General features: G+C 64.4%; 377 protein-coding genes, 5 tRNA genes, 61 pseudogenes and 1 other annotated feature (2 of these 444 running past the window's edge). Of the genes and pseudogenes, 257 read left to right on the top strand and 186 right to left on the bottom strand.

Translation table 11 applies throughout. From position 1 onward, the window contains the following. The 3 genes from I2456_RS25490 to I2456_RS25480 all read left to right on the top strand — a co-directional run. A protein-coding gene (locus I2456_RS25490) for an acetaldehyde dehydrogenase (acetylating) (RefSeq protein WP_068165127.1) crosses the window boundary here: on the top strand, positions 1 to 563 show its 3' portion. 355 nt of this gene lie to the left of the window's left edge; 563 of the gene's 918 nt are visible here — the last part of the coding sequence; its start codon lies beyond the left edge, outside the window; its stop codon occupies positions 561 to 563. Continuing rightward, on the top strand, positions 560 to 1,603 hold the full coding sequence (dmpG, locus tag I2456_RS25485) for a 4-hydroxy-2-oxovalerate aldolase (RefSeq protein WP_085075592.1): 1,044 nt from the start codon (positions 560 to 562) through the stop codon (positions 1,601 to 1,603). The genes I2456_RS25490 and dmpG overlap by 4 nt, the downstream gene beginning before the upstream one ends. A 137-nt stretch (positions 1,604 to 1,740) precedes the next feature. After that, positions 1,741 to 3,039 (top strand): hypothetical protein, encoded by a 1,299-nt coding sequence (locus I2456_RS25480; protein WP_163703870.1) that lies wholly within the window; start codon positions 1,741 to 1,743, stop codon positions 3,037 to 3,039. A gap of 20 nt (positions 3,040 to 3,059) precedes the next feature. Here I2456_RS25480 and I2456_RS28810 read toward each other — a convergent pair whose 3' ends face one another. Beyond that, positions 3,060 to 3,725 (bottom strand): hypothetical protein, encoded by a 666-nt coding sequence (locus I2456_RS28810; RefSeq protein WP_241007806.1) that lies wholly within the window; start codon positions 3,723 to 3,725, stop codon positions 3,060 to 3,062. 166 nt (positions 3,726 to 3,891) lie between these two features. Between I2456_RS28810 and I2456_RS25470 the strand changes: the two genes are divergently transcribed. The 4 genes from I2456_RS25470 to I2456_RS25455 all read left to right on the top strand — a co-directional run bounded on the left by I2456_RS25470 (position 3,892) and on the right by I2456_RS25455 (position 7,310). Further along, a complete protein-coding gene (locus I2456_RS25470) occupies positions 3,892 to 4,164 on the top strand; it encodes a hypothetical protein (RefSeq protein WP_068025836.1) in 273 nt (90 codons plus the stop codon). Between the two features lie 88 nt (positions 4,165 to 4,252). Next, complete coding sequence (locus I2456_RS25465) at positions 4,253 to 5,380, top strand: hypothetical protein (protein WP_085072599.1); 1,128 nt, start codon at positions 4,253 to 4,255, stop codon at positions 5,378 to 5,380. Between the two features lie 2 nt (positions 5,381 to 5,382). Continuing rightward, positions 5,383 to 6,165 carry an SDR family oxidoreductase gene (locus I2456_RS25460; protein WP_068025847.1) on the top strand — a complete coding sequence of 261 codons (783 nt, stop codon included), beginning with the start codon at positions 5,383 to 5,385 and terminating at the stop codon, positions 6,163 to 6,165. Continuing rightward, positions 6,165 to 7,310: a sulfotransferase family protein gene (locus I2456_RS25455; RefSeq protein WP_085072600.1), complete on the top strand. Its 1,146-nt coding sequence runs from the start codon at positions 6,165 to 6,167 to the stop codon at positions 7,308 to 7,310. The genes I2456_RS25460 and I2456_RS25455 overlap by 1 nt, the downstream gene beginning before the upstream one ends. Before the next feature lie 162 nt (positions 7,311 to 7,472). Here I2456_RS25455 and I2456_RS25450 read toward each other — a convergent pair whose 3' ends face one another. Together I2456_RS25450 and I2456_RS25445 are read right to left on the bottom strand one after the other, a co-directional pair. Next, positions 7,473 to 7,919 (bottom strand): hypothetical protein, encoded by a 447-nt coding sequence (locus I2456_RS25450; protein WP_085072601.1) that lies wholly within the window; start codon positions 7,917 to 7,919, stop codon positions 7,473 to 7,475. A gap of 5 nt (positions 7,920 to 7,924) precedes the next feature. Continuing rightward, entirely contained in the window at positions 7,925 to 9,082 is a 1,158-nt protein-coding gene (locus tag I2456_RS25445) for a 3-ketosteroid-9-alpha-monooxygenase, oxygenase component (protein ID WP_085072602.1), read from the bottom strand. A gap of 113 nt (positions 9,083 to 9,195) precedes the next feature. On the opposite strand from I2456_RS25445, the gene I2456_RS25440 reads away from it, so the two are divergent. Next, positions 9,196 to 9,720 (top strand): gamma carbonic anhydrase family protein, encoded by a 525-nt coding sequence (locus tag I2456_RS25440; RefSeq protein WP_068025851.1) that lies wholly within the window; start codon positions 9,196 to 9,198, stop codon positions 9,718 to 9,720. Between the two features lie 2 nt (positions 9,721 to 9,722). Here I2456_RS25440 and I2456_RS25435 read toward each other — a convergent pair whose 3' ends face one another. Genes I2456_RS25435 through I2456_RS25410 form a run of 6 tightly spaced genes read right to left on the bottom strand, consistent with a single transcriptional unit; the run spans position 9,723 to position 15,089 of the window. Continuing rightward, positions 9,723 to 10,502, bottom strand: a complete 780-nt coding sequence (locus I2456_RS25435) for an alpha/beta hydrolase (RefSeq protein WP_085072603.1) — start codon at positions 10,500 to 10,502, stop codon at positions 9,723 to 9,725. Positions 10,503 to 10,541: 39 nt separating this feature from the next. Then, a complete protein-coding gene (locus I2456_RS25430) occupies positions 10,542 to 10,898 on the bottom strand; it encodes a nuclear transport factor 2 family protein (RefSeq protein ID WP_068025969.1) in 357 nt (118 codons plus the stop codon). Positions 10,899 to 10,951: 53 nt separating this feature from the next. Beyond that, positions 10,952 to 11,833, bottom strand: coding sequence for a TIGR03619 family F420-dependent LLM class oxidoreductase (locus I2456_RS25425; RefSeq protein WP_068025857.1), 882 nt, complete (start codon positions 11,831 to 11,833; stop codon positions 10,952 to 10,954). A 5-nt stretch (positions 11,834 to 11,838) separates the two neighbouring features. Further along, a complete protein-coding gene (locus I2456_RS25420) occupies positions 11,839 to 13,017 on the bottom strand; it encodes a thiolase domain-containing protein (protein ID WP_085072604.1) in 1,179 nt (392 codons plus the stop codon). After that, positions 13,017 to 14,081 (bottom strand): thiolase domain-containing protein, encoded by a 1,065-nt coding sequence (locus tag I2456_RS25415; RefSeq protein ID WP_068161220.1) that lies wholly within the window; start codon positions 14,079 to 14,081, stop codon positions 13,017 to 13,019. The genes I2456_RS25420 and I2456_RS25415 overlap by 1 nt, the downstream gene beginning before the upstream one ends. Before the next feature lie 15 nt (positions 14,082 to 14,096). Continuing rightward, entirely contained in the window at positions 14,097 to 15,089 is a 993-nt protein-coding gene (locus I2456_RS25410) for a Zn-ribbon domain-containing OB-fold protein (RefSeq protein WP_068025868.1), read from the bottom strand. A gap of 82 nt (positions 15,090 to 15,171) precedes the next feature. Between I2456_RS25410 and I2456_RS25405 the strand changes: the two genes are divergently transcribed. Further along, on the top strand, positions 15,172 to 16,203 hold the full coding sequence (locus I2456_RS25405; protein WP_068025869.1) for an LLM class F420-dependent oxidoreductase: 1,032 nt from the start codon (positions 15,172 to 15,174) through the stop codon (positions 16,201 to 16,203). A 48-nt stretch (positions 16,204 to 16,251) separates the two neighbouring features. Here I2456_RS25405 and I2456_RS25400 read toward each other — a convergent pair whose 3' ends face one another. Continuing rightward, the gene (locus I2456_RS25400) at positions 16,252 to 16,962 is read right to left on the bottom strand and encodes an acetoacetate decarboxylase family protein (protein WP_085072605.1); all 711 of its coding nucleotides are present in this window, start codon (positions 16,960 to 16,962) and stop codon (positions 16,252 to 16,254) included. Positions 16,963 to 16,990: 28 nt separating this feature from the next. On the opposite strand from I2456_RS25400, the gene I2456_RS25395 reads away from it, so the two are divergent. Beyond that, positions 16,991 to 18,214, top strand: a complete 1,224-nt coding sequence (locus I2456_RS25395; protein WP_068161216.1) for a cytochrome P450 — start codon at positions 16,991 to 16,993, stop codon at positions 18,212 to 18,214. 81 nt (positions 18,215 to 18,295) lie between these two features. Here the strand turns inward: I2456_RS25395 and I2456_RS25390 are convergent, their stop codons facing one another. After that, a complete protein-coding gene (locus tag I2456_RS25390) occupies positions 18,296 to 19,159 on the bottom strand; it encodes a crotonase/enoyl-CoA hydratase family protein (RefSeq protein WP_068025876.1) in 864 nt (287 codons plus the stop codon). 34 nt (positions 19,160 to 19,193) lie between these two features. On the opposite strand from I2456_RS25390, the gene I2456_RS25385 reads away from it, so the two are divergent. The 5 genes from I2456_RS25385 to I2456_RS25365 all read left to right on the top strand — a co-directional run bounded on the left by I2456_RS25385 (position 19,194) and on the right by I2456_RS25365 (position 25,306). Continuing rightward, the gene (locus I2456_RS25385) at positions 19,194 to 20,840 is read left to right on the top strand and encodes an acyl-CoA synthetase (protein WP_068025878.1); all 1,647 of its coding nucleotides are present in this window, start codon (positions 19,194 to 19,196) and stop codon (positions 20,838 to 20,840) included. Continuing rightward, positions 20,833 to 21,606: a fructosamine kinase family protein gene (locus I2456_RS25380; RefSeq protein ID WP_241007805.1), complete on the top strand. Its 774-nt coding sequence runs from the start codon at positions 20,833 to 20,835 to the stop codon at positions 21,604 to 21,606. Before I2456_RS25385 ends, I2456_RS25380 begins: the two co-directional genes overlap by 8 nt. Before the next feature lie 33 nt (positions 21,607 to 21,639). Beyond that, the gene (locus I2456_RS25375; RefSeq protein WP_085072606.1) at positions 21,640 to 22,464 is read left to right on the top strand and encodes an amidohydrolase family protein; all 825 of its coding nucleotides are present in this window, start codon (positions 21,640 to 21,642) and stop codon (positions 22,462 to 22,464) included. Further along, positions 22,461 to 24,008, top strand: coding sequence for an acetolactate synthase large subunit (locus tag I2456_RS25370; protein ID WP_085072607.1), 1,548 nt, complete (start codon positions 22,461 to 22,463; stop codon positions 24,006 to 24,008). Before I2456_RS25375 ends, I2456_RS25370 begins: the two co-directional genes overlap by 4 nt. 254 nt (positions 24,009 to 24,262) lie before the next feature. Then, entirely contained in the window at positions 24,263 to 25,306 is a 1,044-nt protein-coding gene (locus tag I2456_RS25365; protein WP_085072608.1) for a methyltransferase, read from the top strand. A gap of 304 nt (positions 25,307 to 25,610) precedes the next feature. Here the strand turns inward: I2456_RS25365 and I2456_RS25360 are convergent, their stop codons facing one another. From I2456_RS25360 to I2456_RS25345, 4 genes are all read right to left on the bottom strand, one after another. Next, positions 25,611 to 26,324, bottom strand: a complete 714-nt coding sequence (locus I2456_RS25360; RefSeq protein ID WP_085072609.1) for a serine hydrolase — start codon at positions 26,322 to 26,324, stop codon at positions 25,611 to 25,613. Between the two features lie 3 nt (positions 26,325 to 26,327). Continuing rightward, the gene (gene fadD17 / locus I2456_RS25355) at positions 26,328 to 27,830 is read right to left on the bottom strand and encodes a long-chain-fatty-acid--CoA ligase FadD17 (RefSeq protein ID WP_085072610.1); all 1,503 of its coding nucleotides are present in this window, start codon (positions 27,828 to 27,830) and stop codon (positions 26,328 to 26,330) included. An 83-nt stretch (positions 27,831 to 27,913) separates the two neighbouring features. Further along, a complete protein-coding gene (locus I2456_RS25350) occupies positions 27,914 to 29,011 on the bottom strand; it encodes an acyl-CoA dehydrogenase family protein (protein ID WP_085072611.1) in 1,098 nt (365 codons plus the stop codon). Between the two features lie 22 nt (positions 29,012 to 29,033). After that, on the bottom strand, positions 29,034 to 30,215 hold the full coding sequence (locus I2456_RS25345; RefSeq protein WP_068025898.1) for an acyl-CoA dehydrogenase: 1,182 nt from the start codon (positions 30,213 to 30,215) through the stop codon (positions 29,034 to 29,036). Positions 30,216 to 30,439: 224 nt separating this feature from the next. Here I2456_RS25345 and I2456_RS25340 point away from each other — a divergent pair, with 224 nt between their 5' ends. The 12 genes from I2456_RS25340 to I2456_RS25285 all read left to right on the top strand — a co-directional run bounded on the left by I2456_RS25340 (position 30,440) and on the right by I2456_RS25285 (position 42,325). Next, positions 30,440 to 30,631: a ferredoxin gene (locus I2456_RS25340; protein WP_085072627.1), complete on the top strand. Its 192-nt coding sequence runs from the start codon at positions 30,440 to 30,442 to the stop codon at positions 30,629 to 30,631. Positions 30,632 to 30,657: 26 nt separating this feature from the next. Next, complete coding sequence (locus I2456_RS25335) at positions 30,658 to 31,587, top strand: 3-oxoacyl-ACP reductase (protein WP_174814249.1); 930 nt, start codon at positions 30,658 to 30,660, stop codon at positions 31,585 to 31,587. A gap of 250 nt (positions 31,588 to 31,837) precedes the next feature. Then, positions 31,838 to 32,602 carry an MlaE family ABC transporter permease gene (locus I2456_RS25330; protein WP_085072613.1) on the top strand — a complete coding sequence of 255 codons (765 nt, stop codon included), beginning with the start codon at positions 31,838 to 31,840 and terminating at the stop codon, positions 32,600 to 32,602. Between the two features lie 34 nt (positions 32,603 to 32,636). Continuing rightward, positions 32,637 to 33,479, top strand: a complete 843-nt coding sequence (locus I2456_RS25325) for an MlaE family ABC transporter permease (protein WP_085072614.1) — start codon at positions 32,637 to 32,639, stop codon at positions 33,477 to 33,479. 16 nt (positions 33,480 to 33,495) lie between these two features. Continuing rightward, complete coding sequence (locus I2456_RS25320) at positions 33,496 to 34,698, top strand: virulence factor Mce family protein (protein ID WP_085072615.1); 1,203 nt, start codon at positions 33,496 to 33,498, stop codon at positions 34,696 to 34,698. Next, positions 34,698 to 35,753: an MCE family protein gene (locus tag I2456_RS25315; protein ID WP_085072616.1), complete on the top strand. Its 1,056-nt coding sequence runs from the start codon at positions 34,698 to 34,700 to the stop codon at positions 35,751 to 35,753. The genes I2456_RS25320 and I2456_RS25315 overlap by 1 nt, the downstream gene beginning before the upstream one ends. After that, a complete protein-coding gene (locus tag I2456_RS25310) occupies positions 35,740 to 36,801 on the top strand; it encodes a virulence factor Mce family protein (RefSeq protein WP_139822971.1) in 1,062 nt (353 codons plus the stop codon). Before I2456_RS25315 ends, I2456_RS25310 begins: the two co-directional genes overlap by 14 nt. Beyond that, a complete protein-coding gene (locus I2456_RS25305) occupies positions 36,798 to 38,249 on the top strand; it encodes a virulence factor Mce family protein (protein WP_085072629.1) in 1,452 nt (483 codons plus the stop codon). The genes I2456_RS25310 and I2456_RS25305 overlap by 4 nt, the downstream gene beginning before the upstream one ends. After that, positions 38,246 to 39,400 carry a virulence factor Mce family protein gene (locus I2456_RS25300; RefSeq protein WP_068155839.1) on the top strand — a complete coding sequence of 385 codons (1,155 nt, stop codon included), beginning with the start codon at positions 38,246 to 38,248 and terminating at the stop codon, positions 39,398 to 39,400. The genes I2456_RS25305 and I2456_RS25300 overlap by 4 nt, the downstream gene beginning before the upstream one ends. An 8-nt stretch (positions 39,401 to 39,408) precedes the next feature. Then, a complete protein-coding gene (locus I2456_RS25295; RefSeq protein ID WP_085072617.1) occupies positions 39,409 to 41,115 on the top strand; it encodes a virulence factor Mce family protein in 1,707 nt (568 codons plus the stop codon). Continuing rightward, a complete protein-coding gene (locus I2456_RS25290; protein WP_085072618.1) occupies positions 41,115 to 41,834 on the top strand; it encodes a mammalian cell entry protein in 720 nt (239 codons plus the stop codon). The genes I2456_RS25295 and I2456_RS25290 overlap by 1 nt, the downstream gene beginning before the upstream one ends. Beyond that, on the top strand, positions 41,834 to 42,325 hold the full coding sequence (locus tag I2456_RS25285; RefSeq protein ID WP_068025925.1) for a mammalian cell entry protein: 492 nt from the start codon (positions 41,834 to 41,836) through the stop codon (positions 42,323 to 42,325). Before I2456_RS25290 ends, I2456_RS25285 begins: the two co-directional genes overlap by 1 nt. Here the strand turns inward: I2456_RS25285 and I2456_RS25280 are convergent. The 3 genes from I2456_RS25280 to I2456_RS25270 all read right to left on the bottom strand — a co-directional run bounded on the left by I2456_RS25280 (position 42,322) and on the right by I2456_RS25270 (position 44,621). After that, positions 42,322 to 42,903, bottom strand: coding sequence for a hypothetical protein (locus I2456_RS25280; RefSeq protein ID WP_068025929.1), 582 nt, complete (start codon positions 42,901 to 42,903; stop codon positions 42,322 to 42,324). The genes I2456_RS25285 and I2456_RS25280 overlap by 4 nt on opposite strands. Positions 42,904 to 42,978: 75 nt before the next feature. Then, positions 42,979 to 44,457: an alpha,alpha-trehalose-phosphate synthase (UDP-forming) gene (locus tag I2456_RS25275; protein ID WP_085072619.1), complete on the bottom strand. Its 1,479-nt coding sequence runs from the start codon at positions 44,455 to 44,457 to the stop codon at positions 42,979 to 42,981. Beyond that, positions 44,457 to 44,621 carry a hypothetical protein gene (locus I2456_RS25270; RefSeq protein WP_116645546.1) on the bottom strand — a complete coding sequence of 55 codons (165 nt, stop codon included), beginning with the start codon at positions 44,619 to 44,621 and terminating at the stop codon, positions 44,457 to 44,459. The genes I2456_RS25275 and I2456_RS25270 overlap by 1 nt, the downstream gene beginning before the upstream one ends. Positions 44,622 to 44,767: 146 nt before the next feature. Here I2456_RS25270 and I2456_RS25265 point away from each other — a divergent pair, with 146 nt between their 5' ends. The 3 genes from I2456_RS25265 (at position 44,768) to I2456_RS25255 (ending at position 47,610) form a co-directional block, all read left to right on the top strand. Then, on the top strand, positions 44,768 to 45,703 hold the full coding sequence (locus I2456_RS25265; RefSeq protein ID WP_068025934.1) for an enoyl-CoA hydratase: 936 nt from the start codon (positions 44,768 to 44,770) through the stop codon (positions 45,701 to 45,703). 283 nt (positions 45,704 to 45,986) lie between these two features. Then, complete coding sequence (locus I2456_RS25260; protein ID WP_085072620.1) at positions 45,987 to 46,823, top strand: SDR family oxidoreductase; 837 nt, start codon at positions 45,987 to 45,989, stop codon at positions 46,821 to 46,823. A gap of 1 nt (position 46,824) precedes the next feature. After that, positions 46,825 to 47,610 (top strand): SDR family NAD(P)-dependent oxidoreductase, encoded by a 786-nt coding sequence (locus tag I2456_RS25255; protein WP_068025940.1) that lies wholly within the window; start codon positions 46,825 to 46,827, stop codon positions 47,608 to 47,610. On the opposite strand, the gene I2456_RS25250 is transcribed toward I2456_RS25255, so the two are convergent. After that, the gene (locus I2456_RS25250) at positions 47,607 to 49,151 is read right to left on the bottom strand and encodes an LCP family protein (protein WP_068164001.1); all 1,545 of its coding nucleotides are present in this window, start codon (positions 49,149 to 49,151) and stop codon (positions 47,607 to 47,609) included. The genes I2456_RS25255 and I2456_RS25250 overlap by 4 nt on opposite strands. A gap of 245 nt (positions 49,152 to 49,396) precedes the next feature. On the opposite strand from I2456_RS25250, the gene I2456_RS25245 reads away from it, so the two are divergent. Further along, positions 49,397 to 50,068 (top strand): LppP/LprE family lipoprotein, encoded by a 672-nt coding sequence (locus I2456_RS25245; RefSeq protein WP_085072621.1) that lies wholly within the window; start codon positions 49,397 to 49,399, stop codon positions 50,066 to 50,068. A 50-nt stretch (positions 50,069 to 50,118) separates the two neighbouring features. Continuing rightward, positions 50,119 to 50,844: a DUF2510 domain-containing protein gene (locus tag I2456_RS25240; protein ID WP_139822972.1), complete on the top strand. Its 726-nt coding sequence runs from the start codon at positions 50,119 to 50,121 to the stop codon at positions 50,842 to 50,844. Between the two features lie 15 nt (positions 50,845 to 50,859). On the opposite strand, the gene I2456_RS25235 is transcribed toward I2456_RS25240, so the two are convergent. Beyond that, a complete protein-coding gene (locus I2456_RS25235; protein WP_068163996.1) occupies positions 50,860 to 51,102 on the bottom strand; it encodes a hypothetical protein in 243 nt (80 codons plus the stop codon). A gap of 89 nt (positions 51,103 to 51,191) precedes the next feature. Here I2456_RS25235 and I2456_RS25230 point away from each other — a divergent pair, with 89 nt between their 5' ends. Continuing rightward, positions 51,192 to 52,340, top strand: coding sequence for a TDT family transporter (locus tag I2456_RS25230; protein WP_085072623.1), 1,149 nt, complete (start codon positions 51,192 to 51,194; stop codon positions 52,338 to 52,340). A 100-nt stretch (positions 52,341 to 52,440) separates the two neighbouring features. Here I2456_RS25230 and I2456_RS25225 read toward each other — a convergent pair whose 3' ends face one another. Continuing rightward, on the bottom strand, positions 52,441 to 53,853 hold the full coding sequence (locus I2456_RS25225) for an amidohydrolase family protein (RefSeq protein ID WP_085072624.1): 1,413 nt from the start codon (positions 53,851 to 53,853) through the stop codon (positions 52,441 to 52,443). A 168-nt stretch (positions 53,854 to 54,021) separates the two neighbouring features. Here I2456_RS25225 and I2456_RS25220 point away from each other — a divergent pair, with 168 nt between their 5' ends. From I2456_RS25220 to I2456_RS25175, 10 genes are all read left to right on the top strand, one after another. Then, positions 54,022 to 54,717 carry a GAP family protein gene (locus I2456_RS25220; protein WP_085072625.1) on the top strand — a complete coding sequence of 232 codons (696 nt, stop codon included), beginning with the start codon at positions 54,022 to 54,024 and terminating at the stop codon, positions 54,715 to 54,717. A gap of 22 nt (positions 54,718 to 54,739) precedes the next feature. Beyond that, positions 54,740 to 55,429 carry a GAP family protein gene (locus I2456_RS25215; protein ID WP_085072626.1) on the top strand — a complete coding sequence of 230 codons (690 nt, stop codon included), beginning with the start codon at positions 54,740 to 54,742 and terminating at the stop codon, positions 55,427 to 55,429. A 106-nt stretch (positions 55,430 to 55,535) separates the two neighbouring features. Continuing rightward, positions 55,536 to 57,701: a serine/threonine-protein kinase gene (locus I2456_RS25210; protein WP_205880189.1), complete on the top strand. Its 2,166-nt coding sequence runs from the start codon at positions 55,536 to 55,538 to the stop codon at positions 57,699 to 57,701. 92 nt (positions 57,702 to 57,793) lie between these two features. After that, a complete protein-coding gene (locus I2456_RS25205) occupies positions 57,794 to 57,943 on the top strand; it encodes a hypothetical protein (RefSeq protein ID WP_163703871.1) in 150 nt (49 codons plus the stop codon). A 21-nt stretch (positions 57,944 to 57,964) separates the two neighbouring features. Continuing rightward, positions 57,965 to 58,132, top strand: coding sequence for a hypothetical protein (locus I2456_RS25200; protein ID WP_165605685.1), 168 nt, complete (start codon positions 57,965 to 57,967; stop codon positions 58,130 to 58,132). A 72-nt stretch (positions 58,133 to 58,204) separates the two neighbouring features. After that, on the top strand, positions 58,205 to 59,071 hold the full coding sequence (locus I2456_RS25195; RefSeq protein ID WP_174814250.1) for an alpha/beta fold hydrolase: 867 nt from the start codon (positions 58,205 to 58,207) through the stop codon (positions 59,069 to 59,071). A gap of 229 nt (positions 59,072 to 59,300) precedes the next feature. Further along, entirely contained in the window at positions 59,301 to 59,768 is a 468-nt protein-coding gene (locus I2456_RS25190; protein WP_068026119.1) for a lipoprotein LpqH, read from the top strand. 40 nt (positions 59,769 to 59,808) lie between these two features. Then, positions 59,809 to 60,720, top strand: coding sequence for an MAP_0585 family protein (locus I2456_RS28805; RefSeq protein ID WP_174814209.1), 912 nt, complete (start codon positions 59,809 to 59,811; stop codon positions 60,718 to 60,720). Positions 60,721 to 60,830: 110 nt separating this feature from the next. Then, the gene (locus I2456_RS25180) at positions 60,831 to 62,456 is read left to right on the top strand and encodes a PE domain-containing protein (RefSeq protein ID WP_085074959.1); all 1,626 of its coding nucleotides are present in this window, start codon (positions 60,831 to 60,833) and stop codon (positions 62,454 to 62,456) included. Beyond that, the gene (locus I2456_RS25175; protein ID WP_085074960.1) at positions 62,453 to 63,232 is read left to right on the top strand and encodes an enoyl-CoA hydratase; all 780 of its coding nucleotides are present in this window, start codon (positions 62,453 to 62,455) and stop codon (positions 63,230 to 63,232) included. The genes I2456_RS25180 and I2456_RS25175 overlap by 4 nt, the downstream gene beginning before the upstream one ends. 17 nt (positions 63,233 to 63,249) lie before the next feature. On the opposite strand, the gene I2456_RS25170 is transcribed toward I2456_RS25175, so the two are convergent. The 3 genes from I2456_RS25170 to I2456_RS25160 all read right to left on the bottom strand — a co-directional run bounded on the left by I2456_RS25170 (position 63,250) and on the right by I2456_RS25160 (position 65,848). Beyond that, positions 63,250 to 64,203 carry an alpha/beta fold hydrolase gene (locus I2456_RS25170; protein WP_085074961.1) on the bottom strand — a complete coding sequence of 318 codons (954 nt, stop codon included), beginning with the start codon at positions 64,201 to 64,203 and terminating at the stop codon, positions 63,250 to 63,252. Positions 64,204 to 65,017: 814 nt separating this feature from the next. Further along, positions 65,018 to 65,092, bottom strand: a tRNA-Thr gene (locus tag I2456_RS25165). A 27-nt stretch (positions 65,093 to 65,119) separates the two neighbouring features. After that, positions 65,120 to 65,848: a hypothetical protein gene (locus tag I2456_RS25160; RefSeq protein WP_068026016.1), complete on the bottom strand. Its 729-nt coding sequence runs from the start codon at positions 65,846 to 65,848 to the stop codon at positions 65,120 to 65,122. 162 nt (positions 65,849 to 66,010) lie between these two features. Here I2456_RS25160 and phoP point away from each other — a divergent pair, with 162 nt between their 5' ends. Both phoP and I2456_RS25150 read left to right on the top strand, forming a co-directional pair. After that, positions 66,011 to 66,733 (top strand): two-component system response regulator PhoP, encoded by a 723-nt coding sequence (gene phoP, locus I2456_RS25155; protein ID WP_068026126.1) that lies wholly within the window; start codon positions 66,011 to 66,013, stop codon positions 66,731 to 66,733. Positions 66,734 to 66,758: 25 nt separating this feature from the next. Next, positions 66,759 to 68,204, top strand: a complete 1,446-nt coding sequence (locus I2456_RS25150) for a sensor histidine kinase (protein ID WP_068026030.1) — start codon at positions 66,759 to 66,761, stop codon at positions 68,202 to 68,204. A gap of 5 nt (positions 68,205 to 68,209) precedes the next feature. On the opposite strand, the gene I2456_RS25145 is transcribed toward I2456_RS25150, so the two are convergent. From I2456_RS25145 to I2456_RS25100, 10 genes are all read right to left on the bottom strand, one after another. Next, complete coding sequence (locus tag I2456_RS25145; RefSeq protein WP_085074962.1) at positions 68,210 to 68,614, bottom strand: HIT family protein; 405 nt, start codon at positions 68,612 to 68,614, stop codon at positions 68,210 to 68,212. 52 nt (positions 68,615 to 68,666) lie between these two features. Continuing rightward, the gene (locus I2456_RS25140) at positions 68,667 to 69,086 is read right to left on the bottom strand and encodes a ketosteroid isomerase family protein (protein ID WP_085074963.1); all 420 of its coding nucleotides are present in this window, start codon (positions 69,084 to 69,086) and stop codon (positions 68,667 to 68,669) included. A gap of 16 nt (positions 69,087 to 69,102) precedes the next feature. Beyond that, a complete protein-coding gene (locus tag I2456_RS25135; protein WP_085074964.1) occupies positions 69,103 to 71,154 on the bottom strand; it encodes an oxidoreductase in 2,052 nt (683 codons plus the stop codon). Positions 71,155 to 71,171: 17 nt separating this feature from the next. Beyond that, positions 71,172 to 72,299: an NDMA-dependent alcohol dehydrogenase gene (locus I2456_RS25130; RefSeq protein WP_068026046.1), complete on the bottom strand. Its 1,128-nt coding sequence runs from the start codon at positions 72,297 to 72,299 to the stop codon at positions 71,172 to 71,174. A gap of 157 nt (positions 72,300 to 72,456) precedes the next feature. Then, positions 72,457 to 73,002: a nuclear transport factor 2-like protein gene (locus I2456_RS25125; protein WP_085074965.1), complete on the bottom strand. Its 546-nt coding sequence runs from the start codon at positions 73,000 to 73,002 to the stop codon at positions 72,457 to 72,459. A 2-nt stretch (positions 73,003 to 73,004) separates the two neighbouring features. After that, positions 73,005 to 73,163, bottom strand: a complete 159-nt coding sequence (locus I2456_RS25120) for a ferredoxin (protein ID WP_390639654.1) — start codon at positions 73,161 to 73,163, stop codon at positions 73,005 to 73,007. A 56-nt stretch (positions 73,164 to 73,219) separates the two neighbouring features. After that, entirely contained in the window at positions 73,220 to 74,575 is a 1,356-nt protein-coding gene (locus I2456_RS25115) for a cytochrome P450 (protein WP_085074967.1), read from the bottom strand. Between the two features lie 28 nt (positions 74,576 to 74,603). Next, positions 74,604 to 75,428, bottom strand: a complete 825-nt coding sequence (locus tag I2456_RS25110) for an SDR family oxidoreductase (protein ID WP_085074968.1) — start codon at positions 75,426 to 75,428, stop codon at positions 74,604 to 74,606. Next, on the bottom strand, positions 75,429 to 76,637 hold the full coding sequence (locus I2456_RS25105; RefSeq protein ID WP_085074969.1) for a cytochrome P450: 1,209 nt from the start codon (positions 76,635 to 76,637) through the stop codon (positions 75,429 to 75,431). Next, positions 76,634 to 77,254, bottom strand: a complete 621-nt coding sequence (locus I2456_RS25100) for a TetR/AcrR family transcriptional regulator (RefSeq protein WP_085074970.1) — start codon at positions 77,252 to 77,254, stop codon at positions 76,634 to 76,636. The genes I2456_RS25105 and I2456_RS25100 overlap by 4 nt, the downstream gene beginning before the upstream one ends. 183 nt (positions 77,255 to 77,437) lie before the next feature. Between I2456_RS25100 and I2456_RS25095 the strand changes: the two genes are divergently transcribed. From I2456_RS25095 to I2456_RS25080, 4 genes are read left to right on the top strand one after another with little or no spacing between them, the layout of a single operon-like run. Beyond that, complete coding sequence (locus tag I2456_RS25095; RefSeq protein ID WP_085074971.1) at positions 77,438 to 78,907, top strand: aldehyde dehydrogenase; 1,470 nt, start codon at positions 77,438 to 77,440, stop codon at positions 78,905 to 78,907. Positions 78,908 to 78,928: 21 nt separating this feature from the next. Beyond that, entirely contained in the window at positions 78,929 to 79,681 is a 753-nt protein-coding gene (locus I2456_RS25090; RefSeq protein WP_068161740.1) for an SDR family oxidoreductase, read from the top strand. Then, positions 79,678 to 80,550 carry an NAD(P)-dependent oxidoreductase gene (locus I2456_RS25085; RefSeq protein ID WP_085074972.1) on the top strand — a complete coding sequence of 291 codons (873 nt, stop codon included), beginning with the start codon at positions 79,678 to 79,680 and terminating at the stop codon, positions 80,548 to 80,550. The genes I2456_RS25090 and I2456_RS25085 overlap by 4 nt, the downstream gene beginning before the upstream one ends. Next, positions 80,550 to 80,987, top strand: a complete 438-nt coding sequence (locus I2456_RS25080) for a carboxymuconolactone decarboxylase family protein (protein WP_085074973.1) — start codon at positions 80,550 to 80,552, stop codon at positions 80,985 to 80,987. Before I2456_RS25085 ends, I2456_RS25080 begins: the two co-directional genes overlap by 1 nt. Before the next feature lie 3 nt (positions 80,988 to 80,990). On the opposite strand, the gene I2456_RS25075 is transcribed toward I2456_RS25080, so the two are convergent. Further along, positions 80,991 to 82,076 (bottom strand): aldo/keto reductase, encoded by a 1,086-nt coding sequence (locus tag I2456_RS25075; protein WP_085074974.1) that lies wholly within the window; start codon positions 82,074 to 82,076, stop codon positions 80,991 to 80,993. A gap of 84 nt (positions 82,077 to 82,160) precedes the next feature. On the opposite strand from I2456_RS25075, the gene I2456_RS25070 reads away from it, so the two are divergent. Then, entirely contained in the window at positions 82,161 to 82,568 is a 408-nt protein-coding gene (locus I2456_RS25070) for a MarR family winged helix-turn-helix transcriptional regulator (RefSeq protein WP_068161749.1), read from the top strand. A 46-nt stretch (positions 82,569 to 82,614) separates the two neighbouring features. Continuing rightward, positions 82,615 to 83,886, top strand: coding sequence for a phosphoribosylamine--glycine ligase (purD, locus tag I2456_RS25065; protein WP_085074975.1), 1,272 nt, complete (start codon positions 82,615 to 82,617; stop codon positions 83,884 to 83,886). On the opposite strand, the gene I2456_RS25060 is transcribed toward purD, so the two are convergent. The 3 genes from I2456_RS25060 to I2456_RS25050 form a co-directional block, all read right to left on the bottom strand. Continuing rightward, positions 83,883 to 85,463, bottom strand: a complete 1,581-nt coding sequence (locus I2456_RS25060; RefSeq protein ID WP_085074976.1) for a serine/threonine-protein kinase — start codon at positions 85,461 to 85,463, stop codon at positions 83,883 to 83,885. The genes purD and I2456_RS25060 overlap by 4 nt on opposite strands. 153 nt (positions 85,464 to 85,616) lie before the next feature. Then, on the bottom strand, positions 85,617 to 87,200 hold the full coding sequence (locus tag I2456_RS25055) for a gamma-glutamyltransferase family protein (RefSeq protein WP_085074977.1): 1,584 nt from the start codon (positions 87,198 to 87,200) through the stop codon (positions 85,617 to 85,619). Between the two features lies 1 nt (position 87,201). Then, the gene (locus I2456_RS25050; protein ID WP_085074978.1) at positions 87,202 to 88,113 is read right to left on the bottom strand and encodes an alpha/beta hydrolase-fold protein; all 912 of its coding nucleotides are present in this window, start codon (positions 88,111 to 88,113) and stop codon (positions 87,202 to 87,204) included. A 61-nt stretch (positions 88,114 to 88,174) separates the two neighbouring features. On the opposite strand from I2456_RS25050, the gene I2456_RS25045 reads away from it, so the two are divergent. Then, positions 88,175 to 88,822 (top strand): TetR/AcrR family transcriptional regulator, encoded by a 648-nt coding sequence (locus tag I2456_RS25045; protein WP_068026130.1) that lies wholly within the window; start codon positions 88,175 to 88,177, stop codon positions 88,820 to 88,822. Here the strand turns inward: I2456_RS25045 and I2456_RS25040 are convergent. Next, complete coding sequence (locus I2456_RS25040; RefSeq protein ID WP_085074979.1) at positions 88,771 to 89,523, bottom strand: DUF429 domain-containing protein; 753 nt, start codon at positions 89,521 to 89,523, stop codon at positions 88,771 to 88,773. The two genes, I2456_RS25045 and I2456_RS25040, sit on opposite strands and share 52 nt — an antisense overlap. A gap of 76 nt (positions 89,524 to 89,599) precedes the next feature. On the opposite strand from I2456_RS25040, the gene purB reads away from it, so the two are divergent. The 3 genes from purB to I2456_RS25025 are packed head-to-tail and all read left to right on the top strand — an operon-like array spanning position 89,600 to position 93,245. Then, positions 89,600 to 91,018 (top strand): adenylosuccinate lyase, encoded by a 1,419-nt coding sequence (purB, locus tag I2456_RS25035; protein WP_068026084.1) that lies wholly within the window; start codon positions 89,600 to 89,602, stop codon positions 91,016 to 91,018. Beyond that, positions 91,015 to 92,262 carry a cytochrome P450 gene (locus I2456_RS25030; protein WP_085074980.1) on the top strand — a complete coding sequence of 416 codons (1,248 nt, stop codon included), beginning with the start codon at positions 91,015 to 91,017 and terminating at the stop codon, positions 92,260 to 92,262. The genes purB and I2456_RS25030 overlap by 4 nt, the downstream gene beginning before the upstream one ends. Beyond that, a complete protein-coding gene (locus I2456_RS25025) occupies positions 92,259 to 93,245 on the top strand; it encodes a tellurite resistance/C4-dicarboxylate transporter family protein (protein WP_068163186.1) in 987 nt (328 codons plus the stop codon). Before I2456_RS25030 ends, I2456_RS25025 begins: the two co-directional genes overlap by 4 nt. On the opposite strand, the gene I2456_RS25020 is transcribed toward I2456_RS25025, so the two are convergent. Next, positions 93,226 to 93,846 carry a hypothetical protein gene (locus I2456_RS25020; protein WP_068163184.1) on the bottom strand — a complete coding sequence of 207 codons (621 nt, stop codon included), beginning with the start codon at positions 93,844 to 93,846 and terminating at the stop codon, positions 93,226 to 93,228. The two genes, I2456_RS25025 and I2456_RS25020, sit on opposite strands and share 20 nt — an antisense overlap. A gap of 52 nt (positions 93,847 to 93,898) precedes the next feature. On the opposite strand from I2456_RS25020, the gene I2456_RS25015 reads away from it, so the two are divergent. Both I2456_RS25015 and I2456_RS25010 read left to right on the top strand, forming a co-directional pair. Then, positions 93,899 to 94,792 carry a phosphoribosylaminoimidazolesuccinocarboxamide synthase gene (locus I2456_RS25015; protein ID WP_068026095.1) on the top strand — a complete coding sequence of 298 codons (894 nt, stop codon included), beginning with the start codon at positions 93,899 to 93,901 and terminating at the stop codon, positions 94,790 to 94,792. Beyond that, positions 94,789 to 96,951 carry a S9 family peptidase gene (locus I2456_RS25010; protein WP_085074981.1) on the top strand — a complete coding sequence of 721 codons (2,163 nt, stop codon included), beginning with the start codon at positions 94,789 to 94,791 and terminating at the stop codon, positions 96,949 to 96,951. The genes I2456_RS25015 and I2456_RS25010 overlap by 4 nt, the downstream gene beginning before the upstream one ends. A gap of 13 nt (positions 96,952 to 96,964) precedes the next feature. Here I2456_RS25010 and I2456_RS25005 read toward each other — a convergent pair whose 3' ends face one another. Further along, complete coding sequence (locus tag I2456_RS25005; protein ID WP_174814217.1) at positions 96,965 to 98,569, bottom strand: DHA2 family efflux MFS transporter permease subunit; 1,605 nt, start codon at positions 98,567 to 98,569, stop codon at positions 96,965 to 96,967. 113 nt (positions 98,570 to 98,682) lie between these two features. Here I2456_RS25005 and I2456_RS25000 point away from each other — a divergent pair, with 113 nt between their 5' ends. Then, positions 98,683 to 99,387, top strand: a complete 705-nt coding sequence (locus I2456_RS25000) for a DUF2334 domain-containing protein (RefSeq protein ID WP_068026103.1) — start codon at positions 98,683 to 98,685, stop codon at positions 99,385 to 99,387. A 37-nt stretch (positions 99,388 to 99,424) separates the two neighbouring features. After that, the gene (locus I2456_RS24995) at positions 99,425 to 101,095 is read left to right on the top strand and encodes an FAD-binding dehydrogenase (protein ID WP_085074982.1); all 1,671 of its coding nucleotides are present in this window, start codon (positions 99,425 to 99,427) and stop codon (positions 101,093 to 101,095) included. Between the two features lie 13 nt (positions 101,096 to 101,108). Here I2456_RS24995 and I2456_RS24990 read toward each other — a convergent pair whose 3' ends face one another. Continuing rightward, positions 101,109 to 101,747, bottom strand: coding sequence for an MBL fold metallo-hydrolase (locus I2456_RS24990; RefSeq protein ID WP_068026110.1), 639 nt, complete (start codon positions 101,745 to 101,747; stop codon positions 101,109 to 101,111). Between I2456_RS24990 and I2456_RS24985 the strand changes: the two genes are divergently transcribed. The 3 genes from I2456_RS24985 (at position 101,724) to purQ (ending at position 103,472) form a co-directional block, all read left to right on the top strand. Then, the gene (locus tag I2456_RS24985) at positions 101,724 to 102,449 is read left to right on the top strand and encodes an ATPase (RefSeq protein WP_174814218.1); all 726 of its coding nucleotides are present in this window, start codon (positions 101,724 to 101,726) and stop codon (positions 102,447 to 102,449) included. The genes I2456_RS24990 and I2456_RS24985 overlap by 24 nt on opposite strands. Positions 102,450 to 102,561: 112 nt before the next feature. Continuing rightward, positions 102,562 to 102,801: a phosphoribosylformylglycinamidine synthase subunit PurS gene (gene purS / locus I2456_RS24980; RefSeq protein ID WP_068026133.1), complete on the top strand. Its 240-nt coding sequence runs from the start codon at positions 102,562 to 102,564 to the stop codon at positions 102,799 to 102,801. Continuing rightward, on the top strand, positions 102,798 to 103,472 hold the full coding sequence (gene purQ, locus I2456_RS24975; protein WP_068163645.1) for a phosphoribosylformylglycinamidine synthase subunit PurQ: 675 nt from the start codon (positions 102,798 to 102,800) through the stop codon (positions 103,470 to 103,472). Before purS ends, purQ begins: the two co-directional genes overlap by 4 nt. A 4-nt stretch (positions 103,473 to 103,476) precedes the next feature. On the opposite strand, the gene I2456_RS24970 is transcribed toward purQ, so the two are convergent. Then, complete coding sequence (locus tag I2456_RS24970; RefSeq protein WP_174814219.1) at positions 103,477 to 104,886, bottom strand: WS/DGAT/MGAT family O-acyltransferase; 1,410 nt, start codon at positions 104,884 to 104,886, stop codon at positions 103,477 to 103,479. Between the two features lie 12 nt (positions 104,887 to 104,898). Further along, the gene (locus I2456_RS24965) at positions 104,899 to 105,735 is read right to left on the bottom strand and encodes a lysophospholipid acyltransferase family protein (RefSeq protein WP_068023544.1); all 837 of its coding nucleotides are present in this window, start codon (positions 105,733 to 105,735) and stop codon (positions 104,899 to 104,901) included. A gap of 94 nt (positions 105,736 to 105,829) precedes the next feature. On the opposite strand from I2456_RS24965, the gene I2456_RS24960 reads away from it, so the two are divergent. Then, positions 105,830 to 106,942, top strand: coding sequence for an NAD-dependent epimerase/dehydratase family protein (locus tag I2456_RS24960; RefSeq protein WP_085074985.1), 1,113 nt, complete (start codon positions 105,830 to 105,832; stop codon positions 106,940 to 106,942). Here I2456_RS24960 and I2456_RS24955 read toward each other — a convergent pair. Then, a complete protein-coding gene (locus I2456_RS24955) occupies positions 106,910 to 107,389 on the bottom strand; it encodes a hypothetical protein (protein ID WP_241007802.1) in 480 nt (159 codons plus the stop codon). The genes I2456_RS24960 and I2456_RS24955 overlap by 33 nt on opposite strands. A gap of 84 nt (positions 107,390 to 107,473) precedes the next feature. Here I2456_RS24955 and I2456_RS24950 point away from each other — a divergent pair, with 84 nt between their 5' ends. After that, entirely contained in the window at positions 107,474 to 107,875 is a 402-nt protein-coding gene (locus I2456_RS24950; RefSeq protein ID WP_085074986.1) for a VOC family protein, read from the top strand. Between the two features lie 5 nt (positions 107,876 to 107,880). On the opposite strand, the gene I2456_RS24945 is transcribed toward I2456_RS24950, so the two are convergent. Further along, complete coding sequence (locus I2456_RS24945; RefSeq protein WP_085074987.1) at positions 107,881 to 108,450, bottom strand: TetR/AcrR family transcriptional regulator; 570 nt, start codon at positions 108,448 to 108,450, stop codon at positions 107,881 to 107,883. Positions 108,451 to 108,509: 59 nt separating this feature from the next. On the opposite strand from I2456_RS24945, the gene I2456_RS24940 reads away from it, so the two are divergent. Then, entirely contained in the window at positions 108,510 to 109,037 is a 528-nt protein-coding gene (locus I2456_RS24940) for an SRPBCC family protein (RefSeq protein WP_085074988.1), read from the top strand. Further along, positions 109,034 to 109,513 carry a hypothetical protein gene (locus I2456_RS24935; protein WP_085074989.1) on the top strand — a complete coding sequence of 160 codons (480 nt, stop codon included), beginning with the start codon at positions 109,034 to 109,036 and terminating at the stop codon, positions 109,511 to 109,513. Before I2456_RS24940 ends, I2456_RS24935 begins: the two co-directional genes overlap by 4 nt. Here I2456_RS24935 and I2456_RS24930 read toward each other — a convergent pair. The 7 genes from I2456_RS24930 to I2456_RS24900 all read right to left on the bottom strand — a co-directional run bounded on the left by I2456_RS24930 (position 109,498) and on the right by I2456_RS24900 (position 115,724). Continuing rightward, positions 109,498 to 110,955: a dihydrolipoyl dehydrogenase family protein gene (locus I2456_RS24930; protein ID WP_085074990.1), complete on the bottom strand. Its 1,458-nt coding sequence runs from the start codon at positions 110,953 to 110,955 to the stop codon at positions 109,498 to 109,500. The genes I2456_RS24935 and I2456_RS24930 overlap by 16 nt on opposite strands. Positions 110,956 to 111,010: 55 nt before the next feature. After that, the gene (locus I2456_RS24925) at positions 111,011 to 111,694 is read right to left on the bottom strand and encodes a haloacid dehalogenase type II (protein ID WP_085074991.1); all 684 of its coding nucleotides are present in this window, start codon (positions 111,692 to 111,694) and stop codon (positions 111,011 to 111,013) included. Positions 111,695 to 111,696: 2 nt separating this feature from the next. Beyond that, positions 111,697 to 112,290, bottom strand: a complete 594-nt coding sequence (locus tag I2456_RS24920) for a TMEM175 family protein (RefSeq protein ID WP_085074992.1) — start codon at positions 112,288 to 112,290, stop codon at positions 111,697 to 111,699. A 42-nt stretch (positions 112,291 to 112,332) separates the two neighbouring features. Then, positions 112,333 to 113,379 (bottom strand): zinc-binding alcohol dehydrogenase family protein, encoded by a 1,047-nt coding sequence (locus I2456_RS24915; RefSeq protein ID WP_085074993.1) that lies wholly within the window; start codon positions 113,377 to 113,379, stop codon positions 112,333 to 112,335. A gap of 71 nt (positions 113,380 to 113,450) precedes the next feature. Next, the gene (locus tag I2456_RS24910) at positions 113,451 to 114,068 is read right to left on the bottom strand and encodes a TetR/AcrR family transcriptional regulator (RefSeq protein WP_241007801.1); all 618 of its coding nucleotides are present in this window, start codon (positions 114,066 to 114,068) and stop codon (positions 113,451 to 113,453) included. A gap of 14 nt (positions 114,069 to 114,082) precedes the next feature. Next, positions 114,083 to 114,784, bottom strand: a complete 702-nt coding sequence (locus I2456_RS24905; RefSeq protein ID WP_085074994.1) for a TetR/AcrR family transcriptional regulator — start codon at positions 114,782 to 114,784, stop codon at positions 114,083 to 114,085. Between the two features lie 67 nt (positions 114,785 to 114,851). After that, complete coding sequence (locus tag I2456_RS24900) at positions 114,852 to 115,724, bottom strand: alpha/beta fold hydrolase (protein ID WP_085074995.1); 873 nt, start codon at positions 115,722 to 115,724, stop codon at positions 114,852 to 114,854. A 136-nt stretch (positions 115,725 to 115,860) separates the two neighbouring features. Here I2456_RS24900 and I2456_RS24895 point away from each other — a divergent pair, with 136 nt between their 5' ends. Continuing rightward, on the top strand, positions 115,861 to 117,570 hold the full coding sequence (locus I2456_RS24895) for an MOSC and FAD-binding oxidoreductase domain-containing protein (protein WP_085074996.1): 1,710 nt from the start codon (positions 115,861 to 115,863) through the stop codon (positions 117,568 to 117,570). A gap of 70 nt (positions 117,571 to 117,640) precedes the next feature. On the opposite strand, the gene I2456_RS24890 is transcribed toward I2456_RS24895, so the two are convergent. Next, positions 117,641 to 118,870, bottom strand: a complete 1,230-nt coding sequence (locus I2456_RS24890; protein WP_205880188.1) for an integrase catalytic domain-containing protein — start codon at positions 118,868 to 118,870, stop codon at positions 117,641 to 117,643. 102 nt (positions 118,871 to 118,972) lie between these two features. Here I2456_RS24890 and I2456_RS24885 point away from each other — a divergent pair. Beyond that, a pseudogene (locus tag I2456_RS24885) lies at positions 118,973 to 120,333 on the top strand (HNH endonuclease signature motif containing protein). A 13-nt stretch (positions 120,334 to 120,346) separates the two neighbouring features. Here I2456_RS24885 and I2456_RS24880 read toward each other — a convergent pair. Together I2456_RS24880 and I2456_RS24875 are read right to left on the bottom strand one after the other, a co-directional pair. After that, positions 120,347 to 121,153 (bottom strand): family 1 encapsulin nanocompartment shell protein, encoded by an 807-nt coding sequence (locus tag I2456_RS24880; protein ID WP_085075299.1) that lies wholly within the window; start codon positions 121,151 to 121,153, stop codon positions 120,347 to 120,349. Next, positions 121,150 to 122,175 carry a Dyp-type peroxidase gene (locus I2456_RS24875; protein WP_163703960.1) on the bottom strand — a complete coding sequence of 342 codons (1,026 nt, stop codon included), beginning with the start codon at positions 122,173 to 122,175 and terminating at the stop codon, positions 121,150 to 121,152. Before I2456_RS24875 ends, I2456_RS24880 begins: the two co-directional genes overlap by 4 nt. Before the next feature lie 33 nt (positions 122,176 to 122,208). Between I2456_RS24875 and I2456_RS24870 the strand changes: the two genes are divergently transcribed. Genes I2456_RS24870 through I2456_RS24855 form a run of 4 tightly spaced genes read left to right on the top strand, consistent with a single transcriptional unit; the run spans position 122,209 to position 126,769 of the window. Next, positions 122,209 to 123,474 (top strand): M18 family aminopeptidase, encoded by a 1,266-nt coding sequence (locus I2456_RS24870; protein WP_085075301.1) that lies wholly within the window; start codon positions 122,209 to 122,211, stop codon positions 123,472 to 123,474. Between the two features lie 17 nt (positions 123,475 to 123,491). After that, positions 123,492 to 123,839 (top strand): VOC family protein, encoded by a 348-nt coding sequence (locus I2456_RS24865; RefSeq protein ID WP_068023486.1) that lies wholly within the window; start codon positions 123,492 to 123,494, stop codon positions 123,837 to 123,839. Positions 123,840 to 123,866: 27 nt separating this feature from the next. Continuing rightward, entirely contained in the window at positions 123,867 to 126,161 is a 2,295-nt protein-coding gene (gene purL / locus I2456_RS24860; RefSeq protein WP_085075302.1) for a phosphoribosylformylglycinamidine synthase subunit PurL, read from the top strand. After that, positions 126,158 to 126,769 carry an Rv0804 family intramembrane glutamic endopeptidase gene (locus tag I2456_RS24855; RefSeq protein ID WP_068023480.1) on the top strand — a complete coding sequence of 204 codons (612 nt, stop codon included), beginning with the start codon at positions 126,158 to 126,160 and terminating at the stop codon, positions 126,767 to 126,769. Before purL ends, I2456_RS24855 begins: the two co-directional genes overlap by 4 nt. Positions 126,770 to 126,772: 3 nt before the next feature. Here I2456_RS24855 and I2456_RS24850 read toward each other — a convergent pair whose 3' ends face one another. Beyond that, the gene (locus I2456_RS24850) at positions 126,773 to 128,014 is read right to left on the bottom strand and encodes a haloacid dehalogenase-like hydrolase (protein WP_085075303.1); all 1,242 of its coding nucleotides are present in this window, start codon (positions 128,012 to 128,014) and stop codon (positions 126,773 to 126,775) included. Positions 128,015 to 128,055: 41 nt separating this feature from the next. Further along, positions 128,056 to 128,136, bottom strand: a pseudogene (locus tag I2456_RS28800) (hypothetical protein); the annotation flags it as partial. Between the two features lie 55 nt (positions 128,137 to 128,191). Here I2456_RS28800 and I2456_RS24840 point away from each other — a divergent pair. The 3 genes from I2456_RS24840 to purM all read left to right on the top strand — a co-directional run bounded on the left by I2456_RS24840 (position 128,192) and on the right by purM (position 131,364). Further along, complete coding sequence (locus I2456_RS24840) at positions 128,192 to 128,581, top strand: sterol carrier family protein (protein WP_068023478.1); 390 nt, start codon at positions 128,192 to 128,194, stop codon at positions 128,579 to 128,581. Positions 128,582 to 128,718: 137 nt separating this feature from the next. Beyond that, complete coding sequence (gene purF, locus I2456_RS24835) at positions 128,719 to 130,245, top strand: amidophosphoribosyltransferase (RefSeq protein WP_085075304.1); 1,527 nt, start codon at positions 128,719 to 128,721, stop codon at positions 130,243 to 130,245. A 60-nt stretch (positions 130,246 to 130,305) separates the two neighbouring features. Continuing rightward, positions 130,306 to 131,364 carry a phosphoribosylformylglycinamidine cyclo-ligase gene (purM, locus tag I2456_RS24830; RefSeq protein ID WP_085075305.1) on the top strand — a complete coding sequence of 353 codons (1,059 nt, stop codon included), beginning with the start codon at positions 130,306 to 130,308 and terminating at the stop codon, positions 131,362 to 131,364. Between the two features lie 9 nt (positions 131,365 to 131,373). Here the strand turns inward: purM and I2456_RS24825 are convergent, their stop codons facing one another. Beyond that, entirely contained in the window at positions 131,374 to 131,565 is a 192-nt protein-coding gene (locus I2456_RS24825; RefSeq protein ID WP_068023469.1) for a DUF3073 domain-containing protein, read from the bottom strand. Between the two features lie 144 nt (positions 131,566 to 131,709). Then, positions 131,710 to 132,801 (bottom strand): CAF17-like 4Fe-4S cluster assembly/insertion protein YgfZ, encoded by a 1,092-nt coding sequence (gene ygfZ, locus I2456_RS24820; protein WP_085075306.1) that lies wholly within the window; start codon positions 132,799 to 132,801, stop codon positions 131,710 to 131,712. A gap of 56 nt (positions 132,802 to 132,857) precedes the next feature. Between ygfZ and I2456_RS24815 the strand changes: the two genes are divergently transcribed. Further along, entirely contained in the window at positions 132,858 to 133,733 is an 876-nt protein-coding gene (locus tag I2456_RS24815; RefSeq protein ID WP_085075307.1) for an aminodeoxychorismate lyase, read from the top strand. A gap of 233 nt (positions 133,734 to 133,966) precedes the next feature. Here I2456_RS24815 and I2456_RS24810 read toward each other — a convergent pair whose 3' ends face one another. From I2456_RS24810 to lmeA, 7 genes are all read right to left on the bottom strand, one after another. Then, positions 133,967 to 135,508: a sensor domain-containing protein gene (locus I2456_RS24810; protein WP_163703897.1), complete on the bottom strand. Its 1,542-nt coding sequence runs from the start codon at positions 135,506 to 135,508 to the stop codon at positions 133,967 to 133,969. A gap of 131 nt (positions 135,509 to 135,639) precedes the next feature. Further along, positions 135,640 to 138,006: a RyR domain-containing protein gene (locus I2456_RS24805; RefSeq protein ID WP_085075309.1), complete on the bottom strand. Its 2,367-nt coding sequence runs from the start codon at positions 138,004 to 138,006 to the stop codon at positions 135,640 to 135,642. Positions 138,007 to 138,090: 84 nt separating this feature from the next. Continuing rightward, on the bottom strand, positions 138,091 to 138,759 hold the full coding sequence (locus I2456_RS24800; RefSeq protein ID WP_068023456.1) for a heme-binding beta-barrel domain-containing protein: 669 nt from the start codon (positions 138,757 to 138,759) through the stop codon (positions 138,091 to 138,093). A 164-nt stretch (positions 138,760 to 138,923) separates the two neighbouring features. Then, the gene (locus I2456_RS24795; RefSeq protein ID WP_068163158.1) at positions 138,924 to 139,226 is read right to left on the bottom strand and encodes a DUF1416 domain-containing protein; all 303 of its coding nucleotides are present in this window, start codon (positions 139,224 to 139,226) and stop codon (positions 138,924 to 138,926) included. A 1-nt stretch (position 139,227) separates the two neighbouring features. Beyond that, positions 139,228 to 140,061 (bottom strand): sulfurtransferase, encoded by an 834-nt coding sequence (locus I2456_RS24790; RefSeq protein WP_068023451.1) that lies wholly within the window; start codon positions 140,059 to 140,061, stop codon positions 139,228 to 139,230. Positions 140,062 to 140,268: 207 nt separating this feature from the next. After that, positions 140,269 to 140,358, bottom strand: coding sequence for an Ms5788A family Cys-rich leader peptide (locus I2456_RS29260; RefSeq protein WP_372516534.1), 90 nt, complete (start codon positions 140,356 to 140,358; stop codon positions 140,269 to 140,271). A 75-nt stretch (positions 140,359 to 140,433) separates the two neighbouring features. After that, the gene (lmeA, locus tag I2456_RS24785) at positions 140,434 to 141,246 is read right to left on the bottom strand and encodes a mannan chain length control protein LmeA (RefSeq protein ID WP_085075310.1); all 813 of its coding nucleotides are present in this window, start codon (positions 141,244 to 141,246) and stop codon (positions 140,434 to 140,436) included. A 191-nt stretch (positions 141,247 to 141,437) separates the two neighbouring features. Here lmeA and I2456_RS24780 point away from each other — a divergent pair, with 191 nt between their 5' ends. From I2456_RS24780 to pstB, 4 genes are all read left to right on the top strand, one after another. Further along, on the top strand, positions 141,438 to 142,214 hold the full coding sequence (locus I2456_RS24780; RefSeq protein ID WP_139823306.1) for a winged helix-turn-helix transcriptional regulator: 777 nt from the start codon (positions 141,438 to 141,440) through the stop codon (positions 142,212 to 142,214). Next, entirely contained in the window at positions 142,211 to 143,122 is a 912-nt protein-coding gene (gene mshD / locus I2456_RS24775) for a mycothiol synthase (RefSeq protein WP_085075311.1), read from the top strand. The genes I2456_RS24780 and mshD overlap by 4 nt, the downstream gene beginning before the upstream one ends. Before the next feature lie 70 nt (positions 143,123 to 143,192). Then, positions 143,193 to 144,308, top strand: coding sequence for a phosphate ABC transporter substrate-binding protein PstS (pstS, locus tag I2456_RS24770; RefSeq protein WP_139823307.1), 1,116 nt, complete (start codon positions 143,193 to 143,195; stop codon positions 144,306 to 144,308). A gap of 128 nt (positions 144,309 to 144,436) precedes the next feature. After that, positions 144,437 to 145,213, top strand: coding sequence for a phosphate ABC transporter ATP-binding protein PstB (gene pstB, locus I2456_RS24765; protein WP_068023441.1), 777 nt, complete (start codon positions 144,437 to 144,439; stop codon positions 145,211 to 145,213). Here pstB and phoU read toward each other — a convergent pair whose 3' ends face one another. From phoU to I2456_RS24740, 5 genes are all read right to left on the bottom strand, one after another. Beyond that, a complete protein-coding gene (gene phoU, locus I2456_RS24760; RefSeq protein WP_068023438.1) occupies positions 145,214 to 145,882 on the bottom strand; it encodes a phosphate signaling complex protein PhoU in 669 nt (222 codons plus the stop codon). Positions 145,883 to 145,937: 55 nt separating this feature from the next. Then, positions 145,938 to 148,091: an LCP family protein gene (locus I2456_RS24755; protein WP_085075313.1), complete on the bottom strand. Its 2,154-nt coding sequence runs from the start codon at positions 148,089 to 148,091 to the stop codon at positions 145,938 to 145,940. A gap of 134 nt (positions 148,092 to 148,225) precedes the next feature. Continuing rightward, positions 148,226 to 149,311 (bottom strand): tRNA dihydrouridine synthase DusB, encoded by a 1,086-nt coding sequence (gene dusB / locus I2456_RS24750; RefSeq protein ID WP_241008028.1) that lies wholly within the window; start codon positions 149,309 to 149,311, stop codon positions 148,226 to 148,228. Between the two features lie 54 nt (positions 149,312 to 149,365). Further along, positions 149,366 to 150,382, bottom strand: a complete 1,017-nt coding sequence (locus I2456_RS24745; RefSeq protein WP_085075315.1) for an acyl-ACP desaturase — start codon at positions 150,380 to 150,382, stop codon at positions 149,366 to 149,368. A 140-nt stretch (positions 150,383 to 150,522) separates the two neighbouring features. After that, positions 150,523 to 151,164 carry a TetR/AcrR family transcriptional regulator gene (locus tag I2456_RS24740; RefSeq protein ID WP_085075316.1) on the bottom strand — a complete coding sequence of 214 codons (642 nt, stop codon included), beginning with the start codon at positions 151,162 to 151,164 and terminating at the stop codon, positions 150,523 to 150,525. 78 nt (positions 151,165 to 151,242) lie between these two features. Between I2456_RS24740 and I2456_RS24735 the strand changes: the two genes are divergently transcribed. Further along, the gene (locus tag I2456_RS24735; protein WP_085075317.1) at positions 151,243 to 152,277 is read left to right on the top strand and encodes an oxygenase MpaB family protein; all 1,035 of its coding nucleotides are present in this window, start codon (positions 151,243 to 151,245) and stop codon (positions 152,275 to 152,277) included. 11 nt (positions 152,278 to 152,288) lie between these two features. On the opposite strand, the gene I2456_RS24730 is transcribed toward I2456_RS24735, so the two are convergent. Further along, positions 152,289 to 152,789, bottom strand: a complete 501-nt coding sequence (locus I2456_RS24730; RefSeq protein WP_205880216.1) for a nucleoside deaminase — start codon at positions 152,787 to 152,789, stop codon at positions 152,289 to 152,291. A gap of 84 nt (positions 152,790 to 152,873) precedes the next feature. Between I2456_RS24730 and I2456_RS24725 the strand changes: the two genes are divergently transcribed. Next, the gene (locus I2456_RS24725; protein ID WP_085075319.1) at positions 152,874 to 153,779 is read left to right on the top strand and encodes an SAM-dependent methyltransferase; all 906 of its coding nucleotides are present in this window, start codon (positions 152,874 to 152,876) and stop codon (positions 153,777 to 153,779) included. Here I2456_RS24725 and I2456_RS24720 read toward each other — a convergent pair. Next, entirely contained in the window at positions 153,776 to 154,591 is an 816-nt protein-coding gene (locus I2456_RS24720) for a TIGR04255 family protein (RefSeq protein WP_116645828.1), read from the bottom strand. The two genes, I2456_RS24725 and I2456_RS24720, sit on opposite strands and share 4 nt — an antisense overlap. 137 nt (positions 154,592 to 154,728) lie before the next feature. After that, positions 154,729 to 154,801, bottom strand: a tRNA-Lys gene (locus I2456_RS24715). A 122-nt stretch (positions 154,802 to 154,923) separates the two neighbouring features. Here I2456_RS24715 and I2456_RS24710 point away from each other — a divergent pair. From I2456_RS24710 to I2456_RS24675, 8 genes and pseudogenes are all read left to right on the top strand, one after another. Next, a tRNA-Glu gene (locus I2456_RS24710) sits at positions 154,924 to 154,996 on the top strand. A gap of 30 nt (positions 154,997 to 155,026) precedes the next feature. Then, a tRNA-Asp gene (locus I2456_RS24705) sits at positions 155,027 to 155,103 on the top strand. Positions 155,104 to 155,129: 26 nt separating this feature from the next. Further along, positions 155,130 to 155,206: transfer RNA gene (locus I2456_RS24700), tRNA-Phe, on the top strand. A 247-nt stretch (positions 155,207 to 155,453) separates the two neighbouring features. Continuing rightward, on the top strand, positions 155,454 to 156,326 hold the full coding sequence (locus tag I2456_RS24695) for a HipA domain-containing protein (RefSeq protein WP_224113137.1): 873 nt from the start codon (positions 155,454 to 155,456) through the stop codon (positions 156,324 to 156,326). Between the two features lie 255 nt (positions 156,327 to 156,581). After that, positions 156,582 to 157,595: pseudogene (locus I2456_RS24690) on the top strand (IS256 family transposase); the annotation flags it as partial. A gap of 116 nt (positions 157,596 to 157,711) precedes the next feature. After that, positions 157,712 to 158,761: a tyrosine-type recombinase/integrase gene (locus I2456_RS24685; RefSeq protein ID WP_007172498.1), complete on the top strand. Its 1,050-nt coding sequence runs from the start codon at positions 157,712 to 157,714 to the stop codon at positions 158,759 to 158,761. Next, a complete protein-coding gene (locus I2456_RS24680; protein ID WP_007172497.1) occupies positions 158,758 to 160,701 on the top strand; it encodes a tyrosine-type recombinase/integrase in 1,944 nt (647 codons plus the stop codon). The genes I2456_RS24685 and I2456_RS24680 overlap by 4 nt, the downstream gene beginning before the upstream one ends. A gap of 46 nt (positions 160,702 to 160,747) precedes the next feature. Beyond that, positions 160,748 to 160,966: pseudogene (locus I2456_RS24675) on the top strand (transposase); the annotation flags it as partial. Positions 160,967 to 161,318: 352 nt separating this feature from the next. On the opposite strand, the gene I2456_RS28795 reads toward I2456_RS24675, so the two are convergent. Together I2456_RS28795 and I2456_RS28790 are read right to left on the bottom strand one after the other, a co-directional pair. Then, positions 161,319 to 162,008 (bottom strand): tyrosine-type recombinase/integrase, encoded by a 690-nt coding sequence (locus I2456_RS28795; RefSeq protein WP_231588713.1) that lies wholly within the window; start codon positions 162,006 to 162,008, stop codon positions 161,319 to 161,321. A gap of 114 nt (positions 162,009 to 162,122) precedes the next feature. Continuing rightward, positions 162,123 to 162,254: pseudogene (locus tag I2456_RS28790) on the bottom strand (tyrosine-type recombinase/integrase); the annotation flags it as partial. Positions 162,255 to 163,248: 994 nt separating this feature from the next. Here I2456_RS28790 and I2456_RS24665 point away from each other — a divergent pair. The 5 genes from I2456_RS24665 to I2456_RS28995 all read left to right on the top strand — a co-directional run bounded on the left by I2456_RS24665 (position 163,249) and on the right by I2456_RS28995 (position 168,443). Then, a complete protein-coding gene (locus I2456_RS24665; RefSeq protein ID WP_174814220.1) occupies positions 163,249 to 163,791 on the top strand; it encodes a hypothetical protein in 543 nt (180 codons plus the stop codon). Positions 163,792 to 164,378: 587 nt separating this feature from the next. Beyond that, positions 164,379 to 165,095, top strand: coding sequence for a ParA family protein (locus I2456_RS24660; RefSeq protein WP_007172118.1), 717 nt, complete (start codon positions 164,379 to 164,381; stop codon positions 165,093 to 165,095). After that, a complete protein-coding gene (locus tag I2456_RS24655; protein ID WP_007172119.1) occupies positions 165,095 to 165,985 on the top strand; it encodes a ParB/RepB/Spo0J family partition protein in 891 nt (296 codons plus the stop codon). The genes I2456_RS24660 and I2456_RS24655 overlap by 1 nt, the downstream gene beginning before the upstream one ends. A 275-nt stretch (positions 165,986 to 166,260) precedes the next feature. Beyond that, complete coding sequence (locus I2456_RS24650) at positions 166,261 to 167,343, top strand: hypothetical protein (RefSeq protein ID WP_075630248.1); 1,083 nt, start codon at positions 166,261 to 166,263, stop codon at positions 167,341 to 167,343. A gap of 59 nt (positions 167,344 to 167,402) precedes the next feature. Continuing rightward, entirely contained in the window at positions 167,403 to 168,443 is a 1,041-nt protein-coding gene (locus tag I2456_RS28995; protein WP_051445829.1) for a C40 family peptidase, read from the top strand. Here the strand turns inward: I2456_RS28995 and I2456_RS24640 are convergent. Then, positions 168,391 to 169,062, bottom strand: a complete 672-nt coding sequence (locus I2456_RS24640) for a helix-turn-helix transcriptional regulator (RefSeq protein WP_007172122.1) — start codon at positions 169,060 to 169,062, stop codon at positions 168,391 to 168,393. The two genes, I2456_RS28995 and I2456_RS24640, sit on opposite strands and share 53 nt — an antisense overlap. 333 nt (positions 169,063 to 169,395) lie before the next feature. On the opposite strand from I2456_RS24640, the gene I2456_RS24635 reads away from it, so the two are divergent. From I2456_RS24635 to I2456_RS24545, 19 genes are all read left to right on the top strand, one after another. Further along, a complete protein-coding gene (locus I2456_RS24635; RefSeq protein ID WP_072501167.1) occupies positions 169,396 to 169,806 on the top strand; it encodes a WhiB family transcriptional regulator in 411 nt (136 codons plus the stop codon). Beyond that, the gene (locus I2456_RS24630) at positions 169,799 to 170,122 is read left to right on the top strand and encodes a hypothetical protein (protein WP_007172124.1); all 324 of its coding nucleotides are present in this window, start codon (positions 169,799 to 169,801) and stop codon (positions 170,120 to 170,122) included. The genes I2456_RS24635 and I2456_RS24630 overlap by 8 nt, the downstream gene beginning before the upstream one ends. A gap of 53 nt (positions 170,123 to 170,175) precedes the next feature. Continuing rightward, on the top strand, positions 170,176 to 170,622 hold the full coding sequence (locus I2456_RS24625; RefSeq protein ID WP_007172125.1) for a transcription elongation factor NusA: 447 nt from the start codon (positions 170,176 to 170,178) through the stop codon (positions 170,620 to 170,622). Between the two features lie 15 nt (positions 170,623 to 170,637). After that, positions 170,638 to 170,802, top strand: coding sequence for a hypothetical protein (locus I2456_RS24620; protein WP_007172126.1), 165 nt, complete (start codon positions 170,638 to 170,640; stop codon positions 170,800 to 170,802). A 188-nt stretch (positions 170,803 to 170,990) separates the two neighbouring features. Then, positions 170,991 to 171,599, top strand: a complete 609-nt coding sequence (locus tag I2456_RS24615) for a hypothetical protein (protein ID WP_033717261.1) — start codon at positions 170,991 to 170,993, stop codon at positions 171,597 to 171,599. A 236-nt stretch (positions 171,600 to 171,835) separates the two neighbouring features. Further along, on the top strand, positions 171,836 to 177,088 hold the full coding sequence (locus I2456_RS24610; RefSeq protein ID WP_007172128.1) for a hypothetical protein: 5,253 nt from the start codon (positions 171,836 to 171,838) through the stop codon (positions 177,086 to 177,088). A gap of 170 nt (positions 177,089 to 177,258) precedes the next feature. Next, positions 177,259 to 177,615 carry a hypothetical protein gene (locus tag I2456_RS24605; protein ID WP_132160395.1) on the top strand — a complete coding sequence of 119 codons (357 nt, stop codon included), beginning with the start codon at positions 177,259 to 177,261 and terminating at the stop codon, positions 177,613 to 177,615. A gap of 57 nt (positions 177,616 to 177,672) precedes the next feature. Further along, on the top strand, positions 177,673 to 178,680 hold the full coding sequence (locus I2456_RS24600) for a DUF4226 domain-containing protein (protein WP_007172130.1): 1,008 nt from the start codon (positions 177,673 to 177,675) through the stop codon (positions 178,678 to 178,680). A gap of 258 nt (positions 178,681 to 178,938) precedes the next feature. Next, positions 178,939 to 179,169 (top strand): hypothetical protein, encoded by a 231-nt coding sequence (locus tag I2456_RS24595; protein WP_139823270.1) that lies wholly within the window; start codon positions 178,939 to 178,941, stop codon positions 179,167 to 179,169. A 566-nt stretch (positions 179,170 to 179,735) separates the two neighbouring features. Next, positions 179,736 to 181,361: a DUF4226 domain-containing protein gene (locus I2456_RS24590; protein ID WP_047324037.1), complete on the top strand. Its 1,626-nt coding sequence runs from the start codon at positions 179,736 to 179,738 to the stop codon at positions 181,359 to 181,361. A 34-nt stretch (positions 181,362 to 181,395) separates the two neighbouring features. Further along, entirely contained in the window at positions 181,396 to 181,713 is a 318-nt protein-coding gene (locus tag I2456_RS24585) for a type VII secretion target (protein ID WP_007172134.1), read from the top strand. Positions 181,714 to 181,717: 4 nt separating this feature from the next. After that, on the top strand, positions 181,718 to 182,017 hold the full coding sequence (locus tag I2456_RS24580; RefSeq protein ID WP_007172135.1) for a DUF2694 family protein: 300 nt from the start codon (positions 181,718 to 181,720) through the stop codon (positions 182,015 to 182,017). 45 nt (positions 182,018 to 182,062) lie between these two features. Next, a complete protein-coding gene (locus tag I2456_RS24575; RefSeq protein WP_007172136.1) occupies positions 182,063 to 183,808 on the top strand; it encodes a PPE domain-containing protein in 1,746 nt (581 codons plus the stop codon). Then, positions 183,805 to 183,945, top strand: a complete 141-nt coding sequence (locus I2456_RS24570; RefSeq protein WP_007172137.1) for a hypothetical protein — start codon at positions 183,805 to 183,807, stop codon at positions 183,943 to 183,945. Before I2456_RS24575 ends, I2456_RS24570 begins: the two co-directional genes overlap by 4 nt. Then, positions 183,942 to 184,328, top strand: coding sequence for a YbaB/EbfC family nucleoid-associated protein (locus tag I2456_RS24565; protein WP_007172138.1), 387 nt, complete (start codon positions 183,942 to 183,944; stop codon positions 184,326 to 184,328). The genes I2456_RS24570 and I2456_RS24565 overlap by 4 nt, the downstream gene beginning before the upstream one ends. 69 nt (positions 184,329 to 184,397) lie before the next feature. Further along, on the top strand, positions 184,398 to 185,075 hold the full coding sequence (locus tag I2456_RS24560) for a hypothetical protein (protein ID WP_101930854.1): 678 nt from the start codon (positions 184,398 to 184,400) through the stop codon (positions 185,073 to 185,075). After that, the gene (locus I2456_RS24555) at positions 185,075 to 185,407 is read left to right on the top strand and encodes a hypothetical protein (RefSeq protein ID WP_033717256.1); all 333 of its coding nucleotides are present in this window, start codon (positions 185,075 to 185,077) and stop codon (positions 185,405 to 185,407) included. The genes I2456_RS24560 and I2456_RS24555 overlap by 1 nt, the downstream gene beginning before the upstream one ends. Positions 185,408 to 185,694: 287 nt before the next feature. After that, positions 185,695 to 185,982, top strand: coding sequence for a hypothetical protein (locus tag I2456_RS24550; RefSeq protein ID WP_007172141.1), 288 nt, complete (start codon positions 185,695 to 185,697; stop codon positions 185,980 to 185,982). Between the two features lie 1,437 nt (positions 185,983 to 187,419). Then, entirely contained in the window at positions 187,420 to 188,355 is a 936-nt protein-coding gene (locus tag I2456_RS24545; RefSeq protein WP_109413176.1) for a hypothetical protein, read from the top strand. A gap of 371 nt (positions 188,356 to 188,726) precedes the next feature. Here the strand turns inward: I2456_RS24545 and I2456_RS24540 are convergent, their stop codons facing one another. Continuing rightward, the gene (locus I2456_RS24540) at positions 188,727 to 189,032 is read right to left on the bottom strand and encodes a hypothetical protein (RefSeq protein WP_007172144.1); all 306 of its coding nucleotides are present in this window, start codon (positions 189,030 to 189,032) and stop codon (positions 188,727 to 188,729) included. Then, on the bottom strand, positions 189,029 to 189,256 hold the full coding sequence (locus tag I2456_RS24535) for a ribbon-helix-helix protein, CopG family (RefSeq protein ID WP_007172145.1): 228 nt from the start codon (positions 189,254 to 189,256) through the stop codon (positions 189,029 to 189,031). Before I2456_RS24535 ends, I2456_RS24540 begins: the two co-directional genes overlap by 4 nt. A gap of 135 nt (positions 189,257 to 189,391) precedes the next feature. Here I2456_RS24535 and I2456_RS28785 point away from each other — a divergent pair. From I2456_RS28785 to I2456_RS24455, 17 genes and pseudogenes are all read left to right on the top strand, one after another. Continuing rightward, positions 189,392 to 189,564 (top strand): annotated as a pseudogene (locus tag I2456_RS28785) (type II toxin-antitoxin system prevent-host-death family antitoxin); the annotation flags it as partial. A gap of 177 nt (positions 189,565 to 189,741) precedes the next feature. Then, positions 189,742 to 191,232, top strand: coding sequence for a type VII secretion protein EccB (gene eccB / locus I2456_RS24530; protein ID WP_007172147.1), 1,491 nt, complete (start codon positions 189,742 to 189,744; stop codon positions 191,230 to 191,232). A 73-nt stretch (positions 191,233 to 191,305) separates the two neighbouring features. Continuing rightward, a complete protein-coding gene (locus I2456_RS24525; RefSeq protein ID WP_007172148.1) occupies positions 191,306 to 192,361 on the top strand; it encodes a hypothetical protein in 1,056 nt (351 codons plus the stop codon). Continuing rightward, complete coding sequence (locus I2456_RS24520) at positions 192,351 to 193,688, top strand: FtsK/SpoIIIE domain-containing protein (protein WP_139823271.1); 1,338 nt, start codon at positions 192,351 to 192,353, stop codon at positions 193,686 to 193,688. The genes I2456_RS24525 and I2456_RS24520 overlap by 11 nt, the downstream gene beginning before the upstream one ends. A gap of 7 nt (positions 193,689 to 193,695) precedes the next feature. Then, positions 193,696 to 195,450: a type VII secretion protein EccCb gene (gene eccCb / locus I2456_RS24515; protein ID WP_163703898.1), complete on the top strand. Its 1,755-nt coding sequence runs from the start codon at positions 193,696 to 193,698 to the stop codon at positions 195,448 to 195,450. After that, positions 195,447 to 195,863, top strand: a complete 417-nt coding sequence (locus I2456_RS24510) for a helix-turn-helix domain-containing protein (protein WP_007172150.1) — start codon at positions 195,447 to 195,449, stop codon at positions 195,861 to 195,863. The genes eccCb and I2456_RS24510 overlap by 4 nt, the downstream gene beginning before the upstream one ends. 239 nt (positions 195,864 to 196,102) lie before the next feature. Then, entirely contained in the window at positions 196,103 to 196,396 is a 294-nt protein-coding gene (locus tag I2456_RS24505) for a PE domain-containing protein (RefSeq protein ID WP_101930858.1), read from the top strand. Between the two features lie 15 nt (positions 196,397 to 196,411). Continuing rightward, entirely contained in the window at positions 196,412 to 197,893 is a 1,482-nt protein-coding gene (locus I2456_RS24500) for a PPE family protein (protein ID WP_007172152.1), read from the top strand. A gap of 78 nt (positions 197,894 to 197,971) precedes the next feature. Then, on the top strand, positions 197,972 to 198,274 hold the full coding sequence (locus I2456_RS24495; protein WP_007172153.1) for a WXG100 family type VII secretion target: 303 nt from the start codon (positions 197,972 to 197,974) through the stop codon (positions 198,272 to 198,274). A gap of 48 nt (positions 198,275 to 198,322) precedes the next feature. Beyond that, positions 198,323 to 198,616, top strand: a complete 294-nt coding sequence (locus tag I2456_RS24490; RefSeq protein WP_042910680.1) for a hypothetical protein — start codon at positions 198,323 to 198,325, stop codon at positions 198,614 to 198,616. Between the two features lie 56 nt (positions 198,617 to 198,672). Beyond that, a complete protein-coding gene (locus tag I2456_RS24485) occupies positions 198,673 to 199,554 on the top strand; it encodes an ESX secretion-associated protein EspG (protein WP_157859019.1) in 882 nt (293 codons plus the stop codon). 768 nt (positions 199,555 to 200,322) lie between these two features. Continuing rightward, on the top strand, positions 200,323 to 201,204 hold the full coding sequence (locus tag I2456_RS24480) for a MinD/ParA family ATP-binding protein (protein WP_007172156.1): 882 nt from the start codon (positions 200,323 to 200,325) through the stop codon (positions 201,202 to 201,204). Then, positions 201,201 to 202,697, top strand: a complete 1,497-nt coding sequence (gene eccD, locus I2456_RS24475) for a type VII secretion integral membrane protein EccD (protein ID WP_007172157.1) — start codon at positions 201,201 to 201,203, stop codon at positions 202,695 to 202,697. The genes I2456_RS24480 and eccD overlap by 4 nt, the downstream gene beginning before the upstream one ends. Beyond that, complete coding sequence (locus tag I2456_RS24470) at positions 202,697 to 204,334, top strand: S8 family serine peptidase (protein WP_040624272.1); 1,638 nt, start codon at positions 202,697 to 202,699, stop codon at positions 204,332 to 204,334. The genes eccD and I2456_RS24470 overlap by 1 nt, the downstream gene beginning before the upstream one ends. Further along, a complete protein-coding gene (eccE, locus tag I2456_RS24465; protein WP_007172159.1) occupies positions 204,334 to 205,878 on the top strand; it encodes a type VII secretion protein EccE in 1,545 nt (514 codons plus the stop codon). Before I2456_RS24470 ends, eccE begins: the two co-directional genes overlap by 1 nt. Positions 205,879 to 205,943: 65 nt before the next feature. Further along, entirely contained in the window at positions 205,944 to 206,765 is an 822-nt protein-coding gene (locus tag I2456_RS24460) for a DUF2637 domain-containing protein (RefSeq protein WP_080691135.1), read from the top strand. A 94-nt stretch (positions 206,766 to 206,859) separates the two neighbouring features. Beyond that, the gene (locus I2456_RS24455) at positions 206,860 to 208,263 is read left to right on the top strand and encodes a type IV secretory system conjugative DNA transfer family protein (protein WP_040624275.1); all 1,404 of its coding nucleotides are present in this window, start codon (positions 206,860 to 206,862) and stop codon (positions 208,261 to 208,263) included. Positions 208,264 to 208,462: 199 nt separating this feature from the next. Here I2456_RS24455 and I2456_RS24450 read toward each other — a convergent pair whose 3' ends face one another. The 3 genes from I2456_RS24450 to I2456_RS24440 form a co-directional block, all read right to left on the bottom strand. Then, positions 208,463 to 208,702, bottom strand: a complete 240-nt coding sequence (locus tag I2456_RS24450; RefSeq protein WP_040624276.1) for a hypothetical protein — start codon at positions 208,700 to 208,702, stop codon at positions 208,463 to 208,465. Positions 208,703 to 208,840: 138 nt separating this feature from the next. Next, on the bottom strand, positions 208,841 to 209,659 hold the full coding sequence (locus I2456_RS24445) for a hypothetical protein (protein ID WP_007172163.1): 819 nt from the start codon (positions 209,657 to 209,659) through the stop codon (positions 208,841 to 208,843). Further along, on the bottom strand, positions 209,649 to 210,032 hold the full coding sequence (locus I2456_RS24440; protein WP_073877511.1) for a helix-turn-helix domain-containing protein: 384 nt from the start codon (positions 210,030 to 210,032) through the stop codon (positions 209,649 to 209,651). Before I2456_RS24440 ends, I2456_RS24445 begins: the two co-directional genes overlap by 11 nt. Before the next feature lie 130 nt (positions 210,033 to 210,162). Between I2456_RS24440 and I2456_RS24435 the strand changes: the two genes are divergently transcribed. Genes I2456_RS24435 through I2456_RS24405 form a run of 7 tightly spaced genes read left to right on the top strand, consistent with a single transcriptional unit; the run spans position 210,163 to position 219,841 of the window. Continuing rightward, positions 210,163 to 210,609 carry a hypothetical protein gene (locus I2456_RS24435; protein WP_007172165.1) on the top strand — a complete coding sequence of 149 codons (447 nt, stop codon included), beginning with the start codon at positions 210,163 to 210,165 and terminating at the stop codon, positions 210,607 to 210,609. Beyond that, positions 210,606 to 211,688, top strand: coding sequence for a hypothetical protein (locus tag I2456_RS24430; RefSeq protein WP_046182038.1), 1,083 nt, complete (start codon positions 210,606 to 210,608; stop codon positions 211,686 to 211,688). The genes I2456_RS24435 and I2456_RS24430 overlap by 4 nt, the downstream gene beginning before the upstream one ends. Positions 211,689 to 211,698: 10 nt before the next feature. Continuing rightward, positions 211,699 to 212,622, top strand: coding sequence for a conjugal transfer protein (locus tag I2456_RS24425; protein ID WP_073877513.1), 924 nt, complete (start codon positions 211,699 to 211,701; stop codon positions 212,620 to 212,622). A gap of 34 nt (positions 212,623 to 212,656) precedes the next feature. Then, entirely contained in the window at positions 212,657 to 212,974 is a 318-nt protein-coding gene (locus I2456_RS24420) for a hypothetical protein (RefSeq protein ID WP_234796476.1), read from the top strand. Beyond that, positions 212,968 to 215,883 (top strand): ATP-binding protein, encoded by a 2,916-nt coding sequence (locus I2456_RS24415; RefSeq protein ID WP_225325408.1) that lies wholly within the window; start codon positions 212,968 to 212,970, stop codon positions 215,881 to 215,883. The genes I2456_RS24420 and I2456_RS24415 overlap by 7 nt, the downstream gene beginning before the upstream one ends. Continuing rightward, positions 215,880 to 218,039: a hypothetical protein gene (locus tag I2456_RS24410; protein ID WP_007172171.1), complete on the top strand. Its 2,160-nt coding sequence runs from the start codon at positions 215,880 to 215,882 to the stop codon at positions 218,037 to 218,039. The genes I2456_RS24415 and I2456_RS24410 overlap by 4 nt, the downstream gene beginning before the upstream one ends. Then, positions 218,036 to 219,841, top strand: coding sequence for an AAA family ATPase (locus I2456_RS24405; protein WP_007172172.1), 1,806 nt, complete (start codon positions 218,036 to 218,038; stop codon positions 219,839 to 219,841). The genes I2456_RS24410 and I2456_RS24405 overlap by 4 nt, the downstream gene beginning before the upstream one ends. Here I2456_RS24405 and I2456_RS24400 read toward each other — a convergent pair. Continuing rightward, positions 219,831 to 220,034 carry a hypothetical protein gene (locus tag I2456_RS24400; RefSeq protein ID WP_131727272.1) on the bottom strand — a complete coding sequence of 68 codons (204 nt, stop codon included), beginning with the start codon at positions 220,032 to 220,034 and terminating at the stop codon, positions 219,831 to 219,833. The genes I2456_RS24405 and I2456_RS24400 overlap by 11 nt on opposite strands. 153 nt (positions 220,035 to 220,187) lie before the next feature. After that, positions 220,188 to 221,426: an IS110 family RNA-guided transposase gene (locus I2456_RS24395; RefSeq protein ID WP_007172236.1), complete on the bottom strand. Its 1,239-nt coding sequence runs from the start codon at positions 221,424 to 221,426 to the stop codon at positions 220,188 to 220,190. Between the two features lie 457 nt (positions 221,427 to 221,883). Here I2456_RS24395 and istA (I2456_RS24390) point away from each other — a divergent pair, with 457 nt between their 5' ends. From istA (I2456_RS24390) to I2456_RS24380, 3 genes are all read left to right on the top strand, one after another. Beyond that, complete coding sequence (gene istA, locus I2456_RS24390; RefSeq protein WP_065133523.1) at positions 221,884 to 223,398, top strand: IS21 family transposase; 1,515 nt, start codon at positions 221,884 to 221,886, stop codon at positions 223,396 to 223,398. Continuing rightward, the gene (locus I2456_RS24385) at positions 223,395 to 224,207 is read left to right on the top strand and encodes an ATP-binding protein (protein WP_033711543.1); all 813 of its coding nucleotides are present in this window, start codon (positions 223,395 to 223,397) and stop codon (positions 224,205 to 224,207) included. The genes istA (I2456_RS24390) and I2456_RS24385 overlap by 4 nt, the downstream gene beginning before the upstream one ends. A gap of 108 nt (positions 224,208 to 224,315) precedes the next feature. Beyond that, positions 224,316 to 224,621 (top strand): hypothetical protein, encoded by a 306-nt coding sequence (locus I2456_RS24380; protein ID WP_047324006.1) that lies wholly within the window; start codon positions 224,316 to 224,318, stop codon positions 224,619 to 224,621. Between the two features lie 267 nt (positions 224,622 to 224,888). On the opposite strand, the gene I2456_RS24375 is transcribed toward I2456_RS24380, so the two are convergent. The 3 genes from I2456_RS24375 to mobF all read right to left on the bottom strand — a co-directional run bounded on the left by I2456_RS24375 (position 224,889) and on the right by mobF (position 234,350). Further along, positions 224,889 to 226,835, bottom strand: a complete 1,947-nt coding sequence (locus I2456_RS24375) for a DEAD/DEAH box helicase (protein ID WP_205880187.1) — start codon at positions 226,833 to 226,835, stop codon at positions 224,889 to 224,891. Further along, entirely contained in the window at positions 226,732 to 228,246 is a 1,515-nt protein-coding gene (locus I2456_RS24370; RefSeq protein WP_197083339.1) for a serine/threonine-protein kinase, read from the bottom strand. Before I2456_RS24370 ends, I2456_RS24375 begins: the two co-directional genes overlap by 104 nt. A gap of 248 nt (positions 228,247 to 228,494) precedes the next feature. Then, positions 228,495 to 234,350 (bottom strand): MobF family relaxase, encoded by a 5,856-nt coding sequence (mobF, locus tag I2456_RS24365; RefSeq protein WP_372516574.1) that lies wholly within the window; start codon positions 234,348 to 234,350, stop codon positions 228,495 to 228,497. 281 nt (positions 234,351 to 234,631) lie between these two features. Between mobF and I2456_RS24360 the strand changes: the two genes are divergently transcribed. From I2456_RS24360 to I2456_RS24340, 5 genes are all read left to right on the top strand, one after another. Continuing rightward, on the top strand, positions 234,632 to 235,390 hold the full coding sequence (locus I2456_RS24360) for a TnsA-like heteromeric transposase endonuclease subunit (RefSeq protein ID WP_241007799.1): 759 nt from the start codon (positions 234,632 to 234,634) through the stop codon (positions 235,388 to 235,390). Continuing rightward, positions 235,387 to 237,414 (top strand): Mu transposase C-terminal domain-containing protein, encoded by a 2,028-nt coding sequence (locus tag I2456_RS24355; RefSeq protein ID WP_085072902.1) that lies wholly within the window; start codon positions 235,387 to 235,389, stop codon positions 237,412 to 237,414. Before I2456_RS24360 ends, I2456_RS24355 begins: the two co-directional genes overlap by 4 nt. Continuing rightward, positions 237,408 to 238,451 carry a TniB family NTP-binding protein gene (locus I2456_RS24350; protein ID WP_085072903.1) on the top strand — a complete coding sequence of 348 codons (1,044 nt, stop codon included), beginning with the start codon at positions 237,408 to 237,410 and terminating at the stop codon, positions 238,449 to 238,451. Before I2456_RS24355 ends, I2456_RS24350 begins: the two co-directional genes overlap by 7 nt. A 2-nt stretch (positions 238,452 to 238,453) precedes the next feature. Next, positions 238,454 to 239,554, top strand: coding sequence for a TniQ family protein (locus I2456_RS24345; RefSeq protein ID WP_205880186.1), 1,101 nt, complete (start codon positions 238,454 to 238,456; stop codon positions 239,552 to 239,554). Positions 239,555 to 239,644: 90 nt separating this feature from the next. Further along, positions 239,645 to 240,301 carry a nitroreductase family protein gene (locus I2456_RS24340; protein ID WP_085072905.1) on the top strand — a complete coding sequence of 219 codons (657 nt, stop codon included), beginning with the start codon at positions 239,645 to 239,647 and terminating at the stop codon, positions 240,299 to 240,301. 818 nt (positions 240,302 to 241,119) lie between these two features. Here the strand turns inward: I2456_RS24340 and I2456_RS28780 are convergent. Further along, entirely contained in the window at positions 241,120 to 241,437 is a 318-nt protein-coding gene (locus I2456_RS28780) for a hypothetical protein (protein WP_156174104.1), read from the bottom strand. An 84-nt stretch (positions 241,438 to 241,521) separates the two neighbouring features. Between I2456_RS28780 and I2456_RS28775 the strand changes: the two genes are divergently transcribed. After that, positions 241,522 to 241,695: a hypothetical protein gene (locus tag I2456_RS28775; RefSeq protein WP_241007798.1), complete on the top strand. Its 174-nt coding sequence runs from the start codon at positions 241,522 to 241,524 to the stop codon at positions 241,693 to 241,695. Between the two features lie 497 nt (positions 241,696 to 242,192). After that, entirely contained in the window at positions 242,193 to 242,813 is a 621-nt protein-coding gene (locus I2456_RS24330) for a hypothetical protein (protein WP_225325865.1), read from the top strand. An 81-nt stretch (positions 242,814 to 242,894) separates the two neighbouring features. Here I2456_RS24330 and I2456_RS24325 read toward each other — a convergent pair whose 3' ends face one another. From I2456_RS24325 to I2456_RS28765, 10 genes are all read right to left on the bottom strand, one after another. Continuing rightward, positions 242,895 to 243,488 (bottom strand): hypothetical protein, encoded by a 594-nt coding sequence (locus I2456_RS24325; protein ID WP_007172182.1) that lies wholly within the window; start codon positions 243,486 to 243,488, stop codon positions 242,895 to 242,897. After that, a complete protein-coding gene (locus tag I2456_RS24320; RefSeq protein ID WP_231588340.1) occupies positions 243,485 to 244,300 on the bottom strand; it encodes a transposase in 816 nt (271 codons plus the stop codon). Before I2456_RS24320 ends, I2456_RS24325 begins: the two co-directional genes overlap by 4 nt. After that, complete coding sequence (locus I2456_RS24315; protein WP_007172184.1) at positions 244,294 to 244,764, bottom strand: hypothetical protein; 471 nt, start codon at positions 244,762 to 244,764, stop codon at positions 244,294 to 244,296. Before I2456_RS24315 ends, I2456_RS24320 begins: the two co-directional genes overlap by 7 nt. Further along, positions 244,761 to 246,962 (bottom strand): site-specific integrase, encoded by a 2,202-nt coding sequence (locus tag I2456_RS24310; protein WP_047324007.1) that lies wholly within the window; start codon positions 246,960 to 246,962, stop codon positions 244,761 to 244,763. Before I2456_RS24310 ends, I2456_RS24315 begins: the two co-directional genes overlap by 4 nt. Beyond that, the gene (locus I2456_RS24305; RefSeq protein WP_007172186.1) at positions 246,959 to 248,683 is read right to left on the bottom strand and encodes a hypothetical protein; all 1,725 of its coding nucleotides are present in this window, start codon (positions 248,681 to 248,683) and stop codon (positions 246,959 to 246,961) included. The genes I2456_RS24310 and I2456_RS24305 overlap by 4 nt, the downstream gene beginning before the upstream one ends. Continuing rightward, positions 248,683 to 250,152, bottom strand: a complete 1,470-nt coding sequence (locus I2456_RS24300; protein ID WP_162839945.1) for a tyrosine-type recombinase/integrase — start codon at positions 250,150 to 250,152, stop codon at positions 248,683 to 248,685. The genes I2456_RS24305 and I2456_RS24300 overlap by 1 nt, the downstream gene beginning before the upstream one ends. A gap of 89 nt (positions 250,153 to 250,241) precedes the next feature. After that, positions 250,242 to 250,871: a hypothetical protein gene (locus I2456_RS28770; protein WP_007172188.1), complete on the bottom strand. Its 630-nt coding sequence runs from the start codon at positions 250,869 to 250,871 to the stop codon at positions 250,242 to 250,244. Beyond that, entirely contained in the window at positions 250,868 to 252,091 is a 1,224-nt protein-coding gene (locus I2456_RS24295; RefSeq protein ID WP_007172189.1) for a hypothetical protein, read from the bottom strand. Before I2456_RS24295 ends, I2456_RS28770 begins: the two co-directional genes overlap by 4 nt. Then, positions 252,088 to 253,020 carry a tyrosine-type recombinase/integrase gene (locus I2456_RS24290; protein WP_007172190.1) on the bottom strand — a complete coding sequence of 311 codons (933 nt, stop codon included), beginning with the start codon at positions 253,018 to 253,020 and terminating at the stop codon, positions 252,088 to 252,090. Before I2456_RS24290 ends, I2456_RS24295 begins: the two co-directional genes overlap by 4 nt. Further along, the gene (locus I2456_RS28765; protein WP_007172191.1) at positions 252,989 to 253,267 is read right to left on the bottom strand and encodes a hypothetical protein; all 279 of its coding nucleotides are present in this window, start codon (positions 253,265 to 253,267) and stop codon (positions 252,989 to 252,991) included. Before I2456_RS28765 ends, I2456_RS24290 begins: the two co-directional genes overlap by 32 nt. 135 nt (positions 253,268 to 253,402) lie before the next feature. Here I2456_RS28765 and I2456_RS28760 point away from each other — a divergent pair. From I2456_RS28760 to I2456_RS24265, 6 genes and pseudogenes are all read left to right on the top strand, one after another. Next, positions 253,403 to 253,970, top strand: a pseudogene (locus tag I2456_RS28760) (tyrosine-type recombinase/integrase); the annotation flags it as partial. Further along, positions 253,930 to 255,039 (top strand): tyrosine-type recombinase/integrase, encoded by a 1,110-nt coding sequence (locus I2456_RS24285; RefSeq protein ID WP_007172192.1) that lies wholly within the window; start codon positions 253,930 to 253,932, stop codon positions 255,037 to 255,039. The pseudogene I2456_RS28760 and the gene I2456_RS24285, both read left to right, overlap by 41 nt. After that, on the top strand, positions 255,036 to 257,291 hold the full coding sequence (locus tag I2456_RS24280) for a tyrosine-type recombinase/integrase (protein WP_007172193.1): 2,256 nt from the start codon (positions 255,036 to 255,038) through the stop codon (positions 257,289 to 257,291). Before I2456_RS24285 ends, I2456_RS24280 begins: the two co-directional genes overlap by 4 nt. Beyond that, a complete protein-coding gene (locus I2456_RS24275; protein WP_007172194.1) occupies positions 257,281 to 257,721 on the top strand; it encodes a DUF6262 family protein in 441 nt (146 codons plus the stop codon). Before I2456_RS24280 ends, I2456_RS24275 begins: the two co-directional genes overlap by 11 nt. 225 nt (positions 257,722 to 257,946) lie before the next feature. Beyond that, positions 257,947 to 258,273, top strand: coding sequence for a helix-turn-helix domain-containing protein (locus I2456_RS24270; protein WP_007172195.1), 327 nt, complete (start codon positions 257,947 to 257,949; stop codon positions 258,271 to 258,273). 848 nt (positions 258,274 to 259,121) lie between these two features. Beyond that, positions 259,122 to 259,742: a hypothetical protein gene (locus tag I2456_RS24265; RefSeq protein ID WP_007172196.1), complete on the top strand. Its 621-nt coding sequence runs from the start codon at positions 259,122 to 259,124 to the stop codon at positions 259,740 to 259,742. Here I2456_RS24265 and I2456_RS24260 read toward each other — a convergent pair whose 3' ends face one another. The 3 genes and pseudogenes from I2456_RS24260 to I2456_RS24250 form a co-directional block, all read right to left on the bottom strand. Then, positions 259,743 to 260,429: an IS30 family transposase gene (locus I2456_RS24260; protein ID WP_241007797.1), complete on the bottom strand. Its 687-nt coding sequence runs from the start codon at positions 260,427 to 260,429 to the stop codon at positions 259,743 to 259,745. Next, positions 260,317 to 261,771 carry a group II intron reverse transcriptase/maturase gene (gene ltrA / locus I2456_RS24255; RefSeq protein WP_033711551.1) on the bottom strand — a complete coding sequence of 485 codons (1,455 nt, stop codon included), beginning with the start codon at positions 261,769 to 261,771 and terminating at the stop codon, positions 260,317 to 260,319. The genes I2456_RS24260 and ltrA (I2456_RS24255) overlap by 113 nt, the downstream gene beginning before the upstream one ends. Before the next feature lie 612 nt (positions 261,772 to 262,383). Then, a pseudogene (locus I2456_RS24250) lies at positions 262,384 to 263,184 on the bottom strand (IS30 family transposase); the annotation flags it as partial. A 169-nt stretch (positions 263,185 to 263,353) separates the two neighbouring features. Here I2456_RS24250 and I2456_RS24245 point away from each other — a divergent pair. Continuing rightward, positions 263,354 to 264,031 carry a hypothetical protein gene (locus tag I2456_RS24245; RefSeq protein ID WP_174814221.1) on the top strand — a complete coding sequence of 226 codons (678 nt, stop codon included), beginning with the start codon at positions 263,354 to 263,356 and terminating at the stop codon, positions 264,029 to 264,031. Positions 264,032 to 264,190: 159 nt separating this feature from the next. Here the strand turns inward: I2456_RS24245 and I2456_RS24240 are convergent, their stop codons facing one another. Continuing rightward, the gene (locus tag I2456_RS24240) at positions 264,191 to 264,790 is read right to left on the bottom strand and encodes a TetR family transcriptional regulator (protein WP_033717415.1); all 600 of its coding nucleotides are present in this window, start codon (positions 264,788 to 264,790) and stop codon (positions 264,191 to 264,193) included. A gap of 542 nt (positions 264,791 to 265,332) precedes the next feature. On the opposite strand from I2456_RS24240, the gene I2456_RS24235 reads away from it, so the two are divergent. Next, positions 265,333 to 265,821: a TetR family transcriptional regulator gene (locus I2456_RS24235; protein WP_241007796.1), complete on the top strand. Its 489-nt coding sequence runs from the start codon at positions 265,333 to 265,335 to the stop codon at positions 265,819 to 265,821. Between the two features lie 84 nt (positions 265,822 to 265,905). After that, a complete protein-coding gene (locus I2456_RS24230) occupies positions 265,906 to 266,352 on the top strand; it encodes a DUF6188 family protein (protein ID WP_007172201.1) in 447 nt (148 codons plus the stop codon). Positions 266,353 to 266,466: 114 nt separating this feature from the next. Here I2456_RS24230 and I2456_RS24225 read toward each other — a convergent pair whose 3' ends face one another. Beyond that, the gene (locus I2456_RS24225) at positions 266,467 to 267,363 is read right to left on the bottom strand and encodes an alpha/beta fold hydrolase (RefSeq protein WP_033717417.1); all 897 of its coding nucleotides are present in this window, start codon (positions 267,361 to 267,363) and stop codon (positions 266,467 to 266,469) included. Continuing rightward, a complete protein-coding gene (locus I2456_RS24220) occupies positions 267,360 to 270,446 on the bottom strand; it encodes an MMPL/RND family transporter (protein WP_170945430.1) in 3,087 nt (1,028 codons plus the stop codon). Before I2456_RS24220 ends, I2456_RS24225 begins: the two co-directional genes overlap by 4 nt. An 804-nt stretch (positions 270,447 to 271,250) precedes the next feature. Here I2456_RS24220 and I2456_RS24215 point away from each other — a divergent pair. Both I2456_RS24215 and I2456_RS24210 read left to right on the top strand, forming a co-directional pair. After that, positions 271,251 to 271,892, top strand: coding sequence for a TetR/AcrR family transcriptional regulator (locus I2456_RS24215; RefSeq protein ID WP_007172204.1), 642 nt, complete (start codon positions 271,251 to 271,253; stop codon positions 271,890 to 271,892). Positions 271,893 to 272,137: 245 nt separating this feature from the next. After that, positions 272,138 to 272,294 (top strand): annotated as a pseudogene (locus tag I2456_RS24210) (DUF5078 domain-containing protein); the annotation flags it as partial. A 50-nt stretch (positions 272,295 to 272,344) separates the two neighbouring features. Here the strand turns inward: I2456_RS24210 and I2456_RS24205 are convergent. The 4 genes and pseudogenes from I2456_RS24205 to I2456_RS24195 all read right to left on the bottom strand — a co-directional run bounded on the left by I2456_RS24205 (position 272,345) and on the right by I2456_RS24195 (position 277,312). Next, positions 272,345 to 275,278 (bottom strand): MMPL/RND family transporter, encoded by a 2,934-nt coding sequence (locus I2456_RS24205; RefSeq protein ID WP_007172562.1) that lies wholly within the window; start codon positions 275,276 to 275,278, stop codon positions 272,345 to 272,347. Continuing rightward, positions 275,275 to 275,694 (bottom strand): MmpS family transport accessory protein, encoded by a 420-nt coding sequence (locus tag I2456_RS24200; protein WP_007172563.1) that lies wholly within the window; start codon positions 275,692 to 275,694, stop codon positions 275,275 to 275,277. Before I2456_RS24200 ends, I2456_RS24205 begins: the two co-directional genes overlap by 4 nt. Before the next feature lie 218 nt (positions 275,695 to 275,912). After that, positions 275,913 to 276,219: pseudogene (locus I2456_RS28755) on the bottom strand (TetR/AcrR family transcriptional regulator); the annotation flags it as partial. A gap of 82 nt (positions 276,220 to 276,301) precedes the next feature. Next, positions 276,302 to 277,312, bottom strand: coding sequence for an alpha/beta hydrolase (locus tag I2456_RS24195; RefSeq protein WP_033721600.1), 1,011 nt, complete (start codon positions 277,310 to 277,312; stop codon positions 276,302 to 276,304). 277 nt (positions 277,313 to 277,589) lie between these two features. Between I2456_RS24195 and I2456_RS24190 the strand changes: the two are divergent. Both I2456_RS24190 and I2456_RS24185 read left to right on the top strand, forming a co-directional pair. Next, a pseudogene (locus tag I2456_RS24190) lies at positions 277,590 to 278,878 on the top strand (IS1380 family transposase); the annotation flags it as partial. Further along, positions 278,877 to 279,212: pseudogene (locus I2456_RS24185) on the top strand (IS5 family transposase); the annotation flags it as partial. The pseudogenes I2456_RS24190 and I2456_RS24185, both read left to right, overlap by 2 nt. A gap of 14 nt (positions 279,213 to 279,226) precedes the next feature. Here the strand turns inward: I2456_RS24185 and I2456_RS24180 are convergent. Next, positions 279,227 to 280,501 (bottom strand): ISL3 family transposase, encoded by a 1,275-nt coding sequence (locus I2456_RS24180; RefSeq protein ID WP_046187320.1) that lies wholly within the window; start codon positions 280,499 to 280,501, stop codon positions 279,227 to 279,229. A 188-nt stretch (positions 280,502 to 280,689) separates the two neighbouring features. Between I2456_RS24180 and I2456_RS24175 the strand changes: the two are divergent. Beyond that, positions 280,690 to 281,296, top strand: a pseudogene (locus I2456_RS24175) (IS5 family transposase); the annotation flags it as partial. 50 nt (positions 281,297 to 281,346) lie between these two features. On the opposite strand, the gene I2456_RS24170 reads toward I2456_RS24175, so the two are convergent. The 9 genes and pseudogenes from I2456_RS24170 to I2456_RS24130 form a co-directional block, all read right to left on the bottom strand. Then, positions 281,347 to 282,489 (bottom strand): acyl-CoA dehydrogenase family protein, encoded by a 1,143-nt coding sequence (locus I2456_RS24170; RefSeq protein WP_047324229.1) that lies wholly within the window; start codon positions 282,487 to 282,489, stop codon positions 281,347 to 281,349. A 76-nt stretch (positions 282,490 to 282,565) separates the two neighbouring features. Further along, positions 282,566 to 283,222: a transglutaminase-like domain-containing protein gene (locus tag I2456_RS24165; RefSeq protein WP_007172209.1), complete on the bottom strand. Its 657-nt coding sequence runs from the start codon at positions 283,220 to 283,222 to the stop codon at positions 282,566 to 282,568. Next, positions 283,219 to 284,618, bottom strand: a pseudogene (locus I2456_RS24160) (cytochrome P450). The gene I2456_RS24165 and the pseudogene I2456_RS24160 overlap by 4 nt, the downstream one beginning before the upstream one ends. Before the next feature lie 250 nt (positions 284,619 to 284,868). Then, positions 284,869 to 285,910, bottom strand: a pseudogene (locus I2456_RS24155) (alpha/beta hydrolase). Positions 285,911 to 286,201: 291 nt separating this feature from the next. Then, positions 286,202 to 286,654, bottom strand: a complete 453-nt coding sequence (locus I2456_RS24150) for a MaoC/PaaZ C-terminal domain-containing protein (RefSeq protein WP_007172211.1) — start codon at positions 286,652 to 286,654, stop codon at positions 286,202 to 286,204. Positions 286,655 to 286,668: 14 nt separating this feature from the next. Continuing rightward, positions 286,669 to 287,145, bottom strand: a complete 477-nt coding sequence (locus tag I2456_RS24145; RefSeq protein WP_170826177.1) for an FAS1-like dehydratase domain-containing protein — start codon at positions 287,143 to 287,145, stop codon at positions 286,669 to 286,671. Positions 287,146 to 287,177: 32 nt separating this feature from the next. Next, on the bottom strand, positions 287,178 to 287,513 hold the full coding sequence (locus I2456_RS24140; protein ID WP_007172213.1) for an AtuA-related protein: 336 nt from the start codon (positions 287,511 to 287,513) through the stop codon (positions 287,178 to 287,180). Then, a complete protein-coding gene (locus I2456_RS24135) occupies positions 287,500 to 288,891 on the bottom strand; it encodes an acyclic terpene utilization AtuA family protein (protein ID WP_033721564.1) in 1,392 nt (463 codons plus the stop codon). The genes I2456_RS24140 and I2456_RS24135 overlap by 14 nt, the downstream gene beginning before the upstream one ends. Beyond that, positions 288,888 to 289,061, bottom strand: coding sequence for a hypothetical protein (locus I2456_RS24130; RefSeq protein ID WP_007172215.1), 174 nt, complete (start codon positions 289,059 to 289,061; stop codon positions 288,888 to 288,890). Before I2456_RS24130 ends, I2456_RS24135 begins: the two co-directional genes overlap by 4 nt. Before the next feature lie 456 nt (positions 289,062 to 289,517). On the opposite strand from I2456_RS24130, the gene I2456_RS24125 reads away from it, so the two are divergent. From I2456_RS24125 to I2456_RS24110, 4 genes are read left to right on the top strand one after another with little or no spacing between them, the layout of a single operon-like run. After that, positions 289,518 to 290,672, top strand: a complete 1,155-nt coding sequence (locus I2456_RS24125; RefSeq protein WP_007172216.1) for an acyl-CoA dehydrogenase family protein — start codon at positions 289,518 to 289,520, stop codon at positions 290,670 to 290,672. 40 nt (positions 290,673 to 290,712) lie between these two features. After that, complete coding sequence (locus tag I2456_RS24120) at positions 290,713 to 291,900, top strand: thiolase family protein (protein WP_033721567.1); 1,188 nt, start codon at positions 290,713 to 290,715, stop codon at positions 291,898 to 291,900. Between the two features lie 11 nt (positions 291,901 to 291,911). Next, positions 291,912 to 292,301 (top strand): Zn-ribbon domain-containing OB-fold protein, encoded by a 390-nt coding sequence (locus I2456_RS24115; protein ID WP_033721568.1) that lies wholly within the window; start codon positions 291,912 to 291,914, stop codon positions 292,299 to 292,301. 51 nt (positions 292,302 to 292,352) lie between these two features. Further along, on the top strand, positions 292,353 to 292,898 hold the full coding sequence (locus tag I2456_RS24110) for a transposase (protein ID WP_157679851.1): 546 nt from the start codon (positions 292,353 to 292,355) through the stop codon (positions 292,896 to 292,898). A gap of 393 nt (positions 292,899 to 293,291) precedes the next feature. Here the strand turns inward: I2456_RS24110 and I2456_RS24105 are convergent, their stop codons facing one another. Both I2456_RS24105 and I2456_RS24100 read right to left on the bottom strand, forming a co-directional pair. After that, the gene (locus I2456_RS24105) at positions 293,292 to 294,839 is read right to left on the bottom strand and encodes an acyl-CoA synthetase (protein ID WP_007172220.1); all 1,548 of its coding nucleotides are present in this window, start codon (positions 294,837 to 294,839) and stop codon (positions 293,292 to 293,294) included. 62 nt (positions 294,840 to 294,901) lie between these two features. Continuing rightward, complete coding sequence (locus I2456_RS24100) at positions 294,902 to 296,101, bottom strand: acyl-CoA dehydrogenase family protein (RefSeq protein ID WP_007172221.1); 1,200 nt, start codon at positions 296,099 to 296,101, stop codon at positions 294,902 to 294,904. 768 nt (positions 296,102 to 296,869) lie between these two features. Here I2456_RS24100 and I2456_RS24095 point away from each other — a divergent pair. Continuing rightward, entirely contained in the window at positions 296,870 to 297,523 is a 654-nt protein-coding gene (locus I2456_RS24095) for a TetR/AcrR family transcriptional regulator (protein ID WP_007172222.1), read from the top strand. 214 nt (positions 297,524 to 297,737) lie between these two features. Here the strand turns inward: I2456_RS24095 and I2456_RS24090 are convergent, their stop codons facing one another. Further along, entirely contained in the window at positions 297,738 to 298,538 is an 801-nt protein-coding gene (locus I2456_RS24090; RefSeq protein WP_046184313.1) for an enoyl-CoA hydratase/isomerase family protein, read from the bottom strand. Between the two features lie 387 nt (positions 298,539 to 298,925). Here I2456_RS24090 and I2456_RS24085 point away from each other — a divergent pair, with 387 nt between their 5' ends. The 8 genes and pseudogenes from I2456_RS24085 to I2456_RS24050 all read left to right on the top strand — a co-directional run. Continuing rightward, on the top strand, positions 298,926 to 300,479 hold the full coding sequence (locus I2456_RS24085; RefSeq protein WP_007172224.1) for an acyl-CoA synthetase: 1,554 nt from the start codon (positions 298,926 to 298,928) through the stop codon (positions 300,477 to 300,479). 92 nt (positions 300,480 to 300,571) lie between these two features. Beyond that, entirely contained in the window at positions 300,572 to 301,630 is a 1,059-nt protein-coding gene (locus tag I2456_RS24080; RefSeq protein WP_007172225.1) for a BtrH N-terminal domain-containing protein, read from the top strand. Positions 301,631 to 301,968: 338 nt separating this feature from the next. After that, a complete protein-coding gene (locus I2456_RS24075; protein ID WP_007172226.1) occupies positions 301,969 to 303,426 on the top strand; it encodes a flavin-containing monooxygenase in 1,458 nt (485 codons plus the stop codon). Between the two features lie 447 nt (positions 303,427 to 303,873). Beyond that, positions 303,874 to 304,484, top strand: a pseudogene (locus I2456_RS24070) (TetR/AcrR family transcriptional regulator). Between the two features lie 56 nt (positions 304,485 to 304,540). Next, entirely contained in the window at positions 304,541 to 305,839 is a 1,299-nt protein-coding gene (locus tag I2456_RS24065; protein WP_007172228.1) for a cytochrome P450, read from the top strand. An 11-nt stretch (positions 305,840 to 305,850) separates the two neighbouring features. Continuing rightward, positions 305,851 to 306,042 (top strand): ferredoxin, encoded by a 192-nt coding sequence (locus tag I2456_RS24060; RefSeq protein WP_007172229.1) that lies wholly within the window; start codon positions 305,851 to 305,853, stop codon positions 306,040 to 306,042. A gap of 121 nt (positions 306,043 to 306,163) precedes the next feature. Then, positions 306,164 to 307,222 carry an LLM class flavin-dependent oxidoreductase gene (locus I2456_RS24055; RefSeq protein WP_007172230.1) on the top strand — a complete coding sequence of 353 codons (1,059 nt, stop codon included), beginning with the start codon at positions 306,164 to 306,166 and terminating at the stop codon, positions 307,220 to 307,222. A gap of 337 nt (positions 307,223 to 307,559) precedes the next feature. Next, positions 307,560 to 308,578, top strand: a pseudogene (locus tag I2456_RS24050) (flavin-containing monooxygenase); the annotation flags it as partial. A 37-nt stretch (positions 308,579 to 308,615) separates the two neighbouring features. Here I2456_RS24050 and I2456_RS28990 read toward each other — a convergent pair. From I2456_RS28990 to I2456_RS29255, 5 genes and pseudogenes are all read right to left on the bottom strand, one after another. Then, entirely contained in the window at positions 308,616 to 309,044 is a 429-nt protein-coding gene (locus I2456_RS28990; protein WP_250644919.1) for a transposase, read from the bottom strand. Beyond that, positions 309,019 to 309,846, bottom strand: a pseudogene (locus I2456_RS28985) (transposase); the annotation flags it as partial. The gene I2456_RS28990 and the pseudogene I2456_RS28985, both read right to left, overlap by 26 nt. Positions 309,847 to 310,112: 266 nt before the next feature. Next, entirely contained in the window at positions 310,113 to 311,864 is a 1,752-nt protein-coding gene (gene ltrA, locus I2456_RS24040; RefSeq protein WP_374109796.1) for a group II intron reverse transcriptase/maturase, read from the bottom strand. A 748-nt stretch (positions 311,865 to 312,612) separates the two neighbouring features. Next, positions 312,613 to 313,851: an IS110 family RNA-guided transposase gene (locus I2456_RS24035; RefSeq protein WP_007172236.1), complete on the bottom strand. Its 1,239-nt coding sequence runs from the start codon at positions 313,849 to 313,851 to the stop codon at positions 312,613 to 312,615. A 332-nt stretch (positions 313,852 to 314,183) separates the two neighbouring features. Continuing rightward, positions 314,184 to 314,507, bottom strand: a complete 324-nt coding sequence (locus tag I2456_RS29255) for a hypothetical protein (protein ID WP_007172237.1) — start codon at positions 314,505 to 314,507, stop codon at positions 314,184 to 314,186. Between the two features lie 137 nt (positions 314,508 to 314,644). Between I2456_RS29255 and I2456_RS24025 the strand changes: the two genes are divergently transcribed. The 5 genes and pseudogenes from I2456_RS24025 to I2456_RS24005 all read left to right on the top strand — a co-directional run. Next, on the top strand, positions 314,645 to 315,535 hold the full coding sequence (locus I2456_RS24025) for a metal-dependent hydrolase (protein WP_172975555.1): 891 nt from the start codon (positions 314,645 to 314,647) through the stop codon (positions 315,533 to 315,535). A 46-nt stretch (positions 315,536 to 315,581) separates the two neighbouring features. Next, positions 315,582 to 317,147, top strand: coding sequence for a flavin-containing monooxygenase (locus tag I2456_RS24020; RefSeq protein WP_007172240.1), 1,566 nt, complete (start codon positions 315,582 to 315,584; stop codon positions 317,145 to 317,147). A gap of 162 nt (positions 317,148 to 317,309) precedes the next feature. Further along, positions 317,310 to 317,516: pseudogene (locus I2456_RS24015) on the top strand (transposase); the annotation flags it as partial. A gap of 369 nt (positions 317,517 to 317,885) precedes the next feature. Beyond that, positions 317,886 to 318,764: pseudogene (locus I2456_RS24010) on the top strand (IS110 family transposase); the annotation flags it as partial. Positions 318,765 to 318,818: 54 nt separating this feature from the next. Then, a pseudogene (locus tag I2456_RS24005) lies at positions 318,819 to 319,109 on the top strand (transposase); the annotation flags it as partial. Here I2456_RS24005 and I2456_RS24000 read toward each other — a convergent pair. Genes I2456_RS24000 through I2456_RS23990 form a run of 3 tightly spaced genes read right to left on the bottom strand, consistent with a single transcriptional unit; the run spans position 319,102 to position 322,890 of the window. Beyond that, positions 319,102 to 319,563, bottom strand: coding sequence for a DUF6262 family protein (locus tag I2456_RS24000; protein WP_007172469.1), 462 nt, complete (start codon positions 319,561 to 319,563; stop codon positions 319,102 to 319,104). The pseudogene I2456_RS24005 and the gene I2456_RS24000 overlap by 8 nt on opposite strands. Further along, positions 319,553 to 321,811, bottom strand: coding sequence for a tyrosine-type recombinase/integrase (locus I2456_RS23995; protein WP_241007748.1), 2,259 nt, complete (start codon positions 321,809 to 321,811; stop codon positions 319,553 to 319,555). The genes I2456_RS24000 and I2456_RS23995 overlap by 11 nt, the downstream gene beginning before the upstream one ends. After that, positions 321,808 to 322,890: a tyrosine-type recombinase/integrase gene (locus tag I2456_RS23990; protein WP_033717226.1), complete on the bottom strand. Its 1,083-nt coding sequence runs from the start codon at positions 322,888 to 322,890 to the stop codon at positions 321,808 to 321,810. Before I2456_RS23990 ends, I2456_RS23995 begins: the two co-directional genes overlap by 4 nt. Before the next feature lie 132 nt (positions 322,891 to 323,022). On the opposite strand from I2456_RS23990, the pseudogene I2456_RS23985 reads away from it, so the two are divergent. Together I2456_RS23985 and I2456_RS29250 are read left to right on the top strand one after the other, a co-directional pair. Continuing rightward, positions 323,023 to 324,002 (top strand): annotated as a pseudogene (locus tag I2456_RS23985) (IS3 family transposase); the annotation flags it as partial. Beyond that, positions 323,043 to 323,174 (top strand) — a sequence feature (AL1L pseudoknot). Its footprint overlaps the pseudogene before it by 132 nt. Positions 324,003 to 324,481: 479 nt before the next feature. Beyond that, a pseudogene (locus tag I2456_RS29250) lies at positions 324,482 to 325,822 on the top strand (IS256 family transposase). 352 nt (positions 325,823 to 326,174) lie between these two features. Here I2456_RS29250 and I2456_RS23970 read toward each other — a convergent pair. Then, positions 326,175 to 326,624, bottom strand: coding sequence for an SRPBCC family protein (locus tag I2456_RS23970; RefSeq protein WP_007172254.1), 450 nt, complete (start codon positions 326,622 to 326,624; stop codon positions 326,175 to 326,177). 315 nt (positions 326,625 to 326,939) lie between these two features. On the opposite strand from I2456_RS23970, the gene I2456_RS23965 reads away from it, so the two are divergent. Beyond that, on the top strand, positions 326,940 to 327,641 hold the full coding sequence (locus I2456_RS23965) for a TetR/AcrR family transcriptional regulator (protein WP_033721584.1): 702 nt from the start codon (positions 326,940 to 326,942) through the stop codon (positions 327,639 to 327,641). Positions 327,642 to 327,787: 146 nt separating this feature from the next. On the opposite strand, the gene I2456_RS29245 is transcribed toward I2456_RS23965, so the two are convergent. Together I2456_RS29245 and I2456_RS29240 are read right to left on the bottom strand one after the other, a co-directional pair. After that, the gene (locus I2456_RS29245; protein ID WP_250644919.1) at positions 327,788 to 328,216 is read right to left on the bottom strand and encodes a transposase; all 429 of its coding nucleotides are present in this window, start codon (positions 328,214 to 328,216) and stop codon (positions 327,788 to 327,790) included. Next, positions 328,191 to 328,478, bottom strand: a pseudogene (locus I2456_RS29240) (IS256 family transposase); the annotation flags it as partial. The pseudogene I2456_RS29240 and the gene I2456_RS29245, both read right to left, overlap by 26 nt. A gap of 180 nt (positions 328,479 to 328,658) precedes the next feature. Here I2456_RS29240 and I2456_RS23955 point away from each other — a divergent pair. Further along, a pseudogene (locus tag I2456_RS23955) lies at positions 328,659 to 328,931 on the top strand (transposase); the annotation flags it as partial. On the opposite strand, the gene I2456_RS23950 reads toward I2456_RS23955, so the two are convergent. The 3 genes from I2456_RS23950 to I2456_RS23940 are packed head-to-tail and all read right to left on the bottom strand — an operon-like array spanning position 328,924 to position 332,712. Next, positions 328,924 to 329,385, bottom strand: a complete 462-nt coding sequence (locus I2456_RS23950) for a DUF6262 family protein (protein ID WP_007172469.1) — start codon at positions 329,383 to 329,385, stop codon at positions 328,924 to 328,926. The pseudogene I2456_RS23955 and the gene I2456_RS23950 sit on opposite strands and share 8 nt — an antisense overlap. Then, positions 329,375 to 331,633 carry a tyrosine-type recombinase/integrase gene (locus I2456_RS23945; protein ID WP_241007748.1) on the bottom strand — a complete coding sequence of 753 codons (2,259 nt, stop codon included), beginning with the start codon at positions 331,631 to 331,633 and terminating at the stop codon, positions 329,375 to 329,377. Before I2456_RS23945 ends, I2456_RS23950 begins: the two co-directional genes overlap by 11 nt. Then, positions 331,630 to 332,712 carry a tyrosine-type recombinase/integrase gene (locus tag I2456_RS23940; protein WP_033717226.1) on the bottom strand — a complete coding sequence of 361 codons (1,083 nt, stop codon included), beginning with the start codon at positions 332,710 to 332,712 and terminating at the stop codon, positions 331,630 to 331,632. Before I2456_RS23940 ends, I2456_RS23945 begins: the two co-directional genes overlap by 4 nt. A 398-nt stretch (positions 332,713 to 333,110) precedes the next feature. Here I2456_RS23940 and I2456_RS29300 point away from each other — a divergent pair. The 3 pseudogenes from I2456_RS29300 to I2456_RS23925 form a co-directional block, all read left to right on the top strand. Further along, positions 333,111 to 333,464: pseudogene (locus I2456_RS29300) on the top strand (DDE-type integrase/transposase/recombinase); the annotation flags it as partial. A gap of 214 nt (positions 333,465 to 333,678) precedes the next feature. Continuing rightward, positions 333,679 to 334,563: pseudogene (locus I2456_RS23930) on the top strand (IS110 family transposase); the annotation flags it as partial. Between the two features lie 210 nt (positions 334,564 to 334,773). Next, positions 334,774 to 334,987: pseudogene (locus tag I2456_RS23925) on the top strand (integrase core domain-containing protein); the annotation flags it as partial. A 42-nt stretch (positions 334,988 to 335,029) separates the two neighbouring features. Here I2456_RS23925 and I2456_RS23920 read toward each other — a convergent pair. Then, positions 335,030 to 335,343: pseudogene (locus tag I2456_RS23920) on the bottom strand (IS256 family transposase); the annotation flags it as partial. A 190-nt stretch (positions 335,344 to 335,533) separates the two neighbouring features. Here I2456_RS23920 and I2456_RS29235 point away from each other — a divergent pair. The 9 genes and pseudogenes from I2456_RS29235 to I2456_RS23875 all read left to right on the top strand — a co-directional run. After that, positions 335,534 to 335,895, top strand: a pseudogene (locus I2456_RS29235) (metal-dependent hydrolase); the annotation flags it as partial. 506 nt (positions 335,896 to 336,401) lie between these two features. Next, positions 336,402 to 337,115, top strand: coding sequence for an MlaE family ABC transporter permease (locus I2456_RS23910; protein WP_085981747.1), 714 nt, complete (start codon positions 336,402 to 336,404; stop codon positions 337,113 to 337,115). A 110-nt stretch (positions 337,116 to 337,225) separates the two neighbouring features. Beyond that, entirely contained in the window at positions 337,226 to 337,987 is a 762-nt protein-coding gene (locus I2456_RS23905; protein ID WP_371869965.1) for an ABC transporter permease, read from the top strand. A gap of 6 nt (positions 337,988 to 337,993) precedes the next feature. Next, on the top strand, positions 337,994 to 339,211 hold the full coding sequence (locus I2456_RS23900) for an MCE family protein (RefSeq protein WP_007172259.1): 1,218 nt from the start codon (positions 337,994 to 337,996) through the stop codon (positions 339,209 to 339,211). Next, positions 339,208 to 340,251: an MCE family protein gene (locus I2456_RS23895; RefSeq protein ID WP_007172260.1), complete on the top strand. Its 1,044-nt coding sequence runs from the start codon at positions 339,208 to 339,210 to the stop codon at positions 340,249 to 340,251. The genes I2456_RS23900 and I2456_RS23895 overlap by 4 nt, the downstream gene beginning before the upstream one ends. Continuing rightward, a complete protein-coding gene (locus tag I2456_RS23890) occupies positions 340,248 to 341,813 on the top strand; it encodes a virulence factor Mce family protein (RefSeq protein WP_007172261.1) in 1,566 nt (521 codons plus the stop codon). Before I2456_RS23895 ends, I2456_RS23890 begins: the two co-directional genes overlap by 4 nt. Continuing rightward, positions 341,810 to 343,324, top strand: coding sequence for a virulence factor Mce family protein (locus tag I2456_RS23885; protein ID WP_007172262.1), 1,515 nt, complete (start codon positions 341,810 to 341,812; stop codon positions 343,322 to 343,324). The genes I2456_RS23890 and I2456_RS23885 overlap by 4 nt, the downstream gene beginning before the upstream one ends. Positions 343,325 to 343,326: 2 nt before the next feature. Then, on the top strand, positions 343,327 to 344,454 hold the full coding sequence (locus I2456_RS23880; RefSeq protein ID WP_033721559.1) for a virulence factor Mce family protein: 1,128 nt from the start codon (positions 343,327 to 343,329) through the stop codon (positions 344,452 to 344,454). A gap of 5 nt (positions 344,455 to 344,459) precedes the next feature. Continuing rightward, the gene (locus tag I2456_RS23875) at positions 344,460 to 346,004 is read left to right on the top strand and encodes an MCE family protein (protein ID WP_007172264.1); all 1,545 of its coding nucleotides are present in this window, start codon (positions 344,460 to 344,462) and stop codon (positions 346,002 to 346,004) included. Here the strand turns inward: I2456_RS23875 and I2456_RS23870 are convergent. From I2456_RS23870 to I2456_RS29050, 4 genes and pseudogenes are all read right to left on the bottom strand, one after another. Further along, positions 346,004 to 346,153, bottom strand: a pseudogene (locus tag I2456_RS23870) (IS3 family transposase); the annotation flags it as partial. The gene I2456_RS23875 and the pseudogene I2456_RS23870 overlap by 1 nt on opposite strands. 65 nt (positions 346,154 to 346,218) lie before the next feature. Continuing rightward, a pseudogene (locus I2456_RS23865) lies at positions 346,219 to 347,437 on the bottom strand (ISL3 family transposase). 236 nt (positions 347,438 to 347,673) lie between these two features. Continuing rightward, positions 347,674 to 348,597 carry a ferritin family protein gene (locus I2456_RS23860; protein WP_007172267.1) on the bottom strand — a complete coding sequence of 308 codons (924 nt, stop codon included), beginning with the start codon at positions 348,595 to 348,597 and terminating at the stop codon, positions 347,674 to 347,676. Positions 348,598 to 348,710: 113 nt separating this feature from the next. After that, positions 348,711 to 348,925 (bottom strand): annotated as a pseudogene (locus tag I2456_RS29050) (SDR family NAD(P)-dependent oxidoreductase); the annotation flags it as partial. Positions 348,926 to 349,802: 877 nt separating this feature from the next. Here I2456_RS29050 and I2456_RS23855 point away from each other — a divergent pair. Beyond that, a pseudogene (locus tag I2456_RS23855) lies at positions 349,803 to 350,006 on the top strand (IS3 family transposase); the annotation flags it as partial. 346 nt (positions 350,007 to 350,352) lie between these two features. Continuing rightward, positions 350,353 to 351,369, top strand: a complete 1,017-nt coding sequence (locus I2456_RS23850; protein ID WP_033721575.1) for an AurF N-oxygenase family protein — start codon at positions 350,353 to 350,355, stop codon at positions 351,367 to 351,369. 212 nt (positions 351,370 to 351,581) lie between these two features. Here I2456_RS23850 and I2456_RS23845 read toward each other — a convergent pair whose 3' ends face one another. Further along, entirely contained in the window at positions 351,582 to 352,445 is an 864-nt protein-coding gene (locus I2456_RS23845; RefSeq protein WP_007172270.1) for an SDR family NAD(P)-dependent oxidoreductase, read from the bottom strand. Positions 352,446 to 352,990: 545 nt separating this feature from the next. Between I2456_RS23845 and I2456_RS23840 the strand changes: the two genes are divergently transcribed. From I2456_RS23840 to I2456_RS23825, 4 genes are all read left to right on the top strand, one after another. Beyond that, the gene (locus I2456_RS23840; RefSeq protein WP_170826031.1) at positions 352,991 to 353,881 is read left to right on the top strand and encodes a metal-dependent hydrolase; all 891 of its coding nucleotides are present in this window, start codon (positions 352,991 to 352,993) and stop codon (positions 353,879 to 353,881) included. Positions 353,882 to 353,950: 69 nt separating this feature from the next. Next, a complete protein-coding gene (locus tag I2456_RS23835; protein ID WP_007172273.1) occupies positions 353,951 to 354,820 on the top strand; it encodes a metal-dependent hydrolase in 870 nt (289 codons plus the stop codon). After that, complete coding sequence (locus I2456_RS23830) at positions 354,792 to 356,420, top strand: flavin-containing monooxygenase (protein ID WP_007172274.1); 1,629 nt, start codon at positions 354,792 to 354,794, stop codon at positions 356,418 to 356,420. The genes I2456_RS23835 and I2456_RS23830 overlap by 29 nt, the downstream gene beginning before the upstream one ends. Continuing rightward, on the top strand, positions 356,417 to 357,370 hold the full coding sequence (locus tag I2456_RS23825; protein WP_007172275.1) for an SDR family NAD(P)-dependent oxidoreductase: 954 nt from the start codon (positions 356,417 to 356,419) through the stop codon (positions 357,368 to 357,370). Before I2456_RS23830 ends, I2456_RS23825 begins: the two co-directional genes overlap by 4 nt. A gap of 327 nt (positions 357,371 to 357,697) precedes the next feature. On the opposite strand, the gene I2456_RS23820 is transcribed toward I2456_RS23825, so the two are convergent. From I2456_RS23820 to I2456_RS23770, 11 genes and pseudogenes are all read right to left on the bottom strand, one after another. Then, positions 357,698 to 358,105 carry an SCP2 sterol-binding domain-containing protein gene (locus I2456_RS23820; protein WP_007172276.1) on the bottom strand — a complete coding sequence of 136 codons (408 nt, stop codon included), beginning with the start codon at positions 358,103 to 358,105 and terminating at the stop codon, positions 357,698 to 357,700. A gap of 279 nt (positions 358,106 to 358,384) precedes the next feature. Further along, positions 358,385 to 358,672 carry an NADH-quinone oxidoreductase subunit I gene (locus tag I2456_RS23815; RefSeq protein WP_007172277.1) on the bottom strand — a complete coding sequence of 96 codons (288 nt, stop codon included), beginning with the start codon at positions 358,670 to 358,672 and terminating at the stop codon, positions 358,385 to 358,387. A gap of 26 nt (positions 358,673 to 358,698) precedes the next feature. Beyond that, a complete protein-coding gene (locus tag I2456_RS23810; protein WP_007172278.1) occupies positions 358,699 to 359,151 on the bottom strand; it encodes a hypothetical protein in 453 nt (150 codons plus the stop codon). Beyond that, the gene (locus tag I2456_RS23805; protein ID WP_007172279.1) at positions 359,139 to 360,323 is read right to left on the bottom strand and encodes a ferritin-like domain-containing protein; all 1,185 of its coding nucleotides are present in this window, start codon (positions 360,321 to 360,323) and stop codon (positions 359,139 to 359,141) included. The genes I2456_RS23810 and I2456_RS23805 overlap by 13 nt, the downstream gene beginning before the upstream one ends. 319 nt (positions 360,324 to 360,642) lie before the next feature. Further along, the gene (gene istB / locus I2456_RS23800) at positions 360,643 to 361,452 is read right to left on the bottom strand and encodes an IS21-like element helper ATPase IstB (RefSeq protein ID WP_007172566.1); all 810 of its coding nucleotides are present in this window, start codon (positions 361,450 to 361,452) and stop codon (positions 360,643 to 360,645) included. Then, a complete protein-coding gene (istA, locus tag I2456_RS23795; RefSeq protein WP_079669096.1) occupies positions 361,449 to 362,957 on the bottom strand; it encodes an IS21 family transposase in 1,509 nt (502 codons plus the stop codon). The genes istB and istA (I2456_RS23795) overlap by 4 nt, the downstream gene beginning before the upstream one ends. Positions 362,958 to 363,124: 167 nt before the next feature. Then, positions 363,125 to 364,846: pseudogene (locus tag I2456_RS23790) on the bottom strand (IS481 family transposase); the annotation flags it as partial. A gap of 407 nt (positions 364,847 to 365,253) precedes the next feature. After that, positions 365,254 to 366,737, bottom strand: a pseudogene (locus tag I2456_RS23785) (carboxylesterase/lipase family protein). A gap of 132 nt (positions 366,738 to 366,869) precedes the next feature. Next, complete coding sequence (locus tag I2456_RS23780) at positions 366,870 to 367,766, bottom strand: alpha/beta fold hydrolase (protein ID WP_033721570.1); 897 nt, start codon at positions 367,764 to 367,766, stop codon at positions 366,870 to 366,872. A 52-nt stretch (positions 367,767 to 367,818) separates the two neighbouring features. Beyond that, positions 367,819 to 368,259, bottom strand: coding sequence for a PaaI family thioesterase (locus tag I2456_RS23775; protein ID WP_007172283.1), 441 nt, complete (start codon positions 368,257 to 368,259; stop codon positions 367,819 to 367,821). A gap of 48 nt (positions 368,260 to 368,307) precedes the next feature. After that, on the bottom strand, positions 368,308 to 368,955 hold the full coding sequence (locus I2456_RS23770; RefSeq protein ID WP_046182710.1) for a TetR/AcrR family transcriptional regulator: 648 nt from the start codon (positions 368,953 to 368,955) through the stop codon (positions 368,308 to 368,310). Between the two features lie 120 nt (positions 368,956 to 369,075). Between I2456_RS23770 and I2456_RS23765 the strand changes: the two genes are divergently transcribed. Both I2456_RS23765 and I2456_RS23760 read left to right on the top strand, forming a co-directional pair. Next, complete coding sequence (locus tag I2456_RS23765; RefSeq protein ID WP_007172286.1) at positions 369,076 to 370,569, top strand: acetyl-CoA acetyltransferase; 1,494 nt, start codon at positions 369,076 to 369,078, stop codon at positions 370,567 to 370,569. Continuing rightward, complete coding sequence (locus I2456_RS23760; RefSeq protein WP_007172287.1) at positions 370,566 to 371,663, top strand: zinc-dependent alcohol dehydrogenase; 1,098 nt, start codon at positions 370,566 to 370,568, stop codon at positions 371,661 to 371,663. Before I2456_RS23765 ends, I2456_RS23760 begins: the two co-directional genes overlap by 4 nt. Before the next feature lie 42 nt (positions 371,664 to 371,705). Here I2456_RS23760 and I2456_RS23755 read toward each other — a convergent pair whose 3' ends face one another. Then, on the bottom strand, positions 371,706 to 372,914 hold the full coding sequence (locus I2456_RS23755; RefSeq protein WP_007172600.1) for an IS110 family RNA-guided transposase: 1,209 nt from the start codon (positions 372,912 to 372,914) through the stop codon (positions 371,706 to 371,708). Between the two features lie 246 nt (positions 372,915 to 373,160). Here I2456_RS23755 and I2456_RS23750 point away from each other — a divergent pair, with 246 nt between their 5' ends. Together I2456_RS23750 and I2456_RS23745 are read left to right on the top strand one after the other, a co-directional pair. Beyond that, complete coding sequence (locus I2456_RS23750; RefSeq protein WP_372457562.1) at positions 373,161 to 373,730, top strand: carboxymuconolactone decarboxylase family protein; 570 nt, start codon at positions 373,161 to 373,163, stop codon at positions 373,728 to 373,730. A gap of 287 nt (positions 373,731 to 374,017) precedes the next feature. After that, positions 374,018 to 374,487 (top strand): annotated as a pseudogene (locus I2456_RS23745) (PaaI family thioesterase). Between the two features lie 31 nt (positions 374,488 to 374,518). On the opposite strand, the pseudogene I2456_RS23740 reads toward I2456_RS23745, so the two are convergent. The 4 genes and pseudogenes from I2456_RS23740 to I2456_RS23725 form a co-directional block, all read right to left on the bottom strand. After that, positions 374,519 to 377,036, bottom strand: a pseudogene (locus I2456_RS23740) (MMPL family transporter); the annotation flags it as partial. Next, entirely contained in the window at positions 377,037 to 379,970 is a 2,934-nt protein-coding gene (locus tag I2456_RS23735) for an MMPL/RND family transporter (RefSeq protein ID WP_007172562.1), read from the bottom strand. Next, entirely contained in the window at positions 379,967 to 380,386 is a 420-nt protein-coding gene (locus I2456_RS23730; protein ID WP_007172563.1) for an MmpS family transport accessory protein, read from the bottom strand. The genes I2456_RS23735 and I2456_RS23730 overlap by 4 nt, the downstream gene beginning before the upstream one ends. A 104-nt stretch (positions 380,387 to 380,490) precedes the next feature. Further along, positions 380,491 to 381,684, bottom strand: a complete 1,194-nt coding sequence (locus I2456_RS23725; protein WP_007172294.1) for a cytochrome P450 — start codon at positions 381,682 to 381,684, stop codon at positions 380,491 to 380,493. Positions 381,685 to 381,749: 65 nt separating this feature from the next. Between I2456_RS23725 and I2456_RS23720 the strand changes: the two genes are divergently transcribed. After that, a complete protein-coding gene (locus tag I2456_RS23720) occupies positions 381,750 to 382,331 on the top strand; it encodes a TetR/AcrR family transcriptional regulator (RefSeq protein WP_033717422.1) in 582 nt (193 codons plus the stop codon). 645 nt (positions 382,332 to 382,976) lie between these two features. On the opposite strand, the gene I2456_RS23715 is transcribed toward I2456_RS23720, so the two are convergent. The 3 genes and pseudogenes from I2456_RS23715 to I2456_RS28735 all read right to left on the bottom strand — a co-directional run. Further along, the gene (locus tag I2456_RS23715) at positions 382,977 to 383,600 is read right to left on the bottom strand and encodes a hypothetical protein (protein ID WP_033717424.1); all 624 of its coding nucleotides are present in this window, start codon (positions 383,598 to 383,600) and stop codon (positions 382,977 to 382,979) included. Continuing rightward, on the bottom strand, positions 383,585 to 384,196 hold the full coding sequence (locus I2456_RS23710; RefSeq protein ID WP_087139652.1) for a hypothetical protein: 612 nt from the start codon (positions 384,194 to 384,196) through the stop codon (positions 383,585 to 383,587). Before I2456_RS23710 ends, I2456_RS23715 begins: the two co-directional genes overlap by 16 nt. A 119-nt stretch (positions 384,197 to 384,315) precedes the next feature. Beyond that, a pseudogene (locus I2456_RS28735) lies at positions 384,316 to 384,429 on the bottom strand (hypothetical protein); the annotation flags it as partial. A gap of 457 nt (positions 384,430 to 384,886) precedes the next feature. Here I2456_RS28735 and I2456_RS23705 point away from each other — a divergent pair. The 11 genes and pseudogenes from I2456_RS23705 to I2456_RS23655 all read left to right on the top strand — a co-directional run bounded on the left by I2456_RS23705 (position 384,887) and on the right by I2456_RS23655 (position 397,016). Then, a complete protein-coding gene (locus tag I2456_RS23705) occupies positions 384,887 to 385,963 on the top strand; it encodes a tyrosine-type recombinase/integrase (protein WP_007172298.1) in 1,077 nt (358 codons plus the stop codon). Then, positions 385,960 to 386,283 carry a helix-turn-helix domain-containing protein gene (locus tag I2456_RS23700; RefSeq protein ID WP_007172299.1) on the top strand — a complete coding sequence of 108 codons (324 nt, stop codon included), beginning with the start codon at positions 385,960 to 385,962 and terminating at the stop codon, positions 386,281 to 386,283. Before I2456_RS23705 ends, I2456_RS23700 begins: the two co-directional genes overlap by 4 nt. 284 nt (positions 386,284 to 386,567) lie before the next feature. Continuing rightward, complete coding sequence (locus tag I2456_RS23695; RefSeq protein ID WP_231614299.1) at positions 386,568 to 387,551, top strand: site-specific integrase; 984 nt, start codon at positions 386,568 to 386,570, stop codon at positions 387,549 to 387,551. Positions 387,552 to 387,805: 254 nt separating this feature from the next. Then, positions 387,806 to 388,603 (top strand): annotated as a pseudogene (locus I2456_RS23690) (IS30 family transposase); the annotation flags it as partial. 612 nt (positions 388,604 to 389,215) lie between these two features. Next, on the top strand, positions 389,216 to 390,670 hold the full coding sequence (gene ltrA / locus I2456_RS23685; protein ID WP_033711551.1) for a group II intron reverse transcriptase/maturase: 1,455 nt from the start codon (positions 389,216 to 389,218) through the stop codon (positions 390,668 to 390,670). Next, the gene (locus I2456_RS23680; RefSeq protein WP_371869947.1) at positions 390,558 to 391,244 is read left to right on the top strand and encodes an IS30 family transposase; all 687 of its coding nucleotides are present in this window, start codon (positions 390,558 to 390,560) and stop codon (positions 391,242 to 391,244) included. The genes ltrA (I2456_RS23685) and I2456_RS23680 overlap by 113 nt, the downstream gene beginning before the upstream one ends. A 431-nt stretch (positions 391,245 to 391,675) precedes the next feature. After that, positions 391,676 to 392,689, top strand: a pseudogene (locus I2456_RS23675) (IS256 family transposase); the annotation flags it as partial. Positions 392,690 to 392,805: 116 nt separating this feature from the next. After that, positions 392,806 to 393,855 carry a tyrosine-type recombinase/integrase gene (locus tag I2456_RS23670; RefSeq protein WP_007172498.1) on the top strand — a complete coding sequence of 350 codons (1,050 nt, stop codon included), beginning with the start codon at positions 392,806 to 392,808 and terminating at the stop codon, positions 393,853 to 393,855. Then, entirely contained in the window at positions 393,852 to 395,795 is a 1,944-nt protein-coding gene (locus tag I2456_RS23665; RefSeq protein WP_007172497.1) for a tyrosine-type recombinase/integrase, read from the top strand. The genes I2456_RS23670 and I2456_RS23665 overlap by 4 nt, the downstream gene beginning before the upstream one ends. A gap of 46 nt (positions 395,796 to 395,841) precedes the next feature. Further along, a pseudogene (locus I2456_RS23660) lies at positions 395,842 to 396,060 on the top strand (transposase); the annotation flags it as partial. Positions 396,061 to 396,617: 557 nt separating this feature from the next. Beyond that, a complete protein-coding gene (locus tag I2456_RS23655) occupies positions 396,618 to 397,016 on the top strand; it encodes a hypothetical protein (RefSeq protein ID WP_174814222.1) in 399 nt (132 codons plus the stop codon). On the opposite strand, the pseudogene I2456_RS29045 reads toward I2456_RS23655, so the two are convergent. Further along, a pseudogene (locus I2456_RS29045) lies at positions 396,932 to 397,393 on the bottom strand (acetyl-CoA acetyltransferase); the annotation flags it as partial. The gene I2456_RS23655 and the pseudogene I2456_RS29045 overlap by 85 nt on opposite strands. Before the next feature lie 126 nt (positions 397,394 to 397,519). On the opposite strand from I2456_RS29045, the gene I2456_RS23650 reads away from it, so the two are divergent. The 9 genes from I2456_RS23650 (at position 397,520) to I2456_RS23610 (ending at position 405,922) form a co-directional block, all read left to right on the top strand. Continuing rightward, entirely contained in the window at positions 397,520 to 398,164 is a 645-nt protein-coding gene (locus tag I2456_RS23650; RefSeq protein ID WP_007168379.1) for a TetR/AcrR family transcriptional regulator, read from the top strand. A 49-nt stretch (positions 398,165 to 398,213) separates the two neighbouring features. Continuing rightward, a complete protein-coding gene (locus I2456_RS23645; RefSeq protein WP_007168380.1) occupies positions 398,214 to 398,654 on the top strand; it encodes a PaaI family thioesterase in 441 nt (146 codons plus the stop codon). Positions 398,655 to 398,706: 52 nt separating this feature from the next. Next, positions 398,707 to 399,603, top strand: coding sequence for an alpha/beta fold hydrolase (locus I2456_RS23640; RefSeq protein ID WP_007168381.1), 897 nt, complete (start codon positions 398,707 to 398,709; stop codon positions 399,601 to 399,603). Positions 399,604 to 399,650: 47 nt separating this feature from the next. After that, positions 399,651 to 399,866: a hypothetical protein gene (locus I2456_RS23635; RefSeq protein ID WP_019732564.1), complete on the top strand. Its 216-nt coding sequence runs from the start codon at positions 399,651 to 399,653 to the stop codon at positions 399,864 to 399,866. A 529-nt stretch (positions 399,867 to 400,395) separates the two neighbouring features. Further along, positions 400,396 to 401,844 (top strand): group II intron reverse transcriptase/maturase, encoded by a 1,449-nt coding sequence (gene ltrA, locus I2456_RS23630; protein ID WP_007168383.1) that lies wholly within the window; start codon positions 400,396 to 400,398, stop codon positions 401,842 to 401,844. Between the two features lie 746 nt (positions 401,845 to 402,590). Continuing rightward, on the top strand, positions 402,591 to 403,181 hold the full coding sequence (locus tag I2456_RS23625; protein ID WP_007168385.1) for a TetR/AcrR family transcriptional regulator: 591 nt from the start codon (positions 402,591 to 402,593) through the stop codon (positions 403,179 to 403,181). A gap of 87 nt (positions 403,182 to 403,268) precedes the next feature. Next, on the top strand, positions 403,269 to 404,570 hold the full coding sequence (locus tag I2456_RS23620) for a cytochrome P450 (protein ID WP_007168386.1): 1,302 nt from the start codon (positions 403,269 to 403,271) through the stop codon (positions 404,568 to 404,570). Positions 404,571 to 404,581: 11 nt separating this feature from the next. Further along, positions 404,582 to 404,773, top strand: coding sequence for a ferredoxin (locus tag I2456_RS23615; RefSeq protein WP_074021704.1), 192 nt, complete (start codon positions 404,582 to 404,584; stop codon positions 404,771 to 404,773). 132 nt (positions 404,774 to 404,905) lie between these two features. Continuing rightward, the gene (locus I2456_RS23610) at positions 404,906 to 405,922 is read left to right on the top strand and encodes an LLM class flavin-dependent oxidoreductase (RefSeq protein ID WP_033717470.1); all 1,017 of its coding nucleotides are present in this window, start codon (positions 404,906 to 404,908) and stop codon (positions 405,920 to 405,922) included. A 192-nt stretch (positions 405,923 to 406,114) separates the two neighbouring features. On the opposite strand, the gene I2456_RS23605 is transcribed toward I2456_RS23610, so the two are convergent. Continuing rightward, a complete protein-coding gene (locus I2456_RS23605) occupies positions 406,115 to 406,984 on the bottom strand; it encodes a metal-dependent hydrolase (protein WP_033712834.1) in 870 nt (289 codons plus the stop codon). A 76-nt stretch (positions 406,985 to 407,060) separates the two neighbouring features. Here I2456_RS23605 and I2456_RS23600 point away from each other — a divergent pair, with 76 nt between their 5' ends. Further along, positions 407,061 to 407,765, top strand: a complete 705-nt coding sequence (locus tag I2456_RS23600) for a TetR/AcrR family transcriptional regulator (RefSeq protein ID WP_057969459.1) — start codon at positions 407,061 to 407,063, stop codon at positions 407,763 to 407,765. Between the two features lie 26 nt (positions 407,766 to 407,791). Here I2456_RS23600 and I2456_RS23595 read toward each other — a convergent pair whose 3' ends face one another. Then, positions 407,792 to 408,460 carry a TetR/AcrR family transcriptional regulator gene (locus I2456_RS23595; protein WP_023900852.1) on the bottom strand — a complete coding sequence of 223 codons (669 nt, stop codon included), beginning with the start codon at positions 408,458 to 408,460 and terminating at the stop codon, positions 407,792 to 407,794. Between the two features lie 134 nt (positions 408,461 to 408,594). Between I2456_RS23595 and I2456_RS23590 the strand changes: the two genes are divergently transcribed. The 9 genes from I2456_RS23590 (at position 408,595) to I2456_RS23550 (ending at position 419,707) form a co-directional block, all read left to right on the top strand. After that, on the top strand, positions 408,595 to 409,431 hold the full coding sequence (locus tag I2456_RS23590) for an SDR family NAD(P)-dependent oxidoreductase (RefSeq protein WP_007168393.1): 837 nt from the start codon (positions 408,595 to 408,597) through the stop codon (positions 409,429 to 409,431). A gap of 18 nt (positions 409,432 to 409,449) precedes the next feature. Next, positions 409,450 to 410,373: a hypothetical protein gene (locus I2456_RS23585; protein WP_007168394.1), complete on the top strand. Its 924-nt coding sequence runs from the start codon at positions 409,450 to 409,452 to the stop codon at positions 410,371 to 410,373. Further along, positions 410,370 to 412,016 (top strand): flavin-containing monooxygenase, encoded by a 1,647-nt coding sequence (locus I2456_RS23580; protein WP_007168395.1) that lies wholly within the window; start codon positions 410,370 to 410,372, stop codon positions 412,014 to 412,016. Before I2456_RS23585 ends, I2456_RS23580 begins: the two co-directional genes overlap by 4 nt. 74 nt (positions 412,017 to 412,090) lie before the next feature. Then, positions 412,091 to 413,614: a flavin-containing monooxygenase gene (locus I2456_RS23575; protein WP_007168396.1), complete on the top strand. Its 1,524-nt coding sequence runs from the start codon at positions 412,091 to 412,093 to the stop codon at positions 413,612 to 413,614. Then, a complete protein-coding gene (locus I2456_RS23570) occupies positions 413,611 to 414,579 on the top strand; it encodes an alpha/beta hydrolase (RefSeq protein ID WP_007168397.1) in 969 nt (322 codons plus the stop codon). The genes I2456_RS23575 and I2456_RS23570 overlap by 4 nt, the downstream gene beginning before the upstream one ends. 177 nt (positions 414,580 to 414,756) lie before the next feature. Further along, positions 414,757 to 416,214, top strand: coding sequence for a cytochrome P450 (locus I2456_RS23565; protein WP_033712835.1), 1,458 nt, complete (start codon positions 414,757 to 414,759; stop codon positions 416,212 to 416,214). Continuing rightward, the gene (locus I2456_RS23560; protein ID WP_007168400.1) at positions 416,211 to 416,867 is read left to right on the top strand and encodes a transglutaminase-like domain-containing protein; all 657 of its coding nucleotides are present in this window, start codon (positions 416,211 to 416,213) and stop codon (positions 416,865 to 416,867) included. The genes I2456_RS23565 and I2456_RS23560 overlap by 4 nt, the downstream gene beginning before the upstream one ends. Before the next feature lie 32 nt (positions 416,868 to 416,899). Continuing rightward, on the top strand, positions 416,900 to 418,516 hold the full coding sequence (locus I2456_RS23555; RefSeq protein ID WP_085981616.1) for a long-chain fatty acid--CoA ligase: 1,617 nt from the start codon (positions 416,900 to 416,902) through the stop codon (positions 418,514 to 418,516). A 48-nt stretch (positions 418,517 to 418,564) separates the two neighbouring features. Continuing rightward, a complete protein-coding gene (locus I2456_RS23550; RefSeq protein ID WP_033712837.1) occupies positions 418,565 to 419,707 on the top strand; it encodes an acyl-CoA dehydrogenase family protein in 1,143 nt (380 codons plus the stop codon). Between the two features lie 702 nt (positions 419,708 to 420,409). On the opposite strand, the pseudogene I2456_RS28975 reads toward I2456_RS23550, so the two are convergent. The 5 genes and pseudogenes from I2456_RS28975 to I2456_RS23520 form a co-directional block, all read right to left on the bottom strand. Beyond that, positions 420,410 to 420,589, bottom strand: a pseudogene (locus I2456_RS28975) (transposase); the annotation flags it as partial. Positions 420,590 to 420,711: 122 nt separating this feature from the next. Beyond that, positions 420,712 to 421,824, bottom strand: a pseudogene (locus I2456_RS23535) (ISL3 family transposase); the annotation flags it as partial. A gap of 171 nt (positions 421,825 to 421,995) precedes the next feature. Then, a complete protein-coding gene (locus tag I2456_RS23530; RefSeq protein WP_019731991.1) occupies positions 421,996 to 422,640 on the bottom strand; it encodes an integrase catalytic domain-containing protein in 645 nt (214 codons plus the stop codon). Further along, positions 422,619 to 422,726 (bottom strand): annotated as a pseudogene (locus I2456_RS23525) (NAD-dependent epimerase/dehydratase family protein); the annotation flags it as partial. The pseudogene I2456_RS23525 and the gene I2456_RS23530, both read right to left, overlap by 22 nt. Positions 422,727 to 422,778: 52 nt before the next feature. Continuing rightward, a pseudogene (locus I2456_RS23520) lies at positions 422,779 to 423,482 on the bottom strand (histidine phosphatase family protein). Between the two features lie 82 nt (positions 423,483 to 423,564). Here I2456_RS23520 and I2456_RS23515 point away from each other — a divergent pair. From I2456_RS23515 to I2456_RS23505, 3 genes are all read left to right on the top strand, one after another. After that, positions 423,565 to 424,437: a MaoC/PaaZ C-terminal domain-containing protein gene (locus tag I2456_RS23515; RefSeq protein WP_007168405.1), complete on the top strand. Its 873-nt coding sequence runs from the start codon at positions 423,565 to 423,567 to the stop codon at positions 424,435 to 424,437. Positions 424,438 to 424,589: 152 nt separating this feature from the next. Then, complete coding sequence (locus tag I2456_RS23510) at positions 424,590 to 424,865, top strand: type II toxin-antitoxin system Phd/YefM family antitoxin (RefSeq protein ID WP_007168406.1); 276 nt, start codon at positions 424,590 to 424,592, stop codon at positions 424,863 to 424,865. Then, entirely contained in the window at positions 424,865 to 425,257 is a 393-nt protein-coding gene (locus I2456_RS23505; RefSeq protein WP_007168407.1) for a type II toxin-antitoxin system VapC family toxin, read from the top strand. The genes I2456_RS23510 and I2456_RS23505 overlap by 1 nt, the downstream gene beginning before the upstream one ends. A gap of 147 nt (positions 425,258 to 425,404) precedes the next feature. Here the strand turns inward: I2456_RS23505 and otsB are convergent. The 3 pseudogenes from otsB to I2456_RS28730 form a co-directional block, all read right to left on the bottom strand. After that, positions 425,405 to 426,564: pseudogene (gene otsB / locus I2456_RS23500) on the bottom strand (trehalose-phosphatase). 41 nt (positions 426,565 to 426,605) lie between these two features. Then, a pseudogene (locus I2456_RS23495) lies at positions 426,606 to 427,944 on the bottom strand (wax ester/triacylglycerol synthase domain-containing protein). A gap of 158 nt (positions 427,945 to 428,102) precedes the next feature. Next, a pseudogene (locus tag I2456_RS28730) lies at positions 428,103 to 428,330 on the bottom strand (IS1595 family transposase); the annotation flags it as partial. Positions 428,331 to 428,663: 333 nt separating this feature from the next. Between I2456_RS28730 and I2456_RS23485 the strand changes: the two are divergent. Further along, a pseudogene (locus tag I2456_RS23485) lies at positions 428,664 to 430,022 on the top strand (IS1182 family transposase); the annotation flags it as partial. 300 nt (positions 430,023 to 430,322) lie between these two features. On the opposite strand, the gene I2456_RS23480 reads toward I2456_RS23485, so the two are convergent. The 7 genes and pseudogenes from I2456_RS23480 to I2456_RS23450 all read right to left on the bottom strand — a co-directional run. Next, positions 430,323 to 431,276, bottom strand: coding sequence for an SDR family NAD(P)-dependent oxidoreductase (locus I2456_RS23480; protein WP_007168413.1), 954 nt, complete (start codon positions 431,274 to 431,276; stop codon positions 430,323 to 430,325). Further along, positions 431,273 to 432,850 carry a flavin-containing monooxygenase gene (locus I2456_RS23475; protein ID WP_007168414.1) on the bottom strand — a complete coding sequence of 526 codons (1,578 nt, stop codon included), beginning with the start codon at positions 432,848 to 432,850 and terminating at the stop codon, positions 431,273 to 431,275. The genes I2456_RS23480 and I2456_RS23475 overlap by 4 nt, the downstream gene beginning before the upstream one ends. Before the next feature lie 21 nt (positions 432,851 to 432,871). Next, a pseudogene (locus I2456_RS23470) lies at positions 432,872 to 433,761 on the bottom strand (metal-dependent hydrolase). A 48-nt stretch (positions 433,762 to 433,809) separates the two neighbouring features. Further along, positions 433,810 to 434,463: a metal-dependent hydrolase gene (locus I2456_RS23465; protein WP_230487606.1), complete on the bottom strand. Its 654-nt coding sequence runs from the start codon at positions 434,461 to 434,463 to the stop codon at positions 433,810 to 433,812. 120 nt (positions 434,464 to 434,583) lie between these two features. Next, positions 434,584 to 435,930, bottom strand: a complete 1,347-nt coding sequence (locus I2456_RS23460; protein ID WP_007168418.1) for an IS110 family RNA-guided transposase — start codon at positions 435,928 to 435,930, stop codon at positions 434,584 to 434,586. Between the two features lie 239 nt (positions 435,931 to 436,169). Then, positions 436,170 to 436,403 (bottom strand): annotated as a pseudogene (locus I2456_RS29040) (metal-dependent hydrolase); the annotation flags it as partial. Positions 436,404 to 436,848: 445 nt separating this feature from the next. After that, positions 436,849 to 437,448, bottom strand: a pseudogene (locus I2456_RS23450) (TetR/AcrR family transcriptional regulator); the annotation flags it as partial. Between the two features lie 97 nt (positions 437,449 to 437,545). Between I2456_RS23450 and I2456_RS23445 the strand changes: the two are divergent. The 12 genes and pseudogenes from I2456_RS23445 to I2456_RS23390 form a co-directional block, all read left to right on the top strand. Further along, entirely contained in the window at positions 437,546 to 438,397 is an 852-nt protein-coding gene (locus I2456_RS23445) for a CoA transferase (protein WP_007168421.1), read from the top strand. Continuing rightward, positions 438,394 to 439,569 carry a thiolase family protein gene (locus I2456_RS23440; RefSeq protein WP_019732177.1) on the top strand — a complete coding sequence of 392 codons (1,176 nt, stop codon included), beginning with the start codon at positions 438,394 to 438,396 and terminating at the stop codon, positions 439,567 to 439,569. The genes I2456_RS23445 and I2456_RS23440 overlap by 4 nt, the downstream gene beginning before the upstream one ends. A gap of 9 nt (positions 439,570 to 439,578) precedes the next feature. After that, complete coding sequence (locus tag I2456_RS23435) at positions 439,579 to 441,255, top strand: long-chain-fatty-acid--CoA ligase (protein ID WP_007168424.1); 1,677 nt, start codon at positions 439,579 to 439,581, stop codon at positions 441,253 to 441,255. Then, a complete protein-coding gene (locus tag I2456_RS23430) occupies positions 441,252 to 442,028 on the top strand; it encodes an enoyl-CoA hydratase/isomerase family protein (protein ID WP_007168425.1) in 777 nt (258 codons plus the stop codon). The genes I2456_RS23435 and I2456_RS23430 overlap by 4 nt, the downstream gene beginning before the upstream one ends. Positions 442,029 to 442,035: 7 nt before the next feature. Next, positions 442,036 to 443,184, top strand: a complete 1,149-nt coding sequence (locus I2456_RS23425; RefSeq protein ID WP_007168426.1) for an acyl-CoA dehydrogenase family protein — start codon at positions 442,036 to 442,038, stop codon at positions 443,182 to 443,184. Positions 443,185 to 443,209: 25 nt separating this feature from the next. After that, on the top strand, positions 443,210 to 443,968 hold the full coding sequence (locus I2456_RS23420; RefSeq protein WP_007168427.1) for an SDR family NAD(P)-dependent oxidoreductase: 759 nt from the start codon (positions 443,210 to 443,212) through the stop codon (positions 443,966 to 443,968). Positions 443,969 to 444,390: 422 nt separating this feature from the next. Continuing rightward, a pseudogene (locus tag I2456_RS29035) lies at positions 444,391 to 444,858 on the top strand (site-specific integrase); the annotation flags it as partial. A gap of 97 nt (positions 444,859 to 444,955) precedes the next feature. Next, on the top strand, positions 444,956 to 446,308 hold the full coding sequence (locus I2456_RS23410; RefSeq protein WP_046184758.1) for an IS30 family transposase: 1,353 nt from the start codon (positions 444,956 to 444,958) through the stop codon (positions 446,306 to 446,308). 7 nt (positions 446,309 to 446,315) lie between these two features. Continuing rightward, positions 446,316 to 446,906 (top strand): annotated as a pseudogene (locus tag I2456_RS23405) (tyrosine-type recombinase/integrase); the annotation flags it as partial. Between the two features lie 29 nt (positions 446,907 to 446,935). Further along, the gene (locus I2456_RS23400; protein ID WP_007168431.1) at positions 446,936 to 447,262 is read left to right on the top strand and encodes a helix-turn-helix domain-containing protein; all 327 of its coding nucleotides are present in this window, start codon (positions 446,936 to 446,938) and stop codon (positions 447,260 to 447,262) included. Between the two features lie 140 nt (positions 447,263 to 447,402). Continuing rightward, complete coding sequence (locus I2456_RS23395; protein ID WP_224112882.1) at positions 447,403 to 448,530, top strand: integrase; 1,128 nt, start codon at positions 447,403 to 447,405, stop codon at positions 448,528 to 448,530. Between the two features lie 21 nt (positions 448,531 to 448,551). Next, positions 448,552 to 449,654: pseudogene (locus I2456_RS23390) on the top strand (IS256 family transposase); the annotation flags it as partial. A 190-nt stretch (positions 449,655 to 449,844) separates the two neighbouring features. Here I2456_RS23390 and I2456_RS23385 read toward each other — a convergent pair. The 4 genes and pseudogenes from I2456_RS23385 to I2456_RS23370 form a co-directional block, all read right to left on the bottom strand. Further along, positions 449,845 to 450,063, bottom strand: a pseudogene (locus I2456_RS23385) (transposase); the annotation flags it as partial. A 46-nt stretch (positions 450,064 to 450,109) separates the two neighbouring features. Next, positions 450,110 to 452,053 carry a tyrosine-type recombinase/integrase gene (locus I2456_RS23380; protein WP_007172497.1) on the bottom strand — a complete coding sequence of 648 codons (1,944 nt, stop codon included), beginning with the start codon at positions 452,051 to 452,053 and terminating at the stop codon, positions 450,110 to 450,112. Then, a complete protein-coding gene (locus tag I2456_RS23375) occupies positions 452,050 to 453,099 on the bottom strand; it encodes a tyrosine-type recombinase/integrase (protein ID WP_007172498.1) in 1,050 nt (349 codons plus the stop codon). The genes I2456_RS23380 and I2456_RS23375 overlap by 4 nt, the downstream gene beginning before the upstream one ends. A 116-nt stretch (positions 453,100 to 453,215) precedes the next feature. After that, positions 453,216 to 454,229 (bottom strand): annotated as a pseudogene (locus I2456_RS23370) (IS256 family transposase); the annotation flags it as partial. 155 nt (positions 454,230 to 454,384) lie between these two features. Here I2456_RS23370 and I2456_RS23365 point away from each other — a divergent pair. Continuing rightward, positions 454,385 to 454,963: pseudogene (locus I2456_RS23365) on the top strand (tyrosine-type recombinase/integrase); the annotation flags it as partial. A gap of 117 nt (positions 454,964 to 455,080) precedes the next feature. On the opposite strand, the gene I2456_RS23360 reads toward I2456_RS23365, so the two are convergent. Genes I2456_RS23360 through I2456_RS23350 form a run of 3 tightly spaced genes read right to left on the bottom strand, consistent with a single transcriptional unit; the run spans position 455,081 to position 459,320 of the window. After that, positions 455,081 to 455,671: a hypothetical protein gene (locus I2456_RS23360; protein ID WP_101930903.1), complete on the bottom strand. Its 591-nt coding sequence runs from the start codon at positions 455,669 to 455,671 to the stop codon at positions 455,081 to 455,083. Next, on the bottom strand, positions 455,668 to 458,157 hold the full coding sequence (locus tag I2456_RS28970) for a tyrosine-type recombinase/integrase (protein ID WP_007168436.1): 2,490 nt from the start codon (positions 458,155 to 458,157) through the stop codon (positions 455,668 to 455,670). The genes I2456_RS23360 and I2456_RS28970 overlap by 4 nt, the downstream gene beginning before the upstream one ends. After that, positions 458,154 to 459,320, bottom strand: a complete 1,167-nt coding sequence (locus I2456_RS23350; RefSeq protein WP_007168437.1) for a tyrosine-type recombinase/integrase — start codon at positions 459,318 to 459,320, stop codon at positions 458,154 to 458,156. The genes I2456_RS28970 and I2456_RS23350 overlap by 4 nt, the downstream gene beginning before the upstream one ends. 135 nt (positions 459,321 to 459,455) lie before the next feature. On the opposite strand from I2456_RS23350, the pseudogene I2456_RS23345 reads away from it, so the two are divergent. The 3 genes and pseudogenes from I2456_RS23345 to I2456_RS23340 all read left to right on the top strand — a co-directional run. Continuing rightward, positions 459,456 to 459,956 (top strand): annotated as a pseudogene (locus tag I2456_RS23345) (tyrosine-type recombinase/integrase); the annotation flags it as partial. Further along, complete coding sequence (locus I2456_RS28710; RefSeq protein WP_224112849.1) at positions 459,953 to 460,480, top strand: hypothetical protein; 528 nt, start codon at positions 459,953 to 459,955, stop codon at positions 460,478 to 460,480. The pseudogene I2456_RS23345 and the gene I2456_RS28710, both read left to right, overlap by 4 nt. A 97-nt stretch (positions 460,481 to 460,577) precedes the next feature. Continuing rightward, positions 460,578 to 461,373, top strand: partial view of a tyrosine-type recombinase/integrase gene (locus I2456_RS23340; RefSeq protein ID WP_224189100.1) — the 5' portion only. 650 nt of this gene lie beyond the right edge of the window; only the first 796 of its 1,446 coding nucleotides appear in the window; the start codon lies at positions 460,578 to 460,580; its stop codon lies off the right edge, out of view.

Genomic DNA, 461,373 nt, shown 5'->3' with positions numbered 1-461,373 from the left:
CTCCCAACGTCAACATGATCACCTGCGGGGGGCAGGCGACGATCCCGATCGTGTACGCGGTGTCTCGGGTGGTCGAGGTGCCATACGCCGAAATCGTCGCCTCGGTGGCGTCGGTGTCGGCCGGCCCGGGCACCCGCGCCAACATCGACGAATTCACCAAGACGACCTCGCGCGGTGTGGAGACGATCGGTGGGGCCGAGCGCGGCAAAGCCATCATCATCCTCAACCCCGCCGATCCGCCAATGATCATGCGCGACACCATCTTCTGCGCAATTCCCGAAGACGCCGATCGGGACGCGATCGCCAAGTCAATCCACGAGGTGGTGGCCGAGGTGCAGACGTACGTGCCCGGCTATCGTCTGCTCAACGAACCGCAGTTCGACGAGCCATCGATGCACTCCGGCGGGCGCGCGGTGGTCACCACATTCGTCGAGGTCGAGGGTGCCGGCGATTACCTGCCGCCCTACGCGGGAAACCTCGACATCATGACCGCCGCGGCCACGAAAGTGGGCGAGGAGATTGCCAAAGAGACGTTGTCTGAGGCGGTAGGAGGCGCGCGATGAGCACCGATATCTGGGACGTGCGGCTCACCGACACGTCGCTGCGCGACGGATCGCATCACAAGCGGCACCAGTTCACCAAGGAGGAAGTGGGCGCCATTGTGGCGGCGCTCGACACCGCGGGAGTGCCGGTGATCGAGGTGACCCACGGCGACGGACTGGGCGGCTCGTCGTTCAACTATGGCTTCTCCAAGACGCCCGAGCAGGAACTGATCAAGCTCGCCGCCGAGACGGCCAAAGAAGCCAAGATCGCGTTCTTGATGCTGCCCGGCGTGGGCACCAAAGAGGACATCAAGGAAGCGCAAGACAACGGCGGCTCCATCTGCCGCATTGCCACCCATTGCACCGAAGCCGACGTGTCGATTCAGCACTTCGGCCTGGCACGCGACCTGGGGCTGGAGACGGTCGGCTTCCTGATGATGGCCCACACCATCCCGCCGGAGAAGCTCGCCGCCCAGGCGCGCATCATGGCCGATGCTGGTTGCCAATGCGTCTACGTCGTCGACTCCGCCGGCGCCCTGGTACTCGAAGGGGTGGCCGACCGCGTCTCGGCGCTGGTCGCCGAACTCGGCGACGACGCCCAGGTCGGCTTCCACGGCCACGAGAACCTCGGGCTCGGCGTGGCCAACTCGGTCGAGGCCGTTCGGGCCGGCGCGAAACAGATCGACGGCTCCTGCCGCCGGTTCGGCGCGGGTGCCGGCAACGCTCCCGTCGAAGCGCTTATCGGGGTGTTCGACAAGATCGGGGTCAAGACCGGCATCGACTTCTTCGACATCGCCGACGCCGCCGAGGAGGTGGTGGCCCCCGCCATGCCCGCCGAATGCCTGCTGGATCGCAACGCCCTGATCATGGGCTACTCCGGGGTCTACTCCAGCTTCCTCAAGCATGCCGTGCGGCAGTCCGAGCGCTATGGCGTCCCGGCCCACAAGCTTTTGCACCGGGCGGGTCAACGCAAGCTTATCGGCGGCCAGGAAGACCAGCTCATCGACATCGCGCTGGAGATCAAACGCGAGCTAGAGAGCACAGACGCCGCTTCGCAGTAGCGGTGCCGCTAGTCTGATTCCACCGCGAAGTCACTCGAAGTAGGCTTTGCCGACTGAACGCGTCGGGTCTGTGGCGGCGTAACATGAGGGCCATGGGTCGGGCACTCTAGCGATAGAGGTTCCCCACGGGGTGGATCATGAAGACGAAGCAGCTCGCAGCAGGAATAGCAATCACTGCCGCGCTAAGCGTGGTTGCCAATAACCCCCTCGGCTTCTCAGCCATCGACCTCGGCATCCCTGTCGCCCACGCCAAACCTGGCGGCGGCGGTGGCGGCGGCGGCGGTGGCGGCGGTCATGGCGGCGGCGGTGGCGGCGGGGGTGGTCCCGCGCCCCACGGCGGCGGCGGTGGCGGTGGCGGCCCTGCGCCCCACGGCGGCGGCGGTGGCGGCCCTGCGCCGCAGGGCGGCGGGGGCGGTGGTCCCGCACCGCACGGTGGTGGTCCCGGGCCGCAGGGCGGCGGGGGCGGTGGTCCCGCACCGCACGGTGGTGGTCCCGGGCCGCAAGGCGGTGGTGGCGGTGGTCCCGCACCGCACGGTGGTGGTCCCGGGCCGCAAGGCGGCGGGGGCGGTGGTCCCGCACCCGGCGGTGGCGGTCCCGCACCTCATGGCGGCGGTGGTCCCGGCGGCGGCCCCGGCGGTGGTCCCGGTGGCGGACCTGGCGGCGGTCCCGGCGGGCTCTCACCGCAGTGGCACAACCCCGGCCCACCGGCAACCGCTTTGCGCGGCGGACTGGGCGGGCCAGGCGGACCCAACGCCGGCTTCTCCGGACGAATCAACGGCCCTGGTGGACCTGGGGGCGCCTTCCGCGGAGCTTTCCGTGGTCCCGGCACCCCGGCCGCCGACTTCCGCGGGCCTTTCCGCGGTCCAGGTGGGCCGCGCGCCGATTTCCGTGGCGGATTCCACGTGCCGGGCACACCCCCGGGCAACTTCCGCGCGGCTCTACGCGGTTTCGGAGCCCCGCCTTTCGTGCGCTGGTTCGGGCCTCGTGGCGACTGGGGCATCAACTTGCGCGGACCAGGTTGGCCCCACGCGAACTTGAATTGGCGCTTCCACTGGCCTGGCGGCCCGGCATGGAACTTCCGGGGTGACTTCCGCGGCCCCGGCGCGCCACTGGGCAATCGGATCTGGGACGTCAGATTCCGCAGCCCCGGTCTGCATCTGCTACCGCCGCCATGGCACGGCGGTCCCGCACCATGGGGCTTAGGCCGGGCGCCTTGGGGTTGGGGGCCGCCACCGCCACCTCCCCTGGGTTGGGGTGCACCGCTGAGAAATGCATTGGCTCCCTACGGCGGCTGGGGACCGTGGCCACCACCGCGAGGTTGGGTGTCGCCGACCCTGAACTACCTCGGATTCCCGGTGGCGCCCGTGTGGGACCCCTACTACCTGCAGTGGGGCTTCTGGCTATACGGGGTGTGGGTTCCGCTGCAGCCGTACTGACACCGCGCGGACGGGCGACGTCACCAGCTGACGCCGAGCTGCTGGCAAGTGGCCAACGTGCCGCCGTAGGCGACGATGCTGTCGGTCCAGGCAGCCTCGTCATACTGCGTCCCTGCCCCGGGACGAACACTGGCCACGAACAACTGCATGTCATCGATATAGCGCTGCAGCGCGCGGGTTGCGAAGCGGGGCGGAGTGGCGTGCGCGTCGAGCGCCTGTTGCGTGCGCCGCGCCCAGTCTTGGGTATCGGTGACGAACTTCGGCAACGCGGCGTCTCGTTCGGGTGAACCCACCTCACCGGTGGCCAGGAACGCGTTGCTACGGTCGTCGTTCTCCTTCATGAGCGGTCCGATAGCTTGACACATCGCCTTGTCCGAAGCCGCCGCCGGCGCTGGAGTCGGTGTGCTCGCCGCTGGTGCGGGCTCGGGTTGGGTCAGCAGCGAAATCAACGACAGCACGAATGCCACTGCCGACAGCAGAACTGCCAGCACGATCCCTACCGTCTTCAGTGAGGGACGGCGACGTTGCCGGGGCCCGAGAGTGAAATCGGGCGCATTGCTCTCCTGCGGCGCAGTGGGCTCCTGCGGCAATCGGGGCTCATGCGGCACCGGCTCAGTCCGGGGAGCATCCGGATATCCGCCACCTGAGCGACGGGCGGGATCGAACTCACCACCGCGAGCGTTCATGGCCAATCAGTTTAGTCGGGGCCCAGCAGGATTGCGTCAGGCCTCGCGCCGGAGCGCGCCGACGAAAACGTTTCACGTTTTCCCGCGCTAGCCGGCGCGCGTAGCCTCGAAAGAGTCGGACCAGTGCCGACGCTCGTGTCCACAACCGTATAGAAGGAGCGATCCGATGACCGTGATGAAGGGTCTGGTGGCCGGTGGTCTGCTGAGCGTCTTCGCTTCGGCAATGATCGCGCTGCCCGTGGCCAACGCTGATCCCCAATGCGATCAGACCGTGGGTCAATCCATCGACTCGTACCTGAAGCGGCATCCCGACATCCAGCAGCGCCTGGCCGCCAGGTCGCAGGCCGAGGGCGGCAACGGCAACGTTCTCGACTATCTGAATCGGCATCCCGATGTGCGGCAGCATCTAATCGACCTGTCGCAGCAGTGCACCTCTTAGTGAGCGGGCCTCGTCGCTGAACGCCGTGGCCGACGCGCGGGAATGTTCGCCATTGACGGAAAAGTAGAACACGTTCTAGCGTCTAGTCGTGTTCACTCAACCCCTCACCGACGCGATCGCCGAGGCCGAGCAACTGGTGGCCGAAGCACCCCACATCGAGACGGAAGCCGACCTGCTGGAAGGGCTGCAGTACCTCGCGGGCTGCATCGCCGCCTGCACCCATCTGGCGTTCGACTACGAGCGCGATCATCCGTTCCTGCAGTCCGGCACCGGGCCGTTCACCAAGATGGGGCTGGACAACCCCGACACGTTGTACTTCGGCACCAGGGTGCATGCCGACCGCGACTACGTTGTCACCGGCCGGCGCGGGACCACCACTGACCTGAGCTTCCAACTGCTCGGCGGTGAGTACACCGACGACAACGTGCCGGCCAGCCAGGCCGCGTTCGACGACCGAGAACTCGACATTGCCGCCGACGGCAGCTTCGAATGGCGGCTGCGCCCCACCAGCCCAGGGCAACTCGTCATACGGGAGGTTTACGGCGACTGGTCCCAGCAGCGGGGCACACTGGCGATCTCCCGGCTGGATACCGCAGGCACCGCGCCGCCGCCGCTGACCCGGCAGACGATCGAAAAGCGTTACGCCACAGCAGGTAAGCAGCTGGTGAACCGGGTCAAAACCTGGCTGCAGTTCCCGCAGTGGTTCTACATGAACATCCCGGTCAACACGATGGTCGCGCCGCGGCTCACACCCGGTGGGCTGTCCACCCAGTACTCGTCCGCGGGCCACTTCGACCTGCACCCGGATCAGGCGCTGGTGATCACCCTGCCGGTGAGCGACGCCCCATACCTGGGCTTCCAGCTGGGCAGCCTCTGGTACATCTCGCTCGACTACATCAACCACCAGACATCGCTCAACGGCACTCAGGCACAAGCGGATCCGGATGGCAAGATCCGCATCGTCGTCGCAGAGCAGAACCCGGGCGTGACGAACTGGGTTGAGACCGTCGGACATCGACGCGGCTTCCTGCAGTTCCGGTGGCAACGGGTGTCCCGCCAGCTCACCGAGGACGACGGACCTACCGTCGAACTGGTCGACGTCGACGCGATCAGTGCCACGCTGCCCTACTTCGAGGACAACAAGATTTCCGAGGACGACTGGCGCGCGCGAATTGCGCTGCGTCAGCAGCAGATTGCGGCCAGGATGCTGGGGTGACCATGACAGGGTTGTTGGAAGGAAAGATCGTCGTCATCAGTGGGGTCGGGCCAGGGCTCGGCACCACGTTGGCGCACCGTTGCGCGCGCAATGGCGCCGACCTGGTGTTGGCGGCCCGCAGCGCCGACCGCCTGGACGACATCGCCAAGCAGATCACCGATACCGGGCGACGAGCGGTGGCGGTGCCCACCGACATCGTCGACGACGACCAGGTGAGCAATCTGGTCGAAGCGTCGTTGGCGGCCTACGGCAAGGTCGACGTGCTGATCAACAATGCGTTCCGAGTGCCATCGATGAAGCCGTTGGCGGGAACCACTTTCCAGCACATTCGCGACGCGATAGAACTGAGTGCACTGGGGGCGCTGCGGCTCATCCAGGGTTTCACACCGGCACTGACCGAGGCCAACGGTTCGGTGGTCAACGTGAATTCCATGGTGATCCGCCACTCTCAGGCCAAGTACGGTGCCTACAAGATGGCGAAGTCGGCCCTGCTGGCCATGTCACACTCCCTGGCCACCGAGCTGGGCGAGAACGGCATACGCGTCAATTCCGTTGCGCCGGGCTATATCTGGGGCGACACGTTGCAGGCTTATTTCGAACATCAGGCCGGCAAGTACGGCACCACGGTGGACCAGATCTACCAGGCCACCGCGGCGAATTCCGACCTCAAGCGGTTGCCGACCGAGGACGAGGTGGCCTCGGCGATCCTGTTCTTCGCCAGCGACCTTTCCAGCGGTATCACCGGGCAGACCTTGGACGTCAACTGCGGGGAGTACCACACATAATGGCTGATCGAACTGATGTAGGCACCGTCGAAGACCTGCACGCATCGGCCACCAAGCTGGTGGGCCTCGACGACTTTGGCAGTGACGACGACAATTACCGCGAAGCGCTGGGCGTCTTGCTGGACTCGTATAAACGCGAAGCCGGTCTCACGGTGTTGGGCAGCAAGATGAATCGGTTCTTCCTGCGGGGAGCGCTGGTGGCACGGTTGTTGTCCGAGGCGGCCTGGAAGCAATACCCGCAACACGCCGACGTGGTCATCGAGCGGCCGATCTTCGTCACCGGATTGGTGCGCACCGGGACCACTGCGCTGCATCGGTTGTTGGGTGCCGACCCGGCGCATCAGGGTTTGCACATGTGGCTGGCCGAGTTCCCGCAGCCCCGTCCGCCGCGCGACACCTGGGAATCCAATCCGATGTACCGCCAGCTGGACTCGCAGTTCACCCAGCACCACCAGGCGAACCCGGGTTACACCGGACTGCATTTCATGGCCGCCTACGAATTGGAGGAGTGCTGGCAGCTGTTGCGGCAGTCGCTGCATTCGGTGTCGTATGAAACGTTGGCGCATCTGCCCACCTATGCCCAGTGGCTGTCGCGGCAGGACTGGACGCCGTCTTATCAGCGGCACCGCAAGAATCTTCAGCTGATCGGACTCAACGACGCTGACAAGCGGTGGGTGCTGAAGAACCCCAGCCATCTGTTCGCGCTCGACGCGTTGATGGCAACCTATCCCGATGCGCTGGTGATTCAGACGCACCGGCCCGTCGAGACCATCATGGCGTCGATGTGTTCGCTGGCACAGCACACCGCCGAGGGCTGGTCGACGACCTTCACCGGTGCACAGATCGGCGCGGACGCCATGGAAACTTGGTCGCGCGGCTTGGAGCGGTTCAATGCCGCACGAGCCCAGTATGATTCGGCTCAGTTCTATGACGTCGACTACCACGACCTGATCGCCGACCCGCTGGGCACCGTGGCTGACATCTACCGTCACTTCGGCATCACACTGACCGACGAGGCGCGCCAGTCCATGGCCGAAATTCACGCCGAAAGCAAGAAAGGTGCACGTGCCCCGAAGCATTCGTACTCGTTGGCGGATTACGGGTTGACGGCCGAGGAAGTCAAAGAGCGATTCGCGGGGCTGTGAGCGGCCATCAAATCACAGCAGCACCAGCTGCACCGTTTTTGGCCGGTATAGGCAATGTGCCCGCCTCACAGCGACAAATGGCGGAACACTGAAGATTGTCGCTCGGAGGCGGGCAAAAAGTCACACCCTCCGGGAGTCGAGGCCCATGTGGCCAATGTGACTTCAGTCGTTGTCGCGGTGATTCAAGATGCCTTCGGCCACTGCGTGTTCGATGCTGTCACTGAGCCGGGGGCAGGTCCTGGTTCGAGCCGTATCTCCACCGGCGGCCCGTACCTCGGCGAAGTGCGCGCAGCGCTGCGATGCCTCCGAATTCCATTGCACCGCGGTGTGACCCGGCCCCAGCTTGCGCACCGTCACCGTGACATGACAGAACCGGCAGTCCACCGGTTGCAGGCCGGCGTTGAGGTAGCGTTCGCGTTCGGCGCGGCTGGCTTCGGCCACGGCGGCCGCGCGTTGCGGATCGTCGGCGAAATTTCTTGCCTTGGACCAGGTTCCGGATCCGCCGTCACTCGACGGCGCCTCGTCGTGGTCGTGATGATCGCCGTGCAGCAGCAGCATCGACCGGGCCAGCCGATCGACGTCCGGAATCTCCTGCTGCTCATCAGCCATGTCGGCTAGTGCTGCTCCGCGGGGACGTCTTCAGATTCCCGAGCCTTCAGGTTCTGCTCCACCTCGGCGTTCCAGAACTCGTTGGCGCGCGTCGTGTCAACCTCGATCTCAAAGCGCTCCACCATCTCTGGCTTGATGTCGGCAACGTCGACATAGAACTGCTGATACCAACGACGCAACTGGTAGACCGCGCCGTCCTCCTCGACCAGCAACGGGTTGTCGATGCGGGTCTTGTGTTTCCAGATCTCCACGTCTTGCAAGAAGCCCTTGCTGACGCCCTCGGTGAACACCCGGGACAGTTTGTCGGTCATCGCTTCGTCCATGCCCTTGGGCTTTTCGACGATGACGCCCCACTGCAACACGAACGAGTCCTGGGTCACCGGGTAGTGGCAGTTGATCAGGATCGATTCGGCCTTGTAACCGCCGTAGCTGTTGTGCAGCCAGTTGATCATGAACGACGGGCCGAAGTAGGACGCCTCGGAGTCCAGGTGCGCTTCGCCGTAGGAGGTGCCCAGGTCGTTGACGTCGGGCCGGCCGACGTTGTGCAGGTACTGCGAGGCGATGTGGCCTTCGAAGACGTTCTTGAAGTACGTCGGCAACCCGAAATGGATGTAGAAGAAGTGCGCCATGTCGGTGACGTTGTCGATGATGTCGCGGCAGTTCGAGCCCTCGATGAGGATTCGGTTCCAGCGCCAGTCGGTCCACTCACCACTGGTGTACTCGGGGATCTCGGGGATGCGGACGGCGGGGTCCGGCGGGTTGCCTTCGTGGTCGTGCCAGACGAACAGCAAGCCGCTGCGCACATCGGTGGTCCAGGAGCGGGTGCGCGCGGTCTTCGGGGTGCGCTTGGCGTACGGCACCAGCTTGCAGCGCCCGTCGCCGCCCCACCGCCAGTCGTGGAACGGGCAGGCGATTGCGTCACCTTTGATGGTGCCCTCGGACAGGTCACCGCCCATGTGCCGGCAGTAGGCGTCGAGAACCTTGAGCTCACCGTGGGAGTCTGCGAAGACCACCAGTTTGGTGCCGAACGCCTGGATAGGGTGCGGCTTGCCATCCAGGAAGTCCTTTGCCACTCCCAGGCAATGCCAGCCGCGGGCATATCGGGTCGGCAAGGTGCCGGAATCGATTTCCCGGATGCCGACCGCTGCACTGTCGGTACTCACCTGGTCACCTCCAAGTCGGTCTCTAACTAGAACACGTTACAGTTTTCCCGCAGGCGTGCGCAACGAGGCGGGTCTGGCCATGGAAAACGCCTGAAGGGCGGTATATCTAAACGATGCCACTGTTTGCTTTCGAGGGTCGCTCGCCGCGCGTCGATCCCACCGCGTTCGTGGCCCCGACCGCCACATTGATCGGCGACGTCATTATCGAGGCGGGGGCATCGGTCTGGTTCAACGCGGTCCTCCGCGCCGACTACGCGCCGATTGTGGTCCGCGAAGGCGCCAATGTGCAGGACGGATCGGTGTTGCACGCGCCGCCGGGCATCCCGGTCGACATCGGCCCCGGCGCCACCGTGGCGCATCTGTGCGTCATACATGGCGTGCACGTGGGCCCGGAAGCGTTGATCGCCAATCACGCGACGGTGCTCGACGGCGCGGTGATCGGCGCCCGCAGCTTGGTTGCGGCGCATTCGCTGGTGGTGGCCGGCACCAAGATTCCCGAAGGCATGCTGGTGACTGGCGCCCCGGCGCAGGTCAAGGGTCCGATCGCCGGAACCGGTGCGGAAATGTGGGTGAACGTCAACCCGCAGGCCTACCGAGACCTGGCGCAGCGGCATCTGGCGGGACTCGAGCCGATCTAGCGTTAGCCGGCGAGACGTACCTGCTGCGCGACCCAATTATCGATATATCCCATGGTGATCGGCAACGCCTCGCCGTGGAACACCAAGTGATCGGATCCCGGGATCTCGGCGTAGCTGGCGTTCGGATACCGGTTCGCGATCCGGCGTGCCAGTCGTGGCGGCACGATGCGGTCTTGTTCGCCGGCGATGACAAGCAGTGGCCCCGTAATCCGGCCGCGTTCGACCTCAGCCGCCCTGGCCCGGTCCAGCCACGGCATAGCAAGTTCGAAGAACAGGGCCCGGCCGGATTCGCAGACCAAGTCGTTAAATGCACCGCGCGCAACGTCTTCAGTTTGGGCGCCCGCCACGGCGCAGCGAAACCGCTGCCACGTCGGCGGATGGACTGGTTTCATCCATGGTCGCGGCTTGGCGGCGTGCACCATGGCGATCCCTAGTGTCGTCCGATTCAGACCAGACGGGCCCACCGGCGATGGGCAGGCGGCGATCACGCCGGCATGCGCGGTGCGACCGGCAACCAGCTGAACTAATAGACCGCCCAATGAGTGGCCGACCAGCAGCGCCGGGGAGTCCAGAGAGGAGACCAGCCCGGTGAGATCAGCTACGTAGTCGCGAACGCTCAGTCGCGCGATCTCCCTCGCGCCCTCGGCCAAGGGCAGTTGGTGATGCCGCAGCGTGGGAGTGTGGACGGTGAATCCGCGCTCCTCGAAAGCGGCCCGAGCGGGGGCCCATTGTGACCCCCGGCTCCACGAGCCATGGACCAGAACGACGTGCTTGGCGGACACATAGTCAAGAGTGACAGCAGATGTGTCGACTGTGAACTGCTAGATCTTGCGGGTGTTGGCCGCGGCGCGGTCCATCTCCCAATAGGCGCGCAGCGCTAGCAACTGGCCTTCGTCGTTGGCTTTGTAGGTGAACACGCCTTCGGCGGTGGTCTGGTAGTCGCCGGTCGTGATCAGGATGTGGCCGACGTTGGCTTCTTCGTTGCCGCACTGGAAGGTGTCGCGGAAGAAGAACTCGATTTTGTTGGTGGGGGCGATGGCCACGTCCCAGAATGCCGAAATGGCGTCCCGCCCCCGGTGTCCCTTGCCTTCGGGGTCGAAGACCGAAGGACCGATCGGGTCTTCGACGATCGCGTCGTCGGAGAAGACCGCCAGCCAGGCCTCCTTGTCGCGGGCCATGACCGCCTCGCGGGACCGGCGGCCGGCCTCGTGCGCGGGATGCCCGGTGGTGCTCACGAGTCCTGCCAGCCCGAGTGGATGTAGGTGTCGGCGAAGCGCTTCATCGAATCCTGCTTCTTGCCCAGGGGAGCGTCGAAGCTCAAGCCGTCGAAAATCCACGGGATGACGATGTTGTCGGTGACGCCGATTTCGGCGAGCTCGCGATGCCCGTCGACGCCGAACTTGTCGATGCAGACCGCCTGAAATTCGAAAGGCTGGTCGCCGCGGCCATATTCGGTGCGTAGCTTGTTGAGTTTGCCGATGGTTTCGGCGAGTTGCTCGCCGGTCATCATGGCGCTGGTCCAGCCGTCGCCGACGCGCGCCGCGCGGCGCAGCGCGACATCGGTGTGACCGCCGACGTAGAACGGCACCGGCTTGCTGGGCGCGGGGCTCATCTGCAACCGGTCGAAGTCGTAGAACTCCCCGTGGAATTCGACCATGCCGCCAGCGAGCACCAGCTTGATGACTTCGATCATTTCGTCGACCCGCGCGCCCCGACGCTTGTACGGCACCCCGCACCATTCGAATTCCTCAGGCGCCCAGCCGATCCCCACACCGAATCCGAAGCGGTTGTTGGTCAGGTTGGCCACCGAGCCGACCTGACGGGCCAGCAGCAACGGGTTGCGCGAGCCGAGCTTCATCACGTTGGTATAGAACCGCAGCTCGGTGGTCACCGCGCCCATCGCACCGGCGGCGATCAACGGGTCCACCCAGGGGGTGTTTTCGTCCCACATCCGCGACCCGTCGGGTGTGTAGGGGTAGTCGGCGGCCGCCTTCTCCATGTAGAACAGCGAATCGGGCAGCGCGATGCTGTCGAAACCGACTTCCTCTGCGGTCTTGGCGATCTCGACCAGCTGGTCGATCGGACCCATCGCGATGCTGCAGGTGTACTGCATCCGGCTCACGGCTTGTCCTTACCGACCACCCACATGGAGTAGTACTGCGACCCCCCGCCGTAAGCGTGGCCCAACGCCTTGCGCACGTTCGGAACCTGGTGATCACCGCCCTTGTCCATCACCTGGATGGCCGCTTCGGCGAAGCGGATCAAGCCTGACGCCCCAATCGGATTCGACGACAGCACCCCACCGGACGGGTTGACCGGCAGCCGCCCGCCGATGGCCGTCTCCCCGGCTTCGGTCAGCTTCCAGCCTTCTCCTTCGGCGGCAAAACCGAGGTTTTCCAGCCACATCGGCTCGAACCAGGAGAACGGCACGTAGATTTCGGCGGCATCGATCTCGTCGATGGGGCTGGTGATGCCGGCCGCCTTCCACAGCGCCGCGGCCGCGTCCCGACCGGCCTGGGGGCTGACCTGGTCGCGCCCGGCGTAGGCCAGCGGCTCGGTGCGCAGTGCGGTGGCGTGGATCCAGGCCACCGGACGGCCCTGTGCCAGTTGGGCGTCGGCGGTCTCCTCGTTGCCGATCACGACGGCGCAGGCGCCGTCCGACGAGGGGCAGGTTTCGTCGTAGCGGATGGGGTCCCAGAGCATGGGGGAGGACATCACCTTCTCCTGGGTGATGTCGGGCTGTTGTAGGTGCGCCAGCGGGTTGCGGCTGCCGTTGAGCCGGTCCTTGACCGCCACCATGGCCCCGATGTGTTCGGGAGCTCCCGCGCGCCGGATGTAGGCGCGCACATGCGGGGCGAAATACCCACCCGCGCCCGCGCCGACGGGTTTGATGAACGGGATGGGAATCGACAACGCCCACATGGCGTTTGACTCCGACTGCTTCTCCCAGGCCATCGCCAGCACGCGCCGGTACTTACCGGACTGCACCAGGCTGGCCGCGACGACGCCGGTGGAGCCGCCGACCGAACCCGCGGTGTGCACCCGGATCAGCGGCTTGCCGCTGGCGCCCACCGCGTCGGCCATGAACAGCTCGGGCATCATGACGCCTTCGAAGAAGTCGGGAGCCTTACCGACGACGACGGCATCGATGTCGTCGAAGGTGGACCCGGAATCTTCCAGTGCGCGGTCGATGGCTTCGCGGACCATCCCGTTCATCGACACGTCTTGACGTTTGGCGACGTACTTGGTTTGTCCGGTGCCAAGTACCGCGGCAAGCTGTGCCCCTGCGCCGGCCATCAGATCTTTCCTTCCATCACCGCGACCAGATTCTGTTGCAGCGCGGGCCCGCTGGTGGCATGTGCCAGCACCCGCTGCGCCGACCCGTTCCAGATGTGTTGTGCGGCAAAACCGATGCGTTCCAAGCCGGCGACGAACATGGGGTTGGCCGCCAGCGCGCCCCCGGAGGGGTTGATTTTCGTTGCGCCGGGCAGGTTGATGGCCTCGGCGATGATGAGGTGCTGGTGGGTGAAAGGGGCGTGCAGCTCGGCGACTTCGATGTTCTTGGTCTTCCCGCCAGTCGCCGCCTTCGCCGCTACCTGGGTGGACGGCGATTCGGTCAGGTCGCGCACACCCAGCGCCGGGGATTCGATGCGGTGCTCGATTCCGGTGATCCAGGCCGGGTTTTCGCGCAACTCGCGGGCCCGGTCATCGGCGGCGAGCACGATCGCCGCGGCCCCGTCGGTGATCGGGGCGATGTCGTGGCGGCGCAACGGATCGGCGAAGAACGGCCGCTCCAGCAGGTCGTCGAGACTGACCGGCGGCGGCTCGGAGTCGACCCGCGTCGCGTTGGCGAAGGATTCGAACGCCACGCGCGCCATCTGCTCGTAACTCCACTTGTCAGCGTCGAGCCCGATCCGGGCCTGCAACCCCGCCATCGACACGGAGTCGGGCCACAACGGCGCGACGGTGTAGGGGTCGGTCTGTCGCGACAGGACGCGGCGCAGGATGCCCGCCGAGGACTTGCCGAAGCCGTACACCAGCGCGGTGTCGACCTCGCCGGTGAGGATCTTGATGTAGGCCTCGTAGAGAGCCCAGGCCGCGTCCATCTCGACGTGCGACTCGTTGATCGGGGGCACGGCTCCAATCGAGTCGATGGCCGAGATGAACGAAAAGGCGCGTCCGGCAAGGTAATCCGAGGACCCGGAACACCAGAAGCCGATGTCGCCCTTGGTGATGCCGAGGTCCTCGTAAAGCTGTGCGAAGCACGGCATCAACATCTCGACGCCGTTGGTGGTGCCGTCGGTGCGGCGTACGTGTGGGGCGTGGGCAAAGCCGACGACCGCAACATTGCGAGCGCTCATTGGTAAGTAAGCCCTTTACAGGTGGTGGCGGTAGGTGTCGTAGTCGGCGTCGGGTTCGCCGGTAGGCCGGAAGAATTCGATGTTGTCGATACCGAATCCCCACTCCTCGCGCGGTTTCCACACCGCTTCCACGCGCATGCCCATCCGGACTTCATGCGCGTCGACGTCGGCGACCAGGTGCAGGAACGGGATGTCGGCGCCGTCGAGCAGCACGTAGGCCGCGACGTAAGGCGGCTTGATGCGCTGCCCCTGGAACGGGATGTTGATGATGGCGAACGTGGTAACCGTGCCCTTGTCCGGCAACTCGACGAACTCGGTGGTCGGTTGTCCGGTGGCGGGATCCGCGCCGTGCGGCGGGAAGTACACCTTCCCGTTTTCGCCGGTGCGGGCGCCCAGCAGTTTGCCCTCGGCAATGGCACGCAGGTAGGCGCTCTCCTCGTGCGAGGCGGTGTGCTGGATCGTCATCTGGATCGGCGTGATGATCATCGACACCGGGTCCTGGTCATTCGCCTGCTCGCTCACCGGTTCGGCGTCCCCGCCCAGGGCGAAGTAGGCGATGTCGGTGATGGCGCCCACCGTCTCGTCGGCCCAGTGCACGTGCACCCGGGTACCGCTCTTGATCGCCTCGGGCGAGCCCGCGTCAACCGCGTGCATCAGCGGGGTGTCGGCGCCGTCGAGTTTGATCAGCGCCCAGGCGAACGGTCGGTCCAGCGGCTGGCCTTCCAACGGCTCGGGCTGCCAGGTCCAGGAGACGACGGTGCCGACGCTGGACACCGGTACCATCTCGCCCAGCGGTTCGTAGGTAACCGGGTCATATTCCGCGGGTGGCACATGTACCCGGCCATCGGTTCCGCGTACTCCCAGAATGTGGCGGTCACGCAATGCGGTAAAGAATTTACCGAGCGTCGGACCCACCGAACGGGTGTAGTCGAAGGACAAGGTTAACGGCGCGGAAAGGGGCGGCTCACGGTGATCGATCAGGGTCGGGCCGCTCGAACTGGCTGTCACGCCTTCGAGTAGAACAGGTTCTAAGAACGGTTTCAACATCGGTTCGGATCGGTGTGTTCTCCCGCCGGGAAAGGTACTAATCATGAAGCTCGGGTTGCAGCTGGGGTATTGGGGCGCCAAGCCGCCGGAGAACGCGGGAGAATTCGTCGCCGCCGCCGAGGACGCCGGTTTCGACGCCGTCTTCACCGCCGAAGCGTGGGGCTCGGACGCCTACACGCCGCTGGCGTGGTGGGGCTCGTCGACGCATCGGGTGCGGCTGGGCACCTCGGTGGTACAGCTGTCCGCGCGCACGCCCACGGCCTGCGCCATGGCGGCACTGACACTGGATCACCTGTCGGGTGGCCGGCACATCCTCGGCCTGGGGGTGTCGGGTCCGCAGGTGGTCGAGGGTTGGTACGGGCAGTCGTTCCCCAAGCCGCTGGCACGCACCCGGGAGTACATCGACATCCTGCGCCAGGTGTGGGCCCGCGAGAAGCCGGTGACCAGCGACGGGCCGCACTACCCGCTGCCGTTGACCGGTGAGCGCACGACCGGACTGGGCAAGGCGCTCAAGCCGATTACCCACCCGCTGCGCGCCGACATCCCGATCATGCTGGGCGCTGAAGGCCCGAAGAACGTTGCGCTGGCCGCCGAAATCTGTGACGGCTGGCTGCCGATTTTTTACACACCGCGGATGGCCGACATGTACAACGAGTGGCTGGACGAGGGCTTTGCGCGGCCCGGCGCGCGCCGCAGCCGCGAGGACTTCGAAATCTGTGCGACGGCGCAGGTGGTGGTCAGTGACGACCGGGCCGCGGCGTTCACCGCGATCAAGCCCTACCTGGCGCTGTACATGGGCGGCATGGGCGCCGAGGACACCAACTTCCACGCCGACGTCTACCGGCGAATGGGATACGCGCAGGTGGTCGACGACGTCACCAAGCTGTTCCGGTCGAACCAGAAGGACAAGGCCGCCGAGGTCATTCCCGACGAGCTGGTCGACGACGCCATGATCGTCGGCGATCTCGACTACGTGCGTAAGCAAATCAAGGCCTGGGAGGCCGCGGGCGTGACTATGATGGTGGTCGCTGCCCGCAGTGTTGAGCAGGTCCGGGAGCTGGCCGCGCTCGTGTAGCGAGCCTTGCCAGGGGATTAGAACGCGTTCTAGATTGGCCGGGTGCGGTCAGATGGCGTGTGCGTCGCCGAAGGTCATCTCGACCTTCGCCGCCGACAAGGACGCCAACGCGCGTTTGGGCAGACCCAGGGACGCGAGTTCCTTGGCGTAAGGGTGCTCACCCAGGTGCATCCGGGCACCGCCGAGCCGGGCCCGCAAGCCCGACAACTTCATCTCCCAGGGAATCTCCCGGGTGACACCGTCCAGGTGCGAATACGTCTTGAGCACCTGAGCGCTGCCGGTGGGGACCGGCAGGCCGCGGCTGAACTCGATGCCCGCGATCAGTTGCCCGTCGGTGCTGACGTCGAAGCTGAATTTCTTGCCCTCGCGGACGCTGAACTCCGCCATGATCTTCGGGAAGCCCCAGATGGTGCGGCCCGCCTCGAGGGTGAACGACTGGTCCACCGGCAAGTGGTGGATGAACGCCGCAGCGCCGGCCAGCGCGCGCGGTCCGCGCGTCCGGACGCCGGGCGGGTTGACCATGACCGCGGTGCCGTATTCGTGGTACTTCCCGAGATCTCCGTCCACATAGCGCACCAGCAGCTGCATGACGATCGCCTTACCGGGCCGGTATTGGCACACCTCGAGCCCGCTGTAGTCGATGAGATGCTGCGCGGCGGCCGCGGGCACGGAGAACACCGCGGAATGAACGTTGGCGACGCGGATGCGGACCGGCATGGTGAGCACCGTGCCGGCGATCGTGTGTTGCGAGACAGGCATAACGCTCACTGTAAACCGGAGGAATGTGATGACTGAAGTGGTGGCCGAGGCCGCGGCAGAGACCAGGCCGGACGTCGACCTGACCGACGGCACCTTCTACGGCAGCCGGCAAGCGCGTGCGGCGTATCGCTGGATGCGGGCCAACCAGCCCGTCTTTCGCGACCGCAACGGCCTGGCCGCGGCGTCGACGTATCAATCCGTCATCGACGCCGAACGCCAGCCCGAGCTGTTCTCCAACGCCGGTGGCATCCGGCCCGATCAGCCCGCCATGCCGATGATGATCGACATGGACGACCCCGCACATCTGTTGCGCCGCAAGCTGGTCAACGCCGGCTTCACCCGCAAGCGGGTCAAGGACAAAGAGGAATCGATTGCCGCGCTGTGCGACACGCTGATCGACGCGGTGTGTGAACGGGGCGAATGCGACTTCGTCCGGGACCTGGCCGCGCCGCTGCCGATGGCCGTCATCGGCGACATGCTCGGGGTCCGTCCGGACCAGCGCGACATGTTCTTGAAGTGGTCCGACGACCTGGTGACCTTTCTGAGTTCCCATGTCTCCGAGGACGATTTCCAAGTCACCATGGATGCGTTCGCCGCGTACAACGAATTCACCCGGGCCACCATCGCGGCGCGCCGGGAGCAGCCGACCGACGACCTGGTCAGCGTGCTGGTGAGCTCGGAGGTCGACGGGGAGCGGCTCAGCGATGACGAGCTGATCATGGAGACGCTGCTGATTCTGATCGGCGGTGACGAGACCACCCGGCACACGCTCAGCGGCGGCACCGAGCAGCTGTTGCGCAACCGCGACCAGTGGGACCTGCTGCAGCGGGATCCGTCGCTGCTGCCCGGTGCCATCGAAGAGATGCTGCGCTGGACCGCGCCGGTCAAGAACATGTGCCGAATCCTGACCGCCGACACCGAGTTTCACGGCACCGCGCTGCGCGAAGGCGAAAAGATCATGCTGCTCTTCGAGTCGGCGAACTTCGACGAATCGGTGTTCACTGATCCGGAGAGATTCGACATTCAGCGAAACCCCAACAGCCACTTGGCGTTCGGCTTCGGCACGCATTTCTGCCTGGGCAATCAGCTGGCCAGGTTGGAACTGTCGCTGATGACCGCGCGGGTGCTGCAGCGGCTGCCGGATCTGCGGCTGGCCTCCGAGGACGCCTCGTTGCCGCTGCGGCCGGCCAACTTCGTCAGCGGGCTGGAGTCCATGCCGGTGGTTTTCACCCCGACCAAACCGCTGAGCTGAGTCGGTCTTGCGCCGAGCAGACGCAGAATCGCACAAATCGGGACCGAGGAATGTGATTCTGCGTCTGCTCGCGGGAGAGGGCTAGCGGTTCTGGAAGTTGGGCTTGCGCTTCTCGGCGAACGCGCGCGGGCCTTCCTTCGCGTCGTCGGACAGGAACACCTTGATGCCGATCTGGGTGTCGATCTTGAACGCCTCGTTCTCGTGCAGGCCCTCGGTCTCGCGGATGGTCCGCAGAATCGCCTGCACGGCCAGGGGCCCGTTGTTCTCGATCAATTCGGCGATCTCCATCGCCTTGGTCAGCGCCTGCCCGTCGGGCACGACGTGGCCGATCAGGCCCATCTCCTTGGCCTCGGGCGCGGTGATGTGCCGGCCGGTCAGCAGCAGGTCGCAGGCGACGGTGTAGGGGATCTGGCGCACCAGTCGCACCGCCGAGCCGCCCATCGGATACAGGCTCCATTTGGCCTCGGAGATGCCGAACTTGGCGCTTTCGCCGGCGATCCGGATGTCGGTGCCCTGCAGGATCTCAGTGCCGCCCGCGATCGCGGGTCCTTCCACTGCGGCGATCAGCGGCTTGGTCAGGCGGCGACCCTTGAGCAGAGCGTCGATGCGTGAGGGGTCGTAGCTGCCGTCCTTGAAGGACTCACCCGGCGGCTTTTTGGTTGCCGCTTTGAGGTCCATGCCCGCGCAAAAGTAGCCACCGGCGCCGGTGAGGATGCAGCAGCGGATGTCCGGATCGTTGTCGACACGATCCCAGGCCTGCACCATGATTTCCATCATTTCGGTGCTCAGGGCGTTGCGGGCATGCGGGCGGTTGAGGGTGACGATCAGGGTGTGACCCCGTTGTTCCACCAGGGCATCGGCCTCGGTAGACCCCGCTTCGGTGTTTGCTGGCGCTGTGTCATTCTCCGGTACCACGGCGACCGCCTTTCGCACGACAGTGGGCATGAGCTTGTCAAGAAATGTAACACGTTCTAATTTGGTGGCCGTGGCCCTGAATATTGCTGATCTCGCTGAGCACGCCATCGACGCTGTGCCGGACCGTGTCGCCCTGATCTGCGGTGACGAGCAGTTGACCTACGCCGAGCTGGAGGAGAAGGCCAACCGCCTCGCCCACTACCTGCTCGAGCAGGGCGTCAAGAAGGACGACAAGGTCGGACTGTACTGCCGCAACCGCATCGAGATCGTCATCGCGATGCTCGGCATCGTCAAGGCCGGCGCCATCCTGGTCAACGTCAACTACCGCTACGTCGAGGGAGAGCTGCGCTACCTGTTCGACAACTCCGACATGGTGGCCCTGGTGCACGAACGCCAGTACTCCGACCGGGTCGCCAACGTGTTGCCCGAAACTCCCAACGTCAAGACGATCCTGGTCGTCGAGGACGGCAGCGATCTGGACTACCAGCGCTACGGCGGCGTCGAGTTCTACTCCGCTTTCGCCGACAGCTCACCGGAGCGGGACTTCGGCGAGCGCAGCGCCGATGACATCTACCTGCTCTACACCGGCGGCACCACCGGGTTCCCCAAGGGCGTGATGTGGCGCCACGAAGACATCTACCGGGTGCTGTTCGGCGGAACCGACTTCGCCACCGGGGAATTCATCGCCGACGAGTACGACCTGGCCAAGGGCGCCGCGGCGAATCCGCCGATGGTCCGCTACCCCATTCCGCCGATGATCCACGGCGCGACGCAGTCGGCGACCTGGATGTCGATCTTCTCCGGCCAAACCACCGTCCTGGCACCGGAATTCAATGCCGACGAGGTGTGGCGCACGATTCACACCCACAAGGTGAACTTGCTGTTCTTCACCGGCGACGCGATGGCCCGCCCGTTGCTCGATGCGCTGCAGAAAGAAAACGACTACGACTTGTCGTCGCTGTTCTTGCTGGCCAGTACCGCGGCGCTGTTCTCACCGAGCATCAAGGAGAAGCTGCTCGAATTGCTGCCGAATCGGGTCATCACCGATTCCATCGGTTCCTCGGAGACCGGCTTCGGTGGCACCAGCATTGTCGCCGCGGGCGCGCCGCACAGCGGTGGGCCACGGGTGTCGATCGACCACCGCACCGTCGTCCTCGACGAGGACGGCAACGAAGTCAAGCCCGGCTCGGGCGTGCGCGGATTCATCGCGAAGAAGGGCAACATTCCCGTCGGCTACTACAAGGACGAGAAGAAGACCGCCGAGACGTTCAAGACGATCAACGGTGTGCGCTACGCGATCCCGGGCGACTACGCGGTGGTCGAAGAGGACGGCACCGTGACCATGCTGGGCCGCGGCTCGGTGTCGATCAACAGCGGCGGGGAGAAGATCTACCCCGAAGAGGTCGAGGCGGCGTTGAAGGGGCATCCCGACGTGTTCGACGCTTTGGTCGTCGGTGTGCCGGATGCGCGGTACGGCCAGTGTGTGGCCGCCGTCGTGCAGCCCCGCGAGGGGTCGCGGCCGTCGCTGGCCGATCTCGACCGGTTCGTCCGTTCCGAGATCGCGGGATACAAAGTGCCACGCAGTCTTTGGCTGGTCGACGAGGTGAAGCGTTCTCCTGCCGGCAAGCCGGATTACCGTTGGGCCAAGGAGCAGACCGAGGCGCGTCCTGCCGACGACGTGCATGCCGCTCACGTGGCAACCGGTGCCTGACAGGGACTTCGTCAAGCAACACCCGGGTGCGCCCGCCGGTTATTTCGCCTGGGAAGCCGCAGGTCTGCAATGGCTTTCCGCCGTCGAGGGCGGGGTGCCCTGCGCCGAGGTGGTGGCGGTCGATTCGGCGCGTCTGACGTTGCGGCGGCTCGATTCGACGGCTCCGACGGTCGGCGCCGCGCACGCGTTCGGCAGCAGGCTGGCCGTCACCCACGACGCGGGCGCTGCGGCGTTCGGCGCCGCACCCGACGGATGGGACGGGCCGGGCTTCTTCGGTCCGCTGTCCCAACCGCTGCCCATGTCCGTGCGCCAGCACCGACGCTGGGGTGACTTCTACGCCGAGGAGCGACTGGCCCCCATGGCCGACCTCGCGGCGGCGCGTTTGGATGCTGCGACCCGCACCGCGATCGAGGCGGTGATGAGCCGATGCCGCAACGGCGACTTCGACGACGACGACCAACCGGCGCGCCTCCACGGTGACCTGTGGGGCGGCAATGTCATGTGGACGCCCGACGGGGTGGTCCTGATCGACCCGGCCGCTCACGGCGGTCACCGCGAGGCCGACCTCGCGATGCTGGCCTTGTTCGGCTGCCCGCACTACGAGGCCATCATCGACGGATACCAGCTGGTGCGACCACTGCGGGCGGGTTGGCGAGGCCGGATCGGGCTGCACCAGCTGTTCCCGCTGCTGGCCCACGTCGTGCTGTTCGGCGGTGGGCATGCGCAGCGGACCAGTGTGGTCGCGCGGGCCGTGCTGGACGTCTGACCGCCGGGCGCCATCGGTAGGGTCGAAGCCGCGATGACGATCGACGTGTGGATGCAGCACCCGACGGCGCGGTTCCTGCGCAGTGACATGCTTGCCTCGCTGCGGCGCTGGACCGGGGACGTTATGCCCGACTCCGACGTTCCCCTGCAGGTGACGATCGCGGCGATGGATGCCGCCGATGTCAGCCTCGGACTGCTGAGCGCCTGGCGCGGGCCGAACGGCCAGGACCTGATCTCCAACGACGAGGTAGCCGAGTGGGTGGCCACTCATCCGGACCGCTTCGCGGGCCTGGCTACCGTCGACCTCGACCGCCCGATGCAAGCGGTCCGCGAGTTGCGTCGCCGCCTGAGCGAAGGATTCGTCGGCCTGCGAGTGGTGCCCTGGCTGTGGGGAGCCCCGCCCACCGACCGGCGCTATTACCCGTTGTTCGCCCAGTGCGTGGAGTCCGGCGTGCCGTTCTGCACGCAGGTCGGGCACACCGGCCCGCTGCGGCCCTCGGAGACCGGCCGCCCCATTCCCTACATCGACCAAGTGGCGCTGGACTTTCCGGAGCTGGTGATCGTGTGCGGGCACGTCGGTTATCCGTGGACCGAGGAGATGGTCGCGGTGGCCCGCAAGCACGAGAATGTCTATATCGATACCTCCGCTTACACCATCGCGCGGTTGCCCGAAGAGTTGATCAGGTTCATGAAAACCGGTACGGGGCAACGCAAGGTCTTGTTCGGCACCAACTATCCGATGATCACCCACGCACACGCCCTGGCGGGTCTGGGCGATCTCGGGCTCAGCGACGAGGCATGTCGAGACTTCCTGCGCGGCAACGCCGAGCGCGTCTTCAAGATGGGGGCCAGATCATGAACGGTGCTCAAGCGCTGATCAACACGTTGGTCGACGGCGGTGTGGACGTGTGTTTCGCCAACCCCGGCACCTCGGAGATGCACTTCGTCGCGGCCCTGGATACCGTAGCCGAAATGCGCGGTGTACTCACTCTTTTCGAGGGAGTGGCCACCGGAGCGGCCGACGGCTATGCGCGCATCGCCGGGCGTCCTGCCGCGGTGCTGCTGCACCTGGGTCCAGGGTTGGGCAACGGCCTGGCGAATCTGCACAACGCACGTCGCGCTCGGGTGCCGATGATCGTCGTGGTCGGCGATCACGCCACCTATCACAAGAAGTACGACGCCCCATTGGAATCCGATATCGATGCGGTCGCCGGCACGGTCTCGGGTTGGGTGCGCCGCACGCAGGCCGCCGCTGACGTCGGTGCCGACGCGGCCGAGGCGGTGGCCGCCAGTCGCGCCGGCTCCGAGATCGCGACGCTGATCCTGCCCGCCGACGCATCCTGGTCCGACGGCGCTCAGGCTGGGATTCCGGTTGCGGCGCAACCGGTTACAGCCGCTGAGGACGCCGCGGCGGTGGCCAAGTTGCTGCGCTCAGGTGAGCCGACGACCATACTGATCGGGGGAGACGCTACTCATGGCCCGGGGCTGGCGGCGGCGACGCGCATTGCCGCAGCGACCGGGGCGCGGTTGTTGTGCGAGACGTTCCCGACCCGGCTCGAGCGCGGCGCCGGCGTGCCCGCGATCGAACGGCTGGCCTACTTCGCCGAGGCGGCCAGCGCCCAGCTGGATGGCGCGAAGCATCTGGTCCTGGCCGGAGCCAAGTCGCCGGTGTCGTTCTTCGCCTATCCGGGTGTGCCCAGCGATCTGGTGCCCGCCGGGTGCGACGTGCACGTGCTCGCCGAATACTGCGGCGCAGCAGACGCCTTGACCGCTTTGGCGGATGAACTGGCACCGGGGACGACGGCAGCGGTGGCGAGCGAGTCGCGTCCGCAGCTACCGGCCGGTGCGTTGACGTCCGCGTCGGCGGCCGAGGTGATCGGCGCGCTGTTGCCCGACCGGGCGATCGTCGTCGACGAGTCGAACACGTCGGGTCTGTTATTGGCCCAGGCCACCGCCGGGGCGCCGGCCCACGACTGGTTGACACTGACCGGGGGAGCGATCGGCTACGGCATCCCGGCCGCGGTGGGCGCCGCGGTGGCCGCACCCGACCGTCCGGTGCTGTGCCTGGAATCCGATGGTTCGGCGATGTACACGATCTCGGGGCTCTGGACGCAGGCGCGCGAGAACCTCGACGTCACCACCGTGATCTACAACAACGGCGCTTACGACATTCTGCGGATCGAGTTGCAGCGCGTCGGCGCCGGATCCGCTCCCGGACCCAAGGCGCAGGATCTGCTCGACTTATCGCGCCCCACAATGGACTTCGTCAGGATCGCCGAAGGCATGGGGGTTGCGGCGCGGCGCGCGACCACCGCCGAGGAATTCGCCGACGCGCTGCGGGCGGCGTTCGACGAACCCGGCCCGCACCTGATCGACGCGGTGGTGCCCTCACTGCTGGGCTAAGGCCGCCGTCACCCGGCCGAGGGACTCTGAATTCTCGCCGCTCGGGAAAGGCATGCTGCCCGTGCGTCCACTCCACGGCCTTGGAGGTGACGTGAACCACACGGTCGACAGCCGATCGGTATCGTCGTACCGTATGGACGTACTTCTAGCGCGGCTCGACCGAGAAGACCTCGAAGCTGCCCCAGACGTTCGGCATCGGCGACGGTGAATGCGACGTCGTCGGTACCCGGACGTAACGACGAGGAGGCCGAAGAATGCGGATCCAATCGACCGATTCGACACAGGACAGCACCCGCGACGACCACGACGAGGTGTTCCGGCTGATCTTGGCCGGCTACGGGGCGCAGGTAATTCGGACGCTGGCGGGCCTTTCTGTCGCCGAACAGCTCGAGATCGGCGGGGCGTTGACCGCCAGACAGATAGCCGTGCAGGCCTCCAGCGATCCCGGCATGACCTTCCGGGTGCTGCGCGCCGGTGTCGCGCTTGGGTTCCTGACCTACGATCCGGTTGCCGAGGCCTTCGGCCCGACCTCTCGGCTCGGCATTCTGCACAAGGATTCGCCCTTCACCCTCAAGCACTATGCCCAGGCGGCCGGCGGCCCCGCATTCTGGCACACCTCGCTGCGGTTGCCCGATGCCGTGCGGCGGGGCCGCAATTACGTCGAAGAGGCGCTGGGCGGGGGATTGTGGGAGTTCTACGCACACAACGACTACGAGGCCCGCATGTTCCGCGCGGCGATGACCGATGTGTCCACCCCCGTGGTCCGCGAGGCAGTGTCGGCGATAGAGGCCCCAGACAACGGATATGTCATCGATGTGGGGGGCGCTAGTGGAGCGTTCGTTTCTGAGCTGTTGCAGCGCAATCCGCGCCTCACCGGTGCGGTGCTGGACCTTCCACAGGCCATGGCGGGCGTGGTCGAACAGGCCGACCGCTGCGGGTTAGGTGAGCGGATGAAGGGTATCGTCGGCGACTTCTTCGAGTCGGTCCCGGCCGCCGACCTCTACTTGCTGAAGTACATCCTGCACGACTGGAATGACGAATCGTGCATCGAAATATTGTCCAATGTCCGTCGCGCCATGAATCCGGGCGCTCGGCTCTTCATCGTCGAGGCGGTGTTGGACGACCAGGACGCGTCAGCGCATGCGGCACTGTTGGACATGGTGATGTTGGTCTGCCTGCCCGGCCGGGAACGTGACTTGGGTGAATTCGAAAGACTCGTGCGCGCAGCGGGTTTGGAGATTTGCTGCATCACAGCGCTACGTCGCCCGTACCACTTGATCGAGGCCGTGGCGAGTTGACGCGTGCGCACCACGCGGTTGCCATGGAATTACCGGCCGCGGAAAATTCTGCAGCCGAACGTGACGATCCAGGGGAGCGAATGACGTGCGCACCGGCGACGACACCTGGGACCGGACTGCCAAAGTGGGCGCGACTGCCACCCTGGTGACCGCGGCCCGGGCCGCGGCACTGTGCACGCCTAGGCGGCATTGCGCAGATTCGTCGATGCGGGAACATCGAGCGCCAGAATGGTTGGGCGCAAAAGTATTCGGCTCCGCGAGGTCGATGCGGTTCGGGCACGTCGACCCAGCGGCCGGCAAGCGCTCAGTAACGGGCCAGCCCGGGAAGGCGGCTGAGAATCCAATCGGTCAGCGCATCGGCCACCTCGACTCCCGTTTCGTATGCACCGTCATCGGCTTCGGCGGCCAGCGCCACGCCCCAGTGCCCGGCCTGGGTGTGGACCATCCCAAATTGCCGGATCAGGTACTCACCGTGCACGCCCGGTCCCCACCCGCCTTTCGCGGCGAAACCTTTGGCGGCAAGCCCCCATCGATGCCCAGGGGTGAGGTTGCCCATCAGTTCGATGACGTCCTCGGCATCGGGAATCGACGGCAGTTCTGCGGCAAAACGGGCTTGCCGCTGTAGCGTCCACAACGTCTGGCCGAACGGCGTGTAACCACGCCGGAGCCGGCGAGATTCCACCACGGTGGCGGTGTCACCACCCTCGGCGATGACGCCTTGCACCTTTCGCGCGGCACTGATCGGATCCCCAAGAAGGGACCACATTTCCTCGGAGGACTGATTGTCGGATTCGGTAATCGCCTTGGACACCAAATCCTTTGCTTGTAACCAGTCGGTGCGCAAGGCGGCGATCGCCAACGGCACCTTGATGGTCGACCACGCCACGCCGGACCACCAACGGCCGAGCGAGTAGGTGCGATCCGGACGGGCGATCGCGATGCCAACGCGTGCGGGCACCGCTGCCGAAAGCTGTTGGAAGCTTGCTTCCAGCGCGAGCTCAAGGGGACGGTGATTCATAGTTCAGCGGTGAATCCGCCACACCGGCTCGCCGCACTCGACCCCTTCGGCCACCAGCTGTCGCTTGAGCACCTTGAACGTTACGGTGCGGGGTAGCTCCGTGCTCACCCGCACATACGACGGCCATTGCTTGGGTCCGAGGTCTGGCTGCTCGGCCAGAAACGCCCGGAACTTGTCGGCGTCGAATTCCGCACCGGGCGCCAACACCAGCGCGGCCATCACCTGGTCGCCGACGACCGGATCGGGCACCGGGTACACCGCCACCTCGCTCACGCCTGCACAGCGTAGCAAGACCCGTTCGATGGGCGCGGTGCCGAGATTCTCCCCGTCCACCCGCATCCAATCACCCAGCCGGCCAGCGAAATACACGTATCCCGCGTCATCCCGGTATGCCAGATCCCCGCTGTGGTAAACGCCGCCGGCCATCCGCTCGGCCTCGGCCGCCTCGTCGTTGTAATAACCCTCGAAGCGGCCCCGCCCGGCGGTATTCACCACCTCGCCCACCACGCCGGCCGGGCACGGCTCACCGGTGTCGGGGTCGACAATGTCGATCCCGTCCGGCAACGGGCCCAGCGAGCCCGGCGGCGTGTCGGGGGTCCGGGCGATGGCTACCCCGCCCTCGGTGGAACCGAAGCCGTCCTGCACCACGCAGCCGAACCGGCGCGCGAACCGTTCGAGGTCAGCGGCCACCCCTTCGTTGCCATACACCGCGCGCAGCGGATTGTCCGCGTCGTCGGGTCGTTCGGGCGTGGCCAGCACGTAGGACAGCGGCTTGCCCACATAGTTGGCGTAGGTGGCGCCGTACCGGCGCACGTCCACCAGGAACTGCGACGCGGAGAACTTGCGCCGCAACGCCATCGAGCCGCGGCATGCCGCGGCCACCGCCCAGCCGACGAGCACGGCGTTGGAGTGGAACAGCGGCATCGACACGTAGCAGACGTCGTCGCGGCCGAGGGTAAAGCGCTGCGTCATGGTCGCCCCGGCGATCGCGACTTTGCTGTGACTGCACTTGACCGCCTTCGGGTCACCGCTGGTGCCCGAGGTGTAGATGAGCATGAAAAGGTCTGCCGGCGAAGCGGATTGGAATTGCACTTCGGCGTCGCGGTGTGCGCCAACCTCCTCGGCCCACGCGGCGGAGTCGACGTCGACGTGGTCGATGCCTTCGAACGTGACCGCCGATGCCGAGTCAGCCAGCACCACTTGGCAGTCGGCGTGCTCGATATCGCGGACCAGCGCCGCGCCACGGCGCACCGGGTTCAATCCCACCGGGATGATCCCCGACAGCCCGGCAGCGACCAGTACGGCCGAGAAGAACGGTGTGTTCTGCAGCAACACCCCGACATGTGGCGGACGCGCCGGGTCGAGCCGTTCGCGCAGTGCGGCGGCGATCGCGGCGCCGTGCCGCAGGTGCTCGCGCCAGCTGACGAAGGAGTCCTCGAAGTAGATTCCGCGGTCGTCGATCTCGGCCAGCGGCATCAGCAGCTTGGTGACGGTCAGGTCATCCATGGGCCGTCTCCCGCCGCCGCGACCGTGAAGCTGCCTTCACGTTCGAACATGAGCGTGCGCCTGGCTTCACGCTCGCCGGCCGATTAAGCGGGCGTCTCGGCCAGTTCACGGCCGATGCGGCGCAACTGCCCGGTAGCTCCGCCGAGGGCGAACTCGATCTCCTTGGCGGCCAGAAAGTAACGGTGCACCGGATGGTCGGTGTCCACCCCAACACCGCCGTGCACGTGCACGATGGTGTGCGCCACCCGATGTCCGGCGTCGGCCGCCCAGAACGCCGCACTGGCGACGTCGATGTCCGCGGGCACATCTTCTGACACCCGCCACGCCGCCTGCGTCAGCGTCAGCCGCAACCCTTTGACGTCGATATACCCGTCGGCCAGTCGCTGCGACACCGCCTGGAAAGAGCCGATCGGGCGGTCGAATTGCTCACGGGTGCGGGCATATTCGGCGGTCATCTGCAGGCCCCGCTCCAGCACGCCGAGCTGATAGGCGCTGCGGCCCAGCGTGGCAAGGGTACTCAGCCAGGTGACGACCTCGCCGCCGCCGACGCGGCGCGCACCGTCGACCGCAGTGCCGTCCAACGCCAGATGCCCGACGCTGCCCAATCCCGTCGTCTCCAGGGGGGTCACCGTAACCCCGGGGTCGGCGGCGGAGATCAGGAAAACCGCGGTGCCGGAATCGGTTTCAGCTGGCACCAGGAAAGCGTCCGCAACCGGACCGTACGCCACCTGGGTGCGCGACCCGGTGAGCCGGAAGCCGTCCCCGGCGCTGACGGCCTGCACCGGGCCTTCCCCCATCTCAGCCTCGAGTGCGACGGTGAGGACCTTCTCGCCCTTGACCGCAGGCACACCCCAGTCCTGTTGCAGCTCTTCGGAACCGAACCGGGCCAAGGCCCCCGAACCCAGCACCACCGACTCCAGGTACGGCACGGCGGCCAGCTGGTGGCCCAACGCGACCAGGATGGCAACCTGCTCGAGCCCGCCGAAGCCATCACCACCGAGCGCCGGCGCCGCCGCGGACGTCAGGATGTCGGAATCGACGAGCTTGCTCCACAGCTTGCGATCGAATCGTTGGTCCAGCCCGTCCAGCTCGCGGTGATGCTCGGGGGTGCACACCGAGTCGACGATGGTGTCCACCAGGCCACCGAGGTCGTGCGCGGCTTCGGTTGTCGTGAAATCCATGGTTACCAGTCCTTCTCGATGGTCAGCGGCTGGCCCGCGGCAACCCCAGCGCGACCATGCCGATGATGTCGCGCTGGACTTCGTTGGTTCCGCCGCCGAAAGTCAAGATCAGGCAGGCCCGGTGCATGCGCTCGACCCGGCCACGCAGCAGGGCTCCGGGGGAGTCCTGACGCAGTGTGGCTCCAGTGCCCAGCACCTCCATCAGCAACCGGTAAGCCTCGGTGGCCAACTCGGTGCCGTACACCTTGGCGGCCGACGCATCCGCCGGCGACAACGATTCGCTGTGCGACGACGACAGTTCCCAGTTGATCAGCTTGAGAACTTCCGCTTTGGCGTGCACCCGGGCCAGGTTGATCTGCACCCATTCCGAGTCGATGACTCGGGCACCGCCGAAATCTTTGGTGTTCTGCGCCCATTCGCGTACCTCGCGCAGCGCCAAGAAGATCGGTGCCGACGAGACCAGGGCGACGCGCTCATGGTTGAGCTGATTGGTCACCAGCTTCCAGCCGCCGTTCTCCTCACCGACCAGATTGGTCACCGGGACCCGCACATCGGAGTAGTAGGTGGCACTGGTGTCCGGACCGGCCATGGTATGCACCGGCGTCCAGGAGAAGCCCTCCGCGGTCGTCGGCACGACCAGCATGGATATCCCGCGGTGCTTCTTGGCCTCGGGGTTGGTGCGCACCGCCAGCCAGACCCAGTCGGCGTAGGCGATCAAGCTCGTCCACATCTTCTGGCCGTTGATCACGTAGTCATCGCCGTCGCGGACCGCGGTGGTGCGCAGGTTCGCCAGGTCGGTGCCCGCACCCGGCTCGGAGTAGCCGATCGAGAAGTGCAGTTCCCCGGCAGCGATCTTGGGCAGGAAGAACTTCTTCTGCTCGTCGGTGCCGAAGGCCATGATCGTCGGCGCCACGCTGTTGATGGTCAGAAACGGCACGGGCGCGCCGGCCAGGGCGGCCTCGTCGGTGAAGATCAGCGAGTCCATCGGCGAGCGGTCCTGGCCGCCGTACTCCTTGGGCCAGTTCAAGGTGAGCCAGCCGTCCTTGCCCATCTGCGCGACGGTCTCGCGGTAGACGTTGCCCGTTCCGTACTCGCCCTGCACCGAACTCAGGGCCTCGCGGCGCTCCGGCGTCATGAGCGTGGTGAAGTACGACCGCAGCTCGCGACGCAGCTCCTCCTGTTCAGGGGTGTAACTGATGCGCATGCTGCCGCCTCCGGTCAACCGATGTACACGTCGCCAGCCGCGATGAAGCACGCCGGCGGCTACCCATTCGTCATCCCGGTTGTAACACGTTCTAGTCTGGGAATCCAGCGACCGTATCGTCAGACGTACCGGAGCCCTAGGGTGTTGCTACATACTGATCCCCAGACGGATGAGTTGGACAAGGCGTGTTTCCTAACTCCCAGCCCTGGTTCAAGGAGGATGCCGTGCGAGTGAAAGTGGACCGTGACCGTTGCGAAGGTAACGCCGTATGCGTGGGAATCGCGCCGGATATCTTCGATCTGGACGACGAGGACTATGCGGTCGTGAAGACCGATCCGATACCCGCCGACCAGGAAAATCTGGCCGAGCAATCGATCGCCGAATGCCCTCGCGCCGCGCTGTTGCGCCAGGACTGACCCGCGCCTGACCTGAAACTAGAGGTATTCATAAATTGACTAGGCCAAATGGCAGCACCAACGTGACCGATCTGTCCGGAAAGGTCGCGGTGGTGACCGGCGCGGCCGCCGGTCTGGGCCGCGCCGAGGCGCTCGGCCTGGCCCGCCTGGGCGCCACCGTCGTCGTCAACGACATCGCCCAGGCCCTGGATGCCTCCGGCGTCATCGACGAAATCAACACGACCGGCGCCAAGGCGATCGCGGTGGCCGGTGACATCAGTCAGCGCGCCACCGCCGACGAACTCGTCGCCACCGCAGACGGGCTCGGCGGCCTGGACATCGTGATCAACAATGCCGGCATCACGCGCGACCGGATGCTGTTCAACATGAGCGACGAAGACTGGGACCAGGTCATCGCCGTGCACCTGCGCGGGCACTTTCTGCTCACCCGCAACGCCGCGACCTACTGGCGCAGCAAGGCCAAGGAAGCCGGCGGCTCGATTTTCGGGCGCATCGTCAACACCTCGTCCGAGGCAGGGCTGGTGGGCCCGGTCGGGCAGGCCAACTACGGCGCGGCCAAGGCGGGCATCATCGCCCTCACGCTTTCGGCCGCCCGCGCACTGGGCCGCTACGGGGTCTGCGCCAACGCGATCTGCCCGCGGGCCCGCACCGCCATGACCGCCGAGGTCTTCGGTGACGCCCCAGAAGTAGAGGAAGGCCAGATCGACCCGCTCTCGCCGGAGCATGTGGTGAACCTAGTCCAATTTCTGGCCTCTCCGGCGGCCGCGGAGGTCAACGGCCAGGTATTCATCGTGTACGGTCCACGCGTAACCCTGGTGGCCGCGCCGACCGCGGAGCATCAGTTCAGCGCCGAGGGCGCCGCGTGGGACCCGGCCCAATTGAGCGCGACCCTCCAGGAGTACTTTGCTGGCCGGGACCCAGAAGTGAACTTTGCCGCCACCGCTTTGATGGGTTAGTAGGCGTCGCCGGGGGGCCAGCGGACGCCTGCAAAACACCCCGCCAGCAGCTAGAACACGTGTCAGAAATGGAGCACAACAGGTGGCTTAACCAGCGAAATTAACGGTATGGCCGCAATATGCTGATCGTTGACACGGCGAAGTCGTTCTGAGTTAATATGAGCCGGCTCACACCCGAGCTACACGCGATCCCTGGTCGGGCACAGGGCATTCACAGACTTCGCCGCGAGCACAAGACGGGGGGACCGGGTTGATCCAACAGCTTGCCGTTCCGGCTCGCGCTGTCGGCGGATTCTTCGAGATGTCGATCGACGCGGCCCGCGCCACGTTCCGGAGGCCTTTCCAGTTCGGTGAATTTCTGGACCAGACGTGGATGATCGCTCGCGTGTCGCTGGTGCCGACCCTGCTGGTGTCCATCCCGTTCACCGTGCTGGTCGCCTTCACCCTCAACATCCTGCTGCGCGAGATCGGGGCGGCCGACTTGTCCGGCGCGGGAACGGCCTTCGGCACCATCACCCAGTTGGGTCCGGTGGTGACGGTGCTGGTGGTGGCCGGTGCCGGTGCCACCGCGATCTGCGCTGACCTGGGCGCGCGCACCATCCGCGAAGAGATTGACGCCATGCGGGTGCTGGGCATCGACCCGATCCAGAGGTTGGTGGTGCCCAGGGTGCTGGCGTCCACGGTGGTGGCGCTGCTGCTCAACGGTCTGGTGTGTGCGATCGGCCTGTCCGGCGGGTACGTGTTCTCCGTCTTTCTGCAGGGGGTCAACCCGGGCGCGTTCATCAACGGGCTGACGGTGCTGACCGGGTTGCGCGAACTGATCCTGGCCGAAGCGAAAGCGCTGTTGTTCGGGGTGATGGCCGGGTTGGTCGGGTGTTATCGCGGCCTGACGGTCAAGGGAGGACCGAAGGGCGTGGGCAACGCGGTCAACGAAACCGTCGTCTATGCGTTCATCTGCCTTTTCGTCATCAATGTGGTCATGACGGCCATCGGCGTACGCATCTCCTCGAAGTAACGGCCGGAGACGATGAAGCGATGGTGAGCAAAGGATGAGTTACGACGCCACAATCCGCATTCGTCGGTTCATGTCGAGGCTGCAAGGGCCCGTCGACAGCTTTGGCGAGCAGGCACTCTTCTACGGCGAAACACTGCGGTACGTCCCGAACGCGATCACCCGCTACCGCAAGGAGACGATCCGCAACGTCGCCGAGATGACACTGGGTGCCGGGGCGTTGGTGATGATCGGTGGCACCGTGGGCGTCGCGGCGTTCCTGACGCTGGCCTCCGGTGGTGTCATCGCGGTGCAGGGTTATTCGTCGCTGGGCAACATCGGCATCGAGGCGCTGACGGGCTTCTTGTCGGCGTTCCTCAACGTCCGGGTTGTCGCGCCGGTCATCGCCGGCATCGCGCTGGCCGCCACCATCGGCGCCGGGGCCACGGCCCAACTGGGCGCCATGCGAGTCTCCGAGGAGATCGACGCCGTCGAATCGATGGCCGTGCACTCGGTGTCCTACCTGGTGTCGACGCGCCTGATTGCGGGCCTGGTCGCGATCATTCCGCTGTACTCGCTGTCGGTGCTCGCCGCGTTCTTCGCGGCCCGCTTCACCACCGTGTTCATCAACGGGCAGTCCGCGGGCCTGTACGACCACTACTTCAATACGTTCTTGATCCCGTCGGACCTGCTGTGGTCGTTCGTGCAGGCCATCGTCATGTCGATCGCCGTGATGCTGGTGCACACCCACTACGGCTACAACGCCAGCGGCGGCCCGGTGGGCGTCGGCATCGCCGTCGGCCAGGCCGTGCGGACCTCACTGATCGTCGTCGTGGTCATCACGCTGTTCATTTCGCTGGCCGTTTACGGCTCGCAAGGCAACTTCAACCTCTCTGGGTAAGGACCCGCGAACCGACATGGCAAACACCGGATCTCGGCGCACCTCGGTGCGGGTGGCAGCAGCGCTGCTGGCCGGCCTGCTGGTGGCGTTCGCGGTGTTGACTTACCTGTCCTACACCGCGGCTTTCACCTCGACCGACACTGTCACCGTCTCCTCGCCGCGCGCCGGACTGGTGATGGAAAAAGGCGCGAAGGTCAAATTCCGCGGCATTCAGGTCGGCAAGGTCGAAGAGATCGCCTACAGCGGGGATCAGGCTCGGCTCACGCTGGCCGTCAACAGCGAGGACATGCACTTCATCCCGTCCAACGCGACCGTCCACCTGGCCGGCAACACCATCTTCGGCGCCAAGTCGGTGGAGTTCATTCCGCCCAAGACGCCGTCGGCAACGCCGTTGCGCCCCAACGCCCATGTAGAAGCATCCGCGGTGCAGTTGGAAGTCAACACGCTGTTCCAATCGCTCATCGACCTGCTGCACAAGGTCGACCCCGTCGAACTCAACGGAACGTTGAGCGCCCTGTCCGAAGGCCTGCGGGGCCACGGCGACGACCTGGGGGCGACGCTCGCCGGCCTGAATACCCTGACCCGCCAGGCCAACCCGAAGCTACCCACGCTGCAGGAAGACTTCCGCAAGGCCGGCATAGTGACCAACGTCTACGGCGACGCCGCGCCCGACCTCAACACGGTGTTCGCCAACCTGCCGACCATCAACAAAACCGTGGTGGATCAACAGCACAACCTCAACAACACGCTCCTGGCGACCATCGGCCTGGCCAACAACGTCTACGAAACGCTGGCACCGGCCGAACAGGATTTCATCGCCGCCATCAACCGCCTGCGCGCCCCGCTGAAGGTGACCGCCGACTACTCACCGGAATTCGGGTGCTTTTTCGCCGGGATCGATCGCGGCGTAAAGGAATTCGCCCCGCTGATCGGGGTCCGTAAAGCCGGTCTGTTCACGTCGTCGAGCTTCGTGCTGGGCGCGCCGTCCTACACGTATCCGGAGAATCTGCCCATCGTCAATGCCTCCGGTGGCCCGAACTGCCGGGGATTGCCTGACATCCCGACCAAGCAAACCGGCGGCTCGTTCTACCGGGCGCCCTTCCTGGTGACCGACAATGCCCTGGTCCCGTACGAGCCGTTCACCGAACTGCAGTTCGACGCACCCTCGACGTTGCAGTTCTTGTTCCACGGCGCCTTCGCGGAACGGGACGACTTCTGATGGCCGCCTCGGGCATGCCATCGCACCGGTCGATGGTCATCAAGGTCAGCGTCTTCGCCGCGGCGATGCTGCTGGTGTCGGCCGCACTGGTGGTGGTGTTCGGTGACTTCCGGTTCGGCTCGGAGAGCACCTACCACGCCACCTTCCTGGACGCCTCCCGGTTGAAGCCGGGCCAGAAGGTGCGCATCGCCGGTGTGCCCGTCGGCGCGGTGAAGGGCGTAAAGCTCAACCCGGACAACACGATTGACGTGGAGTTCGGCGTCGATCAGCGCTACACCCTGTACTCGTCGACGCGGGCGGTGATCCGCTACGAGAACCTGGTCGGCGACCGGTTCATGGAGATCACCTCGGGGCCGGGCGAACTGCGCAAGCTGCCGGCCGGGGGAACCATCAATTCCCAGCACACCCAGCCCGCGCTTGACCTCGACGCGCTGCTGGGCGGGCTCAAGCCGGTGCTCAAAGGCCTGGATGCGGACAAGATCAACACCATCAGCAGCGCCGTCATCGAGCTGCTGCAGGGCCAGGGCGGCGCGTTGAACAACGTGCTGGCCGACACCAGCGCCTTCTCCTCGACGCTGGCCAAACGTGATCAGCTGATCGGCGACGTGATCACCAACCTCAACACCGTTCTGGGCACCATCGACCAGCGCAGCGCCCAATTCACCACCAGCGTCGACCAGTTGCAGCAGCTGATCACCGGGCTGGCCAACAACAAGGACGCGATCGCCGGCGCCATTCCGCCGCTGGCCTCCACGACGACGGATTTGACCGAACTGCTGCGCAATTCGCGCCGTCCGTTACAAGCGACGTTGCAAGCCGTGCGCCCGCTGGCCACCGAGCTGGACAACCGCAAGGCCGAAGTCAACAACGACGTCGAGCAACTCGGCGAGGACTACCTACGGCTGTCCGCCCTCGGCGCCTACGGGTCGTTCTTCAACATCTACTTCTGCTCGGTGACGATCAAGATCAACGGGCCCGCCGGTAGCGACATCTTGATCCCCTTCGGCGGCCCGGTCGATCCCAGCAAGGGGAGGTGCACCTTTGCCAAACAGTAAGCAGGAACGTGATCCGCTGCGCACCGGCATCTTCGGCGTGGTGATAGTGGTGTGCGTCATGCTGGTCGCGTTCGGCTACAGCAAATTGCCCTTCTTCCCCCAAGGCAAGACCTACTTCGCCTACTTCTCCGACGCCGGCGGCATCAAACCCGGCAACTCGGTCCTGGTGTCCGGCTACAAAGTCGGCAAGGTCAACGAGGTCAGCCTGGCCGGGGACACCGCCAAGGTCACCTTCGACATCGACCGCAAAGTGGTCATCGGCGACCAATCGCTGGCCGCCATCCGCACCGACACCATCCTGGGCGAGCGCTCCATCTCCGTGAGCCCCGCCGGCGCCGGTCAGGCGACCACCATTCCGCTGAGCCGCACCACCACGCCGTACACCCTCAACGGCGCGCTGGAGGATCTCGGTCGCAACGCCACCAACCTCAACAAGCCGCAATTCGAGCAGGCCCTACGGGTCTTGACCGACACGCTGCACGACGCCACCCCGCAGCTGCGCGGCGCCCTGGACGGCGTGACGTCGCTGTCGCGCGCCCTGGACACCCGTGACGAGGCGTTACAGAGTCTGCTGGCACACGCCAAAAGCGTGACGGCGACACTGGCCGAACGCGCCGGTCAGGTCACCAAGCTGATCGACGACGGCAACGAGCTGTTCGCCGCCCTGGATGAACGGCGCGCGGCGTTGAGCGCGCTGATCTCGGGCATCGAAGGGGTCTCGACCCAGATCTCGGGATTCGTCGCCGACAACCGCAAGGAGTTCGGCCCGTCGCTGGGCAAGCTCAACCAGGTCATCAGCAACCTCAACGAGCGTCGTGACTACATCACCGAAGCGCTCAAGCGCCTGCCGTCGTACGCGACCACCCTGGGTGAAGTGGTCGGTTCCGGACCCGGCTTCAACGTCAACGTCTACGGTGCGATCCCGGCGCCGCTGGTGGCGACGATGTTCGACTTCTTCTACCAACCCAACAAGTTGCCCGCCAGCCTCGCCGACTACCTGCGCGGATTGATCCAGGAGCGGTGGATCATCAGGCCGAAGTCACCATGACGACCAAGCAACGGTTCGGCAGCAAGGGGCTGCGCACGGTCACCATCATCACGCTGGTCGCGGTGCTGGTGGGTGGTGCCTACGTCCTGTTCTCCGCCGGTGACAGCGGCCGCAAGATCACCGCCTACTTCACCTCCGCCGTCGGCATCTACCCCGGCGACGAGGTACGTGTTCTCGGAGTGCCGGTCGGCGAGATCGACACCATCGAACCGCGGCCCAATGACGTCAAGATCACCATGAATGTGTCCAAGGGCGTCAAGATTCCCCGCGACGCTCAAGCCGTCATGATGTCGCCGAACCTGGTGGCGGCGCGGTTCATTCAGCTCACCCCGGCCTACACCGGCGGGGCGGTGTTGCCCGACGATGCGAGCATTGACCTGTCGCGTACCGCGGTCCCGGTGGAATGGGACGAAGTCAAAGAGGCGCTGACCCAGCTCTCGGTGCAGCTCAGCCCGGCGGCGGGGGAGATGCAAGGACCGTTGGGGGCCGCGATCAACCAGGCCGCCGACACCTTGAACGGCAATGGCGACTCGTTCCACAACGCGCTGCGCGAGCTCTCCCAGGTCGCGGGCCGGCTGGGAGATTCCCGCAACGACATCTTCAGCACGGTGAAGAACCTGCAGATCCTGGTCGACGCGCTGGCCGCCAGCAACGAGCAGATCGTGCAGTTCGCCGGCCACGTCGCCTCGGTGTCGCAGGTGCTAGCGGACAGTTCGCGCAATCTCGACCACACCCTGGGCACCCTGAACCAGGCCCTGTCCGATGTCAGAGGGTTCTTGCACGAGAACAACTCGACGCTGATCGACACGGTCACCCAGCTCAGCGACTTCACCAAGACGTTGAGCGACCAAAGCGAGAACATCGAACAGGTGCTGCACGTCGCCGGTCCGGGCATCGCGAACTTCTACAACATCTACGACCCGGCGCAGGGCACCCTGAACGGGCTGCTGTCCTTGCCCAACTTCATGAATCCGGTCCAGTTCATCTGCGGCGGCTCCTTCGACACCGCGGGCGGGCCGTCGGCGCCGGACTACTTCCGGCGCGCCGAGCTGTGTCGCGAGCGGCTGGGGCCGGTGCTGCGGCGGCTGACCGTGAACTACCCGCCGATCATGTTCCACCCGCTGAACACGATCACGGCCTACAAGGGCCAGATCATCTACGACACGCCGGCGACGCAGGCCAAGGCGGCTACACCGGTTCCGGAGCTGACCTGGATACCCGCGAAACCCCAGCACCAGCAACCCGGACAGAGCAACGCGACGGATCTGCAGAACCTGCTTGTCCCGCAGGCTCCCGGTCCTCCGCCCGGGTACGGCCCGCTGCCCGGCCCCGCACCCGGTCCCGCGCCGAACGCGCCCGCCCCGGCGGCGAATGCGCCGGCACCGGGTCCCGCGCCGGGTCCAGCGCCGCTATTGCCGCTGCCCGCCGAGCAGGGAGCCGGCGGATGAAACGAATCTGTCTGCGCGCCGGCGTGTTAGCGGGTAGCAGCCTGCTCCTGGCGGGTTGCAACTTCACCGGGTTGAACTCCCTTGCGATGCCCGGCACCGAAGGTCACGGCAGCGGAGCCTACTCGATCACCGTCGAAGTGCCCGACGTGGCGACGCTGCCGCAGAACTCACCGGTGATGGTCGACGACGTGACGGTCGGCAGTGTCTCCGGCATCTCGGCCGAACAGCGCTCCGACGGATCGTTCTATGCCGCGGTGAAACTGGCGCTGGCCAAGAACGTGGTACTGCCGGCGAACGCGACAGCAAAGGTGTCCCAGACGTCGCTGCTGGGTTCGATGCATATCGAGTTGGCCGAACCCAAAGATCAACCGCCCAAAGGACGGCTGGCTGACGGTTCGCGGATCGCCGAGTCCCGCACCGGGCGTTCACCCACCACCGAAGAGGTGTTCTCCGCGCTCGGGGTGGTGGTCAACAAGGGCAATGTCGGTGCGCTGGAAGAGATCACCAACGAGACCTACCAAGCGGTCGCAGGCCGACAAGGCCAGTTCGTCGACCTGATGCCCCGGCTCGCGGAGCTGACCGCGGGGCTGAACAAACAGGTCAACGACATCATCTCCGCGATGGAGGGGCTGAACCGGTTCTCGGCGATCCTGGCGCGCGACAAGGACAACCTGGGCCGGGCGCTGGACACCCTGCCCGAAGCGATGCGGGTGCTGAACAAGAACCGCGACAACATCGTCGAAGCCTTTGCCGCACTGAAGAAGATGGCCATGGTGACCTCGAACGTGCTGGCCAAGACCAAGGTGGACTTCGCCGCCGACCTCAAAGACGCCTACTCGATCGTCAAGGCGCTCAGCGACAGTCGCAAGAACTTCGTCACCTCGATGCAGATCCTGTTGACGTTCCCGTTCCCCAACTTCGGCATCAAGCAGTCGGTGCGCGGTGACTACCTCAACGTGTTCACCACGTTTGACCTCACCTTGCGGCGCCTCGGTGAAACCTTCTTCACCACAGCCTATTTCGACCCGAACATGGCGCACATGGCCGAGATCCTCAACCCGCCGGACTTCTTGGTGGGCGAGATGGCCAACCTGTCCGGGCAAGCGGCCGACCCGTTCAAAATCCCGCCCGGCACGGCGGCAGGACAGTAGGGGCGGGAATGATCGACCGGCTCACCAAAATTCAGCTGACCATCTTCGCGGTGATCACCGTCATCACCTTGGCCGTCATGGCCATCTTCTACCTGCGTTTGCCCGCCACCTTCGGTGTCGGCACGTACGGGGTGAGCGCGGACTTCGTCGCGGGCGGTGGTCTGTACAAGAACGCCAACGTCACCTTCCGCGGTGTGGCCGTCGGACGGGTGGAGTCGGTGGGGTTGAACCACAACGGCGTCACCGCGCAGATGCGCCTGAACAGCGGCACCGCGATTCCGTCCAACGTCACCGCGACCGTCAAAAGTGTGTCGGCGATCGGTGAGCAGTACATCGACCTGGTACCGCCGGCCACTGCGGCCCCGGGAAAGTTGCGTAACGGGTCCAAGATCGACGTCAGGAACACCCGCATCGGCCAAGACGTCGCGGACTTGCTGCATCAGGCCGAGAAGCTGGTGAACAGCCTGGGCGACACCCGGCTGCGGGAGTTACTGCACGAGACGTTCGCGGCCACCAACGGGACCGGGCCGGAACTGGCCCGGCTCATCCAATCGGCCCGGTTGCTCATCGACGAGGCCAACACCAACTACCCGCAGGTGTCGCAGCTGATCGATCAGGCCGGCCCCTTCCTGCAAGCGCAGATCCGCGCCGGTGCCGACATCAGGACGCTGTCCGACGGGCTGGCGCGGTTCACCTCCGAGGTGCGACAGGCCGACCCCCAGCTGCGGGACACCCTGGCCACCGTGCCCGACGCGGTCGACGAGGCCAACACCGCGTTCTCCGGCATCCGCCCGTCGTTCCCGACGCTGGCGGCCAGCCTGGCCAACCTGGGCCGGGTCGGTGTCATCTACCACAAGAGCATCGAGCAATTGCTGGTGGTGTTTCCGGCGCTGTTCGCCGCGATCACCACCGCCGCCGGCGGTGAACCGCAGGACGAAGGCGCCAAGCTCGACTTCAAGCTCGACTTGAACGACCCGCCGCCATGCAACACCGGCTTCATCCCGCCGCCGCTGATCCGCTCGCCCGCCGACGAGACGGTGCGCGAGATTCCCAAAGACATGTACTGCAAGACCGCGCAGAACGACCCCAGCACGGTGCGCGGCGCGCGTAACTACCCGTGCCAGGAGTTCCCGGGCAAGCGGGCGCCCACCGTCCAGCTTTGCCGGGACCCCAAGGGCTACATTCCGACCGGCACCAACCCGTGGCGCGGTCCGCCGGTCCCGTACGGCACGCCGATGACGAATGGGCTCAACGTGTTGCCGCCCAACAAGTTCCCGTTCATACCGCCGGGTGCTGACCCGGACCCGGGCATCCCTATCGTCGGGCCGCCCCCGCCCGGGGTGACCCCCGGTCCGGGACCGGCGCCGCACCAACCGGCGTTTGTCCCGCCCCCGCCCAACGACAACGGGCCACCGCCGCCGTTCACGTCGTGGCAGCCGCCTGGGGTGCCGCCGGTGCCGCCGCAGCTTCCGTTCCCCAAGTACCTGCCGCCGCCCGGGCCGCCGACGGGTACCGGGCCGGAACCCGGACCGGCCCCAGGGCCCGCGCCCGGACCCGAACCGCAGGCCAGTGGCACCGCGTACAGCTTCTACGACCCGGCCACCGGTGCATTCAAGGACCCGGCGGGCGGCACTGGTATCTTCGCGTCCGGCATTGCCGGCGCATCCAGCGCCGAGAATTGGGTGGATCTGATGCTTGCTCCGAAGCCGTCTTAGTGGGTGATGTAGTGGCGACACAGCAAGCGGCGCCGCAACGGGTGCGTCGGCGGGCGTCACGCGCGGCGGGCCCCGCGAAGACCGAAACGACCGACACCGTCGCGGAAGCCACCGTCGCGATCGAGGCGCCGGCCGAGCCGACGCGCAAAGCCAAGCCGGCCAAACCGTCCAAGGGGCTGCGGCCGCCGCCGCGCCGCCCCGCGCACCGCCGCCTGGTCGCAGGGACCGCGGCGGCGGCCGCGGTGCTGGCGATCGCCGGGCTGACGGTCGGCCTGCTCGCCCTGATGGGACAACACCGCACCGCACACGCCCAGCAAGCCCGGGAGCAACGCTTCGTCGACACCGCGACGCAGACGGTCATCAACATGTTCAGCTACACGCCCGAGACCATCGACGAGTCGGTCAACCGGTTCGTCAACGGGACCAGCGGCCCGTTGCGCGGCATGCTCAGCGCCAACAACAACGTCGACAACCTCAAAGGGCTGTTCCGTTCGACCAACGCGACATCCGAGGCGGTCATCAACGGTGCCGCGCTGGAAGGTATCGACACCGTCACCGACAACGCGTCGGTGCTGGTTTCGGTGCGCGTGACGGTCGCTGATATCGACGGCGTCAACAAGCCGTCCATGCCGTACCGGTTGCGGGTCATCGTGCACGAGGACGACGCCACCGGACAGATGAGTGGCTACGACCTGAAATACCCTGACGGAGGCAACTAATGCGGTGGCCGCAGTGGCTGACCGCGTTTCTGGGCACCCTGGCTGTGCTCGTCATCGTGGGGTTATCGGCGGCCGGTGGGTGGTTCTACTGGGATCGGGTGGAGACCCGCGGCGAAGAGGCGGCGCGCGCGGAGTTGCCCAAGCTGGCCAAGGACCGGATCCCGCAAGTCTTCGCCTACGACTACCAGACCGTTGAACGCAGCCTGGCCGCCGTCTATCCGTTTCTGACGCCCGACTATCGGCAAGAGTTCCAGAAGAGCGCCAATGCGCAGATCATCCCGGAGGCCAAGAAGCGCGAGGTGGTGGTCCAGGCCAACGTCGTCGGCGTGGGAGTGATGGCCGCGCAACGCAATTCGGCGTCGGTGATGGTCTACATGAACCGCACCGTGACCGACAAGGCGCGACAACCGCTCTACGACGGCAGCCGGCTACGCGTCGACTTCAAACGCATCGACGGCAAGTGGCTGATCGCCTACATCACGCCCATCTAGTAGCACATCGCAATGCCGTTGCAGTACAACGGGTATCGCTCGATGGGGCTGGGCGGCGGGCCGGTCAGCTGCAACGAGAACGGCTGCTTCTTCATATCTGGTTGCAGACCACAGACCGCGCCGTGGATGGTGGTGTGGGTGCCGCTCATGGTCTCGTCGCTGAACGCATAGGTATCGGTGGTCGGGGCGGTTCCGCCGCCGGGGCATTCCACACCGTCCGACTTGTTTACCGTGAAAGTCCACAGCATGCTGGACATCCGCGCGCGGCCGCTGAAGTTCTGCAGCCTGTCGGTGCGGGTGGTCGGCCACTGCGGCGTTGCGCTGACAACGTTGAGCGCACAGTTGAACGCCTGCACGATGGGGTCGGAATAGTCATTCATGTTGCGGGTGCCGGAAGGTTGATCGCACAGCGCGGTGATTGTCCAGGTCACGTTGGACGCGCCGGGCTCGTTCAACGTGTAGGCGCCGTCCGCGGGCGGTCCCAGCGCGCGCGCCGGGTTGCCCGAATCGAGCGCGATGCCAAACGCGACGGCGGTGGCGACGCCGGCGCCGGCAGCCAATCCGCGACGGATCCTCACGTCGGTCCTCCCTTCCCGGCAAGCACTGCAACTGAGTATCACAGCGTTGCGCCGCGAACACCATGGGTTTGCCGACTAGACCTGCGCTTGCGGCTTGGATTCAGCGAGCGCGTCCAGGAACGACCGGGCCCAGCGGTCCACGTCGTGGGCGAGCACCTGGCGTCGCAGCGCGCGCATCCGGCGCCGCCCCTCTTCGTCGGACTGGTTGAGCGCCGCCTCGATCGCGTCCTTGACGCCGTTCAGGTCGTGCGGGTTGACCAGGTATGCCTGGCGCAGTTCGGCTGCGGCGCCGGTGAATTCGCTGAGCACCAGGGCCCCGCCCAGATCGCTGCGGCAGGCGACGTACTCCTTGGCCACCAGGTTCATCCCATCGCGGAGTGGGGTGACCAGCATGACGTCGCTGGCAACGAAGAACGCGATGAGCTCCTCGCGCGGCACGGGGCGGTGCAGGTAGTGCACGACGGGATGGCCGACCTCGCCGTATTCACCGTTGATGTGCCCGACTTCGCGTTCGATGTCGTGGCGCAGAATCTTGTAACTTTCCACCCGCTCGCGGCTCGGTGTGGCGAGCTGGATCAGGACGGTGTCGTCCCGCTTGGCGCGTCCTTCGGCGAGCAACTCGGAGAAGGCCTTCAACCGGACGTCGATGCCTTTGGTGTAGTCCAGCCGGTCTACCCCCAGCAGAACCTTGCGGGGATTGCCCAGCTCCGCGCGAATCTCCTTGGCCCGGCGCCTGATGTTGCGTTCGCGGGCCGCCTGGTCGAGCGCTTGGGAATCGATGGAGATGGGAAAGGCGCCCACCCGGACGCTGCGAGACGGCAGCTGCACCTCGCCGAATCGGGACCGCACGCCGACTGATCCGCGCGAGGTTTCCGCGCCGATGAGGCGTCGGGACAGGATCAGGAAGTTCTGGGCGCCGCCGGCGAGGTGGAAACCCACGAGGTCGGCGCCGAGCAGGCCCTCGATGATCTCGGTGCGCCAGGGCAGCTGCATGAACAGCTCGACCGGTGGGAAGGGGATGTGCAGGAAGAAACCGATGGTCAGGTCGGGCCGCAGGGTGCGCAGCATCTGCGGGACCAGTTGCAACTGGTAGTCCTGCACCCATACGGTCCCGCCTTCGGCGGCCGCGCGTGACGTGGCTTCGGCAAAGCGGCGGTTGACGTCGACGTAGCGGTCCCACCATTCGCGGTGGTAGATCGGTTTGACGATGACGTCGTGATACAGCGGCCACAGGGTGGCGTTCGAGAAGCCCTCGTAATACTCGGCGACATCGTCGGCGGACAGGCGCACCGGATGCAGGCGCAGGTCGTCCTGGATGATCGGCTCTTCGTCGGCGTCCACCACCCCCGGCCAGCCGATCCAGGCTCCGCGCCGTTTGCGCAGCAACGGCTCCAAGGCGGTGACCAGACCGCCGGGGCTGCGCTTCCAGGCGGTGGTGCCGTCGGGAAGTCGCTCTTGATCAACGGGCAGCCGGTTGGCGACCACCACGAAGTCGGAGTCGCCGAAGCCGCCGGCTTCCGAAGGTGAGGAGTCCGGGCTTCCCTTGCGAGCCATTAGCTCTCGTGCTTCGCCGGCCCAATACCGAGCATGGACAAGAAGACGCGGCACTCGTCGGCATCGTTGGCGTACGCGGCGACGACGCGCCTGGCCTGGCTGGCCGTGCTGTCGGCCAGCGGCTCGACGTCGCCGATGTCGCCGGGATCAGATTTGGTAGGCATCACACAACTTTATGCCAAGCGGCATGATCGGTGGTGAGTACCTGGCCTGGTCGCTGCGGCAACCCAGGCAAGGTGCTCTTACACACGGGCCGTAATGTGTAACGGAACGATGCTCCCAGGCGCGACGACCAAGGCAGGTGGGCGGTATGACACTCTCCGATGCGGCCGATGCTCAAACCGGCAACGCTGACCGCCCCGAAATGGTGTCCTACGAAACGCTGGACGAGGGACGCATCGCCCGAATCTGGTTGAACCGGCCCGACGCCCACAACGCCCAGAACCGCACGCTGCTTGTCCAGCTGGACGAGGCGTTCCTGCGCGCCGAGGCCGATGACACCGTGCGGGTGGTGATCCTGGCGGCGCGGGGCAAGAACTTCTCCGCCGGCCACGATCTGGGATCCGAGGAGGCGATGCTGGAGCGCAAACCCGGCCCCACCCAGCATCCGACCTTCCGCTCGCACGGCGCCACTCTGGAGCCGATCATCGAGAAGCTGTATCACCAGGAATGGCACTTCTTCTTCGAAAACACCTGCCGCTGGCGGGATCTACGCAAGATCACGATCGCTCAGGTGCAGGGCAACGCGATCTCGGCCGGTCTGATGCTGATCTGGGCGTGTGACTTGATCGTGGCCGCCGACAACGCCAAGTTCAGCGACGTCGTGGCGGTCCGGCTGGGCATGCCCGGGGTCGAATACTATGCCCACCCTTGGGAATTCGGGCCGCGTAAGGCCAAAGAGCTGCTGCTGACCGGTGATTCGCTGGACGCAGACGAGGCTTACCGATTGGGCATGGTGTCCAAGGTGTTTCCGGTCGACGAGCTGGCGGACAAGACGCTGGAGTTCGCGCGGCGCATCGCCGAGCGGCCCACCATGGCTTCCCTACTGGTGAAGGCGTCGGTCAATGCCGCCTCCGATGCCATGGGGTTCACCGAGGCGCTGCGGCACGCCTTCCACGTCCACGAGCTCGGTCACGCCCACTGGGCGGCGCACAACGAGAACAGGTTCCCCGTCGGTTTGCCGCCTGACGTCGAGGATTGGCGCACCGCCAAGCCGACGAAGGTGGCGCGGCGCGACACGCCCTAGCGCGGAGGCCCTGAGTCACAGCTGTCACACCCGCCTCTCGACCGGGAGGTGTCTGATTTGCCCGCCTCCCAGCGACAAATGAGGACCCGCGCGCCCGTCGCCCCGCGTTGTCGCTGTGAGGCGGGCAAATCGTCACTCCCCCGAGTCAGCGACGCATGATGCTGGTGTGACTCCCTGGGCGATCGTGTGCAGCTAGTCGGGTCAGGACGGCGGTGCCGCCCGGTTCCCCCGCATGGTTCGATGGCTAGAACCTGTTTCAGTTTCTTTCCGTGAGGGGCAAGCAGTGCAGCTTACTTTTCAGGACCGCACCTACCTGATCACCGGCGGTGGCAGCGGTATCGGCAAGGGGGTGGCAGCCGGTCTGGTCGCGGCCGGAGCCTCCGTCATGATCGTCGGCCGCAATCCCGACCGGTTGGCCTCCGCGGTCAAAGACCTCGAGCCGTTGGCCGCCAACGGCGGCGCGGTCCGTTACGAGCCGACCGACGTCACCAACGAGGACGAGGTGACCCGCGCGGTCGACGCCGCGACGGCATGGCATGGCCGGCTGCATGGGACGGTGCACTGCGCCGGTGGGTCGCTGACCGTCGGCCCGATCACCCATACCGACTCCGAAGCGTGGCGGCGCACCGTCGACCTCAATGTCAACGGCACCATGTACGTGCTCAAGCACGCCGCACGGGAACTGGTGCGTGGCGGTGGCGGCTCGTTCGTCGGGATCTCGTCCATTGCGGCCAGCAACACCCACCGCTGGTTCGGCCCTTACGGTGTCACCAAGTCGGCCATCGACCACATGATGCAGTTGGCCGCCGACGAACTCGGGCCATCATGGGTGCGGGTCAACAGCATTCGTCCCGGCCTGATTCGCACCGATCTGGTCGAAGCGAGCGTGATCCAGTCGCCGGAGATCAGCGGCGACTACGCCCTGTGCACCCCGCTGCCCCGGGTGGGCGAGGTGGAGGACGTCGCCAACCTTGCCCTGTTCTTGCTCAGCGACGCCGCCAACTGGATCACCGGCCAATGCATCAACGTCGACGGCGGCCTCATCTTGCGGCGCGGCCCCGACTACTCCTCGATGATGGAGCAGATGTTCGGTGCCGACGCGTTACGCGGAGTGGTGTGAGATGCAGCGGCTGGAGGGCCAGCGCATCCTGGTGACCGGCGCCGGGTCGGGCATCGGTCAGGCCACCGCGTTGCGGTTGTTGGCCGAGGGCGCCTCGGTGGTGGGCGCCGACATCGCTACCGACGGCCTCGAGGCCACCGGGGCGCGCGCGCAGGAGGGCGCTGACCGGTTCACCGCACTGCGAATGGACGTCGCCGACGAGCAGACCGTCGTCGACGGCGTGCGCTCCGCCGTCGAGATCCTCGGCGGGCTGGATTCGCTGGTCAACGCCGCCGGCATGTTGCGTGCCGCGCACACCCATCAGACCAGCAGCGAACAGTGGAACCAGATCATCGCCGTCAATCTCACCGGCACTTTTCTGGTGGTTCGCGAGGCGCTGCCGTCGCTGCTGGACAATCCGCGCAGCGCCATCGTCAACTTCAGCTCCACCTCGGCGTCGTTCGCGCATCCGTACATGGCGGCCTATGCCGCGAGCAAGGGCGGGGTGCAGGCCTTCACCCACTCCCTCGCGCTGGAATACGCCGGCCGGGGATTACGTGCGGTGTGCGTGGCGCCGGGCAGCATCAAGTCCGGCATCACCGATGCCACCGGCGGCTACATCCCGCACGACGCCGACTGGAAGTTGTTCACCCGGCTGATGCCGATCCTGCCCACCACGGTGCAGTCCAGCGGCACCGGGATGGCCGACCCGGCAGTGGTCGCCGGCGTCATCGCCATGCTGTTGTCCGAGGACGGCGCCTTCATCACCGGCACCGAGATCCGCATCGACGGGGGCACGCACGCCTAGTTGACGCAGGGCACCCCGCCGCCGGTCACCGGCTTGCCTTCATCCGGCGTCGGATAGGTGGTCGTGGTGCCGTTGTAGTAGTAGGTGTTCGGCTTGCTCGTCGTGGTGGTCGTCGTGGTGGTTGTGGTTTCTTCCGCCTCCGGCAGCGCGAAGTTGGTGTCCACCACCACCCGGACATGACCGGGTTCCAGGTTCGAGTTGAGTTGTGCCGGGGAGTCGATGCTGAGCAGGTTGGCCACGTTCTGGGCGTCGGTCTGCGCCCCGGGACCGTACTGAACAGTGGTGGTCGACGGATCCCCTGAGTTGCGGTCGCGGACCGTGCCCGCGGTGAAACCCTGCTTGCGCAGGGCGGTGGACACCTGCGTCGCCATGCCGCTGATGCTGCCGGCGTTGATGACGTCGACGACGGTGTTGGGACTGGGCTTGGCGACCGTCGTCGTGGGGGCCGAGGTGGGCGGGGCGGTACCGATCGCCGCCGCGATCTCTGCCTTGATCGCCGCCGGGTCGACGATGTTGACGTCCAGGCCGTCGATGTTGTCGTAACGCACCACCGGCAGGGTCCGGAATTCCACGCTCCCGCCGGCCAATTCGCCCATCCGGCGGAACAGCCCCTCGTCCCACCCGGCCGACAGGACAACGTCTTTGCGCGCCACCGCCATCAGGCTGTTGAGCCGGTCCAGGTTGGTGAAGGTGCCCGAATCCTGCAGGTCGTGCATGACCGACGACAGGAAGGCCTGCTGGCGGTGCGTGCGGTCGAGGTCTCCGTTCTCCAGGCCATGGCGCTGGCGGACGAAAGCCAGCGCTTGAGAGGCGTTCAACCGCTGCCGTCCGGCCGGAAAATCCGCACCCGAATACGAGTCGTAGACCGGGTGATTGAGGCACACCTCGACGCCGCCCAGAGTTTGGGCCATGTCGTAGAAACCGGCCAAGTTGACCTCGGCGAAGTAGTCGATCGGGACGCCGGTCAACGCCCGCACCGCGCGCAACGTAGCGGCCCGGCCGGCTTCGCGGCCGCGCATCTCCAGTTCCCGTTGGCTACTGACGCCCTCGTTGGCCAGGCGCTGCGCGACGTACTGTTTGGTCAGCCCGTACGCCTCTTTGATCTTGATGTGGTTGTATCCCGGGACACCGTTGAAGGAAACCCAGTCATCGCGGGGAATGGAGAAGGCGACCACTTTGCCGTCGGCCCCGACGTGCACGAGTATCAGGGTGTTGGTGTTGTAGCCGCCGTCGTCGGAGTCCCCTGCGTGCAACTGTTTTAACACCGACCAGGGCAGGTCGTTGCCTTCCTGGTCTTTTCGTGAATCCAGGCCGATGAGCAAGATGTTCATGTTGTTGCCGCTGGACCGTGGATCTTCCGGAGTCAGGGCCTGGGAAATGGTGATGCCGCCCAGCGCGCCGTGCGCGACGTAGTACCCGGCTCCCGTCATACCCACGGCAACCAGCGACACCAGCGTCATGAAGCCGCGGGTCACGCCTTTGCGAACCCGGGACGGCTCGCGGCGAGCGCGAAGGCGGTGCGCACCGCCCGAGCGCGCCATCACCTGTCCCGACGAACCACCAGCAAACCTGCCGACGCCCGGCCGGCGGTTTGCGGTGATGTCGCTTGTTGCATGCGGTCTAGTATGCGGTAGCTTGCTGTGAAGCCCCCAATCGAGAAAACCCCAGTGGGCCGATTCGCCCGCGTCTCCGCGCGCACGGCGCCGCCGCGACCAGCACTTTCTGGCTACAGTGCGCCGAGTCGGCTGCGCGGTTGAGACGGTATCGAAAGAGGTCTGTGACATCCATGGGTTCTGACGAGGTCGACCCGGACTGGCCTCCGCCGGCGTATCAGCCGATCGACGATGTCGACACCACCGCACCACCGTCGACGCAGCCCTGGTCTGCGCGCACTGTGTGGTTGGTGGCCGGATCGGTCATCGTCGTCTGCGTCGGTGTGGTGACCGCGGCCTTCCTCACCCGCGGCGATCGGGAGCCTGCTGCGGCCTCGGCGCCCGCCACGACGACGTCGGCCACCACCACCCCGGCCGGCGCTGCCCCTGCCGGTCCGTGCGGCCCGGACGAGGCGACCGCCGTATCGGCGGCGTTGGCCAAGATCGCACCCGACACCAAAACCGGTAAGCCCTGGAACCCGGCGCCGGAGTCCAGCGCCTACAACCCCTGCGCGGACCTGTCCGCGGTGGTGCTGACCGTGCAGGACGCGACGCGCAGCTCACCCGATCAGGTGCTGCTGTTCCATCGCGGAACCTTCGTCCAGACCGCGACGCCCAAGGCGTTTTCCTTCACCCAGATCGAGAAGCCGGCATCCACCGACAGCATCGTCGTGCTCACCTACCGCTCGCGGCAAAGCTGCGACGCTTGCCAGGACGGCACCTTGACCACCGTCGGCTTCCAGTGGCAAGGCGATCGGGTTACCACCCTCGATCCGCTACCGGAGGCGCCGGACTCCCCGCCATGATCGTCGCCGGCCCCGAATGACCTGACTCGAATGCAGAACGGAGCGTGACCGTGCCGACTTCGCCGCCGGCAGGATGGTATGCCGATCCGGACGGGTCAGCGGGCCAACGTTATTGGGACGGCGGGCAGTGGACTTCGCACCGCCGCACCGGAGTGGGCCGGCATGCGGGAAGTTGGCGGCAGCGCTGGGTCCAGGTGCCTGCGGTACTGCGGCTGGTCATCCCGATTGCGTTGGCACTGACGGTGATTGGCGTCGGCTTTGCCATCTGGACCAAGCCGACGCTTGACAGCTGGGCGCGGCTGCCTAAGCGACTCACCTGCCAAACGCAGGACGGCCCCAAGCCGCCGCCGAACATCACCGTGTCGTCCGTCGACGTCAGACATCCCCGGGGCGGCGTGCTGGAACTGGTCGTCCGATTCGCCCAACCTCTGCCGCCATCGCCCACCGGCACCCGCGCCACCGGCTTCGTCGGCTACATCCTGAACTACAGCATCGCCAACAACGGCACGAAGTTCGTCGAGCTGGGTCCTGAGCAGGACACCGATGACCTGGCCATCAACGGCACACTCGTCGGCAACTCGGGTGAGGCCAGTATGCGTCCGGACCGGGACACCAATGCGCGACGGACCGCCCCCGACACCGTGCAGATCTTTCTGGAACTCAACCGCCTGGGCGTACCCGAGCAAGCGGTGAACCCGCAGCTCACCCTCAACGCGCAATTCAATACGCCGTCGACCACGACGGTGCGCTACGCGGCGCAGACCTGCCGCGGGTAGCACACCGGACGGGGTTCAGCGGGCCTTCACGACCTCCTCGCCGGAGCTGTAGTAGATCGGGATGTCGCAACCCAGCGCCTGTTCGGCGACGAAAACGGCGAGCGGTTCGAGTTCGTAGTAGTAGTGAATGTTGCCGTCGGCATCGACCGCGGTGGCACATGTGCGGCCGGGCGCGCCGCATCGCTGCTTGATCGGCACAGCGAGCGCAGCGATCACGAGCAGGACCGCGACGCCGATTATCAGTGGCGGCCTCTTCACCAGCGCACCTCCTTTTTCCGGGGAGGGATCACCGGAGTGTATGCGACCGTCTGCGTCGAAGCCCTCGACAGCAGTAGGGTCTGTCACCGATGGCCACCGTAATACCGGGCGACGAACCGCCGCCGCATACCCGCGTCGAGGTCTTGGGCAATATCGGGCCCAACTGGTTCGCCTCGGTCATGGGCACCGGGATCGTCGCCATCGCCGGTGCCACCCTGCCCGTCCACATACTCGGGTTGCGGGCCTTCACCGAAGCGGTCTGGGTGATCGCCGCGGTCCTATTGATAGTGCTGATCGTGTTGGTCGGTGGCCATTGGTTGCGCCATCCCACCGTGGCCCGCCGGCACGCCCGCAACCCGCAGATGGCCCACTTCTACGGGGCAGCCCCGATGGCGCTGCTGACCGTGGGCGCGGGGGCGGTGCTGGTAGGCGGGGACCTCATCGGCCACCGGGTTGCCGTCGACCTGGACTGGGTGTTGTGGACGCTGGGCACGCTGGGTGGACTGTTCACCGCCGTCTCCATCCCGTACCTGATGTTCACCCAGCACCAGGTGGAACCGGATGCAGCGTTCGGTGGCTGGCTGATGCCGGTGGTGCCGCCCATGGTGTCGGCCGCGACCGGCGCACTGCTGATCCCGCATATGGTCGCTGGCACCGGTCGCGAGACCATGCTCTACGGCTGCTACGCGATGTTCGGGTTGTCGTTGCTGGCCTCGCTGAACATCATCGCCATGATCTGGAGCAGGCTGGTCCTCTACGGCACCTCCGGATCGACACGAGTACCCACGCTGTGGATCGTGTTGGGGCCCTTGGGCCAATCCACTACTGCCGCTGGCCTGTTGGGAGCCGCCGCCAAACCGGCGGTGGATTACGAAGTCGCCGAAGACATGAACGCATTCGCGGTGATCTTCGGCGTTCCGGTGTGGGGTTTTGCGGTGTTGTGGATCGCGCTGGCCACGTCCCTCACCATCCGCACGCTGCGGCGCGGAATGCCGTTCGCACTGACCTGGTGGAGTCTGACCTTCCCGGTCGGTACCTTCGTGACCGGCACCGCTCAACTCGCCGCGCACACCCACCTGCCGCTGTTCAAGGTGGCCGCGGGCATCGCCTATGCCGGCCTGCTGCTGACCTGGCTGCTGGTCACGGCCCGCACGGCGCGAGGCAGCTTGCGCGGCAACCTGTTTGCGCCGCCCAGCGAACAGCCGATCAAGGCGACCAAGGACCCGCTGCGTTCGTAGCCGGTGTGCGTTCCGGGCGGTGCGGGTGCACGGAGGGCGACATTTGCGTTCAGATACCGGCGCCGCTGCACGCCCGACGCCGTGAATGCACCCTCGGGCGTCACTCGGGCGTGGCCGCCAAGCGTCGTCCCCGCACGTAGGTCTCGGCGATGGACGTCTCCCGGATGCCCATCAGCAGACCGAACAGTGTCTGGTCATGCGCCATCACCGGATCTGCCGATCGCACGCCGTAGGTCAGCGACGCCTCCAACGCCGGTGTGCGCCTTGGGTCGACGACGACGAAGTCGGCCTCTTTGCCGACGTCGAAGTTCCCGAACCGGTCTTCCATATCCAGTGCGCGCGCCCCGCCCAGGGTGCCGAGGAAGAGCAGTTCGGCCGGATGCATGGACACTCCGGCCGCGCCCGGTTCGGAGATGTGCACCTTGAACGCGGCGCCGAGCACCTGCGGGATCAACCACTCGTCGCCGCCGCCGAAGTCGGTCCCGGCCGCGATGTTCACCCCCGAGGCCACCGTCCGCAGCCACGGCATGGTGCCCGATCCCAGGAACTGTTGCGACACAGGGCAATGCGACACCGACGTGCCCGTCTCGGCCATTCGTGACAACTCCGCGTCTTGGCAGTGCACCGAGTGCGCCATGATGCTGCGCCGCCCCAGCAAGGAAGATCCGCCGACGGTCGAACCCGGCAGGAACTTCCCGTCGTAGGTGTCCAGGTAGGAATTGACCCGGTATGCCTCTTTGGTTTCGTCGACTTCACCGGTGCCTGGGCGGTTGTTCTCGTTCAGGTGACTGTGGAAGTAGACGCCGCGGTCGCGCACCGAATCATACAGTTCGCCAAGGGCTTTCAACGTCTGTGTGGTCACCGCCAACGAGAAGCGGGGGACCACCGCGACATGCAGCAGCGCGGTCTTGACGTCACCGGTGTCAGCCGCGTGCCATTTGTCGATCTCTTCGCGGACCAATCGGATGGCGTCGTCTTCGGAGGTGATCAGCGGCGCTGCTGCGTCGGGTCCGGTCGTCTGAATACCGCGGCCGCTGACGATCCGCAAGCCACGTCGCTGCGTCTCGCTGAACAGTGCGTCCTGGGCGTGCGGGAACGCCGAACCGAACACCATCGCGGCGGTGGTTCCCGCGGCTACCCGCCGGTTGCAGTACTCGACCGCCGCGCGCTGGGCGAAAACTGCACCGGCATAACGGGATTCGGACGGGTACATGCACATCGTCAGCCACTCCAGCAGCTGTCCGCCTCCGTAGGAATCACCGGCGTAGGTCTGCGGGAAGTGCACGTGGGTGTCGACGAAGCCGGGCAGCAGAAAGCCCGGCCGGTGATCGGATACCGCCGCCGATCGGTAGTCGGCCGGGATGTCACCGCGTGCGCCGCAGAAAACGATGCGTCCGTCGTCGTCAATCACCAACGCCCCGTCGGGAATCGAGACCAGGGCGCTGGCCGCGTCGGTGACCAGAGGCGTGCCGGTGAGATGGAAGACGTGTCCCAGGTGGACCTGGCGTGGCATGTGAGGACTCCCTAGGTGTTGTGGAGCGGCACGACGAACAACAGGATCGCCACGAGATAGCGAGGCGGCGTCGCTCCTCCCATGAGGGCGGATCATTGCACGAGCCGGCTCAAATGATTTCCTTTTTCTCTCAAGTGGACCGTGTTTGCCGGCCAGCGTGTTGTTTCGATGCGAAGATTGCTGCCCGTGACAGGAAATTGGGGCTCGGTGCTGACCCGTCTCATTCCGCTGGCCTTGGTGGTCGCGGTCTCTCCGTTGACGATCATCCCCGCCGTTTTGGTGTTGCGTGCGCCGCGACCGCGGCCGAGCGGACTGGCCTTTCTCGGCGGCTGGCTGCTCGGGTTGACCGCATTGACTGCCATCTTCGTCACCGCGTCCGGGCTGCTCGGCGGACTGCACAAGGCGCCGCCTACCTGGGCCTCGTGGCTGCGTGTGGTACTCGGGTCCGTCCTCATCTTGTTCGGCATCTACCGGTGGTTCACCCGCCGCAGCCACACCGAGTCACCGCGCTGGATGCGGTCGTTCACCACCATTACCCCGACGCGCGCCGGGATCACGGGCGCGTTGCTGGTGGTGGTTCGGCTCGAGGTGCTGGTGGTGTGCCTGGCGGCCGGCTTGGACATCGGCACCAGTGGGCTCGGGGTCGGCGGGAAGTGGATCTGCGCGGCCGTCTTCGTCATCGTCTGCGCGTCGACGGCAGCGATTCCGATTCTGGCCTACGCCAGCGCCGGAGATCGCTTGGAGGATTCGCTTACCCGGCTCAAGGATTGGATGGACAAGAACAACGCGGCGATGCTGGCAGCTGTTTTGGTCCTGATCGGTCTGATGGTGCTCTACAACGGAATTTCCGCCCTCAAGCCATGAGATCGGCTGCGGTTGCGGCGGAATGCGAGAATTACCGCCCGTGGCAGCAACATGGGGTTCGATCCTGGCCAGGCTGGCCGCACTCGCAATGGTGATCGCCCTGTCGCCGGTGACCGTACTGCCGGCGATTCTGGTGCTCCACGCGCCGCGGCCGCGCCCGAGCAGCTTGTCCTTCCTCGGCGGCTGGCTTCTGGGCCTGGCCGCGCTGACTGCGGTCTTCGTCGGCGCTTCCGACATGCTCGGCGACCTGTCCAAGACGCCGCCGACGTGGGCGTCCTGGTTGCGGGTGGGATTCGGTGCGGCGCTGATCGCATTCGGCATCATCCGGTGGTTGACCCGCCGCAGCCAGACGCATGCGCCGGCGTGGATGAACACATTCAGCCGGCTCACTCCCATTCGCGCCGGGCTGACCGGAGTGGTGTTGGCCTTGGTGCGGCCCGAGGTGTTGATCGTCTGCGCGGTCGCCGGATTGGCCATCGGCACCAGCGGCCTCGGTGTGGCCGCCGGCTGGATCTCGGCCGCGTTCTTCGTTGTGGTTGCCGCCTCCACCGTCGGCATCCCGATCGTCGCGTACGCCGGCGCCGGTGAGCGCCTGGACGATTCATTGACCCGGCTCAAAATATGGATGGAAGAGAACAGCGCGGCCCTGGTGGCCGTGGTGTTGATCTTGATCGGCTTGATGGTCGTCTATAACGGAATCCGCGCACTGTAGCCGTTCGGCCTGATGGTGTTCATCGAGACAAAGGCTGCCGCGTTCGCTCGCGCAGCTCTATTGTTATTTGCTGGATATTCACTGAACTCTCGCTGAGGGGGGCGGAGTGGAAGGTACGCCGTTCGGCCGCTACCGGCTGATCGCGTTGCTGGGACGCGGTGGCATGGGCGAGGTGTGGCGCGCCTACGACACCGAGACGCAACGCGTGGTCGCCGTGAAAGTGCTGCCGGCGAACCTGGCCAATGACCCAGTGTTCGAGCAGCGGTTCCGTCGGGAAGCGCTGGCGGCGGCCGGCCTCAACGAACCCCACGTGGTACCGATCCACAACTTCGGTGAGATCGACGGCCGGCTCTATGTCGACATGCGCCTGGTCCACGGCCGAGACCTGGGCGCCATCATCGCCGACGGCCCGCTGGACCCGGAGCGAACGGTGAAGATCATCGAACAGGTGGCCTCGGCGCTGCGCGCCGCCCACCGAATCGGGCTGGTCCACCGCGACGTCAAACCGTCCAACATCTTGGTGACCGAAGACGACTTCGCCTACCTGATCGACTTCGGCATCGCCCGGGCGGCAGGAAGCTCGCGGATGACCGGTACCGGCAATGTGATCGGCACGTGGGCGTACATGGCCCCGGAGCGGCTGACCACCGGCCAGACCGACCCACGCGGCGACACCTACGCGTTGGGCTGTGTGTTCTACGAATGCCTCACCGGCAACCAGCCTTTCCCTGGGGACAGCCTCGAGCAGCAGATCGGCGGCCATCTCTCGCTGCCGCCGCCTCGGCCGTCGGCGCATCGTCGCGGCGTGCCGCGCGAGTTCGACACCGTGGTCGCCACCGCAATGGCCAAAAACCCCGCGCAGCGCTACGCCACGGTCACCCAAATGGCCGCGGCCGCACGAGACGCGATCACCGGAACGCGGCCGATCCCCGTGCGCCGGCCCCAACCCGCGCAACGCAACACCGGGTGGGGGCCACGGCAGGCGCCGCCCAGCCCGCCGCCCCCGCCGCCTTCAGGCCCGCCGACCCCAGGCCCGCCGCCCCAGCCGGTCGCGTCGCCTCCGCCGCAGCCACGGCCGCTCGCGGCGAAGCCAGTGCCGTCGTCGACCGATCCGACCATGCGCCAACCATCGGTCGACGCGACGCAGCACGCGCCCAACACCGACCCGACCGTGATGCGCCCCAACACCGATCCCAACCTGTTCGCGGCGTCCAGCGAGGCTCGCGGCCAGGCCCCCTGGCCAGCGCCGCCGGCCCCACGGCAGGATGCGCCGGCCCCCCGCCAGGATGCGCCCCCGGCGAAACCCAAAAGACGCCGCCTAGCGGTCATGTTGCTCAGCGGCGCCGCGGTGCTGACGGTCATCGGCGTCGTCGCCGCCGTGCTGCTGACCGGCGGCGGTGGTGGGGACGCGTCACACCAGCCGTCAACTACCGAGCCCAATGCCGCACCGGACAACTCCGGACCGTTCACCGGCGAGTACACCGCCGACTTCGGCCCCAAGCTGTCCCTGGCGGGTCAGGAAGTGCCGAATTCGGAACCGCCGGACAAGGAAACCTGGGTCTTCCGGTCAAGCTGTGGCAGCAACGGCTGCGTGGCCACCGCCTCGCGCCAATCCGGCCGTTACAACCACACGCCGAACCTCATCCTCGATGACGTCCGTGGGCGCTGGATCGCGGTGATCCTGGAAGGGGGGAAGTGCAACGACAAGTCCATCGAGAAGTGGAACTACGTCTGGCTGCAGCCCCGAGCCGACGGCAGCATGGACGGCGAGTGGATCACCGACTCCCTCGCCTGCTACAGCAAACGCAAGGTCACCTTCACCCGCACCGGTGACGCCAATGTCGCCAGCCTGGGCAACCCGGCCGACCAGCCGACGCGCGTCGTCTCCCCGGCCCAAGGCCTGCACGGCTTTTATCACCAGGTGACGACCTACTCCGGTCCCGGTGCGCCCAAGCCACAGGAGGGCGACTACAACGTCGACACCATCTGTCTGCGCACCGGTGACCGGTGCCTGAGCCGATTCGTCCGCAACGGCACCAGCGGCACCCAACTACTGCAATTCGCCAACAACGAGTGGACCCGCGACGACGAATACGACGCCGCCTGCCCGGCGGGCGGCACCTCCCACGTCAAGATCAACGGCACCTTCCCGCTACCGGAGCCGCCGCACGACCCGATCGCGGTGCTCACCGGCAGCGGCTTCAAAGACGAGACGGGAAGCTCCTGCAAGGGGGGCAACTACGAAATGAAATTCACCCGTTCCGGAGGCTGACGCAGTACGCGCGGGAGTGACCGCGGTCGCTGACTGTTTGGGACCCCAGGCTCGAGGGGTAGGCAGCCTGGAACCCGAACACAGGAGTGATCGTGACAGATCCCCAAACGCCGGAACGAGGTACACCCGGAGAATCGCCGGAGCGGTTGACGCCCTCCGAAACACCCGAGCGGTTGACGCCGGCCGAGCCGCCGGAACGGCTCACGCCGGCCGAACCGCCGCAGCGGGTGACCCCGGAATAACAGACGAGAACGGAGGCGGACATGCGCGCTGAAGAAGGCGACGAATCGGTCAAGGACTACGCGAAAGAGGGCGAACAAACGCTCAACCGAATCAACGAGACCCAGGGACAGGGTGGTAGCTTCCTGAGCCGGATCGGTCGGCGGGTCTCCGGATTCTTCGGGTCCGGCAGCGGTTCCCGGGGGGCCTAAACCCGGCTCCGGCACGCAACGACCGGACCCGGTTGTGTAACGCCCTAGTATTTGCTGATGGCCACTGACGCCATGGCGGCGCAACCGTTTGTCACCCACGCGACCGGCGGTGTCCGCATCGTGGCGGATCGACTCGGTGATCCGCAATCGCGAGCGGTGGTGTTCCTGCACGGGGGCGGGCAGACCCGGCGCTCGTGGGGACGCGCGGCGGCCGCCGTGGCCAAGCGTGGGTGGCAGGCGGTCACCGTGGACTTGCGGGGACACGGCGAATCGGACTGGTCGAGCGACGGTGACTACCGGGTCGCCAGCTTCGCCGCGGACGTGCATGAAGTGCTGCATGACCTGCCGCCGGAACCGGTGCTGGTCGGCGCATCGCTGGGGGGCTTCACCTCGATGCTGTTGGCGGGGGAGCGCTCACCGGGCATCGCGAGCGCGGTCGTACTGGTCGACATCGTGCCCAACATGAACCAGTCCGGTGCCAACCGGATACATGCCTTCATGGCCGACCGCGTCAAGTCCGGATTCGGCTCGCTGGAAGAGGTCGCTGACGCGATCGCCGAATACAACCCGCATCGCCCGCGGCCCACCGATCTGCAAGGCCTGACCACCAACCTGCGCCGGCGCGGTGATCGGTGGTATTGGCACTGGGATCCGCAGTTCATCAGCGGCACAGCGGCATTCCCGCCGATCGAGGTCACCGATGTGGATCGGATGTATGCCGCTGTCGAACGGATCCTGCGCGACGGTGTGCCGATGCTGCTCATTCGCGGCCAGATGAGCGACTTGGTCAGCCAGAACAGCGCCGACGAATTCCTCGCCCGGTTCCCGCAGGTGGAGTTCACCGACGTCCGCGGCGCGGGCCACATGGTCGCCGGCGACCGTAACGACATCTTCGCCGAGGCCGTGCTGAATTTCCTTGAGCGCCATGCCAACCGGTGAGAAGCCTGATCAACACCCGTGGCAAACCGATCTCTCACTGATGTTCACGTCGCCCTACCCGTTGACCGTCATGGCGACCACCTTGCCTCCCAGCGGTCGGTACAGCACACTGAGTTGCCCGAGTCGGTTTGCACTTCTCGGCCGTTGGGTACCCGCGGAGAAATTGTGTGCTCGGCGGGCGGGACGACGACACGAAGGGTGAGCGACACCAGTGACAAGCAAAGCAGTGGTGAAGCGTGGGGTTTTGGTCGGTGTGGTCAGCGCGGCTGTGGTCGTGGGGGCGTGCGCCGGTTGTTCCAGCAAGAAGTCCGACCAGGGGTCGCAGGGAGCTCCGTCGGCAGGTGCACCCGCTCCGAAGGTCGTTGTCGACGGTCAGCAGGTCAACGTCTCCGGTCCGGTGACATGCACGACGTCGGGCAACACCATCAATATCGGAATCGGTGATGTGGCCAACGGTGTCGGCGCGGTGGTCAGCACCGACAACCCGCCCATCGTGCATTCGGTCGGACTCGGCAACGTCAACGGCATCACGCTGGGCTTCTCTGACGCCGCGCCCAATCAGGGCACCAACGCCGGAGCCGCGGTGGACGGCAAGGCGTACGGCATCAAAGGCACCGCGTCAGGTGTCGACATGAGCAACCCGGACCAGCCGAAGTCGGTGACCAAGTCCTTCGAGATGAGCGTGACCTGCCCGTAGCGGCAGTACGTCGAGGCCAAGCCCAGGAGGGGACGCAGCAATGCCCATGAAACGTGTCGTCAGCGCAGCAGCGGTCGCGGCCAGTGTCGTCGCCGCTTTGACGCTGGATCCGTCGGCCAACTCGGCTCCGATGAGCCCGCCGATTCCGTTGGCGCCCGAAACGTCGGCAAGCCCGGCGCCGCCTACGGCGCAGAGCCCGACGGCTCCGCAGACCACTGCACCCGCGACCACGGCGGCACCGCAGACCACGAGCGCCGCACCCCAGACCACCACCGCGGCACCGCAGACCACGACGGCCGCGCCGACGACGACGGCACCGCCCACCACGACGGCACCGCAGACGACCACGCCCTCCTCGCAGACGACCACGTCGAGCGTTCAGACCACCACCGAGTCGGCCGGAACCACCACCTCGCCGAGCGGGCAGACCACCACCCCGGCCGGACAGAGCACCACGTCACCGAGCGCCGGGTCGACCACCACCCCCGCTGGGCAGACGACGACTACCACCTCTTCGGCGGCGGCCGTGCAGATTAACGTGATCATCAACGCGCAGCCGACGCAGCCGCCGCACCCGCCATACATCCCGCGGGCGAACCTGGAGCGCGCCAGCAACCAGTTCGGCGGCCCCACCGACGCTTACGGCTTCGCCTATCCCGGCCGGGGCGCGCCACCGCCACCGCCGCAGCGGGGCTGGGGCTGGAACGACGGCCCGGCTCCCGGCCACCCGCCGCCAAACTGGTACGGCCCACCGCCTCCCGGTGGCTGGAACGGCCCGCCGCCTCCCGGTGGCTGGAACCGCCCGTACTACGGCGCGCCGCGTGACCTGGGCTACGCGCGGAACGACTTCGGCCGGTTCAACTACAACACTTTCACCGTCTTCCCGGTCTTCAACTGGCAGTACGGCGGTTGGGGTTACTGGTTCTTCGGAGTCTGGGTGCCTCTGTACTGACGCACTACTGATCCGGCCCGACACGGCCGACCGGACATTGGCGCAATTCCTGCCATTTTTCCGGTGTTCGCCTCCATGATGGCTTTACGCCATATCACTGGGGGTCGCCGATGTCAGCTGTGCTCGTGGCGCCGGCCATTTTGGAGAGCGTTGCCACCGAGGTAGCCCAGATCGGCTCCGCGGTCAGCGCCACCAATCTGGTTGCAGCGCTTCCGACGACCGGGGTCCTAGCCGCGGCCGCGGACGAGGTCTCCGCCGCCATCGCGACCCTGTTCGGCTCGCATGCGCAGGAGTATCAGCTGGCGGCTGCGCAGGCGGCGGCATATCACGAGCAGTTCGTGGGTGCCTTGAGTGCGGCGGCGGCGTCGTACGCCGGTACCGAGGCCACCATCGCCGCGGGTTTCCAGAGCTGGGTTTACGGTCCGGTGCACACCGCGGGTCAAGCGTGGATCACCAGTCCACTCGGCCAGGTGCTCGACCCGATCATCAACACACCGACCAACGTCCTGTTCGGGCGCGCGTTGATCGGCAATGGCGCCGCAGGAACGGCGGCCACGCCCACCGGCGGCGCCGGAGGATTGCTGTTCGGCGATGGCGGTGCCGGATACAGCCCCACCGGGGGGACCGCAGCCGGGGGCAACGGCGGCAATGCCGGACTGATCGGCAACGGTGGCCCGGGCGGAGCCGGTTTCGGCGGTGGAACCGGCGGCATGGGTGGCGCCGGCGGGTGGTTGATGGGCAATGGCGGCCCGGGCGGTCCCGGCGGCCTAGGAGGCGCCGGTGGCCAGGCCCTCCTGTTCGGCGACGGCGGCCTCGGTGCGGGGGCGGCGCCCACCGGGCGGGGTGGCTGGCTCCTGGGAACCGGGGGCACCGGCACCGGCACCGGCGGTACTGGGCAGTCGATCATCATCGACTTCGTCCGGCACGGCCAGACGGCGGCGAACGCCGCGGGCTGGATAGACACCGCCATCCCGGGATTGCCGCTCGATCAACTGGGCATAGCCCAGGCGCAGGCCATCGCGAACGCCTTCGGGCCCAGTAGCGACTACGCCGGTGTCTTCGCCTCGGAGTTGATCAGAACGCAGCAGACCGCCGCGGCGCTGACCAACTCCTTCGGTGTGTTGCCGGGGCTCAACGAGATCAGTGCCGGCTATTTCGACGGTCTGCCGCAGATCAGCCCGGCCGGCTTGCTGTATCTGGTCGGACCGGTGGCGTGGACGCTGGGCTTTCCGCTCTTCCCGATGCTGGCCCCCGGTTCCACCGACATCAACGGGATAGTCTTCAACCGCGGTTTCACCAGCGCGATGGAGACGATCTACGGCAATGCCCTGGCCCACCCGGTCCCCAGTAATACCTCGGTCGCGTATTCCAGCGCATTCACCATCGAGGCCGGGACGATGATGAACGTCAACAATCCCGACTTCTGGCTCATGCTCACCCATCCGGTGCTGCCCAACGTCGGCACGGTCGTGGTGCAGGGCGATCCGGCGGGCGGCTGGAACCTGGTCAGCTGGGACGGCATACCCGTCGGGCCGGCGTCGTTGCCGACCAAGCTGTTCGTCGACGTACGCAACCTGATCACGGCGCCGCAGTATGCGGCTTACGACATCGGCGCGTCCTTGTTCAGCGGTGATCCGACCACCATTCTGAGCACAGTGCGCGACGGGGTCGACCAGGTCGGCGCCGCGATCGTTCACTTTCCCGCCGCGGTAGCCCACGACCTGGTTGGCGTATGAGCCCGACGGCTGGCCCGTTCGTCGAACTGAATCGTGACGGCGGTGTGGTCACCATCGAGTTGGTCAACTCCAAAACGCTGAATATCGTTGGCAGCCCGGCGATCACCGCATTGACCGATGCGTTCGGCGCGGTGAGCCAAGACGCCGACGTGCGGGTGGTGGTGTTGCGCGGGTCGGGAGAGAAGGCGTTTATCGGGGGCGCCGACATCAACGAGATGGTGACCCTCGATCAGTCCAGTGGCGAGGTGTTCATTCGCCGCCTCGCCGGATTGTGCGAGGCGATCCGGGCCTGTCCGGTACCCGTCATTGCGCGCCTGGCGGGCTGGTGTCTGGGCGGGGGTCTGGAAGTCGCCGCGTGTTGTGATCTGCGGATCGCCGAATCGGGCGCCAAGTTCGGCATGCCGGAGGTGGCCGTGGGCATCCCGTCGGTCATTCACTCGGCGTTGCTGCCGGCGCTGATCGGGGCCTCGCACTCGGCGTGGTTGTTACTGACCGGGGAGACCATCGACGCTGATACCGCCGCGGCCTGGGGGTTGGTGCACGAGGTCGTCGCGGCCGATGGGTTGGACGCTCGGATTGGTGAATTGGCTGCCCGGCTGAGCGGCTTTGGCCCGCACGCCGTGCGGCAACAGAAGCGTCTGCTCAACAAGTGGTTCGATATGACGGTCCACTCGGCGATCGAAGACAGCGTCGAGCAGTTCGGCCTGGCGTTTTTGACCGGAGAGCCGCAGCAGCACATGCGGGCGTTCCTTTCCCGCAAGGGCACCCGAACCTAATCGCGGTTCGAATCGGTTCAGCCGCAACGGGATTCGTCGGGCATCCGGACCAGGTGCAGGTGCCGCGAGCGTGCCGAGCCCATCCGCTGCATCATCGCCTCAGACCGCATGCCGGTGCGTCGCGAGTCCGCTGCACCAAGCGTGCGAGCCTCGGTGCCAATGAAGTCGTCGATGAGGCTGGCCACCGCCTCGGGCTGTTCGGTGTGCGGGTGGTGCGAGACGCCGGGCAGGATGTGCAGGCGGCTGTGGGGCATCGCCTGGTGCGCCGCGTAGGCGTGGGCAATGGGTATCACGCGATCCTGGTCTCCGCTGATGATCATCACCGGCACATTGCCGTTGGCGTGCAGGCGATTGAGTGCGCAGACTGCCTGACCGCGACGGTCGACGACGGCGCGCAGCGTGCGCAGAAACGCCTGCCGGTTCTCCGGGTTGGCCAGGGCGGTGTGGGCTTCCCAATGTTCGCTCAGATCCCGGTCGGCGGACTTGATGGCCGAAAGCGCCTTGCGGGCAGTGATTACCGGCTTCGACGCGGCCACCTGCAGCACGAATTCGGAGCCGGGCAGGGAGCAGAGCCGCAACGCACGGTTCACTTCGCCGCCGAGGCCACCGCTGCTGAGCAGGATCAGCCGCTCGCAGTAGTCGCGGTGCTGATGGGTGAACTGCATCGCGATTCCGCCGCCCAGGGAGTGGCCGATGACCGTGACGCGGGGGATACCGAGGGCGTCCAGGAAGTCACGCAACCACACTGCGAAAGCACCCAACGAGTAGTCACCGCGCGGCTTGTCGGTTTGGCCGTGGCCCAGGAGGTCTGGGGCGATGACGCGATAGTTCTTGGACAGGACCGGGATCATCTTGCGCCAGTTGTTCGAGTTGCCGCCCATGCCGTGAATCAGCAGCAGCACCTCGCCCGCGCCCTCGTCGCGGTATGCGACACGGTCACCGTGCAAGTTGATCGTGTGGAGGTTGGTCATGATGCGCCTGCTCTGTCACTTCGTTGTTAACGGGGATCGTTGACGAAGTGAAGTCTGTGGCGCCTGGCTTGGAAAATTCTTGGGACTTTTTTGAGGCCCTCCCAGCGGCACCGAATCGGTGAGCTCATACCCGCGCGCGGTGAAGTCGGCGAATGTGCTCGGTATCGATGGCGACTGCCCGGGCACGACCAATGGTTAACGGTCATCGATCGCCCGGGAAGCCGCCATCTTCATCGCCTTGTGCGCGACTCTCGCAAGTACAGCTTCACCCCCCACTTACCCGAGGGAGGCGAGGAGCGGCCTAGGGCGCGGGACAATCCCCGTTGGGGCACGAAACTGGCGGGGTACCAACCTGGCCACCCAAGCCCAAGCCGGCGGTACACGCCGATATCGTGGGTGCGGCCGCCGCGATGAGCAGCGATACCAGCACCTTAGCCGTCCGATTCCTTGCGGTTTTCTTCATGGCATCGACCAATCTCCGTTGATTGACTGTTGCCTAGTCGCGGCCCGAAACGGCTAGACGGCAATGTTATAGCCGCCGCCCGTCGGCACGTGTGGTTTTGGACAGGTCCGCATCGACGCTCGAATCGTCTCGCTCACAAGGGCACTCGGCCGTTATGCAGACGTTGCACCGGCAACCCGCGTGTGTACCGGCTGCTCACGCGTCTGGACTGTCATGATTGCGTCATGTTCTTCGAACTCGCCAGACTCTATGTGGTGGTGCGGAATCGAGCACGCAGGGTCCGTCGACGAAGTCAGGTGTGACGCCAACGCCGAAACGAAATGTAGGCATGAGCCGAGGTCATGCGAAAGGTGGAGCCCCCTGTCAGGATTGAACTGACGACCGCTCGCTTACAAGGCGAGTGCTCTACCACTGAGCTAAGGAGGCCGGAAGAACCGCTGCCAGCCTAACGGCTCATGGCTCGCCGTCGATGATGCGCTGGGACCGCACCGGCCGCGTCGTCGATCGGCGCGCCACTCGCCGGCCGGGCAGCGGGATGCGGTCGGCGATGTTGCTCAGCGGGTTGACCACCATGGTCAGCGCGATGACCGCCTCCTGCAGCGTGGCGATGGCCGGTTCGAGCGCCTCCATGCCGGGGGCCAGGCGAGCCAGCGTGTCCGCCACGTCGGCCAACTGCTCCAGCGGACCGTTCTTGGCGGTCAGTTTGTCGACCAGGCCACCCTCGGCGAGCAACTTGTCGGCCAACCCATCCTCGGCCAGCACCCGCTCGATCAGCCCGTCGGGGGCCAACAACTGATCGGCCACCCCGCCCGGAGCCAGCGCACGCTCCAGCCCACCACCCTCGGCGGTCAAGCGGTCGAGCAAACCGCCGGGCTGGGTCAGCTGATCCACCAAGCCGCCGGGGCGCAGCAGCCGGTCCATCGGACCGTCGGCGGCTATCGCCCGTCCCAGCGGCATGTCCTCGTCCAGCAACCGAGCCAGCCGGTTCGCCCGCGCGAGAGTGTCATCGAGCCCGAGCATATTGGCCATCGCGTTCGATCCGCGCGGACCGCTGGTGTCACCGAGCGCCTTCTTGGCCAGGCCCACGGCCGCACCCGCGAAGTTGAGGCTCACTTCTGCGGCCGCCAGGCCGGTCCGAGCGGGCGCCGTGGCCAAGGCCACGAGGTTCTTGCCGAGGTTCATCCTGCGAGTCTATTCGCGGCGCGGCCTGATTTTTTCGGTACGGGTCCAAGCTGTTCCAAGGATTCCTGGCAGACTACTTGCAGACTACTCGCAACGAGCTTTCAGGAAGTACACAATGATTGTTCAGCAAATGTTCAGCCACTCGTCGGGAGAGTGGGTGTCATGACGACAGGAACCTCAGCGCAGAGCGCCGCACCGGAGGCACGCGTGCTCGTCGTCGACGACGAGGCCAACATTGTCGAACTGCTGTCGGTCAGCCTCAAATTTCAGGGCTTCGAGGTCTACACGGCGACCAACGGCGCCCAGGCGCTCGATCGGGCCCGCGAAGCCCGACCGGACGCGGTGATTCTCGACGTGATGATGCCCGGAATGGACGGCTTCGGGGTGCTACGCCGACTGCGCGCCGACGGCATCGACGCCCCGGCGTTGTTCCTCACCGCACGCGACTCCCTGCAGGACAAGATCGCCGGGCTGACGTTGGGCGGCGACGACTATGTGACCAAGCCGTTCAGCCTGGAAGAGGTGGTGGCCCGGCTGCGGGTGATCCTGCGGCGCGCGGGTAAGGGCGGCGCCGAACCGCGCAATGCGCGCCTGACGTTCGCCGACATCGAACTCGACGAGGAAACCCACGAGGTCTGGAAAGCCGGCCAGCCGGTGTCGCTGTCACCCACCGAGTTCACCTTGTTGCGCTACTTCGTGATCAACGCCGGCACCGTGCTGAGCAAGCCGAAGATCCTGGACCACGTCTGGCGCTACGACTTCGGCGGCGACGTCAACGTCGTCGAGTCCTACGTGTCCTACCTGCGCCGCAAGATCGACACCGGCGAGAAGCGGCTGCTGCACACGCTGCGCGGGGTGGGTTATGTGTTGCGGGAGCCGCGATGAGCGCGGCTGTCGACTAGGTAGCAGCATGACCAGACGCCGATCACGGGGAATCCCGCTGCGGGTGGGCCTGGTCGCGGCCACCCTGCTGCTGGTGCTGTGCGGCCTGCTGGCCTCCGGCGTCGCGGTCACCTCGATCCTGCGGCACAGCCTGGTCAACCGGGTCGATTCCACGCTGCTCGACGCCTCGCGCACTTGGGCGCAGTCGCCGTGGAAGCATTCGCTGACCAACGCCGAAGGCCCGGACCCGGCGCGCCCGCCGTCGAAGTTCTACGTGCGCGGCATCAGCCCCGATGGCCACACCATGACCGCCATCAACGACCGCAACGCCGAGCCCGCGCTGCCGATGGACAACGACGTCGGCCCCAACCCGACGACCCTGTCCTCAGTCAACGGTTCCGACATTCAGTGGCGCGCGGTCACCATCCGCGGGCCGCAGGGTGGCCTGACTACCGTCGCCATCGACTTGTCCGACGTCCAGCACACGGTCAGATCGCTGGTCTGGTTGCAGGTGGGCATCGGTGCGGCGGTGCTGGTGGTGGTCGGACTGGTCGGTTACGGGGTGGTGCAGCGCAGCTTGAAGCCGCTGTCAGAAGTCGAACAAACCGCCGCGGCCATCGCGGCCGGCCAGCTCGACCGCCGCGTACCCGAACGCGATCCGCACACCGAAGTGGGCCGACTTTCCTTGGCGCTCAACGGCATGCTGGCACAGATACAGCAAGCGTTGGCGTCGTCGGAGTCGTCGGCGGAAAAGGCGCGCGGCTCCGAGGACCGGATGCGCCGATTCATCACCGACGCCAGCCATGAATTGCGCACCCCGCTGACCACCATCCGCGGCTTCGCTGAGTTGTATCGACAGGGCGCCGCGCGCGACGTCGCCATGCTGCTTTCGCGCATCGAAAGCGAAGCCAGCCGGATGGGTTTGCTGGTCGACGATCTGCTGATGCTGGCGCGCCTGGACGTGCAGCGTCCGCTGGAACGCAATCGGGTGGATCTGCTGGCGCTGGCCAGCGACGCCGTTCACGACGCCCGAGCGATCGACCCGAAACGCACCGTCACCCTGGAAGTGCTCGACGGCCCCGGCACCCCCGAAGTGCTCGGCGACGAACCACGCATCCGCCAAGTGCTCAGCAACCTGATCGCCAACGCTTTACAGCACACTCCGACCAGCGCTGACGTCACCGTGCGGGTCGGCACCTCCGACGACGACGCCGTGCTCGAAGTGGCGGACAAAGGGCCCGGTATGAGCCAGGAAGACGCGTCACGGGTGTTCGAGCGCTTCTATCGCACCGACTCGTCGCGCGCCCGGGCCAGCGGCGGCACCGGCCTCGGACTGTCGATCGTCGACTCGCTGGTCAAAGCCCACGGCGGGGCGGTCACGGTCACCACGGCGCCCGGCGAAGGCTGCTGCTTCCGCGTCACGCTGCCGCGGGTGAGCGATGTGGCCGCTCAGGTGGGTGAGCCGGTCAGCTGAGCGGGTCAGGTCAGTTGCTCGAGCGCGGCCTTGATTTTGGCCTGCGCTTCATCCAGCGATTCCGGTGACGGGTTGCGGTCGACGTTGGCGAAGCCGAAGTCGCCCAGGCTGCGGGTGGGGAAGACGTGCACGTGCAGATGCGGCACTTCCAGCCCGGCGATGATCACCCCGGCGCGGTCGACCTGAAACGCCTTGCACACCGCCTTGCCGATCAACTGACTGACGCCCATGATGCGGGCGAACACCGCGGGATCGATGTTCTGCCACTGATCGATCTCTTCGCGCGGCACCACCAGTGTGTGGCCTTGGGTCATGGGCTCGATCGTCAAGAACGCGACGACATCGTCGTCCTCATAGACGAATCGGCCGGGAAGTTCACGGTTGATGATCTTGGTGAAGATCGACGCCATGGGTTCAGCATAGGTGCGCCGAGATCACCGCCGCGGCTGCGGTTGGCCTGGCTCAGCCTTCTTGGCCGAATGTCATCATCTCGAGGTTCCAGTAGCCGCGCATGTTGGTGATCAGCCCGGCGTCGTTGACGCGGTAGGTGAAGACGCCGCGCACCGAACTGGTGACCCCGCCGTCAAACTTGCTGTCCAGCACCAAGATATGGGCGATTTCGTTGGGGGAACTGGAGGGGAACGTTTCCTCGCAGGTGATGGTGAGATTGTTGGCGGCGATGTTGGTGTCGTAGAAGGCGGCGACGCCGTCCTTGCCCTTCACCCCGGTGCCGTCGGGATTGGTGACGGACTTGCCGATCGGGTCCTCGATGACCACGTCGTCGGCCATCAGCGCCAGCCATCCTTCGCGATCGTGAGCTTGCACGCAACGCCACGACGACTGCGACGCGGTCAGTGCGGGGGACTGGACTGTCTGGGTCATTGCTACCTCTCCTTGGTTAAATGGCGCACGCGGCGCGGGCGCCGTCTTCGGTGGCTTTGCGGATGAGGCCCAGACCGCTGCAGTCGCCGGCGGCGTGCACGGGCGTGTCGGGCAGGGCGGTCACCAATTGGTCGAACAACCGGGTGTCGGGTTCGACGGTTCCGGCGAGCACGACGCTGTCGGCCGGCAATTCGCGGGTCGCTCCGCCCGACGGCGTGAACACCACGGCCCCCGGGGTGATCCGTTCCACGCCGGCTCGCACGTGCACCGCGACACCTAGGCGGTCCAACCGGTCCATGTGTTCGGTCTTGCGCTTGTTGCCCACTTCGGGGGCAATGTCTTTGCCGCTTTCGAGGATCGAGACCAGCCGGCCGCGGCCGGCGAGGAACTCGGCGAGTTCCAGTGCGACCAGATCCGCACCGATGATGGCAACGCGCCGGCCCAGCGGCATCCACGCGTGGGTGGCCAGTCGCACCGCCGCGGGGCGCACCAGCCGTTGGCGCCAGCCGGACAACGTCCGCGCCGCCAAGCGTTGCCACCCCGGATCGGTCGAGTCGGCGGAGCCGCCGAGCGCCTCCCGCAGCCCCGGTCCGGTAAGCACGTGGGGCAGCTCGGCGCCGGGGATCTGCGGTATCGCGACGTGCCCGCCGGTGGCCACCACCACCGCATCCGGTGCGGCTGCGACGACATCGCGAACCGAAATAGCTTGGCCCACTTCGACATCGACCGGGCTGCGCCGGATCTCCTGGCGCAGATAGTCCAGGAACGGTTGGTTCTCCGGGTGCAGCACGCAGGCCCAGCGCAACGCGCCACCCAACTGCCCGGCCCGTTCGAACAGCGTGACGCGGTGGCCGCGTTCGGCGGCCACCCGGGCGGCCTCCAGTCCGGCCGGGCCGCCGCCGACGACGACCACCCGCTTGGCACGCGACGCGGGTGGGGCGGCCAGTTCGCGCTCTTTGCCGGTGCGGGGATTGACCGCGCAGTCCACCGAGAAGCGCTGTTCCATTGCGTCGATGCAGTTTTCACATGAGATGCACCTGCGGACCCGGTGCGCTTGCCCGGTCATCAGTTTGCGCGGCAACTCGGGGTCGGCCAGCATGGGACGTCCCATGGCGATGAAATCGGCGCGCCCGTCGGCCAGAATCTGCTCGGCCCGAACGGGGTCGTGGATGCGTCCGACGGCAATCACCGGGACATCGACTACCTGCTTGACCGCGGCGGCCGCGCCGACGTTGACCTCGTCGCCGTCGTCGGCGCCGTTGACCATGCCCGTCACCAGCCGATCGATGACGCCGCCGCTGACGTGGAATGCGTCTACCCCCGCAGCGACGAGTTCGGTTGCCATTCGCGCGGTTTCGAAGATCGCGCGACCGCCGGCAACCCGCTCGTAGCCGGAGATGCGCAGCGTGATCGGCAGCGCATCGCCGATCTCGGCCCGAATCGCGGCCAGCGCCTCGAGGACCACCCGTAACCGGCCGCGCGCCGAGCCGCCGTACTCATCGGTGCGCCGGTTGCGTTGGGGGGCAAGGAATGAGCCCAACATCATGTAACCGTGGGCGGCGTGCAGTTCGATCCCGTCGTACCCGGCCTCCACCGCACGGCGCGCCGCGGCCTTGAACAAGTCGAGTACCTCGGTGAGTTGCTGCTTGGAGATCTGTACCGACGGGCGGCCCGTGAGGTAGGACGGGATCACCGACGGTCCCAGCGATGTGACACCAAACATCTCCGGTCCCAGTCCGTCTGGTCCGGCGTGCACGATCTGCGGTTGGATTTTGGCGCCGTGCTCGTGCACCACGTCCACCAGCGCCCGGTGTGCGGCGACGGCCTCATCGGTCGCCAGATGCAAGCCGCCGGGCGTCTCGGGATGGTGGTGGTCGACTCCGGTGGCGCCCAACGTGATCAGACCGACGCCGCCGCTGGCTCGCGCCACGAAGTAGTCACGCGTGCGCTGCGACGGCAGTCCGTCCGGCGTGCCGTACATCGTCTCCATCGGAGACATGACCAGCCGGTTGCGCACCGCCATGGCGCCGATTCGTTCCGGCGCCAACAGGTGCCCGAAGCCGGCCACGCGCGGTGCCGAGCCGCTTAGCGGTCGGCGTCCGTGTAGCGGATGACCCCGCGAATGTTCTTGCCGTCCAACATGTCCTGGTAACCCTCGTTGATCTGCTCGAGGCGGTATTGAGTGGTCACCATGTCGTCGAGATTGAGCTTGCCGGCCTTGTACATCGACAGCAGCTGAGGGATGTCGTACTGCGGGTTGCCGCCGCCGAAGATGGTGCCCTGCAGGTTCTTCTGCATCAGCGTCAACATGGCCAGGTTCAACGTCACGTTGGTGTCCATCAAACTGCCGATGGCCGTCGCCACGCAGGTGCCGCCCTTGGCGGTGATGTTGAGGTAGTTGTCGATGTCGGCGCCGTGCAATTCACCGACGGTCACTATCACCTTGTGCGCCATCAGACCGTAGGTCACCTCGGCAATGCCCATCAGCGCGGCGTTGATGTCGGGGTAGACGTGGGTGGCGCCGAATTTGAGCGCCTGGTCACGCTTCCACTCCACCGGGTCGATCGCGAAGATGTAGCGGGCTCCGGAGGCGACCGCGCCCTGCAGCGCCGCCATACCGACGCCGCCGACGCCGACGATCGCCACGTCTTGGCCCGGGCGGATGTCGGCGGTGCGGACCGCGGACCCGTAACCGGTGGTGACACCGCAGCCGACCAGCGCGGCCACCTCGAACGGAACCGACGGGTCGATCTTCACCACCGAGCTGCGGTGCACGACCATGTACGGCGAGAAGGTGCCCAGGAGGGTCATCGGGAAGACGTTCTGTCCGCGGGCTTGAATGCGGAAGGTGCCGTCACTGACCGCCGCACCGGCCAGCAGGCCGGCACCCAGGTCACACAGGTTACGCATGCCGGACTGACACGTCGGACACTGACCACAGGACGGAATGAACGACAACACGACGTGGTCGCCCGGGGCGATGTCGTCCACGCCGGGGCCGACCTCGGTGACGATGCCGGCGCCCTCGTGCCCGCCCAGCACCGGAAAGCCCGCCATCGGGATGCCGCCGGTCACCAGATGATGGTCGGAGTGGCACATGCCCGCCGCTTCCATCTGGATCTTGACTTCATCCTTGACCGGGTCGCCGATCTCGATGTCCTCGATGGACCACGGCTGGTTGAACTCCCAGATCAGAGCGCCTTTTGTCTTCACGGTTGACCTGACCCCATTTCGACGTTGAATTGGAAGTGCCTGGCCAGATCATGCCTGGCACGGTGGTGACGAGTGCCACACGGCACCCTTGTTGCGTCAGCATAGCGGTGCAACAAATCAAATGCTTGGTTGGGCCATCGCAGACCGTGCGGCGCACTCACCAGATCGGGACCGGCGTCTTGCCCAACGGGTAGTACCCCGGCAGCTTTTCCCCTGCCAGGCTGCGCTCGATCCGTCGCTGCATGCCCTGGGAGAGCTTCCCGGCTTTCATGAGGTCCAGATACAGCGCCTGCACGTGCCCGAAGTCGAAGAAGTCGCGTTGCCACTCGATCTTGGCGTCCGCGTTGAGCCGGAACCAGCTACCGCCGATGCCGTAGATCTCCGACGTGGAGCCGTCGGCGTCGGTGGCGATCTGTTTCCAGAAGCCCACGATTTCGCCTTGCTTGTCGTCGATGATCACCTTCTGGTAGGGGTACTGCCAGTTCTCCAGGCCCTCCATCTCCAAGCCCAGCGCGATGTCGCGGATCTCGTCGATGCCCACGCACATCACGTCTTCTTTGGGTCCGATGTTCCAGCCGTAGGTGGCGTCATCGGCGTAGAAGTCCGCGAGCACCTTCCAGTCGCCTTCGCGCTCGGCGGTCCGGTTGGCTTCCAGCCAGCGCTCGACCCAGTCTTCTAGTACCTCGCGTGGATGTGAAGCCATTGTCATTCTTCCTTCTCTTCAATGAGTAGTGCTTGGGTAGGGCACATTTGGACCGCTCGCTCGACTTCGTCGCGGGCGTCATCGGGGGGCTCCGGGTCGAGAATCTCGACCTTGCCCCGCTTGGGCACGCTGAAATACTCCGGTGCTTCCAGTTCACACATGGCGTGGCCCTGGCACAAGTCCAGGTCCACCCGAATTCGATAGGCGCCCACGAGCTTTACTCGCGCCCACGCTTGCGGTAGCGCACGGTGGCGGGCCGGGCCAGCTGCACCACCATCTTGGAGTGGTCGTTGCGGTAGCTGTCGGCGGGCTGGGCCATCTCGAACTCATACTCGCGCAACAGCACCGAGAAAATGGCCTTGATCTGCATGGTGGCGAAAGCCGCACCCACACAACGGTGTCGGCCGGCGCCAAACGGAATCCAGGTCCAGCGGTTTGCGATGTCGGCCTGTTCGGGCTTGTTGTACCGGTCGGGATTGAAGGCGTCGGGTTCGGGAAAATCCTCGGGGATGCGGTTGGAGATCGCCGGGGACGCGGCGACGTAGTCACCGTTGCGGATGGGGAAGCCTTCGACTTCGAAGTCGCCCTTGGCGACGCGCATCAAGATGATCAGCGGCGGGTGCAGGCGCAAGGTTTCCTTGACCACGTTGTCCAGCTTCGGGATTTGGCGCAGCGCATGGAAACTCACCTCCTGGCCGTCGGCATAAAGCTCCTCCAGCTCGGCCAGCACTTCGGCGTAGGTGTCGGGATGGCGGATCAGCTCGATCAACGTCCACGCCGAGGTACCGGAACTGGTGTGGTGCCCGGCGAACATCAGCGAGATGAACATGCCGGTCACCTCGTCGGCGGAGAACCGGGGGTTGCCCTCCTCGTCGTTGATGGACACCAGCACGTCAAGCATGTCGCGGTCGCGTTTGTCCTTCGGCGGGTCGGCGATCCGCTGATTCATGATCTCCTGCACCAGCGCCACCAAGTCCTTGCGGGCTTGGTCGCGGCGCTGAAAGCTCTCGATCGGCAGGTAGGGATCGACGTAGCACAGCGGATCGGTGCCGCGTTCGAGTTCGTGGTAATAGTGCGCGAACCGGGAGTCCAGCTGGTTGCGGAACTTCAGCCCGATCAGGCAGGCCGTCGAGGTGTAGATGGTCAACTCCGCGAAGAAATCGAGGAGGTCGATTTCGCCTTGCTCGCCCCAGTCGGCGATCATCTTCTTGACTTCGCCTTCGATGGTGGCCGCATGGCCCTTCATCTGCTCTCCGCGCAGCGCCGAGTTGTGCAGCATCTCCTTGCGCCGCTCGGGGCTGGCGTCGAAGACGACGCCTTTGCCAAAGATCGGGGTCATGAAGGGGTACGCCTCGGCCTGGTCGAGCTCTTCATCGGAAGAGCGGAAGAAGAATTCGTTCGCGGTCGCCCCGGAAAGCAGGATCACTTGCTTGTCCGCCAGCTGAAACGCACCGACGTCACCACATTCGCTGCGGGTGCGCTGCATGAGGCCGATCGGGTCGGTCCGGAATTCTTCGAGGTGTCCGTGTTCGTCTTCGCCGCCGGAGACTCGCGGCACGATGGCGGTTGTCATGCTTCACTCCTCATGCGCTTCGCGAAGGTCACGAATTCAGCGCTTTCTCATCGAGTTTCAGCTGCTGGCGGTCTTTGGTGGTGAACAACGGCGCCTCGGGCTGCAGCTCCATGCTGACCACGAAGCCACCGCGCGGCGTCTCGGCGACGAACGCGATAGCCCGGGCCAGGTCGGATGCCCGCAGGAAGTAATCGTGCCGAGCCTGACCCCATTTGGCCCAATCTTCCAGCGCCTGGCCAATCGATTCGGGCGGCAGGCTCCACCCCATGCCGGTCTTGGTGGGGCCGGGGTGGACGATGGAGGCTCGCACGCCGGTGCCCTCGAGTTCCATCTGCAAGTTGGTCACCATCGACACCAGCCCAGCCTTGGCCGCGCCGTAGGCACCCATGTGCGGGCGCTGGCGCAGCGCCACGTCGGAACCCACGAAGATGAGGTCGCCGCGCTGACGTTCGAGCATGCCGGGCAGCACCGCGGTGGCCAACCGGTTGGCCCCGATCAGGTGGATCTGCAGCTGCGATTCGAAAGTCTCGGTGTCGATTTCGTGCAGCCGTCCGAAGTAGGTATCCCCCGCGCCTGCGACCAGCACCTCGATCTCACCCAGCTTCTCACCGGCCTGGCGGACGAAGTCCTTGACCGAATCCGCGTCGGTGACATCGAGCGGCAGGGCGATTGCTTCACCGCCGTCGGCGCGGATCTGGTCGACGATCTCCTGGCACTTTTCGACTCGGCGAGCGCCGAGCGCCACCGGAAAGCCATGTGCGGCAAGCTCGACGGCGCTCGCCGCGCCGATCCCCGACGATGCGCCCGCGACGATCGCTGGGCGTCGGGCCGGATGTGGCTCAAAGCGGGGCATTTACTTGGCCTCCACGGTGATCGGGAGATGGGCGAATCCGCGCACGTTGCTGGAGTGCACCCGCACGGCGTTGTCCTCGTCCACCTCATAAGAGCGGATCCGGTTGAACAGTTCGTCCAGCGCCACCCGGGCTTCCATCCGCGCCAGGTGGGCGCCGAGGCAGAAGTGCGCTCCGCTGCCGAAACTGACCAGCTTGGAGCCGATTTCGCGGCCGATGCGGTAGTCGTCGGGTTGCTCGAACACCCTGTCATCGCGGTTGGCCGAACCTGGCAGCAGCAACAGCACCTCACCCTCGGGGATTGTGGTGTCGTACAGAGTGAACGGTTGCGCGACATGACGGGCCAGGATCTGACTGGACGTGTCGTAGCGCAGCGTCTCCTCGGCCCACAGCGGGATGCGCGAGTGGTCGGCGAACACGCCGGCCAGCTCGTCGGGATTCTTCCAGCCCCAATAGGCGGCGTTGGCAAGCAATTTCGTGGTGGTCTCGTTGCCCGCCACCACCATCAGAAACAGAAACGCCATGATCTCTTCGTCGCTGAGGCGGTCCCCGTCGATCTCGGCTTCCAGCAACGCCGACGTCAAGTCCTCCGAAGGCTTGTTGCGTCGTTCGCTGACCATCTCGGCGTAATACACCAACAACTCTGCCGAGGCCTGCATGGCGGACGCCGGGACATCGGCCACCCCGTCCTCCCGGTGCATGACGCCGTCGGCCAGCGCGCGGATGCGCGCGCGGTCTGGTTCGGGCACGCCCATCAACTCCGAGATGACGTCCATCGGCAGCTTTCCCGCGAACTCGGCGACGAAGTCGAAGGATTCGTGCTGCAGCGCGGCGTCGAGATGCAGGCACGCCAAGTCGCGCACGCGCGGCTCGAGCTCACGGATCCGGCGCGGGGTGAAGCCCTTGGACACCAAGGTGCGCAGCCTCAGGTGGCCGGGGTCGTCCATGGCCAGGAACGACATCACCCGATGGGCTTCGGCGTTGCGTGACACCGGATCCAACGACACCCCATAGACATTGGACAGCGCGGTGCTGTTACGGAAACCCTGCAGCACGTCTTGGTGGCGCGACAATGCCCAGAAGTTGAGCTCGTCATTGCGGTACAGCGGTGCCTCGTTGCGCAGCCGCCGGTAGTACGGGTACGGGTCCTCATGGAAGTCGTAGTCGTAGGGATCCAATACTAGTTCGGGCCCACCCACGCTGACGGTCATCGGCTGCTCCCATGGTCGTTCGCGGCCCCGGCCAGAATCAGGCTCACCACGCCGGCCAGACGGTCGGCGATCTCGTGGTAGGTGAACTCACCGCTGCCGGCCTGCACCAGCGCGCCGAAAAACGCCATCTCCAGGGCGGATACCGTTATGGGCTCGGCGCCCGGTCCTATGGCCGAGGCGATGCGGCGGTGAATCTCGGCGCCGATCCGGTCGCGCGCGGCACGCACCGCAGGGTCGGTACCGCCGCCCAGCAACGCGGCGGTGCACGCGGCACCGACCTCGGGTTCGTCGGCGACCACCAAGGCGAGATGCCGCAGCGCCTGGTCCACCCGAACCGGCATCGGTTCGTTGACGTCGGTGAAGAAGGGCACCCGCCGCACCAGGTCGAGGTAGACCTCGGCGATCAGATGGTTCTTCGACGAGAAGTAGGTGTAGGCGGTGGCCGGCGCCACCTTGGCGCGGGCCGCCACCATGCGCACGGTCAGATCGGCGTAGGAACTTTCCCGCAGCGTCTCCATCCCGGCCGCCAGTACCTTGCGGAAGGTCTCTTCTTGGCGGCGGTTGCGCGGCGCCTGCCCCGTCGGAGCGCTGACGCTCACCAGTGCATCGCTGGACACATGTCCAAGCTAGAGGATCACACCGCAGCGAAGCAACCCCGCGCGCTGAACAAGCAGGTAAAGGGCATACATGGCAGCTCGCACGGTCCTGTCGGCCGGCCCGGCTCTTGCACGCCGCAGGCCGCGGGGGCTATGGTTCACAGGGGCATACCGGACAAGTGTCCAACGGGATGGGAGTGGGTTATGGCGTTGTTGGCTGACGGCGCGAGTGCGCTGTTCATCGACGGCAAGCTGACCGAAGGCAACGCCGGAACCTTTCCGACGGTCAACCCGGCGACCGAGGAGGTGCTGGGTGTGGCCGCCGACGCGGACGCCGAAGACATGAACCGCGCCATCGACGCGGCCCGGCGCGCGTTCGACGACACCGACTGGTCCCGCAACACCGAACTGCGGGTCCGGTGTGTGCGGCAACTGCGCGATGCGCTGCAGCAACACATCGAAGAGTTGCGGGATTTGACCATCGCCGAAGTCGGCGCCCCGCGCATGTTGACGTCGATCGCCCAACTGGAGGGTCCTGTCAACGATTTGGCGTTCGCGGCGGATACGGCCGAATCGTATTCGTGGCAGCAGGATCTGGGCGAAGCGGCGCCGATGGGGATCCCCACGCGGCGCACCGTCGTTCGGGAAGCCGTCGGAGTCGTGGGTGCGATCACCCCGTGGAATTTCCCGCATCAGATCAACCTGGCCAAGCTGGGTCCCGCGCTGGCGGCCGGTAATACCGTCGTTCTCAAGCCGGCGCCCGATACGCCTTGGTGCGCCGCAGTGTTGGGCGAGATCATCGCCGAGCACACCGACATACCGCCCGGCGTGGTCAACATCGTGACCTCCAGCGACCACAGTGTCGGCGCCCTGTTGGCCAAAGATCCTCGGGTGGACATGGTTTCGTTCACCGGCTCCACCACGACGGGTCGCAGCGTGATGTCCGACGCGGCGGCGACCATCAAGAAAGTGTTCTTGGAGTTGGGCGGCAAGTCGGCGTTCCTCGTGCTCGACGACGCCGACTTGGGCGGTGCTGTCGGAGTTGCGGCCTTCTCGGTCTGCATGCACGCCGGGCAAGGATGCGCGATCACGACTCGGCTGGTGGTGCCGCGGGCCCGTTATGACGAGGCGGTCGCCATCGCGGCGGCCACCATGTCGGGGATCAAGCCAGGTGATCCCAATGACTCCGGAACCATCTGCGGGCCACTGATTTCCGCGCGGCAACGCGACCGCGTCCAGGGCTACCTCGACCTGGCGGTCTCCGAAGGCGGCAGCTTCGCCTGCGGCGGCGGCCGACCGGCCGACCGCGACGTCGGGTTCTTCATCGAGCCCACTGTGATCGCCGGCCTGGACAACACCGCCCGGCCCGCCCGGGAAGAGATCTTCGGTCCGGTGCTGACGGTGATCGCGCATGACGGCGACGACGACGCGGTCCGGATCGCCAACGACTCGGCCTACGGGTTGTCCGGCACCGTCTTCGGCGCCGACCCGGACCGCGCCGCCAAAGTCGCATCGCGGCTGCGAGTCGGCACCGTCAACGTCAACGGCGGCGTCTGGTATTCGGCCGACATGCCGTTCGGCGGATACAAGCAGTCCGGCAACGGCCGCGAGATGGGTCTGGCCGGGTTCGAGGAGTACTTGGAAACCAAAGCCATTGCGACAGCGGCTAACTAAGCGACGTTTGAAGGAGTTCGGGTGGGGCGGTTCGAGAACAAGGTAGCCATTGTCACCGGATCCGGCGGCGGCATCGGGCAGGCGTATGTCGAGGCTCTGGCCCGCGAAGGCGCCGCGGTCGTCGTGGCCGACATCAATGCCGAGGCGGCCGAGGCGGTGGCCAAGCAGATCGCCGCCGACGGCGGCACCGCCATCAGCGTTCCGGTCGACGTGTCCGATCCGGTGTCGGCCAAGGAGATGGCCGATCGCACACTGGCCGAATTCGGCGGCATCGACTACCTGGTCAACAACGCCGCGATTTTCGGCGGCATGAAGCTGGACTTCCTGCTCACCGTGGATCCGGAGTACTACAAGAGGTTCATGAGCGTGAACCTCGACGGCGCCCTGTGGTGCACCCGCGCGGTGTACAAGAAGATGGCCAAGCGCGGCGGTGGGGCGATCGTCAACCAGTCGTCCACGGCGGCGTGGTTGTACGCCAACTTCTACGGTCTGGCCAAGGTCGGCATCAACGGTCTCACCCAACAACTCTCGCGGGAACTGGGCGGCCAGAACATCCGGATCAACGCCATCGCGCCCGGGCCCATCGACACCGAGGCCAACCGCACCACCACGCCCAAGGAAATCGTCGACGACATCGTCAAGGGACTTCCCTTGTCGCGCATGGGCACACCTGAGGATCTGGTCGGCATGTGCCTGTTCCTGCTCAGCGATCAGGCATCGTGGATCACCGGGCAGATCTTCAATGTCGACGGCGGACAGATCTTCCGGTCATGACCCCTCCGCGGTTGGGATACATCGGTTTAGGCAACCAGGGTGCGCCCATGGCCAAGCGCCTGGTCGACTGGCCGGGCGGTTTGACGGTGTTCGACGTACGCGCCGAAGCGATGATGCCGTTTGTCGACTGCGGTGCCACCGCCGCGGCCGGACTATCCGATGTCGCTAGAGCCGACATCATCAGCGTCACGGTGCTCAACGACCAGCAGGTGCGTGAGGTGATCACCGGACAAGACGGGCTGGCCGCACATGCCAAGCCAGGCACCGTGATTGCGATCCACTCCACCATCGACCACACCACCGCCGAAGAGTTGGCCCGCGACCTCGAGCCGCGGGGCATCCACGTCATCGACGCGCCCGTCAGCGGCGGCGCCGGTGCGGCCGCCGAGGGCAAGTTGGCCACCATGGTGGGCGCCGACGAGGAGACCTTTCAGCGGATCAAGGAACCGTTCGCCAAATGGGCGTCGCTGGTGATTCACGCCGGTGCACCCGGGGCGGGGACGCGAATGAAGTTGGCCCGCAACATGCTGACCTTCGTGTCGTATGCGGCCGCGGCCGAAGCCGAGAAGCTGGCCGAGGCCAGCGGGCTCAGCCTGCGGGCGCTGGCCAAAGTGGTCCGGCACAGTGATGCCCTCACCGGTGGCCCGTCGGCGATCATGTTCCGCAACACCACGGCGCCGATGCAGCCCGACGATCCGCTGCGCCCGATGCTCGAACACACCCGCGGCCTGGGCGAGAAGGATCTGAGTCTGGCCCTGGCCCTGGGCGATGCGGTATCGGTGGACCTGCCGCTGGCCAAGCTGGCCCTGCAGAACCTGGCGGCCGGGCTGGGCGTACCGCACTCGGACACCGAACCGAAGGAGGCGTGATGGACGAACAGCGCCGCAAAGGCCTCGAGAAGATGAACGAGGTCTACGGCTGGGAGATGCCCGACATCGAGGGCGACCCGTACTTCGACCTCACCGTCGACCACCTGTTCGGCAGCATCTGGACGCGCCCCGGCCTGTCGATGCGCGACAAACGCATCATGACGCTCACCGCGGTCACCGCCATCGGAAACCGCGACCTGGCCGAGATCCAGATCAACGCCGCGCTGCTCAACGGAGAGCTCGACGAGACCGAGCTCAAGGAGATGGCCGTCTTCCTCACCCACTATCTCGGCTTTCCGCTCGGCTCTGCGCTCAACGGCGCCGTGGACACCGTCGTTGCCAAGCGCAAGAAGGCGGCTGCCAAGGGCGCCGGTGAGGACAAGAAGGCCAATGTCGACAGCGCGATGAAGATGCACTCCGGCAACAAGCTCGACTGAGCCTCAGTACGGCTGCCCGCCTTCCGGCATCACATACTCCGAGGTGGGCCCGTACACACCGTTGACGGTCGTTCCTCCGTTGATCATGCCGGTGGCCATGTCCAGCATCGTGCTGGGAAAGCCGAGGGTCGGTTCGGTCAGCGCGTCGAGGCGGGCGATCTCGTCGGAGGTGAGCTCGACATCCGCGCCCTGGATGTTGTCGTCGAGTTGTGCGAGCCGGCGCGCCCCGATGATCACGGACGAGACGGCGGGTTTGGCAAGAACCCAGGCCAGCGCCACGCTGGCCACCGTGCTCTGGTGCGCTTCGGCGATGACCTCGAGTTCGTCGATGACCGCGTAGGTGTCCTCGGTGAGGAAGCTGTCGACCAGCGCGCCGCGATCGGCGCGGTGTTCGCCGGCGTTGCTGCGGGTGTACTTGCCGCTGAGCACGCCGCTCTTCAGGGGTGACCATGGGGTGATTCCGAGGCCGAATTCCGTTGCCATCGGGACCAATTCCTGCTCGACGGTGCGTTCCAGCAACGAGTACTCGATCTGCAACCCGACGAAGGCCGACCACCCACGGAACCGCGCGATGAGATTGGCTTCGGCGATCTTCCACGCCGGTGTGTCCGAGACGCCGAGATAGCGCACCTTGCCGGCCCGAACCAGGTCGTCGAGAGCGGCCATCGTCTCTTCGATGGGAGTGTTCACGTCCCACATGTGCAGCCAGTACAAGTCGATGTAGTCGGTCTGCAGGCGCCGCAGGGAGTTCTCGCAGGCCTTGATCACCGACTTGCGGCCCGAGCCGCCGCCGTTGGGGTCACCGGGGTACAGGTTCCCGCTGAATTTCGTAGCGATCACCAGCCGATCGCGCCGCGCGGGGTGGCGCCCCACGTGGTCGCCGATGATCTTCTCCGAATGGCTTCTGGTGTAGAAGTTCGCAGTGTCGATGAAGTTGCCGCCGAGTTCGATGTACCGATCGATGATCTGTTGCGACTCTTCGACACTGGTGCCCCACCCGAGGTCTTCACCGAACGTCATCGCACCCAAGCACAGCGGGCTTACCCGCAGACCAGACCGCCCGAGTGTCACGTATTGATCCAGAGGCATGGTAGACCTGCTTTCTGGTAGATTGTTCAGTCATGAGTTTGTTCATATATAAACTAGTTCATCTCTGAACGATCTGGCAAGTCTATGTCTGTGGACGACGCCGCCAGGATCTGGTCGCTGAACTATCGGGTGCTGTTGTCGGTGATCTCCACCGTGGAGGCCGACATGGCGGCGCTGGGGCTCGACTCCAAGGAACTCTTCCTGCTTGCCGAGGTTGACGAACATCCTTACCCGGCCGAACTCGCCGCGACACTGAGCATGCCCAAGGCGACGGTCACGCTATACCTGAAACGGCTCGAGGCAGCACAACTCGTGCGCCGCGAGATCGATCCCGCCGATCTGCGGCGCCATCGGCTGCTGCTCACCCCCGCCGGTCGGCAGGCCGCGGCCGACGGCATGGCGCTGTTGTCCGGCGAGTTCGACAAACGGCTGAGCCGTCTGACCTCCGCCCAGCAGAAGGAGCTGAGAAACATGCTGGAGCAAATTGTCTGACTGCCCGCGCCGCGGCGGCCGCGCCGTGCGGCTAGTCTGACCTGTCGTGCGCGTCCTGGTAATCGGCTCCGGTGCCCGTGAACATGCCTTGCTGCTGGCGCTGGCCAAAGACCCGCAGGTCAGCGCACTGAGTATTGCTCCAGGCAACGCCGGTACCGCTCGGGTGGCTGAGCAGCACACCGTCGACATCACTTCCAGCGACGAGGTCGTCGCCTTGGCCCGCCACGTCCAGGCCGACCTGGTCGTCATCGGGCCGGAGGTGCCGCTGGTGCTGGGCGTGGCCGACGCCGTGCGCGCCGCCGGCATCGTGTGCTTCGGGCCCAGTAAGGACGCGGCTCGCATCGAAGGGTCCAAGGCGTTCGCCAAAGAGGTCATGGCAGCCGCCGGCGTGCGCACCGCCAGCAGTGAAATCGTCGACACCCCTGCGCATCTGGATGCGGCTCTGGACAGGTTCGGGCCGCCGGCCGGTGATCCGGCGTGGGTGGTCAAGGACGACCACCTGGCCGCCGGAAAGGGCGTGGTGGTGACGCCGAACCGCGACGCAGCGCGCGCCCACGCCGCCAGCCTGCTCGAGTCCGGACATCCGGTATTGCTGGAGTCGTTTCTCGACGGGCCGGAAGTGTCGCTGTTCTGTGTGGTCGACGGACAGACCGTGGTGCCGTTGCTGGCGGCGCAAGACTTCAAGCGGGTCGGTGACGGGGACACCGGACCCAACACCGGCGGCATGGGGGCCTACGCGCCGTTGCCGTGGCTGCCCGATGACATTTACCGCCAGGTGGTCACCGACATGGTGAAACCCGTTGCCGCAGAACTTGTTCGGCGCGGCTGCCCGTTCAGCGGATTGCTTTACGTCGGTCTTGCCATCACCGCCAAAGGGCCGGCTGTGGTCGAATTCAACTGCCGTTTCGGCGATCCGGAGACCCAGGCCGTGCTGGCCCTGCTGGATTCGCCGCTGGGGCAATTGCTGTATGCGGCGGGTACGGGGCAGTTGGCCGACTTCGGGGAGTTGCGTTGGCGCAACGGCGCCGCGGTGACCGTGGTGTTGGCGGCGGAGAACTATCCCGGCCGGCCGCGGGTGGGCGACGTCGTCACCGGCGCGGATGCCGAGGGTGTGCTGCACGCGGGAACCGCCCGCCGCGACGACGGTGCCGTCGTGTCCTCGGGTGGGCGGGTGCTGTCGGTGGTCGGCACCGGTGCCGACTTGGCCGAGGCCAGGGCACAGGCCTACGGCATATTGAGCTCAATCAAGCTGCCGGGCAGTCATTTCCGGAGCGACATCGGCTTGCGCGCCGCACAAGGGGAGATCAGCGTCTCCTAGCGCCGCACTTCCGGACAGTAGGCGGTGATCGCCGCGTTGACGCCGGCAGCGGCTTGGGCGGGTGTGATGCCTTCGCCCTTGGTCACCGTCGCGGCCGCGGCATCATCGGGGCTGCCCCCGTTGCGCAGGTCCGCGCATACGGCACGGCCGGTGGAGGCCGCGGTTGCGGGGTCGGTGACGGTGAGGCCGGGAATCTGCTGGACCAGCCCAATGAAGGTCTGGTCGGGGGCGGGCGGCGGTGGCTGCGGTGCCGGCGGCGGTGGTTGCGGGGGCCGTGCCGGTGGTTGCGGCGCCGCCGCAGCGGGAACCGGTGCGGCAGTAGGGGATGCCGGGCGCGGAGTGGCCGTAGGAACCGGTGCCACTGGCGGCGCCGGTGCGGGGGGCGGCGCCGCTTCCACGGCCACCTGAGGTTGCGCCGCGGCGGGTGGCGGTACGTACTCCGGCAGGTGTTGCGGCTGGGCCAGCGATGGGGCTGGGGCCGGCGGGACGAGTTGAGCGACGGCGCTTTCGTTGTCGAAGCGGTAGCCGCTGGCGCCTAGGGCGGTGAGCGCGACAGCCGTCGATGCCGCCGCGATGATCCGCCACCGACTGCCTGCCCGCTCTTTGTGGGTAACAGATGAAACAGCGGGCACGGCAGGGCTTTTCAGTGGTCTGCCCACCAGAGGCCTGGGCATGGTGGAGGCCGACGGCGTCGGGTGCCGACCGGAGTCGGCGGCCCGCGCGAACGCCTCGGCGAAGTCGGTACACCGGGCGAACCGATCGCCGGGATCCTTCGCCAGCGCTATGGCAAGCACCGGGTCGAAGACTCTCAGCATCGGGCGGCTTTGAGCGAGCGCGGGAGGTGGCGCAGTCAGGTGCCGGCTGATCACCACGGCCGGGTTGGTATGCGGAAACAGTGGCGCCCCGGTCAGCAAATGGTAGGCGGTGGCCGCTAGCGCGTACTGATCGGCGCGCCCGTCGATTGGTTCGTCCGTCAGTTGTTCGGGTGCGGCGTAGGGGAAGGTCCCGATGGTCATGTTCGTCGCGGTCAAACCGCTGCTTTCGCAAATATTGCGAGCGATTCCGAAGTCGCTGAGCAGTATTCTCTGATCCCCAGCGCTCGGTTTGGTGAGCAGAATATTGGCGGGACTGACATCGCGGTGCATCAATTCGTGTTCCCGATGCGCGTGGTCGAGTGCATCGGCGATCGCCGCGATAATTGCGGCCACCTGATCGGCCGGCATGCCGGCTGGATACTGCTCTCGCAACAGGCTGGCTGCATCGGTTCCGTCGACGAAGTCCATCGAGATCCAAAGCTGGCCGTTGAACTCGCCTCGGTCATTGACGCGCACGATGTTCGGATGCCACAGCGCCGCTGCTAGGTCGGCTTCTTTGATGAAGCGCCGGCGGTAACCGTCGTCCGCGGATATGTCGCTGCCCAATATCTTGAGCGCCTCTTGCCGGGGCAAGCGTGGGTGTTTGGCGAGATATACCTCGCCCATTCCCCCGGATCCCAGAAATCGCTCAATCGTGTATCCGGCGAACACCTGGCCGGCACACAAACCGACGCCCTGTTCTTGATGAGTCAGCCCGTTCATCGCACCGTCCGTAACAGGATGCCGAGTGCGGCCCCGGCTTTAATCTGCGATTTGTTCTAGCGGGATATTACCCCGCTCTTTACCCGAGAGCCACGGATTGTTTCCTATGAGTTTACCTTTAGTTCACCTTGCGGCTCACCAACAGAGGTCGGGTCAGAACGCCGCGGCTTGCCCGTCTCGGCGCGGGTCGCTGGCCGCGAGATACCCGTCGTCCAGCCGCCAGATGGCTTGGCAGCTGCCGAACGAGTTGTAGTCGTCGGTGGTGGTCAATTCGTGCCCGCGTCGACTCAGCTCGTCGAGGGTGGACGGCGGAAAGCCCTTCTCGCAGCTGACTTGTTGGCCCTGAACCCACCGGAAACGCGGGCCGTCGCAGGCGGATTGCGGGTTTTGCCCGTAGTCGGCGATACGCACCAGGACCTGCACATGACCCTGGGGCTGCATGGGGCCGCCCATCACGCCGAAGCTCATGACCGGCGCGCCGTCCTTGGTGAGGAAGCCGGGGATGATCGTGTGGAAGGGCCGCTTGTTGGGGCCAATAATGTTCGGATGCCCCTGCTGCGCAACGAAATTGGCGCCGCGGTTCTGCAGCGAGATCCCGGTGCCCGGCACCACCACGCCGGATCCGAAGCCCATGTAGTTGGACTGGATCATCGACACCATCATCCCTTCGGCGTCGGCGGCGGTCAGATACACGGTGCCGCCGGTGGCGGTGCCGGCAAAAGCCGGTTTGGCCCGCTTGGGATCGATGAGTCGGGCGCGCTGCCTGAGGTACTCGTTGTCGAGCAGTTGCCCTGCCGGCACTGCCATGTGCTCGATATCGGCGACATGGGTGTGCGCGTCGGCGAAGGCCAGCTTCAAGGCTTCGATCTGCAGGTGCACGCTGTCGGCGGAATCGACTGGGAGCGAGGCCATGTCGAAGTGCTCGAGAATGCCCAGGGCGATCAACGCCACGATGCCTTGACCGTTGGGCGGTATCTCGTGGAGGGTGTAGCCGCGATAGCTGCCGGTAATGGTGCCCACCCAGTCGGCGCGATGGGCCGCGAGATCGTCGGCCCGCATGACACCGCCGTTGGCCGCAGCGTGCGCCGCCAGCGTTTCCGCCAGGTGGCCGCGGTAGAACACCTCACCGTTGCTGTCGGCGATCTCTTCCAGCGTGGCCGCGTGGTCGGGGAACCGGAACAGTTGACCGGGTCGCGGCGCCCGCCCGTCGGGCAGGAACGCGGCGGCGAATCCGGGCTGGCCGGCGAACAACGGAACTTGAGCCGCCCATTGCTCTGCCACGGTGGGGGAGACCAGAAAACCGTTGCGGCCGTAGCCGATTGCGGGTGTGAACAGACGTTCAAACGGCAGCTTGCCGAATTCGGCATGCAGTTCGGCCCAGGCGGACACCGCCCCGGGCACCGTCACCGAATTCCAGCCCAGCGCGGGAACACTCGTGTTGCCGAAGTATTTCGGCGTCCATGCCGCGGGTGAGCGGCCCGAGGCGTTCAATCCGTGCACTCGGGTGCCGTCCCACACGATGGCGAAGGCGTCCGAGCCGATGCCGTTGGACACCGGTTCGACCAGTGTCAGAGTGACGGCGGTGGCAATGGCGGCGTCGACGGCGTTGCCGCCCTCGGCCAGCATCCGCAGACCCGCTTGAGCGGCCAGGGGTTGGGAGGTGCACACGACGTTGCGGGCCAGCACCGGTTTCCGCGGCCAGGCATACGGAAAGCTCCAACCGAACGGGACACTCATGTCAGGCCGTCAACAGCGGGGCCATCCAGGTCAGTTCCGCCGGCAGCTGCGAGCTCCAGAACCCGCCGTCGTGTCCGCCGGGGGAGAAGCCGCCGGCCGGCGGGTTGGGTAGTTGCGCGATGAACTGCTTGGTCGCGGAATAGAACGGGTCGCTGTCCCCGCAGTCGATGCGGATGGGGATGGACCCCAGCGCGGGCATGCCCCACACCGAGTTCGCCGCATAGTCGTCGGCTCCGTCGAATGCTCCCGGTGCGGCCGCGCCGGCCGACGTCCACAGTGCCGGGCTGACCGCGCAGATGGCCGCGGTGCGCCCGGCACCCAGGCGCCCGCCCAGCAACAGGGCGCCGTAACCGCCCATCGACCACCCCAGAAACGCCACCCGCGAGGTGTCGAGCTGGTGGCTGTCCAGCATCGGGATGAGTTCGTTGAGCACCATGGCCCCGGCATCGTCACCGGAGGCACGTTTGTGCCAGTAGCCGCCGCCACCGTCCACGGCGACCACCGCGAACGGCGGCAACCCGGCGTTGACGGCTTGGGCCAGTCCCTGCTCGACGCCACCGGCCATCACGGTGGCCGCGTCGCTGCCTTTGCCGTGCAGCGCGATCACCGGCCGCAACGGCTTGGTCTGCCCGGGTGGCCGTGCGATCGCCCAGTTGGTCGAGACGCCGCCGCGGGCCGCCGATACGAAGGAGCCGGTCGTCATCGTGGGAGCGGCTTGTGCGGGGGGTGGCGGATCCAGTGGTCGTCCCGGCGCCAATGGAACGCTTGTTCCAAACGCCGGTTGCGGCGCGGCGACCGAAGTTCGCGGCAAAAACAGCATGTCGAGCGCATATGCGCCGACCGCGCCGCATGCCGCGCTGGCCCCGAGGCCGAGCAGGGCGCGACGACTCAAGTCCGGCATGCGGGCCATCATGCCATGGACGTTTGGCGAAAATGGCAATGCAGTACCACTTTGGCTGGCAGCATGTGTGGTCGTGACGGCAGCAGTTACTCCAAAAGGAGAACGTCGGCGGTATGCGTTGGTGAGCGCTGCCGCCGAGCTGCTCGGTGAGGGTGGGTTCGAAGCGGTGCGGCACCGAGCGGTCGCCCGGCGGGCTGGTTTGCCGCTGGCGTCCACCACTTACTACTTCTCGTCTCTGGACGATCTGATCGCCCGCGCGGTCGAACACATCGGGATGATCGAGGTCGCGCAACTGCGGGCTCGGGTCAATGCGCTGTCCCGGCGGCGGCGCGGGCCGGAAACCACCGCCGATGTGCTGGTCGACCTACTCGTCGGTGACGTGTCTGGGCCGGGGCTGGCCGAGCAGCTCATCTCGCGATATGAGCGGCATATCGCCTGCACCCGCCTCCCGGCGTTGCAGGAAAGCATGCGCCGCAGCTTGCGTCAGCGGGCCGAGGCGGTCGCCGAGGCCATCGAGCGGTCCGGCCGGTCGGTGCGCATCGAGCTGGTGTGCACGCTGATCTGTGCGGTCGACGGTTCGGTGGTCTCCGCGTTGGTCGAAGGCCGGGATCCGCGCGGGGCCGCGCTGTCGACAGTGGTCGACCTGATCGACGTGCTCGCGCCGGTGGATCAACGGCCGGTGGTGGCCAGGCCCGCCGGCAGTGTCGGCGTCACGATATAGCCGGTTATGGGGTCGCCGTAGATCGTGACGTCGGCCGGGCAACGGTAGGCATACATCGCGACGTAGGCGCAGACGACGGCATCGACGGGATCCTCCGCGCGGCGCAATTCGCATTTGCGTTGTGCCGCAACGACCTGCCGGCGTAACTCGGTCCAGTCGGGATGATCGGTGAGGTGCAGCGGCGGGGTGACGTGCGCCAGTCCTTCGAGGCCGGCCATCAGCCGCAGCAGTTCAGCCTTCAACTGTTCGATCCCGCGGCCGGGCTTGGCTTTGTATTTCAGGGTGCGGGACAGCCGGAACAGTGCCACCGTCGCCGCGTGCGGATACACCTCGATCGCCCGTCGCGCGGCCGTCGTGAACGGATCCAGATCGAGGCGCAGCGCGTGCGCCAGTCGCGCCGCCCGGGGGCCGTCGGCGAACTCCGGCTTGCTGGTGTTGGCGGGGTGGGCGCCGGCTTCGAACCTGCGGAAGTCACGGTTGAGTGCGGTCTCGGCCGGGCGCTGGCCGGTCGGGTTGGTGACCACCAGCGGCGCATCGAAGCCGACCACACAGTCGTTCGTCACGTGCGGCCGCAGCATGGCCAGCACCGCATCGTCCTGGCGGGCGGCACCGATCTGTAGCAGGTGACCGGCCGAGTCGAGGACGGCCACCCCGGTCGGATTGCGACCGGCCCAGGCCAGATCCACGCCGGCAAAGTGCACTCGCTCAGCCTAAGGCGGGCTGCGGTCGCACCGGCCACACTGGCCGCTGCGGGCAGCGGCCGTAAGCTGTGTCTTCGTGAGTATCCCGAACGTGCTGGCCAACCGGTACGCCAGCGCCGAGCTGGTCGCGATCTGGTCACCGCAGGCCAAAGTGGTCGCCGAGCGGCGACTGTGGCTGGCCGTGTTGCGAGCGCAAGCCGAGCTGGGTGTGGCAGTGCCTGCCGGGGCGATCGCCGACTACGAACGGGTGATCGACGATGTAGACCTGGCCTCGATCGCGGCGCGCGAACGGGTGCTGCGCCACGACGTCAAGGCTCGCATCGAGGAATTCAACGCCCTGGCCGGCCATGAGCACGTGCACAAGGGGATGACCAGTCGCGACCTGACCGAGAACGTCGAGCAGCTACAGATCCGCCGGTCCCTGGAAGTTGTTTTCTCCCATGGGGTGGCCGTGGTGGCACGGCTCGCCGAACGGGCGGTGGCCTACCGGGATCTGGTGATGGCCGGGCGTAGTCACAACGTCGCCGCCCAGGCGACCACGTTGGGCAAGCGCTTCGCCTCGGCGGCCCAGGAGACCCTGATCGCGTTGACCCGGCTGCGCGAGTTGATCGATCGCTACCCGTTGCGGGGTATCAAGGGGCCGATGGGCACCGCGCAGGACATGCTCGACCTGCTGGACGGCGATGCCGCCAAGCTGGACGAGCTCGAACGTCGTGTTGCCGAATTCTTGGGCTTCACAACCGTTTTCAGCAGCGTCGGCCAGGTGTACCCGCGGTCACTGGACCACGACGTGGTATCGGCCCTGGTGCAGTTGGGCGCCGGACCGTCGTCCCTGGCGCACACCATTCGGCTGATGGCAGGCCACGAATTGGTCACCGAAGGGTTCGCGCCGGGTCAAGTGGGATCCTCGGCGATGCCGCACAAGATGAACACCCGCAGCTGCGAGCGAGTCAACGGACTGCAGGTCGTGCTGCGCGGCTACGCCTCGATGGCCGCAGAACTGGCCGGTGCGCAGTGGAACGAAGGCGACGTATTCTGTTCGGTGGTACGGCGAGTTGCATTGCCCGACAGCTTCTTTGCCATCGACGGCCAGACGGAGACGTTCCTGACCGTGCTCGAGGAGTTCGGTGCCTACCCGGCCGTCATCCAGCGCGAGCTGGACCGCTACCTGCCCTTCCTGGCCACCACCAAGGTGTTGATCGCGGCGGTGCGCGCCGGCATGGGCCGCGAAGCCGCACACCATGTGATCCGCGAACACGCGGTGGCGACCGCGCTGGCGATGCGCGAGCGCGGCGCCGAACCCGACCTGTTGGACCGCTTGGCCGGTGACCCGCGGTTGCCGCTGGATCGCGATGCACTCGATGCGGCGCTGGCCGACAAGAAGGCGTTCACCGGTGCGGCCGGTGAGCAAGTCGACGAGGTCGTCGCGATGGTGGACGCGCTGGTGAGCCGCCATCCCGATGCGGCCAAGTACACGCCGGGGGCGATCCTGTGACGCTGGCCGCCGCGCTGTCCGGCATCGACTTCACCGACCTGGACAACTTCGCCAACGGGTTTCCGCACAGCCTGTTTGCGATTCACCGTCGCGAAGCGCCGGTGTATTGGCACGAGCCGACCGAGCACACTCCCGACGGCGAGGGTTTCTGGTCGGTCGCCACGTACGCCGAAACCCTTGCCGTGCTGCGTGATCCGGTGACATATTCCTCGGTGACCGGCGGGCAGCGGCCCTTCGGCGGCACCCTGTTGCAGGATCTGGCGATCTCGGGCCAGGTGCTCAACATGATGGACGATCCGCGGCACTCGCAGATCCGCCGTCTGGTCAGCTCTGGGTTGACGCCGCGGATGATCCGCCGCGTGGAGGACGACCTGCGGGCCCGGACCCGCCGACTGCTGGATGCGGTGGTGCCGGGGCAGCCGTTCGACTTTGTCGTCGACGTCGCTGCCGAACTGCCGATGCAGATGATCTGCATTCTGCTGGGAGTGCCGGAGTCCGAGCGGCATTGGCTCTTCGAGGCCATTGAGCCGCAGTTCGACTTCGGCGGTTCACGCAAGGCCACGCTATCGCAGCTGTCGGTGGAAGAGGCCGGGTCTCGAATGTATGCCTACGGTCAGGAATTGATCGCCGCCAAGCGGGCCGAGCCGACCGACGACATGCTGTCCGTCGTCGCGAACGCGATGGGTGACGACGCCGATGCGCCGGTGATGTCCGACCTCGAGGTGTACCTGTTTTTCAGCCTGCTGTTCAGCGCCGGCGCGGAAACGACGCGCAACGCGGTCGCCGGCGGACTGCTGGCGCTGGCCGAACACCCGCGGCAATTGGCCGCGCTACGTGGCGATTTCGATTTGCTTGCCACGGCGATCGAGGAAATGGTCCGCTGGACATCACCCTCGCCGTCCAAGCGGCGCACCGCCACCTGTGACGTCGAGTTGGGCGGACAGCACATCCAGGCGGGGCAGAAGGTTCAGATCTGGGAAGGCTCGGCCAACCGCGACGCGTCGGTGTTCGAAAGGGCCGATGAGTTCGATGTGGGTCGAAAGCCCAACCCCCACTTGGGGTTCGGTCAGGGTGTGCATTACTGTCTGGGCGCCAACCTGGCCCGGCTGGAGCTACGGGTGTTGTTCGAGGAACTGCTGTCGCGCTTCGACGGTGTGCAGGTGGCGCGGCCCGTCGAATGGACGCGCAGCAACCGGCATACCGGTATTCGCCACCTGGTCGTGGAACTGCACGAGGCGTCGTGAGTGTCCGGCTCGCCGATGTCGAGCCGGCTCCCGATGTGTTCGCCGCAGTCATGGCGACCGGCATCTTGTCGATCGCCGCGCACCGGCACCGCTACCACTGGGTCAGTGACACGTTGGGCGTCCTGGCGACCGGGGCCCTGGTACTGCTGGTCGCGCTGGTGATCGGGCATGCGGTCGTGCGTAGGGTCCGCTGGGATTTCAGCGATCCGGATGTGACACTGCGCCTGTTCACCTTCGTCGCCGCCTGCGCGGTGCTGGACAGCCGACTGGCATCTCAGCGGGCGGTGTTGGTGACGCTCGGCGTGGTGGCGGTCTCGGCGTGGCTGGCACTGGCCGTGCTCACCGCCCGCAACATGTGGATCCGCCGCGGGCCGGCATTGCGCGACGAGGCCCACGGCGCATGGGAATTGGCCAGTGTCGGCACTTCCGGGCTGGCGATCGTGGCCACTCAGGTGGCCGCGCACAGCTCTGCGCATTGGTGGTTGGGACTGGCCGTACCGGTCTGGGTAGCGGCGCTGGGCATCTACGCGCTGATGACCTGGCTGATCCTGTGGCGCGCGGTCACCGAACGCCACCAGCACAACGGATTCGACCCAGACTCGTGGATCCTGATGGGCGGCTTGGCCATTGCTACCTTGGCCGGTGACCACATCCACGCCCTGGCCCCGGCCTGGTTGGCACCGTCTATTCGGGTCGCCACCGTGGTGACCTGGGGGAGCGCCACCGCGTGGATCCCGGTGCTGATCTACATCGGCCTGCAGCGCATCCATCGGTGGCCCGCAACGCTGCGCTTCGCCGGCGTGTGGTGGGCCATGGTGTTCCCGCTGGGCATGTATTCGGCGGCGACCGACGCCATGGCCACCGAAACCGGTCAGCGGTCGTTGGCCACGGTCTCGCTGGTGTTCTTCTGGATCGCGTTGGGCGCCTGGCTCATCGTCGCCGGTGCCGGCTCGCTGCGGGTCGTCAGTAAGTTCGCAGCCTGACTCCGGCCGCCCGCAATTCCAGTGCCGCCAACCCGCGGATGACGACCGGATCCTCGTGGCGCCACCCGCCCACCGGATCGTCGCTGACGGCGGCAAGTTTGGCGGGCGACCGATTCGCCAGCGCCCGTAGCGCCAGCAATTGTTGTCCGGCGGTCGTCGCCGCCAACGCGGTCACCACCAACTTGCGCCGGAAGAACCGCAGCCGCAGGTACAGCCACGGACCCCCGACCGCCAGGATCGGCGTGGCGGCCACCGCGAGGGCGAGCACCACCGCCAGCCAGGTGGCCGTGGTGTCCAGATCGTGCCCGGCTCCGGCGATGTCGAGGGCGGCGTCGGCGGCCGAGGTCAGCGGCTTGCTCAACGCGTCACCGACCAGGGGCACACGCTGCACGCCATGGCCCGCCGACCCCAGGTTGCCGGCGATGCCGTGCGCGCCTTGCTCCACCTGCCGGCCTGCCTCGGCGATGGTGGAGATGGCGCTGTGTACGGCCAGACCGACCAGCACCCATATCGCCGTCCACAACGTGACGGTGATATCGCTGATCAGTTGGCCGAACAGGCGAAGGGGTCGGGTGGAGTAGGGCAGATACCGCGGACTCATAGGGCTGATCCCAGCACAATGCGGGGCGTTCGTTGCCCGATAGGCTGACCCGATGCGCCCCGCGTTGTCCGACTACGAGCATCTGGCCAGCGGCAAGGTCCGCGAGCTCTACCGCGTCGACGACCAGCACCTGTTGCTGGTCGCCAGTGACCGGATCTCGGCGTACGACTACGTCCTGGACAGCACCATCCCGGACAAAGGCCGCATCCTGACCGCGATGAGCGTGTTCTTCTTCGGCCTTGTCGATGCGCCCAATCACCTGGCCGGACCGCCGGACGACCCGCGCATCCCCGACGAGGTGCTGGGTCGCGCGCTCGTCGTGCAGCAGCTGGAAATGATGCCGGTGGAATGCGTGGCTCGGGGTTACCTGACCGGGTCGGGCCTACTGGACTACCAGGCGACCGGGAAGGTCTGTGGCATCCCGTTGCCGCCCGGCCTGGTCGAAGCCAGCAAGTTCGATGCGCCGCTGTTCACCCCGGCCACCAAAGCCGCGCTCGGCGATCACGACGAGAACATCTCGTTCGACCGGGTGGTCGAGTTGGTGGGCCCCGCACTCGCCGAACAACTGCGCGAGCAGACCTTACACATCTACGTGCAAGCCGCCCAGCACGCTTTGACGAGGGGAATCATCATCGCCGACACCAAGTTCGAATTCGGCACCGACCGCGACGGCAACCTGGTGCTGGCCGACGAGATCTTCACTCCCGACTCGTCGCGGTACTGGCCTGCCGACGACTACCGACCCGGTGTGGTGCAGACCAGTTTCGACAAGCAATTCGTCCGCAACTGGCTGACCAGCCCGGCCTCCGGCTGGGACCGCGGTGGGCAGCGGCCGCCGCCACCCCTGCCGGACGACATCGTCTCAGCCACCCGCGGTCGTTACATCGAAGCCTACGAACGGATCTCCGGCCTGAGCTTCGGTGACTGGATCGGCCCGAGCGCATGACCCAATCGGTCACCCCGCCCGTGGCCAAGCGGGTGGAAACCCGCCGCGAGCACCACGGCGACGTGTTCATCGACCCGTATGAGTGGTTGCGCGACAAGGAAAGTCCCGAGGTCATCGCCTACCTCGAGGCCGAGAACGACTACGTCGAGCACAACACCGCCCACCTGGCGCCGCTGCGGCAACAGATTTTCGACGAGATCAAGGCCCGCACCAAGGAAACCGACTTGTCGGTGCCGACCCGGCGCGGTGACTGGTGGTACTACGCCCGCACCTTCGAGGGCAAGCAATACGGCGTCCATTGCCGTTGCCCGGTCACCGACCCCGCCGACTGGAATCCGCCGCGATTCGACCAGGACACCGAGATCCCCGGTGAGCAGGTGCTGCTGGATGAGAACGAGGAAGCCGCGGACCACGAATTCTTCGCGCTCGGCGCCGCCAGCGTCAGCCTGGACGGCAACCTGCTCGCGTTCTCCGTCGACGTCATCGGAGACGAGCGATACACTCTGCGTTTCAAAGACTTACGCACCGGCGAGCTGTATCCCGACCAGATCGTGGGCATCGGCGCCGGAGCCACCTGGGCCGCGGACAACCGCACCGTCTACTACATCACGGTGGACGCCGCGTGGCGCCCGGACACGGTGTGGCGCTATCGGCTCGGCGCAGCCGATTCTGCCGAGCAGGTCTATCACGAAGCCGACGAACGGTTTTGGCTTGGGGTGGGACGCACCCGCAGCAACGCCTATGTGATCATCGCGGCCGGATCGTCCATCACGTCGGAGATCCGCTATGCCGACTCCACCGACCCCGAAGCGGAGTTCGCCGTCGTTTCACCGCGCCGCGAGGGCGTCGAATACTCGGTGGAACACGCGGTGGTCGGGGGCCAGGACCGGTTCCTGATCCTGCACAACGACGGCGCGGTGAACTTCACCTTGGTGGAAGCTCCCGTCGGCGATTACCAGCAGCAGCGGACCCTGATTCCGCACCGCGACGATGTTCGCCTCGACGGAGTGGACGCCTTCGCCGGCCAATTGGTGGTCAGCTATCGGCGTGCGGCGTTGCCCCGAATTCAACTGTGGCCGTTGGGCTCCGACGGTGGTTACGGAGAGCCCGAGGAGATATCGTTCGACTCCGAGCTGATGTCGGCCGGGTTGGGGGCCAACCCCAACTGGGACTCACCGAGGTTGCGGTTCGGCGCCGGGTCTTTCATCACCCCGGTTCGCATTTACGACCTGGACCTGACCACCGGTGAACGCATCCTGCTGCGCGAACAACCGGTTCTCGGCGACTACCGGCCTGAGGACTATGTCGAACGACGAGACTGGGCCTACGCCGACGACGGCGCCCGCATCCCGGTCTCGATTGTGCACCGCGCCGACACCGAGTTCCCCGCGCCCGTAATGGTCTATGGCTACGGTGCGTACGAGATCTGCGAAGACCCACGGTTTTCCATCGCTCGGCTTTCACTGCTCGATCGTGGGATGGTGTTCGTCATCGCCCACGTCCGCGGCGGCGGAGAGATGGGTCGGCTCTGGTACGAGCACGGCAAGCTGCTGCAGAAGAAGAACACCTTCACCGACTTCGTCGCCGTGGCACAGCATCTGGTCGATTCGGGGCTGTCCCGCCCGGAGCAATTGGTGGCCTCCGGCGGCAGCGCCGGCGGACTGTTGATGGGCGCCGTGGCCAACATCGCGCCGCAACTCTTCGCCGGAATCCTGGCGCAGGTGCCGTTCGTCGACCCGTTGACCACGATCCTGGATCCTTCGTTGCCGCTGACCGTCACCGAGTGGGACGAGTGGGGAAACCCGTTGGGGGACAGCGACGTGTATGCCTACATGAAGTCCTATTCGCCCTATGAGAACGTGGCGACCCAGCAATATCCGGCGATTCTGGCGATGACGTCGCTCAACGACACCAGGGTGTACTACGTGGAACCGGCCAAGTGGGTGGCGGCACTGCGGCACGCCAACGGCGGTGCCAACCCGCAGGGCAACCCGGTTCTGTTGAAGACGCAGATGCATGCCGGGCATGGCGGCATCAGCGGCCGCTACGAGCGCTGGAAGGAAACCGCATTCCAATACGCCTGGCTGCTCGCCGCTGCCGACGGCGACTACGACGCCGGCGGCCAGGAAGACGAACTGCTCGGCGGTGCGCACGCCTAGCGGCGAATAGCGGTCAGGCCGCGGGCTTGCGGGGTAGGAAAGAAGCCGGAATCAGGGTGACCGCCATGAGCGTGCAGCCCAGGACGAGGACCACGGTGTAGGAGTGGCACAGGTCATGCAGCACCTTGGCGTTGAAGTCGGGTGCAAGCGTCTGCGCCGGGATGCTGTTGGGGTCGAGGGGGATCCCGCGCCGGGCGGCGCCCTGCTGGAGCAACGCGAGCTTGTTTGCCGCGGCGATGTTCTCGCTGCGGTTGAACTGATTGGTCAGCACCATCGACATCAGGGCGGTGCCTATCGACCCTCCGACCTGCTGGTTGACGCTGATCAAGGTGGAACCGCGCGCAATCTCATGCGGCGTCAATGTCTGCACGGCAGCCCCGGACAGCGGCATCATGGTGCAGCCCATGCCCAGGCCCATGATCGCCAGACCGACCAGCAGCGTGGGCCGGTAGTCCGCGTCCTTGGCGACCCCGAAGGTGAAGGTGGCCAATCCGGTTGTGATCAGCGTCAGGCCCAGCAGCACACTCTTACCGGGCCCGTGCCGGTCCATGAACGCCCCCGCCAACGGCATGGTCAGCATCGCGCCCAGCCCCTGGGGGATCAGAAACACCCCCGACTGCATGGGGGTTTGGTGCAGCGCTTGCTGCAAGTAACTGGGTAAGAGGAGGCCGGTGCCGAAGAAGGCGACGGCGAAGAACAGCAGCGTCACGCTGGCTTGACTGAATACCCGGTTGGTGTACAGCCGCAGGTCGATCAGCGGATGATCGGTGCGGTACCAAGCGCGGAAGATGAATGTGCCGATCAACACCAGACCGATGATTGCCGGCACCAGCACGTGGCGATCGGCAACGGTGCCCCGGCCCGGAACCGACGACACCCCGAAAAGAAAGGTTGCCAGCCCGGGTGACAACAACAGCACGCCGATGAGGTCGAACGTCTCCGACGGCACCGGTCGATCCGGTGGGAACTCATGGGCCGCAAGCGCGAACGCGGTCACGCCGATCGGTAGGTTGACCAGGAAGATCCAGTGCCAGCTGAGCGTGCCGATCAGCCAGCCGCCGAGAATGGGACCGCAGATCGGGCCAAGCAGCATCGGAATGCCCAGGACCGCCATCATGCGCCCCAACCGCTTGGGTCCCGCGACACGGGTCAGGATCATGAATCCCAGCGGCATCAACATGCCGCCGCCGATGCCCTGCACCACACGAAACAGGATGAGCAACAAAATGTTTGGTGCCATCGCACACAGCAGGGAGCCCAGCGCGAACGCCAGCACCGATCCCATCCATAGTCGTTTGGTGCCGAAACGGTCTGCGGCCCAACCGGTTATCGGGATGACGGTGGTCAACGCCAGGGTGTAGCCGGTCATGGTCCAGGCCACGACCGCCTGGGTAGAACCGAATTCGAGGATGAAGGTCCGCTGTGCCACGCTGACCACGGTGACGTCGAGGATGGCCATCATCGAGGCCAGCACGCAGACACCGGCGATCCGCAGCGTGGCGGCGTCGAGCTTGTCGGGATAGACGTAGTCGCCGGCGCGGGGTTGACCCGTGACGGTGGTGGGTTCCTCGGCGGCAGCCGATGCCGAATTCGCCTTTTCCATGGCGTTGCTGAGCATATCGATACCGGCGACCGAACCGGCCGGACCCCGCTGAAGCGGCGGGCGCGATATACGTCTGCCGTCTGCGTGTCCTTCACCGTCCGGAAACCTGGGATCGGCAAACTGGCAGCGTGTCTGGAAAATTGATCGTTTCGGTGTCCGGGATCGGGGACCGAACCCTGGCCGAAGTGGACGCTTTCTGCGCGCAGATGGACGCCCGCTCGGTGCCGGTGTCCCTGCTGGTGGCGCCGCGGCTGCGCAATGACTACCGGCTGGATCGCGACCCGGTGACCGTCGACTGGCTCAGTGGCAGGCGCGCCGGCGGCGACGCCGTGGTGCTGCACGGGTATGACGAAGCAGCTACCAAGAAGCGGCGCGGAGAATTCGCGTCGCTGCATGCCCACGAGGCAAACCTGCGGCTGATGGCGGCCGATCGGGTGCTCGAGCACATGGGGCTTCGTACCCGGCTGTTCGCCGCGCCGGGCTGGACCGTGTCGCCCGGCGTCGTCAAAGCATTGCCGGGCAACGGATTTCGGCTGCTGGCTGACTATCACGGCATCACCGACTTGGTCCGTAAATCGACGGTTCGCGCCCGGGTGCTCGGCATCGGCGAAGGATTCCTCACCGAACCCTGGTGGTGCCGCATGGTGGTCATGTCCGCCGAGCGCATCGCCCGGCGCGGCGGCGTGGTGCGCATCGCCGTTGCTGCTCGTCACCTGTCCAAGCCGGGCCCACTGCAGGCCATGATCGACGCCGTTGACCTGGCTCTACTGCACGAATGCACGCCGATGGTGTACAGCTGGCGGCCCAACAGAGCAGTTCTCGACGCCGCATAACCAAGGGCCCTGATCACGGGCACTACCCTGTACCGACATGAGCGCTACACGGGCGGGCGATGAGTTCACCGCCGACGCGATTATCGTCGGAGCCGGGCTGGCGGGCCTGGTAGCCGCCTGCGAACTGGTAGAGCGCGGCCTGCGCGTGCTGATCGTGGATCAGGAGAACAGCGCCAATCTGGGCGGGCAGGCGTTCTGGTCTTTCGGCGGTCTGTTCTTCGTCAACAGCCCCGAGCAGCGCCGCCTGGGCATCCGCGACAGCCACGAGCTCGCGCTGCAGGACTGGCTGGGTACCGCGGCGTTCGATCGGCCCGAGGACTACTGGCCGCGGCAGTGGGCGCACGCCTACGTCGATTTCGCGGCCGGCGAGAAGCGCAGTTGGCTGCGCGAGCGGGGACTCAAGATCTTCCCGTTCGTGGGCTGGGCCGAACGTGGCGGATACGACGCGCAAGGGCACGGCAATTCGGTGCCGCGATTCCACGTCACCTGGGGCACCGGACCCGCTCTGGTCGAGATCTTCGCTCGCCAGCTGCGTAACCAGCCGAAAGTCCGCTTCGCACACCGCCACCAGGTCGACGAATTGATCGTCGAGGGCGACGCCGTGACCGGTGTGCGGGGCACCGTGCTGGAACCGTCGAACGAAGCCCGCGGCGTCGCGTCGTCACGGACGGGCATCGGACAGTTCGAATTTCGCGCGTCGGCGGTGATCGTGACCAGTGGCGGTATCGGCGGCAATCACGAACTGGTGCGCAAGAATTGGCCACCCCGCATGGGCCGCGTTCCCGAACAGTTGCTATCCGGGGTGCCGGCCCACGTCGACGGCAGGATGATCGGCATCGCGCAGCAGGCCGGCGCGCGGGTGATCAACCCCGACCGGATGTGGCATTACACCGAGGGCATCACCAACTACGACTCGATCTGGCCGCGCCATGGCATCCGGATCATCCCGGGACCGTCGTCGCTATGGCTGGACGCCGACGGCAAGCGGCTGCCGGTTCCGCTGTATCCCGGCTTCGACACTCTGGGCACGCTGGAATACATCACCAAGTCCGGCTATGACTACACATGGTTCATCCTGAACCGCAAGATCATCGAGAAGGAGTTCGCCCTTTCCGGGCAAGAGCAGAACCCCGACCTGACCGGCCAGAGTGTGCGCGAATTGCTGCGCAACCGGGCGCAGCACGGACCGCCGGGACCGGTGCAAGCGTTCATCGACCGCGGGGTGGACTTCGTCAGCGCCGACTCGGTGCGAGATCTGGTGGACGCCATGAACAAGCTCCCCGACGTCGCGCCGCTGGACTACCACACCGTCGACGCTGCGATCGCCGCGCGGGATCGGGAGGTGGCGAACAAATACACCAAGGACGGTCAGGTGACCGCGATCCGAGCCGCCCGCAACTACCGCGGTGACCGGCTCGGCCGAGTAGTGGCTCCGCACCGGATCACCGATCCGAAGGCCGGACCGCTGATCGCCGTCAAGCTACACATCCTGACGCGAAAAACGTTGGGCGGCATCGAAACCGACTTGGCATCGCGGGTGCTGAAGTCCGACGGCACGCCGGTCACCGGACTCTACGCCGCCGGGGAAGTGGCCGGATTCGGCGGCGGCGGGGTGCATGGTTATCGGGCCTTGGAAGGCACCTTTTTGGGCGGGTGCATCTTCTCCGGGCGCGCTGCGGGCCGAGGTGCCGCCCAAGACATCACCTAACCGCGCGGGTCAGTCAGAAAGTCACCGCGCTTTCTTCGGGGAGTACCTGAAAGTCGACGGTGGTCATCTCGGTGAGTCGGCCGTAGTAGATGCCGCGGGCATCCGGGGCCACGATGCCCTGGTGAATCGGCACCGCGTGCGCGGGCGACACCGCCCGCAGATAGTCGACGGCTTCGGAGATCTTCATCCACGGGGCGGCGGCCGGGGTCGCCAAGACCTCGACGGGTTCGTCCGGGACGAACAGCGCATCGCCGGGATGCATGAACCTGGCACGCTGTTCGCCCTCGTCCACCAGAAACGAAATGTTGTCTATCACAGGCAATTCCGGATGAATCACCGCGTGCTTTCCGCCGACCGCACGCAGGGTGACCTGCCCGACGGTCAGCTCGTCACCCACATGCACCGCCTGGCACGGTGATCCCAGCTGCTCGGTCGTTTGCGGGTCGGCATACAGGGCGGCATCGGGGTTTCCGTCCAACAGCGCCGGTAACCGCGTGCCGTCGACGTGATCGGGGTGCTGATGGGTGATCACGATGGCGGTCAGGCCGGTGATTCCCTCGAATCCGTGCGCGAAGGTGCCGGGATCGAACAGCAGGCGGGTCTGACCGAACTCGGCGAGCAGGCACGAATGCCCGAAATGCGTCAGTTGCATGCTTACGATTGTGCCCTGATGGGGACCATGCGGCTGCGGGTGTTCCTGGCGGCCGTGGTGGTCGCCGGCAACCTCGTGGTCGCGCTCCTGGTGGTGACGCCGGCGCAGGCCGATCCGGAGACCTGTCCGCCGGTCTGCGATCAAATTCCGGGTACCGCGTGGATTGCGCGGCGGTCCATCCCGCTGGATTCGGTTTACGGGTGGCCGGCGCTGGCCGATGCGGACGTACCGCTGATCCGCACGACGCCGCGGTTCCGCTTCGAGCAGGTGTGCGCCACGCCTGCCGCCGCGCAGGACAGTCGTGACTCCGCGGTCTCCGCACAGGTGATCGTCGCCCACCCCGAGGGCCAATGGCAGCTGCAGGCGCAGATTCTGCATTGGCGCGGTGACACCGCCCGTGGCGGCGCTATTGCGGGAGCGGTGTTCGGCACGGCCGTCGCCGCGCTGCGCGCCTGCCAACAGGGCGCACCCACGCAATCGCCGTCGGTCACCGACGACGAGCCGACGCGCATGGCCGCGGTGATCAGCGGTCCCGTCGTCATGCACACCTACCTGCTCGCGCACGTAGCGAGCAGCACGATCAGCGAACTGACGCTCTGGGCCACTGCGCCACAGATGCCGTGGCCGGTGGTCGCCGACTCGGCCGTCCTCGACGCCATGACGGCGCCGTTGTGCGAGGCCTATATCGCCTCATGTCCATGACGTTCTGGATGACCTTCCGGGGGACAGCGTGGGCGGTGCTTTCGCCGGTAGAGTTGGCCTGGACTCTTTGCCCGTCGCCGGGCGAAACGATCAGATCTCAGGAGGAGCGCCGGTGAGCCGGGTGGTCGTGCATGTGATGCCCAAAGCCGAGATTCTTGACCCGCAAGGTCAGGCGATCGTCGGTGCGCTGGGGCGGCTCGGGCACCCCGGGATATCGGATGTGCGGCAAGGCAAGCGGTTTGAGCTGGAGGTCGACGACACCGTCGACGATGCCACGCTGGCTGAAATCGCCGAATCGCTGTTGGCGAACACGGTGATCGAGGACTGGACCATCACCCGGGAGCCACAGTGACCGCGCGAATCGGTGTCATCACCTTCCCGGGCACCCTGGACGATGTGGACGCCGCCCGCGCCGTACGGCGGGCGGGCGGCGAGGCCGTCGGTCTGTGGCACGCCGACGCCGACCTCAAAGGTGTCGATGCCGTAGTGGTGCCCGGCGGGTTCTCCTACGGCGACTACCTGCGCGCCGGTGCCATTGCCAAGTTCGCCCCGGTGATGGGCGAAGTGGTCGAGGCGGCCGAGCAGGGCATGCCGGTGCTGGGCATCTGCAATGGGTTTCAGGTGTTGTGTGAGGCCGGATTGCTGCCGGGCGCACTGACCCGCAATGCCGGCTTACATTTCGTGTGCCGTGACGTGTGGTTGCGGGTGGCGTCGACGTCCACTGCCTGGACGTCACGATTCGAGGACGACGCCGATGTGCTGGTGCCGCTGAAATCCGGCGAAGGCCGTTATGTGGCGCCGCAGGAGGTGCTCGACGAGCTGGAGGGCGAAGGCCGGGTGGTCTTCCGCTACCACGACAACATCAACGGTTCGCTGCGTGACATCGCCGGTATCAGCTCAGCCAACGGTCGGGTCGTCGGGTTGATGCCGCACCCAGAACACGCCATCGAGGCGCTCACCGGTCCCTCCGACGATGGGCTGGGCCTGTTCTACTCCGCGCTCGACGCGGTCATGACGGCCTGACCGACTAGGCGGGGTTGCGCGCCGCGCGAGGTGCCGAGGTGCCCGCCGCGTCACGCAATTCCTCGAACGCCGCACTCAGGGCCTCGGTCGCGTCGTGAACATCGTCGAAGGTCTGGTCATCGGTCAACACCGCAATGTTGAGCCGGTCGGCGTAGCTCCACACGGTGATGTTGACCGGCGCGCCCGGCGAAAGGACGCCGGTGGAATAGATTTCGCTGACCGGGGCCCCACCGAAGTGACCCCGCTCGCGCGGTCCCATGACGCTGGACACCGCCACGTTCATCATCTTGTTGGGTCCCTCCCGTCGCGCCAGCCAGCGAAACGCCGCCGGTGCGACCGCCGCCGGCAGGTAGGCCATCATGCGGCCATAGAGGCGGGGACCCATGATCTCGTGGTCTTCCTTGGCAATACGGGTGGCCAGCGCCACCAGGCGCGCACGCTCGGTCGGGTCGGCGACGTGCACGGGCAGCGATACCATCAACCCGCTGATCTCATTGCCGGTGACGCGCTCGGACTTGTCGGTGGCGGTGGGCACCGAGGCGATGAGCGGGCGCTCCGCATGACCGTCGTAGCGCAGCAACAGATTTCGCAATCCACCGGCGGCCACGGTCAAGACCAGGTCGTTGATGGTGACGCCCAATCCGGCGGCGGTCGCCTTGACGTCGGCCAGCGGCAGTGTGGCGCTGGCGAATCGGCGCTGCGCGGACACCACATGGTTCATGAAGGTCGGCGGTGCGTTGAAGGCGTCGGCAAGATCGGAATGGCTGCCACGTTGCCGGGACCGGCGGCGGACACGCGCCAACCCCACCACTGCGTCCTTCAGTAACCCCGGCAGTTGAGCGGCCTGGTGGAGGTGGTCCCGTAATGCCGCGCCTACCAGGTCAATGGACCCGGGTGCCCGGCAGGCTTGCCCCGGATCGCGCTCATCGGTGACCGCATCGGTGAGATCCATCGCTCGGGCCAACAGGTTGGCGGAGGCGACGCCGTCGGCCAGTGCGTGGTGCACCTTGCCGATCACCGCAAACCGATTGTCGGCCAGACCCTCGGCGAAGTGAAACTCCCACAACGGGCGGCGGCGGTCCAGTGGCGTGGACGCCACTTGCCCGATGACCTGGTCCAGTTCCCGCCGGCCACCCGGCGCCGGCACCTGTACCCGTCGCAGGTGATAGTCCAGGTCCACCTCGCAATCTTCCAGCCACATCGGGTGGTGCAGCCGCAGCGGTATGTCAATGAGCTTGTACCGCAACGGATCCAGCAGGTGTAAGCGGCGGCGCAGGTGGTGGCGGAACACCTCGAAGCCGAACTCGCCGTCGAACTCCGACACGTCGATGACCGCCACCTTCAGCGTGTGGGTGTGCAGGTTCGGCGTCTCGCTGTAGACCAGCATGGCGTCCATACCGTTGAGTCGTCTCACGGTACCCGCCAGTTAGCCCAACACGGGGAAGCGGCGCTGCGCCGCCAGGCGCTGCAGCGCGGTCTCCATGACCGAACGGACGTGGGCATCGACCTGCGCAACGTCAGGGTCCGCACCGAAGCGGGCGGTGATGTCGATCGGTTCGAGGACCTCGGTGACGATCTTGGACGGCAACGGCAGATTGGGCGGGAAGATCATGCTCAACCCGAACGGCACGCCGAAGCTCAGCGGCAGGATGTCCAGCCTGGCTTTGGTCAGTCCGAGTCGGCGCGCCAGCCAGTTGCCGCGGGTCAGGAACAGCTGAGTCTCCTGGGCGCCGATCGAGACCGCCGGCACGATCGGTACGCCGGCTTCGATGGCGGTGCGGACGTATCCGGTGCGCCCGTTGAAGTCCACCGTGTTGGCGCTGAGCGTCGGCCGGTAGGAGTCGTAGTCACCACCGGGGAAAACCAACACCACTGCACCGGAATGCAGTGCCGCTGCGGCGTTTTCGCGACTGGCCTCGATGACACCGAGCCGCCTGAGCCAGCTCTCCAGCGGCCCCACGAACAGTCCGTAATGACCCAGCGTGTACACCGGCCGGTCATATCCGAAGGCGGCGTAGAAGGCCGGGCTGAAGATCATGACGTCCGGGGTCAACATGCCCCCGGAATGGTTGGACACCACCAGTGCTCCACCGGCGGCGGGGATGTTGTCGAGGTTTCGCACCTCGGCGCGATGCCAGCGTTTGAGCACCGGCCCGACGGCGTCGACCACCTGACGCGTGAAGGCCGGGTCCCACTTGGCGATCTCGTGATCGTCGCCCGCTGCCACGGTCTTGCCTCTCCGTCTGTCTCCTCGATGCCGCATCCGACGAGGGGTGTGCGCGTTTGAGCATATGTTACTCTCGTTTTAAGAGAATGTCATATCCGCTGGTGCGGTCGATCAGCAATCCGAGGTTGAAATGACCGAAAAGGTTCTTGTCACAGGGGGATTCGGACTGGTCGGATCCCAGACGGTGCGTCGGTTGGCTGCGGATGGGCACCACGTGATCGCCACCGACCTCGGCACCGCCGCGCAGCGCAAGGCGGCTGGGTCACTACCCGCCGGCGTCCAGGCGCGCTGGGCGGATCTCACCGACACCGATGAGGTGAACCGACTCGTCGCCGAGACGGCGCCCACGGTGATCATCCATCTGGCCGCGGTGATCCCGCCGGTCATCTACCAGCAGCGCGAACTCGCCCGCCGGGTCAACGTCGACGCCACGGTCGCATTGCTGAGGGCCGCCGAGCAAGGCGGCAACCGCGTGCGATTCATCCAGGCCTCCAGCAACGCCGTGCACGGCGCCCGCAACCCGCACCGGTACGACGAGTTGCTCCAGCCGGATACTCCGCCATCTCCGTCGGACCTCTACGGCGCCCACAAGGCCGAAGTCGAGGAGTACGTCCGCTCCTCGAGTCTGGATTGGGTCATCCTGCGGTTGGCTGCGGTCATGAGTGTCGACTTGGGCGCGATGCCGTTCAGTGCCGACGCGTTGTTCTTCGAAAGTGCGCTGCCCACCGACGGGCGGGTGCACACCGTCGACGTACGCGACGTCGCCACCGCGTTCGCCGCTGCGGCCACCGCGGATGTGGGCGGGGAAATCCTGCTGATTGGCGGAGACGAATCGCACCTGCTGCGACAGGGCGTGGTGGGTGCAGCACTGGCCGCCGCGATGGGCTTGCCCGACATCCTGCCGGGTGGGCGGCCGGGCAATCCGGACAGCGACGAGGATTGGTTCGTCACCGATTGGATGGACACCAGTCGCGCCCAGCAGGTGCTGTCTTTTCAGCACCACACGTGGCCGGGCATGCTCGCCGAGATGCGTTCGGTGGCCGGGTGGCGCCGGTATCCGTTGCGGGTGGTGGCGCCGCTGGTCCGGCAGTTACTCAAACGCCGTGCGGCTTACCGCAATTCGCCTGGCCGCTATGCCGATCCTTGGGGTGCGATCAAGGCTGAGCTCGGCGACCCCTGGCCGGATGCTGGGTTAGCCAGCAGCGCTAGCTCACCCGGCTTGCAGCAGGGACTGCGTCGGTAGTTCGTCGGACGGGGCCAATCCGCTGAAGAGTTCGACGGCTGCGCCCAGGGCGCGGTCGACGAACTCACCGAAGTCCTCGAAGCGCACGCGCTCACCAACCCAGTGCGAGGCGGACACCGTCACACCGATGCGTTGCGGATCGGAGGATCCGTGCACCACCGCGGCGAGCTCGCCGTTGTGCTTGTTCCACTCCGCGACCCGGTTGCTCAGCGTTCCAGCGTCGGCAACGGGATAAAAGCTTGCCGGAGTGGCCCGCAAGGTCAATGTGTCGCTGTGCGGGCCCGGGATCCCCAGATGCACGTGCATGCGGGGTCGGCCGCAGTTGACGACGAAGAAGAACTCACCATCGTGTTGACCGCGGAAGTACCGACGCCCCCGGCTATGCAGGTAACGTTCGATCAGCTCGGTGGTCAACGGCTCGCCCATCGGCTCGGTCATGTTACTCATGTTGAGGCCGGCTCCTATGTGGAACCTTTGCGGCAGGGAAAGCGCTGCCGAAGAATCAGTTGAGAATTTGCTGAGGGGAGCTCGATGGTGGGCTTGCGCGTGGACCGATTCGACCACATCGTGCTCAATTGCCGCGACGTGGAGGTAAGCGCCCGCTGGTATGAGCGGGTGCTCGGGATGACGCGTGAGACGTTCGGTGCGACGGGCAGAACCGCGCTGCGCTTCGGCGATCAGAAGATCAACCTTCGCCCGCTCGGGGCGCTGGCCGAGGACCCGGACTGGGTGACCGGATCGGTCGAGGCAGCCGGTTCGGCGGACCTGTGCTTCGTCACCGGCGCCACCCCGGAGCAGGTACGCGAACACCTGAGTGCCAGCGCAGTGGTGATCACCGCGGGGCCGGTGCAAAAGCTCGGCGCACTGGGTCCGATGATTTCGCACTACTGCCGCGACCCGGACGGCAACCTCATCGAGATCGCCGTCTACTGAACGACTTACCGGGCGCCATCGAGAAGTAGGTCGACGAGACGATCGCCGAAGGCGTGGTCGACCGCGTGATCGATGAGCGTCACCCGAGCCAACGCGGTGCCGATGAACGCGTCGATGATCAGCGCGACATCGGCGTCCGCGCGGATCTGTCCCCGGCTTTGCGCCCGTTCGAGCAGGGACCGCACCCGCTCGTACTCGGACTGCAGCGCGACCTCCCGCACCAGCCGGGCCAACTCCGGTGCGGACCCGATCTCGGCGAGCAGGCCGGGAATGGCGGCACGAGCTTCCCGCGCGGAGAACTCGTCGACGGCCCAGCGGTACGCCTCGCGCAATTCGGCGCGGATGTCACCGTAGTCGGGGATCAGCAGTGTCTTCGTCTTGCCGAAGATCGCATCGAAAACCAGGACCGCGCGGGAGGGATAACGCAGGTACAGCGTCGCCTTGCTGACACCGGCGCGCGCGGCGACCGCCTCCATCGTCAGGCTCGCATAGCCGACTTCGGCCAGCAGTTCGGCTGCCGCCAAGCGGATTGCCGCATCGATTTGCGGATCTCGCGCGCGACCCCTCGACCCCATGAACAAAATACTATACAGTGCGTTTAGGTAGTCGGTGCGTTCAGTATTAGGGAGTAGCGATGTTCACTGATCGCTGGGGTGTCACAGACGAGGAAGTAGCCCGGCCGTTCCCCTGTGACGACAACATCCGTCGGCCGAAATCTCGGTTATGGCGTGGCGTGTCGGTTGCTGCACCGCCAGATCGGGTGTGGCCGTGGTTGATTCAGATCCGGCTGGCGCCTTATTCCTATGACTGGATCGACAATGGCGGTCGGCGTTCGCCCCGGGAGCTTCGTGGCCTGGCGGATCCGGTGCCAGGCGAAACATTCACCAGCGCACTGGGTCGTCCGATCGGGCGGGTGTTGTCGGTCGAGCCGGGACGCCAACTGACCGGGCGCATCGGCGACGTCGTCATGTCCTACCTCCTCGAACCCGACGGCGATGGCACGCGGTTGCTGTTGAAGATCGCCTCGCCGTGGGGCTGGCCGTTCGCGGCCCTGTTGAGTGTCGGCGACCTGATCATGGCCCGGCGTCAACTCCTCAACTTCAAGCACCTGGCCGAACGCGGTCAAAGTTGCGCACTCGACGCAACCTCGGAAGTCCGATGACGTCTGCGACCGAAGTGCGAGTTCCTGCCCCGGTCGAGGAGTTGCGTCTGCTCGACCGAATCGACTACCAGGACGCCTACACGGTGCGTACCGAGGCAGCGCGAACACCGGAGCAATGGATGCGGGCGTTCCTGGAAGGCGCGCCGCGCTGGTTCCAACTGCCGTGGGCCGGCTTGGGAAAGGCGCTCCTGGGCGCGAAATTCGGCCCGGTGAACCCGACACCCGGCTATGTCCTCGGATGGAAGATTCTGCACCGAAGCGCCGAATCGTTTGTCGTCGGGCTGGATTCTTCGGCCGGGCTGCGAGCCCGCCTGATCGCCATGACGCCGCCGGGGCAAGCCCTCATCGCCACGCAGATCGAACTCGACACGGCTTACGCGCGAACATCATGGTCGGTGATCCGACGGGGCCATCGGTTCTTCGCGCCGTACCTGCTGCGCCGCGCGGCGCAAGCGCATCCTCACACCAGGACGTAAGCCGAATCGCGGTACGCCTCGAGGAGCCGCAACCACAACTCGCTGATGGTGGGGAAGCACGGGACGGCGTGCCACAGGCGGTCGACAGGCACCTGGCCGGCGACCGCGATGGTGGCCGCGTGCAGAAGCTCGGTGACGCCGGGACCGACCAGGGTGAGCCCCAGGATGTGGCAGCGATCCACGTCGACCACCATGCGCGCCCTGCCGGTGTATCCGTCGGCGAAAAGCTTTGCGCCCGTTACGGCGTCACCGATCTCGACGTCGATGGCCTTCGCGCGGTGCCCGGCCTGCGCGGCCTGCTCTGCTGTCAGACCCACCGCCGCGACTTCCGGATCGGTGAAGAAAGCTTGCGGCACCGCGTGATGGTCGGCGGTGGTGGCGTGCGTGCCCCACGGTGCGGTATCGAGCGGTCTGCCGGTAGCGCGGGCGCCGATGGCGGCACCGGCGATGCGGGCCTGGTATTTACCCTGGTGGGTCAACAGGGCGCGGTGGTTGACGTCCCCGGCGGCGTACAGCCAGCCCTCCTCGACCCCCCGCACTCGACAGGTGTCGTCGACCTCCAGCCAGCTGCCCGGCCGCAAACCGACTGTCTCCAAACCGATATCGTCGGTCAACGGGGCCCGGCCGGTCGCGAACAGGATTTCGTCTACCTCAGCTTCGCTACCGTCGTCCAGCTCGAGGGTGACTGGTCCGTGTGGGTCGGGGCGGCGCAGCGCGCGCACGGATACGCTCGTGCGTACGTCGACGCCCAGCTCGGCGAGGCCTTGGTGCAAGCGTTCACCCACGAACGGCTCCATCCGGGGTAGCAGCTGCGACCCGCGCACCAACAGGGTGACCGCGGATCCCAAACCCTGCCAGGCAGTGGCCATTTCGACACCGACACCGCCGGCACCGACCACGGCCAGCCGGCCCGGTACCGAACTGCTGTCGGTGGCCTGGCGGTTGGTCCACGGGCGGGCCTCGGCGATGCCCGGCAAGTCAGGCAGCGCGGGACGGCTCCCAGTGCACACAACCACTGCGTGCCGAGCTGTCAGCGCAAGTTGACCGTCGTCTGAAGACACCGTGACGCGTCGCGGACCGTCCAAGCGTCCGTGGCCGCGGATCAGCGTCGCGCCGATGCCGGCAACCCAGTCGGCCTGGCCGCTGTCGTCCCAGTCGCTGACATAGCGATTGCGACGCTGGAAGACACCGGCCGGATCGATGGAGCCGGTGACGGCTTGGCGCGCACCGTCCACCCGCCGGGCATCCTCGATCGCCAGGACCGGACGCAGCAGCGCCTTGCTCGGCACGCACGCCCAATAGGAACACTCGCCGCCGACCAGTTCGCGTTCGACCACGGCGACGCTCAGCCCCGCCGCCCGAGCCCGGTCGGCGGCGTTCTGCCCCACCGGTCCTGCGCCGAGTACGACGACGTCGAATTCGTCCTGCTGGTCCGCTGCCATGCTCAACGATCCTTTCGGTGAGGTTCCTTGCAGAAAAGCTACTCACGTGTTGCGGTCAGCGGCCATCCCCGCAGAGGTGACGCGCGAGTGCGCGCAGGTCAGTGACCACGACGTCAGGTCGTGGCAGCCCGTCGGCGGGCAGAACCGCATTGCCTGGTCGGGAAACCAATGCCGAGCGCAGGCCCACATTTTGCGCACCCAGCAGATCCCACGCGTGTGCCGCCACCATCACGCAGTCGGCGGGCGCAACATCGAGCGCGTCGCACACCTGGCGGTACACCGCCGGCGCCGGCTTGAAGGCCTGACAGGAATCGACGCTGAGTTGCTGTTCGAAGAAGTGGGCGAGTCCGGCGTTCTCCAGTGAAGTGGGGCTGCCCGGGATGCGCGGTGAGTTGGTCAGGGTGACCATCCGAAACCCGTTGTCGCGCAGTGTAGTGAGCGCTTCCGCCGCGTCAGTGTGCGCGGGCATGGTGCGTAACAACGTGGTGAGTCGTTCGGTGTCGTCGTCGGAGATTGCCACCCCGCGAATCTCGCCCAGCATGCGCAACACCGCCTGGCCCAGCGTGAAGAGATCGACGTAATTGTTGGACAGCGTGATCGTCATCGAGTACATGATGAGCTGGTTGAACCATTCGCGCAGCACCCGTTGGTCACCAAACAAGTCGGTGAATAGTGGTGTGAGCGAATCGATGTCGATCAATGTCTCGTTGACGTCGAAGACCAGTATGGACGGTGGCACGGTCAATCCTCCACTTGCTTTCGGTCGGGAAGGTCCGGCCGCAAATACCCGATCAGACACAAACAAATCAGGGCCATTGCGGCCACCGGCCAGCGCAACGCAATGACGGCCGCCGCGCTGAAGATCCCGATCGTCAGCACGGACCGCATCCGCAGCATGCGCCGCATCTGGGTCGGCACATCATCGTGCGCGGGCCGATCGATCGCCTCCCAGCAGAGCGCGAGATAGGTGACGTTCACCAAGACGAAGACCGCGGCATACAGCGCCACCGGCGCGTCCCCCAGACGGGTATCGGCGATCCATTCGGTGGTGAAAGGAAGCAGTGAGACGGAGAACAGGTGCGCGAAATTGGACCACACCAGACGCGGCGTCGCCACGTCCGCGTAGTTGAACAAGTGATGATGGTTGACCCACACGATCGCGATGAACAGGTAGCTGACCACATAGCTCAGACCTGTAGGCCACAGCGGTAGCAATGCGCGGAAGCTGTCGGCGGCAGGTGGTCTGAGTTCGAGCACCAAAACCGTGATGATCACCGCGAAGACGCCGTCGGAGAACGCTTTTACCCGGTCCGGACTGGCTTTTCGCGTGGTCACGGTGGAACGTCGGATCCGGAGTGCCAAATCAGCACTGCCCGGTCACTCGGGATCCATGACGACTACCATTTTCCCGCCGGCTTGCCCGGCCTCCATCAGCTGATGCGCTTGTCGGATTTCATCGAAGCCGAAAACATGTGACGGTGCGGCGTCGAGTTCACCATCGGCAACCTGCCGCGCGATGTCGGCCAGCGGCACGTCGGACAACGGAAACCCCGGCGTGCCAAAGACGAAGCTGCCGAAGAAGTTCAGGTTGACGCCGCTGGCCATCCGTAACAGCGGATTGAAATCCGCGATGGGCGCCAATCCACCGAGCCATCCCGCCAAACAGGCGGCCCCGCCGCGGCGCAACATGTCGAGAGAGTCCAAGATCGTGCTGTTGCCCACCAAATCCAGAACGGCGTCAATGTGTTTGGCTTCGGCGATAGTTGCGGCCATGTCGCGCCGCTCCACTTCCGCCCGGACCGCGCCGAGGCGCTCCAGTAGGCCGAAGCGCTCCTGGCTACGACTGGTGGCGATGACGCGGGCACCGGCGGCCACCGCCATCTTGACGGCGGCCTGCCCGAATGACGATGTGGCACCGCGGATTACCACCGTTTGACCCGCCTGCAGGTCGAGGTTGCGGAACAGACAAGTCCAGGCCGTCGCGAAAGTTTCGGGCAGTGCCGCTAACTGCGACCAGGGCAGGTCAGAGTCGATGAGGGCGACGTTCGCCGCTCGCACGCGCGTGTATTCGGCGTAGCTGCCGTTGATTGTTCGTCCCAAGCCACCCATCAATGCCGCGACCTTCGCACCGACGGGAAATTCACCACCGGGGCACGCCTCGACGACACCGACACATTCGATGCCGCTGACCTCGGCGGCTTCGGCCCATTCCCCCCGGCGCATGTGCATCTCGGCATGGTTGATGCCGAAACCCTTGACTTTGATCACCACCTCGCCGTCCTTGGGCAGCGGCTTGGGTATGTCGGTGTAGACAAGTCTGTCGAGGCTACCGAACCCGTCCAACACGATGGCGCGCATGGTTTCACCGGTGTCCTTCTCCCGTACCACGGTAGGTGTGGTCGGCGGCGAGCTGATGGTGGACATGTGACGCCTCGATCCGATCGACTGAGTGGGCTACCGGTCCCAGTATTATGGGCCGGGCCGCCCAATTTTGTCTAGCTGCGGAACGAGCGAACGTAGTCCACCGCGGCGTTGAGCGCGGCTCGCAGTGGTGCGGGGTCGCCGGTGGCGTGTGTGACCATGGCGCCGCCCTGATGCGCGGCGACCAGTGCCACCGCCAGGTGCTGCGGGTCCGCTTCGGGGCGTAGGTCACCACGTTGGCGCATCATCGTCAGGCCATCGCGCAGCAGTTGAATCCACTCGTCGTAGCCTCGGGACAGGTCTTCGTGCACTTCCTCGTCGGCGTCGATCAATTCCCCCGCCAGCGACCCGTAGACGCATCCGCCGACTCGGTAGACGGTGTCGATGTCGGCAATGCAGGCATCGGCCCATGCCTGGAGCGCGTCAAACGTGTTCAGCTGGGCCAGTTTCGGCTGTGCGTGGAATGCCTGCACATGTGCGCGGCGCACCGCGATCACCTCACGAGTGAGGTCACGTTTGTCCCGGAAGTAGTGCGCGATTTGCGACCCACCCACCGAAGCCATGGTGCGCACGTCGTCGATGCTGGTGTTGGCGATGCCGCGCTCGAACATCAGCCGGGCGGCCACGTCGACGATGCGCGCGCGGGTCGCCAGTCCCTTGCGGGTGAACCGCGGTGTGGCATCACCGGACACGTCGTCGCCTTGGATCAGCTTGCCCGGTTGCTTTTGGCGCGCCGGCGTCGCGGCGGGCGTGGCGCTCTTTCCGCGGGGTCAGTAGCGAAGATGCGCAGATAGTTGACAGCGAATCGAATCGCATCTGCGTGCGGCCATTCCTCCCGATAGGTGTAGGCCAGCGTGCCGCCGCCCTGGTGAGCGCTGACAATGACCATGGCCAGATGGCGCGGATCAGCCTCAGCTACCAGCACTTGGCGATCTTTCATGCGCTGAATCGCCTTTTCCAGCAACGCGATCCACTGCCAGTAACCGGCGCCCAACGCTTCGCGGGTGCGGGGTTCGGCATCGGAGTCCGACTTAGCCAGCTTGGCGGCCAATGCGTGATAGGTCGGTGTGCCGGTGCCTTCGATGCGACGCAGGTAGCGCATGTTGAGGTCGATCCATCGCTCGAAGTCGTCGAACGAGTCCAATTCGCCGAGCTTCGGTTGACGGTGGAAGTCGAGCACCACGCCCATCTGGCGGGCTATGACGGCGCGGACCAGCGCGCCCTTGTCGGTGAAGTAGTGGGCAAGTTGAGAACCGCTGACCGACGCGGCCTTGCGAACGCTGTCCATTTTGAATGCGGACAGGCCTTCGTGGACGATCAAGTCCGCCGCCGTCTGCACGATGCGATCTCGGGTGGCGCGCCCCTTGGGCGTCAACCGCCTTTCGTTGCCATCGTCCGGATCGCCCATGGTGTCAGGCTAACTCGTTAGCCGCCTCAACTATGGGATATCCAGCCCATTGGTGAAGCAGACGTGATCAGGCGGTGCGGTGGTCCCGGGCCAGGAAGGACCGGACCAATCCGGCGACTTCGGGTAGCGCCGACTCGAGAAGAAAGTGCCCGCCGTCGAGCAGATGGATTTCCGCGTCGGGTAAGTCGGTGGCAAAGGCTCGCGCGCCTTCCGGGCCGAATATCTCGTCGCCCCGACCCCAGACCGCGAGGAGGGGAACGCCGGTGGCGCGGAAGTACTCGTGCAGGCGCGGGTACAACGGCGCGTTGGTGGCGTAGTCACGGAACAGCTTCAGCTGCACCTGGTCGTTGCCGGGACGAGACAGAAGCGCGTAGTCGTGGTACCAGGATTCGGGGTCTACCAGGGATTCGTCGCCGACCCCGGTCAGGTACTGCCAACGCGTCGCATCCAGGGTGAGGAACTGCCGAACTGCGGCCTCATTCGCGGGTGTGGGGTCGTTTTGGTAGGCCCACACGACTTTCCAGAAGCTCTCGACGAAGCCGACGTCGTAGCCGTTGCCGTTCTGGGTGATGATCGCGGTGATCGCGGTGGGCTCGCGGAGGGCCAGACGCCACCCGATCGGGGCGCCGTAGTCCTGCACGTAGATCGCAAACCTGGTGATTCCGAGGTGTCTCAGCAGTCCGGCCGTCAGGTCGGTGAGGGCGTCGAATGTGTAGTCGAACTCTTCGACCGGCGGAGCGTCCGATAGGCCAAAGCCCAAGTGGTCCGGTGCGATTACGTGGTATCGGTCGGCCAACGCCGGAATCAGGCCGCGGAACATGTATGAGCTGGTGGGGAATCCGTGCAAGAGCACCACGGCCGGGGCGTCGGCAGCGCCGGCTTCGCGGTAGAAGAGCCGCCGACCGTCGACGGTGGCGTAGCGGTGGTGTACAGCGAGCACGACTGCCTCCTGCTCTTGTTTTTGGGACGGCCATCCCAGTATGCATGAAAGTGAGGGGGATGCAATGTTGACCGTTGCGTGCAGGCGCCATACTGTGGGTGGTTTGACCCATTCTCGGGAATCGCGAGGAGCGAAAGTGGGCAAACTCGTATCGGTGAACGTCGGGATGCCCAAAGACGTTCGTTGGGGCGAGAGGGTTGTCCACACTGGCATATGGAAGACAGCCCTCGACGGGCCAGTCGCGGTGCGCCGCCTCAATATCGACGGTGACGGTCAGGGTGATCTAGCGGGCCACGGTGGTGAGCATCGCGCGGTCATGGTGTATCAGACCGAGTCCTACGATTTCTGGAAGCATTATTTGAAGCGGGATGACCTACAGGCCGGGCACTTCGGCGAGAACTTCACTATTACCGGGCTCGCGGATGCTGACGTCTGCATCGGTGACCGGTACCGGATTGGCACCGCCGAGTTCGAGGTAACCCAGCCGCGTGTCACCTGCTTCCGCGTCGGGTTGCGACTCGGTGTGCCGGAAATGCCCAAACTACTTGTGGCTCAACACCGTCCGGGATTCTACTTCCGGGTGATTACTGAGGGTCAGGTGCGGGCGGGCGACGACATAGTGCGTTCTCGTCGCGGTCGCCATGAACTGAGTGTGGCCGATGTGGACGCGCTCCTTTATCTGCCTGACCGCAATATCGACCAACTCCGCAAGATCGTCGACGTTCCGGCGCTAAGCCCTGGATGGCGGCAGTCCTTCGTCGACATGCTAGCCGCGCATGACAGCCGTACCGCGGCCACGCCATTACCGATCGGAACCGAGCCGGGATGGAACGGATTTCGTTCGTTGCGGGTCAGCGCAACGTCGTTAGAAACTCCCCAGGTGTTGTCAATTCGGCTTCGGGCCGACGGTGACGGCCCGCTACCGACACCCCTTCCCGGTCAATACCTGACGGTCAAGGTTCCTGGGGCGGGAAAACCCGCACCGCTGCGGAGCTACTCGCTGTCCGGAGACCCCGCGGCGGGCGAATACCGCATCAGCGTCAAGCGTGACGAGCACGGATGGGTGAGTCGCTGGTTGTGCGACCACATCAAGGCCGGCTCCTCCATAGAAGCCGCCGCTCCGCGTGGCGACTTCTATCTCGCCGAGGGCAGTACTCCGGTCGTGCTGATCTCGGCGGGGATCGGCGCGACTCCCCTACTGGCCATGTTGCATACGCTGGCGGCCGCAGTCAGCAGTCGAGAAATCTGGTGGCTACATACCACTCGGAATCACAAAACTCACGCCTTCGCCGCCGAAGTAACGGGGCTCATTGAATCACTTCCTCGTGCGCGTCAGCGGGTGTTTTATACCGAATTGCATGACCGACTCGACCATGATGCCATCGCGTCGCTGGGCTTGTCCGCCGACACAACGGTGTACCTCTGCGGGCCAACGCAATTCATGACCGACATGCGCTCTGCGCTGACCGACGTCGGAATCGATTCGGCACGCGTCCACAGTGAACTGTTCGGCGCCCTGCTGGCTATCAATCCGGGTATCGTCGCTGCGCCACCTCGGTCGCCGCATCAGCCTGGCGGTCCACCGGGTAGTGGCCCGGCAATTACGTTCGCCCGCAGTGGGCTTGAGGTCAACTGGTCGCCCAGCTACGGCAGTATTCTCGAGCTTGCTGAAGCGTGTGATGTGCCGACCCGGTTCTCCTGCCGAAGCGGGGTGTGTCACGTCTGCGAAACCGGGGTTATCGCAGGAACGACGAAATATGTTCAGTCACCCCTGGAACCGCCCAATTCTGGTTCCGTGCTTATCTGCTCGGCTGAGCCGGTGAGCGACGTGGTACTGGATTTGTAGCGGCGCGGGCGTTGTGGATGGAATCGGCACTATGGACAACGCCGTCCAGGTGTCGGCCTGTTGCCTCACGTCAAGATGCGCGCGAGGGGGGATTCGTTGCCTCACGTAAACGTGCGCGCTTATTGATTGGGGGTTGGGCGCCGGGCGCAGCTTTGCTGGTGGTCAGGGTGAACAGCTGGGCGGTCAGGGCTTGTACCTGGCGTTGGGTGGCGGCGGGATTGATCAGCGAGTAGGTCCGGGTCAGCGCCACGATGCGTTGCACGGTCGTGGTGGGGTGATCGATTGTTCGGTGAAAAGGGGTGGTGGCTCTGTCGTGTTTTTTGGATACCTTGGCGCCTTTGCGGACTTTGGAGATCAGTTTCTGCTGTGGGTAGAAGTAGTTGGTCAGCCTGGAGTGCAACTGCCAGATCTCGTTGAGTAGCAACAGTTCTGCTGCGGTGTCGTAGCGGTGGTAGCCGACCACGGTGCGCACCACCGCCCAGTTCTTTTGCTCGACGTGACAGCCGTCGTTTTTGTTGCCCGGCCGCGCCCGGGTGAAGGTGATCTGGCGGCCTTGGCACCATCCCAGCAGGTGGTCGTTGATGAATTCTGATCCGTTGTCGGAGTCCACCCCCAGGATCGGGAACGGCATTTTGTGGGTGATGTCATTGAGCGCTGCCAGTACGCATTTGGCGGTCTTGTCGGGCACTGAGCGGTTCTCGGTCCAGCCTGTGGCGATGTCGGTGACGGTCAAGGTGAATGCATGGCCTCCGCCGCGGTTGCCGCCGTCGTGCCAGACCAGGTCGATTTCGACGAACCCGGGTCGAGCGTCGTCCCAGTCGGCCCAGGTGCGCACTGGGATCTGGCTTTTGAGCAGCGATCCCGGCTTGGTACCACAGCGTCCCCGCTGGTATTTGGCTCGCTGATCGGCCAGACGGCGATCGATGGTGGCCGCCGACATCGACACCAGCAGTTCGGCGGTGCCCTCGTCGAGGGTCAGCTCGCCGAAATGGCGCAGCACTGCCACCAGTTCACTGAGCATCGGCGCGAGCCGTTTGCCGGCCGGCATCCCCAGCACCCTCCAACAGACCGTCAAAGCCGCGATGACCTCAGGCCCGTACTTCACCGGACGCGGACTGCGCGGGGCAACGATCCTGGGCCGCAGGGCGGCTGCGAGCGCCTTGCGCGCGTGGTTTCGGTGCCACCCCGTATTGGCGGACAACTCGTCAAGAATCCGACTCTTAGCGCCCTTGCTCGCCAGCTGGTAGCGGGTCGCGGCCGCTTCGGTGATTGCTCTGCGCTGCGCCAACGTCAACCTCATCCACTGGGCCTACGCGCGCATTTTCCATGAGGCAACGAACCACCCTTTCGCGCGCATTTCTGACGAGTCAACGCGGTCGGTGGCCGGCGATATCATTCGAACATGCGTTCGGATCGGGAGAGTATCGTCGGGGTGCTGGACCGGCTCGATGCTGTCACCGACGACCTACTGAACCTGTCGTGTGCCGAGCTGACGGTTCCGGAGTTGCTGCGGGTGGCGCTGCGCTTAGAGCGGGTCGCGCGCCGGTTGCCCGCGGCCCAGCATGCGGTGCTGAATCTGCTTGCCGAACAAGCCGATCCAGCCCAGCTGGGCGGCAGACTGCCCTCGGTGTTGGCCAACCGGCTGCATGTGACCCGCGCCGAAGCCAACCGCCGCCTGGCCGAAGCCGCCGACCTCGGCGAGCGCCACACCCTGACCGGACAAACCTTGGCGCCCTATCTCAGCGCCACCGCCCAAGCCCAGCGCGACGGCCGCATCGGTGACGGACACGTGCGGGTCATCCGGGACTTCTTCAAACACCTACCCGCCCACGTGGACGTGGAGACCCAAGAGAAAGCCGAAGAACATCTGGCAAAGTTGGCCGCTCAGTATCGGCCCGACCAACTGGCGAAGTTGGCCGAGCGGCTGATGGACTGTCTGCATCCCGACGGGGACTACACCGACGACGACCGCGCCCGCCGGCGCGGGCTGAGCCTGGGGAAGCAAGACGTCGATGGCATGTCGCGGCTCACCGGCTACCTGACCCCCGAAGCGCGCGCCACCCTAGAAGCCGTACTGGCCAAGCTGGCCGCCCCGGGCATGTGCAACCCCGACGACCAGACACCCTGTGTCGAGGGCGCGCCGCCCGAAGACGCGATCCGCCACGACCTGCGCTCGACGGCCCAACGCAACCACGACGCGCTTAACGCCGCCTGCCGGGCCCTGCTGTGCAGCGGCGACCTCGGCCAGCACAACGGCCTACCCGCCTCCATCATCGTCACCACCACCCTGCGGGAGTTGGAAGCCGCCGCGGGGAGAGGGTTGACCGGCGGGGGCACCCTGCTGCCCATGTCCGACGTCATCCGGCTGTCCCGCCACGCCCACCACTACCTGGCCATCTTCGACCGCGGCAAAGCCCTCGCGCTGTATCACACCAAACGCCTAGCCTCCCCCCCCAACGCATCGTGCTGTACGCCAAAGACCGCGGCTGCACCGCCCCCGGCTGCGACGTCACCGGCTACTACTGCGAAGTCCACCACGTCATCCCCTACGCACAGTCCCGCACCACCGACATCAACCAACTCACCCTGGCCTGCGGCGGCCACCACCCCCTCGCCGAACAGGGCTACACCACCCGCACCAACACCCAAGGCCACACCGAATGGATCCCCCCACCACACCTCGACCACGGACAACCCCGCACCAACACCTACCACCATCCGGAAAAACTCCTCAGCGACGGAGACGACGAGGATGCGGCGTAGCCCGGCGCGGTGCCTAACCCGCCGTCGCGCTCAACGCGACGGAAGCTTCGGAGGTGTAGCACAGGAACGTCAAGGTCTCCTGCAGATACAGCTGCACGGTGTCGGCGTCGTGGCTGAGGTAGCCGATCGATACGTCGGTACCCAGCTGCAGGTCGAAATCGCCACCGCGCGTAGTCAAGACGAACGCACCGTCAATGGCCGGCGCCCAGATGATGTCCCCGTCGACCAATCGATTGATGTGTTCCAGGATTGGATAGCCATGTTCGGTCGTCTCGCTGACTTTGGTGTAGACGTCCGCCGACAACAGCACCGAATACGGTCCGTCCACACCGGCCAGTCGCAGACTCGACAGGGCCCGGGTGATGACGTCGGGGATGTCGCGGGGATCGTCGGGGAGCGTGAGGGCCGGGTTGGAGCTGCAGGTCCTGATGCCCTCGATGGAGGCGGCGGAATAGCCCTCGAAGATCGTCCGGTCCTCGACGAACGCCAGCTTCTTGGCCGCCTTCTTGACCGGATCCCAATCGGAGTCGTTGGACCCACGCTCGACGTCGTCGATCTCATTACGGGACAGCGTGAACGGAACACGCAGCCGGACAAGGGGTTTGGCAGCTCGCAGGTGCGCGATCACGCCGTCGCCGGGGGCCTGGACGTCGATCAACCGCCCAGTGCTGACGGCCGCGGCGACCGGCCCACCCGGTTCGCTGACGTCGACCACCCGCCGCCCGGCGATGTGTCGCTTGAAAGTCCGTGCCGCCTCCAACTCGATTCCATCCCAAGCTGATTCGGTGACCGGTGCCAGTTCGCGGTACAGGTTGTTCATCGAGGCGTTCCTTTCAGGCTGCCAATCGCGAGTGATCCGTCGTCGGAGCCGGCAGTGGCCGGCTGAGCCGGGGCCGGCGGACCGGGCAGCGGGGGCGGATCGTCGAGAAAGTCGACGGTGGGGGAGAAGAACAAGCCGCCGGTGACCGCGGTGGAGAAGTCCAGGATGCGGTCGGTGTTGCCCGGTGGGTCGCCGAGGAACATGTTGCGCAGCATCTGTTCGGTGACCTCGGGTGTGCGGGAATAGCCGATGAAATAAGTGCCGTACTCGCCGGCGCCCACTTCGCCGAACGGCATGTTGTGCCGGACGATTTTCAACTCGGTGCCGTCGTCGTCGGTGATCACGTTGAGCGCAATATGCGAGTTGGCCGGTTTCTTGTCCTCGCCGAGTTCGATGTCCTCCAACTTGGTTCGGCCGATCACCAGCTCTTGCTCGGTCACCGACAGTGACTCCCAGCCCGCCATGTCGTGCACATACCTCTGCACGTGCACATAACAACCACCGGCGAAGTCGGGATCTTCATCACCGATCTGTGTGGCGCTGACCGACAACGGGCCATCCGGGTTCTCGGTGCCGTCGACGAAGCCCAACAGGTCCCGGTTGTCGAAGAACCGGAACCCGTGCACCTCGTCGACGACGCGCACCGCGCCGGCCATCTCCTTGAGAACACGGCCGGCGAGTTCGAAGCAGAAGTCCATGCTCTCGGCCCGGATGTGGAACAACAGGTCTCCGGGTGTCGCCGGCGCGGCTTGCCGCGGACCGTGTAGCGGCGTGAATGGGTGCAATTCGGCCGGCCGCGGCCCGACGAACAACCGGTCCCACGCGTCGGACCCGATCGACGTCACCATCGACAGCCGTTTCGCCGGGTCCCGAAACCCAATCGCGCGCACCAGTCCGGGCAGCGCGGGCAACGCATCGTGCACGGTCGCCTCGCCGCCGTCGTTGATCGTGGCCACCAAGAAGATCGCAGCGGGGGTCAACGGCTCCAAGATCGGCTGCGGCAAAACGGCGGGCACAGCCAAAGACCCTAAAGCGTCGGTGCTAAACATGGCTACATGGCGGCCAACGGACAAGCATTGTGCGAATTCATCGATGCCTCTCCCTCGCCCTTCCACGTCTGCGCGACCGTGGCCCGGCGCCTGCTCGACGCCGGATACACCGAGCTCGCCGAAGCCGACCGGTGGCCGGACCAACCCGGCCGCTACTTCACCGTCCGATCCGGGTCGGTCGTCGCATGGAATTCCGAAAACAGCTATAGCCCAACGCCTTTCCGGATCATCGGAGCGCACACCGACAGCCCGAACCTGCGCGTCAAGCAGCATCCGGATCGGCTGGTGGCCGGCTGGCAAGTGGTGGCGCTGGAACCGTACGGGGGAGCGTGGCTGAACTCCTGGCTGGACCGTGATCTCGGGATCAGTGGCCGACTGTCGGTCCGCGACGGCGCCGGGGTGAGCGATCGGCTGGTGCGCATCGATGACCCGATCCTTCGCGTTCCGCAGCTGGCCATCCATCTGGCCGAGGACCGCAAGGCCGTCACGCTCGACCCGCAACGACACCTCAACGCCGTCTGGGGCGTAGGTGAGCGCATCGAGTCCTTCGTCGGCTACGTGGCGCAGTGCGCCGGAGTGGCCGAAGACGACGTGCTCGCCGCGGACCTGATGACCCACGATCTGACACCGTCTGCCGTGATCGGTGCCGACGAGAGCATGGTCAGCGCACCGCGCCTGGACAACCAGGCCAGCTGCTACGCCGGGCTGGAAGCACTGCTGCAAGCCCAACCCGGCGACGTGCTGCCGGTGCTGGTGCTATTCGACCACGAGGAGGTCGGCTCCACCTCCGACCACGGCGCCCAGTCCAACCTGCTGACCACCGTCTTGGAGCGCATCGTGCTGTCCGCCGGCGGCAACCGTGAAGACCTGCTGCGACTGCTGCCCGCCTCACTGCTGGCCTCGGCCGACATGGCACACGCCACCCACCCCAACTACCCGGAGCGGCACGAACCCGGCCACTGGATCGAAGTCAATGGGGGCCCGGTGCTCAAGGTGCACCCCAACCTGCGCTACGCCACCGACGGACGCACCGCGGCCGCCTTCGCCCTGGCCTGCGAGCAAGCCGGGGTGCCGCTGCAACGCTACGAGCACCGCGCCGATCTGCCCTGCGGGTCGACGATCGGGCCGTTGGCCGCGGCCCGCACCGGAATCCCCACGGTCGACGTCGGCGCACCCCAGCTCGCGATGCATTCCGCGCGGGAGCTGATGGGCGCCCGCGACGTCACCGCCTATTCGGCCGCCCTGCAAGCGTTCCTTTCACCGGCCAAGTAGGCCTAGGGTCGGGCGGTATGACGCTGCACATCGAGATGGTCACCATCGACTGCGCCGATGCCGCGAAACTGGCCGGCTGGTGGGCCGAGCACTTCGGCGGCACCACTCACGAACTGCTGCCGGGTGAGTTCATCGCGGTATCCCGGCCGGAAGGTCCCCGGTTGGGCTTCCAGCAGGTGCCTGACCCGACCCCGGGCAAGAACCGCGCCCACCTGGACTTCACCGCCGCCGACGTCGATGCCGAAGTGGACCGGCTGATCGCCGCGGGAGCCACCAGGGTCGGCGGCCGGCAGATCGGCGACAACTTCCGCTGGGTGGTTCTGGCCGACCCCGAAGGCAATCAGTTCTGCGTGGCCGGGCAGTAGCGCGACCCGCCCACCTAGACTGTGTGCGTGACGAGCGCGCGCACCCAGATTGACACCGTCGACCACGCCGCCAGCTCCCCCGACCAGCCGCAACCCTTCCACGAGCTGGGTCTCAAAGACGACGAATACGAGCGGATCCGCGAGATCCTGGGGCGCCGGCCGACCGACACCGAGTTGGCCATGTACTCGGTGATGTGGAGCGAGCACTGCTCGTACAAGTCCTCCAAGGTCCACCTGCGCTACTTCGGGGAGACCACCACCGACGACATGCGCGCCGGGATGCTAGCCGGAATCGGGGAGAACGCCGGCGTCGTCGACATCGGCGACGGCTGGGCGGTGACCTTCAAAGTCGAGTCCCACAACCACCCTTCGTACGTGGAGCCATACCAAGGAGCGGCCACCGGCGTCGGCGGCATCGTCCGCGACATCATGGCCATGGGCGCACGCCCGATCGCCGTCATGGACCAGCTCCGATTCGGTGCCGCCGACGCACCCGATACCCGCCGCGTGCTCGACGGCGTCGTGCGCGGCATCGGCGGCTACGGAAACTCGCTGGGACTGCCCAACATCGGCGGGGAGACGGTCTTCGACGCAAGCTACGCCGGCAATCCTCTGGTCAACGCGATGTGTGTGGGGGTGTTGCGGCAGGAGGACCTGCACCTGGCGTTCGCCTCCGGCACCGGCAACAAGATCATCCTGTTCGGCGCGCGTACCGGGCTGGACGGCATCGGCGGGGTTTCGGTGCTGGCGTCGGACACCTTCAGTGCTGATGGGGGGGCGGAGAACTCGCGCAAGAAGCTGCCGTCGGTGCAAGTGGGTGACCCTTTCATGGAGAAGGTGCTCATCGAGTGCTGCCTCGAGCTGTATGCCGGCGGCTTGGTGATCGGCATCCAGGACCTGGGTGGAGCCGGATTATCCTGCGCCACATCGGAATTAGCGTCCGCCGGGGACGGCGGGATGGCCATCCAACTGGACGCCGTTCCGTTGCGGGCCAAGGACATGACGCCCGCCGAGGTGCTGTGCAGCGAATCGCAGGAACGAATGTGCGCCGTCGTCGCACCCGAGAACGTCGACGCCTTCCTGGCGGTGTGCCGCAAATGGGAAGTGCTGGCCACCGTGATCGGCGAGGTCACCGACGGAGACCGGCTACGCATCACCTGGAACGGCGAGACCGTCGTCGACGTGCCGCCGCGTACGGTCGCGCACGAAGGCCCGGTGTATCAGCGCCCGGTGCAGCGCCCCGACTACCAAGACGCCCTGAACGCCGACACCTCGGCCGCGCTGCCCAGGCCGACCACTGGCGACGAGTTGCGCGCGACCTTGCTTGCTCTGCTGGGCAGTCCGCATCTGTGCAGCCGCGGCTTCATCACCGAACAGTACGACCGCTACGTGCGCGGCAACACGGTACTGTGTGAGCACGCCGACGGCGGTGTGCTGCGCATCGACGAACTCACCGGCCGCGGCATCGCGCTGTCGACCGACGCGTCCGGCCGCTACACCAAGCTGGACCCCTACACCGGTGCCCAACTCGCGCTGGCCGAGGCATACCGCAACGTCGCCGTCACCGGCGCCACCCCGGTCGCGGTGACCAACTGCCTCAACTTCGGCTCGCCCGAAGACCCCGGGGTCATGTGGCAGTTCGCCCAAGCGGTCCGCGGCTTGGCCGACGGCTGTGCGGCCCTTGGCATTCCGGTGACCGGCGGCAATGTCAGCTTCTACAACCAGACGGGTTCCTCGGCGATCCTGCCCACTCCAGTGGTCGGCGTGCTCGGCGTGATCGACGACGTCAGCCGGCGCATCCCCACCGGGCTGGGCACCGAACCGGGGGAAACGTTGCTGTTGTTGGGCGACACGCGTGACGAGTTCGACGGATCGATCTGGGCGCAGGTGACCGCCGACCACCTGGGCGGCCTACCGCCGGCCGTCGACCTGGCGCGCGAAAAGCTGCTGGCCGACGTGCTGAGTGCAGCTTCGCGCGATGGCCTGGTATCGGCGGCGCATGACCTGTCCGAAGGCGGCTTGGCCCAGGCCATCGTGGAGGCGGCGCTGGCCGGCGAAACCGGTTGCCGCATCGTGCTTCCCGAAGATGTCGACCCGTTCGTGGCGTTGTTCTCCGAGTCGGCAGGGCGGGTCCTGGTTGCGGTGCCGCGCACCGAGGAAAGCCGATTCCGGGCGATGTGCGAGGCGCGCGGCCTGCCGGCCGTCCGCATCGGCGTCGTCGACCAAGGCTCCGACGCCGTGGAGGTGCAGGGCTTGTTCACGGTATCCCTGGCCGAACTGCGGGAGACCTGGGAAACGGTGCTGCCGCGGCTGTTTGGATGAGCCGGCTGCGGGCAGTGGCGGTGGCCGCCGGGCTGGTGGGATGGAGCTTCGTCAGTCCGCTGCTGCCGCAACGCTTTCGAGTACCCGGGCAAGCCGCGGTCGGTGCGCTGTCAGTGGCCGCGCTGCACCCGCCGCTGGGCCTGGCGCCGCCGCGGTTGTGGGCGGGCTTGCGCCTCGGGGCGGCGGCAGGAGCGCTGACGGCCGGTGGAATCGCGGCGAGCACAGCGGTCCCGATGGTCCGCGCGGCGATGGCCACCCACAGCGTGCCCGCATCCCCGGCCGAGTGGCTGGCCTGGCGGATACCCGTCGGCACGGTGTGGTCCGAAGAGGCCACCTTCCGCGCGGCGCTGGGCGCTGCCGGCGCGGCAGCTTTCGGTCCGACGGGTGGGCGATGGCTGCAGGCATTGGCTTTCGGCCTCTCCCATGTCCCGGACGCGCGTGCGGCCGGTGACCCGGTGGCCCCCACCGTGGCGGTGACCGCACTGGCCGGCTGGGTATTCGGCTGGCTGGCCGACCGCAGCGGCAGTCTGGCCGCGCCGATGCTGACCCACCTGGCCATCAATGAAGCGGGCGCGGTTGCCGCGTTAGCTAATCAGCGAAAGCGGTGACAGTCAGAAGACCCGGTCCTGCTGATCGGCGACCACGGCGCCGTCGGGTCGGCGCAGCGGCGCCTGACCGCCGTCGGGTTCATCGAAACCCTTTGTGGCGCAGGGATAGGGCGGACTCTTCGGCATGGGGTTGAGGAACGTCGGATTGACCAGCCAGCGGCCGTCGGCATTGTCGTAGGCGCGGCACATCAACTCGATCTGGTTGCGGTTGAGCACCAGGCGCGCAGCGGTGGCGTCACCGACGAACGTCACGTCGCCGTCGGAATCGCCGGCGCCGAACACTTGCCGATGGGGGGCTTGCTCGAAGGCCGCGGTGCCCTGCATACCGAACACTTGCTCGTTGACTCGACAACGCTTCCCCTCGTTGAATGGCATGGACGTTTCGCCGCCGCATGACGCCAGTCGGGTCGTTACCGCGTCACCGTCGTGTTCGACGCGGACACCCATCACCCGGTCCCCGGTGATCCCGACGTCGGCGGCCCAGACCTTGACCACCGCCTCCGGTGAGGCCGAGATGACCCGGACGTCAAAGCCGTTGGCCTGCAGCGTGCCAATGAGGTCACGCATCTGCGGGTAGTAGCGGACCCAGGCGGTTTGGCGGGTGCTGCCCACCGTCTGCTCGGCGCCCTGAGCGGCGTCCAGGTTCTCCTGGCGCGCTGCGGTGGCGAAGCCGGTCACGTCGGCGTCGGTCCAGCCGGCCAGCAACTGCAACAGCCAGGCGTCAACCGGTTTGAACCGGCGGTGGTTGTAGCCGGCGAAAGCTGCTGCGCCCGAACGGGTCCGGACGTCGTTGTAGATGGACACCAGCTCGTCGGCGCATCCGGTGCCGGCCGGTGATCCGGTCGGGATGGGTTGGCCGACCGCGGAGAGGGTGCCGCAGGCCTCGGTCAGGGCGGCGGCGGCCTGCGGGGTGAGAAATTGACTGGTGGCCGCCCAGTCGCGGGGTTGGCGGATTTTGGAGTTGCGCACGATCCAGAAGAACGTCGCGTGGCCGATGTCGTTGCGCACGGTGGTGTTGTCCCAGTCGAACAACGCCAGTGGCGCGCCGTCGGCCACCGAGCCGGTCTTGCCGCACGCGCCGAGTTGGCCGATCATCGCGTTGATCCGGTCGCGGTTGTCCCCGTACCAACCGGGGTCGGTGGCCAGCGTGCGGCAACCATGCGCGGCCCGGCGGTCGTTGGCATGACCGCAACCGCTCAGTGTCACCATGATCAGGCTCAGCAACACAACCGCCCGCAGTGTCATCGCTGCCCCTCGGATACGCGTTCTCGTGGGTTGATCGTGTGACAACCGGGCTTCCCGCCGGGACCGCCTTCGGCGTTGATCCGCGGCAGATTCTCCGGCCAGACGTAGGGATTCTGCGCGCCGACGGTCTTGTACGGTGGCCGGCTTCCCGGATCCATGATTCTGAGACCCTAGGGTATGCCCGCCCGCCGCAGACCTGATCCGGCACAGACTCGGCAGATCGTGTCGGCCCTGGCGGAGTGGCTGCAGGACGAGAGTCGTCCGGCGCCCGACCGGAACGCGTTGGCGACGGCGGTTCGCCTCACCGCCCGTACGCTCGCCGAACTGGCACCGGGCGCCAGCGTCGAAGTGCGGGTGCCGCCGTTCGTCGCGGTGCAATGCATCTCCGGGCCGAGGCACACCCGCGGCACCCCGCCGAACGTGGTGGAGACCGACCCGCGCACCTGGCTGCTGGTGGCGACGGGACTACTGAGCTTGGCGCAGGCGACGGCGGCCGGTTCGGTGACGCTGTCCGGTTCGCGTGCGGGTGAAATTGGACACTTGTTACCGGTGGTGCAGTTGAGCTAGATGGTGTTTGAGCTGCGCTTTTGCGTTGGCACGCGGACAAATTCGAGCGCGGACACGCGCGCGGGATTCGCCGGTGCGCCCGCGGTGCCCGTAGACTTCGGTACGTCACCAACCGCGCCCTAGGGAGCCGCCAAATCGTGACTGTCGAGCAGCCCGAGCAAGACTTCAACGCCCCACGTGAAGAGTGTGGCGTCTTCGGGGTCTGGGCCCCAGGGGAAGACGTCGCCAAGCTCACTTACTACGGCCTCTATGCGCTGCAGCATCGTGGCCAAGAGGCCGCCGGCATCGCCGTCGCCGATGGTTCCCAGGTGCTGGTCTTCAAGGACCTGGGCCTGGTCAGCCAAGTGTTCGACGAGCAGACGCTGGCGGCGATGGAAGGCCACGTCGCCATCGGGCACTGCCGTTACTCGACCACCGGCGACACGACGTGGGAGAACGCCCAGCCGGTGTTCCGCAACACCGCCGCAGGCACCGGCGTCGCGTTGGGACACAACGGCAACCTGGTCAACACCGCCGAGCTCGCCGCACGCGCCCGCGATGCGGGTTTGATCGCGAAACGCTGCCCCGCCCCGGCGACGACGGATTCCGACATCTTGGGTGCGCTGCTGGCCCACGGTTCGGCCGATTCCACGCTCGAGCAGGCGGCTTTGGAGCTGCTACCGACCGTGCGCGGCGCGTTCTGCCTGACTTTCATGGACGAAAACACCCTGTACGCCTGCCGCGACCCGCATGGGGTGCGGCCCTTGTCGCTGGGCCGGCTGGACCGCGGCTGGGTGGTGGCGTCGGAGACCGCCGCGCTGGACATCGTCGGTGCTTCGTTCGTGCGCGACATCGAACCCGGCGAACTGCTGGCGATCGATGCCGACGGCGTGCGCTCCACCCGCTTCGCCAACCCCACGCCCAAGGGCTGCGTCTTCGAATACGTCTATCTGGCCCGGCCGGACAGCACCATCGGCGGCCGATCCATCCACGCCACCCGGCTGGAAATCGGTCGCCGCCTGGCTCGCGAATGCCCGGTCGACGCCGACTTGGTGATCGGCGTGCCCGAATCCGGGACCCCCGCGGCGGTGGGCTACGCCCAGGAGTCCGGCATCCCCTACGGGCAAGGGCTGATGAAGAACGCCTACGTGGGCCGCACCTTCATCCAGCCGTCGCAGACCATCCGCCAGCTCGGTATCCGGCTCAAGCTGAACCCGCTCAAAGAGGTGATCCGTGGCAAGCGGCTCATCGTCGTCGACGACTCGATCGTGCGGGGCAACACCCAACGCGCGCTGGTGCGGATGCTGCGCGAAGCCGGGGCGGTGGAAGTGCACGTGCGCATCGCCTCGCCACCGGTGAAGTGGCCCTGCTTCTACGGCATCGACTTCCCGTCCCCGGCGGAGTTGATCGCCAACGCCGTCGAGGATGAAGGCGAGATGCTCGAGGCCGTCCGGCATGCGATCAACGCCGACACGCTGGGCTACATTTCGCTGCGCGGGCTCATCGCCGCCACTGAGCAACCGGCCTCGCGCCTGTGCACCGCGTGCTTCAACGGCACCTATCCGATCGAATTGCCGAGCGAGTCGGCGTTGGGCAAGAACGTGATTGAGCACATGCTCGCCAACACCGCCCGCGGTGCGGGCTTGGGTGACCTGGTCGCCGACGAAGTTCCCGTCGGGCGCTGAGGGGAGACACCACCGGTAGGCGATACCGGCGTTGCCCGTCGCCCGGTAGCCTTTATCGCGATGACGGATCCCATCACCTACGCGTCTTCCGGGGTGGACATTGAAGCCGGCGATCGCGCCGTTGAACTGTTCAAGCCACTGGCGAGCAAGGCCACCAGGCCCGAGGTGCGCGGCGGACTGGGCGGCTTCGCCGGACTGTTCGCCTTGCGCGGTGACTACCGCGAACCCGTGCTGGCCGCCTCCACCGATGGTGTAGGCACCAAGCTCGCCGTCGCCCAGGCTATGGACAAACACGACACCGTCGGCCTCGACCTGGTCGCGATGGTGGTCGACGACCTGGTGGTGTGCGGCGCAGAGCCGCTGTTCCTGCAGGACTACATCGCCGTCGGGCGCAGCGTCCCGGAACGGTTGGCGGCCATCGTCAGCGGAATCGCCGACGGCTGTGTGCGGGCCGGTTGCGCGCTGCTGGGCGGCGAAACCGCCGAACACCCCGGGCTCATGGAGCCCGACCACTACGACATCTCCGCCACCGGCGTCGGCGTCGTCGAAGCCGATGCGGTGCTGGGTCCCGACCGCGTCAAACCCGGCGACGTCATCATCGCAATGGGTTCCTCAGGCCTGCATTCCAACGGGTACTCGCTGGCGCGCACGGTCTTATTGGAGATCGACCGGATGAACCTTGCCGGCTACGTCGAGGAATTCGGTCGCACCCTGGGCGAGGAACTGCTCGAGCCGACCATCATCTACGCCAAGGATTGCCTGGCCTTGGCGGCCGAAACCCAGGTTCGGACGTTCTGCCACGTGACCGGCGGGGGACTGGCGGGCAACCTGGAACGCGTCATCCCGCAAGGGCTGGTCGCTGAGGTCGACCGGGGCACCTGGACTCCCGCGCCGGTGTTCGCCATGATCGCTCAGCGCGGACGCGTCTCCCGCGCCGAGATGGAGAAGACGTTCAACATGGGCGTCGGCATGATCGCCGTCGTAGCACCCGAGGACACCGACCGAGCGCGGGCCATCCTGACCGCACGACACCTCGATAGCTGGGTACTGGGATCGGTTGGCAAGGGCGGGAAAGGCAGCCCGCGCGCGAAGCTCGTCGGGCAGCACCCCAGGTTCTAACGCTGTGCTCTAGCGGCGCCAGTCGTCGTCTTGCTCCCAGGAATCGTCGGGGAACCTTCCGTCGCCGTCCCCGGGGCCAGATCCATCGGCACTCGTCCCTGACAGCTCCTGCTGAAGCCGTTGGAAGTCGGTCTGGGGGGAGCTGTACTTCAGTTCTCGTGCAACCTTGGTCTGCTTTGCCTTAGCCCGGCCGCGGCCCATGGGGGAACCCCCTCGCGAAATAACGGAGCGGCCTAACAAGTAGGCGGCTCCGATCTCTTAGTGTCGTTATTGTCCTGCCGACAGCTTACCGTGCCTCGCGGTCGCGCGTTGGTCGCCCTGCCCGCGTGTAGACGCGGTCGGTGACTATCGGCCGCCGCGCAGCCGCTCCACGGCGCGCCGTCCGGCACCCACCTCGTCGGTGGGCGGCAGCGACTCCGGGTCGATCACCGCGGCGACTTCGCCCTGCGAGCCCGTGGTCAGCTCGGTCTGAGCCGGCACACCCCGCTTGAGCAGCGCCAACGCCACCGGACCGAAGTCGACGTGCTCGACAACGGTGCCCAGCCGCCCCACCGCCCGACCGGCGGCCAGCACCGGATCACCGGTGGCCGGCCGGTCGCCGGAGCCGTCGAGGTGCAGCAACACCAGCATGCGTGGGGGCTTGCCGAGGTTGTGCACCCGTGCGACGGTTTCCTGGCCGCGGTAGCAGCCCTTGTCCAGGTGGACGGCGCCCTCGCGGGGACCGCCGATCCAGCCGACTTCGTGCGGGATGGTGCGCTCGTCGGTGTCGACGCCCAGCCGCGGGCGCAGCGCAGCCACCCGGTGAGCTTCATAGGCCCAGACACCGGCCGGCCGCGCCCCGGCCTGCTGCAAGCGCCGCTGCCAGCTCGGTAACGCATCGCGGTGAACGAGCAGGTCCAGTTCGATCTGATCGGGGCGGGCGCTGGGCATCCGGCGCGCGAAACCCCCGCGCGCCAGCGGGACTGCCGTCAGCTCGACGGGCAACCGGTCCAGACCCATCGCATGCAACAGCGGTTGCTCCGCCAGCCGCGGACCCAGCAGCGACAGCACGGCCACGTCCGCGACCCCCGGCGTCACGTCGGACCAGAACACCATCTTGCGCAGATAGTCCAGCAGCGGCTGACCCCGCCACGGTTCGGTGTCCAGATAGGTGGTGCCGCCCAATTCGGTCTGCCACCAATGGTCTTCGACGCGGCCCTGCCCATCGAGGCTGAGATTCTGCGTGCTCGCGCCGGACGGTAACTCGCTGACATGCTGGGTGGAGATGCTGTGCAGCCAGGTCTGCCGATCGGCGCCGGTCAGCGTGAGCACCGCCCGATGGGACCGGTCCACCAGCACCGCATCGCTCTGGGCGGCCTTCTGCTCCCCAAGTGGATCACCGTAGTGCCAGATGGCTCCCGCGTCGGGTCCAGGATCTGGGGCAGGAACTGCGGACACAGCACAACTCTACGGATTCGGCCTGCCCCACAGCCCGACGACTAGGCTGCTATGCCATGCAGACTGGTGTCGTCGTCACACTGGACGGCGAAATCCACGATCCCGCAATGCCGCTGCTGCACGCCGACGATCTGGCGGCGGTGCGCGGTGACGGGATCTTCGAGACGCTGCTGGTGCGCGACGGCGCCGCGTGCCTGGTGGAGGCCCACCTGCAGCGGCTGACTCACTCGGCCAAGCTGATGGATCTGCCCGAACCCGATCTGGCCGGCTGGCGGCATGCGATCTCGGTGGCGACACAGCGTTGGGCGGCCGGCACCGACGACGAGGGCGCGATGCGCCTGATCTACAGCCGCGGCCGTGAGAGCGGTTCGCCCCCGACGGCCTACGTCATGGTCACCGCGGTTCCAGAGCGGGTGCGCGCGGTGCGCCGCGCCGGCGTTTCGGCGATCACGCTGGACCGTGGGCTGCCGGCCACCGGCATCGACGCCATGCCCTGGTTGCTGGCCGGTGCGAAGACCTTGTCGTACGCGGTGAACATGGCGGTGCTGCGCCACGCCGCCCGCCAAGGCGCCGACGACGTCATCTTCGTCAGCTCGGACGGCTACGTCCTGGAAGGGCCGCGCTCGACGGTGGTCATCGCGACCGACGAAGGAGCGGACAACCTGTGCCTGGTGACTCCGCCGCCCTGGTATCCGATTCTGCGCGGCACCACCCAGCAGGCGCTCTTCGAGACCGCCCGCGCCAAGGGTTACGACTGCGACTACCGGGCCCTGCGCGTAGCCGATCTGTTTGCCGCGCACGGAGTCTGGCTGATCTCGAGCATGACCTTGGCGGCCCGGGTGCACACCCTCGACGGCAGGTTGCTGCGCCCTACCCCGATTGCGGCCGCGTTCGCCGAACTCGTCGACGCCGCGATCGCCGGCGATCGCTGAGCGCTGAATTCTGTTGTCGGCTCGCGAATTTACGGGTACGGTCGGCCGTACACAAGAAGGGAGGTGGTCCGCGAAATTGATAGCTTCATGGACATGTGAGGTGGCTGCGCGCTAGCAGCAGTGGCTCGGAACTACCGGCGACTTTGCGCTGGCAAATTCCCCGCAGCCACCCGGCCCCCGAGTTTCCGGTCCGTCCAACCGGAAATACGCTCGGGGGCCGCTCCATGTCTGGGCTATTTCGTGGACTTGTTGCCGATCTGCTCAGCGATCCGGCTGCCCGCGTCGCCGAGGTCGGATCCGCAGGCCTCCACCTCGACCACCACCTCGTTCACCGCATCGAGCACGTGCTGACAGGTCCGGCCGCTGCCGTCGGTCTGGGTGCGCACCTGGCTGATCTTCGGGGCGGACCCGTCGACGTCGCCGAAGGTCCATTCGCTGCCCCGGCCGGCCGAGCCGCCGAACTTGACGGTCTTGTTGGCGCAGGCCCGCCACCTCTCCGCCGACGCTTCGACGAAAGCGCGAGCCTTCTCGGCCGACGGGAATGTCGCCGCGCCTTCCACCACCCGGTGCGCAGGGTTTTCACCGGCGGTGTGCAGCACCTCATTACGTGCGGCACTCGGGTTGTGGGGGCGATACACGGACTCCTCGAGTGGTTCGTAAGCCGCCACGCACTCCGGTGCCGACAGGGTGCCCTGCGGGGCGCGCAGTTGGTCGCCGCGCGAGGCGGACACCATGTTGGGGTCACCCAGGATGGAACCGACTTCCTCGGCACCGAGTAGCGCCAAGTTCGCACGGCCGGGCGCGGCCGGGGCGGCCGAGGACGGGCCCGGTTTCGCCGTCGGCTTGTGGTTCCCGCCTGACGAGGCGAACAGCACGATCGCGACGATCGCCACGACGGCGACCAGCGCTGCGGCGCCGATGATCAGCAGCTTCTTGTTCGAACCGCCGCCGGTCGGCGCGGGCGTTGCCGGTTTTGCGGCCGGCGGCCGGCTCGGGGCTGCGGCGGGCGGTTGCTGGGCCGACGGGCTGGGTTGGGTCGGCGGGACGGCCGGGGTCGTTGCGGCGGGCGGTGCGGCGGGTGCGGCCTGGGCGGCCGAGTTGGCCTCCGGTCCGCCGTCTTTGGCGTCGATCTCGGCCAGCACGTTGTCGATTTCGCTGCGGGTGCGGTAGGTGACGTCATGGCGCAGCCGCAGCATCCGCAGCAGTTGGGCGATGTCGCTACGTGCGCTCGGGTCGTCGCCGTCCTCGTCGAGCCCGGTGCGCAACTCGACCAGCAGTTGCAGCTGTTGCTGCGGGCTGAGCTCCTTCTCGGCCAGCGTGTTGCCCAACCGCATGATGTAGCCGAAGGGTACCGGCGGCTCTGGGGGCAGCGGGGAAGGCAATGGTGCGGCCTTGGCGCGCAGCGAATGGATCGCGGTGACCAGCGCAATGCCCGCATCGACCGTCGGGTTCTGGTAGTCGATGATCTGCAGGTCCGAGACGGGATTCACCCGAACGCTGTCGACGGGCCCCACTTTGACCGGCAAGATCGGCCGGTTCAGCGCTTGGGCGTAACGCAACTCGGCTTGGCTGGGCTTGGACTGCAGCCAATTGTTGCTCAGCGCGACGATGAAGACCTCGCAGGCGCGGATCTGTTCGAGGATGGCGTTCCACCACGAGTCGCCGCCCCCGAGCTCCTGGTCGAACCAAACCTGCTGTTGCGCGCGTTTGAGCGCGGCGGTCAGGGCGTCGAGCGAGGATCTGTCTTGGCTCGAGTAGCTGATGAACAAGGCCATAGAAATCTCCTCAATAGGAGGGCGCTGGGGGAGCTGGCACGGCGAATCCGAAGAGACGGTAGCGCATGGCACTACCCTCAGCAATGAACTTCGGCAAACCCGGCGCGGGCGCGATGTGGCCCGCCGGCGCGCTAATTGGCCTCGCTGACCTCGGCGTCGGCCGGCTGGCGACATTCGGCGTAGCGCTGCGCGAACTCCTGACCCGGAACCGGCCACTGCTCACCGTCGGCGCCGCGCACGATCCAGTCTCCGTCTGCGGCGGCCGTGGGGCCCTCCAGCGTGTTGACGATTTCACCGGGCTGGGCCGGGCGCGCCTGTACTCGACCCTTGCGCCGCCACTTGCCGTCACCGGCGTCCTCGTAGGTGGCGCGAAAGATGTCGTCGCGCACCGACCAGATCTTTCCGTCCGCCTGTACCGCCCAGTCGCCGGGTTTGGCGTGCATGGTGTGCCCGGAGTCCGATCGCCACGTCCAGGGCGCGTCGCGCTGCTCTGCGATGACGGTCCCCGCTCGCTCGAACGGTTTCCACAGCGGGCGGGACCGGTAGCCGAGCTGACGCAGGCTCCACAAGGTGGCGGCCAAACTGCGTACGGCGGAGTTGAGGAGTTCCGGCTTGCTCTGCACTTCCGACCAGTCGACCAGCTTGTCGTGGATCTTGCGGGAGTCGTCGCGGGTGGGACCGTATTTCCAGCCGTTGCGGCGGTAGTACCGGCACCAGTCTTCGTGTTCGGCCTGGGCCATGGCCATCGCCTCGTAATGATCAAAACCCAACAGCGCCAACTGTTTCAGCGGCGGCGCCTCGGCCATGTCCCGCCCGGACAGCTGCACCGGCGGGGTGCCCCAGGTATTCCAGGTGTGGCCCGCGATCTGTTCCACCATCCACAGCGCGTTGCGCACCTGACGCCGGTTGGACCCGCGGTAGAACTCGCTGAGTTCGCTCCACGGCATCGCCGCCGGAGACCGCGGTCCATCGGGGTCCAAGGTGGCGACATAACGCTCGTGGATCAGCCGCGCCGCTCGCTCCCAGGCGTCTTGTATCTGCCCCTCGCGGGTGTCCAGAACCAGCGAATAGGACTGCAGCAGCCCGACCACCTGGATCGAGTCGTCGGCGATGCTGGCGTTGGTATCGGAGGTGTAGACCGGCATGTCGGGGAAGCGGGCGGCCAGCCTGGTGCCGGTCGTGGCCGTGTGGGTGTCGACCAGAATGACCGCGCTGGTGGCCGGGTCGGAGTCACCGATCAGGCGCAGCAGCGTGGGCACCGTCGGCGCTTCGGGAACCGCGTCGATCACCGGTCCGTTCGAGGCGAAGCCCGCTTGCTGCCGGTAGAAGTCGTGGTCGCGCAGGTAGTCGTCGGCGTCTCGTTCCACCAACGTCAGCGCCGGTAATTCCACGGCGCCCGGCGGGGTGTGGAAGTCGCGTTCCAAGGCGCGCCGTGTCAGGTCGGCACACAGCGCCAAGGTCAATTGCGATGTCCCGCAGATGAACACGCGTTTGGTCTTGCCGGTGGCGAGGATGCCGTCCAGGAGCCGGCCGGCGGTCACCTCATACTTGCCGACCACGTCGGCGGCCCACCGGGTGTCCGAACCGCCGAACTGCTGGGCACGCCAGGCTTCCGCGAGCCACGGGTCGTCGATGCGCACGATGAGCGGCAATCGTCGCTTGTTGGCGACCTGCGACAGGCGCTTGCTGATCAGATCCAGCCACAGCAGGTTGACCGCCGGATCGGGCGCCATCAGATAGAGCCGGCTCAGGTGGCGCCACAGGCGCAGCGATACCAACGTCGACGGGTTGTTGAAGTCGACGAGCACTACTCGGGCGCCCTGTCTGCGCGCCCGTTGCACTTTGTCGTCGCCGGCGCCGGTGATCACGACCAGGGTGCTGCGCCGGTCCAAGGTGCGCGCGACCGCACTGATCATCGACTGGCTGTCGTCGTCGACACCGACGATCGCGGTGACCGAATCGGCCAGGTTGGCGCGCAGCCGATCCACCTGGGACCGGAAGACGCCGACCACCACCCCACCCAACCCGGTGAAGATCGCCGAAAGTGCCGCTATGCGAGCCAATTCCAGGCCGACGGGCGTGGGGTTCGGGCAGGTGCGCCCGCTCAGCGAATAGTCGCCGATGCCGCCTTTGACCAGCTGGGCGGTCGCCATCAACGGGGTGAAGAAGGCCGGATGGTTGGCGTCGTGGCAACCCCAGTACGAGCTCAAGCCCAGCACCGCGCTCATGGAGATCAGCGCGGCGATGACGGTGAACGAAACACCGACCAGCCGGTGGCTGCCGTCGGAGCGGAAGATCGCCACCCCGGCGCAGACCAGGACCAGAACGGCGATGCCCAGCGTCGGCATCGATCCCGGCCGGCCGAACCAGGTCAGCCCGGCGGGCAACGCGTCGACGATTCCCGGCTGCAACGCGATGACCGCCAGATAAGCGATTACCAGCAGACCCACCCCGGACCAGACCCAGCGCAGCGCGGGTGGGGTCCTTTTGTGACGCATCCGCCGACCTCCTTCGCGCAACCGGCTGCCCGGGGGCTGCTAACCCGCGAACAGTACACGCAGCAGGACGCTTGAGGCGGTGAGTTACCCGACGAACCGGGACAGCCGGGCGGACAGATGCGGCACCAGCGCGCCGTCGGCGTCGACCCGCTCCTCGACGTAGGCCAGGTCGCCGCCTTCGACGATCCCGTAGAGGCGTTTCGCGCCGCCCACCAGCACGCCCGAACGACTGCGGGCCAGGGCATCGGTGACCAGCTCCCACGACGATGCGTTGCGCGGTCGCCCGTAGAACAACTCGACGTATCCGGCCGAGTGGGCCAGCAGCAGCTCGATTGCCTGGGATTCGGAGGGGTCGTAGGGATCGGTGACGAACCGCCAATAGCCGGTCTCGCGCAAACCCGGCTCCTGATAGTCGCCGGTTTCGGTCAGCCGCCAGGAGCGGGCTTCCCAGTTCAGGTAGTCGCCGCCGTCGTGGGAGACGACGATTTGCTGGCCGAACCGGTAGTCGCCGTCGGCGCCGCGGCCTTCTCCTTCACCGCGCCACACGCCGACCAGCGGCAGCAGCGCCAGCAGCGCGTCGTTGAGGTTGGCGCCTTCGCGCAGGTTCGCCGTATCGGCGGGGATTGGCAGGTCGTCGAAGGCGGGGATATTGCGCGTTGCGGTCACCTTGGCGCGTTCGGCCGCAGCGGCAACGGCGCGATCGCCGGAGGTAACCGGGGTGATCGCCTCGTCATGGTCGTCGGCGTGGGTCACGACTCGTCGGTGATCAGCCGGTACAGCGCATACAGCGCGAACCAAGCGATGACCACGGTCACAACGACCAGCATGATCTCGTAGAACAGCACCACGAAGACGAGTCTAAGCGTCTTTGTCCGACAGTGGCCGCACCCCCGGATCAGCCCGGGGCAGCCGCCCGGTCAGGCGATCTTGACGTCGACCTCGTGGACGCCGGCGCCGGACGGCGCCACCACGGCGTCACCGTTGCCCACCGCCGACAAGGCACGCAGCGTCCAGGTGCCCGGCGCGGCGAAGAACCGGAAGTCGCCGGTAGCCGACGCCACGACCTCAGCGGTGAACTCGTCAGAGGAGTCGAGCAGCCGCACGAACGCGCCGCCGACGGCTTGCCCCTGACCGTCCACGACGCGGCCGGTGATCACGGTCTCTTTTTCCAGGTCGACGCTCGCAGGCAAGGTCAGTCCTTGTTTCGGTGCAGTGCACATGTCAGCTTCCCAACTCGATCGGGGCACCCACCAGGGAGCCGTATTCCGTCCAACTGCCGTCGTAGTTCTTGACATTCCGGTGTCCCAGCAATTCGCTCAGCACAAACCAGGTGTGCGAGGAACGCTCCCCGATCCGGCAGTAGGCAATCGTTTCCTTCTCGCCGTCCAAGCCGGCGTCGGCGTAGAGCTTGGCCAACTCCTCGTCGGACTTGAAGGTGCCGTCCTCGTTAGCGGCCTTGCTCCACGGCACGTTGATGGCGCCGGGAATGTGACCGGGTCGCTGACTCTGCTCCTGGGGCAGGTGCGCCGGCGCCAGGATCTTGCCGGAGAACTCGTCGGGGGAGCGCACGTCGACCAGGTTCTTGGTGTTGATGGCGGAGATGACCTCGTCGCGGAAGGCGCGGATGGAGTTGTCCGGGGGCGACGCGGTGTAGGAGGTCGCCGGCCTGGTGACCGGGTCGCTGGACAAGGGGCGGGCGTCGAGTTCCCACTTCTTGCGCCCACCGTCGAGCAGCTTGACCTTCTCGTGGCCGTAGAGCTTGAAGTACCAGTACGCATAGGCGGCGAACCAGTTGTTGTTTCCGCCGTAGAGGATCACCGTGTCGTCGTTGGAGATGCCGCGGTCGGACAGCAGTTTGGAGAATTGCTGGGCGTCGACGAAGTCGCGCTTGACCGGATCCTGCAGGTCGGTTCGCCAGTCCAGCTTGATCGCCCCGGCGATGTGCCCGTCGTCGTAAGCGCTGGTGTCTTCATCTACTTCTACGAAGACGACGTCGGCGGCGTCGAGATTGCTCTCGGCCCAGTCAGCGGAGACCAGGACGTCGGAGCGTGCCATGGTAGGGGTCCTTTCGATTGCTTCTATCAGGTGGTGGGAGTCAGAACGGCGGCCAGGGTCGCACAGCGAACAGCGACGACCGCCACCGGGGCGGTGTTCCTGCTCGACACGGATTACTCCTAGATACGCCTGTTGCACGAAATCGATTGCGAGACATGCGCGGCCTTCGCGCTGCTCGGAGTGCTGCGCGGGGTTGGGCGCGGCTACTCAGCAGCTACAGCAACAGCAACAGCCCGCGCAGCGGCACAGGTCGACTGTGCGGCGCTTGGTGAGCGAGGGCTCGATGCGGGCTGGCACGCCGGTCAGCTTACCTAATAACACGGTGATCAAGCCAACAGCGGTCACCGCCGGCCCTCGGGGGTGCCGAGGGCATCAGGACTGCTTGAACCCGTCGAGGGTGACCGTCACGTTCCTGGTGATGCCTTCCATGATGACGTCCGAACCGCGCGCGCCGACGGTGTTGGGCGCCACCCCGAACGGCAGATTCTGGTCGGGCAGCCTGCTGCTGAAGGCGCGCAGGACCGCGTCGAGCTTGTCGTCGGGGACGGTCTGGTCGGCGGTGTTGGGTCCGGTCAGCACCCCGGTCGGGGTCATGATCAGGGTGGTCTTGTCCTCGGGCGCAACCGACAGATCGACCGAGACGCTGACCCGGTGATCAAAGTGGGCGGCTTTGGGGGTGCCGCTGAACACCAGGCCGTGGCTGCCGGAGATGCCGGATTCGGTGGTGCCGCCGGTGGCGTCGTTGGACTCCTGCTGTGGCGCTTCCACCATCAGGTCGCTGATCCCCAGGTAGCGGCCCAAATGCACCGAGTCGATGATGATGCGGCTTTCCAACTTGCCCACCGGCAGCTTGGCATCGGGCCTGATCAGCCACGATGCGTCGGTCAAGTCGACCGAATGCATGGTCGCCTCCAGCGTGGCCTTGCCGACCGCCGCGTGCTCGACCGCGTTCGCTTTGATCTCCAGCTCGTTGTAGTGCTCGCGCATGGCCTGCGGGATGAAGGGAAAGGCCAGGATGGCGATGAAGGGGTCGGCTTCCAGGTTTGCTGCCTTGCGCACGTTGGTGGACAGACGGTACTCGGCGTAGATGCTGGTGCCGTAGTCGACGCCGATGGCAGCCATGGCGAGGACGCCGACGGTGACCGCGACGACGGTCGCCCCGACCCACACCTTGCGCATCCGCATATTGTGGCCCTTCTCGCGAAACGCCTCGTCACCAGGCTGTAGCCGGATTGCCCGGTTCCTCAGCGCTCCGTCCCGGACCGCCTCGTCACCAGGCCGAAATGTAGCGGGCAAGTTATCGTTAGGTGAGCTGGCCATTGACGTCTCGTGTTGACGAACCATGGGAGATGCCTTTCCCACGACGCTGGAGGGGCTTGTTGGAGTTATTACTACTGACCTCGGAGCTGTATCCCGACCCGGTCCTGCCATCGCTGTCGCTGCTCCCTCACTCCGTGCGGACGGCGCCGGCGGAGGCTTCGTCGTTGCTGGAGGCGACCAACGCCGACGCGGTGTTGGTCGATGCGCGCAACGACCTGTCGGCCGCGCGTGGTCTGTGCCGTCTGTTGAGCACAGCGGGTCGGTCCGCGCCGGTGTTGGCGGTGGTGAGCGAAGGCGGACTGGTGGCGGTCAGCGCCGACTGGGGACTCGACGAGATCTTGCTGCCGACCACGGGACCTGCCGAGGTCGACGCGCGACTCCGGCTGGTGGTGGGCCGGCGCGGTGGTCTGGCCGATCAGGAAAGCGTGGGCAAGGTCAGCCTGGGTGAGTTGGTGATCGACGAAGGCACCTACACCGCCCGACTGCGGGGTCGTCCGCTTGACCTCACTTACAAAGAGTTCGAGCTGTTGAAGTATCTGGCCCAACATGCCGGGCGGGTGTTCACCCGTGCCCAATTGCTGCACGAGGTGTGGGGTTACGACTTCTTCGGGGGAACCCGGACGGTCGACGTGCATGTGCGGCGACTGCGTGCCAAGCTCGGCCCCGAATACGAGTCGCTCATCGGGACGGTCCGCAACGTCGGCTACAAGGCGGTTCGGCCGGCGCGGGGCCGGGCGCCGGTCCACGAGCCCGACGAGGACCCCGACGAGCAAGACGACAACGACGCCGAGGACCTGCAGGATCCGCTGGCCGACCCGTTGCGCAGTCAGTGACGTCACTCGACTGGCGCTCCGCACTGACCGGCCAACAGCAGCAGGCTGTGCGTCAATTGGTAGATGCCGCAACGCAATCCGACGCGGTGGCGCCCGTCGGGGAACAAGTGCTGCGGGAACTGGGTCACGAGCGCACCGACCACCTGCTGGCCACGGAGTCCTCAGGCAACGCGGTTCTGGGCTACCTCAATCTCAGTGCCGGTGGCGTGATGGCGGAGTTGGTGGTGCACCCCGATGCACGCCGTCGCGGCATCGGCACGGCGCTGGCGCGCGCGGCGCTGGACAAAACCGGCGGGCGCAATCAGTTCTGGGCGCATGGCACCCTGGCGCCTGCCGCCGCGACCGCCGCCGCGCTGGGCCTGAGCCCGGTGCGGGAACTGGTGCAGATGCGCCGCTCGTTGCGCGATATTCCCGAACCGGTGGTTCCCGCCGGGGTCCGGGTCCGCACCTATTCCGGCCCGTCCGACGACGATGAGTTGCTTCGGGTGAACAACGCCGCGTTCGCCCACCACCCCGAACAGGGCGGCTGGACCGAGGCGGAGTTGGCCGAGCGGCGCAACGAAGCGTGGTTCGACCCGGCGGGCCTTTTCCTGGCATTCGCCGAGGACCAACCCGACAAGTTGCTGGGCTTCCACTGGACCAAGGTTCACCTGGATCAGCCGGGTCTCGGGGAGGTGTACGTGCTGGGGGTCGACCCTTCGGCGCAGGGCAGCGGGCTGGGGCAGGCCTTGACGTCGATCGGTCTGGCGTTCTTGGCGCAGCGACTCTCCGATTCCGACATCGAGGAGCCCACGGTGCTGCTCTACGTGGAGTCGGACAACACCGCCGCCCTCCGGACGTATCAACGATCCGGGTTCAGCACCTACAGCGTCGACACCGCTTACGCGCTGGCTCGCGACAACGGTTGAGACCTGCCCTGCGGGCCGGCGCATACTTTGTCCGCGGCCTGGCAATAGGTCAGGAACGGAAGCGAGATCGGTGAGACGAACGGGCGCAGCGGCGGTGATCGCCGCGGCGGTGACGGTGTGCAGCGCGTTGGTTACCGCCTGCGGCGGTGCGGACAACCGTCACGCCGGCTCCATCCCGGGTTTGGGGGCCCCGCCGCAGTCGGTGGCTTGCGGCGGTAAGAACACCGTGACCGCCGAGGGTTCCACCGCCCAGCAGAATGCGATGGCGCTGTTCAATAAGGTGTGGGCCCAGGCGTGTCCGGGCAAGACGGTCTCCTATAACCCGACCGGGTCCGGCGCTGGGCGTGAGCAGTTCATCGCCGGGCACGTCGACTTCGCCGGATCGGACTCGCCGTTGGTGGCAACACAGATTGCGCCGGCCGCCGCGCGGTGCAAGGGGAACGCGGCGTGGGACCTGCCGCTGGTGTTCGGCCCAATTGCGTTGGCCTACAACCTACCTGAGGTGCCCACGTTGATCGTGGATGCGGACGCGCTGGCCAAGATCTTCGGCGGTGCGATCCGCACCTGGAACGACCCGCTGCTGGCCACCCTGAATCCCGGTGTGCGCCTGCCTAATACGCGCATCGTTCCGATCTACCGCAGCGACTCATCGGGTACCACCGACAACTTCCAGAAGTATCTGACCGCGGCCGCGCCGCAGAGCTGGACCAAAGGCGTCGGCAGCAACTTCCAGGGCGGAGTCGGGCAAGGCGCGCAACGGTCGGCCGGTGTCATCCAGTCCGTGCGGTCGACGCCCGGATCGATCGGGTACGTGGAGAAGGGTTTCGCCGATCAGGCCGGGGTGCCGTTCGCCCAGATCAACACCGGCACCGGCGTCGTAGCGCTGACCGACGAAACCGCCCGTAACGCCGTCAACGCCGTCACGGTCCTGGCCGCCGGCAACGACCTGGTGCTCGAACTGAGTTCGCTGTACGGCACCCAGGAACCGAACGCTTACCCTCTGGTGCTGGCCAGCTATGAGATCGTGTGCTCGAGCGGGTACGACTCCGACACCGCCGCGGCGATCAAAGCCTTCCTCACCACCGCGGTGGATAGCGGGCAGAACGGTCTCACGGCAGCCGGTTACGTCCCCCTGCCCGATAAACTGAAAGAGCGCCTGATCGCCGCGATCAATGCACTGCAGTAGCCGGATATGCGACAGGTGCGGCGCTGACGCTGATTTTGCTGATCGCGATCAACAATGTTGGGCCAGGATGGTCGTGCGGCGGATGGCCCCGCGCAGAGTTAGGCAGTATTGAAGGTGAGGAGGTGTGCGTGGCTAAACGGTTGGACCTCGAAGCGGTCAACATTTTCTACGGGTCGTTTCACGCGGTTGCCGACGTGACACTGTCGGTGCTGCCGCGCAGCGTGACGGCCTTCATCGGTCCGTCGGGCTGCGGCAAGACGACCGTGCTGCGCACGCTGAACCGCATGCACGAGGTGATCCCCGGCGCCCGGGTCGAAGGTAGCGTGCTGCTCGACGACGAGAACATCTACGGCCCGCGGATCGACCCCGTCGGGGTGCGCCGGGCGATCGGCATGGTATTCCAGCGGCCCAACCCGTTTCCCGCGATGTCGATTCGCGACAACGTGGTCGCCGGTCTGAAGCTGCAGGGCATCCGCAGCCGGAAGGTGCTCAACGAGACGGCCGAATCGTCGCTGCGCGGGGCCAACCTGTGGGACGAGGTGAAAGACCGGTTGGACAAGCCCGGCGGCGGCCTGTCCGGCGGGCAGCAGCAGCGGTTGTGTATCGCGCGCGCGATCGCGGTGCAACCCGACGTGTTGCTGATGGACGAGCCCTGTTCGGCGCTCGACCCGATCTCGACCATGGCGATCGAAGATCTGATCAGCGAGCTCAAGCAGGACTACACCATCGTCATCGTCACCCACAACATGCAGCAGGCCGCCCGGGTGAGCGATCAGACCGCGTTCTTCAACCTCGAGGCCGTAGGCAGACCGGGGCGCCTGGTCGAGATCGACGACACCGAGAAGATCTTTTCCAACCCCAGCAAGCGGGCGACCGAGGATTACATCTCCGGCCGCTTCGGCTGATCACTGGTTCGAGGCAGGCGCCTCGTCTTCGGGGAACTTGCCGGTCGCCTGGAAGATGACGCGGCGCGCCACCTCGACGGCGTGGTCGGCGAAACGCTCGTAGAACCGGCCCAGCAACGTGACGTCGACGGCCGCGGCCACACCGTGTTTCCATTCCCGGTCCATCATCACCGAGAACAGGTGGCGGTGCAGGTCGTCCATGGCGTCGTCTTCTTCGCGAATGCGGGCCGCCTTCTCCGGGTCCCGGGACAGCACCACCTCTTGGGCGCTGTTGCCCAAATCGACTGCGACGCGGCCCATTTCGGCGAAGTAGCCGTTGACTTCTTCCGGTAGGGCGTGCTGCGGGTGGCGGCGACGGGCGATCTTGGCCACGTGCAGAGCCAGCGCGCCCATCCGGTCGATGTCGGCCACCATCTGGATGGCGCTGACGATGGCTCTCAGGTCGCCGGCGACCGGGGCCTGCAAGGCCAGCAACACAAACGCGCTCTCCTCGGCCCGCGCGCTCATCCGCGCGATCTGCTCGTGGTCGGAGATCACTTGTTCGGCCAGCACCAGATCGGCCTGCAACAACGCTTGGGTTGCCCGCTCCATCGCCATTCCGGCGAGCCCGCACATTTCGCCGAGGCGCTCGGACAGCTCCTCGAGCTGCTCATGATAGGCGGTCCGCATGTGATAAAGCCTACGTTCTCAACCCCCCAACTGCTGGGAAGCGCCGCCAGATCGGCTATTCGCAAGTGGTGTCGGCCGCGTTGGTCACCGTCAGGTCTTCGGGCAGCTTGGTCGTAGGACTGCTCGAGTTGCGGGTGATCTGCACGCTGACCGAGGAGCCGCTGGGCGGGGGAGTCGTCACCGAGCTGAAGTCCGGTCCCAGCACCACCTGGACCACCTGTCCGATCCCGGTGACACGTTCCACCTTCGTACTGCCGAACGCGGCGGCGACCGTGGCGGCCGCCTGCTCGTTGCCCGGTGAGAAGAACACCGTGGTGGTCTTCAACGTGTTCGGGTAGTCGTCCGGCGTCATCACGTTGAAGCCGTTGCGCTGCAGTTGGTTCGCCGCGACGGTGGCCAAGCCGGTGGTGCTGGTTCCGTTGGAGACCTGCACGGTGACTTCTTGCGGCGAGGTGGTGGTGAGCTGCTGCCGCTCGGTCTCGTTGGTCGGGGCCGCCGGAGGCGCCTTCTTCGTGGTCGTCGGCGCGGTGGTCGGGGTCCTGCCCAGGGTCTGCGCGTTCTGGTCGTTTTCCAGGGGCAGCGGATCGTCGTTGATAATCGAGGCGAACAGTGCCTTCATGTCGGCCGTGCGCGGGGGCTCGTCGCCGTTCTGGTCCGTCACGCCCGTCGGCACGGTGACGAACGTGACGTGGCCGGCGGCCATGTGCTGCAACGATTGCCCCAGGGTGACCAGGTCTTGGGTCCTGATGTTGTCGACGTAGCTGTTGCCGATGAAGAGGTTGACGACGTCGTTGAGCTTGTTGAGGTTCATCAACGTGTCGTTGGACAGCAACGACCGCAGCAGTGAAGACAAGAACAACTGCTGGCGTTTGATGCGGCCGTAGTCACCGTTGCTTTCGGTGGTGACCTGACGGGCCCGCACATAGTTCAGCGCGGTCGGGCCGTCAATGACCTGGCGGCCGGCGTGGGCCAGGACGGTGCCCAACTCGTAGTCACGCAGCGGCGTGGTGCTGCACACCTCGACCCCGCCGAGCGCCTCGACCATCCGCGCGAAACCGACGAAGTCGACGGCGATGAAACGGTTGATGCTCAGACCGGACAGCTTCTGAATGACCTTGACCAGGCATTTGGGACCACCATAGGAGAATGCCGAGTTGAGCTTGGTCTCCGTGTAGACCATGCGGGGACCCCACGTCCCCTTCTTCTCGTCGTAGATCGGCCCGTACTTGTGCGTGTCGGGGTTCCAAGCCTCGCACTGGATCGGATTGATCGCCAGGTCGCGGGGGAACGACACCGCGACCACTCGTTTGCGGTTCGCCGGGATGTTGACCAGCATGACCGTGTCCGAGCGGGCGCCACCGGCGTCCTCGGTGTCACCGGCGCCGACTTCGGCGTTGGCCCCGGCCCGCGAGTCCATCCCGACGATCAGGAAATTCTCGTCGCCGAATTGAGCATTGGGGTCGACGATGTCGCCGGACTGCGGATCCAGCGCGCTGACCGTGTTCATTCGGCTGTTCTTCGAGCTACTCCACTGCCACGCCCCGCCGGTCATGACCAGTGCCACGATGGCGAACAAAGCGGCCAAGGACCGCCCGGCCAGCAGCATCGGGCGCCGCTTCTTTCGCGGCGCGGCGGTTTCGGGTGCCTCGTCGGGTGTCGTCGCGGCCGGCTTCTTGCCGCGCGGCTTGGACCACCGGCGCGGTTTGTCCTCGATGTCGTCGTCGGCCGGGTAGTGGGCTGCGCCCAGGTCAGGCAGCTCGGAGAGCAACTCGGTGGAGTAGGCGGGATTGAGGATGACCTGGGTGTCTTGCAGGTCGTCGACCTCGTGGACCTCGTCGACGGGTGCCGGCTCGTCGTCTGGTTCCGGGTCTGGGGCGAGGTGACGGCGGCTGGGCCGGTCGGGTACGGCGGCGCCGAGCTTGGCGATCAGATCGGCGACAGTGACGCCGCCGTCGATGTGGTTGCCGGCTGGCGCGCTGTCCTCAACTGAATCGGTGTCGTCGGCTTGAGCCGTGTCTTGATCTGCGGCGGTCGCGGTGAGCGATCCCGCCGACCACCGGGATAAGCCGTCGTCGACCGGCGATGTCCGCAGCCGCTCCCACGGCGCGGCGCCTGGAGTCGGCTGCGGTTTTACGGTAAGCCGGTGTTTGTCGCGGCCGCCGGCAGCGCGCCGAGGGTCAGGAGTGGCGTCGTACTCGCCGTCACTCATGTCCTACCGGCCTCCGGGGTTTCGGTTTCGCACACACGTCAGCGCAGCGCCTTTTGCTAGGCGCCGCGCATTTGACGCAAGGCTCACATCGTACTTAGTTATCGGTGCAGACGCGATTTCAAGATCGTCTCGGTTCAACCACCAGAATGCATGACGTCAGCCCCTTCGGGCACCTTGCAGTCGTCGGGGTCGTCCAGCCAGCCGTCCGGCAGCGCCACCCGGGCCGGTGACCCCTGCCGTCCGCGCGGGCCGTTGGCGGCGTCGGGGAAGGCGACGGTCCGGTCCAACTGGTCCAGCAGCCGGTCCAGCTCATCGCGCGTCTTGACCAGGGCCAACGCCCGCCGCAATTCCGATCCCGCCGGGAAACCATGCAGGTACCAGGCGATGTGCTTGCGGATATCGCGCATGCCCTTGTCTTCGCCGAAGTGCGCGGCCAACAGCGCGCCGTGCCGGCGGACGATGTCGGCAACCTCACCCAGCGTCGGCGGCGTCGGTGCCGGGGTGCCGGTGAACGCGGCGGACAACTCGGCGAACAGCCATGGCCGGCCCAGGCAACCCCGACCGATGACCACCCCGTCGCATCCGGTCTTGGCCATCATGGCCAGCGCGTCGCTGGCGTCATAGATGTCGCCATTGCCCAGCACCGGAATGGTGCGTACCTCGTGCTTGAGCGCGGCGATCTGATCCCAGTCGGCGGTCCCGGAGTAGCGCTGCGCCGCCGTGCGGGCGTGCAGCGCCACCGCTGCAGCGCCTTCGGCTTCCGCGATGCGCCCGGCGTCCAGGTGCGTGTGGTGGCCCTCGTCGATGCCGATGCGGAACTTCACCGTGACCGGAATGCCGGTGCCTTCGGTGGCTCGTACGGCGGCGGCGACGATCTGTCCGAACAGCCGCCGCTTGAACGGCAGCGCCGCGCCGCCACCGCGCCGGGTCACCTTGGGCACCGGGCAGCCGAAGTTCATGTCGATGTGGTCGGCCAAGCCTTCGTCGGCCACCATCTTGGCGGCGGCGTAGGTGGTGTCCGGGTCGACGGTGTAGAGCTGCAGCGAGCGGGGTGATTCGTCCGGGGCGAACGTCGTCATGTGCATGGTGACCGGGTGGCGCTCGACGAGCGCCCGGGCGGTCACCATTTCACAGACGTAGAGTCCGCTGACCGTGCCGACCTTCGACTGTTCTAGTTCACGACACAGTGTCCGGAACGCGACGTTGGTCACCCCGGCCATCGGGGCCAGCACCACCGGGCTGGCCAGCTCGATCGGGCCGATGCGCAACGATGGTTACCGCTCGCTCATCGCCAACTTGCCCGCGGTCTTGTGCAGCTCGAAGGCGGTGACCTTCTTGCCGGTGCGGGCTTCGCGCTCGAGGTAGCGCTGCTTGGACGCCTCGAACTTGTCGCACTCGGCCTCGAGCTCTTCCAGGAGCTTGCCGAGGTCATCGCGCATCCAGGCGGCCTCGCCGGTGAAGTCCTCGCGCTCGAAGATGCGCCACTTCTTCAACACGGGCTTGACCACCTCTTCGAGGTGGATCCGCAGGTCGTAGACGCCGCCGACAGCGATGATCACGGCCTTGCGGCGGAACTCCGGAACCAGGAACCCGGGCATCTTGAAGTGCCGCAAGATCAGGTGCAGCGACGCCATCGCCTGGTCGGGCGCGATCTCGAACGCGGCCTCGCTGACGTCGCGGTAGAAGATCATGTGCAGGTTCTCATCGGCCGAGATCTTGGCCATGAGCTGGTCGGCGATCGGGTCGTTGCAGGCCCTGCCGGTGTTGCGGTGCGACACCCGGGTCGCCAGTTCCTGGAACGTGACATAGATGACCGAGTCGGTGAGCCGCTCGGCGAAGTACTCGCCCTGGTGGTTCTGGCCCGGGCTGAAGCCGCGGTTGACCACCTCGAGGCGCAGCAGTTCCAACTCGACGGGGTCGACGGCGCGGGTCACGACCAAGTAGTCACGCAGCGCCATGCCGTGGCGGTTTTCCTCGGCGGTCCAGCGGTTGACCCACTGCCCCCAGGCGCCGTCCATCCCCATGTTCATCGCGATCTCGCGGTGATACGACGGCAGGTTGTCCTCGGTGACCAGGTTCTGCACCATGGCGACCTGAGCGACATCGGACAGCTTGCTCTGTTCCGGGTCCCAGTCCTGCCCGCCCAGCGCGTAGTAGTTCTTGCCGTCCGACCACGGGATGTAGTCGTGCGGGTTCCACGGTTTGTGCATGCTGATGTGGCGGTTCAGATACTTCTCGACCACCGGCTCAAGTTCGTGCAGCAGCCGTAGGTCGGTCAGCTCGGCTGACATGGCGCCCCTCCAGTTATCTGTGTCTACGAGTTGCAGTCAATATATCTGTGTCGGGCAGTAGCATCAAGTTTCCGCACGGTGTGGCGCCTCACCTGTGAAGAGCTTCTGATAACGGCATGGGTGCCCGTGGTGGACGGGGCTTAATCGTGCGGCGCGGCGGGCGCCGGAGGCGCCGTGTCGGCCTCGTCGCGGGGCGCAACGTAGCTGGCTGCGGTGCTGAGCAGCATGTTGACGCAGTAGTCGATGAACTCGCCGCGGGTGGCGCCCAACTGGCCGTTCAGATACGCGGTGAACAGTGCCGTGAGCGCGCCGATGAGGCTGGTGGCGACTAGTTTTTGCAGGACGGGATCGCCGATCCGGGACAGCTTGCGCTGCAGCAGGTCGATGAAATTAGGCATCCACTCCGCACCGGATCGGGTCAAGACCGGCTCGACGGCCGGCGCCAGCAGCAGCACCCGGCCCCGTACCGGGTCGTCGACCATCAGGGCCACGAATTGCTCGACGGCTTCGCGCGGGGTTTTCGCCGTTGTCAGGGTTGTCATGGCGCGGGTGCAGACGTCGTCGTAGACGGCGCGGACGAAGTCTTCGCGGTCGGTGAAGCTCTCATAGAAGTAGCGCTCGGTCAGGGCGGCCTTGCGGCAGACAGCGCGAACGGTCAGCGCCGGCCCGGCTTCACCGCCGAGCAGTTGCACCCCGGCGGCAACGAGGTCGTCGCGCCGCAAGGCGTGGCGATCCTCGAGAGGGACGCCAGACCAGCGTCCCCTTCTTTGACCGCTCTGCACATCGCTCCTAGACTCGAACTGACAACGCATGTAGTCAGAATTGTTTTGCCGCCACGAGACGACACCAGGGGAAATACAGTGACTCAAGATACGTCTGCATCCTGTCCCCTGACCAGCGCCGAGGCGGAGGCACCCGTGGTCGATCGATCCGACGGTGTGGCCAGCGGGTGCCCGGTGTCCCCGTCGGGTTACGAGGCGCCGCCGACGCCGCTCGGGCCGGATTCGCTGACCTGGAAGTACTTCGGCGACTGGCGCGGCATCCTGCAAGGACCGTTCGCGGGATCCATGCAGAACATGCACCCGCAGTTGGGTGCCGCGGTCGAGCAGCACTCGACGTTTTTCCGGGAGCCGTTGCAGCGGGTGATGCGGTCGTTGTACCCGATCGGCGGGGTGGTCTTCGACGGTGACCGCGCCCCGAAGACGGGTGCCGAGGTGCGCGACTACCACATCGACATCAAGGGCGTCGACGACCAGGGGCGTCGCTATCACGCACTGAACCCCGACGTCTTCTATTGGGCGCACACCACTTTCTTCGTCGGCACGCTGCACGTGGCCGAACGGTTCGGTGGCGGTCTGACCGAAGCGGACAAGCGCCAACTGTTCGACGAACACATCCAGTGGTACCGCATGTACGGCATGAGCATGCGGCCGGTGCCGAAGTCGTGGGAGGAGTTCCAGGAATACTGGGACCACATGTGCCGCAACGTATTAGAGGACAACTACGCCACGCGGGCCGTGTTGGATCTGACGACATACGGCAAACCGCCCATCGCCCCCTGGCTTCCGGATTGGCTGTGGGCGGCCCTGACCAAGTTGTTCGCGCCGTTCTTCGTCTGGTTGACGGTCGGCCTGTATCACCCAGCCGTGCGGGAACGGCTGGGCTTCACCTGGACCCGCCGTGACGAGTGGCTGCACCGGCGCTTCGGCAATGGGGTGCGGCTGATCTTCGCCTTCGTGCCGCCCAGGTACCGAAAGCATCCGCGGGCGCGCGCCGGTCTTGATCGCGCGAGCGGGCGTATTCCAGCCGACGCGCCGTTGCCTCAGACGCCGGCGCGCAACTTGCCGCCGCAGGACGAGCGCGGCAAGCCCACGCACTACTGCCCGCAGGTGTAGCCGGCGCGGCCTCAGGTCGCCGGGAGCACCGTCGCGGTGCGCTCACCGCCATTGCGGTCTTGCCAGAACCGGTAAACATCGACGGCGGCGTCGGACGGTTCGTAACGCATGGGCAGGCGCCGGTCCTGCCACCTCTTGGCGAACTCGTCGTAAAAAGTGGCCAGCTCGAAGTACTTGCGGTCGTCGACGTAATGCGGTTCGTAAGCCTCGCGCGTCGTCAGAAAGACCACTTCATCCGGTGAGCAGTAGTAGAGCGATCCCAGGCACATGGGGCAGGGATGGGCCAGCACATAAATGGTGGTACCGACCAGGTGCTCGGTGCCCAGCTTCGTGCAGGCTGCCCGGATGGCCAGGATCTCGGCGTGTGCGGTGGGGTCGTTGGTCTGGGCGACCTTGTTGGCGCTCTCGGCGAGGACCTGGCCGTCTTTGACGATGACCGTCGCAAACGGGCGCCCACCTTCGGTGACGTTTTGGCGGGCCAGGTCGATGGTGCGTTGGGCGAAGTCGGTCACAGCTTCCATGGAAGCAGACCGCGCGGCGCCACTAACTAGACCGTCTACATTTGTGGTAACTCGACGTTGAAGCAAGGGAGCTGCATGGTGCGCACCGAACGTGATCGCTGGGATCTCGCCACGAGCGTGGGGGCCACCGCAACGATGGTCGCCGCCCAGCGGGCACTGGCTGCCGCCCCGCAGTATGCGTTCATCGAGGACCCGTTCGCCGCACCGCTGGTGCGCGCCGTCGGTATCGACGTCTACACGCGGCTGGGCAACGGCGAGATCGTCGTCGAAGCGAACTCCGAGTTCGACCCGGACCGCATGGCCCGGGGAATGGCTTGTCGGACAAGGTTTTACGACCACTTTTTCCTCGATGCCACCCGCGGCGGCATCGGTCAGGCGGTCATCCTCGCCGCGGGTCTCGACGCGCGGGCCTACCGCCTGCCCTGGCCGGATGGCACCGTGGTCTACGAGGTCGATCTGCCCGACGTCATCGAATTCAAGACCGCGACGCTGGCCGACCTGGGTGCCGAGCCCAGAGCGCAGCGGCGCACCGTCGCGGTGGACTTGCGTGACGACTGGGCCGCGGCGTTGCAGGCGGCCGGATTCGACCCGAAAGCGCCGACGGCGTGGAGCGCCGAGGGCTTGCTGGTCTACCTGCCCGACGAGGCGCAGGACAAGCTCTTCGACAACATCACCGGATTGAGCGCCCCGGGCAGTCGGCTGGCCTTCGAGTACGTGCCGGACACCGCCATTTTCACCGACGAGCGGTGGCGTTCACACCACGACCGGATGAGCGAACTCGGTTTCGACATCGACTTCAACGACCTGGTCTACCACGGCGAGCGCGGCCACATCGTCGACTATCTGGGTCGGGCCGGGTGGCAGACGACATCGCAGACGGTGGCTGAACTGCACGAGGCCAATGGATTCACCTATCCCGACGACGACCTCGCGGCCGCCTTCGCCGACATCACCTACAGCAGCGCGATATTTGGCGGCTAGCCGCGCAGCAGTTCGTCTTTGAGGCGAGAGGTGAGCAGTTCCTGGAACACCGACTGCGCGGGGCCGTAGAGGTCGCGGAACATCGTGACCAGTGCGTCCCGGTTGAATTCGGGGATGCCGCCGGTGGGCGGCGTCCAGAAGCTGTCGATGTCCAAGAGGAAGAACTGCCCGCCTTGCACCGGTGTCACGCGGCGCAGGTGGTAGTTGGCGTCGAGGGCCTGGCCGACGCCGGGGCCGTAGCGCAGGATCAGCGACTTACCCGGCTGGGCTTCGCGGTAGACCGCCGCACCCTGCCATTCGGTCAGCGCCAGCCCTCCCGGAGAGAGGCGCTGCGGGCCGAGCAGGTGCTCGTCGATCCAGTTCGACCACTCGATGCGCCCGTCGACGCCCGCCGGAACGCGGATCTCCAGGACATAGCGCAGGCCGACGCGCTCGACGCCGACGATCGACGACACCTGAGCGCGGGCGTCCACCACCCGCATCGCGAGGTCCAGGAACGAATCGAAGTTGGTGTAGGCGGTGGTCTCGATGACGATGGCTTGGTTCTTCAGCGCCGCGGCGGTGGTGTTGTCGCGGTTGATGTAGCGGACGAAGCGGTCGGTGGTCGGGGCCGGCTGGCCACCCGGAGCCATGCCCCAAGCCAGGTCTTGCGCCTGGCGTTCGATGGGCAGGTAGTCGACGAGTAGGTGTTTGAGCTCCCGGCTCGCCGACTCGGTGAAAGCGTCCGCCGCCGGATGACGGACTTCCAGTGTCACTAGAGCGACGGGCGCGTTGGGTTGGACGTCAGCCTGATTCGTTCCTCCGGGAAGCATGTCCCGAAGCATAGCCAAGGGGTGTGACGTTCTAAACGCCGCGTCGGCCACTGATTACCACCGGCGACCGGCGAACCGCAGCATCGTGGTGGCCACCCCTGGTGACCGGACGTTTGCCGAGGTCAGGTGGCGCTGGGTGCCCCCACTAGGACTCGAACCTAGGACCTGCGGATTAAAAGTCCGTAGCTCTACCAACTGAGCTATAGGGGCGCGAAGAATCAGAATACTGTGTCCCGTGAGACGCTCGTTTGAGGATTAGGCCCGGGGTGACCTAAGCTGACGTGGCTCCAACGTAAACGTAGTTGCGAGTACCCCGGAGTGATTCGGTTCTGGCCCCCATCGTCTAGTGGCCTAGGACGCCGCCCTTTCACGGCGGTAGCACGGGTTCGAATCCCGTTGGGGGTACGGTGACGCGGTAACGCGGAGAAGTAGCAAGGCCCTGTGGCGCAGTTGGTTAGCGCGCCGCCCTGTCACGGCGGAGGTCGCGGGTTCGAGTCCCGTCAGGGTCGCCACCACGGCGAGGCACACGCTGCCTTCCGGCCAGGTAGCTCAGTCGGTACGAGCGTCCGCCTGAAAAGCGGAAGGTCGGCGGTTCGATCCCGCCCCTGGCCACCAAGTATCTGTGCATTTCAGCGCCCCTTTTCGCTCTGTCTACGAACTCGTCATCACCGATTCGGACTCGGCGATGGGGCCAATATGGGGCCAAAAACGAGGTGCCGTCGCTGCCAACTCTGTATCGGATCCGTCCCCCTCGACTCTCCGCTGTCTTCGAGCGGAGCCCTACGCGACATGCGCGTGGCCAGTGGCGATTGCACTAGCACCTGCGAGGCACAATTGCGTCGTGCCCGTTCGCTGGTCAGTCGTGGCTGCCGACGACTGGGCTGTCGCTGGCCTCGAGAGCCAGGGCCAGCATCCGCACGACTGGCTCAAACATCCGTCGAGAGAGCGTACCTGGCTGTTCAAACCCGCACGGCCAGAGCGCGATCGTTCCCTCGGGGAAGACACTGTGGAGAAGCTCGGAAGCGAGATGGCTCGGCTGGTCGGAGTGCCGGCGGCCACGGTCGAACTAGCCACTCGGGGCGGGGTGCGTGGCGCATTGGTTGAAGACGTGCGATTGCCAGAGTGGGAATTGCAGGCAGGGCAGGCGCTAATGCCAGAGGTGGTTATCGATTACGACCCGACTGATCCTGAAGCGCGCGGATACAATGTCGGCTCTATCAGGCAGGCACTCACACGGTTTGGATCACCGCCAGGCTCATCGATGCCTACGTCGTTTCGGGCTTTCGATGCGTTCGCAGGATATCTCCTGTTTGACGCGTTGATCGCGCATGGAGATCGCCACGACCGCAACTGGGCCGTCCTTGTGCCGCCGCCGGACGTATCCGAGCCCTCTTTCGACCACGCAGCTAGCCTCGGCTTTACGTTGAGCGACGAACTGCGCGCCGAGCACTTACGCGACGGAACAGTGATGAAATGGGCAGAACGTGGGCACGCGAGCCGATTTGAGCATCGCAAGGGCACGCGTTGGCAGACACTCGTGGACCTGGCAGGCGACGCCATCAGACTCTGTGGACCGAGCACCCGCGAGTACTGGCGTGAACGGATACTGTCGCTTGAACGGCGGACCGTTGAGGACCTATTTGCTTCTGCCCCAGGGATGACGGAGACTGCGCACCGTTTCACGGTCGAACTCGTCAAGATTAATCGAGAGAGGTTGCTCGATGTCCTCGCCTGAATTGCTGTTATCGCGGACGTCAATGGCCACGCGACGCTTCGCTGTCGCATGGCGGAACCGGCGGCGACGCTTAAATTACGCCGGTGGCCGTACTAGACCACGGTGCCAAAGGCTATCGATTCCAGTACCTAGTTGCGTCCAGCAGAGTGGTGTACGAGCCGGTGATGACCGGCGTGTCGTAGCCGGATGAATGAAGGTCATCGCGTGATTCTTCGAGGGACCGACCAAAGTCACTCGAGCAAAGGAATCAACGCGATGACCATTGCCCACGATATCGACCTGTCTGCCGTGCTGGCCGAACGACTCACCACCACGCACCCTGATGTGCTGCGCGAGTTGTTGGCCGCCTTCATTCACGCCCTGATGGGCGCCGAAGCCGACGCGGTGTGCGGTGCCGGCTACGGCCAGCGCAGCAGCGAGCGCACCAATTCCCGCAACGGGTATCGGCACCGCGAGTTTGACACCCGCGCAGGCACATTGGATCTGGCGATTCCCAAGCTAAGGCAAGGTTCGTACTTCCCGGACTGGCTGCTGGAACGGCGCAAACGCGCCGAGCGGGCCCTGACCACGGTGGTGGCTACCTGCTACCTGCTGGGCGTTTCGACGCGGCGGATGGACAAACTCGTCGAGACTCTGGGCATCACCAGCTTGTCGAAGTCCCAGGTCAGCGTGATGGCCAAAGAGCTCGACGCCGCGGTCGAGGCGTTCCGGACCCGGCCACTGGATGCAGGCCCGTACACGTTCATGGCTGCTGACGCCCTGGTGCTCAAGGTTCGCGAAGCAGGCCGGGTGGTCAACGTGCACGCGCTGATCGCCACCGGGGTCAACGCCGAGGGCTACCGCGAAATCCTGGGCATCGACGTCACCACCGCCGAGGACGGGGCCGGCTGGCTGACCTTCCTGCGGTCGCTGACCGCCCGCGGCCTATCAGGGGTCCGTCTGGTCACTTCCGACGCCCACGCCGGTCTGGTGGCCGCGATCGGCGCCACCCTGCCTGGGGCATCGTGGCAACGGTGTCGCACCCACTACGCCACCAACCTGATGGCCATCACTCCGAAATCATCGTGGCCGTGGGTACGCACACTACTGCATTCGGTCTTCGATCAACCTGACGCCGGTTCCGTTGCAGCCCAATATGACCGCATCATCGACGCACTGGCCGACAAGCTCCCCAAGGTCGCCGACCACCTCGAAGACGCCCGCGCCGACCTGCTCGCCTTCACCGCCTTCCCCAAACAAATTTGGCGGCAGATCTGGTCCAACAACCCACTATCCGTTAACCGGCTCTCCGGGGACACGGTTCGGGCTGCAGCGTGAGGTTCACGCACAAGCGCTGAGCACGGATGGATGCTGTCTGCATCTCGGTGGGGGAAGGCGGAGCGGCGATGCGGGTACTCAAGAGCGACAGCGGATATGTCCTGGAGGGCGACTGGGACGGGCAGGACGCGGTGAACGCGTTTCTCAACCATTTGGCGGGACGGGGGTTCAGCGCGGCCACGGTGCGGGCCTACGCATTCGACGTCGCCAATTTGAGCCGGTTCCTCGTCCAGCAAGCGGTCGGGCTCGCCGCGGTCGATGCGCCGTTGGTGTTCGACTGGATCGACTGGCAAGGCGTCCGCCGAACGGACCAGCCCACCGGCGGTCACCGCTCGTCGACCCCGCCGGCAGCTTCGACGGTGAACCGCCGGGTCGCGGCAGTGCGCGCGTTATTCGAGTATCTGGTGATGACCGGTGTCTGCACCGACAATCCGGTGCCGTCGCCGCGGCGGGGACAGGGGCTGCGCCAGTCGCAGCGGGGGTTGCTCGGTCATCTGGGTCCCGGGCGTGCACGCAGTGGCGGTAGGTTGGTGCGTCAGCCGCAGCGTCTTCCGGAATCGTTGTCCACCAACGATGTCGACGCGTTCCTGGCGACACTGGCAACGCACCGGGACCGGGCGATGGTGCTGGTGATGCTACTCGGAGGGCTGCGTTCGGCCGAGGCGCGTGGCCTGCTGCTCGCCGACGTCGATATGGGCCGGCGCCGGCTTCGGGTGATCGGCAAGGGCGGCAAGGAACGTCATGTCCCGGTCGATGCGGCGTTCTTCACCGAGCTCGCCGCCTACCTGCGATGGGAGCGGCCGCCGGGGTTGGCGACGCCGCAGTGCTTCGTAGTGCTGCGCGGCCCGACGACCGGTGCACCGGTCAGCGAGGCCGGGCTGCGCAGCCTGTTCCGTCGGCACCGGGAGACCTCTGGCGCCACAAGAGTCCGCCCGCACCGTTTACGGCATACCTACGGCACCGAATTGTCGGCGGCCGGAATCGATCTGCTGGCGTTGCGGGCGTTGATGGGGCATGTCTCGCCGGAGACCACGGCCCGCTACGTGCATTTGTCGATCGAGCAGCTCGCCGCCGAATACGGTGCTGCTCGTGCGACGTTGGCCGGAGCCCGGCAGTGACCACGGTGTTGGTCGGCCAACCCGTAGGCGCCGACGAGGTGGTGGCGGATTATCTCGACCACGTCGCCACCCTGGGTTTGAGCGGGCGGGCGGTACGCGACCGGATTCGGATCGCTCGCGACTTCACCGCACGCCACCGCGACCTGCACGCCTGGATGACGCTGCCGGCAGCCGAGCGGATCGCCGAGATACGGGACACCGGGGCGTGGCCGCTGATCTGTCACACGATCGGCACCGGCCGGTTACGGCTGGACGTCGAGCTGGCCGCGGTCAAACAGTTGACCGGGCTGGGCCGCGCAGTGGAGGACCGGGATCCGAGCGGATTCGCCGCGTTGCGGAATGCGGGAATTCGGTTGGGCTGGAGGAGTTCCTGGGTCGAGACGGTCCTCGGCGAATGTCTGGCGGTAGTGCTGGCACACCACGGCGGAATGGTCGCCGACCTGACCGGCGACGCGCTCGACGACTTCGACGCCGCGCTGTCACGTACCGTGGTGCCGCCATCGTCGCGGCGGGCATACAGGGGGCGGCTGGCCAGCCTGCGGCAGCTGTTGTTCGAGACCGCGGTCATCGACACCGCGCCGAAACGCCGGCGGTGGGCCCGTAGCCTCGAGCAGCGCTTCACCGAGGTGGAGATGCCCGACCCGATCCGTCAGACGTTGCTGCGCTACATCGGCGTGCGCGCGGCGGTGCTGCGGCCCAAATCGGTCGAGTCGCTGATCAACGACCTGCTGCCCTTCGCCGAATACCTCACCGCTCACCATCCCGACGTCATCAGCCTGCGTGAACTCGACCGGAGCTGCATCGAGGGCTACCTGAAATGGAATCGCACCCGGGGCTGGCGTGGTCAGCGCGCCGCCGCGGGCGCCGGGCGCACCGTCTCGGCCGCGGTGGCCCAGTCGGCAGTGCTCAGTCTGCGCAACCTGCTCGACGACATCACCGCCTGGGGCTGGGCGCAGGCCCCACCACGGCGGTTGGTATTCGCCGCCGACGTCCCCAAACTCGACCAGCCGTTGCCACGCGCGCTAGCACCCGATGTGGACGCGGCAGTGATGAACGCCGTTGCCCACCTGCAGGATCCGTTCGCCCGCATCGGCCTGACCGTGCTGCGTGGTGCCGGCCTGCGGGCGGGGGAACTGCTCGACCTCGAACTGGGCAGCATCATCGACTACGGACCGGCCGGAACCTGGCTGAAGGTGCCACTGGGCAAGCTCGCCACCGAACGCATGGTCCCGCTCTCCGCCGCGACCCTCGCCGCGCTCGACGAGTGGGTCGCCCTCCGCGGCACGCACCGGCCGCTGCCGCACCCACGCACCGGCGTGCTCACCGACTTTCTGTTCACCCGGCACGGACGCCGCCTGGGCTACACCCGGCTGCGCAACGGGCTGCTCACCGCCGCTGAATCCGCCGGGTTGCACCGTCCCGACGGCGGCGTCCTGATGGTCACTCCACATCAGTTGCGCCACACCTGGGCCACCGAACTCGCCAACGCCGGGATGAGTCTGCAGGCCTTGATGTCCTTACTCGGGCACGTCACTCCACAAATGACGATCCGCTACGCCACCCTGGCCTCGCCCACCCTGCGCGCGGCCTACGACGAAGCGATGGGCAAGATGCGCCGCCAGTTCACCCTCACCCCGGTCGGCAAACCGATCCTGCCCGACAAGGTCGGCTGGCTGCACAGTGAAATGCTGAAAACCCGCGTTGCACACGGATACTGCGCTCGCCACGAATCCGCGGGCGCGTGCCCTTATGCCAACATCTGCGAAACCTGCGACAACTACGTCACCGCCCCCGAATTCCGCGACACGCTCACCGACCAACTCGCCGACGTCCAGGCCCTCAGAACCGACGCCGAGTGCCGCGGCTGGACCGACGAAGCCGCCCGCCACGACCGCGTCGCCCACGCCCTTACCGACCACCTCCAGCGCCTCGATCGATGAACATCCCACCCCGACGGGTTGACCCGCCCCCGAGGGCCGGATAAAAGAACGACTCAACAAGGAAATCCGCCGGCGCACCGACGTCGTCGGAATCTTCCCCGACCGCAACGCCCTAATCCGCCTCGTCGGCGCGGTGCTGGCCGAACAACACGACGAATGGGCCGAATCCCGCCGCTACCTCGGCCTCGACGTCCTCAGCAAATCCCGCGCCGACCACACGCCATCAACAGAACAGGAGGACACCCCGGCGGCACTGACCGCCTAAACCACCAAGTCGAAGAATCACACGACGACGTCGTACACCACGTCCCTGGACTTGACCGTCGCATAACCCCGGGGTCGGCTGTGTTCAGCGGGGGCGTGTGGCCTCCGCTCAATTGGGTTTGAGTCCTTTACACTTGATGAAGTGCGCTCCGATGCGGCCGGTTAAACAAACGGCTTCGGGACCAGCGTTGGGGATGACCTCCGGGTCTGCGCTCTAGTCGAATGGCCCCGGCCTCGCCAACCTGGCTTGAGGCCGGGGTCTAACGATTGGGTCTCCCTTCCCGTGCGATTGCCAGACAGCCTTGCCGCCACCTCGATCCCTGAGAAATGGGACGAAACAGGGCCAAACCGGATCAGCTGCGGCCCGCACGAAAAGTATCGTCGAGCGAGTCAAGCGCGGTTGCGATGTCGTCAAGCTCGTCGTCGAAGAGATCCGCGTAGGTGTGTGCGGTCACGGTGATTGATGCGTGGCCCATTGCCTTTTGCAGGAGTCGCAAGTCGGCGCCGGCCCGTCGTGACAGCGATGCGTAGGTATGCCGTAGGTCATGCACACGCAAGTTGTCCCGGCCGATCTCAGTCACAGACTTCCGCCAGTTGACCGCACGCTTCCAGTTCTCCAGGCTCAGCCGGGAACCCTTCGGCGACGCGATCGCCGGCGCGCCACAGGGTCGTGCGTCGAGCCGCGCCTTAAGTGCCGGCATCAAGCGCTCGGGGATTGGGACAGAACGTCGGCCGGCTTGCGATTTCGGGTTCCCTTCAACGAGTTTGCCGCCGACTTGGGTCATCGACCGGCGAACACGGATTCGACGAGCGCCCAGGTCGACATCCTCGACATTGAGGCCGGTGAGTTCACCGAATCGTAGGCCTGTGTAAGCCAGGAGCAAGACGACGTCACCTTGAGCGCCGCATGTTTGGGCAAGTGTTGCGACTTCGCCGACGGTTAGATAGACGTGTGTGGCTTGCCGCATCGGTGGGAATTTGGTGCGTGATGCGGGGTTCTTGCCGAGGAGCTGGTCTTCCTCGACGGCGCGGTCAAGGGTCATCTTGAGGACCGAGTGCGTCCACCTCACGGTCCGCGGTCCGAGACCCGACGCTGACATGGCATTCACCCATCGTTGGATCGACTCGTGGTCGATTCTTGCGATCGGCCACGAACCAAACTGTGGCTCGATACGCAGCCTCCAGTTGTCTTCGTATCCGCGGCGGACTTTCGCGCTCAGGTCGGGTCGGGAGGCTAGCCACGATCGATAGACGTTGCGGAGCAGGATTTTGCCGCCGCGTGGGTCCACCCTGACGCCCGCGGCGCTGTCGGTGACGAGCCTTGCTTCGAACTGGCGCGCCTCCCGCTCTGTTCGGAAGCTCTTCTTGCGCTTCGAACGATCCGGTAGGCGCCATTGGACGTCATAACGCACGCCGTCCTTCGTCTCGCGGCGCTTTATGGCCAAGATTCCTCCGGAATGACGTTGGGGGAATTGAGGATCAGTGCCTGCAGCCAGCAGTGAGCGTGTGCAAGCTTGATCGTTAGCTCAAAATTTGCGGTTGTGCTAAGTCGTGGGTGAGGGCGAATCGCTCTACACCCGAGTCGATTCCAGCCAATCTTTGACGTCATCCAGTAACCATCGACGGTGCCGATCGCTAAGCCTGAGGTGATGTGGACCAGGCGCATCAATCCCACGTTCCCGCCTGGCCGCCCAATCATGCAGCGTTGAGACCGGAACTCCGGTCATTGCTCGAACTTCATGAGCGGTGAGCATGACCGACGCATTTTCTATAGTCATCGTCTCCAACCCCGTCTCCCGCCGTTGGTACTGGCCGGCAGGTCATACCGAGATCATGAGGCATAGTTCTCGATTCCCGCTACCAGCAGTGCGACATTCGATCGGAAATGCACCGTCGAGTGCGGTCAGGGGGTCGAATCTGCGAGACCGGCTTTAGGAGAGCGGTCAAGCCCTTCTGGTTGAGGTCCAGAAGGGGTGTCTGAGCTGGTCATATAGCGCCATCGCACACCAAGCGAAACCACCGCGTGCCGACCAGTGCAGATAGCGGGTTTCAGGCTGCTGTGGTACGGGTCTCGTTGGCATAAGTGTGTCGTAGCGCGTGAACGAGCGCACCCGACCGTTTCCCGGATCGGACAGGTGGTTGTGGTGAGTGGTGCGGATCGGTGCGGATGTGTTGCATTGGTGGGCAGTTGATTTGGCGACAGTGGGTGCGGACAAATGGGGACACAGATGATGTTGGTCAGGTTGGTAGAGCGCGACGATGGGTGTGTCCTATGGTTCCCACGTGGTGAACATCAATTCGAAATCGGCGGCGCGCAAGCGTGTCCGGGAGGCGCAGCATAAGGCCAACGAGGCACGTCTGGAGCGTGAGCGTCAAAATGTCGATGACGCTGCGTCGTTTCTCGTCGAGATTGGGCGGCTGGTCGCCGTCGACGAGTGGGAGCGCAACCGTATCCTCGAGATACGCGCAGAGGGGGAGCGGCGCCGTCACGAACACCGCCAGGCTGGCGCGACAGCGGTGGCCCGGATGCAAGGCCGTGGTGAAAGCCTCACTGCGATCGCTGAACTGGCGGGAGTCAAAGTCGGTGAGGTGCGCGCGGTGTTGAAGTCTGCCGACGCGCAGGCAGCGCCACGCGCGGATGCACTAGGCGCGGAAGGCAGCGCGGCGCGGGGCGCAGGAGAGGGCGCGGTGCCGGAAGCCGGCGGTGGCGCAGCCACCGACGCCGCGGCGCAAGCACTAGGTTCGGTAGACGCCGCCGCGCGAGAGGTCGGCGGTGGCGTGCCCAACAACGTGGCGGCACAAGCACTAGGTGCTGGTGCGCCGTGAACCGTCGACCGACGGTGTCGGTGAGGTCGTCAAGCGTCGGTGCACGTGCGAACGACTATGGGGGCGCTTTGTGGGTGGACCCGGTTGTGCATGCCAGCGGATGCCGCCGGTTCGACTCCTACGTCGTGCGGGGCCCCGGCGCAATCAACGCCCCGATCCACGAGTGCCCGAGGAAGTGGTCACCCTCTCGGCGGCGGCTGCCGGCCAACGTCATGATGTGGCCGGATGCCATCGGGAGCGGCGAGTCGATGAGGCGCGCGCACAACTCACTGCCGCGGCGGAATCGCGTGACTTTTGGGGTGATGATCTGAGCCCGGCATGTCCAGTTTTCCGCGGAAAACTGGCCTGTCGCTCGTCAATCGACGCAAGTCATGGACTCGCTGATGTGATTGACGGACCGGGAAGGCGCGAAAGACGGCATGCGATCTCCGGTTGGATCTGGGCAGTTTTCCGCGGAAAACTGGCGAGATGTAATGCACAATTCAGCGTGTCTGAGGGGCGGTCGTTCGGTCAGCGACGTATTTCCTGGCGGCCGGTTCCCGGAGTGGGCCGCAGCCGCGGCCCAAGCGCACCAAGGTCTTCTCCCCATGACTAAAGTTGTCACTGTTTTGAACCAAAAAGGCGGTGTCGGCAAGAGCACCGCGACCGTCAATCTGGCCGCCGTACGAGCCCAAAAACTGACCGCATATCTCGAGCCCGACGCGTTCTCGCCGGTGGCTGCGGTCTCGATAGACCCGCAGGGGTCGGCAAAATGGTGGGCCAACCGGGTCGACGCACTCCCCTTCCATCTTGTCCAAGCGCACGACGATCCCCTCGAATGGCTGCAGCAGCTCAACAACCTGCCCGGTATTGTCGAGGTCTACGTCGATACCGCCGGCTGGTTCGACCTCGACGCGGACTCCTCTCGAGATGGTCTAGGTGACGGATACTCCGCCGATGCACTGCGGACCGTCCTCGACGTCACCGCCGAAGCGATCGTCCCGGTGCTGCCGGCGCCGATGTGCTTCGACCCAACCGCGCGCACGATCCGTAAGCTTCTCGAACCGCGCAACATCCCCTACCGGGTCTTCATCAATGATTGGGACCCGCGCGATGGCGAACACTGGTTAAAGCAAACGCAGAAGTTCATTCGCGGACAGGGATGGCCCTTAGCCGAGACGGTAGTGCGGCACTACAAGATTCACACGAATGCCTGCAGCGAGGGCGTCGTGGTCACCCAGTACAAGAAGAGTGGCTCGGCGGCCAACGCGGCGGCTGACTTCTACAAGCTCGCCGACGAACTGAACATGGTAGGAGTCCGGTAATGGGGCGCGGTGGTGTCAAGACATTCGATGATCTCGTCGATGCTGTTGGCGACAACTCATCTGTTGACGGAAACGCGAAGATTCCCGTCGTCGCCCCACGGTCGGGCCTGTCGCGGTCGGTGGCTCTACGAGACCTGGTCGGCAACCCACACAACCCGCGCGATTCGGTCGGTGACCTCGACGAGTTGGCCTCCATCGTTGACTTCCAACTACAGCCCGTAGTTGTTGTCACCCGAGGAGCATTTCAAAACATCTACCCCGAGACCACGATTTCGGCGCGGTGGGTAGTAATCATCGGCAACCGGCGGTTGGCCGCCGCGCACAAGTTCGGCCGACCCGAGCTCGACATCGTGATCAAAGACGAACTCGCCAATGATCGCGCAACGCTGCTCACGGCTGTAATCTCCGAGAACGTCGACCGCTCGGGATTCGACGTGATCGAGGAAGCCAAAGCTGTCGAGAGGCTAGTGGGGGAGTACGGCAGCGCTGACGCCGCGGCCGAACATCTTCGTAAGAGCAAGACGTGGGTGTCACATCGGCGCGCGCTACTCAAACTGGCACCCGATCTTCAGGAAGCCACCCGCAGGGGCGATCTGGCGATTCGCGAAGCGCGTTCACTTGCCCAGGTTCCGCTCGCACAGCAGGTGGCCCGGTGGAAGGCCGCTCGCGGCCGGCGCAGTGAAGGGGCCAACACCGCCAATGAAACCGAAGACGGCAATTCGGATTCGGCGGCACGAGACGAACCAACGGCGCCGCCGCTGCGCTCGGTGACGCGGGCGCTTCGAAAGTTCGACGCGGATCCACGCGCCCTGGCGATAGCGTTGCGCGATCAACTTGGCGATAAAGGAGCCAGGACACTGGTCGGCCAGCTCAGGAAGTTGCTCACATAGCATCGCGAGGGTCAGTTTTCCGTGGAAAGCTGACCCATCCATCGAGGTGGCGTGGCATACTGCACGCTCAGCCACACTCAATTATGTTGGGCGTCAAGCGGTTTCGGTGGCACCGTTCGATATCGCAGGTGGTGGTTGTCGGCGTCAACACCGGCGAGCCGAAAGCCAAACGCACCCCACGGCAACGCTCACAGCTGGGAGCGCTGGGAGGCGTGAGCGGCGAAGTTGGTGCTGGTGATAGCCGCGTGGGCGCGGTTTAGGTGATACTGCCGGGTATGTCGCTCGATGAGGTGGTGGCTGAGGCTGGCCGTGTATTGGGCGATGCGCGCAGGCTTTTCGGGGCGGCGCCGATGATTAACGGGGGTTGGTCATCAACGTCGGGACTGGTGACGGGTCGCCAGGTTGTGGCAGGCGCGGGACAGGCCGCCGCCGCAGGCTGGGGTGGTGCGGCGGCCACCGGGTACGGCGTTGCCAACACTGGGCAGCTATTTTCCCTGGATCACACCATCGCCGCCGACGCGGGGACCGGCCCGCCGCTGACCGGCGTGGGAGAGGCTGCTGCCGCGGGTGGCGGGGGCATGGATGGGGTGATCACCGATACCCGTTCGGGGGTGGCCGCGATCGCTCCTGCCACCGGAACCCCGGCAGGCAAGCGGGAATTGGTGACGCATTTGCAAAGCCAGCTGGATCGGGCCAAGGCCCTGTTGCGCATCTGTGAGCGGCGCAATATGGAGCTGGCGGCGTTGATCGGGCGAGGTGCCGGCGGCTACGGCGCAGGGATGGGCGCGATGCCGATGGGCGCCGGCGCCATGACCGGTGGCATGCCGATGGGCGGCCTGGGCGCCGCCGGCGGGGGAGTGGGCAGCCCACTTTCTATCCCCGGCCTCGACACCGCCCTGTCCGGGCTTACCCGAAACCACCACCACACCAACCCCGAGCCGGATCAGGGATTGAACCTGGCCGCCGAGCCCGCAGGTCCAGGGGCCGACCGCGTCCGCGCGGCGATCCGCAAAGCCCTCGACATCGAAGGCGTTCATGATCCCGTAGCACGTGCCCGGTGGGAAGCCGGGATGATGCTGGTGGCTAAACGTGAATCCGGATACCGCAACGACGCCATAAACCACACCGATGCCAACGCGCAGAGGGGAGATCCCAGCGGAGGGTCGTTCCAATTCACCGGTGCAACGTTCCGGCAGTATCACCAGCCGGGCACAGCAAGTAGCCGATTCGACGACGTATCCGAAGCGTGCGCGTTCATCAACTACGCCCGCGGCCGCTATTGCGTCGCAGCTGACGCGTCGAATCTGGCAGCCAACATCCAGCAGGCCGATCCCACACGACCGCCGAAGGGTTACTGAGCGGCGAAGTTGGTGCTGGTGATAGCCGCGTGGGCGCGGTTTAGGTGATACTGCCGGGTATGTCGCTCGATGAGGTGGTGGCTGAGGCTGGCCGTGTATTGGGCGATGCGCGCAGGCTTTTCGGGGCGGCGCCGATGATTAACGGGGGTTGGTCATCAACGTCGGGACTGGTGACGGGTCGCCAGGTTGTGGCAGGCGCGGGACAGGCCGCCGCCGCAGGCTGGGGTGGTGCGGCGGCCACCGGGTACGGCGTTGCCAACACTGGGCAGCTATTTTCCCTGGATCACACCATCGCCGCCGACGCGGGGACCGGCCCGCCGCTGACCGGCGTGGGAGAGGCTGCTGCCGCGGGTGGCGGGGGCATGGATGGGGTGATCACCGATACCCGTTCGGGGGTGGCCGCGATCGCTCCTGCCACCGGAACCCCGGCAGGCAAGCGGGAATTGGTGACGCATTTGCAAAGCCAGCTGGATCGGGCCAAGGCCCTGTTGCGCATCTGTGAGCGGCGCAATATGGAGCTGGCGGCGTTGATCGGGCGAGGTGCCGGCGGCTACGGCGCAGGGATGGGCGCGATGCCGATGGGCGCCGGCGCCATGACCGGTGGCATGCCGATGGGCGGCCTGGGCGCCGCCGGCGGGGGAGTGGGCAGCCCACTTTCTATCCCCGGCCTCGACACCGCCCTGTCCGGGCTTACCCGAAACCACCACCACACCAACCCCGAACTCGCCGGTGACCACGACGCCGCGATCGCTGGGGGAGGGCCATTAGCGCGCATCGCGGTCAAAGCCGCACTAACCCGCTTGGGGTGCCCCTATGTCTGGGGGGCCAAGGGGCCCAACCAATTTGACTGCTCCGGCCTGGTTCACTGGTCCTACGCTCAGGCCGGCATCACCTTGGGTCCCGACACATACACCCAGATTCACCAGGGCGCCAAGGTAGCTCATGGAAACGTCGAAGCCGGAGACCTGATCTTTCCCGAAGCAGGGCACGTCATGCTCGCCATCAGCCCAACGCAGTGCGTAGAAGCCCAGCAATCCGGTGTGCCGGTCAGGATTTCGCCGATGCCAGCCTCGTACGTGGCGCGCCGGCCGATGGCGTAGCAGTTTCGGTCGAGGCCTGCGCGTCCCCGGCGGCGTCGCGGATGACGTCGCGATACTCGTGCAGCTCGGTCAGCGCCGACATGGTCTCGCTAAACGACTTTCCGCGCACGTGCGGCAGACTCGCGACAATGAGCGACTCTAACTGCAACAGTTGATCGTCGAGGTCGCGCAGCGTTGCCTTCGCCTGTGCACTGTTGCTGTGGCGCACCAGAATCTGTGCGCATATCGCAGATATCGCCGCTATCGCCTTAGCGATTCCCAAGGCCTGCAACGTGGTGCGCGGATCGGTCGACACCGACTCGAACGAGGGCTGCGCCGTGAGCGCCGCTGCCGGGCGCGGTTGGGTCTGCGGGATGGGCTCACCGCGGCGTAGCGCATCGAGGGTGCCGCGCGGCCACTGCAGGGCATCTTCGAACTTCACGCGGTTGATCCGATGAGGAAATGACTTGCCGCGCTCAAGCAACGCGGCCGTGTTCAGCGACACATTCGCCGCGTCAGCTAGCTCTCGCTGCGTTTCCAGCCCAACTTCGACTCGGCGGTCGGCAACGGCCTTGCCGACCCGCTCTAGCGGGCTCTCGCCAGGTGGAGTCGCCTTGGTGCTCACCGTGTCCTTCGCCATCGTCGCCGCCGTCGTCGACCGACGACCTCTCGGATACTTGCAAGTTAACTATAGAAGTTGACCACGTTCAGCCACGGTCGGACACGGGATCCCAACAGATGTGCCACGCGAGAGATGCACAGAAATAGCCTGTTTAAGGCAGAAAAGCATGGTTTCGCGCAGCAGATGCGCAGGGGTGCCAATACGCTGTACGCCCTTGAACTGTGTCGACTTACTCTGCCGAAACCTTCATCTGCACTGATGTTGCCTATCAGCGCATGAGCAGCTATAAACGTAGTCAGTACACAACATACACAATATGATGCACAGGTATAATTAGGAATGGAGAGCGCCGTGACCACCATCCGACCCTTGCGAGCCGACACCGGCCTGTGCGAGTACGAAGACCCCGACACCTGGTTCAGGGGATATAGCGGGGAGCGAGAGTCGGCAGCGATCTGCACCAACTGCCCCATCATCGTCGCCTGCGCCCAGAACGCCCTCAGATTTGGCGCTACCGATGGGGTGTGGGCGAGCGTGGCCATGCCCGGCGCCCGTGACGTCGCCGCCCTCAAGGCCGCTCGAGCGCAATTACGCGAGGTCATCGCCCGCTACCGAAACCAACCCCCAGCGCTACGGCTGCGGTCCCTGCAAATCCGTCAGGCCGTGCACTTCGCGGCCACCCAGCGCGACCTGCGCCGCCGACAAGCGGCTAAACCCGCGTCCAGGGCAAGTGCGACGCTAAGGGAGAAGGCCAGTGCCTAGCAGCAGCGCAGCCACCCGCGTCCTGCGCGACGACCTGCTCGCCCAACTCCGCATCGCGCAACGGCCCCTCACGACGGCACAGTTGCGCCTGCACGCGCCTGACGTGCCGGTCGCGGGGGTCGCGATATCCTGCGCCCCGATCCACGAGCAGATCTACCGGGTGCTGTGCGGCCTTGAGCGTCAAGGCCTGCTGACCCGCGGTGGCCGTGAAGGCCGCGAGGTCACCTGGACGGCGGCCGCCAACCCCGCCGACCGCGAAATCGCCGCCCTGGAAGCCGCTTTCAGCGCCTCGGACGGCCAGCCGGCGCCACGTTGAAAGGGCGCCATCCGATGATCACATGTCCCGTTCGAGCGGCGCTGACAGCTCGGGTGCCCGAACTGGCCAACGGCTCCGTCGAAATCATTGCGGTCGCACGCGAGCCCGGACTGTTGGCTAAAGTCGCGGTCCGATCACGTGTTCGCGGGATCAACGCGGTCGCCGTCTGTATCGGGTGGGGCGGCCTGCGTATCGCCGACGTCGAAAAGCGCCTCTGCGGCGAACATGTCAGCATCATCGCCTACGACAGCGACACTGCCAGGTACGTGATCAACGCACTGGGAATCAAGTCTGCGATCGCCGAAGTCATCAACCCTGAACAGCGCCGCATCCGCGTTTACGTCAACCCCGATGACTATGCGCGCGCACTAGGCAAGGTTGGTCACAACTTGCGCCTTGTCCGGCAGCTGACCTCCTGCAGCATTCACATCCGCACCGCCACTGGCGCAAATCGTGCCCCCATGGTTGCACCACCAGGCAGTTGCCCCCGATCCCAGTAACCGAAAGGCAACCCAATGAGCGCAAACACCCTGTATGACATCGAGCTGCGCGACTGGGACCGAGTCGAAATCCTATCTGCCACATCGCAAAGCGGCGCCTACGCGGCGCGTACCGAGGTCTCGTGGTCCAACCGGAAGATCTTCACCCCGACATTATTCGACTGCGGCACAACGACATGACCTCCCCCGATGCACGCTCGGCTGCGGCACGAAGACGGGTCGCTGAGCGTCGGCTGCGCCAGTTTATGGCTAACCACGGTTACCCCGACCCCGACTCGAGCCGATCGGAGCGCACAATATGGCACGGAGGACGCGGCCAGATCCACACCAGCCGGGTCTGTTCGACATCTTCGGCGGGGACGGTGGTGGTGACGAGCCCAGAGATACGCCAGATCGTGGCGGAGGCCTACGCGGGCCCGCTCGAGCTGCCCCCGCAGTGGAGCCCAGCCCAACGCGAGACATTCCTGGACAGCCAGGCGGCCAGGATCAGCTACCAGGTCGCCGAGCTGGCGGCCGAGATGGGCGCCCAGGCGGTAGGGGCGTGGACCCGCAGCCGCGGCGAGCATCCGGATTACCTGACCAAGGCAGGGATGCTGAACACCGCACGCAGCCAGGCGATGGAGATCGTGCTCAACAACGAGCTCTACGAGCAGATCCCGACCGAGGACGGCCAGCCCAGCAACCTGTGGGGGGAGCACAACGACCCAGCGCCCGATCGCAGTCAGGTGCCCTGGGATCAACGCTGGACCCGGCCCCAGTATCGCAGCGACCCCAGCCAGAACATCGAGGCGCTGATCGCGGATCTGTGGCCGGACCCGAATTACTCGGCGGTGTTTCGGATCAAGGCCGGATACCTGCTAGCCGCCCGGGCCGAGGATGGCCTGCCCCTACCGAGCGGCCCGGACGATCCGCTCACGAGCACGCTGGCTCAGATGGTCTACACCGATCTGCGCGACGACGGCATACCCGAGCGGTAAACGCCCAGCCCTCACTGTTCGATGAGGCCGATCAGCCCACCGATCCGCGCTCGATTGACCCCGGCGGCGCCCCGCTGCCGCGGCCGAACCCGCGCACACCAGCCCACCAGCCAATCGACCCGCCGGCGGGCACCGTACAAAGCCCGGCTGTATCAGACGAACCGACTCCGGCCGCCGAGCAGCGGATAGAAGAATTCACCAGCCCCACCGATTTTCCGGCAAGCCTCGACACCCTGGTGCCATCGGGGTCCAAAGCACGCATCCGCGCCAACATTGCCGCCGTCCAGCTGCTGCGCGCCCTGCAAGACGCGCAGCGGCCGGCCACCCCAGCCGAACAACGTGTCCTGGCCACCTGGTCAGGCTGGGGTGCGGTACCCCAGGTGTTCGACCCCCGCGCCAGCGACCTCACCGCCGAACGGGACACCCTGGCCGAGTTGCTCGATCGCGACCAATACCGCCAGGCAGAGGCCTCCATCCTCAACGCCCACTACACCGATCCCGCCATCGCCGCCGTGGTGTGGGAAGCACTAGGTCGGGCCGGGTTTAGCGGTGGCAAGGTCCTCGAACCAGGTTGCGGAGCAGGAACATTCATCGCTCACGCCCCCGATGAGGCAGTCATGGTTGGTGTGGAAAGTGACGCCACCACCGCAGCCATCGCCGCCCTGCTCTACCCATCGGCCCAGATCCGCCACGAAGGTTTCGAATCCACTCACGTCCCCGAAAACAGCTTCGCCGCCGCCGTCGGCAACGTCCCCTTCGGCCGCTACGCGGTCACCGACCCCGCCCACAACCCCGCCCGTCACTCCATCCATAACCACTTCATCGTCAAATCCCTCGCGCTGATTGCCCCCGGTGGATACGTGGCTGTGCTGACCAGCCGCTACACCCTGGATGCGGCGAAATCGGTCGCCCGGCGTGACATTTCGGCCAAAGCCGACCTCATCGGCGCGATCCGGCTCCCGTCGAAGGCGTTTACGCGGGTGGCCGGCACCGAGGTCGTCACCGACCTGCTCATCCTGCGCCGCCGCGATCCCCGAACCCCCTCCCCAGACGAACTGCCCGCCTGGATCAACACCGAAGCCATCGAACTCACCGACCCCGACACCGGCGCCGGCGAAACCCTGCACATCAACTCCCATTTCGTCGCCAACCCCCACAACGTGCTCGGCCAGATGCACCTGGGCCGCGGACTCAACGGCTCCCACCAACTCGTCGTGCGCGGCACCAGCGGCACCAGCGGCACCAGCGGCACCGAGCTCGCCGAGCAGCTGCACGACCGGCTACACCTGCTCATCGACTCGGCCATGAAGCACGGGCTCGGATTAACCGCCACGCCGGCTGAACTCACCGAGGTCTCCGCAGACGTCTTCGACCCCGGCCTGATCACCGCGGCCGACCGCGGTGAGGACACCCCGCTCTACACATTGCGCTACAGCGAGGCCAACCGCGGCATCGAATACTGGGCCGGACACCAATGGGAACCCCACAAAACCCCGAAAACGCTGCTAGCAGAAACCCGCGAACTCATCGGCCTGCGCGACGTCGCCGTCAGCCTCATCGCCTCCCAACGCGACGGCCAGCCCGCCGCCGAGCGCGACCAGCTCCGCGGACACCTCAACACCCTCTACGACAACTACGTGCGCCAGCATGGCCCCCTCAACCGGTTCACCTGGGTCTATCCCACCGTCACCCAAGAACGCCACGATCAGCGCTTGGCCGCCGCCGAAACCGCCTGGCGCACCGCCGAAGGCACCCCCGAGCGCCCCTACACCGGGCCCGTGCCCGACGACGTCGCCGCGCAATGGGACACCGAGGCCTCCGAAGCGCCCGCGCCCTACAAGAAGCGGCGTCACCTCGACGGCGGAATGCGCCACGACCCCGGATGGGCACTGGTCGCCTCATTGGAAATCTTCGACGAAGACACCGGCTCCGCCCAGAAATCGCCCATCTTTTCCACCGACCTGCTCACCCCGCCGCTGGAGCGCGCCACCGCCGACACCCCCGAAGAAGCGTTGGCGGTGTGCCTGGACCGCACCCAGCGCGTCGACGTCGACCTAATCGCCAACCTGCTAGAAGTCGAAGTCGACGACGCCCGTGACCTGATCGCTGGACTGGTCTATCCCAGCCTCGACGACCCCGACGAACTCGTCCCCGCCGTGAGTGCCCTGTCCGGCAACGTGCGCACCAAACTCGCCCGCGCGCTCGATGCGGCCGAAACCAACCCGATCTACAACGACTACGCCGCCGCCCTGCAACAGGTGCTGCCGCCCCAGCGTGAAGCCCAAGACATCAAAATGCGCCCCGGGGCACCGTGGATCCCGGCCCAAGTCGTCGCCGCCTTCGCCGAGAAAACATTCGACGCCACCGGTGTGGTCGCCGAACACATCGGCGGGCGCTGGGTCGTCGACGTTGCCTCCTACAAACGCCACGGCCGGCTGATGACCGACGAATGGGGAACCGACCGACGCGGCTGCGACGCGGTCAGCCTGCTCGAGGCCGCCTGCAACTCCAAAGCCGTCCTCGTCAACAACGACGACGGTGTCCTCGACCTGCAGGCCACCTTCGCCGCCCAAGCCAAAATGGCCAAAATCAGCGAGGAATTCACCCGCTGGCTGTGGTCTGACGAGACCCGCCGCGACACCCTGGTCGCCGAATACAACCGGCGCTTCAACTCGCGGCGCGCGCCTGCCTACGACGGCTCACACATGCGTTTTCCTGGCATGTCGGATCACTTCACGCCGCACTTCTACCAGCGCAACGCCGCCGCGCGCATCATCTCCGAGCCCGCCGTTCTCTTGGATCATGTTGTCGGAGCGGGCAAGACGGGAAGCATGGTCGCTGGAGCGCTGGAACTGCGGCGCCTGGGGTTGGTACGCCAACCCTGGCTCGTGGTACCCAATGCGATCACCGAACAAGTTGGCCGCGAAGCCCAACAGTGGTATCCGGCCGCCAAGATTCTGCTCGGCTCAGCGGCCACCACCGCTGATGGACGGCGCCGCTTCATCGCCCAAACCGCCTCAAGTGATTGGGATCTCGTTGTCATCCCGCAGTCGGCGTTCACCGCGATCAACGTCTCCACGGATATGCGCGTCGACTACATCGAAAACCAGCTCGATACATTGCGCGAACAACTCCAATCCGCCGAAGCCGACCGCAGCAAAAAGCGCATCGAACTCGCCATCAAAAGCGCCAAGGCGCGGCTAGAAAAACTTGTAGCCGCCAACACCAAAGACACTGGGTTGCGGTTTGAGGAATCCGGTTGTGACTATCTGATGATCGACGAGGCCGACACGTACAAGAACTTGGGCCGCACCTGCAACATTGAAGAATTATCGTGCCCCAACGCATCGCAACGTGCCGAGGACCTCGCCCTCAAACTCACCGTGTTGCGCCAGCGGCGCCGCGACGAGGCGCTGGCCAAAGGCATTCCCGCGCACCGGGTTGTCGAACGGGTCGCGACCTTCGCCACCGGCACACCGATCAGCAACTCATTAGGCGAGCTATGGGTCATGCAAACCTACTTGCGGCCAGACCTTTTAGAGCACGCCGGGGTCGCTGACCTGGGGGACTGGGGTGCGGCGTTTACCGCGACCACCACCACCATCGAGGTCAACACCACGGGCACTAAGCTGCGGCCCGTCACGCGAGTAGGGAAGTTCACCAACCTGCCCGCCCTGCTGGCGCTGTCCTCGGTCTACACCGACGTCGTCACCCGCGACCAAGTCCCCGTCGAGCTGCCGCCGCTTCGCACCGGGCAACGCCAAATCATCAGCTTGCACCCCGACATCGAAGTCGTCGACTTCATTACCGACTTGGGCTACCGCCTCGATCATCTCGACTCACGCAATCCCCGACGCGACAACCCACTCAAAATCAGCAACGACGGGCGCAACGTGTCGTTGGATCCACGGTTGGCCCACCTGCCCAAACCCCGACACAGCCGCGCCTGCGCAGTCGCCGACGCAGCCATGCGTGTCCATTACCGCCACGCGCATCGCGCCTATACCCATCCCGACACCGGCGCGCCGGCCGGCACCGGGGCACTGCAGATCATGTTCTGCGACCGCGGCACCCCATCCAAAGACCCCGCCCAGTTCACCATCTATCAGGCGATCAAAGACGAACTCGTGGCGCGCGGCATGCCCGCAGCCGCGATCCGCTTCGTCCACGAGGCAAAAAATCTTCAAGAGATCAAAACGCTGTTCGCCCAGTGCATTAGGGGAGACGTCTCAGTGCTGATCGGTAGCACCGAGAAAATCGGCGCCGGGGTCAACGTGCAAGCCCGAGCCGCCGCCCTGCATCACGTCGACGTGCCATGGCGCCCGCGCGACCTTGAACAACGCGAAGGCCGCATTCAGCGCCAAGGCAACCAAAACCTCGACGGCATCGACATCTTCATCTACGTCACCGAAGGCTCCTACGACACCGTCATGTGGCAAAAAGTCCAAGCCAAAACGCTGTTCATCGAACAGATGCGCCGCAACGAGGTCCTCGATATCGAGATCGACGACCTTTCCGGCGGTGACATCGGGACCGCCGCCGCAGAAACCAAGGCCATCGCCACCGGCGACCCGCGCTACATACACCAAGTTGAACTCGACGACACCGTCAAACGCCTCACCGCCCTGCAGCGCGCACACAGTCAATCGGTGCGCAACCGCGACTGGCAAGTCAGTGTGCTCGAGCGCGCGATTCCCAACAAACAACGCGCCATCGACGAGCTCACTCCATTCGCCAGGGCAGCCGCCGCGCATGCCTCCGCCGGCGGGCCACCACGGCTGACCGTCGCAGACACCACCTACACCGAGCGCGTCCCCGCCTCCCACGCACTGGCTGCGGCCTGCCGGCGCGCCTACACCGCCGGCAAAGACCGCGGCGCCAGCCGCTTCGAACCCATCGGCGCCACCATCTACGGCATCGACATCCTGGCCGCCCGCGACCTCACCCACGACCAACTGCTACTACGACTAGCCGTGCCGTCGCGCACCGCAGAAATCTCCGGCCTTGAACTGTTATCCACCGGCGCAGGTCCAGGCTCCGACGTCAACGGCCCCAAACAACTCGGACTGCTGCGCCGCGTGGAAAACCTCTACACCGGCCTACCCGAACACCACGCACGACTGCAGCACGAACGCGACCGCGACCAGGCCGCCCTCGACGACTTTGTAACCAACCCCCCAGCACCGTTCGAACACGCCGACGAACTGGCCACAAAAGACGCAGAACTTAAAGCCCTCACCCTCGAGCTGCGCATGGCCGCCCAAAGCCCCGAAGCCAAAGCCAAAGCCGCCGCGGCCGAACAACGCATGGCCGCCCGCGGCCGCAAACCCGGATGGAGCCTGCTCCTGAACCCCACACCGGCCCTGGTCGAAGAACTCGGCTACCCCAGCGCCGATGCCCTACGCAAAATTGTCCGCGCCCGAGAACGCCTCGCCCTCGAACAACACGACCACCAGCAAGGCCTCGCCGGTCCCGAGCACGACTTCTGAATATCCAAACCGGAAGTTAGACACTACATTCGAACGGTCCCTTGTGTGGCGCTGAAGTTCCCCGTGCCCTTTCATCGCGGCATATTCGAGCCGTCGCCACCGCATGCCGACACATGGCGAAACCTCGCAGCCTTTGTCGCGCGGCACAGCCCCGCGGTTTACTGTGCGGCATGCCCGAATCCGGACCTTCGGCTCAAGCCCAACAAGACATCCGCGCCGCGCAAGCCTTGCCCGACAATCTCGCCCGCCGCGAGCACGTCCATGCCGTCCAGCAACGCGCGCGGGCCCTCCTTCTGGATGCCACGAGCACGCCCGAACAAAAGTCCGCCGTCCGGCTCGATATCAGACAAGCGCGCGCACTCACTAGCGACCTGTGCACGCCGCGCACCCCAGCACCCCTGACCTGGATCGCAGCCCCAGCATTGAATAAAGCTGCGACGCCGCTCGTACGCCAGCACGTGCATGCCGGAGACCGAATGAACGAGCAGTTGGCCGATCCGGTCGCCGACGCCCCGCACACCACATGAGCACGAAGTCGGAGACGGCGATAGAAGCCGCACTGGATCTGGGTAATACTGGCCAGTATGTCGTCACTCGATGGACTGGTGGCCGAGACAGGTCGCGTGCTCAGTGATGCTCGCCGGCTTTTCGGCGCGGCGCCCCTCGAAGCGTCGTTGCCTTCGGCGCAGCAGTTGATGGCGGGCCGAGCAGCTGTAGCGCCAGTGGGGCAGGCCGCAGCTGCCAATTGGCAAGGCGAGGCAGCGACGACCTACGCTGCGACCAACGCCGATCAGGTCCATGCGTTAGACCGCACGGTAGCCGCCGATGGCCAAGTCAATCCGGCGCTGACCCATGCCGGACAGGCCGCCGCGGCGGGAGCACGAAGCATGGACAACCTGATCGCTCAGACCCGCGCGGGGGTTAGCGCACTGGCCCCCAGCACACGTAGCGCCGCAGGGCAGCAGCAACTCGCCAGCTTTTTGCAGGGTCAGCTCAACCAGGCGAAGGGATTGCTGCAAAACTTCCAGCAGCGCAACGCTGAAATAGCCGGCACCATCCAAAGCGCTGACTACGGGCGCCTTTCCGGTAGCCACGGCAAGGAGTCACCACCTGCTGCGCCGCTGGATTCGCGCACGTGGAAGCCGGGTGATAAGCGGCATATGCCCTATGACGCCGGCCCGGGTGGGATGGGCCCGCCCAACTTTCCTGATTCGCCGCCGTGGGTTGATATATGGGACCGGTCAGGAGCAGACGACCCCGACAAAGTTCCGCACTACTTTGTCAGATCCGATGAAATCCCCGGCTACAAGGTGTATCCGCCCGGAGCCCTAGGGCCACCAACGGTCGTCGACGAACGCGGCAATCCAGACCCATATGTCCAGTTGGGCCCAAACACAGGCGTGTGGGTACCGCAGTCGGCCTTTCCGGGAGCGAAAATCTATCCGCCTGGCTCTAACCCACTGCCACCCTACGGATACGACGAATGGTTACCAGGGTCCGGGATTTATATGTGGCACAGCGATTTAACCCCCGAACCGTACAACCCTTCCGGTCCTCTGGGGCCACCAACCTATCCGCAGGAAGGCCACTAACTACTAACTAGAAGCCACACCCGGGGGACGGCCTGCCAACAACGGGCGGCGTACAGCCCCCATGGCCCGTCGCGATGCAGATCTACCCCAAGGCCGGCGATCAACCTTCGCGCGTCAAAGTTCTGGCGGGAATTTTGACCGTGACCGTCGCCTAGGCCGATAAGTTGCCCTAGCGTTGGTGGAAAGTGCAGCGCTCGAAGGGATTTAACATTGGAACCAAAGGGGTGCAGCGCCCGGATCGCTGATAGAGGTGTCAGGTTGGCCTCGCGGGCGATGCCACTTGTCGAAGGCGACCAGTTCGCATCGCGTCGAATAAAGTGGATCGCCGACGAGCTGGCCAGCTTGCGCGACGGTATCCCCGCTAAGCTAGCCGACGATCCGGGCATCACGCACGCAGTCGTGCAAGACGTCGACATGAAGATTGCGGAAATCCAGGACGTACTTACTGCCAGCCGCAAGGCCGCTTCTTCGGCGCCACCGGTCAGATGATCGGCGCCCGCCCGGGTTGCAATAGCGCCCCGTGCGCCAGGCTGATTCGTCACCGTGACAATTTGACCCTGCTCTTGTCCAGGCTGGTCCTGCTAGAGGTGCGTCGGCTTTCGCGCGCGTATGTCGGTGTTGGCGGCTACTGCTTGTGCAGCCGGGGATTCCACTGCGGGGAAGGGGCGTGCGGCGAGAAGTATCGAGGAGGCGCAACCCGTGATGGGCCCGCTGCGAACCCGAAAGTCATTGCCGCCGATGGATATGCGCGCGGTGCTCGATGCTACCGATGTAGAGCACGCGATCGTTGCCGGTGGAGCTTGCAGCTAAGATCGCCGATTGGCTCGCCGGCTACGCTCACAGTCGCGAGGCTCCCCGGCTTAAGGCACTCCTGTGTGCCGTATCTCCGGACTGATTGACGCAGGTGTGCGAAGTTGCAGGACGCATCTGGTGCGGCGTGTCTTGAAAGAAAACAAAAGTCGACAAGCCGTGTGGACATGCTGGCGTAGCCGGTTTTTGGTGAATGTGGCGTTGTTGGTAGCGGCTAAAGCGACTCGGGACTTATCGTCCCGAACATGACGGGCTGGACCGATGTAGCGCTGTCCCAGGTGCTCGGCGGAGTATCCGAGGTATTGGGGTCACCCTTCCCTCAAAGCCCGGCGCCCGGCGGCCCGATGCCACTAGACCCGGCCCCAACGGCTCCGGTCACCTCACGCGATCAGCTCACCAAGCTCGACCGAGCCAAGCTCACTTACATGGGCATTAACCCGGATACGGCTCCGATGCCCGAAATCAACCAGGCGCTGGGCCGCGACCAACCCGCAGCGCCTCCGCCCCCGCCGCCCCCGCCGGAGTCGCCGGCGCCGACCTCCCCGGCGGGCACGCCACCGCCACCGGGACTGAGCGGGGCAGGGGCAGAAGCAGCCAAACGGCTCGACGAGGCACTGGCCAAAAATCATTCGGCGCTCAATGACGCTGACGACAAACTGGCCGACGCTCTGCTTAAAGCGTCGAGCTCTAGCGCTGATGGTCGTCAGCGGCTCCAAGCTTTGCAGCAAGACATCATCGACCAGGTCAACAAGCTGGGGTCATCGCTGGATACTGCGACCGGCCAACAGCAGCTGGCAGAGTTCTTGCAGGGAAAAACCGACGACATCCTCAACGTCCTGAAAAACGCTGGGCTGGACTCAGATTCACAAGCGCGGGTGTTGGATGGTCTCTCGGCGCGCTATCAGGCGTTGCAAGACAAGAAACCCGGCGATGACCCGCACACCAAGGGTTCGAGCGGCGACGGCACTGGCAGCGGCAACCCGGACTCAACCGGCACTACACCGGGTGGTGGTGCCGATTCTCCGGCCGGGACCGGTGACGGCACTGGCAGTGGCAATGACCCGCTACTGGACGGGCTGGCCTCAGATCCGTTGATGTCGCGGTTGGGCATGATGGGCGGGCCTGCGATGGGCGCTCTTGGCTCGCTGCCAGGTGCGCTCGGTTCAGCGATTCCCTCGCTCGGCGGAGGCGGTGGCGGCGGGCTGGGGGATTTGGGTTCGGCGATCGGTGGGGCGCTACGCGATGGCGGCCACGATCCGGACCAGGCCTCTGATGAGCACGTCGATTCGTTGAAAGACCCGTCCGGATCGCACACCGGTGACGACAAACCGCGAGATGGCACCCAGCCGGCCGGACTGCACGACCCAGGGGACAAAGCAGACAAAGGGGACAAGGCGGGGACAGAAAACGCTGGCAGCGGATCCACCCCGCCGCCGTCAGCGCCGGCAGCGCCAGGTCAGACGCCAACACCGTCGACTCAGGTCCAGCTGCCCGACCAATCGGTGCGAACCGCGGCCAATGGCGCACTCGCGCAGGCCGGACGCGCGGTGCTCTCCGGTGACAGCATCGACGACGCGTTTGCAGGGGCCAATCTTCAGTTGCCGCCGCTGGGTTCGCCGGTGAGTTCACCCATGGCACCCTCGCGGCTGCAATTCGGCGATGTGGGCCAATACACCGATCATCGGGTCATGGCTCTAGACAAAGACCATGTTTGGCTCAATGGCCAGGTCACGCCGATTGACCAGCTCGACACTGGCCCGAATTTCTTGGGGTGGACACGCGTGTCGGCCCCAACAGCGACAACGGTGACTTCGGCGGCCGTCGCCCCGGCACCGGCCGTGGCGCCCGCACCGGCGCCGCCGACCACTTAAGCGAACTTTTACTGCAACGTGAGGGAGTACCGTAATGACCGTGAATGAGCAGGCCTTGCAGGTCAACACCGATGACCTGATCCGATGGGCGATCGCCCACGAACGCGCCGCCGAGGCGTGCGGGCAGGCCCGTGCTGACCATGCCCGCACCGTGGCTGCGGCCGAATCGTGGGGACCGCTGTTTTACGAGGCGCGTCGTGCTGCAGTGGCCGCGGTCAACGACCGCGAGACCGCATTGCGCGACCAACAAGAGCGGCACGGGGCCATGGCGCAGCAGCTTCGCGCCGCCGCGGCGCGCATGGCGGAGATGAACGCTGACAACCGTGCCAATTTGACGATTTCCACGGATTAGCAACATGTCTGAAGCGCCGTCGACCGACTACGACACCGTGGTGTTCGAGGTCGCAAGCCGCGATGAGTCGATCGTGGTGGCGGTGGGCCGCAGCGGCAACTCGTTAGGCGTGGAGCTTCAGGCGGCGGCGATGCAGCTCAGCGACGCCGAACTGGCTAACCGCATCATCAAATTGAACACGCTGGCTCATTTACGCTCGCAGTTGGCGCTGCGTCAGGAGTGGGAGGCTCAACACGTGACCGTGTCCAGTGCGTTGCCCACCAAGGATCAGGTTGCCAGCTATGAGGCCCTGATCGATTTCTGAGAGAACTCGTCGCAACGTCAGCTAGAACACGGAGGGAGGACCGCAGTGCTGCAGGTCGATGTTGCCGGACTGCAGAGTGCGGTCGCGGGGCTGGTCGCCGCCGCTAACAGCCTTGCCAGGCTCGGCGCGCAGTCGCCGGTGCACCCTCCGCTGGCCACCGATGAGACATCAACGAGCGTGGCTGCCCGCCTCAGTGAGCACGCGGCGGTGATGGCATCGCGAGCTGCTGACGGGTCGACGGTCCTTGCGGCCGGCGCCAAGGCGATAACCCAGTCAGCAGTCGCGTATGGGCAGATGGACCAGGCCAATCAAGCGGTGGTGAGCTTGCAAGGTAACCCTGCACCCTCCACGCCGGGCTTCACCCCGGCGGTGACGGTGAATCTTGTTGCGCCTGATGTGCCGATCGCCCCGCCGGGACCCCGCCCAGCCGAAACGACGGCGGCGATCATGGAAGCCGGTCAGCCCGCTGCCGGGGATGCGTTTGTGGCCGACTGTGCGGCACTGTCAGAAGGATTTAGCGCTGCCGCGCGATCGGCCCGCCGCGGGGCGGCCACGGTCAGTGAACATCTCAAAGGGGAAGCAGGACCGCGTATTTCGGCGGCGTTGAATCGTTACGCGGACTGGGCGCAGGAGATGGCCCGCCATGCCGACACCGTTGGAAAGCTCGCCGGCAGCCACAAGAACAGATTTACACAAGCCAAGCAGGCGACTCCGACGACCACGGAGTTCGCTAACCGTCACCGCGAGCTCCACAACGCGATCGCACTCAACAGCTCTTATCCCAGTCCGGGATCGGCGGCCGCGGTGTCTAAGGCACACACGAATTTGACCCAGTTAACGAACCACACCCAGGTTGTGGCCGCTGGCTACCACACCGGCGAGACGATACCGGAGGCTCCGCCGGGGCCACCGCCAGCCCCAGCAATCGTGGAACCTGGTGCCGGACAAGGGGACACCCCGCCGTCTCCAACTCAGCAGGGAGCGGATCCAAAACCGACACGCGATCACCCGGGCACCACCCACGCCGGCGACGTCGACCCCGACACCGACCCCGCCGGCCTCGACGAGAGTCTCAATGCAGGCGATGGTGATCCCGCCGCTAACCCGCTAGCGCCTGCGGGAACGGGTGCGATGCCGGGAATGGCCTCATCTTTGCCGCCGATGTTGACCGGCCTGCTGGGCGCCGGGGTCGGGATGGCCACCCAGATACCGCAGAAATTAGGCCAAGAGCTGCAGGGATTGGCCCAGCAAGCCACCCAGAGCGTTGCAGGTTTGGCACAAGGAATGGCAGGCAAGAACGGGCTGGACGACGCGGCCAAAATTGAGCCAGCAGACTCCCTGGGCAGCGGTGCCGGCGGAGGCGGTGGTGACGACGGCGCTACCGCCCCGGCGGCCAGCGGCGGCGCAGATCTCAAGCCGGCGGCTTCAGCGATCTCCGGAATGAGTTCCCCCACCTCGCCCCCGTTGGCGGGGGCCAGCGCCACCCCGAGTCCCACCGCTGCCGCCGCTGAGAGCGGTATGGGCGGCTCCCCAATGTTCATGCCCCCGATGGGGGGCATGGGCGCTGGCGCCGGGGCGGCCAAGCGCAAGGTAAAGGACCCGGACAAGTCGATCGAGATGCCATCGCGCCCTAATTCCGAGCCGATCAAAGGCGAACGGGGAGACCCAATTCGGCACACGGCCACCGTTGACGCCGCTGCCTACCCCAAAGACGGGCCGAAGCGCACGGTGACCGTTCGGTCACGCAGCCGACGCGTCGACCGCGACCCGGGCAGCGGTGATGACCAGTGAGCGTGAATGGGTGCGTCGGCTATCAGTCCGATCAGAATCTGGTCGCTGAAGTGATGGCCCAGCTCGATTCGGTGTCGATGGCCCTGCCCGACCTGCAGGATGAAATTGCGTCCGACGACGATGGTGAGGCCCCGTGACGGTGTACGAGTATGACGGCTACCAGGCGGATAAGAATTTAACCGCCAGTGTCATAGCGCGCATGGAACGGGTGTCGACGATGCTTTCCAAGCTGCTCGAGGAGATGGATGGCATCGACCTGGAAGCCATCGGCGGCGATGGCGACGTCGTGTTGTCGGTGAACTCCCAAGGACAACTCACCTCGCTGTCGCTGGCGCAGGGCTGCACCACCCGCTACTCACACGGGGCTTTGGCCGAGCTGATCAACACCACGATCGACGAGGCAGTCAACGCCGCGGCCGAGGAAACAGCGAGCGTGGGAGGCGGCCAAGACCAGGAAGCGCTCGACGCTGCTGTGCAAGCGTTCATCAATCCCGAAAGTGAGATCTGGACTGCCACCTGAGCACCGGTTTCGTCTTGGATTCGCGTCCAACGGTAGCCCGATGTCGCCGCAGGACAGTACGCTGATTGCATGAATCCGCAGGCAGTTGGGCAGCCGAGCTACCCCGCTGCGACCGGCGGCCCGCCCACCTCCACGAGTACGGTCGGTGTGCCGACCGGTGCCGCGGTGTTGCCACCACCGCCCAGCTACGTGCCACCCCCACAAGCTCCTGCACCGCCACCGGTGTACCGCAGACGCGGGCCGGGCTGGCTGGCGGTATGGGTAATGCTGGCGCTCGCGCTGCTACTGGCGTTAAGCGCAACGGTGATGAGTGCGATGAAGTTGACCGCATCAAACCCGGCCGCGACAACCACCACGGTGATGGCGCCACCCCCACCGCCGGTGAGCTACAGCCCGGAGCAAGTGGCGGCGGCCAAGAAGGAAGCCTGCGACGCCAGCGATACGGCGGACAAATCGATAATTGCTGCTCAAAAGAACTTCTTCGACGCTGCGCGAGACCGGCAATCGCCTCAATACCATCCTGCACTGGGCAACTTCCAGCTTGTGGTGATACTGGAGACGCAGTACATCCAACAGCATCTTCCGCCGGCTACCCCGAAGAACGTGCTAGACGCGACCAATGAATATGTCACCGCAGTAATTCGGTTGGTCGACGCCAATACCCGCGAGCTGTCCGACCACGATGCCCAGCCGTTCGTGTTAGCGCTTAGAAGTGCGGGAGATCGACTCGACAAGGTGTGTGAGTGATGCGAACCGATGACATTCTGCAGGTCATTCCCGCTGCGGCGGAGTCGGCGAACATGCTGACCGGTTCGGCAACGGTCGAGTTTGCTACGACCGTGCCCGAGCACGCGGCCCATGGCGCGGCGGCCACGGCAGCCGGGGGGGCTCACGCGGCTTCAATGTGGGCGCCGAGCGTGGCAGCAAGCGCAGGTGTGAACCAGCAAGTCGCGGGAGCCGGTGCCGCGCTGGCGCCACGCGGTGGAAAGGTGGCTCAACGCAACGATCAATCGTTGACCGCAGACCTTCAGACCGACAACCAGAACGCTCAGGACCTGACACCGGTGGTGAGCATATGACCGCCACCCTGCACTCGCCCCAAGCGGGGACACCGCTCCCACCCGCTTTCCCGCCACGTCAGCTTCCGCCACCGGCGGGGCCCGGCCGCGGGGCGGTGGGGGGCACGGCGGCGGCGCTAGTCGTTGCGGTCGGAGCCGCCGTCCTTGCCGCAGTAGCGTGGATGACGCCATCCAAAGTTCCCGTCAGTACGGTGGTTGCGCCGTGGTCACCACCTGCCCCGAGTTCCGACCAGGTGGCAGCCGCACGCACAAAGGCATGCCAAGTGTGGGGGATTACCGCGACAGCAATGGACGCGGCCACGAACGCGGTGGCCCACGCTCCAGCCGACTGGAATGACCCTGGCACCCAAGAGGCCTTGGCCAACGAGGCGCGGGTAATCCTGGTGGAAAGCGCATACCTGCGCCGTGAACTGCCCGCCGATACACCGGCAACGATCCGCTCAGGGATCGACGACTACCTTGCGGCCAGCTCGGACATGGAAAACGCCACCACGCATCGCAAGGGCAGCTTGCGAAACGCCGCGATCGGTCGTGCAAACACCGCAGAAGACAAGGTAAACGCCGCTTGCCGGTAGTGTGAGGAAGAGGGAGCCGTGGCGGATGTGCCCGCAACCAGTATCGCTGGGAACATCATCATCACCCCGGATATGGTGCCGCCAGCAGCAGAGCCGTTGGAGACCCAAGCGGCGCACTACGCGGCGTTGGCGGAGAAAGTCGGTGAGCTGCAGCAGCAGCTCAAAGCCGCCAATGCGATGCGCGAAGAGGCCGCACAATCGCCCGGTTGGGAAGCTGGGCACGAAAAGAATCGCCAATTGGCCGCAGACTACGGCCGGATGGTCGAGATATACAACGCGGCGGCAGATTATTTCAACGGAGTCGCTGGCGTTTACCGCGACGCGCAAACCGCCCAACGGAACGTCTTGATGAAAGCCAATGCTGAACTGTCGCAGGCCAAGAACGCGATACAACAGCAGGAGATCGCGGCGCGCTGGCACACGCACGCCCGAGCCCTGACGACCAGCGCGGTAGGAGCCGCTACAGCCAAGGCCGGAGTTTTCGAGCACACTGCAGGCACCGATATCACGGCTCTTACCTCACGCCTAGGCGGTCCGGCACCTCAAGACCCCGTCTTGCCCCATAGCGGCGGAGGCGGAATAGCCGTACCCACAGGCAAAGAGGGCTCCGGACTAGGTGATGACAACGGCGACCCCGCGAACCCCAACGGCACTGGCAATCCGCAGGGAATAGGTAATGGGCACACGCCGCGCCACAGTGGTGCAGCGAAGGGCGAGGACGGCGAGCCGGCGACGACGGGACCAGGATCCACTCCTGCGGTGATGGGGAGCCCTTATCCGGGTGCCGGGCAGATGCCGATGCCGGGTGGTGGTGGCAGCGGGATTCAGTCTGTTGGTTTCCCGCCGGGGTTGACGTCGATGACGGGGGGACTTGGATCGATGCCCGGTGGGGGTGGCATGGGAGGCCTGGGCTCTGGTGGGGGCTTGGGCGGGCTGCCCGGCGGTATGGGGCAGCTGCCCGGTACTCAGGCTGCCGGGCTGGGGAACCTGCCCGCTAATGCCGCACCAGCAGCCGGGGCACCGGCACAGTTGGGACCGGCGTTCTCCCAAGGACTTTCAGCCGGATCGGCGTTGGGGTCGCTGCCGCCTGCGACCGGCACTGGAACGCCGGCCGCAGGGCAAGCAGCCGCAACTCCAGCGGCAGGGCTGACTTCGGGTGCGGGCGTTCCTTCGGCCGGGTTGACAGGAGCAGGTGCGACCCCTCCGGCAGTCAGCCCCGCAGCGCCGGGGCTTGCCACGTCTGGCGGGCCGACGAGTGCTGCACCGGCGGCGATGATGCTTCCGCCCCCGGGTATGGGCGCTCCCGCGGCCCCCGTAGCTGCGGGTGGCGCAAGTGCTGCAGCCCCCGTCGCCCCTGCTGGCAACACGGCCACACCGGGTGGCTCCGCGCCGACAACCGGGCCGGCAGCTGGATCGACGGTCGGATCGGGTGGGGCGGTGGTTGTGCCGGCAAGTGTTGTCAGCGCCGGAGCTGGCGCCCGCAACCGTGGACGACCGGAGTCAGCCGAACTGGCAACCGCAAAAGTGTTGGCGCGCAAGCTCCGTCGTGACAGCGACATTGTTAATTACGCGTGCATTGAGTGGGCCGTGGGCGTATTTCGCCGCGAGGCTGGCGGGGCCACCGAGTGCGTGGTGATGTCCAACGAAGGCTTTGGTTACATTCCGCGGGGAGTGTTCTTGCCACGTACTGCCCGTCTGTTGACGGCAGATAAGTTGGTAGACAACCAATTTCGGGAAGGCTGGTTCGGGTCATCCGATCCTGCCGAGGTGCTAGCCGAATATGCACGGCTGCGCGGCCGCGGCGGAACGCATCTGGTTGCCATGGCAGTAACCGCGGACAGCCCCTACGGTCGGGTGCCAGGGGTCGAATACGCGGTTTGTCAACGCGAATTCGATGACGGTGCTTACATCCGCCCGATTCTCGACGATATGCATATGCATCGTCTCGAAGCGTTGCACCCGGAGGTGTATGCCCGGGTTCAGCAGACGACCTCCACTGAACCTGAGACGCGCATGGTTGAAAATCAGGTCGTTGTGCCGCTGGCTGTGCAGATGATCGAAGCTGTGAAGATGTCGGGGGAGATGACGCTCGATCTGCGGCAGATGTGGGATGTGCTGGGCACCGGCGACCACATCTCGGAGGAGGTATGGAACCAGTACCGGATCGCCTCAACCGTGTACTACGTGAACCTCAGCGCGAACCGGCCTCGGCCGGAGGCCTCCACAGGAGATCGCGAGCGTTATCAGGCGCAGTGGGTCACCGCACGCACGATGGAGTTGCTGCAGGGTTGGGAGCGGCGACCGGTCGACGTAGCGGATATGGTCTACGCTGCGGCGACGGCCTACCCATGGAGATTTTGGCACCAAATTTGAATTGTTATGGCGCGTGGTCGAATCCGAGCTCGGCTGCGGCGTAGCGTGAGGTGCCGCGGCGTGCGACGTGGGATGCAGTGATCAGGATTGACCGCCGAGCGCTGGCGAAAACCGTTATAGGAGCACGCCTTATAAGTACGTGGTAGCTGGGCCTCGATTTGGCGATCGAGGTGATGGCCGGATCGTTGGAGGAGAGACGCCGAGTCGTCACAGTGACGAAATAAGCGGTATTCGCTGGAAGCACCCATCCATCCACCGCCGCGGCCACGCGCGCAGGGTTGCCCGAGAAATTGGTGTCTGTTCTCACGCAATCTCGGGGACATTCTTATCGGATTGGGGGCAAGTTGCGATCGGGGATAGTACGTTGAGGGTCAGGAAATGAGCGCGGTGACGGCGGTCGTGGTCGTGTCAGCGAGCGCGATGCCGCCGATATTGCCGATGGGTTGGTCGAGGGCCGCGACAGGAAGCCACTGGATGAGCTCCGGTAAGACAACCCCTTTGGGTTGCAGCACTGTGACGATCATAGCCATTGTGCTGCTGGGGATTTCACCGGGAATGAAGGGGCAGATGATCACCTGGCCGGTGGCGGCTGCGAGGTGAATCGTGTTAGATAGTACGACAACGTACAGTTCCTGGTTGGTGTCGCGGCCTGGCGTGATGTCTCCGGGTGTGATCACAGGCCAGCGGCCCGGTTCGCCTGATAGACCTTCTCCGCGTAGGCGTCGATGTCGAGCGTTGGCACAGTGTGTGTTGTGTAGTTCTCGAGCGAGATTCGGAGATGCTCGTTGTGCAGGGCTCGTTCGATCATCTCTGAACGATTCAGCCCGGCCGCCTGGGCGTCCGCATCGGCCGCCGCCAGCACGGCCTCTTCAATCATTACGGACACTTTGGCTTTCGCCATACCATTTATCCTACTCTGAGCAGGACAGTTGTCGTGAGGGTACTCCGGCTGGTGGCGCCGACGCAGGTTGCGTTAAATGGTGCGAGGACGACCTACCACAGATTCAGCTTGCCAGTCACGGTTACGGACGGGCCCATGTACGCCGATGACGACGATTCGGGGCGCGAAACGGTGTACCTGCTAGGTTCGCGTGAGAATGCGCGCCGCCTCATGGCGGCCGTCGCACGGGATAGGGCCGTCGTCCCGGGCTGGCGAGCCTTACTAAGTCGATGGCCGAACTCGAGGAGATGGTCGGCGGCCAGGAGTGAGCTGCGATCCTGATGGGTAGGGCGACTTCGCTTTTGGGGCGGACTCCGATCGCTGGCGGTCAAGGTCCTGAAAGCCCGGTACCTGTAGCGATCTGGCGCCACTGCGGTGTTCTGGGTTTTCATTCAATTTGGACGTGCTGGTAGCGGGGGTGTAGCGGGGGGCGGTACGGTGCCGGTGTGCCGTTGAAGTTGGCGTCTAAGACGCAGGTTTCGGGTCATTTCTTTGTTCGGCGACGCTTGTCGTTTGCGTTGCTGCGCCGTTCGGTGAGCATGGAGATCAATCCGGTTCGCTGGCACCGCACGCTGTTGATGTTGTCGGCGGTGTTGGGTGTGGTGCTCGTGGTGGGGGCGTTCGTGTACGGGTGGTTTCGCCCGGCGGGGGTGATCGACGACTCGTCGAAGATCGTTGCTGATCGTTCGTCGGGGGCGTTGTTTGTGGTGGTCGACAAGCGACTGTATCCGGCGTTGAATCTGGTGTCGGCGCAGCTGATTGCTGGGTCGCCGGATCGGCCGACGTTTGTGGCATCGGGGGAGATTGCGAAGTGGCCCAAAGGGCCGACGGTGGGGATCCAGGGCGCTCCGGTGGAGACACCGGCGGTGGTGTCTCCGCAGGTTTCGCGCTGGGCTGTGTGCGACACGGCGCCGACGACGGTTGGTGGTTCGCCGTTGGTGACGGGCATCAATGGGCAGTTGTTGCTCGGGGAGGCGGCGGGAGAGCTCGCCGGCAGCGAGGCCTTGTTGTTGTCTTATGGGCCGCAGGTACACCTGGTGACTAATGGTGTTCGGATGCCGATTGATCTGTCTCAGTCCGCGGTCGCCGGGCCCCTGGGGATTGCGCCCGGGGCGCAGGCGACGGGGATGTCGCGGGCCCTTTTTGACGCGTTGCCGGCGGGGGGACCGCTGGCTGTTCCCGCGGTGCCTGGCGCCGGTGGGCCCGGTCAGGTGGATTTGGGGGCGGGGGTTGTTGTCGGTGCGGTGGTGGCGAGCCGGGATGTGGCTGCACAGTCGGACCGCTTTTATGTGGTGCTGGCAGATGGGGTTCAAGAGGTCTCGCCTGTGGTGGCTTCGATGCTGCGCCAGCATGATTCGTTTGGTTTAGCCACGCCGCCGCAGATATCGCCGGATCATTTGGCGCATATTCCGCTGCGTCATGTTCTTGATGTGGATTATTATCCGCGGTCGCCTGTGCGCCTGGTTGATGCGGGCAGTCGGCCGGTTTCGTGTGTGGCGTGGCAGTGGAGTGTGAGCGAGCGTCAGGCGCGGCTCGCGGTGATTTCGGGTCGGGGGTTGCCCATCCGCGCGGATCAGCGGGCGAAGATGGTGCCGTTGGTGGGTGCCGGCAATGGCGGGGTGCAAGCGAATCAGGTCTTGGTCGGTGATGGTGCATCGACGTTTGTTAGCACTACTGGTCAGGCATTGGATTCGCCTGCGCGCGAGACGATGTGGCTGACTAGCTCCACCGGGTCGCGCTATGGTGTGCCGTTTGACGACAATAGCGTGCAGGCGTTGGGGCTGGTGTTATCTCAGGTTCGTCCGGCGCCGTGGTCGATGCTGCAGGTGTGGCCTGCGGGACCGGAGTTGTCGCGGGCGGCCGCGTTGACGGTGCATAGCCCGTCGGACGCGGTGGCTGTGTTGCCGACGAAGACCAACGTACGGGCCGGCGGATAGGAGGGGGAGAAGGTTGTCGACGATTCGTTTCAGCCCGTCTCGGCGGCTGAGGGCGCCCAAAGTTGATGGCGGCATGCAGTCGGTACGCGATTCTCCGATCGCGCCGCGCCGGTTGCCGATGACGAAGGCGCAGATCATTTTGCCTGCAGTCATGGGCGCGGCGTTTTTGGGCATGATGGCCATGATCTTGACTCAACCGGGGCTGCGCTCGGGGCCGATGAGTTTGTTTTCGTTGTTTGTGCCGGTGATGATGATTGTGTCGTTCGCCGGGGTGTTTATGCAGGGCCGTTTTGGTGGCGGTGATAAGGCGTTGTCTCCGCAGGCGTTGGAAGAAGAGCGCCGTGCCTACATGGACGAGCTCGACCAGACACGTGATGTGATTCAAAGTGACGCCGAGCGTCAGTTCGCCAATTACCAGTTCTTGCATCCCGAACCGGCGATGCTGCGTGGGTTGGTCGGGTCGCCGCGGATGTGGGAGCGATCGGGTTCTGCTGAGGACTTGGCGATGCACTTTGGTTTTGTCCGTTTCGGAACCGGTACTTCGGATTTGGCGAAGAAGCTGGCTAAGCCTCGGTTGGGGGAGTCGGCCGATTATGAGCCAGTCTGCTATGACGCGCTGCGCAAGTTTTTGTTGGAGCAGTCCAAGATTAGTGGGATCGCTAAACCGCTGTCGCTCAAGGTGATTCCGCTGATGACGTTGGTGGGTGAGGATGGTCCGGACACAGTCCACGGTGTGGTGCGGGCGATGATTTGTCAGGCGGCCTGCTTCCATTCACCGCAGGACTTGAAAGTCATGGTCGTCACCGACGAACCAGCACGATGGGATTGGGTCAAGTGGTTGCCGCATTGCCAACACGACAAGCTCTTTGATAGTGGCGGGCCGTTGCGAATGGTGTGGACGTCGCCGACGGCGATGGATGCGGCGGTTGGTCACGAATTGCATGGCGCTCGAAAGAATTACGGGGACCCTGGCGCCGCGGACGGGGTACGTCCGCATTGGCTTGTGATCAACGACCAGCTCCGTGTGGATAGTGAATGGGACACGTTGAATCGCAGGGGCGTTGGGGGGGTCGCGGGCGTGACCTTTGTGCGTGTAGTGGTCAAGGAGGGCGCGGCGGATGACAACTGAGTTCACATTGCATGTCAAGCGCGACGGGGCATATGACGAGGAGGGGTTTTTCGCGCTCCCCGATACGCTGGACACGGCGTCCGCGGTCGCGTTTGCGCGCAAAATGGCTAGATACCATGCAGATTCGCGGGTAACGCAAAGTTCGACTGCCGCCGCATCGAAGGTCGTGGATCTGTATGAGATTCTCGGCCACGCTGATCCGGGCGATATCGATGTGGAGGAGGCCTGGGCGGCGACGCGGCTGGGTCCGCCGCTGCAAGACGACGAGGGCGAATTGCAGTGGGGTCGGGAGTGGATGCGGTTCCCGATCGGTATTGATCCACGCAATGGACAGCCCGTGGCCCTCGACTTGAAGGAGACTCACGAGTTCGAGGGGATGGGCCATCACGTCGTCGTCGTCGGCACGACTGGGAGTGGTAAATCGGTGTTTTTGACGGCGTTGATTACGTCGGCGTGTTTGACGCATTCGCCAGACTCGTTGAAGGTCGCGGTGTTTGACTTTAAGGGTAGTGCGTTGGCGCATTTGGTGGCGGGATTCCCGCACTGCGTCGCGGCGATGAGCAACTTGCGTAACGATCGCCTGTGGATTGTGAGGATGGAAGATGTCCTCTACGGCGAGATGGAGCGCCGCAAGTCTTGGCTTGACCGGGCTGGGGTCAGTGACATCGCTGAATATGAGTATTTGCGCATTCACAAGAAGGAGAAGTTGCGGCCGATGCCGCACCTGCTGCTGATTGTCGATGAGTTCACGCAGATGTTCGCTGAACATGACGGAGCCAAAGCGGTCATGGACGAGGTCGGCCGCCAGGGCCGCTCGCAGGGGCTTCGCCTCGTGATGGGGTCGCAGCGGCTGGGCCACCAGATGCAGGGCGGCATCATGAGTAACATCCCGGTGCGGGTGGCGCTGCGAACTGTCGGCGACACCGATTCCCACGAGGTGTTGGGTAGCGATGAGGCCAATCATCTGCCCAAAAAACCTGCTGGGGCTGGGCTTTTGAAGGTAGGTGCCAACAAGAACCTGACGAGGTTTCAGACGGCGTTCGTGCTCAAGAGCTATGTACCGCCCCAACGGGCAGCAGCTGCTGCGGCCAGGCAGGAAGCCGGTTACCTTGAGCCACAAGAGTTCCAGGCGGTCGGTATGCCTGCTCTGCAGATGGCCCGCGACGGCGAGGGCGAGCAGACCAAAATCCCGGAACCACGCGCCATCATTGGCGCCGATGGCCGCACCGTCAAACAGGTGCAGGCAACGGTGGATTGCTTGAATCGGCTGAATCTTCCTCCACTGCAAGCGATGTGGCTGCCGCCGCTGCAGCCGGTCCCCTGCTGATGAGCTGGTGCGGCGGTTGCGGGGCCAACCGTGGGATGTCGACTATGGCTCGGCCCAAAGCGAGCTCTCGAGGCTGATGTTTCCGGTCGGGATCGAAGACAGGCCGCGCGACCACCGCCAGCTTGTCTATGCGCCCAATCTGGCCGAAGGTAACTGCGCGGTCATTGGTATGGGGCAATCGGGTAAGACGGTGGCCATCGCGACGATGATCTCGGGTGCCGCTTTGTTGTATCATCCTCGGCGGCTTCAGTTCTACGTCATCGCACTCAGCGGGCCGGACCTCAACCTGGTAGCTGGTTTGCCGCACGTCGGTGGTTTCGCACGCGAGGTGGACCCCGAGCAGGTCAAACGAATCATCGCCGAGATGCTGGCGCTGATCGATCAGCGCGAGCAGGCGTTCACCAAGCTAGGTCTGACGCTAACCAAGCTGCGTGAACGCAAATTTGGCGGCGTGCCAGGTGAGGTGCCTCAAGACTCGTTCGGCGATGTGTTTTTGGTGATCGATGGCTGGCCAACGTTTGTGAAGAACTGGGAGCTGTTGGTTTCTGACGTGGAACGAATCTTGGCTAAAGGACCCGATGTTGGGGTGCACGCCATTGTGTCGACCAGTGGCTGGGTGGCCAACAAATTCCCGTCAGGAATGACCAAGAATTTCACCAGCAACGTGGAGCTCAAGCTCGGTGACAACGATGACATGACGGTCAACAATGTGAAGGTCGCGCGCGACGTTCCCTTCGGGGAGCAGAAGATGTTCCTCGACGAAGAGGACGACACTGGCGGTGAGGTCGAGCAGGTCAACGTGGTCAAGATCAGGGGCCGCGGCACGACGATGGAGGGGTACCATTTTCAGGCCGGGTTACCGGAGATAACCGTGCAAGGGCGGCGCGCCGACGTGGCAGCAGCCGTTGAGCCAATTCAGCGGCTCGCTGGACCTGACAGTGCGGCCGCGCGGGTACGGATGCTGCCCAAAATCGTCGGTATCGACGAGGTCTTCGCGCAATGGGAGCAGCGTGAGCATGGGCCGGGTGGGGTCGACTGGAGTGGTGTCGTGCCGTTCGGGATTTCAGAAATCGGTTTGGAGCCGGCGGTCGCGAACTTCGCTGCGACCCCGCATCTGCTGCTTACCGGTCGGCCTGAATGTGGATTGTCGAGCGGGTTGGCCACGGTGGCCCAAGCTGTGATGCGGGTGTACGGGCCCGAGCAGGCCCAGATCTATGTGGTGGACCCTCATAATGAGTTGCTGCGCGTGGTCGAAGGTGAACATTTGGGCGCCTACGTTTTCCGGGAGGACCAGGTGCGTGCCTTGGGTGACAGCCTGGGGGCGATCCTGACTGAACGTATGCCGATGACAGACCTAAGCCAGGCGGAGTTGGCTGCGGGGACGCGGCGTTGGAGCGGGCCAGAGATCTTTGTCTTCATCGATCGTGAAGAGACCCTTGCTAGTTGGGACACTGGTGGGTTCGTGGCAGGAACCGGATACCCGTTGGGCCCGCTGGCGCGGTTTATTGCGCGGGGTAAAGAGGTCGGCCTGCACCTGGTCGTGTCGCGGCGGATCGCTCAGTGGGGCCGCACGCTGACCAATCCGATAATCGGGGAGTTGCTCAAGGCCAAAGCACCTGTCGTGGTAATGGACGGCGACCCTGATGAAGGGCCGATCGTCGGCAAAACGAAAGCCGTGCCAGCTGACCCCGGTCGTGGCCTGTACGTCACTGACCGGATGGTGGCGCCGGTGCAGATCGCGTTCCCGGCGAGCGCCCATTGAGCGAGGATGACCCCGCGTGGCTGCTCGTCCACGCGGTGGAACAAGCCCGCTTAGAACAGGGGTTGTCCAAACATGATCTGGCACGCCTGGCGCGCGTGGCGCGGCCTACGATCTCGCGGCTGATCAACCATGGCATGGTCCCGTCTCGTGCGGCCACGCTGGATAGGATCGGCTCGGCGCTGGGCTGGGAGGCCGGGACGTGTGCGGCCTTGTTGGCCGGCCAACCCCTACCGGGTCCACGCGCGCCGGTGACTCGCTCGGCCCAGCTCGTCGCAGCGCGGCTCACCGAGATTGCCGAGGAGGCGCGGTCGGCCGCCGGTGCTGCCGAGCAGTCGATTCTGCGGCTGAAAACCATCGAGGAGCGTGCGCGTGCGGCTGCGCAGTTCGTGCTGGGCGGTTCAGTAGCTGATTAAGCGGTCGATCTGGACCGATTCATGCGTCGGCATGGGCCTTTGTCGCTCGGTGATGCGTGGCGGTATTTCGCCAGGTGAGCGGCGCCGTAGAGGGTGTCGGGAAACAGGGGGTGTTGCCTTGTGTGGAATGTCGGAGGTTTGGTTGCCGGTGTCCCTGGGGGCGGTTATCGTCGCATCAAACGGCGGCTTTATTGCTCGTGGGGCGAATGGGATATGTGGACAGGGGTGGGATTGCAATGATGTTCATTGAGGCGCCGGCGCTGGCGGCGCAGGCAGCATCAGAGGGCGCAGGCGGGGCGACCACGGCGGCCACTCTTGCCGCTGGGGCACCAGCGATGGGCGCTGTGCTGCCGATGGGCGGCGAGGAAGTGTCGGCAATGTTCGCTCAAGCTATCGCCGCGCACGGCGCGCAGTTCTTGGCGGCAGGTGCTCTAGGTGTGGCTCAGCGGGAGGCGTTCGCAGCCACCGTGGCTACGTCGGCGGCCACCTACACCGCTATGGATGCGGTCGGCAAGGCGCTGCTGTCGCTGTAGCGCGGCGGTGCACTGATGTACTGGGGTATCCCACCAGAGATCAACGCATTTCGGTTGACCAGGATGGGCGCGGGTCCAACGGCGCACGTCCCACAGATCACCGCCTACACGGCTGCTGCGGCCACGCACTTCGAGCAAGGGATGCAGCAGTCGGTGACCGCGATCGCGACCGCGCCGGTTTTCCAGGGCTCTGGCGGAATGGGGATGCTCGATAGTGCCACGCCGATGGCGGCCTGGCAGCAGACCGCCGGGCTGCATGCAGAGACTGCGGCGGCCACCATCCAAACTGGGTTGACTGCGTACAGCGCGGCCGTGTCCGCGACCATTCCTCATGAAGTGGTGGTGGCCAACCGGGTCCGCGAGGCCACTTTGGAATCAACAAATTTCATGGGGATCAACACCCCAGCGATCGCCGAGGCGAATGCTGAATATGGGGAGTATTGGTCGCAGAACGCCGGGGCCATGGTCGGCTACTTGGGCGCTATGGCCCCTGTCGTGAGCGCGCTGACCGTTCCCTTGCCGACGTTGCCTGATATGAGCAATCCGCTGGGGGCGACGGCCGGCTTGGCAGGGTTGGTCGGCGACGGGGTTGGTGCTGGCGTGCAGGCCTTAGGGTCGGGCATTAGCGCCGGTGGGGGAGTGGTGTCGGCTGGCAGTGGGATCAGCACAGGCGTGGCCACTGGGATCTCGAGCGGCGTGTTCAACGGCACGGGAGCAGGCGTGCAGGCCGCAGGGTCGCCCACTGGTGGGCAAACCCCGGCACCGCAGCCAGCGACCACCGGCACGACCGCGGGGCAGGGCGTGCCCGCAACGACGGGCACCGGCCAGGGCGTCACGAGTAACGCGCCGCAGGGAAAAGCTCCACCGTTGCAGGCGGGTCAAGGCGGTCAGCCGCCCCTGGAAGAGTCTGGACAGTCGTTGCTCGGCCAACTCACCCAGGCGCCAACCGAAATGATGAGTTCGCTCAGTTCACCACTGGAGTCACTGGGGCAGCTCCCGTCGAGTGCCAGTGGCCAACTAAGCGGCCTGATGGGCCCGTTGTCGGCGCTGACCGGTGGAATGTCCGGTGGATTGGGTGGGCCCCCAGCCGGGGGAGCACCGGGATTCAGCGCAGCCAGTGCACCGTGGTCGGGACTAAGTGGCGCCAACGGCGGCTTCGCCGGGGGCGCGTCAGCGGTTGCCGCGGCGTTGACGAAACCGTCTGCTGGCGGGCTAGGTGGGCCTGTGGGCGTGCCGGGCGGCTGGTGGGCCGACGTGGCTGATGGCGCTGAAACAGACGAGCAACCGGCTGCGGGACTGCGAAGCGGCGCGGCAGCGGGCAGAGGAGCCATGGCGCCCGGAATGTATGGACCCATGGCGGCAACGGGGCGCTCCGGACGCGGCAGTGAATATGCCGATGTCAGCGAGCAGGATAAGACGATCACGCTACCGGCCTCCGCGCATGCGGCGCCGGTGCTCACGTCTGAGGGCGTGGTCCACGTCGGGCAGGGAGGATAACTCCCGGCAGGGGCCCGGGTCATTGCTGAACTGATCGAACCAGCGGTAACCACTTGCTAGTGAAGGAGATACACCATCATGGCGTTGAACGCCGATGTCGCCCAGATGCTTTCGGGCGCAAGTCAATTGTCGAACATTCAACAAGAGGTGCTGTCGGCGTTGGGCCGTTATGTCACCATGAACCAGAACCTCACCGGTACTGGGTTTAGTGGTGATGCGGCGCTGGCCTCCATGGCCACCACCGAGGACATCAACCGGACCGGCCAACAGGTCAGCCAGCGGTTTCAGAGCGTCATCGACATAATGAAGCGCTCGGCGCACCAGTACCAAGAAACGAACGCGCAGAACCGCGCGGCGCTGGGCTCCATCCAGTCGACCTGACCGCGGCCAATCTTTCAGACATCGAACGACTTTCAGAGGAGAATGGTTATGGATTCAATGCGTTACGACCACGCCATGATCGCCGATCACGTGTCGGCCCAGGCGCAGCTGGTCGCTCACATGAACGATCTGCGTACCCGGGCCATGGGAACAATCAACCAGGTCGCCACAGTCTGGACGCAGCATGGTTCTGACGCTGCCCAGGTCGCCATGCACGAGATCGATCAGGCGTTCCAGGCGGTGTTCACCACGATCGAGCGCCATGGACAGGCCCAGGGGCACGCGTCGACGAATGCGCTGGGCACCGACCACGCGGTCCAGGCTGGTTTCCGGGGCTTGTGACCGAGACCGGAACCGCGGTTGCAGCGCGGCTGTCGACCACGTCGGAAGGTTTGTGGTTGACAGCCGCGCTTTGCGGTGTGGCTCAATTGCCACCTGCCCTCAAGATCCGGCCCATTGGGGCGGTGCAGGCCACCATCGCGGCTCACCCCGGGATGGAGGTGCTCGAAAACGCGGGGATTTGTCAGGGCGGCGAGGTTGACCCCAGCGTGGCCTCTTGGGTGCGGGCCTTGGGGCGTCCCGACGTCGAGATTGACGTGACGATTACCCGCCCCGAGATCCGACCGGAGCGGCTTGAAGGCCCACCAGCGGTCTTCACCGCCCCGGAGGACGCGATTGAGGCCGCCGAGGCGCTGGCACGGTGGTACGCCCAGCGGCCTCCCCAGCGAGTTGTGACATTGTGCCGGCGCGATAACGCGTGGGTGGCCGCCGCGCGGCTCTGGCGCCCGGGCCAAGACACCAGCGATGAGGTTGTGGTCACCCCGCTGGGTGGGACCGAGATCGCGCACGTCGTCGTCGACACGATAGGGCCGGCCGACCCGGCCCAATTCCACGGCATCAATAGCGAAGCAGCGGTACTCAATACAGTTCTGTCGGCCTGGCAGGCCAACCCCGCCATCGACATCATCGCGGGCCTCGTAGAGGTTGGACTTTCAGTTCCCCAGGCGCGGCTAGTCGAAGCGGTCGCCGACCGGGGCACCACCCGCGCGGTTATCGGCGCGGCCGAATTCTCTATCAGTGGCCCGGCGCGGGCGCCGATGGCGGTGACCGTGGCTGACACCTTGATCGGCCGCGTCGTTGTCAGCAACAGCGTTGGTCCTGACGGCAGGCAATGGACCACACTGCTGCCCGGCGCCGATCACGCAATCCACACGGCTGTGGTCGAGCTGCTCGAAACTTTGCCCTCGGGACGCGGCTGGGCGACTCATCAGCGGACATAAAATTTCGATACAGGCGAATATGGTGTCCGTTGTAGACGGATGAAAACCGTGGTTGTTACTGTCGCGCTGTGGCCAAATTATGTGGCGCTAAGCGAAATTCGAATACGTCTGGTGACGAGGGGACACGGTATGACAAGTCCGCATGAGCGTGAGGAACGCGACTTTTTCAATGGCCTGGCGGCAGGTCCGCCGCCCGAGACGCAGCCCGCGCCAGGCGCAGTTGAGCCCAGCCATCCCAACAACAGCGGCGAACCGACGAGCGATGATGGGCGGCCGCGGTTTTCACCCCCGGAGGCCGCTCTTGGGCTCCCCGCCCAGGATGCGACGCCGGCGCCGTCTTCGGCGCCCCAACAAGCCCCGGGTTGGCAGCCGCCGCGGTTTTCGCCCCCGGAGGGCACCTTGGCACCCCAGGGCCAAGACACCCCTCCGCCACCTCCGTGGGCGCAGCAGGCCGGTCCCCATCAGCAGGGGACGCCCAGCGAAAGCTACGGTTCCTCAAGTCAATTGGGCCGCCCACCGCAGGGAGTGTCGGAGGCGGCGCTCGGTGGGCGTCACGGCGCACCGCAGCCAGCCGGTCACGCAGATCCCAGCCAGGTTGCGCGTCCGTATCCGCCGGCAGAAGAACATGGTTGGCGTGCGCCAACACCCCAACCGTCGCCTCGCACCGCGGGCACGCCACGGTCTTCGGACGCGCTGCGAGAGCACCTGCGCGCCACGGACTTGATTGCCCCACACAAGGAGGCGCCATCCAAGGGGTGGCGCAGGGCGTTGCTCAAGGTTTCTGGTGGGCTGATTAACGTCGGTGAGTCCAGCGACGAGCGCACAGTGCGTGGCCTCAAGGCTGCGATCGGGGCCAATTTGCGTGGCACTTATACCGTCGTGGTGCTTGGTGGCAAGGGCGGTTCGGGCAAGACCGCGATGACTGTCGCGACCGCCAGTGAGTTTGCACGCAATCGTAACGACCAAGTGGTCGCTGTCGACGCCGATCCGGCACAGGCCGCAAATTTGGCGGCTCGGGTGGATCCCAAGGCGTCATCGCTGCGTGCGATTAACGACGACCTTAATCTTCATCGCTACGCCGATGTTGGGGCCTTGACGGGCCACAACCAAGTTGGTTTAGACGTTGTGGCTTCCCCGCGCCATGGAGGCGCTCGCGGGGAGGGGTTGACCGCTGATGAGTTCAGCAAGGGCCATATGCGTCTACAACGGTTCTACAGTGTGCTTTTCGTTGACTGCGGTGTCGATCTCGAACACGAGGTGATGAAGGGTGTGTTCGAGCGCGCCGATGCGGTGTTGATGGTGGCCTCGGCCGTCCCGGACGGCGCCGAAGGCGCGAGCACCAATTTCGAGTGGTTGCGCGACGAAGGCTATCACCAGTTGCTGTCGCGAACAGTGTTGGTGATCAACCACATTCGCCCGGCGCGCAATCGGAAGGATCGTAAGGAGGCGGCCAAACTGGTCGCCACACTCAGGGAGCATTTCGGGAGCTGGGTCAAAAACGATCGCATTATCGAGGTACCCTTTGACCCCCACATCGCCTCGGCGGGCGAGTTGGACCTTCGAAGGGTCAACCCTAAGACCGCCAGGGCGGTGCTTAAGACCGCCGCCGCATTGGCGGCAGGGTTCTCGACAGCGGCCGATGCCCGATGACCACCGCCAATTCCGCACAACAGGCGCCGGAAGTCCCTCGGCTGTGCAAGGTTCATTTGCTGGTCGGGGATGACACGCTCATCGATTACGTCCTGCCTGCTGGGGTGGCGTTGATTGCGGTGATCGAGGACCTCATCCCGCGGGTCAATGCGATTCTCAAAGATCGCGGGCGGGCACCTCTTGATGACACGTTGACCTTTCAACTGTGCCGTGCAGACGCCACTCCGCTCGATCCGCAGCGATCCCTTGATGACAGCCGTGTCTACGACGGGGACTTGTTGTGTCTCTTGCCTACTGACGCCACCGAACGCTTCGCACCTGTCATTGAGGAGGTGTCGACGGCGCTGGCTCGTTCAGCACGCCAGCAGTTCGCCACAGTCGATGTCACGGTCGCGCGTCGGGTAGCCGGGGGGCTTTTCGCAGCGCTGGTCGCGTGGGCCGAGGTGATGTTGGCGCAGTTGTGGTGGCAACAGCACGGCTGGCTGCCCGCGGCGGTGTCGTGGGGATTAGCCGCCGTTTTCTTGGTGTCGGCGAGGGCGGCGACGCGGGCACGAGATGAGCAGCGACGCCGATCGGCGGACTTCCTGGTGTGGTCGGCGCTGATTTGCGCCGGTGCAGGCGCGGCGATGTCGGTGCCGGGACCACCCGGTGGCTGGCATGTGGTGGCCGCGACGGCCACCGTGTTGGCCGGCGTGGCGGCATTGACGATGCTGACCGGCCGCTATCTGACTGTGTTTGCGGGGATGGCTGTGGTCGGGTTATCTGCGGGCGCGGTGGCGGCGATCCACGCCAGCGGTTGGCGAGTGCTGCCAGCGCATCTGGCGGTCGTCTTCTTGGTAGCGGACCTGGTGCTAGTGACGTTTGCAACCAGCATCGGGATCGTGGGGGCCGGAGTGCCCGGGCCATGGTTTCCTTCGGTCACTAACCGGGGGGTGTTTGAGACTCGAGAAGGCGCTGCCCTAAACACGGTGTCGCCGGTGGAGCGTCCGGGCAATGAAACCGTTGAGCAGATCGCGACGTGGGCTCGGCGCGGCACCGCCATCGTGACGGGTCTGCTGGCTGGCGGCGCTGTGGTGTTGGTGGCGGCCGCGCGCTATGCAGTGATGCCCGAAACTGGCGGCGGGTGGCGGTTTTTGGCATTCACGTTGGGGATTTGCGCAATCTTTCTGCTCCGGGCGCGCTCGTTTGTTGATCGCAATCAATCGGTGATGCTGGCCGTTGGTGCGGTCGTCGCGGTAGCGGTGGTGATCGGACGATACGCAAGCGCTCCCAACCCGGCTTCGCCGGTTGTCACCCTGATATGTGTTGGCGCAGCGCTAATGTTGGCCGGGGCGGGCCTGCTTGGAGCGCTGGTGGTGCCCAATGCGCGGATCAGCGCACCGGTAAACCGCGCCGTCGAAGTCAGCGAGTACATTCTGCTGATTTTCGTTGTGCCATGGGCGATCTGGCTGCTGAATCTGCTGTGGGTGGTACGAAATGCGGTCCACGGCTGATGATTAAAGCCGTGAGTACGCTGGGCGCGATCGGGCTCGCCGCAGCACTGGTTGCCGTATCTGGCGGCGTGGCCGGCGCGATTGATCCCCCGGTGGTGCCGCCTGGGCCACCCCCGCCCGATCCCGCACCCGGGCCGGATCAGCCGATGCGCCAGATCGCGGCGTGCACAACAACCGGCGTGTTGCCCGGCAGTGATTTGCGTGAGTTGCCCGCGGCGCTGCAGCTGATGAACATGCCAGAAGCGTGGAAAGAATCCACCGGTGTTGGCGTGGTCGTCGGGGTTATCGATACCGGCGTGGCTGCACAACCTCGGCTGCCGCACCTAGTTTCTGGCGGGGACTATGTCATGGGCCCGTTTGGCGACGGCTTATCGGATTGCGACGGGCACGGCACAGTAGTGGCTTCACTGATTGGGGCGGCGCCTTCAGGGCTCGCACTGGTCCCCAAGCCGGCGTGGGCGGCGCCTGCGGCCCCGCCGGCCGGGGCTCCGCCGCCGCGCGCGATTCCACCGCCACCGCCTCCGCCGACGGTCACGGTGACCCAAACGGTGGCGCCGCCGCCGCCACCACCGCCGCCGCCGCCGCCGCCCGACGAGCCATCATGGGTGGGTATGCCGCCGTCTCCGGTTACTCTCGGCCACGCTCGCGGGCCGGCGCCGCTGGAACCGTCGCCCGGTGGTGGTCCAGACGGGCTGATCGGCATCGCCCCAGACGCGGTGCTGCTGTCGATTCGCCAGACCGCGCAGACTTTCGGCCTGGTTGATCCCGGCGTGGTCGACAACCCCGAGGATGTTCGCCGCGCCGGTGACATCAATTCGTTGGCTCGCGCGATCGTGCACGCGGCGAATCTGGGCGTCAAAGTGATCAACATCAGTGTGGTGTCGTGCATCTCGACAGCCAAGCCCCAGGATCAAAGCGCCTTGGCCGACGCGGTCCACTATGCCGCGGTTGACCGCGACGTGGTGATCGTGACCGCGGCGGGCAACGTTCATGCCCAGGGCTGCAATGGGCAAAACCCGGACCCATTACCGGGTGATCCCACTCGGGGGTGGTCGTCAGTCAAAACGATCGCCACCCCAGCATGGTTTAGCGACTACGCGTTGGCGGTGTCGGCCACCGATTCGACCGGCGTTCCCGCCAGCGGCGACGCCGCCTCATTGCACGGCCCGTGGGTAGGACTGGCTGCGCCGGGAGCCGACATCGTGGGGCTGTCGACGAGCGGGCAGGTGATCAACGGTTCAGTCGATGACGACAAGCTGCACCCTATCGCTGGTAGCTCGTTTAGCTCGGCGTTCGTCGGGGGAGTGGCGGCTTTGGTGCGGGCCAAATTTCCCAACCTGACAGCCCATCAAGTGATCCACCGGTTAGAGGCCACCGCGCACCCTCCCGCTGGTGGACGTGACAACGTGGTCGGTTATGGAACTGTGGACCCCGTTGCGGCGCTGACCTGGGATGTGCCGCCGGGTGAGACGTTTGCCCCCGGGGTTCAGCGCGCCCAGTTGAAAGTGCCGGCCCCGCCCCCGCCACGCGACGCACGTCCGGGCTGGGTCGCGATGGCCATCACCGGTCTCGCCGTCGTCAGCGTATTGGGACTTGCTGTGGGCCTGACCGTCTCGCGTCGCAGGGAGCGAATCTGATGAAGCAACGGTTTGTCTCGGCCCGTATCGCACCCCGCGCCGTGGTCACCGGCGAAGTGGTCGCAGGTCTGGTTGCGCTGGCACTGAGCGCCACGCTGGATTCGTGGCCGATCGCCGTCGCCAGCGGCGCCGCGACCGGACTGGTGATCTGTGTGCTGACCTTCCGGGAGCGCACCGTGTGGCAGTGGGCGTGGCGGGCCATGTCCTGGACGCGCCGCCGGGTGCGCAGACTCCAGCTGCCTCAACCGGTCGATGTCACCCTCAACGAGCACACAGTCGGTGTTGTGATCGACGGGCACACCGTGTCCACGATGATCACTGTGCTGGGCAAGCCTTACATCCCCACCCTATTGCACGCCGACCACACCAAAACACTTAATACCGTGCCGATTAGCGTAATCGCACAAGAGATGCAGCGCTGCGGGTTGAGTGTTGATGTCGACATCATCTGCGAGGGCAGCCGCACAGCCAGAGACAACTATGCCGAACTGTATGAAGCGGCGCTACGGGGGCTGCCGGCGGCCGGTCAGCGTAGCGTGACGTTGGTAGTCCGCTTCGATACGCGCAGCGACCGCATTCTGCCTGGACTGCTGTGGCGGCGAGACACGATCGGCGCGGCGGTGGCGGCTTCTCAGCGCATCACCAGAGCGCTGTGCCAAACAAACTGTCGTGCAAGGCTTTTGACCGCAGCGCAGATGAACGACGCGGTAGCGGCCAGCCTGGGTGGGCCCGAAAACGCGACAGCTTCTTACCAGGACCGCTGGACGAATCTGCAGCGCGGCGGGAAGGCCTATGTCACAGCGTATTTCTTCAGCGCCAGTGACGTGCGCTCTGCTCAACTCGACGACGTGTGGGCCTACCAGAGCGACCACACGACCCTGGTGATCGCGTTGCGCAGCGATCCTGCCGGCGTGCGGGCTTCAGCCCTCGTCCGGTTGACCACCGTGCAACCGCTTGCCAGCTCGCCGCGGCTGGTGCTCAACCCGATGGCGGGCCGACAGTGGGAAGCGTTGGCGCTGACCTTGCCTGGGTGCAGGCGGCTGAGGTTGCCATCAACGCCAGTAACTACCGAACTCAACACAGCTGTCGTAGCCGGCGCATCGGGTGTTCTGCTGGGTGAACTGCGAGACGCTATGCTGTTGATGCCGATATCAGATCCCGCGGCCCCCACCCGAATTGCTCTGCACGCCGATGATGACCAGGCGGTGAAACGGCTGATTCGCCGGGCGGCCGCAGCAGGCGAACAGGTCGCCGTTTACGACCCCACTGGGCGTTGGACAATGACGTCTGCTTCCCCACGGATCTGGACGACGCGCGACGTCACAGCCCAGCCGCCACGTCCTCCGACGATGGTGGTACACAATGGTCGCGTCAACAACTACCCACCCGCGCGCACATCGATCACGGTCGGCGATGTGCCCGCCAGCGCTGCACCCGATATCCGTATCGAACAGCGGGGCGAGCGAATCACCGTGAAAACACAGCGTTTTCGCACCACGTTGAGGTCTGTGACATTCCGCAACGAGGATGCTTATCTGCGGTAATCGATCCTCCCAATGTGGCTGACTTTGGTAGACGAATACCGGGGTGGGAGTGCACGATTGCGGGTATGGCTTGCGATAGCGCCCGCAGCACTCCCGCCGATACCGATCCGAAAACCCACCGGCGCGCAGTGCGTTTCTTTTGGGTGGTGTTGATAGGAGCAAGCGCGGCCTCGATCGCTGGCAACGCGTTACACGCGATCGTGCAGGCCGATCACGTCGCCCCGGCGCTGGCGGCCGCGGTGGCCACGGCCCCACCTCTGGTATTGCTCGGGTCCACGGAAGGGCTCTCGCTGCTCATCAAGGTGCACCGCCGGCCCACCTTGACGTTCTGGGCGGCGGTGATCATGACGCTGTTACTGGGGGCCGGTGCGTTTCGCCTGTCATTTGATGCGTTGTGCAGCTTGGCTATCCGGTGCGGTATCCGCCCAAGCTTGGCATGGTTGTGGCCGCTGATCATTGACGTCACGACCGCGCAGGCCACCGTTGCGCTGGTAGCCCTGACCCGGCTCCTACACAGCCGCGCCGAGGCGCCGCCGGCCCTCGTCGAGGAGGACGTCCCGGTGTCCCTGTCGGCGACACCTCTGCCAGTCGCTGGGTCCTCAGCAGGTGAGCGTGATAGGGCCATGGTGGCGGTCGAGCCGGACCGGTCGCTGTCATCGGTTCCAAGAGTGGACGCCGCTGTGCCCCCGCGAGAGCGTCATGAACACGCCGTACGCACAGTGATGGCATCGAAAAGAACCAAGCAGCCTGCAGAAATCATTGACGCTGTGCTGCGCCGCCACGCTGACGGGCAAAAGCCGGGTGAAATCTCAGAGGAACTCAAGCTGCACCACACAACGGTGAACCGGATACTGGCGACGGCGCTCCACTCGGCAGCGGCGGTGTAAACCCGAAGCTTCCGCCGCAGTGACCTACGTCCGGCGATCGCGAATGTCGCTGCTTTGATAGACGTTCGCGGCCAGTGGCGCCCATGATGACGTAGTGGTCAACGAACCGTACACCCCGTACTGCGGCCTCACCTACAATCGCCAAAACGTTGCCGTGCGTGCGGAGACAGCACCTCACATTCTGGTAAGCGCACCAACACGTACGGGTAAAACACGCAGGATTTTGGCCCCGGCGGCGCTCGTGCATCCTGGGCCGGAAGTTTTGGTGTCGTCGAAACCCGACCTGGCAGAGCTTGTTCTAACACGACGCAATATCGGGATTACCGGTGTGATTGATCTGCGGCCTGAGCACACTGAGGTATGGCCGGCCGGGGTTAGGCGTATGGTCACCGACCCGACCCGCACGATCGCCAGCGCCCATGAAGCACTGACCGTTGCTGAGACCATGCTCGCGACCTCGGGCGTGGGTTTCAGTGGCGCATCGGGCGGCAACGCTGTTGCTGCGGGCGGGCTTTGGGAAAGTCAGGCCGCACCGCCGTTGGCATGCCTGCTGTACGCGGCCAGCCCGCAGGGCAACAGTTTGGGAATGCCCTGGGTGCTCGATGCCGTGCAGGATTTCGGTATCGACGAAACCGGCGGCGACCAACCCATCCCCGAGCTCGGACGCCCGTCGTGGCTGACCGCTTACGGGCTTTGCGAACAACCGAAACTCGCGGCCCCGCTGTATTCTGTTATCGCCGGGATGGATTCCCGGCTGCGTGACAGCATCAAGATCACGGTGTCCAAGGCCGTAACACCGTGGCTGCGCTTGGGTTTGAGCGCCGACGAGGGAGCACCGTACTTGAGCGCGGTCGAACGTGTCGCTGTGGAGTCATTCGACGTCCACATGCTTGATGAGCCGGACGCCACATTGTTTGTGATCGCCCCGAACACCGGCTCGGTCGCCGGAGCCGCGGTGGCTCTGATCGATTCCATCGTGCGTCATTTCCGCCGCAAGATGGCCAATCATCAACTGACGCATCCGCTGCTGCTGGAACTCGACGAGGTATGTAACTCATGTCCGTTGCCGGATCTGTTGACCTACGTGGGGGAGTCAGCGGGACTGGGTGTCAACATCTTGGCGACGGTGCAGGCGTCGGCGCATTTCGACGTTGTATTTGGGTCCAAGTACGCTGAAGCGCTGCGGGAGATGTTTCCGGGCACGCTGATCATGTATGGAGCTCACGAGCGCCATTTGCTCGAACAGGCCTCACATTGGCTGGGAGAGACAACCCGACGTACCGAAGCCTATGAGCCCACAGGGGGGAGTCGGGGCCAATCGTCGCAATTCGGCCAGGCGATCGGTTGGCAGGAACTGCTTCCCCAAAGCCGGGAAGAAGCCCAGCTGTTGCAGCGCGGCACGGCTGGCGAGCGAGTTCATATTCCAGACTGGACCGAGTTCCTGGCTCTGTTCGACCAGGCGGTTCAGCGGCGAATCAAAAAGGCGCAGTGGGGTTGACGGGCGGTTGCCGCGACGGGCGCAATCTATGACTGACGCATTGGTCTCGGTGCTCGCGTCCAGCTTCCCAAGTGCGACCGCTGGGCAGCTCCGGGTAGCTGCACCGTGTAATCTGCCTGTGCTGCAACTAATTTGCTGTCGACGCGATCAAGCGTTTCTCGACGCTGGCCGTGTCCGCAGTAGCACTCCAGCTGCGGACCTACCGACGAATGTTGCCCTCACATGACCCTGGGTCCTGACGCGTGTTTTTCACGATATCGCTTGCGTCTGAGGCGATTTGACGCAGGATCTTCAAGAACAGCACTTGCCCGGCCGAGGTGTTGAGATACCACGGCGGATCGCTGAGCATGGCAATGATCTGTTGCCGCATCGCCTCGAGCGACTGCGAACCCGGCGGCGTGTCACAAACCTGGCCAGCTCGCTCGAGCGCGGCTAACACCCGATGCACAACTGCGTCTACGGTCGTACCCCGATCCATACCTTGAACCGTATCTGTGCCGCCACCCCCCGCTCACACCCCAATTTTTGCAAAGCGGTGTAGGCATCAGCGCGCCAGAGTTGGCCCCGAGCAGCGAACTCAGTTCGCGAATAGCTGCATCGAGGTTGACCGGGAGCTGACCGTGTCGAGGTGCTGGTTGGTGGAGCCGAACAGGACGCTGATTGCGCAAATGAGACACCAGATGGAGATCGCTGCGATGACCGCAGTCCCGCCAAGGATGGGGACCCAGTGGATAGGTGGTGGGGTTCGCCGGCGCGCGTGCAGGGATGGCGGTATGCGGCGGGCGGAGCCCGGTTCGGGGAGTGGATCTAAGACGGTGGTGATGGGCAGCGTCGGCCCGAGAATGAGGTCGTCGTCAACCTCGACAGCTTGGGGTGTCAGTGGCCACCAGTCGCTGGATCCTTCCACGGCTAGCCAGCCTTCGAGGACCCCGCAGACGGCTGCGGTGAGCAGGGTTGCGGGCAGTTGTGTTAGAAGCCAGGGGATGATCAGCTCGCCCCAGAGACTAGGGGAGGGGTTATAGAACGGCAAGGGCAGCGCTGCGAGCGCGGCGCCCCAGAGCAGTGCCGGTATCGGGTAAGCGCGGAGCCGCTCGGGGATGAGCGTGACGATTAGTCCGTAGGCGAGTTTGCCGGCCAACCAGCCCAGCGGCGCGATGGCCGCACAGGTTAGCACCAGTGCGACTTCAAATGATCCGCTGGCTGAGGTGGCGGAGCGCATCGGTAGTGGCAGGGCGACGACGTCGTCGTGTGGGTCGGGTCGGGCACCAACATGGCTGCGTGTGCGAGCGCGAATCTTTTTGGCGAGCAGCTCGGCGCGACGCTTTTGGAAGACAAATATCCCAGCGTGTGCGGCTATCCATGCTCGGCGTTGGTCGTCGAAAATGTCAGCGGGCATGCTCGGCCGGGTCCCGGCTTGTCAGGAGTTCGGTGAGCAGCTGACGGGCGTCGGCCAAGATTGAGTGGCATTGCTCGACGAGGCCTTCGACGGCGTGCAAAACGGTGTGTACGTGGGTGTCTTGGGGCGGTGGTGTGGCTGGGACCCCGCCGTCAAGGATCGCCCTTGACGACCCGTGGGCCCACCCGAGCGCCTCATCGAGTCGGGCCAGCGTGGCCAGCGACATGGTGCGTGAGCCGTTACTGGATTTGTGCAGTGTCGAGCGGTTGGGTCCGCCGCGGCGGGCCAGTTCGACACGGGACATGTGCAGGACCGCCAGCCGTTCAGAGACGAAGTAGTCGAGTCGCGCTGGCCCATCATTAGGTGCAATCACGCCCACAAAACTACCTAAACGCAACCATTATCGTCTAACCATGTGGACAACCTTGCCTATTACCGCTTACGGTTGCGTGCATAGGCGCCCACCCGATTTAGCGGCGCCGAGACGACGAAGGGACACCGCGATGAAGGGGCTTGTGGCGACGGCCGCAGTGCTGATGACAGTCATCGCCGCGATCGTGTTGGCGATCGTCGAACTGCTCATCAAACTCGCTCCGTTGCTGGTCGCGGCGGCGTGCTTGTGGGGAGCGGCCAAGCTAATAGGCGCACACCGCGCCCGAGGGGCGGCCGACGAGGAGCGTCTTAAGCAGGACTGGAGCCGGACCGCTCCCCAAGGCCCACCGCAGGCGGCGCCATCCACACCGCTGCCGCCGGTAATTGCTCATCGCGAACGCATGTATGTGGTGCGCGGTGAGGACACCGGCTTGGCCTCTGACCGCGACGACGGCTATGTCAAGGTTTCGGCGACGGCATTGCCGCGTGTGCAGCGTTTGCCGGCCACCTACCATCACCGGCGCAAATTCACGCCGCGCCGGGCTAGCGGGCACCGTTCGGGGCGGCGGCGGCCGTGAGCTCGGTTTCTGATCAGCAATGGCTGCGTCAGATTGGGGTGAATCTCGACGCCGATGCAGAACACGACCAAGACACCCTCGACAGCGGCGCGGCCGGGGAGTCAGCCGACGAGCATCCCGATGATGATGGCGCGATCAGCGACAACGACGCCGCACCCTTCGGCGAGGATCAAAGTGCCGACGCCTTTGCGGGTGCGTTCGTTTCCGACGGCGACGACCACACCGACTCGGCAGAAAACGAAAGCCCCGGTGCCGACGCTGATTTAGATCACGAGGCGGAGCGGCGTACGCGCCGATTTACGCCGTGGGTACTCGGCGCGTTCGCTGGCGTCGTGTTGTTGGCAACGGTGATAACCACGCTGGGCGTCACACTCTCAGGTCCCGACAACCCTTCGCCGAGTCTGCGCCAGCACGCAGTCAAATCGGGCCCCGCACCGACAATGGCGGCAGCACCAGCGCCGACTCCTGCTGATGGCGGCGATCACCCACTGCCGTTTACCGCCTCAGCCGACTGCCCGGCGGGCGCCTCAACTTCGGCGAAATCGATTGCCGATCCCGACAAGCCATCGCCGTGGATCTGCGTGCGGCATACGGATGGACAACCGCTCTATATCACGCTCGGGCCCGCCGGAATCGAACGCGCTTACGTGATCACGGCGGTCAGTATCGTGCCGGGGGATACTGCTGCGGCCCAGGGGTCCGGCGGTGACCCATGGCTACAGCATCGGGTGGTCACGTTGCTGCAGTGGCAGTTCAATGACACTGCGCACACGGTCGTCGACCAGGACACCGGCAATGCTCACGGCGAAGCGGTCAAACTGATTCCCGGGATCAGCGCCTCAAAAATCACTGTGATCATTCGGCACACCAGCCGTCCGGTCGCAGCCCCCCAGCCCAGCGTGTCGGCCCCAGACGGCGGACCGTTCGGCGGAATCCTGGGTGGGCCCACCCCGGCCACCGGCCCGGAACCGACCAACGGGCCTGACCCGACCGGCTTTGGGTCGGGACACGACACCGATCCCAGTGATGGAACCTTCGCGGTGTCGAGCATCAAAGTCATTGGGCACCAGGCGACATGAGGACGATGTGGTGAGAATCAGCAACGTATGGAAGAAGCGCATCACGGTGCTGGGCCACAGCGCCGGCCGGGTCGCTCTTGTGATTCTTGTGGCCAGTTCGTCCATCAACGGTATCGCCCTGCTGTGGGGGTTTGTCTTTCCCCCTGAACCAGCACCAGTGGCGGCGGTGGCCCGCGACGTGATCAACGAGACCGATCCCGTGAAGGCTTTCGCCGTGAATTGCGTGAAAGGGCTACTTGTCGGAACCACCTCGGGTGCTTCGAATTTGACACGCTGCTTTCCCGGGGGACAAAAGTACGAGTTGCCCACGACATCGTCGATGACGGTGTCGAACCCGGCGGCGTGGGCATCTAAGCGCAAGACCTCTTCCAACGACATCGTGCTCTATAGCGTGAAGGTTCAAATCGACGAACTGCCCTACCCGTCGGCGCCGCCGACGACGGCTTTCTACCAGCTGCCGGTGGCGGTATACCGGGATATGGGCATTCAGGCTCTTGATCGGATCAGCAGAGTCGATATGCCGCCTCCGGGAGCCTATGTGCCGCTGGGCTATTCAGCACCAATCGCTGCCAACAGCCCACTTTTTACGATGCTGTCTGGGTTTGCGACGTCGTTTTTAACCACCTCGGGTGGACTGGAACGGTTTATCACCACCGACTCGGGCATCACAGCCGTAGGGTCGTACTCCTCGGCCACAGTGACTGCTGCTCAGGCCGACAACACTCCACCCGATGCTCCCTCCGATAACAACGAATTAGCCACGCACATCGATGTTTCGGCGCGCCGATCCGATTACACCCTCGTATCGCTGTCTTATTCCCTGACGCTGCGTTCGGTGGGCGGCACCTGGTTTGTTGCCCAGATCGACGCGATCCCGCTGTTGGCTGACGCGACACCGACACCGGTGCCCACCACGGCGGTAGCACCGCACTGACCATCACTCACGTTGAGAGAAAGAGGGATTGATCATGATTAGACAGCTAACATTACAGACGTTGGCTACCCACACGACAAATGTGGCTGCCGGGGCCGGCGTGATCAACATGAGCCACGAAGTGCTTTACATCATCGTCGCAGTCGGCGGCACATACTTCCTGGGCAGCGGCATCGTGCGCGGTATGAGAGACCATTGGAAGCGCGGCACCGGTGCCGGATTGTCGGCAATCGCCGGCGGGGTGGCTCTTGCAGTTGTCGTAGCCCACATCGTCGGGCTGTATCAGCGCGGTAACCAGGAATTTGAGCACCTGCCCGGCAGCGTTGGCCACTCCAATACCCGCGGATGGTGACCACCGGCCCAGTTGCCCCACCACGGCCCGTCGACAAGGCCGAAGCGTGGTCGGGCATCCGCGACATCGACATCCAGATCGGGGAAGCCGCTCCCGGGCAGGAATGGCCCGGCGGGCCCTACCGCGGGGTGGAATGGGTGGCCATTGCCGCGATCGCGGGTCCCACGCTGCTATGGGTCGACAGCCAGCCCGCCGGAACCACGCTTCCGGTCCTCGCCGGCGGGGTGGTGCTCTGTGTGGTGACCGTTGGGCTGATGCGGCTACTTTTGCCCAAGGGACGTCCATCTCTTTCAGCACGTCTCGTTTTTGCCCGCAACACTATTCGGCCACCTCACCTGATCACCTCGCAGCCTCGTGCCGCTGAGAGGAAGCTGCGTGTTGACTCCAGTTTTGACCCTCCTGAACGTGTCGAGGACAATCTGGTCTTCACCGGCGGAGGCGTCTATGCCGAATTCTTGATCGATGGTTTGTCGGTCAATATGCGCTCGCTTGACGTCCACCGGCGAGCCGCCAGGCTGACGCGGAACTTGGGGCGCTACCTGCCCTCAGGCTCGCAAGTGCGCGGGTTGCTGGTCGCCGAGGACCAAAACGCCATCATGCGGGCAATGGTGGGTCCGCACACCAACAAGTCGACATGGATTGGGCAGTGCAAGCACTGGGTCCCAACTATCGCCCAAGCGAACAAGTGGATCACCAAGGGATATCGCGGTCCCGTGCGCCCACGGTTTTGGCTAACGGTGCCAGTCGATGCTGGCACCGCGGGACGCACACCGCTCGGACAGGGCAGGCGGGCTTGGGACTGGGTCAGCGGGCGTGACAAAGACTCAAGCACATCGATTCAGCACTACGCCAGTGTTGCCCGCCAGATCTGTGGTGCCCTACCTGATGAGTTTCACGTTCGCGCGGCTAGTCCAGCGCAAATCCATTGGTATCGGCGACATCGCGCCATGCTCGGCGTCATCCATGAGCCGATGCCAGCGGCCAGCACGGGGCCGTCCTCACTGAGCGCTCACGATTTCCCTACCATCGCTTTCGATGAAGGCGACAACGCCGGGCGGCCATGGTGGCGACCCAGTTTCAAAGCCTTGGTTCGCGTCTATGATCCCCACGAGCCCACCTGCAGATCGAGCTACCAGTCGTTTTTGACCGTCGAGCACTTCCCGGAGACAGGCCTGGCCTTTCCACGCGCTTCGTATCTGAATGCGCTGCTCAACGTGAACACCCAGGCCAGTATTGAGTGGACCCAACATATTTACATTCGCACACCCCAGGATGCGCAAGCCCGCAATTTCCGCTACACCAAAAACATCAAAGACCAGATGCGTCAGCGTGGTCACCGCGGAGCTGAAAACGACGAATTGCCAAGGAAGCTAGCGCGCACGCGGGCCTACACATCGCATCTGAACGGCAATCCCGCCGAACGCGAGCTTGACCACACGGTGATGATTGCGGTCGGTGCCGACTCACCGCGGGTCTTGGAGGATGCGGTCAAACAGGTCCGCCAGGAGCTTGACACAGTCGGCATCGCTGTCAAACGCCACCGTGGCGCCCAGGCGTTGCTGTGGAAGGCATTCAATACCGGAAGTGAAAACACCTGCCCGCTCGATGAATTTCGCAATCCCACCAGCGCACATAAGTGGTCGCTGTTCTTGCCGCTGATTTCGGGCCGCGTGGGCAACGTCAAGGGCAGTGCGCTGGCCATCGACCAGACCACGATGCGACCGGCGATCATCCTTCACGATCCCGAGGGAACTGCGCGCCGAAACAAGAACACCGGGCTGGCCGTCGTCGGCGATCCCGGCGGCGGGAAGTCCAACCGCACCAAACTCTCGGCGTATGAACTGATCCTGCGTGGCGGACGCGTTGTGGTGTTCGAGCCAGACACAATCGCTGAATGGAAGCAGGCCCTCACACCCATCGAGGGTGTACGGTTCATCGACCCGACAACGCCGCAGTACTTGTATGACCCGCTGGTGATCTTCCCAGCGCACCTGGCAGGGCGCATCGCGGCCTCGCACATCCTGCCCTGGATTGGGCTGTCTTATGACAGCCTGCTTGCCAAGCGTTACCGACGTTTGGTGCGACCGGAAACCCGGGCCAGGCAAGGGATTACGAGCCACCGCACACTGCTGGACTATCTGCGTTCACAGCCGGACGCCGACAACGACGAGTTGCTGCTGCGCTTAGAAACAGCCCAGGAGGATTTTCCCGGGCTTTTCGATGACCACTTGCCGCCCTACCGGCCAGAAGACTCCCCGGCCACGGTCTACCTGACCGGCAACCTGGGCTTGCCCAGCACCGAGGATCTCACCAACGCCGATCTCTACGCGAAACTGTCGGGGACCCAGCGCGCCGGAATGGCTATCTATGGCCTGCTCATTGAGCTAGAGCAGCGATACATGTTCGACCGCCTCGACGTATTCGACGTCATGATCTTCGAGGAGTGCGCCGAACTGCTTGCCTTTCCCACCACGGCACGCATTGCGCACAAATTCACTCGGCGGGGCCGTAAGCACGCGAGTGGAATCTGGTTCATCACACAGGATTTCAGGGACCTTGCCCGCATGGGGGATGAGTTTGTCACACAAAAATGGATCTTTCGTGTTCAAGACCCTGAACTGGCCTACGCGACACTGAAGTGGGCGCGCATCGACCCAGAAATGTATCCAGAGCTTGTCAGCGCACTAAGCGAGGACACCAGTCCTGGCTCCACCGCTGATGAAGACGTGTTCTCTGATCGCGGGGAATGGGGCGGCTACGCCACCGAGGCCGGGGCGGTCGATCGTGCCCGACTCGGCGAGGGATTCTTAGTCGACGAACTTGGACGTCCCGCACGCGTTCAATTTTTCGGCGCGCCAACCGAAGAGCAGGCACGCGCATTCGATAGCACCGCATCGGTGATCGCATGACTGCCAGCGATTCCCTCGCAGTCTGGCTAGTTGAGCACCCACGGTTGCGCCGCGTGATCGGCGCGATGACAGGTGTCTACGTGCTGTGTCTGTGGGCGGTGGTGGCCGCACCTAAAGCCTCGGCGGCGGTGGGTGCCGCTGCTCTGGGGTGGACGGGACTGCATGACTTGGACAACGTGCCGATCGCTGACTACTTCCTCTCGATGGTCGATACCACCGAAGCCACCTTCAACAACGGCCAACACGTCAGCGCGTTCGATCCCGAATCGTGGGGGTCGTGGATCGTCAAAGCCACCCAAACCGCGATCGCGCATACCACCGCAGCCTGGTGGCTGACCAATGAAGCTGCTCTTGTCGTATTCGCTATCGGGATTGCGCTGTGGCTTCTGCGATTTGCAATGTCGAGCTCGTGGCTCTTGGCCCTCGTTCAAATCGGGCGCCCCGTTTTCGCTACAGTGAACATGCTCGTCAACCAGATGTGGCTGGGGCCATTGGCGGTCGCGGTTTGTGTGGTGTTGGCGGGGTATCACCAACAGCGAGGGCGGCCGGCCCAGGCCCGCAATCTGCTAGGCACCGCCGCGGTGCTAGCTGCATTGGTGTGGACGGTCTTTCGTGACCCCATTGACGATCTAGTCAGCGATCACGGCCTGCTGGGCATGGGTCGAGCGACAGGCTTTCAGATCGCCCAGGACGCCCGCCAGAGTTCGTACGCTCCGGGCCAGTCATTGGATACCCAGCTCGACGCCCTGCTGGCGCAGCTGGTGTCTTCGACGGCGCGACCAGCTCTACAGTTACAGAACTTCGGCATGGTCGTTGATGATGTGGGCACCTGCCGCCAGGCCTGGTCCCAGGCCATCTTGGCCGCGCATAGCCAAGGTCCTGGACCGGCGCACGCGATGGCCGGATGCGGTGCTCCCCAAGCCTTGGCGCACGCTCAACAATTGGGGGCCAACGACTTTGTGCTGGGGCTGGTGTTCTTGTTCGCCGCGTTTTGGATCGGCCTGTTCATCTGGTACGTCGGGGTGAGCACGTTGCTGGTCGGTGCCAAAGCCACCTACTACTGCATCGTGGTGGTTCCCGCGGCGATGGTCGGCATGAGCGGTTGGCAGCGCGGCAAGAAATACGCGGTGCGCTGCGTCTCGCAGGTGTTGTTGCATGGCGTCGAGATGATGATCTTCACTGTCTTTTTGGCGTTGAGTGCGGTCGGGATGGGGTGGGCGCTCACCACGCCGCAACTGGGGCATGGCGCCACCGCGGTCCCGCGCCTGTTGTTGGTGAGCCTGGGTTCGGTCGTAGGCATCTTCTTGTTCCATTACATCGACAAGCATTTCTACACAGACAGTTTGGGCACGATCGCCCACCACATCACTGGGGCGTGGTGCTCCACAAGCGGCGCTGTGCGCGATGAGTACAACGATTACGCCGAGGCGGGACGCAAAGCGCGCGGGCTGTTTCGACGGGTCGCGCGACGCGGCGATAGCGATGGCGCCGGCGACGATGACGGTTCTAACGGCGACGCCGACACCTCAACGCCGGGGTTCGATGCGGTCAAACCTCGGCCCAGCCGGATGCGCGGTGAGGAGGAGACCACGGCGACCCGGACGACCGGGGCCACCACCACCCGGATGGCAGCAGAAAAGGCCGGGGCGAGCGAGGCCGCGGCGACCGCAGGTGGACATGCCGCGGCTGCGGCAGCAGAGGGGGCCGGCGCCACAGCGGCAGAAGGCGCCGCCGCGGCCGCCGCGCCAGAGGTGGTGATTCCCGCCGTCATCACCGAAAAGACCGTCCAGCACATCCGCGGACACCACCACCGCAACGGCTCAGACCCCGGGTCCCAACAAGGCGTCCCGGACAGCGACACCAGCCCGCACCTGGCGGCGTCCAATGCCCTCAGCAACGGCCAGCCAGGGGAACCAGATCAAGGCGAGGTGGCGCCGATGGCCGGCTCAGATGGGCTGCCATCGCTACCGAGCCATCCGCGCCGCCCGGCCCAGGGCGTGGGTCGCCACCAGGCGCCCCCGTCGGCAACCCCTGATGAGGACCCCGGCCTGCCGCTAGATACATCATCTGAGCAGCAGCGATCGTTCGAGCTGTCTGAGTCGCCCGTAGAATTTCCGTCACCACCTCGACCACGAGCAAGGGACTATCACCAGTGAGTGCCCGTGACTATTTCGACATCGGGATTAGCCGCCTGGGCTTCGGTGGGCCCGTGGCCGATCACGCGGGAGCGCGCGAAGCCTTCACGCAGGCCACCGACATGGATCCCGGCATGTGCGACGCGTGGATGGGGTTGGCGGTTGCTGGCGACGTCAGCCTTAACACCATGCGCGGCGCATATGATGCGCTATCGACTTTGCATCGCGAAACGCGTCGGATTGGCCTGGCAGATTCTGCGCTAGCGCCAACCGTGTCTACGCCATTCCTCATTGACCTTTACCCGCACACTCCGACCGGGATCACCATCGCCTACGCGGCGACACTTGTTAGCCAAGGCGACTACGACCAGGCCGAAAAGATCCTCGACGGGGTTGACCTCACCGTCGAGCCCGCGCAAGCGCAGATACACCGGTTCATCGGGGCCACAATGTTTTTCCTGACGCGCCGCTGGCCAGACTTGTTGACGTGGACCTCGCAGGCCTCGTCGAGCAGCGGTGGAATCGTGGAGGCCGCCACACGGCTGCTCAAAGGAATCGCCCAAACCGGGCTGGGACAGTTCGAGGCGGCGCTGGCCACATTGACATCCGTCGTGACGCAGGCCGACCAGGCCAAGCTCGACCAGAGCGGCATCGATACCTCGCACCTGCTGGCCGAGGCGGCCGTATATCGCGGCTTGTGCCACCGCGCGTTGGGGGACGAGGCCGCCGCCCGCAAAGAGTTCAGCGCAGCCAGCGTAGACGGTCAACTGCGCCCGGACGCCGCCGCCGCGCTCGATGACCCCGGCTACGGCGTCACCGTCACGACCCCAGACGTGATTGCCGCCCGGTCCAATCGGTGGGACCCGGATTCTGGACCGAGCGTGGCCGACCTGCGCAGAGCCCGGCAACGCAAGGAAGCCGTACGTGTGCTGGAGCGCGCCGAACGCGAACTCGACGAATTCATTGGGCTCCGCCGCGTCAAAGAGCATGTCAAGGAACTCAAGTTCGTCAAGGTCTACGACCAGAAGATGGCCGAGCGCGGCGTCCAGATCGGTGAGCGCGACACCTTGCACATGACTCTGGTCGGCCCGCCGGGGACCGCGAAAACCTCGATAGCACGGCTGATTTGCGAGATGTATTTCGGCCTGGGCATCCTCGAATCGCCAGAATTCATCGAAGTCTCCCGCAAGGATCTTGTCGACGAGCACATCGGTGGCACCGAGAAGAAAACATCAGCGATCTTGCAAGCTGCCAAAGGCTGTGCACTGTTCATCGACGAGGCACCCGAACTCTACAAACCGGATAATGAGCGCGATTTCGGCCACATCGCCGTTGACGTCATCATGAAGTGGGCAGAAGACCATCGCCACGACACAATGATCGCCATGGCTGGCTACGCCAGCCCAATGAACCGGCTTTTGAGCGCTAACCCGGGACTGCGGTCACGGTTCCCGTTCCAGCTCGAATTCACCTCCTGCGACACCGACGACCTGGTACGGATCGCTGAGCTGTTCGCAGCGCGGTTCCATGTGGCCATCGAACCCTCCGCTCTTTCGCGCTTCAGCAGCAACGCTGAGTGGCTATGCAACACGCCAAGTACACGCCCCGGTGAACCACACATGCTCATCGATGTCGCCGCCAACGGCCGGTTCGCCCGAACCGTCATTGAACAAGCCCTGCGCAAAGCCAAAGCCCGCATCGCAGCGGACCCGACGGTGGACTTGCTCACCGCCGACCTGAGCAGCATTAGCACAATCACGCTGGCAGACATGGACGCTGCCCTCACCGACGTCCTGGCGGCCTTTGAGCTCGTCACGCCCTAAGCCCATCGTGGGCGCTGAAATGCGGATCGTTGTAGGCCACACTGATGCTGGGGATGCTGTCCAGGTGGACGTGGGTCAGCATGGCCTCGTGGTGGTCGCCGGCCGTGAGCTCGTCGGTGCGACGTTCATCGACTACCTCGCACTTGTGTCGGCTGCCAGGTGAAAGGGACCACTTCAGAGCTGGTTTTGCCATGAGCATGGGACCACCTGTTTGCCATTGATGGGACCACCTGACTGGCTGTTTTGCCAGTTATGGGACCACCCCGGCGTGGCGTGGGTTCTTCCGGTTGTTGGGCCGCTGTATTGGCCTGATGAGCTACCGGGAGACCTCCGATCTTGTTAACAGTCAAGCGGCGGCTCGTGTGGGGTGCGTCGGGGGTGGTCGGTATGCCTTGATTGGGTCGTAGGTTTGGCTGGTTTGCAGGCAGTGGTAGAGCTGGCCGAGCATGCGGTTGTAGAGGTGGCGCAGGGCTGCGGGGTGGCGGTCGCCGTGGTCGCGGCGTGTCAGGTAGTGAGCGCGGGTGGGTCCTTCGCAGCCGGCCGCGATGAACGCCCAGACGAATCCGACGGCGGCAAGTCGGTTGTTCTTCACGTGCCGGTGAGTGATGCGGATGCTGCGCCCAGAGGCTTTGGTGACGGGCGCCGACCCGGCGAACGCCTTCAATGCTCGGGCGTCGGCGAATCGTGTTCGGTCGTCGCCGATTTCGGCGAGCAGGCGGGCACCGGTAAGGTCGCCGACCCCCACAAATGAGGTGATGATCCTGTGGTCGGCGTGCTGGGCAAAGGTGGCGGCGGTGGCCTCGCCCAGCCGGTCGACGTTGGCGCACTCAGCGTCGAGGGTGGCCAGCAATGCGACTGCTTGGATACCGAAGGCGTCTTCGACCGGGGCGGGGTGTCGCAGCTGCGGCAGCCGCAGCTGCTGGTGGATTGTCGCCGCGAGCGTGGTCAGGCCGCGTTGGCGTCCGGCGCGGCGCAGGGCGGCGGTGATCTGCGGCTTTGACAGCCGCGCCGCCTTGGCCGGGGTGGCAGCGATGGCGAGCACCGCACGAGCTTCGGGTGCGGTGATTCCGCCGGGACGGTCGGCGAAGGCGTGCAGGAAACCCGGGAAATATTCCCGCAGCAGCGACCGCAGTTCGTTGCCGGCCCGGTTACGCCGCCAGGTGGCGTCCTGGTGGGCACGGGCCAGCACGGTGATCGATTGCGCCAGTTCGGTGTCGGCGGGTAACCGACGATGCTGGTCGATGTCGGTACGCAGGATGTTGGCCAGCGTGACCGCATCGCCGTGGTCAGACTTCTTGCCCGACATCGACGTCCGTTCCCGATAGCGGGCCACCGACATCGGGTTGATCGGGTAGATCGGTCGACCGCTGGCCCGCAACACGGCGACCAGCAACCCGCGCGGGGTCTCGATCGCGACCGGGATCGGATCCTCAGGGTCGTCGTCGGCATCGGCCAGCATGGCGGTCAGTTCGGCGAATCCGGCGACCGACTCGGGGATGCGCCGTCTGGCGACCAGCCGACCGTCGGCATCCACCAGCGCGACGTCATGATGATCCTGGGCCCAGTCGATCCCACACGTGACCATGGACAAATTTACCTCCTTGGTTGTCGAAATGTGTTGGGTGCGTGACCCTTTGTGAGAACGCGCGGCGCCCTAATAGCAAGGCTCTGATGGCCTGACCTCCGATTGAGCCGTTCGCGACCCCAGCAACCCGCACGACCCCCAGTCTTTGTCAGAGCTCAACGGCTCCCCGTCGATGAGGTGTCGATCGTGCAGGCGGGCTCGAACCACGTTCCCCACCCCAACCCCTTCCGAGGAGCAGCCGGTCACGACACGCCGACCTCGCCGTTCTCCCGGCAGGTCTAGCCGACCCCGGTATCGGTCAGGCGTTCCGTCGACACTCGCTGGCCGACCGCTCACTCGGAAGGTCGCAGAGCAGCCGGCGTTCCCGCCTGTGGAAGGGGGTCTAGCCCCGAGTTCTGATCAGGAATCGTCCAGTGCCCTACAAAGCTATTAGGTATCGGTGATCGAGATCGTGGAAATGCTGCGGCTGTGGCTGCAGGGGTTGGGGTTGCGGGAGGTGGCCCGGCTCTCGGGCACCGATCGTAAAACGGTGCGACGCTACGTCGACCGGGCACGGGCCTGCGGGCTCGACCGTGACGGCGGAGACAGTCAGCTCACCGATGAGCTGCTCGCGGCGGTGATCGCCGAGGTTCGCCCGCACCGGCCGACTGGCAAGAGCCTTGCCTGGGAGACGATCGCCGCTGAGCATGAGCAGATCAAGGCGTGGCTCAAAGACGGGTTGACGTTGACCAAGATCCACACGCTGCTTGGCCGCCGGGGTGTGGTGGTGTCGTATCGGACGTTGCACCGTTACGCCACAACTGAATTGGGATTCGGGCGGCGCCAAGCCACGGTGCCGGTGGCCGACTGCGAACCCGGTGCGGAGGTGCAGGTCGACTTCGGCCGCCTCGGTCTGCTCATCGATGCTGGTGATGGGCGGCGCCGGGTGGTGCACGGGTTGATCTTCACCGCGGTGTATTCGCGGCACATGTTCGTCTGGCCCACCTACCGCCAGACCCTTAACGATGTGATCGCCGGGTTCGAAGCGGCGTGGGTGTTCTTCGGCGGGGTGTTCGCGGTGGTGATCCCCGACAACATGAAAGCCATCGTCACCACCGCACACGCGACCGAACCCCGGCTCAATGACGCGTTCCGGGAGTATGCCCAGGCCCGCGGGTTCGCTGTTGACCCGACGCGGGTCCGCAGCCCCAAAGATAAGCCGCGGGTAGAACGCATGGTGCAGTACGTGCGGTCGAATTTCTATGCCGGAGAACACTTCCGGGATCTCGGGGATTGCCGGGAACGGGCGCGGCTGTGGTGTGCGCAGACCGCCGGGTTGCGGATTCATGGCACCACCCGGCTGCGCCCGGCCGAGGTGTTCGCCGCCGAGGAACTCCCTGCGCTGGGACCGGTGCCTGAGGATGTGTTCGACATCCCGGTCTGGACCCATCCCAAGGTCGCCTCAGACCGGCATGTGCAGATCGCCAAAGCGCTCTACAGCGTGCCCGGCGAGTTGGTCGGCAAGCGGATCGAGGCCCGCACGGATGCGCACGCGGTGAAGCTGTACTGGCGTGGTGAGTTGATCAAGGTCCACCCCGTCATGGCCCCGGGCCGGCGGCACACCGACCCCGCTGATCTGCCCGCGCACGTGTCGGTCTATGCGATGCGCGACATCAATGCGCTGCAGCGCAAGGCTGCTGCCCACGGCACCCACGTCGGCACCTACGCCGCCGCCGTGTTGGAACACCCGCTGCCGTGGACCAAGATGCGCCAGGTCTATCGGCTGCTGGGGCTGGTGCGCCGCCACAGCGCCGCCGCCGTGGAGGACGCCTGCCGGCGTGCCTTGGATGCCGAAGTCATCGACGTCGGACTGATCGAGCGGATCGTGACCCGCGGCGGCGGTGAACAGATGCCCCTGATACCGAAACCACCCGGGGCGGCGTCCAGGTTCGTGCGGGATGGCTCCGACTTCTCGGTCCGCAGGCCCTCATGAGCCCGGCCCGCCCCGATGCCGTGCCGGCGGTCAAACCGATCGAGGTCTCCGGCGAGCTCAAAGCGTTGATGCGCCGCCTCAAACTCGGTCAGCTGCTCGACACCCTCCCGGAGCGGCTGGCGCTGGCCCGCACCAACCGGCTGCCGCACCACGACTTTTTGGAGCTGTTGTTCGCTGATGAGGTCACCCGCCGCGACCGCGAGTCCGCGACGCGGCGGGCCAAGGCTGCCCACCTCGATCCTGCGATGCAACTCCAAGCCTGGGACGACTCCACCGCCGTGGCGTTCGATCAGCAATTGTGGGCCGAGCTGATCTCGCTGCGGTTCCTCGCCGATGCCTACAACGTGCTCGTCATGGGCCCGGTCGGCGTGGGAAAGACGTTCCTGGCCAACGCCTTAGGCCACATCGCGGTACGACGGCTTCACAGCGTGCACACCGAACGGGCCGACAAACTGTTCAAACGCCTGCGTGGAGCACGCCTGGACGGCAGCTACGAAGACGAGATGCGCAAACTGCACCGCGTCGAGCTATTGATCATCGACGATCTGGCACTGCACCGCCTGGAAGCCACCGAGACTACCGACTTCTACGAGATCATCGTCGAACGCCACCGCAAGGCTTCGACGATCATCACCAGCAACCGCGAACCGCCCGAGATCCTGACCATGATGGCCGATCCTCTGCTGGCTCAATCCGCGATGGACCGCCTGCAATCAGCGGCCTACGAACTCGTCGTCGAAGGCCAGTCCTACCGGCAACGCCAAAAGCCCCGACCGGAAAAGCCGGCCCCTCCGACTCCGTCGGATTGACCGGCAACCACCCCATCGGTCACCATCAACGCACGGCCTACAACCGGAACAACCCGGTCCCATGCTCATGGCAAACCAGAGGTCCCATCACCCTGGCAGGCGACACACTTGGCTGCATCCGCTATCACACCTGGCGATCTAGATGTCTGGGTAGTCCGGTCGGGCCTGCCCGAGCCGGGCGCGGCAGCCGCAGCCTTCGAAGAACTGCAGCAACAACTGCCCACCTCGGACCTTCAGATCGTCTACGACGATATGAGTCGCGACCGTGACCGCTTCGACGCTCTCACAATGCTTTCCGCGCTGCCGAGAGTCGCGACTGCGATGGGACCTGTGGTCGACGAGCCCGACATCACGGACTACCGCCTTGGCACGCCAGAACCATCGGAGGTCTGTAAGGCTGTCCCCGACGATTAGAGAGGTGGACGGGATCCTGAGTGCGACTCTGGATGTCAGCTGCTTGGCGGGGTTGTTCGCCCGAGCTCTTCTTCAAGGGCAGACAGCTGTTGTCGGGCGGTGTTGATGAACGTTCGAGCGCAATCGCTGCAGTAGTGGGCAGTGTCACGGTCGACCTTGACGATAAGTATCGGGTCGCCCTTATTGAGCACGTGGTTTTTGTCTGACCGACACGGGTGCCGTCGTCCTGCCGTGCCAATCGACAGCGTTCGCAGCAGTGAGCGGGGCTTACCCATGTCGCAGTTCCTCCTCGACCGCAGCAACGATCTGAGGCAACCGCGCGATGAGGTAGTCGCAGTCGTCCGCGGTGTAATCCTTCCTATTGGTGGCACCGCTGGGAACCATTGTCTTGATCCGCCTGTCGATGGCCGATTTCACGGTGACGAAGTTCTCCCGGGTGCGGTCCAGCTCGCGGCCAACGCGATTGAGGCTGTGTTTGGCCAGAAACTTGCCAGCCTCGTTCTTCACCAAATCGTCGAGCAGGGTCTTTTTGGATCGACGTGTCTGTTGTTTGGTGGGCTGGACGCGTTGTAGCTGATCGAATTTGACTCCGGTGTCGATACCCTTTTCCTTGAGCACGGTCAGGGCCTGCGCAACATCTGGGTCGGCGCTGAGGGCGATCAGGGTCAGGTTTTCGAGTTGGATGTCGGCCTGGCCAGTGATCACCGGCAGCGGAGCGTTCTGGCCACCTCCAGGTGGGGGTTCGCGAGTGGGCAGGGGTTCAACAACGGTCTCGTCGATGAGCTGCGCGAAGAACTCTTGGTCTGCTTCGGCGAACTCCTGGAAGTCGTTCCAGACCCCGGTGATGTTGCCGCCGACGTGAAAAACGACGACGCCATCGTTGACGGCATCGAAGGGGTCAACATCTGGAATCACCCGCATGATGCGCCCCACGAACTGCATGAAAGGGCTGAGGTTGTTGAAGATGCTGAAGACAGCGGCGACGCTGAGATACGGGTGGTCGTATCCTTCACCGAGTTTGCGCACCTGTACGATCACGTCGAGTTCGTGGTTCTCCAACCGCTGGTAAACTCGCTCGTTCGCTTTGCTCTTGCCTTCGATCAGGCTGTGAACGAAGTCGGCGCGGAGCCCCAGTTCGCGGAACTTGGCGACGACCTGTTTGCAGTGCTCCATGTTCAACGCCGCCGCAATGATCTTAAGCCTGGCCTCGCCGGTCTTTTCCCGCAGCTCGAACAATTTCTGGCGGGAGGCCTCGGCGATGGTGGTGAGGGTGGCGTCTGAGCTCACGACGCTGCGCCGGAAGCCTGCGTCGCGCTCGCCGAGGCGGCGGACCTCTTCCAAGGACACCTCGACTTCGGTGTTGTCGTCAGGGCGCCGGACGTAGTGCAGCGTGGTCGGGTTGAGGCGGTAGCCGTTGATGCGCTTGACGTATCCCTTCTCCACCGCGCGAGAGATGGGGTAGCTGTAGATGATTTCACCGGCCATGATTCGCCCGTCGGCACGACCGGGGGTGGCGCTCACGTTCACGATGCGTGCGTCCGGGAAGTGCCGCCGCAGAGTGTCCCAGCTCTCGGCCACGTTGTGATGGCCTTCGTCGAACATGATCAGATCGAAGAAGTCGGCAGGAAGCTTTGCAAGCCAGGTGTTTTCGGCTCGCTGGAGCTGATGAATATTCGTCACCACGATGTCAGCCACTTCGAGATCGGTGACGTTGGTCGACGTGCCTCGGATTTCTGCGGGCTCTGGGAACGGCGCGGAGTCCAACACTTTGCGCTTAAGGTAGAAGAACTTCGGGTCGCTAGGTGTCAGATCCTTCAGCAGCTGGTCGGCGATCTTGAGGTTCGGTGCGACCAGCAGTGCGCGGTGAGACTGTGCGGCGAACGGCGTGAGAGCCAGGAGGCCTGACTTCCCGCAGCCCACCGGCAGCACGACGGAGACTTCGCGGCCCTCGGGAGCGTCGAAGTCGTGCCCGGTGAGCGTTTCGTATGCCTCGATCTGCGGCTCGCGCAAGGACGCATTGCCCGTCACGGTGGGTCGCAGGGTGACGTACTGGTCGATTTTCATAAAGCTACCCCTTTTGTGGAAAACGTTGTCGGCAAGGCGATCTGGTTCAGGATGCGGAACTCTTCGGAGGCCGCAGCTTCTCGACGCCGCTACGGATCGCGGGGGGCAGCGTGCGGATCGCGAAATCGCTGATCGACCACTCGACGTCATCGGCGTCGGCCGCCCGCAACGCTTCCACTGCTGCCGAGGCCATCTCGTCAGACTTGACCTCCTGCAGGATCTTGACCAGGACGTCACGCACGTGCCACCGGTTGTGGCGGGGCCCCAGCGACGCGAGCGCGCCCACGCTCATCCGCATCACGCTGGAGTCCTTCGTCTCGGCCACGACAATGCGGGTGAAGTCAGCCAGCACGTCGCAGTACTCGAACGAGAAGTTCCCATGCCTCAGAAAGTCGGTGAACCGCTGGTAGACGCGCTGGAACGCGCCCCGCTGTTCGCTCCAGAGGAATTTGACGGACCCTCGAGTGCACCAGGGCAGCACTCGGGTCAGCACGTGCATGTCGTCGTGGCTGGACTCATCCAACGCGGCTGCCCACTCGATCATCTCGATCAAGTCCGCGTCGGCGACCGACGGACTGCGCATGCGGTCCTGCAGGCGCTCCGCTGCCTCTTCCTTCGACTCGTTGGCCACGTATTCCTCGTGTGCATCAACAGCACGCTCGAGTGCATTCATGAAGTGCTCGATCGACTGGTAACGGCGATCAGGCGAGTTGGCGATCGCGGTCTCGATGACAGGTCGCAGCGGGCCGGGCTCCACCTCGTTGTTCACTGGGAAGTCCTGAGTCACGAGCTCCTGCAGGATCTTGCCCAGACCGTAGATGTCGGAACGGTGGTCGGCGCTTCGGGCCCGTTGCCACTGCTCCGGTGCTGTGTAGACCCACGTGCCCAACCCTTGTCGCAGCGTTGAGGTCAGCGGGTCGGTGTGCCGCTCGGCCTCAACGGCAAGCCCGAAATCCGATACCGCCCAATCGCCGTTGCTCAGCCGCAAAACGTTGGCCGGCTTGAGATCTCGGTGATAGATGCCCCGATCATGGACGTAACCGAGCCCCGTGCAGATCTGACGCATGATGTCGACGATCAATCGCGCTTGGCCGCCCACCGTGTCGACGTAGTCGGTCAGGCTGCCCTGCGCCAACGGCATCGCATACCAGATGTTGTCGTCGTCGGTCTCGCCGTGGGCAAGCACCGAAATAACGTTGGGGTGGTGCAGGTCTTCGAGGAGCCGAAGCTCACGCCGAAACCTCTTGATGGCTTCGGGGTCAACCGCGACGGTGTCCTTCAGCACTTTGACGGCGACCAGTTCGCTGGTCTTGCGGTCGGTGGCACGGAAGACGTCGGCGAAGCCGCCACCACCGATCCGAGCGTGTTCCAGCAGGAATCGCCCACCCAGCGTGCGGGTCTTCTCGTCCGACTTCGGCCTGCCGGCCTTGGTCTGACGGAGGCCTGAGCTGTTCCATCCAGCGACAACATCGAGGTCCCAGATAGGGCCCTGCGCAATCTCCCCCACCGCGTCGGGGAAGTCGTTTCGCTGCCGCAGTGTCGCGATGCGCTGAGTGCTCACGCCGAGCTCCTCGGCCACCTCCGATATTCCGCCAAGACGCACGGTTGCCTCCAGAAATAGTTGTTCTCAAATCAAGTATAACACCGAATTGGTTGTGGTTGGCTCAACTATTTATCGCGTCGTCGCCGAGCGGCGACAAAACCGGTTGCCCACGTCCGCGCGTCGTAGCACGGTGGGGACGACGACGAGTCGGTAATTTGGCTGCGAGAGACCCCGAACGGAACGGATCCCTGTTCTAAGCAGATCACTCAGTCATCGGTGATGCCGATTTCTGGAGATTGTTGCTTGGCGTGGGGGCCGCGTTCGCGAAGCCAGGTGGCCTCAAGGTGTCGCTGGTAGGCGGCGTGGATGGTGGCGTGGAGCTGGGCGGCGCGTGCGAGGCTGTCGCGCAGTCGCTCGTCGAGTATGGCTGGGTGCAGGCGCCCTGCCTGGGTGAGCGCGGGGTCGAGGTCGGGCGGGGTCCCGCGGTTGATGACAGCCGACGTTGGGGGCGCGCCGATGGTTGTCGTCCAGGGTAATTCGGTGGCGACGAGTCGCAGGAGCCGCTGGGCAGGCTTGGGTGGCCACGTTTGGCCGGTCGTGTCGAGCAGGACAAGGCCGGACTGGTTGGCCGCGGCGTGTTCGGCGAGGTCGGCGATTATTGCAGGGTCGGCGCTGGCGGCGTCGTCGATGATGATGAGACTGCCGGGGGGTAACGGCGACTGCGACTTTTTGTTGGTGATGGTGGCGTGGGTTTCGGTGATGGTGGCAGCGGTGTCGGCGAGCTCGTTGGTCACGGCGTCCTCGGCTTGTTCGCGAGTAGGGCTGCACCACAGGATCTTTCGTTCGGAGGCTGCAGCCGCGCTGTGCAGGGTGTGCAGGGCGGCGCGGCGCTCGGGCGAGGGTTGGGCGTGCACGACCGTGACGGCGAAGGGCAGCCTTGCGGTGCTGGTGATGGCGGCGGCTATGGCGGGGGAGAGGTCGGCGGCGGCACTGTTGGCAAGGCTGAGGGGGCGGTGCGGTTGGAAGCGGCTGGCGGCTTCGAGCACGCGTAGCTCGATGGCCAGTTGGCCGAGTTGGGCGGTGATGTGCTCGGCCGAACGGGTTTCGGCGGCCGCGAACGCGGCGGCGGCAGCCAGTTCTGCGCGGTCAAGGTCACGGCGCAGCTGGCTGGAGCGCCGGCGGGCGGCCAGCACGGCGCGATCGTCTTCGGATCGTGCTTCGGCGATGACGTTGTCGACGTCGTCACCGCTGATGACGCGGTCCGCGCCGCCGGCGGCCTTTGCACGCGCCGCGAGTGCTTCGCGAAGCGCAGCCTGATAGCGCTCGGCGGGCGCAGTGTCGGGGAGTGCCATGAGTCGCAGTTGGACATCGAGTTTGGCCGAGGCGATGTCAAGTGGGTCGACGTCAGGTTGAGCCTGCAGCTCGTCGAGCTGGTTGCGCGCCCAGTCGACATGGCTTAGCGCTGTCTCGTATTCGGCTTCGGCGTCGGCCCATTCGGCGGTCACGTCGTGAACGGCGATCAAGTAGGGGCGGTCGGCGTCGGCGCGCTGGCGCAGTTCGCGGATGCGCGGGGTGGCTTGGCGCATTGCCGGTCCGTCACCAATTGCGGCGCGGGCATGCAGGGCCTGATGGTCGGCCAGCGCCTGCTGGTATTGGGTCCGCAAGCTGGTGAGGTCAAGCAGAGCGGCCGGCAGTGGCGGGGGTGCCACGCGGTGGCGGGGGAGGTCGTCGAAGTCCAGGCCGGCGAGTTCGTCGGCGGTCTCAAGCGGGGTGTTGGTCGGGTCGGGCTCAACGAGTTCGGGGTGCCACGGTTGCGTAGACAGGTCGGTGGCAGGCATGTCAATCCTGGTTGCGTGGGGGTCGGGGGGAAGTTGTTCTTCTTCCTCGGGGTGCAGTGGGGGTTGTTCGGGTAGCGGGTGGTCGGCGTGGTCGTGGTGGCCGCCGATCAGGTCGACGGTGTAGGTGATGGTGCGGGCGTATTGGTAGGCGGGGATGGTGTGGTCGGGGTCGACGTCGGCCAGGTGCTCGGCGGCGACGTGAAGAAGGTCGGCGGGGGTCCAGCGGGTGGGGTCGGCGGCATTGACAGCTGAGACGAGGCCGGGCCAGGCGGGATCGGCGACGATGGATTGCGCGGTTGCTGACCCAAAGACGTTGTGCAAGTCAGCGATCCAGGCAGGGCGCAGGCCGGTGTGGGGGGCATCGACGGTGGCCGCGGGCGTGAGTTCGGCGGCAAGACGCCACCACAGCGCGGCGGCGGGCAGCTCGTCGGGGAGCGGACGTTGGATGGCGGCCGCGCGAACGAGGCCGGGCAGGTCGGGCCGGCTGGTGGCGGCTTGGGCGAGGTGGGCGGCCAGTTGGGGCCAGTACCCGTCGGCGCGGATGCGCGGATCGATGGAGTCGATCAGCTGCTCAAAGCGGCGAGCATGCGGGCTTTGGGTGCGCACCACCGCTTGAGCCCGGTTTTCGAGGAGTTTTTGGATGGTGCGGGCGCGCACGGCGTATTGGGGTGGGCCGAGCAGGGTGGTGTCTTCGGCAACCACGTTGTGGGCGGCGCGGAAGACCGCGATTTCGGCGGCGAGTTGGGGGTTGGCGGCCAGCACGGGTTTGGCCCAGGCCGGCGCGGTCGCCGGTGTCCATTGGTGGGTGACGGTTTCACGGATCTGGTCTGCCAGCTCGGCAACCAGCACGGCGCGACCGGTCAGGCAGTTCTCCCATGCGGGGTCGTTGGCCAGCAAAGTGGGAGTGGCGGGCAGCCAGCGCAGCGGCCCGATACCGGCAGAGTGTCCGCCGGTGGGGTCGATGCGCCAGTCGAGCACCGCGGCGGGATCGTGGGCACTGAAAAGCTCGCCTACGCTGGCGGCCTCGGTCAGTGTGGCGAACGGGTCGCGCCCGTCGGCGCCGATGATCGCCAAGTGTTTGCAGAGCACTGGCCATGCTTCGGCGCGGGTCAACCCTGGATAGAGCTGATCGGCGGTGATGTGCAGTTGGGCCAGCAGGGCCGGGGAAGCCAGGGCCTGGGCGGCGTCGCCCAAGGCGTTGTAGTACATCGCCGCGGCCGGGCCCAACCGCACGAAGGGGTCGCGGGCTTCGCGTGCGGCACTGGTGGCCGAGACTTGTGCGCCGTCGCGTGACAGCGTTTTGGTCAGGACATCGACGGCCGTTTCGGGGTGAGTTGCTTTGGGCGACAACACCCGGTGCGGGTCGGATTCCGCGGTGGATAGATAGATGTGGTTTTCGATGCGGCCGCGAGTTAATGCCACGTAGAGCAGTTGGCGAGTGAGACTCCCGGCACCGACGATGTGGCAGGCGTGTCCGGCGGTGAGTCCTTGTGCGGAGTCAATGGTTGCCGCATAGCCGAGGGTGACGTGCTTTATGACGTAGTGGGCGGGGAGGCGCACTGTTTGGCCGCTGCCGAGGTGGCGGGCTTTGATGCTGCCGTTTCGGTGGATTTCCAGGATTTGGAAGCGGTAGCCGTTGCGCACGTAATCGGTGGGGCTCAAGCGCAGCCGGCGGGCATTGCGGCGGGTGCGAATAAGGTCGCCGGGAGAGGCGGCAAGCCGATCAGAAAGGGTGATTTCGTGGCCGCGCCGTGTTGCCGGGTCAGCCGCGGCGAGGCGATCGAGTCGGGCTCGGGCGTTGAGGGTATCGACGATGGCGTTGGTGGGTGCTAACAGGAGGGAATCGCGGCCCGCGTCGAGGTCGGCGGCCCACGCGGTGTAGGCCATGTCGGCGGCGGTGTGATCGGCACCGACGTGCACACGCTGGTGGTCGATGTAAAACCCGAGTCCAGAGGGGTCTCCTCTGCGGATCGCCAGGGTCGCTGCGCTTTCGGCGGTGGAGCCAAAGCGAACCAACTGAGACAGCGTCAGTGAATCGGTCTTGTGGGCGATGTTGCGCAGCACGCCACCGGCTGAGATCGACGCGAGTTGGCAGTCATCACCGACCAGCCGGATGCTGGCGCCACGGGCTAAGGCGTGGGTGATCACCGCATCAAGTTCGAGCGTTCCGGCTTTGCCGGCCTCGTCGATGATGATGAGCGTGTCGCGTCCGACGTTGGTGAACCATGGCGGTGGGGCAGAGCGACTCGACCCGCTGGCCGGGTCGGCCGACCAGACGTATTTGGCGATGGTGTCGGTCGGGGCCGACAGATCCTCGCCCAGTTCGATGGCTGCCGCCGCGGTGGGGGCTAAGCCGACGATGGTCGCGCCCGAGGAGCGCCACGCATGCGACAGCGCGGCCATCGCCGTGGTCTTCCCGGTACCGGCCGGGGCCAGCGCCAACGCCACTCGGCGCCCGCTGCTTGCCATTTCCCGGACCAGTGCGACCTGGCCCTCGTTGAGTTGCTTATCGCGTGCGGCCGAGTCTGCCAGCGCCAGCTCGATATCGATGTCCTCGACCGTGCGCCCGCCGCGTCGGAGGGCGGCAGCAACGATGCGTCGCTCAGCGGCCAGCAGCTCCTGAGAGGTGTAGGTAGCGCTGCCGTGGCGGCTATGCACGCTGGTTCCATCGCGGCGACGCAGCTGCGCAGGTTCTCCCATTTCACCGTCGTCGATATCGATGTGCTGAACCGACAGCGGCTCGGCCAAAGCAGTCTCGGTGATCTTGTCGGCCAGCGTCTCGTCGGCGGCGTGCCCGCTGCCACGAACGAGGCGCTGCGCCTCGGCGAACACGTGGTGGCGTTGCCAGGTCGCGCGGGACCGGGCAACCGTGGCGATGACTTGGGCAGCGCGCGCGGTGATCCAGTCGTCATCGACAGCATCGATTTGGGGCGCCGGCGCGGACAAGACGGTGCCCAGCATCGCGGTCAGCTCCCGCACAGCGCCGAGCACCTCGATCGCTTGGCCGCGCCACATGTGGCGCTGCTCGGCGAATGATCGGGGTTCGTGTTTGGCTTCGCGGGTCTCTAGGGTCGCTTGTTGAGCCAACGCGATGGTTTCCACGTGGGTCGGCTCGCGGCCGTGGGCGGCTTGAAACTGCTTGGCCAGATCGGCGGTGCGGGCTTCGATGGCCAGCCGCCGCGACGACCACGCGGCCATCAGCTCGACTGAGATTCCCACGATTTCACGCACCGGCCTCTTGCCGCGGCCCTCGCCGACCACATCAGCGAACCGCAGCTGCAGTCGCTGTCCAAGGTGGGCTTCCAGGCGCGTGTTGTACAGCTCGGAGGCGGCCACGGTGAACTGGTGCACAGGCTGCCCGTCAAGCGCCAGCCAACGCAACACACCGTCAGGGCCCACCGTGGCGACCTTGTTGGAGATCGCGACATGGGTGTGCAGATCAGGATCGCCAGCGCGTGAATCGCGGTGGGTGAACGCCGCCCCGAGCAGCCCGGTGGTGTCGACCTGGGCGACACCACCCTTACCTGAACGGGTAAATGCGGCGTGAGTTTCTAGCCACGCCAGCGCATCACCGACCGCTACGTCGTGACATTCCTCTACCACTGTTGCGACGGCGCGCGGTGCGATCGCCCACAGCGTCGACACTGACTTCACGGGCGAAAACGTCAAGTCGTAGCCGGCGACCGCGGTCGTGCGCGCGCGAGTTTCCCGCGCGATAAACCCACTGAGTTCGCGATCGTCGGCGGGCGCGCGCTTGTACTGCTCAGCGAACATTCGGCGCGCGACAACGGTGCGGATCGCGGCGCGCGTGGGCGCGGCGATGGGCGCGTTCCAGTGCAGGCCGGCTTCTTCGTTGTGATCGCGGTAGGCCACTGCCAGGGCGCGCACAAAGGTGGTTTCGCTGTCGCGGATATGGAACTTGCGGCCCAGTTTGGCGGCTTCGGCGGCCGCGAGGCCGCGCACGCCGCATTCGGCGACATACTTGGTGATCGCATCGGCGTTGGGGTGCAAGCCTTCCCCGAACAGGGCCTTCATTTGGGCCTCGGTGACCGGCGAATCAACCGGTACGGCCCAAACTTTCGCGAGGTCTTCGGGGGGCACCGGACGTGCCCTTGTCGAGGACAGCGATGCCAGACCCGATCCCACCCATCGGCCCGGAGATTCGCCTTTGGTCGAGTAGTAGTCGATCAGCGGGGCCCGGCCGCGCGCGGTGGTGTCGACAGCAGCGACTTGCCGGATCAGGTACTCATACCCGTTGCCGGCAGTGAGCTTATGCATCGTCATCGTCACTGCAGTGCCGTCCCTTTCCAGGCGCACGCTAGAGACCTCAGAGACGATCTGTCCCACACAGATGGGCCGGTTCTTAAGAAACCGTGACCTTAATGCAAGAGGTGTGTGGTGTCTGGGGTGGTTCAGAACGGTTGATGCCGGTGGTCATTGGTGTGTGTCCCGTACGGGCCAAGGTTGCGAAATTCGGGGTTAGGTTGCGAGAAAGTTGCGAAGTCCCGAGTTAGGTTGCGAGTCGTTGCGGGGCTAGGGGCGTTTGATCGCGAAGAATGCTGGCTGTGACGGTCGTGTTATCCGACGCGGCGAACGTGGCCGCGGAGTCGGACACTGCGGAGTTGAGCTGGGTTACCGCCGAAGGTGTGCCCCAACGGCTGTCACCGGATCAGGCCGCGGCGGTTCCGTTTGAGGACGGGCTGCCGGTGCGCCGGTTCACCACCCGCAAAGGCCAGCGTCATCTGAGCGGTCGGTGGTGGTGCGCAACAACGACCGGCCATGTTGGGTTCGAGTCATGGCTGGAACGCGATCATGTGATGTTGCTGGATTTTGATCCGGCAGTGGTGGGGATTGCGGCGCAACCGTTTTGGTTGAGCTGGTCGGATGCTAGCGGTTCGATAGTGCGCCATGCCCCGGACTATTTCGCGAGGCGCGCAGATGGTTCGGCGGTCGTAATGGATTGCCGACCGATCGAGCGACGCCGCGATAGCGATCGGGCGAAATTCGAGGCGACCCGGCGGGCGTGCGCTCGATTGGGTTGGGAGTACCGACTGGTCGGCAGTGTCGAGCCAATCCTGGCTGCTAACACTCGGTGGCTGGCGGGCTATCGCCATCCGCGCCATGGCCATCCGCTGATCGCACAGTTGCTGGTTGAAGTATTCGCGACACCTCGCGGATTGATGCACGGCGCGGCGAAAGTTGGAGACCCGATTGCGGTGCTGCCAGTGCTGTTTCACCTGCTGTGGCGCCAGACGCTGACAGCGGACCTGACCTGCCCGCTGAGCGAGATGAGTGTGGTCGCCGTGGCTGGGGCGCGGAGTTGACCAACCGTCCAAGCGTCCTGCGGCCGGGCGATTGGGTGGTGCTCGACGGCGTCGAGCACCAGGTGGTGGCGTTGGCCGGGACATCGGTGCGGCTGCGGTCGGTGGGTGGTGCTGAGCAGGTGATGCTGTTGACGCATCTGCTGTCGTGGCCGGGGTTCACCGTGCTGGGTCACGAAGAAGACTGTGGACTTGAGCCTTTCGGGTTGTTAGAGACCCTGCCACCGGCGGTGGTCGCTGCGGCGCGTGAGTGGGAACGCCACGTCATTGAGGTTGAAACCGGGTTTAGTCCGGACGCGCCACCGGACTCGCCCGCCCGTGATGGGTTCGACCCGGCGGTGACCACGCTCGGCGAACGCGACGCAGCCAAGGCCGCCGAGCTTGGGGTGGGTGTGCGCACGGTACAGACGCGCCGGGCGCGGTATGCCCGACAAGGTTTGTGGGGCCTGGTAGATCAGCGGGCATCCCGGGAGTGGGCGGCCACAGGACGGGCTGATGCGCGGGTGGTGGCCGCGGTCGGCGAGGTGCTGGCTGCTGAGACCGACACGTCGACGGGCACCCGGTCGCGGCTGATGCGGCGGGTGGTGAGGAAGATCGAGGACGAGTACGGACCGGGGGTTGTGCCATTGCCAGCGCGCACGGCGTTCTACCGGCTCGTCGAGTCGCTGGCCGCTGGCCGGCACACCTTCGGATCGGCGGTCACGCGCCGCCAGACCGCCAACCGCCCGCAGGGGATGTTCACGCCGAGCTTCGCGGCCAGGCCGGGTGAACAGGTGCAGATCGATTCGACCCCGATCGATGTGATGGTTTTGCTGGACAACGGAACGCCGGCAAGGGCGGACTTGACGATCGTGGTCGACATCGCGACGCGCACAATCCCGACCGCGGTCCTGCGCCCGGTGGGGACCAAGGCGGTGGACGCGGCCCTGCTCCTGGCGAAGATGGTAGTGCCCGAGCCGATGCGGCCGGGGTGGTCGGCGGCGTTGCAGATGTCGGCGTCAGTGCTGCCGCACGCCCGGCTGGTCGATATCGACGCACGGATGCAACTGGCGGCGGCCCGGCCAGTGATCGTGCCGGACACGATCACCATCGACGGCGGGAAGGTGTTCGTCTCCGAGACGTTCACCCGAGCCTGTGAGCAGCTGGGGATCTCGGTACAGCAGGCGCGCCCGCGCACACCGACCGATAAGGCAATCGTGGAGGCCACGTTTTCGGCGATCAACACATTGTTCTGCCAGCACGTGGCCTCCTACACCGGGTCGAACCCGACTCGCCGCGGCAGCGACGTGACCGGAGCCTGGACGCTGCCCGAGCTGCAGGACCTGCTCGATGAGTGGCTGCTGGCGGGCTGGCAGAACCGCCCACACGACGCGCTGCGCGACCCGCTGGCCCCGCGTCGGATGCTCAGCCCCAACGAGAAGTACGCCGCATTGGTGGCCGCGGCCGGTTATCTCCCACTGACGCTGTCGGGGGAGGACTACCTGGAGTTGCTGCCGGTGAGCTGGCGGCAGATCAACGCCTACGGCATCAGACTCGACTACCGCACCTATGATTGCCCCGAACTGGGTGTCTATCGGCTGCAGCACTCCGGGATCAACGCCCGCCGGGGACTGTGGGAAGTGCACTACGACCCCTACGACGTCAGCCGGGTGTTCGTGCGGACCCGCGATGGGTGGCTGACTGTGCCCTGGACACACCTACCGATGGTGTCGGCCCCGTTCGCCGAGTTCACCTGGCGCCACGCGCGCACCATCACCGCCCAACGGGGCCAAGACGACCGTAACGAAACCGAGGTCGCCCGGGTACTTGACGACCTACTGACCCGCGCCCAAGCCGGGCCGGTCGACACCCGCACCGACCGCATCGCCGCCCGGACCCGCTTGGCTTTGATCGACCGTCCCCGCCTACCGGCGCCACCGGCAACGGCGGTCCATGCAGAGCCCGACGACGAATCCGCCGATGAACCGCTGGCCACGGTGATCCCATTCGGGGTCTTCGACGCCGACGTCGAGGCCGACCGATGGTGACCCGGCCAGCCGGCGACGAAGCGTGGACGGAAGAGCCGCTGACCACCAAGGAGGGGTGGCGGCGGTTCGTAGATCGGGCACCGGCACCGGTAGAGGTGCTCGACCCAGCAACGCTGGGCCGGTTGTCAGCGGACCAGCGCGACGCCTACGACGAGGCCCGTCGCATCTATCACGCCGACCTGCCGTTGGCCAATACGCCGACGATCCAGAAGGTCATCAGCACTGCACGGCTTTTGGTGCAGCTCAACCGCAATCAGGTCTCGGCGCGGCGTGGGCTGATCGTGTCCGGCGCGTCGGGCACCGGCAAGACGACCGCGCTGACCCAACTGGGGCGCACCCACGAGCGTCATACACGAAAGCGCTATCCGGCCGACAAGCATCGGCTGCCTGTTCTGTATGTGACCGTTCCGCCTGCGGCGACAGCCCGGATGTTGGCTGTGGAGTTCGCCCGCTTTCTCGGGCTCAGTTTCACCAGTCGCGCCAATATCACCGACATCGTCGAGGCAGCCTGTGCTACGGCGACCCGCACCCACGTCGAACTGGTCTGCGTGGATGAACTGCATAACCTCAACCTGGCCACCCGCGCTGGTGCTGAGGTGTCTGATCAGCTGAAATACTTCGCCGAGCGACTACCCGCAACGTTCATCTACGCCGGCATCGACGTCGAAGCCGCCGGCCTGTTCGCCGGGGTTCGGGGCCGCCAGATCGCCGGCCGATTCAGCGTCATCCCTGCAACCGCCTTCGCCTACGGCACCAACGATCAGCGCACCCAATGGCGGGCGCTGATCGCCACCATGGAATCCACCCTGCGGCTACACCAGCAGCGCCGCGGCAGTCTGATCGAACTCGACGAATACCTCTACCAACGGAGCGGCGGCATGATCGGCAGCCTGTCGCACCTGATTCGCGGCGCAGCGATCCTTGCCATCGAGGACGGCTGCGAGCACATCACCCGCGCCTTGCTTGACATGGTCCCCGTCGACTATGCCGCCGAACGCGCCACCCCGACACGCACGACGCGTCGAGCAGTGAGCTAATCGTGCTGGCGGCTTTGCCGATTCCAGCTGGCCCGGCCCAACACGAAACCCTCGCTTCCTACCTGGACCGGCTGGCAGCACTGCACACCTTGCCCGCCCGTGAACTCTGGGACCAGCTCAGCATCCCCCGAGCAGGCAGCACACGGCGCGTCGTACTGGCCGATCGGCTCGCGACAGTCACCGACCGCCCAGCCAACCACCTAGCCCGAGCACTGCCCGAATTACGCAACCCCGCTCCGGATTGGACGCTGTGGCGCCATCAGCCCCAACCAGGCTGCCCGCGCTGCGATGCCCGCCACGACGGTGGACCCGTGCTGCGACTACTGCCACATCACCGCTACGTCTGCACCCAGCACCACTACTGGATCGGCCCACCGGACGCGGGCCAGCCAGCCACATTGCTCGGCGAGCGCCTCGCCGACATCGTGGGCGCCCAACACCAGCATCAGCGATTGGTGACCCGCTATGGCGGCCACGCCGTCTTCGACGCCGTGATGACGGGATTCCTGATCTGCGGACACCTGTGGGCCCACCCCCAGCGGCCCAACATTGATGCCTGGCGTCACTGGACACGGCGAGCGGATTTGCTCATCCCGCCCGGCACCGAACCACACACGTTCACCGCGTCACGGCTGTTCGCCGCCGTCTACCCCGAAGCCGTCAGCCTCGCCGCGATCATCGCCTCACCCGTGTGGCGACAACGCGCCAGCGGCGATACCAACCAAAGGCGTGAATTCCTCGCCGAGGCGTGCCGCCGAGTCGGTATTTCCGCCGACGAGCACAACCCCGGCAATCATGCGATCGCTCACTGGATGCTCTACGACAGCCACCACCCACCCAGCCGCCCCGACAAGACGTTTCCGGTCACCCGGGACCACGGCGCGATGCGCCACGCGCAGCCGAGCCCACTCAGCCGTCAGCGCACCAGCCGCAGCGCGGCTTGGTTCAAGCTCAACCGCAATGGCGGGAACACCATCCTCTACCACCGGCACCTCAAACCAGTCATCAGCCGAGAATGGGCAACCGCCATGGACGGCATCACCGCCACCATCGCTGCCAGCGGCTCCACGATCAATTTCGGCCCGGCTGCTCGACTTGCATAGGCGGGGCCCGCTCGGCAGCATGTGTTGGCCGACGAGTTTGTGTCAGCGCCGTGCGCTCCAGCATCGAGCACCGGCTGCGATCATCGAGCAATGACGTTCACCCTCAACCTTTCTCCGGATGAGTTGTTGACCACGACACGGGCGGTGCGCCGTCGGCTCGACCTCGATCGACCCGTTGACCTGGACGTGGTCAAGGAGTGCGTCAGTATTGCCCTGCAAGCACCATCAGGCTCGAACCGGCAGGGCTGGCACTGGCTGGTCATCACCGACATCGAGCAGCGTGCCCGCATCGCCACGCTCTACCGGGCCGCGTTCGACGAATACCGACAGTCCGCTGTTCACGCAGACGGACTGTTCACGACGGATGACAATCTCAGTCCCACACAGCAGCGGGTCGCCAACAGTGTCGAGTACCTCGCGGAGAACTTGCATCGTGTCCCGGTGTTGCTGATCCCGTGCATCACCGCCCCAGGCAGTGCTGTGTTACCGGACGCGACGCAAGCCTCGATGTGGGGCTCACTTTTCCCGGCAGTCTGGAGTTACATGCTCGCCGCCCGGGCGCGCGGGTTGGGCACCGTGTGGACAGACCTCCACCTGCGCTACGAGCATGAGGTCGCCGAAGTCCTGGACATCCCCGATGCGGTCCGACAAGGCGCGCTGATACCGACTGCCTACACCCTCGGCACCGACTTCCGACCTGGTCCGCGCACAGCTATCGACAACGTGCTCCACATCGATAGATGGTGAAACCGGTTGCGCCTAAGCCGGAACTCCCCGGCGAGGTGGGATTAGTAGGCCGATATGTGGATCAAATTTGCGAGATGCCGGGCCAGTTTTCACGAACCGTTGACACGAATCGCGGAAAATGCAAGGTAAGTCCGGACAGGGTTGTCAGGCTGTCCTGACCTACCTCGCAATAGGCCAGCAACGGCGACCGATTCCTCGTAACTCTCGGCCGGATAGGACAGTGTGTGGTGCATGAGGGTGGGATCGGCTTATGTTGTGGGACTGGGGGATCGGGAAACATTGGTGGTGGACAAATGTGGACGCACTGATGTTGGTCAGTGTGGTAGAGCGGGACAGCCGGTTCGTCGTATGGTGCGGCGATGGGAACGATCAACTCGAAATCAGCGGCGCGTAGGCGGGTTCGCGAGGCGCAGCTTAGAGCGAACGAGGCACGCGTGGAGTGCGAGCGGCAAAACGTCGATGACGCGGCGTCGTTACTCGTTGAGCTGGGTCGCCTGGCGGCCGTGGAGGAGTGGGAGGCAACTCGCATCCTCGAGATTCGGGCAGAGGCAGAGCGGCGTCGGCACACGCACCGCCAGGCCGGCGGCATCGCGGTGGCTCGAATGCAGGGTCGCGGCGAATCACTCGCGGCGATAGCGGAATTGGCTGGGGTCAAAGTCGGTAGCGTTCGGATGATGTTAAAGGCGGCGAGCGCGCACACTGGCGCGGCGGTGCAAGCACTAGGTGAGGGCAACGGCGCGGCGGCCCCTGGCGCGGCGCCGTTGGCACTAGGTGCGAACGGCGTTACTGCGCATGACGATGGCGCGGCGGCGCAAGCACTAGGTGCGAATGGCGCTGCGGCGCATGACGAAGGTGTCGGTGGCCGGGTTTAGCGTGGGCGCGTGCGTGTTCATCTGGGGATGCCGCTGTGGGTCGATCCTGTTGTGCACGCCGACGAATGCCGGCGCTTTGACTCCGACGTGGTGCAAGGACCCGGCGCTGACGACTGCGATTTTTTCACGGGGGCTATCGGTAAAGACGGATATGGCCGGTTCTTCATTTACCGTGGGGGTAAAGGGATTTGCGTGCGGCCGCACCGGTACGCGCTGGCGCGTCGACTCAGTGTGCTCCTTCAGCCAGACGAGTTGGGCCTGCACGAGTGCGATAGCCCGCTGTGCGTGAAAGTCTGTGCGGCCGAGGCGACATTCCAGCATGTGGTAATCGGCACTCAGAGTGAAAATATGCGACGAATGGCCCGGATGCGGCGCGGAGGAGGCCGCAGGTCGATTCCCAGTGATGGGTTATGGGCTCGGCGGGAGCGCTCGGTCGCGTTGCACACGGTGTTGCGGGAACGCGGCTGGGATCGGGCCGCAGTGGAGGCGGCGCGCCTCGGTGATATGCCGATGTTGTGGTGAGGGTGTAAGCACTGTTGGTGATTTAGCCGGCGAGTACTGCCGGTCGTGCTGCGCTGCTGTGGGAACGGGGTGGATGCGATCCAGCCGATAGACGGCGGTATGCATCGCCCAGTAGACGGCGACGATGTTGGCCCCGGGTATCACGCTGGCTAAGACGGGCCCGCACGTCGGCCGGATTGCTTCACCGTATGCGGCTGCGGCGCACTGCTCGGGGCTGGGAAGAACCCTGGCCGGGGCGCTGTGGGCGGTGTGAGGCGACGCTTGGCGCCAACAGGGTGCTTGTCGGACTAGTTCAGTGCACTTGCGGGTCGATGCACCGTACTCACTTCTGCCGCAGGACGAGCGGAATTGCATCTGCTGCAACATAATTGCTCGGTTGAGAGCGAGTATAGCGCCCAGTAAAGCGCGTCCCGCGGACATCGGATCACACCTCAGAAAGGGTGCTGTCTCGACACTTACGTCTGGCGCATCATTGTCGCATCTAGTACAACAGGATGGTGGGCGTCGAGTTGCCGGGGTCAGCAGCGCTGTCGCTGGTGTCGAAAGTGCTTCCGTTGGATCCAGAAGCCACGGTCTTCACCGCGATGCTGTCTGGCTGGGCTGATCAGCAGCGAGCCCGGGTGTGCAAGCCACCGACGGTGCAGGCGCGGGCGAGCGTGGTGCGCCGTTTCGCCGAGTTCACCGGGACGTATCCCTGGCAGTGGCAAGCAGATGACGCGGATGCGTTTTTCTCCCAACTGCTTTCCGGTGCGGAGCCAAAAGCTGACTCGACGGTACGGGGATACCAAAACGCATTGCGGTTGTTCGGCGACTTCGTTACTGACACGCGATATGGATGGGCGTCTTTGTGCGCTGAGCGGTTCGGGCAGGCCCCGGCACAGATCCTGCATGACTGGAACACCGTGCGTCACGTCAACGAGTTTGAGGGGCGGCCGGGACGGCGCCCGCTGAGCTATGACGAGGTTCAAGAGCTCTTCGATGCCGCCGATGGCTTGGTAGATCAGGCGCGACTTCGCCACCGCAAGGGAGCGTTGTCAGCGTTGCGGGACTCGACGCTGCTGAAGACCGTCTACGCGTATGGGCTGCTCTCCGGGGCTCAACCAGATGCAGCGGCGTGATTCTCTGAGTTTGTGCAGTTCAGAAGCTGATGTTGGGATGCTATCTGCTGCAACAGGTGTGGTGCAAGTCGACTCGCGGTTTCAGCGGGGCCGGCCTGGCGCGTTGAGTCGGGCCATGAGTTCGCGGTTGGTAGCGCGGGCGGCGGCGAGGTCTTCGTCGCGTTCGTCGAGTTGTTGTTGTTGGTCGAGGACCTGCTGTTCGAGATGGGTGATCCGTTGGTGGAGTGCATCGATGTCGGTTGGGGCGTCGAGCCCGGACTCGCGCCATGTTTGTTCGCCGAGTGCTTGGGAGAGCCGCTGCTCGAGTTGGCGGATGCGGGCGTTGAGCCGGGCGGCGCGTTCGTGGGCGGCGAGCAGGTCGGCCTGCAGTGAGGCTTGGGTGACCGTGGGGCCGGTGTGTTCGTCGGGGACTGGATCTGTTTGCAGCGCATGGATTTTCTCGAGTAGGTCGCGGTACCGATAGAGGAATGTGCGGTCGACTCCGGCCGCACGAGCGATCGCGGCCGCGCTGAGCCGGTCGCCGGCGGCTGCGGCTTGGTCGATCGCGGCCAGCACGCGCCGGCGTCGGCGCATCGAGTCGCCGCGACGGCCGTCGAGCATCGATCGGGTGCGTGTGCTCGACGAGACAGATTGTGCGCGTGTGTGATTCGACGTGGTGTCGGTGGTTGTGGTCATGCGGTGGCCTCCGAAGCGGGGGTTGCTGGTGCGGGTGGGGTGGCGGCGAGGGTGGGCATGCCGAGCGGGACCGTGTGGGCCGCACGATGACGACGCACGATGGCGACCGCGTCGTTGATCTGCGCTCGCTCCGTGTCGTCGAGTTCGGCGATGTCGCCTTTGATCCTGTTGATCAGTCGCCGGATTCGGGTGATCTCCTCCTCGGTGGGGGTGGCGTCGGCGCGGGCCCATTCGTCCACTCCGTCGATGGTGGCGGCCAGCCGTTCGCGGGTGCGCAGCAGGTCGTCCAGGTATGCCTGCAGGTCGGGCAGGAAGGCGATGTTGGTGCGGAAGTGATCGCAGCCGACGCAGCGGAATCGGATCGGGCAGGCACCGCCGCCGGCCTTGACGTTGGTTGGTTCGGTGCAGGTGCCGTCGGGGACGGCGACCTCGCCGATGGCGTGGCGGGCGCGCTCGGAGTCCAGCAGGGCGTGTGCGTCACGCCAGATCCGGTTGCCGTGCCGGTCGAAGCTGAGCGTGGTGACCGTGTCGACGGCGTCGCGGCGGCGGTCCTCGCCGATGCGGTAGTAGCGGCGGGTCACCGAATAGCTTCGGTGATCGAGCAGTTCGGCCAGGACGTCGATCGGGATGCCGGCGTCGGCGTGGCGTTGGGCGTAGGAATGGCTTGTCTCCGCAGTGGCTGTGTGCGGTCGGGTTCGTGTTGCGTTTGACGTGGCCGATTCTCGGCGTGGAGTTCGTGACGCTGATCGCCGTTCGTGTGGCGATAACGCGAAACCGATTGTGATGGACGTCACTGCCGGGTCGGTCAGCATGGTCCCATTACCCTCTGCTGGTATTTCGGGCGATTCGACGCGAGGCGGGTGATGCCTGCCGCCGGGTCGTTGGCCGTGCGGAGCCGAAGGATCTCGTCGTGCTGGGCAGCGATCCGGGCCAGGGCCTGGCTTCGGAAGTTGGTGAGCTCCTGGATTGTCGAGTTGACGTGGGCGAGGTTGTTTTTCAGCTTCTCGACCTCCGTCTTGAGGCGTTCGATCTGTGCGGTTTTCGGGTCCGGGGTTTCTCCGGCCTGCTGAAGCTGCTGGAGGCGGTGCTCGAATTCGGCGCGTAGGTGTGCGTAGGGCCGGGTGCCGTAGAAGGCGGTGCGGTCGACCCCGGCTGATAGTGCGAGGGTCTTGATATCGCAGTTGCCGCCGGGTGAGATCTCGCCGCGCAGAAGCCGGTCCATGGCGGCGCGGATGCGGTTCTCGTTGTGGATGCGTTGGGCGGCAGTGATTCTCATGCCTGTTCCTCGGGTGCGCTGGTTCCTGTGGCAGTGTCGATGCTGGTGATGACCTGGACGGCGCGGTCGTAGTCGGCCTGCAGACGAGCGCGTTCGGCGGTTCGGGTTTTGCCGAGTTGGCCGAGGAAGGTTTTGGTGCGTTCGGCGTGCTCGGCCCAGACGGGCCGGTGGTGCTGGTGGTGGGTGGCCTGCGGGCAGCGTGCGGAGTCACACATGCCGATCATCGGCCGGTCCGCGGTCAGGGTGCCTGCAAGTTTCAGGCAGAGCGCGCGGGAGGGGTCGGTGAACCAGCAGTAGTTCGCTGGGCCGAGGTGCAGCGCCGTGGCGCGTTTGGACAGCAGGTTGAGGATGTCGCGGTCGTTGCGCTGGATCTTCGGCGCCGCAGTGGCTTTGGTGTTCGGGTCGGTGTCGATGGTGGCGAAGAATTCGGTCAGGCTGCGGGCGCCGGGTCCGGCGGGCAGGATGCCTTGCTGGTAGTTGCGGAACTCGGCCAGCACGAGCTTGAGTATGTGGTCGGCCTCGAGCTTGTTGACCTCGGCCAGCAACTCTGCTTGAGCGCCGCCCGGTCGAGCCGCGTAGCCTTCCGTTGTCGCCGCGGCGATATGTTTGAGGTGCAGTTTTGCGGCGAGGACACCGCCAGGCCGGTAAGCCATCTCCAGGGCAACCGTTCTTCTGAGCATACGCAGTGCTACTGGTTCGTCGGGGATCGGGACGAGTCCGAGACGGGCTCCGGCCGGGGAATTCACCCAGGCGCGGAACCAGAGGTAGCGGACTCGGAAGCTGAACCGGGACAGCAGGAGAACACCGTCACGCGGGTCGTCGTGGAGCTGCTCGATGAGTTCGATCGCGCGGTGGACCGGTTCGATGACGACCCATTCGTCGTCGGTGCCGCCGAGGCCCTGACCTTTGATGATTTTGCTGGCGATGCGATAGCACTTCAGGCCGGAGATCGGTTCCTCGACCGGGCGGCAGCCGACCCGCAGTTCCATCAGCTCACTGGCCCGCATTCCGGACGCGCCAGCCAGGACAACGATCGCTGCGGTGCGGGCGATGCCGACCATGGCGACCGCTTCGGACCGGTGCACTGGCAGTGTCCAAGGCAGCAAGGTCGCACCATCGGCGGCCGGGACTTCGGCGGCGTTGCGGCCGAAGATCTTCTCGACTCCGACGGTGTTGAGGGTGTCGATCAGCGGTTTGCGCAGTGTGGGCATCCATTTCGCCCAGAACTGGACGTATCCGGCCTGCCGCGCCAGGGTCCCGGTGGAGACCGGCAGCAGCGGGTCGTTCGCGTCCCAGCCAGCCTTGAGTCTGCGGTTGACGTCGTGTTCTTCGAGCATCGGCAGCGGTGTGTCGGTCGCCCTGTGGTCGGCCAGCAGCATCGTGATGTCGCTGACCATCGCCGGGGAGCCGTGACGAAGCCCGGGGGCTCCGGTAGCCCAGACACGGTCGATCTTGCGGATCTGCTCGTTCAGCTCGACAACGTGCGGGCCGAGGATCTGCACCAGGTGCAGGGCCGCGGCCAGCATCGGCTGCAGCACTTCGGCAGGAACGGCAGGTGTCTTGTTTCCGTCGCGACCAGAAGGCATTTCGGCGACCGCGGATGCTGTTGCGCCGCCCCAGGGGCGCAGATCGGCCGGAACCCGGTCGGCGGTGAACAGGTCACGGTAGTCGACCAGATCGACGATCATCTGCGCGGCTGCGCGCCGGACGCCTGGGCTCTGCTCGCCAACGATGACGCCGTCGGGGTCGATCACGTAGCGTCGGAACGCCAGGTATTCCTCGCAGAGGTGGGTGTCGAGCTCGGTGAGGGCAGTGATGCCCCGCTGATCGAGCCAGCCGAAGAACTTGCCGGCCTCGTAGAGGCGGCTGTAGCAGCTGGTCAGATGCAGTGGGGTGCGGTAGGCGCGTGGCAGACGGACCACGGCATTGTGATTCGGGGCCAGCAGCGCCAGGATCAGCTCCTTGGCGACCAGCCGCCAGCGGGTGTCGGTGATGGTGGTGAAGTCGAATCGGCGTCGGTAAAGGGCCATTTGGACCGGGAGCCCGACCACGTCGGTGAAATCCCACAGGTCGTCGTCGAATACCGGTCGTGGCGTGCCGCCCGGCAGCGTGAGCCCGGCGTCGCGGCAGATGTCCGCGCCGGTGAACGGCGACCGTGGTTGAACGCCGGGTGCTGCGGTCGCGATTGTGCTCGTCATGCGGTGCGTTCCTCTGGGCGCAAGGGGATTTCGTCGTCGCTGTCGGTGACGCGTGCGGCTGCGACAGCGAGTTCGGCGGGGTCGAAGCGGTCGAGGATCTGGTCGATCCGGGCGGCGTAGGGGCCGAAGACGGTCATGAAGTGGGCGGCGGGCATCTGCTGCCACTGGCGCGAGAAGAATGCCTTGAGCCGCAGCAGGTTCACTGCGTGCCGCGGAGCGAACACCGCCAGCGGGCAGAGCAGGCAGACCCAGGGACGTGCCGGGCATGGTTTGCCTGCCGGCCCGTGTAACCCGGCCAGCTGATCGGCGCAGGCTGCGGTGAACACATCCCGCGCGCCACCGACCAGCTCGGCGAGCACGCCTTCGTCGAGCTTCATCACCGCCAGCAGCTGCGGGTAACCCTCGGCGAGCGCCGCCGCGTCTTCCTCGGTGATCACGGCCGGAGGGTGCGCGCGGCGGAGGATGTCGTGCTGGGCGTCGGCGATGATCGTCTCGACGGCGTGGCGTTGACCGGGAGTCGTCGCCGACAGGTAGTGGTCACCCTCGACCGCGGGCGTGTGGTTCGGGTCGATCGTGGCGCGCGCATTCCCGGTCCAGGACTTCTTGTCCCGCATCGCGTGATGGGTGGTGCGGATGCGGGACCGGTGCAGTTTCATCGGCTGACCGTCGTCGCCGACGATGCCATGGCGGCGCATCCACCGGCCAATCGCGGACCGGTTCACGTCATCGAGGCGGCGGGAGTAGCCGGGCTGGCTCATCCCCAACCACAGCGTGGTGCGCTCGTCCGGCGGCACGAAGCTGCGCAACAGCGCCGAGTGCGCCAGCCACTGCTCGAGCAACCGCACCGCCGGCCGCGGCAACGTCGCGCTCTCGGCGGCGGTGCGCCGTTTGATATAGGACAGCAGAACAGTCGAATCCCCGGCCCAGTCGATGTCCCCGATGTCCAAGTCGGCGATGCCGTCGGGGACGATGCCGGAATAGATCCCGAACAGCAGCCGGTAGGCGATCACGACCTCGAGATGCGGGAACATCGCCAGCGCAGCCTCGTGGAAGACAGCGATGACTCCTCGATGACGGAAAACGTTGATGGACATGCCAATTTCCTCAGCAGCTTCGCTGCTGCCAAGCGGGCCGAGTGTCGACAACAGCCAGCAGAAGTTCTGATGAGTCCACGCACCCGTGCCCGGATGCCGCCCTCCGGCGGCGGACGCCAGCGCGCGCCGATGTGCCGCGTAGGAGTCGTCGACCTGCTGTCGGCAGGCCATGGTCAGCCGCTGCCATGCGCCCTCGGAATAGGGCGGCAACGGGCGCCGATTGCGCTGAATGTTGAAGTGCCGCCCTGCGGCCAGCTCCAGCACCCCCTCGCCGAGACGGCCGCCGGATCGCGCATAACCTTCCACCAAGTACCGAGTCAGCGCCTCCAGCCAGTTCGGGCCCGCCATCCAGAACTGCGCCAGCTGTCCGCGCCGCAGATCGCCGACACCGCCGGTGAAACCCTGATCAGAAAGTGTTCGCACCATCCTGTGCAACCCACGCACGTACTGGTCGACGGTGCCAGCAGTATCGACGCTGCCGTGAGGATGGATCAGCTCCACCAACCCGGTGGCCAGATCACGCACCAACCCGGGGTTCGGCAACCCCGTGAGATCGAATGCAGCTCTGCTGCCGTCGCTGAACACGCAGGCCAAACGCAGCGGATCATCGAGCACCGTCGTCGGCATCACAGCTCCTCTTCGGTGTCGTCGTCGAACTCGGCGTCGGCTTCCCGCTGTGCGGCGGTATCCTCGGTGAGTCCCGCTGCGGCTCCGGCGGTTTCGTAGGCTTGCCGGTAAATCCGCGTCGTATCAAGACGTTTCAGGTATTTCTCGGTCGTCAGAACCGTGGAATGCCCGAGCAAATCGCGCAGCACCAGCAGCGGGTCGGCCTTGGTCAGGTAGAACACCAGCGCTGCGTCGGCGTCGGTGTCGCATACCAGCTTCGCTGCCTGTCGGTAATAGCCGGTCACCAGATATTCCAGCGTCTGCATCGAGAACGAGTGGCGGAGTCGGTGCGGGTGGACGTGCGGGAACCGTGGTTCGAACCGTGCGCGGATCCGGTCGGAGGTGCGTTCGAACACCGTCGCCCACGCCGTGAACGGGCCACCATCACCCTTCACCGCTAGCAGGCACGACCCGCCCTCGGGTGCCACCAGCCGCCGTCGCTCGGCCGGGGTGAGCGACTCCCAGGACCGGCGGACGCCGTTGATCCGGCCGCCACGGGCGTCCGGTTCGGTGACCTGCAGCGGTTCGCCCCGGCGTCGTGGTGGCCGCCAGGCCGATCCGTCGGTGACGGCAGCGCGGTCGAGCTGCAGGTAGTCGTGCAGCCCGGCCAAGGCGTCGTAGGAGATCCAGGTGGTTCTGAACTTGCGGCCCTTGGTGATTCCCGCAGGCACCGGAAACGGGATCGGGATCACCGTCGGCGCCGGCGGCAGAGCCGGGATTTCCCACGGCAGCAGATGTGTGAACTCGCCCAGCCGCAACCCGGTCGCCAGCGCGAGGTCCCCGATCGCGGCGTTGCGGGTCATCTCCCGGCCCGCGAACCCGGTGTCGCGGGTGCCATCCGGCGCCAAACCGCGCAACCCCTTCCGGAACAGGTCGGTGAAGTCCGGCTCCAAATACTTGATGGTCACATGCGGTTTCGGGGTGCGGCGCACCGCCAAGTTCACCCGGACATCGCGGCCGGTGCCGGCGAAGACCGCTCGCGCGGATCGGTAGGTGAACGGCTCCGCCTCGGCGTATCCCTCGTCCATCGCCCACCGGTAGAACAGCGACAGGATGCTCATGTGCTGCGCCCACGTGGTCGCCGCGAATCTCGCCCGGATTGCTCCGGCGGCGCGGTGCTCGGCGTATCGGCTCAGCCCTGCCTTGAGCCGGTCTCGCGAATCGAACAGGCCCACACCGTGTTCGGCGAGGAATTCCGTCCATTCCTTGACCGCCCGCGCGTAGTTCTCCCACGAACTCGGCGCCGGAGCCCCGCTGGCCGGAAGCAGCCGCAACCACCGATTGATCACCGTCGTCGGCCGCGGCACGGCCGGGCCGTCCTCGAACAGCAAGTCGTCATCGATCAGCACCGGCATCCCCTCTGGGATCACCGGCCGGTGCTCGACACCCCAGGACTGCCAGCCCTGCGACGAGAAAAAGCTCAAGATCACGACTGGAGACCATACAAACACCACACGGCCTCACCAAAGCAGAAACGCCGAGCACGCCCGGGCCTTTCAGGCCAATCGCAACACGGGAACTAAGCGGGGACAATGTGCCGGTAGGCGTAGGGCACGATCTTGGTCATGTCAAACTCGACTCCATCGCGGGTGCGCAGTGTCGGCAGGTCGGCCACCCAGTCGCGGTGGCGCGCCTGCAGGGTGGTTCTGCTGATTGCCTTGTGCCCGTCGGGATTTCGATAGGGCGTGGGCAGCAGCTTCAGCTTCGCGGCCAGGGTGTGGGGGAAGCGTTGACGGATTCGTTGTTGTTGGCCGGTGATCACCGCGGCGGTGGCCGTGCTGATCGGCAGCCGTCGGCCGAGCCGGTTGGCTTTGATGTTGTCGTAGACCAGTACGTCGCCGCCGTCTTTGTCGCGGGCCAGGCAATCCAGCGGCAGATTGAGGATGTCCTCGGGGCGGCGGCCGGTGTCGATGCCGATCTGGGTGGCGACCCTGACCTCGACGGGTTCGAGGGAGTCGAGGTTGGCGCACAGGACGGCCATGATCTCCGGTGGCAGGCATCGGCCGGGCTCGCCGCGTTCGGGGTCGGCGGGGATGTCGGCGCGTTCGATGGCGCAGTCGCCGGGCAACCCGGCCGCCGGCCGTCCGGTTCTCGTCAGCCCCAGGGATCGGATCCCGGCCAACACCTGCCGCATGTCACGGCAGATCATGTTGCGGCGGTAGCGACCGATCTGGCCGGTGAACTCCAGATGGCCGAGCCGGTTGAGGAATCCCTCCAAGTCGGTCCGGCCCAGCGCGGTCGGGTCAAGCCCGTGATCGGGTCGGCGATGCAAGTGCTCGGACAGCAGCCCGATGCTGTTGATCTTGCCGCGAACGCGAGAGGCGCCGCTGCCGCGGTGCTGGGGCAGTTGCTCGGCAGCCCACCGCTTCGCGGCCCCGGCCAGCCAGGGCTGGGTGATCTTGGTGAACGACAGCGTGCCGGGGTACCGAAGATCGCCAGATCCCAGCGGTCCTTATCCTGCTCGACACCCGGATCGGCCAACACGCGGCGGGCGTCGCGGGCGAACGAGGCCAGCACCGAGCGTGCACGCTTGCCGGGAGCCAGGCCCGGATCGCAGTCGTGGATCGAGCCGACCTGGTGGCGACGCAGCGTGTCGCAGACCGCTCGCAGCACAACGTCGGTGAGCCGCAAGCCATCCCTAACACGGGTCTGCAAGCCCGTCAGCACTTCCACAACTACCAGGGAAGGCAGCGCCCGCAGGTTGACCTGCCCCGGCTCGGCCACGCCCGATTCCCGGACCCGCCACCACTGTTCATCGAGTTCGGCATGCTCTTGCTGGTCCACGCTCCATCGCTGATAGTGGGTCGTGCAGTAGCCGATCGCGCCGTCGGCCGTGCGGGTGCACGCCGGCACCAGGCATGCCGGCAGCGGCGGCCTTGGCCGCACTCGCGGATCGCTCACGAACTGTTCCAGCGAGATCGGGATGCGCCTGCCCCGGAACTGTTGGGCGTGCGGTTCACACATCACCGCGTCCCGCACCGTCGGCGTGCACCGGCACTGCGGGACGGCGCAGCGTTCCGCGGGAACCGGTGCGGCGGGCAGGCTTTCGGCAGCGGCGATGTCCTCGACGCTCATGCCCATGCCGGTCAGCCTGGTGAAACATCGGTGGCAGATCTCGGGGGCGTCGTTGTGGACGGTTCCGACGCATCGTTCCACCCGGCACACCTTCCGGCCGAGCAGCCGATGCTGCGCGGGCAAGTACAGCACCCGGGTCACCGGATCCCATCCGGCCTCGTCAAGCAGTCCTTGGTCCAGCGCCCTGGCCAGGTGCGTGGCCGCGCCACTCAGGGCGGCCCCGTCCAACACATGCGCGAACTTGCAGGATTCCTCATCGCCCGGGATCGTCCTGGCCGACGTCACGGCGGTCACCGGCTCGCTCCGGTCTGTTCGCGGGGGCTGGGCACCGCGTCCACCGCGGCCCGCAGTCGAGATGCGTCCGGATGCAGGTAGATCTGGGACGAGGAGACAGCCGCGTGTCCGAGCAAATCAGCGACCACGTCGATACCGGCCCCGGCGTCGACGACGTTGCTGCCGTAGGCGTGTCGCAGCTGGTGCGGGCGGACCGGGGTGTCCAATCCGGCCCGGCGGGAGACCGCTGCCATCAGCTCGCCGATCGCGTCGGGCCGCATCGGCGCGCCGACGCGGCCGCGGAACAGGTTGACGAACACGAAATCACTACCCGCCGCGGCCGGAACTCGCATGCGCTCGAACTCGTAGACGTCGAATGCTTGCACGACAAGGAAATCCAGCGGCACCACCCGCTGTCGGCGCGATTTGGCCCACGCCCCGTTCGGGTTGTCGTCTCGGCGCACCACATGCAGATGCGCCCGAGCGACCTCGCATCCCAACCGGCGCGAATCCACCAGCAGGTGCACATCACTGCGCCGCAGCCCGCACACCTCGCCCCGACGCAGCCCGCCCCTGGCCATCAGCAGCACGATCAGCTTGTCCCGCGTGGACCGGCAGGCCCGCAGCAGCGCGACGATCTGCTCATCGCTGGCCCGATCGATCGTCGTTTCCGGTTCCCGCAACCGGTGCCGGGCCCGCATCCGCCATGCCAGGTGGCCATCGTCGTTGCGGGCTTCCGCCGGCAGGTCTCGGTCATCGGCCACCTCGTACAGCATCGACACCAAACCCGCCGAGCCGTTGCCGGTCGCGACCGCGTGCACCACCATCCCCCGCACCGCGGTGAGCACCCCGTTGATCCGCGATGGGCCCCGCGCCGGGGCGGCCCCCGGACCGGCCAACACCACTCCCGAAGCGACGTCATCGACGCCCGCTGGCCAGCGGTCCGGCATGGGCCAGCCACGTCATGAACAACGCGAACTGCTCGACACCGGCCTGCCAGGACCGGCCCGTCCTGGCGCACCAGCGCAGGAACAACGCGATCGCGTGTGCATACGCCTTCGTCGTGGATTCCGCGCCGTCGCGGCCGAACCGCTGATGCCGCAGATACTCATCGGCGATGCCGACTACCTGCAGATCCTCATCCAGCACCGTCCAATACCGTTGCCCGGACGGCAAACTCACCGGAAACGCTCGCATGGGCCCTCGCTTTCAAGTCGACAGTCAGAAACGACTACCAGCCACGAGCACCACACCCACGGAGAAACGCCGCACCGCCCACCAGATCACCCACTACGAGCGACGTCATGCAACAGGTCGCAGACCCCCGGAGAAGGCTTGCGGCGCCAAGAGGCGGTGGGGCTAGACCTGGTGGATCTGAGATCGAATCCAAAGCTACCGTCCTACGGGCGTTTTGGCGGCGTATTCGTCCGATTCGGAAAAGCGTCCCGCGGTAGTTCGCCGAAGCGACGCGTCGTGCTGACGGTGCCGGAAATGGACTGGATTGTCCAGGTTTTCGAGTCCTACCTGGAGGAGGTTCGTCCATGCTTTCGAGCGGGCCGGCATCCGGCGTTATGGGTCACCGAACGTTGCGGCCGTCTCTCCAGACGCGCCGCGAACGAGGCCTTTGTGGCTGCGCGTGACGCCGCGGGGTTGCCGCAGGAGCTGGACCTGCATTCGCTGCGCCAGACCCTACGTCACACACCTGACCGAATTCGATTACCCGGAGCGCTTCGTGCAAGTTCTCTCGAGCCCGCACAGGGGTGTCCACGACGTGCAACACGCACGTGGCGTTGGCGGCGATCTTCGTGGCGGAGGTGGTTATCTGCAGCGGTCCATCACGCAGATTCCACGGAGGTTTGATGCTTGTGCAACGGGTACTGATGCCCACTTCGTCGCTTGAATCCTGGACGGTCCTCGGCGACGGAGGCGGCTCGGTGGAGCCAATCGAGCGCTACCTGGCCTATCTGACCGACATCGAGCGGTCCCCGAACACGGTCAAGGCCTATGCGCACGACCTGAAGGACTGGTTCGTCTTCCTCGACGCTCGCAGCCTGAACTGGCGCGAGGTCCGATTGGAGGATCTCGGGGAGTTCGTGTCCTGGCTGCGGCTGCCGCCGGCTGGCCGGGCTGGCGCAGTGGTGCTGTTGCCCTCGGCTGAGCATCACTGCTCTGCGGGAACCGTCAACCGGAAGCTGGCGGCGATCAGCGGCCTCTACACGTTTCACGCCCGGCACGGAGTCGACCTCGGCGACTTGGTCACTGAACTGCACCCAGGTCGGCGCCGGCGCTCGGGATGGAAGCCGTTCCTCTACCACCTGAGCAGCGGCCAGCCGGAGCGGCGGCGCACGATCAAGCTCCGGACCCCGCGTCAGCATCCGACCATTCTGACCGCCGGTCAGGTGCAGGCGATCCTAGATGCCTGCATCCACCTGCGGGATCGCTTGTTGTGGGCGTTGTTGTGGGACACAGGGATTCGGATTGGTGAAGCGCTAGGTCTGCGTCACGAGGACGTGGCCGCTGCCGAGGGTGAGTTGACGGTCGCGCCGCGATCCAACGACAACAGGGCGCGCGCCAAGTCGGCGACACCGCGCACCATCCCGATCAGCCCGCAGCTCATCCGCCTCTACGCCGACTACCTGCACGACGAATACGGCGATCTGGACTCCGACTACGTGTTCGTCAACCTCTGGGGCGAACCGTTCGGGCACCCGTGGGGCTATCCCGCGGTCTACGACCTGGTGTTGCGGCTGCGCCGGAGCACCGGCATCGACTTCGATCCCCACTGGTATCGGCACACCTACGCCACGCGTTTGCTCCGCCAGAACACCCCGATCGAGGTCGTCAGCACGCTGCTGGGACACTCCTCGATCGCGACCACGATGGACATTTACGGGCATCTGTCCGTCGAGGACGCCCGCCGGGCTCTGGAGGCGGCCGGCTTCCTGACCGGGCAGGAGGTGCAGTGGTGACCGCGGCAGTCCCGCCGCTACCGTCGGCTGCGGCTCCGGGCTTGCTGCGCAAGCTGGTGGCCGCGGTTCGACCGGAGTTCCGGGTGGACATCCTCGTTCCCGAGCGTGGTGCGCTGGTGTTCGACACCGCGCCGTGCCGGGTGCCGGGCTGCGTGCGCCAACCGCGCACCCGCGGGCTCTGCAAAGGCCACTACGTCGGTTGGCAGCAAGAAGGCCGCCCGGACATCGACGTGTTCGCCACGACTGCAGCACCGGAAGGGCTCGGGCGCAAAGAGCTCACGGTCTGCGCCGTCCAGGGCTGCCGGTACGGAGGTGCTCGCCGGGGTTTATGCCCACGCCACCAAGGGTTTTGGGAACGGTCCGGCATCGCCGACCGAGACGTATGGCTGGCTGCCGTTGCTCCGGTGGATGATCCCGATCATCCCGTCTGCGCGTTGTCCTATTGCACGCTATGGACGCAGGGACGGTCGCCGTTCTGCGTCAATCATCGGTCCCGATGGGCAGCGGTGGGATGTCCCGACATCGACGAGTTCATCGTGCTCTGCGAGTCCTATGGCGACGACCGGTTCGACTTCCGACCGTTCGGTGATCGCCGACAGCTCAAATTGGAGATGCAGTACGCGCTGCAGTGCCGGCACGATGAACGCCAGGTCAAGACTCCCGCTGCCGTCGCGCGTCCTGTCATCGCACTCACGGCCGCCAGTGGGGTGGCCTCGCTGCTGGACTGGCCGATGGCACGTTGGATCGAGTTCTTCGACGCCAACCACGCTGCGCAACACGGCCAGAACGGACAGCTGGCGTTTCTGCGTTACGCCTATCGCTGTCTGGAGGACCTGCACTGCGGCAGCGGGTGGGAGGCCGAGTTCCCGCGCGACGTGTGGGAGCTGCACCGGCTCGGCGTCGAGGGCCGCAAGCGGCTGCGCTTCGACGGCATTGCGCAACCGTGGCTGCGGGATCTGGCCAAGCGGTTCGCCCGCTGGCGGTTAAGCATCGGACGCAGCCCCAACCAGACCTACATCGACGTCCAGGCGGTGACGCGTTTGGCCGGCTTCTTGGCGTCCCCGCCGGTCGACATCACCAGCCTGGCCGGCATCAACCGCGCGGTATTGGAGCGCTACCTGGCCGACCTGTCCACCGACCCCCGGGCACTGCACTCCCGCAGCCGCGACATCAGCTCGCTCGGTGCGTTCCTCGACGCGATCCGCCGCCACGAGTGGGACCACGACCTGCCCGCGAGTGCCGCGTTCTATCCCGACGACTTCCCCAAACCCGCGAAACGCCTGCCCCGCGGGCTGGCCGAGCACATCATGGCCCAGGTCGAACAGCCCGCGAACCTCGACGGATGGAACAACCCCGAGAGTCGGCTGCTCACGATCATCCTGATGCGCTGCGGACTGCGCGTCGGTGACGCCACCAAGATCGCCTTCGACTGCGTCATCCGTGGCGGCGACGGAGCTCCCTATCTGCGCTACACCAACGGCAAGATGAAACGCGAAGCTCTCGTCCCGATCGACGAGGAAGTCGAGCAGGCCATCGCCGAGCAACAACAGCGGATCCTGCGCCGCTGGACCAACGGCAGCCCCTGGCTGTTCGCCGCTCCGAAGATGAACCCAGACGGCCGCCGGCCGCTGACTACGCCCTCCTACCGCGGCCAGCTACGGGACTGGCTGGCGCGCTGCGAGATCCGCGACGAGCACGGCCGTCCAGTGCATCTGACTCCGCACCAATGGCGGCACACCTTTGGAACACGGTTGATCAACCGGGACGTGCCGCAAGAAGTCGTACGGGTGTTACTCGATCACTCCAGCGGTGAGATGACAGCTCACTACGCCCGCCTTCACGACACCACCGTCCGCCGGCACTGGGAGTCCGCCCGCAAGGTCGATGCCAGGGGCCAAACCGTTGCGATCGACCCCGACGGCCCACTGGCCGAAGCGAACTGGGCCAAGCAACGGCTCGGGCGCGTGACCCAAGCATTGCCCAACGGCTTCTGCGGGCTGCCAGTTCAAAAGACCTGCCCGCATGCCAATGCTTGTCTGACATGTCCGATGTTCGTGACTACGCCCGAGTTCCTGCCGCAACACCACGAACACCGTCAGCAAGTCCTGCAGATCATCTCCGCTGCCGAGGCGCGCGGTCAGTTACGCCTCGTCGAGATGAACCAACAAGTCCTGGGAAACCTCGACACCATCATCACCACACTCGAAACCGACTCCGGTTCAGAGGAATTGGATTCTGCTGATGCGGGCTGACAACACCCGGCACCTCATCGTCGCCGCCCGACAACGCCACGAACTCACCCGAGCCAAGGCGATCCAGGCATTGAGGACCCTCGACGCCGAAGGGCGCCCGGTCACCTTCGAGGCCGTGGCTCAAGCAGCGGCGGTGTCTCGGTCCTGGCTCTACGCGCAATCCGACGTCCGAGCTGAGATCGAACGGCTTCGCGCTGCCCACCGTCGAGCACCCGCGACACCGGTCCCCGCGCGGCAACGAACCTCGGACGCCTCACTGCTACGCAGGCTCGAAGCCGCCAACCAGCGCAACCGGAAATTGGCCGAGGAGAACCGCACGCTCCGAGACCAACTCGCCCGAGCACTCGGCCAGCAGCGCACCGCATCCGAAACCACGTCAACCCGCACCCCCCGGAAACGTCTCAGCTCGATAACGATCGGTCCCTGCTGAAAGGCCTCCCCCATGACCCCACCTCAAACGTCGACGACAACGTCCACAACGAAACACCGCAGGTCAAAGCCCCGAATAGGCCAGCGGCTCAAGATAATTCAACACCAAGTCGGACATTCCTATGCGAGCACCACGTCGATCTATAGCCACGTCTGACGAGTACCGCAACCGTTTGCTCCGTGAAGCGCTCACCAAACGCGGCATTGCCGTCGGGGAGGATCAACCGTGATCAAGAAGATGGGTTATCAGTGGCGGCTGCGGGCGCTGATGGCGCAACGGGAGCTGTACCAGACGACTGATCTGGTTCCGCTGTTGGCCGAACGTGGCGTGGTCCTGTCGCGAGAGCAAGTGTTTCGCCTGGTCACTGCGCCTCCCCAACGGCTCTCAATGGACGTGCTGGCAGCGTTGTGCGACATCTTGGAATGCTCGCCCAACGACCTGATCGAAATCGAAGCCGTCAATCAATCGGTGAAGAAGGCGGCCGGGGACTCACCGCGGGAGGTGCCGAAGGTGCGGCGCACGACTGTGCGTCGACCTGACCGCAGCTCATGAGAGGATCGGCGAACTTCAGGCCCGACGCGTGGGATCGAGTCCGCGCTCACGTAGTCCGCGCTCTTGGCGACCTATCGCTTGCAGATGCCGACCGCCTCCTGAAAGCTGCTCGTGTCGACCGGCCGAAAACGCTCAATCAGGTCGACGCGTACCTGGCCGCTCATGGCGACGGAGTGCTCAACCCGGACGCGTCCTGCCCGCGGGGGCTTATGCGCTTGACGCACGTACTGGTGGCTGATGGCCACGCGTCGGTGAAGCCGCCGGCCTGTACGAATTGTCAACAGCGCGTGTCTCTGACCGCGATCGGTCCGACCGGCCGCATTTGTGGTCGCTGCAGAGATCTCGATCGATCGTTCACGTGCGCGCGATGCGCAAAGACCTCTGTCAGCAGACGCGTCAATCTTCCCGACGGACCCGTGTGCACGAACTGTTACAGCCGCGACCCGTTGTCGCGCAAGGAATGTAGCATCTGCGGACGCCTCCGTCCCCGGGCACGTCGACTCGTCGACGGCGGCGTGCTGTGTCCCACGTGCGCGCCACCGCGCCTATACACCTGCTCGGGATGCGGACAACGGCGCCGCGCCCCGTACGTGGCATCGGAAGGACGCATCTGCACGAACTGCTACGCCAAAGCCAGCACCGTGTGGGTATGCGGATTATGCGGAGCCACCCGGCGCCGCCAAAGCAGCAGCGTCCTCGGCCCGCACTTGTGCGGCACCTGCCGCGCCATCACAACGAGGACCTATTCCGGGATACGTTCACCACACTCGAAATCCACCTGCGCGTTCTGCCGACAACGGCGCGTTGTAGCCCGCCATTGGCCAGCGGGGCCTGTCTGCACACCGTGCGTGCGCAAGGCGAAGATGTACCCGTCACCATGCGCGGCGTGCGGCCAGCAGGCGGTGCTGATCGGATTTGACCCCGACGAGCGCCAAATCTGCGGGCCATGTTCTGGCTCCACGCTCGACTACCGCTGCGCCAATTGCGGTCAACCGGGTATTCGCGCGCATAATCGATGTAGCCGCTGCCACACCGCCGAATTACTGCACAACGCCTTAGCCGGGCCGGATGGCCAGATACCGGCGCAACTGAAGCCACTGGCGGACGCTCTTGCCAACGCCAATGATCCACGCAGCGTCGCCGTCTGGCTCGGCAAGAGCGCCGCCGCGGAGCTCCTCATGAATCTGGCGCGCACCGGACAGACCATCACTCACCACGCACTCGATCAGCTCCCACCCGGTGGGCATGTCAACTACGTACGTGAAATCCTCGTTCGCACAGCAGTATTGACGCCGCGTAACGAATACCTCGAACGTATCGAGCCATGGGTGGATCGCCACCTAGCCAACTATCCCGCCGAACACGCACGGCTGGTCCGCAGCTACACCATCTGGTACCTCCTGCACCGAGCCCGCCGAGCCAAACAACCACTAAGCAATCCCGGGTGTCAACGGCGGGGTGGCTTCTAGTCAACGTCGCAACAGTTGATGGTCTGGTGAGGTTAGCAGCGCGGTGAAAAGTTCGGCGGGACTGCGGTCTTCGAGGGTGTGGCGGGGGCGGTTATTGATCTCGTATTCGACAGCGCGCAGATGGTCGGGTGTGTAGGTGCTTAGGCTGGTGCCCTTGGGGAAATATTGGCGTAGCAGCCCGTTCGCGTTCTCGTTGCTGCCGCGCTGCCACGGCGAGCGGGAGTCGCAAAAGTAGACCGGCACGCCGAGGTCTGCGGTGATGTCGGTGTGTCGGGCCATTTCGATGCCCTGATCCCAGGTGATCGATCGGATCAAGTTCGATGGCAGGCCACCCATGGTCGTGGCGATCGCGATACGCAGGGAGTCGGCGTCACGGGTGGGAAGGTGCATCAGCCGAATCAGGCGGGTCTGGCGCTCGACCAGGGTCCCGATCGCCGAGCGCTGGTTCTTGCCGACGATGTAGGGGTCGGACCGGGGCGCGGTGCCGGGATTGCTCCTGGCCCGTTTCCCCGGCCCGCCCTCCGCACCGGACGTGCGACTCTCGTCGCATCCGGCGCTCCACGGACTGCCACCGTTATGCGGGGACCGAGGTCGCCGCTGTGCTGGTCCACGGTGTGGGGATGTTGCTCGCCCGCCACCGATACCGAGTGATCGGAACGGTGGTGGTATCGAACATGACGATCCCATTCTCTTGCGGACGATTGCCTGGCCTTCCGGTCAGGAACCGCCGGTAGAGCTCCGCCCACGTGATCCGCTTGTGCCGTTTGAGCAGCCACTGGGTGACCCGATGCCAGGCAAAGGAATCGAGGTATCCGAAGGTTGCCTTCGACACACCGTGACGGAAATACGCACACCATCCTCGGAGCACCGGGTTGAGGCGTCCGAGGAGATCAGCAAGGCCATGATGACGTGCCTTCTTGGTCAGCGCCCGCACCTTCGTCATGATCGAAAGCAGCGCCTTCTTCGACGGGTAGGTGTAGACAGCTGCCTTGTTCGTGCCCTTCTTGCGGCGCCGCTGGATGCGGAATCCGAGAAAGTCGAACCCCTCGTCGAGGTGGCATACCTGGGTCTTCTCCACGGATAGCCGTAGCCCCAGTGGGGCAATGACATCCGCGACTTCGTCCCATAATGCGTCCGCGTGCGCTTTGGTTCCGGCCACCATGATCACGAAATCGTCGGCATAGCGGACGATCCGATAGGTGGCCCCGCCACGTTTGCGATGGGCATCTCGCCGCTGAGATGTCCGATGGGCATCCCATTTCACACGGAAATGTGCGTCCAACACCGTCAGAGCGATGTTGGCCAGCAGCGGTGAGAGTATGCCACCCTGGGGTGTGCCGGTATCAGATTCCCTGACCGTTCCGTCGCCAGACATGATGCCCGCCTTCAGGAATGCCTTGATCAGGGCCAGGACCCGCTTGTCGACGATCCGCGTGCGTACTCGTTCCATGATGGCGGAGTGAGCCAGTTCGTCGAAACACGCCGCGATGTCAGCCTCGAAGACCCAGTGATAGTTCCGGGTCCCCAAAGCATGTATCTCGGCGATCGCGTCCTGAGCGCGACGTCGGGGACGGAAACCGTAACTGACCGGCTCGAAATCCGCCTCGAAGATCGGCTCCAACACCAACAGCAACGACGCTTGAACCGTGCGGTCCATCGCCGTGGGAATACCGAGCCGCCTGAGTTTGCTGCTCCCTGGTTTGGGAATGAGTATCTCCCGCACCGGAAGTGGAGCAAATGTCCGTGCCTTCAGTTCGGTTCGAACGTGGCTCAGGAACGCCACCGTCTCGGCATCTCCGGTTATGGACGCAGGAGTCAGCCGGTCGACACCGGCTGAGCGTGCGCCCTTGTTGCCCCGCACCCGTTCCCACGCGACGGTGAGAAAGTCCGGGTGGTGGACGAGGTTGAACACATCATCAAAGCGGCGGTCGGAATCTTCGACCGCCCAGTGGTGCAGCTTGCGTTGCATCTGTCGTACCTGCCATGCCGCCTGATCGGGATCGGGCCATGACAGCTCACCGGTATTCACCAGTGCCTCCGTTCGTGTCGTGTTCGCTGCATCAATTCCGCTGGGGCCCTTCGCCATGCACGAGGCTTTCCCCCGCTCGGACTACTACGGCCCCTCCGCCCCACCGCGTGGCCATCGACAGACGACGCGTCAACCCGGATTCGGCGCCCTCGGCTGAGGACGACGACACGGGAGCCTCGCGATGGTTCCCACGTTCACTGCTGACCGCTCGAGGAGGGAGGTGCCCAGCTATGCCCCTGCGATATCGCCACGGCTACGCCGCAGGCATTCACCGTGGCCTCCAGCGGCAGCGACCTAAACCGCAGCCGGAGTTCCCAACACCGAGACGCCAGTGGTGTTGGTGCGCATCGCAGACCAGCCCGAATCCACCGGGTTAGAGCTGGCGGGAGACTTGAGAGGCGTTAAAACACTGGTTCCTCGCGTACACCTTCTCCTCATGCTTGCCGGACCCAGGCCATCCGGTAGTGCCGGCCTGTCCCGTCGTTGTCGGGGCTGCTTACCACCCTCGCCGGCGTCTCCCGGTCCAGGCTGCCCCCAGCTTCGTTACGCTGCTGCGACAGCACAACGGCGCAGGTCTCTCACCTCCGCTCGGTCACACAGCGCCTCGTGGCGCACGAGGTCACCTTCCCAATGCCCCGGCTGGCTGCGGTCGGCGGGAGCGAATGGCCGCTGATGGATCGACAACATCGGCTGGGCGAACCTCGGACGCCGCCGACCCGGCCGCTGGTGCGCGCGGCGATGGGTCCTGCCAGTGCGCAACGGACCCCGGTGTGACGACCTGACCTGTGGCGGCCGTATCAAGCGCGAATGGGGTTGGTACACAGCCCGGTAGATGCTTTCGTGGCACAACCACATCAATCGGTCCTCGGGGTATTCGCGCCGCAAGTGTCGGGCGATCTGCTGCGGGCTCCACCGTTGAGCGAGGAGCTCGGCGATCAGGTCACACAGGGCGGGATTCTTGTCGACCCGCCGCTGGTGACGACGCGCTCTGCGCTGAACCGCCCAGCGGTGGGCTTCAAACGGCCGGTACTGGCCGTCGCGGCGGCTGTTGCGGCGCAACTCCCTCGATACGGTCGATGGTGCCCGGCCAAGCGTGGTGGCGATCTGCCGAACACCCATGCCCGTGCGGCGCAGATCGGCGATGCCGATCCGCTCCTCTTCGGATAGATAGCGATCGCTGATCTGGCGCACAGCCAAACGATCGAGTGCGGGCACGAATCCCACGGCCTCGCCACGCCGATAGGTTTTGTACCCCCTTGCCCAATTGTTTGCTGCGGTACGGGACACACCGACTTCACGACCCGCCGCCAAGATGGACCAGCCCCGGGCGCGCAGCTCCGTAAATCGCTCACGCTTGGCGGACTGTGGCCGTCGGCCCGGGCCTTTTTTCACGCGACGCGACGATGACAACACAACCTCCAGAACCTAGAGAAGTGTTGCGACCGCCCCTAGAAACCACCCGGGGACACGGGGTCAGTTTTCAGACGACGCCGACACCGGGGCAGCACGCATTCGCCGCCAGGTGTGCGTCGCACTGGAATTCCTCGCTTGGCTCGAGACCCGGGGACGCACCCTCGCCACCATGGACCAAGCAGACATCGACAACTGGTTGGCCCACGGCACCTGGCGACACCGAGAGATCCGGCCCTTCCTGCACTGGACAACTCAGCGTCGCATCACCCACGGCGCCTCCGCGCCGGCCAACCGACCCAGCCCGCCCTCGGTGTTCATCGACGAAGCCACGCACCTCGAGCAACTCCGCCGATGCCTCAACGACAACACCATTGACATCGATGTGCGCGCCAGTGGTGCGCTCATCCTGCTGTACGGAATCACCACCATGCGAGTACTCGGGTTACGACAGAACCAGATACACACCCAGGACGGCCACACCTACCTCACCCTGCGCGACCACGAAATGGTGCTGCCTCCTAAGCTCGCCCAACTGCTCGCACAACTGCCGCGTCCAACCCGGCGCTCGACCCTGCCCGAACCCTCAACACCGGACCGGCTCCTGTTTCCCGGACGAACACCAGACCGCCCAGTCAACTCGGGCGTGTTCGGCAAGCGACTCAAACATAGCGGCCTGACAATCCGAGGCGGTCGCAACACCGGCCTCATCACAATGGCAGCCGAGTTACCGGGCGCAGTTCTGGCCGACCTACTCGCCATCGATATCGTCACCGCGACCCGCTGGGCGGCATATGCCAAACGCGACTGGAATCAGTATCTTGCCACCCGAAAAGCGGGCTCTACCTAGCAATTGCGCCTGCCCCACTAGGGTTAGCCCATTTGATCACCGGTGGTTGCCGTTACAAATATGGTGTGGGGTTTCGGGTTACCGGCCGGGTCCTCCGGGCTGTGGACGTGGCAACGGCCGCGGCTGCCGCCGAGCGCGATGGTTCATCGCGGTCCGCGATTAGTCGAATCCGGCTAGTGTGATTCTCAAGGCTTGTTCCAGTTGAATGTGGAGCGGTGGACTCGTTTTGGTGTCCGTGCTAAGCCAGCGCCGAAGTATGAATTGTGCAGTGGCCAAACCCGTGTGGACCAGCAGCGAGGGGCGGATGTCGGTCACCGCGTCGACGTCCATATGCGTAGCGACCAGTTCGATGAGCCGGTGGTTATCGTTCTCGCTGATCAGCGCCGATTCGCCCAGTAGGTGGGGGGCGGTCCGGATGGCTTCTCGCCAGTATTGCAGATTCTGATTTGCTTTGTCCCAAGCGGTTTCGATAAGCAGACGCATCAGAGTTTCGGTTGCTGATGCATCGGACGGCTGGGCGCGGTAGGACGCAACGATTTCGGCGACCGTTTGCCGGACGGGTGCGACAAGCAGGTCTTCCTTGGTGGGTGCGTAGCGGAAGTAGGTACTGATCGAGATTCCGGCCGCGGCCGCGATGTCCTCGGTTGTCACGGCAGCGAATCCGCGTTCGGCGAAAAGCTGGTGTGCGGTGTTCTGGATCTCGGAGATCAACTCGGCGCGGCGTCGGTCCCGTAACGAGCGGATGTTTGCTGACGGCATGCCATCACCTTCGTCAATGTGACATTCCAACTGCATTATGAGCTATGGTACGAACAGTAGCGTAGCGAAACCGAAAGTACTGGGGGTATTTCCTTGCCGGTGTCGCAGCGTCGGGTGCCGTGGGTTGCGTGGGGAATTGCGGCTACCCGCATGAGTATTCGCTGCCGAGTGCGCCCGGAAGCGTCCGCCGATCGGGTCCGCGTTTCGCACCGCGGTCTGGACGGCACAGCTTCAGTACCCACTCATGGCTGTGTCACCAGTACGCTCGTGCTAGCCCCGTTTACCGCACTCGCGGCTCTTGCAGTTGCGCTTGCGGCTGCACGCATATCCAACGGTCTGCAAAGACATCGTCTTCCCCGAAGGGGGATTTGAGGAATGTCATCCCGCCACCTCCTCGTCGAAAGGTCTATCCCCGAAGTGAAGTCGTAGTGTCGGTTGACGTACCGTTCCGCGCGGCGCCAGATTCCGAGACCGGTACCGGGGGCAGCACCGCAATCCTCGATGCTGCCCGAGCGGTCGCAACGGCGGGCGGTTTCAAGGCCGTGCGTCTCAAGACGGTGGCCAAGCAAGCTGGCATCACTGTCGGGTCACTGTATGACCATTTCGCGTCGAAGACCGACCTGCTGGTGACGCTGCTCGCCCGTGAGTTCGAGCGGGTGAATCAGGAACGCGACTGGAGCACGTGCGCCGCTTCCCCGAGTGACCGACTGGGATCGTTGACAGCGCGGCTCCACGACGAGTGGCAGCAAAACCTGCAGCTCACCGAGGCCGTGGTTCGGGCATTCGTTATGGCGGGCACAGACGAAGCCTTGACAGTGCAACACGCCGCCGACGTCGTCGAAAGCATGCTGGCGCGCACGGTTGGTGGGCCGACGCAGGGAGCTTGCGAGCGACAGATCGCCGGAGTCATCGCAGATATCTGGCTGGCCAATCTAATGGCTTTCGTCGTCGGACGGGCGACAGCAGCGGAGGCGCGCGAGCGCATTGATCGAGGTCTGCAGCGCATTCTTGCTGCGTGGAACGCGAGCTAGAGCGCATAGCAATACTAATAGTATCGGTGCGCTACTAGCGGTAGCATAGGTAGGTGACTCGCCGGTGCGTCGAAGGGAGTTGTTATGTACACGCAATGGATCGAGCAGTGCACCGTGCAACGAGTCTCGCTGCACGAAGGGCTGGTAGTCGACCTGGACGATCACAACCAGCTGGTGATTTCCCGACCGATGCGGCTGACCCTCCCTCCGGCAGCAGGCTGGCCTGAGGAAGAAGTGTTGATCGACCCTATCAATCTTTCGGCCGAGGAGCGGCCACTGTTGGACCTGGCCGGAGCGATCTGCACGCGTGCCTGGTGCGACGACGACGGTGCGCTGCATCTGTGTTTCTCCCGCGGCCACCGCATCGATGTCGACCCGGATGCGGCGGCGACTTCGTGGGAGCTCTATGGCAAGTGCCACGGCTACATGGCGTGTCTGCCGCGGGGTCGAGTCCGGGTGATTCGGCACGACCTTCCTGTTGACGAGAATGACTTAGACGCAACACAATCAGTGGCCATGGCGCATCAGTAGCCGCGCGCCTGGCGACAGGACGGCACAAGCGCCGAAGGCGTGCGAACGATAGATCGAGCCATCTCGATGGGTGTCCGACGTGTCAGCCGGGGCGGGTGCAGGTTCGCTGGATGCTTACGTCGGGGTCCTTGTGGTGCGGTCGAGGAAGTCGGTGACCGCGGCGGTAAACGCGTCGTTGTTGTCGCCGGCAACCATGTGACCGGTGCCGGTGACGTCCGTCGTTTCGGCGTGCGGGACGAGCTGGAGGAATTCGTTGACGGTTTCCTGGGAGACTACGTCTGACAGTGCGCCGCGTACTAACAGCGTTGGGGCCGTGATTCGACGTGCTCCTTCGGCGAGAAATCCGCTGATGGCGTCGAACTCCTCGCTGCCTGTCATGAGATTGCCTTGCAGGACATCGAAGTTGGAGCTGATGAACGCTGGGTCCCAGCGCCAGATCCATCGTCCGTCGCTACGTTGCCGCAGGACCTTGTGCAGGCCGTCGAGATTTTCGGGTCGCGCGCGCCGGGGGTTGTATTCGGCGATGATGTCGGCGGCGTCATTGAGTGAGCCGAATCCGTCGGGGTGGGCGGCCATGAATGACACGACGCGACGGGCTCCATGAAATTCGATCCGCGGGGTGATGTCGACCAGGACAACGGCTGCCCAGAGGTCGGGTGGGGCCAGCAGATGGGTAGCGAGGATGATCAGCCCACCCAGCGACGCGCCGACGACGGCGGGGGGACTGTCGGCGCTGACGTGTCCTCGTACCGAGATCAGATCGGATACGAACCGTTCGACGTCGTATTGTCCGATCGGGTCCCAGTCGCTGTCGCCGTGACCTCGTGTGTCGTAGGCGACGACGGTGTAGCCGTGGGAATGGAGTCGACGAGCGGTGGTGGCCCACGCGTGACGGTTCTGACCGCCGCCATGGAGGAGCAGCACGACGGGGCGAGTCGCGGCGTGCCGGTAGCAGTCGGCCACGAGAGTGATCCCGTCGCTGGTGCGGATGCGCTCCTGGCTAATTGTCATGTGGTCCGATGTGGTCGGCCGTTGTGAGTCAGGGGTTTCCGTTGCGGCCACCAGCTCGCTTCGCGCAGCAGTGTGGCGATCGCGGGAACCGTGAGCGTGCGAACGACGAAGGTATCCAGAAGTAGGCCGCAGCCAATGATGAACCCGGCTTGGATCATGATCGCGATGGAGCCGACGATCAGGCCGAACATGCTGGCGGCGAAGATGAGCCCGGCCGAAGTGATGACTGAGCCGGTATTTGCGACGGTTCGCAGGACGCCGACGCGAATGTTGTGGGTCGATTCTTCGCGTAGTCGCGAGATGAGCAGCATGTTGTAGTCGGCGCCGACGGCCACCAGGATTATGAACGCTAGAAGCGGTACGGGCCAGGCGATTTCCTTGCCGAGGCCATATTGAAAGACGAGGGTTCCCAGTCCGAGCGCGGCGCCGTAGTTGAGCACGACGGTACCCAACAGGTAGAGCGGGGCGACCAGGGCGCGCAGCAATACGACCAAGATGAGGCCGACGATGACGAGGGTCGCAAAGGCCAGCTGATGAAAGTCGGCGGAAAGCAGGCGTTGGATGTCGGAGTTGACGGCGGGGAATCCGGCCATCGACACCGTGGCGTTGGCCAGCGAGGTGTTGGGTCGTGCGGCATCGGCGATCTCGGTGATTTTGTGGGCGAGGTTCATCGCGTCGCTGCTGTAGGGGTCGTAACTGGATTCGATGGCGAAACGCGCGGTTTTGCCGTCGGGCGACAGGAAATGCTTTGCGACGTCGGCGAATTGGCGGTTCTCGAAGGCATTGGTGGGAAGGTAGAAGCCGCTGGCGTTGTCTGAGCCGGCGGTGGTTCGTGCGGAATTCTGCAGTTGGGTGGCGATTTGGCTCATGCCCGACAGCATTTCGATGTTGCTGTCGGCCAGGGTGTGCACGCCGGTGGCGAGGGCCTGTGCGCCGGAGGCGAGTTGGCTGATGCCGCTTTGGAGGCGGCGGATGTTGCCGGCCAGGTCGGCAGGGTCGCCGAGTGCTCCGAAAGCCTTGTCCAGCGACGTGATTGCGTTTTGGACGTCGGCCACGGTGCCGGCCGCGGTGTCGCTGCCGGGCTGGTACAGGTCGCCGAGGTTGGCAAGCTGGTTGAAGAAGCCGGTATGGCGCAGGGTCACCAGGATCTGCACCTGGTCGCGGAGTTGGGCGCATTCCGGTGTGGTCGCACACCATGGGGAGGTGTTGAGCGCACCGACGAGCGGGTCGATGGCGGCGATTGCGTTTTGGGCTTGGTCGGCTTGCTGACGCAGCCCCGGACCGGTTCGGATGGCTTGGTCGACGGCAGGGGCGGTAGCCGAAAGCTGCTGTAGCAGCGGACGGAACCGCTGGACTTGGGATCCACTCGACTGGGCCTGAGTGAGGATCCCGGTCAACGGTGTCAACGCGGTGCGCAAGGTGGTGTCCAGTTGCGCGAGACCGCCGGCGAGTTGGTCGGCGCCGTGGGTGAGTTTGGCCAGGTCATCCTTATGGGCGTCTCCCTTGGCGACCGCGCCGGCCATCTTGTTACCGATCTGGCCGTTTTGCCACGACAGTTGAGCCTGGTCCAGGCGTGCGCCCGTGGGCCGGGTGACACCGGAGACCTTGGTGACACCAGGCAGTTGCGAGACCCGAGACGCCATTTCATCCAGGTCGGCCAGGGCCTTGCTGGTGCGCATATCAGTGGGCGATTCAACCAGCATGAATTCGGTGATGATGACGTCCTTGCGAAAGTGGCGGTCCAGCAGGTGATACCCCTCATTGCTGGCGGTGGTCGCCGGCTGTCCTTGGCGATCGTCGTAGCTGATGTGCATAGTCAGCGCGACGGCCGCCAGGCCTAGCACCAGGGCCAGACTGGCGACCAGCAGTGGAACGGGTCGACGCACCACGGCCACGGCGATCCAGTTCCAGTAGCGGCGTGTGCGGTCGGCCTTGGGTTCACCGATGCCGCGTTTGGCCGCCAGCGCCAACACCGGGGGAAATAAAGTCACCGTGGCCGCAAACCCGACAAAGACGGCGATTGCGCACGCGGGACCCAACGCGGCGAACACGCTCAACTTCGCGAACACCATGGCCAGAAACGCAAACGCCACGGTGGCGGCCGAAGCCAAAATCACGCGCCCGATGGTGGCGGTCGCGTTGATCACCGACAGATCCGGCGGGACGTTTTGGCGTCGCTGCTCGTGATATCGACTGATCAAGAACACCGAATAATCGGTGCCGGCACCCAGCAAGATCACCGTCATGAAGGCGATGGTGAACTGCGACACCGGCATGCCCGATTCGCCCAACGCTGATAGCACTCCGCGCCCCACCGCCAGGCTCACGCCGATGACCAGCAGCGGCAGCAAGGCGGTAAACACCGACCGATACACGACCAGCAAAATCATCGCGATCAGGCCTACTGTCGCGACCGAGATGACAACCAAATCCTCTTCGGCCGAAGCGATTTGATCGCGGAAGGTGGCCGGGGGCCCGGTGACGCGAACATCGGTGGGTGAGCCGCTGAATGCCTGGGCGGCGATCGTGCGGACCGCCTGGACCGATTCGGCAGCTTTGAGATCGCCCAGCGTTCCGGCCACTCCCACCGGCACATACCAGGCTTTGCCGTCTTGGCTGACTGCCTGGCTTGCGGTGACTGGGTCGGCCAACAAGTCTTGAACCAAGCGCACATGCTCCGAATCGGCACGCAACCGGGAAATCATCGCGTTGTAGCGTCCGCGCACCGGCGCAGTCAGGCCCGCCGGATCCTCCATCGCGACAAATATCGTCGTCTTGGATCCCTGCTCGCCGAAGGCCGCGCCCATGCGGTCTACCGTCTGAAGCGATGGCGCATCGCGCGGTATGAGATTCACTGACTGCTGTCTAACAACGGTTTCCAGCTGCGGGAACAGCACCGCCAGGGCAGCGGCGCTCACCACCCACATGCCGATGATCAGCACCTTATGTCGGATACTGAAACCCGCCAAGCGCGCTAGCCGATCGCTGTACGCGCCCTCACCGGCCGCAACCTTTTGAAGTCGCTCCCGAACAGGGCGACTCAAGGTCGCCACGCCCGAAGAGACCCACCCGTTGTCTGCCATCCCCCGCCCCGCTACTTCGAAAGAAATCAACGGTATCGCAACAGTACTACCAGTACCCTTCTACCTGCCCGGCGAAACCGCCACCGGTGTCCGAAGCTCTCTGATCGCCGCCGCGCAACCAGCCGCTTCAGGCGGTGACCAACGCGCCGTCGACGGTCCAGCATGTCCGGTACAGCGACACGTGATCCCTTTGCGCACAGGCGGTTTGACAATGACGATGCACCGACTCCGAAACAGTGACCGCTTCATGAACGGCGCAGGCGAAATCCCAGCCGGGAGATCAACCTGATCGGCTCGTCGCGCACGTGGTCATACATTTCCCGGTTCATCAACTCGTCGTCCAAGTAGGAGCAGGAGCGAGGAGGGTAGTGACGGGGACGAACGCGGCCGCGGTCATCAACCGGCGGCTGTCGGTGTAGGCGCCGAGTGATACCGCGGCGGACCAGCCTGAAATCGCGAACCCCCCGCGCCCACACATGCGTCTTGGTTAGCCCAAGCGGCACATTCATCGCCGACCAGCCCCGCCCGTCTGTGCGATTCCCCCTCGCGCCCGCCGGCAGAGTTCGTTCGTCCGCCACACGAACCGGCCTGTGGTGGCCGCGCCCTGGAGCTGCTCAACCAGGGATCGTCCGACCCGCTGCCCGATCATGCGTCCTCCTTCGCCCCACAGACCCTTACAGACAAGTGTACTAGTGGTATCGCTACGCTACTAGTAGTAGCGTAGCCGTCTAGGGGTCGAATCAATCGACCGATGCAGCCGCGATTCGGTGCCGGCCAGCTACGCGCGAGGTTTACGGTGACTACATGGAGCGCGACACCCTGGAATTCCCGGTCGACGACGATGATGACGTCGACCCGCGCCTGTTGCGCTCACGAACCCGGCTATTGGATGCGGCCACCAAACTCCTGAGCGCCGGCGGCATCGAAGCCGTCACCATCGACGCGGTCACCAAAGCCTCCAAAGTCGCGCGCACGACCCTGTATCGCCACTTCAGCAGCTCCACTCAACTGCTTGCCGCCACATTTGAAAGGCTGCTGCCGCAGGTCCACCCTGCACCGGAGACGGGATCGTTGCGCGACCAACTCATCGAACTGTTGAGCCGACAGGCCACGCTGTTCCAGGAGGCACCGCTGCACGTCACCACCCTGGCCTGGGTCGCGCTTGGCCGCACACCAAACGGCACCCAGGAAACCCACGACCGGCACGCGCTGCGCACACGGATCATCGACCAGTATCGCCAGCCATTCGATGCCCTGTTGCAAAGCCCCGAAGCCCGCGCCGACCTCGACGATTTCGACCCGGAGCTCATCCTGTGTCAACTCGTCGGGCCAGTGGCGTTTGCCCGACTCACCGGGCTGCGTGCCATCGATCGTCAAGACTGTGAGCGCATCGTCGATGACTTCCTCGCCGCGCACCGCCGCAAGGCCGATGAGCCCGCATCGTAGGCCACCGTCCGCAAACCCCTCTTTCCGCAGCAGCCGCTTCACTTTGTCCTCCAAGACTTCAGGACTTCATGCTCGACGGTGAGGTCTTTGATGGTTTCCCTATAGACCAACCGCCAACGTCACCAGCGGGCCTATGTCGCCGAAGTGTCTTCTGGTGCGGGGTGCAGCAGAAAGTAGGCGTTTAGGTCGATGTCTTAGCGACCGTCGGGCGCTATTGAGAAAGGTGCGTTGGATGTTGCAAAACTCGCGTGTTCTCCGAGGCTGTCTACGGCGATCCGCTTTGGTTCGCGTGGCCCAATCACATGAAGATCTTCTGCAACAACAAGGGCGTTGTCGCCAAGTCCACCCACGTGTGCAACAACTACCTTCCCCGGGGAAATGTCGGTCTGGAACTGGAGCTAACCCCGCCCTAGTCCCGCCGCGGTCGGGACTGCATGCACCTCAGCAATGCCTTAGTAGTGCGGTGAGGCCGCCGGGAACCGGTCGGTGGTCGCCGACTGCGGGTCATCTTGCCGGGGCAGCAGGTAGGCGCGAACCGCCGAACGTGGCCCGTAGGGCCGAAGTAGCTGGCTGGCCGGGCGAGTGCGTACCTGCTGCGGCCACCAGAACCAGCGCCCCAGCAGCGCGGCGACGGACGGCATCATGAATGAGCGCACGATCAGGGTGTCGAACAGCAGACCCAGGCCGATGGTGGTGCCGACCTGCCCGACGACTTTCAAATCGCTGAATATGAACGAGGCCATGGTGGCGGCGAAGACCAGGCCCGCAGACGTCACCACCGCACCGGTGCCGGCCATCGAGCGGATGATTCCGGTTTTCAAACCGGCACCGATTTCTTCTTTGAAACGGGACACCAGCAGCAGGTTGTAGTCGGATCCGACGGCCAGCATCAAGATGATGGACATCGCCAGCACCATCCAGTGCAGTTTGAAGCCGATGATGTCCTGCCACACCAGCACGGACAGTCCGAACGAGGCGCCCAACGAGATCAGCACCGTGCCCACGATGGTGACCGCGGCGACCAGGCTTCGGGTGATGATCAGCATGATGATCAAAATCAGGCTGGCCGCAGCTATTGCCGCGATCATCAGGTCGTATTTGGAGCCGTCGCGCATGTCCTTGTAGACCGCGGCGGTGCCGGCAAGGTAGATCTTGGCGCCCTCCAGCGGAGTTCCCTTGATGGCTTCCTTGGCTGCGTTCTTGATCGGCTCGACGTGCGAAATGCCTTCCGGGGTCGCGGGATCCCCTTCATGGGAGATGATGAAGCGGGCCGCGTGCCCGTCCGGCGACAGGAACATCTTCAGACCGCGCTTGAAGTCGGGGTTGTCGAAGACTTCCGGCGGGATGTAGAACGAGTCGTCGTTCTTGGCGGCGTCGAAGGCCTGGCCCATGGCGGTCGAGTTTTGGCTCATCACGTCCATCTGGTCATACAGCGACGACATCGAGCTGTGCATGGTCAGCATCATTTGCTTCATGGTCGTCATGGTGGCGATCATGGGCGGCATCTGCGCCAGCATCTGCGGCATCAAGGCGTCCAGCTGAGATATGTCGCCGGCAAGATAGGTGAATTTTTCGGTGATCTGATCCAGACCGTCGAGCGCGTCGAAGAGGGATCGCAGCGACCAGCAGCCCGGGATGTCGAAGCAGTGCTTTTCCCAGTAGAAGTAGCTGCGAATCGGCCGGAAGAAATCATCGAAGTTGGCGATGTTGTCGCGCAATGTGTTTGTGACATCCAACATTTCATGCGTGAGGCCGTCCATGTGGTGGGTGACCGCGGCCATCTGCGAGGTGATGTTGTACATGCGCTGCATGGTGTCGATGGACTGTTGCATCGCGTCGGCCTGCTTGAGCATGTCGTCCATGCGCTGGTGCATGTACTGCTGGTTTTCGACCTGCGTGGTGTTTTGCATGCTGATCTGGAACGGGATTGAGGTGTGCTCGATCGGCGTTCCCAGCGGCCGGGTGATCGCCTGGACGCGCGCGACACCCGGGATGTGGAAGACCCCCCTGGCGATCCGGTCCAACACCAGCATGCCCGCCGGGTTGCGCATGTCGTGATCGGTCTCGATCATCAACAATTCCGGATTCATCCGGGACGCGGGGAAATGCCGTTCGGCGGCGGCGTAGCCGATATTCGCGGGGACGCTCGGGGGTAAATACAGCCGGTTGTCGTAATTGGTTTGATAACCGGGTAGGGCGAGTAGACCGATGAGGGCGATCGCGACTGACACCGCGAGAATTGGCCCGGGCCAGCGCACGATCGCGGTGCCCACCCGTCGCCATCCCCGGGTCCGCATCTTGCGCTTAGGATCGAACAGCTTGAAGAAACTGCCGACGGTCAGGACCGCCGGACCCAAGGTCAGCGCGGCAGCAACGGCGACCAGCATCCCGACCGCACAAGGGATACCCATAGTCTGGAAATACGGAAGCCGGGTAAAGCTCAGGCAATACATCGCACCGGCAATAGTCAGGCCAGAGCCAAGGACGACGTGCGCGGTTCCGTGGAACATGGTGTAGAAGGCTTTTTCGCGGTCCTCGCCTAGGCCGCGCGCCTCTTGATATCGGCCGAGAATAAAGATCGCATAGTCTGTCCCAGCGGCGATGGCCAACAGCACCAAAATATTAACCGCGAAGGTCGACAATCCCATGATGTTGTTGTAGGCCAGGAAAGCGACAACCCCCCGAGCCGCCATCACCTCGATCACCACCATGAACAACGTGCTGAACACGGTGATAATCGAGCGGTATACCCACAGCAACATCACGATGATCACCACGAAGGTGATGATCGTGACCTTCTGGAGGCTCTTTTGTCCGGCCGAGTGCTGATCGGCGATCAACGCCCCAGCGCCGGTCACATAGGCCTTGACCCCCGACGGCGCAGGCACGCTGTCCACGATCTTGCGGACCGCCGCGACAGACTCGCTGGCCAGGCTCTCGCCCTGGTTACCAGCAAGATACGCCTGCACATAGGCGGCCTTGCCGTCGGAGCTTTGCGAACCGGCGGCCGTCAGCGGATCCCCCCAGAAGTCCTGGACGTGCTGGACGTGTTTCGTGTCAGCCTCGAGTTTGCGGACGATCTGGTCGTAGAAATGGTGGGCCTCATCGCCCAGCGGCTTGTCACCTTCCAGCACGATCATGACCGCACTGTCACTGTTGAATTCGTTGAATACTTTGCCGATGTGCTTCATCGCTTGCATCGACGGCGCGTCCTTGGGGCTCATCGACACGGTGTGTTCTTCGGCGACCGCGTCCAGCGATGGAACCAAGACGCTGAGGACGACGACAAGCCCCACCCAGGCAAAGACGACGGGCACCGCGAGTTTGTGGACCGTTCGCGCGAAAACCGGCATATGCGGCAGCCCTGCGGCCCGGTCATCGGTCATGCGGACTTCACTATGCAGAACGTTTGCGCATTCATACCCTGACTCGACCTTTCGTCCTTGACCACCTCGTCCACGATGATCCGGCAGCCGATTTGGTTGCTGTCGCCCTGCGCGACGATGTTGACGCTCACCGAGGGCAGCGTCGAGGTAACCGAGAGCGTCCAGGGCAAAGGCACGTTGCTAGCTTTCTGGGGCTGGGCATTGATGTCCAAGTAGTTGATGTTGGCCACCGTCCCCGGGGGACCATAAACCTGGTAAACCACGCGCTTGGGATTGAACGGCTTGATCTCATCGGCGATGCCGCTGGTCATCGTCTGATCGTCGTGGACGCCGAAAAAGGTGCGAAGCCGCAGTACGCAGAAGCCCGCTACCGCCACCACCGCCACGATGACCAGGACGATCCACATTTTCTTCATCGCAGCGCCAACGTGAATCCTCCCCAGCCAACCATCTCCCGCTAGTTGGGCGCCCCACCGCCCATTCGACTGGATCGATCGCAACTTAGCGTTTGGCGCAAAGCCATTGCCGGCGGAAGGCTGCGCGGTCTCGCCTGGTTCCCGGCCATCGACAAGGTTGGCATCGTTTTCACCGGTTGCAGTTCGCCAAGCCACTGCGTCCTGGTCTCCTTTTCTGTTCATGAGGTTTCAGAGATGAGGCCGATGCACCTGGCGGTCAGCAGGCGGGTCAAGGCGGACGCGAAGCCCAGATTCCACTCGGGCGGAACGACTTGCGCGCCCTTTGCGTAGACATCGGTGAGCCGCTCTGGCGGGTTGGCGTCTGCCAGAGGGTGGCCACCAGCGAGTAGGCGGCCAACAGCATATCCAGTGATCCCGAACGGCCGAGCGCAGGCAACGAGCTCTCAATTGCGTCGGCGGGGATAGCGTCGCGGCGGTCCTGATCCGCTTGACCTCGACAACCCGTTCGTCGTCCACCTCGTGCTGCGACCGGCGTCTTGGTCCGCGCCGCACTTGAAGCCCTGCGCTACTGGCTGCTCTATGTTCCACGACCTGCGCGATGGGCGGATTATGCGCTGTTCTTTTCCGGCGCGGTGGTGAGATGACGGATAAACATCGCCACCTCCTCAACCGCGCGAAGCGCATCTGGGTTGACGTCGAAACCGAGCTGGAACATGTGCATCGCCTTGTGCCACTGCTGCACCCACACTGGTACGCCGTGAGCCCGCAGCCGGTCGGCCAGCGTGAGGGTGTCATTGAGCAGCATCTCGTGGGTGCCAACCTGGAGCAAAAATGGGCCAAGGCCATGCAGATCGGCCTCCGACGGCATCACTGGCGCCGCCCGGGTGCCGTTGACAGTACCGAAGACGTCATAGAGGAACTTCACCGTCATGAACGGAAACATCACGTCGCGATGGTCTTTGAGGGCCCGGTACTTCAGCCCCATATCCGACGACGTCAGCGGTGACATCAGCGCCTGACCCGCAGGCACCGGCAGCCCGCTGTCGCGGGCGGCCAGTGCGGTACCGGCAGCCACCATGCCACCGGCCGAATCTCCTGCTAGCACAATGCGATCCGCTGAAAAGCCGAGCGACATAACGTAGCGGTAGGCGTCGAGCCCGTCGGACACGGCATCCTCAAGGCGGGCCTGCGGGGCCAGCCGGTAACCGACATTGAATACCCGCGCGCCGGTCTCTTGGGAGAGCTTACCGACAAACCGCCGATGCGAATTGAGACCCAAAGTCACCAGCGCCGAGCCGTGGAAGTAGACGATAACCCGGTCGGACTGGCGGGCCGTCGGGAATACCACCCACTCGGCCGGACACTGTGGCAATGCGACGGGGGTCACTTGAGTTCCCGCCGGTGGCGGCACCACGCGCAGCGGTTTGTCGATGACGTCAAGGCGTGCACGCTGCAACAGGTGAGGACTGAAACGGTTGATGACTATGCCGATGACGGTCAAGGTAGCGAGCACTGGGCGCGCGAAGATAGCCGTCAATAACGCCAGCAGGCGCGACTGCCAGCAGATGGAGCCGAAGTGGGCGCTCGCGGGCCGATCCCGCCAATCAGACGAATTCACAGAGCCAACGGTATCAGGTACCGCATGTATTAGATACTATCTGTATGGGGTCCGCTGTAACGCGCGAAGGAGTGAGGACGGTAGCGGTCTGCACGTTCGACAGACCCCTCGCGATCGGACGGGAGGGGCCCAGATCGCCGACTTCACAATGCTAGCCTCGAGGTTTCATGTCGTTGGGGGTTGTGACGGCGTGTAATGCACGGAAGCGCCTGTCCTGCAGGGAATTCTTGGGATTGCTGAAGTCTCAAGATCCTCAAGCAGGAAGGCAACTCCGTAGGTGAAGCGTAACGCAGTTGGTGGGCTGGTCGTCGATGATGTCCGCGAGTCGTTGGTGACGTCATCGGGCGCGGCGATGATGAACGAGACGATCCGGGTTGCGGGCCTGGGGCTTGTCCTATCGAGGGCGCTGGGGCCGTGGCGGCTGGCGCGGGCCCGCCATGATCCGGGCAAGGTGCTGCTTGACGTGGCGATCGCGGTCGCGCTCGGTGGTGACTGTTTGGCCGATGTGGCCGCAGTCCGTGCGCAGCGCGACTTGTTCGGAGTCGTGGCCTCCGACCCGACTGTGTCTCGGTTGTTTGCGGCGTTGGCCGTCGATGACGCCACCACCGATGCTGCGGTCATGGCGCTGCGCTCGGCACACGCTGCAGCCCGTGACCGGGTCTGGTCACGGCGTCGGCCGCTGGCGGGAACACCGGGAACACGAGAGGGTGGGCAGGTCATCGTCGATATCGATGCCACCCTGGTGGCGGCGCATTCGGATAAGGAGGGCGCTGAGGCGACCCACAAGATGTCTTATGGGTTCGCCCCGATGTGCGCTTTTGTCGACCATGGCGAGCACGGCACCGGAGAAACTCTGGCGCTGGACCTACGCCCGGAAAGGCCTCGCCGTTCAATAGTTCTGATCACATCACAGTGCTGGGCGCCGCGCTGGAACAACTGCCCGCCGCCGAGCGGGGCCAGGTGCTGGTGCGCGCCGATGCCGGCGGGGCGTCTAAAGCATTCCTGCATCACCTCACCGACGCCGGATTGCACTATTCCATCGGGTTTCCCGCTCACGGCCCTGTCCAGGCCGCGATCGAGACGATTCCCGAGCAGGCTTGGGTGGCTGCGCTCGACAGTGACGGCGCACCTCGTGAGGGTGCGCAGGTCGCCGAGCTCACCAACTGGATGCCGACCCCGGTCAAACCCACCCGTTCGCCGGCCAAGTACGGCCCCCAGGAATGGCCACGCGGGATGCGAGTCATCGCCCGCCGTGAACGTCCTCACCCCGGTGCCCAGCTACGGCTGACCGACCATAACGGCTGGCGAATCACCTGCTTTGCGACCAACACTCGCGGAACCGGCTGGACGCTGCCGACCCTGGAAGTGCGTCACCGCCAACGCGCCCGCGCCGAAGACCGTATCCGCTGTCTGAAGGACACCGGCCTGCGTAACCTGCCTTTCCACAGCTACCGGGCCAACCGGATCTGGCTCGAAGTCGTCGCCCTGGCTGGCGACCTGATCGCCTGGACTCAAACCCTGGCCTTCGAGCGTCATCAACCCGCCCGCAGCCAAGATCGATCTCGTGACACGGACGGGTGTGATTTGTGATGAGTTTTGGGCGGTGGTCGAGCCGTTGATGCCGTCGCATGACGGTAAGCGAGGCAACAGGTTTCGTGATCACCGGCTGATCCTGGAAGCGATCGCCTGGCATTTTCGCACAGGATGCCCGTGGCGGGACCTGCCCGCCGAATTCGGGCCGTGGCAAACAGTGTGGAAACGCCATCACCGGTGGTCGCTGGACGGCACGTACGACGAGATGTTCGCCCGGGTCGCGGCCTCGTTCGGGTTCGACGCCGACGTGCACGCCGACATCGAAAAGCTGTTATCAGTCGATTCGACCAACGTGCGTGCCCATCAACGGCTCTTCGTAATTCAGAGTGCATTGACAAGTTGGTGGAGTGCTCCGCTGTGTAGTAGTGAGCGCCAACGGTAGTGGGTGAGGTTGCGGAATCCGAGGGCGTTGCGGCGCAATGCTTCCAGGCGGCCGTTGATGGCCTCGGTGGGTCCGTTGGAGACGTGGTGGTCGAAGAAGGCCAGGATGTCGGCGCGGCGGCGCGATAGCGTGCGGCCGAGTTGGGCGATCTCCTCCAATCCGGCGGGTACGCCGCGCCGTATCGACTCGATCAGCCTGGTCATTGCCTTCTTGCCGTGACGTCGGTTCGGGTCGGCGTAGGCGGCGATGATCTTCTGATAGATCAGCCAGGCGACCTTGACGGCGAGATGGTCGTCGCCGTCGAGCACCTCGGTCAGCCGGGTGTATTGGCGTGGGGAGAGCAGCTGCAGGCGGGTTCGGGCGATGCGCCGGATCCCATAGAGCGGGTCACCGGTGTGTCCGCGCCGACCCAGGGTCTGCTGCTGGATGCGTTGGCGGATCAGGTCGAGCTTGGTCCCGGCCAAAGCCACAACGTGGAAGGGGTCCATCACGGTGACCGCGTCCGGGATGACCTCGGTGGCGGCGGTCTTGTAGCCGGCGAACCCGTCCATCGCAATGACCTCCACGGCCCGGGCAAAGTCGGTGGGTTGGGCGGCCAACCACGTGGCCAGTGCGGTCGCTGAGCGTCCTTCGACCAGGTCGAGCAGGCGTGCCGGGCCGGTCTGGTCGTGGGTAGGCGTGAGGTCGATGATCAGCGTGACGAACCCCTCTGTGCCGCGACGCCGAGGCGCCCAGCGATGCTCATCGACACCGATCACCGTCACCCCGGCCAGCCGATCCGGCCCGGTTGTGGCGATCAGGCCGGCGGTCGCACGCATCGCGATGGAGCTGACAGTATGCCAGGACACCCCGAGTTCGGCGGCGATCGCCGAAATGGTGGTGCGGTCGATCATCAACCGCCGCAATACATACCGGGCACAGCGCCGCGTCGTCGATGAGCGCGGGGCCGCCAACTTGCCCAGATCCTGGTTGAACACTGCCCGCCCACACGCTGGCGTTGTGCAGCGGTAGCGAGGTAGGGCACCCTGCAGCACCAGCGGGTAGCCGGCCACCGGCAGATCCGTCAACGGCCGAGTCACAGTGTCGCGGTAGCGGCCCTCCCGGCCGCAGTCCGGACACCTGGCGTCACAGGCCACCGGCCTGCAGAAGATCGTCGTCGTCTTCTCGTCGACCGCGGCGTCGGTGATCGTCACCCCCAACTCGATGGTGCGCATGATCGTGTCGGCAACAACCGACGGCGGGCAGGCAGTAGCCTCAGGCAAGGGTCACCTCGGTGGTGTTGGTGAAGCGGCGTGTAGGAACCTGAATCGTCACCCACCGAGGCCCCACCTCAGCTCAACGACACGAACCCCCACCGCGGATATCCGCCAACCACTGCTGCACGCTCATTTCCGCAGAGCCCCATCAACACTCGGCGGGCGCCCGTTCGGACACGTTGTGCACAGGGGGCACTGTCGAATTCGAATTACAAGAAATCTGCCGATGAGCCCGACGATCATGCGATCGGGCGTTCCCGCGGCGGGCTGACCACCAAGATCCACGCGCTGACTGATCCTCGCGAAGCTCCCGTGGCGGTCCGGCTCACCGCCGGCCAAGCCGGCGACAACCCGCAATTGATGGCGCTGCTCGATGATTACGCCGCGACATGCAGGGATTCAGACCAGTCCGCTGACGATTTCCGGTTGCTCGCCGACAAGGCGTATTCGCATCCGAGCACCCGTACCCAATTGCGTTCCCGCAGAATCAAGCACACGATTCCCGAACGTCGAGATCAGATCGACCGCCGCAAGGCCAAGGGATCCGCCGGCGGCCGCCCACCGGCGTTCGACGCCGAGATCTACGCGCTGCGCAACACCGTCGAACGTGGCTTCAATCGGCTCAAGCAGTGGCGCGGCATCGCGACCCGCTACGACAAGTACGCCCTAACATACCTCGGCGGTGTACTGCTGGCCTGCGCCGTGATCCATTCGATGGCTTTATCTGCGGTGGAGCTTGCCTGTCTCAAGTAGCAGATCCTCATCTGCGTTGATACACCGGGCGTTCGGTCGTCGCTATCTTGTCAAAGCGACCTCGAAATAATCTCTTTCATTATTTCGTTAGACCCCGCGTAGATTTTCTGTACTCGCTGATCAACCCAGAGACGCGAAATCGGATATTCCGTCATGTATCCGTACCCGCCGTGCAGCTGCAGGCAGTCGTCGAGGACTTTCATCGCCCGTTCCGTCGTCCACCATTTGGCCATCGCGACAGTTTGCACGTCGAGCTGGCCCTGGAGGTGTAGGCAGATGCAGTGGTCGAGGAATACTCGCGCAATCCTTGTTTCAGTGGCCGCTTCGGCCAGGGTGAACTTGGTGTTCTGGAACCCGAAGATCGTTCGTCCGAAGGCCTCTCGTTCGCGCGTGTATTTGACCGTCTGCTGCAAGGCCAATTCCATGGCGGCAACCGCTCCGACCGCAACGATTAGTCGCTCCTGCGGCAGTTGCGTCATCAGCTGGATGAAACCTTGCCCCTCGGTGTCGCCTAGCAGATGCGTCTTGGGGACGCGCACGCCGTCGAAAAACAATTCAGATGTGTCCTGACCGCGCTGACCTATTTTGCTGAGGACTCGTCCTCTCCGGAACCCGGGGCGATCGGCTTCCACGACAATCAGCGAAATACCGTTGGCACCTTGAGTATGGTCGGTCTTGGCCACGACGACAATGAGATCGGCTTGCTGACCATTGGTGATGAACGTCTTCGAGCCGGTGATGACGTACTCGTCCCCATCGAGGACGGCGCGCGTCTTCACGCTTTGAAGATCAGATCCGGTTCCGGCCTCCGTCATCGCAATGGCACCGATCAATTCGCCCGACGCCATCTTGGGCAGCCACTGCCTTTTCAGGTCTTCCCGGGCGTAGTGCAGGATGTAGTGTGCGACGATGCCGCTGTGCAGGCCGGCGCCCCACGAACTGTCCCCGATTCGAGCTTGCTCTTCGAGCAGAACTGCCTCGTGTGCGAATGTCCCGCCGCCGCCGCCGTATTCGACCGGCATCGACATGCACAGCAGGCCCAGCTCGCCTGCTCGTTCCCACACCGCCCGGTCGACATGGTGTTGCTCGGCGAAGCGCTCTGAGTGGGGTGCAATCTCAGTGGCAACGAACTTTGCGGCGAGATCACGAAGCGCTTCCAATTCCGGGTTGAGCCAGGGTGAGGCGGCTGTCATAGGGAGGCGTCCTTTCGGTTAGCTGCCGTGAGATATCCCGCATTAGTGCTTTGCACAAGCATAATCTTTCAAACTGTTAATTGGTGAACGAGTCTGATATGGGCGGAGGTTCGTAGATGAGTTCGCTGTAGTTGTCGCGCAGCGCGTCGATGATTTCCGTGAGGGGAAGGTCGTCGAAAACGCCACGGTCATGGAGGTATTCCATGTGTTGGGAGCCGTCGCCTGTGTGAGCGTGCAACATGGCGTCTCGCTGACCGTCGAATTCGATAGGAGGGACCCCGAAGCGCGCGCATAACTCGCGGTTGAACGCCGGCGTGGCCTTGACCCACCGGCCATTCAGCAGCATTTGACTGTAGCCGTGGTAGACGAAAACGTCCGAGCCACCCATCCGTTCACGGAGACTCGGGGTCTGCAGATGGTTGCGGACGTCGGCGAAACCCAACCGCGCCGGAATCCCCGCGGCGCGACACGCAGCCGTCAAGAGCACCGCCTTGGGGACACAGTAGGCGCGCTCGGCGACGGCGACCGCGCTGGCTCGGTACTGGCACGGGTCGTCGGAGACGGAATACGGGTCGTACCAGATCGAATCACGGACAGCGGTGAAGATGCGGCACGCCTTATCGACGGAATCAATGGCGTTACGCGTCGCCGATTCGGTGAACTGCTGCACGGCATCGTGTTTCCAGTCGAGGAATTCGGTGGGTGCAAGGAACCGCGCGAACTCTAACTTCATCGGTGGTGGAGCCTGATCGGTAACCCGTCGACCGGGATCGGCAGCGATGTGTTGTCCCAACGGATGCGGTAATCGGTGTCGAGGCCGAAGGTGAACGTGCGCAGCATCTGGTGCAGGATCGCTTTCACCTCGAGGGTGCCGAAATGCATACCGATGCATTTGTGCGCGCCACCCCCGAACGGCAGCCACGCGAAGCGATGGGCTTGGTCTTCGCGGCGTGGGACGTCGAAACGTAAGGGGTCGAAGCGATCCGGGTTATGCCAGACTTCGCGGACGAAATGGTTGACGGCGGGAGTGATCGCCACAAGCGTGTCGGAGGGGATGTAGTGGCCGTCTATTGCGGTGTCTTCCACTGTTTTGCGCATCACTAGCGGAACCGGCGCCACGAGTCTCATGGATTCCTTGATCACCAGATCGAGGGACCTGAGCCCTTCCAAATCATCGATCTCCGGTGACCGGTCGCCGAGAACATCGCTTTCGGCGCGAACCCGATCCTGCCATTCTGGATGCTTTGCCAGGTAATAAGTTACCGCGGTGGTGGTGATCGTCGATGTGTCGTGAGCGGCCATCATCAGAAAAATCATGTGGTTGATGACATCGGAGTCACTGAAACGTTGCCCGTCTTCGGTGCTGGCATGGCACAGCGCCGAGAACAGGTCATTGCTGTCGCCGGCCCGGGCGGCCGGCAAGTGCCGGGCGAAGTACTCCTCAAGCACCCGTCGGCCGCGGACCCCGGCGCGATAGCGGGTGCCGGGAAGCGGCGCGCGGACGAGTGAGCTGGCCGCGCGTACCGTAGCGACGAACGCCTGGTTAATGGCGTCGCTGCTGTCTTTGCCTCGGCCACCCATGAACACATCGGTGGCGATGTCGAGGGTCAGGTTTTTCAACAGCGGGTACATGCGGACGGACGGGCCGGTCGGCCACGTGGGCAGGGTTGCGCGGACGCAAGGGGTCACTTGGGTGACGTAGCCGGCCAGTCGCGGCCGCGTGAAGGCCTCCTGCATGATGCGCCGGTGCATGAGGTGTTCGTCAAAGCTCATCAGCATCAATCCGCGGTGGAAGAACGCGTCGATGAGAAAGGCCCAGCCGTCTTGCGAGAACGCCTTTGCGTTGGTGGTGAGCGCCTCTTGGGTAGCTTGGGGGCCCGCGATGACCGCCATTTTGGTACCGAACGCTCCCATCCACGAGACAGAACCGAACCGCTCGTAGCGCTCTCTGCCCAGGTCGGACCCAAACCGGATGTAGTCGAGGGTGTGCCCGACCAAGGGGAGCCCGGCATCACCGAGAACCGGTCGCAATCCGCTTCCAGCCGGGGGGCTGCCAGTTCACGCACTGGCCACCGCCGACTCCACCGGCGAAGTCCGTCGTCCACCCGTTGCGGCGCGGGAATCAAGATGACCGAAGATAACCGTTCCCGGGCTTTATGGCTTTATCGACGGGCGCGTGTAGCGGGTTAACCATTGTCGCTCCCCGGCCTGTGGTCGTCGTTGGCGGCCTGCTCGCGATGAGGAACCGACCAGCTGTTTACATTACGCCCAATAATGTCAAAATTAATACATGCATATCTGACTTGTCAACGGGCTCCCAGTGGCGCGCAAAGGCGGTCGCCGCGCAGCTAGCCGCTGCGCCCGCGTTCAGCTCCGGCGTCAAGGAAACTTGCGTTCAGCGCTGTCGGCGAGAAACGCCCCGCTGAGGCGCAAAGCGTGACGCGCCTCGGGCAAGAGTCGAAACAGGGCTTGAAACACGTGAATTTGACCGCGAAACACCTGAAGTTGCACGGACGACCCCGCGGCGAGCATGCGCTCGGCGAGTCGTCGGGAATCGTCGAGCAGCATTTCTCTCCCGCCCACCTGGATCAATGTCGGCGGCATGCCGGTGAGGTCGGTGGCGAGCACGTTGACGCGGGGGTCGTGCGGATCGGCGTCGCCCACGTAGAGACTCAGCGCCCGCGACGCGGATCGGGCGGATGCGAAAGGATCGCGGCGCCAGATTTCGCGAGCCGTCGCCAGCTGACACGTCAGATCGATGACGGGGGACATCAGTAGCATGCGGTCAGGCAACGGCAGGCGATGTGCGAGTGCACCCAACGAGGTCGCGACCGCCAGTTGGCCGCCCGCCGAATCGCCTGTGTCGGCGGCAAGTGAATACTGACCAGTGCGCGGCCGACTCCTGATCAGTTTTCGATTGCCGTTGACAGCCTGCGATCGCTACCGTGCGGGCTGATGTCGATTCTTCAGAGCCCGCCAACCACCGGTAGGCCCTCAGTGCGTCGTCAGCAGCCGCCGGATACGGGTAACGCGGAGCCAATCGATAGCGGACCGCGAAGACCGGGCGCAGCGACGCGGCAGACAGTTCGCCCAGCAGACCGCGATGGGTTTTGGGAGAGCACATCGAAAATGCGCCGCCGTGAATGTAAAGGATCGGTGGCCCGTCCGGGTTGACGTTCGGTGCGACGACCCAATCTCCCCTCACTCGATCGCCGGCGAAGACGGTGTCGACCAGCCTTACGCGCAGTCCTGGGCGTGGGCGGGACGCGATGAGCGCCGCCCGAAGCACCCGATCCATCACAGCAAGCCCGTACTGGTTGGACGGTAGTGCTTGCGTCAATGGGCGAAGGACCCCGCGTGCGGATGTTGCGATGAGGTAGCTTGTCAGGCTCGGATCCCAATCCGAGGAAACGGATATCACGATAAGCCAGCCAGCTTTTCGTTGGTGCGGCCCCCTGTAGCATCCCAAAGCCCGCGTATAGCGGATCGAGGTCGCTGGCGCGGGGCCACGTCGTCTTTGAAGTGGTGGGTATAAGAAGGAAGCAGGCCTTGTAGGAACCACTGTTACTGATCTACCGGCAGCCTTCAAAGCGACGCGCGCCGTCGTCGCCAGAGCCGCAGAGCTACGCGATCCAGAGCGGGTCGTCCCCCGGTCGAGCTGGCGCAGGAACGTAGGCAACGATGATGCAGCGACGGCTGTCGAAGTTCTCGATTACCGCCGACCGGCCGGCAGTTGCAAGGTCGCCTCACTGGGCACGCATATGCCCTCCTCGCTGGACACTGCCAGTTCCAGGTCGACCAGGCGCATTCCGCGGTCTTGGCGCTTGGCCACCACCCGCCCGGTAAGGGTCGCGGTCTGTCCCGGGTAGATCGACTTGATCATCGATATCTTGCGCCGGCGCAGGAGCGCGTCGGGGCCCGCCCAGTCGGTGAGGCCCCGGTCGATGAAGCCGTGAAAGAACAGCGTCGACAGGTAGATCGTTCGCTGGCCCTGGCTGCGTGCGTACTCCGGATCGTGATGGCCCGGGAACCAGTCCCACGTCGCCGCGGCGTTCATGCAGACCCGCTTGTAGGTGATAGGAATCGACACCGGCGTGATCTCGTCGCCGACAATGACGTCATCGAAGGTAAGGCCTTTGATGTCTGCAGTGCTGATCTTGGTCATGAGCGCCCCCGGGTTTACTGGGCTGTGTCGTAGCGGAACAGGACGTTGGTGTTGCGGGCGATGTTCTCGCCGTGCTGGTCGGTGTAGGTGGTAAGCGATGTGATGAAGACGCCGGTTCCCAGCCGAGTCGTCTTCTCGTCGGATAGCGAGACGATCTCCTCGACTATCCAAACGTGGTCACCGACTCGGGGTCGGCGCTCCAGCTCGGTGGTGGTGGAGGCGTTGATGATGTGGTGGCCGGGCAGGGGAACGTTGAGCGCGAAAAGCCCGTCCTCGCGGTGCAGGTGCGCGGGCGCCCATTGCGGGTTCATGCCCAGGGTCATCAGCAGGCCCGGTGGGCACTCGTCGCCCTCCCAGTACCGTGGGTTGGCGTCCTCAACCAGAGAGCAGTAGTAGAGGATCATCGATCGGTCGATCGGAAACCACGCCTGCTTTGGCTCGGAGCGACGACCGACCCAGGACCGGCCCTCCTCTAGAGTGCCGAACGCCATCCCGAGCCCGGTGACATCGTTGGTGTGGGAGCTCACGGTGTTGCCTTCCCTTCGATGGCGGGTTCGGGCAGGGGCATGCGGGACAGGATCGAACACATCGACTTGCCGGTCTCGTCGAAGCGCAGTGTTGCGGTTGCGCCGCCGCCGAGGGCTCCCCGCATGACGATGTTGAACGCATGCAGGCGAGGCAGCGTGTAGATCGTCACGGTTCCGGTGACCAGACCCTTCATGAAGGAGGTGATGGCCTCCGGCCGCAGTCCGCGTTGCAGCGCGGCAAAAGCCTCGGCGTCGCGGGCGAGCACCACGACGTTGGAGATGTCACCCTTGTCGCCTGAACGCACGAACGCCAACTCGTCAATGGTGGGCATCGAGCATCTCCTTGGCGGCCTGGACACGGACGTGCTGTGGGACGAACTCACGCGGTACCAGGGTCGGCCACAGCGCTATCACCTTGCGCACCGCCAGCGGCGCGCCGAAGGCGGTACCCACCGGACCGGCCGTCGCTGGCAGCAGCATCGCGCGGCGGGCGACCTCGGCCTCGCTGCGGGTGCGGCACTTGGCCACCATCCGGAGCTCGACCTCGTTGGGCTGGGCGTCGGGTGCCGGTCGTGGGGCCACCGGGCCGGCCAGCGCGTCCCAACCGACACGGTCGAAACGCATCTCCTGCGGAATGACACCCAGGTACTTGATGCGGCCGCGCACTAGCCTCTCGCAGAAGTCGGCCTTCTCCAGAGCATCGGGCCAGGGGATCATCGTGCGCCCCTCGGCGAGGTAGCCGTCCTCGTAGCCGATCTGCACCTTGAGCGTGTCCGGCCGTCGGCGGCCGGTCATGCCCGTGAGCTGCACGCGGTCGGGGCCGAGTTCTTTGACCTCGACACCGCCCATGTCGACGACACCGTCGGGCAGCAAATAGCAGAACGGGTCGTGCACTTCGTAAAGCAAATGCTCTTTGATGGTCCACTCGTTGAGCACCCCACCCGAGCCCGGCACCTTACTGATCACAGCGGTGCCGTCAGCCGACATCTCGGCCATCGGGAACCCGAGCCGCCACGGATCACGCGACAGCCGCCACTGCGAGGACATGCCGCCGGTCGCGATGCCCGCACACTCCAGTACATGACCGACGGTAAGCGCGGCGCCGATCAGGTCGGGATTACGCTCAAATATCCACCCGAAGTGGCGCATGAGCGGCCCGCAATAAAGCGCAGAGTCGGCAAGCCTGCCGCCGATCACGACATCGGCGTCGCCGTCAAGTGCGTCAATGATCCCGTCGGAGCCGGTGTACGCCGAGACAGCGACGATCCGGTCGGCGATGCGGTCGATGTCTTCTTCGCCGGACTCAAGGTGCGCGAATTGCCAACCCGAATCCCTGATTTCGGCGATTCTCCCCGTCAAGTCGTCGCCCTCAATGGTTCCGATGCGGGTGTCGGGATATCCGGCGTCACAGGCCACTCGCGCAGCGGCCAGTGCGGCGGCACCCGGGTTCGCTCCGCCCCCATTGGTCACGATGCCGACGTCGTTACGGCGGGCAGCGGGCAGCGCCTGACGCAGAATGGGTTCGACATCGGGCACGTACCCTTTACCCGGGTCACGCATCTTGGCACGGGTAAGGAGCGCAACGGTCAACTCGGCCAGCAGGTCGAAGCAGGCAAACTCGACACCGCCCTGCTCAATGAGTTCCACCGCGGGATCCACCATGTCACCCCAATAGCCGGCACCAGCACCGATCCGCACGCTGGCACTCATGCGCACTCCTGCGCCGCCTCGGCGCTTGCCGCCGCGATGTCGGCACTAGGCGGCGGCGCGCTTGGCGGTATCCCGCCGACTGCCGGATCGACAAAGGGCACGAATGCGGCGCGCCCGGCCAGCCGTCCTTTGCCGGTGACCCCCGCAGCAATCAGCATCGTTCCGGGCATCGTGTTTTCCTCCTCTCTGTCCCCGGCCGTCGACCGCAAAGCTCTTGGCCGCGGGCCTGTTAATTGGCGTTAGCGTACGCTGTCTTGACACCGCTCGGCAGTGACCCGAGGCCCGGCGTCCGGGTCAAGCGAATCGAGCTTCCCGAAGTTGTCGACGTTGCGCCACGCCAGAGGGGCGAGATTGCCTTTCTGCTCATGGGCTGGGGATTAGAACGACTCCGGCTGCTGCCGAGAAATCACGTATCCGGCGTGGCGTAAAGCCGGTCACTGGAAGTCGACGCACTACCGACACGCGGACTTGCGCGTCAATGTTAACGGCCGATAACGTATCACCGGGCGATTACGCTGCTGTCGAGCGGTGACGGAAGCTTCCCTCGAATTCCTCGGTGTGTCGCCTGAAGTTTGTCGTGGCCGGTGCAAACCCGGACCTGCGGGTGATTCAAGGGGTTGAGCGGTATGGAGATATCAGAGAGCCAGGAACGGCGGGATCTGCGGGCGGCGGTTGCGGCCATCGGGAAGTCGTACGGCCACGATTACTACCTGACCAAATCCCTGGGGGGCGAGAAGTCTACGGAACTGTGGCAGGAGGTAGGTAAGCAAGGTTTTCTCGGGGTGAATATTGCCGAGGAGTACGGCGGTGGCGGTGGGGGTATCTACGAACTGCATGCCGTGGGAGAGGAGTTGGCGGCGGCGGGGTGCCCGTTGTTGATGACGGTGGTGTCGCCGGCCATTTGTGGCACCATCATCCAAGCGTTCGGAACCGACGAGCAGAAACGGCGTTGGCTTCCGGGCATTGCGAGCGGCGAGATCATAATGTCGTTTGCGATCACCGAGCCCGACGCGGGCTCAAACTCGCACAACATAGCGACGACCGCCAAGCGGGACGGCGCCGACTGGGTTCTGCGTGGCACCAAGTACTACATCTCGGGAGTGGACGAGGCGCAAGCCATCTTGGTGGTCACCCGAACGGGTACTGACGAGCGTGGGCGCGGCCGGCTGTCGCTGATGGTGGTTCCCACGGACGCTGCCGGCCTGCAGAAGACTCTGATTCCCGTGCAAGCCGTGACACCGGAGAAACAGTTCACCCTGTTCTTCGACGATGTACGTGTTCCCGGTGACAACTTGATCGGCGCTCGGGACGAGGGACTGCGGCAGGTATTCGTTGGTCTGAATCCGGAACGGATAATGGGGGCGGCGCTGGGCAATGGGATCGGCCGGTACGCGTTAAACAAGGCATGTACCTACGCCCGGGAGCGCAGGGTGTGGGACACCCCTATAGGGGCACATCAGGGAGTCGCTCATCCGCTGGCGCACGCCAAAATTCAGGTTGAACTCGCACGCTTGATGACCCAACGGGCGGCCGCCTTACACGATGCCGGCGAGGCAGGGGCCGGCGAGGCGGCGAATATGGCCAAGTACGCGGCAGCTGAAGCCGGAATCCTTGCGCTGGACCAAGCGATTCAGACGCATGGCGGCAACGGTCTGGCTACGGAGTACGGGTTGGCGACGTTGTGGGGACCGGCGCGGTTGATGCGGACGGCACCGATCAGCCGGGAGATGATCCTCAATTATGTTGCGCAGCATAGTCTCGCGCTTCCACGGTCATACTGAACGTCGACTAGGTTTGGGTGGCTGCTTCCATGAGGTCAACGTGAGAACTTGGGCACTTGCCAGCGAGCCGGCTATCGCCGCAGTAGAAGAACTACCGCCAGGAAAGTACGAAGGCCACGACGGCGCGGGCATGCAGGAGTTGGTGCTTCGTCGGTTTCTGCAGAGCCATTCACTTGGTCCCCGCGATGTGGACGGCCTGCTGGTTTGCCCGTCCGGCATGGCCAGCGGTGCGGGTGCCGACATCTTCGTCCACGAGCGCCTCAATGACGTGTTGGGCATCCGGCCGCGCTTTTGTGAGACTGTCAACGTCGGTGGGGCGACCTACACGATCATGCTGTCGCGGGCTGCACTTGCAATCAGCGCCGGCCTTGCAAACGCGGTGCTCTGTATCGGTGCGGGGAAATTCCCCAAGGTGGGGCGGGGAGGCGGCGCCAACGCAATGGCGCGCATGATCAGCCACCCGGACTTTGAGTACCCATACGGCAGCTTCATCCCAGCCCTTTACGCCTTAGCCGCCACGCGGCATATGGCCGAACGCGGAACGAGCCGCGATGCTCTTGCCGCCGTGGCGGTCTCGAGCCGCGAGTGGGCGTTACGGCATCCAGATGCTTTGATGCGCAACGCGGGTCCGCTCACCGTCGAGATGGTTCTGGCTTCACGACCTATCGCGTGGCCGTTCAATTTGCTGGACTGCTCAGTACCGTGTGAAGGTGGCGCCGTGTTCCTAGTGGCCCATGGTGACCGCGCGCGGGAAATCACCGACCAACCGGCCTATGTATTGGGCTTCGGTGAACACCACGATCACGGCAACATCACCCACACCAGCGACTTCGCAACAATGGGTGCCAGCGTGTCAGCGCGTGCCGCGTTCGAAATGGCCGATCTTTCGCCTTCGGACGTGCAGGTGGCCGAACTGTACGATGCCTTCACGATCAACCCGATACTGCTGTTGGAGGAAACGGGGCTGGTGGCGGCAGCTAAAGGTGGCCACTTCTTCCTGGATGGGCGGGGGGCGCCCGGCGGTGACCTTCCGGTGAACACCTACGGGGGTCTGCTGTCATTCGGACACACCGGCGACGCGTCGGGAATGTCGATGCTGATCGAAGCTGCGCGCCAAGTGATGGGGAAGGCTGCGGATCGTCAAGTGTCTGCAGAAATAGCATTGGTACACACTTACGGCGGCATGATGGCAGACCATTCGACCGTACTCTTGGGGAGGACGCCGTGACAACTGCTCCCATGCCCACCGTGACTGACAGCACGGCCGTGTACTGGCAGCAGGCAGCTGTCGGGCGGTTTGTGCTCCCGAAATGTCGGGAGTGCAAGCGATTCCATCATCATCCCCGCCCTTGGTGCCCATACTGCTGGGCTGCGGATCTGGATTGGCAAGAACCTTCGGGAAAAGCGACGATCGTCACCTACACCGTCGTCCGTCAGGCCCCGTCGCCAGCTTTCACCGCTCCTTACGTCTTGGCGATAGTGGAGCTGGAAGAAGGACCTCGAATGATGACCAACGTGATCGAATGCAACGTCGATGAAGTGCGGGTCGGTATGGCTGTCGAGGTGGTCTTCGAATCACGAGGCAACCTGGCACTTCCGCAGTTCCGACGGGTCACGTCAACTGCGTGACGAGCCGACGCGAAAACTCACTTATCCAGCACCGATTACCTGTATTTGTGGGTGGATGGCATCCACCTCAAGGTGCGCCTTGAGGTGGAGAAACTCTGTTTGCTGGTAATGATCGGGGTCCGTGCTGATGGCCGCATGGAGCTCGTCGGGCTGGCTGACGGCTTCCGGGGATCGACTGAGTTCTGGGCTGATTTGCTGCGCGATTGCCGCCGCCGCGCCATGACCGCAGCGGTGCTCGCGGTCGGCGACGGCGCCCTGGGCTTCTGCAAGGCGTGCGGGAGGTGTTCCCGGATATTCGAGAGTAGCGCTGCTGGTGGCATAAGCAGGCCAATATTCTTGCCGCACTGCCGAAATCGGTGCACCCAGGGTGCAGTCGCGGCGATGAAGGAGATCTACAACGCCGAGGATATCGACAAAGCCCAGCTCGCGATCAAAGCGTTCGAGATCGACTACGGCGCCAAATACCCCAAAGCGGTCGCCCAAGATCGTCGACGACGCCGAGGTGTTTTTGGAGTTCTACCGGTATCCCGCCGAGCATTGGATCCACCAATCGCACCACAAATCCGATCGAAAGTACCTTTGCGACAGTACGTTTGAGGACCAAAGTCACCAAAGGGCCGGGCTCCCGCGCGGCCTGGCTGGCGATGGCCTACAAGCTAATCGAGGCCGCCCAGGCCCGCTGGCGCGCGGTCAACGCACCACACTTGGTCGCCCTCGTCCGTGCCAGCGCCGTCTTCCACAAGGGCAAGCCGCTCGAACGGCCTATCGACATCACACCCGAACCGTCGGCAGCTGAGCCTCGAACCGTCGGATCATCCGCCATCCCGCTGCGCTGCCACTCGTATCCACCCATGAACGACTCTCACCCAAAGCGATTCGGCAGGCGTGCGAAGATTTACGTCCATGCTGCCGCTGACCGCATTCTGCGTACCGCAACGTGGTCGAGGTGTGGCGAAAAGCAAATGTGCGTCTGGCCGAGAGAACGGCGTTTCAACGCAGAACTGAAAGCCCCTCCCCGCCGAATTGCAGGCGAAGCTCCGTCTTGAGCACCTTGCCGGTGGCGTTTCGCGGCAAGTCGGGAACGACATGTACTCGTGACGGGCATTTGAAGTGGGCAAGGCGTTCTCGAGCGTAATCGATAAGCTCCTCTGCATTGACGGCGGCATCCTGCTGAAGGGCCACGACGGCCACCGGAGTTTCGCCCCAACGCGGATGCGGCACACCGACAACCGCGACCTCGCGCACGGCATGGTGACGGTAGAGGACCTGCTCCACCTCGATCGGGTAAACGTTCTCACCACCGCTGATGATCATGTCTTTTTTTCGGTCGACCAGAGTGATGAAACCTTCTCGGTCAATGCGGCCCAAGTCGCCAGTATGAAACCAGCCGCCACGAAAAGCTTGCACTGTCGCCTCGGGAAGACCCCAGTAGCCCGCGAATACGTTAGGGCCGCGCACTACTAACTCGCCCACCTCGTCGACGGGGACGTCGTTGTCGGCGTCGTCGACGATACGAGCTTCGACGTGAAAAGCCGTCCGACCGATCGATCCGGCCTTCTCCTTAACGTGTTCAGCGTCGAGGAATGAGACGATAGGCGCGGTTTCGGTCATCCCGAAACCCTCCTGGAACGGCAGACTGCGTCCTTGGAAGAATTCGATGACGGTCAACGGACACGGTGCGCCACCCGCAGCCGCCAGTTCGAGAGCCGACAAATCGTGGTCCTCGAATCCATCGACGTTCATCAGCGCGGCCCACATCGCCGGAACCATGAATTGCACTGTCGCATGCTCTTGGGCCATCATCGCCAGCGTCTGTCGCGGATCGAAGGACGGCAGCAGCACGCTGCAACCGCCGACATGCAGCAGCGGCAGCGTGTGCACTCCGAGTCCCCCGATGTGGAACATCGGAGCCACGGCGACGGTCACGTCCGTCTCACGCAGCCCGCGCCCGATTGTCAGCGCGTTCATGACGTTCCACAGATGGTTGTCGTGGGTGAGCATCACACCTTTGGGACGCCCCGTAGTCCCGGACGTATACATCAGATTTGCAATGTCATGGCCCGCCACGTCGGAGCCCACAGCTGTGGGCGCTTCACTGTTCACAACGTCGTCGTAGGAAAGCTCACCGGCAAGGCATTCACCGCCGACGGCCATTTGGTGGCGGACCCGCACCCCATCCTCTGACACCGCGGCGCGGGCGACCGGGGCCAGCGGGTTGGAATACACGAGCACGTCTGCGCCTGAGTCGGCCAGCTGGTAAGCCACCTCTGCTGGCGCCAACCGCACGTTCATGGGCACGAAGATCGCGCCTAGTTTCGCGGCCGCCAGCATCGTTTCTATGAACGCGGGACTGTTGATCAAGAGACCGCCAACCCTGTCGCCCTTGCGGACACCGAGCGCTCGCAGGGCACGCGCAAGCCGGTTGGTCCGTTCATCGAGCTGAGTGAAGGTGATCCGTCGGTTATCGTCAACGAGGGCGGTGCGGTCGCCGGACAGGAAGGCCCGTTTCGTCGCCCAACTGCCAATACCCCTGTCCATGTGAACTCCTTCGGAGCCGGTCGCCCAGACACGTCGTCGTGGGCCGATTCAGTGCCGAACAGCTATAAGCCGATGCGCTTGGCGATGATCTCGTTCATGATCTCGTTGGTGCCACCGCCTATTCCGAGAATGCGGCAATCTCGGTAATGCCGTTCGACTTCGGACTCGCGCATATAACCCATCCCACCAAAGATTTGAACCGCCTCATTCACCACATAATCGCACGCGTATACGGCGGTGTTCTTGGCCATCGACACCTCAGTGACTACATCCTCCCCGGCCAGCCACCGTTGCATCACGGCGCGGGTGTAGGCGCGCGCGACGTCGACCTGCCTGGCCATTTCCGCGAGCTTATGGCGGATCACTTGACGAGCCGTCAGAGGTTTCCCGAAAGTCTGGCGTTCGCGCGCCCAACCCTTGGCTAATTTGAGCGCGCGCTCCGCCGTCGCGTATGCCTGCACGGCAATGCCGAGTCGTTCCGACTGAAACTGCTGCATGATCTGCAAGAATCCGCCGTTCTCTGCCCCCACCAGGTTCGCAGCGGGAACGCGAACGTCAAAGAACGAGAGTTCTGCGGTATCGCTGCAACGCCATCCCATCTTGTCCAGCCGGCGGTCAACCTTGAACCCCGGTGTGCCCTTGTCGATAACCAGCAACGAAACTCCGCCGTACCCGGGTCCCCCGGTACGCACCGCGGTAGTCACGAAGTCGGCGCGGACACCGCTCGTGATGAAGGTCTTAGCACCGTTGACCACGTACGTGTCACCATCGCGGACTGCTCGTGTGCGTAGGTTCGCCACATCTGAGCCCGCTCCGGGCTCGGTGACTGCCAGCGAGCCGATCATATCTCCGGCCAGGGTGGGGCGAACGTAGTGGTCGATCAGGGCATCCGATCCATTCGCGGCGATGTGCGGAAGCGCGATGCCGTGGGTGAACAACGCGGCGCACACGCCGGTAGACCCACCGCACGCCAGAATTGCCTCGGTTACCAACGCCGAATCGATCGCGTCGCCGCCGCTGCCTCCCACGTTCTCGGGGAATCCAACCCCGAGAAGTCCCACATCGGCAGCCTTACGGTGCAGCTCGCGCGGGATTTCACCTGCCTCCTCCCAATCCGTCACTTTCGGTGTTATCTCGCGAGCGACGAAAGATCGCGCCAACTGGCTCAGTGCTAGCCGCTCCGGCGTGGTCCACGGATCGTTGGGCACAGCGCAGCCTTCCGTCCCGGCTATGTGTTTGGTGGTTGCTTCGATATCCGTCATGATGGCTCCCGGATCGAATTGCGTCGGCAACCGAACAGCGGTTGCACGCAGGTGCAAGGTGTCTCAATTCGATTGTGCAGTCGGACGATTCGGAAAGCATTCGCCCAACGGGGCGAGCGGCCCGTGTGCTGAATTCCGAAACAATCGGAGCGAAACTTTGTCTTCGCCTCCCAGCGCACGCGCCGAAAGCATTGTCCTGGAGCATGACTGCGCCGCCCACCAACACGATCAAGCGCATAGGCGGCATCGGTCAGCCAGGCTCCTCGCGCGAGGATCGGCACTGAATCTCTCAAACCGATCCCTTCCTACCCACTCGCGACCGCGACTTAAGTCAATGCAAGGCTCGGGCGTCGCGTGCAAGTGGCCACCTCAAGGAGTGCTTCGCGTGCCCCGATTAGTCCAGAAACCGTCGAAGCTCAACAGCCTCAGTTACTGGTGGCTAACGTTACGTGCGAGGCCCAAGGATTTGCAACACCCATCGCGTAGATGTCGCGCTCCGGTGCACCAGATCTACGACTCATGCGAATGAAGGAGGTCTCGTCCGCCGATCACTGCAATCTATCCGGGTTGATTGTCTTGGTGGTTGCAGCCGCGCCGCGCTTGGAGGTACCCCGGGGCCTCTCCCAGTATGGACGTTGGATGGCGCGGCAGTTGTGCGTGGGGAGTGGGCATCGTGAAGAAGTGTTAACGTTCGTAGATCACCCGGAACGTGTGGGCGTTTCGAACGGAAGAGGTATTGCTGCTTCGACTGCGAAAGGATGGTCGACCGTGACCGACACAGTCACCGTCGGCCGCACGCGAGGAGGCGAGCGTCGCGAGCGGATTCTGGCGGCCGCCGCCGAACTCATCGCGGACCGTGGCTATCACGCTGTTTCTATGGCCGATATCGGCATCTCGGCAGGGGTCGTCGGTCCAGCGATCTACCGGCACTTTGACAGCAAGGCGGGCTTGCTGGCGGCACTGTTCGAACAAGTGATTGACACGCTGCTGCGACGGGCGTCGGCGATCGTTGAACAAAGCCGAGATGATCGCGAGGCGCTGACTGCCTTAGTAGCCGACCACGTTGCCCTGGTGATGGAGAAGCGCGAACTCGCCATTGTTTACTACCGAGAAGTCCATAATCTGCCTGACCATCGACGTAGTCGCCTGCGCCGCAAACAGCGCCTCTACGTTGAAGAGTGGGTGCACGTTTTGGGCGAGTTAAGGCCGGAGTTGGACGAGACGGAATTGCGCGCCGTTGTTCACGGCGCGATCGGTGCCATCCAATCGACGTTGCAATATCGCGATACGGGGATGCCTCCCGAGCGCGTCTCGGTGCTGCTCGCGCGGATGGGGCACGCTGTTCTCGGCGTTCCACCGTGCGAGTCGCACAGTGAGGATCGGGCAAGCCACGCGTTGCCGCAGCGCCGAGGTCGACGGTAGGCGCAACCTCGGAGTGTCCTCGCCTCGGCGTGTCCTCGGGAGGGTGATTTCGCTGAGCAGAGGCTGTCAATGATTTGCTTCGTGTCGATGGCTCCCTGGCCACGATTAAGCACGCCGCCAATCGGCTTGCTTGGCGGGCCCGCACGCCGCGCCAGTCAGCCGGCGGTCTCGCCGCGCGGTCCTTGGCACGAGCATTCGCAGACATCCGGCGTGTTCAGCGTCCCCGCCATACAGGTGCCCGTTTCTCCCGGAATGCGCGTGGGCCCTCCTGCGCGTCCGCGGAGTGGTACACGGGTTCCCAGATCTTCTCAGCCAGCGTGTATGCCTCCTCAAGGCGATGTCGCGCCGATAGATACGCAGTCTGTTTAGCGGCCAGCACCGACAGCGGAGCATTTCCAGCGATTAGAGCGCCCAGCTTCTGGGCTCGATCCCTAAGCCGAGCGGCGGGCACCACCTCGTTAACAAGACCCACTTCGAACGCCCGGGCCGCGCTGATCGGTTCGCCGGTGAGCATCATCTGCAGAGCGATTCTCGGTGGAACGAGCCACGAAAGAGGAGCGGCCCAGGGAGCTCCACGGCCGACTTTGACTTCGGTGATCGCGAACAGGGCATGCTCGGCGGCGACGATCAGGTCACACTGCTGTGCGAGCAGGAACCCGCCGGCGAATGCAACACCGTTGACCGCCGCGATGGTCGGTTTAGCGATGTCGATGTTGCGGCCGAACTGCGGGGCGAAGTCCAGTGGCGGAACCGCCAGCGCCTGGTGCGCCATCTCTTTAAGGTCGCCGCCGGCGCAGAATGCCTTTTCACCCGCGCCGGTCAAAACGAGTACGCGCGCGTCAGCGTCCTCATTGAACCGACGTGCGCCATCCCATAATCCTTGGCGCACGGCGACACTGAGCGCATTGCGAGAGTGGGGCCGGTTGATAGTCAGCCAGGCCACCCCATCGACGACGTCATAAATCACCGGATCATCCAAGGTAGTCCTTCCGCGTGTTCTGGGCACTGTCTCCATCGACAATGCCGGCGTCCCATCGGCGACCACTTGGACGTCCCAGCGACACCTTCTGCGGGGCGTGCAGGTCTGGGCTGCGACGGGGTCTTCGATTTTATCGCCTCCAACGCCACCTAATTGGAGTAGTCGACTTGGAAGTGGGGACTGGTAACACCGTTCCCGCCACAAGTCGCAGCATATGTGACTAAGCATTCACGATTGTGGGACGTGACGACGATTCGATGCAGGCGGGTGACTGGGTGGGCTCTCAGTTGTCGAGTTCAAAGGACGATTGTGCTATCCATCGGCGCCCCAGTAATGTTAACCACTGATAACGTGAGGGCGCTCGGGGCCACTGGATGTGTCATTGCCGGGCCCGCACCGGTTGAGAGTTCAGGAGGAGACGTGATGTACCTCACGCAGGGCTTGCACAGAGCACTGCAACAACACCCGGACCGCCTCGCCACCATCGACGCGGATCGAACACGGACCTATGCGCAGTCCGCACAACGAATCGCGAAGTTGGCGAGCGCATTACGGACGATTGGCGTTAACCGCGGGGATCGCGTCGGCATGCTGGCGCTCAACTCCGACCGTTACCATGAGTACCTGCTGGCGGTGCCGTGGGCGGACGCGGTATTAAACCCGATCAATATCCGCTGGAGCCCTCCGGAGATTGCCTACGCCCTGCGCGACTCCCAAACCGATGTCTTATTTGTCGATGACGCCTTCAGTCCAGCAGTCCCCGCACTTCGCGCGTCATATCCTGACCTGCGCGCAGTCGTTCATTGCGGAAACGCCCCGACCCCGGAGGGAATGTTCTGCTATGAGGAACTCATAGCCGGCGGCGAAGTCGGTGATGACGTGCGGCGCAGCGGCGATCAACTGGCCGGTGTGTTCTACACCGGTGGCACCACGGGTCTACCCAAGGGCGTCATGCTTAGCCACGCGAACCTGATGACCTCCGTGCTGGGAATGCTCAGCGTGGGAAGCTTTCTGAGTTCGGAGGCTCGACTGCTTCATGTTGCGCCGTTGTTCCATCTCGCGGACTTGGCCGCCTGGGCGGGGCAAACCACCCTGGGTGGCACACATGTGATGCTCTCGACTTTCGAGCCCAGTGCCATTCTCCAGACCATCGAACGCCACCAGGTCACCGACGTCCTTTTAGTGCCGACCATGCTGCAGATGGTCGTCGACCATCCCGCCGTCAGGGATTACGACCTCTCCAGCCTCAGAAACGTGATGTACGGGGCATCGCCGATTTCCGAGGCGGTCCTGTCGCGCGCGATGAAGACCGTGCGGTCGGCGCGATTCATGCAGGGTTATGGCATGACAGAACTGTCCCCCCTAGCCACAGTCCTGCGTCCTGAGGACCACGAGCATCCGGACCTATTGCGTTCAGCCGGCCGCGCCGCGCCCTGCGCCGAGGTCAAAATCGTCGATGCTGACGATAAGGAAGTGCCGCCGGGCAATACCGGCGAAATCGTCGTGCGTGGCGGCAACGTGATGTTGGGCTACTGGAATAAACCAGACGAGACAGCGGCCGCGCTGCGCAATGGGTGGATGCACACCGGTGACGCCGGTTACATGGACGAGCGGGGTTATGTGTTCGTCGTCGACCGCATCAAAGACATGATTATCTCGGGTGGCGAGAATGTCTACTCGACGGAAGTCGAGAATGTTCTGTCCAGGCACCCGGAGGTGGCGGCGTGCGCGGTCATCGGAGTTGCCGATGAAAATTGGGGCGAGCGCGTTCATGCGGTCGTCGTCTTGACCGAAAACTCCTCGGTGACAGCCGAAGAGCTCAGAGACTTCTGTAAGACTCAGATCGCGGGATACAAGGCGCCCCGTACAGCCTCGTTCGTTGATGCGCTCCCTCTCTCAGGTGCTGGCAAGGTGCTCAAACGCGAACTGCGAAAACAGTTCCGGCAAGAGTGCACAAGCACTAGCCGGGGTCGATAGGTGCCCTTGCAGCGCGCCCCGCGGCCATCGACGCGGCTGCCTCCAAAGGATTTCCCTAGACGCCCTGGGCAGGCCGTCAGGACGGGATCGTCATGGCGCGCGTAGAGGTGCCTTACAGACACGAGCTCGGCGGCCACTGCGGGTCCGGTGCCCTCCGCGATCTGACCGAGTGGGCCGGACTCCGTTGGGGTGTGCACGCCCCCCGCGAAGGACTGGTTTTCGCGCTGAGCGGCACGCTGGATTTTTCCTATGCCCGTTCCGACGAGTTATTTCCGCCGGTGTACCTCGTTGGCAGGGGCCCCGATCTCGAAGAGCAATACCTCACTAATGTCGGTGCACAGTTCGAGATTCGCGCCACCGATGACGGCGACCTCGGGTGGAAGTGGGTGACCGATCAACTCGACCGCCGCACCCCCGTGATGGTTTGGGCCGACATTGCTCATCTGCCCTATCTGCGCGCACGGTTGAGCATGAGCCGCCACGACATTGTCATCACCGGCTACGACGACGACCGAGGCGTGGCCTTGGTCGTTGACAACGACCGAGATTCGGTCCAACTGGTCCCCTACGAGGATCTCCGTCGGGCACGGTCTTCGACCGGCTTTCCCGTGCCGACCCGTCACACCGCCTACATCGTCGACTGGCCGACTACGGCGCCGGACTTGGCGGCGATCGCCGGTCCCGCCCTTATCCGAAGCGCGCAGGCGATGGCGGCAATCACCGACAGCCGGGGTCTTACAGTCACTCGCGACCCTGAGGCACAGAAGGATGGACTCGATGGTGTCGAGCATTTCGCCGTCGACGTGGCGGCGTGGCCTGACGCCCTGGACGATCACAACCTCGAAAGCGCCCTGTTTGCGCTGTGGGCGTTCATTGAGAAGGCGGGGACGGGAGGGGGGTTGTTCAGGGCCCTGCAGGCCGACGGCTGTCGAAGCATCGCCAACTTGCTGCATTCCGAAGCCGCCCTGGAGGCGTCGAGGGCTGCTCGGGAGGTGTCGACCGCCTGGACCGAAGTAGCCCGGATGGCTTACAACCCAGGCACCCCACTGCGGGCTCGCGCCGCCGCCACTGCGGCCGCAGCCGAGCGTGTGCCTGACGCCGAAAAGCGGCTCACGGAATCGCTCTTCGCCGCCGGAGCGGCTCTGACGTAACAATTTCCGCCTTGGGCCGGCCGCTGCATTCAGCTTGGCATCTGGGTGCCGAACGTCCACGCAGCGCGGCTTTTGACCCACCGGAGCCATTTTCGAGGGGTACGCTAACGACGGTTAACACTGTTGGTGGCTCCACACGTGTAGCGGTCCGCAACTGGGGCAGCAGGAGGGAACGCTTGGTGCACGGAACAAGGGTCGCCGCACCGGCGTGCGCGGGTAGGACGGCTGGTCGTGTGCCGACAACGAGCGGAAGCGCGCATCAATGCCTTAGTGCGTAGCGGCGCCGGTATCGGCGTGATCGGCAGTGCCGAGTACAAGTAGCACTTCAAGAATGAGTGATGAACATGACGGAACAACGGTCAGTCAAAGTCGCAATCATCGGTGCGGGCATGTCGGGACTGTGCATGGCGATCAAGCTGCAGGACGCCGGCATTGACTCGTACACCATTTTCGAACAGGCCGAGGATGTCGGCGGCACATGGCGAGACAACACCTACCCGGGGCTAACCTGCGATATCCCATCGCGGTATTACTCCTACTCGTTTCGGCCCAACCCGAACTGGTCGCACCTGCTGCCGCCGGGGCCGGAGATCCAGGCCTATTTCCAGCAGGTGGCCGACGAACGGGCCATCCGCCCGCACATCAAGTTCGGCGCCGAGGTCATATCCGCCCGATACGACGACGAGCGGTGGCGGATCACGACCGACGACAGCGAAGAGACATTCGACGTCCTTGTCACCGCGACCGGCGTGCTCCGGGTGCCGCGCTATCCGGACATTCCCGGCCAGGAGAGTTTTGCCGGGCCGGTGTTCCACTCCGCGGAATGGGATCACTCCGTCACCTTGCGGGACAAGCGGGTCGGACTGATCGGGACGGGCTCGACAGGCATACAGATCATTGCCGAACTCGGGGGCAAGGTCAGTCGGCTCACCGTCTTCCAACGCACTGCGCAGTGGGTCTTTCCGATGCCCAATCCGCACTACTCACCGCTGATCCAGGCCGCGTTGACGCGGTGGCCGAGGTTGAACGGCCTGGGCTATTGGTTCTGGGGATTGGTGGTCAGGCGCATCTTCGGCCGCGCGCCGATCCGTCCGGGATTTCAGCGCCGCTTGGTTCAGACGCTATGTCGATGGAACCTGCGACTCTCGGTGCGCGACCCGCAGTTGCGCGCGAAACTCACCCCGAAAGATCAGCCGATGTGCAAGCGCCAGATTATGGCGGGACATTTCTACCGTTCGGTCCAACAACCGGGTGTGGAGGTGATCAACGAGACGATCGACCACATCGAGCCTCGCGGCGTCATCACGGCCGACGGTACCTTGCACGAACTCGACCTGCTGGTCTATGCCACCGGGTTTGACGCCCGGGCCTACGTGCGCCCGCTGACAGTGGTCGGGGAGCGTGGGCTCACCCTCGACGAGGCATGGGCCGATGGCCCCACGGCGTATCGGTCGGTCGCGGTGCCCGGATTCCCAAACTTGTTCATGCTGATGGGTCCGCATTCGCCGATCGGCAACCAGTCACTGATACCGGTCGCCGAGGACCAGGCTGATTATGTGCTGTGGTGGATTAACCGGATCCGTGAGGGCCGCATCGTCGCCGCCGCGCCCACCAAGTTGGCCACCAAGGGCTACAACGACAGCATGAAAGCAGCGATGCCACAAACAATTTGGGTTACCGGTTGCAACAGTTGGTACCTAGGCAAAGATGGGCTTCCCGAATTGTTTCCGTGGACACCCGAGCGGCACCGAGAACTATTGCGTGCACCTGAGATCGCAGATTTCGAACTCCGATGAGACGCGCATCGAAAGCCAATCAAGGTCTTTTCGCGCGGATCCTGTCGCGCTTGGTGCCATGCACGTCATCGGTGAAGATGGTTTGGGGCCCTAACGCGAGCGCAAGCGTCTCGGATCAGGCGGCGGCAGAATTCGGAGCGAGGACGCTACGACGCCCATGGAATGGGGAACGACTTCGCGTGGTCTTTGGTGGTGACGACCAAGCGTGGCCACTGTCCTGGCAACGCTTACGCCCACCGTTATCACGCCGGCGTTTGCCGACTAAGCCATCGAACGCTCCGAGCCGGCGTTAGAACCGCATCAACGAAATCATGCAGGGACCGGCGATTGGTCATCTTCGACAGCAAGCAGGTGTGGTCCTCCACCGCCCGGACGGAACACTTGTGCAAGACGCATATCCTGCTCACCATGTCCACAGAGTCCGTTCGCCTCTCGTTTCGCCAGCACATGCGTGAGCAAGTTCTCAGGGCTGCGCGTGACCTCACTATCGAGAAGGGCTGGCATCGGGTTCGCATGAGTGAAGTCGCCAAGCTTGTCGGCGTGTCCCGCCCGACGCTCTACAAGGAATTCACCGATAAGCAGGGACTGGGTGACGCGCTGGTTGTGTCCGAAGGCGAACGATTCTTGAACGGCATTCACGCAGTTTCGGCACAACACGCCGGAGATGTCCGCGGGGGTATCACCGCCGCGGTGTCGTACACCCTCGAGGAAGCGGAAGCGAGCCCGCTCTTGAAGGCGGTGTTGACGTCAAATCGGCCTACAGACAAAACGGTTTCCGAGACAACCGGTATGTTGCCGCTCCTGCCGACCTCGGCATCGCTGCTGGAGCTATCCTCGGCAGCCCTCGTGACTTGGTTCAACGAGCACTTTCCAGGTCTGGATGCCGATGACGTGCATGAAGTCGCCGATGCGCTGGTGAGGCTCACTGTGAGCCATGTCGTGCTTCCTTCTGCCGATGCAAGTCTGACCGGTGAGCGATCTCGCGGATCGCCCTTCGCTATTTGGGCGCAGATCCCGCGAGGCCGTTTACACAACGCAGATTTTTGTCTGGATGTTGACTTTATAGAGAAAAGTGTAAACACTGGCGTGGAGACACTAGCTCGGGAGGACCCTCATGACTGTCAGCGCTTCCGCTCCGAAGTCGTCGGTGGAGCGTCGTTCAGCACGTTCGTATGATTCTGCCGACCTGTCCTCGACTGCCTTTTGGGCTGGCACCGCCGCTGACCGTGAGAAGACCTACGCGGAGCTGCGCCGACGCGCCCCCATCAGCTGGCACCCGCGCGTCGAGCACACCATGATCGACGACGAGGACGACCAAGGCTTCTGGGCCGTGGTCACCCACCCGCTACTTGTCGAGGCGACCCGGCGACACGACGATTTCCTGTCTGGTCAAGGCATTGTGATGGAGTCGATCCCGCAGGAACTGCTCGACACCGCGCAAGGCTTCATCGCTATGGACCCGCCGCGGCATACCAAGATTCGACGATTGCTGGCATCCGCATTCACACCGAAGCAAATGCGGCTGACCAGTCACCAGATCGAGGCCAACGCGAAACGGGTCGTCGATGGCCTTGCCCCGCAAGGCGAGGCTGACTTCGTCGACCAGTGCGCCGCGTTGCTGCCGATGCACAACATCTTCGACATGATGGGCGTGCCGGACTCGATGCGCCGCGACATCGCGTGGGAGTCACGGTATGCCGGTGGGTGGAGCGACCCGGAGGTGATGGGCGAAGACCCGGTCATACCTCGCCTGTTCCAAGCGATGGGATTCTTGGGCGATGGCGCCCGCGAAATCATCGCCGCACGTCGCCGGCAGCCCGAAGATGACCTTATGACGAACCTCGTTCAAGCTGAAGTGGACGGCGAACAACTCACCGACGACGAGATCGTCTCGTTTTTCATACTTCTCACGATCGCCGGGAACGACACCACGCGCCAAAGCACCAGTCACGCGATGAAAGCATTGACGGACTTCCCAGACCAAAGAGCTTGGCTCATGGAGGATTTCGACGGACGGATCAAAGGGGCCGTGGAAGAATTCGTCCGGTGGGCCACACCAATCATGACATTTCGCCGGACGGCGGCTCGCGACTGCGAACTGGGCGGGCAGCAGATCACCGAGGGTGACAAGATCATACTTTTCTACAGCTCGGCCAACTGGGACACCACCGTGTTCACTAACCCGGAGAAGTTCGATCTGTCGCGCGACCCTAACCCGCACGTGAGCTTCGGAGGCGGGGGAATCCATCACTGCCTCGGCAACCAGCTGGCCAGGCAGCAACTCGCTGCGCTCTTCAGAGAACTGCTGCACCGCCTGCCTGATATTGAAGTCTGCGGGCCACCCAGCTACACCGTCAGCACGTTCTTCCACGGCGTGAATCACCTTCCCGTCCGCTTCACCCCGAACGCGTAAGGCGGCGTGGTATGAAGATCAGAGTCGACCGCAACCGATGCTCGTCAATCGGAATGTGTGAAGGCCTGGCTCCTGACTTCTTCGAGGTCAGGCACGATGGCCAACTCAATATCGTGAACCCCGAGCCACCGGAATGCCACAGATCACTCATCGAAGAAGCAGTATCGTGCTGCCCCACAGGCGCTCTCGCCGTCGAGGACTGAGACCGCGGTCCTGAGGCAACGCTGACACACCTGCTTGCTGTCGGCGGCGATGGGCTTTCGCCTTCGGGTCAACTAGCCGCTGACACCGTCTGTCACCTACCACACGATGGAGCCGTCACTTATGAGTACTTATGGACTTTCAGTCGTCGCCCCTGAACTTGCCGCGATGAAGGCCACCGCCGCGGCTGCCGACCAGGCCGGGTTCGACGCCGTCTGGGCATCCGAGTTCTACACCCGGTCGGGATCCATCTCGATGGCGGCGATGGCAACCTCGACGAACAGGTGTCGCATCGGGTCGTCAATCCTCTACGGCATCGGACGTAGTCCGCTGGTCTTGGCGACCGAAACACGCGACCTCGACGAACTGTCCGGTGGTCGGGTCGTGCTCGGGATCGGCAACGGCACCAAACGGATGATGAGCGATTGGCACTCTGTCACCGATACCAGCGCCCCCGCCCTGCGCGTCGAGGAACTCGTACCCCTTATCCGGCGCATCTGGAACCTGCACGAAGGACCCGTCCGCCATGAGGGCCGTTTCTACAATATGAATCTCGTCCCCACCGGGCCGGTAGAACCCCCTGCGCGCAATATCCCCATCGTCACCGCCGCCGTGCGGCCGCGAATGTGTGAAGCCGCCGGACGGGTCGCTGACGGCTTGGCCGGGCATCCACTCTTCACCACCGCGTATGTGGAGGAAGTCGTGCGGCCTGCGGTGGCCAAGGGCGCACAACGCACCGGGCGCGACCCTAACGGCGTCGAGATCGTGTCGATGGTGATGTGCTCCATCCACGACGACCCCGAGATCGCTCGTCGCGAGGTAGCGCAGCAGATCGCATTCTACGCCTCGGTCAGGACCTACGAACCGCTGCTCGACTTCTGCGGATTCGCCAAGCAGGGTGCCGTCATCCGAGAAGCCTTCACCCGCAGCGACTTTCAGGCCATGTTCAACGCCGTCACCGATGACATGATCGACGTCATGGGTGTCGCCGGCACCGCTGACGAGGTTCGCAACGGGCTACGCCGCTACGAGGGCGTGCTAGACCACATCATGCTCTACCCACCGTCGGTAGGTACCGCGCCTGAGCGGGTCGGACAGAACGTCGATGATCTCATCAAGCATTGCGCCCCGCCCAATATGCCTCCGGCCTCCCAGCTGCACGCGCGACCCGGACCACGGTAGCGACACGGCGATCTCGCACACAAAGTGCGCTGCCGCATCGATCGATGCCGACCTTCGGGTTCGCATGAAACTACTCATTTCCCTCTGGGACTATCTCGGTGGGGTGCAGTCCCCCAGTGACAGCCGAGCTTGCGTTTGGCAATAACGGTCCTTGGGGAAGGCTAGGACGATGCCGGTCCTCTTTCACTAGGAAGTGAAGTGGTCAGAACACGTTGTGGCACGCAGATGCGTTGCGGCGCGGACCTTCTGCGCCGCATCAAGGCGGTCCGACGGAGTAGATGCGGAGTCGATCGAGCGGTTTGGCGACAAGGTCATCGGGTTGCTAACCTCGATTAACATGTCAGAGTTGTTCGATGTGGTGGTCGTGGGAGCGGGGATTTCCGGTATCAGCGCTGCCTGGCACCCGCAGGATCGCTGCCCCGGTAATAGGTACGTAGTTCTAGAGCGCAGAAGTGATCCGGGTGGCACGTGGGATCTGGTCAAGTATCCGGGCATCAGGTCGGACTCAGATATGTGCACGTTCGGATTCCTTCAAGCCCTGGCACTCGGCCAGGTTCACTGTCGACGCGCCGACAATCAAGAACTATCTGCGTGAGGTCGCGACCGAGAACGGCATCCATGAGCACATTCACTTCGGTACCCAGGTCTTGTCTGCCGCTTGGTCGGACGCCAGCCGGCGCTGGACCATCAAGGCGGTTCGGAACGGCTGAGGAATTAGAGCTCGAGGCGCGGTTCGTCTTCATGTGTAGCGGCTATTACAACTACGACGCGGGTTACCGACCAAACTTTCCCGGCGAGGAGAACTTCGGTGGGCCCATATTGCAACCTCAGCACCGGCCCAGAGACCTTGATTATGCCGGTAAAGAACGTCGTCGTTATCGACAGCGGCGCCGGGCACATAACGATGCTGCAACGTTCGCCAACATCGACCGCTTCACCAGAACGGGTCACGAGTTGGCGGCCGATATCATCTTCTACCGCAACAGGATTGAACTTGTGGCTTTTGGGGGCGCCAAGCTTGGTCGTAACGGCCAGGATGTCGACGTCAGCAAGTCGATGACCTATAAGTCGATGTTGCTGTCCGATGTGCCCACCATGGCGTTCACCATGGGCTATATCAATGCATCGTGGACCTTGAGGGCCGACCTGGTATCGGAATACGTTTGTCGCCTGCTCAATTGCATGGACGCGCGCGGCTACGACACCGTCGTAGCCGCTCATCCAGGGAAGATGTCGAAGAAGAACCCTTCGCCGATTTCGCACCAGGCTACTTCCAGCGCGCGATGGACCAGCTACCGAAGGCGGGATCTCGAGGGCCATGGCAGGTAAAACACCAATTACCTCTTCGACATCCGTGAGTGAGATATCGTCAAGACCTGTGGATCGGTGAGTTTCAGGCGACCTGCGATCCGACGGTTTGAGGCTCAGCTGCCGACGGTTCGGGTGTGATGTCGATAGGCCGTTCGAGCGGCTTGCCCTTGTGGAAGACGGCGCTGGCACGGACGAGGGCGACCAAGTGTGGTGCGTTGACCGCGCGCCAGCGGGCCTGGGCGGCCTCGATTAGCTTGTAGGCCATCGCCAGCCAGGCCGCGCGGGAGCCCGGCCCTTTGGTGACTTTGGTCCTCAAACGTACTGTCGCAAAGGTACTTTCGATCGGATTTGTGGTGCGAAGGTGGATCCAATGCTCGGCGGGATACCGGTAGAACTCCAAAAACACCTCGGCGTCGTCGACGATCTTGGGCGACCGCTTTGGGGTATTTGGCGCCGTAGTCGATCTCGAACGCTTTGATCGCGAGCTGGGCTTTGTCGATATCCTCGGCATTGTAGATCTCCTTCATCGCCGCGACTGCACCCTGGGTGCACCGATTTCGGCAGTGCGGCAAGAATATTGGCCTGCTTATGCCACCAGCAGCGCTACTCTCGAATATCCGGGAACACCTCCCGCACGCCTTGCAGAAGCCCAGGGCGCCGTCGCCGACCGCGAGCACCGCTGCGGTCATGGCGCGGCGGCGGCAATCGCGCAGCAAATCAGCCCAGAACTCAGTCGATCCCCGGAAGCCGTCAGCCAGCCCGACGAGCTCCATGCGGCCATCAGCACGGACCCCGATCATTACCAGCAAACAGAGTTTCTCCACCTCAAGGCGCACCTTGAGGTGGATGCCATCCACCCACAAATACAGGTAATCGGTGCTGGATAAGTCACGCTTGCCGAAGGCTTTGGCCTCGTCCTGCCGCTGCGCGGTCAGCCGAGTAATCTCGGTCGCCGAGAGCGCCGCGCCCGTGCCGAGGAAATGCTCCGGCGCCGGGCCGAAATCCCCGCTGGACAGCCCGTGCAGGCACAGCAGCGGCAACACCTCGGTCATCTGCGGCGACTTGCGCGCCCACGCCGGCAAAATCGGGGAGGAAAACCGGCACCGCTCACCGGTGTCAGCGTCGATGCGCTTGTCGTTGACCCGCGGGGCCTTGACCGGCACCGCCCCAGCGGCCGTCAACACGGTCCGCTCCTCGTGGTAGCCGTTGCGCACCACTAGGCGATGCCCATTCTCGTCAACCTGATCGGTGAACTGCGCGATATAGGCCGACTTCGGCCTCCAGCGCCGCCGCAAGCATTTGCCGGGCGCCATCGCGGACGACCTCATCGAGTAACGAGCGACCCGAACCGGTGTTGTCGTTGGACTCGTCGACGTCGTGAACTACCGTGAGCATGGGCGTACCTTCCCAACCAGCGCGCCAACGCCGGTCCTTGATCAGACAAACCGAATTCAGAGCACCCTCGGGAAGGCGGCGCCCCTTCAGGCTGCCTCACCGAGGCTCATGTCGGGTAGGACCGCCGCATTGCTGCGGCGGTCCCCCCTCAGAACCGTACGTGCCAGTCGTCCCGGCATACGGCTCAAGCAAGCCCCGAGGACGTTGCGGGAACTGCGTAATTCGTTGGGCTCCCGCGCAACTTAGCCCGAAGGCTGCGATGGCAGGAGGCGTGTACCAGGTGGGTCTCGTCCAACCGGGCCAGCCGCCCGTGGTGGGTGAGATGCTCGGCGGCGATGGCTCGCTTGACAACTCCTAACCACCACCGTTCCCATTCGGAGGGCGACTGCGGGGGTTGATCGACGGTCAACAAATGATCGCCACACAGCGGGCACCGTCCGTCCTGCTTGGCGAGCAGGCGCAGGTTGTAGCTGTCCAGCGCGGGTTTGACCTTGCGCCGTCGTTCGGCCCAGTAGCTGGCCAATTCCGGGGCGTCGGGAGACGCCCGGCCCGCGACTAGCGTGTGTCGGACGATGTGAGTCCAGGAGAATTTGACCAGACACGCGATGTTTTCACGGCGGTCATCCAACGGCCGTTCGGGATCGCCGAACACCCACTGATCGTTCCTGAACTTGTTGAACCGACCCCAGTGGCGGCGTGCGATCCACTTTTTCGGCTTCTTCGGATGCGGTCGGCGCGCCCGCCCGGAGGTGAGCCGCCACATATAGTGGTCCAGCGAGCTGAAAACCTTGCTGGACACCGCACCTCGATAGTAGGCGGACCATCCCCGGATAATCGGGTTCATCCGGGCGATCACCGCCCTGGCGTTGGAGCCGCGCAGCCTGCGCATCTCCTCGGCCAACCGTTTGCGGATACGCTCGATCGCCTCCGGGCTCGGCTTGATCAACAACTTGCCCGGCCGTCTACCGTGGCGGTAGCAGCGGATGTTGAATCCGAGGAAGCTGAATCCCTCTTCGAGGTGGACGATGCGCGTCTTATCCTCGTTGAAGACCAGACCCCTCGGAGCCAGCCACCGGGCAAGCTGCGCCTTGACGTGTTCGGCCTGCTCACGTGAATGGCAGCAGGCGACCATATCGTCGGCATATCTCACCAGAACCGGGTTGCCCGCTATCGCCGCGCCGGCGTAAACACCGGTCGAACTGCGGTAACGAACTCCCGCGGCCTCCTCCAGGCCATGCAGTGCCACGTTCATCAGCAACGGGCTGATCACCCCGCCCTGCGGAGAACCCTCCTCGGTCGGCGCGAACCCGCCGTTCTCGATCACCCCGGCTTTCAGCCACTTTCGGATCATTTCCTTGGCCGGGAACGACCCCAGCTTGTCGAGTAGCCGAGGATGGTCGATTCTGTCGAACGCGGCCGACAAATCGGCGTCCAGAATCCATGCCCGTTGGGCTCGTGGCCCTTTGAGCGTGAGGAAAAGGGACTGGATCGCATCGGCACAGCTACGGCCCGGGCGAAACCCGTAGGAACGGGCCTCGAACCGAGCCTCCCACTCGGGCTCCAGCGCGTTGCGTACCCGCGCCTGATGACAGCGGTCCATCACCACGGGGATACCGAGCGGACGCTGATTTCCGTTGGCCTTCGGAATATACACACGCCGAACCGGCAAGGGCTCCCACGACGACCGCGAATCATGCACTCGCACCGCAATATTCGCTCTCGCCTCGGGCGACAGGGCAACCTCCCCATCGATCCCGGCCGTTCGACGCCCAGCATTGCGCTGAGTCACCTGTCGCACACTGACCAACGTGTTCGACCAGGAACCCAGCATCAGTTTCTGCAGCGACCGGACCGAGGCCCAGTCCTGCTCCCGCGTCGCCTTGAAGATCCTGCGCCGCAACCTCGCTACGTTTTCCTCATGGACACGCCAATCCACGACGGTCCAATCGAAAACGCCCTCCGGTCCGTTCACCTCTACGGTGTCCAACTTGCCCTTCCGGTTCGCAAGGCCCTCGGTCTCGGTATTTCAAAGGCTCACCTGCCCACGTCAGCGCCCTTTCGAGCCCAGCCACCACGCTGGTATCCGACCGGTTCCCCATGATCGCCGCCCAGGAGGAGCGGCGGCACCACGACCACAGGTCCCGCTGCCTTTCGGCCATCGGCATTCGCTTCTTGAGCATCCTGTTCCCGCCGAGGGATTCCGCCCCTCTCACGATCGGCCTACCGGCCCGAAGGCCGGACCCGACGGGGTTTCCACGTTCCGCGCATACGAGATACGGCCGGGGAGGGCGCCCTCTATACCCCGAGACCAGCGGTGTTCGCACGACCGGCCTGTGGCCTCCGGTCGCCGCTTGCCGCCACTGCCAGCGGCCGGGTCCTATCACCCGGGTTCTCAACCCGTCTTCCCGGGCTTCAAATAACGAGGCGTCATCAAGGGTTCATTCGCATTCGCCCGTCCGGCCTTCCCTCGCCCGGTCGTTCCCCCAGACGGAACGGGGGCCCTTGGGCTTCTTCCCTGAGCTTCGCACGCCCACGGGCAGGACCCGTCGACGCACGTCAGGGCGGGGATCGGTCACGAACACCAACCGAGAACTACGCGACCGGCATCGCCGACCTCCACTCCACGAGCTCACTCACATGCGCGACATCGCGTCGCACCCACAGACCTCCGATCTTGTTAACAGTCAAGCGGCGGCTCGTGTGGGGTGCGTCGGGGGTGGTCGGTATGCCTTGATTGGGTCGTAGGTTTGGCTGGTTTGCAGGCAGTGGTAGAGCTGGCCGAGCATGCGGTTGTAGAGGTGGCGCAGGGCTGCGGGGTGGCGGTCGCCGTGGTCGCGGCGTGTCAGGTAGTGAGCGCGGGTGGGTCCTTCGCAGCCGGCCGCGATGAACGCCCAGACGAATCCGACGGCGGCAAGTCGGTTGTTCTTCACGTGCCGGTGAGTGATGCGGATGCTGCGCCCAGAGGCTTTGGTGACGGGCGCCGACCCGGCGAACGCCTTCAATGCTCGGGCGTCGGCGAATCGTGTTCGGTCGTCGCCGATTTCGGCGAGCAGGCGGGCACCGGTAAGGTCGCCGACCCCCACAAATGAGGTGATGATCCTGTGGTCGGCGTGCTGGGCAAAGGTGGCGGCGGTGGCCTCGCCCAGCCGGTCGACGTTGGCGCACTCAGCGTCGAGGGTGGCCAGCAATGCGACTGCTTGGATACCGAAGGCGTCTTCGACCGGGGCGGGGTGTCGCAGCTGCGGCAGCCGCAGCTGCTGGTGGATTGTCGCCGCGAGCGTGGTCAGGCCGCGTTGGCGTCCGGCGCGGCGCAGGGCGGCGGTGATCTGCGGCTTTGACAGCCGCGCCGCCTTGGCCGGGGTGGCAGCGATGGCGAGCACCGCACGAGCTTCGGGTGCGGTGATTCCGCCGGGACGGTCGGCGAAGGCGTGCAGGAAACCCGGGAAATATTCCCGCAGCAGCGACCGCAGTTCGTTGCCGGCCCGGTTACGCCGCCAGGTGGCGTCCTGGTGGGCACGGGCCAGCACGGTGATCGATTGCGCCAGTTCGGTGTCGGCGGGTAACCGACGATGCTGGTCGATGTCGGTACGCAGGATGTTGGCCAGCGTGACCGCATCGCCGTGGTCAGACTTCTTGCCCGACATCGACGTCCGTTCCCGATAGCGGGCCACCGACATCGGGTTGATCGGGTAGATCGGTCGACCGCTGGCCCGCAACACGGCGACCAGCAACCCGCGCGGGGTCTCGATCGCGACCGGGATCGGATCCTCAGGGTCGTCGTCGGCATCGGCCAGCATGGCGGTCAGTTCGGCGAATCCGGCGACCGACTCGGGGATGCGCCGTCTGGCGACCAGCCGACCGTCGGCATCCACCAGCGCGACGTCATGATGATCCTGGGCCCAGTCGATCCCACACGTGACCATGGACAAATTTACCTCCTTGGTTGTCGAAATGTGTTGGGTGCGTGACCCTTTGTGAGAACGCGCGGCGCCCTAATAGCAAGGCTCTGATGGCCTGACCTCCGATTGAGCCGTTCGCGACCCCAGCAACCCGCACGACCCCCAGTCTTTGTCAGAGCTCAACGGCTCCCCGTCGATGAGGTGTCGATCGTGCAGGCGGGCTCGAACCACGTTCCCCACCCCAACCCCTTCCGAGGAGCAGCCGGTCACGACACGCCGACCTCGCCGTTCTCCCGGCAGGTCTAGCCGACCCCGGTATCGGTCAGGCGTTCCGTCGACACTCGCTGGCCGACCGCTCACTCGGAAGGTCGCAGAGCAGCCGGCGTTCCCGCCTGTGGAAGGGGGTCTAGCCCCGAGTTCTGATCAGGAATCGTCCAGTGCCCTACAAAGCTATTAGGTTCCTGATCATTGCTCCACCGCAGCGCCGTCGGGCGGGTATCACGCTGTCTGGCCAGGCGGTCAAATTCGAGGACCAGGTCCTCGCCGGTGATGCCGCGCGCCACCCGACCGTCGACGCATTTGCGGGTGTGTTCGTCGATGATCGAGACGATCTTTGATCTGGCGGCGGTCAGTGGTGCCATCGAAATGGAAGTCAACAGCCACACCCGCTTCAGGCGCATCTGCGTACCCCGGGCATGGCGCTTTCTGCGCCCGCGTCTCCCCAAGCGAGCGAGCGGGACATTTGACTTGTAGCACCACGTCTACACCCGATACTATCGGTATCCGAAACTGGATGTTCGAGGAAGGGCAGCCTGTCATGGTCGACGGAGACATAGGACAAGGGGCAGTGACCACTGCAAGTGCGGCAAGTGTGGGGTCTCGGTATCCGAGAACCCGGCGGATACGTTTCCCCTTTGGCGAGGGCAGCAAGTATTTCTTCGATGACGACATCATCTTCAGCCACCTGTGGGCGAACTTGTCGGGGTCGTTCCCGCCGGGGGAGGAGTTGTTCATTCGGTCGGTGCGCCGGTTTGCCGATGAGATCGCCGATCCTGGGTTGAAGAAGCGGGTGGCCGGGTTTATCGGTCAGGAATCGGTGCATGGCCAGCAGCATCGGGCGCTCAATGACAAGCTCGTTGACATGGGGTATCCGATTGGGTGGTGGGATTCCGAAAAGTTTGTTGATTGGGTGAAACGCATCGAGGAGGTGCTGCCGGCCCGGATTCCGCTGGCGGTGACAGCAGCCGCAGAACACTTCACCGCGATACTTGCTGAGCGGCTGCTCGGCGATGAGGACTTCCGGGCGATCCCGGGTGATGCGGAGGTGTGGAATCTCCTGAAGTGGCATGCGCTGGAGGAACTTGAGCACAAGTCGGTTGCCTTTGACGTATTCCGCTCGGTGGGGGGTACCGAGCGGGTGCGTCGACGTGTGATGGCGGTAATGATCCCCCTTCTGCTCCTCCTCATGAGTGGCACGCTGGCGTATTCGGTGGCGCGGGATCCCGAAGCGTGCCGTCAGCCAGTGCGACTGGTGCGTGAGACCTATCGGGTCTACCGCGGTCCGATATTTCGGGGTTTGATCCCAGAGCTCAGGCAATACTTGCGACCGGGATTTCATCCCGACGACATCGACACCAACGCGTTGCTCGAGCAATGGCAGGAGGAACTCTTCGGCACCAAGGGGGCCCTGGTCGGCTACCTGAAGTGAACCGAATTTCACCGAGACCGTCGCCAAGAAGGGAGCAAGCAGTTTTATGTCCGAATCCTTTGACGTTGTGATTGTGGGTGCGGGTATTTCCGGTATCAGCGCTGCCTGGCATCTGCAGGAGCGCTGTCCCAACAAGAGTTATGTAGTTCTAGAGCGCAGAGCTGATCTGGGTGGTACATGGGACCTGTTCAAGTATCCGGGCATCCGATCGGACTCCGACATGTGCACCTTCGGGTTCCGTTTCAAGCCGTGGCACTCGCCGCGCTTTACCGTTGATGGCGCCACGATCAAGGATTATCTCTGGGAAGCTGCCGCCGAGAGCGGCATCGACAACCACATCCGGTTTGGTAGCCAGGTATTGTCTGCGGACTGGTCGGACGCCGACAGGCGCTGGACGATCAAGGTGGCTGGGGACCGCCAAAAGACGACCGAGATCACGGCCGCGTTCCTGTTTGCGTGCAGCGGCTACTACGACTACGACCAGGGGTATCGTCCAGAATTCCGGGGCGAGAAGGATTTCGAAGGAATTATTGTTCACCCGCAGAACTGGCCCGAAGACCTCGATTATGCGGGTAAGAACGTCATCGTCATCGGCAGCGGTGCTACCGCAGTGACCCTTATTCCGTCCCTCGTGGATTCAGGCGCTGGCCAGGTAACGATGCTGCAGCGTTCACCGACTTACATCGGATCGCTGCCAAACATCGACCCCATTGCCGTGCAGCTCATCAAGTGGTTACCGACAAGGAGCGCGGACTTCGTCAACCGCTGGAAGAACATCCTGTTAGCTGTGGCGCAGTACAGACTGGCGCGTCGCTTTCCCCGTTCCATGCGAAAAGCGCTGATCGCTTGGGCTAAGCACCAGCTGCCCGCAGGCTATGACGTGGATAAGCATTTCGGGCCGAAGTACAACCCGTGGGATGAACGGATATGCCTGGCCCCTAACGGCGACCTTTTTAAGGCCATTCGGGACGGCAAGGCCGATGTAGTCACCGATACTATCGACCACATCACCAGGACCGGGATCAAGCTTTCCTCGGGTCAGGAGTTGACGGCCGACATCATTGTCGCCGCGACCGGTTTGAACATGCGGCTGTTCGGCGGCGCCAAGATTACCCGTAACGGCCAGGTCGTCGACGTCGCGAAGTCGATGACCTATAAGGCCATGATGCTATCCGACGTCCCGAGCATGGCGTTCACTATCGGTTACATCAACGCGTCCTGGACACTGAAAGCAGACCTGGTGTCTGAATACGTCTGTCGCTTACTCAACTACATGGATGCGCACGGCTACGACACCGTCGTAGCTCCCCACCCTGGCGAGGATGTCGAGGAACTGCCGTTCACGGATTTTGCGCCCGGCTACTTCCAACGCGCGATGGATCAACTCCCTAAGTCTGGATCCCGCGGTCCATGGAAAGCAAAGCAGAATTACCTCTTCGATGTCCGTCAAATACGCCGCGGCAAGATCGATGACGGTCTGCGCTTCACGACCAAAGCATCCCGGCCGGCAACTCTGCCGGCCTCGACATCACACCAAAGCACTTCCGAAATGGCTTCTGGCTCAAACCGAGGAAACGGTGAGCACCGCACAAATCCGCTCATCGCCGGATAATCCAACGGGGACTGTCTCGGTGAGTCCGGAGACTTTCTGATGTGAGAGCTCAGCTGGCGGCTGCTCTCTCGCGTTGAGCGTAATAGGCGGCCTCGAGTTCGGCTGGCGGAACATCGCCGCAGTATTCATACAGGCGGCGGTGGTTGAACCAGTCGATCCGCCGTGCGGTGGCCAGCTCGTTCGACCACCACGCCTCCACCTGAGGGGCTGTTGGCGCAGATGACCAAGGCGGTGCTCCAACGCGCTTTGGATGTCGAGATCGCTGATCACCTGGGCTATGAGTACGGCGATCCGGCTGGTTATGGCTCGGGCAACTCCCGCAACGGGCGCGGCCGCAAAACCGTGCTCACCACGGCCGGAGCGGTCGACCCGACTTTATCAAACTAGCTTCTCGGGCGCGCTTCGCTCTCACCGTGGTGATCGAAAATTCCGCGAGCCAGTTGCGGTTCCGAACGGGGCCTGCGCTGGGTTCAGCGTCCAGGCGGCCGACGGTTCATGCTGGAAGGTGTTTCGGTTGACCCCGGTTGCACTATGTTGCCTGTGAGCCCGCAAATTAGCCTGAGGGTGGAGAGCCCCCCATCCACGGGGACCGTGGAATGTTGCCGTCGAGCACGAGTGTCAGAATTCTGTTTCATCCCGCTCTCCTGTCAACGGCGACACGGGGTCAGTTTTCAGACGACGCCGACATCTCCCCGGAACACGCCCCTTTGTCAATCCTGTTGGGAGGCGGTGAGTTCGATGGATGTGGTGCACCCGCGGTGCGCGGGAATCGATTGCTCGAAGAAAGACGCGAAGGTCTGTGTGCGGATTCAGGGCCATGGACGCAGAGGAGCGTCGTCGACAGTGACGACATGGGGTGCCATGACATCACAGATCCTGGCGTTGCGTGAGCATCTTATCGCGCAGAAGGTCACGTGTGTGGTGATCGAGTCCACCAGCGACTACTGGAAACCGTTCTACTACCTGCTCGACGATGAGCTGAACATGATGCTGATCAATGCGTCGCGGGTGCGCAATGTGCCCGGCCGCAAGACCGATGTGTCTGATGCTGCGTGGCTGGCCGATCTCGGGGCTCACGGGCTGGTGACGGCGTCGTTGGTGCCGCCGCCGCCGATTCGTGTCGGCGGCAAGTGAATACTGACCAGTGCTTGCCGACTCCTGATCAGTTTTCGATTGCCGTTGACAATTCGCGCGCTGCGGGATCTGACCCACGCACGCACGCACATCACCCGGGAATGCTCGCGCGAGGTAATGCGGTTGGAGAAGCTGCTCGAAGACGCCGGGATCAAACTCACCTCGGTGGCCACCGACATCACCGGAGTGTCCGGACGAGCGATGCTCGAGGCGCTGATCGCCGGCCAGAACGATCCAGCCATGATTGCCGATCTGGCCAAGCGGACGCTGCGCCGCAAGATCCCGGCGTTGACCGAGGCGTTGATCGGCCGGTTCAGTGAGCATCACGCGTTTATGTCCCGGTTGTTCCTTGACCGCATCGATGCTCACACCGCCGATATCGGTCGCCTCGATGAGCGCATCGAGGAAGCGATGGCGCCCTTTCGCCTCACCCGGGAACTGCTGATGAGCATTCCGGGATTCTCCGGCAAGACTGCCGAGGTGTGAATCGCCCTGGAAATCCCGGAGGCTCCTGACCTTGGAAACGAGGATGCAGGTATGCCGAAGGAACAGTCGTCTGGGAAGCCCACGGCGCGTCGTTACAGCCCGGAGGAGAAGGCCGCTGCAGTGCGGATGGTGCGGGCACTGCGTGCCGAGTTGGGCACCGAGCAGGGAACGGTGTCACGGGTAGCCCGCCAGCTCGGCTACGGGGTCGAGTCGGTGCGCTCCTGGGTGCGTCAGGCCGATATCGACGACGGGTATGCACCTGGGGTGTCCACTGCGGAGTCACAGCGGGTCAAAGAGCTCGAGCAAGAGATACGAGAACTGAAGCGGGCGATCGTTATCTTGGGCGGGCTCGACTGTTTGGGGGCGTGATCTGGGTGTTTGTGTCGTGGACGGTGTCCGTGATGTGGGTGTCGGCGATGCGGTTGGCGCGGAGCTGTCCGTGCAGGAGTGCGATCTGGTTTCGTAGTTGACGGTTTTCGTTGTCGAGTTCGCGGATGCGTTCGTGTGCGAGGGTGAGGCGTTGGCGCAGGGAGGCGTCGGAGCCGCGCTCGACTGGGGCAGGTGGTGCCGGCTCGGGCGTCTCCGATATGGCGGTCAGTCGGCGGAGTTGGTCGCGCAGTGCGGGCTGGGCATACAGCCATGAGCGGGAGACGCCGGCGAGGGCGGCGATCTGTGTGATAGTGCGCCGCTGGCCGGTTTCGCCGAGTTCCTGCAGGGCTTGCCGGGCGCGTTGGAGGGTGTCGGCGCGGCGGCGTTGGGCAGCGGCGAGGAGGTAGTGGCTGTTGTCATGGCGCATCGGATGGTTCCTTTCCGCAGCATGTTTCGCTGCCCGCTGCAGCGCACCGGCAGTCGCGTTGGTCGGTTTCGAGGGTGGCGATGATGGTAAGCAGGTTGGTTTCGACGGTGTGGTTCATCTCGGCCAGGCGGGTGTGGCCGTCGGTTTGAGCACGCGAGATCAACGTGCGGGTGTCATCGAGCTGCTTGCGGTGTTGGGGTAGGAATTCGGCGGTCGTGATGAACAGCGGACAAGTCAAACATGCGTTGGCGTGCGGGCACGATTTCTGTAGTGGCAGACCACAATAGCCGTTGGGCAGCGCTATTTTCGCGCGTGCAAGGTTCTGCTTCATCCACTCGCCATCGGCGAGGGGCCCGTCGACGGTGATGTCGACCGGCTCACCGTGGATGTTGATCTTCTGGGCGCGTTCCCACTGCTCTCGTATGGTGGTGTCGGCCAATCGGGCATACACGGCGGTCATGGTGTGGCTGGTGTGGTCGAGCAGGCGTCGGACCACTTCCTGCGGCACCTCATGGTTGATCCATCGTGTGGCCGCCGTGTGCCGGAACTGATGAGCGGTGATATGCGCTGGCTGACCGAGTTCATCTGTGACACCACATGTTTCGAGCCACTGCCCGAGCTGGAGGTGGAACGTCACGGTGGGAATGGGCAGCCGTCCGTCGGGGTTGGCGCTGCTGCGCGGCAGCAACACGGCGGTGGTTGGAAACCGCTGCCGGGTGCGCTCCTGCTGCGTCTGGATCATGGCGGTGAGTTCGTCGTCGATGGGCACCACCGCGTCGCGGCGCATCTTATGGTTGCGGTAGCGCAAATAGACCGCGCCCTGCGGGTCGCGAACCAGACAGTCCAGCGCCAGCCGGGTGGCGTCGCCAATGCGCAGGCCGGTGCGGATGAGGACCTCCACCAGCAGCCGGATCCGCGGGTCGCTGATCCGGTCGAGGTTGGCCGGGCTTTCCAACTGGCCCATGACGAACTCGGGAATCGCCCGCGGTGCCGGTGTCTCGTCACGGCGGGGCTGGTCGCTGGGATACAGCTGCGCCTCGGCCGGCAGCGATGCCCACCGGTGCTGGCGAACGGCATTCAGAAACCCGGTCACACAGCCGATCTCGGCGCTGCGGGTCTTCGGTTGTGGGATCTCAACGGCCAGTCGAGCCAGGTAGGCCTCCAGCGCTGCCCGCTCGAGCGCACCCGGGCCCGACGAGCTCGCTAGTCCGGGCATGAACTGCGACAAACGAACGAGCGCGAGGCGATCACTGCGTAGCTGCCCCAGCCCGACTCCGCACGACATGCGCCACCGGCACCATCGTTTGGCCAGCTCTCGAAGCCAGACTGGGTGCACCGCAGTGAAATCCAGTTTGGCCCCGTCATGGCCGGAAACACCGAGCCGCCGTAGCCGCCACACGTCACGCTGGTATTCGCTGTCCCAGCCGGTCCCGTCGCGCAAATCGAGCACGCACTCGATCGCGTAACCGAGGAACGCGCGCGGGGTGTTGACCGACGCCGCGGCCGGCAGCCCGGCCAGCCAGTCGGCCAGCGGACGATCCAGCAGCGACTCGGCCCCGGTTGCCGACAAGTGGTCCAGCAGCGGCTTGATCGATCGCGGTGTGGTGCGGGTTCGGTTCAGGTCGACGCGGCATTGCAGCGCGTAGCCGATCTCCAGCCGCAACTGCGGCCGCAGCGGCCGCAAGTCGAAGCGATCCTCGCCGTAGCTGGCGCAGTAGGCGATGAACTCCGCCGCCGACGGGCGACCACGCAGCCGCCACCGCCGGTGGTGGGAATGACACCACCCGGCGTCCAGTTCGGCCCACAACATGCACCCCGGGATGGCGCACACCGCTGCCGGCGTGCCGGCCACGTCCGGCTTCCACCGATCCACCACTGGGCGTCCGGCCTTGTCCCAGGCGTGGGAATGCGTGTAGCACAACCGATACCGATGCTGCCCGAAGCCGCAACCGGGCACCAGGCACGATTGCAGCGGCCGGTACCCCATCACCTCTGGATCAGCGGTCGCCGCCCACGCCCGTCGGTCATCCGGGCGACCCGCCTTTCTCCACCGGCCCAGATGGGCCGGGCAGAGCCCGGCGTAGCGACTCGAACGCACACACCCGGGCACCGCGCATGCCGGCGACCCGAGAATCGGATCCGCGACGGCGGGCACCAGCACCTCGACCCGGAACTCCGCACGCACCGCTGCGCCCAAACGCGCAACCCAGCCGGGCTCAATCGGCGGCGCCAGCACCTCGACGCTCACCACGACCCATCCCGGTCCGCCAGCCACCCCGCGGCCACCAACGCGCGGCGGGTGTCCTCGACCTTCAGATGCGCGTACGCGTCACTGGTCGTCGCGATCGACGCGTGCCCCAACAGATGGGCCACCACCTCGACCGGCACCTGGCGGCGCAACAACTCTGTCGCATACGAGTGGCGAAAAGTATGCGGCCCGAACATGATTCCGGTCCGCTCCCGCAATCGGCAGACCAAATCGTAGACGCTGGCATACGTCAACGGATACCCAATAGGACCGGACCACAAGTTGACGAATACGTAATCGCTGTCCAGCTCGCCGTACTCGCCATGCAGATAATCCGCATACAGCCGGATCACCGCGCCCGGCACCGGCACCTGGCGACCCCCGCCCTTGGCTCGGGCACGATTCGTATTCACCCTCGGCACCACCGTCACCAGCCGAGCAGCCGCATCGATGTCGCTGTGCCGCAACCCCAACGCCTCACCAACCCGCAGCCCGGATGCAGCCAGCAGAGAAAACAGGAACCGATCCCGCAGCCGATCACAGGCCGCCACGATCGCCGCGACCAGTTCCGTGTCCAGCGTGTCCGGGATGCGCCGCTGGGCCCGTAACCGGATCCGCCTGCTGCGCTCCGGTCGAGATCCCAGGTGCGCCAGCAGTGGTCGCCACGATCCACCATGTCCCTTATGCCGCTGCCAGGTCGTCAACAGATCACCCAGGTCCACTCCGTGGCGCTGATGGAATTCATAAAACGCCGAGATTGCCGATAGCTTGCGGTTCACCGTGGCCTCCGAGCACATGCTCTCCGCCGTCGGCAGCGCTGACACATTGCCCACTCGCCCCGCCGCGGGTAGTCGCAGCCACGCCACGAACCGGCCCACCTCCTCCAGTCGCACCCGCGACCACACCAGGCCGCCCCGATCGAGGAACTCGAACCAATCCCGCAGATCATGGGCATAGGCCTTGACCGTGTTCGGTGAGCGCTCGATCGCGTGCAGATGCGACAAGAACGCCTCGACCGGCTCCACCACCACCGCATCCTGATCCACCAGCGTCCACGATTCGCGGTCGCCGAACGGCATCACCACCGACTGCACCCGCAGCCCAGGACTCGTCACAGACACCGAAGATAACTGGTCCACAACGCATTTCCCGGCATCTCCGAACGCGTGTCGTCTACATGGTGAACAGCTTCCTCACGGCCTCAGATAACCAACGAGATTCTGAAACGAGCGGCCAGTTTCTTCGGCGCGGAGCTCGACCGCCAACACAAGAAGTAGTCGACTTCATCGACACCCACCGTGGGGAATTCGGGGTCGAGCCCATCTGCACCGTCCTGCGCACCGCAGGGGTGTCGGTGGCCCCGAGTACTTACTACGACACCAAGGCACGGCCGCTGTCGGCACGGGCCCGTCGAGACGCCGAGCTGGCGCCCGCCCTGGTGGCGCTGTGGGACAACTACCGGGTCTACGGCGCCCGCAAGCTGTGGAAAGCCGCCCGCCGTGCCGGCCACGACGTCGGGCGAGACCAGGTCGCCCGACTGATGCGCGCAGCCGGCATCCAAGGAGCGCGGCGCGGCAAACGGGTCCGCACCACCAAACCCGACCTGACAGCGCCTCGCCACCCCGATCTGGTCAAGCGGAAGTTCACGGCGACTACGCCGAACCAACTGTGGGTCACGGATCTAACATTCGTGCCGACCTGGGCTGGGGTGGCGTATGTGTGCTTCATCGTCGATGCCTACTCCCGGATGATCGTGGGCTGGCGGGTGGCCTCCCACATGCGCACAACCATGGTGCTCGACGCGATCGAGATGGCCCGCTGGTCACGTGGAAACACATTGCCGGGCTTGACATGTCACTCCGATGCCGGGTCCCAGTTCACTTCCATCCGCTACGGTGAACGTCTCGCCGAGGTCGGTGCGGTGCCCTCGATCGGCACCATCGGGGACAGCTACGACAACGCTCTGGCCGAGACCGTCAACGGTTACTACAAGGCCGAGCTGATCTACGGGCCGGCTCACACCGGGCCCTGGAAGACCGTCGAGGACGTCGAGCTGGCGACCCTGGCCTGGGTGTACTGGCACAACACCAGCCGCCTACACAGCTACCTCGCCGACGTTCCTCCGACCGAGTTCGAAGCCACCTTCTACGATGCACAACGGACCGACCAACCCCTGATCGGAATCCAATAACCCGAGCCTCCGACAGAACCAGGGCGATTCATCACGCAGCTCCGGCGGATACCTCCTCAATGAACCACCTGACATGACTCCAACCTTCCCAAGAAGTGGAGTCTCCGGACATGCCGGGGCGATTCAGTGTGGAGCTCTTAAAGGCCATGGCCTGCATTCCAGACGGTCGCGACGAACGCTATAGTTATTGGCCATGAGATTAGATTCGATTCGCCGTTCGGGCGTTGTAGTGCTTGTCTTGGCCACGGCCTCGGTAGCAATGGTCGTGGAGGCGCTGGGGTGGCGCCGTTACCTTGTGCTGGGCACGGCCACACTAGCACTTGTCGTCAAGGCGGCGGGAGGGCGGCGTCGCCTCGGCGTCCGGCGCAGTCTGGGAAGAAAAGGCAAACGAACGGTCGCGTCCTAAAGCCGGTGTAAATGGGCCGGGCATAGGTTCTGCTTCGAGACCTACCAAGTCATCGAAGAAAGGACCTATGCCCGTGCCTGCACGAGTATCGCCGACTGATCGTGTTCGCGCCAAGATCGACGAGCTGTTCGCATCCGATCGTGAGCTGCCCGAGATTCTGGAGGAGGTGGCCCGGCTCGGCGCACAGTTGCTGATGCAGGCCGCGCTGGAGGCCGAGGTGACCGAGTTCCTCGGCCGTGACCGCTACCAACGCGCCGCGGCCGCGCCGGATGCGCAGCCCCGGGGCGCGCAATGGTTATCGGCCAGCGACGGTCAAGACCACCGTCGGCCCAGTCACCCTGGAGCGGCCCAAGCTGCGCGGCACGACCGCCGCGTTCGTCTCACGCCTGTTCGGCAAGCACGTCACCAAAACCAATGCGCTGGAATCGCTGGTGATCGCCTCGTTCGTGCGCGGACTGTCGGTGCGTGATGTCGAGGCCACCCTTGCCGATGCGCTCGGTGATCAGGCCGCGATCTCGAAATCGACTGTCTCGCAGGTATGCCAAGCGATAAAAACCGAGTACAACACCTGGGCGCGGCGCCCCTGGGCGATGTCGTGCTCGATTAGCTGTTCCTGGATGCCTCCTTCTTCCGGATGCATCCCGGCTCGCCGGCCGAGCCGATCCTGGCCGCGTGGGGCGTCACCACCGCCGGCAAGCCCGTCTTTGTTGGCCTGGCCCCCGGCGTGGTGGAGTCGACCGAGGCCTGGGCCGATTTCCTGACCGATCTCACCGACCGTGGGCTAGCGTGCCCGCTGCTGGTCATCTCCGACGGTGCCCGCGGCCTGATCGCCGCGATCGAGCAGGTCTTCCCGACCGCGCTGCGGCAACGCTGCCTGATCCAGCGGTTACGCAACGTGCTGGCCAAGATCCCGGCCGGGATGCAGGCCGAGATCCGCGACGGCTACTGGGCCTGCTTCGACACTGAGGACCTCAAAACCGAGCCCGGTCCGCGGCTGGTCGAACTGGTCGACGCCCGGCTGACCGCGTTCGCTACCCGCTACACGACCACCTACCCGGCAGCGATGAAGATCATGCTGACCGAGCGCGAGGGCCTGACCGCCTATCTGCGGTTCCCGCCCGAACATCATCACCGCATCCGCCACTCGAACTTCATCGAACGCACCTTCGGAGAAACCCGCCGCCGCGCAAAGGTTATCGGCCGCTTCCCTGGCGAGACCAGTTGTAACAGCATCGCCTGGGCCGTGCTCGACCGCGCATCCCGCGGCTGGCGCGGACTCACCATGACCCCCGCCGGGCTGCGCCAGCTCCAAGACCTGCGCCGCAGCCTGCTGCAACCACCCCGGCAACTGTGGCCCCAGCACACCCCGGACTTCGCTAGCAGCACCACCGAAACCGTCAGCGCCACCGCGTAGCATCACTCACCGAAGCCAGAACCTCCGCAGGCCGATTTACACCGGATTCCGGACGCCACCCAAACGAACTAGTGCCCTGAGTCATTAATTTTGGTGCAGTAGTTGCCGACGATGCTGATCAAGATTTGGTCGACGGTCTTGGTCCAGACGTATGGGGGCCCTCGTTCCGGGTTTCGACTACTGCGGTGATCGCCGCCCACTGCGAGGGGTACTGCGGATGCACCTCAGCGACCATGCGCACTGCACGCTCACGAAGCTCGTCGGGATACTTGCTCGGGCGTGCCATAACTCGAATCCTCCCAAGATCGGGAGTCTCCGGAAACGCCGGGACGGCTCAGTGTGTGGGAGCTGTTCAGCAGGTGCGTAGACATTGCCGACGCAGTGCTCGTTCAGTGTGTCGGATACCTGAACCAAGCAACGGCTCGATAGCGCGCTGGAGGACTTTGCCCGCGAGCCCACCGGGGAACTTGTAGTCGGCAGTTATGTCAACGCGGGTCACTGCTGATCCCATCGGCGTCGTGGCAACGGCTGCCAAGGCAACTATGCCGTTGTTGGTCACCAAGGCCTCTGTGATGCGCCGGCACGGCTCCCACTCGGTGATGCGACTCGTTCCGGTCATCGCGATTGGGCCGATCTTGCCGGTTCCTCGAAATTCGGCGCCGACCCCGTCTGATAGTTCGCCGATTGGCGTAATGGTGCGCAACCCAAAGACCCACTCCGGCATCCGGCGGTAGTCGACAGCGTAGTCGAAAACCGCCTCAGCCGGCAATTCTAGAGTGCCAGACGCGAACACCATCGTCATGCGCCACCAGCCCAGGCCAAAGACTCCGCCGTGGCATCGCCTACAGAATGATCCCTGCAGTCAGTGCGCATGGGTTGATGGTGGCATCACCGTCACAACCCGTCAATAGAATTGGATTTCGAATCTCCCTCGTGGTGGGTCGGCCGGCCGCTACGATGAATCGCGTTCATGATGGTGAAGACGGATCGTCACGCGCGGCGCGACGTTCAGGCGCTTCCAGGCGGGCACCGAGAGGCTCAACGCGTGAGGAGTTGCCTGACGCACCGTTGGCTTGTGCAGTAGCTTTAGCTTTTAGATTAGAATTTCGGGGTGTCGATGAACCTGGGTGCCGTGGGGCGGCTGCTACCGGAGTTGACCGGAGATGCCCGAGCCGATCGTTGGCGCGAGCATCGAGCTGCTGTGCGGGCGGAGCTGATAGAAGCGACGCTTCGCGCGATCGACGAGTATGGGCCTGACCTGTCCATCGACGATGTCGTAAAGACCGCGGGGATCCCCAGGCCCAAGCTGTATCGATTCTTCGCGGATAAGGACGCCTTATTCGCCGCGGTCGGCCAGCGGGTGCAGGAGATGATCATCGAGCAAGTCGTGCCGCAGTTTGATGCCGCCACCACGGCGCTGGAGCTGGTCAGCTCCGCGGTGGCCGCTTACGTCGGGCTCGTGGATAAGCGGCCTAATCTTTTTCGTTTCCTGGTGAATTCCCACTTCAGGGACGGGCGTTCGCCCGCGGATTTGATCGAGGGCGGCAGGCCGCTCTCGGACGCCACGGTGGATGTTTGGTCAGCCGCTATCGAGGCGCGTGGTGGCGAGGGCGCCAACTTTGAATATGTTGTGGATGCTGCTCTGGGAGCGGTGGGACTTGGTGTGCTGCGCTGGCTGAATTCCCCGACCGTCAGCAAGGATGCCCTTGTCGAAGAGTTGACCGCTTTTTTGTGGGGCGCCTTTTCGGCAATTGCGGAAGTGCGTGGGGTGCACCTCACTCCTGACACGAAGCTAGAGTCATCGGCCGAGGCAAATTAAGCGGTCGCTTTCCCAGTTCGGGCGGCTGGCGGCGCCGACATGCTGAACCTGCCCTGAACCGTAGAGGCATACACTACGAGGAGTGGATGTGCCGGAGACACGGATCGGGAGTGGAGATATCGTCAAGACCTGTGGATCGGTGAGTTTCAGGCGACCTGCGATCCGACGGTTTGAGGCTCAGCTGCCGACGGTTCGGGTGTGATGTCGATAGGCCGTTCGAGCGGCTTGCCCTTGTGGAAGACGGCGCTGGCACGGACGAGGGCGACCAAGTGTGGTGCGTTGACCGCGCGCCAGCGGGCCTGGGCGGCCTCGATTAGCTTGTAGGCCATCGCCAGCCAGGCCGCGCGGGAGCCCGGCCCTTTGGTGACTTTGGTCCTCAAACGTACTGTCGCAAAGGTACTTTCGATCGGATTTGTGGTGCGAAGGTGGATCCAATGCTCGGCGGGATACCGGTAGAACTCCAAAAACACCTCGGCGTCGTCGACGATCTTGGGCGACCGCTTTGGGGTATTTGGCGCCGTAGTCGATCTCGAACGCTTTGATCGCGAGCTGGGCTTTGTCGATATCCTCGGCATTGTAGATCTCCTTCATCGCCGCGACTGCACCCTGGGTGCACCGATTTCGGCAGTGCGGCAAGAATATTGGCCTGCTTATGCCACCAGCAGCGCTACTCTCGAATATCCGGGAACACCTCCCGCACGCCTTGCAGAAGCCCAGGGCGCCGTCGCCGACCGCGAGCACCGCTGCGGTCATGGCGCGGCGGCGGCAATCGCGCAGCAAATCAGCCCAGAACTCAGTCGATCCCCGGAAGCCGTCAGCCAGCCCGACGAGCTCCATGCGGCCATCAGCACGGACCCTCGGCACGGGCGCGGGGCTCTCGGTTCCCAACCAGCGCGCCAACGCGATGACCGATGCCCACGTTTCCATGACAACTGTTTTGGACCGTGAAAGAGTTGGCATGCGCGTTCAACCGCCCCGGCATGTCTGGAGACTCCATTTCTTGGAAAGGATGGAGTCATGTCAGGTGGTTTGTCGAGGAGGTACCAGCCAGAGCTGCGGGAGCGGGCGGTGCGGATGGACGCGGAGATCAGCGATCAGCACGATTCGGAGTGGGCAGCGACCAGTGAGATCGCCGGGCTACTTGGTGTTGGCACGGCCGAGGCGGTGCGCAAGTGGGTGCGCCAGGCTCAGATCGATGCGGCGCACGCGGGGATCACGACCGAAGAGTCCTCCGAGCTAAAACGACTGCGGCGAGAGAACGCCGAATTCGGAAGGACCAACGTTATCTTGGGCGGGCTCGACTGTTTGGGGGCGTGATCTGGGTGTTTGTGTCGTGGACGGTGTCCGTGATGTGGGTGTCGGCGATGCGGTTGGCGCGGAGCTGTCCGTGCAGGAGTGCGATCTGGTTTCGTAGTTGACGGTTTTCGTTGTCGAGTTCGCGGATGCGTTCGTGTGCGAGGGTGAGGCGTTGGCGCAGGGAGGCGTCGGAGCCGCGCTCGACTGGGGCAGGTGGTGCCGGCTCGGGCGTCTCCGATATGGCGGTCAGTCGGCGGAGTTGGTCGCGCAGTGCGGGCTGGGCATACAGCCATGAGCGGGAGACGCCGGCGAGGGCGGCGATCTGTGTGATAGTGCGCCGCTGGCCGGTTTCGCCGAGTTCCTGCAGGGCTTGCCGGGCGCGTTGGAGGGTGTCGGCGCGGCGGCGTTGGGCAGCGGCGAGGAGGTAGTGGCTGTTGTCATGGCGCATCGGATGGTTCCTTTCCGCAGCATGTTTCGCTGCCCGCTGCAGCGCACCGGCAGTCGCGTTGGTCGGTTTCGAGGGTGGCGATGATGGTAAGCAGGTTGGTTTCGACGGTGTGGTTCATCTCGGCCAGGCGGGTGTGGCCGTCGGTTTGAGCACGCGAGATCAACGTGCGGGTGTCATCGAGCTGCTTGCGGTGTTGGGGTAGGAATTCGGCGGTCGTGATGAACAGCGGACAAGTCAAACATGCGTTGGCGTGCGGGCACGATTTCTGTAGTGGCAGACCACAATAGCCGTTGGGCAGCGCTATTTTCGCGCGTGCAAGGTTCTGCTTCATCCACTCGCCATCGGCGAGGGGCCCGTCGACGGTGATGTCGACCGGCTCACCGTGGATGTTGATCTTCTGGGCGCGTTCCCACTGCTCTCGTATGGTGGTGTCGGCCAATCGGGCATACACGGCGGTCATGGTGTGGCTGGTGTGGTCGAGCAGGCGTCGGACCACTTCCTGCGGCACCTCATGGTTGATCCATCGTGTGGCCGCCGTGTGCCGGAACTGATGAGCGGTGATATGCGCTGGCTGACCGAGTTCATCTGTGACACCACATGTTTCGAGCCACTGCCCGAGCTGGAGGTGGAACGTCACGGTGGGAATGGGCAGCCGTCCGTCGGGGTTGGCGCTGCTGCGCGGCAGCAACACGGCGGTGGTTGGAAACCGCTGCCGGGTGCGCTCCTGCTGCGTCTGGATCATGGCGGTGAGTTCGTCGTCGATGGGCACCACCGCGTCGCGGCGCATCTTATGGTTGCGGTAGCGCAAATAGACCGCGCCCTGCGGGTCGCGAACCAGACAGTCCAGCGCCAGCCGGGTGGCGTCGCCAATGCGCAGGCCGGTGCGGATGAGGACCTCCACCAGCAGCCGGATCCGCGGGTCGCTGATCCGGTCGAGGTTGGCCGGGCTTTCCAACTGGCCCATGACGAACTCGGGAATCGCCCGCGGTGCCGGTGTCTCGTCACGGCGGGGCTGGTCGCTGGGATACAGCTGCGCCTCGGCCGGCAGCGATGCCCACCGGTGCTGGCGAACGGCATTCAGAAACCCGGTCACACAGCCGATCTCGGCGCTGCGGGTCTTCGGTTGTGGGATCTCAACGGCCAGTCGAGCCAGGTAGGCCTCCAGCGCTGCCCGCTCGAGCGCACCCGGGCCCGACGAGCTCGCTAGTCCGGGCATGAACTGCGACAAACGAACGAGCGCGAGGCGATCACTGCGTAGCTGCCCCAGCCCGACTCCGCACGACATGCGCCACCGGCACCATCGTTTGGCCAGCTCTCGAAGCCAGACTGGGTGCACCGCAGTGAAATCCAGTTTGGCCCCGTCATGGCCGGAAACACCGAGCCGCCGTAGCCGCCACACGTCACGCTGGTATTCGCTGTCCCAGCCGGTCCCGTCGCGCAAATCGAGCACGCACTCGATCGCGTAACCGAGGAACGCGCGCGGGGTGTTGACCGACGCCGCGGCCGGCAGCCCGGCCAGCCAGTCGGCCAGCGGACGATCCAGCAGCGACTCGGCCCCGGTTGCCGACAAGTGGTCCAGCAGCGGCTTGATCGATCGCGGTGTGGTGCGGGTTCGGTTCAGGTCGACGCGGCATTGCAGCGCGTAGCCGATCTCCAGCCGCAACTGCGGCCGCAGCGGCCGCAAGTCGAAGCGATCCTCGCCGTAGCTGGCGCAGTAGGCGATGAACTCCGCCGCCGACGGGCGACCACGCAGCCGCCACCGCCGGTGGTGGGAATGACACCACCCGGCGTCCAGTTCGGCCCACAACATGCACCCCGGGATGGCGCACACCGCTGCCGGCGTGCCGGCCACGTCCGGCTTCCACCGATCCACCACTGGGCGTCCGGCCTTGTCCCAGGCGTGGGAATGCGTGTAGCACAACCGATACCGATGCTGCCCGAAGCCGCAACCGGGCACCAGGCACGATTGCAGCGGCCGGTACCCCATCACCTCTGGATCAGCGGTCGCCGCCCACGCCCGTCGGTCATCCGGGCGACCCGCCTTTCTCCACCGGCCCAGATGGGCCGGGCAGAGCCCGGCGTAGCGACTCGAACGCACACACCCGGGCACCGCGCATGCCGGCGACCCGAGAATCGGATCCGCGACGGCGGGCACCAGCACCTCGACCCGGAACTCCGCACGCACCGCTGCGCCCAAACGCGCAACCCAGCCGGGCTCAATCGGCGGCGCCAGCACCTCGACGCTCACCACGACCCATCCCGGTCCGCCAGCCACCCCGCGGCCACCAACGCGCGGCGGGTGTCCTCGACCTTCAGATGCGCGTACGCGTCACTGGTCGTCGCGATCGACGCGTGCCCCAACAGATGGGCCACCACCTCGACCGGCACCTGGCGGCGCAACAACTCTGTCGCATACGAGTGGCGAAAAGTATGCGGCCCGAACATGATTCCGGTCCGCTCCCGCAATCGGCAGACCAAATCGTAGACGCTGGCATACGTCAACGGATACCCAATAGGACCGGACCACAAGTTGACGAATACGTAATCGCTGTCCAGCTCGCCGTACTCGCCATGCAGATAATCCGCATACAGCCGGATCACCGCGCCCGGCACCGGCACCTGGCGACCCCCGCCCTTGGCTCGGGCACGATTCGTATTCACCCTCGGCACCACCGTCACCAGCCGAGCAGCCGCATCGATGTCGCTGTGCCGCAACCCCAACGCCTCACCAACCCGCAGCCCGGATGCAGCCAGCAGAGAAAACAGGAACCGATCCCGCAGCCGATCACAGGCCGCCACGATCGCCGCGACCAGTTCCGTGTCCAGCGTGTCCGGGATGCGCCGCTGGGCCCGTAACCGGATCCGCCTGCTGCGCTCCGGTCGAGATCCCAGGTGCGCCAGCAGTGGTCGCCACGATCCACCATGTCCCTTATGCCGCTGCCAGGTCGTCAACAGATCACCCAGGTCCACTCCGTGGCGCTGATGGAATTCATAAAACGCCGAGATTGCCGATAGCTTGCGGTTCACCGTGGCCTCCGAGCACATGCTCTCCGCCGTCGGCAGCGCTGACACATTGCCCACTCGCCCCGCCGCGGGTAGTCGCAGCCACGCCACGAACCGGCCCACCTCCTCCAGTCGCACCCGCGACCACACCAGGCCGCCCCGATCGAGGAACTCGAACCAATCCCGCAGATCATGGGCATAGGCCTTGACCGTGTTCGGTGAGCGCTCGATCGCGTGCAGATGCGACAAGAACGCCTCGACCGGCTCCACCACCACCGCATCCTGATCCACCAGCGTCCACGATTCGCGGTCGCCGAACGGCATCACCACCGACTGCACCCGCAGCCCAGGACTCGTCACAGACACCGAAGATAACTGGTCCACAACGCATTTCCCGGCATCTCCGAACGCGTGTCGTCTACATGGTGAACAGCTTCCTCACGGCCTCAGATAACCAATGCGATTTTCAAGACGGCGTCGGCTTTCTCCGCGGCCGAGCTCGACCTGCCAACACACTAATCACCCAGTTCATCGCCGATCATCACGGTCACCGCGATGGCCCTGATGGTTTGCGGTGGGGTGTCGAGTCGATCTGCACACAGCTGACCGAGCTGGGTATGCCGATCGCCCCATCGACCTATTACGACCACATCAACCGCGAGCCCAGCCGCCGCGAACGCCGTGACGACGAACTCAAAGAACAGATCAGCCGGCTCTACGCCGCCAACTACGGCGTGTACGGTGCCCACAAGGTGTGGCTGGCGCTCAACCGCGAGGGCACTCCAGTGGCCAGATGCACCGTCGAGCAGGGTTTGCCTACGTCGCTTTCGCCACCGACGCCTACGCGCGGCGGGATGCTGGGCTGGCGGGTCGCTTCCACGATGGCCACCTCGATGGTCCTCGATGCGATCGAGCAAGCCATCTAGAACCGTCAACAAGAAGGTGTACTGATCTCAAAGACGTTGTCCACCAGACGGATCGGGGATCGCAGTCAATACACCTCGATCAGGTTCAGCGAACGGCACGCAGAAGCGGGCATCCAGTCCTCGGTCCGAGCGGTCGGCAGCTCCTATGACTGTGAGAATGTTGGCGGCTGTCTGGTCGCCTGACTCGTGTTATGACTGACCCAGCGGTATGGGTGTCCTGGCTGTTGATCTGTCGTCCAACGGGCGGTCGTTCCACCTCGTGCTGACCGAGCGGGCAGTGACCTCATAGAAGCCTGACCACACCAGGTCCCATCGCAGTCCCGTCACCCGACCGGCCAGCCTCAACAACCCGCTGAAGGTCGCAATGACAAGCATGGCAACCACACCTCGCCGCGGTCGAGTCGTGATCGGTGTTGATACCCACAAGTTCGTTCATGTCGCCGCCGCGTTCGACGACTTCGGCGCGGTGCTTGACACCGGAACGTTCCAAGCCGACCGCGCCGGCTATGCCGAGCTGATCGAATGGGCTAGCCACCCGGGCCACATCCTGACCTTCGCCATCGAAGGCACCGGCTCCTACGGAGCCGGCCTGACCGCAGCCGTGCGTCGCAGCGACATCGGTGTCGTGGAGGTAATGCGCACCGACCGGCGCGACCGGCGGCTGCGCGGCAAGTCCGACTTCCTGGACGCCGAAAACGCCGCCCGTGCCGTGCTTGGTAGCCATGCCACCGCCACCCCGAAGACCGCCGATGACACCGTGGATATGATCCGACAGATCAAAATCGCCAAAAATATTGCGGTCAAAGCCCGTTCGGCAGCGATGATCTCGCTGAAGACGGTCATCGTTAACGCCCCAGACGAGCTGCGTGAACAACTGCAGCCCTTGTCCAAGATGGCCCTAATCCGCCGCTACGCCGGCCTGAGGCCAGCTGGCATCAGCACGGTCGAAGCCGCAACCAAGCACACCCTGCGCTCGATCGCCCGCCGCTGGCAGCATCTCAACGAGGAGATCACTGAACACGAGAAACTACTCGCCCAATTGGTCACCGAGATCGCGCCAGAGTTGACCGCAGCATTCGGCATCGGCGCCGACACCGCCGCCGAGATGCTCATCGTCGCCGGCGACAACCCCGACCGGATCCGTATTGAAGCCGCGTGGACCAAGCTGTGCGGCGTGTGCCCGATCCCAGCCTCCACCGGCAAAACCGTTCGCCACCTGCTCAACTGGGATGGCCACCGCCAGGCTAATGCGGCGATCTACCGCACCGTCATCGTGGGCATGCAACACCATCAACCCACCCAGGCGTACCTCGCAAGACGCACCGCCGAAGGCAAGTCCAAGGCCGAAATCATCCGGTGCTTAAAACGCTTCCTTGCCCGTGAGATATGGGCCTCGTGCATCCACTGCGCACCACTCCACAAGCCGAAAAACCAGCCGCTTGACGGATATAGGAGCATCAATGCACTAGCCGAGACGGTCAACGGCCTGTACAAGACCGAGCTGATCAAGCCCGGCAAGCCCTGGCGCTCCATCAAGGACGTCGAGCTGGCCACCGCACGGCGGATCGACTGGTTCAACCACCGTCGCCTCTACGAATACTGCGGCGATATCCCCACCAGTTGAACTCGAAGCCGCCTATTGCACTCCACGCCAGAGACCAGCCGCTGGCTGAAATCTCACATCAGAAAGTCTCCGGACTCACCGGGGCGATTCAGGTGGCGGACAGATCCCTGCCGCCGAACGCGGCGACTTCGTCTTGCCACTGGGCGGTCAGCCGGGTAATCGTGGCTGCCGACAACCCGGCCCCCGACCCAGGAACTGCTCCAGGGCTCCGGCCTGAAATCCCCGCTGGACGCCCATGCAGGTACAGCAACGGCAACACCTCGGCCATCTGCGGCGACTTACGCGCTTACGCCGGCACGATCGTCGACGAGAACCGCTGCCGCTCAACGGTATCGGGATCAATACGTTTGTCATTGACCCGCGGGGCCTGCACCTTGACCGCCCCCCCGCGGTCAGCACGTCGCGGGGCTAGCGTTGCGCACCCTGTCGCTTCGCAGTACTGTAACGCCCGACACCCTGTACTGTCAGTATCCGAAACTAGAAGTTCGGGGAAAAGGTAACCTTCGTGGTCGACGGGGGCACAGGCTAGATATATAGGGGGTCGTGACCACTATGAGTGCACCGAGTGGGGTCTCGGTATCCGAGGACTCGGCGGATATGTTTCTCGGTGGGGGGAGGGCAGCAACTATTATCGTGGATGACGACATCATCTTCAGCCACTTTCTGGCGAACTTGTCGGGGTCGTTCCCGCCGGGGGAGGAGTTGTTCATTCGGTCGGTGCGCCGGTTTGCCGATGAGGTCACCGATCCTGGGTTGAAGAAGCGGGTGGCCGGGTTTATCGGTCAGGAATCGGTGCATGGCCAGCAGCATCGGGCGCTCAATGACAAGCTCGTTGACATGGGGTATCCGATTGCGTGGTGGGATTCCGAAAAGTTTGTTGATTGGGTGAAACGCATCGAGGAGGTGCTGCCGGCCCGGATTCCGCTGGCGGTGACAGCAGCCGCAGAACACTTCACCGTGGGTTCGCGACCTATGGATGACCCGGTGATCACGGCCAGAGTCATTCTCGTCGAAGACGTCCGGGATCAGACCTTTTCCAGCGTTGGGAGCTGGCGGCGTGTTTTCGCAGATGCCATTTCAATTCGGCAAAAGGCCGTGCTGAGAGGCCGTTCCAATGGTTTGAGTTCATCGTCCAAGTTGCGGTTTTTGATGCAGATGTCGACCCTGCCAACCATCGCAGCTTCTTCGTCCCTGGCGGCGCTAAGCATCTTCACGCTCAACGTGTTGTTGTGCAACGTCGGCACAACGGACATCTCTGGCGCGAGCGATGGGTTGAGCGCTACCACCCAGTATGGTCTGCTGGTCACGGTTTCGGCGGTCGCGCTGTACGTTGATCGGCTGCTGCAGCGCGACGCACGTGGTGCTGTTGTCGAGGGGCATCGGTGACGGCATCCAACGGTTTGTCGGTATACCTTCGTGAACAACTGCGGAAACCGCTAGGGCAGGTGGCCAGCTTCACTCAGATGTGTGTGCTAACCGGCAAGGCGCTTGCACGTCCGTTCCAATGGCGCGAATTCATCCTACAGGGTTGGTTTCTACTCGGTGTGTCGTTCCTGCCAACCGTTATGGTCGCAATTCCGCTCACCGTGCTAATCATCTTTACGCTGAATATCTTATTGGCCGAATTTGGGGCCGCCGACGTCTCCGGCGCTGGGGCTGCGCTCGGCGCCGTCACTCAACTGGGCCCCCTTGTGACGGTGCTCGTGGTCGCTGGCGCAGGTTCTACTGCGATTTGTGCGGATTTGGGCGCTAGGACTATTCGCGAGGAGATCGATGCGATGGAGGTGTTGGGCATCGACCCGATTCATCGACTGGTAGTTCCCAGGGTGGTTGCATCGACCATTGTAGCCCTGCTGCTCAATGGCGCGGTGATCAGTATCGGGCTGGTCGGCGGGTTCTTGTTCGGTGTGTATATCCAGAATGTTTCGGCCGGCGCATACGTTTCGACCCTAACCTTGATTACTGGATTGCCCGAGGTGCTGATCTCGATTGTGAAGGCCACCTTATTCGGGCTTATTGCCGGGCTGGTGGGTTGCTACCGCGGGTTGACAGCCGGCGGGGGAGCCAAAGGGGTGGGCACAGCAGTCAACGAAACGTTGGTTCTTGCGGTGGTCGCATTATTTGCGGTCAACGTGGTGCTGACTACCATTGGTGTGCGGTTCGGAACGGGGCGTTGAGATTGGCTTCCCCGACGGTCGTGCAATCACGTTTCCCACGCGCTTGGAAGCTAGGCGCCGGATGGGTCGGCGCTCCTGGCCGTGCGCTCGACGCCTCTGGTGATGTCGCGCTGTTCGTCGGCGAAGTGCTCCGTTATCTCGGGTTTACCCTAAAGAATTACCGAAAGGAAGTCTTGCGCCTGATCGCCGAGATCGGCATGGGCACTGGCGCAATGGCCGCCGTCGGCGGCACGGTGGCGATCATCGGCTTTGTGACGCTATCGGCCGGTTCGCTGATTGCGATTCAAGGGTTCGCCTCGCTAGGCAATATCGGCGTTGAGGCGTTCACCGGTTTCTTCGCCGCGCTAGCGAATGTGCGTGTGGTGGCGCCAATCGTAACTGGCACTGCTTTAGCCGCGACCGTCGGGGCCGGTGCTACAGCGCAATTGGGCGCCATGCGGATCAGCGAGGAGATTGATGCGCTTGAGGTGATGGGAATCAAATCAGTTTCGTATTTGGTATCTACCCGAGTTATTGGCGCCTTCATCGTCACTATCCCACTATATTCGGTCGCGGTCCTCCTCTCGTTCTTTTCCGCCCAGCTGGTGACAACTTTGTTCTATGCGCAATCAATCGGAACGTATGACCATTACTTCAACACTTTCCTGAGGGTTAACGACTTCTGGTACTCTCTTGCGGAGACGGTCGCCATTTCGGCAGTCGTGATGTTGAACCACTGCTACTACGGATACAACGCCAGCGGCGGTCCGGTTGGAGTCGGCGTGGCAGTCGGGAGATCGATGCGCGCATCGCTAATCGCCATCGTAATGGTCGTGCTAATGGCTTCGTTAGCGATTTACGGCGTCAACCCCAACTTCAATCTCACGGTGTAAATTATTATGGCAACCACAAGCAAGCGGCTACGGCGACTTATTTCGGTCCGAAAGTTAGCGGGGCTGGCTTTGTGGCTCATCACCGCGGTCGTGCTGATCGTCGTCTGGGTCCAGTTCCGGGGTGGCTTCACACCCAAGATAACCTTAACAGCATTGGCTAGCCGGTCGGGTTTGGTCTTGGATCGGGGGGCGAAAGTCACTTACAACGGGGTGGAGATCGGCCGGGTGGGCAGCATCAGCGAGGTGGAGCGTGACGGAAAGCCGGCGGCCAAGCTGCTGCTGGAAATTGCGCCAAAATACGCCGGGCTGATCGCGCTAAACGTAAATGCCGAAATTACAGCCACCACGGTGTTTGGCAACAAGTACGTGTCGTTGAGTTCGCCCAAACAACCTGTGGCCCGGAAGGTTACACCGGCTGACATAATTGTGGTGAGGTCGGAAACAACGGAGTTTAACACGTTGTTCGAGACGGTCATGCAGATTTCAGAGAAGGTGGATCCGGTCAAGGTGAACTTAACGCTTTCGGCGGTGGCTGCAGCGTTAAATGGGCAAGGCGATAAATTCGGGGCTTCGATCATCAATGGAAACACCATACTCGATGACATCAACCCGCAGATGCCTCAAATCCGCCATGATATTCAACGGTTGGCGGATTTAGCCGATATCTACGGGGATGCCTCGCCGGATCTTTGGAGCGCCCTCGATAACGCAGTCACCACGGCGCGTACCTTCAACCAGCAAAAGAAGGATCTGGACGCCGCACTCTTGGCCGCGGTGGGGGTTGGAAACACCGGTGCCGACATCATTGACCAGAGCAGATCGGACCTGCAGCATGCGGTCAGCGACCTGGTGCCGGTGACTCAACTGCTTGACACCTACAGTCCGGAGCTTTACTGCCTTTTTCACCATGGCGCTAATGTGCTACCGAAAGTGACGGATGGGGAGAGCGGCAACGGTTACTCGGTAAGGTTAACAGGCACGATCTTGGGAGGAACAAATGCGTACGTCTATCCTGACAACTTGCCGCGAGTGAATGCTCACGGCGGACCGGGCGGGAAACCGGGATGCTGGAAGACCATTACCCGCGATCTGTGGCCTGCTCCGTACTTGGTAACGGATAGCGGTTCCAGCATCGCGCCATACACCCACTTTGGAATCCCGCAACCGCAGGCCAATGAATACGTGTGGGGCCGCCAGTGGGGGGAGAACACGATCAACCCATGAAAAAAATCACCGCTACGGCAGTGAAGTTTAGTACTGCCGTATTAACTTTAATTGCCGTGACGGTCATCATTGTCGTGGTGTTCGCCCAGTTGCGCTTTAACAAGACCTCCAGCTACACGGCCGAATTCAGTACTGCGAGCGGCTTGCGCGCCGGCCAGTTTGTCCGTGCCTCCGGGGTGGAGATCGGCAAAGTAAGCAGCGTACGGATCACGGAGGGCGGTCATCGGGTGCGTGTGGACTTCGAAGTAGACCGTTCGGTGCCGCTTTATCAGTCGACGACCGCGTCCATTCGCTATGCCGACCTACTTGGGCAGCGCTACGTAGAACTTAAGCGCGGCGACGGTGAAGGGATGGATCGGGTGTTGCCGCCGGGTGGGTTTATCCCGCTGTCACGTACGGAGCCAGCCCTGGATTTAGATGCACTGATCGGTGGTTTCAAGCCGGTGTTTCGCGCGCTCGATCCCGACAAAGTCAATACGATTGCGACCGCGATCGTCACTGTGTTTCAGGGCCAAGGTGGCACGATCAACGATATCTTGGACCAGACGGCGCAACTAACCGCGCAGATCGCTGGACGTGACCAGGCAATCGGTGAAGTCATCTCAAACCTTAACGTCGTGCTAGAGACCACGGTCAAGCATCGCAAGGAATTCGACCAAACGATCGACAACGTCGATAAGTTGATCACCGGGTTGAGCAATCAAGCCGATCCGCTCGCGGCCAATGTCGCGCACATCGGTAATGTGGCCGGCACGCTGGCGGATCTGTTGTCAGACAATCGGCCACTGCTGCAGAAGGCCGTTGGCTATGTGCAGAATACCCTCCAACCGCTAATTGACCGGCTCGACTACGTCGACGGGGTGTTACGGGACGCCCCACAATCTGCGAAGCGTGTCGCGGGTATCGGGGGGCTTTATGGCGACTTCTTCAATTTCTACGCGTGCGACGTCACGCTGAAGGTTGATGGCCTGCAGCCTGGCGGGCCCGTCCGTACCGTGAAGCTTTGGAGTCAGCCGACGGGGAGGTGCACTCCGAAGTGAGAACCCTTCAAGCAATCAATCCGTATCGGATGGGGGCGATGGGAATCATCGTTGCAGCGGTGGTGACCGGAGTAGGGCAAAGCTTCACCAGCATTCCGATGTTGTTTGCCCAGGCAACCTATTACGGAGAGTTCAAAGACACAGGCGGGCTGAACAAGGGCGATAAAGTTCGCATCGCTGGGGTAAATGTCGGCGAAGTGCAGGGATTTACGATCAATGGCAACCATGTAGTCATGAAGTTTTCCATCGGCTCCAATACAATCGGATCTAAAAGCCGTCTTGCGATCCGTACCGATACCATCCTGGGGAAGAAAGTGCTCGAGATCGATCCCCAAGGCTCCCGCGTGCTCCAACCAAATGCGACACTCCCGCTTGGGCAAACCACCAGCCCGTACCAGATCTACGACGCGTTCTTCGACGTCACGAAGGCGGCTACCGGCTGGGACATCAATACAGTCAAACGCTCCCTGAATGTGCTGTCGCAGACAGTTGAGCAGACTTACCCGCATCTGAGTGCAGCACTGGATGGTGTGGCCAAGTTCTCTGACACGCTAGGGAAACGCGACGAGCAAATCCAACGGCTGCTTGCTGACGCTAGGAAGGTGGCAAGCATACTCGGTGATCGCAGCAAGCAAATCGATCGGATTTTGGTTAACACGCAGATCGTTCTGGCGGCGTTCAACGAGCGCAAGAGTGCCATCGACGGCTTGCTGGGCAATATCGCCGCCGTTTCCGCCCAGTTGAAGGGTTTGATCGATGACAACCCGAATCTGCATAACGTTGTCGAGCAATTGAGGACGATTAGCGATCTGCTACTCAAACACAAAAAAGATCTCGTCGAGTGGGCGCCTAACGTAAGCTATTATGCGTCGGCTTTGGCGGAGTCGGTAGCGTCGGGTCCCTACTTTAAGGTGGCTCTGCTGAATCTTGCACCTTTTTGGATGACTCAGCCTTGGGTCGACGCGGCGTTCAAGAAACGTGGGATCGACCCTGAACAATTCTGGCGCAGCGCTGGTTTGCCCGCCTACCAGTTCCCCGATCCTAACGGCACCCGGTTTCCCAATGGCGCGCCACCGCCAGCTCCGCCGGTAAGGGAGGGCACCCCGGACCATCCAGGACCGGCGGTTCCGCCAGGCGCGTCGTGCGCTTACACCCCCGCAGAGGACGGTTTGCCGCGGCCATGGAACCCGCTTCCCTGCATGGGTTTGGGCGCCGGCCCTTTCGGTGGCCCGTCGACGATCGCGCCGTTTGACGTCCAAACGTCACCTCCCGACCCTAATGGGCTGCCACCAACACCCGGTATCCCGATTGCCGGACGACCTGACGAGCCCCCGCCGAATGTGCCAGGCACTCCGGTGCGGCTTCCCGTAAAAGCTCCACCAGGCGCGCGTACCGAGAACCTGGCGCCGGCCGGCCCGACATCACCGCCGTCGACCTTCGCGCCAGGACTCCCCCCGGGACCACCATTCCCGCCGGGCCCGGGCCCGCAGCTGCCGGGCCCATTCATCACCCCGGGCGGAACAGGAGGCAGCGGCGCTGCGACGGGAGGCAGCCAGAATTGAGTACTGTTTTCGATATACGCAAAATTCAACTCCCGAAGTTTTCGCGAACTGCAATCATCGTTGGGTCCTTGGTGATACTGCTGGCGTCTATTACGACGCTGGCTGCTCGGGATTTCTACGAAAAAATGACCAATAACACGGTGGTTGCGTATTTCCCGGAGGCAAACGCGCTTTATGTCGGGGACAAGGTCCAGATAATGGGTGTGCGAGTGGGCGCGATCGACAAGGTCGAGCCGTCGGGTGACAAGATGAAGGTGACTTTCCACTACGAGAAAAAATACAAAGTGCCCGCTGACGCCTCTGCGGTGATCCTCAATCCCGCGCTGGTCGCCTCGCGCGTCATTCAGCTGGAACCGCCCTATGAAGGCGGCCCATCGCTAGGAAATCATGCGGTGATCCCCATCGAACGAACACAGGTGCCGGTGGAATGGGATCAGTTGCGCAATGGTATCACGGACATTATCTCGAAGCTGGGACCTACGCCCGAGCAGCCCAAGGGGCCTTTCGGCGAAGTCATCGAATCTTTCGCGGACGGCTTGGCCGGCAAAGGCAAAGAGATCAACAGTACTTTGACCGGGCTTTCGCAAGCGTTGACCGCGCTAAATGACGGGCGTGCCGATTTCTTTGCCGTGCTGCGCAGCATGGCCTTATTCGTCAACGCGCTATATAAAGATGATCGGAATTTCGTCGCTTTGAATAAGGACCTCGCCGTATTTACCAGTTCACTTACCAGCTCAGATCCCGGGCTTGCGAAGGCACTGCAACAGGTAGACGATATGCTTCCCGCATTGCGAAAGCTTCTAGCGGACAATCGTGATGGGCTAACCCACGACATCAACACCCTCGCCGATGTGACCACCGCGCTGGTTCAACCCGAGCCGCTGAATGCGCTTGAAACGGCGCTGCATGTCTTCCCCCATTTTGCCGCCAACGCCCTCGCAATCTATGAGCCGGCGCACGGCGCGCTGACAGGTGCAATAGCCCTGCCAAACTTTGCCAACCCATTGCAGTTCATCTGCAGCGCGATGCAGGCCGGCAGCCGTATGGGATACCAAGAGTCTGCCGAACTGTGCGCACAATACTTGACGCCGGTTTTGGATGCGATCAAGTTCAATGGACCCCCGGCTGGCATCAACCTGTACCAAACTCCTGCTGTACTGCCCAAACATATCGCATATTCCGAGCCTCGGTTACAGCCTCCGCCGGGGTTCAAGGACACCACGGTCCCCGGGATTTGGGCGCCGGACTCGCCGTTGTCACATGGTAACCACGAGCCCGGCTGGGTCGTAGCGCCCGGTGAGCAAGGCCTCACAGTGGGACCGGCTACCGAAAGCTTGCTGACACCGGACTCGCTCGCTGAGCTGATGGGAGGCCCGGACACGACACCGCCGCCATCAAGGTTTCAGACGCCGCCGGGGCCGCCCAACGCCTATTCCAATATGGGTCCACCGCCGCCGGGCCCGCCACCCGCCGCTGACGCAGCATCAGTCGCGACAGGATCCGGCCAGTGAGCATGCGGGCGGGAATGTCACGGTTCGTGGCGCTATTTGCGGCCGCTACAGTACTTACCTCGTGTGCTAGCTGGCGAGGTATCGCTAATGTGCCACTGCCTGGTGGCCCGGGAAGCGAATCCGGCTCTTATACGATTTATGTGCAGATGCCGGAAACGCTGGCTTTGAATGCCAATAGTCGGGTACGCGTCGCCGACGTTTTTGTCGGCAGGGTACGCGCAATCGGCCTGAAAAACTGGATCGCGACGTTGACCTTGGATCTAGAAAAGGGCGTCAAGCTACCGAAGAACGCCACCGCGAAGATCGGGCAGACCAGCCTGCTCGGCTCACAGCATGTGGAGCTGGCGTCGCCAGCCAACCCATCACCGCAACTATTGAAGAACGGCGACATCATCCCGCTGCAGAATGCGTCCGCCTATCCCACCACCGAGCGGGTCCTGGCCAGTTTTGCCGCGGTGCTGCGCGGTGGCGGCATCCCTAACGTCGAAGTGATCGCAAGTGAAGTCCGTAACATGCTGACTGGGCGGGCCGATCAGATACATGATTTCCTCAAGAAGCTCGACACCTTCACCGCCCGACTAAACGAGCAACGTGATGACATCACTCGCGCTATCGACTCCACAGACCGGCTGTTGACTTATGTAGCCAAGCAATCAGACACCCTGGACCACGTTCTCACCGAGTTTCCCCCATTGGCAAAGCATTTCGCTGAACAACGACAGCCGTTCCTCGATGCGACCAATGCGTTGGGCCGGTTTAGCGACGTCCTCAATCAGACCTTGACGGCGGCGCGTCCCGACTTGGATAAAGACGTGCGCCAACTGCAGCGTCCCCTGAAACAACTCAGCCGGGCTTCGATGGATCTGGTCGAGACGCTAAAGATTGCCTTGACCCTCCCGTTCAGCGCCGACGCCATCCCGAAGGTGGTACACGGCGACTCAATGAATGTTTCGATAACCTTGGACCTCACCTTGAGTGCAATCGATAATGCGCTCCTCACCGGAACCGGGTTCTCCGGCGCACTGCGAGCGCTTGAGCAATCGTGGGGCCGCGATCCGAACACCATGCTTCCCGATGTCAGGTTCGCACCCAACCCCGCCGACGAACCCCCCGAGCGTGACGAGGAGTAGGCAGCATGTTGACTCGACGCCTTCGCCTTCAGCTAACCGTGTTCACTATCGTCACGATGCTCGCCATGAGCGTTCTTGGGTGGCATTATCTGAGGTTGCCGAGCGTCGTTGGGATGGGCCAGTACAGTTTGGAGGTGGATTTACCCACGTCGGGAGGGCTTTATCCCACTGCAAACGTCACCTACCGCGGAATCACCGTGGGAAAGGTAACTCGGGTAGAGCCGACCGAACAAGGAGTTCGGGCCACATTGCGTATCAGCGACCAGTACAAAATCCCAATTGACTCCTCGGCGAACGTGCATTCGGTGTCGGCGGTCGGCGAACAATACATAGACCTAGTATCCGCGCAGAATCCGGCCAAGTATTTCTCGCCCGGCCAGACCATCACTAACAGCACGGTGCCTAAACGAATTGGCCCGACCCTGGATACCGTTAACCATACATTGGACGTCCTGCCCAAAGACAAGATCGCCGGACTACTCGATGAGACAGCTCAAGCGGTCGGCGGCCTGGGCCCAGCCCTGCAGCGGCTAGTCGACTCGACCCAATCGATCGTTGGGGATTTCAAAACAAACCTTAGCGACGTCAACGATATCGTCCAAAACGCAGCACCGATCATCGACAGCCAGGCCAACTCGCGTGATCCCATCGAGCGGTGGGCGCACAACTTAAATACTCTCGACGCGCAGGCCGCGGAAAAGGACAAACAGCTCAAGAGCATCCTGGGCCAGGTTGCGCCGACCGCCGATCAGATTAAAGCCGTGCTCGGCGACGTTCGCGAAACTTTGCCGCAGACCCTAGCAAATGTTGCGATTGTGGCCGATCTGCTCAAGCGGTACAACAAGAATGTAGAGCAATTGCTGGTCATACTTCCGCAAATTCCCGCATTCGGTGAGACAGTGACCGCTGCTTACCCACATACGTTTTCTCTTTCGTTCCAAACGCCAATAAATATGACCCCTGCTTGCCTGACGGGGTTCTTGCCGGCATCGCAATGGCGATCCTTTGTGGACGAGACTCCCGGGCTTTTGACCACGCGATACTGCAAGATTCCGATGGAGGCACAAAACGCGGTCCGCGGCGCGCGTAATTATCCCTGTGTCGATGTTCCCGGCAAGCGCGCGGCCACGCCGCGCGAATGCCGCAGCAAAGAGCCGTATGTCCCGCTGGGGACCAATCCTTGGTACGGGGATCCGAACCAGATTCTAAGCTGCCCCGCACCTGCGGCGCGCTGTGATCAGCCGGTGAAACCCGGCTTGGTCATACCGGCTCCGTCGGTCGATACCGGCATCAATCCGCTTCCTTCCGACCGGGTGACGGGGACGCCTCCTCCACGAAGCGATCCACTGCAACGGCCAGGTTCTGGGAGCGTCCAGTGCAACGGTCAGCAGCCGAACCCGTGCATTTACATTCCTAGCGGTGCTGCAGCTATCTATAGTCCGCAAAGCGGCGAGTTCCTAGGGCCCGATGGCGTCAAATACACCATCGAAGATTCGGCCAAAATAGGAGACGACGGTTGGAAGGAGATGTTAGGACCTCAACCTCGGTGAAGCGGCCGCCCATCGGTGGTGACATCGAACTGGAAGTCGACCGCCCACACCCGGTTGGCCGCATCGGCGACCGTGGTCGGCGCGGTGGAACTGCCGCGGCGGTTGCGTCGTCACCGCTGCGGTACGCGCAGTCCTTCTTCACGCCAAAGCGGCTCTTCGTAATTCAGAGTGCGTTGACGAGTGAGTGCAGGGCTCCGCTGTGCAGCAGTGAGCGTCATCGGTAGTGGGTTAGGTTTCTGAATCCCAGCGCGTTGCGGCGCAGTGCTTCCAGTCGGCCGTTGATCGCTTCGGTGGGGCCGTTGAGGCGTGGTGGTCGAAGAAGGCCAGGATGTCGTTGCGGCGGCGCCATAGAGTGCGGCCGAGTTGGGCCAGTTCCTCGAGCTCGTCGGGGACGCCATGGCGCAGGGTGTTGATGATCGTGGTCATCATGGTTTTGCCGCGGCGGCGGTCGGGGTGGGCGTAGGCGGCGATCAGGCGTTGGTAGAAGCTCCAGCACAGTTGGACCGCGAGGTGGGCCTCATCGGTGAAAACGGCTTCCAGTCGGGCTTTTTGGTGCGCATTGAGCAGCGGATAGCGGGTGCGCAACGTGCCCCGCACAAGGTAAGCGGGTCACCCGTGCGGCCGCGGTGCCCGCATGTCTGTTGTTGGATGCGCTGGCGGCACAGGTCGAGCTTGGCGCCGGCCAGCGCGACGACATGGAAGGGGTCCATGACCGCGGTGGCCTCAGGCAGCTGATCTGTCGCCGCGGTCTTGTAGCCGCCGAACCCGTCCATCGCCACGACCTGCACCTGTTCGCGAAACGCTTAGCTCTGCTCAGACAGCCAGCTGCTCAAGGCGGCTGCCGAACGTCCGGGGACCAGGTCGAGCAGCCGCGCACGGCCGGTGCCATCGAGCACGGGAGTCAGGTCGATGATGACGGTGACGTAGCCCTCTGAGTCGGGTCGACGCACATGTGACCAGCGATGCTCATCAACCCCGATGACCCGCACGCCGTCGAGTCGGCCGGTGTCGTTGGCCACGATCAGCTGGGTGGCGTCCATGGCGATGGTGTTGACAGTGTCCCAGGACAGGCCGAGCTCGCGGGCGACCGCGGCGACGGTGGCGTGGTCGATCATCAGCCGGTGACAGATGTAGCGGGCGCATCTGCGGGTGGTCGACCATCCTGGCCGCGCTAGCGCAGAGGTGTTGTGGGCGAACACTTCCCGCTCACAGGCGGTGTCGACACAGCGGTAGCGCGGCACCCGCAGGCGAAGTGGATGCCCGACCACCGGCACATCAGTCACGTTGCGGATCACAGTGTCACGGTTGACGTCTCGACGGCAGCCCGGACAATGCCGCTGGCCATCATCGAGCAAGTTGCAAAACACCACCGTGGCCTCGCCGTCGACAGCAGCATCGGTGATCGTCACCCCAAGTTCGACCGTGCGCACGATCGTGTCGGCAACAACAGCAGCAGAACAAGACGTAGGCTCGGACACAGGACTCCCCAGAAGGCAGACGACAAAGGTGTAGGAACCTGCATCCTCTGCCCGCCGCCCGTATTAGCTCACCGACACGACCCAATCAACAAGTCGCCGCAGCGTTTACCTGCACTCCATTTCCGGAAGAGCCGGCAAACGGTTCGCTGACCCCCAGCCGGCACCGACGATCAGAACGGTCGATTGATCGGTCACTTGGAAACCGGTTCGTATGTCATGTCCCCAGCCCAGGAGGGCAGTTTGCCGAACACCTGGACGGGGAAATGGTCGACAAGGGTACCTAGCCCCTGGGAAAAGAAATGGAAAGGTTGAGCGCGGTTGATAGTCGCAGACATGTGCGTCCGAAGGATGTGATAAGCGGGAATTCGGCGGGTGAACTCGCTTCGATCGCCGATATTCGAGTAGCGTGTGACCGCGTTGTATAGCTTCTCCTCCGAGAGGCCCCACGCAGTGAGGTTAGCCATCATCCTGGTGAGCAGCGGTATATACATTAGGGAGCCGAGGAGAATTCTCGGATCAATAATGGACCCCACCGTCTCGATCACGTGCACCCGCACCGGGCTGGCGCCGAGGTCATTGAGAACTTGGAAACCCACTGCAAGATGGCGAGATTCGTCACTATTGACCTTACTGAAGACCTCGCCGCACAACGGGTCTGCCACCTCGTCTAGAAGGAACTTCAGCAACGCGCCGTCGAGGGCGCATTCCAACGCCGGGATCGCAGAGCTCATCACCGTCAACGGGAGCGCATCGCTATAGTGGTCGATCCACTCGATCCCCAGCCGAATATTCTTATTCGGCACAGGTGTCTCTCCTGGCTCGAGCATTCCCCAGCGATGCATGAGGGCAAGTTCGGCATTAGCGTGCCGCTGCTCCTCGGCGTGGAAGTAGTGGTAGATCTCTCTTAACGCCTCGAACGGCGCCTTAGGCGCCATCGCCTCGAAAGCACGCGCTCCGACATGCTCGATCCACACCACATCTGACATGAATTGTTTGAGGTGGGGCCGTTGCTCGTCGGTAATCAACTCCGCGCCTGGGGCTTCCCAATCGATGTCGGCAAGCGCCCACTGTCGGTCTTTAATCGTTTGCAGCATATCGCTGTATTCGAACGCCATTTCCCTACTCCGATCTGGTTCTTCAAATCGCCCGGTGGCTATTTACCGCGCGACCCACTCGATGACACCAAGCCCACCGGTATAGCTCCTGGGCGCCATTCTCTCGGCCTGCCATCACAGGTAATGTCCGAACCTTGACCACCAGCTTGGACGACAAGTCCAACGGTCTCCTTAGCCCGTCCCGGATCGATATCGGCGCAGACACCCGCGCACCCCGACGAGCAAGCTCAACGCCAAAGCCGCGGCCAATGCCGCTGCCAGCTCTCGTGACTACAGCGACAGCACCATGAGTGAGCACATCTGAGCCGCCGAATGGCACCAGCCTCATCGGCGACCGCACGCGCGGGAGCCAGCAGGATCCGCAACCACAAACTGGTGGCACTGGCCCTAAGTGTGGGCGCATGACACCAGTTTTGTGCCGCTCCGGGCGCCTTGTCAAGACGCCGCCTGGACTCAGCAAATGCGTGGGTAGACCCGCTCGTCGCGTCAGCTAAGAATGCGCGCGTGCGGCGCACCTGATCAGCCAAGGATAACGCGCTGGATAGGCCCAGCTGGTGGTACTGAAGGTGAGTCAACGCAAGGTGGTGCTGAGGCGATCGTAACCGCTACGTGGGGACGGACAGGGCCGGCAATGGCCGGAATCTCGACCAGTTGTGCGCCATCACCGGCTGGCGTCGCAATCACGTGCGTAACGCACTCAAGGACACGCTGCGCCCGAAGGTCGTCACGAAAAGACGGCCGCAGCCGCCAAAGAATGGGCCGAAGTCCTTGCGGTGCTGACCTTTGCTGGGAATTGTAGGGCATGCTGGCGGCAGACGACTGCCGCCTTATGCTGGGCGGGTTAGACGGGTATGGGGGGCTGGGGCCTCCGCTCACATGTGAACGTGGGTTGCCGTCAGAAAGTTGGTCCTGGTCGGTAGAGCCACAGTTGTGGGAGGCCCAAGTGGTAGTTCAGCGGACGAGCCATTCTGACCTGGCGCTCGCCCTCAGGAGATGAAAATTATGCAGTGGTCGCCTGTCGACGCCGTCTAACAACTGTGGTCCTACGAGGCCGTGCATCGAGCCGGGCGTCGGATGCCGCTGTTGGGCCCTTCACTGTTGCCGCTAGTTGAGCACGAGGATCAGAATCGTTGTCCCCATGCGTTATCCGCGGGCGGCCGCACCTTGAGATGAACAGGTGTGAGTGTGCAGTGAGGAGATGATGGCGCGCGGATTCCCCGTTTCGCCGCGGCCCGCTGAACACCCTGTCCGACGTCGAACACGTCACCGCCGACTATGTCGCCTGGTACAACCAGCAGCGGCTCATGCACCGCCTCGGACGAGTCCCACGCGCCGAAGCCGAAGCCCAGTACTATTCCCAACACGTGACCGACCAACCGGCCGGCTCACAGAACCCCGAGGGTGCATAGGATGGTTCACTTCGGCCGCACTGCTTGAACACAGCGGCTGGAGCGTGCCTCGAGGACGCGACGAGCGGGATAGTGTACAAATTACTGATCGCTGATGCCCCCAACCTCGGCTCCGGCGACATCGGTGCCCGCGCCCCTGCCAAGCGAGCTAGGAGCGGGCGATATCGTAATGAAAATGACTTTCAATAGGCTCGTGGTGGCGTGGCTGCGCGACGGCCCGAACCTGTTGCGGCGGGTACAAGCCCTTAAATGGACAGGCTTTTGAAAAGTTGGCGATACCAGCGGTACCGTATCAGTAGCTTTTCTGATGTGAACTTTCGGTAGGAGGCTGGCGATGGCCCAGAAGATCGCTCGGACGAGGTTGGTGCGGCGTTGGCGCCGCAACATGGACGTGCTGGACGACGCCGAGTATGCCGACGTGCTGCGCGTCCTGTCTGAGGGCTCAGTGCGACGCAATTTCAACCCATACATCGACATCGACTGGACCGCACCTGAGTACGCGGTAGTCGACAACGACCCCCGCTGGAAGTTGCCGGCGACTGACCCGCTGGGCCGGCACCCGTGGTATCAGGCGCAGTCGGAGGAACGCCAAATCAGGATCGGCATGTGGCGTCAGGCCAATGTGGCCAAGGTGGGGCTGCACTTCGAGTCGGTCCTCATCCGCGGCCTGATGGGGTACGCGTTCTGGGTGCCGAACGGGTCCCCGGAGTACCGGTACTGCCTGCACGAGGCGGTCGAAGAGTGCAACCACACCATGATGTTTCAGGAGATGGTGAACCACATCGGCGCCGACGTGCCTGGGATGCGGCGGCAGCTGAAGTGGCTTTCGCCGCTGATCCCGCTGGTCGCTAGCCCTCTGCCGATCCCGTTCTGGTTCGGCATCCTCGCCGGTGAGGAACCCATCGACCACACTCAGAAGAACGTGTTACGTGAGGGCAAGGAACTGCACCCGATCATGGAGCGGGTGATGTCCATCCACGTGGCCGAAGAGGCTCGGCACATCTCGTTTGCTCACGAGTATCTGCGTAAGCGTGTGCCGCACTTACCGCGGCGTAAGCGGTTTTGGCTGTCGTTATACGTGCCGGTGATTATGCGGGTGGCATGCTCGGCGATCGTGGTCCCGCCGAAGGCCTTCTGGCAGGAATTCGACATCCCGCGCGAGGTCCGCAAGCAGGTGTTCTTCGGGTCCCTGGAGTCGCGCAAGGCGCTGCGTGACATGTTCGGTGACGTGCGGATGCTGTGCTACGACACCGGGCTGATGAACCCGATCGCGCGAATGGTGTGGCGGATCTGCAAGATCAACGGCAAGCCGTCGCGTTATCGCTGCGAGCCGCAGCGCCAGCACCTGGTCGCGGTCGCCTAGCGTTGTGAGTCACTAATTTGGAGCAGTAGTTAGCTGATGCTGCCAGGATTTGGTCGGCGGTTCTGATCCAGACGTAGGGTCGAGGATTGTCGTTCCAGATGAATCGTCCTGCAAATCCCGGAGGCTCCTGACCTTGGTAACGAGGATGCAGGTATGCCAACGTTGTGGCTCCACCAGCAAATCATTTCGCCAGTCGTCAGGGTTGGCTCTTACTACCTGGGCAGGCCGAGGCGTTCGGCGAGTCGACGCCCCGCACCGTAGCGCCCGGTGCGATAGAACGACGCCATGATGTCCTCGTAGCGAGGGCCGAGGATTCGGGGAATGGCATCGAAAACTCTTGCGTCAGGACCGATCAGCACCCGCGGCTTATTCTTCTTGACCCCACGCAGTATCGCCCTCGAGGCTGATTCGGGGCTGGTGAACGCGATCCTATGGAAAAGGCGGCTAAGCGTTTCGGGGTCCGAGCCGTCGGGCAGCCCTCGGGCGTGACCGGCGATGTTGGTCTTCACCCCGCCCGGGTGAACGCAGGTCACACCTACCGGATGCCTGGCGGCCCGGAGTTCTTGGCGTAGGGCCTCGGTGAAGCCGCGGACGGCGAATTTGGCGGCATTGTAGGCGCTTTGTGACGGAATCCCGACGAACCCGAAAACCGATGACACATTGACGATGTGGCCATCGCCGGACGCGATCAGGTGCGGCATGAATGCCTTGGTGCCATGGGCCACCCCCCAAAAGTTGATGCCCATCAGCCACTCGAAGTCGTCCCAATCCATGTCGGCCACGTCGGCCGAGAGTGCCACACCCGCGTTGTTGAAAACAAGGTTCACTCTGCCGAATTCACTGACGACATTCTTTGCGTGTTCGTAAACTGCCGGCCGTTGGGCTACATCGAGCTCGAACGGCACCGCCTTAGCTCCGACCTTCTCGCATCGACCAGCGGTATCGGCCAGCGCGCTCGTATCGATGTCCGACAGCGCCAGCTGCGCCCCCTGTTCAGCCAAGCTCAACGCCAGGTTACGGCCGATACCTGAGCCAGCGCCGGTGATTACTGCCACTTTATTGGTGAAGTCCTTCATAAACTGATCGCCTCCGAATGTATTTGGACTGGCCGACGGCCGGTTCCGCAGATCGTTGACACCGCCCCCATCCTCTTCTGTAACAACCAGAGTCCACTGCACTACACGGCATGGCGCTGGGTGCCAATCCCGTCCGGGATGTTCACCGTCGCCACAGGCGCCCGTAGAGCAGCTAGAACCGCTAGGTATCCCGGAACATGAAACGCGAGCCTCCCTGTTACGCGCCGTACGAGTGGTTGCTGAGAGCCTCGATGCCGGTATCCAGCTTGAACGCTCCCTGCTTCCGAGTAAGCAATTTTCCGAACAAACAGTATACGTAACGACTAGTACTATGTACTGCGGTTTGGGCCGATTGTCAAAACAGTTTAAAGGCAGGAGTCGTGGAGGTGACAGCGTACGCGGCGGTGTGATGCGGCTCTCAAACGCAGCGCTTCTACACGTCATTGCGGAGTCTTGCGCGCCCTGTCGATCCGCAGTAACGTCTCACTAAACACCTAGTACTGTCGGTATCGGAAACCGGGTGTTCGAGGAAGGGGTATCTTGTTATGACGAGCGACCACATAGTGCAAGAGGCAGCGACCACTGCAAATGCGGTGAGTGAGGGGTCTCGGTATCCGACGACCCGGCGGATACGTTTCCCGTTTGCCCAGGGCAGCAAGTATTTCGTTAACGACGACATCATCTTCAGCCACTTTCTGGCGAACTTGTCGGGGTCGTTCCCGCCGGGGGAGGAGTTGTTCATTCGGTCGGTGCGCCGGTTTGCCGATGAGATCGCCGACCCTGGGTTGAAGAAGCGGGTGGCCGGGTTTATCGGTCAGGAATCGGTGCATGGCCAGCAGCATCGGGCGCTCAATGACAAGCTCGTTGACATGGGGTATCCGATTGGGTGGTGGGATTCCGAAAAGTTTGTTGATTGGGTGAAACGCATCGAGGAGGTGCTGCCGGCCCGGATTCCGCTGGCGGTGACAGCAGCCGCAGAACACTTCACCGCCGTACTTGCTGAGCGGCTGCTCGGCGATGAGGAGATCCAGGCGATCCCGGGTGATGCGGAGGTGTGGAACCTGCTGAACTGGCATGCGCTGGAGGAACTTGAGCACAAGTCGGTTGCCTTTGATGTATTCCGCTCGGTGCGGGGTACCGAGCGGGTGCGTCGACGTGTGATGGCGGTAATGATCCCCCTTCTGCTCCTCCTCATAACCGCCGTACTGGCTTGTTCGGTGGCGCGGGATCCCGAAGCGCGCCGTCAGCCAGTGCGACTGGTGCGTGAGACCTATCGGCTCTACCGCGGCCCCATTCTTCGTGGCGTGATCCCAGAGCTCAGGCAATACCTGCGACCGGGATTTCATCCCGACGACATCGACACCAACGCGTTGCTGGAGCAATGGCAGGAGGAACTCTTCGGCACCGAGGGGGCCCTGGTCGGCTACCTGAAGTGACCGACCACCACACTCAAAACAAAGGAGAGTGTCATGGTAGCTAGTCACGCAGCAGTTGCGAACACAGGAATGGCACCGGAAAGACCAGCAAAAAAGGCGTATCCGAAAACTCGCCGGATTCGGTTCTCATTCGGTGATCCGCAGCCGATGCAGCGTCACTTCGTTGAGGGCGACATCGTGCTTAGCCACCTTGTGGCGTTGCTGTCGGGCATATTTCCGCCCGGCGAGGAATTATTTATCAGGTCGGTCCGGCGCTTCGCCGATCGGGTGACCGATCCGGAGTTAAAGAAGCGGGTGGCCGGATTCATTGGTCAGGAGTCGGTGCATGGGCAGGAACACCGCCGGCTCAACGAGCAATTGGTGGACAGGGGCTATCCCCTGGTCAGTTTTTTCATGTTCGATGCCAATAGTCGGCGGCAGCGGCTGTTGGTGCGGATCGAAAACCTGCTGCCCGCGCGGGTACCCCTGGCGGTCACTGCAGCGGCTGAACACTTCACTGCCACGCTGGCTGAGCGAATGCTAGGCGAGGAGTTACAGAAGATCCCTGGTGATCCCGAGGTGCGAAACCTGCTCAACTGGCACGCGGTGGAAGAGCTGGAGCACAAATCGGTTGCCTTCGACGTTTACCGGTCGGTCCGCGGGCCGGAGTGGCTTCGCATCGGTGTGATGGGGGTTTTATACGTTCTGGCCATCCCGGTGATAACGATCGGCGTGTTGCTGTCCATCGCGACGGACCCTAAAGGGTGGCATCCGATCAAAGTGACGCGTCAAGCGCGTGCTGTGTTTCGAGGCCCGCTGCTCAAGGGTTTGATGGCCGACCTGCGCATCTACATGAAACCCGGCTTTCATCCCGACGATGTCGACACCCGTGCGCTGCTGAACAAGTGGCAGCAGGAACTGTTCGGGACCCATGGCACCCTTGTGGGTTACCAAAAGTAGCAGCAAGTCCGGCGAGCCCGAATTGAGTACAAAAGTCGAGATTGAACAGTTACCTGCTGCCGAGCGTGTCACTCCTGACCATGACGTCGTCATTGTGGGCGCTGGGTTCGGCGGTATCGGCGCCGGTATCGCCTTGCAACGGAGAGGTATTCACGACTTTGTCATCGTCGACAAGTGGGATCGGGTGGGCGGCACCTGGCATGCGAACACATATCCGGGTGTGGCGGTGGATATTCCGTCGTTTGTCTACAGCTTTTCCTACGAGCAGCGCGGTGATTGGTCGCGGATCTTCGCTCCGGGTGACGAGCTTCGGGATTACGCCGATGACGTCGTGGACCAATACGGCCTGCGTGAGAAGCTTCGGTTGAACACCACCGTCGCCTCGGCGGTGTTTGATGAGCACAACAGTCTATGGCGATTGACCGCCGCCGGCAACCAGGAGATCACGAGCCGATATGTCGTAATGGCGGTCGGCGGCCTGGAACGCCCGAAGATGCCCGATATCCCAGGTTTGGACGAGTACGGGGGTGCGCTCGTGCACACCGCGCTATGGGATCACGACGTGGTGCTGGCCGGTAAGCGCGTCGCGGTGATCGGCACGGGCGCCACGGCGCTCCAGCTTGTCCCGGCCATCGTTGACGAGGTCGAACATCTGACCGTCTTCCAGCGAACGCCGATCTGGGTGTTCCCCAAACCGGATATGGAGATCAAGTCCGTCGGCCGATGGGTCCTGGGCCGTAAACGAATCCGCTCGGCTATCCGCACGGTGGGCACTGTCGCAACTGAGATCGGGATGGCGGGGATGTGGGTCGGTCCAGGGTGGCTAGTGAACGGGACTCGCCAGCTGCTCGAGCTAGCTACACGCCGCTGGATGCGTCGGCAAATCGAGGATCCAGTAATTCGGGAGAAGCTGATCCCACACTATGGCTTGGGCTGCAAGCGCCCATCGATGTCAAACGACTACCTCCGCACATTCAACCGCGAAGATGTCAGCCTGGTCACCGATGCGATCGAGTGCATAACCAGGAAGGGGGTGCGGACAGTGGATGGTGTAGAGCACGAGGTCGACGTGTTGATATGCGCGACCGGGTTCAAGCTGTGGGATACGGGTGCAGTGCCACCCTTTCCCGTCATCGGGCGCGACGGCATCGATCTCGGGCGGTTCTGGTATGAGCAGAGATACCAGTCGTATCAAGGCGTGTCTGTTCCCAAATTTCCGAACATGTTCTCCATCACTGGGCCTTATGGCTTCGTGCTGGGATCATATCTGTGGATGATCGAAGCGACGTCGGCTCATCTGAGCCGCGCTATAGCCGAGGCGAAGCGCTGCGGCGCGACGGTCTGCGAGATACGTCAGGAAGTCCACGACGAGTATTTCCGGAAGTGTTTGAAGCGCCAGGAAAAGAACTTTCTGTTCACTCCGACCTGCGCGGATTCGAATACCTACTATATCAACAGCCAGGGCGATTCACCGTTTCGGCCGTCGACGCATGGCGAAATGTATTGGCAGAACCGACATTACAACCTTGATGTCTACCGCTACAGTACGGGCGTTAAGCTTCCGGGTGCGATCGGGGCCATGAGGAAGGAGAACGCGTGAAGGTCAATCGGTTGCGTCCACGCGTGGTGGTGGTCACCGGGGCTGCAAGCGGTATTGGCCGGGCGACAGCGATCAGGTTTGCCAAGCTCGGCGCCCATGTCGTGGTGTCCGACATCGATCTGGATGCGGCACAAGCGACCACGGCGATGATCCGTGGTCATGCCCGCAGCGCGTCGGCGGCGCAATTGGATGTTATCGACCCCGATGCCTGGGAGGCGCTCGCTCGCAGCGTGTTAGCCGATTACGGATACGCCGATGTGCTGGTCAATAACGCAGGAATCTTGGTGGGCGGCCCGTTCTTAGAGCTGCGTCCGTCGGATTGGGAACGCCAACTCGGTGTGAACCTAATGGGCGTCGTTCATGGGTGCCGTTTCTTCGGCGCCCAGATGGTTGAACACGGCGGTGGCCATATCGTCAATATCGCCTCGGCGGCGGCATTCACGCCCACCCCGGTTATGTCGCCGTACTCGGTTTCCAAAGCGGGCGTGAAGATGCTGACCGAATGCCTGCGGCTCGAGCTCGGACCGAAAGGCATCGGCGTCAGCGCGATATGCCCGGGTGTGATCAATACCAATATAGGTGATCGCGCGGTGGTTGTCGGCGTCAACCACGAACTGATCGAACAAGGAAAACAGTTCACCAAGAAGCTCCAGGAATTTGGCGAGAAGTTTCCGATCTCACCGATGAGTCCCGACCTCGTCGCTCGCGCCGCCGTGCGTGCTGTACGGTTTGATCTCGCGGTCGTACCGGTGCGCACCGAGGCCTGGCTGGGCTATTTCATGCTCCGCATTGCCCCCGCTGTCAACCGCCGTATGACACAACCATTCTCAGTGGAGGCGTTGCAGCGGCTGGGCACTCGCCTGTTGAGCACCCAGCGCGCCACGAACCAGGACAAACTTGTCCCCCGTCGAGCCGATTCGGCGGCGTCGGTCGTCAGCACGGGAAAGTAGTCTGCTGACGATCAATGGCCATTCCGAAGTCGAGTGTTTCCGACATCATCAGTCCTTCCCGCCAAGCTCACGCCCGGCGTGTCAGACCAAGATCAGATCCACCGTTGTTCAGACAGTCCCAGGTATGGAAAATGACCCCGACGAAATCCTGCCCCACACCCGTAAACGGGTTTCAGACGCAGGACCCTAGTAGCGCAGGGCTTCAAGTGCGGCGCGGACCAAGACGCCGGTCGCAGCGACCAGGCCGACGCTTATCCGGCCCGTTCGAACATCTACGCTCGAGGAGCTTGATGTACGCCATACAGCTTGACGACTTGTCGACGCGCGTCAAACAACCAGCAGGTCAGTACGGCCCTCAGCCCGCAGCAGCTCCTCGTACCGCGGGAAAAGCTTCTTGGCGACGGGAATAAGCTTCAGGATCTTTGGAACCGGCCCCTTGGCGCGGACCTGGCCTTTGGCCAGCGCGACAGCGAGATTGAGGTTGCCCTGCCAAAACCGGTTGGCCATGTCAGAGGTCATGAACATCGCTACGGTAGGCTTGATGTCACAGTTCCCGGTGAACACCTTCTTATTAGGCATGTCGACCGTAACCTGGATATCCGGGTCAGAGCAGTTGAGCTGCAGCACAACACCGGATGCCGCTAGTTGATCGGCGATCGACTCATCGTCCACCGCCTCCTCGAAGATCCCGGCAATGTACTTCGTTGCCTCGACGCCGTCTTTGAAAACGCCCATGACACAACTCCTAGTCATTTGATGGGGTGGTGATGGTCGGGACGCCGCGAGGTCTGACCGAAAAACCACGATGATGATGTCGTGATAGATCGGCAAAGCTGACGGCGACGCGGCGGGAGCTCATGCGGCAGCTGACATTGTGGGTCGAAGCCACAGCTATCGCCTGTCCGAATTTTGGCAGAGAGGTCAGAATCAACCTCCGCGCCAAGCGGCCGCGCGACACGTGGCCCCGGCCACCAATCTGATGCCAATCCCTCAGCTCCTGGATCTTTTGATGTATCAGCTATCTTTGCGCGCTGCCCAGTCGTATAGCTTTCCGATCTTCGTGTAGCCATTGTCCGGGACAAATGCCGCCTCGACCCGCCCGTCGTGAATACAATCGACGGGGCACAGCGGGACGCACTTCCCGCAGTCGATGCATTCATCGAGGTCGATGACGAATCGGCCCAGGAAATCGTCGGCCTTCTTGGATATGGCATCGACCCGTCCCGGGCACGAGTGCTCACACGCTCCGCACCCGATGCACGTGTCATCGATGTAGAAATGGCCTCGCCGAGTGCCGCTCATGCTCTTTCCTTTTCTTCAGCGGCGACTCACAGCCGAGCGCTCTTGTTGATGAAATGCTGCAAACTCTGGTTGTAGCGGAAAAACATGTCCTTGCCCAGAGGATCAGATGACCAGACCCGTATCGGCGTCGACGCCATGCTCAAGGCGTTGAGGGTGTGATCGAGGTCCGGTCGGCCGTCTCCGGCGCGGATGTTGTCCACCATGTCCAGCCACGAATCACGGTCGGTTTCGATGACGAAATCCATCGACTCCAACCCTGTGTCGCTGATCTCTTTGATCTCGCTCACCTCGAAGCCGTCGAACGTGAGCTGGACAATCAACGCAGACCCATCTGGGCCGCCATCGAAGATGTTGACGGCAAACCGGCAGTCGACCTCGCCGAGTTTACGGAACTCGGCGAGGTCAGCCTTACTGACCTCCGCCAGCCTGGTGAACCACTCAACGGTAGGAAGATCTGCGCTCGTACTTACGCCGTCCACGGCATCTCCAAGGGGATCGTCACCTTCTCGCGACGGTCAAACCCGGCCCGCTCACAGCGCTGCAGGTACTCCTCAATAATCGTCCCCCACAGGAACGACACACCCTCCATACCTTCGTCGATCTTGTCCACTCCACCGCCCATAAGAACGGCCAGCGGTTCCAACAGCCCGGGACTGCTCAGTGCGGTGAGGATGATCTGCTCGCCAAGATCGGCGAAGCGATGCATATCCGAAAGCGCCTTTTCCCGATCAGTCGAGCTGTCGAGGAAGTTCTTCAATTCCAGGGTCCCGTACGACACGTGACGGGCCTCGTCCTGCATGCAGCGCCGGAAGATCTCCTTGTCGACATGCGTCTTGGACAGGTACTCCCCGGCCCGGAAAATCGTAAGGACAAGCCCTTCGCCCAGCACGTTCAGCAGGAACGTGCCCTGGGTGTGGCTCGGCGACTCGAGGATCGCCTTCAGTGCCCACTCCAGGGCCGGGCTGGCGTGCAACAAGCCTCCCCCGCCGGCGAGGGCACGCTTTCGGAACACCTCCATGTGGCGGGCCTCGTCCATCATCTGCGTCACGAGGAAGTTCTTAACCTCGTAGAAATCCGGTGAGGTGCGATACACCCACCGCGACGGAAAGTCACCGGCGACGAACTCAACCTCCGTCAAAGAGGTAGCCAGCTGGCACGCCGCCTTCTCCAGATCCTCACTGGCGGGCTCCAGCTCGTTCCACGGAATATCGCTGGTGGAGTTCCACTGCCGTGCCTTGGCCTCCTCATACAGCGTCATGACGTTGTCCGCCCAGGCCTCCTTCTTGTCGAGGATGTCATAAGCGTCGATGGTCGGCATCTGGTCAACATAGGGCTCACGCACAGAGCCGCGCGGGGCGAAGTTGCGCCACGTCGTGTGCTCGGGCAGCGTGCCGTAGGCTGGCGGGCGGTTGATGTCGGTATAGGTCAACCCCCGCGAACTCGGGCGCGCGCGAACACCCCAATTGGCCTTGTCGGTGTTCATCCAGTGCAGCGAAAACGAGCCGCGCCCGAGCCGGTCGAGGTTCTCCTGCAACAACTCAGCCCAAATCGTGTTGTCCTCCCGAAACTTCTTCTCGTAAGCCGCCAACGCCTCGTCTTCGAGCGGAGTTTCACTGGGAAGCGCCTGCATCTGGGTCAGCATCTCGGTCATGTGGTGATCCTTCACATTAGTGACCTAATCCATTCGTAGCGCCAGCGTATGGCGCCGCTCACATCGCGTGTAAGGTCCGGCAGGTGTCCGTGTGCGGTTTCAGGACATGCTTGGCATTGTTGCTTCAAGACATCTTTGACGGATTCGCCCTGGGCAAGTCGCGAGCACGGCTAGATGCTGTGGCGGCGTGGGTAAGCCTTGAAGATGGTGATATCGCTGTCGGGATTTCTCGCATGAGTGCAGATCTCGTTGCTGTCAATGGCCAAGTAGAAGTACCCGCTGGTGGCCGGATAAAAGTACCCACCCCGTGCAGTGATTCTTAGATTGGTTGGGGGTTCTCCTTCCGGTGTTGGGCGTCCTTCATTCGGTAGGACTGGCCGTCGGTGATGACGACGGTGGCGTGATGCAGGAGCCGGTCCAAGATGCTGACGGCGGTGGTCTGCTCGGGCAGGAATCGACCCCACTCTTGGAAGGGCCAGTGCGAGCCGATGGCCAGGGAGCGGCGTTCGTAGGCGCCGGCGACGAGGCGGAACAGCAGCTGGGTGCCGGTGTCGTCGAGTGGGGCGAAGCCCAGTTCGTCGAGGATGATCAGATCGACACGGAGCAGGGATTCGATGATCTTGCCGACGGTGTTGTCGGCCAAGCCGCGGTAGAGGGTTTCGACGAGGTCGGCGGCGGTGAAGTACCGGACCTTGTGCCCAGCATGAATCGCAGCGACCCCCAGTCCGATCAGGGTGTGGGACTTGCCGGTCCCAGCCGGTCCGATGATCGCCAGATTCTGTTGTGTGCGAACCCATTCCAGGCTCGACAGGTAGTCGAACACCTTGGGCTGAATCGACGATGCGGCCACGTCGAAGGACTCCAAGGTCTTGGTGACCGGGAACCCGGCAGCCTTGAGCCGGTTGACGACGTTGGAGGCATCCCGTGCCGCCAGTTCGGTCTCGACGAGGGTCCGTAGCACTTCTTCGGGGGTCCAGCGCTGGGTCTTGGCGGTGATTAGGACTTCGGGGGCGGTGCGCCGGATCGCGGCGAGCTTGAGCCGCCGCAGCCCGGCGTCGAGATCAGCGGCGAATTGCGGAGTGGACAGTGGTGCAACGGGTTTGGTTGCCTTGGCTGGCGTGCCGTTCATGACGTGGCACCACCGTCTGCGGCCGGGTTGACCGTGTAGGCAGCCAGGGATCGGGTCGGGGCGACTGGGAGGTCCAGGATCAACGCATCCCCGGCGGGGCGGGGCTGCGGCGTTCCGGCGCCGGCGGCCAGGATGGACCGCACGTCGATCGCGCGGAACCTCCGGAACGCGACCGCCCGGCGAAGCGCGCCGACCAAGGCGTCGGTGCCGTGGGCGGCGCCCAACGCCAGTAGGACTTCCAGTTCGGAGCCCAGCCGAGTGTTGCCGATCGCGGCGGCCCCGACCAGGAATGCTTGAGCATCCTCGCCGAGTGTGCAGAACTGTTGCTCAGCATGAGTTTTGGGTCGTGGTCCGCGGCTAGGTTCCGGGCGGGGACCGTCGTAGTGATCGTCGAGGACTGATGCGCTGCCTGGGGCACCCAGTTCGTGCTCAGCCACGATCACCCCAGTCGCGGGCTCCACGATGCACAGCGCGCCGTGATCGACGACGACGGCCACGCTGGTCCCGATCAGTCGGGTGGGCACCGAGTAGCGGGCCGAGGCATACCGGACACACGACAGCCGGTCGACCTTGCGGATCACCGACGGTGCCCCGATTCGAAGTTGCAGCGACGGCAACGGTTGCAGGAGTTCCCGTTCGATCAGCAGTTGCTCATCGGGGACCGCACAGATCTCCGAATGCACCGCGGCATTGACCTCCAGACACCACGCCCTGGCCGCAACGTTGGCAGCACGCAGATCAACCGGCACCCCGGCGATGGCGGCGTCGGTGAGCAGCGGGACGGCGAGGTCGCGTTGGGCGTAGCCGCACAAGTTCTCCACGATGCCCTTCGATTTAGGGTCGGATGCATGGCAGAAGTCCGGCGCGAAACCGTAATGACCTGCCAGCCGGACGTATTCGGCGGTAGGGATCACCACGTTGGCGACCACGCCGCCCTTCAGACAGGCCATCCGGTCGGCCAGCACCCGGGCCGGGACACCACCTATCCCGGCCATCGCTTCGGCGATCAACGCCAACGTCGTGGACGCCTTCTGGTCGGTGGCGAACGCGACGAAGCGCCACCGGGAGAACGCCAGCACTGCGCAGAACAGGAACAACCCGGGTGCGGCTTGGGCCCAGTCGATCACCAGATACTCACCCGGTGACCACACCGCCGGGCGACGTCCCCGGTGATGTTCGTTGCGCCACAACACCTTCGCCTCAGCAACGAGGCGACGGAAGTTGCGTGCCGACCCGTCGTAACCGGCGGCCTTCGCGATCGGCAACATCCGCTTCGCCGACATCCGACCCGCCGACTTCTCGACACGCTCGGCGACCAGATCGGCCACCGCATCGTAATTGTGGGCCCGCTCGACCCGCGGCGGTGCGCTCTCACCGGCTTCGAATTTCTCGACGACTTTCTTGACGGTCCTATGGGTGGTGCCGCACAGCTGCGCGGCGCCGCGGTATGACCCGACTTGTTGATAAGCAGAAATGATGTCCATGCGGTCCCTCGCAGACTTCAATGGAACTCCCCGGTGGTGACGATGAGTGGTTGGCACCTTCACCGTCACCACCGGGGCCCGCAGTTCCTGATCGACACGACGAACACGGGGTGGGTACTTTTATCCGGCCACCAGCGGATACCTCCACTTGGCCACCAGTGGGTACTTTTTCATGGCCACGGACAGTTGCCGTCGATTACGACGCGAAAGACGGTGTCCTCAATGGCAATAGCGACCGTTTGCCCTTGGTAACTGCGTCCTATCCGTAGTCGTTGGCCGGCGACGGTCACCGTCCCATTGGCCGCCACGCGTCGCATGGCCTGGTGTGGGGGCGCCGGTGGCGGCAAGGGCTCGGCGCTGGGGCGTGCTCCACGCAGTGCTGCGCGCTGATCCGCCGGTATCGGCGCGGGCAGCGTCTTGACGAGTCGGCGGTTGGCCACGATGTGCATCAGGGTGCCCTCGAAGCGGACGGTGACGCGCTGGCCGACCAACGTCGACTCCAGCAGCACCTTGTGGCCACCAAGGCCGATGCAGCCATCGCGGGAGACGGTGCGCGCGACTTCGATGACTGCGCTGGTGGTCAGCATGTCGACGGTGACAGCGCCACGTGCGGGCTCTGGTCCGGCGATGCGTGCACCGCGGCGCAGCAGATCGCGCAGGTCGTGTTCGGACAGTCGCGATGGTCGCGTCCGGATGACCGCGCCGTCGAGCACGATGTGGATGCTGCGGTCGCTGGCCCACACCGTGACCTCGCGTCGGGCCAGCGCGGCGGTGAACTTGAACTGCTGATCAGCTGGAAGCAGCAGCCGCGCTCGGGGCGTCAGCACTGCCTCCCACTCGACGGCGTGCACGGTCGCGCCCAACGCGTGCTCTGTCACCGGCGCGAGGTGTTGGCGGGTACGAGGCGGAACGATGACGTCGACGGTGTTGGGGACCAGCGGTTCGGTGGCTACGGGCAGCGGCGGTATCACGTCGATGGGCGCTGGACGGAACACCGTTGCCGGCGTCGCCATCCCCAGCGACTGGTGGGGACGGCTGTGGTTGTAACCGTGCACCCAGGCATCGATCGCCTGCTGGGCGGCTTCGATGCTTACGAAGGGGCCTGCGGAATCCAGGAGCTCGCGGCGCAGCGTCTTGTGAAAACGTTCGATCTTGCCGGTCGTCGTCGGTGATCGGGGTTTCGTCAGCCGCGTGGTGATGCCGTTCTCCCGACAGATCCGTTCGAACAGCACCTCAGCCGGATACGGCTTGGTGAACCGGCCCGTGAACTGCTTCCCGTTGTCGGTCAACACTTCTGAGGGCACGCCGTAGGCGGCCATGGCCGCGGTGAATGCCGCGCAGACCGCGCGTGCCCCCGGCTGGGCAACGACAGTGGCCATCACGACGAACCGTGCATGGTCATCGATGCCGGTGACCAACTTGCACTCACGACCATCGGCGAGGAACACCCCGCCCATGATGTCGATCTGCCACAGCTGCATCGGGGCGTCGCGCTGCCAGCGCCGGTACTTGCGCTTGTGGTTCTGCTGCTGCGCGGTGATCAGGCCATGACGCACCAAGATTCGGTAGACGCTCGACCGCGACGGCGGCGCGTCCACGCCACGAAGTACCAGCTCGTGAGCGATGCGTTGAGCACCCCAGCGCGGATATGTTCGGCGCAGTTCGCAGACCATCGCCACCACCGTCGGCGACAGCTCGTTCGGCGACGTCAACGGCCGACGCGACCGATCGGCCAATCCCGGCAAGCCGAAGGCCTCATACCGGATGACCCATGAGTGCACGGACTGCCGCGACGCCCCGCACTCCCGTGCCACCTGGCTTTTGGGAACTCCGTCGAGGACCTGCAGGACCGCACGATATCTGTGCTCAGTCACCCAATCGGCGGAATCACCGGCCGTCTCATCGCTCACAGAACGAGCATCAAACCAGACCGTCAAAGATCTGCTGAACCCGTCAAGGATCTCTAGAACCCCTGCCGTCCAACATGTCTTGAACCTTTACATTGACAGCAGGGTCAACTCTGACCCGAGTGGGCCATCCCACTATCGAAACTTTTGGCCCGCCGCCGTAGCGCGAGCCGATAGGCTGAAGCTCAAGCGCTCCGCGCGCAACTACCTGGGCGTCTGGTTCCATTCCCAGGTGGTGGTGGTAATCAGCAGCTGACGCGACGAACAGCGGTTCAACGTAGGGCTGAACGCCGCTCCCCGCCGAATTACGGGCGAAGCTCTGTCTTTGAATACCTCGCCCGCGGCAGTTCGCGGCATGTCGGGAACGAGATGCACACAGAATGCGGTCAGGGGCGGCGGAAGGTAAATCCCTACCACGCCTGGCGCCGAACCGCAAGCGGGTCACACTCGACCCGCGATGTCCTGTCGAAGATCATCACCGCATGGTCGGCACTGACGTGGCTGGGCCAACCCGCGCCAGGCACGCCTGTGCGGGCGAAGGCGCACCACCGCGACTGGACATCCTCGGTAATGCGCAGCGCCGTATATTTGTCGCCTGCCGCGCTGAGCAGCCGACCCAACCGCGTTCTGTAGACGTCGAAAACTGCGAGCAATTCGGTAGCATGAGTGGCCCCCAGCCCGGACCATCGCAACGTGCGCGGAGCGTAGTCATAGCGGTACACGTATACCGGAGCGTGTGCGCTGTGCGCGTCGGCGATCTGCCATACGACCGATGCGAACGTGAAGTCGCCTCCCAATTCAATACAAGCAGCGGCTTTCGGATAAGAGGGGTACGCCGCCGTAATCCGCTCACGGTCAGCAGATTCCACAGTCGATAGCAGCAGCTCGATCTTGGGTTCGTTCGTTGGCAGTAGTTTCAGGAAGCGGGTGAACAGCTTGGCTTCTTCCGCATTGTTACCCACGACGAGAGGCACTCGGTGTGCTTTTCCCAAGCGCAACGAATCCATTGGATCCAGCGGCAGGTAGTCGGTTCCATATGTGGGACCGACCGGATATACGCCCGGCGCGTTGCGGCTTTCCTGCATGATCAGATGATCCAAAGTCGCTACGAGGTCGGTCGGCGGCGCGGTCAGCAAGACCGCGGCAGCGTCTCGCCTCCGAGCTCCGAGAATCGCCGCAAACCTTGCGGCGTATTCTTCAGATTGTTCACGGGAACTAGCCAAACCTCCCGCGGGGCTCTCAGAAATGGCTTGAGCGAACAGCCCTTTAGCAGCTGGAACAGCCAACAGCGTCGCCACTGCGTGTGCCCCTGCGCTCTCGCCGAATATCGTCACAGCGTCGGGATTGCCGCCGAAGCTTGCGATGTTGTCACGCACCCAACGGAGCGCCATAACCAGATCACGCAGATAAAGATTGTCGTCGATGCGGAAGGCGTCGGTAGACAGAGACGAGAGGTCAACTGCTCCAAGCGCGCCCAGCCGGTAATTAACTGACACGAACACGCACCCCTTGCGAGCCAACGATGCCCCGTCATATACCGGTGTCGCGGAGCTGCCGAGGAAGTATGCGCCGCCATGGATGAACACCATCACAGGTAACGGCCGCTCGTATCTGGTGTCGGGCGCGACGACGTTCAGCGTCAGGCAGTCTTCGCTCATCGGCTGATATTTGCCGAGGCCAACAAAAGTGTATTTGCGCGGCTGTGGTGCACAGTACCTGAAACGGTGACACGGCAAGACTCCCTCCCACGGCTCGATTGGCCGGGGGCTCTTAGGCGCAACGCCCCGACGGGCGGCTCGGCGTAGGGGATGGATCGCCACCTGGTCACGCCGTCTCGGGAGAAACCCTCGACCAAGCCGGAAGTTACTGTGGTGCAGACGGTACGAAGGTGCATCGCTCGACTGTAGCTAATGGCCATTCACATCCTGCTTAAGTGGATGGATGTCACGCATATCTTGGTTTTGGTAGCTGTCGGCTGCCCTTAACTATGGCCAGCTTTGGGCTGCGCCACACAGCTCAGAGGTTCTCAGGCCGAATTGGCTATCGTGCGGTCGAGAAATCCGGCGACTGCTGCAGTGAAGGCGTCGTTGTCGTCGCCGGCCACCATGTGACCTGTGCCGGAAACGTCCACCGCTTCGGCGTGCGGGACAACCTGGAGGAATTCATCGACCGACTGCTGCGATGTCACATCCGAGAGGACGCCGCGCACCAGAAGCGTTGGTGCCTGCACGCGACGGGCCCCCTCAACAAGCAGTTCGCTGATCGCGTCGAACTGTTCGGCACCAGTGGCGGGGTCACCTTGCAGGAACTGAAAATTAGAGGTGATGAAAGCCGGATCCCATCGCCAAATCCACCTGCCATCGTCGCGTTGGCGCAACACTTTTCGCAGTCCGTCCAGGCTTTCGGGACGAGCGCGGTGCGGATTGTATTGGGCGATGACGTCGGCCGCGTCGTCGAGCGTGCCGAATCCGTCGGGATGGGCGGCCATAAATGACACGACGCGGCGTGCACCGTGGAACTCCATTCGCGGGGTGATGTCGACAAGAACGACTGCTGACCACAAATCGGCTGGTGCCAGCAGATGGGTTCCCAAAATGGTCATGCCACCCAACGACGCACCAACGACCACCGGCGGGCGGTCGTCACTCGCATGTTCGCGCACAGCCAGCAGATCGGATGTGAGTCCTGCGAGTTCGTATCGCCCAGTCGGGTCCCACCCGCTATCGCCGTGGCCTCGGGCATCGTAGGCGACGACGGTGTAACCGCGCGCATGCAACCGGCGCGCCGTGGTGGTCCAAGCGTGGCGATTTTGACCACCACCATGCAGGAGAAGTACGACGGCGCGGGCGGTGTCGTGCCGGTAGAAATCCGCCGTGAGGGTGACGCCGTCTTCGGTGCGGATTCGCTCGCAGGTAACAGTCATTTGATTAGGCCGCGATAGCCAATTCGGACGGCACTCGTGCTCAGTCTCGCCATCAACCGGAATACCCCCTCGGGCTAACCACCGTCACGGTTCCCTGCGCCGCGCATACCGCGCGCCCCGCGTTGGAGACATCGATTCTGGCGACACCGCTACGCTTGCCCAGCGCGATGATCTCGGTGACCGCAACGCACACTCCGCTCGACACGGGCTGCAGCAGATTTAGCTTGAATTCCGTTGTGGCCACCCATGATCCCGCTGGGATAACCGGATAGAACACCACGCCCAGACAGTGGTCTACCATCGCCGACAAGCATCCGCCGTGCAGGTTGCCGAACGGCGTCATCAGGTCGTCCCGAGCATCCATCTCCACAACCAGACGTCCCGCGGCGAATTCGGTGTGCCGAAATCCCAAGTAGCTGGACAGCCCACCCGCGGTTGCCGCCGCATTCTGCAACTCGTCGGCAATCTCTTGGCTGAACTGCTCGAACTTCATGTCTAGAGCCCCTCGTCGTTCACCGATACTGCTGCCACTAACGAGACATTACTCCGTACTTGTTGCATCAGCGCAAGACCGGGTGGTGGTGAGCAGAGGAGGAAGCAGGAATCTTCGTAGAAAAGCATCGAGGCCCTCCGGGCTGCGCTGCCTTGGGCCTTCGACCGTGAGTAGGCTGAGGATAGCCCGCAGTATCCACTCGGATGCATCGTCGACCGACACCCCACGCTCAAGTTGATCCCAGTGCGCGGCGAAGACAGGGCGAAGGAACTCGGCGACGAGTTCGAACAAAGCCACCGACGTACCCTTGGCCAGCCCTACGCCGGCGAGTTCGTCGTCACTGCCGAATAGCAATCCGATTATGGGTTCACGGTGGGCCGCACGGAGTGTAACCTCGACGAAATCCAGTATCGCCGAGCCTAAATCGGCATGCGCTGCGATCCGCGCACTAATGCGGCGGAGGTAGCGTTCGGCTGACCGCAAGATAACACCGGAAATGACGGATTCACGACTCGGAAAGTAGCGATACACCGTGGCGCGGGACACCCCGGCCTGCCTGGCGATGTCCTCCATCGTGGTGCCCGGTAGCCCCTTGTTCTCGAGGGACGTTGCGGCGGCATCGAGCAGATGGTCTCGGGCGATGTCGCGGCTCGCGGCGGTCGCCGTGCCCCATCGCAACGATTTTTTCGTCACCATTCAAGTATGCCGTCCCGTGCCGTTCGTGGGCTGACGATCGAAGCAGTTGTCGTATAGCACCTTATGTGACAATATCGCAGATATGTCGCAAAGGCGTCGACGATGACCGCGGCCTGACCGTTGCCGATTCCACGCCGCACTCCGGTCGTCGTCGCAGTTGGTGAGATCACGCACCGCGACGACGGTGTCGTTGACCCCATCGATTTGGCTTCCGAGGCCGTGCGTCGAGCATTGCAGGACTCGGGCGCTGCTATCGGGCATCGAATCGATATGGTGGCGACGCCCGGAATCTTGATGATTCCGCGTGACAATCCTGCGACGAGGATTGCCGAAGCGGCTGGGCTGGCGCCAATACGGCGCATCAGTTGTCCGGTTGGCGGTAATACGCCTCAGTACCTCGTTGAGGTGCTCGGCGCCCGCATCGCGCGCGGTGTCAGCGACGCGGTGTTAGTCGTCGGAGCGGAGAGCGGCGCGTCAGCTCGTAGGGTTGGATCGGGTCAGGTGCGACGAGACCCGAAACCCGTTGAGGGCCGGGATGAGTCACTTGGCGATACTCGCCCCGGTCTGAGCGCGGCCGAGATGTGTGCTGGACTGCGTTGGCCGCACCAGGTGTACCCGGTCTTCGAATCGGCGATTGCGGCTCGATCGGGCCGGACCTTCGATGAGCAGCGTCGCTGGCTGGGAAACCTGATGGCCCCCTTCACGCTCGAAGCATCGAGGCATCCCGGCCAGGCATGGTTTCCGCGCGCGCGCACTGCCAGTGAGCTCAGCTCGGTCTCGCCAACTAACCGGATGGTGTGCGAGCCATATCCCAAGATGCTCAACAGCATTATCACCGTCGATATGGCAGCCGCCTTCGTCATGATGGCTGCCGAAGTCGCCGACGAAATCGGTGTTCCTCGTGACCGATGGGTTTTCCCATGGTGCGCGGCCACTTGCAACGACGTGTACTTTCCGGTTCAGCGGCCCGATCTCAGTCGGTCCGCGGGAATTCGCGCTGTCGGACGGGCGCTCCTAGCTGCCTGCGACCTTTCCGCCGATGACATCGGATGGTTCGATTTGTACTCCTGCTTCCCTTCCGCGGTCGAAGTTGCGATCGAGGCGCTCGATCTCGATCCAGCGGATCCACGCGGGTTCACGGTGACCGGTGGATTGCCCTACCACGGAGGACCGGGTAACAACTATGTCAGCCACTCGATTGTGGAGATGGTTCGACGCTGCCGAAGCGAACCGGACGCCCTAGGACTGGTTTCCGGATTAGGTTGGTACATCACGAAGCACTCGTTGGGCCTATGGTCGGCGACGCCGCCGCCGACTGGGTGGCAGACACCGGACATGGCGGAAGCGCAGGCCGCGATTGATGCGACTGCGGTTCCAGTCGCTTCTGCCGCCGACACATCCGGTAGGGCAACGATCGACGGCTACACGGTGGTACACGACCGCGACGTTGGCCCTTCGTGGGTGCCTGTTCTCGCGCGTCTACCCGACGGCCGGCGCGTCGCGGCTCGCAACGACGATGCGAAGGTGGCGAAGGAAATGTCAAAAGAGATGATGGTCGGACGTCAGGTAACTGTGCGGCCCGCTGATCAGCGCGTCGAATTCGAACTGCCATGAAGGCCGATGCGCTCGTGCTGACCAAGCCGCGCGCCCTCGAGCGGCGCACTCTTGCGGTACCGCCCGTCGACGGCCACTCCGGAGTCCTTCGGATCGAGGCGTGCGGGCTCTGCGGAACCGATCACGAGCAGTACAGCGGTCACCTACCAGCGGGCTTCGCCTTCGTCCCGGGACATGAAATCGTCGGTGTCGTTGAGGCAGTCGGTGACGCCGCAAGCGCGCGTTGGGGTGTGTCGGCAGGTGATCGGGTTGCGGTCGAGGTTTTTCGATCGTGCCGGGAGTGCGACGCGTGCCGCCGAGGTGAGTATCGCAGGTGCTCGCGCAACGGACTGGCCACGATGTTCGGCTTCGTCGACGTAAACATCGATCCCGGCCTGTGGGGAGGGTACGCAACGCACCTGCATCTGCCCTTCGATTCCATGCTGTTGTCGATTCCAGACAGACTCGACCCGATTGTCGCTACGTTGTTCAACCCGCTGGGCGCGGGAATCAAATGGGCTGCCACGCTGCCGGAGACCGCGTCAGGCGACGTCGTCGCAGTCCTGGGGCCAGGCATCCGCGGCATCTGCTCGGCCGTAGCAGCGAAGGAATCCGGAGCGGCATTCGTCGCTATGACCGGACTCGGACCACGCGATCGACCACGGTTAGCCGCAGCGTCCAAGTTCGGCGTGGACCTGACCATTGACGTGACCCGTGAAGACCCGGTCAAGGCCCTGCAACGAGCGACCGGTCAACTCGCAGACGTCGTCGTCGACGTCACCGCCAAAGCGCCAGGTGCATTCGCTGACGCCGTCGCACTTGCTCGACCAGGCGGACGCGTGGTGATCGCCGGCACCCGCGGCGGCGGCGGAGCACCAGGCTTCGAGCCAGACCTCCTCGTTTTCAAAGAACTACGCGTCCTCGGCTCGCTGGGGGTCGATTACCCCGCCTATCAGAGCGCGATCGAATTGCTCGTCTCTGGGCGTTGGCCCTTCGATGAACTATCCCGGGACGTCGCCGGTTTCGCGGGCCTACCACGATTACTCGACGTCTTAGCCGATGGCGAGCCGGGCACGATTCCGGCCTTGCACAACGTCTTCGTACCGATGGCCTGACGTGCCAGCAGTGCCCAACTGAAAGGACTCTCAATGACGATGTCAAGCCGCCGACTGAGTGATCGGGGGTGAGTCGGGTTGCCAGGTGCGGTTGTCGCGGATGAGTGCGTAGAGGACGTTGGTGCGGCGTCGGGCCAGGCAGATGGTGGCTGGGATGGGTCGTTTGCCTTGGTTTCGTTTGCGTTGGTAGTAGGCGCGGGAGGCCGGGTCGCAGCGGATGGCGGTCAGTGCGGACATGTACATCACCCGGCGCAGCCGGCGGCTGTAGCGCTTGGGGGTGTGCAGTCGTCCGGTGCGTTTTCCCGAATCTCGAGATACCGGTGCGAGCCCGGCCCAGGCGGCGAGCTGGTCGGCCGAGCCGATCAGTTCGGGATCGCCGACGGCGGCCAGGAATTCAGCACCGAGCCGAAATCCCATGCCTGGGATGCTGGTGATCACTTCGGCCAGTGGATGGCGGCGAAATCGGTCCTCGATGTCGGCATCGGTGGTCTTGATGCGGTCATCGAGGGCAATCACCCCCTGCGCCAGATCAGCGATCAGTCCGGCGGCCACTTGTTCGCCGGGCAGTCGGACCGTTTGAGTTTTGGCGGCCGCCACCGCAGCCGCCGCAATGGCCGCGGCATTACGCACTCCGGCGTCGGCCAGGATCCGGGTCAGCCGCGAAATACCGGTCTGGCGGATGGCTTTGGGGCGCTGGTAGCGCGCCAGCAGCACTACCCAGCCCCGGTCAGCGCTGAGCTGGGCGGCCCGCTCCAGCGCCGGACACACCGCAACGAGTTGTTGGCGCAGTCGGTTGATCGTGCGGGTGCGGTCAGCGACCAGGTCGGCGCGATGAGCGGTGAGCAGCCGCAGTTCGGTGATCAGATCGTCGTCGGGATGCAGCAGTGGCAAGTCATCGCCGCGCATCCGCGACTGATCAGCGATCACCCGGGCGTCTTTGGCGTCGGTCTTGGCTTCACCACCTCGATAGACCGCCGAGGCTTGCCAGACCGCACGGCCCGCCAGGTAGCGCACCGACTTGCCGGCATCAGCCAACACGGTCAACAACAGGGCGGCATACACCGTGGTCAGGTCCACCGTCCAGGCAACCTGATCAGCCAACGAGTCAATCTCGCCGATCAGCGCACGGATCGGTTGCTCCTCGTTGCCGAGTCTGCGCGACAACACCACCGTGCCGCTGTTGTCGACCACGCACACCCAGTGATGTTCCTTGCCGACATCAACCCCAGCCCACAACTGGCCCGCTGCCATCGATCTCCTATCCGCTTGTCTGCCAACACGATCCCCACGGACAACCCCGCCAGCATTTCCTTAAACAAGCGATCACGTCGCAGATCTCAATCAGCGGCCCGAGGAAGTCCAGGAAGGCCGGGCGGCCAGTCCTTTCAAGCCGCACCACCAGGCCGGCAACCGACATGCCGCCTCACCCGACCCACCCGGGTCACAGCACAACGTAACAACACGAAGTAACTGCACCTACGAACTTAAGGACCGACTGTGGGCAGTGGAAACCGCGTCGAAATGCTCGGCCTGACAGACGCGCGCCGGCGCGCTGCTCAATGTGGCATCCCCGAAGCCATAGCGGAGTTGTCGATATTCCGAATCGCGCTTCACCAGCCTAGTGTGGCAATGGCCTTGAACGGACTGCTGGAGGCGTTGCTGTGGACCGGGGACCTCGACGCGCGGCTGCGAGAGCTGATCATCATGCGAATCGGCTGGGTCACCGGCTCGGTCTATGAATGGACGCAACATTGGCGACTCGCACGAATGCTCGACGTGTCCGAGCGTGACCTGCTCGCGGTGCGAGATTGGCAGAATGCTAACCACTTTGGCGATGCCGAACGTGCTGTACTTGCGGCGACCGATGAGACACTGCGTGACGGCACCATCTCGGATGGCACGTGGGCTGTGTGCCGAGATGCGTTGCAAGCAGACCCGGGGCTCCTTGTAGAACTTGTCGCGGCGATTGGCAACTGGCGACTCTTTTCTGCGCTCCTGCGATCTCTGGATGTGCCGCTCGAAGACGGCGTCGACGAATGGCCCCCTGACGGTGTTCGACCATCGTGACGCAGCGTGTCCAAAATGCCTGCGGTACCGTGCTAACGGTATCGCGCCGAAGCGGACCGTACTGGCGCTTGGATCGCCCGGCGCGGCTCGCCGTGACCATGAGCTGCACTTTGCCAGGTCGGCATACGCCAAGTTGCTGCGTTCGGCACCTTAATGCGGGATTTCTCGTCGTTTAAGGCCGCAATGGCCGAAGTTATCGAACACGTCCAACCGGAAACGAGGCCGCAACCTTGGATGCTCCAAATTCAACTGAACCGCAACGCCTGCCGTCACACACGCCTACCTGTATGGGTTGCGGGACCCGAGAATTCCAGTGGCCTGCAGCTAGAGGTCTATCGTCTGGACGATGAGGTATATGCCGATGTGGCATTCGATGAGCGTCATATCGGTGCGCCCGGCTTGGCGCACGGCGGGGCTATCGCGGCGGCGTGCGACGACCTTTTGGGCTTCACCCTGTGGATCGCCGGCACGCCTGCGGTCACGCGCAATCTCGCGATCGAGTATCTAGCGCCGGTTCCGCTACACCAGCCCCACCGCATTAGCGCACGTATCAGCGTGCGGCAAGGACGTGCCTTACACTGGCGAGGGGGTCGGTGAAGATGGCGTCATTCGTTTCACCGCAACAGCGGTTTTCATCACGGTAGAACCCGAACACTTCGCCGCCCACGGCGACATCGCCGGTTTCGGAGAGCTTCTTGACCAGCTCGTCCGCTTCGCTGGACCCAACACCGCTCATGACTCAGATGAAGGTGCGTAATCGTCGGTATTTTAGTCAAAATGCAAGAGTTTCAAGCGTCCTCACGTTTACGTTGCGGCCACCAGCTGGTCTCACGGAGCAATGTGGCGATCGCGGGAACCGTGAGAGTGCGGACAACAAAGGTGTCGAGTAGTAGGCCACAGCCGATGATGAGCCCGGCTTGGATCATGATCGCGACCGAACCGACCATAAGGCCGAACATGCTGGCCGCGTAGATGAGCCCGGCGGAAGTGATGACTGAGCCGGTGTTTGCGACCGTGCGCAGTACGCCGACGCGGATGTTGTGAGCGGATTCCTCGCGTAACCGCGAGATCAGCAGCATGTTGTAGTCGGCGCCCACCGCGATCAAGATGATGAACGCCAAAAGCGGTACCAGCCAAGCGATTTTCTTACCGAGGCCGTATTGGAAAACGAGCGTCCCGATGCCCAGTGCGGCTGCGTAGTTGAGCACGACCGTACCGAGCAGGTAGAGCGGGGCCACCAAGGCGCGCAGGAGAACGACGAGGATCAGTCCGACGATGACGAGCGTGGCAATGGCCAGCAGATGGAAGTCGGCCGACAGAAGGCGCTGGATATCGGAGTTGACGGCGGGGAATCCGGCCATCGATATTTTGGCGTTGGCCAAGGAGGTGTTGGGCGTGCAGCATCGGCAACTTGGGTGATCTTCTGAGCGAGATCCATCGCTTCGCTGCTGTAGGGGTTGTAGCTGGATTCGATGGCGAAGCGTGCGGTCTTGCCGTCAGCGGACAGGAAGTGCTTTGCCACATCGGAGAACTGGCGATTCTCGAAGGCGTTAGCCGGGAGGCAAAAGCCGCTGGAGTTGTCCGAACCGGCGCTGGACCGCGCGGAATTCTGTAGTTGGGTGGCGATCTGACTCATGCCGGACAACATTTCGATGTTGCTGTCGGCAAGGGTATGCACACCGGTGGCTAGGGCTTGTGCGCCCGATGCGAGCTGGCTGATGCCGTTTTGGAGGCGGCGGATGTTGCCGGCCATGTCGGCGGGGTCGCCGAGCGCTCCGAACGCCTTGTTCAGCGAGGTGACCGTGTTCTGCAGGTCTGCCATGGTGCCCCCCGCAGTATCGCCGCCCGGCTGGTACATGTCGCCGAGGTTGGCGAGCTGGCTGAAAAAGCCGCCATCGCGCAAGGTCACCAGAATCCGTACCTGGTCGCGGATCTGGGTGCACTCGGGTGTGGAGGCAAACCAGGGGGAGGTGTTGAGCGCACCGACCAGCGGGTCGATCGTGGCGATCGCATTCTGAGCTTGTTGAGCTTCTTGACGTAGCCCAGGTCCGGCTCGGATAGCTTGGTCGATGGTCGGTGTGGTAGTCGAAAGTTGCTGCAGCAGAGGGCGAAAGCGCTGAAATTGCGAGCCGCTGGACTGGGCTTGGTTAAGGATACCGGTCAGCGGAGTCAACGCTGTGCGAAGGGTGGTGTCAAGTTGCGCCAGGCCGCTGGCGAGTTGGTCGGCACCGCCGGTGAGTTTGGTGAGATCGGTCTTGTGGGCGTCTCCTTTGGCGACGGCATCGGCCATCTTGTTGCCGATCTGGACGTTTTGCCAAGAGAGCTGTGCCTGATCGAGTCGTGCCCCGGTGGGCCGGGTGACGCCGGATACTTTGGTGACGCCCGGCAATTGCGACACGCGAGACGCCATCTCATCCAGGTCGGCCAGGCCTTTACCGGTGTGCATATCGGTCCGTGATTCCACGACCATGAACTGGGTGATGACGATATCTTTGCGAAAGTGCCTGTCCAGCAGGTGATAACCTTCGTTGCTGGCGGTTGTGTCCGGCTCTCCTTGGCGGTCGTCGTAGCTCATGCGCATGGTCAGCGCGACAGCCGCTAGCCCTAATACAAGGGCCAGGCTGGCGGCCAGCAGTGGGGTGGGTCGGCGGACTACGGCCACGGCGATCCAGTTCCAGTAGCGGCGTGTGCGGTCGGCTTTGGGTTCGCCAATGCCGCCGTTTGGCGGCCAGCGCCAATACCGGAGGGAACAATGTCACGGTGGCCGCGACTCCGACGAAGACGGCTATCGCGCACGCTGGGCCCAGCGCGCCAAAAACGCTCAGCTTTGCAAAGAACCATGGCCAGAAATGCAAACGCCACAGTCGCGGCGGAGGCCAGGATCACCCGGCCGATGGTGGCGGTTGCGTTGATCACCGCGAGGTCAGCCGAGACGTCCTGGCGGCGCTGCTCGTGATACCGGCTGATCAAAAATGCCGAATAATCGGTGCCGGCGCCCAACAGAATCGCCGTCATGAACGCGATGGTGAATCGCGACACCGGCATTCCCGCTTCGCCCAGCGCCGAGAGCACTCCGCGCCCTACCGCAAGGCTGACCCCGATAACCAACAGAGGCAGCAACGCGGTAAACAGTGACCTGTAGATGACCAGCAAGATCAGCGCTATCAGCCCGGCGGTCACGACGGAGATGACAATCAAATCCTGCTCAGCCGAATCGATTTGATCGCTGAACGTCGCGGGAGGGCCGGTTACGCGGACCGTCGTGGATGTGCCGCTAAAGGACTGGGCGGCGATAGCGGTGATGGCTTAGTAGTGCGGTGAGGCCGCCGGGAACCGGTCGGTGGTCGCCGACTGCGGGTCATCTTGCCGGGGCAGCAGGTAGGCGCGAACCGCCGAACGTGGCCCGTAGGGCCGAAGTAGCTGGCTGGCCGGGCGAGTGCGTACCTGCTGCGGCCACCAGAACCAGCGCCCCAGCAGCGCGGCGACGGACGGCATCATGAATGAGCGCACGATCAGGGTGTCGAACAGCAGACCCAGGCCGATGGTGGTGCCGACCTGCCCGACGACTTTCAAATCGCTGAATATGAACGAGGCCATGGTGGCGGCGAAGACCAGGCCCGCAGACGTCACCACCGCACCGGTGCCGGCCATCGAGCGGATGATTCCGGTTTTCAAACCGGCACCGATTTCTTCTTTGAAACGGGACACCAGCAGCAGGTTGTAGTCGGATCCGACGGCCAGCATCAAGATGATGGACATCGCCAGCACCATCCAGTGCAGTTTGAAGCCGATGATGTCCTGCCACACCAGCACGGACAGTCCGAACGAGGCGCCCAACGAGATCAGCACCGTGCCCACGATGGTGACCGCGGCGACCAGGCTTCGGGTGATGATCAGCATGATGATCAAAATCAGGCTGGCCGCAGCTATTGCCGCGATCATCAGGTCGTATTTGGAGCCGTCGCGCATGTCCTTGTAGACCGCGGCGGTGCCGGCAAGGTAGATCTTGGCGCCCTCCAGCGGAGTTCCCTTGATGGCTTCCTTGGCTGCGTTCTTGATCGGCTCGACGTGCGAAATGCCTTCCGGGGTCGCGGGATCCCCTTCATGGGAGATGATGAAGCGGGCCGCGTGCCCGTCCGGCGACAGGAACATCTTCAGACCGCGCTTGAAGTCGGGGTTGTCGAAGACTTCCGGCGGGATGTAGAACGAGTCGTCGTTCTTGGCGGCGTCGAAGGCCTGGCCCATGGCGGTCGAGTTTTGGCTCATCACGTCCATCTGGTCATACAGCGACGACATCGAGCTGTGCATGGTCAGCATCATTTGCTTCATGGTCGTCATGGTGGCGATCATGGGCGGCATCTGCGCCAGCATCTGCGGCATCAAGGCGTCCAGCTGAGATATGTCGCCGGCAAGATAGGTGAATTTTTCGGTGATCTGATCCAGACCGTCGAGCGCGTCGAAGAGGGATCGCAGCGACCAGCAGCCCGGGATGTCGAAGCAGTGCTTTTCCCAGTAGAAGTAGCTGCGAATCGGCCGGAAGAAATCATCGAAGTTGGCGATGTTGTCGCGCAATGTGTTTGTGACATCCAACATTTCATGCGTGAGGCCGTCCATGTGGTGGGTGACCGCGGCCATCTGCGAGGTGATGTTGTACATGCGCTGCATGGTGTCGATGGACTGTTGCATCGCGTCGGCCTGCTTGAGCATGTCGTCCATGCGCTGGTGCATGTACTGCTGGTTTTCGACCTGCGTGGTGTTTTGCATGCTGATCTGGAACGGGATTGAGGTGTGCTCGATCGGCGTTCCCAGCGGCCGGGTGATCGCCTGGACGCGCGCGACACCCGGGATGTGGAAGACCCCCCTGGCGATCCGGTCCAACACCAGCATGCCCGCCGGGTTGCGCATGTCGTGATCGGTCTCGATCATCAACAATTCCGGATTCATCCGGGACGCGGGGAAATGCCGTTCGGCGGCGGCGTAGCCGATATTCGCGGGGACGCTCGGGGGTAAATACAGCCGGTTGTCGTAATTGGTTTGATAACCGGGTAGGGCGAGTAGACCGATGAGGGCGATCGCGACTGACACCGCGAGAATTGGCCCGGGCCAGCGCACGATCGCGGTGCCCACCCGTCGCCATCCCCGGGTCCGCATCTTGCGCTTAGGATCGAACAGCTTGAAGAAACTGCCGACGGTCAGGACCGCCGGACCCAAGGTCAGCGCGGCAGCAACGGCGACCAGCATCCCGACCGCACAAGGGATACCCATAGTCTGGAAATACGGAAGCCGGGTAAAGCTCAGGCAATACATCGCACCGGCAATAGTCAGGCCAGAGCCAAGGACGACGTGCGCGGTTCCGTGGAACATGGTGTAGAAGGCTTTTTCGCGGTCCTCGCCTAGGCCGCGCGCCTCTTGATATCGGCCGAGAATAAAGATCGCATAGTCTGTCCCAGCGGCGATGGCCAACAGCACCAAAATATTAACCGCGAAGGTCGACAATCCCATGATGTTGTTGTAGGCCAGGAAAGCGACAACCCCCCGAGCCGCCATCACCTCGATCACCACCATGAACAACGTGCTGAACACGGTGATAATCGAGCGGTATACCCACAGCAACATCACGATGATCACCACGAAGGTGATGATCGTGACCTTCTGGAGGCTCTTTTGTCCGGCCGAGTGCTGATCGGCGATCAACGCCCCAGCGCCGGTCACATAGGCCTTGACCCCCGACGGCGCAGGCACGCTGTCCACGATCTTGCGGACCGCCGCGACAGACTCGCTGGCCAGGCTCTCGCCCTGGTTACCAGCAAGATACGCCTGCACATAGGCGGCCTTGCCGTCGGAGCTTTGCGAACCGGCGGCCGTCAGCGGATCCCCCCAGAAGTCCTGGACGTGCTGGACGTGTTTCGTGTCAGCCTCGAGTTTGCGGACGATCTGGTCGTAGAAATGGTGGGCCTCATCGCCCAGCGGCTTGTCACCTTCCAGCACGATCATGACCGCACTGTCACTGTTGAATTCGTTGAATACTTTGCCGATGTGCTTCATCGCTTGCATCGACGGCGCGTCCTTGGGGCTCATCGACACGGTGTGTTCTTCGGCGACCGCGTCCAGCGATGGAACCAAGACGCTGAGGACGACGACAAGCCCCACCCAGGCAAAGACGACGGGCACCGCGAGTTTGTGGACCGTTCGCGCGAAAACCGGCATATGCGGCAGCCCTGCGGCCCGGTCATCGGTCATGCGGACTTCACTATGCAGAACGTTTGCGCATTCATACCCTGACTCGACCTTTCGTCCTTGACCACCTCGTCCACGATGATCCGGCAGCCGATTTGGTTGCTGTCGCCCTGCGCGACGATGTTGACGCTCACCGAGGGCAGCGTCGAGGTAACCGAGAGCGTCCAGGGCAAAGGCACGTTGCTAGCTTTCTGGGGCTGGGCATTGATGTCCAAGTAGTTGATGTTGGCCACCGTCCCCGGGGGACCATAAACCTGGTAAACCACGCGCTTGGGATTGAACGGCTTGATCTCATCGGCGATGCCGCTGGTCATCGTCTGATCGTCGTGGACGCCGAAAAAGGTGCGAAGCCGCAGTACGCAGAAGCCCGCTACCGCCACCACCGCCACGATGACCAGGACGATCCACATTTTCTTCATCGCAGCGCCAACGTGAATCCTCCCCAGCCAACCATCTCCCGCTAGTTGGGCGCCCCACCGCCCATTCGACCGGGTCGGTCACAGCCAATTGGACCGCAGCGCGGCTAGTTCGCCGACCAGGAGATCGGCAACGACAAATAGCCCCGGATCGGGCCCGACCGCAGGCGCTGCGCGCGGCCCAAGTCGACTTCCCAGTTGGGCACGCGGGCCAGCAAGGCGCGCAACGCGATCCGGGCCTCCATCCGGGCCAAGGACGCACCGAGACAGAAGTGAATGCCTCGGCCGAATGCCACTTGGTGTTCGGGTTTGCGCCCGATGTCAAACACGTCGGGATCAGCGAACACGCGTTCGTCACGATTAGCCGAGCCGAACAACAACAGCACCGAATCACCCGCCGACATTGTGACGCCATGCACTGTCACGTCGCGGGTCAACGTTCGCGAAAGTCCTTGAGCCGGTGAGTCATACCGCAGCAGCTCCTCAACAGCTGCCCCGAGCAAGCTCTCATCGCCAGCCAGCCGGTGGCGGGTGTCGCGATAGTCGGCCAGTACCACCGCGGCGTTGGCCAGCAGATTCGACGTCGTCTCATGACCGGCGATCAGCAGCAGCAAGCAAAAGCCAAGCAGTTCGTCGTCACTAAGGTGCTTTCCGTCGATCTCGGCACACACCAACGCTGACATCAAATCGTCGCGCGGTTGGCCGCGGCGGTCGGCGAGGAAATCGGTGAAGTAGCCATAGATCGCGGCCGCGGCTGCCAAAGCCTCGCCGGTCTCGCCGTGGGTGGGATTGGACTGCACCAACGCGTTCGACCATCGCCGAAATTGTGTACGGTCCTCGCGCGGCACACCGAGCAAATCAGCGATCACCATCGCCGGTAGTACAGCTGCGAAGTCGGCGACGAAATCGGCCGAACTGGCTTCCTGGATCAGGCCGGCCGTCAACTGATCAGCGAGGTCCTCGATCGCGCACGTCAGCGCCGCGATTCGTCGCGGGGTGAAGGCCTTGCTAACCAATGCCCGCAGCTGATCGTGTCGCGGGGGATCCATCAAAATCATCATCGGCAGCAGCGATTCGCGAAAAGTCGAGCCCGGTGGAGTCGGAAATACTCCGTCGACCGACGAGTAGCTGTGATGGTCAAGCAGCGCGCTGATGACATCCGCGTGGCGACTAAGTACCCAGGTGTTGGTATCGGCGGCGTGATAGACCGGTGCCGCGTCGCGTAGCTGCCGGTAGACGGGGTAGGGGTCGTCCTGAATTTCCGCGTCAAAGGGATCGTAGCGAAGTTGTACCGTCGACATAGCGTCTCCTGCCACATTGCAGAACGTCGGTTTAGACTGAGAGTTTAAACCGAGGGGAGGACTTTATGCGGAAGATTCCCGCTCAGATTGCCGACCGGTTGCCTGCCGCGGCCGAACTCTTCGCCGAGCGCGGGCTCAACGACACAAAGATCGAAGACGTCGCCGCGACCACGGGCATCGCCAAGGCCACGCTCTACTACTACTTCGCCGGCAAAGAAGAAATACTCGCCTTCCTCCTCGAAGACGCCCTACAACACGTCGCGCACGAGGTCACCGCGATCGTCGAGGCAGACGGCGCCGCCGCCCAACGCCTGCACGACGTCATCAGTGCCCAACTGCGCGTGATGGCCCAGCGGCCCGCTGTCTGTCGCGCCCTCATAGGAGAACTGGGCCGCGCCGCCCGCATGCCCGCCATCGCCAACATGATCAGCACCGCCTACTTCGAACCCGTCGAGACCTTGCTTCGCGCGGGCGCTAACGACCGTTCACTCGAGGCTCTCGACAACCCCAGAGCTGCCGCCATCGCGCTATTCGGTGCAGTCACCACCAGCGCACTGACCTACCTAATCACCGACGATACGCTCGACGAAGATCTAATCGCACGAACAATCCACGACGTCGTGTTTACCGGCATACGGCCACGCTAGCTCCCCCCGCAGACCAATCTGCGACCACGCCTGTGCTCGATAGTCAACGACTTTGAGCATTTCTGAACATCTCCTACCCCAACAGCTCACCCCCAGAACGCCCGCGTCCGATGGAGGTGCGCGGCCGGCGAGATCCGGGCACCTGACCAGTGCAGCCAGAACGTCGGACCCGAAAACCGCTAGCCCACCACGGCAATACCGCAGGTTTCGAATACGACCACTCCACCAGCACAGTGCCAACACACGACTTACACACCGCCCCTTGGTGTTTCGTGCACTGTGCAAAGTCTCGATGGTCGTCGCACACCAACCATGCGCCCGCACACGACGGGTCAAGTAGCCCGTGGCCGCGGGCAAAATTAGCGTCAGACGGGGGACTTGCCAGGGCTACGGAGGCGTGGCACAGCCTCGAAGCATCCAGGTCTCGAATGGCTCCGCCGGGCGGCGGCCGCAATAGTCAGATATGGCCAATCCGACCCGCGTCTCGGCAACGTGGGATGTCCACATCGCGATATTCGGTATCGCCGGTGGATCCTCACCCGAAGGCTGTCCCCGACGGCCTTCCGTTGTGTGGGCCACAGCCGCGAACCTCCGCGACCGGGCTTCCTTGGAGGCGCCGGGGGAGACCTCGACGTGATGGACGCTCTACGTCTTGACGTCGGGATCGTCTGTGTCACGCTGCGGGTTGGAAAGTCCTGGCGCGGGTGTATTTGATTGAGCTGCTGGCGGATTCGCCCCAGTCGTGCCAGTACCAGCAGTGCCAGGCGCCTTTTTCGTAGTGGTGTCTGCTTCGGGTTCAATCGGGTCGCGCAGATCGATCATTTCGGTGCCAGCCTGGGGAGATATGGTCTTGGTCGTCCAGGTGGACTTGACCCTCGACGATTTGCCTTTGTGTTCGACGTGTACCTCGATGGCATCGGTTGCACTCGCCCCGCTGGTGAGTGTGAAGTAGACGCGAATCTTGGCTTTGCCGCCATCGAAGTTGATTGGCCCGGCACCAGTTTTGGAACGTCCGATTAATGGCAGCTTGGTGTTGGTGCCAGCTGCCATGAGTTCAACCGAATCGACTTGCGCGGCCCCGCTTCCCTCCTTGGCGAGGACGACTTCCACGAACCCGGTCTTGTCGAATTCGCTTGTCACCGTGATGTTGGCGCGGTTCTGACGGATGTAGAGGACGACCGGCACGCCGATTGCGGCCCCCAACGTGGCGGCGGCAATGATGACGCCCCAAATAATCCAGTCGATGCCGAACATCAGGGACACCCGCACGGAAATGACTGTGCGCCCGTTATGGGGTCCACCTCGATGCCTCTATGACACACCTCGCTGCACCCGACCACCTTGCATTGCAAGAGGCCGTTGAAGAATCGTCTGAGATGGCAGCGGTCGTCGTTGTCCTCCCACACGACCTCATACGGGCCCCTCGACGCAGTGCCCACGCGAAAATCGATCGCACCCTCGTCGTCATTGCGCGTGGCTCGATAGAACGACACCGCTTCAGGGTGACCCGGATCCGGGGTCAACAGGTAGTCACCGTTGACCAGCGGAACCGCCGTGTGCCAGATGGCCGCGATGCGCTCGCCCTGACCCCGCTCAACGATGCCCAGACCTGAGCGCGCCTGAGCCCACGATTCTGCGGTGAAAGACAATACGGTAGGGGTGTGGAGCGACGGATGATCCGCATCCGAGAACACGATATCTTGTAGCGAGGGTTCTTCCGCTAGACGCTGCGCGAGCTCGACACTCTCTTCGTCTTGAGCCAATTCATTTCGCACTCTTGGATCTAGCGGTGGCACGATCCCGGCGAGTTCGAGCACGAATGCTGCCATTGTTGCCGGCCACGCCGGCATGCCTACCCCCGTCATGGCACAAACGATAGGGCGATCGCCGCAGCATGGGGCGCATTTCGGCATTTTCGCAGCGGTGGTCAATTTCATTGATCAACGCTGCGCCCCTCGCGGTCCGCGGTGTCGGCGGACGGTGGCTACGGTCTCCACCTTGTCGTAGGGAGACGTTCCCAGGTCGCTGCTTCGACGAGGCCCACCGTGATGAGGAAGGGCACGAACATGCGTTGTTGGGCTTCGGGTTGGCGGGCCAAAGCAGGCTCCAATCCCCCGGCGGGGGAGCGGCTGCGCAGTAGGACCACAGGCAGGAGCGTTTGCTGGAAACGCCCGCCCGCTCGACCGCTCGCCCGGTTATCGGCCCTAGGAATTGACTCATCGAGTGAATCACAATGCGTTAGTGCCACACTCGCTGCATCACGTCGAAACCGGTTGCAAGAGCGTGCGATGCGTATGGCGGCGGATTATCGGGAATGTATAGTGGCGCTCGACTACGTTGAAGTACAACCGATTGCGCTATATGCGGTAGTTAACCAACAGTCGACGGGTTCCTGAGCCACCGAGTGGTGTGCGCCAGCCCGTCGAGTGCCTGGACCAGCTGTTGTGGGCGTGTCCCTGCTGCAAAACCCGCGAATGAAGTGGCATCATCTTTGCCGACTGGATAACTGATCAGCTGATGATTCTTCACTGTGGGTGAAGTTGAGGAGGCGTGGGTTGGCTCTGGCTGTCGTGCGGGACCTGAGGGAGCAGCGGGCACCGGCGACCGAGGATGAGCTCGCCGGCTTCGAGACCGATGTGCTGGCCGGATTCGTCCTTGCCCGGGCATCGGCCGGGTTGGTCGACTCGACCATCCGCAACGACGTGAATCACCTTGAGCTGATCCGGGACTGGTTCGGTCGGCCGCTGTGGGAGATCCAGCCTGCTGACGCCGACACCTACTTCGGCAAGGTGCTGCGTGATGCCCGGGCGTCGACTCGGACCGGGCGGGCGGCCGCGCTGACGGTGTACTTTCAGTTCCTCGAACTGCGTCACAAGGTCGAGTTGCACAATCTCAGCGGCCGGGTCATCGAGTGCCCGCTCGATGAGATCAACCGACCGCGGGCGTGGGTGGATCCGCAGCTGCGCATCCCGCCGACCGCCGACGAGGTGGAGCAGCTGTTCGCGGGGTGGCGCGGGGAGCTGGTCACCTGCCGCAAGTTCGCCCCGACCGCCCGAAACTACGCCGTGGCTCGCCTGGTGGCCGATGTCGGATTGCGGATCAACGAGGCGCGGATGCTCGACCTGGATGACGTGCGCTGGGAGCTGGGCCGGTTCGGCAAGCTGAACGTCCGTCATGGCAAGGGATCTCGTCGCAAAGGTCCCAAGCCGCGGGTAGTGCCACTGATCAACGGCGCCGACCGCAGCCTGCAGTGGTTCATCGAAGACGTGCTGGGCCTGTTCGATGTCGACCCGAAAAACCATGCTGCGCCGCTGTTTCCGTCCGAACGCAAGAACATCGACGGGACGTGTATGCGCGCGACCGCCGACGTCTATCGCCGCGCCCTGGCCGAGGCCACCGACCGATATCTGCCGAGGTGGTCGGGGAAGCTGACACCGCATGTGCTGCGGCATTTCTGCGCATCCCAGCTTTATCTGGCCGGTATGAACCTATTCGCGATCCAGGAACTATTAGGTCACGCCTGGACGGGCACAACGGCTCGGTATATCCACGTGCACGCCACCCACGTCGAAGATGCCTGGGTCACCGGGCAACGCCGGGTCGCCGATCGATGGAAAGGACTCGCTCGATGAAATGGAACCTGCGATTGGCCGCGGCCAATCGCGGCATCTGGAAGGCCAGCGAACTCCAGCGGATGCTCGCCGACCGCGGTCTGGTCATCAGCGCCGGCAAGATGTCGGGCCTGTGGTCGGGCAACCCCAACGCCATCAAACTGAACGACCTGGACGTCATCTGCGCCGTCCTCGGCTGCGGGGTCGACGAGTTGCTGATTCCCGAACCCGAAACCGTGGCAGCGGCCACGCCCGTCACCGACGACGAGTCAGCGGCGGTCGGTGAGGCCCGGTCGGTCACGCCGCGCACTCGCGCCGGCAGGTCGCTGCCGCCGCGATGAACTGCCTGCACTGCGGGACTGCGCTGCCTGCCAACAGTCGCCGCGACCAAAAATACTGCGGCAGAAGCTGTTCAAGAAGAGCGTCCTACCAACGCAGAAAGGCGGGACTGCCTGCTCGCCCGCCCCGGCGGCATCCAGCCTTGGAATCCGACGACCCCGTGCTCGCGGCCGCCGCGATACACGCCCGGGAACTCGGTGCCGCCCACGATTGGTGCGGTGAGACCACAAACCGATGCCTCGACGCCCTGCTCACCCTTCTGGCCGGTCGGCCCACCGGTGATCGCGTGCCGCTCACCGAGGTTCGAACCCGGCCGCATCGGCTCGCGTCCCGTCGCAGGCTCGTCGAAATCCTATCCCACTTCGACCTGCTGAAAGACGACACCGAACCTCCGATCCGTGCCTGGATCGACCGCGTCACCGCGGAACTTCCGCCAGGATTCGCCGAGCCGGCCCACCACTGGCTCCTTACCCTGTTGGTCGGCGGCGCACGTGCTCGCCCACGATCACCGAGGACGCTCTACAGCTACTTCGGCTCGGTCAAGCCCCTTCTCGCGCACTGGTCCACCTCCTACGAGCATCTCAGGGAGGTCACCAGGGCCGACGTCGACGCGGCGCTGCGGCCGTTTCAGGGAAACCAGCGCCACAATCTGATCAAGGCGCTGCGGTCGCTGTTCCGGCACGCCAAGAAGAATGCTCTGGTCTTCAGCAACCCAACAGCGGGTTTGAAGAGCCAACCAGTAGACCAGGACCTCCTGCCCATCACCGATGACGAGGTGCGCTCGATCGAACAGCTCGCCAGCGAACCGCTTGAACGCCTCGTCGTGGCGCTGAGCGTCGAACATGCCTGCCGCACAGCCGTTATACGCAAACTCACGCTCGACGACATCGACCTGCCGAACCGGCGGATCACCCTTGCCGGACACAACCAACGGCTCGGTGAGCTCACCCACATCGCGCTGAACACATGGCTCGACCACCGCCGGGACAGATGGCCCCACACTCCGAACCGGCACGTTCTACTCACGACGAAAACTGCATTGCGCACAACGCCGGTCAGTCAAAAATCGGTGAAACCATCGTTGAGCGACAATGGATTCACGATCGAACGCATCCGTGCCGACCGAATCCTTCACGAAGCGCTGACCGCAGGCCCGGACCCACTGCACCTGTCTCTCGTCTTCGGCATCTCCCACAACACCGCACGGCGCTACACCACCGTGGCCGAACGGCTGCTCAGCGACGAACTCGAGCAGCCGGTAGAACCGTAGTGCCACCCAACGCCGCCAGACTCAGGGCCCGCGAACCCGCCGCAGTTATGAACCTTCACAGCCGAAAGGCCGTGGGTTCCAACTGAAATCGCTTCAATCCGGCTGAACTCACGGGAAACTCACTGGTAACCCGCCATATTCGATTCGGTCGTATTGCCGCTTGACAGTGTCGGCGTCGTCTGAAAACTGACCCCGTGTCGACGCGGTGGTTTCTAGGTGCGGTCGCAACACTTCTCTAGATTCTGGAGGTTGTGTTGGCATCGTCGCGTCGGGTGAAGAAGGGGCCGGGACGTCGTCCGCAGTCGGCCAAGCGTCAGCGGTTCATGGAGTTGCGGGCTCGCGGGTGGAGCGTGCGGGCCGCGGCCCGCGAAGTCGGTGTGTCCCGGTCCGCTGCGACGAACTGGACACGCGGTTACAAGACCTACCGCAACGGCGTCGCGGTCGGGTTCGTCCCGCCGCTAGATCGACTAGCGGTCCGCCAGATCAGCACGCGATACCTGTCCCAGGACGAGCGCATCGAGATCGCCGATCTGCATCACTCAGGGCTGAGGGTGCGGACGATCGCCACCCGACTCGGTCGAGCGCCGTCGACGATTTCGAGGGAGCTACGGCGCAACGCACCAGCCGGCCGCGGATATCAGCCCTTCGATGCCCACCGGCGAGCCACCGCGCGACGAGCACGTCACCACCGCCGTCGGGTCGACACCAACGACCAGCTCGGTAACGCGGTCGCCGAGCTGCTTCTTCAGCGTTGGAGCCCCCAACAGATCAGCCGTCACCTCCGCCACCGCTTCCCCGATGATTCATCGATGTGGTTATGCCACGAAAGCATCTATCAAGCTGTCTATCAACCGAATTCACGTTTCATGCGGCCCTCGCGATTAGCGCCGCACCGACGCTCACCGCTGCGCACCGGTCGAGATCACCGCCGAGCGCATCACCGCCAGAGTTGCCGGCGGCCGCGGTTCCAGCAGCCGATGCTCACCATCCACGACCGGTCCTTCTCGGCTGTCGACCGGTCTGAAGCCGGCCACTGGGAAGGCGACCTTGTGCGCCACGAGGCGCTGTGTGACCGAGCGGAGGTGAGAGACCTGCGCCGTTGTGCTGTCGCAGCAGCGTAACGAAGCTGGGGGCAGCCTGGACCGGGAGACGCCGGCGAGGGTGGTAAGCAGCCCCGACAACGACGGGACAGGCCGGCACTACCGGATGGCCTGGGTCCGGCAAGCATGAGGAGAAGGTGTACGCGAGGAACCAGTGTTTTAACGCCTCTCAAGTCTCCCGCCAGCTCTAACCCGGTGGATTCGGGCTGGTCTGCGATGCGCACCAACACCACTGGCGTCTCGGTGTTGGGAACTCCGGCTGCGGTTTAGGTCGCTGCCGCTGGAGGCCACGGTGAATGCCTGCGGCGTAGCCGTGGCGATATCGCAGGGGCATAGCTGGGCACCTCCCTCCTCGAGCGGTCAGCAGTGAACGTGGGAACCATCGCGAGGCTCCCGTGTCGTCGTCCTCAGCCGAGGGCGCCGAATCCGGGTTGACGCGTCGTCTGTCGATGGCCACGCGGTGGGGCGGAGGGGCCGTAGTAGTCCGAGCGGGGGAAAGCCTCGTGCATGGCGAAGGGCCCCAGCGGAATTGATGCAGCGAACACGACACGAACGGAGGCACTGGTGAATACCGGTGAGCTGTCATGGCCCGATCCCGATCAGGCGGCATGGCAGGTACGACAGATGCAACGCAAGCTGCACCACTGGGCGGTCGAAGATTCCGACCGCCGCTTTGATGATGTGTTCAACCTCGTCCACCACCCGGACTTTCTCACCGTCGCGTGGGAACGGGTGCGGGGCAACAAGGGCGCACGCTCAGCCGGTGTCGACCGGCTGACTCCTGCGTCCATAACCGGAGATGCCGAGACGGTGGCGTTCCTGAGCCACGTTCGAACCGAACTGAAGGCACGGACATTTGCTCCACTTCCGGTGCGGGAGATACTCATTCCCAAACCAGGGAGCAGCAAACTCAGGCGGCTCGGTATTCCCACGGCGATGGACCGCACGGTTCAAGCGTCGTTGCTGTTGGTGTTGGAGCCGATCTTCGAGGCGGATTTCGAGCCGGTCAGTTACGGTTTCCGTCCCCGACGTCGCGCTCAGGACGCGATCGCCGAGATACATGCTTTGGGGACCCGGAACTATCACTGGGTCTTCGAGGCTGACATCGCGGCGTGTTTCGACGAACTGGCTCACTCCGCCATCATGGAACGAGTACGCACGCGGATCGTCGACAAGCGGGTCCTGGCCCTGATCAAGGCATTCCTGAAGGCGGGCATCATGTCTGGCGACGGAACGGTCAGGGAATCTGATACCGGCACACCCCAGGGTGGCATACTCTCACCGCTGCTGGCCAACATCGCTCTGACGGTGTTGGACGCACATTTCCGTGTGAAATGGGATGCCCATCGGACATCTCAGCGGCGAGATGCCCATCGCAAACGTGGCGGGGCCACCTATCGGATCGTCCGCTATGCCGACGATTTCGTGATCATGGTGGCCGGAACCAAAGCGCACGCGGACGCATTATGGGACGAAGTCGCGGATGTCATTGCCCCACTGGGGCTACGGCTATCCGTGGAGAAGACCCAGGTATGCCACCTCGACGAGGGGTTCGACTTTCTCGGATTCCGCATCCAGCGGCGCCGCAAGAAGGGCACGAACAAGGCAGCTGTCTACACCTACCCGTCGAAGAAGGCGCTGCTTTCGATCATGACGAAGGTGCGGGCGCTGACCAAGAAGGCACGTCATCATGGCCTTGCTGATCTCCTCGGACGCCTCAACCCGGTGCTCCGAGGATGGTGTGCGTATTTCCGTCACGGTGTGTCGAAGGCAACCTTCGGATACCTCGATTCCTTTGCCTGGCATCGGGTCACCCAGTGGCTGCTCAAACGGCACAAGCGGATCACGTGGGCGGAGCTCTACCGGCGGTTCCTGACCGGAAGGCCAGGCAATCGTCCGCAAGAGAATGGGATCGTCATGTTCGATACCACCACCGTTCCGATCACTCGGTATCGGTGGCGGGCGAGCAACATCCCCACACCGTGGACCAGCACAGCGGCGACCTCGGTCCCCGCATAACGGTGGCAGTCCGTGGAGCGCCGGATGCGACGAGAGTCGCACGTCCGGTGCGGAGGGCGGGCCGGGGAAACGGGCCAGGAGCAATCCCGGCACCGCGCCCCGGTCCGACCCCTACATCATCGGTAATAACCACCTCTCGGCGATCGGCACTCTGGTCGAACGCCAGACCCGGATGCTGCGGTTGGTGCATCTGCCTCGCAGTGACGCCGACTCCCTGCACGCGGCCTTGGTGGCCCGCATGAAGGATCTGCCACCCACGCTGATGCGGTCGATCACCTGGGACCAGGGCACCGAGATGGCGCGCCACCTTGCCACCACCGACAAGCTCGGCGCGCCCGTCTACTTCTGCGACTCCAGATCACCCTGGCAACGCGGCACGAACGAGAACACCAACGGACTGCTGCGCGACTACTTCCCGAAGGGCGTCACCCTCATCAGCCACCCGCCGGAGCAGTTGTTGGCCGTCGAACACGAACTCAACCATCGCCCCCGCATGGTCCTCCAAGACCGTTGCCCCGCCGATCTATTCGCTGCCCTGTTAGTCTCGAGTGATCCGTCGGTGTTGCGACGTTGAGTAGAACCCACCCCGTCGAAAAGGGGTCAATTTTCGGCCGCCGTTGACAGCGGTTGTGCTAAGTAGTTGGGTGAGGGCGAATCGCTCTACACCCGAGTCGATTCCAGCCAATCTTTGACGTCATCCAGTAACCATCGACGGTGCCGATCGCTAAGCCTGAGGTGATGTGGACCAGGCGCATCAATCCCACGTTCCCGCCTGGCCGCCCATTCATGCAGCGTTGAGACCGGAACTCCGGTCATCGCTCGAACTTCATGAGCGGTGAGCATGACCGACGCATTTTCTATCGTCATCGTCTCCAACCCCAGTTGCGTCCAGCAGAGTGGTGTACGAGCCGGTGATGACCGGCGTGTCGTAGCCGGATGAATGAAGGTCATCGCGTGATTCTTCGAGGGACCGACCAAAGTCACTCGAGCAAAGGAATCAACGCGATGACCATTGCCCACGATATCGACCTGTCTGCCGTGCTGGCCGAACGACTCACCACCACGCACCCTGATGTGCTGCGCGAGTTGTTGGCCGCCTTCATTCACGCCCTGATGGGCGCCGAAGCCGACGCGGTGTGCGGTGCCGGCTACGGCCAGCGCAGCAGCGAGCGCACCAATTCCCGCAACGGGTATCGGCACCGCGAGTTTGACACCCGCGCAGGCACATTGGATCTGGCGATTCCCAAGCTAAGGCAAGGTTCGTACTTCCCGGACTGGCTGCTGGAACGGCGCAAACGCGCCGAGCGGGCCCTGACCACGGTGGTGGCTACCTGCTACCTGCTGGGCGTTTCGACGCGGCGGATGGACAAACTCGTCGAGACTCTGGGCATCACCAGCTTGTCGAAGTCCCAGGTCAGCGTGATGGCCAAAGAGCTCGACGCCGCGGTCGAGGCGTTCCGGACCCGGCCACTGGATGCAGGCCCGTACACGTTCATGGCTGCTGACGCCCTGGTGCTCAAGGTTCGCGAAGCAGGCCGGGTGGTCAACGTGCACGCGCTGATCGCCACCGGGGTCAACGCCGAGGGCTACCGCGAAATCCTGGGCATCGACGTCACCACCGCCGAGGACGGGGCCGGCTGGCTGACCTTCCTGCGGTCGCTGACCGCCCGCGGCCTATCAGGGGTCCGTCTGGTCACTTCCGACGCCCACGCCGGTCTGGTGGCCGCGATCGGCGCCACCCTGCCTGGGGCATCGTGGCAACGGTGTCGCACCCACTACGCCACCAACCTGATGGCCATCACTCCGAAATCATCGTGGCCGTGGGTACGCACACTACTGCATTCGGTCTTCGATCAACCTGACGCCGGTTCCGTTGCAGCCCAATATGACCGCATCATCGACGCACTGGCCGACAAGCTCCCCAAGGTCGCCGACCACCTCGAAGACGCCCGCGCCGACCTGCTCGCCTTCACCGCCTTCCCCAAACAAATTTGGCGGCAGATCTGGTCCAACAACCCACTATCCGTTAACCGGCTCTCCGGGGACACGGTTCGGGCTGCAGCGTGAGGTTCACGCACAAGCGCTGAGCACGGATGGATGCTGTCTGCATCTCGGTGGGGGAAGGCGGAGCGGCGATGCGGGTACTCAAGAGCGACAGCGGATATGTCCTGGAGGGCGACTGGGACGGGCAGGACGCGGTGAACGCGTTTCTCAACCATTTGGCGGGACGGGGGTTCAGCGCGGCCACGGTGCGGGCCTACGCATTCGACGTCGCCAATTTGAGCCGGTTCCTCGTCCAGCAAGCGGTCGGGCTCGCCGCGGTCGATGCGCCGTTGGTGTTCGACTGGATCGACTGGCAAGGCGTCCGCCGAACGGACCAGCCCACCGGCGGTCACCGCTCGTCGACCCCGCCGGCAGCTTCGACGGTGAACCGCCGGGTCGCGGCAGTGCGCGCGTTATTCGAGTATCTGGTGATGACCGGTGTCTGCACCGACAATCCGGTGCCGTCGCCGCGGCGGGGACAGGGGCTGCGCCAGTCGCAGCGGGGGTTGCTCGGTCATCTGGGTCCCGGGCGTGCACGCAGTGGCGGTAGGTTGGTGCGTCAGCCGCAGCGTCTTCCGGAATCGTTGTCCACCAACGATGTCGACGCGTTCCTGGCGACACTGGCAACGCACCGGGACCGGGCGATGGTGCTGGTGATGCTACTCGGAGGGCTGCGTTCGGCCGAGGCGCGTGGCCTGCTGCTCGCCGACGTCGATATGGGCCGGCGCCGGCTTCGGGTGATCGGCAAGGGCGGCAAGGAACGTCATGTCCCGGTCGATGCGGCGTTCTTCACCGAGCTCGCCGCCTACCTGCGATGGGAGCGGCCGCCGGGGTTGGCGACGCCGCAGTGCTTCGTAGTGCTGCGCGGCCCGACGACCGGTGCACCGGTCAGCGAGGCCGGGCTGCGCAGCCTGTTCCGTCGGCACCGGGAGACCTCTGGCGCCACAAGAGTCCGCCCGCACCGTTTACGGCATACCTACGGCACCGAATTGTCGGCGGCCGGAATCGATCTGCTGGCGTTGCGGGCGTTGATGGGGCATGTCTCGCCGGAGACCACGGCCCGCTACGTGCATTTGTCGATCGAGCAGCTCGCCGCCGAATACGGTGCTGCTCGTGCGACGTTGGCCGGAGCCCGGCAGTGACCACGGTGTTGGTCGGCCAACCCGTAGGCGCCGACGAGGTGGTGGCGGATTATCTCGACCACGTCGCCACCCTGGGTTTGAGCGGGCGGGCGGTACGCGACCGGATTCGGATCGCTCGCGACTTCACCGCACGCCACCGCGACCTGCACGCCTGGATGACGCTGCCGGCAGCCGAGCGGATCGCCGAGATACGGGACACCGGGGCGTGGCCGCTGATCTGTCACACGATCGGCACCGGCCGGTTACGGCTGGACGTCGAGCTGGCCGCGGTCAAACAGTTGACCGGGCTGGGCCGCGCAGTGGAGGACCGGGATCCGAGCGGATTCGCCGCGTTGCGGAATGCGGGAATTCGGTTGGGCTGGAGGAGTTCCTGGGTCGAGACGGTCCTCGGCGAATGTCTGGCGGTAGTGCTGGCACACCACGGCGGAATGGTCGCCGACCTGACCGGCGACGCGCTCGACGACTTCGACGCCGCGCTGTCACGTACCGTGGTGCCGCCATCGTCGCGGCGGGCATACAGGGGGCGGCTGGCCAGCCTGCGGCAGCTGTTGTTCGAGACCGCGGTCATCGACACCGCGCCGAAACGCCGGCGGTGGGCCCGTAGCCTCGAGCAGCGCTTCACCGAGGTGGAGATGCCCGACCCGATCCGTCAGACGTTGCTGCGCTACATCGGCGTGCGCGCGGCGGTGCTGCGGCCCAAATCGGTCGAGTCGCTGATCAACGACCTGCTGCCCTTCGCCGAATACCTCACCGCTCACCATCCCGACGTCATCAGCCTGCGTGAACTCGACCGGAGCTGCATCGAGGGCTACCTGAAATGGAATCGCACCCGGGGCTGGCGTGGTCAGCGCGCCGCCGCGGGCGCCGGGCGCACCGTCTCGGCCGCGGTGGCCCAGTCGGCAGTGCTCAGTCTGCGCAACCTGCTCGACGACATCACCGCCTGGGGCTGGGCGCAGGCCCCACCACGGCGGTTGGTATTCGCCGCCGACGTCCCCAAACTCGACCAGCCGTTGCCACGCGCGCTAGCACCCGATGTGGACGCGGCAGTGATGAACGCCGTTGCCCACCTGCAGGATCCGTTCGCCCGCATCGGCCTGACCGTGCTGCGTGGTGCCGGCCTGCGGGCGGGGGAACTGCTCGACCTCGAACTGGGCAGCATCATCGACTACGGACCGGCCGGAACCTGGCTGAAGGTGCCACTGGGCAAGCTCGCCACCGAACGCATGGTCCCGCTCTCCGCCGCGACCCTCGCCGCGCTCGACGAGTGGGTCGCCCTCCGCGGCACGCACCGGCCGCTGCCGCACCCACGCACCGGCGTGCTCACCGACTTTCTGTTCACCCGGCACGGACGCCGCCTGGGCTACACCCGGCTGCGCAACGGGCTGCTCACCGCCGCTGAATCCGCCGGGTTGCACCGTCCCGACGGCGGCGTCCTGATGGTCACTCCACATCAGTTGCGCCACACCTGGGCCACCGAACTCGCCAACGCCGGGATGAGTCTGCAGGCCTTGATGTCCTTACTCGGGCACGTCACTCCACAAATGACGATCCGCTACGCCACCCTGGCCTCGCCCACCCTGCGCGCGGCCTACGACGAAGCGATGGGCAAGATGCGCCGCCAGTTCACCCTCACCCCGGTCGGCAAACCGATCCTGCCCGACAAGGTCGGCTGGCTGCACAGTGAAATGCTGAAAACCCGCGTTGCACACGGATACTGCGCTCGCCACGAATCCGCGGGCGCGTGCCCTTATGCCAACATCTGCGAAACCTGCGACAACTACGTCACCGCCCCCGAATTCCGCGACACGCTCACCGACCAACTCGCCGACGTCCAGGCCCTCAGAACCGACGCCGAGTGCCGCGGCTGGACCGACGAAGCCGCCCGCCACGACCGCGTCGCCCACGCCCTTACCGACCACCTCCAGCGCCTCGATCGATGAACATCCCACCCCGACGGGTTGACCCGCCCCCGAGGGCCGGATAAAAGAACGACTCAACAAGGAAATCCGCCGGCGCACCGACGTCGTCGGAATCTTCCCCGACCGCAACGCCCTAATCCGCCTCGTCGGCGCGGTGCTGGCCGAACAACACGACGAATGGGCCGAATCCCGCCGCTACCTCGGCCTCGACGTCCTCAGCAAATCCCGCGCCGACCACACGCCATCAACAGAACAGGAGGACACCCCGGCGGCACTGACCGCCTAAACCACCAAGTCGAAGAATCACACGACGACGTCGTACACCACGTCCCTGGACTTGACCCCAACCCCGTCTCCCGCCGTTGGTACTGGCCGGCAGGTCATACCGAGATCATGAGGCATAGTTTTCGATTCCCGCTACCAGCAGTGCGACATTCGATCGGAAATGCACCGTCGAGTGCGGTCAGGGGGTCGAATCTGCGAGACCGGCTTTAGGAGAGCGGTCAAGCCCTTCTGGTTGAGGTCCAGAAGGGGTGTCTGAGCTGGTCATATAGCGCCATCGCACACCAAGCGAAACCACCGCGTGCCGACCAGTGCAGATAGCGGGTTTCAGGCTGCTGTGGTACGGGTCTCGTTGGCATAAGTGTGTCGTAGCGCGTGAACGAGCGCACCCGACCGTTTCCCGGATCGGACAGGTGGTTGTGGTGAGTGGTGCGGATCGGTGCGGATGTGTTGCATTGGTAGGCAGTCGATTTGGCGACAAAGGGTGCGGACAAATGGGGACACAGATGATGTTGGTCAGGATGGTAGAGCACGACGATGGGTGCGTCCTATGGTTCCCACGTGGTGAACATCAATTCGAAATCGGCAGCGCGCAAGCGTGTCCGGGAGGCGCAGAACAAGGCCAACGAGGCACGTCTGGAGCGTGAGCGTCAAAATGTCGATGACGCTGCGTCGTTCCTCGTCGAGCTTGGGCGGCTGGCCGCCGTCGACGAGTGGGAGCGCAACCGTATCCTCGAGATACACGCAGAGGGAGAGCGGCGCCGTCACGAACACCGCCAGGCCGGCGCGACAGCGTTGGCCCGGATGCAAGGCCGCGGTGAAAGCCTCACTGCGATCGCTGAACTGGCGGGAGTCAAAGTCGGTGAGGTAGCACACATCTCGGCTGGGCTCAATCCGGGACGTGTGTCGCCAAGTGACTCATCCTGTGCATCAACGGGTTTCGGATCGCGGAGCGCATGACCCGATTTGACTCTGCGGGCGGACTCGCCGGTCTCGGCTCCGACGACCAGCACCGCATCGCTGATACCGCGCACAATGTCCCCACCAAGGACCTCGACGAGGTATTGCGGTGTATTGCCGCCAATCGGGCAGCTGATGCGACGCCGGGGCGCCAGCCCAACCGCTTCGGCAATTCTCGACGCGGGATTGTCACGCGGAATCATCAGAATGCCCGGTGTCGCCACCGTATCGATCCGATGCCCGATCGCAGCGCCCGCGTCTTGCAATGCTCGACGCGCGGCTTCGCAAGCCAAATCGATGGGATCGACGACGCTGTCGCCGCGGTGCGTGATCTCACCGACCGCGACGACAACGGGAGTGCGGGGCGGAATCGCCAACGGTCAGGTCACGTTCATCGTCGGCACCTTTGTTGCGACATATTTGCGATATTGTCACATAAGTAGCCATGCGACAACCGGTTGGGTCGTTAATTCACGATCGGTCCGAGGCTGCATACTTGCTTCGTGACGAAGAAATCGTTGCGCTGGGGCACGGCACCTCCCACGACCCGCGACGTCGCCCGAGACCTCCTGCTCGATGCCGCCGAAGCGTGCCTGGAGGGCAAGGGGCTGCCGGGCACCACCATGGAGGACATCGCCAGACAGGCGGGGGTGTCGCGCGCCACGGTGTACCGCTACTTTCCAAGTCGTGAATCCGTCGTTTCCGGTGTCATCCTGCGTGCGGCCGAACGCTACCTAGACCGCATGCGTCGACGGATCGCAGTACATCGCGATTTGGGCACGGCAATACTCGATTTCGTCGAGGTCACGGTACGCGCCGCTCATCGCGAGCCGACAATCGGATTGCTGTTCGGCAGTGACGAGGAACTCGCCGGCGTGGGGTTGGCCAAGGGAACGTCGGTGGCTTTGTTTGAACTCGTGGCCGAGTTCCTTCGACCTGTCTTCGCTGCGCACTGGGACCAACTCGAGCCCGGGGTGTCGGTCGACGATGCCGCCGAATGGATCCTGCGAACCGTCCTCAGCCTGCTGTCGGTCCGCGGCCCCAGACACCGCAGCCCCGAAGGCCTCGATGCCTTTTTACGCCGATTCCTGCTTCCAGCTCTGCTCACCAACACCCAGCCTTGCGTCGATGCAACAAGTGCAGAGTAGTGTCTCAAACCATCGCATCGATATCCGTGGATGAGAAGGGGCGCTAACCATGGAGTTCGCGCAGTTCAATCAGCAGATCGCCAAGGAATTGCAGAACGCGGCGGCAACCACGGGAGGACTCTCCAAATACCTGGATTTTCGCCACACCGAGTTCGCCGCCGGGCGGCTGGTTGTGCAGATGGATGCTCGGGACGACCTTTTGACTCCGTTCGGCAATCTGCACGGCGGATGCCTGTCAGCAATGGTCGACCACTGCTTGGGCGTGGTGTTTTACCCGGTGATCCCCGCTGGATCGTGGGTCGCCACAACCGAATTCAAGCTGAACTTGCTGCAGCCCGTGTCAAGCGGAGTATGCGTCGCCGTCACCGAGATCATCGCGCTGGGCAAGCGCAGCGGTGTCGCCAGAATCGACATCACCAACGACGGGCGCGCGGTATGTGCCGCCCAAGGAACAGTGACCGTCGTTAGCCCTAGGGGGAATTCCTCGTGATGAAAAGGACCGATGGTATTGTCGTCCGACTTCACAACGGCGAGCGCACCCGATGACCGTTACGCTCGAGCGATTCCGCACCACAGACGGCGTCACCCTCACGGCGGATTGCTACCGGCACGACGCTGCCCGCGCCGTTGTGCTGCTCCTGCACGGCGGTGGTCAAAACCGACACGCCTGGGCGACCACAGCGCGCCGCTTGCACGCTCGTGGGTACACGGTCGTCGCGTATGACGCCCGAGGTCACGGCGACAGCGCGTGGGACCCTACCGGAAGATACGACCTCGGACGGCTAGCGTCCGATCTGCTGGCCGTGCGTGAACACGCGAGCACCGACCGCCCGCCGGCCGTCGTCGGCGCATCCTTGGGCGGCATGACCGTCCTGGGCACGCACTTGCTGGCGCCCGCCGACCTGTGGGGAGCCGTCGTCCTGGTCGACATCACTCCGCGAATGGAGTTTCACGGAGCACGCCGCGTCGTGTCGTTCATGGCCGCCCATCCTGACGGGTTCAGCACGCTCGACGACGCCGCGGACGTCATTGCCGAATACAACAGACATCGCACTCGGCCCAAGAACCCGGACGGACTCCGTAAAGTCTTGCGGCAACGCGACGATGGTCGGTGGATCTGGCGATGGGATCCGGCCTTCATCACTTCCAACTTCCAGTTTCTGCAAGGTGACCCCGCGACTGGTGCCGAAAAGTTCGACGCGATCAGCGAACTGCTTGTTGAAGGGGCCCGCCGCGTGCAGGCACCCACTCTTCTGGTGCGCGGCGTCCTTTCAGATGTGACATCGCAGCAGTCGGTCGACGAATTCCTCAAGGTCGTACCGCACGCCCAAGCGGTGGACGTCTCCGGCACCGGCCACATGGTCGCAGGCGACGACAACGATGCCTTCACCGCAGCCGTCGCCGGATTTCTCGACCGCACGATAAGCACTTCAGCGTGAAAAGCTCTGGGCTATCTGGCGCAGCCCGGGCTGGCCGCGCCAAAATCATGGCCGAGCTCGGCATCAAGGGGATCAGTCCGCGGAGGTTTAAGACCACCACGGTGGTCGATCCGGCCTCGTTTCCGCCGGATCTGATCGGCCAGCGCTTTGATAAGGGCCGACTCGACGCGGTGTGGTCCTCGGATATCGAGCGCCGTGAGGCGCTGTTCAACCGAACGGAGGTGAGAGACCACCGTCGCCGAGCCATCGCAGTGGCCCGGTAGAAGCTGGGGGCAGCCTGATCTAAAGAGACTTTGGTGAGGGTGGGAAGCAGCCCCGACAACGCCGGGACGGCCTGGTACTGCCAGACGGGTCGGGTCCGGCTAGCGAGACGGGAAGGTGTACGCGAGGAACCAGCGGCTGAACGCCTCTTAAGAGAAGACCACCAGCTCCAACCTGGCGGATGCGGGCTGGGCAGCGACGCGCACCCGCCCTGAGGGCGGGGAACTCGTGGGCCGGTTGATGTCGCCGGTTCGGGAGGTCACGGTGAAGGACTGCGGCGTAGCCGTGACGAGGTCGCAGGGGCATAGCTGGACACCTCACCCGTCAAACGGTTGACAGTGAACACGGGAACCACCGCGCCGGTCCCCGGTCAGATCCGGCAGCCAGCCGGGCTGGAGGGGTAGGCAGTCGTCGGCTGATGCCGGTGTGGTGGGGCGGAGGAGCCGTAGTAGTCCGAGGCCGGGAAAGCCGGTCGCATGGCAAAGGGCTCCAGCGGGTTCGCGGCGAGTACGCAGACTGTGGAGGTCACTTGTGAATACGAGTGCTTTGTGGCCCGACCCGGACACGGCCGAGCTGCGGGTACGCAGGATGCAACGCAAACTGCACCATTGGGCGGTTGATGAAAGCGACCGCTGTTTCGATGATTTGTACAACCTCGTTTATGACCCCGCATTCCTCACCCTCGCGTGGGAGCGGGTGCGGACGAACAAGGGTGCGCGCTCAGCCGGTGCCGATGGGACCGCACCGCGGTCTGTCGGTGCGGCAGAGGCGGTCGGACTGCTTCAGCGGCTCCGCGAGGAACTCAAGGAGCGGATATTCCGGCCGGATCCGGTGCGGGAGGTGATGATCCCGAAGGCGAACGGCAAGCTCCGCCGCCTGGGTATCGCGACCGTCGCCGACCGGGTCGTGCAAGCTTCGCTGAAGCTGGTGCTGGAGCCCATTTTCGAGGCGGACTTTCATCCGTGCGCATATGGGTTCCGGCCGGGCAGGCGAGCCCAGGACGCCATCGCTGAGATCCATCACCTCGCCAGCGGCTCACGGGCCTATCACTGGGTTTTCGAGGGAGACATCACGGCGTGCTTCGATGAAATCTCGCATTCGGCCCTTATGGGCCGGGTGCGGCGACGTGTCGGGGACAAACGCGTTCTGGCCCTGGTGAAGTCGTTCCTCAAAGCCGGGATTCTCTCGAAAGATCTCGGCTACCGGGACACCATCACCGGCACTCCGCAAGGCGGAATCCTCTCACCACTGCTCAGCAATGTCGCCCTGTCCGTTCTCGACGAGCACTTCGCCGCGAAGTGGAAGGCGCTCGGCCCGGAATGGACACGTGCCAAGCATCGACGCGCCGGAGTTCCGACCATGAAAATCGTCCGCTACGCAGACGATTTCTGTGTCATGGTCCACGGCACTCGCGCTGATGCCGAAGCGCTTTGGGACGAGATCGCAGCAGTGCTCGCGCCGATGGGCCTGCGCCTGTCGGTCGAGAAGAGCAGGATCTGCCACGTCGACGAGGGGTTCGAGTTCCTCGGCTTCCGCATCCAACGGCAGATCAAAAGGGGCACGACCAAGCACTACGTCTACACCTGGCCGTCGAAGAAGGCACTTATGTCCATCACCGACAAAGTCAGGAATCTGACGCGGCGACACAAACATCGAACGCTCGCTGATCTGCTGCGCCAACTCAACCCCGTCCTGCGGGGATGGTGCAATTACTTCCAGCACGGGGTGTCCAAACGCACCTTCGACTACCTCGACCACTTCACATGGTGGCGGGTGGTGACTTGGATGCGCAAACGGCACCACGGGCTGGCGTGGGGCGTCTTCCATCGACGGTTCCTGCCCAATTGGCAAATCCGCGAAGGCAAGACGGCGATGTTTCGGCCGCAGAAGGTAGAGGTCACCCGATACCGCTACCGGGGCACGAAAATCATCACCCCTTGGACAGCGAGGCCGACGGACATCACTGCACCAGTGGCCTGAATCCGTGGAGAGCCCGTTGCGGAGAAATTCGCTCGGCGGGTTCGGAGGGCGGGCCGGGGAAACGGATCGGTAGAAATGCCGACACCGCGCCCCGGTCCGACCCCTACACCTATCTGGGCTGCGGGGAGGGCGACATGTTCTTGTGCGCGATCCGCGACGAGCACTCGCGGCGGGCACTGGGTTGGGCTGTGGATGATCACATGCGCACCGAGTTGGTCACCGTGGCCGTGCAGCGGGGGGTGTTCGCGCGCGGTGGGCGCTGCGCGGGTAATGCTGGGACAACGTCGGCGCCGAGTCGCTGTGGTCGAGTTTCAAACAGGAATGCTACTACCGGCACACCCTACGCGACCAAAGCGGAATTGATTGCAGGAGTTGACAATTGGATGAACTTCTACAATAATCAACCAAGGCATTAAGCGATCGGGACGCGCTCACCTATCGACTACGAGCGGACGCTGAACCCTGTCGCGGAAGCAAGTTATCCGTGTCCATTTTTTCAGGGGAACCCCAGACTTCGATCGCGACGTTGGCATCAGCTCGAAGCGTGGCGGTCGCCAAGCCGATGTCGCGAGTTCCACCGGATGATGACAGTGCCATGGTGAGAAGTAGCGGAACCCGGACAGCCAAACCGGCGAAGTGCATTGTTGTCGGCGTGGTCCTCGATAGCCCCGACGGAACACTTGTGCAAGACGCATATCCTGCTCACCATGCCAACAGAGTCCGTTCGCCTCTCGTTTCGCCGGCATATGCGTGAGCAAGTCTTGAGGGCTGCCCGGACCCTCACTATCGAGAAGGGCTGGGATCGCGTTCGCATGGGTGAAGTCGCAGAGCTTGTCGGCGTGTCCCGCCCGACGCTCTACAAGGAGTTCACCGATAAGCAGGGACTGGGCGACGCGCTGGTTGTGGCCGAAGGCGAACGCTTCTTGAATGGCATTCACGCAGTTTTGGCACAACACGCCGGAGACGTCGGCGGGGGCATCACCGCTGCGGTGTCGTACACACTGAAGGAAGCGGAAGCGAGCCCGCTCTTGAAGGCGGTGCTGACATCGAACCGGCCTACGGACAGGACGGTCGCTGAGTCAACCGGTATGTTGCCGCTCCTGCCGACCTCTGCGTCGCTACTGGAGCTGTCCTCGGCAGCCCTCGTGACCTGGTTCAACGAGCACTTTTCAGGCCTGGACGCCAATGACGTCAATGATGTCGCCGATGCACTGGTAAGGCTGACGGTGAGTCACGTCGTGCTTCCGACCGCCGACGCCGAGACGACCGGGGAGCGCATCTCGCGGATCGCACTTCGCTATTTGGGCGTTCATTCCTCCGCAGGCGAGGCGCGTTAACACTAAGGATTTTATGTTCAAATGTTGACTCTGAAGGAATAATTGTAAACACTTGGAGTGGGGCCGCACGAACCTTAGGAGATTCTCATGATTGCCAGCACGACGTCCGCACTGAAAACGTCGGCGGAGCGGCGTTCAGCACGTCCATATGATTCTGCCGACTTGTCCTCGACTGCATTTTGGGCCGGCACCGCCGCCGACCGGGAGAAGACATACGCCGAACTGCGCAAACGTGCTCCCATCAGCTGGCACCCGCGAGTCGAGCACACCATGATCGACGACGGGAACGACCGGGGCTTTTGGGCTGTGGTTACGCATCCGTTGCTTGTCGAGGCGACCCGGCGACACGACGATTTCCTGTCAGGTCAGGGCATTGTCATGGAGTCGATCCCGCAGGAATTGCTCGACACCGCTCAAGGCTTCATTGCGATGGATCCGCCGCGTCATACCAAGATTCGACGATTGCTGGCATCCGCATTCACGCCGAAGCAGATGCGACTGATCCACCATCAGATCGAGGCCAACGCGAAGCGCGTCGTCGACGACCTGGCTCCACAGGGCAAGGCCGACTTCGTCGACGAATGCGCGGCGTTGCTGCCGATGCACAACATCTTCGACATGATGGGCGTGCCGGACTCGATGCGCCGCGACATCGCGTGGGAATCACGGTATGCCGGTGGGTGGAGCGACCCCGAGGTGATGGGCGACGACCCAGTCATACCTCGCCTTTTCCAAGCGATGGGATTCCTAGGCGACGGCGCCCGCGAAATCATCGCTGCACGTCGCCGGCAGCCCGAAGACGACCTCATGACGAACCTCGTTCAGGCTGAAGTGGACGGTGAAAAACTCACCGAAGATGAGATCGTCTCGTTTTTCATACTTCTCACGATCGCTGGGAACGACACCACGCGCCAAAGCACCAGTCATGCGATGAAAGCCTTGACCGACTTTCCCGATCAACGAGCGTGGCTGATGGAGGATTTCGACGGACGAATCAAAGGAGCGGTCGAAGAGTTCGTCCGGTGGGCCACCCCGATCATGACCTTCCGCCGAACGGCAGCTCGCGACTGCGACCTGGGCGGACAACAGATCACCGAAGGTGACAAGGTCGTACTTTTTTACAGCTCGGCCAACTGGGACACCACAGTGTTCACCAACCCGGAAAAGTTCGATTTGTCACGGGACCCCAACCCGCACGTGAGCTTCGGAGGTGGAGGTATCCACCACTGCTTGGGCAATCAGCTGGCGCGGCAGCAACTCGCCGCGCTCTTCCGGGAATTGCTGCACCGCCTGCCTGATATTGAAGTCTGCGGGCCACCCAGCTATACCGTTAGCACTTTCTTCCACGGGGTGAATCATCTTCCCGTCCGCTTCACCCCGACTACGTGAGGCAGCGTGGCATGAAAATCACAGTCGACCGCGATCGATGCTCGTCAATCGGGATGTGTGAAGGCCTGGCTCCCGACTTCTTCGAGGTCAGTAACGATGGGAAACTCCACATCCTGAATCCTGGGCCACCCGAATGTCACAGGGCACTGATCGAAGATGCCGTGGCGAGTTGCCCCACAGGCGCGCTCGCGTTGCACGATTGACAGACTGGCAGCAGCGAGATCCGGTGCAGCTGTTCGGCACTGGCTTCCGGCCGGTCCACGATGACTGCTCCTCGTCCAACGGGCTCGCCGACATCGCTCAGGAGCACAACACAACGCAATGGAGCCGCAGTAGTGAGTACCTTTGGACTCTCTGTCCTAGCCCCTGACCTTGCCGCGATGAAGGTCACCGCCACCGCGGCCGACCAGGCCGGGTTCGACGCGGTGTGGGCATCGGAGTTCTATACCCGGTCGGGATCCATCTCGATGGCGGCAATGGCCACCTCGACTGACAGGTGTCGCATCGGGTCGTCGATTCTCTACGGCGTCGGACGCAGCCCGCTGGTCTTGGCGACCGAGGCGCGCGATCTCGACGAACTGTCCGGCGGTCGCATCGTGCTCGGCATCGGCAACGGCACCAAACGGATGATGAGCAACTGGCACAGCGTCGCCGATACCAGCGCCCCCGCCCTGCGCGTCGAGGAACTCGTACCCCTTATTCGGCGCATCTGGAACCTGCACGAGGGACCAGTCCGCCACGAAGGCCGCTTCTACCAGATGAATCTCATCCCCAGCGGCCCGGTAGACCCGCCTGCGCGCGATATTCCGATCATCACCGCCGCGGTGCGCCCGCGGATGTGCGAAGCCGCCGGCCGGGTCGCTGACGGGCTGGCCGGGCATCCGCTCTTCACGACCGCCTACGTGGAGGAAGTCGTGCGGCCCGCGGTGGCCAAGGGCGCCGCACGCACCGGGCGCGATCCCGACGACGTCGAGATTGTGTCAATGGTCATGTGCTCCATCCACGACGACCCGGAAATCGCCCGTCGCGAGGTCGCGCAACAGATCGCGTTCTACGCATCAGTCAGAACCTACCAACCGCTGCTCGACTTCTGCGGATTCGCCAAACAGGGTGCCGTTATCCGAGAAGCCTTCGCACGCGGTGACTTTGCGGCCATGTTCGACGCGGTGACGGACGACATGATCGACGTGATGGGCGTCGCTGGCACCGCCAGCGAGGTGCGCGCCGGGCTGCGCCGCTACGAGGGGGTACTCGACCACATCATGCTCTACCCGCCGTCGGTGGGTATCGCACCTGAGCGGGTCGGCCAAAACCTCGGTGAGATGATCAAGCACTGCGCCCCCGGCCAGTAACATCCCGGTTCATGTAGGTGCGCCAGCGTCTGTGTCGACGACAACCCGCGGCGGTGAATGAGTCTCCCGTCTAATTCGAAATGACCGGTTCATCGACGGTGTGCTCCTGCCGGTACCGTAGGGATCGCCTTCGACGACGAGTTCGTAAGCCACCTAGTGCCAGTGCTTCTCTGCTCGCGCTCACCGTTGATGCTAGACGCGGCTCCCGATTCGCTGGGCGCCATCGGAGTCGAAGAGTTCTTTGGCCCAGCGTTCGAGGACTTCGGTGCTGTCCCAGTCGTCGGGGTGGAAGCCGGCGCGGGTGTAGGAACGGAAGCGCTGCACCGCGTCCGGGCTGAACAGTGGGGAACGACGGAAGGCTCGAAGGCTGCGCAGTAAGCGCAGTGGGTTGTAGGCTGCGCGGTCACCCGCCAGAGAGCGAGTGGTCTGGATGACCAACTCGGTGAACAAGATGACTGTGGCAATCCGCATTCCCCAGACCCTGGTGCGTTCGGTTCCACCGACCGTCTCGAAGACGTCGAAAGCGACGGCCTTGTGCTCGGATTCTTCTAAAGCGTGCCAGAGCAGAATCGGCCGGACCTCGGTGTCGCCGATCAGCTCTTGTGCCTCGTCGCTGGTCAGAATGATTTCGGCGAACGTCGCCGTGTAGTGCTCAAGGGCAGCCGTCACGGCCAGGCGCATCTTCGGAGAGAATCGCTTCTCGAGCCGGTCAACCAACTTCTTGATGTGCCGATCGATCCCGTCGGTCGGATAGCCCATCGCTTGGAGCCGCTCGTTAAGCAGCCGATGCTGGTGCCGGTGGGTGGCCTCCTGCGCGATGAATCCCTTGACCGCCTCTTGGAGGTCGGGGTCGCTGACCTGGTCACGGTACTGGCGCACCGATCGGATGAAGAAGTCTTCGCCCTCGGGGAACGTTGCCGACAAGGTAGAGACAAAGTGGCTCATCACCAAGTCGCCGTCGACGAAGTGCTGGCGACTGGTCCCAGCAGGCATTGCGAAACGGACACGGCGAGCCTTTGGCAGCACCCTCTTTGCTGGCCGTGTGGGCGACTCACTGGTCATGTGCTACTCCCATCTCCAAGCGGACCTCAATAATCTGACTTTATACCTAGTCAGATTTAGATGACAAACTGTGTCTATGCGTTCAGTCCGGGTGTATCGCGGAGTGTCTGCAGAGCAGCGCCATCAGCACCGGCGTACACGTCTCATCGACGCCGCTATCGAGCTGATCGGTACCCGAGGCGTGGCCGCCACCACCGTGACTGCCGTCTGCGCCGAGTCACGTGTCACCTCGCGTTACTTCTACCAGCATTTCTCCGACCGCGACGCGCTCTTGCGGGCCGTCTACCAGCAGCTCTATGCCACCTTCCAAGACGTAATAGTCCAAGCGATCCCAGACGCCGGCGCGCCACCCGACGTGTTGGCGTATGCCCCCATCCGCGCACTGGTCAACATGATCGAAGACGATCCTCGGCTGGCCCGCATTTTGTTCGTTGAATCCGCAACGGAGCCACTCCTTCGCGAGTTGCGGAGCCAATTGATGGCCGGTTTCGCCGACCTCGTGCTGCGCGAGGCCAGACTTCACCTGGATATCGCCGACTCTGCGGTGGGCGTCGCGCATCTGGCTTCAACCCTCGGTGTCGGAGGACTCTTCGAGGTTCTGCGCCGCTGGCTGGACGGCGAACTGGACTTCAGTACTGATGAACTCGTCCAACACTGCGCAGGTTTCCTGGGCAGCCTCGGCACCTACGTGCTGCTGCAGAACATAGGCGAGGCGCCGGTTCCTGAATCCGGGGCATCGGCAAACGCTCTATCGGCTCGCGGCCACGCCCGGCGATGCTGAGTGCGTGTCCGGTTTGACGCCCACGATCAGGACGGTAGCGTCCCGGGCACGTCATCGACGCTGAGCGCGTGCACCAGATAACGTTCAGCTAGGGTTTCGGCGAGCCGACTGGTGTGTTCGACGATCTCCTCCTGACTTACGTCGAGCAAGCCGGCATGCCAGGCGGTGATCAGCTCGACGAAGCCCCCAACCGCCACCAAGGTGTCCATGCGGAGCGCGGTTTCATCGGCATCCGGTCTCAGATGGGGCTTGCTCGCCGCGACCACGAGGTGCGTCGCCTCTTGCAGGGCAACAGCGCGCCGGTCTTGCAGCGGTGAGCTGCCCACGTGCTGGGTCAGCAAGATCTTTGCCCTGCCGGGATCTTGTGTGATGCGGTCGACCACCATAGAGATGGTCATGCGAATAGTCTCGAGGGGCGGCTGCCCGACGCGTTCTGCGAGGGTCGCGGAAACCTCACCGAGCATCTCGTTCCGTACCCCGTCCCAGGCGGCAACCAGCAACTCGTCGCGGGTCTTGAAGTCTTCATAGAAGTAGCGGTCGTTCAGGCTGGTCCGGGAGCAAACGCCCCTCATGGTGACTGCGGCCCAACCGCTTTCGCTCCAGATCTCGGTCGCGGCATCGATCAGACGCTGCCGACGTTCCGCGCGGCGTTCCGCGCCGGTACGCCCGCCCCATCGTTTCGCCTTCGTCCGCACATTTCCATCTTGACAAAGCAACGTAGGTCACACCAAACTGACGGCATGTGCCCACAATGGTGGCTGGTGCCACCAGTTGCTTTCGAGGCAGCGACGGAATCAACCGTCAGATCGCAGCAACGGCGGATACTCCGATGAGGCTGCTGCCGTTTGGGAATCCCCCCCGCCGGAGTGACCGTGCCGACGCGGTGATCACCGGTGCAGGCAGCGGCATTGGCCGCGCATTTGCCGTCGAGCTGGCGCGCCGGGGCGGCCGTGTGGTGTGCGCCGACATCGACGGCATTCGCGCCAAGGAGACAGCGGACCTGATCTCCAAGCTGGGCGGTCATGGCATCGGCGTTGTTTGCGACGTCTCAGACGAGCATCAGGTCCGGGATCTTGCCGATTCGGCCGAGAAGTGGTTCGGCGGCGCTCCCGGACTGGTGATCAACAATGCCGGAATTGGCGCTGGAGGCAACGTCGTCGGTGCGACATCCACGAGCGATTGGTCCGCGACGTTGTCGGTCAATCTGTGGGGAGTCATCCACGGCTGCGAAGTCTTTGTCCCGCGGCTCCGGGAACGTGGATTCGGAGGGCTCATCAACGTCGCGTCGGCGGCAAGCTTCGGTGCGGCCCCCCGCATGGCCGCCTACAACGTGAGCAAAGCGGGCGTACTCGCGCTGTCCGAAACCTTGGCAGCCGAGCTCAGCGGAACCGGCGTCACGGTGACCGTCCTATGCCCCACCTTCGTCAAAACAAATATCGTCGACAATCCACGCATCGAGGAATCGGCGGCCACGCTAGCCGCCAACTTGATGAAGTGGACCGGCGTATCACCAGAGTCGGTAGCACGAACCACCCTGGATGCGCACGACCGCGGCCAGCTATACGTCCTGCCGCAACTCGACGCCAAAATCCTCTGGCAGCTCAAGAGAACCATGCCGGGTACCTTCACCCACGCGATGGGACTCATCCAGCGAATAACGCGTTGACACAACCTAGGAGGAGACATGGCTTTCGAATACGGCGATATGCTGCAGACGATTAAAGACCGCCAGTGGGCGCTGGCCGACATCGACTGGGACGCACCGGGTGCCGAGTTGATCACCGACGAACAGCGCCCCAGCCTGAAACAGTTCATGTCAGACGTGGTATGGATCGAGCATGTCGGTGCCCGCGCTTTCGCGGCCATGGCCCCCAAGGCGCCGTTCGACGCGTTGGGTGAGATTTACAGGTATTTCCACGCCGAAGAGCAGCGGCACGCCAACGTGGAGCTCGCTCTCATGCATCGCTGGGGGATGCTCGAGGAGGGCGAGACTCCGGTGCCGAACAAGAACATCCGGCTGGTCATCGAATGGCTGGACCGATACGCCGAAGCACTTCCGTTGACGGTGATCGGTGCTGCCATACCGGCTTTAGAAACCGCTCTGGACGGAGCACTGTTGAAGTTTTTGGTGGACGAGGTGTCAGATCCCGTGTGCGGCGAAGTTTTCGCCAAGGTCAACAGCGACGAGTCTCGCCACCTGGCGGTGGGTTTTCAGGTGCTCAACGACCTGGGCGCCAGCCCAATGAGGATCCATGCGATTCAGACGGTGGGAGCTCTTATCGACCCGAGGGTACTTACCGGTGCGTTGCTTTACATCCCGCTGCTGACCCGGATGCTGATAAACCTGAACGCCTGGGGCCTGTCCGAGGAAAGGCTGTACAACGCAGTCACCCGCTACTCGAACGTCGGCGATCGCAGCGAGCACACCCGCCGTGTTCCCCCCTATCACATCCTCAAGGCCCATATGTCTGCCACGATCAAGCACTCCCAACCGCTGCACTTCATCTCGCAGCGCCTCGGTAGGGTGATCGACCACTTCCCCACGCAAGTGCTCGGCAAGACGCCGTCATGGACTGATGAGCTGACCTATGAACCGGTGGCCAGATGAGCGACACGACCAGTGTTCTGATCATCGGAGCCGGCTTTGCCGGACTTGGCACGGCGATCCAACTACTCAAGCGGGGTATCGACGATTTCGTCATCCTGGAGCGCGCGGGCGAGGTCGGAGGAACCTGGCGTGACAATAGCTATCCCGGTGCCGCCTGCGACATTCCGTCATTGTTGTATTCGTACTCCTTCGAACCAAATCCGGACTGGTCGCGTGCGTACTCGGGAAGCAGCGAGATACTCGCCTACATCAAGGCCATGGTCGACAAGCACGCGCTGGCGCGCTTCATCTGTTTCCACGTCAACGTGACCGGCCTGGCGTTCGACGAAGACAGCGGCACGTGGACCGTCGAAACGGATGGCGGGTCAAGCTACCGGTCGCGCACGGTGGTGATGGCAAGCGGCCCACTGGCCAATGCAAATTTTCCTGACATTCGCGGACTGCACAGCTACGCAGGCCACAAAATCCACAGCGCGCGCTGGGATCACGACTATGACATGAGCGACAAACGTGTTGCGGTAATCGGTACCGGGGCGAGCGCGGTGCAGATTGTTCCGGAATTGGTGAAGACGGCGCGATCAGTCAAAGTGTTTCAACGGACGCCCGGTTGGGTGCTTCCCCGGCCTGATTTTCCGCACCCCAGTGTTGCCAAGGCCGCGTTTGGTCGGCTACCGATTCTGCAGAGCGCCGCTCGCCAGGCATGGTTTTGGGCGCACGAAGTCATGGCCGTCGGCATGGTGTGGAACACCCCGGCCACTACCGCCATCGCCTGGGCGGCCAAGGCGAACCTTCGTCGCCAGGTGAAAGATTCGTGGATGCGGCGACAACTGACGCCCGACTTCCGGCCCGGCTGCAAGCGCATGCTGATGACCAGCGACTACTATCCGGCTCTCCGACAGAACAATTGCAAACTCATCACCTGGCCGATCGCGACCATCTCGCCCATCGGCATTCGCACCGCGGACGGCATCGAACACGAGGTGGATTGCATCGTATTCGCGACCGGCTTCGATGTGTGCAAGGCCGGCACACCGTTTCCCATCACCGGCGTGGACGGTCGAAAGCTTGCGGAGGAATGGTCTAACGGCGCCTACGCCTACAAGAGCGTCAGCGTCTCAGGCTATCCCAACCTCTTTTTCACCTTCGGGCCGAATTCCGGGCCAGGACACAACTCGGCCTTGGTCTACCTGGAAGCGGAGATCCGCTACATCGTCGACGCCATCGGCATAATCATCGAAGGCGGTATTCAGACCTTCGACGTCAAAGAGGACCGGCAGAACAGCTATCACGCCCAACTCCAGCGTCGGCTTGCCGGCACGACGTGGAACTCCGGATGCAAGAGCTGGTACCTCACCGAAGACGGCTATAACGGGACCATGTATCCCGGCTTCACCACCCAATTCGCCCGACAACTAGCGAGGGTCGAGCTCGACGATTACTCGATGAGTTCACAGCCCCCTCCCCGCAAGAAGCCCAGGCGGGCGCGGCCCGAGTTGGCCGCGGAGAGTTCGCACGGCGCAAGCAAAGGAGGACGGCAGCGCAACGACGATCGCGTGTCCGTCGACAAGCGCGAAGGTGTTCGTTTCTCGGCGCAAACCGCTTCACCCGAGGCAGCATCACCGCGGATGGTGGATCGTGCTTGAGCCGCGACTGGCTCCGGCTAGGCAGTCGGCGACAGGTGCCTGGCATCAGCCCCCAGATAAGCCAGAAGGACGGTATGGACCACAGCGATAAGCACCGCTTCGAAATCATCGTGATCGGTGCAGGATTCTCCGGGATCGGAATGGGGATAAAACTCCTGAAAGCCGGCTTTTCGGACTTTCTTATTGTCGATGAGGCAGACGACGTAGGCGGAACGTGGCATTGGAACACCTATCCGGGCATCGCCGTCGACATTCCGTCGTACAGCTACCAATTCTCCTTCGAAAAACGGTCGTCATGGTCGCGGACGTATGCGCACGGCAACGAGTTGAAGGACTACGCAAGACACTGCGCGCACAAGTACGGTCTTAGCCCACGAATCCGCTTCGCCGTCAAGGTGACTGAAGCTTGGTTCGATGAGGACGCGACCCTGTGGCGCTTGCACACGGCCGCAGGACAGGACCTATCCGCGCGCTTCGTGATCAACGCCTCGGGCGTCCTGACACGCCCCAAGCGGCCGGATATCTCCGGTGTCGATGATTTCGGCGGGATCACCATGCATACATCCCGCTGGGACCACAACGAAGACATCGCCGGCAAGAGGGTGGCTGTCATCGGAACGGGCGCGTCGGCAGTGCAGTTGATCCCGGCAATCGCGAAAGACGTCAAGGCGCTGACCGTGTTCCAGCGCACACCGATCTGGTGCCTGCCGAAACTGGACTTCCCGGTGCCGCGGCTGGCAAGAGGGTTCCTCAAATACGCTCCCGGCGGACAACTCGCGGCGCGCGCAGCGAGTCAAACCTTCGTCGAAGTCACGTTCCCTGTCGCCGCTCACTTCCACACCGCCATTCCCTTGGCGTCACTCATCGAGCGTGCCGCGTTGCGGTACATGCGCAGCCAGGTGACCGACCCCGCCGTCCGTCAAAAACTGACCCCCCGTTACGCGCTCGGGTGTAAGCGCCCAAGCTTTCACAACGAGTACCTGGCCACATTCAACCGAGACAACGTCCACCTCGAGACCAGTCCGATAAGCCACTTCGATGCCGCCGCCGTCCACACCGTCGACGGCCGATCGCACGAGATCGACGTCCTCATCCTCGCCACAGGCTTCAAAGTGATGGAACCGGAGAACATGCCGACCTATTCGCTCAGGGGGATCGGTGGACTCGATCAAGCCAAGTGGTGGGACGAGAATCGGCTCCAAGCGTACGAAGGCGTCAGCGTGCCCGGATTCCCCAACCACTTCTCCATCTTCGGACCCTATGGATACAACGGTTCCTCGTACTTCACGCTCATTGAAGCCCAGACCAGGCACATCGTGCGATGCCTTCACCATGCGCGGTCCCGGCACGCCAACTACGTCGAAATAACCCGGCAAGCCAACGACCGCTTCTTCGCCGAAATGCTCAAACGCCGCCACCGCCAAGTCTTTTGGCAACCCAGCTGCGCAACCGCCAATAGTTACTACTTCGACAAACACGGCGACGTACCGCTACGCCCGACGACCACCCTCGAATCTTTCTGGCGTAGTCGCACCTTCGACCTTGGTGACTATTCGTTCGAGCGGCGCACCACTGAAAAGGTACTTAGCTCATCGTGACAACCCTTTACTCGGAACAGCATCCGAGCACGGCAAGTTATCTCATCGCGACGTCGGCCCGCGGGATCCTGCGCCCACTGACGCAAGCACTACCGTCTAACCAGTACGGGCTCGCGGTAATGGACCGGGTGCTTCGGGCGGCGCTCATTGCGTCCCGCCCGCGGCGCGGATTGCGAGTTGAACAGGTCGACACCGTCTTTGCTGGCGATCGGGTGAGAGGCGACTGGATCGTTGCCCCGGACGTCGACCCGGACGGGCCGCCGATTCTCTATATCCACGGCGGCGCCTTTTCCATGTGCTCCCCGCAGACCCATCGTGGTCTGCTAGGCGAACTGTCTGCCGCGTCGCTCAGGCCGGTGTTCGCCGTCCGCTACCGCCTGGCTCCGCGATACCCGTATCCCGCGGCCGCCGACGACGCACTGAGGGCCTACCGGTGGTTGACCGGCTCTGAAGAATCGGCGTCAAACCGCACGGTGGCGATCGCGGGAGATTCGGCGGGCGGCCAACTCGCCGTCGCGACCTCGTTGGGCGCGCTCGCACATCGCTCCCCGCCGCCCGATGGCATGTTACTCATGTCCCCCGTCGTCGATCTGACGTGCCAGCTGGCGATGGCACGTGAAACTCGCCGCCGCGATCCTTTCGCATCGGCCCGGTCCGCAACGCGTGCGCTCAGCCTCTATGTAGGCGATGCCCACCCGACCGACCCCCGCGTCAATGTCCTCGCCGCAGATCTCACCGGCTTGCCGCCGACATTGATCCAGGTCGGTGGAAGGGAGATGCTGCTCGACGACTCCCGTCAACTCGCCGAGCGCATGCGCGCCGCAGGAGCATCCGTGCGGCTTCAGGTGTTTCGCGGCCAGATTCACGTGTTCCAAGCCCTGTTTCGACTCTTGCCCGAGGCGCGTCACGCTTTGCACCTCAGCGGAGCGTTTCTCACAGACAGGGCCGAAGACACGTTTCCTTGACGCACGGGCCGAACGCAGGCAGGCGGCTAGCGCGCAGCAACCGCTTTTGTCACGCCCCACCGCGAAGGACCCGTTTGACAAACAGGGCAATTATGTATAACTATTAACATTGGTGGCCCAACTGTAAACAGCTGGTCGATCCTCCATCCCACGACGACCACAGGCCGGGGAGCGACAATGGTTAACCCGCTACACGCACCCGTCGATAAAGCCCGGGAACGGTTATCTTCGGTCATCTTGATTCCCGCGCCGCAACGGGTGGACGACGGACTTCGCCGGTGGAGTCGGCGGTGGCCAGTGCGTGAACTAGCCGCGCCCCCGGCCGGAAGCGGACTGCGACCGGTTCTCGGTGATGCCGGGCTCCCCTTGGTCGGGCACACCCTCGACTACATCCGGTTTGGGTCCGACCTGGGCAGAGAGCGCTACGAACGGTTCGGATCTGTCTCGTGGATGGGAGCGTTCGGCACCAAAATGGCGGTCATCGCGGGCCCCCAAGCTACCCAGGAGGCGCTCACCACCAACGCAAAGGCGTTCTCGCAAGACGGCTGGGCCTTTCTCATCGACGCGTTCTTCCACCGCGGATTGATGCTGATGAGCTTTGACGAACACCTCATGCACCGGCGCATCATGCAGGAGGCCTTCACGCGGCCGCGACTGGCCGGCTACGTCACCCAAGTGACCCCTTGCGTCCGCGCAACCCTGCCCACGTGGCCGACCGGCCCGTCCGTCCGCATGTACCCGCTGTTGAAAAACCTGACCCTCGACATCGCCACCGATGTGTTCATGGGTGGCCGAGGCAAAGACAGCAGCGACGCCATTAACCAGGCGTTCGTCGCTACGGTACGCGCGGCCAGCTCACTCGTCCGCGCGCCGCTTCCCGGCACCCGCTATCGCGCCGGGATCCGCGGCCGACGGGTGCTCGAGGAATACTTCGCCCGGCACTTGCCGGCCGCCCGGGCCGGCAACAGCAATGACCTGTTCGCCGCGCTGTGCCATGCCAGCACCGAAGACGGACAACGTTTCAGTGACTCCGATGTCATCAACCACATGATTTTTCTGATGATGGCCGCTCACGACACATCGACCATCACCACCACCGCGGTAACTTATTACCTGGCAAAGCATCCAGAATGGCAAGATCGGGTTCGCGCCGAAAGCGATGCTCTCGGCGACCGATCACCCGAGATCGACGATTTGGAAGCGCTCAGGTCGCTCGATCTGGTGATCAAGGAATCCATGAGACTCGTGGCGCCGGTCCCGCTAGTCATGCGCAAAACAGTGCAAGACACCGCAATAGACGGCCACTACATTCCCCGCGACACGCTTGTGGCGATCACTCCCGCCGTCAACCATTTCGTCCGCGAAGTCTGGCATAACCCGGATCGCTTCGACCCCTTACGTTTCGACGACCCGCGCCGCGAGGACCAAGCTCACCGCTTCGCGTGGCTGCCCTTCGGCGGTGGCGCGCACAAATGCATCGGCATGCACTTCGGCACCCTCGAGGTCAAAGCGATCCTGCACCAGATGCTGCGCACGTTCACCTTCGGCCTCGACACCGACTACCGCATCCGCTGGGACAACACATCGCTGCCGATCCCGGTCGACGGGTTACCGATCACGCTGCGCCGCCGATGAAGACAGAATTTGCGCGGTTCCTCGCAGCCACCGAATTCCTCGACTGGAAACACGATGCCGTGCAGCAGTTCACCGAATCGGCGACACGCAACGCCACCGATTCCGTCGATAAGGCGTGCCGCATCTTCACCGCTGTCCGTGATTCGATCTGGTACGACCCGTATTCCGTCTCCGACGACCCGCGCCAGTACCGAGCCAGCGCGGTCGCCGTCGCCGAGCGCGCCTACTGTGTCCCCAAGGCGGTGCTCTTGACGGCTGCATGTCGCGCCGCGGGGATTCCGGCGCGGTTGGGTTTCGCCGACGTCCGCAACCATCTACAGACCGCGAGTCTCCGTGAACGGATGGGTGGTTCGGACGTTTTCGTCTACCACGGCTACAGTCAAATACTGCTGAATGGTCGGTGGGTCAAGGCCACACCGGCATTCAACCGCGAGTTATGCGCGCGCTTCCGCGTCGCTCCCATCGAATTCGACGGTCAGCGAGACGCCATGTTGCACGCCTACACAGGCGACGGCTCTCAACACCTGGAATACCTCCATGACCGTGGTGTTTTCGACGACCTTCCCCTCACGGAAATCATCGACGCGCTGCGCGACAATTACGGCGAACTCATCTACGAACCTCCTCCAGTGCCGGACTCATTCACCAACTAGCAGTTTGAAGGATTGTGCCTGTGCAAAGCACCATGCAGGATATCCCCTTGACCGTAGCCTCGATCGTCAGGCACGCGACATCCATCCACGCTGACAGCCAAGTCGTCACGCCGACCGGATCGGGCTACCGCACAACGACCTACGGTGCGCTCAAGCGACGAATCAGCCAGTTGGCCAACGCACTACGGAGTCTGGGCATAACTGACGATCAGCGCGTGGCCACCTTCCAATGGAGCAATCAGGAACACCTGGAAGCCTACTGTGCGGTGCCGTCGATGGGCGCGGTGCTTCACACCCTCAACCTTCGACTCACCGCAGAACAACTTGGCTACATTTCAGATCACGCCGACGACAAGGTCATCATCGCGGACGTCTCTGTGGCACCGCTTCTAGCGAAGGCACTGCCGACGATGTCGTCGGTGCACACCGTGATCGCAGCGGGCGACGGCGACCTGGAGCCGCTGCTGGCCAGCGGTAAAAACGTGCTGCGCTACGAGGACCTGCTTGCTGATCAAGACGGCGAATTCGACTGGCCAGAGCTCGATGAGAGGTCGGCCGCGGCGATGTGCTACACCAGCGGCACTACCGGAAACCCGAAAGGTGTTGTCTACAGTCATCGTTCCACCTATTTGCACTCGCTGACTGGCTGCACACCCAACGTGCTGTCCATCGGTGAAGAAGACCGCGTCTTGGCGATCGTCCCGATGTTTCACGCGAACGCATGGGGGCTGATCTATTCCGCGCTGATGTGTGGAGCCGACCTCGTGCTGCCCGACCGATACCTGCAGGCGGCACCGTTGGTTGCCATCATCGAGGACACGCAGCCGACCGTGGCCGGTGCGGTACCGACGATCTGGAATGACGTGCAGCATTTCCTGGAATCCGAACCGGAGCACGATATTTCGTCGCTACGCCTGGTCGCCTGCGGCGGGTCGGCCGTTCCAAGGTCACTGATGGAGCACTTCGAGAGTGAATTCGGTGTCCCGATCCTGCAGGCCTGGGGGATGACCGAAACCTCGCCGCTGGCAACCGTGGCGCGCGCGCCGAAGGGGACCAACGGCGAGCGCCAATGGGAGCTACGCGCTTGTCAGGGTCGTCCCGTCTGCGGTGTCGAGATTAGGCTGCGTGGCGACGATGGCCGTACCCTGCCCTGGGACGGACGGTCTATCGGCGAGATCCAGGCCCGCGGACCGTGGGTCACCGGCTCGTACTTCGGCGACAACGACTCCGACAAGCTCGACGAAGGATGGCTGCGCACCGGCGACGTGGGTCGCATCGATCAACACGGCTACCTTACGCTTACCGACCGGGTAAAAGACGTCATTAAGTCAGGTGGCGAATGGATTTCCTCGGTCGACTTGGAGAATGCGCTCGTTGCCCATCCAGCCGTGCATGAGGCGGTGGTGATCGGCGTGCCCGACGAGAAGTGGCAGGAAAGACCCTTGGCGTTGATCGTCACGAAGACCGAAACCAGCTTGGATATCAACGAATTGCGGGTCTTCCTGGACGGCGCGGTCGCCAAGTGGTGGATCCCGGAGCGCTGGGCGTTCATTGCTGAGGTTCCCCGAACCAGTGTGGGCAAATACGACAAAAAATTGCTGAGAGCACGCCACGGCGCCGGCGAATACCAGGTCGTGTACTGCGGCTAACCCGAAAAGCCGCCAACGTCGTCAGCAGCACCTAACCGAAAGGACACCATGACAGTCGCCTCACCTTGGCTCAGCCCGGAATTGGAAGCGCTTCGTGATCTCGCCGCAAAGTTCGTTGCCACTGAGATTGCACCCCACTCAGAGCGCTTCGCCGAGCAACACCATGTCGACCGGGCGGTGTGGGAACGAGCAGGCGAGCTGGGCCTGCTGTGCATGTCGATGCCGGTCGAATACGGCGGCGGCGGCGGGACGTTCGCGCACGAAGCAGTTCTGCTCGAAGAGCAAGCTCGAATCGGGGACAGTTCGTGGGGCGCCGGCCTGCACAGCGGCATCGTCGCACACTACATCCTGCACTACGCACGGGAAGACCTGAAAAGGCAGTGGTTGCCCAAGATGGCGTCGGGCGAATTGATCGGTGCCATTGCGATGACGGAGGCTGGAACCGGATCTGACCTTCAAAGCGTGAAGACGCGCGCCGTCCTCGATGGGGACGAGTACGTCATCACCGGCTCGAAGACGTTCATCACCAATGGTCAGCAAGCCGATCTCGTCGTCGTCGTGGCCAAGACCGACCATACCCAAGGCGCCAGCGGTATCTCGCTGATCGTCGTGGAAGCCGATCGCCCCGGGTTCCGGAGAGGACGAGTCCTCAGCAAAATAGGTCAGCGCGGTCAGGACACATCTGAATTGTTTTTCGACGGCGTGCGCGTCCCCAAGACGCATCTGCTAGGCGACACCGAGGGGCAAGGCTTCTTTCAGCTGATGACGCAACTGCCGCAGGAGCGACTTATCGTCGCGGTCGGAGCGGTTGCCGCCATGGAATTGGCCTTGCACCAGACGATCGAATACACGCGCCAACGAGAAGCATTCGGGCGAACGATCTTCGGGTTCCAAAATACCAAGTTCACCCTCGCTGAAGCCGCCACCGAAACAAGGATTGCGCGAGTGTTCCTCGACCACTGCATCTGTCTGCATCTCGACGGTAAGCTCGACGTGCAAACTGTCGCGATGGCCAAATGGTGGACGACGGAACGGGCGATGAAAGTCCTCGACGACTGCCTGCAGCTGCACGGCGGGTACGGATACATGACGGAGTATCCGATTTCGCGTCTCTGGGTTGATCAGCGAGTACAGAAAATCTACGCGGGGTCTAACGAAATAATGAAAGAGATTATTTCGAGGTCGCTTTGACAAGATAGCGACGACCGAACGCCCGGTGTATCAACGCAGATGAGGATCTGCTATTCGAGACAGGCAAGCTCCACTGCAGACAAAAGCCATCCCGGTGCCGTATCGGCGGACACGGCGGATCCGTCAAGCTCCCGCGGTTCCCCCTGGCCTCAGGGCTTATTCGCGGACGAGGAGTGTCCGGCTGCAGCTGTCCTCTCGCCACGATTCGTTCTCACGACGTGAATCCCGGAATCCGGCAACGCCGTCAGCCCACGTTGCCGACCTCGGCGATCTTGATTCCAGTAAGGAAACTTCTCACATGCTGCGTCGGGGGCGTGATGCATCACGTCAAGTTGCCCGCGAAACCTGATCCATGCATCACGTAAGGAATGCCCGCGAAAACGAGGTCAACTGGCGGTCTTGTTCTGGATGCGGATGCCGGATCTGACCTCGGGTAGGGCGGTGGGGATGGCGGCGAGGTAGAGGTGTTCGGTCTTGTTCTTGGCGAGTCTGAGCAGGGCGGCTTGTAGATCGGCGATCTGGCGTGCGATCGCGGCGGGGTTCAGGGTGTCGCGGTAGGCAAGCAGCTCCGATTCTTGGGCTGGCGAGAGGACCCCGGCTGCCAGCAGCCGGTCCAGTGGGGTCATGGGCTCGTCGTAGAGGCGGCGGCGCTGGCCGTCGCGGCCAGCGCCGTAGCCGATGGGTTTGATGGCTCTTCGTAATTCAGAGTGCATTGACAAGTTGGTGGAGTGCTCCGCTGTGTAGTAGTGAGCGCCAACGGTAGTGGGTGAGGTTGCGGAATCCGAGGGCGTTGCGGCGCAATGCTTCCAGGCGGCCGTTGATGGCCTCGGTGGGTCCGTTGGAGACGTGGTGGTCGAAGAAGGCCAGGATGTCGGCGCGGCGGCGCGATAGCGTGCGGCCGAGTTGGGCGATCTCCTCCAATCCGGCGGGTACGCCGCGCCGACTTCCAGGCGGCCGTTGATGGCCTCGGTGGGTCCGTTGGAGACGTGGTGGTCGAAGAAGGCCAGGATGTCGGCGCGGCGGCGCGATAGCGTGCGGCCGAGTTGGGCGATCTCCTCCAATCCGGCGGGTACGCCGCGCCGTATCGACTCGATCAGCCTGGTCATTGCCTTCTTGCCGTGACGTCGGTTCGGGTCGGCGTAGGCGGCGATGATCTTCTGATAGATCAGCCAGGCGACCTTGACGGCGAGATGGTCGTCGCCGTCGAGCACCTCGGTCAGCCGGGTGTATTGGCGTGGGGAGAGCAGCTGCAGGCGGGTTCGGGCGATGCGCCGGATCCCATAGAGCGGGTCACCGGTGTGTCCGCGCCGACCCAGGGTCTGCTGCTGGATGCGTTGGCGGATCAGGTCGAGCTTGGTCCCGGCCAAAGCCACAACGTGGAAGGGGTCCATCACGGTGACCGCGTCCGGGATGACCTCGGTGGCGGCGGTCTTGTAGCCGGCGAACCCGTCCATCGCAATGACCTCCACGGCCCGGGCAAAGTCGGTGGGTTGGGCGGCCAACCACGTGGCCAGTGCGGTCGCTGAGCGTCCTTCGACCAGGTCGAGCAGGCGTGCCGGGCCGGTCTGGTCGTGGGTAGGCGTGAGGTCGATGATCAGCGTGACGAACCCCTCTGTGCCGCGACGCCGAGGCGCCCAGCGATGCTCATCGACACCGATCACCGTCACCCCGGCCAGCCGATCCGGCCCGGTTGTGGCGATCAGGCCGGCGGTCGCACGCATCGCGATGGAGCTGACAGTATGCCAGGACACCCCGAGTTCGGCGGCGATCGCCGAAATGGTGGTGCGGTCGATCATCAACCGCCGCAATACATACCGGGCACAGCGCCGCGTCGTCGATGAGCGCGGGGCCGCCAACTTGCCCAGATCCTGGTTGAACACTGCCCGCCCACACGCTGGCGTTGTGCAGCGGTAGCGAGGTAGGGCACCCTGCAGCACCAGCGGGTAGCCGGCCACCGGCAGATCCGTCAACGGCCGAGTCACAGTGTCGCGGTAGCGGCCCTCCCGGCCGCAGTCCGGACACCTGGCGTCACAGGCCACCGGCCTGCAGAAGATCGTCGTCGTCTTCTCGTCGACCGCGGCGTCGGTGATCGTCACCCCCAACTCGATGGTGCGCATGATCGTGTCGGCAACAACAGACGGCGGGCAGGCAGTAGCCTCAGGCAAGGGTCACCTCGGTGGTGTTGGTGAAGCGGCGTGTAGGAACCTGAATCGTCACCCACCGAGGCCCCACCTCAGCTCAACGACACGAACCCCCACCGCGGATATCCGCCAACCACTGCTGCACGCTCATTTCCGCAGAGCCGGTTTGATGGTGGGCGTCAGGTAGTTGAGCCGGTCGTTGACCAGCCTCCAGAGCCGGTTGAGCACCGCACGTTCCTCGTCGGTGTCATAGCGGTAGTAGAACCCATACTTGCGGACGAGGTGGTTGTTCTTGGACTCGATTGTGGCCTGATCGTTCTTCTTGTACGGCCGCGACCTGGTGAAGAAGATCTCCATCTGCGCAGCCCACTTGATGACGGCCTTGTTGAGGAATTCGGTTCCGTTGTCGAAGTCCAAACCGGTTACCTCGTAAGGTATTTCATGGACACCGGCTTTGAGGGCGCCGAGGATGTGAGTGTGGGCGTTGTTGCGTTCGGTGCGGGTGAAGACCCAACCGATATGCATATCGGTGAGGTTGACGGTCCGGGCGAACTCGCCTTTGAGGGTTGGACCGCAGTGCGCGACGGTGTCGCCTTCGAAGAACCCCGGAGATCCCTCGACCTCGTCGGTTGCCTTGCGGATCTTGATCGAAGACCGCAGCAACGGGGAGGCCTTGGTGGTCGATTTCCCCTTGATCTGGTCGCGCGCCTTGACCGCACGCAGGTAGCGGTCGATCGTCGCGCTGCTCATCGCCAACAGCTCGGCACGCACCTGCGGGCTGTAGCGGTCCACACCTGCGCGTCCGGCCGGGTTTCCAGCAGGCGAGGTACGACGCGGCGACCAATAAACCCGGTACCGCCGGTAACGACATAGCGCATGCAAGCCATCGTGGCGGGTCACACCGCGCACGTCAACCATGCTGTCCAGGCATCAGCCGGCGAAGTTGCGGATGCCGTCCCAGTCCACCAGCGTCCAGCCGGTCATCGGGTTTCCGGTGATCACCACGCGGCCGACGTTGGGCAGCGGATGACTGGTCGCCAGGCTGTCCTTGGCGTTCTTCGTGTTCATCAGCGTCCAGTACTCGATGGCGTACAGATGCGAGAACACCACCGGTTGGTTGTGGCCGCTGTTGTAGATCTTCTGCACGGCCGCGGTGAACCAGTCGTTGAACTCCTTGCCGGTGATCGACCCGGGGATGCGGTCTCCGACGTCGCCGTTGAGCCAGTCCGCCGGTACGTCGAGGGGGCCATCGAGACGGGCTTGCCCTCGTACCAGCCGGCGTTGATCTCTTGGATGCCTTGCAGCACCTCGACTTGCTTGCCGAGTTCGGCGGCCAACGGCGCGGCGGTCTGTTGCGTTCGCACCATGGTGGAGGCGTAGACGGCGTCGTACTTGTTGTGGGCGAGTTGGTGCGCGACCTGTTCGGCCTGCCCCTTGCCCTCCGGGGTCAGGCCCGGGCCCGGCACGTCGGTGTCGATGACGCCGCTGGCGTTGGTCTCGGACTCCGCGTGCCGGACGAACGTCACGGTGATGCTGTGGGCCTGCGGTGACCCGCCGCAGGCGCCGACGATTACCGTTGCGGCCAGCACGGCTACCGCTTTTGAGGCCTTCCTGATCAAGCTGGGATTGCGCATGGCGATAGCCTGCCCCGCCGACGGTGCCGGTGGGAAGGGTTTGCGATGGTTGGGTGGCAGAAAAGCTTGAAGGGAGACTCGTATGGCGATTGACCCGAGTGCCGTCGGTGCGACGACGGAGCCGATGCTGTTCGAATGGACGGACCGGGAGACGCTGCTCTACGCGCTCGGTGTCGGCGCCGGAACTGACGACCTATCGTTCACCACCGAAAACAGCCACGACATCACCCAGCAGGTGCTGCCCACCTATGCGGTGATCTGCTGCCCGGCGTTCGGTGCGGCGGGCAAGATCGGAAAGTTCAACTGGGCCATGCTTTTACACGGGTCGCAGGGCATCCGGCTGCACGCACCGCTGCCGCCGGCGGGCAAGCTGTCCGTGGTCTCCGAGGTCGCGGACATCCAGGACAAGGGCGAGGGCAAGAACGCGATCATCGTGCTGCGCGGCCGCGGCACCGACCCCGACTCGGGGGAGCTGATCGCCGAGACACTCACCACGTTGGTCATCCGGGGCGAGGGCGGGTTCGGGGGAGTGCCGGGTCAGCGGCCGATCGCGCCGGAGTTTCCCGACCGCGAGCCCGATGCCCGGATCGCGCTGCCCACCCGTGCGGACCAGGCGCTGATCTATCGGCTCTCCGGTGACCGCAACCCGCTGCACAGCGACCCGTGGTTCGCCAGGGACATGGCCGGTTTCCCGAAGCCGATCCTGCACGGGCTGTGCACCTACGGGGTGTCGGGCCGCGCGCTGGTCGCCGAGCTGGGCAAGGGCGTGGCCGCCAACGTCACGTCGATAGCGGCGCGATTCACCTCGCCGGTGTTTCCAGGGGAGACGCTGACCACGCTGATCTGGCGGACGGAACCGGGCAAGGCGGTGTTTCGGACGGAGGCTTGTGGCGCCGAAAGCGCGAACGCGCGGATCGTGTTGGACGACGGCGCGGTGGAGTACGCGGAGGCCTAGCCGATGGCTTAGAACCCGGTACGTCGCCCCGGCGCGCAGGCGTTCACTGGTGCGCCTGGCCTGCCGTCCAGCCATGACCTGTCCCGCATTCGGCGGGCTTCGGGGGGATCGCTCGGGCGCTAAGCTAAACAGCTATGTGCTACAGTTAGCACATGTCTACGGTGGGCGTTCGTGAGCTGCGGCAGCGGGCCAGCGAACTCCTCCGTCGGGTCGAGGCCGGCGAGACGATCGAGATCACCGACCGTGGTCGGCCTATCGCCCTTCTCTCGCCGATGCCGGAGGGCGGTCCGTACCAGCAGATGCTGGCAAGCGGCGGGATCGAACGTGCGACGCTTGACTTTGATGACCTTCCCGAGCCGGTCCGACTCAAAACGGGTATCGAGCTGCCGTCCGTGACGCTTGCGCGCCTGCGTGAGCACGAGCGTTGATGGCGGCCATCTACCTGGACTCGTCCGCAATCGTCAAGCTTGCAGTTCGTGAGCCAGAGTCGGATGCGCTGCGTCGCTACCTTCGCACCCGGCTGCCGCGGGTGTCGAGTGCCCTTGCGCGGACGGAGGTCATGCGGGCTCTGCTCCACAAGGGTGAATCAGCCCGAAGAGCCGGACGCCGGGCGCTCGCGAGCCTAGACCTACTACGCATCGACAACCGATTGCTCGATCTTGCTGGTGGGCTGCTGCCAATCGAGCTACGCACCCTCGATGCAATTCACCTGGCGACTGCCCAGCGGCTCGGCATGGATCTTGGCCGGTTGTGCACTTACGACGACCGCATGCGCGACGCCGCCGAGGCGCTCGGCATGGCAGTGATTGCCCCGTCTTGATCGGCTACCTAGGGTGGCGCGTGAGGCGGCCAACGCTTCATGTCCCGGCATGTCGCGCCAACCTCGTGCCACCGCCGAATGGGGACACCGTCGTGCTGGATCACTCGAATGTTGGCACCCTGAGCGCCGTTAGAACCGTTGCCGTCGCTAATTTACGCGGGCGTCACTTAACCGCTGTGCCAACCTTTCGGTGAACTCGGCGGCGCGCGCGGGACTGTCCAACGCAAACAGCGCGGCGGTGGCGCGGTCGCCGTCTTCGCTGTGTCGCACCAGGATCGGGATACCATCATCGCGGACCGCGTCGAACGCGTCCTCGTCGGTGATGTCGTCGCCGAGATAGATGGGCACCAGCGGACGCGCGTCGGCCTCGCGCAGGTGATCGATCACCCAGCGAAGCGTCTTTCCCTTGTCCCAGTCCATGTCCGGACGCAGCTCGATGACTTCGCGACCCGTCGTCACCCGAAGTCCGTCCCGCCGGCCCGCCGCGCGCACCGCCGCGGCAACCTCGCCCACGCGGTCCCGCGCGGCGTTGCGGTAGTGGACCGCAACGCCAAATCGCTTGTGCTCCATCATAACTCCGGGGATCGAGTCGAGCCGGTCGCGCAGCTCGGCGGCGGCCTGTTCGAGCACCGGTGTGGCCGCCGCCGCGGCGTCGTTCTGGTGGTGTGTGCCGTCGGGTGCGGTCAGCTCGAAACCGTGGCTGCCGGCATACCAGATCCCGGGCACACCGAGGCGCTGTGACACGTCGGCGAGGTCGCGGCCGGACAGAACCGCGACCGGGCATTGCGCGGCCAGCTTCCGCAGCGCCTCGACCGCGGCGGCGACGGGCCGGGCCGCGGCGGGATCGTCGACGATGTCCGACAGCGTGCCGTCGAAGTCGAAGAACATATGGCCGGCCTCCGGTCGGTGAGGGCACCGAGGGCCTGCACAGCATCGGGTAGCTGGGACATCCGGTGGTCCCCGGTGCGCACGGCGACCTCATCCAGATCGCCGACCACGGCGTCGGCGCCGACGCGCCGCAGGGCGTCACTTTGCCCTGTTCGGTCGAGGCCGATGACCAACGCGAATCCGCCGTCGCGCGCGGCCTGGACGCAAGCCGCGTTGTCGGTAAGGACGGCGCATCGCCCCGGGCGGACCGACAGCTTGTCTGCTGCCTCACTCAGGGTGTCGCGGACGTTACCGTTCGACGCGAAGACGCCGGTGTCGACGCCGGCTTCGCGCAATCGCCGGGTCAGCGCCTGGGTGCGGTCCAACGCGGTGTCGAACAGCACCGCGTCATGGCGGCGCGGGTCGATGGTGACCGGCATTGACCAACCTTCTCACGGTGTTCAACGCCGGTGAGAGCGGGTCAGTGACGTGCCGGCGTGGGTGCCGACGGTCGCGGCCGCTGCGCCTGGCCCGGAAACGCGCGCGCCGCGCGCGTGCGCCGGCGGTCCTTGCTGAACAGCAACACCGAATCCTGGCTGAGCGCCACCATCCGTGCCATGCCCAGCTCGATACCGGCTGCCAGCTGCTTGACGTCGGCCGTGGCGTCGTATTCGGCGGTGATGCCCGAATACCAATTCGTCGCCGTAGCTGAGCATCGCGACCCCGGTGCTCAGCTGCAAGGCGATCGGGGGGATCGGCAGCAGGCGCTCCATCGTCTGGCCCATCAGCCGCAGCTGATGGCGAGGCCCGGGCGCGTGGTTCGCCAGCGTTACGAGGCCGCGCTGCGGGAGCCTGGGTAACAGTTGTATGAGGTTGCCGCGCAGCATAGTTGGCAGACAATTGATCGCAGACTCCACGATACCGGGCGGAGATTTGTCGGCGTGCTGCGCTTTCCACCGGCTGTGCACGGTCCGCAATTGCTGGACCGGGTCGTCATGCTCGACGGGCAGGTATGGCAGTAGTGCCGAACGTACCGGCATCGGCACCAGGGTGCGCAGCGAGTCCGCCCGCGGTTCTTCGCCGCGGCGTAGCAGAACCCTTCGGAAGCCCTCGGTGATGGCCGCCAGCGCGACATCGTTGACGGTCACACCGAATTTGCGGCACACGCACTCGACGTCGGCAATCGGGACGCGCACCGTGCTGTAGCGCCGCAGGACCGGGTCGACCGAGGGCCGTGCCGTCGGCCAGATCGCCCCGACGAAGTTGCCGGCGAGTGCCCCAGCCCACTCCAGGGGCCAGCCGCGCTTCGAGGCCTGCGGCGGCGAATCATGTTTGTCGCCAACACCGTTCGCGAATGCATCGTGGTCGGCGTCGTCGCAAAGCCGGGTGAGCAGGTGGGCGGCTGAGTTCCCGTCGGCCAAGCCGTGGTGGATCTTCATCAAGATTGCCCACCGGCCGCCTTTCAGGCCCTCGATCACCCAGCACTCCCACGGCGGACGGTCCAGGTCGAGGGGACGCTCCAGGGCGTGGGCGATCGCGCCGGACAGCTGGGCGTCGTCGCCCGGGCGCGGAATCGCCACCCAGCGCACATGATGGGCCAGGTCGAATCCGGGACAGTCGATCCACTCGAAGCTCTGCGTCCGCAGCACCTGTGTGCAGCGCGGTATCGACTGAATCCGTTCCGCCAGCAGCTGTTTCAGCAGTGCGTAATCGGGGACGCCACCATCGACGATGGCGACCGCGCCGATCACCAGGCTGGCGTACTGATCGGGATCTTGAGCTCTCAGGTACGCCGTATCCAGTGTTATCGCTTGCGCCATGCGCAGTCCCCGCCCCTCGTTTCTCGCACTTGTACCAGTATTTGCGCGGGACCTCCGGGGCGGTAGGCCAGGAGCGTTAAGAATGTGTTTAGACCCGTTAAACAGCTCGCCTAAGTCGAACATACTTATTGCTTATCTGCTTAAGTGGACTCGTTTGCTTAAAAAAATTCGTCAAAAGTACTGCCGGGCAGTGGTTTAGCAGTTGCTCGCAGAGTTTGCTCTTGGCCTTCGGCGGCGCCGATGAGGTCGGCTAGTGGGTGGGGATCGGTGTTGACGCTTTGTTGCAGGAGTCGGTAGAAGAGCATTCCGCGGGCTTTTGACCTGCGGCGATTGAATCTGAAGGTGAACTCGTCGAGGTAGTACTGCAGGTGCTCGCGTTCCACGCGGGTGTAGCGGCCATGACAGGAGCGATCGTCGGCGCCCGCGACGGCGTTGAATCCATCCCTGCTCGCTGGCTCGAAGCACTCGAAGACGGCGACCGCGGACGCACCCACGTGAAGCAGCTCGCCGCGCTTCTGCTCAGGTAGCGCGCTCTGCGCCCTACCCCCCCGCTCACCTAGGTGCGTGGGTCGGTATCCACGAGTTGTTGGTGTGTCACGCTGATGGCGACGTGGATGGTCGGGAAAACTGTGTCCATGGATTTGATGACGGCCCAGGATCAGCTGTTTGAGACCGAGTCCGCGCGGCCTCGCTCGTCATCGTCACCGGGCGAGGTTTCGGTGGACAAGACGTTTCGGGCCTATGACCAGGATCAGTCGTTTTTGATGCCGCCGTCGTTGCGGGATTGGTTGCCTGACGATCATCTGGCGTTGTTTGTGTCCGAGTTGGTCGATGAGGTGCTTGATCTGGCAGTGTTTTTCGCCTCCTACAGCGAGGCCCGGGGCTTTCCGCCGTATCACCCGCGGCTGATGCTCAAGCTGCTGCTCTACGGGTACACCAGCGGGGTTCGTTCATCTCGCAAGATCGAAGCCCGTTGCCATGACGATGTGGCGTTTCGGTACCTGGCCGCCAACACCGCACCGGACTTTCGCTCCATCGCCCGCTTTCGGCGCCGTCACCTCGCCGCGCTGGAAGCCCTGTTCCTGCAGGCGCTGACCCTGTGCCAGCAGGCGGGCATGGTCACGATGGGCCGGGTGGCCCTCGATGGCACCAAGGTCAAGGCCAATGCCTCCCGTCACAAGGCGATGAGCTATGACCGGATGTGCGAGGCGGAGCCGGCCCTGCAAACCCAGGTCGAGCAGATCATGCGGGAGGCCGAACGCGTCGATATCGACGAGGACCAGGCCCACGGCCCGGACAATCGTGGCGGTGACCTGCAGGGCGAATTGGCCCGCCGTGAGAGCCGGCTGGCCAAGATCCGCAAGGCCAAGGCCGACCTGGAACAACACGCCAAAGACCAGGCCGCGGACAAGGCCCGGGCAAGGGCGCAAAACGCCGGCCATGATGACGACGCGGCCGCGCGGGCCGCCGAGCAGGCAGCACAGTGCGCGACCGTCAAGCCCAAGGCGCAGCGCAACTTCACCGACCCTGACGCCCAGATCATGAAGACCGCCGACGGCAGCTTCCACTACTGTTACAACGCGCAGGCCGTCGTCGATGAAGAACATCAGGTGATCGTTGCGACCGACTTCGCCGAATCCGGCGCCGACAACCCCGCATTCGGCGAGCTGCTCGCCCAGACCATCACCAACACCGCGACCACACCGCGTCAGACGCTCGCCGACGCCGGCTACTTCAGTGAGAACAACATCGACGCCGCCCACAAGGCGGGCACCGATCCGCTGATCGCGACCGGCCGGCTCGCCCACGGCGAGCAGGTTCCCGACGCGCCACGGGGACGGACACCGAAAAATGCGACACCAAAGGCGCGGATGGCCCGCAAACTTCGCACCAAGAAGGGCAAGGCCGCATATTCGCGGCGCAAGGTGATCGTCGAGCCGGTGTTCGGGCAGATGAAGACCACCCAGGGGGCGAGTCGACTCCTGCTCCGCGGCCACCATCACGCCCGCGCCGAATGGCGCCTGCTCGCCGCCTGCCACAACCTGCGAACCCTCCTACTACAACATTGCAGCGCAGGCTGCGGCCGGCTGAAAGGGTCGTGCGCAGCGAGTTACGGCCACCGATCCGCCATCCCGCGGAATGCGGCCCGCCCGATCACACCACCAGGCCAACAAAACGCCGCCCGATGCCCTCCGTCCAGGACAAATCCACCTGCCGACCCGACAAATCCGTTACCGACCCACGCACCTAGCCGGGGGCAGCAGGAATCAAGATCACTACAAGTCAAGTCCCCACGGAATCAGGGGAACCCCTTCACCCGAGCTGCACGGCGTATTGACGGCAGAGCACCTACGATTGGCCGCTGATCAGCCCGCACCCTACTTTCCCGTGCTGGTGACCGGTGCCGCCGCCTCGGCTCCACCGGCGGCAAGCTCACCCTGGTCCGCAGCACCCACTGTCTTTGACAGGCGAGCACCCAGCCGCTGAAATGCGTCCACCGAGAATGGCTGCATCATACGGCGGTTGACACCAGGGGCGATACGGAGCATGAAATAGCCCAGCCAGGCCTCGGTGCGCACCGGCACGACCGCCAAATCAAACCGTACCGCACGTACGACGGCACGAGCTACGAGGTCCGAGCTCATCGGCGAGACCCTAAACTTCTCGCTAAATTCCTGGAGCTTCTTCGTGAACTGCTTTCCTTGTTCGATCAGGTTCTGATCGACGCCGACTACGATCGCGCGATCAGCGATGTTGGTGTTGATCACACCCGGGCACACGGCGCTGACGCCGATGCCTCTCGGTCCGAGTTCGAGCCGCAAGCACTCGGTCAGCATCTTCACGCCCGCCTTGGACACCGAGTACGGCGCCATCACCGGCGTGGGTGTGAACGCCGCCGCTGACGCGATGTTGACGATGTGGCCACCGCCGCGCTCAACCATCTGGGCGCCGAACACACGACATCCGTGGACGACACCCATTAGGTTCACACCGAGTTGGCGGTCCCAATCCGAGGGACTCAGCTGCAAAAAGTGGCCGCCCACCAAGATACCTGCGTTGTTGACCAATACATCGGTGTAACCGTGATCGGCTAACACATCGCGACCGAACACCGCCCAGGCGTCGGGGTCGGTGACGTCCAACTGCGCCGCCGACGCGCCGAGGCCGTAACCGCGGATCATCGCGGTGGTCGCTTGTGCCGCATCCAGATCGATGTCGGAGACCACGACGTGGGCGCCGAGCTTAGCGAACCTGATCGCTGTCGCCCGGCCAATGCCGCTTCCAGCCCCGGTGACCACCACCAGGCGCGGTCGCAATCGGTTGAACTTCACAGGCTCTCCTTCGTCATGGCCGCGGCTGCGTCCAGAACCGCAACGCCCCTGCTGTATCGGTAGACATCAAGGTTGTAATAGCGGTTCTGCCAGTACATTTCGCCGTGCGTCGACGGCCGAAACGGTGAATCGCCCTGGTTATTAATGTAGTAGGTGTTCGAACCCGCACACGCCGGAGTGAACAGGAAGTTATTCTGTTGGCGCTTCAGGCATTTCCGAAAATACTCGTCGTGGGCTTCCTGACGAATCTCGCAGACCGTTGCACCGCGGCGCTTCGCTTCGGCTATGGCGCGGCTCAGGTGAGCCGATGTCGCTTCGATCATCCACAAGTACGAGCCGAGCACGAATCCGTAGGGCCCGGTGATTGAGAACATGTTCGGAAATCCGGGAACCGAAACACCCTGGTACGACTGGTATCTCTGCTCACTCCAGAACCGCCCGAGATCGACGCCGCCCCGCCCGATGACGGGGAAGGGAGGCACCGCGCCCGCCTCCCACAGCTTGAACCCGGTCGCGCAGATCAACACGTCGATCTCGTGCTCCACGCCGTCCGCCGTCCGTACCCCCTTCTTGGTAATGCACTCGATCGCATCGGTGACCAGGCTGACGTCGTCGCGGTTGAAGGTACGCAAGTAGTCGTTTGACATCGACGGGCGCTTGCAGCCTAACCCGTAGCGTGGGATCAGCTTCTCCCGAACGACCGGGTCATCGATCTGGCGGCGCATCCAGCGGCGGGTAGGAACCTCAAGCATCCGGCGGCTCGCGTTCGTCAGCCACTGTGGACCGACCCACATCCCGGCCATGCCGACCTCGGTTGCGACGGTTCCCACCAGGCGGATACCCGAACGGATTCGCTTACGCCCCAGAACCCACCGGATGGCGGACGTGACCTCCTTGTCAGGTTTTGGGAACACCCATATCGGTGTTCGTTGGAAGACTGTCAAATGTTCGACTTCGTCGACAATGGCCGGGACGACCTGCAGCGCCGTTGCGCCAGTGCCGATGACCGCGACGCGCTTGCCCGCCAGCGCCACGTCATGGTCCCAGAGTGCGGTGTGCATGAGCACACCCCCGAACTCGTCGAGACCCGGGATATCAGGCATCTTCGGGCGTTCGAGGCCACCGACCGCCATGACTACATTTCGGCCGGTAATCTCCTGATCGGCGTCGGTAGTCAATCGCCATAGGCTATTGCGCTCATCGAGCACCGCCGAGGTGATCGTAGTGTTCAGCCGCAACTTTTGAGCTAGGCCGTACTTGTCCACAAGGTCGCTGGCGTAATCGCGAAGCTCGTAACCCGGAGCGAAGATCCGCGACCAATCACCACGCTGCTCGTAGGAAAAGCTGTAGACAAACGAGGGAATATCCACCGCCACACCCGGATAAGTGTTCGCATGCCAGGTGCCGCCCACCTGATCCCACTTGTCGACAATCACGAAGTCGTGAATGCCTCTGCGTTGCAAGGAGATACCAGCACCGATACCGCCGAATCCAGCGCCGACGATCACGACTTCATGGTCTGGAGTGACACGCTCGACAGTCGGTAACTGCTCGATGTCGATCGTTGTACTCAACTTGAACTCATGGCCTTCCTGCTACTTGAGATGACCGACAAGGGCACCGTCGTCGCCGAACAGCTCCTGCCGCCACTGCTGCACCAGCGCGGTCGTGTCGATGTCGTCGGGATGGAAGCCCGGCTTTAGGTACATGCGCAGATCGGCCATCAGCCCCTGCACCAACGGGTCCCGGAACACCGCACGCGTTTGACGCGCCACTTTGATCGGGCGCCATCCCCGCGGATCGGCCAAAATAGACAACAGCACCCCGATCGACACCACCGGGATCGTCAGGATGTACAGCACCGCCATCACCCCGATCCGGAGCCACTCCGGCCCATCGACGGCCCGGTAGACGTCGAACGCCACCGACTTATGTTCCAGCTCTTCCACCGCGTGCCAGTTGAGCAGGTTTCGCACCTCGGGATCGCCAGGAATCTTTTGTATCTCTTCGCCCAGCATGCGCTCAGCCAGTGTCGCGGTGTAGTGCTCGGCCGCCGCCGTGACCGCCAGGGGTACCCGCGCTGGCAGCAGGTTCTCAATTCGCACGATCAACCGGCTCCCGGCGGCTGTCATGCGGGAACATAAACAGCCGGACAATCGGGTAGCCCATCTCGATGAGCTTCTCGTTGAGCCGGCGGTGTTCCTGGCCGTGCACCGACTCCTGGCCAAATGAATCCGGCCACCCGCTTCATCAGTACCGGATCGGTCATCTGATCGGCAAAGCGCCGAACCGACCGGATAAACAACTCCTCACCTGGCGGAAACACGCCGGACAGCAACGCCACAAGGTGGCTGAACACGATATTGCCCTCAACGAAATGGTGGTCCATCGGCTCGGGATCGCCGAACCAAAACCGAATCCGCCGAGCCTTAGGATACGTACTCTCGGCTACTTTTTCGGCTGCTGTTCCGCTTTTCGCAGCCATTGCCTGACTAGCTACCATGGCAATCCCTTTTGTTGTGGATGTTCGCAATCACTTCAGGTAGCCGACGAGTTCTCCGTCGGTGCCGAAGAGTTCCTCTTGCCAGTGCTCCAACAACGCGTTCGTGTCGATGTCGTCAGGATGGAATCCCGGTCGCAGATATTTCGTAAGGTCTGGGATCAAACCCCGGAAGATGGGGCCACGGTACAGCCGATAGGCCTCCCGTATCACCCGTAGCGGCTGACGACGCCCATCCGGGTCGTGCGCCAGCGAGTAAACCAATGTGACGGCTATGAGGAGAAGCAGGGTCGGAATCATCACGGCCATCACACTCCTGCGCATCCGCTCCGTACCTCCCGCCACCGTGCGGAAGACATCGAATGCGACCGATTTGTGCTCAAGTTCCTCCACGGCATGCCAGTTCAGCACGTTCCACACCTGCAACTCGCCCGGAATCGCCTGGATTTCCTCTTCGCCCAGCGTGCGCTCAGCAAGTACGGCGGTGAAGTGTTCTGCAGCTGCTGTTACCGCCAGGGGTAGCCGCGCAGGCAGCCGCTCCTCCAGTCGCTTGACCCAGTCGTTAAACTTCTTCGAATCCCACCAAGCGATCGGGTAACCCATGTCGATGAGTTTCTCGTTCAGCAGGCGGTGTTGCTGTCCGTGGACCGATTCCTGGCCGATGAAGCCCGCCACCCGTTTCTTCAACGTGGGATCGGTGACCTGACCGGAAAATAGACCCAGGTGACCGGACGCGGCGGAGCCACCCGGCGCAGCCGGGTGTTCTTTCTCGCAGTTGTCGGGTTGTGTTGTGGGAGTTGGCCGGTGTCAGGCGACGGGTTCGAGGGTGACGCGATAGCCCAGGGCTGCGAGCTGCGCGACGTGGTTACGGGTCCGGCGTTCGGTGTTGATGCGGGTCGCGTGGTAGTCGGCACCGAGATCGTGGAAACGGGCCGTGGGGTCGTGCAGCAGGTTCCAGATGATGACCAGGATGGATCGGGCAACAGCGACGAGGGCCTTGAGCTTGCCGCGGCGTTTGACGATGCGCCGATAGCGTTCACCGAGGAAGGTGTTGGTCTTGGCAGCGGCTGTCGCGGCTTCGCCGAGAGCACCTTTCAGATATGGGTTGCCTTTGCCCGCCTTGCCCGAACGTTGCACCGGACCGGACTGGATGGTGCGTGGACACAGTTTTGCCCACGACACCAGGTGTCCGGCCGTGGGGAACCGGCTCATGTCGAGCCCGATCTCGGCGAGAATGATCTGCGCGTTCACCGGGCCGACGCCGGGAATCTCATCGAGTCGGTCGATCGTGGTCAACTCGCCGGCTTTGCGCGAAGCGGGGTTTGCTCCGCCGGTGGCGTCCCCACCGTTGACAGGTTCGGGCTCCATTGCAGCCAACAGTTGGTCGATGCGGGTGGTGAGCCTGCCGATCTTGGCGTCCAGCGCGTCGATCTGATCGAGCAGCATCTGGGCAAGTTCGGCGTGGTGATCGTCGAATCTGCCGGTCAGCGCCTCGACCAGAGCGGCTTGCTTGGGTCTCATCTTGCCGCGCGCCAGCCCGGCCAGCCGGCGCGGGTCCCGCTCGCCAGCGATCAGCGCCTTGAGCATGTCGCGCACCGACAGGGTGTCCAGAGTCGAGGCCACCGACGACACCTTGATCAGCGCGTCCTCGAGCAGCTTCTCGATCCGTTGCCAGTACCGGGAACGTTCGCGAGTCATATCGATCCGTAACCGGGTGTAGTCGCGTAACTCGCGGATCGGCGCCGGCGGCACGAAACTTGGCCGCAGCAGACCTTTCTCGGTGAGCTTGGCTAGCCAGACCGCGTCGAGTTTGTCGGTTTTGGGCCGACCGGGCACGTTCTTCACGTCGCGGGCGTTGACCAGCTGCACGTCGAGCCCGGCCGCCTCCAGCAGGTAGTACCAGATCCGCCAGTAATCCGACGTGGACTCCACAGTGACCTTCTCAATCCGCTCGTCAACGAGGTAGTCGGTCAACTCACCGACTGCGCCGGACGTGGCGGCCACGTCCCACACTTTGCTGACCCGCCTGCCCGCGCGGCTGCCCACACGCACGCACACCTTGCCCGAGGCCTTGGCTACATCGATCGCGCACACACGCTCGATCACCAACTCATGCTCGGTGTCAGCAATCTCCTCCGGCTGCTGCTGCTTCAACTCGCTTGCCCTCCATCAACATCGACGCTCTCAACAAGGCGGGCCGCCCGGGGGCCTCGGTTCAGGGAATCGAAATTCTGACCGGCGTGCTCGAAGCAACAGTGCGTGACCCTTCCAGGTCGGGCCCCGGCACCAGGCTCATCAACAGGCTCACAAAACCCAAGTTAACGTCGGCGTCGGCAGGCAACCCGACCCCCATTTTCACGCCTGCGAGGCGTCACCCGAAGGGAAACAGGGGGCTCATCTGAGAATCGACGCACCGACCGAATAAACAACTCCTCCCCTGACGGGAACGCACCCGATAGGTTCGCCACGAAGTGGCTGAACACGATGTCGTCGTTGACGAAGTACTTGCCGTGTGTGCCGCCGTCGCCGCCAAACGGAAAGCTTATCCGTCGGGTCCTCGGATAACGGGATCCAGCGCTCGCTGCGGTCACCGACTTTGCCTCTTGCCTTGCGTGGTCACTCGCCATGAATGCTAGCCCCTTCCTTGAACGTGTGACGTGTAGTTCCAGGTACCAATAGTACTAGGTGTTGGAACCACGCTACTGCGGATCCACGAGGTCGGCAAGCATCCGGCAAGCATCACGAAAAGTGCCCGCGAAACGCCCTCGGTGCATCACGTAAGAATGCCCGCGAAACGGTGATCCCCGCCAGGCATGGAGAGTGGGCTGTCGATGTCGTCTCGTGCCGAGATCACCGCGAAGTTCGCCAAGGCGTATGTGAAGGCGTCGAAGGCGAATAAGGGGCAGATTCTGGATCAGGTGGTGGAGGTCACCGGCTGGTCGCGTGACAATGCTCGGCGCCGGTTGACGGCCGCGGCCCGGCCGCCGGGAGCGGGCCGGCAGGTCGCCAAACGACCTCGCCGGCAGCGCAAGCCGAAGTATTCCTATGACGCGCTGAAGGTGCTGGGCCACTGGAGCGAACGGCGACGTGCAGTGTCGGTTTGTCGTCGTCTGACTCGTCTGGGCGGGAGACTTGATCCCACATGGTGTCGATCATCGGTTGCAGGAAGAGCTGTCCCAGCTGTCGGACCATGATGTCGATGATCTGGGTGGATCCGCTTCGCTCCGCATTTGCGATACCGGCGTCGCGGGCTTTGATGAGCTCCGTTCGGGTCAGCTCTGTCAATCGCTGGAGCAGTTGGCCTTTAGACCCTGCGGGGTCCAGTAGCGCGCGGCGCAGATAGTTGACGACGGCTGGGTTCGATTCGAGCATCTCCTTCACAGCCACGTCACGCGCCGTGGCGACTTGTCTTGGTGTTCCATCAACGGGGACCTGCGCGATCGTCTGCGCGAAGTAGTCGACGACGAGTTGTTCAACGGCGCGGCGGATTCCGTCCTTGGTCTTGAAGTGGTGGACAACCAGCCCGACCGTGACGCCGGCTCTCGAGGCGATATTTCGCATCGACGTGCGGTCCTCCCCGAACTCCGCGAACAGGTCCATCGCGGCGTTGCGAATGCGCGCCTTCGCGGTCAGGTCGTCTGCGCCTGCGCGTGGATCGGCGAACGGTCCCATGCGTCTCCTTCGTTCCGGGCAAGTGTACAGTGAACATCACTTCTTGTACAGATAGGAAGCTTCCTGTACAGTCGTACGGTATCAATTGAAGGACCACATGGTGCAGGGCAGTCTGAACGGCGTTCGCATCGTGTCGCTTGCGGTGAACATCCCGGGCCCGCTCGCGGCGGCACGGCTGGCGCGCTTCGGCGCGTCGGTAACAAAGGTGGAGCCCCCTACCGGAGATCCCTTGGCCGCGGTCGCGCCCGGCTGGTACGCAGAGCTCGCCAGCAAGCAGACGGTCTTGGTTCTGGACCTCAAGGACGCCGGCGACCGCGCCAAGCTGGACGTCGAGCTGACTTCCGCCGATGTGTTGCTCACCGCCATGCGCCCTTCGGCGCTACGCAGGCTCGGGCTCGACGACGCGCATGTCAGGTATCCGGGGCTCTGTCACGTCGAAATCGTGGGCTACGACGGTGACCTCGAGGAGCGTCCTGGCCACGACCTGACCTATCAGGCCACGCACGGCACCCTGCAGCCCCCGTTGATGCCGGCGGTTCCGGTCGTGGACCTCCTGGGTGCCGAACGTGCCGTGTCCGGGGCCCTGTTGGCGCTGCTTGATAGGCCGAATTCCGGTGCCGGCCAACACGTCCGGATCGTACTGGCGGACGCCGCAGCCGACGCCGGCGCAGCCGTGCGGTACGGCGTCGCAGGGCCCGGCGACCCGCTCGGTGGCGCGACTCCGACCTACGGGATCTACGCCAGTGCCGACGGCTATATCGCCCTGGGCGCAATCGAACCGCATTTCCAGAAGCGGACCCTCGAGGTCCTGGGCGCAGCAGATACCCACGAGGATCTCGCACGAGTCTTTGCCGGACAAAGCACGCGCCACTGGGAAGAAGTCGCCGAGACGGTTGACATCCCCATCGTTGGAATTCGTACACCGGAACAAGGAGGAGTGGAACATTGAACGCGCGCGAAGCAGTGATTGTCGGGGCGGTGCGCACGCCGGTGGGTAAACGAGGTGGCGCTTTGAGCCGGTGGCATCCGGCCGACTTGCTCGGTCACACCTTGCGAAACCTGGTGGAGCGCAGTGCGATCGATGCCAAAGACATCGATGACGTCATCGTCGGCTGTGCGATGCAGCATGAGCACCAGTCCGGAAATATCGGGCGGCACGCGGTGCTGGCTGCGGGTCTACCCGAATCGGTGCCGGCGGTCACCATTGATCGCCAATGCGGGTCCGGTCAGCAGGCGGTCAACTTCGCTGCATTCGGCGTCACCGCGGGCATCTACGAGCTGGCGATTGGGTGCGGTGTGGAGTCGATGTCGCAGGTGCCGATGCCTGCGTCGTTCATGCCGGGCGCGCCGCTCGGTCCGCAGTACTCGCCCGTGGAGTTGGCCCGCTACGACGACAACTTGGTGGCGCAAGGGGCGGCGTCGGAGTTGCTGAACTCCAAGTTCGGTATTTCTCGCGAGGAACTCGACGAATTCAGTATCCGAAGCCATGAGCGAGCATTCGCCGCGACCCGGGCGAAAAAGTTTCGCGCGCAGTTGGTGCCGATCACCGTCGATCCGCTGGATCCGTCGGCGGCGCCCGTCAGTGCCGACGAAGGAATCCGTGAGCAGTTGGATCCGGCGAAGATCGCGTCGCTGGAGCCTGTTTTCGCGGCCGACGGCCGCACAACCGCGGCCAATTCTTCCCAGATCAGCGACGGGGCAGCGGCGTTGCTGATCGCCGAGCGTGGCTACGCAGAACGCAGCGGGCTGGTTTCGCGGGCGCGGTTCCTGGCGATGACGGTCGCCGCGGCGGACCCGGTACTGCAGTTCACCGCGGTACTGGACGCCACCCACAGGGCGCTCGAGCGCGCCAACCTGAGTGTCAGCGACATCGACTTGTTCGAGGTCAACGAGGCCTTCGCCGGGGTGCCGCTGATGGTGCAACGCGAGTTCGGCATTCCCGATGACAAGCTCAACGTCAACGGAGGCTCGGTCGCAATCGGGCATCCGCTCGGGTCGACCGGGGCCCGCATGCTCACCGATCTGCTGTGCGAACTCGAGCGCACCGGACAGCGCTACGGCCTGCAGACCATCTGCGAGGCCGGCGGAACCGCCAACACCACCATCATCGAACGAATCTAAGGCACAGACATGGTCAGGGAAATCGTGAAGGGCGTGCCGTCGACGCACGGCGACCACTACCAGCTCAACACCACCAACCTGATCAGACATGCGGCGCGCACCTATCCCGAGCAAGAGGTCGTCTACCGCACCACGGAGGGCGACTGGCAGCGGTACACCTACGCAGACTTGTACGTTCGGGTCAAGCGGGCGGCGAACGCGCTCAGAGGAATAGGGATCGGCCCGGCCGACACAGTCGGAGTGCTCGACTGGAACAGCAAGCGGCACTTTGAGCTCAGCTGGGCCATTCCCGGCATCGCCGCGGTGATGCTGCAGATGAATCTGCGGCTGGCCACCGAAGACCTGAGCTACGTCACTGACCACGCCGAGGCGCAATGGATCCTGGTCGACGAGACACTCCTTCCGGTCGCCGAGGCGTTGGCTCCACACGTGCCGAAGGTCAAGGGCTGGATCGTAATGTCGGATAAGCCGCTCACCGAGATCGACACCACGCTGGAAAACGTCTTTCACCTCGAGGACCTGATGGCCGAGTCCGACACCGAGATCGACTGGCGGGTCATCGACGAAACCTCTGCTTACAGCGCGTGTTACACATCGGGAACGACGGGTCGGCCGAAGGGCGTCTACTACTCGCATCGTGGCAGCTACCTACACGCGATGGCGATGGCAGCAGCGATCAATCTCCGTCGCGAGGACACCGCGATGCTCATCACCCCGATGTTTCACGGCCAGTCGTGGGGGCTTCCGCACACCGCGATGTGGACCGCGGCGAAGGTGATCCTACCCGGCCGCTACCTGGCCGAGAACACGCAAATGCTCGTCGACGTGATGATCGCGGAGAATGTGACCGTCGCGAACGGCGCACCGGCGATTTTCCAGCCGATGCTGGACTACATCAAGACCCTTGCTGTGAAGCCAGATTTCAGCAGGACGAGACTGCTGTCCGGTGCGACCGAGCCGGCGAAGTCGCTGATGCGCGATTTCCACGAGCTCACCGGCGCCGATTTTGTGCAGGGCTACGGTGCGACCGAGACGACGCCGCTGATCACGATGAACATGGGCATCAAACCGTCCCTGCAGGGCACGATCACCGACGACGAGAAATGGGATTTCAAGCGTTTTCAAGGGCTGCCCGCTTCCGGTATCGACATCCGGATCGTCGACGACAACGGCAATGACCTGCCGCACGACGGTAAGAGTGTCGGCGAGGTACTGATGCGTGGGCCCTGGGTCATCGAGCGATACCACCAGCTCGACGACGACGACAACGCCGACCGCTTCCTCGACGGTTACTGGCGCAGCGGCGATGTCGGCACAATCTACCCGAACGGGTATCTCAAGCTCACCGACCGCCTCAAGGACGTAGTCAAGAGCGGCGGTGAATGGATTTCCTCTATCGATATGGAGAACGCCATCGTCGGACATCCGCTGGTGAAGGAGGCCGCGGTTGTGGGGATCAGCCATCCGAAGTGGCAGGAACGTCCGCTGGCCATCGTCGTGCCCGTCGAAGGTGGCGTGCTGACCCGCGATGACATCGTCGGTTGTCTGCAGGGGCAGTTCGCCAAGTGGCAGATGCCCGACGCGGTTCTCTTCGTCGAGGCGTTGCCGCGCACCAGTGTCGGCAAATTGGACAAGAAGATCCTGCGGGCCGAACACGCCGACGTTTACCGGGATGCGGTCACGTGAACAAACAAATTTTGCGATCGACTCGCGACGGTGCGGTGGCCCTGCTGGAGATCAATCGCCCGAAGTCGAAGAACAGCCTCAACGACGAGCTGTTGGGCGCGATGGGGGCCGAGCTGGCGGCGTTGCGGTCCGACACGGCCGTGTTGGCCGTGGTCATCGCGGGCGCCCACGGCATGTTCTGCGCCGGCGCCGACATCACGGCGTTCGACGAGATCCGGGCCCGGCCACTGGTCACCGGAGAGTCCAATGAGAGCTTCTGGTCGATACTGGCTGCGTTTCCGAAGCCGGTCATCGCCGCGGTCGAGACATACGCACTCGGGGGCGGCTGTGAGCTGGCGTTGGCCTGCGACATTGTCATCGCCGGCGAGTCGGGCCAATTCGGACTTCCCGAGGTGAAGATCGGCGCAATCCCTGGCGCTGGCGGAACTCAACGCCTCATTCGGGCGATCGGCAAATCCAAGGCTATGGCAATGCTTTTGACGGGCGATTCCATCAAGGCCCAGGAGGCGTGCGATGCAGGGTTGGTAGCCGAAGTCGTCGCCGACGGCGAGGCCGTGCCACGGGCGCTGGCGATGGCGCAACGGATCGCGACGAACTCCCCGCTAGCGGTGGCGCTGGCCAAGGATGCCGCTGTGCACGCGTTTCAGACATCACTGACGCAGGGACTCGAACACGAGAAACGGAATTTCTACGTGGCGGTGCATTCCGCCGACAGTCACGAGGGCCAGGCGGCATTCCTCGCCAAGCGCGCGCCCCAGTTCACCGGAAAGTAGGTAAAGCATGCCCGGACTCTTATTCCCGGACTACGTCGTTCCGTGGGAGACCGAGGATCAAAAACTCCTGCGCAAGCACGCCGCCGAGTTCTTCCGCAAGGAAGCGACTCCCAACCAAGCCAGGTGGGCGAAACAGCAGAAGGTGGACCGAGAATTTTGGAACAAAGCCGGCGCTGCCGGGCTTTTGGGCCTCGACCTGCCCGAGCAATACGGCGGTGGTGGCGGCAGTTTCGGTCACGAGGCGGTGGTGATGCAGGAGCGCGCCTACGCGCACGACACCGCGTTCGGTTTCTCCGTGCATTCGACGCTGGCTTCCCACTACATCGCCGAGTATGCCTCCGAGGAGCAGAAGAAGCGCTGGATCCCGAAGATGGTCAGCGGGGAGATGGTGATCGCCGTCGCGATGACCGAACCGGGCACCGGGTCAGACCTGCAGTCGATTCGCACCACCGCGGTTCGCGACGGCGACGAGTACGTCATCAACGGCTCGAAGACCTTCATCTCCAACGGTTCCCACTGCGACCTGGTGGTGATCGTGGCCAAAACTGAGTCCGGACTGTCGCTGATGGTGGCCGAAACCGAAGGGCTGGCGGGTTTCCAGCGCGGCCGGGTTCTGGAGAAGGTCGGCCAGCACGGCCAGGACACCCGGGAGCTTGCGTTCACCGACATGCGGGTGCCGGCCGCAAACCTGCTCGGCGGCGTTGAGGGCAAGGGCTTCGCCCAGTTGATGGAGCAACTTCCGCGCGAGCGGTTGACCATCGGGGTCGAGGCGATCGCGATGGCGGAGGCGGCGGTAGTAGAGACGATCCGTTATGTCAAGGAGCGCACCGCGTTCGGCAAGCCCCTCCTCGCCTTCCAGAACACCAAGTTCGTGCTGGCCGAATGCAAGGCGGAGGTGCTGGCCGGCAAGGCGCTGATCGACTACTGCACCGGCCGGTACCTCGACGGAAAACTCGATGCCGCAACCGCATCGATAGCCAAGATGTGGGGATCTGACAAACAAGTAGAGGTCACTGACAAGTGCCTGCAGCTTTTCGGTGGATACGGCTACATGATGGAATACCCGATCGCGCAGATGTATGCGGCGGCTCGGGTGCAGAAGATCTACGGCGGCACCAACGAGATCATGAAGGTGCTGATCGCGCGAAGCCTGTAGACAGACACACAAAAGGAGCAGCCGAATGGACATCGCAGCTAGCAGCGCGGTCGTCACCGGTGGCGCGTCCGGGCTCGGTTTGGCGACGGTGGAGACGCTGGCGCGGTCCGGAGCGCGGGTGGTCGCCGTCGACCTGCCCAATGCAAACACGGACGCGCTAAGCCTCCTCGGCGACACCGTCCGGTTCGCGCCCGCCGACGTCACCGACGAGGATGCAGTGACCAGGGCCATCGAGATCGCCAACGCGGACAAGACATTGCGTATCATCGTCAACTGCGCCGGCGTCAGCGATGGCACCAAGACCGTCAGCAAGAAGGGCCCTTTCCCGCTCGACGCGTTCGAGAAAGTAATCAAGATCAACCTGATCGGGACCTTCAACGTCGTGCGCCTGGGCGCATACGCAATGTCGCAGAACGACCCCGTCGGCGGCGAGCGTGGCGTGATCGTCAACACTTCCTCCGGCGCGGCCTTCGACGGCCAGATCGGGCAGGCGGCCTACTCCGCTTCCAAGGGAGGTGTGATGGCGGCGACGCTGCCGATCGCGCGTGATCTGTCGTCGTACTTGATCCGGGTCAACACGATCGCTCCGGGGCTGTTCGAAACCCCGCTTCTCAACTCACTTCCAGAGGCTGCGCTAACCGCTCTCAAGGCGCTGACGTTGCACCCAAACCGACTCGGTGATCCTGCCGAGTACGCACACCTGGTCGTAGCCATCGTTGAGAATCCGATGCTCAACGGCGAGACGATCCGTCTCGATGGCGCAGTACGGATGCCTCCGAGGTGATGTCCGGCCGTCAGAGTTGCTGATTGGATCCCACAACTCCAGGAGAGAATCAACGTGCAGGACAGTGTCCGCGTCGTCGTCGACCATGTGAACGAACACGGAAAATCGCGGCTGAGCGAGCGGCGGGTGGTGGCATCGGTGGGCCAGGCACTGCGTTGCAAGATGCGCAACGAGCGTGAACGCAGTTTCGTCTTCGTCACTCCGAGTCGGAGTCGGAGAGAGAGAGGCTTAGTCACGTTAGCCAACAGTCGACGAGTTCCTGAGCCCACGGGTATCGCCCGTTAGCCCTTTCAACGCCTGGAACAGCCGTTGTTGGCGTGTCCCTCCATCAAAACTCTCTGATGAACCGGCATCATTCTTGCTGACTGAATAGTTGATCAGATGATGTTTCTTCACTTTAGGTGAAGTCGAGGAGGCGTGGGTTGGCTCTGGCTGTGGTCCGCGATCTGCGGGAACATCGAGTACCGGCGAGCGAGGAGGAGCTTGCCGACTTCGAGACCGATGTGTTGGCCGGGTTCGTGCTGGCACGGGCGTCGGCCGGATTGGTCGACAGCACGATCCGCAACGACATCAACCACCTCGAGCTGATCCACGACTGGTTCGGCCGGCCGCTGTGGGAGATGCGGCCCGCCGATGTCGACGTCTATTTCGGCAAGGTGCTGCGCGACGCCAACCCCTCGACTCGCACCGGGCGGGCGGCGGCACTGACCGTGTACTTCCAGTTCTTGGAGCTTCGGCACAAGATCGACCTGCACAACATGACAGGTCGGGTCGTCGAGTGCCCGCTGGACGAGATCAACCGGCCGCGAGCCTCGGTCGATCCGCAGCTGCGTATCCCTCCGACCGCCGACGAGGTGGAGCAGCTGTTCGCCGGGTGGCGCCAGGAACTGGCTGGATTCAATCGGTCGTTGCAACACCTCGATTCCTCGGAGGTGTGTGGTGGCGTATGGGAAGCGGCAGTTGGAGGTTCGTGCGTATCGGGGGCAGATGCCCTCCCCGGGGCGGCCGTCGGTGGCCTGGCGGCAGGACAGGGTCCGGTTCTGGGCGGGGATCGCTGCCGGAGCGATGACCGAGGACGCCGCTACCGAAGCGGGCGTGTCTTCGCCGGTCGGGTTCCGCTGGTTCCGCCATGCTGGCGGCGTGAATCCACGCTTGCCAGAAACTGTTTCGGGCTGCTACCTATCCTCGAATGAGCGCGAAGACATCGCTTTATGGCGTGCCCATGGTGCCGGAGTGCGCGAGATAGCCAGGAGGCTGCGCAGGGCGCCGTCGACCATCTCGCGTGAGCTGCGCCGTAACGCCTCGACGCGCACGTATCGGCTCGACTACAAGGCCTCGGTCGCGCAGTGGCATGCCGAAAGGCGGGCGAGGCGCCCGAAGACGGCCAAGCTGGTCGGCAACGACCGGCTGCGCCAGTACGTCCAGGACAAGCTCTCCGGTGTCGTTCGTGGCGCTTACGGGCAGATCATGGCTGGTCCGGCCGCGACGCCGTGGAAGGGACGCAACAAGCCGCACCGAGGGGATCGGGCCTGGGTGACAGCATGGAGTCCTGAGCAGATCGCCCATCGGATCAAGCTTGACTTCCCTGATGATGAATCCATGCGGATCAGCCACGAGGCCATCTACCAAGCGCTCTACGTGCAAAGCCGCGGTGCGCTCAAGCGGGACTTAATCACCTGCCTGCGCCGGGGTCGGGCATTGCGGGTGCCGCGGGCACGGTCTCGGCAGAAAGCGTGGGCGCACGTCACGCCGGAGACGTTGATCAGCGCTCGGCCGCCGGAGGTCGCTGATCGCGCGGTCCCGGGACACTGGGAGGGAGATCTGCTGATCGGGTTGCAGCGCAGCGCGATCGGCACGCTGGTCGAGCGCAGCAGTCGGTTCACGATGTTGATCCATCTTCCGCGGGAGGCCGGATACGGGCTGATTCCGCGGACCAAGAACGGGCCGGCTCTGGCCGGCTACGGCGCCCTCACGATGGCCAACGCCCTAGCGCAGACGATCACCTCGCTGCCCGAGGAACTGCGCCGGTCGCTGACCTGGGACCGGGGAAAGGAACTGTCGGCGCATGCCCAGTTCTCGATCGCCTCCGGGGTCAAGGTGTACTTCGCCGACCCGAAGAGTCCGTGGCAGCGTGGCACGAATGAGAACACCAATGGCCTGTTGCGCCAATGCTTTCCGAAGGGCACCGACCTATCCCGGTGGAACGCCGACGACATCGCGGCGATCGCTCACACCCTCAACACCCGACCACGCAAGACCCTCGGATGGCGCACCCCGGCCGAAGCGTTCAACGAACACCTACACTCACTTCAGCAAGCCGGTGTTGCAACGACCGATTGAATCCAGCCTGGTCACCTGCCGCAAGTTCGCCCCGGCCGCCCGCAACTACGCGGTCGCCCGGCTGGCGGCCGACGTGGGACTGCGCATCAACGAGGCGCGGATGCTCGACCTCGACGATGTGCGGTGGGAGCTGGGGCGGTTCGGCAAGCTGAACGTCCGTCACGGCAAGGGATCACGCCGCAAAGGCCCCAAACCGCGACTGGTGCCGCTGATCAACGGCGCCGACCGCAGCCTGAGATGGTTCATCGAAGACGTGCTTGGACTGTTCGATATCGACCCGAATAGCCATGCCGCGCCACTGTTTCCGTCCGAACGCAAGAACATCGACGGGACGTGCATGCGCGCGACAGCTGACGTCTATCGCCGATCGTTGGCGGAGGCGGCGGACCGGCATCTGCCTGCGTGGTCGGGGAAGCTGACCCCGCATGTGCTGCGGCACTTCTGCGCGTCCCAGCTTTACCTCGGCGGAATGAACCTGTTCGCCATCCAGGAATTATGTGGTCACGCCTGGACGGCCACGACGGCTCGATATATCCACGTCCACGCCACCCACGTCGAAGATGCCTGGGTCACAGCACAACGTAACAACACGAAGTAACTGCACCTACGAACTTAAGGATTGGCTCAATGAAGTGGAATCTACGCCTGACCGCGGCCAACCGCGGCATTTGGAAGGCCAGCGAACTCCAACGGATGCTGGCCGAGCGCGGCCTGGTGATCAGCGCCGGCAAGATGTCGGGCTTGTGGTCGGGCAACCCCAACGCCATCAAGCTCCACGATCTCGATGTATTCTGCGCCGTGCTCGACTGCGCCATCGACGAACTGCTGATCCCCGAGCCCGAAACCGTGGCCGCACCCACGCCGAAGGGTAGCGAGGAGGCCGCCGCTGCGGCCGGTGAGGCACGTCCCGTCACCCCGCGCGCTCGGACGGGAAGGTCGCTGCCGCCGCGATGAATTGCCTGCAATGCGGAGCCGAACTGCCAGCCAACGGTCGCCGCGACCAAAAATACTGCGGCAGAAGCTGTTCAAAAAAAGCGCACTACTATCGCGGAAAGGCGGGACTGCCTGCTCGCCCGCCCCGGCGGCATCCAGCCTTGGAATCCGACGACCCCGTGCTCGTGGCCGCTGCGGTATACGCCCGGGAACGCGCTGCCGCCCACGATTGGTGCGGTGAGACCACAAACCGATGCCTCGACGCCCTGGTCACCCTTCTGGCCGGTCGGCCCCCCGGTGATCGCGTGCCGCTCAAAGAGGTTCGAACACGGCCGCATCGGCTCGCGTCCCGTCGCAGGCTTGTCGAAATCCTCTCCCACTTCGACCTGCTGACAGACGACACCGAACCTCCGATCCGTGCCTGGATCGACCGCGTCACCGCGGAACTTCCGCCAGGGTTCGCCGAGCCGTCGCACCACTGGCTCCTTACCCTGTTGGTCGGCGGCGCACGTGCTCGCCCACGATCGCCCAGGACCCTCTACAGCTACTTCGGCGCGGTCAGGCCCCTTCTCGCGCACTGGTCCACCTCCTACGACCATCTCAGGGAGGTCACCAGGGCCGACGTCGACGCGACGCTGCGGCCGTTTCAGGGAAACCAGTGCCACAATCTGATCAAGGCGCTGCGGTCGCTGTTCCGGCACGCCAAGAAGAATGGTCTGGTCTTCAGCAACCCAACAGCGGGTTTGAAGAGCCAACCAGTAGACCAAGACCTCGTGCCCATCACCGATGATGAGGTGCGCTCGATCGAACAGCTCGCGAGCGAACCGCGTGCACGCCTAGTTGTGGCATTGAGCGTCGAACATGCCTGCCGCACAAGCGTTATACGCAAACTGGTGCTCGACGACATTGACCTGCCGAACCGGCGGATCACCCTTGCTGGACAACCAACGGCTCGGCGAGCTCACCCACAGAGCGCTGATCACATGGCTCGACCACCGCCGGGACAGATGGCCCCACACTCCGAACCGGCACGTTCTACTCACGACGAAAACTGCATTGCGCACAACGCCGGTGAGTCAAACATCGGTGAAACAATCGTTGAGCGACAATGGGTTCACGATCGAACGCATCCGTGCCGACCGAATCCTTCACGAAGCGCTGACCGCAGGCCCCGACCTGCTGCATCTGTCTCTCTCGTTTTCGGCATCTCCCACAACACCGCGCGGCGCTACACCACCGCGAGGGAGTATCCGAAATTCGGTGTAAGTGGCCCGACACGCCGGGTGTGAGCCTGGCGGGGAAGGTCCACGATGACCGAAACGATGAGGGCTGTGACAGCAACAGCCGATGTCCACGATGATGAAGTGATGGTCAGCTCTCCGACACCGGAGGAGCTGGCGACGGCCCGCGAGCTGGTGCGGGCGGCCCAGGCCCGCGGGGTGTCGTTCGCCGATACCGCTGACGGGGTGCTTAAGGCGCTGACCAAGACGGTGGTCGAGACCGCGCTGGAAGAGGAGCTCGCCGATCACCTCGGCTATGACAAGCACGATCCGGCCGGGCGGGGGGCGCCGAATTCACGCAACGGCACCCGCACCAAAACCGTGTTGACCGACACGGTCGGACCGGTCGAGATCGCCGTGCCCCGCGACCGCGGCGGCAGCTTCGAGCCCCAGATCGTCAAGAAAGCATCAACACCGGTTGACCCGGGTCGATGAGATCGTGTTGTCGTTGTATGCCAAGGGATTGACCACCGGGGAGATCGCCGCCCACTTCGACGAGCTCTACGACGCCAAGATCTCCCCGGACACCATCAGCAGGATCACCGACAAGGTCCTGGCCGACATGGCGGAGTGGACCGCGCGGCCGCTCCGTCTACGCCGCAATCTTCATCGACGCGCTGAGCGTGAAAGTGCGCGACGGTCAGGTCGCCAACCGACCGTTCTACGCCGCGATCGGGGTCGATCTGGCCGGGCACAAGGACGTGCTCGGACTGTGGGCCGGCGACGGCGCCGGGGAATCAGCCAAGTTCTGGTTCGCCGTATTGACCGACCTGCGCAACAGAGGCGTCACCGACACGTTCTTCTTGATCTGCGACGGACTTAAGGGGCTGCCCGACGTTGTCGGTGAGGTGTGGCCGGCCACCATCGTGCAGGCCTGCACCGTGCATCTGATCCGCAACAGCTTCCGCTACGTACCGCGCCAGCACTGGGACGCCCTGCGCCGCGATCTCAAACCGATCTACACCGCCCCGACAGCGGCGGCCGCAGAAGCGGCGCTCGAGGCGCTCGCCGACCGCTGGGGCAGCCGATATCCGGCCCTGATCCGACTGTGGCAGTCGTGTTGGAATGAGTTCATCCCGTTCCTGGATTACGACACCGAGATTCGGCGGGTTCTGTGTAGCACCAACGCAATTGTTATCTGGAGTCCTCCGGGCGGTGTCCTTGATGTCCGACACGAGGCGTTCAGATCCCAGGTTCTGCGTGGTGGACGTGATTATCTGCAGTCGTCCAGGAGGCAAGAACCTGCGGAGGGACGATGCAGATTGCGGTCAAGTCCAGGGACGTGGTGTACGACGTCGTCGTGTGATTCTTCGACTTGGTGGTTTAGGCGGTCAGTGCCGCCGGGGTGTCCTCCTGTTCTGTTGATGGCGTGTGGTCGGCGCGGGATTTGCTGAGGACGTCGAGGCCGAGGTAGCGGCGGGATTCGGCCCATTCGTCGTGTTGTTCGGCCAGCACCGCGCCGACGAGGCGGATTAGGGCGTTGCGGTCGGGGAAGATTCCGACGACGTCGGTGCGCCGGCGGATTTCCTTGTTGAGTCGTTCTTTTATCCGGCCCTCGGGGGCGGGTCAACCCGTCGGGGTGGGATGTTCATCGATCGAGGCGCTGGAGGTGGTCGGTAAGGGCGTGGGCGACGCGGTCGTGGCGGGCGGCTTCGTCGGTCCAGCCGCGGCACTCGGCGTCGGTTCTGAGGGCCTGGACGTCGGCGAGTTGGTCGGTGAGCGTGTCGCGGAATTCGGGGGCGGTGACGTAGTTGTCGCAGGTTTCGCAGATGTTGGCATAAGGGCACGCGCCCGCGGATTCGTGGCGAGCGCAGTATCCGTGTGCAACGCGGGTTTTCAGCATTTCACTGTGCAGCCAGCCGACCTTGTCGGGCAGGATCGGTTTGCCGACCGGGGTGAGGGTGAACTGGCGGCGCATCTTGCCCATCGCTTCGTCGTAGGCCGCGCGCAGGGTGGGCGAGGCCAGGGTGGCGTAGCGGATCGTCATTTGTGGAGTGACGTGCCCGAGTAAGGACATCAAGGCCTGCAGACTCATCCCGGCGTTGGCGAGTTCGGTGGCCCAGGTGTGGCGCAACTGATGTGGAGTGACCATCAGGACGCCGCCGTCGGGACGGTGCAACCCGGCGGATTCAGCGGCGGTGAGCAGCCCGTTGCGCAGCCGGGTGTAGCCCAGGCGGCGTCCGTGCCGGGTGAACAGAAAGTCGGTGAGCACGCCGGTGCGTGGGTGCGGCAGCGGCCGGTGCGTGCCGCGGAGGGCGACCCACTCGTCGAGCGCGGCGAGGGTCGCGGCGGAGAGCGGGACCATGCGTTCGGTGGCGAGCTTGCCCAGTGGCACCTTCAGCCAGGTTCCGGCCGGTCCGTAGTCGATGATGCTGCCCAGTTCGAGGTCGAGCAGTTCCCCCGCCCGCAGGCCGGCACCACGCAGCACGGTCAGGCCGATGCGGGCGAACGGATCCTGCAGGTGGGCAACGGCGTTCATCACTGCCGCGTCCACATCGGGTGCTAGCGCGCGTGGCAACGGCTGGTCGAGTTTGGGGACGTCGGCGGCGAATACCAACCGCCGTGGTGGGGCCTGCGCCCAGCCCCAGGCGGTGATGTCGTCGAGCAGGTTGCGCAGACTGAGCACTGCCGACTGGGCCACCGCGGCCGAGACGGTGCGCCCGGCGCCCGCGGCGGCGCGCTGACCACGCCAGCCCCGGGTGCGATTCCATTTCAGGTAGCCCTCGATGCAGCTCCGGTCGAGTTCACGCAGGCTGATGACGTCGGGATGGTGAGCGGTGAGGTATTCGGCGAAGGGCAGCAGGTCGTTGATCAGCGACTCGACCGATTTGGGCCGCAGCACCGCCGCGCGCACGCCGATGTAGCGCAGCAACGTCTGACGGATCGGGTCGGGCATCTCCACCTCGGTGAAGCGCTGCTCGAGGCTACGGGCCCACCGCCGGCGTTTCGGCGCGGTGTCGATGACCGCGGTCTCGAACAACAGCTGCCGCAGGCTGGCCAGCCGCCCCCTGTATGCCCGCCGCGACGATGGCGGCACCACGGTACGTGACAGCGCGGCGTCGAAGTCGTCGAGCGCGTCGCCGGTCAGGTCGGCGACCATTCCGCCGTGGTGTGCCAGCACTACCGCCAGACATTCGCCGAGGACCGTCTCGACCCAGGAACTCCTCCAGCCCAACCGAATTCCCGCATTCCGCAACGCGGCGAATCCGCTCGGATCCCGGTCCTCCACTGCGCGGCCCAGCCCGGTCAACTGTTTGACCGCGGCCAGCTCGACGTCCAGCCGTAACCGGCCGGTGCCGATCGTGTGACAGATCAGCGGCCACGCCCCGGTGTCCCGTATCTCGGCGATCCGCTCGGCTGCCGGCAGCGTCATCCAGGCGTGCAGGTCGCGGTGGCGTGCGGTGAAGTCGCGAGCGATCCGAATCCGGTCGCGTACCGCCCGCCCGCTCAAACCCAGGGTGGCGACGTGGTCGAGATAATCCGCCACCACCTCGTCGGCGCCTACGGGTTGGCCGACCAACACCGTGGTCACTGCCGGGCTCCGGCCAACGTCGCACGAGCAGCACCGTATTCGGCGGCGAGCTGCTCGATCGACAAATGCACGTAGCGGGCCGTGGTCTCCGGCGAGACATGCCCCATCAACGCCCGCAACGCCAGCAGATCGATTCCGGCCGCCGACAATTCGGTGCCGTAGGTATGCCGTAAACGGTGCGGGCGGACTCTTGTGGCGCCAGAGGTCTCCCGGTGCCGACGGAACAGGCTGCGCAGCCCGGCCTCGCTGACCGGTGCACCGGTCGTCGGGCCGCGCAGCACTACGAAGCACTGCGGCGTCGCCAACCCCGGCGGCCGCTCCCATCGCAGGTAGGCGGCGAGCTCGGTGAAGAACGCCGCATCGACCGGGACATGACGTTCCTTGCCGCCCTTGCCGATCACCCGAAGCCGGCGCCGGCCCATATCGACGTCGGCGAGCAGCAGGCCACGCGCCTCGGCCGAACGCAGCCCTCCGAGTAGCATCACCAGCACCATCGCCCGGTCCCGGTGCGTTGCCAGTGTCGCCAGGAACGCGTCGACATCGTTGGTGGACAACGATTCCGGAAGACGCTGCGGCTGACGCACCAACCTACCGCCACTGCGTGCACGCCCGGGACCCAGATGACCGAGCAACCCCCGCTGCGACTGGCGCAGCCCCTGTCCCCGCCGCGGCGACGGCACCGGATTGTCGGTGCAGACACCGGTCATCACCAGATACTCGAATAACGCGCGCACTGCCGCGACCCGGCGGTTCACCGTCGAAGCTGCCGGCGGGGTCGACGAGCGGTGACCGCCGGTGGGCTGGTCCGTTCGGCGGACGCCTTGCCAGTCGATCCAGTCGAACACCAACGGCGCATCGACCGCGGCGAGCCCGACCGCTTGCTGGACGAGGAACCGGCTCAAATTGGCGACGTCGAATGCGTAGGCCCGCACCGTGGCCGCGCTGAACCCCCGTCCCGCCAAATGGTTGAGAAACGCGTTCACCGCGTCCTGCCCGTCCCAGTCGCCCTCCAGGACATATCCGCTGTCGCTCTTGAGTACCCGCATCGCCGCTCCGCCTTCCCCCACCGAGATGCAGACAGCATCCATCCGTGCTCAGCGCTTGTGCGTGAACCTCACGCTGCAGCCCGAACCGTGTCCCCGGAGAGCCGGTTAACGGATAGTGGGTTGTTGGACCAGATCTGCCGCCAAATTTGTTTGGGGAAGGCGGTGAAGGCGAGCAGGTCGGCGCGGGCGTCTTCGAGGTGGTCGGCGACCTTGGGGAGCTTGTCGGCCAGTGCGTCGATGATGCGGTCATATTGGGCTGCAACGGAACCGGCGTCAGGTTGATCGAAGACCGAATGCAGTAGTGTGCGTACCCACGGCCACGATGATTTCGGAGTGATGGCCATCAGGTTGGTGGCGTAGTGGGTGCGACACCGTTGCCACGATGCCCCAGGCAGGGTGGCGCCGATCGCGGCCACCAGACCGGCGTGGGCGTCGGAAGTGACCAGACGGACCCCTGATAGGCCGCGGGCGGTCAGCGACCGCAGGAAGGTCAGCCAGCCGGCCCCGTCCTCGGCGGTGGTGACGTCGATGCCCAGGATTTCGCGGTAGCCCTCGGCGTTGACCCCGGTGGCGATCAGCGCGTGCACGTTGACCACCCGGCCTGCTTCGCGAACCTTGAGCACCAGGGCGTCAGCAGCCATGAACGTGTACGGGCCTGCATCCAGTGGCCGGGTCCGGAACGCCTCGACCGCGGCGTCGAGCTCTTTGGCCATCACGCTGACCTGGGACTTCGACAAGCTGGTGATGCCCAGAGTCTCGACGAGTTTGTCCATCCGCCGCGTCGAAACGCCCAGCAGGTAGCAGGTAGCCACCACCGTGGTCAGGGCCCGCTCGGCGCGTTTGCGCCGTTCCAGCAGCCAGTCCGGGAAGTACGAACCTTGCCTTAGCTTGGGAATCGCCAGATCCAATGTGCCTGCGCGGGTGTCAAACTCGCGGTGCCGATACCCGTTGCGGGAATTGGTGCGCTCGCTGCTGCGCTGGCCGTAGCCGGCACCGCACACCGCGTCGGCTTCGGCGCCCATCAGGGCGTGAATGAAGGCGGCCAACAACTCGCGCAGCACATCAGGGTGCGTGGTGGTGAGTCGTTCGGCCAGCACGGCAGACAGGTCGATATCGTGGGCAATGGTCATCGCGTTGATTCCTTTGCTCGAGTGACTTTGGTCGGTCCCTCGAAGAATCACGCGATGACCTTCATTCATCCGGCTACGACACGCCGGTCATCACCGGCTCGTACACCACTCTGCTGGACGCAACTCAGATTGCACGAGTTATCTCGCCGGTCTCGTTGCGTGAGTCGTGGACCGTTCTCGGCGACGACGATGCTCCGGTAGCGCCGGTCGACCGGTATCTGGCGTATCTGACCGACATCGAGCGATCACCGAACACGGTCAAGGCATACGCGCACGATCTCAAGGACTGGTTCGGTTTTCTCGCCGAGCGTGGTCTGGACTGGCGGGGCGTTCGGCTCGACGATCTCGGTGAGTTCGTGGCCTGGCTGCGGCTTCCGCTGCAGGCCCGGCATGGGCAGGTCGCGGTGTTGCCGTCGGTGCCGCATCATTGCACGGAATCGACTGTAAACCGCAAACTTTCGGCCGTCGGGGCGTTTTACACCCACGCTGCACGAGATGGGGTGGATGTCGGTGAGCTGCTGACCTCGTGGCAGGTCGGCGGCGCGCGCGGCGGTTGGAAGCCGTTCCTGCACCACATCAGCAAGGGCACGCCGAGGTCGAGGCGGGTGATCGCGTTGAAGACGCCGAAGAAGCTGCCGCGGGTGCTGTCGCCGGACGAGGTGCAGGCGATCCTGGACGGCTGCGGCCGGTTGCGGGACCGATTGCTCTTCGCCGTGCTCTACGACACCGGGATGTTCTCCAGGGCTCGGCCCCCGTGCGCCAGCGTGATTCTCTGAGTTTGTGCAGCTCAGAAGCTGATGTCGGAGATGCTATCCACCGCAACAGGTGTGGTGCAAGCAGACTCGCGCGTGTCATCGCAGCCGGGTTGGTGTGTTGAGTCGGGCCATGAGTTCGCGGTTGGCCGCCCGGGCTGCGGCGAGGTCTTCCTCGCGTTCGTCGAGTTGTTGCTTAAGGTCGAGGTTGTGCTGCTCGAGCTGGCTGATGCGCTGGTGGAGGGCGTCGATATCGGTGCGGGCGCCGAGCCCGGACTCGCGCCACGTCTGTTCACCGAGCGCTTCGGACAGCCGCTTCTCCAGCTGCTGGATGCGCGCGCCGAGCCGGGCGGCGCGTTCGTGGGCAGCGAGCAGATCGGCCTGCAGTGAGGCTCGGGTGACCCCAGGGCCGGTGTGCTCACTCGGGACTGGATCTGCTTGCAGCGCATGGATTTTCTCGAGCAGGTCGGGGTGTCGGTAGAGGAATGTGCGGTCAACGGCGGCGGCGCGGGCGATCGCGGTGGCGCTGAGCCGGTCGCCGGCGGCGGCGGCTTGGTCGATCGCGGCCAGCACGCGCCGGCGTCGGCGCATCGAGTCGTCGCGCCGGCCGTCAAGCATCGATCGGGTGCGTGTTGTCGACGAGACGGATTGTGCGGGTGTGTGATTCGACGTGGTAGCGGTGGTGGTCATGCGGTGGCCTCCGAGGCGATGGTTGTCGGTGCGGGTGGGGTGAGGCTGGGCATGCCCAGCGGGACGGTGTGGGCCGCGCGGTGACGGCGCACGATAGCGATCGCGTCGTCGATGCGGGCTTGCTCGGTCTCGTTGAGGTCGGCGACGTCTGCTTTGATGCGGTTGATCAGCCGCCGGATGCGGGTGATCTCCTCGTCGGTGGGGGTGGCATCGGCGCGGGCCCAGTCATCGACCCCGTCGATGGTGGCGGCCAGCCGTTCCCGGGTGCGTAGCAGATCATCGAGGTAGGCCTGCAGGTCGGGCAGGAACGCGATGTTGGTGCGGAAGTGATCGCAGCCCACGCAGCGGAACCGGACCGGGCAGGCCCCGCCGCCGGCCTTGACGTTGGTGGGTTCGGTGCAGGTGCCGTAGGGGACGGCGACCTCGCCGACGGCGTGGCGGGCGCGTTCGGATTCCAGCAGCATGCGCGCGTCACGCCAGATCCGGTTGCCGTGCCGGTCGAAACTGAGCGCGGTGACGGTGTCGACGGCGTCGCGGCGACGGTCCTCGCCGATGCGGTAGTAGCGCCGGGTCATGGAATAGCTACGGTGATCGAGCAATTCGGCCAGAACGTCGATCGGCACCCCGGCATCCGCGTGACGTTGGGCATAACAATGCCGATAGGCATAGGGCGTGACCTTGGTCTTGTCGACCTCGACCCCGTCGCGGGTGCGCAACACGGGCAGGGTCGAGATCCACTCGCGGTGCCGGTTGTCGAGCGTATCGATGCTGATCGGCTTTCGCCCCTCGGGGTTGCGGCGTGGTGTGGGCAGCAGTGTCAGTTCTGCGGGCGGGGTGTGAGGAAACATCGCCCGCACCCGGTCCTGCTGAGCGGCAATGACTTTCGCGGTAGCTTCGCCGATCGGCACACGCCGTCCGAGACGGTTGGCCTTGGCGTTGTCGTAAACCAGCACCGCCGATCCGTCCTTGTCGCGGTGCAGGCAGTTCAACGGCAAGGCGAGAATGTCCTCGGGCCGGCGCCCGGTGTCGATGCCGATCTGGGTGGCGACCCGCACCTCGACGGGTTCGAGGGCATCGAGGTGGGCGCACAGGATGGCCAGGACCTCCGGTGGCAGGTCGCGGCCGGGTTCGCCGCGTTCGGGTTCGGCGGGGATATCGCCGCGCTCGATGGCGAAATCGCCGGCCAGTCCGGCGGCTGTCTGCCCCGGCCGGGTCAGGCCGAGGGCGCGGATCCCGGCCAGCACCTCGCGCATGTCACGGCAGATGCCGTTGCGCCGGTATCGGCTGATCTCGCCGACGGACTCCAGATAAGCGAGTCGGTTGAGGAAATCCTCGATGTCGCTGCGGCCCAACGCCGAAGCGACGAGTCCACCATCGGGTCTGCGGCCGAGGAACTCCGACAGCAGCCGCAGCGCGTTGATCTTGCCGCGCACTCTCGCGGCGCCGCGACCTCGGTGGCGCGGGAGTTGTTCTGCTGCCCACCGCTTGACGGACTGGGCCAGCCAGGCCTGGCCGATCCCGGTGAACGACAAAGACCCGCGATGGCCGAAGACCGCGAGATCCCATGTGTCCTTTGCCTGTTCGCTGCCGGGATCGGCCAGAGCCCGCCGGACGTGCTGGGTCAGGGCGCTCCGCAGCGACCGCACGGACTTGTTGCGGGTGATCTCGGCCCGGTCGGTGGTGATCGAGGCGGCCTGTCGCCGGCGCAGCCCGTCGCAGAGCACCCGCAGCTCTACCTCGGTGATCTTCGCCCCGCCCCGGACGCGCTGCTGAACGCCGAACAGCACCTCGACCACCACCAGCACCGGCAGCGCGCGCAGGTTCACCCGCCCGCACTCGGCCACACCCGATTCCTGGGCTTGCCACCGATGCGAATCGAACTCAGGGTTGGTACCGAGCGCGCTACGCCAGCGCTGGTAGTGGGTGTTGCAGTAGCCGCGCGCGCTGTCGGCGGGCCGGGTGCACGCGGCCACCGCGCACGCGGGCATCGGCGGCAACGGCCGCACTCGCGGGTCGGCCAGGAACTGCTGCATCGACACCGGCGGTCGCCGCAGGCGGAACTTCTTGGCGTGCGGCTCGCACAACACCGCGTGCCGCACCGTCGGCACACACCGGCATCCCGGCACCGCGCACCGCGTCGCGGACGCGGGTTCGGCGGGCAGGCATGCGGCAGCGGCGATCTCGGCCGTGTTCATTCCCCGCCGAGTCAGGCGCGTGCAGCACCGATGACACACCGTGAGACCGGATTGCACGGTGTTCTGGCATCCCTCGGCCCGGCACACCGTCCGGCCCAACAATCGATGCTCCGCGAGCAACGACAACACCCTGGTCCGCGGATCCCACCCCGCCTCGTCCAAGAACCTGCGGTCGAGCATCCTCGCCAGCCGCGCGGCCGTGCCGATCACCACGACCCCGTCCAACACGTGCGGGGACTCGCCGCAGTCCTGCTCGACCGCGATTCTTTCAGCCAGCCCCACGGCGGTCACCGGGTCACCTGGGCCTGCTCGCGGGGACTGGGCACCGCATCCACGGCGGCCCGCAGCCGGGAGGAGTCCGGATGCAGGTAAACCTGCGACGAGGACACCGCGGCGTGGCCCATCAGGTCGGCGACCACATCGATCCCGGCCCCGGCATCAACAACGTTGCTGCCGAAGGCATGTCGCAACTGGTGGGGCCGCACCGCGACGTCGAGTCCGGCCCGCCGGGACGCCGCGGCCATCAACTCGCCGATCGCATCCGGCCGCATCGGCGCACCGATCCTGCCGCGGAACAGGTTAACGAACACGAAGTCACTGTCGGCGGCGCCGGTGACACGCATGCGTTCGAACTCGTAGACGTCGAACAGTTGCACCACAAGGAAATCCAGCGGCACCACCCGCTCCCGCCGCGACTTGGCCCAGGCCTGGTTCGGGTTGTCGTCTCGGCGCACCACATGCAGATGCGCGCGCTCGACATCGCAGCCCAGCCGCCGCGAGTCCACCAGCAGGTGCACATCGCTGCGCCGCAGCCCGCACACCTCCCCGCGGCGCAACCCGCCCCGCGCCATCAACAACACGATCAATCGGTCCCGCGCCGACCGGCACGCCCGCAGCAGCGCGACGATCTGCTCGTCGCTGGCCCGATCGATCGTCGTCTCCGGTTCCCGCAGCCGATGCCGGGCCCGCATCCGCCACGCCATCCGCCCGTCCTCGCCGCGGGCCTCCGCCGGCAGGTCCCGGTCATCGGCGACCTCATACAGCATCGACACCAGCCCCGCCGCGCCGTGGCCGGTCGCCACCGCGTGCACCACCATGCCCCGCACCGCGGTCAGCACCCCGTTGATCCGCGACGGGCCCCGCACCGCAGCAGCGCCAGGTCCGGCCACCACCACGCTCGCGGCGTCATCGACCGATGACCGGGCGTGAGCCAGCCACGTCATGAACAACGCGAAACCCTCCACACCGGCCTGCCAGGACCGGCCCGACCGGGCACACCAGCGCAGGAACAACGCGATCGAATGCGCATACGCCTTCGTCGTGGACTCGGCCGCGTCGTGGCCGAACCGCAGATGCCGCAGATACGCATCGGCGACATCAACCACCTGCAGGTCCTCATCCAGCACCGTCCAATACCGTTGCCCGGACGGCAAACTCACCGGGAATACTCGCATGGGCTCTCACTTTCGGGCCGACAGTCACAAACAACTACCAGCCACGAGCACCACACCCCCGGAGAAACGCCGAGCAACCCGCCCGATCATGTAGATCGAGCAACGTCCCGCAACAGGTCAGGAAACCCCGGAGAAGGGATGCGGATCGGCGAGGTACTTGGTTTGCGGCACAACGACATCGCCTCCGCTGAGCATGAAGTAACGGTGCGGCGACGCGACAACGCCAATGGCGCGCGCGCCAAGTCACAGACCGTCCGCACGATCCCGGTCAGCAGCGCGTTGATCCGATTGTTCGCCGACTACCTTCACACTGAGTACGGCGATCTGGACAGCGACTATGTGTTCGTCAACCTGTGGGGCCGTCCGCAGGGGCATCCGCTGACCTACGCCGCGGTCTATGACCTGGTGCGGCGGCTGCGCCGGCGGACCGGGATCGACTTCGACCCGCACTGGCTGCGACACACGGCCGCAACCCGGCTGCTGCGCGACGGAGTCAGCATCGAGGTGGTCGCGCATCTGCTCGGACATGCGCACGTGGCGACGACGACCACGACGTATGGGCACCTCACCGTGGAGGACGCTCGGCGGGTCATGGAACAGGCCGGTTGGTTCACCGATGGGCAGGTGCGGCTGTGAGGGCGCCGTCGCTCAAGCCTGCCGGCCCGTCGGGGCTGCTGGGCAAGCTGATGGCCGAGGTCCGCAACGAATTCCGCAGCAATGTACTGGAATTCGGGCCCGAGGATCCGGTGTTTGGTGGAGCCGAGTGCCGGGTTGAGGGGTGCGAGCGAACCGCCCGTGGACGCGGCCTGTGTGAAGGACATCGGCAACGGTGGCATGAAGAGGGGCGTCCGTCGCTGGAGCGGTTCGCCGTGTCGACCGATCCGCGGTGGCGGCGGCGACAACCCAACCAGCGCTGCCGGGTGCCCGGTTGCGGTTACGGCTCTGCCCGTGGCGGCATGTGCGGGCTGCACGCGCAACGATGGGAACGAGCCGGGCGCCCCAGCCTGGCGGGATGGCTGGCCGAACCACAGCCGTTCAAGCAGCCAGCGCCGGGCGCGACCTGCCGCATCCCGCATTGCGAGCTCTGGCCGCAGGGCACGTCTGCGTTCTGCCAAACCCACACCAATACCTGGAAGGGTCAACGGCAGACCCGACATTGACGAGTTCGCCGACCGCTTCGCCGCCGAAACCCCGCTGGCCAGCGAGCAGATCCGGCTCGACCGGCTGACCGGTCAGCTGAAGCTGGAACTGCAGTACGTGCTGCAACGCCGTCACGACGATCGGCAGGGCAAGCTGACCCCGGACGTGGTCATGCGCGTCGTGAAGGCACTGGCCGCAATAGGCGTGGGCTCCCTGCTCAACCACGACGAGGACATCTGGCACGACTGGGCTCGGTCGACGATCAATGACACTCGCTCCCGTGGGTTCCTCAGCTACGCATCCCGGGTGATCGCCGACCTGGCCGAAGCCGGCGGCTGGGACGCCGAATACCCGCGCGATGTCTGGCGCATGCGCCGGCTCGGCTACGACGGAGACCGCACGCTGCGGTTCGGCGGTATTCCGCAGCCGTGGCTGCGGGATCTGGCCAAGCGGTGGGCCCGGTGGCGGCTGTCGACCGGATTGGGCCTGGAAGCCGGCGGCGGCAGGCCGGTCGTTGTGCTCACCCGCTTCGCCGGGTTCCTCGCCGACATCGGCGTCGAGAGCATCGACCGGATCGACCGGCCGGTGCTGGAGCGCTATCTGGCCAACCTGCGCGGCGACTCCATCGGTGCCCAACGTCGCGGGACCCATATCGGGCTGCTCAACCGGTTCTTCGCCGCCGTTCGCCAACACCGTTGGGACACAGACCTTCCCGCAGACGCGATGTTCTTCGCCGAGGACTACCCGAAACGCGACGAACGGTTGCCTCGGGCACTGGCCGAACAGGTCATGGCTCAGCTCGAGGATCCCGACAACCTCGCCCGATTCACCGATCCTGCCCACCGGTTGATCACGATCATCTTGATGCGTTGCGGGCTACGGATCACCGATGCGCTACGGCTGCGCCGCGATT

This window comes from Mycobacterium kubicae (genome assembly GCF_015689175.1).
In the GTDB taxonomy this organism is placed as follows: domain Bacteria; phylum Actinomycetota; class Actinomycetes; order Mycobacteriales; family Mycobacteriaceae; genus Mycobacterium; species Mycobacterium kubicae.
The sequence above is the reverse complement of the archived record's forward strand: the minus strand, read 5'-3'. Positions and strand labels throughout refer to the sequence as shown.

Excerpts from the sequence above, each read along its gene's own strand:
- I2456_RS24505 (WP_101930858.1), top strand. The coding sequence starts at position 196,103 with ATGTTCATTGAGGCGCCGGCGCTGGCGGCGCAGGCAGCATCAGAGGGC.
- I2456_RS23435 (WP_007168424.1), top strand. The coding sequence starts at position 439,579 with ATGGTCAGGGAAATCGTGAAGGGCGTGCCGTCGACGCACGGCGACCAC.
- I2456_RS25270 (WP_116645546.1), bottom strand. The coding sequence starts at position 44,621 with ATGCCTACCAAATCTGATCCCGGCGACATCGGCGACGTCGAGCCGCTG.
- I2456_RS25080 (WP_085074973.1), top strand. The coding sequence starts at position 80,550 with ATGGACGAACAGCGCCGCAAAGGCCTCGAGAAGATGAACGAGGTCTAC.
- mobF (WP_372516574.1), bottom strand. The coding sequence starts at position 234,350 with ATGACGATGCATAAGCTCACTGCCGGCAACGGGTATGAGTACCTGATC.
- I2456_RS25085 (WP_085074972.1), top strand. The coding sequence starts at position 79,678 with ATGACCCCTCCGCGGTTGGGATACATCGGTTTAGGCAACCAGGGTGCG.
- I2456_RS24415 (WP_225325408.1), top strand. The coding sequence starts at position 212,968 with ATGGTGACCACCGGCCCAGTTGCCCCACCACGGCCCGTCGACAAGGCC.
- I2456_RS24340 (WP_085072905.1), top strand. The coding sequence starts at position 239,645 with ATGACGTTCACCCTCAACCTTTCTCCGGATGAGTTGTTGACCACGACA.
- I2456_RS24585 (WP_007172134.1), top strand. The coding sequence starts at position 181,396 with ATGACCGTGAATGAGCAGGCCTTGCAGGTCAACACCGATGACCTGATC.
- I2456_RS25265 (WP_068025934.1), top strand. The coding sequence starts at position 44,768 with ATGACACTCTCCGATGCGGCCGATGCTCAAACCGGCAACGCTGACCGC.
- I2456_RS24520 (WP_139823271.1), top strand. The coding sequence starts at position 192,351 with ATGACAACTGAGTTCACATTGCATGTCAAGCGCGACGGGGCATATGAC.
- I2456_RS23735 (WP_007172562.1), bottom strand. The coding sequence starts at position 379,970 with ATGACCGATGACCGGGCCGCAGGGCTGCCGCATATGCCGGTTTTCGCG.
- I2456_RS24470 (WP_040624272.1), top strand. The coding sequence starts at position 202,697 with ATGATTAAAGCCGTGAGTACGCTGGGCGCGATCGGGCTCGCCGCAGCA.
- I2456_RS24890 (WP_205880188.1), bottom strand. The coding sequence starts at position 118,870 with ATGAGGTTGACGTTGGCGCAGCGCAGAGCAATCACCGAAGCGGCCGCG.
- I2456_RS25225 (WP_085072624.1), bottom strand. The coding sequence starts at position 53,853 with ATGCCACGCCAGGTCCACCTGGGACACGTCTTCCATCTCACCGGCACG.
- I2456_RS24605 (WP_132160395.1), top strand. The coding sequence starts at position 177,259 with ATGCCCGAATCCGGACCTTCGGCTCAAGCCCAACAAGACATCCGCGCC.
- I2456_RS24555 (WP_033717256.1), top strand. The coding sequence starts at position 185,075 with ATGCGAACCGATGACATTCTGCAGGTCATTCCCGCTGCGGCGGAGTCG.
- I2456_RS24420 (WP_234796476.1), top strand. The coding sequence starts at position 212,657 with ATGATTAGACAGCTAACATTACAGACGTTGGCTACCCACACGACAAAT.
- I2456_RS25050 (WP_085074978.1), bottom strand. The coding sequence starts at position 88,113 with ATGATGGCCCGCATGCCGGACTTGAGTCGTCGCGCCCTGCTCGGCCTC.
- I2456_RS24720 (WP_116645828.1), bottom strand. The coding sequence starts at position 154,591 with ATGCTTCCCGGAGGAACGAATCAGGCTGACGTCCAACCCAACGCGCCC.
- I2456_RS24655 (WP_007172119.1), top strand. The coding sequence starts at position 165,095 with ATGGGGCGCGGTGGTGTCAAGACATTCGATGATCTCGTCGATGCTGTT.
- I2456_RS23875 (WP_007172264.1), top strand. The coding sequence starts at position 344,460 with ATGTTGACTCGACGCCTTCGCCTTCAGCTAACCGTGTTCACTATCGTC.
- I2456_RS23640 (WP_007168381.1), top strand. The coding sequence starts at position 398,707 with ATGACCGTTACGCTCGAGCGATTCCGCACCACAGACGGCGTCACCCTC.
- I2456_RS28770 (WP_007172188.1), bottom strand. The coding sequence starts at position 250,871 with ATGATCTGCCGTGACATGCGGCAGGTGTTGGCCGGGATCCGATCCCTG.
- I2456_RS24940 (WP_085074988.1), top strand. The coding sequence starts at position 108,510 with ATGTTCACTGATCGCTGGGGTGTCACAGACGAGGAAGTAGCCCGGCCG.
- I2456_RS25175 (WP_085074960.1), top strand. The coding sequence starts at position 62,453 with ATGAGCCCGACGGCTGGCCCGTTCGTCGAACTGAATCGTGACGGCGGT.
- I2456_RS24145 (WP_170826177.1), bottom strand. The coding sequence starts at position 287,145 with ATGGCGTTCGGCACTCTAGAGGAGGGCCGGTCCTGGGTCGGTCGTCGC.
- I2456_RS23900 (WP_007172259.1), top strand. The coding sequence starts at position 337,994 with ATGGCAACCACAAGCAAGCGGCTACGGCGACTTATTTCGGTCCGAAAG.
- I2456_RS23910 (WP_085981747.1), top strand. The coding sequence starts at position 336,402 with ATGTGTGTGCTAACCGGCAAGGCGCTTGCACGTCCGTTCCAATGGCGC.
- I2456_RS29255 (WP_007172237.1), bottom strand. The coding sequence starts at position 314,507 with ATGCGCCTGAAGCGGGTGTGGCTGTTGACTTCCATTTCGATGGCACCA.
- I2456_RS28805 (WP_174814209.1), top strand. The coding sequence starts at position 59,809 with ATGCCCATGAAACGTGTCGTCAGCGCAGCAGCGGTCGCGGCCAGTGTC.
- I2456_RS25440 (WP_068025851.1), top strand. The coding sequence starts at position 9,196 with ATGCCACTGTTTGCTTTCGAGGGTCGCTCGCCGCGCGTCGATCCCACC.
- I2456_RS24955 (WP_241007802.1), bottom strand. The coding sequence starts at position 107,389 with ATGAGTAACATGACCGAGCCGATGGGCGAGCCGTTGACCACCGAGCTG.
- I2456_RS25460 (WP_068025847.1), top strand. The coding sequence starts at position 5,383 with ATGACAGGGTTGTTGGAAGGAAAGATCGTCGTCATCAGTGGGGTCGGG.
- I2456_RS25220 (WP_085072625.1), top strand. The coding sequence starts at position 54,022 with ATGCGAAGATTGCTGCCCGTGACAGGAAATTGGGGCTCGGTGCTGACC.
- I2456_RS25325 (WP_085072614.1), top strand. The coding sequence starts at position 32,637 with ATGAGTTACGACGCCACAATCCGCATTCGTCGGTTCATGTCGAGGCTG.
- I2456_RS24725 (WP_085075319.1), top strand. The coding sequence starts at position 152,874 with ATGGTGCGCACCGAACGTGATCGCTGGGATCTCGCCACGAGCGTGGGG.
- I2456_RS29245 (WP_250644919.1), bottom strand. The coding sequence starts at position 328,216 with ATGCCGAGGATATCGACAAAGCCCAGCTCGCGATCAAAGCGTTCGAGA.
- I2456_RS23770 (WP_046182710.1), bottom strand. The coding sequence starts at position 368,955 with ATGGTGACGAAAAAATCGTTGCGATGGGGCACGGCGACCGCCGCGAGC.
- I2456_RS23605 (WP_033712834.1), bottom strand. The coding sequence starts at position 406,984 with ATGACCAGTGAGTCGCCCACACGGCCAGCAAAGAGGGTGCTGCCAAAG.
- I2456_RS23880 (WP_033721559.1), top strand. The coding sequence starts at position 343,327 with ATGCGGGCGGGAATGTCACGGTTCGTGGCGCTATTTGCGGCCGCTACA.
- I2456_RS24225 (WP_033717417.1), bottom strand. The coding sequence starts at position 267,363 with ATGACAATTAGCCAGGAGCGCATCCGCACCAGCGACGGGATCACTCTC.
- I2456_RS25195 (WP_174814250.1), top strand. The coding sequence starts at position 58,205 with ATGGCGGCGCAACCGTTTGTCACCCACGCGACCGGCGGTGTCCGCATC.
- I2456_RS24090 (WP_046184313.1), bottom strand. The coding sequence starts at position 298,538 with ATGGAGACAGTGCCCAGAACACGCGGAAGGACTACCTTGGATGATCCG.
- I2456_RS25250 (WP_068164001.1), bottom strand. The coding sequence starts at position 49,151 with ATGGCGCGCTCGGGCGGTGCGCACCGCCTTCGCGCTCGCCGCGAGCCG.
- I2456_RS23625 (WP_007168385.1), top strand. The coding sequence starts at position 402,591 with ATGCGTGAGCAAGTCTTGAGGGCTGCCCGGACCCTCACTATCGAGAAG.
- I2456_RS24055 (WP_007172230.1), top strand. The coding sequence starts at position 306,164 with ATGAGTACTTATGGACTTTCAGTCGTCGCCCCTGAACTTGCCGCGATG.
- I2456_RS25275 (WP_085072619.1), bottom strand. The coding sequence starts at position 44,457 with ATGGCTCGCAAGGGAAGCCCGGACTCCTCACCTTCGGAAGCCGGCGGC.
- I2456_RS25300 (WP_068155839.1), top strand. The coding sequence starts at position 38,246 with ATGAAACGAATCTGTCTGCGCGCCGGCGTGTTAGCGGGTAGCAGCCTG.
- I2456_RS25480 (WP_163703870.1), top strand. The coding sequence starts at position 1,741 with ATGAAGACGAAGCAGCTCGCAGCAGGAATAGCAATCACTGCCGCGCTA.
- I2456_RS24220 (WP_170945430.1), bottom strand. The coding sequence starts at position 270,446 with ATGGCAGACAACGGGTGGGTCTCTTCGGGCGTGGCGACCTTGAGTCGC.
- lmeA (WP_085075310.1), bottom strand. The coding sequence starts at position 141,246 with ATGCGGATGCGCAAGGTGTGGGTCGGGGCGACCGTCGTCGCGGTCACC.
- I2456_RS23725 (WP_007172294.1), bottom strand. The coding sequence starts at position 381,684 with ATGTCGACGGTACAACTTCGCTACGATCCCTTTGACGCGGAAATTCAG.
- I2456_RS24960 (WP_085074985.1), top strand. The coding sequence starts at position 105,830 with ATGACCGAAAAGGTTCTTGTCACAGGGGGATTCGGACTGGTCGGATCC.
- I2456_RS24305 (WP_007172186.1), bottom strand. The coding sequence starts at position 248,683 with ATGCCGACGACGGTGCTCGATGATCCGCTGCGTTTGGCCTGCGTGTTC.
- I2456_RS24315 (WP_007172184.1), bottom strand. The coding sequence starts at position 244,764 with ATGAGAATCACTGCCGCCCAACGCATCCACAACGAGAACCGCATCCGC.
- I2456_RS24745 (WP_085075315.1), bottom strand. The coding sequence starts at position 150,382 with ATGTCAGCCGAGCTGACCGACCTACGGCTGCTGCACGAACTTGAGCCG.
- I2456_RS25115 (WP_085074967.1), bottom strand. The coding sequence starts at position 74,575 with ATGACAACCGCCATCGTGCCGCGAGTCTCCGGCGGCGAAGACGAACAC.
- I2456_RS24580 (WP_007172135.1), top strand. The coding sequence starts at position 181,718 with ATGTCTGAAGCGCCGTCGACCGACTACGACACCGTGGTGTTCGAGGTC.
- I2456_RS24135 (WP_033721564.1), bottom strand. The coding sequence starts at position 288,891 with ATGAGTGCCAGCGTGCGGATCGGTGCTGGTGCCGGCTATTGGGGTGAC.
- I2456_RS24550 (WP_007172141.1), top strand. The coding sequence starts at position 185,695 with ATGGACGCGGCCACGAACGCGGTGGCCCACGCTCCAGCCGACTGGAAT.
- I2456_RS23680 (WP_371869947.1), top strand. The coding sequence starts at position 390,558 with ATGGGATCGTCATGTTCGATACCACCACCGTTCCGATCACTCGGTATC.
- I2456_RS24790 (WP_068023451.1), bottom strand. The coding sequence starts at position 140,061 with ATGGCACGCTCCGACGTCCTGGTCTCCGCTGACTGGGCCGAGAGCAAT.
- I2456_RS24230 (WP_007172201.1), top strand. The coding sequence starts at position 265,906 with ATGTACACGCAATGGATCGAGCAGTGCACCGTGCAACGAGTCTCGCTG.
- I2456_RS24995 (WP_085074982.1), top strand. The coding sequence starts at position 99,425 with ATGAGCGCTACACGGGCGGGCGATGAGTTCACCGCCGACGCGATTATC.
- I2456_RS28995 (WP_051445829.1), top strand. The coding sequence starts at position 167,403 with ATGTCGCTCGATGAGGTGGTGGCTGAGGCTGGCCGTGTATTGGGCGAT.
- I2456_RS25345 (WP_068025898.1), bottom strand. The coding sequence starts at position 30,215 with ATGCGCATCAGTTACACCCCTGAACAGGAGGAGCTGCGTCGCGAGCTG.
- I2456_RS24395 (WP_007172236.1), bottom strand. The coding sequence starts at position 221,426 with ATGGTCACGTGTGGGATCGACTGGGCCCAGGATCATCATGACGTCGCG.
- I2456_RS25110 (WP_085074968.1), bottom strand. The coding sequence starts at position 75,428 with ATGCCCCGCTTTGAGCCACATCCGGCCCGACGCCCAGCGATCGTCGCG.
- I2456_RS24815 (WP_085075307.1), top strand. The coding sequence starts at position 132,858 with ATGCAGACTGGTGTCGTCGTCACACTGGACGGCGAAATCCACGATCCC.
- I2456_RS23350 (WP_007168437.1), bottom strand. The coding sequence starts at position 459,320 with ATGCGAGTATTCCCGGTGAGTTTGCCGTCCGGGCAACGGTATTGGACG.
- I2456_RS23845 (WP_007172270.1), bottom strand. The coding sequence starts at position 352,445 with ATGAAGGACTTCACCAATAAAGTGGCAGTAATCACCGGCGCTGGCTCA.
- I2456_RS25180 (WP_085074959.1), top strand. The coding sequence starts at position 60,831 with ATGTCAGCTGTGCTCGTGGCGCCGGCCATTTTGGAGAGCGTTGCCACC.
- I2456_RS25400 (WP_085072605.1), bottom strand. The coding sequence starts at position 16,962 with ATGCCTGTCTCGCAACACACGATCGCCGGCACGGTGCTCACCATGCCG.
- I2456_RS24180 (WP_046187320.1), bottom strand. The coding sequence starts at position 280,501 with ATGCGCACCATCGAGTTGGGGGTGACGATCACCGACGCCGCGGTCGAC.
- I2456_RS28810 (WP_241007806.1), bottom strand. The coding sequence starts at position 3,725 with ATGAACGCTCGCGGTGGTGAGTTCGATCCCGCCCGTCGCTCAGGTGGC.
- I2456_RS24445 (WP_007172163.1), bottom strand. The coding sequence starts at position 209,659 with ATGCCCGCTGACATTTTCGACGACCAACGCCGAGCATGGATAGCCGCA.
- I2456_RS24640 (WP_007172122.1), bottom strand. The coding sequence starts at position 169,062 with ATGGCGAAGGACACGGTGAGCACCAAGGCGACTCCACCTGGCGAGAGC.
- I2456_RS24275 (WP_007172194.1), top strand. The coding sequence starts at position 257,281 with ATGCGGGCTGACAACACCCGGCACCTCATCGTCGCCGCCCGACAACGC.
- I2456_RS25095 (WP_085074971.1), top strand. The coding sequence starts at position 77,438 with ATGGCGTTGTTGGCTGACGGCGCGAGTGCGCTGTTCATCGACGGCAAG.
- I2456_RS24310 (WP_047324007.1), bottom strand. The coding sequence starts at position 246,962 with ATGACGAGCACAATCGCGACCGCAGCACCCGGCGTTCAACCACGGTCG.
- istB (WP_007172566.1), bottom strand. The coding sequence starts at position 361,452 with ATGAACGGCACGCCAGCCAAGGCAACCAAACCCGTTGCACCACTGTCC.
- I2456_RS25200 (WP_165605685.1), top strand. The coding sequence starts at position 57,965 with ATGCGCGCTGAAGAAGGCGACGAATCGGTCAAGGACTACGCGAAAGAG.
- I2456_RS23360 (WP_101930903.1), bottom strand. The coding sequence starts at position 455,671 with ATGACCACCACCGCTACCACGTCGAATCACACACCCGCACAATCCGTC.
- I2456_RS24945 (WP_085074987.1), bottom strand. The coding sequence starts at position 108,450 with ATGGGGTCGAGGGGTCGCGCGCGAGATCCGCAAATCGATGCGGCAATC.
- I2456_RS24620 (WP_007172126.1), top strand. The coding sequence starts at position 170,638 with ATGAGCGCAAACACCCTGTATGACATCGAGCTGCGCGACTGGGACCGA.
- I2456_RS24850 (WP_085075303.1), bottom strand. The coding sequence starts at position 128,014 with ATGACACTGCGGGCGGTTGTGTTGCTGAGCCTGATCATGGTGACACTG.
- I2456_RS23860 (WP_007172267.1), bottom strand. The coding sequence starts at position 348,597 with ATGGCGTTCGAATACAGCGATATGCTGCAAACGATTAAAGACCGACAG.
- I2456_RS25450 (WP_085072601.1), bottom strand. The coding sequence starts at position 7,919 with ATGGCTGATGAGCAGCAGGAGATTCCGGACGTCGATCGGCTGGCCCGG.
- I2456_RS24140 (WP_007172213.1), bottom strand. The coding sequence starts at position 287,513 with ATGCCCACCATTGACGAGTTGGCGTTCGTGCGTTCAGGCGACAAGGGT.
- I2456_RS25365 (WP_085072608.1), top strand. The coding sequence starts at position 24,263 with ATGCGGATCCAATCGACCGATTCGACACAGGACAGCACCCGCGACGAC.
- I2456_RS24600 (WP_007172130.1), top strand. The coding sequence starts at position 177,673 with ATGTCGTCACTCGATGGACTGGTGGCCGAGACAGGTCGCGTGCTCAGT.
- I2456_RS24260 (WP_241007797.1), bottom strand. The coding sequence starts at position 260,429 with ATGGGATCGTCATGTTCGATACCACCACCGTTCCGATCACTCGGTATC.
- I2456_RS24840 (WP_068023478.1), top strand. The coding sequence starts at position 128,192 with ATGCCCGCCCGCCGCAGACCTGATCCGGCACAGACTCGGCAGATCGTG.
- I2456_RS23815 (WP_007172277.1), bottom strand. The coding sequence starts at position 358,672 with ATGAGCGGCACTCGGCGAGGCCATTTCTACATCGATGACACGTGCATC.
- I2456_RS24035 (WP_007172236.1), bottom strand. The coding sequence starts at position 313,851 with ATGGTCACGTGTGGGATCGACTGGGCCCAGGATCATCATGACGTCGCG.
- I2456_RS23775 (WP_007172283.1), bottom strand. The coding sequence starts at position 368,259 with ATGAAGTTCGAGCAGTTCAGCCAAGAGATTGCCGACGAGTTGCAGAAT.
- I2456_RS24165 (WP_007172209.1), bottom strand. The coding sequence starts at position 283,222 with ATGAAGTTAGAGTTCGCGCGGTTCCTTGCACCCACCGAATTCCTCGAC.
- I2456_RS24755 (WP_085075313.1), bottom strand. The coding sequence starts at position 148,091 with ATGAGTGACGGCGAGTACGACGCCACTCCTGACCCTCGGCGCGCTGCC.
- I2456_RS25245 (WP_085072621.1), top strand. The coding sequence starts at position 49,397 with ATGGGTTCTGACGAGGTCGACCCGGACTGGCCTCCGCCGGCGTATCAG.
- I2456_RS28775 (WP_241007798.1), top strand. The coding sequence starts at position 241,522 with ATGCGACGAATGGCCCGGATGCGGCGCGGAGGAGGCCGCAGGTCGATT.
- I2456_RS24115 (WP_033721568.1), top strand. The coding sequence starts at position 291,912 with ATGCCCACCGTGACTGACAGCACGGCCGTGTACTGGCAGCAGGCAGCT.
- I2456_RS25255 (WP_068025940.1), top strand. The coding sequence starts at position 46,825 with ATGCAGCGGCTGGAGGGCCAGCGCATCCTGGTGACCGGCGCCGGGTCG.
- I2456_RS24685 (WP_007172498.1), top strand. The coding sequence starts at position 157,712 with ATGCGGGTACTCAAGAGCGACAGCGGATATGTCCTGGAGGGCGACTGG.
- I2456_RS23620 (WP_007168386.1), top strand. The coding sequence starts at position 403,269 with ATGATTGCCAGCACGACGTCCGCACTGAAAACGTCGGCGGAGCGGCGT.
- I2456_RS25060 (WP_085074976.1), bottom strand. The coding sequence starts at position 85,463 with ATGAACGGGCTGACTCATCAAGAACAGGGCGTCGGTTTGTGTGCCGGC.
- I2456_RS24810 (WP_163703897.1), bottom strand. The coding sequence starts at position 135,508 with ATGGCCTTGTTCATCAGCTACTCGAGCCAAGACAGATCCTCGCTCGAC.
- I2456_RS23835 (WP_007172273.1), top strand. The coding sequence starts at position 353,951 with ATGGCACCGGAAAGACCAGCAAAAAAGGCGTATCCGAAAACTCGCCGG.
- I2456_RS25320 (WP_085072615.1), top strand. The coding sequence starts at position 33,496 with ATGGCAAACACCGGATCTCGGCGCACCTCGGTGCGGGTGGCAGCAGCG.
- I2456_RS24215 (WP_007172204.1), top strand. The coding sequence starts at position 271,251 with ATGGAGCGCGACACCCTGGAATTCCCGGTCGACGACGATGATGACGTC.
- I2456_RS23505 (WP_007168407.1), top strand. The coding sequence starts at position 424,865 with ATGGCGGCCATCTACCTGGACTCGTCCGCAATCGTCAAGCTTGCAGTT.
- I2456_RS24880 (WP_085075299.1), bottom strand. The coding sequence starts at position 121,153 with ATGAACAACCTGTACCGCGAACTGGCACCGGTCACCGAATCAGCTTGG.
- I2456_RS25020 (WP_068163184.1), bottom strand. The coding sequence starts at position 93,846 with ATGAGTCCGCGGTATCTGCCCTACTCCACCCGACCCCTTCGCCTGTTC.
- I2456_RS23965 (WP_033721584.1), top strand. The coding sequence starts at position 326,940 with ATGAACCTGGGTGCCGTGGGGCGGCTGCTACCGGAGTTGACCGGAGAT.
- I2456_RS24075 (WP_007172226.1), top strand. The coding sequence starts at position 301,969 with ATGAACATGACGGAACAACGGTCAGTCAAAGTCGCAATCATCGGTGCG.
- I2456_RS24100 (WP_007172221.1), bottom strand. The coding sequence starts at position 296,101 with ATGACGGATATCGAAGCAACCACCAAACACATAGCCGGGACGGAAGGC.
- I2456_RS23580 (WP_007168395.1), top strand. The coding sequence starts at position 410,370 with ATGAGCGACACGACCAGTGTTCTGATCATCGGAGCCGGCTTTGCCGGA.
- I2456_RS24000 (WP_007172469.1), bottom strand. The coding sequence starts at position 319,563 with ATGCGCCATGACAACAGCCACTACCTCCTCGCCGCTGCCCAACGCCGC.
- I2456_RS23645 (WP_007168380.1), top strand. The coding sequence starts at position 398,214 with ATGGAGTTCGCGCAGTTCAATCAGCAGATCGCCAAGGAATTGCAGAAC.
- I2456_RS24590 (WP_047324037.1), top strand. The coding sequence starts at position 179,736 with ATGACGGGCTGGACCGATGTAGCGCTGTCCCAGGTGCTCGGCGGAGTA.
- I2456_RS24965 (WP_068023544.1), bottom strand. The coding sequence starts at position 105,735 with ATGCGGCATCGAGGAGACAGACGGAGAGGCAAGACCGTGGCAGCGGGC.
- I2456_RS25140 (WP_085074963.1), bottom strand. The coding sequence starts at position 69,086 with ATGACCCAGACAGTCCAGTCCCCCGCACTGACCGCGTCGCAGTCGTCG.
- I2456_RS25075 (WP_085074974.1), bottom strand. The coding sequence starts at position 82,076 with ATGCCTCTGGATCAATACGTGACACTCGGGCGGTCTGGTCTGCGGGTA.
- I2456_RS23510 (WP_007168406.1), top strand. The coding sequence starts at position 424,590 with ATGTCTACGGTGGGCGTTCGTGAGCTGCGGCAGCGGGCCAGCGAACTC.
- I2456_RS24125 (WP_007172216.1), top strand. The coding sequence starts at position 289,518 with ATGGAGATATCAGAGAGCCAGGAACGGCGGGATCTGCGGGCGGCGGTT.
- I2456_RS24240 (WP_033717415.1), bottom strand. The coding sequence starts at position 264,790 with ATGCCGTCAGCAAACATCCGCTCGTTACGGGACCGACGCCGCGCCGAG.
- I2456_RS23755 (WP_007172600.1), bottom strand. The coding sequence starts at position 372,914 with ATGGCAGCGGGCCAGTTGTGGGCTGGGGTTGATGTCGGCAAGGAACAT.
- I2456_RS25425 (WP_068025857.1), bottom strand. The coding sequence starts at position 11,833 with ATGCAGTACACCTGCAGCATCGCGATGGGTCCGATCGACCAGCTGGTC.
- I2456_RS23830 (WP_007172274.1), top strand. The coding sequence starts at position 354,792 with ATGGCACCCTTGTGGGTTACCAAAAGTAGCAGCAAGTCCGGCGAGCCC.
- I2456_RS24025 (WP_172975555.1), top strand. The coding sequence starts at position 314,645 with ATGGTCGACGGAGACATAGGACAAGGGGCAGTGACCACTGCAAGTGCG.
- I2456_RS24990 (WP_068026110.1), bottom strand. The coding sequence starts at position 101,747 with ATGCAACTGACGCATTTCGGGCATTCGTGCCTGCTCGCCGAGTTCGGT.
- I2456_RS25315 (WP_085072616.1), top strand. The coding sequence starts at position 34,698 with ATGGCCGCCTCGGGCATGCCATCGCACCGGTCGATGGTCATCAAGGTC.
- I2456_RS23420 (WP_007168427.1), top strand. The coding sequence starts at position 443,210 with ATGGACATCGCAGCTAGCAGCGCGGTCGTCACCGGTGGCGCGTCCGGG.
- I2456_RS23400 (WP_007168431.1), top strand. The coding sequence starts at position 446,936 with ATGAAGTGGAATCTACGCCTGACCGCGGCCAACCGCGGCATTTGGAAG.
- I2456_RS24170 (WP_047324229.1), bottom strand. The coding sequence starts at position 282,489 with ATGACAGCCGCCTCACCCTGGCTCAACCCGGAATTGGAAGCGCTTCGT.
- I2456_RS23550 (WP_033712837.1), top strand. The coding sequence starts at position 418,565 with ATGACAGTCGCCTCACCTTGGCTCAGCCCGGAATTGGAAGCGCTTCGT.
- I2456_RS23760 (WP_007172287.1), top strand. The coding sequence starts at position 370,566 with ATGAAGGCCGATGCGCTCGTGCTGACCAAGCCGCGCGCCCTCGAGCGG.
- I2456_RS24085 (WP_007172224.1), top strand. The coding sequence starts at position 298,926 with ATGTACCTCACGCAGGGCTTGCACAGAGCACTGCAACAACACCCGGAC.
- I2456_RS24460 (WP_080691135.1), top strand. The coding sequence starts at position 205,944 with ATGGCTTGCGATAGCGCCCGCAGCACTCCCGCCGATACCGATCCGAAA.
- I2456_RS24205 (WP_007172562.1), bottom strand. The coding sequence starts at position 275,278 with ATGACCGATGACCGGGCCGCAGGGCTGCCGCATATGCCGGTTTTCGCG.
- I2456_RS25390 (WP_068025876.1), bottom strand. The coding sequence starts at position 19,159 with ATGCCCACTGTCGTGCGAAAGGCGGTCGCCGTGGTACCGGAGAATGAC.
- I2456_RS23970 (WP_007172254.1), bottom strand. The coding sequence starts at position 326,624 with ATGACGATGGTGTTCGCGTCTGGCACTCTAGAATTGCCGGCTGAGGCG.
- I2456_RS25415 (WP_068161220.1), bottom strand. The coding sequence starts at position 14,081 with ATGAGCGCTCGCAATGTTGCGGTCGTCGGCTTTGCCCACGCCCCACAC.
- I2456_RS24285 (WP_007172192.1), top strand. The coding sequence starts at position 253,930 with ATGCTTGTGCAACGGGTACTGATGCCCACTTCGTCGCTTGAATCCTGG.
- purM (WP_085075305.1), top strand. The coding sequence starts at position 130,306 with ATGACGGATCCCATCACCTACGCGTCTTCCGGGGTGGACATTGAAGCC.
- I2456_RS25360 (WP_085072609.1), bottom strand. The coding sequence starts at position 26,324 with ATGAATCACCGTCCCCTTGAGCTCGCGCTGGAAGCAAGCTTCCAACAG.
- I2456_RS24870 (WP_085075301.1), top strand. The coding sequence starts at position 122,209 with ATGGCGGCCAACGGACAAGCATTGTGCGAATTCATCGATGCCTCTCCC.
- I2456_RS23720 (WP_033717422.1), top strand. The coding sequence starts at position 381,750 with ATGCGGAAGATTCCCGCTCAGATTGCCGACCGGTTGCCTGCCGCGGCC.
- I2456_RS24350 (WP_085072903.1), top strand. The coding sequence starts at position 237,408 with ATGGTGACCCGGCCAGCCGGCGACGAAGCGTGGACGGAAGAGCCGCTG.
- I2456_RS24930 (WP_085074990.1), bottom strand. The coding sequence starts at position 110,955 with ATGGCAGCGGACCAGCAGGACGAATTCGACGTCGTCGTACTCGGCGCA.
- I2456_RS23560 (WP_007168400.1), top strand. The coding sequence starts at position 416,211 with ATGAAGACAGAATTTGCGCGGTTCCTCGCAGCCACCGAATTCCTCGAC.
- I2456_RS25105 (WP_085074969.1), bottom strand. The coding sequence starts at position 76,637 with ATGACCGTCAGCGTGGGTGGGCCCGAACTAGTATTGGATCCCTACGAC.
- I2456_RS23940 (WP_033717226.1), bottom strand. The coding sequence starts at position 332,712 with ATGCCGTTCGGCGACCGCGAATCGTGGACGCTGGTGGATCAGGATGCG.
- I2456_RS24855 (WP_068023480.1), top strand. The coding sequence starts at position 126,158 with ATGAGCCGGCTGCGGGCAGTGGCGGTGGCCGCCGGGCTGGTGGGATGG.
- I2456_RS24660 (WP_007172118.1), top strand. The coding sequence starts at position 164,379 with ATGACTAAAGTTGTCACTGTTTTGAACCAAAAAGGCGGTGTCGGCAAG.
- I2456_RS25150 (WP_068026030.1), top strand. The coding sequence starts at position 66,759 with ATGACCAGACGCCGATCACGGGGAATCCCGCTGCGGGTGGGCCTGGTC.
- I2456_RS28795 (WP_231588713.1), bottom strand. The coding sequence starts at position 162,008 with ATGACCCTTGACCGCGCCGTCGAGGAAGACCAGCTCCTCGGCAAGAAC.
- I2456_RS24290 (WP_007172190.1), bottom strand. The coding sequence starts at position 253,020 with ATGCCGGACCGCTGGCCAGCGGGCGTCGATGACGTCGCTTCGGGAGTG.
- I2456_RS24385 (WP_033711543.1), top strand. The coding sequence starts at position 223,395 with ATGAGCCCGGCCCGCCCCGATGCCGTGCCGGCGGTCAAACCGATCGAG.
- I2456_RS24525 (WP_007172148.1), top strand. The coding sequence starts at position 191,306 with ATGCAGTCGGTACGCGATTCTCCGATCGCGCCGCGCCGGTTGCCGATG.
- I2456_RS24060 (WP_007172229.1), top strand. The coding sequence starts at position 305,851 with ATGAAGATCAGAGTCGACCGCAACCGATGCTCGTCAATCGGAATGTGT.
- I2456_RS24500 (WP_007172152.1), top strand. The coding sequence starts at position 196,412 with ATGTACTGGGGTATCCCACCAGAGATCAACGCATTTCGGTTGACCAGG.
- I2456_RS25010 (WP_085074981.1), top strand. The coding sequence starts at position 94,789 with ATGACCCAATCGGTCACCCCGCCCGTGGCCAAGCGGGTGGAAACCCGC.
- I2456_RS23635 (WP_019732564.1), top strand. The coding sequence starts at position 399,651 with ATGGCCGAGCTCGGCATCAAGGGGATCAGTCCGCGGAGGTTTAAGACC.
- phoU (WP_068023438.1), bottom strand. The coding sequence starts at position 145,882 with ATGCGGACCGCCTATCATGAGCAGCTCGAGGAGCTGTCCGAGCGCCTC.
- I2456_RS23425 (WP_007168426.1), top strand. The coding sequence starts at position 442,036 with ATGCCCGGACTCTTATTCCCGGACTACGTCGTTCCGTGGGAGACCGAG.
- I2456_RS23410 (WP_046184758.1), top strand. The coding sequence starts at position 444,956 with ATGCCCTCCCCGGGGCGGCCGTCGGTGGCCTGGCGGCAGGACAGGGTC.
- eccE (WP_007172159.1), top strand. The coding sequence starts at position 204,334 with ATGAAGCAACGGTTTGTCTCGGCCCGTATCGCACCCCGCGCCGTGGTC.
- I2456_RS24080 (WP_007172225.1), top strand. The coding sequence starts at position 300,572 with ATGGCGCGCGTAGAGGTGCCTTACAGACACGAGCTCGGCGGCCACTGC.
- I2456_RS25470 (WP_068025836.1), top strand. The coding sequence starts at position 3,892 with ATGACCGTGATGAAGGGTCTGGTGGCCGGTGGTCTGCTGAGCGTCTTC.
- I2456_RS23820 (WP_007172276.1), bottom strand. The coding sequence starts at position 358,105 with ATGGGCGTTTTCAAAGACGGCGTCGAGGCAACGAAGTACATTGCCGGG.
- istA (WP_065133523.1), top strand. The coding sequence starts at position 221,884 with ATGCTGCGGCTGTGGCTGCAGGGGTTGGGGTTGCGGGAGGTGGCCCGG.
- I2456_RS24950 (WP_085074986.1), top strand. The coding sequence starts at position 107,474 with ATGGTGGGCTTGCGCGTGGACCGATTCGACCACATCGTGCTCAATTGC.
- I2456_RS24065 (WP_007172228.1), top strand. The coding sequence starts at position 304,541 with ATGACTGTCAGCGCTTCCGCTCCGAAGTCGTCGGTGGAGCGTCGTTCA.
- I2456_RS23805 (WP_007172279.1), bottom strand. The coding sequence starts at position 360,323 with ATGACCGAGATGCTGACCCAGATGCAGGCGCTTCCCAGTGAAACTCCG.
- I2456_RS24495 (WP_007172153.1), top strand. The coding sequence starts at position 197,972 with ATGGCGTTGAACGCCGATGTCGCCCAGATGCTTTCGGGCGCAAGTCAA.
- I2456_RS25120 (WP_390639654.1), bottom strand. The coding sequence starts at position 73,163 with ATGTGTGAACTGGAAGCACCGGAGTATTTCAGCGTGCCCAAGCGGGGC.
- I2456_RS23515 (WP_007168405.1), top strand. The coding sequence starts at position 423,565 with ATGGCGATTGACCCGAGTGCCGTCGGTGCGACGACGGAGCCGATGCTG.
- I2456_RS24200 (WP_007172563.1), bottom strand. The coding sequence starts at position 275,694 with ATGAAGAAAATGTGGATCGTCCTGGTCATCGTGGCGGTGGTGGCGGTA.
- I2456_RS23565 (WP_033712835.1), top strand. The coding sequence starts at position 414,757 with ATGGTTAACCCGCTACACGCACCCGTCGATAAAGCCCGGGAACGGTTA.
- I2456_RS23710 (WP_087139652.1), bottom strand. The coding sequence starts at position 384,196 with ATGACGGGGGTAGGCATGCCGGCGTGGCCGGCAACAATGGCAGCATTC.
- I2456_RS25015 (WP_068026095.1), top strand. The coding sequence starts at position 93,899 with ATGCGCCCCGCGTTGTCCGACTACGAGCATCTGGCCAGCGGCAAGGTC.
- I2456_RS23990 (WP_033717226.1), bottom strand. The coding sequence starts at position 322,890 with ATGCCGTTCGGCGACCGCGAATCGTGGACGCTGGTGGATCAGGATGCG.
- I2456_RS23780 (WP_033721570.1), bottom strand. The coding sequence starts at position 367,766 with ATGACTGTTACCTGCGAGCGAATCCGCACCGAAGACGGCGTCACCCTC.
- I2456_RS25055 (WP_085074977.1), bottom strand. The coding sequence starts at position 87,200 with ATGAGTGTCCCGTTCGGTTGGAGCTTTCCGTATGCCTGGCCGCGGAAA.
- I2456_RS24020 (WP_007172240.1), top strand. The coding sequence starts at position 315,582 with ATGTCCGAATCCTTTGACGTTGTGATTGTGGGTGCGGGTATTTCCGGT.
- I2456_RS25125 (WP_085074965.1), bottom strand. The coding sequence starts at position 73,002 with ATGGCTTCACATCCACGCGAGGTACTAGAAGACTGGGTCGAGCGCTGG.
- I2456_RS24105 (WP_007172220.1), bottom strand. The coding sequence starts at position 294,839 with ATGGACAGGGGTATTGGCAGTTGGGCGACGAAACGGGCCTTCCTGTCC.
- I2456_RS24130 (WP_007172215.1), bottom strand. The coding sequence starts at position 289,061 with ATGCCCGGAACGATGCTGATTGCTGCGGGGGTCACCGGCAAAGGACGG.
- I2456_RS28990 (WP_250644919.1), bottom strand. The coding sequence starts at position 309,044 with ATGCCGAGGATATCGACAAAGCCCAGCTCGCGATCAAAGCGTTCGAGA.
- I2456_RS25215 (WP_085072626.1), top strand. The coding sequence starts at position 54,740 with ATGCGAGAATTACCGCCCGTGGCAGCAACATGGGGTTCGATCCTGGCC.
- I2456_RS23670 (WP_007172498.1), top strand. The coding sequence starts at position 392,806 with ATGCGGGTACTCAAGAGCGACAGCGGATATGTCCTGGAGGGCGACTGG.
- I2456_RS24320 (WP_231588340.1), bottom strand. The coding sequence starts at position 244,300 with ATGCTGACCGACCCGGCAGTGACGTCCATCACAATCGGTTTCGCGTTA.
- I2456_RS24825 (WP_068023469.1), bottom strand. The coding sequence starts at position 131,565 with ATGGGCCGCGGCCGGGCTAAGGCAAAGCAGACCAAGGTTGCACGAGAA.
- I2456_RS24535 (WP_007172145.1), bottom strand. The coding sequence starts at position 189,256 with ATGGCGAAAGCCAAAGTGTCCGTAATGATTGAAGAGGCCGTGCTGGCG.
- I2456_RS23555 (WP_085981616.1), top strand. The coding sequence starts at position 416,900 with ATGCAGGATATCCCCTTGACCGTAGCCTCGATCGTCAGGCACGCGACA.
- I2456_RS28765 (WP_007172191.1), bottom strand. The coding sequence starts at position 253,267 with ATGCGAGCGTTTCCGGTGAGTTTGCCGTCCGGGCAACGGTATTGGACG.
- I2456_RS25370 (WP_085072607.1), top strand. The coding sequence starts at position 22,461 with ATGAACGGTGCTCAAGCGCTGATCAACACGTTGGTCGACGGCGGTGTG.
- I2456_RS23445 (WP_007168421.1), top strand. The coding sequence starts at position 437,546 with ATGGTGCAGGGCAGTCTGAACGGCGTTCGCATCGTGTCGCTTGCGGTG.
- I2456_RS23615 (WP_074021704.1), top strand. The coding sequence starts at position 404,582 with ATGAAAATCACAGTCGACCGCGATCGATGCTCGTCAATCGGGATGTGT.
- I2456_RS25070 (WP_068161749.1), top strand. The coding sequence starts at position 82,161 with ATGTCTGTGGACGACGCCGCCAGGATCTGGTCGCTGAACTATCGGGTG.
- I2456_RS24375 (WP_205880187.1), bottom strand. The coding sequence starts at position 226,835 with ATGACGTCGAGTGGTCGATCAGCGATTTCGCGATCCGCACGCTGCCCC.
- I2456_RS24490 (WP_042910680.1), top strand. The coding sequence starts at position 198,323 with ATGGATTCAATGCGTTACGACCACGCCATGATCGCCGATCACGTGTCG.
- I2456_RS24935 (WP_085074989.1), top strand. The coding sequence starts at position 109,034 with ATGACGTCTGCGACCGAAGTGCGAGTTCCTGCCCCGGTCGAGGAGTTG.
- dmpG (WP_085075592.1), top strand. The coding sequence starts at position 560 with ATGAGCACCGATATCTGGGACGTGCGGCTCACCGACACGTCGCTGCGC.
- I2456_RS23840 (WP_170826031.1), top strand. The coding sequence starts at position 352,991 with ATGACGAGCGACCACATAGTGCAAGAGGCAGCGACCACTGCAAATGCG.
- I2456_RS24985 (WP_174814218.1), top strand. The coding sequence starts at position 101,724 with ATGCCCGAAATGCGTCAGTTGCATGCTTACGATTGTGCCCTGATGGGG.
- I2456_RS25395 (WP_068161216.1), top strand. The coding sequence starts at position 16,991 with ATGACTGAAGTGGTGGCCGAGGCCGCGGCAGAGACCAGGCCGGACGTC.
- I2456_RS24905 (WP_085074994.1), bottom strand. The coding sequence starts at position 114,784 with ATGGGCGATCCGGACGATGGCAACGAAAGGCGGTTGACGCCCAAGGGG.
- I2456_RS23895 (WP_007172260.1), top strand. The coding sequence starts at position 339,208 with ATGAAAAAAATCACCGCTACGGCAGTGAAGTTTAGTACTGCCGTATTA.
- fadD17 (WP_085072610.1), bottom strand. The coding sequence starts at position 27,830 with ATGGATGACCTGACCGTCACCAAGCTGCTGATGCCGCTGGCCGAGATC.
- I2456_RS25375 (WP_085072606.1), top strand. The coding sequence starts at position 21,640 with ATGACGATCGACGTGTGGATGCAGCACCCGACGGCGCGGTTCCTGCGC.
- I2456_RS23375 (WP_007172498.1), bottom strand. The coding sequence starts at position 453,099 with ATGCGGGTACTCAAGAGCGACAGCGGATATGTCCTGGAGGGCGACTGG.
- I2456_RS25005 (WP_174814217.1), bottom strand. The coding sequence starts at position 98,569 with ATGCTCAGCAACGCCATGGAAAAGGCGAATTCGGCATCGGCTGCCGCC.
- I2456_RS23590 (WP_007168393.1), top strand. The coding sequence starts at position 408,595 with ATGAGGCTGCTGCCGTTTGGGAATCCCCCCCGCCGGAGTGACCGTGCC.
- I2456_RS24915 (WP_085074993.1), bottom strand. The coding sequence starts at position 113,379 with ATGTCCACCATCAGCTCGCCGCCGACCACACCTACCGTGGTACGGGAG.
- I2456_RS25170 (WP_085074961.1), bottom strand. The coding sequence starts at position 64,203 with ATGACCAACCTCCACACGATCAACTTGCACGGTGACCGTGTCGCATAC.
- dusB (WP_241008028.1), bottom strand. The coding sequence starts at position 149,311 with ATGGCCGGGGTGACCAACGTCGCGTTCCGGACACTGTGTCGTGAACTA.
- I2456_RS25430 (WP_068025969.1), bottom strand. The coding sequence starts at position 10,898 with ATGGCCCGCGACAAGGAGGCCTGGCTGGCGGTCTTCTCCGACGACGCG.
- I2456_RS24805 (WP_085075309.1), bottom strand. The coding sequence starts at position 138,006 with ATGCGTCACAAAAGGACCCCACCCGCGCTGCGCTGGGTCTGGTCCGGG.
- phoP (WP_068026126.1), top strand. The coding sequence starts at position 66,011 with ATGACGACAGGAACCTCAGCGCAGAGCGCCGCACCGGAGGCACGCGTG.
- I2456_RS24650 (WP_075630248.1), top strand. The coding sequence starts at position 166,261 with ATGTCGCTCGATGAGGTGGTGGCTGAGGCTGGCCGTGTATTGGGCGAT.
- eccD (WP_007172157.1), top strand. The coding sequence starts at position 201,201 with ATGACCACCGCCAATTCCGCACAACAGGCGCCGGAAGTCCCTCGGCTG.
- I2456_RS25285 (WP_068025925.1), top strand. The coding sequence starts at position 41,834 with ATGCGGTGGCCGCAGTGGCTGACCGCGTTTCTGGGCACCCTGGCTGTG.
- I2456_RS24400 (WP_131727272.1), bottom strand. The coding sequence starts at position 220,034 with ATGGCAAAACCAGCTCTGAAGTGGTCCCTTTCACCTGGCAGCCGACAC.
- I2456_RS24325 (WP_007172182.1), bottom strand. The coding sequence starts at position 243,488 with ATGACCACAACCACCGACACCACGTCGAATCACACACGCGCACAATCT.
- I2456_RS23600 (WP_057969459.1), top strand. The coding sequence starts at position 407,061 with ATGCGTTCAGTCCGGGTGTATCGCGGAGTGTCTGCAGAGCAGCGCCAT.
- I2456_RS25305 (WP_085072629.1), top strand. The coding sequence starts at position 36,798 with ATGACGACCAAGCAACGGTTCGGCAGCAAGGGGCTGCGCACGGTCACC.
- I2456_RS25230 (WP_085072623.1), top strand. The coding sequence starts at position 51,192 with ATGGCCACCGTAATACCGGGCGACGAACCGCCGCCGCATACCCGCGTC.
- I2456_RS24410 (WP_007172171.1), top strand. The coding sequence starts at position 215,880 with ATGACTGCCAGCGATTCCCTCGCAGTCTGGCTAGTTGAGCACCCACGG.
- I2456_RS23585 (WP_007168394.1), top strand. The coding sequence starts at position 409,450 with ATGGCTTTCGAATACGGCGATATGCTGCAGACGATTAAAGACCGCCAG.
- I2456_RS25405 (WP_068025869.1), top strand. The coding sequence starts at position 15,172 with ATGAAGCTCGGGTTGCAGCTGGGGTATTGGGGCGCCAAGCCGCCGGAG.
- I2456_RS24795 (WP_068163158.1), bottom strand. The coding sequence starts at position 139,226 with ATGTGCACTGCACCGAAACAAGGACTGACCTTGCCTGCGAGCGTCGAC.
- I2456_RS24560 (WP_101930854.1), top strand. The coding sequence starts at position 184,398 with ATGAATCCGCAGGCAGTTGGGCAGCCGAGCTACCCCGCTGCGACCGGC.
- I2456_RS23700 (WP_007172299.1), top strand. The coding sequence starts at position 385,960 with ATGAAATGGAACCTGCGATTGGCCGCGGCCAATCGCGGCATCTGGAAG.
- I2456_RS23950 (WP_007172469.1), bottom strand. The coding sequence starts at position 329,385 with ATGCGCCATGACAACAGCCACTACCTCCTCGCCGCTGCCCAACGCCGC.
- I2456_RS23730 (WP_007172563.1), bottom strand. The coding sequence starts at position 380,386 with ATGAAGAAAATGTGGATCGTCCTGGTCATCGTGGCGGTGGTGGCGGTA.
- I2456_RS25420 (WP_085072604.1), bottom strand. The coding sequence starts at position 13,017 with ATGGCCGGCGCAGGGGCACAGCTTGCCGCGGTACTTGGCACCGGACAA.
- I2456_RS23575 (WP_007168396.1), top strand. The coding sequence starts at position 412,091 with ATGGACCACAGCGATAAGCACCGCTTCGAAATCATCGTGATCGGTGCA.
- I2456_RS24150 (WP_007172211.1), bottom strand. The coding sequence starts at position 286,654 with ATGACCAAGATCAGCACTGCAGACATCAAAGGCCTTACCTTCGATGAC.
- I2456_RS25295 (WP_085072617.1), top strand. The coding sequence starts at position 39,409 with ATGATCGACCGGCTCACCAAAATTCAGCTGACCATCTTCGCGGTGATC.
- I2456_RS24245 (WP_174814221.1), top strand. The coding sequence starts at position 263,354 with ATGGACCAAGCAGACATCGACAACTGGTTGGCCCACGGCACCTGGCGA.
- I2456_RS25350 (WP_085072611.1), bottom strand. The coding sequence starts at position 29,011 with ATGGATTTCACGACAACCGAAGCCGCGCACGACCTCGGTGGCCTGGTG.
- I2456_RS25145 (WP_085074962.1), bottom strand. The coding sequence starts at position 68,614 with ATGGCGTCGATCTTCACCAAGATCATCAACCGTGAACTTCCCGGCCGA.
- I2456_RS24435 (WP_007172165.1), top strand. The coding sequence starts at position 210,163 with ATGAAGGGGCTTGTGGCGACGGCCGCAGTGCTGATGACAGTCATCGCC.
- I2456_RS25160 (WP_068026016.1), bottom strand. The coding sequence starts at position 65,848 with ATGAACCTCGGCAAGAACCTCGTGGCCTTGGCCACGGCGCCCGCTCGG.
- I2456_RS25455 (WP_085072600.1), top strand. The coding sequence starts at position 6,165 with ATGGCTGATCGAACTGATGTAGGCACCGTCGAAGACCTGCACGCATCG.
- I2456_RS24865 (WP_068023486.1), top strand. The coding sequence starts at position 123,492 with ATGACGCTGCACATCGAGATGGTCACCATCGACTGCGCCGATGCCGCG.